Here is a 452993-nt window from a genome sequence, read left to right on the forward strand (position 1 = left end):
GAGATGCCGTGGATGGGGGCGCCGCTGTCGATGCGCACGGTGTGGCGCTGGATGCGGCGCAGGTCGGCCAGGGCGGTTTCTGGAGACAGTTCGCTGCTGGCGAGTTTGAGGCGCTGGCGCATGACGCGGTACAGGATCAGCGCGATGAAGCACAGGCTGGCGTGGGCCTTGATGCGCTCGGGCCGGCGGTGGAACACCGGGGCGATCTCGATCTCGGACTTGAGCACCTTGAAGCCACGCTCGATGTCGGCCAGCGACTTGTAGCGCCGCACCACCTCGGCCGGGCTCAGATCCTGGACATTGGTGACCAGCATCAGCTTGCCGTCCATGAGTTGCGCTCGCGCGAGTGCGGTTTCATCGATCGCATAGGTGAACAGATCGGACTGCAGGTCCACCTTGATGATGCGCGCCAGGCGGGCGTCGCTGACTTCGTGGAAGAAGCGGGCCTTGGCGCCGGAATCCGAGAGCTTGCGCCCGCGCTGGACTTTGCCTTCGTCCTGGGCGTCGAGCTTGCCGGCCAACTGATCGGCGCGTTGCTGCAAGGCATGGATGCGTGCAAGGCGCTCCTGGGTTTGCTCGGTCGCTCGCACGGGGCTGTGGACCACCACCAGGCGATGGCCTTGCCACTGCGCCTCTTCGACGATCTCCTGGTTGGCCTGGGCAGCACGCTCGCTCATGGGCTCGAGAAGATCGACAAACTCACCGTAGCGTCGCCCCGGCACCGCCAGGATGAACTCCAGCGGCCGATCTCCAGCCCCATGCAACTTGGACAACGCCTCGATGTTGTCAAGCGAAAGTAGCCCGCGGTCGGCCACCACCACCAGGCGCCTGATGTGCGGGTAGCGCGAGAGCACCTTCTTCAAGGTGGGCTCCAGGGTCGGCGCCTCGGCGGCGTTGCCGTCGAACACCTCGTGGAAGATCGGCATGCCGTCGGCTGTCTGCACCACGCCCAGCAGGAACTGCCGGGCGATCACGCCCTCCTTGGACAGGCCGAAGTGGCGTACATCACCGTCTTGCTGGCTGAGACCTTCGGCGCGGATGGTGGTCAGATCGTAAAAGACCACCGAGAGGTCTTCATCAATGAGCGGGCGCAGCAACTGGGCCACGCAGTCGTCGACGGCTTGCTGGTGGTCCATCAGGGCATCCATGCTGCGCAGCAAGTGCTGATGCGTCAGCTTGTCCACGTCGATGCCGGGCATGCTGACGGTCTGCAGCCAGCGCAGCACGCCCAGCTTGGAGTCTGGGTCGCACAGTCGGTTGAAGACCATCACACGGATCGCGTGCTCGACCGCAGTGGTGAACCGGGCGCGCCGGAAGATGGCGCCCAGGCCATGGAATCCGAGTTCGTGCCACAAGGCGTGCAGGGCCCAAACATCGCCCAACGTCAGCGCCGACTCGAAGCGCACCTGAGACGGATCACTGTCGCCCGAAGGCCGACCCTTGGCCCGCAGCAAGGCCCCCAGCAGGGCATCGAGCGGTCCGCCCTGTTCGTCCAGACGCCCGAGGGTTGCGATCGTGCGTTGCCGGGGTTGGCCATCCGCGTTGCGGAACGACTCCACCAGCCGAACGTAGCGGTGACCGCCCGAGGAGGAGATCTTGAGGAACATGCACCAAGTATAGCGCTGCGCACGCGCAGATGAACTACTTCACGGTAGTAAATTGGCACTACAAAGAAATCTGAAAACGCCCTTCTGAGCGCTTGCAAGTGATTGATTCATAGGACCCCGGCGATTGTTTGTGGCTGCGCAACGGCTTCGAACTGTCGAACTCAGGGGCGCCCCGGCACGGCCAGGATGAACTCCAACGGCTGGCCGTCGGGCAGGGTGATGCGGCGCAGCTCCTCGATGTTGTCCAGAGACAGCAGACCGCGGTCGAACCCTACGCCTTTCCGCGCGACGTCGGCTTCATGCTCAACGCCGCGCTCGGCCGCGGCGCGGAAGTCCACTGGCATCTGCGCGGGCTGCAGCAAATGGCGGTGCCGCTGCTGAAGTATTTTCACAACTCCCGTGCGCAGTCGCATGCCCGTGCGACCCTGGCCTACAGCCGGCTGATTGCCCACGCCACTGAGGAGCACGCGCCGCTGATCGAGGCTGCTGGCGCTGAGGATCTGGTTCGCCGCGACGGCTTCCGCTTCGTCTTCCGCTCGGCCCGGGCCTTCGACGACGCGCTAATCCGCGCCCGCGACCTGCAGGCCCGGTTCGGTGTGCGGCACGCACCCGAGGATGGCGCCGCGCTCGCCCGCGCCGAACCGGCGCTGCGCCTGCGGCTGGCCGGGGCCGTGCATTGGCTCGACCCCCGGGCGATCCGCGATCCGGGCGCACTGGTGCAGCGTTATGCGGCGCTGTTTGTCGCCCGTGGCGGCCGCATCCTGCTGGGCGATGCCGCGACGCTCCAGCCCGCCGGCGCCGGCTGGTCGGTTCTGTGCGAAGCCGGTCGCATTGATGCCGGACAAGCCGTGTTGGCGACTGGCCCATGGGCCGACGGCCTGATCCGCAAGCTCGGCTACCGCTACCCGCTATTCCTCAAGCGTGGCTATCACCAACACTATCCATCGGCGGCGGTGGACCTGCCACTGCTCGATGCCGAGCGCGGCTACGTTCTCGCGCCGATGCGGCGCGGCCTACGCCTCACGACGGGCGCCGAATTCGCCCCCATCGACGCGGCCCCCACGCCGATTCAGCTCGCGAAGGCCGAAGCCCTGGCGCGCGAGCTGGTCGATCTGGGCAGCGCGCTGCCAGAACCACCGTGGCACGGAGCCCGTCCCTGCACTGCCGACATGCTGCCGGTGACTGGCCCCGCGCCGCGGCATTCCGGGCTGTGGTTCAACTTCGGGCACGCCCACCAGGGATTCACCCTCGGCCCGGTGGCCGGCCGCCTGCTCGCCGAGATGGCGGCCGGCGAGCGTGGCTGGATCGATCCAACACCGTATCTGCCAACCCGCTGGCACTGAGGACTGCCTTCGCCACCCCCCGAAGGGTTCTGGCCCAGCTGGCAGGCGCCCAAGCCTCCATCATCCGGGCTCGCGCGGCCTGCAGTCGGCCGACATCGGTTCGGCAAAGGTCTTCATCACCGCATAGCCCCGCACCGGATCTGTTCGCAGGCTGCTGCCATATGCACAAAGTCATAAGAATTGCCCAACTCCAGAACTTGCAAGGCTTGGAGCGATTTTTGATCCACTTGGCGCTAGGTTGCTTTGGCCAACAGATCGCTAAACGTTTCCAATCTGCAAGACCACTAACGCAATGTCCACCGTTTGCTTTGATCTACCCCCGTTATCCTTATAACGATGAAGTTTGTGGAGTACATCGAATCACGCAACGGTTTTCTACCCGATCAAAAGGAAGAATGTCTGTATTAACGCTGCTTCTTGCCGTTGAAGGATGTTTCACACGCCGCGCCGCGCCGCGCTTGCATGGCCTTGCCAATCTCTTGGAGTTGTTCCTCGCCCAAGAGCCGTTTGGCCATGGGAAGTAGCTCGCTTTCTTCGCGCGCAATGTGGCGCGTATGGTGATCGACGAATTCATCCACCGCGGAAGAGTCAAGCGCGCCCGCTTCGCCGAGCGCCACGCGCTCCAGTTGCGGGCGCAACGCCTGCCAGACGGCAGCGAGTTCACGATGGTCGTGGGTCAGCGCCTGGGTGATATCGCGCAAGCAGACGGGGTCTGAACCTGCCATCGATTCCAGCAGCGCGGGAAACAGATCGAGCTCTTCATCGGCGTGATGATCACGCCCCGCGGTGTCGAAATAGCGCATCACGTTCGCGGCGGCTTGCCTGGCGTCCTGATCGACTCCGTGCTCGTCGAGATGCCGCACCAGGCGGCGCAGCGTCGCGCATTGTTTTTCGATGCGCGCGTGGCAGGCCGAAAGCATGTCCAGCGGCGCGTCGAATCCCGCGGCAGCGGACGTCGAGGAAAGAAGATTGATTTCCATATCGAATCTCGCAAAAAACTTGGTACGCACACGCAATACACGCAGCCCGCGGTCGCAAGCCCAAACACTGTAACCAGTCTATGGCTTGAAACAGGTAAACGCAATGCATGTTTAATCGACAGGGTTTTGCGAAATGGCCATGATGACAGCTTGTGCCACATACAGGAGTCTTTTCATGTCAACGTCCCCCGTCTATCCGCAGGCTGATCGTGAGTTGACGCAAATGCGTCAAAGCCATGCCCCGAGTCAGTTTGCTGCCTTTCAGCAATTCAGCCAGCAGGCCTTCGCCAAGGGCGCGCTGGACGTGCGGACCAAACAATTGATCGCGGTCGCCGTGGCGCATGTGACCCAGTGTCCCTATTGCATCCGAGGCCACACCAAGGCGGCTCTCAAGGCGGGCGCTAGGAGTGTGGGCGGCAGAAGGTTGTTGAGGTCGACGTAGGACGGTGGGCGTGCGTTAATACGGCATGCCCACTAGTTACCGCCCCTATGAGCCGGACCAGGTGATGCTGCTGCCGGCGGCGCCGCAGGACTGGCTGCCGCCGGGCCACCTGGCTTACTTCATCCACGACACGATTGACACGCTGGACCTGAGCGCGTTCTACGCGCGCTATGAGGGTGGCGGAGCGCGCAACCAGCCCTTCCATCCGGCGATGATGGTCAAGGTTCTGGTGTACGGCTACGCCACCGGGGTGTTCAGCTCGCGCAAGATCGAGCGCCGGCTGCACGAGGACCTGGCGTTCCGGATGCTGGCAGCAGGGAACTTCCCCAAGCACCGCACGATCCGGGATTTCCGTGCGCTGCACCTCCAGGAATTCTCGGACCTGTTCGTGCAGGTCGTGCGCCTGGCGCGCGAGATGGGTCTGGTCAAGCTGGGCACGGTGGCCATCGACGGCACCAAGGTCAAGGCCAACGCGAGCCGCCACAAGGCCATGAGCTATGCGCGCATGCAGCACACCGAGGTCGAACTGAAAAAGCAGATCGACGCGCTGCTGGCGCGCGCCAAGGCCACCGACGAGGCCGAGGCGCAGGAGCCCGAACTCGACATCCCGGCCGAGATCGAGCGGCGCGAGGCGCGACTCGATGCGATCCGGCAGGCGCGCCAGCGGCTGGAACAGCGTCAGCGTGAAGCCGACGCGCAGCGTGGTCGCAGTGACGATGATGATCGCCGTCCCCGGGGGCCGGATGGGAAGCCGCGGCGCGGTGCGCGGTTCAAGCGCGACTTCGGCGTGCCCGAAGACAAGGCGCAGGAGAACTTCACCGACCCGGACAGCCGCATCATGAAGCGCGCCGGCGGCGGCTTCGACCCCAGCTACAACGCGCAGACGGCGGTGGACGAGGCTGCGCACATCATCGTGGCTGCGGAACTGGACAACACGGCACCCGATGCCAACTGGCTGCTGCCGATGATCGATGCGATCCAGGAGAACCTGGGCGCGCTGCCCGCGCTGGGTCTGGCCGACGCGGGCTATCGCAGCGAGGACAACCTGCGCGATGCGCCGATCGATCTGGTTGTGGCCTTGGGGCGCGAAGGCAAGCAGCACGCGGCCATCGATGCCGCGCGGCTGCCGCACACCGCGGCCATGGCCGCGAAGATGCAGACCGCCGCGGGACGCGCCGCCTATCGCAAGCGCAAGTGGATCGCCGAGCCGCCCAACGGCTGGATCAAGAGCGTGCTGGGGTTCCGCCAGTTCAGCCTGCGCGGCCTTGAGCGTGTACGCGCCGAGTGGAAACTCGTCTGCGCAGCACTGAACCTCCGGCGGATGGCCTCGTTGGTTCCCGCCTGAACAGAAATGGGGGCACAGGCCGCCCCGCACAACACGCCCGCTGCTGCCCTCTCGGGGGCGTGAGACGACCGGCCATGCCGACCGTGCCCGAAAAACAGTCCGCTCGCCCAGCATCGGCGCTCCGGCACAGGTTCACGGAATTCTGCCGCCCAGACTCCTAGCCGTGAGCAAATCATGGAGGCCGTTTGGGTTGCCGCCGAAATGCGAGCGGGCGCCGCCTATGCGCATTCGCTTTTGGCGCTGGATACGATGCGCGAGGAGGATGCCAAAGCCGATTCCGCGTAGTCGCGTCAGCGTGCTGTATCGACCGGCGAAGCCGATCGCAGACGTCGGCGGCGCGCTGGCCGCCCGATGCCCAGATGCTGAATTTCCACTTTCTGCTCAGGCAGCTGGGTTGCGCTGACCAACGCATCTCACAGTCCGCAGCTACAGGAGAAACCTGAACATGGCCTCGAACCCGGCTGAGGATATCCCCGCGCAGCATGTGGCGATGCTGGCGACAGTGCAACGCATGCGCTTGGGCTTGCTCGTCGGCAACCTGATTGAGGCGCGCGCCGCACGCGATGTGCTGCAAGGCTTGCACGCAGCCCATATCGCGCTCGAAGAAACCGCGCTGATTCCGAAGCTGCCGGCCAGCGCACGCTGGTCGGCAAAGGTCTATCTGGCCGAGCATGCCAAGCTGAGCGCGATGCTCGGCGAATGGCACGATATTTTGGCACGACAACCTGACCGACTCGATCCGCCCGAACAACGTCTAATGCTGCTCGACGCCTCCGCGCCTTTGCAGCATCTGCTCGAACATCACTTCGAGCGTGAAGAAAAGGGCTTGTTGATCGAAACCCGGCGCTGAGCCGCGCTCAAGCCGTGGACAGTGGCACGGCGACGAACTTGCGCAGCGCAGGATTGAGGCAGTCTGCCAAGGTGGTTTCGTTGAGTGCGGCATAGAACGCGCGGCGGGCGCGTTCGAGTTTGGGCCGCAAAGCGCAAAAGCCGGTGAGCAGGCACTGGCCGCCATCGTCGCGGAAACACTCGGTCAGCGGGGCGTCGTCTTCCAGCCATTGCAACACCTCGCCGATGCGAATGGCTGTGGCGCGCCTGGCGAGCCTCACGCCACCGCCAGCGCCGCGCGTGGTCTGCACATAGCCCCCGGCGGCAAGGCGTTGCAGCACCTTGATGAGGTGATCACGCGAAATATCGAGCTTGGTCGCAAGCTCGACGCTCGACCAGGTCTCGCGCTCGCTGCCGGCCAGCACGAGCAGGGCGCGCAGGCCAAAATCGGAAAAAGAGGTCAGCCGCATGGTGGAATCCTTCAGAAGAGGTATTGCAAATACCACTCAAGAATTTTATAGTGGGGTTCATTCTACCTTTTTACAGCTCCACATCATTGATTGCACAGGACCTTCTGCCATGCACACCCAAGACCTCCCAGCAAGCTCCTCCTCACCGTTCGCCGGCCTCCCCCTGGGCCAACTGGCGCGCGATCTGCCTGGTTCCACCGCCGTGTTCCGGCGCCACCGGTTGGACTTCTGCTGCGGTGGCGACATGACCCTGGAAGCGGCCGCGCAGGCGCGCCAGCTCGACCTGGCGACTATTGAGCGCGAACTCTCGGAGTTGAGCCCGCAGTCGCTGGATGACACGCCCACCGACACGCTGCACGACCCCGACGCCCTGATCGACCTCATCGTCAGCCGCTTCCACGACGTACACCGGCGGGAGCTGCCGGAATTGATCACCCTGGCTGCCAAGGTCGAGCGCGTGCACAAGGATCATGCCGAGGTGCCGGCCGGTCTGGCGGCCCTGCTCCAGGAGATGCTCGACGAACTGCAGGAACATATGCAAAAGGAAGAACAGATCCTGTTCCCGATGATGCGCCGCAATCCCGGTGCGGTTCTCACCCCGCCGATCTCACGCATGCGCGCCGAGCATGATGACCACGGCCGGATGCTGCAACGCGTGCAGGATCTCACCCGCGATCTGAGGCTGCCCGCCGAGGCGTGCAACACCTGGCGCGCGCTGTATGCAGGTCTGGACAAGTTCACCGCCGATTTCATGCAGCACGTCCACACCGAAAACAACATCCTGTTCCCGCAGTTCGAAGAACAGGCGTGAAGCCTGCTGCGCTGCCCTCCTCTTTCAACCCCGACTCACTTCAACCCAAGGAACCCGCCATGGAACCCCTCACCGTCGTCAACCAACCCCACTCCCACCGCCGCGCCGACCGCGTCTATCCCTTCGACGCCAGCGGCATCGCCAAGCGCTTTCGCCATGCCGCCATCTTCGGCGCGCTGAATGCGCTGGAGCCGGGAGAGACCATGGCGTTTTTCAACGACCATGATCCCCTGCCGCTGCTGGCACAGATCGCGCAGCATTTCGGTGACAAGGTACGCATCGAATACGTCAGCCGCTCGCCCGAAGGGGTGCAAATCGACTTTCACGTGCAGGACGTGCAAGCCGGCGCCTGAGGCGCAGGTTCGAGCCGACGGCGGCTGAGCGGCGAAGCTGAGCGGCCCCGCCTGGCCACGCCGGATCACTCACTCACCACAGCCCCGCCTGCAGCCGGGCCGCCTCGGACATGCGCTCCAGGCTCCACGGCGGGTCCCAGACGAGTTCCACGTTCACTCGCGCGATTCCTGGAATGCGACGCACCTTGTCCTCGACCTCAGCGGTGAGGATGTTTCCCATGCCGCAGCCGGGTGCGGTCAGTGTCATGTCGATGTCCACCGCCCAAGCGGCGCCGCTGGCGTCGGTCGGTTGCACGTCCAGGCGATAGATTAGACCTAGCTCCACGATATTGACCGGAATTTCCGGGTCGTAGCAGGTGGCGAGTTGTTCCAGCACGGCATTTTCGGCTTCCTCGCGCGTCGTTGGCGCGGGAATATCTTGCCGCTGCCCGTCATTCAGCCCAAGCGCATCGGCATAGCGGCCGTCGATGCGGTACATGCGGCCCTCGGACACCACGGTGACGTGGCTGCCCAGCCGTTGGGTGATGCGCACCTCGGTGCCCTGCAGCAAGGTTCCGGCAGTGCCCAGCGGCACCAGGGTCGCGGGGACGTCGCGCTGCAGGATGATGGGGCCAGAGTCGATGGGGTCGTCCATGGTCAACCCTCCGGCGTGGACAAATCTTCGGTGCGCGCCACCTGGGCGGTTTGGGTGAGCGCGTTGCGCAGGGTATGCCAGGCGAGCATGGCGCACTTCACCCGCGCGGGAAACTGCCTCACGCCTGCGAGCACGGCGAGTTTGCCCAGACCAGCCTCGGCGCCGGTGTCGCCATCGACCAGGATGCCGTGCATCTGCGCGAACAAGGCCAGCGCCTCGTCCACACGCTTGCCCTTGACCGCTTCGGTCAGCAGCGAGGCCGACGCGGTGGAAATCGCGCACCCCTCGCCGGTGAAGGCCACGTCCTGGATGCAACCCGCGCCGTCCACAAACAATTCGAGTTCAAGGCGGTCGCCGCACAGCGGGTTGTCACCCTGCGCGCAGCGGTTGGGCTGCGGCAAATGGCCGAAGTGCCGGGGCCTGCGGTAGTGGTCGAAGATCACCTCCTGGTAGAGGTCGCGCAGGTCGGGAAGGGCGTCGTCGGATGGGCTGTCAGGCATGGGTCGTGGACTCCGTGTTTAAGCGGCAAACATCACCTGCGCCTTGCGCACCGCGCGCACCAGTGCGTCGATGTCGTCTTCTTTGTTGTACACGCCGAGCGAGGACCGCGCCATGGCCGCGACGCCGTAGCGTTTCATCAGCGGCATCGCGCAGTGGTGGCCGGCGCGGATGGCGACTCCCTCGGCATCGGCGATGGTGCCGAGGTCGTGGGCGTGAAGACCGTCGATGTTGAAGGAGATGACGCCGATCTTGTCCGGAACCGTGCCGTAGATGCGAAGCCCGGGGATGCGGGAAAGCGTGCTTTGCGCCCGCTCCAACAGCGTGCGCTCGTGCTGCGCGATGGCGTCCCAGCCAAGGCCTTGCACGAAGTCGATCGCAGCGGCCAGGCCCACCGCGCCAGTGATGTGCGGAGTGCCGGCCTCGAAACGGGTTGGCGGATCGGCGTAGGTGGTGCGTTCGAAGCTGACGCTGCGGATCATGTCGCCGCCGCCCTGATACGGCGGCATCGCGGCCAGCATCTCGGCGCGGCCCCAGAGCACACCGATGCCGGTGGGGCCGTAGAGCTTGTGACCGGAGAAAACATAGAAGTCGCAACCCAGCGCCTGCACGTCCACCGGCAGATGCGCCACGGCTTGCGCGCCATCGACCAGCACCGGCACGCCGCGTGCATGGGCAAGCTGCGCCACGCTCGCCACATCGTTGACGGTGCCCAGTACGTTCGAGACATGGGTGACGGCCAGCATGCGCGTGCGCGGCCCGAGCAGCTCCGGCAAGGCCTGCAGGTCGAGCGCGCCGTCGTCGCGGATCGGCGCCACGCGCAATTTGGCACCGGTGGCATCGCACACCATCTGCCAGGGCACGATGTCGGCATGGTGCTCCATCGCCGTCACCAGCACCTCGTCGCCGGGCTGCAGGCGCGGCCGTGTGTAGCTTTGTGCGACCAGATTGATCGCTTCGGTGGCGCCACGCACGAACACGATCTCGTCGGCGCTGCGGGCGTGGACAAAGGCCGCAACCTTCTCCCGCGCGGCCTCGAAGGCGTCGGTGGCGCGCTGCGACAGCGCATGGACGCCGCGGTGGATGTTGGCGTAATCGCGCAGTTCGAAGGCGCGCATGGCGTCGAGCACGGCCAGCGGTTTTTGCGTCGTCGCCGCATTGTCCAGATACACCAGCGGCTTGCCGTGCACCGTCTGGGCGAGGATGGGGAAATGATCGCGGATCGCCGAAAGTTGCGGCGCGGGACGCGATGGCGATTCAAACGCATTCATGCCGAAACCTCTGAGGCTTCGATTGCCAGACCGCGCCGTGCGGCAAGCCGTGTGCGCACCTGTGCGCGCAAGGGCTCCCAGCCGATGTCGGGCAGGGCTTGCGCCACGAAGGCCTGCACCAGCAGGGCGCGAGCGAGCGGCGCAGCGATGCCGCGCGACTGCAGATAAAACAGCGCCTCGGCGTCGAGCTGACCGACTGTGGCGCCGTGGCTGCAAAGCACGTCGTCCGCATCGATCTGCAGTTGCGGACGAGTATCGGCCTCGGCGCGCGGCGACAGCAGCAGGTTGCGGTTGATCATGCCCGCGTCGGTCTTCTGCGCGCCCGGATGCACGTTCACACGGCCAGTGAACACGCCGTGCGAGGCGTCGTCGAACACGCCGCGCACATCGGTGCGGCTGGTGCTGCGCGGGTGGCGGTGCTCGATGCACATGTGCACGTCGCCATGCTGCTCGCCTGCGAGCACGCTGGCCCCGCGCAGATCGGTATGGCAGCCCGGCGCCTCGTGCGCGATGTGAAATTCCTGGCGCGACAATCTTGCCCCCACGACCAGTAAACGAGCGTCGAGACGGCTGTCCCTGCCTTGCGCCACATGCAGTTGCGAAACATGCACCGCGGCGCCCGACTCGTCCTGCAAGCGCACGTGTGCGAGAGTCGCCCCGCGCGCCAGCTCCGCGCGGGTCACGCTGGTCGAAAGATAAGGCACCATCTGCGCAAGGCCGATGTGCTGCTCGATCACGCGTGCCCAAGAGCCCTGCCCCAGACGCAGGACGTGGCGCAGGTGGCTGGCGCCCGCGCGCGTTTGCAGCGCGATGACGACGACGGGGGCGGCGAGGCAGACCCCATCGGCCAGTTCCAGCGCCATGCCATCGCGCGCAAACAGGCGGTTGATCGCCTCGAAGGCGCCGCCGCGCGCGGCCGCATCCAGCACCGCCCCCGACGCTGTGGCGTTGTGCGACAGGCCTGCGCCCCAGGGCGCGAGGCTCACCCCCGGCGGCAGGTCACTCAAATGGGAAAGTTCCGCGTCAAAGGCGCCATCGACAAACACCAGACGCGGGCCGTCGCCCACGAGCAAGGCGCCCGCATCGCGCAGCGCCTCCCCGTCCAAAAGTGCAGTGGGCGCAGTGGTGGCGAGATCAATCGCGTCCAGCGCGCGCAGGCTGGTGTATTTCCAGTCTTCGGTGTGGCGCGTGGGCAAGCCGCTGCGCAGCAAGTCTTCCCGCGCCTGATGGCGCGCCTGGGCGCACCATGCCGGTTCGGCCGCAGCGTAGGCGCCGCTGGAGTCGAAAGCCCGGACGAAAGCTTCGAGCGCGCCCATGGTCAGGATTCCGACGAAGGAGATGGTGGAGACTGGGTCTGACCATCTTGCAGCCAGGCGTAGCCCTCGCGCTCGATTCGCCGCGCCAGTTCCGGCCCGCCAGAGGCGACGAAGCGCCCTTGCCACAGCACATGCACGCGATCGGGAACGATGTGTTCCAGCAGACGTTCGTAGTGGGTGATCAGCACGAAAGCGCGCTCGGGCGAGCGCATTGCGTTGACTGCCTGTGCCACGGCCTTGAGCGCGTCCACGTCCAGCCCGGAGTCGGTTTCGTCGAGAATGGCCAGGCGCGGCTGCAGCAGGGCCATTTGCAGCATGTCGTTGCGCTTTTTCTCGCCGCCGGAAAAACCTTCGTTGACCCCGCGCTGCAGGAACTTCTCGTCCATGCCGAGTTCGCGCATCAGCGCTTTGACCCGTTGCAGGAATTCCATCGCATCCAGCTCGGGCAGACCGCGGTGTTTGCGCTGCGCGTTGAGCGCGGCCTTGAGCAGGTAGACGTTGGACAGGCCGGGAATCTCCACCGGGTACTGAAACGCGAGGAACAGCCCGGCAAGCGCGCGCTCCTGCGGCGGCAGCGCCAGCAGATCCTGGCCGTCGAAGCGCACCGAGCCGCCGCTGACGCGGTAGAGGTCGCGCCCGGCGAGAACTTGCGCCAGCGTGCTCTTGCCCGAGCCGTTGGGGCCCATGATGGCGGCAACCTCGCCGGGGGCGACGTCCAGATCGATGCCATCCAGCACCCGCTTGCCGTCGATTTCCGCCTGCAGGCCGCGGATTTGCAACAGCGGCTGCGTCGCTTGCGGTTGAAGCCTGGCTGGCATTTGCATTTTCATTTCCTCTTTGGCGTTTCAGCCCACGCTGCCTTCGAGGCTCACGCCCAGCAGCTTCTGAGCCTCGACGGCGAATTCCATCGGCAGTTGTTTGACGACTTCACGGGCGAAGCCGCCGACGATCAGCGCCACCGCGTCCTCCGCGGAAATACCGCGCTGCATACAGTAAAAAAGCTGGTCTTCGCCGACGCGCGAGGTCGTCGCCTCGTGCTCGACCTGCGCGCTGGGGTTGCGCACTTCGATGTAGGGAAAGGTGTGCGCGCCGCAGCGGTCGCCGATCAACAGCGAGTCGCACTGCGTGTAGTTGCGCGCCCCTTCGGCCTTGGGCAGCACCTTGACCAGGCCGCGGTAGGTGTTGCTGCCGCGTCCTGCGGAAATGCCCTTGGAGACGATGGTGCTTCGGGTGTTGCGGCCGATGTGGATCATCTTGGTGCCGGTGTCGGCCTGCTGGAAATGGTTGGTCAGCGCCACCGAATAGAACTCGCCGACCGAATCGTCGCCGCGCAGCAGCACGCTCGGATACTTCCAGGTGATGGCCGAGCCGGTTTCCACCTGCGTCCAGGAAATGCGCGAGCGCGCGCCGCGGCATTCGCCGCGCTTGGTGACGAAGTTGTAGATGCCGCCCTTGCCGTCCTTGTCGCCGGGGTACCAGTTCTGCACCGTCGAGTACTTCACCCGTGCGTCGTCGAGGGCGATGATTTCCACCACCGCGGCGTGGAGCTGGTTTTCGTCGCGCCGCGGCGCGGTGCAGCCTTCCAGGTACGAGACCTGCGCGCCCTCGTCGGCGATGATCAGCGTGCGCTCGAACTGGCCGCTGTCCTTGGCGTTGATGCGGAAGTAGGTGGACAGCTCCATCGGGCAGCGCACGCCCTTGGGGATGTAGACGAAGCTGCCATCGGTGAACACCGCGGCGTTGAGCGCGGCGAAAAAATTGTCTCCCGGCGGCACCACCGTCCCGAGGTATTGCTGCACCAGTTCGGGGTGGTTTTGCACCGCATCGGAGAATGAACAAAAAATGATGCCGTGCTGCGCCAGCTTGTCTTTGAAAGTAGTGGCCACCGACACCGAATCGAACACCGCATCCACCGCCACCCCAGCCAGCGCGGCGCGTTCGTGCAGCGGGATGCCGAGTTTTTCATAGACGCGCAGCAACTCAGGGTCGACCTCGTCGAGGCTTTTTGGCGCCTTGTCGCGCTTGGGGGCGGCGTAATAATGAATCGCCTGGTAGTCGATGGGCGGATGGTGGATCTTGGCCCAAGTCGGCTCGGCCAGGGTCAGCCAGTGACGATACGCCTTCAGCCGCCATTGCAGCAGGAACTCCGGCTCATTTTTTTTCGCGGAAATGAGCCGGATGATGTCTTCGCCCAGCCCTTTGGGCGCGAGGTCGGAATCAATCGGCGAGATGAAGCCAGCGGCGTAATCGCGTTCGAGAAATTCGACCAGTGAGGGATTGCTCTGGCTCATGCGGTCTCTCCTTGGCAGGGCTTGGGGCTGTCCTCAGGCGGTTTGGATAGCTTGGGCGGCTTTGATGCCTGATGCCACCGTTTGGGCGATTGCCGTGTGCCTCGCACCCGAAGCCAAAACCATCTGGCACACATGTTCCAGCCGCTCCACATGCTCGAAGGCATCAAAAGGCGAGTGACCAATGGCAACGCAGCCATGACGATCCAGACCGACGATATGCGGCATGTCGCTCTGCGGCGGAGCGAAGGACGCGGCGCAAGCCCGCGCGAGTTCCTCGCTGGTAGCCGCCAGCGGCGGCACATTGCGCCCGACCCGGGTATAGCGGGTCACCTCCGGGAATTGCTCGGACAGCTCACGCAAATCCCAGTTGGCGAACATCGCCGCCACGATATGAGTCGGATGCAGATGCAACACAGTGTTGAAACCCGCTGGCAGCAGCGCCTGCAGCAGTTGATGCAACGCGAATTCTCCGGAAGCTCCAGCGGGTGCAGTAATGGCGCGACCAGGCACTAGCCGGTCCGCGGGGACGTGAAGCATCTGCGCGACATTCAGCTGTGCCTTGATCACGCCGCTTTGTGAAATCCAGAATCCATCGCCCGCAGCATCGCTCACCGAGATATTGCCATCACGGTGGGTGATCCAGCCTTTGGCGTACGCCGCATGCAGGGCGCTGCAAGCCTGCGCGATTGGTGTGGAGGATTCAGGAGCGAGTGTCGGTGGGGTGTTCATGAGGGGGATGATTTCATTTATGAGGTGGTGCGGTATTGCTCGGGTGTGTGGCCCAGCTATAAGTCGAAAAGCTGACGCACAGATCACGCCATGGAATGCCTTGAATAGGTAATGTTTTTACCACTTAAAGGGTGCGGGTGAACTCCTCAGCACAATACCCCCTCTCAGTAAGGGGAGGTTAGCGAAGTAATCGGCAGAGGCTGCAAATCGCCCGAGGGCACTCTGAATGCCCTGTGGAAAATCAACGACTCAAAGGAGTGACTTGAGCGAGTCAGAGCTACGGCGTGCGGCAAGAAATCATGTGATCAACGTCGCGCCTTGCTTTACTTTGCCTTTTTTGCTTCTTTTGCGTCAAGACCGAAGTCCATCCAGTCCTCACCTAGTAATTCAACGGGGTGCTGTGTGCGCTCGGAGCCGTTTCCGCAGCGCATGGAGTCGGCCGGGCAGTACCGGCTACATCCCCAGCAAATGCGTTCAGGGTGTGCTGGATGATTGGGGAATTTTTTCTGCTCGAAAGTCATAGCAATCGGTTTGCCTTCCGTTTTCGCTTTACGAGAACATGCCAAACCGCCCAAAATTGCCTCATCCCCTCTGGGAGTCTGAGGCGAACGAAGCACGTCTGAGGACGTTTTCATGGGACACCGGAAACTGTGCTGCGTTCCTGATACACGTCAAACCGTTGCCAAATCGACAGGATCGCGCCCTGCGGGGACAATCTGCGCTCGAACCGCACGCCATGCCGTCATGAAACGCAACTGGACACTCACCGCCAAAATCGCCTTATTCTCAGGGACGTTCCTGCTGTTGTCGTTGATGTCCGTTGGAGCGACCTTATGGATTTCCTGGAATCTCGAGGGCGGCGCGGCGGCGGTTAACGTCGCCGGGCAATTGCGCATGCTCAGCTACAAAGTGGCGCTGTCCGCGACGGACCTCGACGACACCCAACTTTCCTCCGATCTGCAGCTTATCCAGGACAATCTTGTGTTGCTGCACGCGGGCAGCCCGTCACGACCTCTTTATGTTCCTTGGGATGGCATCATTCGCCGGCGCTACGACGCCGTGCGTGCGCACTGGCAGAGTTTGCAACCACGCTGGGAAAGCGCATCACAAGCCCACCCCGTGCCGCGAGAGGAAGTTAACCAGTTCGTCACACAAATCGATGCTTTCGTCAGATCCATAGAGCATCGCCTGGATTTCTGGACGACTGTGCTCCACGCGTTTCAGATGGGTCTGGCCGTTCTGGTAGTGATCGGAGCGCTGTTGATGTTCTACGCAGCTTACCTATTTGTGCTCGATCCGGTAGGGCGCCTCAGTCGCGGCGTGCAAGCGCTTGAGCAGGGCGATTACTCGGCACGGGTCGACATCAATACCACCGACGAGCTCGGCGATCTCGCCATCGGGTTCAACCGCATGGCCGGACAACTACAGGCTGTCTATGACGAGTTGGAGGAGCGGGTGCGGCAAAAGACGGCCGCCCTGCGCACCGAGCAGCAGCGTCTTGCGGCGCTGTATGAGGTGAGTGCGCTGGTGTCGAAGGCACAAAGCCTGGACGAGTTGTCGCAGTCGTTCGTCCAGGTCGTGCGGCGCATCGCCGGGGCGGATGCTGCTGCCTTGCGCTGGACCGATGAATCAGCGCGCCGTTACCTGCTGCTGGCCTCCGATGGCTTGCCCGCGGTGCTGGCCGAAGAAGAGCAGTGTCTGATGTCGGACACCTGCTTTTGCGGGCAGGCGCAGCATCACGGCGGCCCGCAGATCGTGCAGTTTCACCGGCTCCAGCCCGAAGGGCGAGCGCTGCCTGGGCGCGTGGCGTGTGAACGTCTGGGCTATGCCACGCTGCTGAGCATCCCCGTGCGGGCGCAGCAGCGTCTGCTCGGCGAGATCGATCTGTTCTTCCACGCCGAGCAATCCGCCGATGAAGCGCAGCATGCCCTGCTCGACACCCTCGCGGGCCACCTGGCTGCAGCCATGGAAAGCCTACGCAGCGCCGCGCTGGAACGCGAGGCCGCGGTGTCGCAGGAGCGGGCTTTCCTCGCACGCGAGCTGCACGATTCCATCGCGCAATCGTTGGCGTTCATGAAAATTCAGCTTCAATTGCTGCGCACGGCCCTGCAGGCGGGCAAGGTGGGGAAGATCGAACAGGTGGTGAGCGAGCTCGATGTGGGCGTGAAGGAAAGTCTGGCCGATGTGCGCGAGCTGCTGCTGCACTTTCGCACCCGCACCCAAGAGCAGGACATCGAGCCGGCGCTGCGCAGCACGGTGCAGAAGTTCGAGCTGCAAAGCGGTCTATCCGTCGACCTGGTGTTTCACGGGCATGGCCAGCCGCTCGATCCGGACGTGCAGATTCAGGTGCTGCACATCGTGCAGGAAGCGCTGTCCAACATCCGCAAACATGCCAAGGCCACGCAGGCCCGGCTGGTGGTGGACAGCCTGCCGCGCTGGCGCTTTGTCGTTTCAGATGATGGCCGTGGCTATGATCCGGAGGTCATCGCCCAGGATGGACAGGCCCATGTGGGCCAGCAGATCATGCGAGAGCGCGCTGCCGCCATCGGCGGGCATTTGAGCATCGAAGCCCAGCCCAAAGGCGGTGTGCGCGTCACCTTGGAACTGCCGGAATTCCCGGCCGCCGCGTCTGCACGCGCAACACGAAACACCGAGATTTCTCCCTATGCCACCTGACATCCGCATTCTGCTGGTCGACGACCATGCGCTGTTTCGTCGCGGCCTGGTGGCCTTGCTCGGTGAAGCGCCTGCCATGCAGGTGGTCGGCCAGGCCGGCGATGCGGGCGAGGCGCTACGGCTGGCCACGCAGTTGCAGCCCGACATCATTCTGCTCGACAACCATCTGCCGGGCGTTCGAGGCATCGACGCCGTAGAGAGTCTGCGGCAGGCCGCCCCGGCCAGCCGCGTGTTGATGCTCACCGTCAGCGAAGAGGCGGCCGATCTCGGCGCGGCGCTGCGCGCCGGAGCGAGCGGCTATCTGCTCAAGACCTGCGAGACCGACGAGCTGATCGGCGGCATTCAGCGTGCGCTGCGCGGAGAAGTCGTCATCGGCGCCGACATGACCGCAAAACTTGCACAAGCCTTCATCGCTCCAGAAACGACGGACTCCGCGAAGGAAGCCCTCCCGGCGAACGCGCAGAGCGAGAAAACGCCGCTCAGCCCCCGCGAGCGCCAGATCGCCGCCGCCATCGCTCGCGGCGCAAGCAATAAGGTCATCGCGCGCGAACTCGACATCGCTGAAACCACAGTGAAGGTGCATGTGCAGAGTATCTTGCGCAAGCTCGACCTCAGTTCACGGGTGCAGATCGCCGTGTATGCCAGCGAACATGGCCTGTCGGTTTGATCTCTATCTCTTCGGGACTACACCATGCAAATCGCCGATTTCTCCGATCTCCTGCGCGCCGCAAAACAACAGGAGCTGCCGCAACGGCTGTACTTTGTTTTTGCTGCCATCGAACTGCCGGAAGATGCCAGTCCGGCGCAGCGCGCCCGTCATGCGGCGGGCGGTGGCGGCGCGCTCGTGCCCGTCATGGCGGTGGACAAATCACCAGACGATCTGTCGGATTTCGAAACGCTGGTTGAAGAGTCTCGGCACACTGGCACACCCTGGGACATGGTGTTCGTCACCACGCAGGCCCTTCCAGACCAGCCGATTCCCGACTCCGCAGAGGTGGAGCAGACCCTCACCGAGCTGATCGAGAACATTCACATGGGCCAGATCGACCATTTTCTGACTTTCGATCACTCCGGCCGTCTGGTGCAACTGCGCTGAATCTGCTCCTGAACGGGATTTCCCTCCTTCTTTCGGAGTAGTTCGGCAGAGCAGGGCGCCCAGCGCCTTTCTCCGCCTTCAGGTCGATACCGCAAAAGACCAGCGGTTTCTAGAGTCTCCTTATCGACAAGGAGATTCATCATGGTCGCGAATGTGCAGCAACACAACCGGCAAGCCTGGTCGGTGCTGATCGTCAGCACCTGGGCTTTCATGGTGTGTTTCATGGTGTGGATGATGTTTGCCGTCATCGGCATCCCCATCAAGAAAACCCTCGGGCTCAACGCCACCGAATTCGGTCTGCTGACCGCCATGCCGGTGCTCAGCGGCTCGCTGATCCGCGTGCCGCTGGGCATCTGGACGGATCGCTACGGCGGACGCATCGTGTTTGCCGCCATCATGGCGGTTACCGTCATCCCCATTTGGATGCTGTCTTATGCCACACAGTACTGGCAATACCTGACCATCGGTCTGTTCATCGGTCTGGCCGGAGGTTCATTCTCGGTGGGTACGCCTTATGTGGCGCGCTGGTTTCCGAAGGAGCGCCAGGGGTTGGCGATGGGCATTTTCGGCGCGGGTAATGCCGGCGCGGCAGTGAACAAATTTCTCGCTCCGGCTTTGGTTGTGACCTTCGGCTGGACCATGGTGCCGCATGTGTATGCCGCCGTCATGCTCGGCACGGTCATTCTGTTCTGGGTGTTCAGCCACCACGACAAAAGCCATGTGGTGCAGGGACAGACTCGTTTCATGGATCAGTTGAAGGCCCTGCGCGATCCCGGCGTGCTCAAGTACAGCCAGTACTACAGCATCGTGTTCGGCGGCTATGTGGCGCTGGCGCTGTGGATGGTGCAGTACTACGTCGGCGAATACAAACTCAGCCTGCCTGTGGCCGCACTACTGGCCGCGGCCTTCTCGTTGCCTGGCGGCGTGTTGCGCGCGGTGGGCGGCTGGCTGTCCGACAAATTCGGCGCGCACAGCGTGACCTGGTGGGTGTTGTGGGTGAGCTGGGTGGCGCTGTTTCTGCTGTCTTACCCGCAAACCCAGCTCACGGTGCAGACCACCGGCGGGCCGACGACCTTCCACATCGGCCCGAATGTCTACGCCTTCACCGCGTTGATGTTCATCCTCGGCATCGCCTTCGCTTTCGGCAAAGCCAGCGTGTTCAAGTACATCGCCGACGACTATCCGGCCAATATCGGAACGGTCTCGGGCATCGTCGGGTTGGCAGGCGGCATGGGCGGCTTTCTGCTTCCCATCCTGTTCGGCGTGCTGCTCGACCTCACCGGCATTCGCTCTTCGGCCTTCATGCTGATGTATGGCGTGGTCTCGGTTTCGCTGGTGTGGATGTTCTTCACCGAGGTCCGCCGCACCGATGTGTTCAAGCCGGCTTCCGTAACGCGCGGCCAGCCTGCCGCTATCCAGCCCCATTGAGCATCAGGAGAAAACATGTCCAGTCATGTCATCAAACATTGGAACCCGGAAGACCCCGCGTTCTGGAAAAGCGAAGGGCAGATCGTCGCCCAGCGCAATCTGTGGATTTCCATTCCGGCACTGACCCTCGCCTTCGCGGTGTGGATGGTGTGGTCTGTGGTGGTGGTCAAGCTGCCGCAGGTGGGGTTCAAGTTCTCCACCAATCAGTTGTTCTGGCTGGCCGCGTTGCCCGGCCTGTTCGGCGCCACGCTGCGCATTTTTTATTCCTTCATGGTGCCGATTTTTGGCGGGCGGCGCTGGACGGCGATTTCCACCGCCTCGTTGCTGTTGCCCGCGCTGGGCATCTATTACGCTGTGCAGAGCCCTTCGACCCCATATGAGATCTTTGTCATTCTGGCCCTGCTCAGCGGCTTCGGCGGCGGGAACTTCGCCTCGTCGATGGCCAATATCAACTTTTTCTTCCCCAAGGCGCAAAAAGGCCTGGCGCTGGGGCTGAACGCCGGGCTGGGCAATCTGGGCGTGTCCATCGTGCAGTTCATCGTGCCGCTGGTCATCACCGCAGCGGTCTATGGCGTGCTCAGCGGCGATCCGCAGACCGCCGTGACGGGGGGAAAGAGTGCACCGATCTGGCTGCAGAACGCCGGGCTTGTCTGGGTGCCCTTCATCATCGCCTCCACGCTGGCGGCCTGGTTCGGCATGAATGATCTGGCCGATGCCAAAGCATCCTTCGCCGATCAGGCGGTGATTTTCAGGCGCTCGCATACCTGGCTGATGAGCCTGCTCTACACCGGCACCTTCGGTTCGTTCATCGGCTACTCGGCAGGATTTCCGCTGTTGATCAAGTCGCAGTTTCCCGGCATCGTCGCGCTGGACTATGCCTGGCTCGGGCCGTTCGTCGGCGCCCTCATTCGTCCGGTCGGCGGTTGGTTGGCCGACAGGCTCGGTGGCGCGCGCGTGACCTTCTGGAACTTCATTCTCATGGCGCTGGGCGTCGTCGCCGTGCTGTATTTCCTGCCGCAAGGCGGGGTAGGCGGCAACTTCACCGGTTTTCTCGCCGCGTTCATGCTGCTGTTCGCCACCACGGGTATTGGCAATGGCTCGACCTTCCGCATGATTCCGGTCATCTTCCTCACCGATCGCACGCGCGCCGCTGCCGGACAAGGCCCTGCTGCGCAGGAGCAGGCGGTGAAAGACGCCAACAAGGAAGCGGCTGCAGTGATTGGTTTTTCCTCGGCCATCGCGGCTTACGGCGCGTTCTTCATTCCCAAGAGCTACGGCAGTTCCATCGCCATGACCGGCGGCCCGCAGGCTGCGCTGTACGGCTTCATCGCCTTTTACGTGCTGTGCGTGCTTGTGACTTGGTGGAACTACAGCCGCAAGAACGCCCCGATGCCCTGCTAATACCCTGAACCCACGGAGACCATCATGAGTCATTTTCTCGACCGCCTGACCCACTTCACCAAATCCCGGCCCAAGTTTGCCTATGGCCACGGCGAGGTCACCACCGAAGACCGCACCTGGGAAGACGCCTACCGCGGCCGCTGGCAACACGACAAGATCGTGCGCTCCACTCACGGCGTGAACTGCACCGGCTCGTGCTCGTGGAAAATTTATGTCAAGGGTGGCATCGTCACCTGGGAAACGCAGCAGACCGACTACCCGCGCACCCATCCCGACATGCCCAACCACGAGCCGCGGGGTTGTCAGCGCGGCGCCTCAGCGAGCTGGTATCAATATTCCGCCAACCGGGTGAAGTACCCGATGGTGCGCGGCCGCCTGATGAAAATGTGGCGCGAGGCGCGCAAGACCCTGGGCCCGGTCGACGCCTGGGCCAGCATCGTGCAGGACAAGGCCAAGCGCAGCGAGTACCAGAAGCTGCGCGGCATGGGCGGCTTTGTGCGTGCGGATTGGAACGATGTCAACGAACTCATCGCTGCCGCCAACACCTACACCATCAAGACCTACGGGCCCGATCGCATTTTCGGGTTCTCGCCGATTCCGGCCATGTCAATGGTGTCGTTCGCCTCGGGCGCGCGTTACATCAGCCTGCTTGGCGGTGTGATGGGAAGTTTTTACGACTGGTATTGCGACCTGCCGCCCGCTTCGCCGCAGACCTGGGGGGAACAAACCGACGTCCCCGAGTCGGCCGAGTGGTTCAACGCCAACTACATCATGGCCTGGGGCTCGAACGTGCCGCAGACCCGCACGCCCGACGCGCATTTCTACACCGAGGCGCGCTACCGCGGGGCCAAGACCGTGGCGGTTTCGCCCGATTACTCCGAGGTCGCCAAGCTCAGCGACGAGTGGCTGCATCCCAAACAGGGCACCGACGCGGCGATGGCCATGGCGTTAGGCCATGTGATCCTGCGCGAATTCCACTTCGGCGAAAAGCCTTCGGCCTATTTTCTCGACTATTGCCGTCGCCTCACCGACATGCCCTTGCTGGTGCGCCTGGAAGAACGCACCTTGCCCGACGGGCGCAAGGTGCTCACAGCAGGCCGCACGCTGCGCGCCAGCGATTTTGCCGACAAGCTTGGGCAGGGTGACAACCCCGAGTGGAAAACCGTGGCCTTCGGCAGTGAAGGCGAGGTGGTGCTGCCGCATGGCTCGATCGGTTTTCGCTGGCAAGCGCAGGGCGAGGCCAGGAGCCAATGGAATCTGCAGCCGCGCGACGCGCGCAGCGACAAGGAATGTGAATTGGCCCTCACCCTGATCGAGCGCATGGACGGCGCAGCCGAGGTCGGTTTTCCGTACTTTGGCGGAGTGCACGCCGAACACCATCCGGGCAATGTTCAGGACGACGTCCTGATCCGCAAGGTTCCCTACCGCACACTGAGTCTGGTGGACGACCGGGGGGAGCAAACCGCCGCAAGGGTCGCCACCGTGTATGACCTTCTTGCCGCGCACTACGGGATCGACCGTGGTCTCGGCGAAGAACCCCATCCTTGCGCCAAAAGCTACGCGGACAATGTTCCCTACACCCCTGCCTGGCAGGAAAAAATCACCGGCGTTCCCGCTGACGTTGTCGAACGCATCGCCCGGGAATTTGCCAGCAACGCGGACAAGACGCATGGGACCTCAATGGTGATCCTCGGCGCCGGGATCAACCACTGGTACCACGCCGACATGAATTACCGGGCCATCATCAACATGCTGATGATGAGCGGCTGTATCGGCGTGCCCGGCGGCGGCTGGGCGCATTACGTCGGGCAGGAGGCGCTTCGCCCGCAATCGGGCTGGTCGGTGCTGACGTTTGCACTGGATTGGGTCAAACCGCCTCGCCAGATGAATGCCACCAGTTTTTTCTACGCGCACACCGATCAGTGGCGCTACGAAAAACTGGGGGTCGATGAAATCCTCTCGCCCCTGGCCGATCCCAAGGCATTCGGCGGCAGCATGATCGACTACAACGTGCGCGCCGAGCGCATGGGCTGGCTGCCCTCTGCGCCGCAGCTCCAAGCCAATTCCCTGCACCTGGCGCGCGACGCCGCAGCAGCCGGGCTTTCCGCCAAAGACCATGTGGTCAACGGCCTCAAGAGTGGATCCCTGCACATGAGCTGCGAAGACCCGGACAACCCGGTGAACTGGCCGCGCAATATGTTCGTCTGGCGCTCCAACCTGCTGGGCGCCTCGGGCAAGGGTTCGGAGTACTTCCTCAAACATTTGCTCGGAGCGAACAACGGTGTGCTCGGTAGCGAACTCGGCCCCGATGATCCACGCCCGCACGAAGTGCAGTGGCGCGACGATGCCCCCGAAGGCAAGCTCGACCTGCTGGTCACACTGGACTTTCGCATGAGCAGCACCGGTTTGTTCTCCGACGTGTTGCTGCCTGCGGCGACTTGGTACGAGAAAAATGACCTCAACACCACCGACATGCACACCTTCATCCATCCGCTGTCGGCGGCCGTCGATCCCTCCTGGGAGGCACGTTCGGATTGGGAGATATTCAAAGGGATCGCGAGCAAGTTTTCCGAGGTCTGTGTTGGGCACCTCGGCGTCGAGCGCGATGTGGTGCTCACCCCGTTGATGCATGACAGCGCAGCGGAACTCGGTCAGGGACTGGAGGTACGCGACTGGAAACGCGGGGAAGTGGAACTCATTCCCGGCAAGACCGCTCCGAACATCACCGAGGTGCAGCGTGACTATCCCCATGTGAGCCAGTGTTTCACATCGCTTGGGCCGCTGATGGACAAACCAGACGGCGGTCACGGTCATGGCATTTCGTGGGATGCGAGCGAGGAGGTCCAAGCTCTGGGCGCACTCAACGGCCGGGTCAGTGAATCCGGCCCGGCTGAAGGCAGGCCGCGGATTTTGAGCGACATCGACGCCACCGAGATGGTGATGATGCTTTCGCCTGAAACCAATGGAAACGTCTCTGCCAAGGCCTGGGCTGCCTTGTCGAAAAAAACCGGATTGAATCTCAGCCACATGCCTGCGGGGCGAGAAGACGAGAAGATTCGTTTCCGGGACATCGTGGCGCAGCCCAGGCGGGTGATCAACTCGCCGACCTGGTCGGGCATCATCGATGAAAAGATTTGCTACAACGCCAGCTACTCCAATGTCCATGAAAACATTCCTTGGCGCACGCTGAGCGGGCGGCAGCATTTCTACCAGGACCACGCCTGGATGCGGGCCTTCGGCGAAGGTTTTGCCTTGTATCGCCCCCCGGTCAACCTCAAGGCCGTGCAGCCTGTGCTTGGCAAGTTCGCCGGGAACAAGGAAATCGTGCTGAACTGGATCACGCCGCACCAAAAGTGGGGCATCCATAGCACCTATGCCGATGGCCTGATCATGCTCACGCTCAGCCGTGGCGGACCCTGCGTGTGGATTTCCGAGGACGATGCCAAAGAGGCAGGGATCGTCGACAACGACTGGATCGAGGTGTTCAACGCCAATGGCGCGCTCGTCGCCCGCGCCGTGGTCAGCCAGCGCGTCAAACCAGGTATGGCCATGATGTACCACGCCCAGGAGCGCACGATCAATACCCCGGCGTCGCAGATCACCCAGGCCCGGGGCGGTGTGCACAACGCGGTCACCCGCGTGGTGCTCAAACCAACGCACATGATCGGCGGCTATGCGCAGCTCTCCTTTGGCCTGAATTACTACGGCACGATCGGCTCCAATCGCGATGCCTTTTGCATCGTGCGCAAGATGGACAAGGTGGACTGGATGGACGAGCCTGCGGGCCCGGCCTACAGCCACGAGCGTCCGTACCACATCGAACCGCAAGCCTGACCCCACGCCAACAGGAGAAACACAATGAAAGTTCGCGCCCAGATCGGCATGGTGCTCAACCTCGACAAATGCATCGGCTGCCACACCTGCTCCGTGACCTGCAAACAGGTCTGGACCACACGACCCGGGATGGAATACGCCTGGTTCAACAACGTCGAAACGAAACCCGGCATCGGCTACCCCAAGGAATGGGAAAACCAGAACAAATGGAAGGGCGGCTGGACTCGCACGGCAGGCGGCAAGCTGCAGCCCCGGCAGGGCTCGCGCCTGTCCATCCTGATGAAGATTTTCGCCAACCCCAACTTGCCGGAAATCGACGCCTATTACGAGCCCTTCACCTTCGACTACGAGCACCTGCACAAGGCGCCCGAACTCAAGGCCGCGCCTACCGCACGTCCGCGCAGTCTGATCAGCGGGCAGCGAATGGAAAAGATCGAGTGGGGCCCGAACTGGGAGGAGATTCTCGGCGGCGAGTTCGCCAAACGCAGCCGCGACGCCAACTTCGAGGCGATGCAGAAGGACATCTACGGCGAGTTTGAAAAGACCTTCATGATGTACCTGCCGCGGCTGTGCGAGCACTGCCTGAACCCGGCCTGCGTCGCGTCGTGTCCTTCGGGGGCGATCTACAAGCGCGAAGAAGACGGCATCGTGCTGATCGATCAGGACAAGTGCCGCGGCTGGCGCATGTGCATCTCGGCCTGCCCCTACAAAAAGATTTACTACAACTGGGAAAGCGGCAAGTCCGAGAAGTGCATCTTCTGCTACCCGCGCATCGAGGCCGGGCAACCCACGGTGTGTTCGGAAACCTGCGTGGGCCGCATCCGCTATCTGGGCGTGCTGCTGTACGACGCCGACCGCATCGAAGAAGCCGCCAGCGTGGCCAACGAGAAGGATCTATACGAGGCGCAGCTCGGCATCTTCCTCGATCCGCATGACCCGCAAGTCATCGATCAGGCCCGGCGCGACGGCGTGCCCGATGCCTGGCTTGAGGCCGCCAAGCGTTCGCCGGTTTACAAGATGGCGATGGAGTGGAAGATCGCCCTGCCGCTACACCCGGAGTACCGCACCCTACCGATGGTCTGGTATGTGCCGCCGCTCTCGCCCATCCAGACCGCGGTGCAAAGCGGCATGGTGAGCGACAACGGCGCGTTGCCCGATGTGTCGCAACTGCGCATTCCGCTGCAATACCTCGCCAACCTGCTGACCGCAGGCGACATCGCCCCAGTCAAGCGGGCGCTCGAACGCATGCTGGCGATGCGCGCCTATATGCGGGGCAAGCATGTCGATGGCGCGGCCGACGTGGCGGCCATCGAGCAGGTGGGCATGCCTGCGGCCATGGTGGAAGACATGTACCGCATCCTGGCGATTGCTAATTACGAAGACCGTTTCGTCATTCCGACCGCCCACCGCGAATATGCCGAAAACGCCTTCGACCTGAAGGGCTCATGCGGCTTCACCTTCGGCAACGGCTGCTCGGACGGAGAGTCCGCGCCCTCGCTCTTCAGCGGTAAGAAGCGCCGCACCTTTGCCATCAAAGCGGAGATGTAATCATGCACGATCTATCCCGACAATTACGCGCCCTGGCGCTGCTGCTCGACTATCCGAGCGAGGCGATGCAGACGCATCTCGCCGATCTCGCCTCGGTGCTGGGCGCACTTGAGCCCGACCAGCCTGCCCCGCGTGAATCGCTGCGTGGCCTGATCGACCATATGACCGCCGCCGATCTGATGGACTTGCAAGCCGAGTTCGTTGACACCTTCGACCGCGGTCGCAGCACCTCGCTCAATCTGTTCGAGCAGGTCCATGGCGACTCGCGTGATCGCGGCCAGGCCATGGTCGACCTGCTGGCGCAATACCAGGAAGTCGGCCTCGACCTGCAGGCCAAAGAGCTGCCGGATTACCTGCCGGTCTATCTCGAATATTGCTCGGTTCTCGACCCGAGCGCGGCGCGTGAAGCGCTGGAAGAGGTCGCGCTCCTGGTGGCGCATCTCACCGTCGCGCTCGACCGTCGGGAATCCCCCTGGGTGGCCGTGACGGCCGCTGTTTGCCGCCTCTGCGGTGTGAACGACTGGCGCGCCTTGGTGGAACAACAGACGGGACAAGAGACACGGCCGCCTACCCCCGGCCCGCGCGACATCCAGAAAGAAGGCCTGCCCGCCGACTGGACTCCCGCCGGACTCGATGCGGTGTGGGCCGAGGAGCCGGTGGACTTTCTTGGCGCCTGTAACCCGCAGCAGGCAAAGCCTTCCGTGCAGACCGTGCAGTTCATGCCGCGCGCTGCGCAACCTCACTCTGCAGGAGTTTGACATCATGAACTGGAACGACTTTTTCTTCGGCGTCTACCCCTACATCGCCGGCACCATCTTTCTGGGCGTCAGCCTGGTGCGTTTCGACCGCGAGCAGTATCTGTGGCGCAGCGAATCGAGCCAGATGCTGCGCACCGGCACGCTGCGCTGGGGCTCCAATCTGTTTCACATCGGCATCATCGGCCTGTTCTTCGGCCACCTTTTCGGCCTGCTCACACCGCTCGCCTTTTTTGAGGCGCTCGGGCTGGAACCGCATACCAAGCAGATCATCGCCATGGTCACCGGCGGCGCACTGGGCGTGTTGATTTTCATCGGTCTGGTGTTGCTGATTTGGCGCCGCATCAGCGATCCGCGCATCGCCGCCAACACCAAACCGATGGACTGGGTGACGCTGCTGTGGCTGCTGGCGACCTTGCTGCTGGGTCTGTCCACCATCATCGAGTCGGCGCAGCACACCGACGGCGTGGAAATGCTCGCGCTCATGTCCTGGGCCAAGCACATCGTCACCTTCCAGGGCATTGCCGCAGCCGCCTACATGGAACATGCATCCTTGATTTTCAAGGTGCACATTTTCTTCGGCCTGACCCTGTTTCTGATCTTCCCCTTCACCCGCCTGGTACATATCTGGAGCGGCTTCGCTTCCGTGGGCTATCTGCTGCGCCCCTGGCAACTGGTTCGCAGCAAGCGCTAAGACCTGAGGAGACTCAAATGGACACCCCAATTTCCGCACCCGACATGCAAACCGAAGTCGTGCTGGATCGTCTGCGCCAGCGCGCCGCCGAACTCGGCATTCAAGCCGGTGACGATGAAACCTTGCTTGAAGCGGTGCTGCAGCACGATGTGCATACGCCGGAGCCGGGCGTGGCTGAATGCGAACGCTATTACGCGCAGCACGCTGACGCCCTGCGCCAGGGCGATATGGTTGAGGCCGACCACATTCTGTTTGCCGTCACACCCTCCACCCCCATCGACGCCCTGCGCCACAAGGCCGAAGATACCCTCTACGCCCTGATGGCCGACAGCAGCGGCTTTGCCGAGATGGCGCGCGGCTTGTCCAACTGTCCGTCGGCCCAGATCGGCGGCAACCTGGGCCAACTCACCGCCGACCAATGCGTGCCCGAGTTCTGGCAAGCCTTTATGGAACATGCTGAGCCGGGTGTGCTGCCGCGACTGGTGCGCACTCGGTTTGGCCTGCATATTGTGCGTATTGCCCGCATCGCTCGGGGACAGTTGCCTCCGTTCGAGGCGGTGCAGGCGCAGATCGCACAGACCCTCAGACAACAATCACTGGTAAGGGCGCTGCAACTCTATGCTGAAGATTTGGAGCGGCATGCCACCCCGTCAGAGGGCTCTACGTCGGACGTTGCCTGTCCCAGCCCGCAAAACTGAAGGCCTCCAGACCGGCCGGAGTCACACCATGTCTGCCCTCTCGATACTCGACACGCCCGTACCGGGCACCGTGGGGCGCACCGCCTATGCCGACCTCACGGCAACGCTGATTCAAACCCGGCAGCAGCTCGCCCCCAAGCGCCTGTTCGCGCCAGGGCCGGATGCGCGGCAGATTCACGCCTATTTTCAAGCCGCAGCGGCGGCGCCGGATCATGGGCAGATTCTTCCCTGGCGCTTCGTTGTGGTGCCCGCAGCAAGCCGTGCTGCACTTGGCGAGGTTTTCGCTCAGGCCCTGCGGGAGCGCGACGCCAGCGCCAGTGACAAGGAACTGGCAGAGGCCCGCGACAAGGCGCACCGCGGGCCATTCGTCGCCCTGGCCATCGTGCGTGACGCCACAGACGATCACCCCGAAATTCCTTTGCAGGAACGGTTGATCTCTCTGGGCTGTGCGATTCAAAACCTGCTGCTCAGCGCTCATGCCGATGGATTTGGCTCTGGCCTGGTCAGCGGTCAGGCCATGCAGACCGCCCGCTTGCGCCGTTTATTTGCCATGGCGCACAACGAGCAGGCCGTGTGCTTCGTTGCCATCGGTACTGCAGACCGGCGCAAGCCCATCCGCCCGCGGCCTGACCCGGCCCTGTTCGTATCCGAATTGAACTGCGAGGCCGATCATGTCTGACGAGCAACTCGCGCGTCGTGCCACATCTGCTCACGGGCGCGGGGCCGGAGGCGCGCTGTATGGAGAAGCCCCGACCGAAGCCCGCAATCTAAATCCTGGCGGGGGTTGGGGAAAGAGACCATCCTGCCCGCCGCCGACCCTGAGCCCGAAGTACCGCGCCGCACAGAGCAGCGAGCGGTCGTTTTGCAACTCGAACGCTTGATGGACTACCCCATGGTGCGTCGGCGCGTCGAGCAACACAACCTCAGTCTGCCCAGTCTGCACGGTTGGCACTATGTGATCGAAGAGGGTCAGGTGCATGTGTTCGATGTGCGCGGTGGGCGCTTCATTCCGTCCTCCGAATCGGCCCATAGCGGCACGGCCCCCTATGCCGACGCTCCCGCCGATGACGGCCAGCCGACAGCTCTGCCCCGCGCCCTATGAATATCGCAGATCTAGGAGTCTGGGCGGCAGAATTCCGTGAACCTGTGCCGGAGCGCCGATGCTGGGCGAGCGGACTGTTTTTCGGGCACGGTCGGCATGGCCGGTCGTCTCACGCCCCCGAGAGGGCAGCAGCGGGCGTGTTGTGCGGGGCGGCCTGTGCCCCCATTTCTGTTCAGGCGGGAACCAACGAGGCCATCCGCCGGAGGTTCAGTGCTGCGCAGACGAGTTTCCACTCGGCGCGTACACGCTCAAGGCCGCGCAGGCTGAACTGGCGGAACCCCAGCACGCTCTTGATCCAGCCGTTGGGCGGCTCGGCGATCCACTTGCGCTTGCGATAGGCGGCGCGTCCCGCGGCGGTCTGCATCTTCGCGGCCATGGCCGCGGTGTGCGGCAGCCGCGCGGCATCGATGGCCGCGTGCTGCTTGCCTTCGCGCCCCAAGGCCACAACCAGATCGATCGGCGCATCGCGCAGGTTGTCCTCGCTGCGATAGCCCGCGTCGGCCAGACCCAGCGCGGGCAGCGCGCCCAGGTTCTCCTGGATCGCATCGATCATCGGCAGCAGCCAGTTGGCATCGGGTGCCGTGTTGTCCAGTTCCGCAGCCACGATGATGTGCGCAGCCTCGTCCACCGCCGTCTGCGCGTTGTAGCTGGGGTCGAAGCCGCCGCCGGCGCGCTTCATGATGCGGCTGTCCGGGTCGGTGAAGTTCTCCTGCGCCTTGTCTTCGGGCACGCCGAAGTCGCGCTTGAACCGCGCACCGCGCCGCGGCTTCCCATCCGGCCCCCGGGGACGGCGATCATCATCGTCACTGCGACCACGCTGCGCGTCGGCTTCACGCTGACGCTGTTCCAGCCGCTGGCGCGCCTGCCGGATCGCATCGAGTCGCGCCTCGCGCCGCTCGATCTCGGCCGGGATGTCGAGTTCGGGCTCCTGCGCCTCGGCCTCGTCGGTGGCCTTGGCGCGCGCCAGCAGCGCGTCGATCTGCTTTTTCAGTTCGACCTCGGTGTGCTGCATGCGCGCATAGCTCATGGCCTTGTGGCGGCTCGCGTTGGCCTTGACCTTGGTGCCGTCGATGGCCACCGTGCCCAGCTTGACCAGACCCATCTCGCGCGCCAGGCGCACGACCTGCACGAACAGGTCCGAGAATTCCTGGAGGTGCAGCGCACGGAAATCCCGGATCGTGCGGTGCTTGGGGAAGTTCCCTGCTGCCAGCATCCGGAACGCCAGGTCCTCGTGCAGCCGGCGCTCGATCTTGCGCGAGCTGAACACCCCGGTGGCGTAGCCGTACACCAGAACCTTGACCATCATCGCCGGATGGAAGGGCTGGTTGCGCGCTCCGCCACCCTCATAGCGCGCGTAGAACGCGCTCAGGTCCAGCGTGTCAATCGTGTCGTGGATGAAGTAAGCCAGGTGGCCCGGCGGCAGCCAGTCCTGCGGCGCCGCCGGCAGCAGCATCACCTGGTCCGGCTCATAGGGGCGGTAACTAGTGGGCATGCCGTATTAACGCACGCCCACCGTCCTACGTCGACCTCAACAACCTTCTGCCGCCCACACTCCTAGGCGACGCGGTGCGCCAGTCCATTTCGGCGCAGTTCGACATCCTGCCCCCAATTGCAGAGGTCAGTTCGCTGCTGTTCAACTTCGAATCGGACTATGCAAAGACCTTGTGCTGCATGCCCATGCTCGTGCGCTACAGACTTGATGAGTGCCGGATCAAACTCTCGCTGCAAGACTGGCAAACCCTCGATCTGGCAACGCGCAAAAGACTCATCACCGAGGACCTCGATCCACTTGGAGGGAAGAGACGCTATCGGCACCTGCTCGTGCAGGCCATCGTCCATCAGGCCAAGACCCGGGTGGTCAGAATGCCTGCAAGCCAGGAGGAATTGGAATGGAACTGCTTGTATCTGCCGGATCGCGTGCGGCAAGCCGCAGTGGATAAGGCCCTGCGACTTGATGGCCCGCGTGCCTGGTCAGAACTCAACGCCCTGCAACGCTTCACCCTGTTCAAACTGACCCGGCCGGGTCACAGGAATCGCAACTTCCCTCTTGCCCTGCGGGAGTTCGGCTTGTGCTCTCAGTCTGCGCCCAAAGAGAGGGGCGGCTCGACCACGGCCGATGCGCTGTTGGCACCGATGCCTGAACGCCCATGCAACAAGCCAACCCGAACCTGATTGCAACAGTGTGGCAGATTTGATGCCTGACGGGTCGCCTTGGTTGGCCCCGATCGCGTGATTCGCCCATGCCAGTGGCGTCACGCCACCGATACGTTGCCACCGAGTCGATACCCCATCGCCTTGTACCCACGCTGGCGTTTGTCCCACATCCGCAGCAGCGCCGGGTGACCGGTGTCCACAAAGTCGATGATCCGCACGTCAGTCTTGCTGGCGTGGTCACGGTGCAGGCGCCCGGCATACTGCTGCAGCGTCCCCTTCCAAGACACCGGCGTCGCAAGGTAAGCGTTTGCCGAACCCATCTTTTCAATGAGTCTGAGCTGAGCGAAGCTTGGGTTTTTTCGGGGGCTCCATGCGATCAGACAAACTCAGTGAAGAGCGGATTGATGAGATTCTGGCGATTCTTGATGAACTCAAAGCCAGCGGGATGAAGGCCGAAGCGTTTGCGCAAAGCAAGGGGCTGGGCTACGGGCAACTGCGCGGCTGGCTGTCGAGCGCGCCGCGCTGGCGCGCCCAACGCGCGGGTCTGGCCCTGCCGCCTCGGCGCAGCGCCTTCGTGCGCGCCCACTGCAACCCGTCCCCCGCTGCGGCTGCGGAGGGAAGCCCCCATCCCGGACACGCCCGCATCACCTGCGAGGGGGCCCAGCGCCGCGCCCAGATTGACTGGCCCGTGGCCCACGCAGCCGAGTGCGCGCAGTGGCTGCAGGCCTGGCTGGGATAAGCCATGCTGCGCATGGAGGCCATCTGGCTGGCCGTGGGCGCCAGCGATCTGCGCGGCGGCATGGACAGCCTGCTGGGGCAGGTTGTGGCCCGGTTTGGCTCAGCACAACGCCACCATGCCTACGTGTTTGCCAACCGCCGCGCCACCCGGCTGAAGGTGCTCGTCTTTGATGGCTCGGGGATCTGGCTGTGCACGCGCCGACTGCAAGAAGGCCGGTTTGCCTGGCCGCAGGACGATCATGAGGCGCTGCACCTGAGTGCCGAGCAATGGCGCTGGCTGGCCGCCGGCCTGCCGTGGCAGCGCATGACCGCGCACGCCAGCGCCATTGCCGTGGTGTAGTCCCCCCGGGCGTTTGTCGATCGGGGCAACTCCCGATTCTCGCGCGCGCGTGCGCGCGAGAGAATTCGGCATGGTCAGCGCCATCGACGACGACAAACTCCAGTCCCTGGGCGACGATCCGGCGGCGCAGTACGCGCGCACGGTCATTGCGCAGTTCGGTGCACAGATCGCGCACCAGCGTGCCGAGCTCAAATTTCAATCGACCAAGATTGCGGCCCTGAGCTTCGAGCTGGCGCGCCTCAAGCAATGGCGCTTCGGCCAGTCCAGCGAGAGCCTGGACACGCAAGGCCAGCTCTTCGACGCCAAGACGCAGGCGCTGCTGCAAGCCGAGGAACAGGCCGAGGACCGCGCCGCCGATGAGGAGCGCACCGCCCCAGGCAAACGTCTCCCCAAACGCCAGCCCCTGCCCAGCCAGTTGCCGCGCATCGAACACCGCTACGAGATCGACTCCGGCCTGTGCCCGCAGGGCCACGCCCTGCGCCGTATCGGGCAGGAGATCAGCGAGCAGCTCGACTGCGAGCCCACACGCTTCTTCGTGCACCGGCACGTCCGCGGCAAGTACGCCTGTGCGTGCTGCCAGACGGTGTTGGCTGCACCCCTGCCAGCGCAACTCATTGACAAAGGCATTCCCGCCCCCGGCCTGCTGGCGCAGGTGGTGCTGGCCAAGCACGACGATCACCTGCCGTTGTACCGCCAGGAGGAGATTTACCGCCGCAGCGGCGTGCACCTCCCGCGCTCGAGCATGGCGCAGTGGGTGGGCCTGTGCGGCGTGCGCCTGGAACCGCTGGCCCAGGCCCTCAAAGACCATCTGCTGGAGCAACCCGTGCTGCATGCCGATGAGACCCCGGTAGCCGAGCTCGCTCCGGGCACGGGCAAGACCCACCGCGCCTATGTCTGGGTGTACCGCAGCGCGGCTACGCCGGCCGTGGTGTTTGACTATTGCGCCAGTCGTGCCGGTGCGCATGCGCGCGACTTTCTGCAGGACTGGTCAGGCACCTTGCTCACCGATGACTTCAGCGGTTATAAGGCGCTGTATGCCCAAGGGAGCGTTGTGGAGGCGGGTTGCTGGGCGCATGTACGCAGAAAGTTCTTCGAGGCGCACAAGCTGGCGGGCAGCGCGATTGCGCAGGAGGCGCTTAAGCGCATCAAAGCCTTGTATGCCATTGAGCAGACCCTTCAGGAGCATCCGCCCGATGGGCGCACCGCGCTGCGCCAGCGCCAAAGCCAACCCCTGCTCGATGCCTTGCACGCCTGGCTGATCGGGCAGCGCTCGCTCTTGGCCAAGGCCGACGCCACGGCGCGGGCCATCGACTATGCGCTGGGCCGGTGGCGGGCGTTGTGTGTGTTTGCCACCGATGGGCGCGTGCCGATCGATAACAACGCGGTGGAAAACGCGATTCGGCCTCTCGCCCTGGGCCGTAAGAATTGGCTCTTCGTGGGCTCGCCCCAGGCCGGCCGCCGAGCCGCCGTGCTCATGACGCTGATCGAATCGGCCAAGCTGTGCGAGGTCGACCCCTGGGCCTATCTCAAGGATGTGCTGACGAAGCTGCCCACCTGGCCCAACAGCCGTCTGGGCGAATTGCTGCCGCACAACTGGGCGAATACCAATCCCCCTGCACTCAGCACCTGACCTTCACTTCGGGTGTCAAGAGGGGTTGGCGGGACGCTTACGTCGCAAGGACCAGGGTGTCGAGCGGCGGGTGATCGAATCCCTCGCCAACCAGCTTGCCGGTGGACAGGAGGACGCGCGGCGCATCGGGCGCAAGTGCATCCAGATCAGCCACCAGCGCCGCTCGCTGCTTCCTGGACATTCGGCCGTGCAAAACGAAGGGCGCCGGCTCCAACCCATCGAGCGCCGCCTTGATCGCATCGAGGTGTTCAGTGCGTTCGGTCAGAACCAGCACCTTGCGTCGCTGCGCGACGGCTTCACGCACCTCGGAAGCGATGGCTTCTGTTCTGGCCTGGTCATTGGCGAGATGCCGAAACACGTCCTGAATGCCTGCATCGGTTGGCAGATCCATCCGTGTGAAGCGTGAACGCGGCAGCACCTCGAGATCGTGCGGTGCACTGGCTGGCGTCGCCGCCGTGTATCGGATCGGACCGCACTGCATGAAGATGATGGGCTGGTGACCATCACGGCGGATCGGCGTCGCTGTCAGGCCCAGCACATATTTCGCTTTCGCCCGTTTCAGGATGGCGTCGAAAGACGCCGCGCCGACGTGATGACACTCGTCGACGATCACCTGCCCATAGTCCTCGACCAGTGGGTTCACCTCGCCCTGGCGGGACAGGGACTGCATCACGGCGATATCGATCTTGCCCGTCGGTTTGGCCTTGCCGCCGCCAAAGGCGCCGACCACGCCCTTGGCGACGCCCAGAAAGGCTTGCAGGCGCTGCTGCCACTGCTTGAGCAGTTCCGTGCGATGCACCAGCACCAGGGTGTTGACGCCCCGCCGGGCAATCATCGCGGCGGCTGTGACCGTCTTGCCGAAGGCGGTTGGCGCGCACAGCACCCCGGCATCGTGGGGGAGCAGTCCGGCAACTGCGCCTCCTGATCGAGGCGCAGGCTGCCGACGAACGACACGTCCAGCGGCTGGCCGCCGAAGCGTTCGTCTCGCAGGTCACAGGCAATGCCGTTCTCTCGCAGCAAGGACAGCGCGGCATCCAAGCACCCCCGCGGCGGGGCGATGTGCTGGGGATAGCGCTCGGCGCAGCCAATGACGCGCGGCTTGTCCCACACCGACATCCGCATCGCCTGGGCCTTGTAGAACTCAGGGTTCTGGAAAGCCGCCAGCCGGATCAGCCGGTTGGCCAGAGCCTGCGGCAACTCGGCCTTCTCGAAATAGATCAAATTGGCCAGCGTGACGGTCAGTGCCTTCGGCATCAGCCCGGCCAGCTTCTTGGTCGATATGTTCTCGCGCCTCCAAGGGGTGGCTAGGTCCTCGTCATCGATGAAGTTGACATCCAGCGGATGGACGCCACCCGTGGCCCGCAGGATGGTCGGCTCGATGTCGTGCGCGTCCATCGACTGGATCGACGCGAGAAACGCCCATTGATCGGGGTACGGTCGAAGACCCGCATCGACGAAGACGCTGAAACCCTGCTCCCTCGGACCCCTCTGCAGCGGCAAGGCGATCAGGTTGCCGAACCCGCCCTTGGGCATGGTGTCCTGGTTCGGAAACAGCCGGTCATAGGATTCCAACTTCAATTGCCGGGTACGCGAACAAGTGTGGCTGATGATGGCAGTGCCAAGGCGTCGGGCGTCAAGTGCAGAAACGCGGCGGGCGAAAAACACCCACGCATGCGCGCCATTCCAGAGCGAGAGATTTCCAGCGCAGCCGGAACCCCCAGTTCGTGGCAGGATTGCATGAAGGCTCGAGCATCATCACGCCAGTCTGCCTCGTCAAAATCGACTGCAAGAAAGTGGCAGGTGTCATCCTCCAGCAGAGGATAGACGCCGATCGTGTGCTTGCCAGCCAGATGGTCGTAGATCACCGCATCGGACAGCGGGATCAGCAGACGGTTGCCGCAGTCACCGCACTTGATACGCGGCTTCTCACAAACACTGGCACGCCACTCGTTGACGCAGGCTGGGGCATAGCCCGATTTGCCAGAGGTCTTGCCCTCCCAGCGGATCGGGTACACATCTGTTCGCCCGCGAAATAGACGGCGGAACAGTGCCACCTTCTCAGCAGTGGACAACCGGGATGTCTCGGGCTCCTGTTCGACAACTACTGGCTGTGGCAGCGCCCGCCATTCGATCCCATGAGATTCGAGCAGTGAGATCAGGCGGGCGTTTTCGGCTTGGAGGACTTCCAGTTCCAAGGCCAGATCGACCTCCGAGCCGTTCATCCGGCGCGAACCGCGGTGAAAGCCGAGTCGTCGCCCAGATAAATGAAAATGCGCCTCTGCGCCTGATCGCCTGTCACCTCCAGCCAGCCGCGCCCGCTCATCGGGTCGTTTTCATCAGCGCCCGACCAGGAGAATTCAACACGCACCACGCCGCCAACCCCGCCGACACGAGCATCGATGTCGCCCTGCACCAAGCCGAATTGGAACGCGCCCGTCAAATCGTCACGGAGCGTGATATGCGCCGGAACTTCGCTATCAAAGTAATCAGCGTCCCAGACTTCCATGCCGGTAATGCGACAGGCGCCCAGCACAGCCTTCTCGGATTTGTTCATTCGTCCCCCTCCAATCCAGCCTCCGACCAGATGTGATCAAAGTCATCACCCACGCCCCAGCCGACGTCCTGGCCGAGTTGGCGCACTCGGTCGAGCCGGGCGAGGAATGCTTTCTGCTGCGCCTTGGGCAAGGCCAGCACGTATTTGAGCGCCTGCTCGAACATCCGCACCAGCGCGTCATAAAAGCCATCGTGGTCCATGCCGCATCCGGCCAGAAAATCGAACACGTCCTCGCAGTAAAACACCGTGAGTTCGGCCAAGCCCTCGGGCTGACCAACCGCCTTTTTGTAATCGCTGGTGGCCTTTTTGGCCTTGGCTACAGAGATCGGGTTGCGAAAGTGCTGCGGGTGCCAGGCCAAAGCGGCTTGTCAAGTCAGGCCGCCCAACTTCACCCATGTAGTACAGACGAAAGTCGATATACGCCAAGCGCTCGCGTTGGGCTTGGCTCAAACTTTCGACACGCTGAGAGTGCATGGTCAGAGACTCCTGATCCATGCATCACGACCGAAAGACCGCGAGATTTGGATTCACCACTCATCATGGCACCTTGCATGTCATCATTTTGATTACATGACGCGCCATCACCTGTATCTGAGAAAAGAGGGTTAGGTGCCGCTGTTCGCCCAGTCGCAGGCTCCGAGGTGCGTGGGCAGGCCAGCAAAGAAGCCAAGCTCGGCATTTGCTGCCCGCTGGATCAAGGCTTGACGGAGTTCAAGCGCAGCATCAGCGTCATCGGATGCTGCAGCGACTCCTGGAAGCCGTAGTGCTCGTAGAACTGCTTGGCGCGGTCGTGCAGGGCGTGGACGAGCAGCGCCCGCACGCCAGCGTTCTGCGAAACGCTCACGGCGCGACCGACTGCGTCCTGCAGCAAAGACGCTCCGAGCTTGACGCCCTGCGCTCGATGGTCGACAGCCAGTCGGGCCAGAACCATCACTGGAACAGGATCGGGCATGTTGCGTCGCACGCTGCTGGTTGCCGCCTGATGTGAAACCGCACCTGCGGCCATCGCGTAATAGCCGAAGACTCGCGCTTCCTGGTCCGTGACCACGAAGGTGCGGCTGGCGCCGCTCAATTGGTTGGTTAGTGCCCGGCGCTTGAGCCATTCATCGAGACTGGCTTCACCGCAAGCGAAATCGTCCAGGATGTGGGTGGCGACGAGCGGATTCGGTGCGCTTAAGTGCAAGCTCATGCCGTATCGGTGCTCCAGGGCGCCTTGACGGACATGAGACGTTCAAGCCCGGGGTTGGGGCCGATAGGTGCGTCGAGCATCGCGGTGAACTGCTTGAACTTTTCAGTGTCCAGACTGAAAAAGACCTGATCGAGCACCACTGACTGGGCGCGGTCGCAGGCTGCTTCAAGCATGAAGTCTGATCGATTCTTTCCGAGCAGGCTGGCGGCGTGATCGATCAGGTCGCGCTGCTCAGGCAGGGCCCGCAGATTGATGGCGGCGTCACGCATTGGTTTTCTCCTATTTGTGCATACACAAAAGATATACAAATTGTGACACAGCGTGTAGCCGTTGTCAATACGCTAGCCCGCCCATCAAGCGCCACACGAAAGCCACACGAGAGTTCGACACTATGCTGACTCGTTAGACCCGGCATGGACCGAATACTTCCAGCTTCGAGGCGACCACCCGGTGCTGCGCGTTGCGCCGCCATGCATCCTCAAGCATGGGTCACACCAAGGACGCGGGAACGTTGTTGCGACGCCCTCGTATGCTGCCAAGCTGTTGTCCTTAGCCGCGCCTGCGTCGATCCTTGCTGCCATTGCGCGACAACCAGAAAACTAAGCCCGTCAATGCGCCTACACCGATCACGGCGACGGCGCACATCACATAAATCCCTGTGACTATTGTCATGGAAGTTCCAAGCTCAAATTTAACCCGAAGGTTGTCGTTCTAGGCGACGACGCAGAATGCCTGGCCCGTCGGTCAACGCTCCGCAGGCGATGAACTCATGATAGAAGTTGCCGAGCGCATCAAAGGCGCTCATGGAGGGGTCGGTGACGACTTTCTGCACGCTCGCCTGGAGGATGCTGGCAAACCCTTTGAGGGGCGCCATCCTGAGTTCGGGGTGAACCCGGTTCAGTGCGGGCGATTTTTCGATGAAGGCAAACTGGCCGAGCAGCGTGCCGACTTTTTGCTGCGGCCCAAATCCCTTCTGGATCATGTATTCGTTGGCGGCACGGTAAATTTTCTCGTCGTCTGAGTCGCACGGCATGGTTTCGCTGCCGTCGGTCAGCCGCTTTGAGACTTTCAACCGGCGCGGTCTTTGCGCAGAAACTGCGTGATGCCGTAGATCGCGCCGCCAGCCAGGCCCAGTTTCAGGAGGCGTCCGAGCAGCAAGCGCGAAAGACGCCTGCGCAGCAGCATCGAGACGACGGAGCCCATGATGGAGCCAACGTAGGGGTGGCTGCGGGTAAAGCGAAAAAGACCCAGCACCGAACTGGCCGGGTTGAGCGCACCAAGCACCGAGCCGGAGAGAGCGGCCTTGATCAACCGACCTGGCTGCGCCCGCTCGCGAAACTGCTCCGCCGCCTGCACGAACTCGACGCGCTCGACGGCGATGCGCGCCACTAAAAGCTGCTTGCGTACGGAGGTCGGCAACTGCTTGGTGAAGTCGGCTGAAGGCTGAGTCATGGCCATGGTGCGACAGTACAGGGAGCTCGGGTCAGGCTCGGGAGCGCCACACTGCGGCGTCTTTGGCCAGTTCGGCGCGGGTCGCGGCGAACGGCGCGGGGGCGTGCCGGATGGCGGCGCGGATGCGGTAGACACCATACGCGGCCACGGCGATGTAGAGCAGGCAGAGCAAAGCCAGCACCAGCCAATGGCTGCGATCCCAGAACAGAATGACGAGCAGCGCGGTGAGGCTGCCCACGGCGAGCAGACCGAACAGCATGACCACCGCGCCGAGCACGATCAGCGCTACCAGGCGCTGACGCTCTTCGGCCAGCTCGATGCTGGCGAGCTCGATGCGGCTTTGCAATAGCGCAGCCGCGCTGCTGAGCAAACGCTGACCGGCCGCGCCCAGGCCTTCTGAGTGTCCGGGTTGCGCGTCTTTGGCCATGAGCTGACGAAATCAGCGGCTGCGATTGATCAGCAGGCCCACGGCCAGGCCCAGGGCTGCGGCCATGCCGATGGCCTTCCAGGGGTGGTCGTGCACATAGTCGTCGGTGGCCTGAGCGGCGGCCTTGCTGCGCTCGACCACGGCGTCCTGCAGGTCTTGCGCTTTCTCGGCGGCTTGGCGCAGCAGTTTCATGCCGCGTCGCTGCAGTTCAGCGGCTTGCTCGCCACTGCTGGCTGCAGCCTGTTTGAGCAGATCTTCTGCGTGGTCGATCACGAGCGCGACATCGGATTTGATCTCTTGGACTGACTTGGTCATGGTGGACTCCTGAATGGAAAAAATGTGAAACGCTGCGAAACATGTTAGCCCGCAATGCAGCGCCGCAGTTGACGCGCTGCAAACACATCGCTCAAGGGCGCAAGGCGGCGATCAGGCGCTGGGGCTGCAAAAACAAGTCGAGGGCGGCGTGAATGTCGGGAGCGACGAGTTGCGCGGCCGCCAGCGTGAGCGCATGGGTGCATTCCGGCCCGAGCACGGCGATGCCCAGAGTGGCGGCTCGCAGCATGTCCACATCGTTGCGTCCGTTTCCCAGGGCGGCCACGCCGCCGCCTTCGGCCAGCAGGGTGCGCACGCGAGCGGTTTTGTCTGCACCGGTAAGCACGACGGCGTGACGTACCGGCAGGCCCGCAAGCGTCTGCGCGACCGTGCCGTAGGTGTCTCCGGTCAGCACCTCGATCTCCAGGATCTGGCTCAGCGCGCTCAGGCGCTCGGCCACACCGTCGATCAGCGCGCCGTTGCAGGCGAGGGTGCCGTTGAAGTCGATCAGCAGGTGGCGCAGAGCCAGCCTGTCAGCGCCGGGAATGGCAACGGCCAGCCCGGGCAAAGCGGCGCGGACAAGCGTCATGACAACTCCCGGATACGCTGCACCAGCGCGGTGGTCGAACGTCCCTCGACGAAGGGAATGGCCACCGAGCGGCCGCCCCAGGTCTGCACCAGGGCGGTCTCTGCCAGCGTGGCCATTTCGTAATCGCCCCCTTTGACATACACATCAGGGCGCACGCGCTCGATCAGGTTCAAGGGCATGCGCTCTTCGAACAGCGTGACGAGGCTGACGCTTTCCAGCGCGGCGAGCACGGCGGCGCGGTCGTCCTGCGCGTTGAGCGGGCGCTCCGGCCCTTTGCCCAGCAGGCGCACCGAAGCGTCGGAGTTCAGCCCCAGCACCAGGCTACCCCCAAGCGCGCGGGCGGCGGCCAGGTACACCACATGACCCCGGTGCAGGATGTCGAACACGCCATTGGTGAACACCAGCGGCCGAGGCAAGGCGGCCAGCCGCGCTTCAAGGTGCTCTGAAGCCACGATTTTTTCAAGAAAATGCATGGGCCAAAGCTTAGCGGCTGTGGGTGACGCTAGATTCTGCAGGCGCGTTCACTTTTGTTCACGCCTGCGCCAAACGGAAGTCGATATGATTTTGATCAATCTATTTCCATCCATTCATCGATTGACCTGCATGTCGGGCGCTTCGAGAAAGTGAGTCTGTTGCCGTGACCTCCGCATTGTTCGGCCGACTGCGCCTGTTTTGGCGGAACATCGATCCGATGGTGCCCATGACGCTGGTCGGCGCTGCGGTGGGTTTCATCGCTGCGATCGCGGTAGAGGGATTCCGCCAGGCCATGTACGCGGTCATGCGCCTTTACACGGAACAAGAACATCTCGTGGCCGCCGCCGCGGGGCTGCCGCTCTGGGCGCGGGTGGTCATCCCCACAGTAGGCGCCACGCTAGGGGGCTTGATCATGTGGGCCGGGCACCGCTGGATCAAGCGTCCGCGCGGGCCGGAATACATGGAGGCGGTGCTGGTGGGCGATGGTCGGTTGCCGCTAGGCCCCAACCTCACGCGCACGCTGTCGTCTCTGGTCGGGGTGAGCAGCGGCATCACCATCGGCCGCGAGGGCACCATGATCCAGTTCGCGGCGCTGGTGTCGTCTTTGTTGGGCCGCATCGGCAAGACGGATGCAGCGCATCGTCGGCTCATCGTGGCGTGTGGGGCGGCCGCTGGTTTCGCCGGGGCGTATCACGCGCCGATTGCGGGCACGCTGTTCGTTGCCGAAATCATTCTGGGCGGTCTGGCGCTGCGTGAAATCGCGGCCGTGCTGGTCGCCGCGGTGATGGGCGAACTCACCACGCAAGCGCTGTTCGCCACCGGGCCGCTTTACCTGTCTCACACCATCCCGGTGGTGGGGTTTTCTGACCTGGTCGATGCCGTGTTCATCGGCGTGATCGCCGGGCTGCTCGGGCCCGCCTTCCTCTGGCTGCTCGACACGGCACGCAAGCGCTATCAGCCGCTGATCGATTTCCTACCGCTGCGCATGGGGCTTGCTGGCCTGCTCATCGGCCTGCTGTCGATGATCCGCCCGGAGGTCTGGGGCAATGGCTACAGCGTGGTGCAATCCATGTTGGTCGATCACTGGGCGCTGTCCACCCTGGTACTGGTGTTCGTGCTGCGCATCATCGCGGTGACAGCAGCGAGCGCGGCGGGCATTCCGGGCGGCGTGCTCACGCCCACGCTGATGCTCGGCGGCGCCATCGGCCTGATGGTGCAGCACACCCTGCTGCTGGGTGACGCCACGCACGCGCAGGCCTTGTGGGTGCTGGTGGGCATGGGCAGTCTGCTGGCGGCCACCACCCATGCGCCGGCGATGTCGGCCATCATGGTGTTCGAGATCACGCGCAATTACAACGTGGTGCTGGCCGCCATGCCGGCCTGCGTGGTGGCCTCGGTGATCGGCAGCCTGCTGCGCGAGCGCTCGGTGTATGCCGAAGCCCTGGGACTGAAGGAGGGCGCCAGCGGCCGTACCTCGCTGTTCGACGCCATCACCGGGCGCCAGCACGCCGTCTCCAATGCGTCGGTTGGCGACAGCGAAGCACCGCCGCCGCTCAATCCGCGCAACGTCGATCAGTCGCGCGATTAGGGTTTGGATCAGAAACCGCTCACGCGATGCCGTTCGCGCCAGTCGTGAACGCTATGCGCCAAGTCCGTTAAAGCTGCGGTCACCCGCACGCCCTCGGGCAGACGCTTGCGCAGCGCCGGATTGGAGCCGCCCGCCCACAGCTCGACGGCACGCGGCAGACGGTCGCGCAATTCGGCCAGGGCGTCGAACACCTGCGCGGCCTGCAGCAGGGACGAGAAACTCAGCACCAGCACATCGGCCGCGTGCGCCTGAGCGGCCATGAGCATATTGCCCAGCGGCAGTTGCGCGCCGAGCTGAACGCAGCGGCAACCCTCCAGCGCCAGCATGGCTTCGGCCATGAGCAGACCCAGCACATGCGGCTCCTGCGGCACGGTGGTCATCAACACTTTGGGACGCGACTGCGCCGCTTCACCCAGAGGAATGGCGTCGATGGCAGTGCGCAGCGCGCGCTGTATGACCTCGGAATACAGGTGCTCTTCAAACACCTCCAGTTCGCCTCGCATCCACGCCTGCCCCACGCCGTAATTGAGCGGAGCGACCACTTCAGTGACAAAGCGGCTGATGCCCATGCGCATCGCGTCTTGCAGCAGCGCGCGCCGCAACAGTTCGGCATCGTGCCGTTTAAGCAGCGCGAGGTAGGCGTGCACTTCGGCGCTTTCCGCCGGCATTTGCTCGCGTCCCGACGCAACGGCGGCATCGGGCGAAGTCTCGACCGAGCTGCGGCCGCGCGCCAAGGCATCGAGTTCGTCGATCGGCAGTGCCACAACCTGCGCGGGACGGTGCCCGCCGTCGAGCAAACGCTTGATGACCCGCAAGCGCTCGACCTGATCGAGCGGATAGAGCCGGTCGCCAGACGCATCTCGGTGGGGCTGAGGAAAGCCGTAGCGCCGTTCCCAGACCCGCAGCGTGTCCTTGCCGATGCCGGTGTCGCGCTCGACGGCGGCAATGCTGAGTTGCAAGGCGGTATTCACGGTGCGGTCATTCATCGGAAAGATCGTCGTCTTGGACAAAGCATTTCGGTTTGCATTTCTTTGCTTGTCCAGCAGTGGGTAGAGAAGTTGGATCCAAGGTTGAATCCATTAGCGCTTTCTCAGCGTAACAGTATGGTAAGCCGTCTGACCCCAGACTGATAACCCTACTTATGTCTAGGACAAATTTGAAAATACTTGGTACTGAAGTTGAACTCAAGCATCATTGTCCTAGACAAACACCCACCCGTCTACAGGAGTTGTCCATGCACCGCACTACGCTTAACCCGATCTCTCGCTTCGCGGCAGCCGCGCTGCTCGCGCTCGGCGCCCAGCTATTCAGCCCGTCCGCCTCCGCAGCTCAGTCGGCGCCCGCAGCGTCGGCCACCTGCCCTGCTCTGCTCAACCAGACTTTCCCCCGCCTGCAGGACGACAAGCCCGAAAGCCTTTGCCAATACGCGGGCAAAGTCATCCTCGTGGTCAACACCGCCAGCTATTGCGGCTTCACCCCGCAATACAAGGGGCTGGAGGCGCTGTACCGCGAGTACGGCAAGCAGGGCCTGGTGGTGCTGGGCTTTCCGTCCAACGATTTCCATCAGGAAATGGACAACAACGCCAAGATCGCCGCGTTCTGCAAGGACACCTACAACGTGCAATTCCCGATGTTCGCGCCCTCGCACGTCACTGAGCCCAAGCCGAACGCGCTGTTCGAACAGCTCATCCTCGCCACCGGCGATCAGCCCAAGTGGAACTTTTACAAATACCTGATCGGCCGCGACGGCAAGGTCGTGGGCGTCTATCCCAGCCTGGTCTCGCCAGACAACAAAGACTTTGTTGCCAAGATCAAGACTCTGCTCGCGCAGAAACCCTGAGACATTTCTCCTCCCCCGCCACCGCCACAGAAAGGCCCGCCATGAACGCCCCGGAAAAACTGTTTGCCCAGGCTGCCGCAGCCACCCTGCCCGATGTGCAGGCCACGCCTGACCGCCGCAATATCGCCATTCAGCAAGTGGGTGTGCGCAGTGTGCGCTATCCCGTACAGATTCGCTCAGCGCAGGGCGTGCAGCCCAGCGTGGGCACCTTCGAGATGACGGTGGCGCTGCCGCCCGAAGTGAAGGGCACGCATATGTCGCGCTTCATCGAAATGCTCGAAGCGCACCGCGAGCCGCTGGACGCCCAGCAACTCGGCGTGTTGCTGCAGCACATGCTGACTCGCCTACAGGCCAGCGAAGGCGCCATCACCGCGCAGTTCACCTACTTTGCCCGCAAGACCGCGCCGGTGTCGGGCGTGGAGAGCCTGATGGATTACGAAGTCACCTTGCACGCGGCGCAGAAGGCGGGCGCGCTGACGCTCACGCAGAAGGTGCAGGTGCCGGTCACCAGCCTGTGCCCCTGCTCCAAGGAAATCTCCAATTACGGCGCGCACAACCAGCGCTCGCATGTCACCATCGGCGCCACGCTGCGCGGTGAAATGGGGCTGGACGAGCAGATTCGCATCGCCGAGACGGCGGCCTCGTGCGAACTCTGGGGCCTGCTCAAGCGGCCCGACGAAAAGTACGTCACCGAGCGCGCCTACGACCATCCCAAATTCGTCGAAGACCTGGTGCGCGATGTCGCCGTGGCGCTGGAGCGCGATGAGCGCGTGGCCGCCTACACCGTGGAATCGGAGAATTTTGAATCCATCCACAACCATTCGGCGTATGCCTTGGTAGAAGGCCGCAAAACCTAACGCGGCCAGGGAGCCAAAACCATGCGCATAGCCATCATTGGAACGGGAATCTCAGGCCTCGGGGCGGCGTGGGCCTTGCGCCATCGGGCGCAGATCACGCTGTTCGAGGCCGGTTCGCACTTTGGCGGCCACACCCACACGGTGGATGTCGATCTGCCCGGCGAAGTGCCTTTCGCCGTGGACACGGGTTTTCTGGTGCTCAACGAGCGCACCTATCCCAAGCTGCAGGCGCTGTTCGCCGAGCTGGACGTGCCGCTGGCGACCTCCGACATGTCGTTCTCGGTTCAGACCCCGCTGTCCGACGGCAACACGCTGGAATGGAGCGGCTCCAACCTGAACACGGTTTTCGCCCAGCGCCGCAACCTGACCCGACCGTCCTTCTGGCGGATGCTGCGCGACATCCTGCGTTTCAACCGCGAAGCCACGGCGCTGGCGCGCAAACCCGACGCCGAACTCGACCTCAACCAGACCGTGGGCGACTACCTGCGTCGCGAAGGCTATAGCGATTCGTTTCTGCACTGGTATCTGCTGCCGATGACCGCCTGCATCTGGTCGTGCCCACCGGGGCAGATGCTCGACTTTCCGCTGGCCACGCTGGTGCGCTTCTGCGACAACCACGGCCTGCTGCAGGTCAACAACCGGCCGCAATGGTTCACCGTGCGCGGCGGCGCGCGGCAGTATGTGCAGAAAATGCTCGCCCAACTGCCCGACGCGCGTCTGCGCACTCCCGTGCAGCGGGTGGTGCGGCATGACAACGGGGTTGAACTGCATACGGCGGGCGGCGCCATCTGGTTCGACGAAGTGATCTTCGCCTGCCACAGCGATCAGGCTCTCGCCCTGATCGACTCCCCCAGCCCGGCCGAGCGCGAAGTGCTCGGGGCCATCCGCTACCAACCCAACCGCGCGCTGCTGCACACCGACACCCGCTTGTTGCCACAGGCGCGCCAAGCCTGGGCCGCGTGGAATTACGAAAGCACGGTGAACGCGCACGGCGAGCAGCCAACCGTCTGCCTGCACTACCTGCTCAACAAGCTGCAGCCCCTGCCCACGCAACGCCCCATCGTGGTGTCGCTCAACCCGCTGCGCGAGCCCGCCGAGCACACCGTGCTGCGCGAGATCAGCTACGCCCATCCGATCTTCGACCAAGCGGCGATCGATGCCCAACGGCGCGTGCCCGAACTGCAAGGCCAGCGGCATAGCTACTTCTGCGGGGCCTGGTGCGGCTATGGCTTTCATGAAGATGGCCTGAAGTCGGGCTACGCCGCGGCGCAAGCCCTGCTGACCCATGTGGACGCGCAACCCGCCGACCGCGCCATGGCCGCATGAAAGCCAGCGCTATGTCCACCGCTGCATCGCCCCACCCGCACCAGCCGCTCATTGGCAGTGGCCCAGTACGGCACCGCCGCCTGCGCCCGGCGGTGCATGCTTTCAGCTACCGCGCGATGTTTTTGCTGCTGCCCATGCGCAGCCTGGCGCGCGACCCGGCACTGCTGCCCATCGCCCGCAACCGCTTTGGCGCGATGAGCTTTTTCGATGCCGACCACGGCGACGGCGGCAGCGACAGCCTGGCCTGGCTGCAAGACCTGCTCGCGGCGCAAGGCATTCTCGACGCCGATGGCGAAATCTGGCTGCAGACCTTTCCGCGCATCTGGGGTTATGTGTTCAAGCCGGTGAGCCTGTGGCTGTGCGAGCGCGCCGACGGCAGCCTGCGCTGCGCCGTGGCCGAGGTGAACAACACCTTCGGCGAACGGCACTGCTACATCCTCACCCCACCGGCGGGCGAGCGCAGCCTGCAATGGGGCGCCGAATATCGCGCCAGCAAGGTGTTCCACGTCTCGCCGTTCTGCACGGTGGAGGGCGGCTACCGCTTCCGATTCATGCGCAGCACGGGCGCGGGCACAGACCGCATGCTTCTGCGCATCGACCATGACGACGCCCAAGGCCCGCTGATCGAAACCAGCATCAGCGGCGTCCTGCAGCCGCTCACCGCCGCCCGCGCCCGCATGGCCCTGCTGCGTCACCCCATGCACAGCTTCGGCGTCATTGCGCGCATCCACTGGCAAGCCTTCAAGCTCTGGCGCAAGCGCGTGCCCTTCCACTCCAAGCCCCTTCCTCCTGACCATTTCGCGAGCCGATCATGAACGCCAGCGACCGCAGCCTGTCACCGCTCTCTCTCGACCCGACCCTCGCCGCAGGCCAAACCCGCAAGCCGCGCAAACCCCCGCTGGCCGCGCGCGGCGTGCTGCGCCTGCTGGAACGCCTGCAGATCGGCCGCCTCGATTTTCACGGCCCGGATGGCGTCTGGCGGCACTTCGGCCAAGACGACAACGGCCCGCATGCCGAAGTCGCGCTGCACGACTGGGCGGTCATGGGCGAAGTACTCAAGCGCGGCGACATCGCCTTTGCCGAAGCCTGGATGCGCCGCGCCTGGGACACGCCCGATCTGCCCGCGCTGCTCAAGCTGCTGGTGGCCAACCGCGAGATCATCGCCCGCGCGCTGCATGGCAGCCTGTTGGGCCGGCTGCCCGACCGCATCCGCCATCTTCTGCGCCGCAACAGCCGCGCTGGAAGCCGCGACAACATCCACGCGCATTACGACATCGGCAACGCCTTCTATCAGCTCTGGCTCGACCCGAGCATGACTTACTCCAGCGCCCTGTTCAACGGCAACCCCGCGCTGACGCTGGAACAGGCGCAGGCCGCTAAATACGCCCGCGTGCTCGACCAACTGCAACTCCAGCCGGGCGCGCGGGTGCTGGAAATCGGCTGCGGCTGGGGCGGCTTGGCCGAAGTCGGCGCGCAGCGCAGGCTGCGCCTCGACGGCATCACCCTGTCCGCCGAGCAGCTGGCCTACGCCCGCGCCCGGCTCGCCCAGGCCGCGCCGCAGCCCCGGCTCGAACTGTGCGACTACCGCGACCTCGACCGCATCGCCCCGCCAGACGGCTACGACGGCATCGCCTCCATCGAAATGTTCGAGGCCGTGGGCGAGGCTTACTGGCCCGGCTTTTTCCGCACCGTGGCACGTCAACTCAAACCCGGCGCGCGCGCCTGCATCCAGACCATCACCATCGCCGACGATCTGTTCGACGACTACCGGCGCGGCACCGACTTCATCCAGCGCTACATCTTCCCTGGCGGCATGCTGCCTTCGCGCCGCGCTTTCATCGCGCAAGCCAAGGCCGCAGGGCTGGAGGTCGTCGAAGAACTGGCCTTCGGCGCCGACTACGCCCACACCCTGGCGCTATGGCGCGAGCGCTTCACCGCCCAGCTCGAAGCGGTGAAGGCCCAGGGTTTCGACGACCGCTTCCTACGGCTGTGGACCTTCTATCTCGCCTACTGCGAGGCGGGTTTCAGCCAGGGCTCAACCGATGTGTGGCAGTTCACCCTGCGCCATGCCCGCGCGCACTGAAACCAACTTGCACGGGCTGTCACGCCGTGCGGTGTTGCTGGCCGTAGCCGCCTCGGCGCTGCCCCGGCGCGCGTGGGCGCAAGCTGCTGCAGGCGTTCCAAGTGAAGTCAGCGCCGCGATTTCGCAGGCCCGGCGCGCTGGCAGCGGCGACTTTCGTTACTTCGGTTTTCTGGTTTATCACGCCACGCTCTGGGTCGGCCCGCAAGGTTTGGGCGCACAACTGGGCGAGACGCCCTTCGCCCTGCAATTGCGCTACGCCCGCAGCCTCAAGGGCGCCGACATCGCCGCGCGCTCCGAGGAGGAGATGCGCAAACTCGGTGAAGGCACGCCGCAGCAACGCGCCGCTTGGCTGCAAGCCATGCAGCGGCTTTTTCCCGATGTGGCCGACGGCGACACCCTCACCGGCGTGTTCACCCCCGCGGGCGCCCTGCCTGCGCAGACCCGCTTTTATTTCAACGGCGCGCGGCGCGGCGCTGAAAACGGCGTGTCCTTCGCCCGCGCGTTTTTCTCGATCTGGCTATCGCCGCAAACGCCCGCCCCCGGGCTGCGCCGCGATCTGTTGGCCAATCTGGGCGAGCAGTCCACTCAGCCATGAACGCGCCGCCCGCCGTCTTGCCCGCCGCAGCGGCTGCGCTCACACCCTCAGCCGCGCCGCTGCACGCCCTGGCGTTGTTGCGCTATGGCGCGCCCAGTCTGGCGTTCGCCTTCGTCGCGCTGCCGCTTTACGTCTATCTGCCGGAGCATTACGCCACGCGTTATGCGGTGCCGCTGGGCTATCTCGGCGCCGTACTGCTTCTCACCCGTTTTGCCGACGCGCTGTTCGATCCCTGGCTGGGGCGGCTGGCCGATCATCTGCTGCGGCGCGGCTGGGCCAAACCTGCGCTGCTCGCGGCCTGCGCGCTGATGTTCGCGGGGTTTGCCGCATTGTTCGCGCTGCCCGCGCTGCTTCCCTTTGCTGCGGGCGAATGGCGCTTCACCCTGCTGTTCATCGCGGCGCTGCTGCTCACCTATCTGGGGTTCAGCGCCGCGTCCATCGTGCATCAGGCCTGGGGCGCCACCCTGGGCACCGACGAGACGCAGCTCGCCCGCACCGTGGCCTGGCGTGAGGGGCTCGGGCTGGCCGGGGTGCTGCTCGCCGCCTTGACGCCCCAGCTGGGCGGCGCCAGCGCGCTGGTGGGAGTGTTCGCCTTCGCGCTGATCGTCGGCCTGGTCTTGGTGTGGCGCGCGCCCGATCCGGCGCCGCACCGGGCCGCAGCCACGACCTCTCTGCATTGGCGCACCCTGCTGGAGCCGCTGCACAATCAGCGCTTCGTGGCCCTGCTCGCAGTGTTCGTCACCAGCGGCATCGCCGCAGCCATTCCGGCCACGCTGGTGCTGTTTTTCATCCGCGACCGGCTCGATGCGGCGGCGCTGTCGGGCGCGTATCTGTTCGCCTATTTCGCCGCGGCCGGGCTGCTGGTGCCGATCTGGCTGCGCGCGGTGCGGCGCTGGGGCGCGGCGCGCTGCTGGCTGCTGGGCATGGGGCTGGCGGTAGCGGCTTTCGTCTGGGCGGCGTTGCTGCAGCCGGGCGATCGCTGGGGCTATGCGCTGGTGGTGGTGCTGTCGGGCGCAGCGCTCGGACCCGATCTGGTGATGCCGCCCGCGCTGCTCGCCGGGGTGATCCGCGCGGGCGGGCACGGCAACCGGCTCGAAGGGAGTTACTTCGGCGTGTGGAACTTTGCGACCAAGCTGAACCTCGCACTGGCTGCCGGGCTGGCTTTGCCGCTGCTGGCGCTGTTCGGCTACCGACCGGGCACGCTGGAAACCGGTGTGCTGCCCCCGCTGGTGGTGGCGTACTGCCTGTTGCCGTCTTTGCTCAAGCTCGTGTCTGCCGGGCTGCTATGGCAATTTTTCGTTCGCGGTCGGTCAGGCCCGGCCGCGTTTGCTTCCTGAATGGAGAGTCTTCCCATGTCGTTCAAATCTGCTTTGCACTCCTGGATGTCGTTTCGTCGCGGCTGGCTGCTGGCCGCGGTGCTGGGCATCAGTCTGCTGTCGGGCTGCGCCAGCGTCACGCCGCTGGCTTATCGGGGTCAGACGCCCACGTTCGATCTCAAGCAGTATTTCAACGGACGGCTCACCGCGGTGGGCATTGTGTTCGACCGCTCGGGCAAGATGACGCGGCGTTTTCATGTGACCATCGACGCCTCCTGGAAGGGCGACGTGGGTACGCTGGACGAACACTTTATCTACAACGATGGCGCCAAGCAGGAGCGCATCTGGACCATCCGCGAGTTGCCCGAAAAAGATGGCGAGAAGCGCTATATCGGCACCGCGGGCGATGTGATCGGCGAGGCCATCGGCCGCGCGGCGGGCAATGCGCTGAACTGGCACTACACCCTGGCGCTGCCGGTGGATGGCACGGTCTACAACGTGCAGTTCGACGACTGGATGTATTTGATGGACGATCATGTGCTGCTCAACCATTCGGTCATCACCAAGTTCGGCTTCAAGGTGGGCAGCGTGTTCCTGTCGTTCAACAAGCCCTGATGACCATGCCGCTCAACCCGCGCATCACTGGCTGGAAGGAACGGCGTGTCTGGGTGATCGGCGCGTCCACCGGCATCGGCCGCGCCACCGCCGTCGCGCTGCTGCAGCGCGGTGCGCGGGTGGCGGTGTCGGCGCGCAATGCGCAGGCGCTGCAGCAGATCGACGGCGCCCTACCCCTGCCGCTCGACGTGACCGATGCGCGGGCCCTGCGCGCCGCGATGCAAAGTCTGCAGCGCGACTGGGGCGGCCTCGATCTGCTGCTCTATTGCGCCGGCACCTACCGCCCCATGCGTGCCACCGAATTCGATCTGGCCAGTGCCTTGCAGCATGACGATGTGAACTACCGCGGTGCGCTGCACGCCCTCGATGCCGCGCTGCCGCTGTTCAACGCCCAACGCGCGGGGCATATCGCCCTGGTCAGCAGCGTGGCCGGCTTTGGCGGGCTGCCGCAGGCGCTGGCCTACGGGCCGACCAAGGCCGCGCTGATCAATCTCGCCGAAACGCTTTACCTCGACCTGCGCCCGCTGGGCATCGGCGTGCATGTCATCAACCCCGGTTTCGTGGAAACACCGCTCACCGCGCAGAACACTTTCGCCATGCCCGCGCTCATCACCCCGGAGCAGGCGGCCGCCGCCATCCTCGCCGGACTGGAAGCGGGCCGCTTCGACATCCACTTTCCGCGCCGCTTCACCCTGTGGCTCAAGCTGCTGCAGCTGCTGCCGCGCGGGCTGTATTTCCGCATTGTCAGCCGCTTCACCGGGCTCTGAACGCAGCGGCGGGCGCGACCCGCCGCCATGCCCCCGCCTGTATGAAAACACGCATGACCTCAGGGTGAGGACACGTTAGATTCGTGTCTAAAAGCAACGGCCACGCCCCCCATCGCGCGATGGCCCAACCCGAGGAGAACTTGATGGATCGCACCTTGCATCGTCGCGAGTGGCTGACGCTGGCCGCCGCGAGCACCGCGGCACTGATTGCGCGCCCGGCCTGGGCCGTGGTCGCAGCACAGGCCGAAACCCCGCTGCAAAGCTTCACCGGACCTGGCGCCAATCCGTTCTGGAACAGCGTGGGGCCGTATGTGACCTACCCGCAGAAGTCGCCGCTGCTGCGCCTGACCGACCGCCCGATTCAGCTCGAAACCCCGCGCGCCTATTTCCGCAGCGCCATCACGCCCAACGAGGCGTTCTATGTGCGCTATCACTTGCCCGATATTCCCAACGCGATCGACCTCAAGACCTGGCGTCTGGAGCTCACCGGCAACTTCAAGCGCCCGCTGCAGTTGAGCTTCGATCAGCTCTTGCGCGAGTTCCGCAGCGTGGACATTGCTGCGGTGAACCAATGCTCGGGCAATTCTCGTAGCTACTTTCAGCCGCGCGTGCCCGGAGGTCAGTGGGGCAACGGCGCGATGGGCAATGCCATGTGGACGGGCGTGCGCCTGCGCGACGTGCTGGCCCGCGCCGGTATTGAAAAGGGCACGGTGCAGATACAGTTCGAAGGTCTCGACCACGGGCCAGGCCCCGAGGGCAAAGGATCGCACCGCTTCATCAAGTCGTGGGACATCCACGAGCCCATTCTTGACGAGGCCATCATCGCCTATGCCATGAACGGCGAGCCGCTGCCCATGCTCAACGGCTTTCCGGTGCGGCTAGTCATGCCGGGCAAGTTCGCCACGTACTGGACCAAACACCTCACCCACATCCGCGCGCTCACCACGCCGGACACCAACTTCTGGATGTACCCGGCCTATCAAATTCCGGACACCCCCAACGGCAGCACCACGCCGGAAGAACTCAAAGCGGGTAAGGTCAAACTGGTGCCCATCGGTCATGTGAACATGCCGGTGCGCTCCTTCATCATCGACCCGGACGACAGCGCCCCCGTGGTACAAGGCCTGCCCACGGTGATCCGCGGCATCGCCTTCAGCGGCATGGGCGGTATCCGCAAGGTCGAGGTTTCGACCGACGGCGGCCAGACCTGGAAGGCAGCCAAGCTCGGGCGCGATCTCGGCCGCTATTCCTTCCGCGAGTTCGAACTGGCGTGGAAGCCCGAGCTAACCGGCTTGCAGACGCTGGCGGTGCGCGCCACCGACACCGGCGGACATGTGCAGCCCGATAGCGGGGTGTGGAACCCCGGCGGCTATCTGTGGAACAAGATCGAGCGCCAGCAGGTGCTGGTGCTCGGCGCCTGAACGGGAGAGAAGATCATGCAAAAAACCCTCAACCTGCTCACCCTCGCTGCCGCCGCTGGGCTGGCGCTGTTGACGCTGTCCCTGCCCGCGGCACTGGCCGAAACCCCACGCCCCGGGTTGTTGAGTGCCGGCGACTATGCCGCAGGCCCGCTGGGCTCGGAACTGCAGCCCGCGCGCGTGCAGCCGGGCAACGGTGCGGTGTATCGGGTGGGCAAGTGGCCCACTTACACCGCCGAGCTGGCCGCAGGTCCCGGGCGAGATGCCACGCTGGGCAACTGCAGCATGTGCCACAGCGTGACCTACATCACCCAGCAGCCCCCGCTGCCCGCGGCGACGTGGGAAGCCGAGGTGCACAAGATGATCAAGGCTTTTGGCGCCCCCATCCAGGAAGCGACGGCCAAGGAAATCATCACCTACCTGCAGACGCACTACACGCCTGAGACCCGCAAGGACTGAAAGTGCAGTTGGACTGCGCGTTACCGCGCGTCGTCAACCGTTCTTGATGCGGCTGACGATGGCGTCGGTAAAGCGCTGGGTATTGGCCCGCCCGCCCAGATCGCCGGTGCGGATGTGGTCCACATTCAGCGTGTCGGAAATCGCCTGGCGCAGGCGGTTGGCTTTGTCGTGCAGATCGACATGGTCGAGCATGAGGGCAGCGGCCAGCATCAACGCGATGGGGTTGGCGATGCCCTTGCCCGCGATGTCAGGCGCCGAGCCATGCACCGCCTCGAAAATGGCTGCATCTTCCCCGATGTTGGCGCCGGGCGCCATGCCCAGTCCACCCACCAGCCCTGCGGCCAGATCCGACAAAATGTCGCCGAACAGATTGGTGGTCACCAGGGTGTCGAACTGCCACGGGTTGATCACCAGCTTCATGCAGCAGGCATCGACGATCACGTCGTCGAGCGCGATCTGGTCGGCGTACTTCTCCTTGTGCAGCATATAGGCCGTTTCTAGAAAGATGCCGGTGAGCGCCTTCATGATGTTGGCCTTGTGCACCACGGTCACCTTTTTGCGCCCCAGCGCGATGGCGGTGCGGAAGGTGTAGTCGAGGATGTTGCGCGCGCCCTGCCGCGTGTTCACCCCGGTGGCAATAGCCACGGCGTGCGGGTCGCCGTCGATCGGGATGTAGTGCTCGTAGCCCATATACAGGCCTTCGACGTTCTCACGAAACACCAGCAGATCGATGTTGTCATAGCGCCCTCCGGGAATCAGCGTCTTGGTCGGGCGCATATTGGCGTAGAGCTTGAAGGCCTCGCGCAGGCGAACATTGCTGGAGCGATAGCCGCCGCCCGAGGGCGTTTCCAGCGGCCCTTTGAGCGCCAGCCGCGTGGTGCGGATGCTGGCCAGTGTGGCCGCGGGCAGCGGGTCGCCCGCGGTCTTCACCCCGCCCAGGCCCGCCACCTGCGCGTCCCAGTCGAAGGGATCGCCCAGCGCGTCGAGCGCGGCCAGGGTGGCCTCCATGATTTCGGGGCCGATGCCGTCTCCGGCGATCAGGGTGGCGGGAATGCTGGGGGTCATCGAAGTCTCCGTTGATGGGGCGCTGATTCAGCAAGCAAGGTGCGTGCCGCAACGCATGATTGCTAGGGCGGGTGTAGACCCTAAACTGTAGCGAACGCATTCGACAACAAGGGAGCGAACATGAATTTGCGCAGCGGCCTGGTCATCCTGGTGATTGTGCTCATCGCCATCTTTTCCGCACTGAACTGGAGCGTGCTGATGGCGCCCACCGAACTATCGCTGGGCTTCACCACGGCGAAGGCGCCGCTGGGGCTGATCATGCTCGGGCTCATCGTGGCGCTAGCGGCGGTGTTCCTGATCTACATCGTGGTGCTACAGGCCGGGATGATGAGCGAATCGCGCCGCGTCGCCAAGGAGCTCAAGGCCCAGCGCGAACTGGCCGACAAGGCCGAAGCCTCGCGCTTCGACGAGTTGCGCCAGTTGCACAGCACCGACATGGACAAGCTGATCGCGCGCATCGACCAACTCGACCGCGAATTGCGCAGCGCCATTGAGGCCAATGCCAACGGCCTGAGCGCCGCTCTGGGCGAAATCGACGACCGCCTGCAACGCACGGGCACGCCGCGGCTGATGGGGTGACCACTCCCCCTCCCAACCTCCCCCATTGCGTGGAGGAGGAGTAAAAAAAGGCGCGCTACTCCCTCCCCATTTGTGGGGAGGGCTGGGGTGGGGAGGATGTCGGCGCGGTGATTGGCATCACGCTAGGCGCCAGACAGGTTGTGGCGTTACAGGCTTGCACCCGCAGCGCCAGCGCGGCGCGCTGAGCGGGCGTCAGGGCGGGTAGATCCAGCGTCACCCGCCCTTCCCACACAGCAATACCCTGAGGGGCGAAAGCCGGACGAAACAGCAGCGGCGGCGGATAGCGCACCCCCGGCAGCGGCTGGCCGCCGACCAGCAGGGTGGTAGCGATCAAATTCGGCTCGGTAGCCGGGTTCGCGTTGATGTGAAAGCTCGGTGCGATGTGCAATTGCAGCCGGTCGCTCGCCAACCATTTCACCTGTACCCGGTCTGAGGAACATGCGCCTTGCGGCAGACCCGAGCAGTCTGCAGGCCGGATGCGAGCTATCTGCTGCGGCGACGCAAACACCGCTCGCCCCGCAGCACTACCCAGCGTCTGCAGCAGATCGGGCCAATCGAGCGGGCGCGCCTGCACTTGCAGCGCCAGGGGCCGCAGCGCGCGGCGCGCCGCATCAGCCCAATGCGCCTGCCCGGTGCGCTGCGCCAATTCAAGCAGCACGGCAATGGCCGCGCTCTGCCCCGAAGGCCGATGCACATCGCCCTGCAAGGGCGTGGGGAAGGGCAAGGCATCGGATGTGGGCGCCGAACGCAGGCTGCCATCTGGCGCGGCAAACCGCTGCAGCATGGCCGCGACCAGATCGCTGGCGCGCTGGCTCCAGCGCGCATCGTGCTGCACGCTGGCGAGGGTGAGATAGGCGCGGGCAAGCTCGGCGTAATCGTCGAGAAAACCGGGATTGCCGACGTGCCCGCCCGCCCATTGATGCACCAGCAGACGCTGACGCGGGTTCCAGGCGTGCTGCCACTCCCAGTCGGCCGCGCGCACGGCGGCCTCAGTCAGCGTGCGGTCGTCCAGCACCATGCCCGCCTGAGCCAGCGCGCGGATGGCCATCGCGTTGTCGGCGGTGACGATCTTGTCATCGCGCCGCGGCTGCGGGCGATGGTTGCGCGCGGCCAGCAGGGCGCGGCGCTGCGGCGCGAGTTGTTCCAGCCGCGCGACCCACTGCCCCTGCCGCAGCAGGTGCTCGGCCACGTCGCGCCGCTGGCGCAGCACGCCGGATTCGCTTCCCGGGTGCACGGTCGTGAGCGCATAGAGCGCAAACCACGCCTGCGCCTGCTGCGGGCCGAGCACGCCGTCGATCTGGGCGGTCGTCCACAGATCGGTGGCGCCTTCCACCCCGCCGGTCTCGGCGGCGATGGCCGTGGCGAACACGCCTTGTGGCAGGCGCAGATCGCGCAGCAAAAAGCGCGCGGTGCGCTGCGCCGTCCAGCGCAGGTCGGGCAGCCGGGTCTGCGCGTAGGCCCGCGCATAGACCGAGAGCAGTTGGGCGTTGTCCGACAGCATCATCTCGAAATGCGGCACCGACCAGCCGGGATCGACGGCGTAGCGGCGAAAACCGCCGCCGAGTTGATCCATCAGCCCGCCCTGCGCCATAGCCTGCAGCGTGAACACCGCGGCATACGTCGCTTTCGGCTCGCCCGCGCCGCCACGCGCCAACATCCAGGCCAGCAGCGGCGGCTGCGGAAAACGCGCGGCAGAAGTGGCTGAGGCGAAACCGCCGTCGAGGGCGTCGAAGCGGTGAAGCGCCTCGGTCTGCGCGGTCTGCGTCCAGGCCGCAGGGTCGATCGGCGCCGAGGCATCGCCCGAAATGGCCGCAGCTTGCATGGCCTGCGCGATCTGCGCGGCGATGCGCTTGACCTCGGCCGGATGCTGCGTCCAGTTCTTGTGCAAGGTCGCAAGCAGGGTGGGAAAGCCCTCCTGCTGCGCCGTGGCCTTGGGCGGGAAGTAGCTGCCGATGTAGAACGGCTGCAGATCGGGGGTGAGGAAGACATTGTTCGGCCAGCCGCTGTCGCGCGTCATGATTTGCCGCGCCAGCATGTAGATGTGGTCGATGTCGGGCCGCTGTTCGCGGTCGACCAGCACGTTGACGAACCAGCGGTTCATCAACGCGGCGATCTGCGGGTTGCGGTAAAGCTCGCGCTGCGCCACATGGCACCAGTAACAGGCCGAGTAGCCGATGGAGAGATAGATGGGCTTGTTCTCGCGCCGCGCCTCGTCCAGCGCCTGCGCCCCCCAGGGGTACCAGTCCACTGGGTCATGGGCGTGTTCCTGCAGGTAAGGATCGTGCGAATCCGAGAGATGATTGGTGCGCGGCGTCGCCGCCTGCGCGGCCACGCCCCCGGCGAAAAGGAAGCAAAGCGCCGCACCGCGCAACCACGCGATCCAGCCCGAGCGGCCCGATGGGAAATGCTGCGACACCATGGCGTTCAGCCTGCCATGATGGGGGGCAGTTGCAGCGCCACAGCCTGCTCGCGCGCAGCTTGCACCGCCTGCGCAATTGCCGTGGCCTTGCCGCCCGATTGCGTCACTTGCTGAGCGATCGCCCCCGCGTCCACGCCCTGCGCCGCATCCAGTGCGGCCAGCAAGCGCGCGCGTTGCGGATACGGTTGCTGCGGAAAATCGCCGCCGCGACCGCGATGATCGGCTTCGCAGGCCAGCAGCGCCTGCGCGAATCGCTCCGGTCGGCGCAAGGCGTCGCAGCGCTGCAGTAGACGCAGTGTGGCCTCGGCGCCCAAGCCCAGACAGCGGTGAATATTGCCGTGCTCGGCAGCCACCACGGCGGCCAGCTCGGCGCAGTCGGTCGGCACGCGCAGTCTCCGCGCCACTTCGGCCGCCAGCGCCACGCTGCGCTGCTCGTGTCCGATATGGCGCGGCAGCACGTCCTTCGGGGTCGTACCCTTGCCAAGATCGTGCATCAGACAAGCCCAGCGCACTGCAAGCGGAGCGTCGAGTGCGACCGCCGCCTGCAGCACCAGCATGACGTGCACCCCGGTGTCGATCTCGGGGTGATAGTCGGCCCGCTGCGGCACGCCCCACAGACGGTCCACCTCCGGCAGCAACCGCGCGAGCGCGCCGCAATCGCGCAGCACCGCGAACAGGCGCTGCGGCTGCGGCTCCATCAGGCCGCGCGCCAGTTCCTGCCACACCCGCTCGGGCACCAGCGCGTCCACCTCGCCCGCATGCACCATGTGGCGCATCAAGTCCATGGTTTCGGGGGCGACGGAAAAATCGCCGAAGCGCGCCGCGAACCGCGCCAGCCGCAGAATGCGCACCGGGTCTTCCGCAAACGCCGCCGACACATGCCGCAACACCCGCGCCTGCAGATCGCGTTGGCCGCCGTAGGGATCGATAAGCGTGCCATCCGCCGCGCGCGCCATGGCGTTGATGGTGAGGTCGCGGCGCAACAAATCTTCCTCCAGCGTGACCTCGGGCGCCGCCTGCACGACAAATCCCCGATAGCCCGGCGCCGTCTTGCGCTCGGTGCGCGCCAGCGCGTATTCCTCGTGGGTTTGCGGATGCAGAAACACCGGAAAGTCGCGCCCCACCGGCAGGAACCCGGCATCGATCATCTGCTGCGGCGTCGCCCCCACCGCCACCCAGTCGCGGTCGCCATGCGGACGCCCGAGCAAGGCATCACGCACCGCTCCGCCGACGACATAGGAGCGACCGGGAGGATGAACGACAGAAGAAGTCATGCCGGTCAGTGTAAAAGCCCGCGGCCAAATGGAAACAGGCCGCCCGAGGCGGCCTGTTTCCATTCAAGTCACTTTATGCTCACGGCAACGAGGCTAGCCACGGCCCTTTGTCCGTATTGCCGCTGTTCTGCCATGTGCCATTTGCTGACTTGTTGGTCGCATCGAACTGACCGATATACGTGGCACCTGTGCTCGTGTTGCCCATAAACTGCCCTTGATCATTCAAGGCTCCGGTCAAGGTGAAAGACCCGTACAAGTTGGAAGTGCAGTTGTTCACATTTTGGGTTGCGTCGATCACTCCTGATTGATTGACGACTACCGTGCAACTACCAGAATCACCGCCGGACGGCAACGAAGATGAGTAGCTTGCCGTCCAAGTACCAGCAAAGGCTGCTAACGAGGACGTCGTACCAGGATTGAGATTCACCCCCGTGCTGGGCTGATCGGGATTCCAACTATTCACAACAGTGTCGCTGCCGATTGGCGCCGTAATGACTACGGCATTGTTTCCACAAGCCGTGGTCGACAACACATAACTGCCATCACTGGTCGTTTTGTTGGGAGAAGTGGAACAAACCTGTCCAGTTGCTGGGTTGGTCGCCGTGACGTAGACATCGGAGACGCCACCTCCAGAACTGTTTGTCACCTTGCCTGAAACACAATCCGCCGTGCAGGTCGCAGGTGCTGTTCCTCCACCCCCACCCCCACCACACCCCGCCAGAAGCGCCACCAAGCCCAACACGGCTACATGCCGGTAGTTCCACATCACGTTTTTCATACCCCCTCCGATTATGTTTTTCAATGAACTGAATCGCCCAACCCTCCTGCTTGGCGGCGATGTGGATGAAATTGTCCAACTTTCGAACAGCCAATTTTTCCGGCGTTTCAAAAATTGACACATTTCGCCAAATCCTCCGCAGCTTACCCCTGCTACGCTGCTTCGCTTAGACTTTACAAAGTCGCAAACAACGACAAACAGCGATATGAGCCCGGTCATCGAAATTCGTATTGAATAGTGACCGTTCCTCTTCATTTTTCTGCAGGAACATCCCGGCATATGGGGCAAGAAACACAAGCGCGAGTTGCCGACTCCTGGTGCGAGGACATTGCACAGTGGGCGGAGCATTTGCCGCTGATGGCCGCTTGTTTCGATGCGCACAGCCACTTGTTGTATTGCAATACGGCGTATGCGAACTGGCTGGGCAAGACCCCGGCGGAACTGCTGGGCAAGTCGCTGGATGCCTTGGTTCCGCATGAAACGCTGGTCACCATCACGCAACCCATTGTCGCCGTGCTGCGCGGCGAGATCGCGCAATACGAACGCCAGGGGCATCACGCAGGACGCCAGGCGAAAAGATGGCTGCGGGTGCGGCTGGTGCCTTTTCCGCCCGATGAACAAGGCGCGGTACTCGGCTATTTCTGCTTCATGCAGGACACCACCCGACTGCATGCCAGCGACACCTCGCTCGACCTGCTGCGCACCAGTCCGGGACTGACGGTCTGGGAACTCGATCTGCAGACCGGGCAATTGCACGCCGAGCAGAACTGGCTCGACGAGGCGCACCGGCATGAGCCCAAGACCTTCACCATTCCGGAATGGATGGGCCATGTGGCGCCAGCCGATCTGCCCGCGCTGGAACAGGCGATTGCGCGCATCAGTGCCCCCGATGGTTTTGTGCAGACGGTCGAGACCCGCTTCATCCGCGTGGACGGCAGCACAGTGACCACCATGAACCACGGCATGGTGCGCGAGCGCGGGCCCGATGGCGTCGCCACGCGCATCTTCGGCCTGACCTGGGATATCACCGAGTTGCGGCAAACGCAGACCCGGCTGCAGCGCAGCGAGAGCCGCTTTCGCATGCTGGCGGAGTTGTCGAGCGAGTGGTTCTGGGAGTCCGACCCCAACGATGTCCTGACCTACATCACCCGCAGCTCGCGCCGCGCTAGCGAGTCTCCTCTGGCAACGCTCAATCTGGTGGGGCACAACCTCAATTCGCTCTATCCGGGGCAGGAGTTTTCACCGGAGTGGGCGCAACTGCGCTTTCTCATGGAAGAACATGAAGAGGTGCGCGATCTCATCGTGCCATTCCGCCTCGGGCCGGATCAGGCCTTGCTGTGGTGGCGGATCGACGCCTCGCCGATGATCGACCATCTCGGTCTGTTTCAGGGTTACCGCGGCGTGGTGCGCGACGTCACCAAGGCGCACCAAGCCGAAGAAAAACTCGAACTTGCCGCCTATCGCGATACGCTCACCGGCCTGGCCAACCGCACCCTGTTCGAAAAGCATGTGGAAGACGCAATTGCCGTCACCCCGCCGGGACAGAGCTTCGCGGTGCTCTTCATCGACCTCGACCGTTTCAAGCTGATCAACGACGCGCTGGGCCACGCCGTCGGCGACAAGGTCCTGGTGGAAACCGCGCAGCGCCTGGTGCAGCTCGCCCGGCCCAACAACACCGCCGCGCGCTTTGGCGGCGACGAATTCCTCATCCTGGCCCGCGACGCGCATGACGCCGCGCAGGCCCTGCGCATGGCCATGCTGGTGCAGCAGTCGCTCGGCGAGCCCATGCACCATGCCGAGCGCACCCTGCAGACCACCGCGAGCATCGGGGTAGCGGTGTTCCCGCAGCACGGCCGCACCACGGCCGAACTGCTGGGGCGCGCGGATGCGGCGATGCATGAGTCCAAGATGCTGGGGCGCAATCGCGTGGAGTCGTTCTCGGTGGCGTTGCAGTCGCGCATCGAACGCCGCTCGCAACTGGAAGAAGAGCTGCGCGCGGCCATTGCCAACCGGCGCTTCGAGGTGCATTTCCAGCCCATTTGGTCACGCAAGCAAAACGTGCTGCTGCACGACGACTCCGCCACGCTGGAGATCCTGCGCAGCGCCTACGAGATCGCTGGGGTCGAGGCTCTGGCGCGTTGGACGCGCGGCAACGGCGAGCGCGTGCAGCCCGACGAGTTCATCACCATCCTGGCCGACTGCGGCCTGCTCGACAGCTTCGGCCCGGTGATGATGTCCGTCGCCCTGGAGGGCTTCGCGCGCCTGCGCAAGGAACAAGGCTTCACAGGCACCATGGCCTACAACGTGTCGCCGCGACAACTGCATGTGAACGCCTGCGTGTCCTGCATCTTCGACATGGCGGCCAGTTTCGACGTGCCACGCGACAAGCTGGTACTCGAACTCACCGAAAACGTGGAAATCGAGCACAACCCCGACCTGCTCGCGGTGTTCGAGCAATTCCGCCAGATGGGCGTGCAGCTCTCGCTCGACGACTTCGGCGTGGGCTATTCCAACCTCGGCTATCTCACCCGCCTGCCGGTGTCGCAGATCAAGATCGACCGCGCCATTGCCTCGGGCGTGAGCACCGACCGCTTCAAAGCCGCCATCGCCCGCGCCACCCTCACCATGGCCAAGACCCTCAACCTGGAAGTGGTGGCCGAGGGTGTGGAAACCGTCGCCGACCTGCTGTGGATGGAGCGCGCGGGCTGCCCGATGATTCAGGGCTGGGTATTCTCCCGCGCCCTCAATCTGCAGCAGACCCTGAACCTGCTGCGCGACCTGCGCACCCAGCAAACCCACTGACGCCCGCCACACCCAGGACAGGAACACGCCGCCGCCGCAGGGCCGCCCCAAGGCGACGGCAGCCCCCTCGGGGGGCAGCGCAGGCGAAGCCGGAGTGTGGGGGCTCCTACTCCGGACGCAGCTCCCGCCGCAGAATCTTGCCGACCGGCGTCTTGGGCAGTTCGCCGCGGAACTCAATGAACTTGGGCCGCTTGTAGCCGGTGAGTTGCTCGTGCAGGAAATCGCGCAGTTGCGCTTCAGTCAGCGCCGGATCTTTTTTCACCACGAACAGCTTGACCGCCTCGCCGGAATTCGCGTCAGGCACGCCCACCGCGGCGGCTTCGAGCACGCCGGGATGCATCACCGCCACGCCCTCGATCTCGTTGGGATAGACGTTGAAGCCCGACACCAGAATCATGTCTTTCTTGCGGTCGATGATTTTCACGAAGCCCCGCGCATCGATCTCGCCGATATCGCCGGTGCGTAAAAAGCCGTCGGCGGTAAAGGTGCTGGCGGATTCTTCCGGGCGGTTCCAGTAGCCGCGCATCACCTGCGGCCCGCGCAAGGCAATTTCTCCGGGCAGACCGGGCGCCACTTCGCGGCCGTTGTCGTCCACCAGTTGCAACTCAGTGGACGGAATCGGCATACCGATGGTGCCGCTGTAGCGGTCGGTATCGGTGGGGTTGCAGATGGCCGAGGGCGAGGTTTCAGACAGGCCGTAGCCTTCACAAATGGGGCAGCCGGTGCGCTCCAGCCAGCGCTTGGCCACGGCCTCCTGCACGGCCATGCCGCCGCCCAGGCACATTTTCAACGCCTTCCAGTTCACCGTGTCGAAGTCCGGGTGGTTGAGCAGGCCGTTGAACAGCGTGTTCACCGCCGGGAAGGAGTGCACCTCGTACTTCGCCAGTTCCTTCAGCGTGGCCGGTAAGTCGCGCGGGTTGGGGATGAGAATCATCATGCCGCCCTCGTGGGCGCTGAGCATCATGATCACGGTGAAAGCGAAGATGTGATAGAGCGGCAGCGCGCAGATGGTGTTGAGTTGCTTTCCAGCAGGCAGCTTGCCCAGCGCCGGGGCATACCAGGCGGCGGACTGCACGATATTGGCGACGATATTGCGGTGAGTGAGCGTGGCGCCCTTGGCCACGCCGGTGGTGCCGCCGGTGTATTGCAGCAGGGCCACGTCTTCCGCCCCCACCTGCGGCGGACTGAAGGACAAGCCAGACCCTTGACCGAGCGCCGCCTTCCAGGCCACATGGCCCGGCAGCGACCAGCGCGGCACCAGCCGCTTTTTGTGTCGCACCACATAGTTGACGATGGCGCCCAGCGGAAAACCCAGGGTTTCGCCCATATTCGCCACGATCACGTGACGCACTGCGGTGCGGTCGATGACCTGCTGCAGGGTATGGGCGAAGTTTTCGAGGATGACGATGGCCACCGCCCCGCTGTCCTTGAGCTGGTGTTCGAGTTCACGCGGGGTGTAGAGCGGGTTGACGTTGACCACCACCAGCCCGGCGCGCAGCGCGGCGGCGACCGCCACCGGATATTGCGGCACATTGGGCATCATGATCGCCACGCGGTCGCCCTTGTTCAGCCCCAGCGATTGCAGATAAGCCGCCAACGCGGTGCTTTGCGCCTCCCACTGCGCGTAAGTCGTCTTGTGCCCCATGAAGGCGTAGGCGGGACGCTCGGCGTAGGCCTTGAAGCTGCGCTCCAGCAGCGCTCCAACATTGGAAAAAATGTCCGGGTCGATGTCCGCAGGCACGCCTGCGGGATAGTTCGCCAGCCAGATCCGCTCCATGAACTGTCTCCTGCTTTGTTTTGAATGCAGCGCAACGGAAAAAAGCACGCCCGTTCGATTTCCAGAACATAGCCGATTCGGGGCGATTCGGCTAGGGGCTGCGCCCTGATCAAGTCTTCGCTTCAGCCTCAGCAGCGGCAGCGCTTTCCTCGGCCGCCGCCGCACCCAGTCGGCTGCGCAGGGCGGCGATGCGCGCCATTGCGGCGTCCTTGTTGCTGGTCTTGGGCTGCCCAGTCTGCATTTCACCGATGAAGCGGCTGGGGCTGCGCCCCGCCGCGCCGCGCCCCTGCTTGCGCTTCTGGCACCAGCTCAGCACCAGGGTCTGGCGCGCGCGGGTCACGCCCACATACATCAGGCGGCGTTCTTCTTCCAGCGTGGTGTCGGTCAGCGGCCGGTCGTCGGTGAAAAACGGCAGCAGACCTTCCTCGCAGCCGGCCAGCACCACATGCGGCCACTCCAGTCCTTTGGCGGCGTGCAGGGTGCACAGGGTCACGGCGTCGCGCTGCTCGCCGCGCTCCTGTAACTGGGTGATGAGCGAAATGGTCTGGGCGATCTGGGTGAGGCCAACCTTGTCTTCTTCGGCCTTGCGCTCGATCCAGCCGCAAAAGTCGTCCACGTTCTTCCAGCGCTGCTCGGCCTCGCGCGGGTTGTCGCTGTGCTCTTCCAGCCAGGCGCGAAAGCCGATGGTTTCGAGCATCTCGCGCAGCAACTCACCCGCCGGCGCGGTGCGGGCGCGCCATTCGATGTCGTGCAGCAGACGGCCAAACTCGCGCAGATGATCGGCAGGGCGCGCGCCCACCGCGGCAGGCATGGAATCTCGGAACAGCGCCTCGAACATCGACACTTTCCATTGCCCGGCGAAGGTGCTCAGCGCCGCCAGGGTTTGCGGCCCGATGCCCCGGCGCGGCGTGGTAACGGCGCGCAGAAAGGCGGGATCGTCGTCGGGATTGGCCAGCAGCCGCAGATAGGCGCAGACGTCCTTGATCTCGGCCCGGTCGAAAAAGCTCTGCCCGCCGCTGACCACATAGGGGATGTTGGCGCGGCGCAGCGCCTGCTCCAGCGGACGCGACTGGTGATTGGCGCGGTAGAGCACGGCGATGTGCGCCAGTTCGGCATTACGCCCGCTGCGCAGCGCCTGGATGCGCGCGGCCACCATCTGCGCCTCTTCGTCTTCATTCTGCGCGGCGCGCACCTCCACCGCCTCGCCCTCGCCATGCTCGCTCCACAGACTCTTGGGGTAGAGCTTGGGGTTGCTGTGGATAATGGCGTTGGCCGCCCGCAGAATGGCGTTGGTCGAGCGGTAGTTTTGCTCCAGCTTGATGACTTCGAGCGTGGGCCAGTCGGTCTGCAGGCGGCGCAGATTGTCCAGCGTGGCGCCGCGCCAGCCGTAGATGCTCTGGTCGTCGTCGCCCACTGCGGTAAATCGCCCTTTGTCGCCCACCAGCAGACGCAGCAAGTCGTACTGCGCGGCGTTGGTGTCCTGGTATTCATCCACCAGCAGATAGCGCAGCTTGTTCTGCCAGTGCTCGCGCACGTCGGCGTGCTGCTGCAACAGGGTGACGGGCAGCCAGATCAGGTCGTCGAAATCGACCGCCTGATAGGCCTGCAGCATGTCGGCATAACGCGCGTACACCTTGGCAGCCACGCGCTCGTCGTCGTTCTCGGCCACGCGCGCCGCCGCTTCGGGCGTGAGCATGGCGTTTTTCCACAGGCTGATGGTCCACTGCCAGCGCCGCGCCTGGGCGTTATCGGTGGTGGCGCCGGCATCGCGCAGCAGGCCGGTGACGTCGTCGGCCGCGAGGATGGAGAACTTGGGCTTCAACCCCAGCGCCTGCCCGCTTTCGCGCAACATGCGCACGCCTAAAGCGTGGAAGGTGGAGATCGCGAGCTTGCTGGCCACGCCGCGCTTGTCCACCAGTTGCGCCGCACGCTCGCGCATTTCGGCTGCCGCCTTGTTGGTGAAGGTGATGGCCGCGATCTGATCGGGCTCAAGCCCAGCGCGCAGCAGCCGCCCGATCTTGTGCGTAATGACCCGCGTCTTACCGCTGCCCGCCCCGGCGATGACGAGGCAAGGCCCGGACAGATGGGCGACGGCACGTTCCTGGGCAGCGTTGAGCATGAGGCAGTTGAAGACGCAAAGCGGTGCAGTGTAAGACCCGCACCGCAGCGCGAATCAAACCACGGCCCGGTCAACCTTCACCTTGGCGTAGGAACGCTCAACTCGGGCGACGCGGACTGCATAGTCGACATACCACTTGGCCTTGCCCAGGTCTTGCGCGCCAAGGTGTTCGACCTGTTGTTTCCAGCGGGCCACCGCATCTAGGGACGACCAATAAGACACGGTGATGCCAAAGCCGTCTGCGCGCCGGACGCTCTCGATCCCAAGGTAGCCCGCTTGTTGGGGCGCCAATTCGGCCATGCGCCGTGACATGGCCTCATAGCCAGCGTCGTCCGCGGACCGTAGGGATGAAAAAATCACAGCGAAATACGGAACCTGCGCATCAAAGCAGGCTATGGGAGAAGCCGCATGACTCTCACTGGCCAGTGCCCCTTGCGCCCGGTAAGTCTCATCCGCGGGCAAGAAAACCCCCTCGGCCCTGGCTTGCGTCATCCACTTGGCCACCGCCGGAAGGGCGGCAACGGTTTGCACATAACGCCAGGCCCAGTCCGGCAGCGTGGGGCGGTAGGTGACAAAACGCATGCAGACCGGGGCGTAGAACGCATCGACCAGGCCGAATGCGCCGAAGAGGAAGGGGCCGCCGCTGGTCTGCAGCGCGCCTTGCCACATGCGCAGGATCTGGTCGATGTCGCGCTGCACGGCCGGGTTCCAGCCCCGCCCCGGCAGATCGGCCTCGATGTTCATCACCATGTGCTCGCGCAAGGCGCCAAAGCCGCTGTGCATGCTGGCGCACAGGCAGCGAGCCAGCGCCCGCTCGGCCACGTCGCGCGGCCAGAGTGCGAGCTCCGGAAAACGCTCGGCCAGGTATTCGCCGATGGCCAGCGAGTCCCAGATGCGCAGATCGCCGTCTTCGAGCACCGGCACCTTCGCCACGGGCGAGAGGGGCGACAACTGCGCGGCAAACTCGGGCGTGTCGAGCCAGTGCGGGCGTTCTTCGAAGGGAATGCCAAACGCGGTCATCGCCACCCAGGGGCGCATGGACCAGGAGGAATAATTTTTGTTGCCGATGTGCAGGATGAACATGACGGTCCTTCGCGCGGGAGATAAAGGCCGCCATTGTCCCGCCCGACCCCGCGCTTTCCAAACCGTTTTTTCGCATGGCCGCCATGCGGGCGGCGCATGGTGGATGCCCTTGGAAAATCAGCGCCCCGCAGTCGCCCGCATCGGCCCGTATTCCGACTCCTGATACTTGGGGTCGAGGTAGGTGGGGGCGATGGCCTCCAAAGACTCGGGGTGCGGCACGCCGAGCTCCGGCGCGAAGCCGGGCATGGCCCCGCTGCACACGCTGTCGACCTTCATCGAGTCGAGGTTGTCACGGCTCATCACCGGCTCGCCTGGGGCCAGTTCCATCATCAGCGCCTGCAGCCGTCCCAGCGCGTCGGGCAGGGGGATGATGCTGCGCCCTCTGCCGCCGCCCACCCGCGCCCACTGGCCGGAAAGCCGCACCAGTTCGGCCAAGGTGTAGGTGCCCGGGCCACAAAGTTCGTAAGTCTGGCCGAGGGTTTCACGCGCCTGCGGGCCCACGAGGCTGCTGGCAAACGCCGTGACCACGTCGCCGACGTACACCGGGGCAAAACGGGTTTTCGCCCCGGCCAGCGGCACGACCGGAAACACCCGCTGCAGCTTGGCGAAGGTATTGAGAAAGTTGTCTTCGGGGCCGAACACCACCGAGGGCCGAAAAATAGTGAGGTCGATCCCGGCCTGCGCCTTGAGCGCCGCCTCGCCGTCGCCCTTGGAACGCAGATACATCGACGGCCCTTTGGAATCGGCCCCGAGCGCGCTCATGTGTACCACGCGGCGCACGCCCTGCTGCGCGCAGGCGGCGGCGATGCGGCGCGGCAAATCGACATGCGCGCGGGCGAAGTCGGCGCCGTAGGGCTGGCCGCGCCTGCCTTGCAGAATGCCCACGAGGTTGACCACGGCGTCGCGCCCGGCCACCAGTTTGGCCAGCTTGGCGTCATCATGCACATCGATCTCGACCACATCGACCAGCGGCAGTTGCACCAGATGACGGGCGCGCTGACGGCGGCGGGTGGGCACGGTGACGAAATGATTGGCCAGCGACAGGGCGTTGACCAGGCGGCTGCCAATGAAACCGCTGCCGCCGATGACGAGAATGTTCTGCTGCTGCATGAGAGTTCCTGAAAGATCGCGACAGGGCAAAGTGTGCCAGAACCCCGCCGGAAGGGGAATGCGCCGCATCAAGCCCCGGCACCCCGTGTTGCCGCGCAAGGAAACGTGGGGGCGCTCAGTGCGGACTGCTCAGTGCGGATTACTCAGGGCCGATTGCCTTGATTGCTCGCCAGCATGGCGTCGGGCGAGCCCACATCGCCCAGTCTGGCCTTGAGCGACTGCGGCTTGCCGCTGAGGATGGCGGCGTACACCGTGGCGTTGGCCAGCACGCGCTTGACGTAATCGCGGGTTTCGGGAATGGGAATGTTTTCGGCGAAGATGGCGCCGGGCAGCAGCGGCTGATCGGGCAGGCCCATATTGCGCCAGCGCAGCGGCCGCCCCGGCCCGGCGTTGTAGCCCGCGGCGGCCAGCGCCTCGGAGCCATCGAACTGCTGCAGCAGCCCGCCGAGGTAGGCGCTGCCGAGTTGCACATTCACCCCCACGTCGGCGATCTGGTCGTGGCTGTAATCGGTCAGGCCGATCTTGCGCGCCACCAGTTTGGCGGTGGCCGGCATGAGTTGCATCAGCCCCGAAGCGCCCACCCACGACTTGATATTGGCGATAAAGCGCGACTCCTGCCGGATCAGGCCGTAGAGAAAAGCCTCGTTCACGTCTTCGGCCGCAGAGGCCTTGCCGATGGCTTCACGGTAAGGCATGGCGTAGCGCTGGGCGATGTCCACCCCGCCCGTCACCCGTTCGCTGGTGTTGATGCAGCGATCCCAGAGCTGTTGCTGGCAGGCCAGTTCGGCTGCGCCCTGCATTTGCTGGTTGTCGAGCCCGCGCAGCGAAAAATTCCATTCGCGCACCGCCTCGTTGCGCAGGTCGATGCTGAACAAGGCCAGAGAGCGCTGCAGCCCCGGCCGCGCCGCTTGCTGCGCAACGACCGACAAAGGCGCCGGGGGCAGGGAAGCCGGCAGGCTGACCTTCATGCCCAGCGCGTCGGTAGCGAGCTGGCCGTAAAAATCCCAGGGATTCGCCACCTCGGCCAGCAGCGCGCGGCCCTCGATCGGGTGGCCGAGTTTTTCGAGCGCGCGGGCGTGCCAGTAGCGCCAAGACAGATCTTTGTCGCCCTGATCGATCAGCGTGCGCGTGGCGCTGCGCACCAGCGGCCAGTCTTGCGCGCGCAGCGCGGCGCGCACCTGCCATTCGAGCACCGTGGTCGAAGGCACAAAGGCCGGATCGGCCTGGCCCATGCGGGCATACCAGCGGGCGGCTTCGGGCTGCAGACCCAGCGCGGCCGACAGACCGATGCGTCCCCAGATCTGGGCCCGGTCTCGCGAGGGTAGCGCGGAGAAATTCTCTTGCAGCAGGCGTGCGGCCTGCCCTGGATCTTGCCGCGCCATGCTCAGCAGCGCCAGCACCAGATATTGCCGCTGATCGGCGTTGGCGATCGCCGCAGACGGCCCCCGCCGCACCACATCGAGCAGGTAGCGCACTGCGTCGGAGTCGGTCTGCGCCAGAATGCGCCAGCTTCCGGTCGGCAGAAAAGGCGCGAGCAGATCGCGCGCCTGCTTGGCGCGGCCGTCTTCGTAAAACCGGCGCATACGCTGCCACAGCATCTCGCGCGGCATGGCGCCGTCTTGCAGCAGCGCGCTGGCCGCACTGTTGCAGCCCACGCCGCCATAGCGCTGATCCATCCACAGCTTGAACACCTGCGCCGTCACGTCGGCATGCTGGGTGACGAACTGGCTCTGCAGGTCATAGCACTGCACCTGCGGGTCGTCGCGCATGATGAAGTGCGGATAGACGCGGTTGAAATCGGTCCAGTCTTCGCGCTTGCCCAGCTCTAACAGCCAGTCGTTGCGCAGACGGTCGAGCACATAAGTGTGCGGATAGGCGCGGGCGAAGGCGTCGAAATCGGCTTGCGTGGCTTCGGAGAGCGTGGGCTTGATCGCCCAGTAAGCCACCCAGGGTTCGAGCAGCGTGCCCTTGAGTTGCCGCAGGGCATCGAGCGCGGGCTGCGGGTCGCCGCGCTGCGTGGCCTTTTGCGCGGCCAGCAGCAACTGCGCCTGATCGAGCGGAATGACGGGCATGGCCGGCATGACCACCGGCGCCGCGCTCACGCTGGCCTGCGCAGCGGGCGCCGCCGCACGGGCGGCGATGGGCGCAGACTGCGCCATCGCCAGCGGTGTGAGCACACTCAAACCCAGCCCGCCGAAACAACGCGCGAAGCGGCGCAAAATAAGCGGCAACAACCGATTCATTCTCATAGGACGTCAGCTTACCGTGAACCCGCCCCTATACGACCCATTGTCCCCAGAGACCGATCAGCAATTGCGCCCCAATCTGCGGCGCGAGTTGATCGCCAAACGTCAGGCGCTGCCCGACCTGGAACGCCGCGATGCCGAGCTGACCGAGCGCCTGCTGCAGGTGCTCGACGCCCTGGAGCCCGAAACCCTCGGCGCCTACTGCGCCACCCGCGGCGAGTTCGACCCCATGCCTGCCGTCACCCAATGGCTGGCGGCGCACCCCGAATGCACCCTCGCCCTGCCCCGCGTCAAAGAAGCCACCAAGGAAATGACCTTCTTCGCTTGGGCGCCGGGCGAGCCGCTGCGTCCTGGCCCTTACGGCATCGCCGAACCCACGGGCGAGGCCGTGCTCAACCCCACCACCCTGCTCGTCCCTTGCGTGGGCTTTGCCGACGTCGGGCTGCGCCTGGGCTATGGCGGCGGCTATTACGACCGCTACCTAGCCGGGCGCGAAGAGGTTTACACCGTGGGCCTGAGCTATGCCTGCTGCGAGCTGCACCAACTCGACATGCAGCCGCACGACCAGCTCATGGACCTGGTGCTGACCGAAGACGGCCTGTACGGCCTGGACGCGCTCTCGCTCACCCTGGTCGATTGAAGCCCAAGGTCGATCCGCTGCTGGAATACGCCGAAGTCGCCCCCGACGCCAGTGGCCAGGCGTCCAGCCCGCGCTACGGCGACATCTACGCCAGCCGCGCCGGCGTGCTGGGGCAGGCGCGCGGCGTTTACCTGCAGGGCTGCGGCCTGCTCGACACCCCGCCGCGCTGGGCGGGCCGCGAGCAGTTCACCATGCTGGAAACCGGCTTCGGTCTCGGGGTGAATTTTCTCGCTACCTGGGCGGCGTGGCGCGCCGACCCGCAGCGCTGCGTCCGGCTCGACTACGTCAGCCTGGAACTGCACCCGGTGCGCGCCGCCGATCTGCTGCGCCATGCCCCGCCTGAATTGCAAGCGCTCGCCGTGGAACTGGCCGCGCAATGGCCCGCTCCGGTACGCGGTCTGCACCGCATCCTTCTTGATGCGAACAGGCTGGACGCCCCCCACGCTCCGGCTGCGCTGCCCGCCGGGGAACCCATCCCCACCCCAACCCTCCCCACAAGTGGAGAGGGAGTAACCACGCCTCCCCCACCTCGTGAGGGAGCTTGTGAGGGGGAGATCCGCGCCTTGGAGCAGTCCGGCGGCGGGGTGCATCTGCTGCTGGCCTTTGGCGATGCCGCCGAACTCGCGCCCAAACTCAAGCTGGCCGCCGACGCGCTCTACCTCGACGGCTTCGCGCCCGCGCGCAACCCCGCCATGTGGACGCCCGAGCTCTTCCGCGCCCTCGCCCGCCTGGTCAAGCCCGGCGCCCGCGCGGCCAGCTACACCGTGGCGCATGCCGTGCAAAAAGGACTGGAGCAGGCCGGTTTCACCATCGAACTGCAACCCGGCTGGGGCGGCAAGCGGCAGCGCCTGCAAGCCACCTTCAACCCCCTCTGGAAGCGCACCCGCCACACCCTGCCCGCACCCTGGCCCGCAGCGCTGCCGCGGCATGCCGTAGTCATCGGCGCCGGTCTCAGCGGCGCCGCCTGCGCCCATGCCTTGGCGCAGCGCGGCTGGACGGTCGAAGTCCTCGAATCCGGCCCGCACCCCGCGGGCGGCGGCTCGGCCATGCCCGCAGGTCTGGCGCATCTTCAGCCCTCGGCAGACGACAACCTGCTCTCGCGCCTCACCCGCGCCGGCATGGCCGCATTGCGCCGCGCGCTGCCACCCGAACCAGCGCCCCCAGGGCCGGGCTGCGCCCAGCCCGCCCCCCGAGGGGGGCAAGAAAACTTGGGACGGTCCGGCGTTTTCTTGAGACACGACCTCGCGCAATTCGGTCCGGCCACCCTCACCCCCGCCGACGCCGCCGACGAAACGCGCATGCAAGACTGGCGCTCGAGCGTGCACCTGCCCGCGGAAATGGCGCAATGGACCGAAGTCGGCTGGCAAGTGGACAGCGCCGTGCTCGCCAATCAGGCCCTGTGCGCGGCTTGGCTCGACTCCCCGCGCATCACCCTGCGCTGCAACACCCAGGCGGCCCGGCTCCAACGCGACGGCAGCACCTGGCGCGTGCTCGACGCCGCCGGGCAAGCGCTGGCCCACGCCCCGCAAATCGTGCTCGCGGCTGCCATGCAAACCCCGGCGCTGCTGTCCGCCAGCGGGCTGATCCCCAGCCCCGACTGGCTGCCCCTGCACCCCTTGCGCGGCCAGGCGCAGGCGCTGCCCGCCCGCCTCTGGCCCGCGCTGCAAGGGCTTGCGCAGCCGTGGATGGGCAGCGGTTATGTGCTGCGCCTGCCACGCGCGGCGGCGCACCTGCTGCAAGAGTCTGGCGAGGAAGACTGGCTGCTGATCGGCGCCACCTTCGAAACCGAAGACCAGCCCCTCACCCCCGAACAAGCCTGGGCGCTCAACCGCGCGGGCCTGAGCGCGCTCACCGCCTCGCCGCCCCTGCCCGAACACACTGCCGCGCTGCGCCACTTTGTCGGCACGCGCGCAGCCAGCACTGACCGTCTGCCCTACTGCGGCCCCGTCGCCGATCTCGCGCCGCTGCTGGCCAACCCCCAGCGCGCCGCCGGCAAACAATTGCACGAACTCCCCCGCCTGCCGGGCTTGGCCGTGTGCGCGGGCATGGGCTCGCGCGGCCTCACCCTCGCCCCGCTGCTGGCCGAAACCCTGCTGGCCCAGATCGAAGGCACGCCGCTGCCCCTCGAAACCGACCTGGCCGACAGCATCGACCCCGCCCGCACGGCCTTGCGGCGCCTGCGCCACGCACAAACGTAGCCGCCTGATTGAGCCAGAGCCCCCTCGTGGCGCCCCGGATGGACAACGCCCCGGTGCGTTTGTAAAGTGCGACAAAACACTTTCTCCACTCCCGGGAGGCTTTCATGCTGGGTGAATTCGTCAGTGCCGAGCAGTACGCCCGCCTGCTGCAACGCGGGCAACAAGACAGCGAAGGCTGGCTGCAGTTCGACCCGGCGCAAATGCAAAACCACTACAACCGCCACCCTTTTCTGCTGCAGCATCGGCTGAACCAGCACCCGATGTTCGACATCGAACCTTTGTTCGAGCTGGCCCGCCGCCATCCGGCCAACAAGGTGTTGTTCCGCCGCGGCGACATTGCGCCCGATGCCGACTTCGATGCCTCTTTTGTCCGCACGGATACGGAGCTGACGCTCGACCATTTGCTGACGCACTTCGAGCCCTTGCACGGCTATATCTGCATCAACAACCCTGAGCAGGATGCGATTTACCGGCCGCAGATCGAGAGCTTGCTGGCGGAGATCACCGCGCACACGCACCCGCTCGACCCGCACATCACCTGGTACTCGACCTATGTGTTCATCTCGGCGCAAGGCGCTGTCACGCCATATCACATGGATCGGGAGATGAATTTTCTGCTGCAGATTCGCGGCGAAAAAACCGCCGATCTATGGAGCCAGACCGACCCGCTCATCATGAGCCCGGCGCAGAAAGACCGGCTGCTGGCCTACGAGGGCACGCGGCCGCCCTACAAACCGGAGTTCGAGCAGCGCGCCCTGCACTTCTCGCTGCGACCCGGCCTGGGTTTGCATCACCCTTTCATCGCGCCGCATCGGGTGTGGACGCATTCCAACCTGTCCGTCTCGCTGGCCTTCACCTTCCGCACCCGGCAGTCCGACCGACACACCGCCGCGCATCAACTCAACGCCCGCCTGCGCCGCATCGGCCTGCAAAACCCCAAACCCGTAGGTGAAAGCGCCTGGGTGGACGGCGCCAAGGCCGCTTCCTTGCACGCCCTGCAGCGCCTGCGCCACCCGCTGCAGCACGCCGAACATTGACGCACGACTGCGCCCGGCATGTCCTCTCAGTCACCGATCTCGATGGCCTGCCACGCCGTGAACTGCTGCTGCAGCCACTGCAGCATGGCCGCCACTTCGGGGCGCTGCTGCGCGCCGGAACGCACCGCCAGGTAGTAGCCATAACCGGCATCGACCCGCCGGCCCACCGGGGCGATCAGCGTGCCAGCGGCCAGCAGGTCGCGGATGAGGCCGATCTGCCCCATCGCCACGCCCTGCCCGGCCACCGCGGCCTGAATGACCTGATAGGTGTAGTTGAACCGCAGCCAGCGCTGCGGCTCGGGTTGCGGCAAGCCCAGCCCCGCATACCAGCCGCCCCACGACAGCGCCTGCATGTTGGCGCGGGCGATGGGCGGCGCGCTGTGGATGCGCACATCGTCGATCCACACGCAGCGGGGCAGATCGTCCAGAGCGCCGGGCGCGCGCCCGGTCTGCGCCAGCGCGGGGCTGCACACCGGAGTGATTTCTTCGCCGAACAGAAACGTGGTGTGCGGCGCGCGTGCCAAGGGGTTGTCGTCGCGCAGGCGGCGAATGGCGATGTCCAGCCCGCCAGTTTCCAGGTCGCTGAGGTTGTCGAAGGTTTCGACGGCGATGTCGATGTCGGGATGGGCGCTCTGAAATTCTCCCAGCCGGGGAATCAGCCACTGACTGGCGAGCGAGGCAAAGGTGGTGATCTGCACCCGCGGCCGCCCCTGGCTGGCGCGCAGCCCCTCCACCGCGGCGTCGAGTTGCTGCAGCGCCTGCCGAACCACCACCGCGAACTGCTCGCCAGCGGGTGACAGGCGCACGCGCGGCCCCTCCCGCACGAACAGCGGCACGCCGACGCTGGCTTCCAGGGTCTGGATCTGGCGGCTGAGCGCGGACTGCGTCAGCGCCAGGGCATCGGCCGCGGCGGTGAAGCTGCCCAGCCGTGCCGCCGCCTCGAAGCCGCGCAGATTGCCCGCATCGACCTGACGACTGCGCGGCGCAAGCACGGCCGAAGCGGCCGCTTGGCGCTGCGCGCCATCATCCATTTTTCGCATGATGAACCTTCCGTATTTGCGCCTTTTACAACCCGATCGGCCGCCTAGACTTCAATCAACCTGAGGACCGAGAGCGAACCGAGAACTCTTTGGCGCTCTTCACCTTCATGCTTTTTTGACATACTAACGGGAGGCCATCATGCCGCAGACCGAAGTGTCCATCCAGCGCGACTGGATCCTGTTGCAGCTCGGCGATTCGCTGACGCTGCGAAACGCCGCAGGGCAAAGCGTGCGGCTGGAGTCGGCGCAGACGCTGGCGTCACAGCCCGGCCCGGTGCGCGTCTGGCTCACCGAAGAAGGCCAGCCGGACGACGTGTTTCTGCACCCTGGAGACGGCTACACGGCACGCGGCTCAGGCCGGGTGGTGCTCACCGTGTGGTGCGGCACGGCGCGGCTGCGCTTGGGCGCCTGCGACCGAGTCGCCTCGTCGCCTCACACCGCCATGCCGAGTTCGCGCTCCATCCAGTCAGCCAGCGCGTGGGCCACGGCGTGCGGCGCTTCGGCCATGAGGTTGTGACCGCAATCGAGCATCACCGTGCGCTGGCGCGGCAACGCCGCGCGCAGGTCTTCGGCCTGCGCGGGCGGCGTCATGCGGTCGTGCTCGCCGAGCAAAAACAATGTCGGCCCGCCCCATGAGCGCGCCGCCGCCTCGCCCGCCGAATAGCGGTCGCAGGCGGCGAGGTCGGAGGCCAGCAGACCGCCCTCGGCCCAATGGGCCTGTTGCCGCAGCAACAGCTCGCGGTAGGCCTGCGGCGACTGAAAACCCGGCGCGGGGGTGAGCGGCTCAGCCTGGGCGTAAGACCACTTCACCACGTTGTCGATGGCCTCTTGCGGCGCCTCCTGGGCCTGCGCCAGCAACTTGCGCGATACCCGCATGGGCCAGGAAATGCCCAGCAGAGCCAGCCCTCTGAGCTGACCGGGGCGCTGGCCTGCGGCATGCAGCGCCACCAGCGAACCCATGCTGTGACCGGCCAGCACCACCGGGCCGATCTGACGAGCGTCGAGCTGCGACCAGACCCAGTCGGCCATGCTCTCGATGCGGGCCAGCGGCGGCGCGGGCGTGGCGCCGTGCGCGGGAAACTCCAGCGCCAGGCAATGCCAGCCGCGCGCCGTCAACCAGTCGGTCTGCGCCGTCCACACGCTGGCGTCGCCGCCCGCGCCGTGCAGCAATACGAGGGGAATGGAGGAGGGATGATGGGCGGACATGGCGTTTGGTTCAAAAATGGGCTGTCAAGGAAATGCCGGGCCGCCCCAAGTTTCCTTGACCCCCATGGGGGGCGGGTCGGCGAGCCGACCCAGGGGGCGCCCAGCAAGCGCAAGACCTGCGGGAATGACCTCTGGTCTGTACGCAATGGACTGACTATATTTCACTTACTGAAAAAAACAGAGGAGAACGCCATGAAAGTCAGCGACATTCTGCGGGTGAAAGGGCATGTGCTGTTTACCGTGCCGCCCGAAGCCCGCCTGCTGCAGGCGGTGCAGACCATGGCCCAGCATGACATCGGCTCGCTGGTGGTCATGGCGCACGGCAAGCTCGTCGGACTGCTCACTTTTTCGGAAGTGATGGCCGCGGTCGCCGAGGGCGAAGGCGTGCTGGGCGATCACATCGTGGCCGAACGCATGGACACGCATTACGAAGTCTGCGGCCCCGAAACCACCCTCGACACCCTGCGCCGCACCATGCTGGAGGCCGGCGTGCGCTACATCCCGGTGATGCAGGACGATGCGCTGCTGGGCGTGATTTCCTTTCACGACGTAGCCCAGGCCGTGGTGCGCGAGCAAGATTTCGAGAACCAGATGCTCAAGGCCTACATCCGCGACTGGCCGGAAGACGAAGGCCAGCCCGAAACGGCCGGGGCGCCCATGCCGGCCTCGACTCCGGCGCGAAGCTGAACCCCGGTCTATGGGCGGGTAGCATTCAGGGGCGGCGCCCGCTCGCGCCGCGCTGAATACGCCTCCATGCCCACCCTGCTCTATCTCCACGGCTTTCGTTCGTCGCCGCAATCCGCCAAGGCGCGCGCTACAGCGCAGCGCGTCGAGCAAATCAATCAGCAGCGTCTCGGCCAAGGTCTGCCGCCGCTGAGCTGGCTTTGCCCGCAACTGCCGCCCTCGCCGCGCGCGGCGATGACGCTGTGCCACGACTTGCTGGGCAAGGTGCGCGGCGACGATCTCTGCCTCATCGGCAGTTCGCTCGGCGGGTTTTACGCCACGTACCTGGCGCACAGCCTGCAGGCCCGCGCGGCGCTGCTCAACCCCGCGGTCGATCCGGCGCGAGATCTGCGCGGGCAGATCGGCCACCTCACCACCTGGCACGACCCGGCGCTGCAATTCAACTTCACCGCGCAGCATGTGGATGAGCTCCACGCGCTGGAAGTGGGCGATCTGCGCGCCCCCGTCCCCGATCCGCAACGTTACCTGGTCATCATTGCACAGGGCGACGAGGTGCTGGACTGGCGCGAAATGGCCGCACGCTATCGCGGCGCGAAGTGCAGCGTGCTGCCCGGCGGCGATCATGCGCTGTCGGATTACGCGCAGCAGCATCTCGACCCGGTTCTGCGGTGGTGCCTCAACCCCGCTTCAAACGACTTTTAAAGGACTCTCCTCATGCGACTTCAAGACCATATCGCCCTCATCACCGGCGCGGCGCAAGGCATCGGCCTGGCCACGGCGCGCAAATTCGCCGCCGAAGGCGCGCACCTGGTGCTATGCGACCGCAACCCGGCCACCCTCGACCCCGTTGCAGACGAGTTGCGCCGCGGCGGTGCGCAAGTGCTGGCGCAGGCGCTCGACGTGTCCGACCGCGCCGCGTTTACCACGCTGGTCGATGCCGCCATCGCCCAGTTCGGGAAAATCGACACCCTGGTGAACAACGCGGGCATCACCCGCGATGCGCGGCTGGTGAAAATGACCGACGAGCAGTTCGACGCCGTGATCGACGTGAACCTGCGCGCGGTGTTCCGCTGCACCCAGATCGTCGCGCCGCACATGATCGAGCGCGGCCGCGGCGCCATTCTCAGCGCGTCCAGCGTGGTCGGGCTGTACGGCAACTTCGGCCAGACCAATTACGCCGCGACCAAGGCCGGCATCATCGCCATGACCAAGACCTGGGCGCGCGAACTCGGCCCCAAGGGCGTGCGGGTGAATGCGGTGGCGCCCGGCTTCATCCAGACGCCCATGCTCGCCACCATTCCCGACAAGGTGATGGAGCAAATGGCCGAGCGCGTGCCGCTACGCCGTCTGGGGAAGGCGGAAGAAATCGCCAGCGTCTATGCCTTTCTCGCCAGTAGCGAAGCCTCCTACATCAGCGGCGCGGTCATCGAGGTTGACGGCGGTATGACCCTATGAGAGGTGAGTCCCCACTCTCACTGCGTTCGCTGCCCCCCGAGGGGGCGGCGCAGCCCTTCGGGCGGCCGGGCGGGCTGCGCGCTTTAGTTCGTTTGACGGAGACTCCGATTGAGTAATGTGCTGTTCGAAGATGGTGGCAAGTTCCACGCCGGTCGCATCATGAGCGAGGCCGAGGCCAGTCTGCAGGTCGAGCTCGATTCGGGCAAGCGGCAGAAAATCAAGGCGGCGCAGGCGCTGGTGCGCTTCGACAAACCGGCGCCTGCCGAGCTCATGGACTGGGCGCAGGCGCAGCAGGAAGGCATCGACCTCGATCTGCTGTGGGAATTCGCCCCGGAGGACGAATTCCATTTCGATCAGGTCGCGGCCGACTACTACGGCGGCACGCCGGGCGCCGGGCAGCGCGCGGCCATATTGCTGCGGCTGTTCGGTGCGCCGCATTACTTCCAGCGGCGCGGGCGCGGCGGCCAGTTCCGCAAGGCGCCCACGCAGCAGGTGCAGGCCGCGCTCGCGGCCATCGCACGCAAGGAGGAGCAGCTGCGCCAGATCGACGCCTTCGCCGCCGAACTGGCCGCGGGCCGCTGCCCGCAGCCCATCGCGGAAAAGCTCTATCAAATCCTGTTCAAGCCCGACAAAAACAGCCCGGAGTTCAAGGCCGTGGCGCTGGCGGTCAAGCAGACCGGGCATGGCGCGCTCACGCTATTGCGCGACGCCGGGGCCATCGCCTCGCCGTGGGCGTTTCACATGCAGCGCTTTTTGCTGGAACGCTTTCCCAAGGGCACGGCCTTCCCGGCGCTGCCGATGCCGTCGTTCAACGACGCGCTGCCGCTGGCCGCCGCTGCGGCGTTCAGCATCGACGACTCGGCCACCACCGAGATCGACGATGCGTTTTCGCTGCAATGGCTGGACGATGGCCGGGTGCGGCTGGGCATTCATATCGCCGCCCCGGCGCTGGCGCTGACGCGCGATTCCGACTGGGAGCAGTTCGCGCGCAACCGCCTGTCCACCGTGTATATGCCGGGCGACAAGATCACCATGCTGCCCGACGCCCTGGTGCAGACCTTCACCCTGCAAGCCGGCTGCGATTGCCCCGCGCTGTCGCTGTACTGCACCGTCGGCAACGACCTCCAGGCTTCCGAATTCGAAACCCGCGTGGAGCAGGTGCGCATGGCCAGCAATCTGCGCCACGATCAGCTCGACGCCCTGGTCACCGAGGAAGCCCTGACGGCCGACCCGGCCACGCAAAGCTACCCCCACGCCAAAGAGCTGGCGTGGCTGTGGACATTCGCGCAGCAACTCAAGCGCGGGCGCGAACAGGTGCGCGGCAAACCCGAGCGCGCAGGAGGAGTGGACTACACCTTCCGCATCGACGGCCTGGAGCGCGGCGCCGAAGCCGCCACGGTTCGCATCGAGCCGCGCCGACGCGGCGCGCCGCTGGACACCATCGTTTCTGAGCTGATGATTCTGGCCAACGCCACCTGGGGCGGCTGGCTCGCCGAGCTGGGCATGCCCGGCATCTACCGCAGCCAGAGCGGTTTCGGCGCCAATCTGCGCACCCGCATGGGCCTCAAACCCGCGCCGCACCAGGGCCTGGGCGTGGCGCAATATGCGTGGTGCACCTCGCCGCTGCGGCGCTATGTCGATCTGCTCAACCAGGGCCAGCTCATCGCTTGCGCCCGCTTCGGCAAGACCGCGCTGCTGCAGGCGCCGTTCAAGCCGCGCGACCCGCTGCTGTACGCCATCGTCGAATCGTTCGAAGACACCTACAAGGCCTACGCCACCCACCAGTCGGCGCTGGAACGCTACTGGACGCTGCGCTATCTGGCGCAGCAAGGGCTCGACACGTTTGAGGCTAGCGTGCTGCGCGAAGGCGCGGTGCGCGTGGACGGCCTGCCGCTGGTGTTCACCGCCGTGGGCGCGCAAGACCTGCCGCGCAACACGCGGGTGCAGGTGCAGATCACCGGCACCGACCTCATCACCCTGGAGGTCTTTGGCCGCGTGCTCAGCCAGCTCGACGCCCCGCAGCAAGCCGCGGCCACTGACACCGAAGCCAGCGCTGAAGTCAGCGAGGAGGACGACGAAGAGGGCGACGAAGCCGTCGCCCTGGCCGCGCCCATCAGCGTGGCGGTCGATACCGATGAGCCCGACGCCGAATCGGCCGCCCCCGCCGCGCAGCAGGCTTCGTAAAATCGCCGCTGCCCGATCCGCCGCTGCCCGATCTGCCCTGCCCCTCCGTGCCCCCCCTCCGCCTGCGCTCCCTCACCCCGTTGCACTGGGCCCTGATCGCCTCGGTCGGGGTGCATCTCGCGCTGCTGAGTCTGCGCTTTGCGGCGCCCGAGACCTTCAACCGCATGTTCGACAACGCGCCGCTCGACGTGGTGCTGGTGAACCAGCGCACCGACGACGCCCCGGCCAAACCGCAAGCCATCGCCCAGGCCAACCTCGACGGCGGCGGCGACGCCAACAAGGGCCTGGCCACCACGCCGCTGCCGTTCACCGCCGATGTCTCGCACGGCGACGCGGCGGTCAACCAGCAGCGCAGCCTCTCGGCGCTGGAGCAAAAGCAGCAACAGTTGCTCACCCAGGTGCGGCAGCAGATCGTGCAACTGGCGCAGACCGTGCGGCAGGAAAACGATTCGGCGAAACAACAGGCGCTGGAGCAAAAACGGCGGCAGTTGCTCGATATGCTGGGCGCCATCGAGCGGCAGATTCAGCAGCAGAACGCCAAGCCGCGCCGCCGCTTCATCGGCCCGTCCACCCGTGAAGCCGCCTACGCGCTGTATTACGACAAGCTGCGCACCAAGATCGAAACCCTGGGCACGCGCGAGTTTCCGCAAAGCGGGGGCAACAAGCTGTATGGCAGCCTCATCATGTCCATCACCATCGACGCCAGTGGCCGGGTGGTTTCCACCGAAATCGTCCAAAGCTCGGGCAACCCCACGCTCGACCGACAGGCGCGCGCCATAGTCGAGGCCGCGCAGCCCTATGGCCGGTTCACCGAGGGCATGCTCAGGCAGGCCGATCAAATCGTGGTGATTTCGCGTTTCCGCTTCACCCGCACGCAGGGCCTGGAAACCGCGGTGCAGGCCCCGCAAAACCCGGCGCAAGCCACACCCTGACGGCAGACGCTTCCATGACTTCGCCCCCGCCCCCGCTCTACGCCGTGTTCGGCAATCCCATCGCGCACAGCCGCTCGCCGCGCATTCACGCCTTGTTCGCCGAGCAAACCGGCGTGGCGCTGAGCTATGAGGCGCGGCTCGCCCCGGTGGATGGCTTCGAAGCCGCGCTCGACGCCTTCTATGCCGAAGGCGGCAGGGGCGCCAACATCACGGTGCCGTTCAAATTCGACGCTTGGCGTCTGTGCGTCCGCCGCAGCCCGGCGGCGCAACTGGCGCAGGCGGTCAACACCCTCGGCTGGGACGAAGGCGGTCTGTGGGGCGACAACACCGATGGCATCGGCCTGGTGCGCGATCTGGCCCGCGTGTTGGCCGCCGATACCCACCGCCCGCTGCAGGGGCAGCGCGTGCTGCTGCTCGGCGCCGGTGGTGCGGCCAGCGGCGTACTCGGGCCGCTGATCGCTGCAGGCGCGCGCGCCATCGCCCTGTGGAACCGCAGTGCCGACAAGGCCCAAGCCCTGGCCGCGCGCCACAGCGCCCTGGCCGCGCAGCACGGCGCCGATCTGCAAGTGGTGCTCGAGCCGCCGACGCACTGGGCCGATGGCGTCATCAACGCCACTGCCGCCAGTCTCGACGGCCGCGCGCTCGATCTGCCGGACGGCGTGCTGCGCCCCGCGCAGTGGGCCTACGACATGATGTACGGCGCGCACGACACCCCCTTTGTCGCGCAGGCCCACGCCGCGGGCGCCAGCGCCTGGGACGGGCTGGGCATGCTGGTGGAACAAGCCGCGCAGAGCTACACCCTGTGGCACGGCGAAGCGCCGGCCACCGCCCCGGTGCTGGCCACGCTGCGCGCCGAACTCGCCGCCGCCCGCCAACACGCAGCATGAAACGAGACAGACCCGCGCCGCTGTGGCGCCGCTTGCTGTGGCTGTTCGTGCTTTCCGGCCTGGTGCTGCAAGGCTATTTCGCCCTGCGCATCGCGCTGTGGACAGTCATTCCGCCGTCCAGCACCACCTTCATGCGCGCGGCCGAACTGCGCATCCTCAAAAGCGGCGACACCGTGCCCTGGAAGCACGACTGGGCGCCTTACGACGCCGTCAGCCCTTACCTCAAACGCGCCGTGGTCGCCTCGGAAGATGCAACCTTTCTCACCAACGACGGCGTGGACTGGGACGCCATTCGAAACGCCTGGGATCGCAACCACAGTCGCCGCTTCGAGCGCAGCGGAAGAGTCATCGGCGGCTCCACCATCACCCAGCAGCTCGCCAAAAACCTGTTTCTCTCGCCCGAGCGCGACTATCTGCGCAAAGGCCAGGAGCTGATCATCACCTTCATGCTCGAAGGCATTCTGGGCAAGCGCCGCATTCTGGAGATTTACCTCAACAGCGTGGAATGGGGCAACGGCATCTACGGCGCCGAAGCCGCCGCGCAAACCTACTTTCACACCAGCGCCGCCCGCCTCAGCCCGGCGCAGGCCGCAAGGCTGGCCGTCATGCTGCCCGCCCCGCGCATTTATCAAAAGCGCCTGTACTCGCCTTACATGAACGGCCGCACCGCAGTAATCGCCGCGCGGTTGTGGGATGTTCAAGTGCCGCGCTAAGCGCCAATCAACCCTTGCTCATGTCCGCAAACGCACCGTCGGCCACCTGCAGCGTGGCCTCGATCACCGCATCGTCGTGCGCCGCGGAGACGAAACCCGCTTCGTACATGCTCGGCGCCAGGTACACGCCGCGGTCGAGCATGGCGTGGAAAAAGCGCTTGAAAATCTCAACATCGGCTGTGGCCATATCGGGATAGTTGCGCGGCAGCTCGGCGGCGAAATAAAAACCGAACATGCCGCCTTCGCTGTCGGTGCGGAAAGTCACACCGTGCCGTGCGGCGGCGGCGTCCAGGCCGCGCATGAGTTTTTGGGTCGCCGCGCTCAGGCGCTCGTAAAACCCCGGCTGCTGGATCAGGCGCAGTTGTGCCATGCCGGCAGCCACCGCCACCGGATTGCCCGACAGCGTGCCCGCCTGGTACACCGCGCCCAGCGGCGAGAGCTTGTGCATCACGTCGGCGCGGCCGCCGAAGGCCGCCAGCGGCATGCCGCCGCCAATCACCTTGCCCATCACCACCAGATCGGGGCGAATGCCGTACACCTGTTGTGCGCCGCCCAGCGCCACGCGAAAACCGGTCATCACCTCGTCCCACACCAGCAACGCGCCGTGCTCGGTGCAGAGCTCGCGCAGGCGCTGATGCCAGGCCGAAGTTCCCCGGATGAAATTCATATTGCCCGCGATGGGTTCCACCATCACGCAGGCGATTTCGTGTCCCTGCCGGGCAAACAATTCCTCGATCTGGGCGATGTTGTTGAACTCCAGCACCAGCGTGTGCTTGGCCAGGTCGGCAGGCACCCCGGCGGAGCTGGGATTGCCGAAGGTCAGCAAGCCCGAACCGGCCTTGACTAGCAGACTGTCGGCATGGCCGTGGTAGCAGCCTTCGAACTTGACAATGGCATCGCGTCCGGTGAAGCCGCGCGCCAGGCGAATGGCGCTCATGCCGGCTTCGGTGCCGCTGGACACCAGGCGCACCATTTCGACCGCAGGCATGAGCTTGCAAATGGCTTCAGCCATGTCGATTTCGTCGGCCGTGGGCGCGCCGAAACTCAGCGAGCGGGTGGCTGCCCGATGCACCGCCTCGACGACCTCCGGATGAGCGTGCCCGGCGATCATCGGTCCCCAGGAACCGATGTAGTCGATATAGCGCGTGCCTTCGGCGTCGATCATGTAGGGGCCTTCGGCGCGGTCGATAAAGCGCGGCACGCCGCCGACCTGGCGAAATGCGCGCACCGGCGAGTTGACCCCGCCGGGAATGGTGAGCTGGGCGCGATCGAACAGTTGCTGATTCGTGATGGACATGAGGCTCTTTCTTGAACGGACATCGCCCCGACTAGCAGGGCGATGAGAAAAAAACGGGATAGGGGTTGTTTGACTGGCGCCCGGGCCGCGGAATGCCAAACGTGCCCGAGGCCCCCGAGGTCACTGCAAGGTCGGCGTGCCCGGCTCGCTCGGCGTATCGTCTTCCTCCTCGGTGGGCTGTGCCCAGAAGAAGCGGTCGGGCACCACCTGACCCATGCCGGGGCGGTAGCCGAAATCGAGGCAATGATCGAGGTATTCGATGGCCTCATGCACCGCCTGATCGAGCTTGGCGCCATTGGCGAGTATCGCGGTGAGCACCGCCGACAAGGTATCGCCCGCGCCGGTGAACCCGGCCTCGAACAGCTCGAAACTCTCGCGCAGCAACACCCGCCGCGGGCTCATCAGCACGTTCTCCACCCTGCCCTCGCTGGCCACGATACCGGTCACCAGCAGATATTGCACGCCGAGTTGCTGCGACTTTTGCATCAGCGCATCGAGCGTGGGCGGCGCTTCGCCGTCCCACTCCGGCAGCAACAACTGGGTGAGCGCGCTCTGGTTGCCGGTGAGCACGCGGGTCTGCGGCAGGATGAGATCCTGCATCGCCTTGATGTAATCGTCGGTCTGCGACTCGTCGAGCACGTGGAAATTGCTGGCATAGGTGACCAGCGGCACCTGACTGTAGTCAGCCAGCAGTTCGGCCACGGCATTGACCACGTCGACGCTACCGAGAAAGCCGACCTTCCAGGCCGAGATCTCGACGTCTTCGAGCACGGCCCGCGCCTGTTCCACCACGGCGTCGGCCTCGATCTCGATGGTGTCGAAAATCTCTGCGGTATCGCGTACCCAGAGCGCGGTCGTGACCGGCAGGGGATGGCAGCCCACGGCCGAGCACGACGCCAGATCGGCCGCGAGCCCCGCGCTGCCGCTGGGGTCAGCCGCGTTGAAGAACATCACGGCGGGGGGGGATTCTGTGGATTCGGTCATCATGCTGGCATGGTAGTGCGACTGCAGGTCGGCGCAAGCCTGGGCCCGCACCGATCTTGCCATGATCTTGACCAAGCGCTTCTTGATCCTCCGCAGCGGTGCCTGCCCTGTAGGTCAAAATGCAACAGCGCGCCATAGAATCGTTGAATCTTCTCCTCTACCCCGATACGCTGTGGACAAACAAGAACTTTGCAGTTGGATGTGCCTGATCTGTGGCTTCATTTACTCAGAAGCCGAGGGCCATCCAGAGAGCGGCATTGCACCGGGTACGCGTTGGGCCGATGTGCCGATGAACTGGACCTGCCCCGAGTGCGGTGCGCGCAAAGAAGATTTCGAAATGGTGCCGGTCTAGACGGCGCCATTTTTTGAGAAGGTGCCGGTTTAATCGGGAACGGCAAGTCACCGCAGCTGTTTACAGCGTTTTTCCTTTTCCCCTTTTGCAAAGGATGTGCATGGTTGCGCCTACCAGCCCATTCAAAGTGTTGGTCATCGATGACAGCAACACCATCCGCCGCAGCGCCGAGATTTTTCTCAAGCAGGCCGGCTATGAGGTGCTGCTCGCCGAAGACGGCTTTGACGCCTTGTCCAAGGTCAACGACCACGAGCCCGACCTGATTTTCTGCGACATTCTGATGCCCCGGCTCGACGGCTATCAGACCGTGGCCGTCATCCGCCGCAGCGGCAAGTTTTCCCATATCCCCATGGTCATGCTCTCCAGCAAGGACGGCGTGTTCGACAAGGCGCGCGGCCGCATGGTCGGCGCGCAAGACTATCTGACCAAGCCCTTCACCAAAGATCAACTGCTCGACGCAGTCAAGCGGCACCTGAACGCCAACCAGCCTGCTGCTGCGACCGGCTCCTGATCGCGCTTCTCGCGCTTCTCGCTCTTCTTTTCATCCGCCATGCCCGTACACAATATTCTCATCGTTGACGATTCCAAGACCGAGCTGTATTTCCTCTCCGACCTGCTCACCAAGCACGGCTTTGCGGTGAACACGGCGGAAAACGGCGAGCAGGCGCTGGCCATGCTCGCGGCCGTGAAGCCCGATCTGATTCTGATGGATGTGGTGATGCCCGGCCAGAACGGCTTTCAGCTCACGCGACAGATCACGCGCGACCCGGCTTACTCCGGCATACCCGTCATCATGTGCACCAGCAAGAAGCTTGAAACCGACAAGGTCTGGGCCATGCGTCAAGGCGCGTCCGACTATGTCATTAAGCCGGTGAACGCCACCGAGTTGCTCGACAAGATCCGCGCCATCGCCTGAAGCTCACGCTCGTCCGCACCGCTTCGTCTTCCACCCAACGTCTCCGCCTATGTCCAGAGCCTCGCTGCGCGAATTTCAGACCCATCTCGCACAACGCCTGACGGCCGCGCAAAGCGGGCAAGCCCCTTCACGCTGGCTGGCCGTGCTGGCGGGGCAGTGGCGCTTTTTGCTGCCCCTGGAGTTCTCGGGCGAGATTTCGCCCATGCAGCACTGCGCCCCGCTGCCGCACGCCCTGCCCTGGTTCCTGGGCCTGGTCAGTCTGCGGGGCCAGGTCTGCGGCGTGGTGCATCTGGGCCGGTTCATGGGCGAAGACGCCGCTGCCCTGACGCCGCAGGCCCGACTCATCCAGTTCGCCCCGGCGCTCGACATCAACACCGCCCTGCTGGTCGATCAACTGGTCGGGCTGCGCAACCCCGATCAACTCCAGAAAGTTCTCCGCGTTCAAGAGGATGGGCTTGGTGAAGGGGTGCACCCTTGGCTGGGAAGCACATATCGCGATGCCGAGCAGAACCTCTGGCATGAAGTCGACCTGCTGGCTCTGGCCGAAAACGAACAATTCCTGAGCGTCACCTGAAATTTCGATCGACGCGCGATTTTGCTGAATTTGCTGAATTTGCTGAATTTGCTGAATTTGCTTTCACTGCGCTGTACCTGTTTTTAGTCAACCGTCATCTGCCGGTTTGCATCCTCAACTTCATCACGTTTTACGGAGCGGTCATGTCCTTACTCTCGTCCCTTTTCGGAACGAAAAACAACGAATCGTCAAGCGACACCGAAATCGCGCCGACGGCGCTCGGCCGGGGTGGACAGGAAACCCTGCAGATCGATTCCAGCATCGGAGATCCGACCAGCGCCCTGCATCAAGCCCAGGGCAACCGCCCGCTGATTCTGCGGCTGCCGATGATCAGCCGCATGATGCTGGCCCAGCAACAGCGCTTTTTCGGCGTGCTGCTCATCATCTCGCTGGTACTGCTCGGCCTGACCCTGATTGTGGTGCTGCGTGGAACGTCCGACTCGGCCCGGCAGCTCGAAGCCTCCGGCGCGGCGCTGACCCAGTCTCAGCGTCTGGCGCGTTCGATGAACGCGGCGCTATTGGGCAATAAAGACGCTTTCGCCACCGTGCGTTCCAGCGCCGAGGCCCTGAAATCGGAAGTCGCCGTCCTGCAGCAAACCAGCGTGCCCGCTGGCGGCCAGGCGCTACTCGACAAGATCGGCCCGGAAACCGAGACCAGCGTGAAAAACGCCGACTTGCTCGCCAAGCAGGAAGGTGTGCTGACGACGACTGCCCAGCAGCTCACCGACATCAACCGCCAGACCGATGCCCTGCTCGACAGCGCCCAGACGTTGACTTCGCTGCTGCTGCAGCAAAAAGCGTCGGCGAGCAATATCAACGCCGCCAGCCAGCTCACCATGCTGACCCAGCGCATCGACAAATCAGCCAACGCTTTTCTGTCGTTTCAAGGCGTGCGGCCCGAGGCTGTGTTCACCCTCGGCAAGGATCTGACCACCTTCAACACGCTGAGCAAGGGACTGCTGGACGGCAATGCCGACCTGCAACTCACCGCCCTAGCCGATCCGCAATCGCGCCAACAGTTGCAAAGCCTGATCCAGACCTACGCCAAGACCGAAGCCTCTGCCCGCACCCTGCTGGCCAACCTGCCCAGCCTGGCCTCGGCGCGTGAGGCGCAAAACGCGGTGCTCGCCTCATCCGGCCAGCTCTACGACAACCTCAATCAGCTGCAAAGCCTGTATTCCTCGCGCACCGGCGTGAGCTGGCCGGCGATTTTGTTCCTCGCCCTGCTGGGCCTGCTGGCCATCATCGCCGCCACCGACCTGATCTACATCATGCTCAACGAGGCGCGCCAACGTGCCACGCTGGTGGAACTGCAGCGTCGGCAAACCGAGCGTCAAGAGCTTGAAGCCCGGCGCACCAACGAGTCGAATCAGGCCGCCATTTTGCGGTTGATGAACGAACTGCAAACCGTGGCCGAGGGCGACCTCACCCAGCAGGCCACCGTGACCGAAGACATTACCGGCGCCATCGCCGACTCGGTGAACTACACCGTGGAAGAGCTGCGCACCCTGGTGGGACAGGTTCAGCAGACGGCCGACCAGGTGGGCGAAGGCGCCTCTCAGGCGCAAACCACTTCCGACCGCCTGATGCGCAGCGCCGACGAGCAGCTCAACAAAATTCGTGAAACCGGTCAGTCGGTTCTCGACATGGCGCAGCGCATCAACCAGGTGTCGGTTCAGGCGCAGCAATCGGCCGAGGTGGCGAACCAGTCGCTGCAGGCCGCCGAGCAGGGGCAGCGCGCCGTGCGCAACTCCATCGACGGCATGAACAGCATTCGCGACCAGATTCAAGATACCTCCAAGCGCATCAAGCGGCTGGGTGAATCGTCGCAGGAGATCGGCGAAATCACCGAGCTGATTTCCGACATTACCGAACAGACCAACGTGCTGGCCTTGAACGCTGCCATTCAGGCCGCGTCAGCGGGTGAAGCGGGTCGCGGCTTCTCGGTGGTGGCCGAGGAAGTGCAGCGCCTGGCCGAGCGTTCGGCCGAGTCGGCCAAGCAGATTGCCGCGCTGGTGCGCACCATTCAGACCGACACCCAAGACGCCGTGGCCGCCATGGAAAAGAGCACCCAGGGCGTGGTCGAAGGGGCCAAGCTGGCCGATAACGCCGGCGCCGCGCTGGCCCAGATCGACGCGGTGTCGCGCCAGCTTGCCGAGCTGATTACGCAGATTTCGCAACAGACCCAGATCGAAGCCAGTTCCGCCAACAAGGTGGCCGACAACATCCAGACCATTTTCACCGTGACCGAGCAGACCTCCGAAGGCACGCGCTCCACCGCCTCGCTGGTGCGCGACCTCGCGCGTGTCGCCGACGATCTGCGCCAGTCCGTCTCGCGGTTCAAGATCAACTGACCCGCCTTCCTCGCATGCATTCCAACGTCCGTCCCTCGCGTTTTCCGGCATGAACACAGTCTCCGCTTCGAATCCCGCCGTGGCACCCGCCCCTGAGACGGACATGGGGCCTTTGGCCTGGCTGCTCGATCAGATCAGCGACAACCTCCAGTCCGCCCGCACCGCGCTCAAGCGCGCCGCCCAGCAGCAGGACGACGGCGTGCTCGGTTCGGTCCAGGCCGAAAAAACGGGTCTGCGCACCGCTCGCACCCAGGTGCACCAGGCCGCAGGCGCCATCGAACTGCTGGGCTTTTTTGGCGCGGCGCGCCTGATGCAAGCCGCCGAGAACGCGCTCGATCAACTCATCGACCATCCGGAAAAACTCGACAACAACGCACTGCAGCGTTTCGAGGCCGGCTTCAACGCCCTGGTCGATTTTCTCGAATCCCAGCGGGCGGGCAAAAATGAACCGGCGCTCAAGCTCTATCCGCAGTACCGCGACCTGATGGAACTGGCGCAGGCCGAGCGCATCCACCCGGCCGACCTGTGGGACTACGACTGGACCTGGCCGGACGCCCCGCCCGTTACCGACGCCGCAGGCGCCCCTGCCCCCACGCTGACGCAGGATGATCGCGCCCAGTTCGAAATGGGCTTGCTGCATGTGCTGCGCGGTCAGCAGACCGCCTCCGCCATGCAGACGCTCGACGCCGTCGCGCGTCGGGCGCAGGCCAGCAGCGCGGGGCCGACGGCCAGCCTGTGGTGGCTCGCGCGCGGCTTGTTCGAAGCCATCGGCAGCGGCCTGCTCACACCCGATCTCGACATCAAACGGCTGCTCAACCGCCTCAACCTGCAATTGCGCAGCCAGTTGCAAGGGCAAAGCCCCGCCCCCCAAAGGCTGGGTCACGACCTCACCTTCTTTTGCGCCCAGTCGCTGCACGGCAATGGCGACGTCACCGCGCAGTCCCTTCCGGTGCTGCGGGCCATTGACAACCGGCTGCACCTAGCCGCCGCGCCGTTTGCCGATTACCACCAAAGCCATTTCGGTCTGATCGACCCCGCCCTGGTGCAGCAAGTCCGCAAGCGCGTGCAAACCCTGCGCGACGCCTGGAGCGCACTGGCTGGTCACGCGCAGACGCACCTCGATCCCGCTCGCATGGCCCGCCTGGTCGATCTCACCCAGGCGCTAGAACAACCTCTGCACGCACTCACGCCGGGCAGCGAAGCGCTGCCGCAATCGCTCGCGGGCCTGTTCAAGAAAATCAGCGCGCGCAGCGACTTTCTCACCCCCGAGCGCGCGCTCGATGTCGCCACCGCCATTCTGTTTCTCGAAATCACCTTTGCCCACTTCCGTCCCGAAGAGCAGCGATTTCTGGAGCGCTCACAAATCCTCGCGCGGCGCCTCGACCAGAGCGCCAACGGCCAAACGCCAGACCCGCTGGCCGGCTGGATGGAAGACCTGTTCCGCCAGGCCTCCGAGTCACAGACCATGGGCAGCGTGGTGCAAGAACTGCGCGCCGATATGAGCACCGTCGAGAAACTGCTCGACGCCTATTTCCGCGACCCGTCGCACAAGCCCGATCTGGCGCAAGTGCCTCATCTGCTGTCGCAGATGCGCGGCGTGTTCTCGGTGCTCGGCGTCGATGTCGCCAGCCAGGCGCTGAGCTACCTGCGCACCGAAATCGACAGCCTCGTGGCCGACGATGTGCCGACCGACAGCCAGCGCTTCGACGCCCTGGCCAGCAATATCGGCGTGCTCGGTTTTTTGGTCGACATGCTGTCCTACCAACCCGAGCTGGCCAAAACCCTGTTCGTGTTCGACAACGGCAAAAAAGAGCTGCGCGCCGTCGTTCCCTCCACCCAGCGCACCGCTCCGCCCACCCTGCAGCAAGACGTCGAGCACGCGGCGCAGCAACTCAAGGACGACATCGCCCAGGGCCTGCCGCCCGAGCAGGCGCAGCAACGCCTGGCGCAGTTGCGCGCCGAGGCCGCCCTGGCCGGCGTACCCGATCTTCCGGCGCAGATGCTGAGCGTGCCCAGCGAAGGTGTGAGCGAACTGCCGAGTGAACCTCACACGCCCCAGGAGACAGACGCCGCCCCCGCTCAAGAGGCGTCCGCAACCCCGGCCGAGCCGACTGTCACGCCTGAATCCGCCCCTGAACCCGCTCAGGAGGCGACCCCGCCCGCCGAGCCCGAAGACGACGCCGAAGACGAACTGAACGACATCTTCCTGGAGGAAGCCCGGGAGGTCATCGCAAGCGGCCACGAACAACTGCAGCAACTGCACGCCAACCTCGACGACGAAGGCGCGCTCACCAGCCTGCGCCGCGCTTTTCACACCCTCAAAGGCAGCTCGCGCATGGTCGGCCTGCGCGACTATGGCGAAGCCGCCTGGGCGCTCGAACAAGTGTTCAACCGCCAAATCGCCGATCAGCACCGGGCCTCTCCGCCCTTGCTCAACCTGGCCGCGCACGCGCTCACCGAGCTTGGCGAATGGACCGCAGCGATCCAGCAAGGCCAGGCCGAGGCGTTCAGCAGCGAGCCCCTGCGCCGTGCCGCCGAGGCCTATGCAGCAGGCGAATCCGCCGAGCCCGCGTTGCCCACCCTGCACGACGCACCTAACGAACCCTCAATGGCCGCCGAACCCGCCGCCGTTGAAGCGGCGGAATCGCCCGGCGAACCAGCAGCACCCGAACCGGAGGCCCTGCACGAACCCACCGACTTCAATGCGCTGTTCGAAGGCATCGACCTCGAACTTCCCCATCACACCCTGGCGCCCGAGCCGATGCCTTCGGCCGAGATGTCCCCGGTCGAGATTGCTCAGGCCGATGTACCCGCTGTCGATCTGCCCGCTGTCGATCTGCCCCAGGTCGAAGAAGCCGACATGGCTGAATTCGAGGCGGCCGTCTCCGCGCAGCAAGCTCCCCCGGCCGACACCGCCGCCGACACCGACATCGCACCAGTGCCGCCCGAAAATAGCGACGAAGGCGAACCCGGCTACCGCCAGATCGGCGAGTTGCGCATTCCCACCCCGCTCTACAACATTTACCTGGCCGAAGCCGACGAACTCTCGCGCCATCTGTACAGCGACATTCACGACTGGCTGACCGATCCCGCCCAGGCGCTCGGCGATGCGGCCGTCATTTCGGCGCACAAGCTCGCGGGCAGTTCGGCCACCGTCGGCCTGCGCAGTGTGGCCGATCTCGCCAGCCAGACCGAGCATGCGCTCGACGCCCTGCGCGACCTGCCCGCGCACGCCGCGCGACCTGCCGATCTCGACGCCTTGGCACAGGCGGCCAGCGACATCAAACAACTGCTGCACCAGTTTGCCGCGGGCTTCCTCAAGCCCGTGCAAGCCGAGCTGCTCACCCGGCTCGAAGCCCTGCAGGAAGCTGCGCTGGCCCAGAATGCCCAGCCGAGCGCCGAGTCGGTAACCGAGTTGACCCACACGGCCGAACCGGCTGTCCAGCCTGAACAAATCGCCGCTCCAGAGCTTGCGCCCGCAACGCTCGAGCCCGCCTCGGCCGAAACTCCGCAGCCGCAGGTCAGCGCAACCCAATCTGCCGCGTCTGCCGACCAGTTGGTCGACACCATCGATCCCGACCTGTTCCCAATTTTCGAGGAAGAGGCCAACGAACTGCTGCCCGCCCTGGCCGCCAGCCTGCGCCAGTGGGAACAGCATCCGCAAGACACCGCGCCAGCCGCTCAAGCCATGCGGGCGCTGCACACGCTCAAAGGCAGTGCGCGCATGGCTGGCGCCATGCAACTCGGCGACCTGGCGCACAGCCTCGAATCCGACATCGACACCCTGACGGCCAATACGCCGGTCAGCGAGGCCGATCTGGCCGAGCTGCTGGGCCGTTTCGACCATCTCAACACCCGCTTCGACCGCCTGTGCAGCGCGGCGCAGCGCGGCGAAAGCCAGCTGGCCGACCTGCCGGTGGCCACCGTTTCCGAGGTGTTCACCCCAAGCGCCGAGCCCGACAGCGCTGCGTCGGCCCAGCCGCTGCCTGCGGTGGCCGTCAACACAGCTGCCACGCCTGCTGCGGCCGAGCCGGTCAACCGCGTCCTCGCGCCGCGTATCGCCGCACAGGCTGTGCGCGTGCGCGCCGGGCTGCTCGACCGTCTGGTCAATCAGGCGGGCGAAATCACCATTTCGCGCGCCCGGCTGGAAAACGAGTTCGGCGCCATCCGCGCTTCGGTGGGCGATCTGAGCGACAACCTCGACCGTCTGCGCCAGCAGGTGCGCGAAATCGAAATTCAGGCCGAGGCGCAGATGAGCGCGCAGGTGCAGGCCGCGCGCGACGAAAACCGCGATTTCGACCCGCTCGAATTCGACCGCTTCACCCGCGCGCAGGAACTCACCCGCATGATGGCCGAGTCGGTCAACGACATCGCCATGGTGCAGGGCACGCTCAGCCGCCTGCTGCGCGAAGTCGACGACGACATGACCCGCCAGGCGCGCCAGACCCGCGAGCTGCAGCGCGACCTGCTGCGCACCCGCATGGTCGAGTTCGACAGCCTGTCCGAGCGGCTTTACCGCACCGTGCGTCAGGCCGCCAAAGACCTCGGCAAAGCGGTGCGCCTGGAAATCATCGGCGGCGCCATTGAACTCGACCGCGGCGTGCTCGAGCGCGTTTCCAGCAGCTTCGACCACTTGCTGCGCAACGCCGTGGCGCACGGCATCGAGACTGCGGAAGAACGCAAGGCGGCGGGCAAGCCCGAAGTCGGCACCCTCACCCTGAGCCTGCGGCAAGACGGCAACGAAGTCGTCATCACCCTGGCCGACGACGGACGCGGTCTCAACTATGCCGCCATCCGCGCCAAGGCCGAACGCCTCGGCCTGCTCGCCCCAGGGCAGAACGTCTCCGAGGCAGAACTGACGCAACTGGTCTTCCGCCCGAACTTCAGCAGCGCCGAGAGCACCACCGCAGTGGCTGGCCGCGGCGTGGGGCTCGACGTGGTGCGCACCGAAGTCAACGCCCTGGGCGGTCGCGTGCTGCTCGACAACCAGCCGGGCTCCGGCGCTCGCTTCACCCTGCTGCTGCCACTGACCACCGCCATCACCCATGTGGTCTTGCTGCGCACCGGCGCTGCCGTGTATGCCGTGCCCGCCAATCTGGTGGACATCGTGCTGCGCTTCAAGCCCGAGCAGATCTCCAACGCCGCGCGCACCCTGAGCATCGAGTATGCCAACAATACCCTGCCCTTCTACTGGCTGGGCGCCCTGCTTGGGCAATCGGGCGGCAGCAGTGAGCCGTTCGGCAAAAGCGTGCCCGTGGTCGTGATTCGAAGCGCCACGCAGCGTGTGGCCATTCAGGTCGATGAAGTCGTGGGCAACCGCGAAGTGGTGGTGAAAAATCTGGGGCCGCAGCTCTCGCGCGTGCCGGGTCTGGCCGGCATTTCCGTGCTGCCCAACGGAGACGCCGCGCTGATCTACAACCCGGTGGCGCTCGCCGCGGTTTATGGCGCTGATGCCGCGGCCCGCATGCAGGCTGTGCCGCTGACGCCCGTGGCCCCGAGTGCAGACGCTGTTCCCGCCGCTGTCTCCACCTCGGTTTCGACCTCCGAGCCCAGCGAGACGCCGATCGATGCGTCCGGGCTCACTCCCGGCCTGCCCCCCACGGGCGACGCGGCGCAGGCCGCGAAGAGCGGCAATCCGCTCATCATGGTGGTGGACGACTCCATTACCGTGCGCCGCGTCACGCAGCGCTTCCTGCAGCGCAACGGTTATCTGGTGCAACTCGCCAAAGACGGCCTCGACGCCCTGGAGCAACTGCAGCAGACCAGCACCCTGCCCAATGTGATTCTGCTCGACATCGAAATGCCGCGCATGGACGGCTTCGACCTCACCCGCAACATCCGCGCCGACTCACGGCTGCAGAAGCTGCCCATCATCATGATCACCTCGCGCATTGCCGACAAGCATCGCAACTACGCCGCGCAGCTTGGGGTGAATCACTATCTCGGCAAGCCCTATTCCGAGACCGGGCTGCTCGAACTGATTCGCACCTTTACCCAGTCGGCAGTGAATCACTGAGCCTTCACCACCGCGTAGCGCTCCAGCGTTTCGGCCCGCGCCAGATCGTGTCGCACGATCGGCACGGGGTAAGTGCTGCCCAACCGCACCCCGGCCGCCTGCAGCAGCGCTGCGGGCGCCTTCCACGGCGCGTGAATGTCCTTGGACGCAAACTGCGCCAGCTCGGGCACATAGCGGCGGATGAAATCGCCGCCCGCATCGAATTTCTCGCTTTGCGCCACCGGGTTGAAAATGCGGAAGTACGGCTGCGCATCGCAGCCGCTGCTCGCCGCCCACTGCCAGCCGCCGTTGTTGGCCGCCAGATCGAAATCGTTGAGATGATCGGCAAAGTAGCGCTCGCCCCAGCGCCAGTCGATGCCCAGGTCTTTGGTCAAAAAACTCGCAACCACCATGCGCAGGCGGTTGTGCATATAGCCGGTCTGGTTGATCTGGCGCATGGCCGCGTCCACCAGCGGATAGCCGGTGCGGCCCTCGCACCAGGCGGCGAACTGCGCCGGGTCGTTGCGCCACTGAATGCGGTCGTAAACCGGCTTGAAAGCCGCATTCACCACATGCGGATGGTGGAACAGAATCTGAAAATAAAAGTCGCGCCACACCAGCTCGGACAGCCAGACCCGGGCCCCCTCGCTGCCCGCCTGCTGCCGCGCCCAGGCCATCGCAACCAGCTCGCGCACCGAGACCGTGCCGAAGCGCAGGTGCACCGAGAGATAGCTCGGCCCCTTGCGCGCCGGGTAGTCGCGCGCCTGGTCGTAGTCATCGATGCGACGGCTGAAGTCGTCCACCAGCGCCGCCGCGCCAGACGCGCCCAGCGGCAGTTTCAGCGCGTGCAAATTCGACGGCGCAAAACCCAGCTCGGACAAGGTGGGCAACGGTTGCCGCAACGCCGCTGGCAGCGCGGCCAGCCGGGCGGAGGTCACCGCGCTATCGACGGGCTGCTGCGGCTGTGCGGCGTACCGCGCCAGCCAGGCGGTGCGGTAGGGCGTAAAGACCGAGTACGGTTTGCCCTGGGCCGTCAACACCTCGTCGCGCTCGAAAATCATGTGCTCTTTGACGGTGCGCAGCGCCCGCCCGTCTTGCCGCAAGGCGCGCTCGACGGCCGCATCGCGCGCGAGGGCTTCGGGCTCATCGTCGCGTCCGCAGAACACCGTCTGCGCGCCCAACTCGGCAGCCAGCGCGGGGATCGCCTCGCGCGCGCTGGCGTGGCGCACGATCAGCGCGGCGCCGTGTTCGCGCAAAGCGGCGTCGATCTCCGCCACCGCCGCCAGGATGAACTCCACCCGCCGATCCGCCTGCAGCCCGCGCTGCAGCAGCGGATCGAGAATGTCTCGGTCGAACACAAACGCCAGCGCCACCTTGTCGCAGGCGCGCAGGGCGGCGTGCAGCGCCGCGTTGTCGTGCAGGCGCAAATCGCGCCGCAGCCAGACCAGACCGAGCGGCAGTTTTTCCACGGCAGAGCTGGCGGAACGGTCGGCAATGGAAGTCGGCATGTGCAGAGGGTTCGGGAAAAAATGGAGATTAACCATAACCCAGCAGCGCAAAATCTGCGGCCCGGCGCGATAAACTCCACCTCATGAACCCTCGCCCCGACGCCTCCAATCTGAGCAACCAGTTTTTGATCGCCATGCCGGGCATGGCCGACGAGAACTTTGCCGGCACCGTGGTGTACGTCTGCGAGCACTCGGCGCGCGGCGCGCTCGGCTTGATCATCAACCGCCCGTCGGACATTACCGTCAAGGAATTGTTCGAACGCGTTGGCCTCGACCACGCGGGACTGTACGCCTCGCAGCCTGTGCTGCAGGGCGGCCCGGTGCAGACCGAGCGCGGCTTCGTACTGCACGAAACCACCGATACGGCCTATGCCTCCAGCCTCGACATTCCCGGTGGCCTGCAAATGACCACCTCCAAGGACGTGCTCGAACACATGGCCGCGGGCGACGGGCCGACGCGCAGCCTCATCACCCTGGGCTACTCTGGCTGGAGCGCCGGGCAGCTCGAAGAAGAACTCGGCCAGAACGGCTGGCTCACCGTCGAGGCCGACCCCATCGTGTTGTTCGACACCCCGGTGGAGGCCCGCTTCAACGCGGCCATGGCGCTGCTGGGCTTCAACCCGGCCATGTTGTCGCAAACCGCAGGACATGCCTGAGGCCATGCAGCCCGTCGCGGGCCGTGAGATCACGGTTCTGGGTTTCGACTGGGGCGCCAAGCGCATCGGCACGGCGGTAGGCAACAGCCTCACCCGCAGCGCCACGGCGCTGCGCACCCTGCGCGCCGATCGCAACGACCTCAAGTTCGACGCCATCGCCGCGCTCATTCGTGAGTGGCAGCCGCAGCAGCTCGTGGTCGGTCTGCCCTTGCACCCCGACGGCGCCGCGCACGACAATACCGCCCACGCCCAGCGCTTCGCCCGCCAGCTTGAAGGCCGCTTCAGGCTGCCGGTGGCGCTGGTCGATGAACGCTACACCTCGGTCGCCGCCGAAGACGACGGCGCCAAAGATGTGGACAGCGCCGCCGCCCAGCTCATCGTCGAACAATACCTGCAGCAACGCTGACCATGCCTTCCTCTCCTGCTTCCCCAATCGCCGCCCCTCCAGACGCCGAGGCGCTCTACGCCCAATTGCTCGCGCAAGTTCGCAGCACTGTCGCGGCGCAGGCCGAGCCGCCCTTGCTCATCGGCATCTATTCCGGCGGCGCCTGGCTGGCGCAGCGGCTGCACGCCGACCTGCAACTGGCGCAGCCCTACGGCGTGGTGTCTTCGACCTTTCACCGCGACGACTTCGCCACCCGCGGTCTGCACCCCAGCGCCAATCGCACCGCGCTGCCCGTGCCCATCGCCGATCAGGCCGTGCTGCTCATCGACGACGTGCTGCACACCGGTCGCACCATCCGCGCAGCGATGAACGAGCTGTTCGACTTCGGCCGTCCGGCGCGCATCGATCTGGCGGTGCTGGTCGATCGCGGCGGCCGCGAGCTGCCCATCTGCCCGCAAATCACTGCCAGCACCCTCCTCGATCTGCCCGACGAGGTCTCGCTGGCGCTGCTGCGCGATGAAGACGTGTCGGAGGGCATCCGCTTTCGTTTCGATCTGGTGAGCAAATAAACCGAGTTGGTGAACATGACCCGCGCCCACAACCCCCAACTCAACAAAAACGGCGAGCTGCGCCACCTGCTCACCCCCGAAGGCCTGCCGCGCGACGTGCTCACGCACATCCTCGACACCGCGCAGGGCTTTGTCAGCTTCGGCAGCCGCGAAGTGAAAAAAGTGCCGCTGCTACGCGGCAAGAGCGTGTTCAACCTGTTTTTCGAGAACAGCACCCGCACCCGCACCACCTTCGAGATCGCGGCGCAACGCCTGTCGGCCGACGTGTTCAATCTCGACATCCAGCGCTCCAGCACGAGCAAGGGCGAGAGCCTGCTCGACACCATCGCCAACCTCGAAGCGATGGATGCCGATGTATTTGTCGTGCGCCACTCCGACAGCGGCGCGCCCTTTCTCATCGCCCAGCACACGCCCCCGCATGTGCACATCGTCAACGCCGGCGATGGCCGCCATGCCCACCCCACCCAGGGTCTGCTGGACATGTACACCATCCGTCATTTCAAGGGCGACTTCAGCAACCTCACCGTGGCCATCGTCGGCGACATCGTGCATTCGCGCGTGGCACGCTCGGCCATTCACGCGCTCACCACGCTGGGCGCTGCCGAGGTGCGCGCCGTCGGCCCCAAGACCCTGGCGCCCGACAATCTGCGCGACATGGGCGTGCGCGTCTGCCACGACATGGCCGAGGGTATTCGCAGCGCCGACGTCATCATGATGCTGCGACTGCAAAACGAGCGCATGTCGGGTGCGCTGCTGCCGTCCGCGCATGAATTCAACATGACCTACGGCCTCACGCCCGGGCGCCTGGCACTGGCCAAGCCCGATGTCATCGTGATGCATCCCGGCCCCATCAATCGCGGCGTCGAGATCGACAGCAGCGTGGCTGATGGGCCGCGCAGCGTCATCCTCGACCAAGTGCGCTTCGGCATCGCCGTGCGCATGGCCGTGCTGTCCATCGTCGCCTCCACCGAAAGCCCCGCATGAGCACCACGCAACTTCTGATCCGCGGCGGCCGCCTCATCGACCCGCTGCGCGGGCTCGATACCGAGGGCGATATCGCCATCTCCGGCGAGCGCATCGTCGCCGTGGGCAAAGCGCCCGAAGGCTTCACCCCCGACCAGACGCTCGACGCGCGCGGCCTGCTCGTCCTGCCCGGTCTCATCGACCTGTGCGCCCGCCTGGGCGAGCCCGGCTATGAGCACGAGGGCATGCTGGAAACCGAACTGCGCGCGGCGCTAGCCGGCGGCGTCACCCGCGTGGTGTGCTCGCCCGACACCGACCCCGTGCTCGACGAACCCAGCCTGGTGGAAATGCTGCGCTGGCGCGCCCGGCGCATCAAAAGCGCCCGCGTCTATCCGCTGGGCGCGCTCACCAAAGGCCTCAAAGGCGAGAGCTTGAGCGAAATGGCCGAGCTCACCCGGGCGAGCTGCATCGGCTTCTCCCAAGCCGACACGCCGATGACCGACACCAAGGTGCTCTACAGCGCCATGCAATACGCCAGCACCTTCGGCTACAAGGTCTGGCTGCGTGCGCAAGACGCCTCGCTCAGCCGAGGCGGCATCGCCGCCAGCGGCGCCTATGCGCAGCGCCTGGGCCTGAGCGGCGTGCCCGCCATGGCCGAAACCGTGGCGCTTTACACCTTGTTCGAGCTGATGCGCGCCACCGGCTGCGCGGTGCATGTGAGCAAGCTCTCCAGCGCCGCAGGCGTTGCGCTGGTCCGCCAGGCCAAGGCCGAAGGGCTGCCGCTGACCTGCGACGTGTCGATCAACAATCTCATGCTCACCGACTTGGACATCGGCTACTTCGACGCCCGCGCCCGGCTCGACCCGCCGCTGCGCCAGAGCCGTGACCGCGACGCCCTGCGCGCCGCCTTGGCCGATGGCACCATCGACGCGCTGTGCTCCGACCACACCCCCATCAGCGCCGACGACAAGACCCAGACCTTCGCCGACGCCGCGCCCGGCGCCACCGGGCTGGAGCTGCTGCTGTCCACCGCGCTGCAATTCGCCGCCGACAGCGGCCTGCCGCTGGTGCAGGCGCTGGGCTGTGTGGGCCACCGCGCCGCGCAGGCCGCCGGTCTGCCCCCAGCCACGCTGGAAGCCGGCGCTGCGGCCGAGCTCATCCTCGTCGATCCGCAGGCCCGCTGGCGCGCCCTACCTGACGCCCTGCAAAGCCAGAGCCGCCACACCCCTCTGGCCGAGCAGGAACTGCCTGGCCGCACCCGGCACGCCGTGATCGACGGCCGCGTGGTGTGGAGCGCGCAGCCCGTCGCCACTCCTGCATGAACCCGGCGCCGCAGCCCGCCGAAAACCCCCCGGCGCTGCTCTGCGAGCCGCCCGCCCAAACCCCCGCGCCGGTGCTGCGCCGCGTCGGCGCGCCGGTGCGTTTCGCCACCCGGCTGACCCGGCTCAGCGCCCACGCCCTGCGCGGCCAGCGCATCGTGCGTCAACTGTTTCCCCAGCTCGACGCGGCTGGAAAACAGCAACAGATCCGCGACTGGTCGGCCGAGCTGCTGCGGCTTAGCGGCATTGCGCTACAGGTCAACGGCGCGCCGCAGCAAACCCCGTCTTTAGTTGCCGCCAACCATGTGTCGTGGATCGACATCTTCGCCATCAACGCCGTGCAGCCCGTGCGCTTCGTCTCCAAATCCGAGACGGCGCAATGGCCTCTCATCGGCCCCTTGGTGCGCGGCGTGGGCTCGCTGTTCATCGAGCGCGAGCGCGCGCAAGACGTGGTGCGCGTTATCCACCAAATGGCGCAATGCCTGCAAGATGGTGACCATGTCGGCGTGTTCCCCGAAGGCACCACCAGCTACGGCCACGATCTGCTGCCGTTTCATGCCAATCTGTTCCAGGCCGCCTGCTCATCAGACTGCGCCGCCGCGGTGCAGCCCGTGCTGCTGTTCTACGCCGACCAGCGCAGCGGCCGCTTCAGCCGCGCCGCCTCGTATGTGGGCGATGAAACCATGGTCGGCAGCCTGTGGCGCATGAGCGCCGCCGCCCCCCTGCGCGTGGAAGTCAACTACCTGCCCCCGCTGCGCGCGCCCACCCGCCGCGCCCTGGCCCAGCAGACCCGCGAGGCCATCGCCGAACACCTCCACCAGCGCTTGCGCGACAGCCGCTGAACCCTGCGCGCCTACAATTCGGGCGCACACCTCGCCGTAGTTCAATGGATAGAACAGCTGCCTCCTAAGCGGCAAATACAGGTTCGATTCCTGTCGGCGGGACCAATTTGGCTGCCCATAAAAAGAAGAACCAATGCATACCCCGCTCGACGACGACGTGTATCGTCTATGGGACGACTTGGCCGACCACGGCACGCAGGATATGCAGGCAGCGTTGGCACTCTGTCTGAGAGCCCTGTGCGATTGGACTGTCTCACAAAACGGGTACTGGATGGGCCTTGTGCGCCTTCCCCACAAGGCCCAGCGCCCTGATTTGCTCAAGGGGTGGCGAATTGGCGCATCTGTGGAAATGCTGCGCACCGAATTCACAACCCCAGAGCGTATCCAGCACGGCACGCCGATCATGCAGACGCCAACTGCCGACGCAGCCGCGCAAATGATTGTCGCCACCTCTGGAACGTTTCGCAGCTTCAGCATGTGCACCGGGATGTTCGACCCGACGGCGCATGAGCAGACCCAGCACTACTCCCTTTTCGATCACCAGCCCAACATTTCCACCCGGACGTGGATCGTCTCGCCAGTCAATGCCCACGCTGAGTCGGCATTCATGTTCGACACCTGTATCAACGGAAAAATTTTTGACGCAGCCCTCATGCAGCAGGCAGTAGAGGCGCTGCGCGGCATCAAGTGGTTCCATCGGCAGTTGCTCTGCGGGCATGGTCTGGGCTTGTGCGCCGAACCCCTTTCTCCTGCCGAACAGCGGCTGGTTCCGGAGTTGCTCAATGGCGACCGAGAGAAGGTCATCGCCAACCACCTTGGCCTGACCGAAGCGACACTGCACCAATATGCGACGAGCATCTATCGCAAGTTCGGCGTGCATGGACGTACCGAATTCATGTCACTCTGGCTACGAGGAGCCGCTTTGACCCCGCATTCGCGGCGGATCACTACTGATCAGTAGGTGTTTTTATACGCGCACGCGGCCTAAGGTGAAAACCAATGGAACAGCAATTGGCTGTTCCAGAGGGTCCCAGAAATCTAATCACCTAAGGAGAACGTCATGTCCAGACTACTTTTGTTCGCCGCTATTTTTGCCGTGCCACTTTTGCTCAGCGCATGCGGCACGCCACTACTCATGTGATGCCAGCTCACGCACCTGGGAGTCCATTGATCAAGTGGTCATCCCAGGGCGAGCAAAGCCGGGATCAGATCAGCAGCTTGGTCATCTTCAGGTGCCCGCAATAGGCGGCACGTCGAATTGCACGTCGCCGCATTGCGCGCGGTGGCGCAGGGCGTGGTCGATGAGGATGATGGCCACCAGCGCTTCGGCGATGGGCGCGGCGCGGATGCCCACGCAGGGATCGTGCCGTCCATGCGTTTCCACCGTGGTGGGCGCGTTGTGCAGGTCCACGGACTGCCGCGGCAGGCGGATGCTCGATGTGGGTTTGATGGCGATGGAGGCCACCACGTCCTGCCCGGTGCTGATGCCGCCGAGCACGCCGCCGGCGTTGTTCGAGGTGAAGCCCTGCGGGGTGAGTTCGTCGCCATGCTGCGTGCCTTTTTGCGCCACGCTGGCAAAGCCTGCGCCGATCTCCACACCTTTCACCGCGTTCAGGCCCATGAGCGCGTGGGCGATGTCGGCGTCGAGCTTGTCGTAGAGCGGCTCGCCCCAGCCTGCGGGCACGCCGCTGGCGGCAACCATGATGCGCGCGCCGACCGAGTCGCCCGATTTGCGCAGCGCGTCCATATACGCCTCCAGCTCGGGCACGATGTCGGCGTTGGGCGCGAAAAACGGGTTCTGATGCACCGCGTCCCAGGTCTGGAAGGGGATGGGCACTTCGCCGAGCTGGGTCATGCAGGCGCGAACCGTCACGCCGTACTGCGCGGCGAGCCACTTCTTGGCCACCGCACCGGCGGCGACGATGGGCGCGGTCAGCCGGGCCGACGAGCGACCGCCGCCGCGCGGATCGCGCAGGCCGTATTTGCGCCAGTAGGTGTAGTCGGCATGGCCGGGGCGGAAGGTGTTCAGGATGTTGCCGTAGTCCTTGCTGCGCTGGTCGGTGTTGCGGATGAGCAGGGCGATGGGCGTGCCGGTGGTCTTGCCCTCGAACACGCCGGAGAGGATTTCCACCTGATCGGCTTCCTGCCGCTGCGTCACATGGCGACTGGTGCCGGGGCGGCGGCGGTCGAGATCGGGCTGGATGTCGGCCTCGCTCAACGCCATGCCCGGCGGACAGCCGTCGATCACGCAACCGATGGCCGGGCCATGGGATTCGCCGAAGGTGGTGACTGCAAACAGCAGGCCGAGGGTGTTGCCGGACATGGGTGGACTTTCAGGGTTGAGGGGGAAGGTCGCGCGCTTGCAAGGCTTGGAGCAGCTTGTCGTGCACCCCGCCAAAGCCGCCGTTGCTCATCACCAGCACGCGGTCGCCGGGGCGGGCGACAGCGGCCACCGCGGCCACCAGCGCGCCGAGATCGTCGAACGCCTGCGCCTTGTCGCCCAGCGGCTGCAGCGCTTTGGCGAGATTCCAGCCCAAGCCACCGGCGTAGCCAAAGCTCAGGTCGGCGCCCGACAGGGCGCCAGGCAGCAGCGCCTTCATCGCGCCGAGTTTCATGGTGTTGGAACGCGGCTCGAACACCGCCAGAATGCGGCCTAAAGCGGCATGGGAATCGGCCAGCATTTGATGCCGCAGCCCGGCGATCGTGGTGGCGATGGCCGTGGGGTGGTGAGCGAAGTCGTCGATGACCTGCACGCCGCCCGCGGTGCCGCGCAGTTCCATCCGGCGCTTCACGCCCTGAAAGCTGCACAGCGCGGCGCAGGCTTCGTCGGCAAACACCCCGGCGTGCTGGGCCGCGGCAATGGCGGCCAGGGCGTTGCTGCGGTTGTGCGCGCCGGTTTGGCTCCAGCGCACTTCGCCCACGCGTTTGCCGCGCAGCCGCACCTCGAACTGCTGCTCGCCGCCTTGCGCGCTCCAGCCGTTCTCATCGTCGTCGAAGCGCACCACTTCGCTCCAGCAGCCGCGCGCGAGCACGCGCTGCAAGGCGTCCGAGCGGACGTTGACCACGAGCTGCCCGCTGCGCGGCACGGTGCGCACCAGATAGTGGAACTGGGTTTCGATGGCGGCGAGATCGGGGAAGATGTCGGCGTGGTCGAACTCCAGGTTGTTGAGCACGGCGGTACGCGGGCGGTAATGCACGAACTTGGAGCGTTTGTCGAAAAAGGCGGTGTCGTATTCGTCGGCTTCGATGACAAAAAAGCCTCCCCCTCCCAGCCTCCCCCACGCTGTGGAGGAGGGGCTTTCCCCCTCCCCGCGCGCGGAAGAAGCGAGATCGCTGCCTCCCTGCTCGCGGGGAGGGTTGGGGTGGGGAGTCTTGTCGCCCCCCAAACGCGCCGAGGCCCCAAAGTCCAGCGGCACGCCGCCGATGAGAAAACCGGGATTCAGCCCAGCAACGTCGAGAATGTGCGCCAGCATCGAGGTGGTGGTGGTCTTGCCGTGCGTGCCCGCGACCGCCAGTGTCCAGCGGCCCTGCAGCACATGCTCGGCCAGCCACTGCGGCCCGCTGATGTAAGGCTGCCCGGCATCGAGGATCGCCTCCATCAAGGCATTGCCGCGCGACACCACATTGCCGATGACCCACAGATCGGGCCTGAGCGCAAGTTGGTCGGCGCCGTAGCCCTCGACCAGTTCGATGCCCAACTGCTGCAACTGCCTGCTCATGGGCGGATAGACCTGCGCGTCGCAGCCGGTCACGCGGTGCCCGGACTCCTTCGCCAGCGCCGCCAGGCCGCCCATGAAGGTACCGCAAATTCCAAGAATATGAATATGCATGGCGGCAGATTCTAGGAGCCGCCGTCCGCACCGCCGCAAACCCGCATAAACCGGTTTTCACAGGCGTTTACACGGACAATAAGCGCTCCGTCGTTTTCCGCTCCCCGCATGCAGCCCAACCCGAACCGCACGTCTGCCATCACCGTCTATCTGGCCTCCGCCAGCCCGCGGCGACAGGAGTTGCTGCGGCAGATCGGCGTGCCCTTCGCGCTGCTGGCGCCGCTGCCCGACGAAAACAGCGAAGCGCTGGAAGCCGCGCTGCCCGGCGAGCCCCCGGCCGACTATGTGCAGCGCGTCACCCGTCTCAAGCTGGAGGCGGCGCGCGAGCGTCTGGCCCGTTGCCGCCCCGAGGTCTCGCCCGAGGCCGCCGTGCTGCTGTGCGCCGACACCACCGTGGCGCTGGACGGCGTGATTTACGGCAAGCCGGAAAGCACTGACGACGCGGCGCGCATTCTTCGCACCCTCTCCGGCAAAACGCACCAGGTGCTCACCGCGGTCTGCGTGCAGCGCGGCGCGGCGCGGCATGCGGCACTGCAAACCTCGCAGGTGCGCTTCGCCGCCTTGAGCGAGCAGGACATCGCCGACTACATCGTCAGCGGCGAGCCTTTTGGCAAGGCCGGCGCCTATGCCCTGCAGGGGCGCGGCGCGGCCTTCGTCGAGCACCTCAGCGGCAGCGCCAGTGGCATCATCGGCCTGCCGCTGTTTGAAACGCTGCAGCTGCTGCGCGCAGCCGGTTGGTCTGCCCACCCGCACAGCCCCACACAACAAGAGACAACGCGCCCATGAATCCGACGCCCGAAGACATTCTCATCAACATCACCCCGCAGGAAACCCGGGTCGCCTTGGTGGCCCACGCCGCGGTGCAGGAACTGCACATCGAACGCAGCCTGGAACGCGGGCTGGTGGGCAATATCTATCTGGGCAAAGTGGCGCGGGTGCTGCCCGGCATGCAGTCCGCCTTCATCGATATCGGCCTGGAGCGCACGGCCTTTTTGCATGTGGCCGACCTATGGCAGCGCCAGGCCATTCCCGTGCCCACCGAGGCCGCCAGCGAAGCGGCGACAGCACCGCCCCTTCAGCCCATCGAAAAGCTGATCTACGAAGGCCAGACGCTGATGGTGCAGGTGCTCAAAGACCCGATCAACACCAAGGGCGCGCGCCTGACCACGCAGATCAGCCTGGCCGGACGCATGCTGGTGCATCTGCCGCAAGACAACCACATCGGCATTTCGCAAAAAATCGACGGCGCAGAGCTGCGCACCGCGTTGCGCGAACGCATGACCGCCCTGCTGGCGACGGATGCCGGCGATGCGCAAGGCTTCATCGTGCGCACCAATGCCGAAGACGCCAGCGACGCGGAGCTGGCCGAAGACATCGCCTACCTGCGCAAGACCTGGGCCGCCATTCAGCAGCGCGCCCACGTCACCAGCCCCAGCGCCCTGATCTACCAGGAACTCAGCCTGGCGCAGCGGGTGCTACGCGATCTGGTGAGCGACGCCACCCGCAGCGTGCAGATCGACTCGCGCGAAAACTTCGAGCTGCTTCAGAGCTTCGCCGCCGAATACATGCCCCGGGTCAGCGGCCGCCTGCAGCTCTACCGCGGCGAGCGCCCGCTGTTCGAGACGGCGAACGTGGACGAGGAAATCGAGCGCGCGCTGGGGCGGCGAGTCGACCTCAAATCCGGCGGCTACCTCATCATCGACCAGACCGAGGCGATGACCACCATCGACGTCAACACCGGCGGTTTCGTCGGCGCGCGCAACTTCGACGACACCATCTACCGCACCAATCTGGAGGCCACGCAAGCCATCGCCCGCCAACTGCGGCTGCGCAATCTGGGCGGCATCATCATCATCGACTTCATCGACATGCACAACGCCCAGCACCGCGCCGCCGTGCTCGACGAACTGCGTAAATCGCTGGCGCGCGACAAGGTGAAGGTCACCGTCAGCGGCTTCTCGCAACTCGGCCTGGTGGAACTCACCCGCAAACGCACCCGCGACTCGCTGGCGCACATGCTGCTGGAGCCCTGCCCCACCTGCGGCGGGCTGGGTCAAGTGAAAACCGCGCGCACCGTGTGCTATGAAATCCTGCGGGAAATTCTGCGCGAGGCCAAACAATTCAACCCGCGCGAGTTCCGCATCGTCGGCGCCGCCGACGTCATCGACCTGTTCCTCGAAGAAGAAAGCCAGCATCTGGCCTCGCTCTCCGACTTCATCGGCAAGCCCGTGTCGCTACAGGTCGAGCCCGCGTTTTCGCAGCAACAGTACGACATCGTGCTGACCTGACAGCCCCCGCCTGTTTCCCGCCAGTCCTCCCGAGTTCGACACCAACTGTCGTAAGTGCTTGATCTGTCTATGGCAGGTTGTTGAAATTGCCACTACAGCAGGGGCAGTTGGGTGTCTTGGGTGGGTTTTTTGATGTTGAGTGCGGCCAGGACATCGGCCTGGCGAGGTTGGATGGTGGAGATGCCGTGGATGGGGGCGCCGCTGTCGATGCGCACGGTGTGGCGCTGGATGCGGCGCAGGTCGGCCAGGGCGGTTTCTGGAGACAGTTCGCTGCTGGCGAGTTTGAGGCGCTGGCGCATGACGCGGTACAGGATCAGCGCGATGAAGCACAGGCTGGCGTGGGCCTTGATGCGCTCGGGCCGGCGGTGGAACACCGGGGCGATCTCGATCTCGGACTTGAGCACCTTGAAGCCACGCTCGATGTCGGCCAGCGACTTGTAGCGCCGCACCACCTCGGCCGGGCTCAGATCCTGGACATTGGTGACCAGCATCAGCTTGCCGTCCATGAGTTGCGCTCGCGCGAGTGCGGTTTCATCGATCGCATAGGTGAACAGATCGGACTGCAGGTCCACCTTGATGATGCGCGCCAGGCGGGCGTCGCTGACTTCGTGGAAGAAGCGGGCCTTGGCGCCGGAATCCGAGAGCTTGCGCCCGCGCTGGACTTTGCCTTCGTCCTGGGCGTCGAGCTTGCCGGCCAACTGATCGGCGCGTTGCTGCAAGGCATGGATGCGTGCAAGGCGCTCCTGGGTTTGCTCGGTCGCTCGCACGGGGCTGTGGACCACCACCAGGCGATGGCCTTGCCACTGCGCCTCTTCGACGATCTCCTGGTTGGCCTGGGCAGCACGCTCGCTCATGGGCTCGAGAAGATCGACAAACTCACCGTAGCGTCGCCCCGGCACCGCCAGGATGAACTCCAGCGGCCGATCTCCAGCCCCATGCAACTTGGACAACGCCTCGATGTTGTCAAGCGAAAGTAGCCCGCGGTCGGCCACCACCACCAGGCGCCTGATGTGCGGGTAGCGCGAGAGCACCTTCTTCAAGGTGGGCTCCAGGGTCGGCGCCTCGGCGGCGTTGCCGTCGAACACCTCGTGGAAGATCGGCATGCCGTCGGCTGTCTGCACCACGCCCAGCAGGAACTGCCGGGCGATCACGCCCTCCTTGGACAGGCCGAAGTGGCGTACATCACCGTCTTGCTGGCTGAGACCTTCGGCGCGGATGGTGGTCAGATCGTAAAAGACCACCGAGAGGTCTTCATCAATGAGCGGGCGCAGCAACTGGGCCACGCAGTCGTCGACGGCTTGCTGGTGGTCCATCAGGGCATCCATGCTGCGCAGCAAGTGCTGATGCGTCAGCTTGTCCACGTCGATGCCGGGCATGCTGACGGTCTGCAGCCAGCGCAGCACGCCCAGCTTGGAGTCTGGGTCGCACAGTCGGTTGAAGACCATCACACGGATCGCGTGCTCGACCGCAGTGGTGAACCGGGCGCGCCGGAAGATGGCGCCCAGGCCATGGAATCCGAGTTCGTGCCACAAGGCGTGCAGGGCCCAAACATCGCCCAACGTCAGCGCCGACTCGAAGCGCACCTGAGACGGATCACTGTCGCCCGAAGGCCGACCCTTGGCCCGCAGCAAGGCCCCCAGCAGGGCATCGAGCGGTCCGCCCTGTTCGTCCAGACGCCCGAGGGTTGCGATCGTGCGTTGCCGGGGTTGGCCATCCGCGTTGCGGAACGACTCCACCAGCCGAACGTAGCGGTGACCGCCCGAGGAGGAGATCTTGAGGAACATGCACCAAGTATAGCGCTGCGCACGCGCAGATGAACTACTTCACGGTAGTAAATTGGCACTACAAAGAAATCTGAAAACGCCCTTCTGAGCGCTTGCAAGTGATTGATTCATAGGACCCCGGCGATTGTTTGTGGCTGCGCAACGGCTTCGAACTGTCGAACTCAGGAGTCCTGAGCTGGTCGATACGGTTTGTCCAGCGCAATCAGCTTGACAGCACGACGGCAAAGCCAAGGACGCGCCAGGCCACTTGCAACAAATCCGTCTTACTGTAACAGCGGAGACTTCGCCGTCCTGCTGCGATTGGGCTGATCACGCCGTGTCAATTGGCTGCATTGCATGAATATTCTTTGCGAATTTTCTTGTAGGAATGCCGAGGAATCGTGCAACCCATTGAAATTCTTAAAATATAAGAAAATATTTATTATATTTTTTCACCATATATTTATTTTCTTATATTTAATGCCCCGAATTTGATACAAATTTAGTTCATATAAGTAACAAGAAAAATCCATTTGTTGAGAGTTGCAATCTCTATTTGAATCCGCCTTGCTGAAGTCCTTCAGTCCAGAGCCGAGCAGCACGCTATCGGGTTCAAAAATAGATCAAGGAGGAGATTGCATGAAAAGAAGCATCATGGCAGCTGTAGTCATAGGGGCATGCTGTCAAATGGCCCACGCTAAGGGGGGTGCCCAGCTCTACGGCGTCATCGACATGGGCATTGAAAGGCTGACCTATGACAACACCAGCCTGAACCGGCTCGGTTCCGGCGTGCAATCCACAGACCGGATCGGGATACGAGGACAGGAAAATTTAGGAGGGGGTTTGCAAACATTTTTTGATGTCGAAACCGGATTTTGTGGAAACGGCACCAATTCGTTTCCAGGTAGCCTCGTATACAAAGGGGATAACAGTGCCGTGGGATCGAGTGTTTGCTCGGGTGGGGGGTTCATGGGTCGCCTCAGCGTGCTGGGCTTAAAAAGCCGCTATGGCGTTTTTAAGGCCGGTCGCTTTTACAGTCTGAATTATGACAATCTCGTCAAGATCGATCCATTCATGACAGGGATGACTGGGGCTGTGAAAAACATCGACCCGGCAGGCTATAACTACGTTCGATTTTCGCAGGCTGTTGGATACCGGACTCCCGATTTTGGCGGGCTAACGGCCGCCATGCTCTACGCATTTGGTGGACAGCCCGGAAGCTTCTCAAAGGGACAGTCTTATGAACTGAACGTGGATTATGAATCCAAAAATTTTACTGCTGGAATTGATTACCTAAAAAATAACCATCCGTACAGCGCAGACAGCAAATTTAATCCTTATGTTGCACTGGCCTGGGAATTCGGTCCAGCTGCAACGCTCACCCAACAGGGCTCGTTCAATAATGAAGTCGTCCAGCTCTATGGTGGATATGATTTTTCCGTCGCCAAACTGACTGCACTTTACTCTGACGAAAAATACGGCGATGGTCTGCCCTATGCGGCAGGACATTTCGTACCGGATTTGAAAATATGGATGCTTGGCGCAACTATTCCCCTGCCGCGAGGGAAATTTCTGGCTTCAATTTCCAGGCGCAGTGACATGAACAAATCTGACACCACCGCAACGCAAGTGGCCATTGGTTATCTTTATCCGCTCTCCAAGAGGACGAACATCTATACATCGTATTCACGCATCCGCAACGATTCGGCAACAGATTTATATGTTGGCGATAACGGTTTCACCGCACAGGGAACCGTTGGCGGCGCGAGTGCCAGTGGTCTAACCATCGGCCTGCGTCATTTCTTCTGATGGCTCCAGCGCCATTACCCACTTTGTCCAAGGAAACATCATGAACATGTTCATCCGACGTGCGCTTGTTGGCGCAACGCTCACTACATTTGCATTCTTGCCCGGTCTGGCACACGCCGAGGATACGGTTCCGGCAATCGCCACGCAGTCGCACTACGGTGCGATCTTCCAGATCGACTCCGGTAGTCCAGGCGCTATCAAAAAGACCATCAACAATATAGAAAACCTGCTCCATGACCCCAGGCTCAAAGGCAAGGTCCAGGTCGAGTTGATCGCCAACGCCCAGGGATTCGCCGCCTACGTCAAGAACAATGGTTTTGAGAAAAAATTGCAAGTTCTGCAACAGCAGGGCGTGCTGTTAGCGCAATGTGCCAATACCTTGCGCGAGTTGCATGTGGATCGCAAGGATCTATATCCATTCATCACTGTGGTGCCGTCCGGTATGGGAGAAATCACCATTCGGGAAGCGCAAGGGTGGGCGTATATCCACCCCTCAGCACCGAAGCCTGGTCTATGATCGAGGCACATCAAAAAGATAGGGATGCACTGCGTCCCTGTCTTTTTGATTTCAGGCGCGTGAAACGCACCTCTTGCTTATTTCGGGCAAGTGGCCGTGCTGCCCGGCACTTTGCCGACCAGCAGCAGGAAAGAGGAGAACGGGTCCATGGCGCGCATCGCCACCATCTTCGGCCCCTGGAATTCGAGGCGGCCGAACATCATGGCTTTCATCGGGCCGTATTCGCCCTTGCCCATTTCTTCCCACTGCTTGGTGTTGGCGTGCATGAGAAAGTCGACGTCGAAGTTGGGCTTGAGGGTAGGCGCGCCGCCGGAGACGCACATGGCCTTGTCGTTTTGCAGTTGCAACTTGAGCTCAACCGCGGTGTCCTTGCCGCAATCGGTGCGGTACATCTCCACCAGCTTGTAGCCGCGGCCTTTGTCGTCGTGCATGAACTCGCCCTTGAGTCCGTTGGTCAGCTCGGGGGTGTTGTTCCAGGCGGTGCAGGCTTCGCTGGCCCATTGGGGCGACATCAGCACCGGGGTGTCGGCCCAGGCTGTGGCCGACACGCAGGACAGGGCCAGACCGGCGGCCAGACCGAAGGCTTGCAGCGAACGGCGGGGGTTGAACAGTGTTTTCATGGGGGGTTGTCTCCAAGAGGGTTTGAAACACTCGCGCAGGGGATGGTGATGGAGCCCTGCCGTGGCGCGACGACACGGCGACAGGCTGGATTTCAAGCGGGTGGGTCAGTCAGGCAACAGCTCCTGCGCGCGCTGAGCGAAGGCTTGTGCTTGTTTCTCATCGATGAACAAGCGGATGAATTTGACGCAGGCTTGCACGGCGGCAGCGCGGCCTTCCGGGGTGTCGGGATGTTGCTCGATTTTCTGCACCAGCCGCGAGGCCTGGGCGCCGAACTGTTCTTCGACGAGGGCGATGAGCAGGCCGTGGGGGGTCTGCTGCGGCGCGTCGGCGGCAAACAAGGAGACGGGCGCAACTGAGGGAAACGCGGCGGCGTTGCGCACCAGATAGCCCTCAACGAGCAAGCCGCGCAGCGCTAGAAGGCAGCGCTCGGGGTCGGCACCCGCTTTGAGCAACTCAGCCACCGGCCGATGGCCATCGGCCATGATGAGCAGATTGCGCTGCCCAGGCAGGAGATGGTGGGCACGGGTGACGAGTTCTTCACGACCCTTGGGCGTTTTTTCCAGTATCCAGTCGAGCGGCAATTCAGCAGACATCTCCTTCGGGCGCGGCTTGGGCGCCGCACCGGTCTCCTTGGTTTTGATCGCGCAACACGCTGCGCCACAGTCCAGGGAGTATGCCGATTTGGCGCCCGATTGACACCGGGATGAACCCGCAGAAAAAGGCCCGCACGCGGCGGGCCTAGATGAAACGTCTGCGGGATGCTCAGACTTTGGTGGTCTGCGGTAAGCCGGTGATGTAGCCCACGGCAGCGCCATAGCCGTTTTCGTAGTTCTTGTCGATCAGCGGCTCCAGAGTCTGGTACACCTTGGCGTGCAGGCCGGTGGTATTGGTCACGCCGTTGGCGGTGACGGTCTTGATCTCCCAGTCGCCGGGGTGCTGGAAGTTGCTCATCACATACATCCAGCCGTTCACGTTATCGACGCCCTGCAAGCCAGTGCTCTCGGCACCCGCCGGGGTGGAGAGGATGCGGCTGAGTTGCTTGGTATCGACGTTGTACGCCCAGAGAAAGTTGTTGACATGCATGCCGCTGTCTTCGCCGATGAACAGGGTGCGCAGCTTTTCCGAGAACTTGATGTTGTCGGGGTTGGCGATCTTGTTCGGATTGGCGAGATTGCCCAAGGCATCGGGCGTGGCCAGGTCTTCGCCCACCAGCGCGGCAGGCGCAGCCATGTCCACCGGCACCCACTCGCTGTTCATCGCGGCGCCGCTGGTGTCCACTTGCCCGGCCTTGAGGTTGAGGGCGTACACCGCACCGGCCTTCGGCCCGGCGACTTTGAAGCCGGGGATCGAGCCATCGACCATCGACGACTGGATATAGGACATGGCGGAGTAGGCGATCTTGTCTTTGGCGTTGACGGTCGTGCCTTCCATTTTGGTGAAGGCCATGGTGCCGCCCATGAGCCCGGCGTAGCGGTGGGTTTCGAGGAAGGCTGCCGCCTTTTCCTGCCCCGGAACGAGCTTGATCCAGTTTTTCTTGCCGCCCAGCCAGACCTGGGTGTAGGTGGGATCGACCGGGTCGGTGGTTTTGACGTCCATGATGCTGGGCGTGCCGCCGTTTTGCGCCGCGGCCTGCGCCAGCGCCAGCACTTCCGCGCTGGTGGCATGGCCGAGGTTCACCCATTTCAGCGTGAAGGTGCCGGTGCCCACACCCGGAGCGCTGGTCTGCGTTGCTTGAGCAACGTATAGCGTGCCAGCCGACAGGTCGGCGGCTTTATCGGCGATGAACAGGAACAGGCCGCCGTTGGTGGCGTCGTCGCCCATCAGCGCGGTGCGCTGGTCGGGCATGACCTGGATGAGTTCATGCGAAATGCGGCCCATGCAGTAATGTTTTTTCACCGTGCCGGTGCCGTCGGCGTTGACGGTAACTTCGGGCAGATGGCCGTAAAGATAAGGATTGGCCTTGACCGGATCGCTCACCGCGGCGGCGTCGCCGTACAGATTGGTGATGAAGGCCTGGAACTGGGTGTTCTTGGCGATGGAGGCGGCGTCGGGCTCGTATTCTTCGCTGGACAGATGGGTGCCCCAGGGCGACAAGCTGGCGCCGCAGGTGATCCACAGGCCATTGGCCGGTGCGGTGGGCACGTTGTAATACTTCACCAGACTGAGCTTGCCGGTGGCCGGATCTTGGTCGAGGGTGAGCACGGCGATGGGCGAAGGCAGTTTGCCGTAGGCCGAGACACCCGCCTGATCCAGGCTGGTGTATTCGAACTGCACCACGGCGAACACGGTATTGCCCTTCACACCGGCAACCTTGGCGCCCGGCACGCTGAGCAGCGTAGTGCCGTCGGGGGCGTCAGAGAAGAACTGGCGTGCCGACGCCGGCACGGAGTTATCCATGATGGGCTTGCCGTTGATGTCGAAGTAGCTACCGGCGATCAGTGTGCCGCCGTTGCCGTTGGGCACTTGCTGGCCAGTGATGAAAAACGGTTGATAACCAAGTTGGTAAGTCTGGCTGCTGCCGTCGCTGTAGGCCACTTTGAGCGCTGAAGCGACGTTGGTGGTCGCCATGCTCGCCGGGTCGGCGATGCCGGGCGCGGCCATCGCGGTGAAGGCTGCGGCCGTGGGGGTGGCGGTGGCCGCAGTGGCCGCCGTCGAGCCGCCACCGCAGGCGGCGAGCAGGGCGGAACCGCCCAGGCCGACGCCCAGCGGCAGCAAAGGCGCGCCACCGAACAGCTTCAGGGCCTGGCGTCGTGAAGGATTGGCTGGGGATTGGGACATCTTGAACTCCATCAGGGAAGAGCCGACAACAATAGCGTTACGGCTGAAAACGAAAAGTTACAGTCCAAATGTGACAAGATGTTGAATCGTCTGCCGCGCCCTGCGCGTTTGCGTCCGGCGCAAAGCTCCATCGTGCGAACATGTCGGCATTGCTCTGCTCGCTGCCCGCTGCGATGTTCAAACTCCCGCAAGTCCCCTTCCCTCCCGGCAATATGGGCCGCCGCCGTTGCCTGCACGCCGGTGCCGGACTGGCTTTGGGCGCGCTGCTGCCCCCTGCCGCCCTGGCTCAAAGCGCTGGTGCGTCCGCGCCGCTTCCCGGCGCGAGCAGCGTGGCTCCAGCCGCAGCGCTGTCTTCGGCCCAACTGGGCGACTGGAATGTCGGCGCCGCACAGGCCTTGATTGCGCGCATTGTGGAGCGCAACAAGCTGCCCGAAGCCCTGGTGGCGCGGCTGATCGGCCGGGCGCAATACAGCGCCACGGTGGCCCGACTCATTCTGCCGGGGCCGCCGGGCAAGAAAAACTGGCGGGTGTACCGCAGCCGGTTTCTCGACAGTCTGCGCATCGGCTCGGGCAGTGACTTCATGCAGGAATTCGGCGTGTGGTTCCAGCGAGCGCAGGAGCGCTACGGCGTGCCGCCGCACATCGTCGCGGGCATCCTCGGGGTGGAGACGATCTACGGCCGCAATATGGGCAACTTCCGCGTGGTCGATGCGCTCTCCACCCTGGCGCTGCGCTACCCCACGCAAGCGCCACGCGACCGCAGCGCTTACTTCGGCGTGCAGCTCGGCGATTTTTTCCAGTGGTGCGCACAAGATGCACGCAACCCGCTGCAGGTGCGCGGCTCGTATGCGGGAGCCATCGGCATGCCGCAGTTCATGCCCGAGAGCATCTTGAAATATGCGGTGGACTTCGACCACGGCGGCGGCATCGATCTGATCTCCGACCCGGCAGACGCCATAGGCTCGGTGGCCAGCTACCTGGCCGCCAAGCGCTGGGTGCGCGGCCAGCCAGCGCACTTCCCCCTGCAACTGCCGCCCGATCTGCCGCAAGCCAGTCTCGACACCTTGCTCGGGCCCGACATTACGCCAACCTTCACCGCCGACCAGCTCGTGGCAATGGGCCTGCCGCTGCTGCCGCAGGCCCGCGCCTATGCGGGCAAGCTGGCCGTGGTGCAACTGCCCAATGCCGACGCCGCGCCCGACTATGTGCTGGGCACGGACAATTTTTACGCCATCACCCGCTACAACCAGTCGGCGTTCTACGCGTTGGCGGTCATCGAGCTGGGCGAGGTAGTGGCTGCTGCTGCGGCGGCAGCTCAATCCTGAGGCGTGGCGCTGAGCTGGCGGATGCCCGCAAGCACGATGGCGCTGAGCTCGGCCACATCCTGCCCGTAGCGGCGGGCGGCGTTCAGCTCGCCCAGATCGAGCGCGGCCTTGGCCTGGCGCGCGAGTTCATGGATTTCGGCATGCTGCTCCAGCAGCAGCGCGTAGCGCGGGTCGCGGCCGTAATACAGCCGCCCTTGACCGTTGAGCCACAGGCCGAGGTGGCACTGGTTTTCCGCCGCCACGTCGAGCACATGGTCGGGAAACGGCACCTCGCCGCGCACCGCCTGCTGCAGCCGTTCCACCCGGCGTAGCTGAGCCACCTCGACTTCGTGCGGAAACTCGGCGGCGCGCAGATTGGCCGTGGGCCGCACCCAGGTCTGCACCCAGGTGGCCACGGCGTCGGCGGGCAGCGGGCGGGCAATGGCGTAGCCCTGCGCCAGGGTGCAGTTCATCGCCGCCAGCACCGAGAGATGCTCCAGCGTTTCGGCGCCTTCGCCAATGACTTCCAGCCCGAGCAGATTGGCCGCGGTGACCACGGCGGAGACGATGGCGAAGTCTTTCGGGTCGTTGACCATGTCGCGCACGAAGGACTGATCGATCTTGATCGATTGCGCCGGAAGCTGCTGCAAGTAAGTGAGCGAGGCCGCGCCGGTGCCGAAGTCGTCGAGCGCGACGCTCAGGCCAAGATCCTGGCAGCTTTGCAAAATCTGCCGCGCCTGCTCCAGGTTGCGCAGCGGCGCCGACTCGGTGACCTCGAGCATCAGCCCGCTCGCGGGAAAACCGGGATGGTTGTGCAGCGCCTGATGCAGATCGTCCAGAAACTCGGGCGCCAGAAGATGCTCGGCGCTGATATTGACGGCGATATGCAGCTCCAAGCCCTCGGCGCGCCACTGCACGCCCTGGGTCAGCGCCTGGTCGAGCACGAAGCGGCCGATGGCGCGCGCCAGCCGTCCGTGGTCGAGCACGCTGGCAAAGTCGGCCGCCACCATTTGCCCGCCCTGCTCGGTCTGCAGACGCAGCAAGGCTTCGACGCCCACCACCGCGGGCCGCGCCGGGTCTCCCCCGATGGCCACGATGGGCTGGTAATTGAGCGACAGCCGCCCTTGCTGCAAAGCGGCCTCCACGCTTTCGAGCAAATTTTTCTGGCGCTGAGCCTCGCGCTCGAAATCGGGCTTGAAACGCAGGTAGCGGTCTCGCCCCGCAGCCTTGGCGGCATAGAGCGCCAGATCGGCGCGGCGCAGCAAGGTCTCGGCATCGCCGCCGTCCTGCGGATAAAGTGCGCAGCCCAAACTCACCGAAATCGACGCCTGCCGACCCACGCCCAGATCGAAGGGCTGGCGCAGCGCCGAGAGGATGCGCTGCGCCGCCGCTTCGGCCGCGATTTCGCCGCTGCCCAGCCCTTCCGTCAGCAGCACGGCGAATTCGTCCCCGCCCATGCGGGCCATGACTTCACCTTCGCGCAGGATGGCCTGCAGACGCTGCGCGGTTTCGCGCAACAACGCATCGCCGGCCGAGTGCCCATAGGCGTCGTTGACTTGTTTGAAGCCATCGAGATCGAGCAGGAGCAGGCCGAATTCGCCCTGACGTCTCCAGGCGGTTTCAAGCGCCACCTGGAGCCGCTCGCGCAATAGCGTCCGGTTGCCGACCGCCGTGAGCGGATCGGTGATGGCCAGGGTACGCAGCCGCTGCTGCTGAACCTGCGCCAGCGCCTGTTCGCGGCCGATCTGGCCCGTGGCGTAGCGATACAGCACGGTGAGCAACAGCAGCAACAGCAGCAGCCCGACCATCGGCGGCCAGATGGTGTGCAGGTATTGCGTCCACAGCAGACTGCCTGGCACCGAAACCGCCACCGCCAAGTCGGGATAGCCCGGCAGCCGCTGCCAACTGCCGATACGCATCGAACCGTCCGCCGCGACCCAGCCGTTGTAATGCGCACTGGGGGTCGCCGGCTGATCGGTCAAAGACTGGGCGAATACCCCGGTCTGCGGCTTGGAGAAGAACGACGCTTTTTTGGGTGCTGGCCAGCGGGCGAGCACATAGCCATCGTTGCGCGCCAGCACAGCGGCAATTCCGCTGTAAGGCAGCGCCGTGTTCGCCAGGGTTTGTTGCAGAAAAGCCTGGGTACTGACCGCGGCAATGACGTAGAACGCCGGATGCGTCTGCCCTGCGGGAATCTCGCGCACCAGCGGGATCACCCATTTACCCAACAGCGGCCCGATCAGGGGGCGACCGATGATGAGCTTGTTTTTTTGCGGCTGGGCGCGCAGGCGCGCCAGCGCATGCAACAGATCGGGATAGTGCTGCAGATCGGGGAGTTTGTCCGAGCGCAGCGAGCTGCCCAGAAAACGCCCATCGGCCGATACGATGTTGATCGACAGCGAACCCGGCAGCAGCGCCTGCCTGCGTTCGAGCAGAATCTGCAGCACTTCGGGATGTTGCAGCAAATCGGCCTTGTCCTGAAGGTCGGAGCCGGTGGCTTCGAGCACCGACGAGAAACCCTGGAAGTAAGACTGCGTGGCGCTCACCAGAAAACTGGAACTGGTGTCGAGCGAGCCGTAGAGAATCTCCCGTTGCCCCCGCCAGGAGGTCACGGCGTAGACCAGCGCGAGCACGACGAAGGTGATGAACAGCGTCCAGTAAGTGCGGCGAATCCAGCGCTGCACGATAGGCGTCGGCGCCAGTTGCGGCGCCTGACCAGAGGCCGACAAGGGCAGCTCGGACTGCTGCTCCATCCCGAAAGTCAGGGTATCGGGTGAGGCGCCGTTGACGTTCGGCTCGGAAGTCATTCAATCGGGGCAGTGGACATCATCGGGATGGATTTCAAGCTTGCTGCACTTTACCCTGCGCTGGCAAACCACCACAACGCCCCATTCCCGGACTTCGGTGAAGAGCCGCGGATTGTGTGAAAGACTTCACAATTCCTGCTCCAGCGGCACCGGCTGCTGGCGCGCGTTGAGGGCGACGTGAATCCCGGCGAAGATCAACAAAGCCGCCCACAGGTGATACCAGTGGATGGTTTCGCCCAGAAACAACCAGCTCAGCAGCGCGGCGAACAAGGGCGCCAGATTGCCGAAGTAAGACGGAATCTGCGCCCCGACCTTGCCCACCGCGCTGCCCCAGCACCAGTAGGCCAGCAGCGACGGCAACACCGCCACATAGGCCAGCGCCAGCCAGACCGGGCCGCCCCAATGAGTCGTCTGACCTCCGATCCAGCGTTCGGCCAGCATGAAAGGCAGGATGGACAGCACACCCCAGATCATCTGCGCGGCCAGCGAAGTCATCGGCGCCAGGCCCAGGGGCCGCTGCCGCAGCTCCCAGGTGTAGATCGCCCACAGAAACACGGCCACGAGCATGATGAGATCGCCCGGCGCGTAGTGCAGCGCCGTCAGATGCGCCAGATCGCCCTTGGCCACGACCAGCGCCACCCCGGCGATCGACAGCATGGCGCCGATCCATTGCGCCCGTCCCACAGTCTGCTTGTAAAACGCCCCGCCGATTAGCAGGATGAACACCGGCGCGCTGGAAGTGATGAGCGAGACGTTGAGCGGCGTGGTGGTCTCCAGCGCCACGTATTGCAGCGAGTTGTAGCTGCCCACCCCCAGAATGCCCATGACGGCAAGCGACTTCCACTTGCTGCGCAACACCGCCCGGTTGCGCCACAGATCGGGGCCGACGATGAGCAGCGCCAGCAGCAGCGCGAACAACCAGCGGTAAAAGCTCAGCGCCATGGGGGGAATCTGCCCCACCATCAGCCGCCCCACGACGGCATTGCCGGCCCAGAACAGAGGCGGCAGGGTCAGCAGAAGAACGGTGCTTGGGTCAAGAAAGGAGTGGCTTTTGGAAGGCATGGGCGCATTATTTCAGTGCACCCGTCAATCTGCTCAACAAAGCGCACGCCGCAAGGGGCCCGAGAGGCCGTCAGTCAGCCCTCAGTCGTACACCTCGGCCTGCGCCAGCCGGGGCGCCGCCGCATCCTTCGCCGCCAGACTCGGCTGGCCGCCCGGCAGGTGCAAACCTTTCAGCGGCCAGGCGATGGCCAGTTCCGGATCGTTCCAGGCGAGATTGCGGTCGTGTTCCGGGTACCAGTAGTCGGTGGTCTTGTAGAGGAAGTCGGCGGTTTCGCTCAGCACCACGAAGCCGTGACCGAAGCCCGGCGGCACCCACAGCAGGCGCTGGTTCTGCGCGCTCAGTTCCACGCCCACCCACTGCTTGAACCGCGGCGAGCTGCGGCGCAGATCCACCGCCACATCCCAGACCGTGCCGGTGACCGCGCGCACCAGCTTGCCCTGCGGCTTGACGAGCTGGTAGTGCAGACCGCGCAGCACGCCCTGGGCGGATTTGGAATGGTTGTCCTGCACGAACTCCACATCCAGCCCGGTGTCCAACGCGAAGGTCTTGCGGTTGTAGCTCTCGAAGAAAAAGCCGCGGTCGTCCCCAAAGACTTTGGGCTCCAGAATGAGCACTTCGGGTAGGGCGGTGGGAATGACCTTCATACCTTCTCCTCGGCCAGCAGGCGAAGCAGATACTGGCCGTAGCCGTTCTTTTTCATCGGGGCGGCGAGTTGTTCGAGCTGGGAGGCAGTAATCCAGCGTTGGCGGAAGGCGATTTCCTCCGGGCAAGCGACCTTCAGGCCCTGGCGCTTTTCAATCGTGGCGATGAACTGCCCGGCTTCGAGCAGGCTGTCGTGGGTGCCGGTGTCCAGCCAGGCGTAGCCGCGGCCGAGGGTCTGCACTTGCAACTGGCCCTGCTGCAGATAGACGCGGTTGACGTCGGTGATCTCCAGCTCGCCGCGCGGCGAGGGCTTGAGGTGGGCGGCGATGTCGCACACCTGCGGGTCGTAGAAGTACAGGCCGGTGACGGCGTAGCTGCTCTTCGGTTGGGCAGGCTTTTCTTCGATGCTGATGGCGCGGCCGGTGGCGTCGAACTCGACCACGCCGTAGCGTTCGGGGTCGTGCACGTGATAGGCGTAGACCGTCGCGCCTTGGGTCTGGGCGTGAGCCTCTTTGAGCGAGGCTTGCAGATCGTGGCCCCAGAACAGGTTGTCGCCGAGTACCAGCGCGCTTGGGGCATGGCCGATGAAGTCGCGGCCGATGATAAAAGCCTGCGCCAGGCCGTCGGGGCTGGGCTGCACCGCGTACCGCAAGCTCAAGCCCCACTGGCTGCCGTCGCCGAGCAACTGGGCAAAACGCGGGGTGTCTTGCGGGGTGGAGATGATGAGCACCTCGCGGATGCCTGCGAGCATGAGCGCGGACAGCGGGTAGTAGATCATCGGCTTGTCGTACACCGGCAGCAGTTGCTTGCTCACCGCCTGGGTGACGGGGTAGAGCCGGGTGCCGGAGCCGCCGGCGAGGATGAGGCCTTTGCGGGCTTGGGTCATAGCGGAAGTCACAGCGGAAGTTCGTCGATCAGGCGTTGCACCTGAGTCTGCCAGGGCGGCAGAAACAGGTCGAAGGTGGTTTGGAGTTTGCTGCAGTCCAGCCGGGAGTTGGCCGGGCGCGGGGCGGGCAGCGGGTAATCCGCCGTGGTGATGGCCTGCACTTGTTCGGGCGCGCAGCGCAGCGGCAGGCCGCGGGCGGCAGCGCGGGCGATGACGAATTGCGCGTAGCCGTGCCAACTGGTGCTGCCCTGCGCGGTGAGGTGGTAGAGGCCGCTGGCCTGCTGTGCCAGAGCGGAGTCGGTGCGCAGGCGGTGCAACATCAGCGCGGTGACGTCGGCCAGGAGCTCGGCGCTGGTGGGGGCGCCGAACTGGTCGGCGATCACCCGCAGGCTGTCGCGCTCCGTGGCGAGTTTGAGCATGGTCTTGGCGAAGTTGCCCCCGCGCGCGGCGTACACCCAGGAAGTGCGCAGAATGAGATGGCGGCAACCGCTGGCGGTGATGGCCTGTTCGCCCGCGAGCTTGCTGCGGCCGTAGGCGCTTTGCGGGTTGGGGGTGTCGGCCTCGGTGTAGCTGCCGGGCGCAGGTTTGGCGCCGTCGAACACGTAGTCGGTGGAGTAGTGAACCAGCATGGCGTGGTGTTCCGCGGCCCAGGCGGCGAGCACGCCAGGCGCTGCGGCGTTGATGCGCTGGGCCAGTTCAGGGTCGGTCTCGGCTTTGTCGACGGCGGTGTAGGCGGCGGCGTTGACGATAAGCTCAGGCTGCTCGCGTTGCAGCACGGTGCGTAGGGCATCGAGGTCGCCAAGGTCGGCTTGGGTGCGATTCAGCGGCCGCACGTCGCCCAGCGGCAGCAAGGCGCGGCGCAGCTCCCAGCCGACCTGGCCGTCGGCGCCCAGCAGCAGGATGCGCGGCGGGTTCAAGCGGCGGCTCCGTACTGTTTGCCGACCCACTGGCGGTAGGCGCCGCTGGTGACGTGTTCCACCCAATCCGGGTTGTCGAGATACCACTGCACGGTTTTGCGCAGGCCGGTGGCGAAGGTCTCCTGCGGAGTCCAGCCCAGTTCGCGCTCGATCTTGCGGGCGTCGATGGCGTAGCGCCGATCATGGCCGGGACGGTCGGCCACAAAAGTGATCTGCGCCCGGTAGCTGCTGCCATCCATCTTGGGGCGGAGTTGATCGAGCAGGTCGCACAGGGTGTGCACCACATCGAGATTCTTCACCTCGTTGCAGCCGCCGACGTTGTAGGTCTCACCTAGGCGACCGGCTTCGAGCACGCGGGCGATGGCGCGGCAGTGGTCTTGCACATACAGCCAGTCGCGCACGTTCTGGCCGTCGCCATACACCGGCAGGGGTTTGCCGGCCAGGGCGTTGTGGATCATGAGGGGAATGAGCTTTTCCGGAAATTGATACGGGCCGTAGTTGTTGGAGCAGTTGGTGGTGAGTACCGGCAGGCCGTAGGTGTGATGCCAGGCACGCACCAGATGATCGCTTGCTGCCTTGCTCGCGCTGTAGGGGCTGTTGGGCGCGTAGGGGGTGGTCTCGGTGAAGGCGGGATCGGTGGGCGAGAGGCTGCCGTACACCTCATCGGTGGAGACGTGCAGGAAGCGGAAGGCGGCTTTCTCCGGCGCGGGCAACCCGGCCCAGTAGGCGCGGATGGCTTCGAGCAGCTCGAAGGTGCCTTGCACATTGGTGCGGATGAAGTCGCCGGGGCCGTGGATGGAGCGGTCGACATGGCTCTCGGCGGCGAAGTGCAGGAGGGCGCGGGGGCGGTGCGTGGTCAGCAGCGCGGTCACCGCCGGGCGGTCGCAAATATCGAGCTGCGCGAAGTGGTAGCGCGGGTCGGAGGCCACTGGGGCCAGGCTCTCCAGGTTGCCCGCATAAGTGAGCGCGTCGAGCACCAGCACGGGCTCGTCTTTCTGGCCCAGCCAGTGGTGCACAAAATTGGCGCCGATGAAACCGGCGGCTCCGGTGAGGAAGATCATGAGGAAACGTCCGATGCAGGTCAGCAAAATTCTCAAAGCATAACCAAGGCGGCCGTTGCCGACGGCTGCCTGCAGCCGCGCACGCGGCAGCCGCGCTCAACATTCGACGATATTCACCGCCAGACCGCCGCGGGCGGTTTCTTTGTATTTGGTCTGCATGTCGGCACCGGTGTCGCGCATGGTCTTGATGACCTGATCGAGCGAAACGATGTGGCGGCCGTCGCCGTGCAGGGCCATACGCGCAGCATTGAGCGCCTGCACCGAAGCGATGGCGTTGCGCTCGATGCAGGGCACTTGCACCAGCCCGCCAACGGGGTCGCAAGTCAGGCCGAGATGGTGTTCCATGCCGATTTCCGCGGCATTTTCCACCTGTTCGGGCGTGCCGCCGATGACAGCGCAGAGCGCACCGGCGGCCATGGAGCAGGCCACGCCCACCTCACCCTGGCAGCCGACCTCGGCGCCGCTGATCGAGGCGTTTTCTTTGTAGAGCAGGCCGATGGCGCCCGCGGTGAGCAGGAAGTCGGCCACGCCCGCCTCGCTCGCGTCCGGGACGAAGCGGGTGTAGTAGTGCAGCATGGCGGGGATGATGCCCGCAGCGCCGTTGGTCGGCGCGGTAACCACGCGACCGCCTGCGGCGTTCTCTTCATTGACGGCCAGGGCGAAGAGGTTGACCCAGTCGATGACTTGCAGCGGATCGCTCAGCGGCGTTGGCGGCATCGGCAGAGCCGAGGCATCAGTCAGCGCAACTCCGTGCGCGCCGCTCAGGGTGCGATAGAGCTTGGGCGCACGGCGCTGCACATGCAGCCAGCCGGGCAACTCGCCTTCGGTGGCGCAGCCATGCGCGACGCAGGCTTGCATGACCTGCCAGATGTGCTGCAGGCCGCGGTTGATTTCGGCATCGCTGCGCCAATGCTGCTCGTTGCTGCGCATGACGCCCGCGATGCTGAGTTGGTGCGCACGAGTGAGTTCCAGCAGCTCTGCGCCGCTGTGAAACGGCAGGGGCAACACGGTGGTGTCGGGCGCGATGCGTTTTTGCTTTTCGCCATCGGCCGCGACGTCTTCGCTCACCACGAAGCCGCCGCCCACGGAGTAGTAAACGCGCTGTTCAATCAGCGCTCCAGCAGCGTCATGGGCAGAAAACCGCAGGCCGTTGGCATGCAGCGGCAACTGCTTGAGCGCGAAAAACACAATGTCGCGCGCAGGGTCGAAGTCCAGCGTTTGTGTGCCGAGCAGATCGAGCCGGTGCGTGGTCTGCAGCGCCGCGATGCGCGCGGCAATGGTGTCCACATCCACGGTATCGGGCTGCTCGCCCATCAGACCGAGGATGACCGCCTTGTCGCTGCCATGCCCCTTGCCCGTGGCGCCCAGCGAGCCATACAGCGCGCATTCCAATCGGGCGACGCGGGACAGGAGTTGGCTGCTTTGCAGATGCAGGGCGAACAGTCGCGCAGCCCGCATCGGCCCCACGGTGTGCGAGCTGCTGGGGCCGATGCCCACCTTGAACAGATCGAACACGGAGACGGCCACGGCGCCTCCTTCAGATCAAGCCTGCGCCGTGCAGGCCGCGGTGAGATCGGCGGCAAAAGCATCGACCGATTCCGGCGTGGTGTCCCAGGCGCACATCAGGCGGCAGCCGCCGTCGGCGATGAATTCATAGAAGCGCCAGCCCTGGCCGTGCAGGATATCGATGACGGCCCGCGGCAGATGGGCGAACACCGCGTTGGCCTCGGGCGGATGCATCACCCGTACGCCGGGCACCTCATGGATGGCTGCGTACAGGCGTTGCGCCATGGCGTTGGCATGGCGGGCGTGACGCAGCCAGTTGTCGTTTTCCAGCATGCCCAGCCAGGGCGCGGAAATGAAGCGCATCTTCGAGGCGAGCTGCCCGGCTTGCTTCACGCGCCAGGCGAAATCGGCAGACAGCTCGCGGTCGAAGAACACCACCGCTTCGCCCACGGGCAGACCGTTCTTGGTGCCGCCGAAGCACAGCACGTCCACCCCGGCGCGCCAGGTGATGTCGCTCGGATGACAGCCCAGCGTGGCCACGGCGTTGGCGAACCGGGCCCCGTCCATGTGCAGCTTGAGATGGTGGCGCTTGGCCATGGCGGCAATGGCGCACACCTCTTCGACGCTATACACCGTGCCCAACTCGGTGGCCTGGGTAATGGAGACGACCTTGGGCTTGGGCGAATGAATGTCGCTGCGCTTGGTGGCCAGGAAGTCGATGGCCTCGGGCGTGAGCTTGCCGCGCCGCGCCTGCGCGCTTTCAGCCTCGGTGATCAGCAGCTTGGAGCCGCCGGAGAAAAACTCCGGGCAGCCGCACTCATCGGTTTCGATATGCGCCACCGGGGTGCAGATCACTGCGTGATAGCTCTGGCACATGGCGGCCAGCGCCAGCGAGTTGGCCGCGGTGCCGTTGAACACGAAGTACACGTCGCAATCGGTCTGGAACAGATCGCGCAGCCGGTCGGAGACGCGGTGCGTCCAGCCATCGTCGCCATACGCCGGCTGATGGCCCGAGGCATTGGCCTGCAGCAGCCAGTGCAGGGCTTCGGGACAGATGCCGGCGTAATTGTCGCTGGCGAAATGCTGGCGGAGTTCAGGGGGGTGCATGGTGCGTCTTTTTAGGTGTAGTCGCTGATGGGCAGGCAGGCGCACTGCAGGTTGCGGTCGCCCCAAGCGTTGTCCACCCGGCCCACCGGCGGCCAGTATTTGTTGGCCCTCAAGGCGGGAATCGGAAAGGCGGCCTCCTCGCGGCTGTGGGCATGCGGCCAATCCGCGCCGAGCACGCTTGCTGCGGTGTGCGGGGCGGCCTTCAGAGGATTGTCCTCAGGAGGCCATTCCCCTTTTTCCACCCGGGCAATCTCGGCGCGGATGGCGATCATGGCGTCGATGAAGCGGTCGAGCTCGGCCAGCGACTCGCTTTCGGTCGGCTCGATCATCAGCGTGCCCGGCACCGGGAAGCTCATGGTCGGTGCGTGAAAACCGTGGTCCATCAGGCGCTTGGCGACATCTTCGTTGCTGATGCCCGTGGCATCCTTCAGCGGACGCAGGTCGAGAATGCATTCGTGCGCCACGCGGCCGTTGTCGCCGGTGTAGAGCACCGGATAGTGGTCCTTGAGCTTTTCGGCGATGTAGTTGGCCGACAGAATGGCCACGCGGCTGGCCTGCGTCAGGCCGTCCGCGCCCATCATGCGCATATACATCCACGAAATCGGCAGCACGCTGGCATTGCCCAGGGGGGCGGCGCTGACCGCACCGACCGCGCCTTCACGCTCCAGACCGGTGGAACGATGCACTGGCAGGAACGGGGCGAGGTGGGCGCGCACGCCGATCGGCCCCACGCCGGGGCCGCCGCCGCCGTGCGGAATGCAGAAAGTCTTATGCAGATTCAGGTGCGACACATCCGCACCGAACTCGGGCGGACTGGCCAGGCCGACCAGCGCGTTCATATTGGCGCCGTCCACATACACCTGCCCGCCATACTGGTGGATGATGTCGCAAATGGCGCGCACTTCGGTCTCGAACACGCCGTGCGTACTCGGGTAGGTGATCATGCACGCGGCGAGCTGGTCGGCATGCTGCTCGGCCTTGGCGCGCAGATCGGCCAGGTCGACGTTGCCCTGCGCGTCGCAGGCGGTGACGACCACCCGCATGCCCGCCATCTGCGCAGACGCCGGGTTGGTGCCGTGGGCCGAAGAGGGAATCAGGCAGACATCGCGATGCCCTTCACCCCGGCTGGCGTGATAGGCGCGAATGACCAGCAGCCCTGAGTACTCGCCCTGCGACCCGGCGTTGGGCTGCAGGCACATGGCGTCGTAGCCCGTGGCCGCACAAAGCCATTGTTCGAGCTGCTGCGCCAGTTGGGTGTAGCCGCGGGTTTGGTCTGCGGGCGCAAAGGGGTGAATGGCGGCGAACTCAGGCCAGGTGATAGGCGTCATCTCGCTGGTGGCGTTGAGCTTCATGGTGCACGAGCCCAGCGGAATCATGGCGCGGTCGAGCGCGATGTCCTTGTCGGCCAGACGGCGCAGGTAGCGCAGCATTTCAGTCTCGCTGCGATAGCGATGGAACACCGGATGGGTGAGGAATGCGCTGACTCGGGCCAGTTGCTGCGGCCAGCGCGGCGCCACACCCTTTTCGGCGGCGGCAAACAGCGCCTCATTCTGCGTCACGCCGAAGCAGGCCAGGATGTCGGCCAGATCGCCGCGGGTCACGGTTTCGTCCAGCGACACCGCGACATGCTGCGCGCCGATGCGGCGGAAGTTGATGCCCCGCTTCAGCGCAGCAGCATGCACCTCTTCAGTGCGCGTGCCGGTGTGCACCGTCAGGGTGTCGAAGAACTGGGCGTTGAGCACCGGCAGGCCGACCTGCTCCAGCCCCTGCGCCAGCAATACGGTGTAGGCATGCACCCGCTGGGCGATGCGCTTGAGGCCCTCGGGGCCGTGATACACCGCGTACATGCTGGCCAGCACGGCGGGCAGCACCTGCGCGGTGCAGATATTGCTCGTGGCTTTTTCGCGGCGGATGTGCTGCTCCCGGGTTTGCAGCGCCAGGCGATAAGCCGGTTGTCCGTGCGCGTCCTGGCTCACGCCGACGAGGCGGCCGGGCATCGAGCGCTTGAGCGCGTCGCGCACCGCCAGATAACCGGCATGCGGGCCGCCCAGCCCCAGCGGCAGACCGAAACGCTGGGTGGTGCCGCAGGCGATGTCGGCCCCGAGTTCGCCCGGCGACATCAGCAGGGTGAGCGCCAGGAGATCGGCCGCCACCACGACCAGCACGCCTTTGGCCTTGAGCGCGGCGATGCGTTCGCGGTCGTCGCGCACGGTGCCGTCCACGCCCGGGTATTGCAGCAGCACGCCGAAATACTCACCTTCCAGCGCCTCGTCCACCGCGCCGGTAACGACCTCGATGTCCAGCGGCGCGGCGCGGGTGTGCAGCACTTCGAGGGTTTGCGGCAGCACATCGTCAGCGACGAAAAAGCGCTGCGATTTGGAGGGCGACTTGCTCGAACGCAGCGCCAGGGTCATGGCCTCGGCGGCGGCGGTGGCCTCGTCGAGCATGGAGGCGTTGGAAACATCCATGCCGGTGAGATCGGCCACCAGGGTCTGGAAGTTGAGCAGCGCCTCCAGCCGCCCCTGGCTGATCTCCGGCTGATACGGCGTGTACGCGGTGTACCAGGCCGGGTTCTCCAGCACATTGCGCTGAATGACGCCGGGCATCAGGGCGTTGTAGTAGCCCTGGCCGATATAGCTGCGCATCACCCGGTTGCCGCTGGCGATGCCCCGCAACTCGCTCAGCGCCTGAGCCTCGTCGATGGCCGCCGGCAAATCGAACGCCTGCTTGCGACGGATGGCTGCAGGGATCACCACGCTCATCAAACCCGACAGATCTTCAGCGCCCAGCGCCGACAGCATGTGCTGCTGCTCTGCCGCATCGGGGCCGATGTGACGGCGCTGGAAGGCCTGCGCATCTTCAAGATCGCGCAGCGCGGGTTGGGTGGACATCAACATGCGTATCTCCGAAAAGGCAGGTGTGTTCAGGCGTTCTTGAGCAGTTCAGCGTAGGCGGCTTCGTCCATGAGGCCGTCGAGTTGGCTCGGATCAGACAGCTTGATGCGGAAAAACCAGCCGCTGTCTTGCGGGTCGGAGTTGGCGAGCGACGGATCGGCGCGCAGCGTTTCGTTGACCTCGGTCACTTCGCCCGAAACCGGGCTGAACACATCGGCCGCCGCCTTCACCGACTCGACCACGCCCACGGTGTCGTGCGCGGCGTAGGTCTTGCCCACTTCGGGCAGATCGACGAACACCACGTCGCCCAGCGCATCTTGCGCATGCGGGGTGATGCCCACGGTGGCGACGCCATTGGCATCGACGCGAATCCATTCATGGTCGGGGGTGAATTTCAGGCTCATGGAAAACTCCGGATATCAAAAAGGGAATCAAATTAGACGCGGCAAGGCATCAAGGCTGCAATCGCGCCATCAACCACGCCAATAGCGGTGCGGCACAAACGGCATGGGTTGCAACTGCATGGGCACGGCACGGCCGCGCACCTGGGCGTACAGCGTGCCCGCAGGAACGGCAAACTCGGCGGCGACATAGGCCATCGCCACGGGGCCGCCCGCGCTCGGCGCAAAGCTGCCGCTGCTCACCCGGCCCGCCAAGCGGCCATCGGCGGCCAGCAGCTCCGTGCCCTCTCGCACCGGGGTGCGATCCAGACCGATAAGGCCGATGCGGCGCCGGGGCGCGAGATTCGGCTGATCGATTTGGGCCAGGATGACTTCGGCGCCCGGAAATCCTCCGGCGCGCGCGCCACCGTGGCGCCGCACCTTCTGAATCGCCCAGGTCAGCCCCGCCTCGACCGGCGTGGTCGAGGTGTCGATATCGTGGCCGTAAAGACAGAGCCCGGCTTCGAGCCGCAAGGTGTCGCGTGCCCCCAAACCGATGGGCTCAACCTCGGGCAGAGAGAGCAGCAAACGCGCAAGCCGCTGCGCATCGGCAGCGGACACCGAGATTTCCAGCCCGTCTTCTCCGGTGTAGCCACTGCGTGTGGCGAAAATGCGAATCGCCCCGCCCTCGACCGGCACATCCATCCAGCGACCTGTCATGAACACCAGGTCGGCCGCCTCGGGCACCAGACGGGCGAAGGTCTGCACGGCTTGCGGCCCCTGCAGCGCCAGCAAGGCCTGCTCGGGCATGGGCACAACCTCGCAGCGATCAGAAAGCGTCTGCAGCAAGGCCACATCCTGCACCTTGCAGGCGGCGTTGACGATGAGGAATAGCTCCTGCCCGGCTCCATCGGCACGCTGACGCGGAATCACCATCAGGTCGTCGAGCACGCCGCCCTGCTCATTGGTGAACAAGGCGTAGCGCTGCTTGCCCTCGGGCAGCCCCTGGATGTCCATAGGCACCAAGGTTTCGAGCGCCGCAGCGGCGTCATCGCCGCGCAGCGCCACTTGCCCCATATGCGAAATATCGAACAGCCCCGCGCTTTGCCGGGTATGCAGGTGCTCGGCCAGAATGCCCTTCGGATATTGCACCGGCATGGCATAACCGGCAAATGGCACCATGCGCGCACCGAGTTCAAGGTGCAGGGCGTGCAGGGGAGTCAAAATCAGTTCGGAATCTGCGGAGTGGGACACGTCGGTTCTCGCGGGGGGTGAGACGCCTGAAGGCGCCAATGCCGCCGCATCTCTTGCCATCGCGGCGCAAGACACAGCACTCAACCCCTCGCTGTCCTGGGTACCTGAGAGATTGATCCGGCGAACCCGAGTTGCCAGACTTGCCCCTTCGGTGAGCGCTCAATTTCAGCGCCACTCTCCAGTGAGGAACACCTTGCGGTGTGGTCAGTCCTTTTGCCTGAGCGGTACACCCGGTAAGGGCTTACGCCTTCGGCGGCCGCATGACACCTCAGCGCTCTCCTGACTAGAGCCAGTGTATCGCAGCCCGACAAAGGCTTGCGCGGATTATTTTTTTCGGCGCTCTCCACCGCCCAGCCCCAGGCTTTCACGATACTTTTGCCGTCTTGCCTGCTGCCGATCGGCCATGTCGCCCATGGCCCGCTTTTTCGAGATGCCGAACATGGGGTCGATGATCTCCCACCAGATGAACGCCAGAGCCAAGGGCAGGAGCACCCACCACCAAGACCAGGACGCCACGGGCCCGATGCTCAGGAGTTTGAGGACGATAAAGATCAGACCCAGAATGACAAACGCCATGACAGTGCACCCATGAGAGGAAATAGCGACAAGATACAAAAGAAAACACCGATTTGCACTGCGCGTGTTGCGTGAAATCAATCTGAAATGACACCTGAGCAATTCTCGCTGACTTCTTGTGCTGCGCGTCAACCGAATTGATTAAGATGCGTTACTTGGCTGTACCTGTTTTGTTTAACCCTACTGGAGGACTGGAATGAAAAAAGCTGTTTTCGCTGCTGCCCTGGCCGCTGCCGCCACCATGACCATGTCATCGGCTTTCGCCGCTGAAGACATGCTGGCTCTGGCCAAATCGAAGAACTGCCTGGCTTGCCACGCAGTGGACAAAAAACTGGTTGGCCCGTCCTACCAGGAAGTCGCCGCCAAGTACGCTGGCAAACCGGGTGCGGTTGACACCCTGAGCAAGGCCATCCTGCACGGCGTGTCTGGCGTGTGGGGCCCGGTGCCCATGCCCGCCAACCCGCAAGTCACCCCCGCCCAAGCCAAGCAACTGGCCGAGTGGGTGCTGTCGCTGAAGAAGTAATTCATACGCATTCATAGGCGACACCCGCAATATCTAGTGTTGCCTTGAAGGACGTAGATCGATAGGTCTGCGACGCTGAAAAGCCGAGATGCCGCGAGGTCTCTCGGCTTTTTTATGCGCGCCGCTCCCACAGACTGAATCGGCGCCCATAAAAAAGCGCCCCGAAGGGCGCTTGGTTTTGATGGACCGCTGCCGCAACAGACGGTCTAATCGCACCGGGTTTACTGCACGGCTACCACACTCTTCTTGCCGTCCTTGTCGAACGTCGAGATGGTGATGGTGGCGTCCACCAACTCACCAGTCTTGGTGAAGTGAATATCTTTCTTGGTCACGCCGTTGTAGTCGATGTTCTGGATGAAGGGCAGGTACTTCTTCGGATCGACTGACTTGGCTTTCATCATCGCATGCGCCAGCACCATGGTGCCGTCATACGAGTAAGGCGAATAAAGCTGGAACGCGCTGGCGCCGAACTCGGCGTCATAGCGCCTTTTCCAGGCTTCGCCGCCCGGCATCTGGCTCAGCGGGGAGCCGCCTTCGGCGCAGGTGACGCCAGCAACGGCTTCACCCGCGAGCTTGCCCAGTTCCGGTGCGCAGATGCCATCGCCGCCCATCAGCGTGGCCTTGATGCCCAGTTGGCGCATCTGGCGAACCAGCGGGCCGGCCTGGGGATACATGCCGCCGTAGAAAATGATGTCCGGCTGCGAAGCCTTGATCTTGGTCAGAATGGCGGAGAAGTCGGTGGCTTTGTCGTTGGTGTACTCGCGATCCACCAGTTTCATGCCGTCTTTCTGGGCCGTCTTGGCGAACACGTCGGCCACGCCCTGACCGTAGGCGGTACGATCATCGATCACGGCGACGGTCTTGGCTTTCAGCGTGTTCTTGGCATAGTTGGCCAGACCTGCGCCCAGCGCGCTGTCGTTGGCGATGATGCGGAAGAAGGTCTTGAAACCTTGTTGCGAAATCTTGGGATCGGTGGAAGAAGGAGTGATGTTGGGGATGCCGGCGTTGTTGTAAATGCGCGAAGCGGGGAAGGTGCAGCCGGAGTTCAGGTGGCCGACGACGCCATTGACCTTTTCATCAACGAATTTTTGCGCCACGGTGGTGGCTTGTTTCGGGTCGGCTTGGTCGTCCTGGGCATCGACCTTCCACTCGACCTTTTTGCCGCCGATGACGATGTTCTGCGCGTTCAGATCTTTGATGGCCATTTTCACGCCGTTGGCGTTGTCCTGGCCGAAGCTGGCTTGCGGGCCAGACAGGGGAGATGCGCTACCGATGGTGACGGTGATGGTGTCCGCAGCGTAGGCGGTGCCAATGGCCATGGACAGGGCCAGCAGCGGAGCGACGTGTTTCAGTTTCATGAATGAGCCTCCAATAGGAAAGACGTGTGTTGTGTTGTGAAGTCAGCTTGAATCTGACAGGGCGATACATTAACCGAGTTACAGAATTTTGAACAGATCGCCTTTACCAACACTAGCAAGCAATGTGCCTGCTGGCTTTTGGGTTGACTGCCTGGCAAAACTATTTCAGTTCAAGCGGTTTCAAGCTTGCTGCAACGCCTCGGCGAGCGAGGCGCGCAGGGTTGGCTTGAGGGTGTCGAACAGTCTGGCGGCCAGTTGGGGGGCCAGCGCATCCAGCTCGGCGTAAACCAGCTCCAGCAACTGCTGCTGAAGCCCGGGTGCGATGCGCAGCCAGAGTTCGTCGAGGTCGATGGCGGGCACCTCCAGCAACGGAACGTCTGCAGACTGTGCAAGCTCGGGGCCGCGATAGACCGCCTGCGCATAGGCCGAGGGCTGGACTGCAAACGGGGGTTCGACGATGTCTTCCTCGATCACGGCATCCTCAGGCTCCAATCGCTCGGTGAGCACGGGCAAGACGACAGGGTTGGGCGGTAAAGATTTCATGATCGGGACGGGATGATGGTGGGATCGAACCCGGCGGCCCGATAAGCGCGCAGGCGTTCGCGGGCGGCGGGCTTGTCGGGCCCGTTTTCACTGACGAGTTCGATCACTCGCTCCAGAGATTCCCAGCCGGTCACCAGATCGGGGCCGAGATTCACCAGGGCAGTCACCCGCCCGGCCCGGGGCAGATCGGGCTGAGGAGCCAGGATGACCGGCGTTTTGTCAGCGAGCGGGTCGTCCTGCCAGACATGCGGCACAAAACTGCCGGGCTGAAAAGTCCACAACAACGGATCGAGTTCCGTGAGCAAGGGCTCGGGCGCGGCTACCAGCACGCGAGCGCCGCGCTGTGTCGCCGTGCGCAGCAGCCCACAGGCGTAACGCAGCGGGTCAGGCAGGTTCACACGAAACTCGACTGAGCAGGGCATGATGGCGCGCAACGGCGGGTTGCCGGACAACGCTTACTGCGCCTGCGACAGCAGGTAGCTGACCAGCAGCGGCACCGGGCGGCCGGTGGCCCCCTTGTTGGCGCCGCTGTTCCAGGCCGTGCCCGCGATGTCGAGGTGCGCCCAGCGGTAGTCTTTGGCGAAACGCCACAGGAAGCAGGCTGCGGTGATGGCGCCAGCAGGGCGCCCGCCGATATTGGCCACATCGGCGAAATTGCTCTTGAGCGCATCGGCGTAGTCGGTCTCAAGCGGCATGCGCCAGCAGGGATCGAGCGTGGCGCGACCGGCTTCGAGCAGCGCGTCGGCCAGAGCGTCGTCTGCGGTGAACAGGCCGCTGTTGACCTTGCCCAGCGCAATCACGCAGGCCCCGGTGAGCGTGGCGATGTCCACCACCGACTGCGGTTTGTAGCGTGCCGCGTAGGTCAGCGCGTCGCAGAGGATGAGGCGGCCTTCGGCGTCGGTGTTGAGAATTTCGATGGTCTGACCCGACATGCTGGTCACCACATCACCGGGTTTGATGGCACCGCCGTCGGGCATGTTCTCGGTGGCCGCGATCAGGCCGACCACGTTGATCTTGGGTTTGATGCGGGCAATGGCCTCGAACGCGCCCAGCACCGACGCGGCTCCGGACATGTCGAACTTCATTTCGTCCATCTCGGCGCCGGGCTTGAGCGAAATGCCGCCGGTATCGAAGGTCACGCCTTTACCGACGAGCACATGCGGCGCGTCTTTCTTGCCCGCGCCGCGATATTCCAGCACGATGAACTTGGGCGGCTGCACCGAGCCCTGCGCCACGGCCAGAAACGAACCCATGCCGAGCTTTTCCATTTCCGGACGCCCGAGCACCTTGCAATCCAGTCCGTGGAATTTGGCCATCTTTTTCGCCATTTCAGCGAGATAGGTGGGCGTGCAGTAATTAGCCGGCAGATTGGCGAGTTCGCGCGTGAGGCGCACGCCGATGGCGACCGACTCGGCCTGCTGCAGGGCGGCTTTCGCCGAAGTCGGCACGGCATCGCCCCCCACGGCGCAGAGCTGAACGGCTTCGAGCGCAGGGGTATCGGCGTCTTCGACGTTACACGTCGTATCGAAGCGGTAGAACACCTCGGAGAACACCGTGGGCGTGAGTTCAGCCAGGGTATCCAGGCCATTGACCGACAGCAGATGCGCCTGCTTGACCGGCAAGGTCTTGAGCATCTGGGCGGCGGCCTGCAGCGCCTTTTTCCAGTCGCGCAATTCCGGCTTGGCCGCCAGCCCCACGAGCAGCAGACGCCGCGCCGCGACCGCGGTGGGCCGGTGCAGTGATAGAACGGTGCCTGGCTTGGCCTTGAAATCGCCATCCACGGCCAGTTGGGCGATCAGGTTGTCGAGTGCGTCCGCATCGTTCAGACCGCTGGCGCCGCGCCCCTCGGGCACAAAGACCACCAGGGCATCGGTTTTGGTCTGAAGCGGCTTTTTGACGGCGGATATACTGAATTTCATGTTCAGGGTTCCTGAGTGAGTGTGGCTGCATTATTCCATCGCGCTTCGCTTTACGCCCCCCTCATCGTCCCTGCCGCCAGTTTTCCTCATGCTCCTCGATTTGACCCTGCGCCGTGAAATGAGCCGCAATTTCGGCGGCGCATTCACCGTGCTGTTCACCGTGGTCATCACCCTGATGCTCATTCGCATTCTGGGTCAGGCGTCCGATGGTCAGGCCAGCCCGCAGGATGTGTTTTTGCTCATCGGCCTGACCGCGCTGAGCTATTTGCAGATCGTCATCACCCTGTCGCTGTTTCTGGCGGTGCTGCTCACCTTCACCCGCATGTGGCTCGATTCCGAGATGACCATCTGGCGCACCACCGGGGTGGGGCGGCTGCGGTTGATGATCAGCGTGCTGCGCTTTTCGTGGCCCATTCTGCTGTTGATCGCCGCGCTCACCCTGTTTGCCTGGCCCTGGGCCAACCAGCAGTCCACGGCGTTGCGCATTCGCTTCGAGCAACGCTCCGACATTTCGCGCGTGGCGCCGGGGCAGTTCCGCGAATCGGCCTCGGGCAAGCGGGTGTTTTTCATCGACAAGGGCGCGCAGGCCGGGGGGGTGGCGCACGACATCTTCATCCGCGATGACACCTCGGGCCAGACGGTGCTGATCACGGCGCGCTCGGCGCAGGTGCAGCGCATCGATGGTCAGCCCTTTCTGGTGCTGAGCAACGGCAACCGCTACGCGCATACGCCGGGTCAGGCCAACTACACCATCACTTCCTTCGATTCGCTGGACATGCGGCTCGATGCAACCATCGGTTTGAGCAATGTGGCGGATAACAAAACCGGGCCGGTCAACTGGCTCACGCAGCCCAACCGCAACGTACCCACCGAGTATCTGTTCAACCCGGCCATTCCCAACTGGCTGGGCGAACTGTCGTGGCGGCTGGGTGTGCCGTTGTCTGCGGCCTTGCTGGCCTTGATGGCGCTGCCGCTGGCCTCGGGCTCGGTGCGAACCGGCCGCGCGGGCAGCCTGATCAGCGCCATTCTGGTCTACCTGATTTATTTCAACCTGCTCAATGTGCTGCAAGGCTGGATCAGCGAAGGCCGGGTGGGATTTACCAGCGGCTTCCTGCTGGTGCATGGCGGCGCGGTATTGTTGCTGTTGCTGCTGCTGATGCGGGGCAACGGCTGGCTGCACCGTCTGTGGCCAGTCCGCGCACGATCCGGAGCACACGCCTGATGCGCACGGTACGCCGCTTTCTGCTGCTGCATGTGCTCAGCGCCGTGGGTCTGGTGACCCTGGCTTTTCTTGCGCTGCTGTTTTTCATCGACATGCTCAACGACCTGAGCAATTTGGGCAAACCGGGTTTCAGCCTGAGCGGCACCCTGCTGCATGTCGCGCTGAGCATGCCCAGCCGCGCCTATGAAGTCTTGCCCATCGCCACGCTGGTGGGTGGCGTGTTCGCGCTGGCCTCTTTGGCTGCGAGCAGCGAGTTCACCATTCTGCGAATTTCGGGACTGAGCCCGCGCGCGGCGCTGGGTTTGCTGCTGCAACTGGCCGCCGCGCTGGTGGTCACCTTGTTCTTGCTCGGTGAGTGGCTTGCCCCGGCAGCCGGGCAACTGTCGGCGCGGTTGCAGGCCGGGGGAGGGTCAGGCATCGGCACCCAATTGGCTTCGGGCGTTTGGCTGCGCAACGATTCAGACCGAAGCGGCAATCAGACCGTCAACATCAAAGCCATCAACACCCGAGGCGATCTCACTGACATCCACATCTATGTGCTCAATGCCCAGGCGCAGATTGCTGCCGAACTGCATGCGCCCAGTGGCCAGTACGAAGGCGGTGGCACCTGGATGCTGCACAACGTCACCCGCACCGAACTCCCGCAACAGACCGGCGCCGCCTTGAAAGTGACCCAGTTGCCGAGCTATCGCTGGCGGACCTCGCTCTCGCCTAGCGTGCTCGGAGTGCTGTTGCTGTCGCCCGACAAGATGTCGGCCATCGACCTGTGGCGCTATATCCAGCATTTGCGCGCCAATCATCAGGCGGCCGAGCGCTATGAAATCCAACTTTGGAAAAAGCTGTTCTACCCCTTCAGCGCCGTGGTGATGTTGCTGCTCGCCCTGCCCTTCGCCTACCTGCACACGCGCTCGAAAGGCGTCAGCGGCAAAGTGCTCGCGGGCATCGTGCTGGGAATCGCGTTCATCTTGCTCAACACCTTGTTTTCCAGTCTGGGCATTTTGGGAACGTGGCCACCGGCCATCACAGCAGCCATGCCCATGCTGCTTTTTGGCGGACTGGGGCTGATCGTGTTTGCCTGGCAGGTTCGGTTCCGCTAAAACCGGCCGGACAAGGATAGCGATGAACTTGCACCAATTCCGTTTTCTGCAAGAGGCCGTGCGCCGCAAGCTCAACCTCACCGAGGCGGCGCGGGCGCTGCATACCTCGCAGCCCGGCGTGTCCAAGGCCATCATCGAGTTGGAGAGCGAGCTGGGGGTGGAAATTTTCAGCCGCCACGGCAAGCGCATCCGCAAACTCACCGAGCCGGGCGTCGAGGTGCTGCGCAGTGTGGACATCATTCTGCGCGAGGTCGCCAACCTCAAGCGCATCGGGCAAGACTACGCCGCGCGCGACGCGGGCCAGCTCACGGTGGCCGCCACTCACACCCAGGCCCGCTACAAACTGCCCTGGGTGATTGCCGAGTTCCGCCGACGCATGCCCGCCGTGCAGGTGCAACTGTTGCAGGGCACACCCGACCAAGTGGCGCAGGCTGTGCGCGAAGAACGCGCCGATCTGGGCCTGGCCAGTGAGTCGCTGCAAGATTCGCCCGACCTGCTCACCCTGCCCTGCTACAGCTGGCAGCATCTGGCTGTCGTGCCGCACGGGCACGCCTTGTGTGATCGCACCGAGCTCACCCTGGCCGAACTGGCCACCTTTCCGCTGGTGACGTACGAGCCCACCTTTGCCGGACGCCGTCAGATCGATGCCGCCTTCGCCCATGCCAACCTGCAACCGCAGATCGTGCTCGAAGCGCTCGATTCCGACGTGCTCAAAACCTATGTCGAACTGGGGCTGGGTGTGGGGCTGATCGCCGAAATGGCCATCTCGGCTGAACGTGACACCGCACTGCGCGCACTTCCCGCCGGGCATCTGTTCGGTCAGCAGCTCACGCGCGTGGCGTTCAAGCGCGGCGTGCTGCAACGCAGTTTCGTGCCCCTGTTCACCGAGCTGATCTCGCCCCGCCTGCCGCGCAAACTGGTGGAACAAACCCTGCGTGGTGAGCTGGACGGACAAGACGTGTTTTCCATCTGATCGCCGCCGTCCCCCATGTCGCTCCAAACTCACCAAACGCCCCACATTGCCTCGCGTCTGCCGCAAGTTGGCACCACCATCTTCACCGTCATGTCGGCACTGGCGCAGGAGCATGGCGCCATCAACCTCGGCCAGGGATTTCCGGATTTTTCCTGTGACCCGCGCCTCATCGACGCGGTGGATCAGGCCATGCGCCGCGGCGCCAACCAATATCCGCCCATGACCGGCGTTCCCGCCTTGCGGCAAGCGGTGGCCGACAAGATCGCCGCGCTGCACGGTATGCGCTATGACGCCGACGCCGAAATCACCATCACCGCCGGGGCGACTCAGGCCATTTTCACGGCCCTGCTCGCCGTGGTGCATCCGGGCGATGAAGTCATTGTGCTCACGCCCAGCTACGACAGCTACCTGCCCAACATCGCCCTGTGCGGCGGCGTGGCCCGCACCGTGCCCTTGCAAGCCGACTTCCGCCCGGATTTCACCGCCATTGCCGCGGCCATCACCCCACGCACCCGTGCCTTGCTCATCAACAGTCCGCACAATCCCAGCGGCACGGTCTGGAGCGAGGCCGATATGCGCCAGCTCGAAGCGCTGCTCGCGCCCACCGACATCGTGCTGATTGCCGATGAGGTGTACGAGCACATGGTGTTCGACGGCGCACAGCATCAGAGCGCCGCGCGGTTTCCCGGCCTGGCCGCGCGTACCTTCGTGGTGTCGAGTTTCGGCAAAACCTTTCACGTCACGGGTTGGAAGGTCGGCAGCGTCGCCGCCCCGGCCGCGCTCACCGCCGAGTTCCGCAAGGTGCATCAGTTCAACGTATTCACCGTCAACACGCCCATGCAGCATGGCTTGGCCCACTATCTGGCCGACCCGGCGCCTTACCGCGATCTGCCCGGCTTCTATCAGGCCAAGCGCGACCGCTTCCGCGCCGGGCTCGCGGGCAGCCGGTTTGAACTGCTGCCCTGCAGCGGCAGCTACTTTCAGTGCGTGCGCTACGACGCCATCAGCGACCTGCCGGACGACGCCTTCTGCCGCTGGCTCACCGCCGAGATCGGCGTGGCCGCTATTCCGCTATCGGCCTTCGAGCCCGACGGACGGCAGCGCGGCGTGGTTCGTTTCTGTTTCGCCAAACAAGACGCCACACTGGACGCCGCGCTCAAACGGCTTGCTGCGCTGTAGGCTATTTGTCGCGCCACGCCTGCACCGCCTGCGCCAGCAGTTCGGGCAGGGTGTTGGAACGAACGTCCAGCCCCAGTACACCGAGCGCCTGCTGCACGCTCTGCGCCCCGCCCACGAAGGCTGCCGCGCCCTGGTGCTTGGAGAGTTTTTCTCCCTGCGCATCTCGCACCAGCGGGGTGTGCAGATAGCGCGGCGTCGGCAGACCGAGCAGACGCTGCAGGGCGATCTGCCGTGCGGTTGACGCGGCCAGATCTTCCCCGCGCACCACATCGGTCACGCCTTGCGTCGCATCGTCCACCACCACGGCGAGTTGATAGGCCCAGGCGCCGTCGGCGCGTTTGAGCACAAAGTCGCCCACCTCCTGGCTGAGCACCTGAGACTGCGCGCCCAAGCGGCGGTCGCTCCAGCGCAGGGGCTGCGCGGCATCGTCAGGCAGACGCACGCGCCACGATCGCGGACTACGGCCGTGCAGCCCTGTGCGGCAAGTTCCGGGATACACCGCCTCATGCCCGCGCGCCAGCAGGCGGCCCTGCGCGCCAAGTAGCGCCAGAATGTCTGAGCGGGAACAGCCACAGGGGTAAGCCCGACCGGAGGTGACGAGTTGGTCGAGCGCCTGCTGATAGAGCGCCTCGCGCTGCGATTGCCAAACGGGCGGCTGATCGGGCTGCAGACCGCAGTCCGCAAGTTGCTGCAGGATGCACTGAGCGGCGCCGGGCTGGTTGCGGGTGAAGTCCACATCTTCCACGCGCACCAGCCAGAGCCCGCCATGCGCGCGCGCGTCCAGCCAAGAGGCCAGCGCAGCGACCAGAGAGCCTGCATGCAGCGGCCCGGTGGGTGACGGCGCAAACCGGCCGATGTAAGTCTGTATCTGTAGGGATGTCGTCATGCCAGCGGACACTGGCGACCCGGGCTCAATGCCCCTCGCTCAATGCCCTTCAATCAGGGCGTTGATGTCCTGTGCCAGATCTTTGGCCGAGACGCCCTCGCGCTCGAACAGCCGGATCTTGCCCTTGGGATCGAACACATAAAACCCGGCGGTGTGATCCATGGTGTAGCTGCCCGGCGTCTTGCCCGGTACTTTTTTGTAATAGACCTTGAAGTCTTTCGCCGTCAGAGCGATCTGCGCGGGCGTGCCGGTAAGCGCCAGGAAAGTCGGGTTGAAATGAGTGACGTAGGCCTTGAGGATTTCCGGCGTGTCACGCTCGGGGTCGACGGTAACGAACAGAAACTGCACATCGCGGGCTTTCTCGCCCAGATCGTCCATGGCCTGCGCCACTACCTGCATCGATGCCGGGCAGATGTCGGGGCATTGGGTATAGCCGAAGTACATCACCACCACCTTGCCGGCAAAGTCAGCCAGGGTTCGCGTCTTGCCATTGAAATCGGTCAGCGAAAAGCCGTCGGCATAAGGCACCCCGGTGATGTCCACGCCGTGAAACACATAGGGCTTGCTGCAGGCCGTCAGCACCAAAGAGGCAAGGGGCGCAAAAGCGGCAGACAGAACCAGCGAGCGACGTGCGGCAGAAAAGCGGGCGGGCATCAGACGAGCGTTCAGACGAAGTGGAAGTGCAGGTAATGGTCCACCAGCAGGGCGGCGAAGAGCAGCGAAAGGTACAGGATGGAATAGCGGAAAGTCTTGCGCGAGAGCAAATCGCTGTACTCGCGTTTGAGCGCCCAGGCGTAGGCGATAAAAATGCCGTCGAGCACCACCGCGCTGGCCAAATAGATCAGGCCGCTCATGCCCAGCACATAGGGCAGCAGCGTCACCGCGCTGAGCAGCAGGGTGTAGAGCAGAATCTGTGTGCGGGTGAACTCGGAACCATGCGTGACCGGCAGCATGGGCAGTCCGGACTTTTTGTAATCTTCCACCCGGTAAAGCGCCAGCGCCCAGAAATGCGGCGGCGTCCACAGAAAGATGATGAGAAACAGCAGCATGGCGTCGACCGAGACGTTGCCGCTCACTGCCGCCCAGCCCAGTACCGGCGGCATGGCGCCCGAGGCGCCGCCAATGACGATGTTCTGCGGCGTGGCCGGTTTGAGAAAGATGGTGTAAACCACGGCATAGCCGACGAAGGTGCCGAAGGTCAGCCACATGGTCAGCGGGTTGACCTGGGTGTAGAGCAGCCACATGCCGGCGGCGCACAGCACCCCAGAAAACGTGATGATGACCGGCGCGCTCAGTTCACCATTGGCCGAGGGCCGCCAGGCGGTGCGGCGCATCACCGCATCGATCTTCTGCTCAACCAGACAGTTGAACGCAGCTGCAGCGCTGGCCACCAGCCAGATGCCCAGCGTACCGAACAACACCGGCTGCCAAGCCGGCAGGGTGGGCTCGGCGAGAAACATGCCGATGACCGCGCAGAACACGATCAGCTGCACCACGCGCGGCTTGGTCAGCGCGTAAAGCTGCGACGCAACTCGCAGGGGGCTGGGGGTGTTGTTGAGAACTTGATGATTCATGAGAGTCTCCTGAAGCAGGCCTCAATGCTTCGGCAAGGGATGGGGCGGCGTCACTTTGACGAAGGCCGAGCCGAGCGATTCCGAAGGCGCTTGTTGACGCGCGGTGGCGCTGACGCGGTAAATCCCCATGACGAGCAGCAGCATCAGAACGGCTGAGCCGCCGTTATGCGCCACAGCAACGATCAGGGGATGCCCCTCGGTGACCAGCACGATGCCGAAAACGACTTGCAGCACCACGGCAATTGCAATCCACATCGCCAGACGGCGCAATGCTGTAAAACGCCAGAGCGCCGCCACGGCCGCAAACACCGCCGCGGTGGCGACGATGGCGAACAGGCGGTGCCCCCATTGAATGGCCACCAGCGCGGCCTCGGTGATCGGCTGGCCATCACCGGTCAGACCTAGGTGGCGCCAAAGCGTGAAGCCCTGCGCCCAGTTGGCATTGGGGTCGAAACTTCCATTGCAGGTAGGAAAGCCGCTGCAGGCCAGAGCGGCGTAGTTGGTACTCGTCCAGCCGCCGAGGAAAATCTGAATGCCGACCGCGATCATCGCGATCCACAGCAAAGCGCGCGTGAGCGCGCCGGCGTTCACGCTCACCAAATCTGCCCGGTTTCGCATCCAGAACCAGGCCAGTAGCGCCAGCAGGATGACGCCCCCCATGAGATGCAGGGTGACGATCAGGGGAATCAACTGCATGGTCACCGTCCATTTACCGAACAGGCCTTGCAGGACCACCCAGAAAAAGAGCACGATCGGCAAGCCGAGCTTGATGTCTTCTCCATGTTTTTTCGCCCAGATCGCCCGGGCCAGCAGCACCATGATCAGCGTGCCGATAATGCTGCCGGCGTAGCGATGGATCATTTCCACCCAGGCTTTGAAGGGGCTCACATAGCCCTGGGTGCCGCCTTGCTCTTCTACCGCCTGCGCGATCTGCTCATGCGCCTGCAGCGGCGTGAACTTGGCATAACAGCCGGGCCAGTCGGGGCAGCCCAGGCCGGAGTCGGTCAGGCGCACATACGAGCCGAACATCACCAGATCGAGGGTGAGGAACACCAGTACCGCGGTGAGCTTGGACCAGCGCATTTTCAGTCCCATCCAAAACACCCCGGCCAGCACCAGCACCCACACCAGCGCCTGCACCCAGTGCAGAGAAAACTGCCAAATGGCATTGCTTGCGACACTCATTGGACGGGCTCCACATGCTTGAACTTGATACCGGCGTTGTTGTAGAGCAGCTTGGCGAGCACACGCCGCATCCGGGTGGGATCGGGGTTGGCCGGAAACTGCATCATCAGGTGGCCGAACGGATCGACTAGCCACGTCGGCCCCTGCAAGCTGCCGTCTTTGTGAGGCAGCCAACTGGCCAGTTGTTGCGGGTTGCCGCGCAAGATCAACGTTCCTTCGGCCGGCTCCAACACGCCTGGGTTGATCGGCGCATCGTCCGTCACCAGCCAGACGCGCACGACCTGGTCGCGGTTATCGCCCTGGGCGATGCGGATCTGCCGCATGTAAAACAAGGATTGTTGGCACTCTTTGTCGCAGGCGCCCGGCGCTGCCATCACCATCAGCCAGTAGCCCTCGAGCCGTTTCAGGCTGTAGGGTTGACCGTCCAGCGTTTTAAGGCCGAGATTCAAGGGAATCGGGCGCTGCGGCTCGACCAGACTGCCGTAAGGCGGCTTGCCCGCAGGATGGACGACGTAAAACAGAAAAAACGCGGCCACGATGGGCGCTGCCGCCATGGCGAACAACAGCCACAGCGTCAACATCGACCGCGGTTTGCGCACAGGCGGCTGGGCGGAGGGGGGCAGGCTGGAGGTCAAGGGAGAGCTCACGGTCGGGGCATCAAGTCAAAGGCGTCGAAACAATCAATCGGTCAATTAAGGGCTGAACGTGCGGTCACAGCACATGCGGTGCAGTCGGGCCTTCGGCGCCACGCTTTGACTTGGTCTTGCGCAAACGCTGAAAGACAAAATACAGCAGTAACACCACACCCGTGGCACTCATGCCAAACCACTGCGCGGCATAGCCATAGTTGGTGCCGACTCCGGTTTTCGCTGCGGGCCACTGCCTGCCAAGTCCATCGTGCAGGTCGCCTGACTGTCTCAACACGAAGGGCAGAAGCTTGATGTGATGAAAGTCCGCGTACTTCTGCAGATTGACGTTCTGGCGTATGACCTGGCCCGGCGGCTCGGCAAAAAACGAAAACCATTCTGATGGCGGCGGGGCAATAAGTCCATCGATCACTGTCAATCCTTGAGGCGTTTTATAGGGCTTGATCAAGTCCATCGCCTGAAAATTTCGCGGCACCCAACCGCGCAGCACCATCAAATAAGTATCGCTGCCTGCTAGCTTCAAGGGCGTCAGCACCCAGAAGCCCACCTGCTCGTTCTGCTGTCGGTTCTGCAGGTAGATCGTCCACTGCTCGGCAAACACACCACGCGCTTCAGCGCGCCGCCAGACATCCCGACTGAGCCGAACTTCGGCCTGACCGATCTGCAGCGGATGCGCCTTTTCGCGCTGATCCATCTGCAAATTGAGCGCCTCTTTTTCGTGCGCGCGGCCCAGTTGCCAAAATCCGAGCGACGTCGTCACTCCGATCACCAACAGCCCCAAAATGATGATCAGCAACTCTTTGGGGCCAAAGGCCTTCTCAGACATCAGCATCCCGAAATCTGAGGTAATCTGTTTAGACATCTGCACAAGCCCGCACCATGAAAATCCTGATCCCCATCGCCTTCCTGCTCATCATCGGCAGCCTGTTTTCCGGCCTATTCTTTGTGATGAAGGATAAGGGCAAAAGCAATCGCGCTGTGTACGCACTGACTTTCCGGGTGGGATTCTCGGTCTTGCTTTTTTTGATTCTGATCATCAGCTACAAGATGGGGTGGATACACCCACATGATGTCGGGCAATAACCCGAACAAAAATGCGCCGCAACATGCGGCGCATTTTTTTGCTGAGTGGAGCTTAGAGCCAGTAAACCAAGACGTACAGCAGCAACCAGACCACGTCGACGAAGTGCCAATACCAGGCGGCGCCTTCGAAGGCGAAGTGATGATCTGCAGTGAAATTACCCCTGATCAAGCGAACCAGCACTACGGACAACATGGTCGCACCGAGAAACACGTGGAAACCGTGAAACCCGGTCAGCATGAAAAAGGTCGAACCGTAAATACCTGAGGTCAGTTTCACACCCTCAACGGTGTAAGCGTGGTGATACTCATAGCCCTGCATGAAAAGGAACAACACACCAAGCGCAATCGTCAGTGACAGCCAGAAAATAGCCTTACCGCGATGCGATGCCCGCAGCGCATGGTGAGAAATGGTGAGCGTGACGCCAGAACTCAGCAGCAGTGCGGTGTTGATGGTCGGAATAGGCCAAGGGCCTAGCGCCTCATGCAAGGACGGAATCAAGCCGCCCGGACCGGTGGACGGCCAGGTTCCCGTGAAATTCGGCCACAGAATCTTGCTGTGCAGGGCCGAGAGATCCGGCAGAGAAAATTCGCGTGAGTAATACAGCGCGCCAAAGAACGAGGCGAAGAACATCACCTCGGAGAAGATGAACCAGGCCATGCTCCAGCGAAAGGAGGTATCGACGCGCTGGCTATGTTTGCCGCCCTCGCTCTCACCGATCGCCTGACCGAACCAGTGGTAAACGACATACACCAACCAGAGGAAACCGGCCAGCAGCAGCCACTCCATGTGCTGTACGCCATTGAACCAGAGCCCTGCGCCAAACGCCATCGCCAGCAAACCCGCCGCCGTCAGCAGGGGATATGCGGAAGGCCCAGGCAGAAAATAGCCATGGGGCTGGGTTGTAGATGCCATATTGCCTCCTGTTATGTGCGCGCCGCGCTTGAAATCACTAAATTAACTATCAATATCAGTCCGACCACAAAGACCAAAGCAGCCAACAGTCCTGCCGCAATGATGTGCTCGGGTTTTGCATTCTGAAAATCTTTACTTCGCTCACTCGATTTGCGTATTCCGGCAAAAGACCAGAGTACGGCAACCAATGCGCGCAGGAAAGAAGGCTGAGAAGGTGAGCTCAAGGCATATTTCCTTGATGAAGAGAGAGCGACAGCACCCGTACTGATGGCCTGTCGCTCTCGTTCGTCAAAAACCGAGAACCTGTGCCTTGATCAGATAACCGAAGTAAATCGCCAAGGCAATACTGACCATAATCATCGCCGTTTTGAAATTCTGGCGGCGTTTTTCCGGGGGAAGTTGGCGATTACTCATATCTGATCTCAGTTATAACCCAGCACACGGGTGGCATCGGCATTCAGCTTGGGCGGTGTTTCATAAGTGTGGAACGGCGCCGGGGAGGGAACTTCCCATTCCAGACCTTCCGCACCTTCCCAGGGACGTTGAGGGGCTTTCTCGCCCTTGCCGCGCAACACTGGAATCACCACTGCGAACAGGAAGTAAGCCTGTGACAGACCGAACAGCCAGGCGCCGATGGTGGAGATCTGGTTGAAGTCGGTGAACTGCACCGGGTAGGCCACATAGCGACGCGGCATGCCAGCCAGACCCAGGAAGTGTTGCGGGAAGAAGGCGATGTTGAACGAGATCATCGAGGTCCAGAAATGGATCTTGCCTGCGGTTTCGTTGTACATCACACCCGACCACTTGGGCGACCAGTAATAGAAGCCCATGAAGATACCGAACAGCGAACCTGCGACCAGCACGTAATGGAAGTGCGCAATCACGAAGTAGGTGTTGTGCACCTGCGTGTCGATGGGCACCATGGCCAGCATCAAGCCAGTGAAACCGCCCAGGGTGAACACGAAAATGAAGCCCACGGCGAACAGCATGGGAGTTTCAAACGTCATGGAACCGCGCCACATGGTGGCCACCCAGTTGAACACCTTCACGCCCGTGGGAACGGCGATCAACATGGTGGCGTACATGAAGAACAGCTGTCCGGTCGTGGGCATGCCCGCGGTGAACATGTGGTGCGCCCAGACCAGGAAGGACAGGATGGCGATGGAGGCCGAGGCATACACCATCGAGCTGTAGCCGAACAGACGCTTGCGGGCGAAGGCCGGGATGACGGAGCTGACAATACCGAAGACCGGCAGAATCATCACGTACACCTCGGGGTGGCCGAAGAACCAGAACAGATGCTGATAGAGCACCGGGTCACCGCCGCCGGTGGCACTGAAGAAACTGGTGCCGAAGTGGCGGTCAGTCAGGGTCATGGTGACGGCGCCAGCCAGCACCGGCATGATGGCCAGCAGCAGGTAGGCGGTGATCAACCAGGTCCAGACGAACAACGGCATTTTCATCAGCGTCATGCCAGGGGCGCGCAGATTGAGAATGGTCACGATGATGTTGATCGAACCCATGATCGACGAAGCGCCCATGAGGTGGATGGCGAAAATCACCAGATCCATGCCCATACCTTGCTGCAGGGTGAGCGGGGCATACAGCGTCCAGCCCACACCCGGGGCGCCGCCTGGCACGAAGAACGAGGCCGTCAGCAGAATGCCTGCGGGAATCAGCAGCCAGAAGCTGAGGTTGTTCAGCCGCGGGAAGGCCATGTCGGGGGCACCGATCTGCAGCGGAATCATCCAGTTGGCAAAACCCACCAGCGCGGGCATGACCGAACCGAAGATCATCATGATGCCGTGCATGGTGCCGAAGGCGTTGAACAACTCAGGGTTCAGCAGCCAGACATACGGCTTCCACAGCTCGGTGCGAATCGCCAGGGCCAGAATGCCTCCCTCGAACAGCATCCACAAGGCAAACAGCAGATACATCGTGCCGATGTCTTTGTGGTTGGTGGACATCAGCCAACGGCGCCAGCCGTGCGGATGTTCGTGGGCATGATCACCGGCGTGAGCCGATGGCGGTGCGTGATCGATGACTGCGCTCATAGTGCTTTCCTTTCCTGCCATTCCAGAAAATGTTGATACTTCGTTCTAAACTCGGCCGCTTTTAGGGTTTGTCTCTCACCACACCGGCTCAGGTCTTGCTGGGCGCCGCGCCGTCGGCTGGCGGGGTGCTGTCGGGATGCGCCTTTTTCCACTGCGCGACCCATTGCTCGTATTCGGGCAGGGTCACGACCTTGATCACGATGGGCATGAAGGCGTGGTATTTGCCGCAAATCTGGGCACACTGCCCGTAGTAGGTGCCGGTCTTTTCGGCGGTGAACCAGGTCGAGCGGACGAAGCCGGGAATCGCATCCATCTGCACACCCAGCGAGTTGACATAGAAACCGTGCAGCACGTCATCCGAGGTGGTGACAATCTTGATCTTTTTGTCCACCGGCACGACCAGTTCGTGATCGACGGCCAGCACGAAGTTGCTGGGCAGATCCTTGCCTTCGTAGATTTCCGAATAAGGCGTGGTCAGCGTGGACCAGAAAGAAATGCCCTTGCCCGGACCGGCCATGTAGTCGTAGCCCCACTTCCACTGCGCGCCCGTCGCCTTGACGGTCATGAAGGAATCGCTGTGGTTTTCCTGCGCGATCACGGTACGGGTCGCCGGAATCAGGATGGCAATCACGATCAGAATGGGAATGATCGTCCAGGCAATCTCGACCTTGGTGCTTTCATGGAAGTGGGCCGCTACGGCGCCCTTGGATTTGCGGTGCTTGTATACCGAATAGAACATCGCCCCGAACACCACGATACCGATCCCCAGGCAGACCCAGAGCATCATGTCCATCAGGAATTTTTCCTGCTTGGCGATGGGCGAAACCGGGTTCTGGAAATACAGCCCCAGCACCTGCGGCCCACCCGGCAGACTTTCCACTGCGGCATGGGCCGCGCCCATGACGCCCAGCAGCGATGCTGCGGTGGCCAGACGGATTTGATGTATTGCTTTCATGTCGCCCCACTCTAAGAATTGGTCTCGTCCCTAAAACACTTCAAAGGGCCCGCAACGCGGCCCTCAAATCTTTTGCCAGCACGGCACGCCGCTCGGGGCGCGAATACCGGCCGATGTAAACCGTGCGACCAGCCGAAGACACTTCAACCAGCCCGCTTTCTGGCAGCGACACCCGCACCCAATGCGGATTGAAGCTGACCGACTGCACCACACCCGCGTTTTCCCACTCGACCTGCAACTGCTGCGTCGACAGACGCACTCGTTCGCGGTCCGTGGCATGACGCCCATACACCACCAGCGCCAGCGCCACCGACCCCAGCTCAACGCCGGTGAACGGCAACACCAGCGACCCGCCCACGTCCCACGCGATAGACGCCACGATCAGCGACACCACGCACAGCGAGGCGTAAAACACAATCAGCTGTCGCGGCGACATAGAGCAGTTACGGCGGAACACCCAGTCGCGCATCCAGCCCTCGCCTGCCTCCCGATCAGGCGCTTGGCCAGACGACTGCTCAAGCGCCACCTCAGCCTCGGCTGCAGGGACATCCTGCGGCGGGAGGTTGGATGCGCTTTGCGGAAGATCAGCGTGGTGCATTTGCGTCAATCGGGGTCACAACCCGGCATCTGAGCCAAGCCATGACGGGTCTATATGAGTGAACGATTATAGGTGCGACAGAATGACGCATCAAAAATCACGGCATCAGTTGATCTGATTTTGCGTGAGATCAAGATGGGCGCGTTACATTTCGATCCATCTATGTGATCGCCATCCATCGCGACGATTTGCCGCAGTTTTAGCCCCGATGGGTACGGGTCGGCAATCCGGGTTGACGCGCAGTGTTGCGCAATTGCTCGACTCCGAAAGTGGCCTCTCCAGCCCGTGCCCGCTCGGTGCGCGGGCGAAAAGCGTGCCCATAGACCAGCTCGAAGGTCAGGGTGACGCGGCCATCCGCCTGCTCTGTGGCATTCAAGGCATCGACCAACGCCTGCCAGGCCCGCGGCGTTCGCAGGCCCCGCGACTGCGCGGCGTGAGGCACGGCGCCGAGGGCACGCAGCTCGGTCAGCGCCGCCTGCGCCGACGGCCAGGTCATGCGCACCATCTCCATATCCATCACCGGGTCGGCAAAACCGGCCTGCACCAGTTCGTCGCCCAAGTCGTGCATGTCGGTGAACGCCATGGGCTGCGAGGAATGGCCGAGGGTACGGCATACCTCGCCAAGCTCCTTGAGCGTGTCGGGCCCGAAGGTGGTGAAAAACAGCGCCCCTTCGGGCTGAAGCTGCCGCCGCCAGGCTTCGAGCACCCGCATGCGGTCATGGTGCCAATCGAGATAGAGGTTGGACCACAGCACGTCGGCCTGCGCGGGATATTCGGGGTCTGCCGCATCCACCGCCTGCACCTGCACCCTGCTCGGTCGCCCGAACCAACGCGCCAGCCCCGCACGAGCAAACCGCTTCGAGGCCAGTTGCGCCAGCAGGGGCGAGGGCTCGTAACCCAGAATCTGCGCGTCGGGATACTGCTTTTGCAGCAAGTCGAGCCCATCGCCCCAGGCACAGCCCGCGTCGAGCACGCGCTGCGCCTGCGCCCGCAGCAAAGGCAGACGTTCGGCCATGCGGCGCGCGGCTTCCTGCCAGATGTAGGGCGCGGGCCAGCGCGCCAGGCGATCACGCGCGCAGGCCGCAGCCGCCAGCCAGCGGGCCTGTTGTTGTGCGGCAAAGAATTGATCGGGGCGATCCATCAGCTTTATTCAAGGGACTGCGACGAAGGCGGCGACACCGCAGGCGCGGGCGATATAGTGCGGCGATGTCCGCACTTGAGCGTCCTATTTTGCCTGCCTCGCGCTGGTCTGCGCTCTGGCCCGGTCGCTGCGCCCATTGCGACGCGCGCAGCAGTCAGCCGCTGTGCGACGATTGCCTGCATGAAGACCTGCCCCTGCGTCCACGCTGCCCGCGCTGCGCGGTGGCGGTGGCGCATGAGGGGCAGGTCTGCGGCCAGTGTCTGCTGCATCCCCCGCGGTGGGCGGGCGCCCTGGCGCTGGGCTACTATCGATTTCCCAACGATCAGTTCATTCTGCGCATGAAGTTCGGCGCAGAACCCGCGCTGGGCCGCTGGTTTGGCGACCTGATCGGTGCGCGCTGGGCGCAAGGCGACATGCCGCTGCCCGACCATATTTTGCCCATACCGCTTTCGCGCGAGCGCTTGCTGGAGCGCGGCTTCAACCCCGCGTGGGAAATGGCGCGGCGCATCGCTGCCACGCTGAACCGCCCTGGCGATGCCTACACGCTGCAGCGGCTGCGGCACAGCGCCGCGCAAAGCAGCCTGCCGCTGGACGCGCGCAGCCGCAACATCCGCGGCGCCTACGCCTGCGATACCCGCTGGGATGGCCAGACCCTGCTGCTGGTGGACGATGTGATGACCTCCGGCGCCACGCTGCATGAAGCCACCCGGGTGCTGCTGCGCCAGGGCGCCGCTGCGGTCTGGGTCGCCATCGCCTTGCGCACTCCTCGCGATTCCGCTCTCTGATCTTCCGCTGATCTTCCGCATTGCGACCCATGTTCCACATCGTTCTTGTCGAGCCCGAAATTCCGCCCAACACTGGCAACGTCATCCGCCTGTGCGCCAATACCGGCTGCACCCTGCACCTGGTTGAACCGCTGGGTTTTTCGCTGGATGACAAACAGCTCCGCCGCGCCGGGCTCGACTATCACGAATACGCCACGCTGCAAACGCACAGCAGTTGGGACGCGTTGATGCAAACGCTGCAGCCGCGCCCCGAGCGCCTGTTCGCTTTCACTACGCGCGGCAGTCGGTTGATCGGCTCCGTGCGCTTCGAGCCGGGCGATTGTTTTGTCTTCGGCGCCGAAACCCGCGGCCTGTCCGATGCGGTGCGCGAGCAATTCGCCCCGACGCAACGGCTGCGACTGCCCATGCGCGAAGGCCAGCGCAGTCTCAATCTGTCGAACTCGGTCGCTGTCGCCGTGTTCGAAGCCTGGCGACAGAACGGCTACGCCGGTGGAATTTAAACTCAGGTGATGGACGAGAAGTCGGGCTTGCGCTTTTGCAAAAACGCCATCATCGCCTCACGCGCGGCCGGTGCGCCGAGTAGCGCCTGAAACACCGCCTCCTCCGAGCGCATACGCGCCAGCACGGCCTGCGGCCCCTGATCGCCCAGGCCTTTGAGCAGGCGCTTGGTCGCCCGCACCGAGGGCGCAGGCAGACGAGAGAATTTTTCGGCCTGCGCCACGGCAAATTCACGCAGATTTTCGATAGGCAGCACGCGGTTGACCAGGCCCATGCTCAAGGCCTCGGCAGCATCGAACGGTTCGCCCAGCAAGAGCTTTTCCGCCGCGCGCTGGTAACCGGCGATCTGCGGCAGCAGCAGGCTGGACGCCGCCTCGGGGCACAGACCCAAATGCACGAAGGGCAGCACGAACTGCGCGTCATCGGCGGCATAGACCAGATCGCAATGCATCAGCAGCGTCGTGCCCACGCCGACGGCAAAGCCTTGGGCGGCTACGACCAGCGGTTTGTCCAACCCGGCGAGATGGCGCAAAAACTGCAGCACCGGCGCCTCCTCACCCTGCGGCGGTGCGGAGAGAAAGTCCTGCAGATCGTTGCCCGCGGTGAAGCTGCCACCTTCGCCTGCGATCAGCACCGCCTTGACATCCGCGTCGGTCGCGGCGCGTTCGAAGGCCTCGTTGGCCGCCTCGTACATCGCCAGGGTCAGCGCATTCTTTTTTTCGGGGCGATTGAACACGATGTGCAGCACCCCGCTGCGCAATTCCACCAGCACCTGACTCATGATGTTTTCTCCCAATTAAAAACCCGGGCGCGTCAGCCCGGGCCTTGGCCGAAGGGCTGAAAACGGCTGCAATCAGACGTTTTCGAAAATGCCCGCAGCGCCCTGCCCCGTGCCGATGCACATGGTCACCATACTGTATTTGGCCTTACGGCGACGCATGCCGTAGATCGCCGTGGCCGCGCGAACCGCGCCGGTGGCGCCCAGCGGGTGGCCCCAGGCGATGGCACCGCCCAGCGGGTTGAGCACTTCGGGGTTGATGCCCAGATCTTTCACCACGGCGAGCGACTGCGCGGCGAAGGCTTCGTTGAGTTCGATCCAGCCGATGTCGTCGAGCTTGAGCCCGGCTTTTTCCAGCGCCGCAGGAATGGCGAATTTCGGGCCGATACCCATGATCTCGGGCGGCACGCCGCGCACGGCGAAACTCACAAAGCGCGCCAGCGGCACGAGGTTGAACTGTTTGAGTATCTTCTCGCTCACCAGAATGAGCGCGCCCGCGCCGTCCGAGGTCTGCGAGCTGTTGCCCGCGGTCACGCTGCCCTTGGCCGCGAACACCGGCTTGAGCCGGGCCAGCGCTTCCAGCGTGGTGTCGGCACGAGGGCCTTCGTCCACGGTCATCTTGCGGGTCTTGATGTCCACCTCGGCGGTGCCCAGACGGGGAAACTTCTCGACGATGTCCAGCGGGGTGATTTCTTCGTTGAACTCGCCTGCGGCAATGCCCGCCAGCGCCTTCTGATGCGAGGCCAGCGCGAAGGCATCCTGCTCCTCGCGGCTCACCTTCCACTGCTGCGCCACCTTCTCGGCCGTCATGCCCATGCCATAGGCGATGCCCACATGCTCGTTGTTGGCAAAGATGGCCGGATTGAAGCTGGGATGAAAACCGCCCATGGGCACACGGCTCATGCTCTCGGTGCCCCCGGCGATCATCACATCGGCCTCGCCCACGCGGATGCGGTCGGCAGCCATCTGAATGGCCGTGATGCCCGACGCGCAGAAGCGGTTGACGGTCACGCCGCCCACCGTATCGGGCAGGCCGGACAGCAGCGCGCCGATGCGCGCCACATTCATGCCCTGGTCGCCCTCCGGCATGGCGCAGCCGATGATGGCGTCTTCGATCAGCTTGGGATCGAGATTGGGAACCTGCGCCAATGCCGCACGCATGACGTGCACCAGCAGGTCGTCGGAACGATAGTTTTTCAGCAGCCCGCGAGGGGCCTTGCCCACCGGGGTGCGGGTGGCGGCAACGATGTAGGCGTCTTGAACTTGTTTGCTCATGTTGTTCTCCTGGTGGCGGATCAGTTACGCACCGGCTTGCCGGTCTGCAACATGCCCATGATGCGTTCCTGGGTCTTGCCCTGGCCGAGCAGTTCGCAAAAGTGCTTGCGTTCCAGCGCCATCAGCGTGGCCTCGTCGGCCGGAGCGCCCTCTTCCACATCGCCGCCGCACAGCACGGTGGCGATGCGGGTGGCGATTTCGTCGTCGTAGGCGGAGATGAAGCCACCGTCGCGCAGGTTGACCAGTTGCGCGCGGATGGTGGCGATGCCGTTGCGTCCGAGCACCGGGAAAGTCTGGCCCGGCATCGGCGGACGATAGCCCGCGTCGAACATCGCCCGCGCCTGGCCCACGGCCACATGCAGCAGTTCATGGGCATGCATGACGATGGCGTCGCTGGGCAGCAGATAGCCCAGATTGCGGCTTTCCAGCGCCGACTTGCCTACCGTGGCCATGGCCGCAGCCTGGAAGCCCGTCTTGAGGAAATGCAGAATGTCACCGCCCTGCGCCTGCTCTGCAGCACGTCGCGCCAGATAGGTAAGGCCGCCGCCGCCCGGAATCAGGCCCACGCCCATTTCCACCAGGCCCATATAGCTCTCGAAATGCACCACGCGTTTGGCGCAGTACACGCTCAGCTCGGTGCCTCCGCCCAGGGCGATGCCGCTGACTGCGGCCACCACGGGCACCTGGGCGTAGCGCAGGGTGAGCATCAGATCCTGTAACTTTTTTTCTTCCGGCTCTATGGCCTTGGGGCCACCGGCCATGAAGGCGGGCATCATCGACTGCAGATCGGCCCCGGCACTGAACGGCCCGCCCGACAATGAGGTCGGCTGCCAGACCACTACGCCCTTGTAGCGGCCTTCGGCCAGTTCCACCGCCTTGTGCAGCCCGGAGATGACCCCGGGCCCGATGGTGTTCATCTTGGTCTTGAAGCTGGCGACCAGCACATCGTCGGCGCCGGGCGCCGTCCACAGGCGGATCGACTCATCCTCGAACACGGTGTTGCCCGCAGTGCGCGGGTCGGGCGCGTTCTCGCCCAGCACGGCCTGCTTGAACGGCTGGCGGGCATAGACCGGCAGCTTAGAGCGGCCGATGTAGGCGTTCTTTGCCGCCGAGTAGGAGCCCTCGGGTTTGTGCACGCCGTCCACCTGGCTCACCCAGGCGGGCAGCGGTGCGCTGCACAGCGTCTTGCCTGCGGCGATGTCTTCGCTGATCCAGTCGGCGATCTGCTTCCAGCCTGCGGCCTGCCAGCTTTCGAACGGGCCTTCGTTCCAGCCGAAGCCCCAGCGGATGGCGAAGTCGAGATCGCGGGCGTTGTCGGCAATGTCGGCCAGATGCAGGGCCACGTAATGCCACACGTCGCGGAAAATGCTCCACAGGAACTGCGCCTGCGGATTGCTCGATTCGCGCAGCAGCTTGAAACGCTCGGCCGCGGGTTTTTTCAGCATGCGCACCACGATCTCGTCGGCCTTGCCGCCGCCCGGCACATAGTCGCCCTTGGCGGGGTCGAACTTCAGAATGTCGCGCCCGACTTTTTTGTAGAAACCGGCGCCACTCTTCTGCCCCAACGCGCCGTTGGCGACCAGCGTAGCCAGCACGGGCGGGGTGGCATAGAGCGCGGCGAAGGGGTCTTTATCCGCGGGCAGGGTGTCCTGCATGGTCTTGATGACGTGGGCCATGGTGTCCAGGCCGACCACGTCGGAGGTGCGGAAGGTCGCGCTCTTGGCACGGCCGAGTTTGCTGCCGGTGAGATCGTCGATGACGTCAAAGCCGAGCCCGAATTTCTCACCCTCCTTGATCACCGCCAGAATGGAGAACACGCCCACGCGGTTGGCGACAAAGTTCGGTGTGTCCTTGGCGCGCACCACGCCCTTGCCCAGCGTGGTGGTGAGGAAGGTTTCGAGCCGGTCGAGAATGGCGCCGTCGGTGTCTGCGGTGGGAATGAGTTCCACCAGATGCATATAGCGCGGCGGGTTGAAGAAATGCACACCGCAGAAGCGGCGGCGCAATTCGGCGTCGAACCCTGCCGACAAAGCGGTGATCGACAGGCCCGAGGTGTTGGAGGCGAAGATGGTGTTCGCACCCAGATGCGGCGTGACCTTTTTGTATAGATCGTGCTTCCAGTCCATGCGCTCGGCAATGGCCTCGATCACCAGATCGCAGCCCTGCAGCAGTTCGAGGTCGGTCTCGTAGTTGGCTTCGGTGATCAGGCCGGCCTCGGCCGCGTCGCCCAGCGGCGCCGGGCTGAGTTTCTTGAGGTTGGCCACGGCCTTGGTCACGATACCGTTCTTGCTGCCTTCTTTGGCAGGCAGGTCGAACAGCACCACCGGCACCCGGGCGTTGATGCAATGGGCGGCGATCTGCGCGCCCATCACACCAGCGCCGAGAACGGCGACTTTGCGGATGTGTATCGTCTGTGTCATGTCAGCTCCTTCGGGGGATTCAGGCGAACACCGCCTCGGTGTCCATCAAGTTCTTTGCGCCACTGCGTGCCATGCGGATCGCGGCGGCGGATTCGGGATATAGGCGCCCGAAGTAAAAGCGCGCCGTCTGCAGCTTGGCTTGGTAGAAGGGCGAGTCGTCGCCTTCAGCAATCTTGCGCTGCGCCACCTGCGCCATGCGGGCGAAGGCGTAGGCAAACACCACATGACCGGCCACGCGCAAATACGGCACGGCGGCCGCGCCGACTTCGTCCTTGTCGGCCATGGCCTTCATGCCGAGCTCCATGGTGAGCTTCTGCACCTTGTCGGCCAGATCGGCCAGCGGGTTGACGAACTCTTGCATGGCCTCGTTGACGCCCTCTTCTTCGATGAAATCGGTCAGGATCTTGCCGAACTTGCGCAGCCGCGCCCCGCCGTCCATCAACACTTTGCGGCCCAGCAGGTCGAGCGACTGAATGGTGTTGGTGCCCTCATAGATCAGGTTGATGCGGGCGTCGCGCACGAATTGCTCCATGCCCCATTCGCGGATGTAGCCGTGCCCGCCGAACACCTGCAGGCATTCGTTGGTGGCCTGCAGACCGTTGTCGGTGATGAAGGCCTTGACGATGGGGGTGAGCAGCGAGACCAGGTCGTCGGCGTCCTTGCGTACCTCGGCGTCCGGGTGGTGCAGCGACTGGTCGAGCAGCAGCGAAATCCAGTACGCCAGAAAACGCCCGCCTTCGGCCCAGGCGCGCGCGGTGAGCAACATGCGGCGCACGTCGGGGTGCACCAAAATGGGATCGGCCGGTTTGTCGGGCGCCTTCGGCCCGGTGAGCGCACGCATCTGCAGCCGGTCGCGAGCGTAGGCCAGCGCGTTCTGATAGGCCACCTCAGTCAGCCCGAGCGACTGCATGCCGACGCCAAGGCGCGCGCCGTTCATCATCACGAACATGGCCGCCAGACCCTTGTTGGGCTCGCCCACCATCCAGCCGGTGGCGTCTTCGAGGGTCATCTGGCAGGTGGAGTTGGCGTGAATGCCCATCTTGTGCTCGATGCCGGAGCAGAAAATGCCGTTGCGCTCGCCCACGCCCGCATCGGCGGTAGGCACGAACTTGGGCACGATGAACAGCGAAATCCCCTTGCTGCCCTCGGGCGCGTCCGGCAGCTTGGCCAGCACCATGTGAATGATGTTGTCCGCCAGGTCGTGTTCGCCACTGGAGATGAAAATTTTCTGTCCGGTGAGCTTGTAGCTGCCGTCGGCCTGCGGCACGGCCTTGGTGCGAATCAGGCCGAGGTCGGTGCCGCAATGCGGCTCGGTCAGGCACATGGTGCCGGTCCATTCGCCCGCAACCAGCTTGGGCATGTAGAGCGCCTTCTGCTCGGCGCTGCCATGCGCGTTCAGCAATTCGGTCACGCCCTGCGTCAGGCCGGGGTACATGGTCCAGGCTTGATTGGCGGCGTTCTGCATCTCGTGCACCGCGCTGCCCACCAGGTGCGGCAGGCCCTGGCCACCGAATTCGGCGTCCGCCGTCAGCGAAGTCCAACCGGCCTGCACGAACTGATCCCACGCCGCCTTGAAACCCTTGGGCGTGGTCACGGTGCGCGTGGCGGCGTCGTAATGGCAGCCCTCGGCATCACCGCTGGCGTTGAGCGGCTGCAGCACTTCGCTGCAAAACTTGCCCGCCTCTTCGCACACTTGGTTGATCAGGTCGGCATCGACCTCGGCATACGGCGGCAGCTCTTTGAGCAGGGTGGTGGCGTCGAGGACTTCGTGCATGACGAACTGCATATCGCGCAACGGCGGGGTGTATTGGGGCATAACTGTCTCCTGAAAATCGTGAATCGAAAAACGGGCTGAAAATGGGCTGAAAATGGACTGGAAACGCGCTCAATGGGGGGCGGAGTCGCTTGCGGGGTGCTCCTTGGCCAGACAAGGCAAAAGCAGGGGCAAGCCTTCGGGCGTGGCGTGGTCGCGCAGCAGCGCGTCAAGACTGCGGCAGGCCAGTTCCAGGCTATTGGGCAACCTGAGCAGCCGGGCATCGTGATGCAGCGCCAGGATGTAGCCGTGAATCTGGAACATGAGCTGTTGCGGATCGGTGTCGGGCTTGAGATGTCCCATTTCGATCGCCTGAACGATGGCGCGGCGCACCGCGTCGTGCCAGGTCTGGATCATGGCGACCAGCGCATCGCGCACCGTGCCCGGGCGGTCGTCGAATTCGACCGCGCTGGAGATGTAGATGCAGCCGGTCTCCATTTCCACGCTCACCCGCTGCAGCCAGCGCTGCACCATGGCCGCCAGACGCGGCATGCCGCGCGGCTGCTCGATGGCGCGGTAAAACACCTCTTGCTCGAACTGGTCGTGATAGTGGCGGATAACCGCGATCTGCAACTCTTCGCGCGAACCGAAATGCGCGAATACCCCTGATTTGCTCATTTCCATGCGGTCGGCAAGCACCCCGATGGACAAACCCTCCAGGCCGATGCGCCCGGCCATCTGCAGCGCGCAGTCGATGATGGCCTGCCGCGTCTGCCGCCCCTTGGCCGAACCGCTGCTGCCCGGCTCAACTGGCAGACTGGCGCTCACGCTGCGTTTTGCCGCCGCTTTTGCCGCCGTTTCGGAGCCCGCCGTGCGGTGCAGCGCTCGGCGCGGAGAGATCGGGGAGTGGCTGGCGGTCATTTTTGTCGTGTGCGGGAGGGATTGATAAAAAACGAACGGTCGTACTATTTCCGATTCTCGCCACTTTGTCAACCGCAAACTGCGATCAGGGGATTTGCCGCCTAAACTCGCGGACTGACTCCCTGACTTCAAAAACCGTCGCCATGCCCGACTCTTCCAACGCAGTCTCCGCCCAAGACACCCTCGTGCGCGCCGCCTGCCCGCACGACTGCCCCGACACCTGCGCCCTGCTCGTCACCGTGCGAGATGGCGTGGCCATCAGCGTGCGCGGCGACCCCGACCATCCCACCACGCACGGCGCGCTGTGCGCCAAGGTCTCGCGCTATACCGAGCGCACCTATCACCCAGACCGCTTGCTGCAGCCGATGAAGCGAGTCGGCCCCAAAGGCAGCGGCCAGTTCGCCCCGGTGAGCTGGAACGAAGCGCTGGACGACATCGCCGAGCGGCTCAAGGAGATTGCCGCCCGTGACCCGCAGGCCATCCTGCCCTATTCCTACGGCGGCACGCTGGGTTTCGTACAGAGCGAAAGCATGGCGGCGCGCTTTTTTCACAAGCTCGGCGCCAGCCTGCTCGACCGCACCATTTGCTCCACCGCGGGCGAGGCCGGACTCAAGGCGGTCATCGGCGGCAAGATGGGGCTGGACGTCGAGCAGTTCGAACACAGCAAGCTCATCCTCATCTGGGGCAGCAACAGCATCACCAGCAATCTGCATTTCTGGACTTACGCGCAGCGCGCCAAGCGCAATGGCGCCAAGCTGGTGTGCATCGACCCCTGGCGCAACGACACCGCCGAGAAGTGCCACGACCATGTGCAACTGCGTCCCGGCACCGACGCCGCGCTGGCCTATGCCCTGATGCACGAACTCATCGCGCACGACTGGCTCGATCACGACTACATCTCGCAGCACACCGTAGGCTTTGCCGCACTGCGTGAACGCGCGCTGGAGTGGCCGCCCGAGCGTGCGGCCGAGGTCTGCGGCGTTCCCGCCGAGCAAATCCGCCAACTGGCGCGCGATTACGGCACGCTCACCCCGGCAGCCATCCGTATGAACTACGGCTTGCAGCGCGTGCGCGGCGGCGCCAATGCGGTGCGCACCATCGCCTGCCTGCCGGCGCTCGTGGGCGCCTGGCGGCACGATGCCGGCGGCCTGCTGATGTCGAGCTCCAATCATTTCGCCGCCAACGGCGCCGCGCTGGAACGTCCCGATCTGCTGGCCGGACGCGCCCCGCGCACCCTCAATATGGTGACCATCGGCGACGATCTGCTGCGGCCGGGCTCAGCCGAATTCGGCCCGAAAGTCGAAGCCGTGATCGTCTACAACAGCAATCCGCTAGCGGTTGCGCCCGAGGGCAACAAGGTGCGCGCCGGGTTCGCCCGCGACGATCTGTTCACCGTGGTGCTGGAGCACTTCCAGACCGATACCGCCGACTACGCCGACTACCTGCTGCCCGCCACCACCCAGCTCGAACATCTCGACGTGCACAAGGCCTACGGCCATCGCTACTGGATGGCGAACAACCCGGCCATTGCGCCACTGGGGCAAGCCAAGCCGAATACCGAAATCTTCCGGTTACTGGCCGCGCGCATGGGCTACACCGAACCGTGCTTTGCCGAAAGCGATGAGCAGATCGCAGCGCAAGCCATCGCCCCCGATCCGCGCAACGGTGGCATCACCTGGGAGCAATTGCGGGCCAGCGGCTGGGCCAAGCTGCCGGGCGCCGCCGCCCCGTTTGCACACGGCGGCTTTCCCACGCCTTCGGGCAAGTGCGAATTCTGGTCACAACGCGAAGCGGATGCCGGGCGCGACCCCTTGCCCGAGGTGCTGCTGCCCTACGAGTCTGTCGCCTCTGCACCGGAGCTCGCCACGCGCTACCCGCTGGCGATGATCTCGCCCCCGGCGCGCAACTTCCTCAACTCCAGCTTTGTCAACGTCGACAGCCTGCGCAATCTCGAAGGCGAACCGCTGCTGCTGCTCCACCCGGATGATGCTGTAGCGCGCGGCATTGCCGACGGCCAGATGGTGCGCACCTTCAACGACCGCGGCGCCACCCTCACCCGCGCCCGCCTGAGCTCGCGCACCCGCCCTGGCCAGATCGTCGCTTTAGGCATCTGGTGGCGCAAGCTCTCTGCCGATGGCAACAACGTCAATGCCCTCACCCACCAGCGCCTGACCGATTTGGGCAATGGGCCGTGCTTCTACGACTGCCTGGTGGAGGTAGCCGCAGCGTGAGCGAGTCAGCGCCGCTGCGCTTTGACGCCGAAAACACCTTCGCGGCATTCGAAGGTCTTTGGTGCTCGGGCCAGCTCAGCGTCGCCGACATTGCCCGCCTGCCTGCTCTGGGCGTGGCCACGGTCATCAACCTCGCGCTGCCGACGTCTTCCAAGGCCTTGTCCGGCGAAGCCGAGCAGGTGACGTCCTTGGGAATGAACTATGTGCACATCCCGGTGCTGTGGGACGCGCCGAAACCTGTGCAGTTTGAGCAGTTCGCCGGGGTGATGGCTGCGCTCGGGCAACAACCTGTCTGGCTGCATTGCGCAAAAAATATGCGGGCCTCGGCCTTCGTCTATCTTTACCGCCTGCTCATTCGTGGCGAAACCGAAGAACAAGCGTCGTGGCCGATGTTGCAAATCTGGACACCGAACCCGGTCTGGCAGCAGTGGATCAGCGCAGTGCGCGCGTCACACCGCCACAGCTACGGCCGCGGCGCAGCGCACTGAATCTCTGCCAAGCGTCGAAACAACGCGCTCAAACCCCCGCGCGCTGCATCGATGCCAGGAAGGTCTTGGCATCCTCGAAGCCCACCACGCGGCCCACTTCCTTGCCGCTCTTGAAAAAGATGATGCCCGGCGGGCCGAACAGTTGGAAACGCTTGAGCAACGCCTTGTCGTCGGCCGTGTTGTTCGTCACGTCGGCCTGAATCAGCGTAAAGCCCGCCAACTGTTGCGCCACTGCAGGATCGGTGAAGGTGAAGTGCTCCATTTCCTTGCACGACACGCACCAGTCGGCGTAGAAGTCGAGCATCACGGGCTTGCTGCTGCTGGCGACCACACGGTCGAGATCGGCCACCGTGTGAATGCGCTGAAACTGCACCGCAGGCGCGGCGCTCACAGCGCCCGCTGCGCCGCCGCCCAGCCCGGCTAGCGGCTGCAGCAGATTACGGTTGCCCGCCGCCAGACCGACGATCAGCGCCGCGCCCGCCACGGCCAACGCCACACCGAAGCCCTTGAACAGCCGCTTCCAGCCCGAAACCTCGTCGGGAAGCCGGTCAAACACTCGCAGGAAGCTGGCGCTGATGAGCAAAAGCAGCGCCCACAGCACCATCAGCAGCCAGGTCGGCAGAACCGGGGCGATCATGTACAGCGCGGTGGCGATGAGCAGCACACCGAAGAAGGCCTTGACGCCATCCATCCATCCGCCCGCCTTGGGCAGCAAAGTGCCCGCGCCCAGCCCGACCAGCAGCAAAGGCACGCTCATGCCCGCCGCCAGCGAGAACAGCGCCACCCCACCGATGAGCGCGTTGCCGGTCTGGCTGATGTAGAGCAGGGCACCAGCCAGCGGCGCGGCCACGCAGGGCCCGACGATGAGCGCCGAAATGCCGCCCATGATGAAAACCCCGGCGAAGTGTCCGCCCTGCATCTTGTCGGAGGTGGACGACAACTTGCTCTGCAGACTGCTGGGCACTTGCAGTTCGTAGAAACCGAACATCGACAGCGACAGCACCACGAGCAACAAGGCGAAGACCGACAGCACCCAGGGGTTCTGCAACGAGGCCGCCAGCCCTTGGCCCAGCAGACCGGCCGCCACGCCGAAGGCCGTGTACACAATGGCCATACCCAGCGAATAAGCCACGGCCAGGGCGAAGCCGCGCCCCCGGGACACTTTGTCACCCTGCCCCACGATGATGCTCGACAGAATGGGAATCATCGGCAGCACGCAAGGCGTGAAGGCCAGCAGCAGACCGAACACCAGGAACATGGGAATGATGCTGAGCAGGCTGCCCGACGCCAGCGCCTGACCAATGCGCGACGAATCGCCACCCTGGGCGACAGCGGCCGCAGCAGCCGGGGCGGCGACGGCCGATGCCGTCGCAGCCGGAGCTGGCGCGGTCGTGGCAGAGGCCGAGGCCGCCGCCGGTTGTGCTGCGCTGGCGCCAGCCATCAAGCCCTGTACCAAGCCGCTGGCTCCGCTGCCGCTTGTCGCGGGTGCGCTACCGCTTTCGTCATCGGGTTCGGAAATGCTCACCGTTCCGTTGCCGCCAAACCCGCCAAGACTGACGGTGGCGAGCTTTTCGATTGGCGGATAGCAAAGCCCCGCGTCGGCGCAGCCCTGATACGTCACCAACATCTTGAAGGTGGCCGGTGCCTTGAGCACGGGTAGGGGAATCGGCACTAGTCCGCGGTAGTGAAACACCTCGTGGCCGAGGTTCTTATCGAAAATTTTGTGTGCCGGGGGAAATTCTGGCTTGCCGAGTTCCACGCCCGGTGTCTGCGACTCGAAATGAAACCGCTCCTGGTACAGGTAATACCCGTCGTGCGCCTTGAACTGCAGCAGCACCGTCTTGGCATCCTGCACTTTGGCGGTGAACTGGAAGGCTTCGTCCGGCGGCAGGAAATCCGCCTGCTGAGCGTGCGCCATGGGCTGCAAAACGCCGGCCCAGAGCAGGAAAAAACCCAGCAGAGCCCGACTGAGCCCGGCCCAGAAACGCGGTGCTCGCGAAGTGGATGGAATGCTGTGGCGCATGAACGGTCTCCCTTGTCTTATCGTTTGGTCGCGTGCCGCGTGAAATCCTGACAGCCCGTCAGGCGTCGCGCAGCGTGTGGAAGTTGAAATATAAGTCCAGTGGCATATTTGAATGCCTTAGGGCTTGCCCTGCTGCACTCGCTGAATTACCCGGCATCGGAGCTGGGGCGCCCTCAGGCCCGAAAGCGTCTCTGCGTCAGCGTGCGCGCCACCCACCAAGCCAGCAGCAAATCAAACACCAGCACGGCCAGATGCAGCCCCCCCTGCGGGTCGAATTGTCCGAAAAACAGCGGGCGCACCAGTTCGACTGCGGCGTTCAGGGGCAGCACCTGCGCCAGCCACTGCAGCGGCTGCGGCAGCGCGGTCAGCGGAAAATAAACGCCGGACAGAAACGTCATCGGCGTGAGCACCAGGGTGAAGTAGTAGGTGAAAAAATCATAGCCGCGCGCCTTGGCGTTGACGATGAGACCGATGGCGGAAAACACCAGCCCGGTGAGCAGCAGCAAGGGCAGCGCGATGAGCAGCGTCCACTGCCGGCTGATGCCCAGAACCACGATGACCGCAAGAATGGCCACGCCGCTGAACACGGACTTGGTCGCCGCCCAGGTGAGTTCGCCCAGCAGCACGTCGTCGAGAGAGGTGGGGGTGACGCGGATGGCGTCCCAGGTTTTTTGCACATGCATGCGTGAAAACGCGGAATACAGCGCCTCGAAACTCGCGGCCATCATCACGCTCATGCAGATCGCGCCGGAAGCGAGAAACTGGATGTAGGGCACGCCATGAACCGTGCCGACCAGGGCGCCCACGCCAAACCCAAAGGCCAAAAGGGTGATCAGAGGCTCCGCGATATTGCCGATCAGACTGGGAATGGCGAGCTTCTTCCACACCAGAAAGTTGCGCTGCCAAATGGGGAAGAAGCGCCACCTGTGGCGCTCAAGCAGAGTGAGATCAGACATGGTGCATCGGCAGATCGGGCGCGCGCGTCGTCAATCGCGCAGTTGCCGCCCGGTAAGTTTGAGGAAAACGTCTTCGAGATTGGCGCGGCGGTGCAAAACCCTCAGGCCGGGCAGCGCCTCCAGCGCACGCAAGGCCTCGGCGCCATGCGTCATGTAGGCGAACAAACCATCTCCGCTGCGCTCCATGCGTTGCACATGCGGGCGCAGCAATTGCTCCGCGGCGTCGAGGCCCTCGCCGTCCATCTCGATGACTTCGGCTTCGACCTGGGCGGCGATCAGACCGCGGGGCGTGTCTTCCGCAATGCGGCGGCCGTGGTCGAGCACCAGAATGCGATGACACAGGCGTTCGGCCTCGTCCATGAAATGCGTCGTGAGCAGCAGCGATTTGCCCTGCGCGGTCAGCACTTTGAGACGCTCCCAGATCAGGTGGCGGGCCTGCGGATCGAGGCCGGTGGTCGGCTCGTCCAGAAAGATCAGGTCCGGATCATTGACCAGCGCCCGCGCCAGACTCAGCCGCCGCCGCATGCCCCCGGACAACTCGCTGATACGCGCCCGCGCTTTTGTTTCGAGCGCGGCGAACGCCAGCAACTGCGGCAGCCGCGGACGCAACTCGGCGTCGCGCAAGCCGAAGTAACGACCAAAGACCAACAGGTTCTCTTCCACCGTGAAGTCGGGATCGAGGCTGTCGAACTGCGTCACCACCCCCACACGCAGGCGGGCCTGCCGGGCCGCCTGCGGCACGGGCTGCCCCATCAGCCAAATCTGCCCGCGATCAGGCCGCGCCAGGCCGAGGCAAAGTTGAATGGTGGTGGTTTTTCCGGCGCCGTTAGGGCCGATGATGCCGTAACACTCGCCGCGCGACAGCCGCAGACTCAGGCCATCGACTACCTGCAGCTGCCCATAGCTTTTATAGACCTGATCGAGTTCAAGCAGCACGGAGGGCGCGGGTGTATCGGGCAGGCGGGCAGTGCTTTCTGGCATGGGGGACATGCTACGGGCTCGCTGTGAAAACTGCTTCGGCCATGAAAAACGCCAGCAACTGCTGGCGCTTTTCAGGATGACGGCGAGAGGGCTCGCCGATACTTTTAGGTTCCGCCTGACTTATTCCGACTTGTCTTCGGCCGGCGCGGCGTCCACGTCGGGCCGGTCAACGAGTTCGATCAGAGCCATCGGCGCGTTGTCACCCACGCGGAAGCCGAACTTCAGGGTGCGCGTGTAACCGCCCGGACGAGTCTGATAACGGGGACCGAGCACGTTGAACAGCTTGGCCACAGAGTCCCGGTTGCGCAAGCGGTCAAACGCCAGACGGCGATTGGCCAGCGAGGGCTTTTTACCCAGGGTGATCAGGGGCTCGACCACGGCGCGCAATTCCTTGGCCTTGGGCAGCGTGGTTTTGATGGCCTCGTGCTCGATCAGCGAATTGGCCATGTTGCGAAACATGGCCTTGCGATGGCTGGAGGTGCGATTGAGTTTGCGAAGTCCGTTTCCGTGACGCATGGTGCTTTCCTTTCCTTATGAATCAGGCCAGCCGGATCAGGTACTGGCCCTGCACTGCCGGGTGCTCCACCCGGCGAAACTTGTCATCAAAAAGCTTGTAATCAACGAGGTTCGCTCAGCGCTTGTCCAAGCCGCTGGGCGGCCAGTTGTCGAGCTTCATGCCCAGCGTCAGCCCGCGCGCGGCGAGCACTTCCTTGATTTCGTTGAGCGACTTGCGGCCCAGGTTGGGGGTCTTGAGCAGTTCGGTTTCGCTACGCTGAATCAGGTCGCCGATGTAATAAATGTTCTCGGCCTTGAGGCAATTGGCCGAGCGCACCGTCAGTTCGAGCTCATCAACCGGGCGCAGCAGAATCGGATCGTAGGTCTGTCCACCCGCAGCCGCCTCGGCGGCCTCGGTCGTCTCGGCACCTTCCAGGCTGGCGAACACCGACAACTGCTCAACCAGAATGCGCGCAGACGAACGAATGGCTTCTTCCGCGCTGATGACGCCGTTGGTCTCGATTTCCATGACCAGCTTGTCCAGATCGGTACGCTGCTCCACGCGGGCGCTTTCCACGGCATAGCTGACGCGGCGCACCGGCGAGAACGAAGCGTCGAGCACGATATGACCAATGCTCTTGCCGCCTTCTTCGCCGAAATTACGCAGGGTGCCGGGGACGTAGCCACGACCCTTTTCGACCTTGATCTGCATGTCGAGCTTGCCGCCTTGCGACAGATGCGCGATCACGTGATCCGGATTGATGATCTCGACGTCGTGAGGCGTCTGAATGTCGGCAGCAGTCACCACGCCTTCGCCTTCCTTGCGCAGCGACAGGGTGACTTCGTCACGGTTGTGCAGCTTGAGCACCACGCCCTTGAGGTTGAGCAGCACGCCGATCACATCTTCCTGCAGGCCGTCGACCACAGAGTATTCGTGGAGCACGCCGTTGATGCTGACCTCGGTCGGCGCGTAACCCACCAGCGACGACAGCATGACGCGACGAAGGGCGTTGCCAAGGGTGTGTCCGTAGCCGCGCTCGAAAGGTTCGAGCACCACTTTGGAACGATTGTGACCGAGAGATTCGACCTGAATCGACTTGGGGCGAAGAAGTGCAGTTTGCATAAGGCTTCCTGTTCAATACCCTCCGCACGTTACGCGGATAAGGCTGAGGTGAGCGGCCGCTGCCAGCGTTGGCAAGGCGCGAACACACCCCGTGAGTCCGGGGCGTGGATAAAAATTAACGTGAGTACAACTCGATGATCAGCGACTCGTTGATGTCGTTGCCAAATTCATCGCGGTCCGGGGCCTTCTTGAAGACGCCTTCCATCTTGGCGCCATCCACCTGCACCCAGGCAGGGAAACCATTCGACTCAGCCAGTTTCACAGATTCCTGGATGCGGGCCTGATTGCGCGACTTTTCACGCACCGCGACCACATCGCCCGTCTTCACCAGCGCCGAGGGGATGTTCAACACCTTGCCGTTGACAGTGATCGAGCGATGGCTGACCAACTGGCGCGCTTCAGCGCGGGTCGAGCCGTAACCCATGCGATACACCACATTGTCCAGGCGCGATTCCAGCAGCATCAGCAGATTGGTGCCGGTATTGCCAGAGCGGCGTTGCGCTTCTTCGTAATAGCGGCGGAATTGGCGCTCAAGCACGCCATACATCCGCTTGACCTTCTGCTTTTCACGCAGTTGCTTGCCGTAGTCGGACGTGCGGGCACCAGAAGTGCGGCCGTGCTGACCGGGTTTGGTCTCGAGCTTGACCTTGGAGTCGATACCGCGGCGTGCGCTCTTGAGAAAGAGGTCTGCGCCTTCGCGGCGGGTGAGTTTGCCTTTGGCGCCAATAAAACGAGCCACTTGGAATTCCTTTCAATACTGCCATGCCGTGAATTGCATGGGAGCCCGAACAATCGGGCAGTGGGCTTGAAAACGCGCCCAGGGCCGTCTAGACGACCAAAGGGCGCGGGGATAGTTCTACAAATCAGTGCAACAAAAATTCAACAAAACCTACCGACAAAACCTACCGACAAAACCTATCAACAAAATCAGACGCGGCGACGCTTCGGCGGACGGCAGCCGTTGTGCGGGATCGGCGTCACATCTTCGATCAACGTGACCTTGATGCCGAGGTTATTCAGTGCGCGCACCGACGACTCACGCCCTGGGCCCGGGCCTTTGATGAAGACTTCCAGGTTCTTGATGCCGTATTCCAGCGCCACGCGTCCCGCCTGTTCGGCAGCAACCTGCGCCGCAAACGGGGTGGATTTGCGCGAACCCTTAAAGCCTTGCGCACCCGAAGACGATGCCGACAGCGCGTTGCCCTGACGGTCGGTGATGGTGATGATGGTGTTGTTGAACGACGCGTGAACGTGCGCAATGCCGTCAGAGACGTTCTTGCGAACCTTCTTGCGTGCGCGCTGGGCTGCGGAGTTTTGGGAAGACGGTTTAGCCATTTGCGATGTTCCTTACTTATTTCTTCAGCGTGATGCTGCCCTTGCGCGGTCCCTTGCGGGTGCGGGCATTGGTGCGGGTGCGCTGACCACGCACGGGCAGGCCGCGACGATGGCGGAAGCCACGATAGCAACCCAGATCCATCAGGCGCTTGATGTTGACGGAGATCTCGCGACGCAGGTCACCCTCGATGGTGAGCTTGCCAATGGCTTCGCGCACCTTCTCCAAGTCAGCGTCGGACAGATCCTTGATCCGCTTGTTGTAGGGAACGCCCGAAGCATCACAAATGGCGCGCGCGGTGGTGCGACCAATGCCGTAAATCGCCGTGAGGCCGATTTCGGAGTGTTGATGTGGCGGAATGTTAATACCAGCAATACGTGCCATTGAATACCTCGAACTTCAAAAAATGATTTGGGCTCAACCCTGGCGCTGCTTGTGACGCGGGTCGGTGCAAATCACACGCACAACACCTTTGCGACGAATAATCTTGCAATTACGGCACATTTTTTTAACCGATGCGCTCACTCTCATGATGATCCTCTCTTGCTATTACTTGGCACGGAACACAATCCGCGCACGTGACAAATCGTAGGGCGTCAGCTCAACCGTGACCTTGTCTCCCGGAAGAATGCGGATGTAATGCATACGCATTTTTCCGGAAATATGCCCCAAAACCGTGTGGCCGTTTTCCAGCTTGACGCGGAAGGTTGCGTTCGGGAGATTTTCGAGAATCTCCCCCTGCATCTGAATGACATCGTCCTTGGCCATAAAACTCCGTTAACGCACCCCGCCAAGACCCGATTTGAAATTGGCTTTTTTCAGCAGGGCATCGTACTGATGCGACATGGCATAAGCTTGCACTTGCGCCATGAAATCCATGGTGACCACCACAATGATCAGCAGCGAAGTTCCACCAAAGCTGAACGGCACATTGTATTTCAATACAAGAAACTCCGGCAGCAGGCAAACCAAAGTGATGTAAATCGCGCCCACCAACGTCAGGCGCATCAGCACCTTGTCGATGAATTTGGCGGTCTGCTCTCCTGGCCGAATGCCAGGAATGAACGCGCCACCTTTTTTGAGCTGGTCGGCAGTTTCACGGCTATTGAAAACCAAGGCCGTGTAGAAAAAAGCAAAGAAAATGATCGCAGTGGCGTACAACAGAATGTAGAGCGGCTGCCCTGGCGAAAGCGCACCGGCAATATCCTTCAACCAGCCCATCCCTTTGGCAGCGCCAAACCAGCTCACTGCCGTTGCCGGAAGCAAAATAATGGACGATGCAAAAATCGGTGGAATCACGCCTGCCATATTCAACTTCAGGGGCAGATGCGAGCTTTGTCCACCATACACCTTATTGCCTACCTGCCGCCGCGCGTAGTTCACCAGAATCTTGCGCTGACCCCGCTCGACAAATACCACGAAATAGGTCACCAGCACCACGATGGCTAACACGAACAGTGCCACCAATACACTCATCGCGCCTGTACTGACCAACTCCATCAGCCCGGCGATCGCGGAAGGCAAGCCAGCCACAATACCCGAGAAAATAATGATGGAAATACCATTACCCAGACCACGCTCGGTAATTTGCTCACCCAGCCACATCAGAAACATGGTGCCAGAGGTCAGGGTCAGCACGGCAGATAGCTGAAAACCGATGCCAGGACTGATGACCAGGCCAGTGGAAGCCTGCAGCGCCACTGCAATACCGAAGGACTGAAAAAGCGCCAGCACCAAAGTGAAATAGCGCGTGTATTGTGTTGTCTTGCGCCGCCCTGCCTCACCTTCCTTTTTGAGGGCTTCGAGCGAGGGCACCACATAAGTGAGCAATTGCATGATGATCGACGCCGAAATATAAGGCATGATCCCCAGCGCAAATACCGTGAAGCGTGCCAGCGCTCCACCTGAGAACATATTGAACAGGCCCAAAATGCCGCTCGAATTGTTCTGGAAAAGTTGTTGCAGATGCGTCGGATCGATTCCGGGCACAGGGATGTGTGCACCAATGCGGTACACCACCAGTGCGCCGAGCAGGAACAACAGACGACGACCGAGGTCGCCGTACTTGCCCTGCTGAGTCACGCCTGTGCTGGCCATGTCGAGACGTCCGTTCAGGCTGCTGCGACTTCGGCGATGCTTCCGCCGGCCGCTTCGATGGCGCTGCGGGCGCCCTTGGTTGCCAGAATGCCCTGTAGTTTGACAGCGCGAGCGATCTGACCCGAAGCGATAACCTTGACGGTGCGCGACAGATCAGGCACCAGTCCGTGAGCCTTGAGCGTGAGCATGTCGATTTCGTCTTCCTGCATGCGGTTCAGATCAGCCAGCGTGACCTGCGCGCTGTAGCGCGCAATCGGCGACTTGAAACCGCGCTTGGGCAGACGGCGCTGCAAGGGCATTTGACCGCCTTCGAAGCCCACCTTGTGGAAACCGCCGGAACGCGATTTTTGGCCCTTGTGACCGCGGCCCGCGGTCTTACCGAGACCCGATCCAATTCCGCGGCCAACGCGGCGCTTGGCGTGCTTGGCGCCAGCGGCGGGTTTGATGGTGTTGAGTTGCATATTGAATCTCACTAATCGCGAATTTCACAAATTCTGCTGTTGCGCACAAAACCAAAGCTAGATCAGCCGCTGGTTTGCGCCCGATCTGAATCGGCTTTATTCGCAGATTTCAACCAGATAACTGACCTTGCGGACCATGCCACGCACGGCAGCCGTGTCTTCCAGCTCACACACGCTGCCCAGCTTGCGCAGACCGAGGCCACGCACCGTCGCACGATGCGAATCGCGCGTGCCGATCACGCTGCGAACCAGCTTGACCTTGATGGTTTTCTTGTCACTCATGATGTTCAACCCAGAATTTCTTCAACGGTCTTGCCACGCTTCATGGCGATCTCCTGAGCGGAGTTCATATTGGTCAAGGCATCGAGCGTTGCGCGGACCATGTTGTAGGGGTTGGACGAACCGTGACTCTTGGCCACAATGTCGGTCACTCCCAGCACTTCGAACATGGCGCGCATGGGACCACCCGCGATGATGCCCGTACCCTGCACAGCAGGCAGCATCATGACATTCGAAGCACCATGCTGGCCCATCACCTTGTGGTGCAGCGTGCCGCCCTTCAGGGGCACTTTCACCATATTGCGACGCGCTTGCTCCATGGCCTTTTGAACGGCCACAGGCACTTCACGCGCCTTGCCTTTACCCATGCCGATGCGGCCATCGCCGTCGCCCACCACGGTCAAGGCGGCGAAACCGAGAATACGACCGCCCTTGACGACTTTGGTGACGCGGTTGACCGCAATCATCTTCTCGCGCAGACCGTCGTCGCGCGCTTCGTTGGCAAACTTGTTTTGAACTTTAGCCATGATGTGCTCGTTCTCAGAACTTCAGGCCGGCTTCACGCGCAGCCTCAGCGAGCGCCTTGACGCGCCCATGAAAGCGAAAACCCGAACGGTCGAAAGCGACGGTGTCGATGCCGGCCGCCTTGGCCTTCTCGGCAATACGTGTGCCCACGGCAACCGCGGCTGCCAGGTTGCCGCCATGCCCGCCCAGTTGTCCGCGAACTTCCGCTTCCACGGTTGATGCAGAGGCGAGCACGCGGTCGCCCTCGGCGGAAATGATGTTGGCGTAAATATGCTGATTGGTGCGATGCACCGACAGACGAACCACACGCAGACGCGCGATACGGCGGCGAGTTGCCTGAGCACGGCGCAGGCGGGAAATGTTTTTGCTGATCATGATCCTGGCCTTTACTTCTTCTTGGTTTCCTTGATCACCACCACTTCGTCGGCATAACGCACACCCTTGCCCTTGTAGGGCTCAGGCGGACGATAGGCACGAACTTCGGCAGCGATCTGGCCAACGAGTTGCTTATCCACACCCTTGATGACGATCTCGGTGGGAGTCGGCGTTTCGACCTTGATGCCCTCAGGCATGTCCTTGACGATGGGATGGGAAAAACCCAGCGAGAGATTCAGCTTGGCGCCTTGAGCCTGAGCCTTGAAGCCCACACCAACCAGGGTAAGCTTGCGCTCAAAACCCTTGGACACGCCGTACACCATGCCCGCAACCAGGGCACGCATGGTTCCCGACATGGCATGCGACTCACGAGACTCGTCGGCCGGGGCGAAAGTCAGTTCCCCATTCTCTTGGGCGATCCGCACGCCGGCGTATTGGGCACGCTCCAGCTTGCCGAGCCCGCCCTTGATGGCGATAGTCTCGGCACTGAGATTGACCTCAACACCCGCCGGCACTGCAACCGGATATTTGGCAATACGTGACATGTCCGTTCTCTCCTTAAGCGACGTAGCAGAGAACTTCGCCACCCACGCCGACTTGACGCGCCTTGCGGTCGGTCATCAGCCCACGGGGAGTCGAAACGATGGCAACGCCCAGGCCATTCATCACCTGGGGAATGGCTTCTTTGCCGCGATAGACACGCAGGCCCGGGCGACTGACACGCTCAAGACGCTCGATCACCGGTTTGCCCGCGTAGTACTTCAACGAAATCTCAAGATTCGCCTTGGCATCACTCTCACGACGGATATTGAAGCCGTCGATATAGCCCTCTTCGTGCAGGACCTGAGCGATTGCAGCTTTGATCTTGGAAGCTGGCATCGTTACCTTCGCCTTCTCGACCATCTGCGCGTTACGAATACGCGTCAGCATGTCGGCGATGGGATCACTCATGCTCATCAATACTCTCCTAAAAACTTTTGGCGTCTAGTCGGCAAGCAACGCAACAATCGATACGTGACAACCGAACTCAACTTGTCTGTGTGACCGATTACCAGCTGGATTTGGTCACGCCGGGGATTTCCCCGCGGAACGCCAGCTCGCGAATCTTGCTGCGCGACAACCCGAACTGGCGGAACGTACCGCGCGGGCGACCGGTGATGGCGCAGCGATTGCGCAGCCGGGTTGGACTGGAATTGCGCGGCATCTGCTGAATCTTCAAGCGCGCCTCGTAGCGCTCTTCAAAAGACTTGGAGGCATCATCAACGATGGCCTGCAGTTCAGCGCGCTTCGATGCAAATTTTGCAACCAAGTCTTCGCGCTTCTTTTCGCGGTTGATCAGGGACAGTTTCGCCATGATGATTCTTCAGTTCTTGAAAGGGAAGCGGAACGCGGCGAGCAAGGCCTTACACTCCTCGTCGGTTTTCGCCGTCGTGGTCACGCTGATATTCAGACCACGCAGCGCATCGATCTTGTCGTACTCGATTTCCGGGAAGATGATCTGCTCTTTGACCCCGATGTTGTAGTTGCCACGACCGTCGAAAGCACGCGCAGAGATGCCGCGGAAATCACGCACACGCGGCAGGGCGATGGTAACAAAACGATCGAGGAAGTCGTACATACGACCACCACGCAAGGTCACCATGCAACCGATGGGCAGGTCTTCGCGGATTTTGAATCCGGCAATCGCCTTGCGCGACCTGGTGACAACCGGTTTTTGGCCCGCGATCTTGGTGAGATCACCCACCGCGTGCTCCATCACTTTTTTATCAGCCACCGCCTCGGACACACCCATATTGAGTGTCACCTTGGTCAGGCGGGGCACCTCCATGACCGACTTGTAGCCAAACTTGGCCATCAATTCGGGCACGACTTTGTCTTTATAAATCGTCTGCAGGCGCGACATAAATCCTCCGGTCAGCCCTTGATCTGCTCGCCACTGGATTTGAAGACGCGCACTTTGGCGCCATCACCCAGAGTCTTGAAGCCGACGCGATCCGCCTTGCCGGTCGCGGGGTTGTAAATAGCCACATTACTTTGATGAATCGCCAGGTCGCGGGACACCACACCACCCGCCTCGCCCTTCATCGGATTGGGGCGCACATTCTTCTTGACCGTATGCACACCCTCGACCACGATATGGTTGGCATCCACACGAGCCGCCACTTTGCCGCGGCGACCCTTGTCGCTGCCAGCAATGACAATCACTTCGTCATCTTTGCGAATCTTGTTCATCACAAATCCTTTTTCGACAGCTCAGAGCAGGGCTCAAAGAACCTCAGGCGCCAGAGACACGATCTTCATGAAGCGCTCAGTGCGCAGTTCACGCGTCACCGGGCCGAAAATGCGCGTACCAATGGGCTCGAGTTTGGCATTAAGCAGCACGGCCGCATTGCCATCGAACTTGATCAAGGAGCCGTCCGCACGACGGACACCCTTGGCGGTACGCACCACGACGGCACTGTAAACCTCACCCTTTTTCACGCGACCGCGCGGGGCAGCTTCTTTGATGCTGACCTTGATGATGTCGCCCACGCCGGCGTAGCGGCGCTTGGAGCCGCCCAGCACCTTGATGCACATGACGGATTTGGCGCCCGTATTGTCGGCGACATCCAGTCTGGATTGCGTCTGAATCATGTAATTTCCTTCACCCAACTTAGTCGCAAAAAAATGCGCCAGTCTTGGCTCCCTGGTGCGGGAATTGATCTGTGTTGCTCAGTTTTTGTTCAGCAGCCACCGTGCGCCAACTTGCAGCATCACTAACATCGGCTAGCTTCGCGCTTTTGCACCCTTTTGCACCCCCCTTTAAAGAGCTGCAAAACGGCGAAGCATTGAATTGTGCAAGGGCGCAAAGCCGTTGTCAACTCCTTTTTCGCGACCTTTCGACTTTGATGCTCAAGAGCGTTTGGTGACGCGGCCACCCCGGCAAGCGACAGCACTGATGAGAGAGGCCGCCAGCAGTACGGCAGCGTAATCCCAGATCGATCCTTCTCGAAGCAATCCGCCCCCCACAAGTACGAGATGCAACAGTAGCGCACCGATCGCCGCCCAACTCGCTCGACGTCCCCAACTGGCGGCGCAGCCACCTCCCCAGGCCAGGTGCGCCAATCCCCCGGTCAAGACGCCCAAAAACAAGGGCATGAGGCTTGTCTGGATCAGCCACGATAAAAAGAGGGGGAGCATGAAAATTCTCGAAGAAATCGTGCGGGAAGAACGTCAACAATGCGCGAAACCTGCTGTTTGCACCGATGCACCAGGTCGTTTAATGGTGGACAATGTCATCTTTGAAGGCCTCAAGCGCATTCTTGGTTTGATCAAGATCAGTCGCTCAAAGTCGCGACAGTTCTTAAAATCACGATCTGATTATGTTGCTCGCTGCCATCGGACTCAACCACCAAACCGCACCCGTCGGGGTACGTGAGCGGCTGGCGTTTTCTGCCGATACCTTGGTAGACGCGCTTCAACGGCTGAAGGTGAACATGCTGAACGGGCGCCGAAATGGCCCCATCGAAGCGGCCATTCTATCGACCTGCAACCGCACTGAAATCTATTGCGCGGCCGAAAGCGACCCGCGTGATGCCCTATTGCACTGGCTGTCCACCGAGCGCCAGGTACAGTTCGATGACCTGGCCGACCATAGTTATCGCCTGGTACAAGACGGTACCGTTCGACACGCCTTCCGTGTGGCCAGCGGCTTGGACTCCATGGTGCTCGGCGAGCCGCAGATTCTGGGGCAGATGAAGGAAGCGGTGCGGGTCGCCTCGGATTCAGGCGCTCTGGGCAGCACGCTGAACCAGATGTTTCAGCGAACTTTTTCTGTGGCCAAAGAGGTACGCACCAATACGGAAATCGGCGCTCATTCGGTCAGCATGGCAGCAGCCAGTGTGCACCTGGCGCAGACCGTGTTCGAGAGCCTTCAGGAGTGTCGCGTGTTGTTCATCGGCGCGGGCGACATGATCGAACTTGTGGCCACGCATTTTTCCGCGCACCATCCCAAGAGCATGGTGATTGCCAATCGCACCGTGGAGCGCGGCGCCCATCTGGCACAGCGGTTCGGGGCGGAAGCCATTCGGCTGACCGACGTACCGCAGCGGCTGGGCGAATTTGATGTGGTCGTGACCAGCACCGCCAGCAGCCTGCCGATCATCGGTCTGGGCGCGGTTGAACGCAGCATCAAACAGCGGCGGCACAAACCCATGGTGATGGTCGATCTGGCCGTACCGCGCGACATTGAGCCCGAGGTCGCGCAACTGCGCGATGTCTATCTGTATTCGGTCGACGATCTGTCTGCTTTGGTGCGCAGCAATACGGAGAAGCGCCAGGCCGCGATCGAACAGGCCGAGGCCATTATCGAAAACCGGGTGCATGGTTTTCTCGAATGGCTTGATCTGCGCTCGCAGGTGCCCCTCATTCAACGACTGCAGTCGCAAAGCGAACAGTGGCAGACGCACGAGGTCGAACGCGCCCGACGTCTGCTGGCTCGGGGCGAGTCGCCCGAGGCCGTGCTGGACGCACTTGCGCGGGGCCTGTCGCACAAATTCCTGCACGGCGCCTTCACCGCGCTGCACCAGGGCGATCCGTCTCATCGCCAAGTCGTGGCGCAGGCGGTCGAGCGGGTGTTTCTGTGCCCGCACCGACGCGATTCCGATTCCCCCTCTGACTCGCAGGTCTAGCGCGTCCTCCGCGCCCTCCAAATCCGGCGCTTCTTTTTTTTATAGCGCCTTCGGTTTACCGCCCGCGCACTCAGGCGCGGCTGTTCCACATCCCCCATGAAACCTTCCCTGCTGGACAAACTGGAGCAGATGCAACGACGGGCCGACGAGCTTGACGCCTTGCTTGCCGCACCCGATTGCACCGCGGATCTGCAGCGCTTTCGCAACATGACGCGGGAACTGGCCGAGCTGCAAGCCGTGGTCGGGCTGTATGTGCAATACAAGACAAAAACAGAAGACCTGTCGCAGGCGGAATCGTTGCTGAGCGACCCCGACATGAAGGAGCTGGCGCAGCAGGAAATTCAGGATGCACGCGCTGCCCTCGACGCGCTTGAAGCCCGGCTTCAGGTCGCCTTGTTGCCGCGCGACCCGGACGATAGCCGCAACGTGTTCGTGGAAATCCGGGCCGGAACGGGGGGGGAAGAGTCCGCGCTTTTCGCCGCCGACTTGCTGCGCATGTATGCGCGCTATGCCGAGCGCAAGCGCTGGACGACCGAAGTGATCAGCGAGAGCCCGAGCGATCTCGGCGGATACAAGGAAGTGATTCTGCGCGTCGCGGGTGAAGGCGCCTACGGTCTGCTGAAATACGAATCGGGCGGCCACCGCGTGCAGCGGGTGCCCAAGACCGAGACACAGGGACGCATTCATACCAGTGCGGCCACCGTGGCCGTGATGCCCGAGGTGGATGAGGCTCAGGCGATCCAGATCAACCCTTCCGACTTGCGCATCGACACCTTTCGCGCCTCGGGTGCGGGCGGGCAGCACATCAACAAGACCGACTCGGCCATACGCATCACCCACCTGCCCACCGGGCTGGTCGTGGAGTGTCAGGACGAACGCTCGCAGCACCGCAACAAGGCGCGCGCACTGTCGGTACTGGCCGCGCGTCTGGCCGAGCGAGAACGACAGGCCCGGCAGGCGGAGGAAGCGGCCACGCGCAAAAGCCTGGTGGGCAGTGGCGACCGCTCCGACCGCATCCGCACCTACAACTTTCCGCAGGGCCGGGTCAGCGAGCACCGCATCAACCTCACCCTCTACAAAATCGACGCCATCCTGGACGGCGACCTCGACGAACTGCTCACCGCCCTGCGCACCGAAGATCAGGCCGCGCAACTGGCGGCCCTGGGAGCATGAGATGACAGCGCCGCGCGATCTGGCCGCTTGGACGCGAACCTGCGGCCTGCCCCGGCTGGACGCACAGGCCCTCATCGAGGCCGTACTCGGCTGGAGCCGCGCCCAGCAAGCCGCCCATCCCGAACGCCTGCTTGACTCGGCCGAACTGACCCGGCTGCAGGCGCTGGCGACGCGTCTGCTAGGCGGCGAACCGCTGGCCTATGTGCTGGGAGAGCGCGAGTTTTTCGGCCTGAGTTTCGAAGTGACCCCCGATGTGCTCATTCCCCGCCCGGATACCGAATTGTTGGTGGAACTCTCCCTGCGCCATCTCGACGCCCTGCCCGCCACCCACGCGCCCACGGCGCTCGACATGGGCACCGGCAGCGGAGCGATTGCCATCGCCATCGCCCATGCCCGCCCGCATGTGCGGGTCTGGGCCTTGGACGCCAGCGCTGCCGCGCTCGCCGTGGCGCAAGGCAATGCGCGGCGGCTGCTCGATGCCCGGCGCGCAGGCGGCGAGGTGCACTTTCTCCAGTCCAACTGGTGGGATGCCTTGCAACCCCCGGCGACGACAGCGCGCTTCGACTGCATTGTTTCCAACCCGCCTTACATCGCTGCGCACGACCCGCATCTGCCCGCCTTGCGCCATGAACCCGCCCTCGCGCTGACCGGCCAGCATCTCAACCCGGACGGGCTGGGCGATCTGCGCCAGATCATTGCGCAGGCCGATCGGTTTCTGCGGGACGACGGCTGTCTGCTCCTGGAGCATGGCTACGATCAGGCGGCCGCCGTGCGCGATTTGCTGGAGGCTCACGGGTATCGCGAGGTGTTCAGCGCACGCGATCTGGCCGGTATCGAACGGGTGAGCGGCGGGATAGTCGCGGCTGGTTGCGGCGATTCTCGAAATAGGCCCCCGTTCGCAACAAAACCGGCCGCCCTCTAAAATTGTTTGATCGACATCAACTAGGAAATGCCGCCATGTCCAGTGTGCAAGAGCAAATTGATCAAATCGTCAAGAACAACGACGTAGTGCTGTTCATGAAAGGCTCGCCGCAATTCCCCATGTGCGGTTTTTCGGGGCGCGCGGTGCAGTTGCTCAAGTCGTGCGGCGTCAGCCAGATCAAGGCTGTGGACGTGCTGCAGGACGAAGGCATTCGCCAGGGCATCAAGGAATACGCCAACTGGCCCACCATCCCTCAGCTTTACGTCAAGGGCGAATTCGTCGGCGGCTCGGACATCATGGCCGAGATGGCGCAAAGCGGCGAGCTGCAAGCTCTACTGGGCAGCCTGAAATAAGCGCGCATTCGTTTGACTGACATTCGCTTGACGCCCCCCTTCAGCCCGCCGCTCCCATGACTCGGCCAAGACTCATCGTGGCGCTGACCGGGGCGACGGGCATCGTCTATGGCGTGCGATTGCTGCAACATCTGCAGCGGATCGGCGGCGTTGAGACGCATCTGCTGATTTCCGCCGCCGGCGTGCTCAACCTCAAGGTGGAAATGGACCTCGACCGCAAGGCAGTCGAGGCGCTGGCGGAAGTGGTGCATCCCGTCGGCGACATCGGCGCGGCCATTGCCAGCGGCTCGTTTTCCTCCTTGGGCATGGTGGTGGCGCCCTGCTCCATGCGCTCTCTGGCGGCCATTGCCCACGGCTTTTGCGACAATCTCATCACTCGCGCGGCAGACGTGTGCCTGAAAGAGCGCCGCAAACTGGTGCTGCTGCCGCGCGAGGCGCCGCTCAACCTCGCCCATCTGCGCAATATGACCGCCGTCACGGAAATGGGCGGCGTCATTTTCCCGCCCCTGCCCGCGTTCTATCTGCGGCCCGCCAGCATCGAAGCCATGGTCGACGCCAGCCTGGCGCGCGTGCTCGACCAGTTCGCCATCGCCCACGATCTCGGCCAGGAGTGGTCGGGGGTCAGGTCAAGCTGAACACAGCGCTCAAGGAAACGCAGGGCCGCACCAAGTTTCCTTGACCCCCACGGGGGGCGGGCTGGGCGCAGCCCGGCCCTGGGGGCGCTTATAAGCGCTGCCGTTTGTCCAATGTCATTGTGGGCGGCCGTACCCAGGGTCTATAAAGGCAGTATCTACTTGGAGATGCCATGAATTCACCCACCGCCCCACGTAAAACAACAGCACGGCCTGCGCGCAAGCGGGTCAGCCCGGCAAAGTCGGCACAGCGGCGCCAGGCAGCGCACAACGCCGCCCACAACAAGGTTGCACAAGGCGACATTCCGCCGCATCTCACGCCTGCTGGCGTGCGCAAGTTCGTGATCGATCAGTCGCAAGAGGCGGCGCAGCAGGCTGAACTGGCGGCGCTCGACACCATCCTCAAAGGCCCGCCGCCTGCAGACCTCCACAACGAAGGCGTGCAAGCCATTCTGGAGGGTGACGCCCCCGACGATGCAGCGGCCATGCGGGCGGCGCTGGGCATGCCGGCGGGCGAGCCCGCCCCGCAACACACCAGTGATGAGCTGGCCGAAGACTGGCGCAAGGGCGGTTATCCCTACAAATTCAAGATGCTGCGGCGAGATTACGAGCGACAGAAATTCGTGTTGCAAACCGAGCTGCTCAAGCTGCAGGCCTGGGTGAAGGAAAGCCGACAGCGTGTGATCATTCTGTTCGAGGGGCGCGACGCAGCGGGCAAGGGCGGCACCATCAAACGGGTGATGGAGCACCTCAACCCCCGTGGCGCGCGCGTCGTGGCGCTCGAAAAACCTAGCGAGGTCGAACGCGGCCAGTGGTATTTCCAGCGCTATGTGCAGCATCTGCCCACGGCCGGCGAGATCGTGCTGTTTGACCGCTCTTGGTACAACCGGGCTGGGGTCGAGCGCGTGATGGGGTTTTGCACCGACGCCGAGTACCACGAATTTCTGCGCCAAGCGCCGGAGTTCGAGCGCAATCTGGTGCGCAGCGGCATTCATCTCATCAAGTTCTGGTTCTCAGTCAGCCAGGACGAGCAGCGCCGCCGCTTCAAGGAGCGGCAGGTGCACCCGCTCAAGCAGTGGAAGCTGTCGCCCATCGACATGGCCTCGCTCGACAAGTGGGACGACTACACCCGCGCCAAGGAGGCCATGTTCTTCCACACCGACACGGCCGATTCCCCCTGGACGGTGGTGAAGTCGAACGACAAGAAGCGCGCGCGGCTCAACGCCATGCGCTACGTGCTGCATTCGCTGCCCTACACCGGCAAGGATGTGACGCGCATCGGCGAGGTGGACAACCTCATCGTCGGCCGCGCCAACTTCATTCACGAGCGCGGTGAGCACGATCTGAGCAAGGGCGAGTACGTCTGATCACCCTGATCTGATTTTTCGACTTATGGCCCGCCGAAACGCTGTGCGAACGCGCGCTGCAAAACCGCATCCACCTCCGGCAGGCGCGCACTGAGGCTGACCAGCATGGCCTCATTGGCCGGGCGCTGCGCGGCAGACCAGGCGGATTGCGGCCAGTAAGCGTCCCAGCGCCAGCGCGCGATGACATGCCAGTGCAGATGCGGCACCACATTGCCCAGGCTGGCGAGGTTGATTTTGTCGGGCGCCAGCGTTTCGCGCAGCAACTGCTCGGCCAGCGCCACCGCGTCCAGGCAGGTCAGGCGTTGCAGCGCGGTCAAGTCGCTGAACTCGGCCACATGCGCGTTCCACACCACCCGGTAAAACGCCGGAAGCAGGGCGTCGTCTGCCCAGATCAGGCGGAATTCCGCACCGCGCCAGATCAGCCGCCCGCCGTCGGTCTTACAGAGTGCGCAGTCCGTCTCGCTCGACATCGCTCACGCGCGCTGCGCCGCGCCCACCATGATCACCGGCCCGGTCGGCAGGCCTGTGGGAGAACCACCGGGCGGCTCCACGCTGACGGCAAACGCCTTGGCCTGCGACAGATGCGACTGCGCCGACTCGGGAATGGGGTAGCGGCTCTGCCCCGCCGCCACGACGCCCAGGGAAATGGGGGCGCCCTGTGTGGGCAGCAGCCAGAGCTGGTAGCTCTTGCCGCTGGGTGGCGTCATGGCGCCAACGGCCGTCAGAGTCAGCTTGCCGTTCTGCACCGTCACAACGGCGGCCTGCCCGCCCGCGCCGTGCATCAATGCCGCCATCTGTACAGGCGCGGCCGTACCACGGCCGACCTCCGGGTTTTGCACCAGCACCACGACTGAAAAGGCCACCGCAGCCACGGCCACGCCGCCGAGCCACAGAGACAAGCGCCGCCAGGCTTCAACGCCCCAAGACGTCGACTTGCCAGCCCCCGCAGGCTGAGTCGCGCGCGGGGTATCGAGGCGCGCGGTGATGCCCTGCCAGACCGAGTCGGACGGCTGACCGATTTGCGCTGCCGACAGCAAGCTGGCATCGAGCCGCGTGCGCCAGCCTTGCACCGCATGGGCAAACTCAGGGCTCTGCTCCAGCAAACGCTGGGCGCGACGCTGCGCAGCCGGGCTGAGCCCGCCTGTGAGCCAGTCGGCCGCCAGCCGGTCGAGCAGATCGCTGTTGCGGTAGCGTGCGGGCAGCGTCACCTTGCGCCCTCCCCGAGACAGTCGCGCAAAAACAGCACCGCGCGCCGGATCAGCGTTTTCACCGTGCCCAGCGGCAGAGCACGCTCGCGAGCGACTTCGGCGTGCGACTGCCCCAAGACATACGCCGCCGCGAGCAGATCACGCTGGCGGGGTTGCAACTGTCCCAAACAATCCTCCATCGGTTGGCCCTGCAAGCGGGCTTCGAGCAGCGCTTCAGGCGTGCGGTAATCCGCGATTTCGGGCGGATCATCCGCCTCATCGCCCTGCAGTGAAACGACATACTGCGCCTCGCGCTTGTTGGCGCGCAGGCGATCGAGACAGGTGTTGCGCACCAGCGCGGAAATCCAGGCCTCCGGGCTGCCCAAAGCAGGCCGGTAGCTTGCGGCCTGATGCCAGACCTTCACATACGCATCCTGCATGGCCTCTTCGGCAAACGACCGGTCGCGCAGCAGCCGCAGGCAGATCGCCCAGGCCCGGTTTTGCGTGGCCGCGTACAACTGGCCGAACGCGTCGCGGTCGGCCAGGGCGGTGTAGGCAAGCAGGGATTGCAGGTCGGGCATGAGCGCAGCGTGAGGGGCAGCCCGGCGTTCGCGGCGCCGCCCGATGAAGGCGTGCCGCAAAGCAGGCGGGTTTGCGGCGAATGTTACCGACATCGCGCCGCACCCGCTGTTCGGGATGCCCCCGGCGATCAGGCGATGAACGCCGCAGGCACCGGGTCTTTACCCAAGGCGTTGAGCAGAATGGCCCAGTGCATGGTCTCGTCGCCCATGATGCTGGCCGCGGCCTTGGCGAGATCTTTGTTGTGGAATTGTGGCACTGCGCCCAGATAGGCACTGGCCGCGCCCTTTTCCAGCCCGGCGGCGAATTCCAGCACGTCGGCCTGCGATTTGAGCGAGGCCGTGGGGAAGCCGTACTCATCGGGCTTCTTGGCCATGACCGGCGTGCCGCCCAGCTTGCCGATGGTGGACGACAGCACCTCGGCATGCGCTTTGTGCTGTCCCTGGAATTTCACGGCCACGGCGAGCACCGGTTTTTCCAGCAAACCCGATTCAGCGCCGACCTGATAGGCAGCGATGGCCTGATATTCCAACCCGAGTGCGACGTTGAGAATGGCGATGTCGTCCGTGGTCGACTGGGACATCGTCCCGGCCCAGCTCGTCACCGGCGCCAGCGCGCTGGAAGCGGCCAGCCCCGCGGCGAACAGGCCGCCGACGCGGAAGAACTGACGGCGGCTGGCGCTCTGCCCGCTGGAATCCTCGGGGGTAGCGGAAGGGGAAAGGGCGGTGTGGGCTGCGGCTTGCGTGCGTTGCATGGTGATACCTCCTGAAAGGGAAAAAACGAGAACAGCGCGGTCTGTGCGGCTGTTGCTCGAATTACGCGCCAGCGGGCAAAACGGATTCAAACCGCGCGATTCATTTATCCCAGATCAAAAGATTGCAATTCCGGCATATCGGGCTGGGAAGTTTTTGCGTCTTGTCACTTTTGCAACTGTATGTATCTGCAACCATGCGCTCCTGATCGATCCGTTTCGCACACCGACTGGAGTGTTCGTCATGCCGTTTACCCACCGCTTCGCGCCTGCCGCCCGCTTCGGCTTCTGGCTTCGTCTGGCCGCTGTCTGCGCGGTTGCGACCAGCGCCCCGCCAGCCCTGGCCAACCCTGCTGCGTCAATCCCTCCGTCGGCGCCGCAGTCGGCAATAGCCGAGGTCGACATCCACTCGCCTTACCGCGTGGTGCCCAAAATGCCTACAGGCGCAAAAACCACGGCGGATCACAGCAAGTTCAAGGAATTGCAGGGTCCGTTCAAAAGCGGCTCCGAGGTCACCGCCGCCTGCCTGAGTTGCCACACCGAGGCGGCCAAGCAGATCAAGGGCACCATCCACTGGAAGTGGGAGGAGGTGGAGCAGGACTCCAAGCGCATCGTCGGCAAGAACAAGGTGATGAACAACTTCTGCGTGTCCACGCCGAGCAACCAGCAGTTCTGCACCGGCTGTCATGTCGGCTACGGCGATGCGAAAAGCGGCGAGTTCGTCGCCTTCAGCAAACGCCCCGATACCGATGTGGACTGCCTGGTCTGCCACGACCAGACCGGCAAATACGTCAAAGCGCCGTATCAGTCGGGCAACCCGCCCACGACCCGTATCGAAATGCCGCCTGGCTCGGGCACGTTCATCGAACCGATCGATCTGGCCCTGATCGCGCAGCATGTGGGCGCGCCCTCGCGCGCCAACTGCGGTACCTGCCACTTCAACGGCGGCGGAGGAGACGGCGTGAAGCATGGCGACTTGGACAGCTCGCTGATTAATCCGCCCAAATCACTCGACGTGCACATGACCAAGGACGGGCTGAACTTCCAGTGCCAGACCTGCCACGCCACCGGCGGACACGAGGTCAGCGGCAGCCACTACAAGCTCGACGCCAAGCACGAGGGCGGACAGTATGTGCGCGGCAGCCAACACAATATGGGCAGCGCGGCAAGCTGCCAGTCCTGCCACGGCGACACCCCGCACAAGGGCAATCTGGCGCAGGACCTGAACATGCACACCCGCAATATCGCCTGCCAGACCTGCCACATCCCCGAGTTCGCCCGCGGCGGCGTGCCCACCAAAATGGAATGGGACTATTCCAAGGCCGGCCAGCGCGGCCCGGACGGCAAGCCCCTGGTCATCAAGGACGAGCACGGCCACCCCACTTACCTCGGCATCAAAGGCCAGTTCAAACTGGGTGAAAACGTCGTGCCCGACTACACCTGGTTCAACGGCGCGGTGAAGTGGATGAACATCGGCGAGAAGGTGACGCCCAACAAAGACGGCGTCGTCGCCGTCAACCAGTACGGCGGCAGCGCTACCGATGGCAAATCACGCATCTGGCCGGTGAAGACCATGAAGGGCACCCAGCCCTACGACCCGGAGATGCACCGCCTGCTCGCCATCCACAACGCAGGCTTCGACGATGCGGCCTACTGGCACACCATGGACTGGCAAAAATCCATCGCCGCCGGCATGAAGGAGGCGGGGCTGGAGTGGTCGGGCAAGTACGAATTCGTCAAGACCACCACGACCTGGCCGATCACGCATATGGTCGCGCCCAAGGACAAGGCGCTGAGCTGCGCGCAATGCCACAGCAACAACGGTCGGCTGGAAAAGATCGACGGCATCTACATCCCGGGTCGCGACAAAGACCATCAGAGCTGGATCGAAACCATCGGCCTGGGCGTTGCCGGGCTGAGTCTGGCCGGGGTGATGGTGCATGGCGGCATCCGCAGTTTTCTGTGGCTGCGCCGCCGCAACAAGCCCGGCAGCAAGAGCCACTGACCCGCGGCCCGCAGTGCAACCTCACACAGACACTTCGAGGAATTCGTCATGTCACACAAAAAACACGTCATCCTGTTCAAGCGGTTCGAGCGCTTCTGGCACTGGAGCCAGGCCGGGCTGATCATCCTGCTGATGTTGACCGGCTTTCGCATCCACGGCCTGTATGACCTCGGCGTGGAGTTCCTTACCGCGCTGCGCATTCACACCTTTGCGGCTTGGGCGCTGGTGACCCTGTGGGTGTTCGCCATCTTCTGGCACTTCACTACCGGGGAATGGAAGCAATACATCCCCACTTTCGACAAGATTTTTCTGGTCGCGCGGCATTACGCCTATGGCATGTTCCGCGGCGAGGAACATCCCTATCACCAGACCGTCGCGCGCAAGCACAACCCGCTGCAGCGTCTGGCCTATCTATGGGTGAAGCTGATGATCAATCCCATCATCTGGATCAGCGGCATCTGGCTGCTGTTCTTCGCCGACTGGGGCGCTTGGCCCATCTGGAAGCAATGGGGCATCAGCCTGCAAACTGTAGCCTGGGCGCACACCATCGGCGCTTACATGATGCTGATTTTTTTCATCATCCACGTCTATCTCACCACCACGGGCCACACGCCGCTGGCGCACATCATGGCCATGATCCGCGGCTATGAAGACGAGCCGGTGCACCACCATCCGCGGGCCAAGGCTGCTCCAACAGCCGCTCCCACAGCCACGCTCACACCGGGCGAAAACGTCTAGGGCCTGTTAACGCTATTGATGCCCCCGCGCCGGGGTCTGGGCGGAGGCAATGCGAGGCGCAGGCCGCGCCGTGGTGTATTGCACCACAAGCGGACTGCAACGTGGCAGTGCGCCGCCCAGACCCCCGGCCCGAAGGGTTGCCCCCAGACGGGGCGTCTGCGGCGTTGTCGGTGCGAGGCAAGGCGACCAGCCTTGCCTCGCACCTCCGCCTTGCATCCCTCCCCGTCTGGGGGCAACGCGGGGGCATCAATAGCGTTAACAGGCCCTAATCAGAACGCGGTGGACATTGCGCGCCGCACCCCGGCGGCGCGCATCTGCGCCCAGGCCTGATCCAGCGAGCCGTTGAGATCGATGGCGCGGCAGGCGTCTTCCACCACGGTCACCTCAAAACCTGCAGCTCGGGCGTCCAAGGCGCTCCAGGCTACGCAGAAATCCGTGGCCAATCCGCACAACACCAGTTCGCGCACGTCCAGTTCGCGCAGATAGCCCGTCAAGCCGGTGGGCGTGCTGCGGTCGGCTTCCATGAAGACCGAGTAACTGTCGATGCCCGCCCGCCAGCCTTTGCGAATGACTGCCTGAGCGTGCGCAATGTGCAGATCGGGGTGAAGGGCCGCGTCGCGTGTACCCTGAATGCAATGGTCCGGCCACAGCACCTGCGGGCCGTAGGGCAAAGTGATGGTCTCGAAAGGCTGCCGCCCCGGATGCGCGCTAGCGAAGGACGCATGGCCCGGCGGGTGCCAGTCCTGCGTCAACACCACCTGCGAAAACTTGGCCGCCAGCCGGTTGATCACCGGCACCACGGCTTCGCCATCCGGCACCGGCAGGCCGCCTCCGGTGCAAAAACCGTTCTGCACGTCGATCACCAGCAGCACGGGAGCAGACTTCATGCTCACACCAGCACGCGCTCGATGCCGCCGTTGTTCGCAGCCTTGACGTAGTCGGCCATCCAGTCTTCGCCGATGAGGTGACGCGCCATTTCGATCACGATGTAGTCGGCTTCGAGCAAGCCATGCTGCAGATCGTTGCCATACCGCGTGAGCCCCTGCAGGCAGGACGGACAAGAAGTCAGAATCTTGATGTCCCCGGCAAAACCATCGGCGCGCAGCGACAGCTCGTTCTTGCGCAGCTCTTCTTCCTTGCGAAAACGCACCTGGGTGGCGATGTCGGGCCGTGAGATGCCAAACGTGCCGCTCTCGCCGCAGCAGCGCTCGCTCTTGAGCACGCCGTCGCCCAGCAGCGCCTTGACCGTTTTCATCGGCTCCTGCGTTTTCATCGGGCTGTGGCAGGGGTCGTGATAGAGGTACTTGACCTCGCCCGCCGCGCCGCCGGGGCTGAGGCTATAGCCCTTCTCCAGCAGGAATTCGTGGATGTCGATGATGCGACAACCCGGAAAAATCTTCTCGAATTCATAGCCCTGCAACTGGTCGTAGCAGGTGCCGCAGCTCACCACCACGGTCTTGATGTCGAGATAGTTGAGAGTATTGGCCACGCGGTGGAACAGCACCCGGTTGTCGGTGATGATCTTCTCCGCCTTGTCGAACTGGCCCGAGCCGCGCTGCGGATAACCGCAGCACAGATAGCCCGGCGGCAGCACGGTCTGCACCCCCGCATGCCACAGCATGGCCTGCGTCGCCAGCCCGACCTGGCTGAACAAGCGTTCTGAGCCGCAGCCCGGAAAATAGAACACCGCCTCGCTGTCCACCGAGGTGCCACGCGGGTTGCGGATGATGGGCACGAAATCCTTGTCTTCGATGTCGAGCAGCGCGCGCGCGGTTTTTTTCGGCAGGCCGCCCGGCATGGGCTTGTTGACGAAGTGAATCACCTGCTCGCGGATCGGCGGCTTGCCCACCGTGAGCTTAGGCGCCGCAGTCTGCGCCCGGGCGACGGGTTTGAGCAGGCGCGTGGCCAGGCGCTGCGCCTTGAAACCCACGTCCACCATGGCGCTGCGCACCAGCTTGATGGTTTGCGGATTGGTTGCATTGAGGAAGAACATCGCCGCCGCGTTGCCCGGCTTGAAGCTCTTCTTGCCCATTTTGCGCAGCAGGTTGCGCATATTCATGGTGACATCACCGAAGTCGATGTCCACCGGGCAGGGCGTCACGCACTTGTGGCAAACCGTGCAGTGGTCGGCCACGTCTTCAAACTCTTCCCAATGCCGGATGCTCACCCCGCGCCGAGTCTGCTCTTCGTACAGGAAGGCCTCGATCAGCAGCGAGGTGGCGAGAATCTTGTCGCGCGGCGAATACAGCAGGTTGGCGCGCGGCACATGCGTGGCGCACACGCTCTTGCACTTGCCGCAGCGCAGGCAGTCCTTCACCGAGGCGCTGATGGCGCCGATGTCGCTTTGCTGCATGATGAGCGACTCGTGCCCCATCAGGTTGAAGCTGGGCGTGTAGGCGTTGCGCAGATCAGCGGGATACGCCGGATCGTCGAGCAGCTTGCCCTTGTTGAAACGCCCTTCGGGATCGACTTCGCGCTTGTAGGCGCGGAAAGCGCCGATCTCGGCCTCAGTGAGAAACTCCAGCTTGGTGATGCCGATGCCGTGCTCGCCCGAGATCACCCCGCCCAGGCTGCGCGCCAGCGCCATGATGCGGGCCACCGCGTCGTGCGCCTGCTGCAGCATCGAATAGTCGTCGGAGTTGACCGGGATATTGGTATGCACATTGCCGTCGCCCGCGTGCATGTGCAGCGCCACCCAGGCGCGGCTCTTGAGCACGCGCTGATGAATGGCATCGATCTCGCGGCGCAGCGGCTCGAACAAGCCGCCGGAGAACACCGCCGCCAAAGGCTTGCGCAACTCGGCCTTCCAAGAGGCGCGCAGGGAATGATCCTGCAGCAGGTGGAACAGCGTGCGGTCTTCGGCACTTGCACCCGCAGGCAGCGCCAGCAATGCAGGTGATGCAGACAACAGCGCGCGCTGTGCATCGGGCAGTTCCGCCAAAGGCCTGTCGAGCTGGTCGAGATAGAACGACCACCGCGCATGCACTGCCGCCAGCAGTTCCAGCGCCTGGGCGCGCTTGGCCTCCAGGTCTTCCTTGGACAGCGCAGGCTCGCCATCGGCCAGCTCTTCGTTGCGCGCCAGCGGCAGCGTGCCGCGCAGCGTCCGGTCGATCTCGGCCACCAGCGCCAGCTTGTTTTTCAGCGACAGCTCGACGTTGATGTGTTCGATGCCATCGACATATTCGCCCATGCGCGGCAGTGGAATCACCACGTCTTCATTGATCTTGAAGGCGTTGGTGTGGCGGGCGATGGCTGCGGTGCGCTTGCGGTCGAGCCAGAACTTCTTGCGCGCTTCGGCACTCACCGCGATGAAGCCTTCGCCCACCCGCGCATTGGCCATGCGCACCACTTCAGAGGCGGCGCGGGCCACGGCGGCTTCATCTTCGCCGACGATGTCGCCGAACAGCACCATCTTGGGCAGGGTGCCGCGCGCGCTCTTGGTGGCGTAGCCCACGGCCTTCAGGTACCGGTCGTCCAGATGCTCCAGGCCCGCCAGAATGGCGCCGCCCGGCCGCGCGTCGAGAAAGGTCTTGATCTCGACAATGCTGGGAATGGCCTCGCGCGCCTGGCCGAAAAATTCCAGGCAGACGGTGCGCACATGCGGCGGCATTTTGTGCAGCACCCAGCGGGCGCTGGTGATGATGCCATCGCAACCTTCCTTTTGCACGCCCGGCAGGCCGGCGAGGAATTTGTCGGTCACGTCCTTGCCCAGACCCTCTTTGCGGAAGCGCGCGCCGGGAATTTCCAGCAGCCGCTGCTCCAGCAAGGTCACGCCGTCGGCCGCTAAGGTGCGCACCTCGAAGCGCGCCACATCCACATCGTGAATCTTGCCCAGGTTGTGGTCGAGCCGCTGCACCTCCACCCAGCGGCCCTGCGGATCGACCATGCGCCAGGACGCGAGGTTGTCGATGGCCGTACCCCAAAGCACGGCTTTTTTGCCGCCCGCATTCATCGCCACATTGCCGCCCACGCAGGAGGCGTCGGCCGAGGTGGGATCGACGGCGAACACCAGTCCAGCGGCGTCGGCCGCGTCGGAAACGCGCTGCGTCACCACCCCGGCCGGGGTCTGGATGGTGGGCACGGGATGGGCCACGCCGGGCAGTTCGAGGTATTCGACCGCGCCGATGCGGTCGAGCTTTTCGGTATTGATCACCGCGCTCTTCCACACCAGCGGAATCGCGCCGCCGGTGTAGCCGGTGCCGCCTCCGCGCGGGATGATGGTCAGCCCGAGCTCGATGCAGCCTTGCACCAAGCCGGCAATCTCGTCCTCGCTGTCGGGACAGAGCACGACGAAGGGATATTCCACCCGCCAGTCGGTGGCGTCGGTCACGTGCGACACCCGCGCCATGCCGTCGAAGCGAATCGCGCCTTGCGCGCTGTGCCGCCCCAGCACCTTGCGGGCGCGCTGGCGCAGCGCCGCGGCCTCGTCGAACCAGGCGGCGAAGGCGGCCACGGCCCCACGGGCGCGGTCGAGCAACTGACGCACCAAGGCGTCGCGCTGCGCGTCCGAGTTGCCACTGTGCGCGCTGTCGTCGCGGCGGCGGTCGATTTCGCGCAGGCGGTGTTCGAGCGCACCGATCAGCGCGGCACGCCGTTTGCGGCTCTGCAACAAATCGTCCTGCAAAAACGGGTTGCGCTGCACCACCCAGATGTCGCCCAGCACTTCGTACAACATGCGCGCTGAACGCCCGGTGCGACGTTCCTGCCGCAACTGGTTGAGCCAGTCCCAGGCTTCTCTGCCCAGCAGGCGCATGACCACCTCGCGGTCGGAGAAGGAGGTGTAGTTGTACGGAATTTCGCGCAGGCGGGGGGCGGCATCGGCCGCGTCTGCGCCCAAGGCGGGCATCAATTCAGGAGCGTGTGAAGCGGGGGCGTTCATCGCAGCGGCGTCCGGCAGGCGGAGCGGGGGAGATAAACCGTCATTGTAGGGAGGCTGTTATTTCCATATGAGAACAACGCTCAGGGCATTTTCGTGACAAATTTCACGCAAGCGCCGATCAGATGGTGCAACACAACAAACTCGGGAAATCCCTGGCTTCTATGCTGCCCGCATGGAAAATCTCAAACTCGCCGAACTGATGAGCGCCCTCAGTCACGCGCTCGACATGACCGAGGGCCAGCCCGAAGGCCACTGCGTGCGCTGCGCCTGGATCGGCATGTCGGTCGGTCGAGAAATCGGCCTGCCCGCTCCGCAGCAATGGGAGCTGTACTACACCCTGCTGCTCAAAGACCTGGGCTGCAGCAGCAATGCCGCGCGCATCTGCGAGCTCTACCTCGCCGACGATCTGCAATTCAAGCGCGACTTCAAGCTGCTCGACGGCAGCCTGCCGCATGTGCTGCGCTTCGTGCTCGATCACACGGGTCTGCGCAGCGGCCTGGCCGAGCGCTTTCGCGCCACGCTCAACATCTTTCGCAATGGCAGTGACATCGCGCAGGAACTCATTCAGACCCGCTGCCAGCGCGGCGCCGACATTGCGCGGCAACTGCGCTTTCCCGAAAACGTCGCCCAAGGCATCCACGGACTGGATGAACATTGGGATGGCAGCGGCAAACCCGAAGGTCTGACGGGCGAGCACATTCCGCTCTACGCCCGGCTGGCCTTGCTGTCGCAGGTGGTCGATGTGTTTTTCACCGCCAGCGGCCCGGCCGAGGCGCGCGAGGAAATCCGCCGTCGGCGAGGCGGCTGGTTCGACCCTGAACTGGTCGATGCCTTTCTCGCCCTCTCGGAGCGCGAAGGCTTCTGGCAGACGCTGCGCGCCCCCGATCTCGACCACCAGGTTCTCGCGCTGGAGCCCGCGCAATGCTGCGTGCCGCTGGACGAAGACTATCTCGACGAAATCGCCGCCGCCTTCGGTCAGATTGTCGATGCCAAAAGCCCCTACACCGCCGGACACAGCGCCCGCGTGGCGCTCTACGCTGACCACATCGCCACCCAGCTTGATTTCGCGCCCGAGCGACGCCGCTGGCTGTACCGCGGCGCGCTGCTGCACGACGTGGGCAAGCTCGGCGTGAGCAATGCGATACTCGACAAGGCCGGAAAACTCGACGCGGCCGAATGGCAGGCCGTGCAGATGCATGCCACCTACACCGAGCGCATTCTGGGACGGATCAGCGCCTTCTCCGAGCTGGCCCGCGTCAGCGCCGCGCATCACGAGCGGCTCGACGGCACCGGCTACCCGCGCCGCCTTACCGCGGAACACATTGCTCTGGAAACCCGCATCATCACCACCGCCGACATCTTCGACGCCATTTCCGCCGACCGGCCCTACCGCGGCGCCGTGCCCATCCCGGAAACCCTGCAGATCATGTCCAAGACCGTGGGCACCGCGCTCGACCCCCAGTGTTTCGACGCGTTGTGCAAAACCGTGGAACTGCTGGAGCGCCCGATACCGGAACCCATGGCCCTCGCCGCCTGAAGTGCAGCGCTGCTAGGGGAGCACCACACAGTGAGGCACCGTCTCAGCGCTGGGCTGGCATGGCCACATAAATTTCCACACGCCGGTTGGCGGCGCGGCCCTGTGCCGTGGCGTTGCTCGCCACCGGGTTTTGCGGGCCCAGTCCCTGGGTGGTGACGCGCTGCGGCGCCACGCCGCGCGACACCAGGAAATTCTTTACTGTCAGCGCGCGGTTTTCAGAAAGCGGGTAGTTGATCGCGTCGGTTCCCGTGTTGTCGGTGAAACCGAACACCTGCACGGTTTCAGAAGGGTTCTGATTCAGGCCGGTGGCCAAGCTTTCCAGAATGGGATACATGCGCGGGTTGAGCTGCGCGCTGCCCGTGGCAAAGCCTGCATCGGCCGGCACGTTCATCTTGAGACGATTGTCCTGCGTCTGCGTGACCTGCACGCCCGTCCCCGAGGCCTGCGCCTGAGCCTGCAAATCCTGCTTCTGCTTCTCCAGATGCTGGTTCCACAAATAGCCGCCCAAGGCGCCCACTGCCGCACCCGCTACCGCGCCAGTTGCGGCGCTCTTGCCGGTGTTGCCACCCGCCGTCAACGCGCCGATCACAGCCCCGGCAGCGGCGCCGATGCCCGCACCGGAGGCGGTGGTTTTCTGCGACTCATTCATGTTCGCGCAGCCGCCCAGCGACAGCGCGACGAGGCTGGCGGAGAGAACGACTGCCAGGGTTTTTTGGGACTTCATGAAGGGCTCCTTGTGCCAATGTGAAGAGGTCATGCCTTGTGACAAGTTTAGACGGGTTGGGAGGCGGATGAGGAACTGTGATGTCGAATTTTCAGTCTATGCTTGAAGCAGGACAGGGTAGAAAGTCATCTTATGAACCGCGCCACTCCAACATCCCCATCCCCCGGCCGAAGCGCGTCAGACCATCAACCGCACTGGACGCTGGACTGGATCGATTACCCGCGTATCCGCACCGAGTCGGTTCACGACAACGTCGAACTGTTCTATCTGCTGGCCAGCGCTTCTTTTGTCGAGTCGGGCTCGGAAACCTACACCCGTAATCTGGTCGAACATTTCGACGCCTATCCCGCTATTTCCGACTGGCTGCAGCATCAGTGGGAACCGGAAGAACTGCAGCACGGCCGCGCGCTCAAGACCTATGTGCAGACCGTCTGGCCCGAGTTCGACTGGGAGGCAGCCTACGCTTCTTTTTTCAGCGAATACTCGCGCCTGTGCACCGTCGAAGAACTTGAAGACGACCGCGCACTGGAGCTCGTGGCCCGTTGTGTGGTGGAAACCGGCACGGCCACTTACTACCAGACCCTGCGCGACTTCACTTGCGAGCCGGTTCTCAACGAACTGGCTGAGCACATTCGTGTCGACGAGGTGCAGCACTACAAGCACTTTTACCGCTACTTCAAAGAGATCAACGCCGAGCGCAATCTGTCGCGCGCACGCATTCTCGGCGCGCTCAAGCGTCGGCTGGCTGAACTGCGCACCAGCGACTCCGACATCGCGCTGCGTCACGTCTGGCTGTTCCAGCCCCACTTCGATGCAGTCGGCGATGTACCCTTCGAGCATATCTGCCAACGCCTGTACCACCATGTGGGCGCGCGGCTTCCGATGGAGCAGGCGGTGAAGATGCTGCTCAAGCCGCTGGCGCTGCCGCACCGTATGGAGCATTTGATCGAGCGGCCTTTGACCCATCTGGCGCGGCGGGTGATGGCCGCGTGAATTCGGGCGCAAAAGCCCGCCGCGAGCTTCGCGGTTTCTCCCGTTGCACAGCAGGTGGATAACGCTCCGGCACATACCCGAGTGCCCTAGTCGGGCAAAGCATTTCGCCCGCTTTCACCCATCAAAACCACGGCCTATATTGCGTTGGTCAAAGCCGCATCAGGCCCGTTCGCCGCAAGTACCGGGCGTGCAGCGCGGTCAAGTGGCTCAGATGTCCATAACAATCGAGGAGATGCAAGATGCAAAAGTCCCTGCATATCGACCCTGACAAGTGCACGGGTTGCCTGCAATGCGAGATGGCCTGCTCGTATGAAAACTACGGAATTTTCAACACCTCAAAAAGCCGCATCAAGGTGTTCGACTTCCATGAGACTGGCCGCAAGGTGCCCTACACCGGCACCACGAACATGTTTCATTAAACACCGCTTAACCCCATAAAGCCCCGTAATTCAATGAGTTGCGTGGCTTTTTTCTTGCCGAAAATCGGCATCAAGCGCCACCGTTTGTCGCCGTTTCCCATACCATTTGCACCAAATTTGCACCAGGTGCTGCACCAAGCGGAAGGGGAACGGGAATGGGAACGGTCGTCAAACGCGGCAAGACTTTTCGGGCGCAAGTCAGGCGCAATGGCGCGAGCCGGTCGGCAACCTTCGATACGAAGGCTGCGGCTTATGTATGGGTCGAACAAGTTGAGCGGGAAATCGGCGCTGGTGTTACCGGTGGCTCAGCCGCCCCCGCTGGGGCGACGTTTGCCAAACTGCTCGAACGCTATCGAGATGATGTCAGCGAATACAAGCGCGGCAAGCGCTGGGAGGTCACGCGCATCAATCTGACATTGCGAGATGCGATTGCCGAGGTTCCGCTGGTGCGCCTGGCGCAACCGGCTGTCGCCGCATGGAGAGACCGGCGATTGAAGCAAGTCAGCCCAGCATCGGTGCAGCGCGAGTGGAACCTGCTGTCGCACGCCTGCAGTCTGGCCGTCAAGGAGTGGCATTGGCTGGCCGAAAACCCGTTTACTGGGGTGCGGCGCCCTCCCCCAACCCCGCCAAGAGATCGCTTGGCAACCGAGGCGGAACTGGATCGCATCCTCTTTGCGCTCAGCTATCAGCCCGGACAGCGCCCATCCACGATTTCGGAGCGCATTGGAGCCGCTGCGGTGTTCGCTGTCGAGACGGGCATGCGTGTCGGCGAAATTGCCAAGTTGACCTGGGCCGACGTCGCTCCGACCGTCGTGACGGTCCGTTCAGGCAAGACTGCCGCAGCAACACGCCGTGTTCCGCTCTCACCCGTAGCGCAAACCGTGTTGTCTGGGCTCAAACCGGATCCGGTCGACCTCACGGCCAGAGTTTTTGATCTGAATACATCGCAGATTGATTCGCTGTGGCGCAAAGCGAAGAAGCTCGCCATGATCGAGGATCTGCATTTCCACGATCTGCGGCATACCGCTGTCACCCGGCTAGCCAAGAAACTCCCCATTCTCGATCTGGCGAGGATGATCGGGCACAAGGATCTTCGCATGCTGCAAATCTATTACAACGAAAGCGCCGAGACGATGGCGGATCGGCTCAAGGCGGACTGAAAGTGCCTGCGCCGACGAGCCAGCCCGTCATCGCGGGCATGCTCCTATTTTTCGTCGAACGATTGCATTCGACGAATAAACGGAACATACTCCAGCCATGCTCCCCGACACACACACTCAGCGCGTCCTCGTTCTGGCCAGCCAGAAGGGGATGCTGCGCGCCAGCGATCTGGACGCCATCGATGCGCCCCGGGTCGTCCTGACGCGCCTGACCGCCGCTGGCCTGCTGGAAAAGATTGGGCGTGGCCTGTACCGTCTGACGGACTCCAACGGGTCGGAATTTGAGAGTCTCGTGACCGTCGCCACCAAGGTGCCGCAAGCCGTGTTCTGCCTGCTCACCGCGCTGCAGTTCCACGAACTGACCACCCAACTGCCGCGCCAGGTCTGGATCGCCATGCCGCGCGGCAGCCATGCCCCACGGTTCGACCATCCGCCGATCAAGATGGTGCAGTTCACGGGCGACGCTTACACGGCAGGCGTCGAGGAAATTGAACGCGATGGCGTCAAGCTCCGGGTGTACGGTATTGCAAAGACCGTGGCGGACTGCTTCAAGCACCGCAACAAGATCGGCCTGGATGTGGCGCTGGAGGCCCTGAAGGACGCGCGGGCCCGCAACAAGGCATCGGTCGATGACATCTGGCGCTATGCCAAGATCTGCCGCGTAGCCAACGTGATGCGGCCCTATCTGGAGAGCGTCGCATGAGCCCGGCGCGTCCAACGAATCAGGCGAGTGTCGCCGCGTCCGTCCGTGCGCGCCTGCTCAACGTCGCCAAAGCGCAGGGCGTCGATTTCAATCAGGTGCTGGTGCGCTTCGCGCTGGAACGCATCCTCTACCGCCTGACTCAATCGCGGCACGCCGATCGCTTTCTGCTCAAAGGCGCGCTGCTCTTCACACTCTGGTACGACATGCCGCACCGGGCCACGCGCGACGCCGATCTGCTTGGTTTCGGCGCGAGCGATCTGGCTTCGGTCGCTGAGACTTTCCGCGACATCGCCGCCGTGGCTGCTGACGACGGCATCGTATTTGACCCAACCTCGGTCACGGTCGAGGAAATCCGTAAGGAGGCAGGCTACGGCGGCGTCCGGGTGATCATCGCTGGCGAGCTGGCCAAGGCGCGCTGCAAGACGCAGATCGATGTCGGCTTCGGCGATGTCGTCACGCCCGCTCCGGTGGATTCGGTCTATCCAGTGCTGTTGGACGATCTGCCCGCTCCCCGGCTGCGGGCCTACCCGACGTACACGGTCATTGCAGAAAAACTCCACGCTATCGCCCTGTTGGGCATGACCAACAGCCGCCTGAAGGACTACTTCGATCTGTCGGTTCTGCTGGAACGAGAAACCCTGGACATCGATTTGCTGGCCAAAGCGATCAAGGCCACCTTTGATCGGCGCGGCATGGCTGTGCCCGATGCGCTGCCGATTGGGCTGTCGGAGGAATTCGCACTCGATTCCTCGCGGGCGTCGCTGTGGCTGGCGTTCTTCAAGAAGAACGCGCTTACCCCCGAGCCCCTGCCTGTCATCGTGGATCGGTTGCGATCCGCCCTGGCACCTGCGTTGAACCGAGCCGCTCTTTGAACCCCGACTCGTAGAGCAGCAGCTTCGCGTCCATCGCTACGGTCGAATATATAGCCTACGCGCTGAGCCCAGCCCGGGCAGATCCCGAGCCTTCCGCGGATGGCCAGCCGCATGGGCCTGCCCAGGTCGCCGACGCATCGGCTGACGACGTTTCCCGTCCACGCGCCGGCTTGCGTCGACTTGCATCGGCGCCGTCCTGTGATGAGATGGTTGGCATCCTCATCCCGGAGCGCCCACGATGCCCATCCAACCCGCAGCGCAACCCGCATCCTCGTCACCCCCATCGCGGCTGTGCCGCCGCCTGACCGCCCTGCGCGACATCCTGCTCGTGCTGTGCTGGACCGACTCCCCGGCTGGTCATCGCGTCCGCCTGGAGCTGCAACGCCGCTTTGCACGCCGTGGCCAATCTCCCAGGGGGGCCCGTCGCATGGCCGGCCTGCGTCTTGCCGCCGCCCTGGGCGTCACCACCTTGTTCGCCCCCTGGCTGATCCTGGCTGCGGCCCTGGGCAGTGCGACCCTGCTCTCCCATGCACCCGGGATGAGCCGGGCATTCCTGCTGCTGGCGTTCGCCCTGGTCGGGCTGTATGGCCGCGGCATCCTGCACCTCGGCCGAGGCGATGCCTGGCGCAAGTCGGTGTTCCGTGCCAGCGGCCATGATCTGCAGGCCCTGCCCCTGGCCTCCACCCTGAAGCGACTGCGGCCCGAAGCCCTGGGAGGCGAGGTCCTGCGGCACTGGCGGTGCGCCCGGCGCTGGGCCTGGACGACGGTGGCGCTGCTGGCGGGTCTGGCCTGGGGACTGGCTCGGGGCGTGGGCTGGGTCCTGGCCCACCAGCCTGCGCACGGCTGTCGCGCCCTGCCCTGGCTGCTGGGCACGGCGCTGGGGCTGGCGATGTGGCTGCCCACCCGCTACGACCACCATGTGGGCCTGGCCTTGGGCCTGAGCCTGGATGCGACCGAAACAGCCGAAGCCGAAGCCGCCGCGGCCGTTCAAGCGCCCCCGGACGCCGCGCGCTGACTCGAGGCGCTCATCCATCACATCCATCCCCCTCCAATGCCACGCTGAACCATGCCACGCCATCAACGCCTGCTCGACGCCCTGAACGACACCCCCACGCGCTCGCCTGTGCCCGAGCCGCCAGTCCCCCTGGTGCGCCTGTGGCTGCTGCGCATCCTGCTGCCGCTGGGAGGGCTGCGCCAGCTCCTGCATGACGGCCAGGGCGTGTCCGGTCTGCTTGCCACGCTGGGCGTGCCCCACGCTCTGCGGGAGGGCGGCACGGACGCCGCCGGCCTGGTCGCGATCCGCCGCGTGCTCGAATCCGACTGGCAGGCGCTGGAGGCACAGGCCGACGCGTTCGCGCTGCCGGTCGCGCTGGAGGAGAACCTGGCACGCCTGGCGGCCCTGGTGCAGCTCTCGGCCGTGGACTGCCGGCTGCTGGGCTGTGCCTGTCTGTTGCAGGCGCTGCGGCTGTTCGAGGACGCCGCCGACACCCTGGGACCGTTGACCCCGGCGAAGGCCATCGGGGTGCTGGCGACGTTGCTGGACCTGCCCGAAGTCGCGGTGAAGCGGGCGCTGGCGCCGGCGGGGGTGCTGGCCCACAGTGGACTGCTGAGTCTGAGGCGGGCGGGCCAGGGCACGTTGTCCACCCGGCTGGAACTGTTCTCGGCGTCCTTTGCCGAGGCCATGCTGGCGCCGGACACCGAGCCGCTGGCGCTGCTGCGTGGGGCAGTCGCCTCCAGTGCTCCGGCGCGCCTCACCCTGGACGATTACCCGCATCTGGGGCTGAGCCGGACGCTGCTGCGCACCTATCTGGCGTCGGCCCTGGGTCACCACTCGGCGGGAGGCAGCAAGCGTGGCACCAATGTCCTGCTCTACGGCCCGCCGGGCACGGGCAAGACCGAACTATGCCGCACGCTGGCCGCGGTCCTGGATTGTGAGTTGCTGGAGGTGAGCGCGGCGGACGAGGACGGCGATCCGATCGGCGGGGAGCAGCGGCTGCGGGCCTGGCGGGCGGCGCAGCGCTTCCTGGCGCGGCGTCGGGCGCTGATCCTGTTCGACGAGATCGAGGATGTGTTCACCAGCCAGACCGAGGGCGACGTCACGGGCCTGTTCGCCCTGCACAGTCCCAACCCGGGCAAGCACCGCAAGGGCTGGCTGCACCGGGCGCTGGAGACCAACCCGGTGCCCACCTTCTGGGTGACGAACGCCGTGGGGGAGATGGACGCCGCGCTGATCCGGCGGTTTGATCTGGTGCTGGAGCTTCCGGTGCCGCCACGACAGGTGCGCGACTCCATCGCCCGGGCCACTGTGGGGGCGCTGGTGGGGGCCGAGACCCTGGCGGCCCTGGCGGCCAGCGCGGTGCTGGCGCCAGCCGTGCTGACCCGGGCGGCGGATGTGGTGCGGCAGGTCGGCGCAGGGCTGGATCCCGCGCAACGCGATGCGGCTTTGCTCGCCCTGGTCAATCACACCCTGCGGGCCCAGGGCCACACTGCCGTCATGGCCTGCGATCCCCAGCGTTTGCCTTGCACCTACGATCCGCGGCTGGTCCATGCCGACGTGGATTTACAGGCCATTGCCCAGGGCATCGCCCACGCCTCCCACACCGGCGGCGTCAGGCTGTGCCTCTACGGCCTGCCCGGCACGGGCAAGTCAGCGTACGCGCGCTGGCTGGCGGAGCAACTGGGGCGACCGCTGCAGCTCTGGCGGGCGTCGGACCTGCTCGCCAAGTGGCTGGGGGCGAGTGAACGGCTGGTGGCGCGGGCCTTCCATGACGCGCAGGAGGACGGGGCGGTGCTGCTGATCGATGAGATCGATGGACTGCTGCAGGATCGGCGCGGCGCGGCGCAGGCCTGGGAGGTGACGCTGGTGAACGAGTTGTTGACGCAGATGGAGAGCTTCCCCGGCGTGTTCATCGCCACGACCAATCGCCTGGAGGGGCTGGACCCGGCGGCGCTGCGGCGCTTTGATCTGAAGCTGCAGTTCCGGGCCTTGCGGCCGGAGCAGGCCTGGGCTTTGCTGGGCAGTCATTGCGCGGCCCTGGGACTTGGCGTGCCGGAAGAAGGGCTGCGGCAAGGCTTGCGGTCGCTGGCGTCGCTGACGCCGGGGGACTTCGCCACGGTGGCGCGGCGGCATCGATTGCAGCCCCTGCGTAGCGCGCAGGACTTCGTCATCGCGCTGCGAACGGAATGCGGCTTCAAGCCGGGTGGGGTGGGAGCTGGAACCATGGGGTTTGTGTGAGGGCGGGGACAGGGTATGCCCTCGACTTGCGCACACCGCAAACGCCGGTACGATTCAAGCCTCTTCCCGTCCATCTTCACGTTTTAAAGGCCCTTCTCACCCGCGCAGATCCTGAATCGACCGCTCCCTGCGGTCCCGAGCTTGGAGCCACGCACACCCTTCGTGCGTCCGCAATGTCCAACGCCTTCAGGAGATTCCCATGCGCGAAGAACGCCTCTACCCCCTGCTCGTCCAACTCGTCGCCCAGGGCGCGACGCTCGAAGAGTCCCACCACGCCGGCCGCCGCTACACCTTGATCGCCGAGCACCAGCGTCTGCCCATCAGTGCGGCACTCGGCGTCAAGCTCGAACGCGAGGGGCGCATCCGCGCTCTATGCCGCCTCAGCGGCAAGACGCTCTGGGTGGCAAGCGTCTGAAGTCTGTCGGCTATCGAGTAGTGGGCATGCCCGTCTTGCCGACTTGCGAAACCACGTTCGTGCGGGATGATGGTTCTGGAGATGTCCCGGTGGGCATCCGAGGAGAAAGCAATGGAGATTTTGGTGGCAAATGGCAGGTGGCAGATGGCAGATGGCAGGAGCCGCGGACGACGACAACGACCGCATGAACGCATCCCAGCCCTGCAGCACCAGAGCATCCAACTTGCCGTTCGAACCTGAAGGAGAAGGATGATGTCGTTCATGACGGGGGTGTATGTCACTGCCGCGGTGGCCATACTCTGCACCTTGGGGAGCGTGCTGTTCGTGCTGCGCCTGGCGGAGCAGGCGCAGCAGGAGAACCAGCGCCGCAACCAGCACCGCGGGATTGGGATTCCGCCGGAGATCCTCAAGGCTCTCGGGGTCGAAGCCGGGGATACCTTGGCCTGGGAGGTCGGCAAGGACGGGACGGTGCGCGTGCGCCGGGCTGAACGCGCGGTGAAGCCGGTGGAGTGTCCGTGATGCGCCAGCAGGTGGATGTGCTGGAGGTGAAGACGCTGGACGTGAAGGCGCCGATCCTCGCGCGAACCCTCGGATCCAAGCCCCAGGTTGTTCAACGCGACGGTGGAGATGGCCGACAAGCGTGGGCTGTTGTCGGGCGAGCACTTCAGCGTGCCCATCGCTCCCATGCGCGTTGCTCGCCGATTGCGCTCACGATCTCGTCGATAAACACACACACCCCTTGTTCGAGAGGTGGCGGCGGCTGAGGTACACAGCGAATAAATTGAGTTCGAGGGTTTGGTAGTCCATCAGAACGGGCACAAGCGTCCCTTGCGCGAGTTCGGAGGCGACGATGAACGTTGGTTGCATGATGACGCCTGCGCCATCGACTGCAAGTTCGCGCAGCAGCTCGCCATTGGTGGCATGCACGCTGGGACTGACCTTGATCCGGGCGACCTTGCCCTGCACGTCGATGAAAGGCCATTCATCACCCGCCCATAAATAGCTGAAGCTCAGGGTTGCATGGTCGGCAAGATCGGCGGGGACAGATGGCGTGCCTTGGCGCTTCAGGTAGGCTGGCGACGCACAGCTTGCCGTCGATGGCTTGGCGGTTGCGCGCTTCGAGCGAGTCGAGGATGACCACCCAGGCGGTGATGCCGACGTTCTCCAGGTGAGCGTAGACGCTCTTCCAGTAGATGCCGGTGCTCTCCATGACGATGAGCTCAACCTGCAGCTCGGCCATCTGTTCGTGCTGCGCCACTTGAGCGACAGCATCGACGCGCTGCAGCGCCAACTGGCCGACATCGACGCCTACCTGATGCGCGCCATGCAGCCCTACGCCTGGGCTCACAGCCTGCTGCAGACCATCCCCGGCATTGACGAGACCGCCGCCGCGCTGATCCTCATCGAGATCGACGACGACATGGCCCGCTTCGGCGCGCCTGAGCGCCTGGCCTGCTGGGCCGCGCTGAGCCCCGGCAACCACGAGAGCGCAGGCAAGCGCAAGTCCGGCCGCACCCGGCACGGCAACAACGCCATTCGCTACATCCTGTGCGAGTGCGCCAACGCTGCGCGCATGACCAAGAGCACCCTGCCCTGGCGGTGCCCGGTGCTATTCCAGTGCTACCGGCCATCATCGTGACGCAAACGATGGTCGAGCTATTGACCCGGCATTGAAGCATTGAACTCAAGCCGCATACCGAACCGGAGCATGCTGGAAGTAGCTCTTGATCCGCTCGGGCTGCCGCTGGACGCTGCTGAGGTGTCTGGCAGTGGCCTTGACGAGTTGCAGCTTGGTCGTAAGCGTTTGCCGAACCCATCTTTTCAATGAGTCTGAGCTGAGCGAAGCTTGGGTTTTTTCGGGGGCTCCATGCGATCAGACAAACTCAGTGAAGAGCGGATTGATGAGATTCTGGCGATCCTCGATGAACTCAAAGCCAGCGGGATGAAGGCCGAAGCGTTTGCGCAAAGCAAGGGGCTGGGCTACGGGCAACTGCGCGGCTGGCTGTCGAGCGCGCCGCGCTGGCGCGCCCAACGCGCGGGTCTGGCCCTGCCGCCTCGGCGCAGCGCCTTCGTGCGCGCCCACTGCAACCCGTCCCCCGCTGCGGCTGCGGAGGGAAGCCCCCATCCCGGACACGCCCGCATCACCTGCGAGGGGGCCCAGCGCCGCGCCCAGATTGACTGGCCCGTGGCCCACGCAGCCGAGTGCGCGCAGTGGCTGCAGGCCTGGCTGGGATAAGCCATGCTGCGCATTGAGGCCATCTGGCTGGCCGTGGGCGCCAGCGATCTGCGCGGCGGCATGGATAGCCTGCTGGGCCAGGTTGTGGCCCGGTTTGGCTCGGCCCAGCGCCACCATGCCTACGTGTTTGCCAACCGCCGCGCCACCCGGCTGAAGGTGCTCGTCTTTGATGGCTCGGGGATCTGGCTGTGCACGCGCCGACTGCAAGAAGGCCGGTTTGCCTGGCCGCAGGAGGACCGTGAGGCGCTGCACCTGAGTGCCGAGCAATGGAGTTGGCTGGCCGCCGGGCTGCCGTGGCAGCGCATGACCGCGCACGCCACCGCCAGCGCCATTGCCGTGGTGTAGTCCCCCGGACGTTTGTCGATCGGGGCAACTCCCGATTCTCGCGCGCGCGTGCGCGCGAGAGAATTCGGCATGGTCAGCGCCATCGACGACGACAAACTCCAGTCCCTGGGCGACGATCCGGCGGCGCAGTACGCGCGCACGGTCATTGCGCAGTTCGGTGCACAGATCGCGCACCAGCGTGCCGAGCTCAAATTTCAATCGACCAAGATTGCGGCCCTGAGCTTCGAGCTGGCGCGCCTCAAGCAATGGCGCTTCGGCCAGTCCAGCGAGAGCCTGGACACGCAAGGCCAGCTCTTCGACGCCAAGACGCAGGCGCTGCTGCAAGCCGAGGAACAGGCCGAGGACCGCGCCGCCGATGCGGAGCGCACCGCCCCAGGCAAACGTCGCCCCAAACGCCAGCCCCTGCCCAGCCAGTTGCCGCGCATCGAGCATCGCTACGAGATCGACTCCGGCCTGTGCCCGCAGGGCCACACCCTGCGCCGTATCGGGGAGGAGATCAGCGAGCAACTCGACTGCGAGCCCACGCGTTTCTTCGTGCACCGGCACATCCGCGGCAAGTATGCCTGCGCCTGCTGCCAGACGGTGTTGGCTGCACCCCTGCCAGCGCAACTCATTGACAAAGGCATTCCCGCCCCCGGCCTGCTGGCGCAGGTGGTGCTGGCCAAGCACGACGATCACCTGCCGCTGTACCGCCAGGAGGAGATTTACCGCCGCAGCGGCGTGCACCTCCCGCGCTCGAGCCTGGCGCAGTGGGTGGGCCTGTGCGGGGTGCGCCTGGAACCGCTGGCCCAGGCCCTCAAAGACCATCTGCTGGAGCAACCCGTGCTGCATGCCGATGAGACCCCGGTAGCCGAGCTGGCGCCGGGCACGGGCAAGACACACCGCGCTTATGTCTGGGTCTACCGCAGCGCGGCTACGCCGGCGGTGGTGTTTGACTATTGCGCCAGTCGTGCCGGTGCGCATGCGCGCGACTTCCTGCAGGATTGGTCAGGCACCTTGCTCACCGATGACTTCAGCGGCTACAAGGCGCTGTATGCCCAGGGGAGCATTGTGGAGGCGGGGTGCTGGGCGCATGTACGCAGAAAGTTCTTCGAGGCGCACAAGCTGGCGGGCAGCGCCATCGCGCAGGAGGCGCTTGAGCGCATCAAAGCCTTGTATGCCATTGAGCAGACCCTTCGGGAGCATCCGCCCGATGCGCGCACCGCGCTGCGCCAGCGCCAAAGCCAACCCCTGCTCGAGGCCTTGCACGCCTGGCTGATCGAGCAACGCCCGCTTCTGGCCAAGGCCGACGCCACGGCGCGGGCCATCGACTATGCGCTGGGCCGCTGGCGGGCGTTGTGTGTGTTTGCCACCGATGGGCGCGTGCCGATCGATAACAACGCGGTGGAAAACGCCATTCGGCCTCTCGCACTCGGGCGCCGAAACTGGCTCTTCGTGGGCTCGCCCCAGGCCGGCCGCCGAGCCGCCGTGCTCATGACGCTGATCGAATCGGCCAAGCTCTGCGAGGTCGACCCCTGGGCCTATCTCAAGGACGTGCTGACGAAGCTGCCCACCTGGCCCAACAGCCGTCTGGGCGAATTGCTGCCCCACAACTGGGCGAAAACCAATCCCCCTGCACTCAGCACCTGACCTTCACTTCGGGTGTCAAGAGGGGTTCCCTGCACGCTTACGCTTGGTCCGCGCCGGAGCCAGTTTCGTGACCGCCTGCTTGAGGTCGGCGTTGGCCATCTCGTTGGGGTTGAGCTCGGGGCTGTAACTGGGCAGGTAGAAGACCTCGATCTGGTGCTTGTGCTCGACCAGCCAGTCCTTCACGGGCTTGCTGTGATGCACTCGCAGGTTGTCCAGGATCAGGTAGATCTTGCGGCCCGCGTCCTTGACGAGCCGGCGCAGGAAGTCGATCAGAATGTCCGAGTTCAGAGCCCCGTCGAAGGCCTTCCACCGCATCTGGCCCTTGTTGGTGACGGTGGAGATGACCGACAGGCCGTGGCGCTTGTTGTTCACCCGGATCACCGGCGTCTGGCCTTGGGGTGCGTAGCTGCGGCCGCGCACGTCGTCGCTGCGCAGGCCGGTCTCGTCGCCCCAGTGGATCTCGGCGCCCTCGACCTTGGCGCACGCGGCGATGACCGGGTATTCCTCGTCGAGCCACTTCTTGACCGCCGCCGGCGACTGCTCGTAGGCCTTCTTCATGGGCTTCTGCGGCGTGAAGCCCCAGCGCTCGAGATACAGACCCATCGTGCGCACGGCCAGCTTGATGCCGTAGCGGTCCCGGATGAGCTCGGCGACGGCCTGGCGCGTCCACAGCGCGTAGACCATCTTCAACTGGTCGGGCGTGCGGTCGCGGATCAGTCGCTGCACCTCGCCCTCCTGCTCGGCGTTGAGCGTGCGGCCGCTGCCCACCGGTCTGCCGCCGCGGTCGACGTCAACCACCTTCCAACCGCCGGCCTCAAAGGCCTTCACCGCCGCGATCACCGTCGTGCGCGACATCTCGCATTGCGCCGCCGTGTCCTTCAGACTCGCGCCGTCCAGCCGCATCTTCACCGCACGTCGGCGGCGCTCGTTGAGCGCATCCACCGGCAGCGTTCGGGAGTCGATCTTTTCCATGCTCGATCTGACTCTACGACCTGCAATAAGTTCAAATGTTTAGTGCCGGATCAATAATTGGAGAACTGGTCTACATGCGCTTGATACCAAAGTTTGGTAAGGCCCCATCTACTTGCAGTTAGAGCATGGATAAATCAACCCGACACAGGGTGCAGCCGACTTTTGATATTTCGTGCAGTCGTCTTCTAAAAACGACAATGCTGGGTCCAGGCAGGCCTGTGGTGATGTCGCCATTTACGGAAAGCTCAATAGCTAACTCGATGCTCGAGGTCGACGCCATGCGCGAGGTGCTCAAAGGAAAGTAGTGGCCGTGGCGGTGCGTCGCGAGGTCGTGCGGCAGTTGCAGGAACGGGGCTTGCGCCCGATGCAACCCAATGAGGTGTGGAGCATGGACTTCGTGTTTGACGAACTGACCAACGGCTGACGGGTCAACACGCTGACGGTCGTGGACGACTGCAGCAAGGAGGCGGTGTAGATCGCCGTAGACACGTCGATCCCGGTGCTGTACGTCACGCGGGTGCTCGAGCAGGTCAAGGTCGAGCGCGGACTGCCCAAGGTGATCCGCACCGACAACGGCCCGGAGTTCGCAGGAAGAACCCTGCAGACCAGGGCCGCCAAGAACGGGGTCGAGCTACGGTGTTGGCGCCGACCGAAAACTGAGCCACTTATGAGGGTAGTGCCGACCCAAAACTGAGCCAGGTGAACGACCTACTCTGCTGCTTTTTTGAGCAGCAGAGGACCAGGAGTGATCACCATGGACATGATTGGCAGGATCCGGCATTTGCATGCCCGGAAGAACAAATCGGAGCGCGAGATTGCGCGCATGACAGGGCTCTCGCGCAACACGGTTGCGAAGTGGTTGCACGGCGAGGTGGACGGCCCACCGAAGTACCGGCGCGGAGAGCAGCCCAACAAGCTCACGGCGTTCCACGACGCGCTCAGGCAAGCGTTGAAGGCCGACGCGCGGCGGCCCAAACACGAGCGGCGCACGGCCAAAGCGCTGTACGCCGAGATCAGGCGCGCGGGCTATGAGGGTGGCTACACGCGGGTGACCGACTTCATCCGGGCGTGGCGCCAGGGCGAAGGCCAGGGGTCTGCGGTCAACGCTTTTGTGCCGCTGGCCTTCGAGCTGGGCGAAGCCTTCCAGTTCGACTGGAGCGAGGAAGGCATGGTGATTGGCGGCATCTACTACCGGGTGCAGGTCTCCCACATGAAGCTGTGCGCCAGTCGGGCCTTCTGGCTGGTGGCCTACCCCAGCCAGGGCCACGAGATGCTGTTCGATGCCCACACCCGGTCGTTCGCGGCGCTCGGCGGCGTGGCGCGCCGGGGCATCTATGACAACATGAAGACGGCCGTTGACAAGGTCAAGAAAGGCAAGGGACGCATCGTCAACGAGCGCTTTGCCACCATGTGCGCGCACTACCTGTACGACCCGGACTTCTGCAACGTGGCCAGTGGCTGGGAGAAAGGGGTGGTGGAGAAGAACGTGCAGGACAGCCGTCGGCGCATCTGGATCGACGCGGCCAAGATCAAGTTCGGCAGCTTCAGCGAACTCAACGCCTGGCTGGGCCAGCGCTGCCGCGCGTTGTGGGACGAGGTGCGCCACCCCGAGCACACCCAGTTCAGCGTGGCCGAGATGCTCGAACACGAGCGCGCGCGCCTCATGCCCATGCCGGTGCCGTTCGATGGCTACGTCGAGAAACCCGCGCGGGTCTCCAGCACCTGTCTGGTGTCGGTGGCGCGCAACCGCTATTCGGTGCCGTGCGAACGGGTGGGGCAGATAGTCAGCACACGGCTGTACCCGGGCAGCGTCGCCATCGTGGTCGACGACACCATCGTGGCCCGCCACGACCGGCTCAGCAACGCGGGGGAGACCCGGTACGACTGGCAGCACTACATCCCGCTGCTGCAGAGGAAGCCTGGCGCGCTGAGGAACGGCGCGCCTTTTGCCGACATGCCCGAGCCGCTGCAGCGACTGCGCCGTGGGCTGCTGCGCAACCCAGGCGGCGACCGGGTCATGGCGCAGGTGCTGGCGATCGTGCTCAGCGCCGGTCTGGATGCGGTGCTGGTGGCCATCGAACTGGCGCTGGAGAGCGGTCCACCGGGCAAGGTCAGTGTGGAGCATGTGGTCAATGTGCTGAGCCGACTCAACGCGCAGCCGGTGCCGCCCACGGCGGCTACGCTGCTGAGAGTGAACACGCCGCCGCTGGTGAACACGGCGCGCTACGACAGCCTGCGCTCGGACGCCGCGGGCGCCATCACCGAGGGAGCCGGCCATGAAGACTGATGTACTGCTCGAACTCAAGGCTCTGCGTCTGCACGGCATGGCCAGCGCGTGGGCCGATCTGGTCGAGCAAGGCGGCGGCGAGGCAGGCGGTGTGGGCATCGAGTCCTCACGCTGGCTGATCGAGCATCTGCTGCAGGCCGAGGGCACAGACCGTGCGATGCGCTCGGTCAGTCACCAGATGCACGCGGCGAAGTTCCCGGTGCACCGCGACATGGCGGGCTTTGACTTCGAGGTCTCGCCGGTGGACCGCAAGCTAGTGGAGACTCTGGCCACCACGGCCTTCACTGAGGAGGCGCACAACGTGGTGCTGGTGGGCGGGCCTGGCACTGGAAAGACCCATCTGGCCACGGCCATGGGCGTCTCGGGCATCACCCGGCACGGCAAGCGGGTGCGGTTCTACTCCACGGTCGATCTGGTCAACGCACTGGAGCAGGAGAAGGCCCAAGGCAGGGCCGGGCGCATCGCCACCAGCCTGCTGCGCATGGACCTGATCATTCTGGACGAGCTGGGCTATCTGCCGTTCAGCCAGGCCGGTGGGGCGTTGCTGTTCCACCTGCTCAGCAAGCTGTACGAGCACACCAGCGTGATGCTCACGACCAACCTGGACTTCGCCGAATGGTCCAGCGTGTTCGGCGACGCGAAGATGACCACCGCACTGCTGGACCGGCTCACGCACCACTGCCACATCGTGGAAACAGGCAACGAGTCGATCCGGTTTAGCCGCAGCACGGCTGCAGCCAAGAAGCGAATCAAGGCCCGCGAGCAGGCGCGCAAGGACGTCTCGGCGCAGGCAGAACCCGCCCCATTCTGAGCACGCTCCGCGATGGGCAAGCCGCTACGGGCTACGCCCTGCGCGGCTTGCCCATCGGCTTCAACACAACAACAAGGAGGTCCCCGAACCAGCACAGCCCCTACACTTATCCACAGCCGACCCTCTCAAAATCGGCTTCCACCCCTGGCTCAATATTCAGTCGGCACGGTGGCTCAAATTTGAATCGGCGCCGACACGCAACACATCATCGCGGGTTGCGTACGCCGCCAATGCCTTGCCGGAGAGCACGAACACCAGGCGGTGGTCAGGCGACACCACCGCCACGCGCCCACCCGGGATGCTCTTGAACTGCCCGACCGGTTTGTCTGTACGAAGGTCGATCACATCGGTGGTCCCGGCAAGACTCGGGATGAAGACTTGGTGGTCCTGCGCATTCACACCGACAAAAAAGCTATTCCCCTTGGGTGTTCCAGCCTGGCCAAAATTCAGCACATGCGCAGCATTGCCGGGCCAGCGCACCACCGCCATTTTGCCCGGGCCTCCCCCCATGGGTGGGGCCTGGAAGGCTCCGACCAAGAACGCGGATGCGCCCGCCGGGGAGGCATATGCAGGAGCGGCTGGTGCCGCCACAGCCATCAGCGCGAGCAGGGCAAGGCTGGACAGACGCAAGCGGGGTTTCATCGGGCAAAGTTCCTTGGGGTTGGGAGGACGGGGGGAACGACGGCTGCATGGACTCAAGTTACCTCGAGCAAGCGCAAATCAATCGACGCGGGGGAATATCGGTGGCATCCTCCCCAGTGGATGGGTTGGAACAGGCTAAAGTTCCTGACACCGCGATAGGCATGAAAAAGGGCGGTTTCAATAGTGAAGTGCAACACCCGTTGGTTATTGAATTGAGGAGGGAGCTTCGTGGGTATTGGCCAGCATTTGCGCGAAGACCTCCAACGGGGAATGGAATGCATGGGTGGCCCTTGGTCTGCCGTTGAGGCTGTCGGCAATGGCGTCCAGGTCAGCCTGGGAGTACACCGACAGGTCGGTGCCCTTGGGCAGATACTGGCGCAGCAATCCGTTGGTGTTCTCGCAGGTGCCGCGCTGCCAGGGGCTGTGGGGGTCACAGAAGTACACGCGCACGCCGGTGTTGGCGGTGAGCTCGGCATGGCGGGTCATCTCTCGACCCTGGTCGTACGTCATGCTCTGGCGCAGTGGCGCAGCAATCGACCGCAGCTTGGCCGTAAAGCCAGCCAGGGCCGAGGCGGCCGTGGCATCGGGCATCTGGACGAGCAACAGCAGACGGCTGGAACGCTCGACCAGCACGCCCACGGCGGATTTGTTGCCAGCCCCCTTGATGAGGTCGCCCTCCCAGTGTCCCGGCATCAAGCGGTCTTCAATCTCGGGCGGGCGCACATGGATGCTGACCATCTCGGGAATCTGGCCGCGGCGGTCGGTGCCACGCGAACGCGGCACACGCTTGCTGTGGCCCTGGCGCAGGCAGGCCATCAACTGCCGTCGCAACTCCCCGCGGGCATGGGCATAGATGGCGGTGTAGATGGTCTCATGCGAGACCTGCAGCTCGGGGCGCTCGGGATACACCCGCAGCAGTGTGCCAGCAATCTGCTGGGGCGAATACTTCCAGTCCAGCAAGGCAGTGACCACGCCCCAGAGGATGCCGTCCCGGTGCAGCTTGGGAGACGGGCGTGCGGCATCCCGGCGCGTCGCACAGCGCTGCTGCGCCGTTGCGGCCGCATAGGGCCTCGTGTCCTCGCCATTGCGGCCAAGCTCCCGACTGATGGTCGAGGGCGCACGCCCCAGTGTTCGGGCCATGGCCCGAACACTGCACCCCTGCTGCATCAAACTGGCCATCGTCATGCGCTCTTCCGGTTGAAGCTGTCGGTACGTCGTCGTCCTTTGCATCGCAACACCTTACAGGCTTGGGGTGTTGATCGCGGTAGAGATGCCCGTTACCGGCCACCCCCCGCACAGATCCGTACGGGCCCGATTCGGGCATACGGCTCCTACCTCGGGTGCTTGACGGCAAAGCGCTGTTGAGGCCATGGATGAAGGATTCTTGGGATTGGGAGCCAGTCTTCTGCGATTCGCGTCATGCGCTCCCACGTCAAGTTTTGCCTTTGACTGCGGCGCCGCAGCGTTCGCAGCCAGAGATTCAAGACGTGGTGTCGAAACGCCCCGAGTGCCCGGAAATTCGTGGGCACTGCGTGGTAGGCGAAATAGCCGTTGAGCACCGACGCGAGCCACCGCCCCTGGGAAGGGATCGGTGCATGCATGCGCTCACGCAACGTCGCCTTGATCTCCCTGAGCCTCGCTCGCATCCGATCGCCCCGGGTCTTTCGGTGGAGCAAGAATGCGCCACGTCGGGACCGACCGCAGATGAAGACGAAACCCAGGAACATGAACGTCTCAGGTTTGCCCAGACCGCGCCGCGAGCGGCGCTCAGCCGCGTAGCGGCCAAACTCCAGCAGGCGCGTCTTCTCCCCGTGCGGTTCGAGCCCAAACTGCTCGAACCGCGTTCGCATCGCGTCCCAGAAGCGCCGTGCATCGGCTTCGTGCTGAAAGCCGACAACGATGTCGTCGGCATAGCGCACGACAATCATGTTGCCCGTTGCCTCCCGCCCTCGCCACTGCTTGGCCCACAGGTCGAAGACATCGTGCAGGTACACGTTCGCAAGCAGCGGTGAGATCACGGCCCCCTGCGGCGTGCCTTCGGCACTGACGCTCCACTCCCCGTCGTCCAGGACGCCCGCCTTGAGCCACTTGCGCACAAGGCGGATGACGCGCTCGTCGCCGATCCGGTGGCCGAGGAAACGGAGCAGCCATTCCTGGCTGACCGAATCGAAGAAGCTCCGAATATCCGCGTCGAGAATCCAGTTCACCGGGGTGCCGCTGATCGCCACCGACAGTGCATCAAGCGCATCGTGCTGACCCCGCCCAGGCCGAAACCCGTACGAGAACCCAAGGAAGTCTTCCTCGTAGATGGCATTGAGCACCGCAACGAGCGCACGCTGGACGATCTTGTCTTCCAGCGCGGCGATACCCAGCGGTCGCTGCTTGTCGGTGCCAGACTTGGGTATGAACCGTCGCCTGACGGGCAGCGCCCGATACCCTCCGCTATGAACCCGTGCATGCAGGTCGAGGAGGTTGACCTCCAGACCCGCCTCGTAGTCCTGCCATGTCAGACCATCAACCCCGGGAGCGGCACGGCGCTTGAGCGCCAGGAACGATTCCCTCAGCAGGTCAACACTGACGTGGTGCAGCAGCGCGGTGAACTTCTCCTTCTTCCGCTGCCTTGCAGCTTTCCGTACACAGTCCAGCTCCTGTGACACGCTATCGCGGCTCTGTGTCCGTCGCGTGTGCGGCTGTTCCGTGTTCCCCTTGGTCCCGGTCCTTCGCTCCACCCACTCCGCAACCGGCGGACCGGCCTTGTTCGCGGGCTTCACAGCTACTACGACCGAGTCTGACTTCTCGGGTCCGTTCATCATTGGCTTCGGCTCCTCGCCTTCCCAATGCGGGCCAGCCCGTACAGCGGCTGGTCAGACCCGAGATCTCCCGGTTCCCGTGCCAGGAGCGTGCGTACATGCCAGGTTCTACGACCACGCCGGGTCCAGCGGGCGCTTGCGTTGACGCACCCGTCGATGTTGCCTTCCACAGAAGTGACGGTGTCGGCACCCGGAATAGAAATCCTATCGCGGCTCAATGGCTGGCCTGTACGTCCCCCTGCCGACGCTTCGCCGACATCCTCACGGATGCCTGCGCACGGCTCGGGGTCGATGCGGTTCGCTATTCCTTCATCGCAGTGGACTTGCACCACCTACTCCTTGCCGGTCTCCCGGCGCACCACTTCAGATTTGAGGCCGCCATGTATCCGCGTGCTACCGCCGCTTGGGGTGATGGCGCCGTGATCACGTCACCCCGCGCAACACGACAGTTGCGTCACATCCTTGGTAAAGGTCTGGGCGGCCAGCTTCAGCCCCTCCACCATGGTCAGGTAGGGAAACAGCTGATCGGCCAGTTCCTGCACCGTCATGCGGTTGCGGATCGCCAGTGCCGCCGTCTGGATGAGTTCGCCGGCCTCGGCGGCCACCGCCTGCACGCCGAGCAGTCGTCCGGAGCCGGCTTCGGCGACCAGCTTGACGAAGCCGCGCGTGTCGAAGTTGGCCAGGGCTCTGGGCACGTTCTCCAGGCTCAGCGTGCGGCTGTCGGTCTCGATGTTTTGGCGCTGCGCCTCGGCCTCGGTCAGGCCCACCGTGGCCACCTGCGGGTCGGTGAACACCACGGCCGGCATGGCCGAGAGGTCGAGTGTCGCATCGCCTCCGGTCATGTTGATGGCCGCACGCGTGCCCCCGGCTGCGGCCACATAGACGAACTGCGGTTGATCGGTACAGTCCCCGGCGGCGTAGATGTGCGGCACGCTGGTACGCAGATGGTCATCCACCACAATCGCGCCGCGCGTATCAAGCTTGACGCCGGCGGCTGGCAGATTCAGCTCCGCCGTGTTGGGTGCGCGGCCCGTCGCCACCAGCAGGCGCTCGGCCCGAATCTCGCCATGGTTCGTGGTCAGCGCGAAGCTGCCGCCGGCATGAGCCACCGCGCTGGCCTGGGTGTGGGTCAGGACGGTGATGCCCTCCTCGCGGAACGCGGCGGCAACGGCTTCGCCGATGGCCGGATCTTCCTGCGAGAACAGCGTGTGGCGCGCCAGGACGGTGACCTGGCTGCCCAGGCGGGCGAAGGCCTGGGCCAGTTCCAGCGCCACGACAGAAGAACCGATGACCGCCAGGCGCGGCGGAATCGTGTCGCTTTCCAGCGCCTCGGTCGAAGTCCAGTATGGCGTGTCCCTCAAGCCCGCAATGGGTGGGATGGACGGGCTGGCGCCGGTGGCGATCAGGCAGCGGTCGAATCCGAGCCTGCGCTCGCTGCCGTCGTGCAGCGTCACGACCAGCGTCCGGGCGTCTTTGAAGCTGGCCTTGCCGCGCAGGGTGGTGATGGCCGGCTGGCCTTCGAGAATGCTTTCATACTTGGCGTGGCGCAGCTCGTCCACACGCGCTTGCTGCTGCACGAGCAGTTTGTCGCGCAGGATGGTGGGCGTACAAGGCTGGATGCCGGCGTCGAACGGGCTGCGGCGGCGCAGATGGGCGATGTGCGCAGCGCGGATCATGATCTTGGACGGCACGCAGCCGACGTTGACGCAGGTGCCGCCGATGACGCCACGCTCGATCAGCGTGACCTGCGCGCCGCTGCCGGCCGCCTTGATGGCCGCCGCCATGGCCGCCCCGCCGCTGCCGATGACGGCGATGCGCAGGTCGCTGCCATCGCCGCGCCGTGCAGGGCCGGTGGTGTCGCCGGGCTGGCCGTTCGGCACCTCGGGCGACTGGGTCGCTTGTTTCGCCGAGTAACCGGCCTTGGACACGGCCGCCGCCATGACATCCAACGACACCCCAGCATCGGCAACAACCTGGGCTGAGCCGTGCGGGTACGAGACCTGCGCGGATCTCACCCCGGGCAATTGTTCCAAGACGTCCTTGACATGCATGGCACAGGTGTCGCAGGTCATGCCGCTGATGCTCAGGGTTTGCATGGGTTTGTCCTTGGGGTGAATGGTTTCGGTTCGGGGAAGATCAACGTCCGGCTTGGTCCGCCAAGGCGCCGCCATCAGCGCTGCAGCGGCGGTGGGCGGGCGAGACGAGATCCCAGATCGCCACGGCCAGCATGACCGCCAGCCCCAGATACACGATGCCTCGGATGAGGCTGTAGCGTCCAATCAGCACCAGCACCGGGCCGATCATGCCGAGGGCCGTGCGATGCCATTGGCGGTGCGCGAACCAACCCAGGCCGTTGGCCAGGATGACGAGCACGGCGGACAGCGGCAACACGACGTGGAACAGAACACCTTCCCACTGGCTGAGAAAGCCCAGGCCAATGGCCGCGCCGAGACTGGCGATGGCTGGATAGCACACGGCGCAACCCATGGCCGAAGCCACCGCGCCGAGGGAGCCGGCTTTGTCGCCGAGACGTGTCAGAAAACTCAAGGGGTTGGCCATGACGGCATCTCCAATGCACAACGTTGTTTCGAGGGGGTGAAGGACGGTACGTGCCGCCTCGGCGGCATGGCCGGAGCGACAGTCAAACTGTCGCGTCATCGACTTACTGGGAGACCACCGAGGGGTAGCCGGCGTCGGTGGTGGCCTTGATCAGGGCTTTGACGTTGGTCTTGGCATCGTCGAAGGTGACTTGGGCTATTTTTTTCCCAAAATTGATGTCCACCTTTTCGACGCCAGGTACGGTGTGCAAAGCGTTGTTGACGGTGATCGGACACACCGGGCAGGTCATGCCGGGCACGGCGAGGGTGACGGTCTGCACACCAGCCCAGGCAGGGGCAGTGCAAGCGGAAATGAGTGCGATGGCAGTCAGGAGCTTGTTCATGAGGGTTCCTTTCAATAGAACAGGGGAGCGACGAGGGGGAAAGCCAGGGCGACGACGACGAGCGCCGCCACGACCCAGAACAGCAACTTGTAGGTGGCGTTGACCTGGGGAATGGCGCAGACCTCGCCGGGCTTGCATGCCGCAGGCGCCCGGAACAGGCGGCGGTAGGCGAAGAACAAGGCGACCAGAGCGGCGCCGATGAAGATCGGCCTGTAGGGCTCGAGCAGGGTCAGATTGCTGATCCACGCGCCGCTGATGCCCAGCGACAGAAGAATCAGAGGCCCCAGGCAACAGGTCGAGGCCAGGATGGCCGCGAGCCCGCTGGCGAACAGGGCGCCACGCCCATGGGGTCGGGTCGGTTGAGGCATGCACGAACTCCGTTCGGTTGACGATGGTGGCACTGTAGGGCCGTACCAAAGTCCGGAGTCAAGCGGCGCTGCGCCATGGTTGACAAGGTCTTGTGGCCTTGCCCCGCCCCGACGCATCAAGGACGCGTGAGATCGCCGTGCTCAAGTGTCGCGAACACGGGCATGCAGTGCTTCGATCAAGGGGCAAGACGTGGATCCGAGGCTGGAGCCGCAGTCGCGCACCATCCTGGCCAGAGCCGCTTCGATGCGGTGCAGACCGGCTATCTTGACGCGAACATCCATGAGCTTGCGTTCGCCCAGTTCGCGCGCTTGGTCGCAGTGCATGCCGTCGTCGAGTTGCAGCAAGCCGGCGATCTCGTCGAGGCTGAAGCCCAGGCGCTGGGCGGATTTGATGAATTGCAGGCGGGCGACGTCATCGGGTCCGTAGCGGCGGAAGCTGCCCTGCGGTCGCTCGGGCTCGCACAGCAAGCCCTTGCGCTGGTAGAACCGGATGGTTTCGACATTGACCCCTGCCGCCCGGGCGACGGTGCCGATGGTGAAGTCATCCGAATCATGGTCCATGGTTTATCCCTCAAGGCGCAGTGCGCAAGTTTGACGCAAACTGCGATCTGGTGTCGCGAAACCGCAGTCATGCGGAACGAGCGCAGTGACCGTTTCGGGTCGGGACGCTGCCCGTTGGATGATCGGATCTCGGTGGTCGCTGAGCACCCATCGGCCGACACAAGCTTGCCGCGAATGCATACCTGCCGTTGTACCGCATCGTTGCTTTCAGATGGCCAAAGCCGGCATCCAGGCGTAGTAACCGTTGAGCAGATAGACCCCGAACAGAATCAGCGTGATGCCGCCAGCAGCCTCAAACAGGCGTCGGTAGGCATCCAAGCGCCGGAGGTTCTGGAGCCATCCCAACGACCACGCACCCACGGCCACGGGAATCGCCCGGCCGAAGGCGAAGGCCAGCAGCAGACCCACCCCCAGCCATGGTGATCCCGATGCGGCAGCGACGCCGATCAGCACAGCCAGCGCAGGGGTACAAAAGGGACACACCGCAACCGAGAATGGGATGCCCAGGGCAAACGCGCCCCATAGCCCCTTGGGGCGGCGCGCACGCAAGGCCAAGGCCGGCAGGGGCAGGCGGATCCAGCCCGGCCATAGCAGGCCCATCAGAATCAGCAGCGGCCCGAGGAACAATCCCCATTGGCGCCCCAGCAGATGCTCGACCCAGGCGCCGCCCAAGCCGGCGATCAAACCCAAGAGCCCGTGGGTGAGCAGCATGCCCAGGATGAACATGGCGCCGAAGGACCAAGCCTGGCGGGCCTGCCTGGCCTTGGTGACATAGGCCATCGAGACAGGAATGGCGGCCAGCGCCACGGGATTGATGCTGAAGGCCAGCCCGGCCACGAAGCTGACGCCCAGAGCAGCCGGGCCAGCATGTTCCAGGGTGGTGCGAAACAGGGATGGGTCCATCGGTCAGCGCTCGTCCCGCGCAAGCGGTTCCAGGGCCGCACAGAGCTGCTGCGGCGTCGGCAGTTTGGGGAAGAGCAAATCCCCGTTGACGGCCAGCGCCGGCAAGCTCAGGACGCCGAGTTCCACGGCACGGTCGAGTGCATCCAGCACATTGCATTCGCGCCACTGAACTTGCGGGAAGCGCTGCAGGGCGGCCGCCTTGAGTTGGGTGCGGGCTCCATCACACTGGGTGCAGCCGGGGGAGTAGAACAGTTCGACGTGCATCAAAGTGAGCCCCTGGACGCAGTCAGTTCAGCGCCTTCGAGCGCGGCCAGAATCGGGCAGGCATCCAAGGGATAGCGTTCCTGGTTGCAATCGGCAATCAGGCGGTCCAGGGCATCGGACATGGCCTTGAGAGCCTTGATGCGGCTTTCGAGCTGCAGCTTTTTCTCGATGGCCCGCTTGCGCATATCGCCGCAACAGGCGGCATCCGTGGCACGCAGCTCGAGTAACGCGTGGATCTCCGCCAGCGTAAAGCCGCAATGCTGGGCCTGCTTGATGAACCGGATGCGACGTGCAGCGTCGGTGTCGTACAGTCTGTAGCCCCCTTCGGACTTGGAGGTGGGGGCGATCAGGCCCTCGCGCTCGTAGAAGCGCAGGGCATCGGGCGTGGTTTGCGCCAGTTCCGCGAGTTTGCCGATGGTCAGCATGGGTTGTCTCTGCAGTTCAGGATGGAGGCATGCCCGACCCCAGCATCATCGCGGGGCCAGGCGATGCAAAACCCTAGCGCGCCTGACCGAGACCCGCCACGCGCAACACGGCTTCGTCGACACCGCGCCCGGCGCAGCAGCCGGCGAGCTGGCCGTCGATGGCGACCGCGGGAACCGAACGCACGCCCAGCGTCTTGGCACGCGCCGCAGCCTTGATGTCGTGCATGTCATGCACGACGATGTCGCAAGACGTGCAGGCAACGCGCTTGACCAAAGCCACCACATCTTCGCACACGGCGCAACCGGCGCTGAAGACCTCCACCTGACGTTGTGTTGCCATGTCAGAACTCCTTCGTTTGAAACACACCCATCTGTCTTGGCATGATCCCCGGGTGAACAAAGACCTGCCGTATCGCGATGGATGCACTCTAGACCTTGGAGTGAGGTCCAGTGTCAAGGAATTTTTTGGCATGCTGTTCATCTTCGGGATGACTGCCTTCATTTTCATCACCGATGTGACGGAAACTTTTCGGCCGACGTCATCCCATTGCGGCAATTTGGTCAAGGCATGCCACCCTAAAGAGTTTTCACAGAAATTCATCCCTGAATCAAATAGGATCGGTATGCGCTATGGTGCGTCGCACGCATGGTCGCGGCCGCCTGTGGGACGAGGGCAGCACCGTAGTAGCAGTATGCACACTGAGAACCAATTTTTTCTGGAACTTCGGCAGGTGTGCAGGACCCTATAGCGATTTGCATGATGACGCTCGCTTATATCCGCTTGCTTTTCTCAATAGCCTGATTGCATGAACGCCTTGCGTGTCGTCCTGCTCACCGTCCTGCTGGCTTTGCTGCCGCTGCAAGGCTGGGCCGCTATGGGCGATGCCACGACGTTCACGACCATGCTGGGTCACTGCCCAGACGAGCAAGGCCAAGCATTGATGACGGCGTCGCGCACTGGCATGTCGGCCGCAGACCTGCAACAAGCAAAGCCGCAGCATTACCTCGACGCCTTAGAACGCAGTTGGTCGATGACGCCGGATGTCCGCCTGAGTCACCCAGTAGCTGGGCATGCCCTTTGCCCTGTCCCCTGCGGTATCGCGTTGGCGATGGCCTCCACGTCACTCGCTTGGCACATTGTGCAGAGTTCAGCCCCCATGCCGGAATTTCATACACGCCTCGTCGCCAGTGCGGCGCCGGACGCCCCTTATCACCCGCCCAGGGTCTGATCACCCCTCAAAGCCGGTATTCGCCCGGCGCTGCAATAGCAGGTCAATCTGCGAGGTCGCTTTCTGTCCCCGGCTCATCCCAACGACCAGCCTCCGGACCCGGTCCGAGAGCATCGTTCCGCGATGAAACTGGGCGAACCGATCGCCACAGTCTTCTTGAAAACATCGATCGAGGTGAAATCATGCGTGTGCGTTTCACAATTGCCGCCATCGTGGCGTTCGTCATGGCCGTCATGGCCTATTTTGTCCTGGCCAGGAAGTCGACTGTCCCGCAGGCGACGTTTGTGCTGCTGTCTGGAAGAACGCTTTCAACCTCTTCCCTGCGAGGCCAGGTCTATCTGGTGAATTTCTGGGCCACGAGCTGCGCCACCTGCATCAAGGAAATGCCCCAAATGGTCAAGACGTACGAGCGATTCAAGGGAAGGAATTTCGAGTTCATCGCGGTGGATATGAGCTATGACCCGCTGCCCTATGTCACCGATTACACCTTGACCCGGCATTTGCCGTTCGAGGTTGCAAAAGACGTGGACGGCCGTCTGGCTCGCGAGTTTTACGACGTGCGCCTGACTCCGACCACGTTTCTGGTCGATAAGCAAGGGAACATCGTCAAGCGGATTCTCGGCGAACCCGACTTTCCCGAGCTTGATCGACTGATCCAGCATGAACTGGCTAAAAACGCTTGAAAGGACCAAGCCCCATGGACATCTCGCTCATCCTCGAAGTCCTCCTCGCGCTCGGCGCGGGCGTGTTGCTCAACCTGACGCCATGCGTGCTGCCCATCATTCCAATCAAGGTTCGAGTCATCCTGCGAGCTGCCGGCGAAAAACCAGCGGCCCGTGCTTTGTCCGCTGGCCTTTTCGCTGCAGGGTCCCTGTTATTTTTCGCACCACTGGGGCTGGCGACAGCTCTCTTGCATCTTCAGTGGGGCGTGCTGTTCCAGTCGCAGACCGTGCTGACTGGCTTGGTCATCATCCTGCTGGTGCTGGCCGTGATGAATTTCACGGGACGCGGATTGCCGATTCCGAGCGCCATCGCAAAAATGGGCGGCGGGCGTTTTGCCGAGCCGCTGATCTCCGGCTTGGTCAGTGCCCTTTTGTCGACGCCCTGCACCGGCCCCTTGCTGGGTGGGATTCTTGTGTTTGCCCTCACCCGGCCAACCGTCGACATCGTGATGATATTCATCGCGATTGGTCTTGGCATGGCTCTGCCCTACGCCATTCTGCTTCTGAAGCCCGGACGTCTCGATCGGCTGCCACGTGGAGGGGCTTGGACTGATGTCGTGCGTCAAAGCTTCGGTTGGCTGCTTGCCGGCGCCGCGATCTTTTTCGCGCAAAGCCTGTTTCCCGCCAGCGTCGACAAGACACTATGGTTCGCATTTCTTGCCGGGGTCATGCTGTGGGTCCTCGCAACGAGCCTTCGCGCCGCAGATCACGCCTCACGCTGGGCCGCGCCACTTTCGAGCTTGCCCGCACTGGCTTTGGTTTATCTGAGTGCAGGACTCTGGCCGACATCCGCGCAAGGCATCCCCTGGCAGCCGCTTGAGGCAACACAGATCGCCGAGATTGCCAATCTGCATCGCCCTGCGCTGGTCGAGTTCACCGCGCAGTGGTGCCTGAACTGCAGGTTTCTGGAGCAAACCGTCTATGGCGACGCGCGCGTTGTGCAAGCCCTGCGCACCCGCGGTGTCGTTCCCTTGCAGGTCGACCTGACCCGCCCGAACCCAGAACTGCAAAGTCTCCTTGCCGCCTACGGCGGGGCTGGCCTGCCGTTCGTGGCGATCTTGAATCCACATGGGCGAGAGATCGGCCATCTTTCCGGACTGTTCTCGGCCGACGCGCTCGTCCGAGGTTTGAATGCCATCCACCCATAAAGGAATTTCGATGAAGCCAAAACTCCGGCGCATGGCCGTCGTCTCGCTCATTGCCCTGACCGTCTTGATCGGCGCTGCATTGCTGTTCCATGCCGCGCATCCCGACCCTGGCTTGACCCCGGCTGCCGCCGGCGATCTGGTCGATTCCTCCGCCAAGGTTCGTGCCAGTGCCGCGATCAATGGCCACAATGCGGTGGTGACGCTGCACATCGACCGAGGCTGGCATGTCTACGCCAATCCGCCGTCGGCGCCCTACTTGATTCCTGTCACGGTGGTCGCGCAACGCAGTGGCCGTACGTTAGCGATCCAACCTCTCTATCCACCCGGTCAAGACATCGGCCTACATATCAACGGCAAGACCATACGGGTCTACGAGAACGGTACACGCATCGCTCTGCCAGGTCTGTCAAGGCTGCGCGATGTCCGCCTACAGGTGCAAATCCAGGCTTGCGCCGACAAAGGGCTATGCCTTCCACCGGCGACGATCGTTGCGACGACCCAATGATCTCATCGCTTCAGCGCTTTTCCGCCCGTAGAACGGGCCCCGTTGCGCGTTTTTCTCACGGAGTTGAACGATGGATGGTCGTGTTTTTCCCTTGCTCGTCGCACTCGCCTGTGCCGGTCTTTCGTCAGGCGTCCGGGCCGCGAATGCCACCCCGGCAGCGGCGGCAAGTGCGGCGCAACCGTCGTGGACGAACGCCAGGCACGCCTTCACCCTGCAGTTGATGCAGCTCGGCCCCGACAATGTGCGCGCCTTCTACGAGAACATGGGCTATCCGCCCAAGGCGATCGCCTCCATCGCCCAGGTGTGCGTGTTCGGAACCTCGATCCGGAACAACGCCAAGGCACCCATCACGTATGACGTGGCGGACTGGATCGCCGTGACCCCGGATGGCCGGCGGCACCCGCTGATCACCAAGACCCAGTGGCTGCGCCGCTGGCAGCCCTGGGGCGTGAGTTCGGACTGGTCGATCCTGCCGGCGCGGCAAACCCTGCAGCCCGGGGATTGGGCCCAGGGGTTCACCACCGTCGACTTGCCGCGCGGCACGCGGTTCAAACTGGTTTATTTCTGGAGAGAGCATGGAACGCAACGCCAAGCCACATTGGCCGGACCGCAATGCGCAGCAGAAGCCCGACATGACCAACACTGAACGTCGCCGGATGCTGTCCTGGCTCGGCGGCGCCGGGCTGCTGGCCATCGGCAGCGCCGCGCGCGCCGCCGACCCGGTGCAGGACCATGCGCTCGCGGTGCAATGTGTTCGCGTATATGGCGCAGCTCAACCCCTCGCCCACCTTCCCGGTGTTGCTGGACCAGCATAGCCAGGTGGCGCATGCGTTCGGCGTGATGGACATTCCGACGACCTATCTGATCGACAAGCAGGGCCTGATCGTCCGGCAGGCCGTCGGCGGCCGGGATTACGACAGCCCCGCGATTCGGCAAACCATCGAGGCCCTGATGCGCTGAACGCGCGTCGGATCCGGGGCGCTCAGGCCACGGTGAACTGGCCCATCATGCCGCTCGCGATGATCGAGCCCATCATGCCTTGCAGGCTGATGTGCCGGACGGAGGCATCCGGCCGCAGCGTCGGGATGGAGGCGATTTTCGCGGGCAATCGGCTCCGCTTTGCGGCGGGGGTCACGGCACGGTGCGGTAGAGGTCGACACTTGAGCAAGATTTTTGAGAACGCCAAGCCGCTGTTGCAGAGTGCTACCCCTGCCACTTCGTGTGGAACGCTTACTCCACCAGAATCTTGCCTACCATGCCAGCTTCCATATGCCCGGGCATCGTGCAGGCGAAGTCGACGGTCCCGGGCTTGCCGAAGCGCCAGATCAACTCACCCTTGCCTCCAGGCGGTACGGCGACCATATTGGGCTCGGCTCCATCGGGCATATCAGGCATGGCCGCCATCATCTTTTCGTGCTCCTTGAGCTCGGCCATACTCCCGATCGTCATCTCGTGCTTGATCTGACCACGGTTGATCAAAACAAACCGAATCGTTTGTCCTGGCTGCACATGGATAACGTCCGGCGTAAAACGCATCGAGTCGTCCATCGTGATTTCCACGTTTTGGGTGGCGACCGTTGCTTTACCAGGATTGCCGGTGGAAGATGCGTCGGCGTCCGCGTCGGCATGAACCGATGCGTGGGGGGCAGAGGCCGCATTTGTGGCAACCACTGACATGTCCATGCCTTGCATGTTCATACCTTGCATATTCATGCCCTTCATGGCACCAGGCATTGCGGCAGCCTCGGAGGACACGCTTGCGCCACTCTTCGGCATGGCCTCGTCTGACCGATTCTCGACTCCAGACGCGTTCGTGGCGGCAAGTGCAATTACAGGCCATGCGCCAAGCAGAAGCATGGACAGCCGGATTTTCTTCATCTTCATATGGATCCTTTCATCAGCCTTAAAAGTACAGCAGCGAATCCGTTGAAAACCAACGGGTCAGAACCAGAACCGCAAACCAGCGACGATGGCCGTCTGGCGTGTCCTTTCGCCGGCGATGCGAGCGAAGTCCGCGCTGCGGCCAAATTTCCCGCTCCATTCCACGCCGACATAGGGCGCAAACTGGCGCGTGAATTCGTAGCGAAGACGCAATCCGGCGGTTGCGTCCGAGACCCCACTTCCGATTTGGCGTGCGGGGTCATCCTTGCCGTACAGGTTGGCTTCGATGCGCGGTTGCAGCACGACGCGCTGTGTGATCAACAAGTCGTAACTCGTCGCCAGACGCAGCGCGCTACGTCCCTCGTTGCCCAAATAGCCTGTGGCCTCGACATCGAACCAATAGGGCGCCAGGCCCTGCACCCCGAACGCCAGCCAGTTGCGGTCGGGCCCGGAGCCGTTGTCGTGACGCACGCCGACCTGCGTGTCCCAGAACGCGGCAACCGCGTGATCCCAGAGAAGCTCGGTTCGGGCGTCCTGCAGGCGTCCTTGTGAGACGTCGCCCTCGGCCTTGATCATCAGGCGGTTGAAATCACGGCCGAACCAGGCCTGCACGTCATAGGCTGTCCAGTTGCCGTCGCGCGTATAGGCGCGCTCTAGGCGATCGACCAGCACCGAGCCGAAATTCTCCTGGTCCGCAAGGCGCGGCGGCTTGACTCCAGGCGGGATAAAAGGCCCGGTCGTCAGCGTGTAGCCACCGGAGTACGCATCGGCGCTGCGCGGTTGGTTGGGAGCCGCCCCTTTCATGTTCCCGTCAGCCGTCGCCTGCGTGGCCGCGCCCGTCCCTTGCATCTGCATCCCCGGCATGTCCATGCCTTTCATGTCATTCGGCGCTGCGGCGGGCTTTGAAGAGGGCGTGGGAGTTGCCTTTGACGAAGACGGGGTGGTTGCATCCATTCCCTGCATGTTCATGCCGCCCATGTCGCCAGACATTGGAGGTTCCTTCGTCGGCGAAGTGGGACGATCGGCCGGGGTGGAAGCCGAAGCAGCAGGAGCTCCCATCCCTGGCATGCTCATCCCTGGCATGTCCATGCTTTGCGCCCAGACCGGCGCGATCGCCAGTCCGGCGATCGCCAATGCCAGAGCTTTGTTGACGTGTTGCAGTCTCATTGATTTCATCTCCTATTGCCGCGGTGGTCACGACACCAGAATCTCGCGGAACATCCCCGCATCCATGTGCATCATCAGATGGCAGTGCCAGGCCCAACGCCCCAGCGCGTCGGCGCTGACGCGATAGCTGACCTGCTGCGCCGGCTGGACCGGGATGGTGTGGCGGCGCACCTGGAATTGGCCATCCGGACTCTCCAGTTCGCTCCACATGCCGTGCATGTGCATCGGGTGGGTCATCATCGTGTCGTTCACCAACACCATGCGCAGGCGCTCGCCATAGCGGAAATGCACCGGTGTCGACTCCCCGAACGGCACGCCGTCGAACGACCAGGTGTAGCGCTCCATGTTGCCCGTCAGATGCATCTCGATCGTGCGACCTGGCGCACGCGGATCGATCGGGCCGCCGATCGTGTGCAGATCAGCAAGAGTCAGCACGCGTCTGCCGTTGTTGCGCAGGCCCACACCGGGATCGTCCAGATTGGTCCGTGGGTGATCGACGCGGGCGTCGACGCCGGGACCGTACTCGGTCTGTGCGTGTCGCACGGCGGGGCCCGTGTCCATGCTCATCCCCCCCATGTCCATTCCTGGCATCGAGCTCATGTCGTTGCCCATCATGTCGGCCATGGTCAGTTGCTGGCGGGGGTCCAGCGGCGGAACGGGCGCGGCGAGACCCGGGCGTGCAGCCAGCGTGCCGCGCGCATAACCAGTGCGGTCCATCGATTGTGCGAAGATGATGTAGGCCGAGTTTTGCGGGCGCACCAGCACGTCGTAGGTTTCCCCGGGACCGAAGCGGAACTCGTCCACGCTGACCGGTTCCACATCCTGCCCATCGGCCGCCACCACGGTGAGCTTCAGGCCAGGGACGCGCACGTCGTAAAACGTGTTGCCCGCGCCGTTGATGAAGCGCAGCCTGGCGGGCTTGCCCGGCACGATGGGCGCCGACCAGTTGCCCGCCGGGGTGACGCCGTTCATCAGGTAGGTGAGCGTCGCGCCCGAAAGATCCGAGAGGTCGTTCGGACTCATGCGCATCTGCTCCCACATCGCGCGCTTGTCGAGTGCCGCACGCAGTCCCTCGCGGGAGACATCGCGAAAGAAGTCCACCGCCGTCGGCTCATGGTAGTTGTCAAAACCGCTGTCGTCCTTGAGCTTGGCCAGGACGCGCATCGGGTCTTCGTCCATCCAGTCGGACAACAGCACCACATGATCGGTCTCGGCGTGTATGGTCTTGCCATGCGCGGGCTCGATGATGATGGCGCCGTACATGCCGGTTTGCTCCTGCATGCCCGAGTGCGAGTGGTACCAGTAGGTGCCGGCCTGCTGAACCTTGAAGTGATAAACGAAGGTCTCGCCGGGCGCGATGCCCTTGAAGCTCATTCCAGGCACGCCATCCATCTGAAAGGGCACGAGCATGCCGTGCCAGTGGATCGACGTCGAGCGGCTCATACGGTTGGTCACACGAATCGTCACCGTGTCGCCTTCCTTCCAACGCAGCGTCGGCCCTGGAATCGATCCGTTGATCGTCGTCGCGACCCGAGGTTTTCCGGTGAAATTGACCGGTGTCTCGGCCACCACCAGATCGAATTCGCGACCCCGCAGATCTGGGGCCGTCCCGGTTGCGGTGGGCGCCGTTTGCGCGCGCGCCGCCCACGGGGCCAGCCCCAGCATGACGCCGCCAGCAGCGAACCCTTGCACGAAGCGCCGCCGTTGAACATGGACACCTTCTGGTCGGATGAGGAGGTTGCGTTGCATGGTTTCGGCTGCTCCTGTTCAATGGAAAAATTTGAATGTGAAGTGTAGACAGGGTGTGCTTTCACGCAGATGACCACGGCATTACATTGATGTCATCGTCCTGTCATGGTCGCGGCAGATTCGGCGGACTACATTGAGAGCATGCCTCGGTCTTGGGGCGCCGGCGAGGTAACGCAGATGAAACTTCTGATCGTCGAAGACGAAGTCAAAACCGGGGAATATCTACAGCAGGGTCTCAGAGAATCGGGGTTCGTCGTGGATTGGGCGCGCAACGGCCTCGATGGCCATCATCACGCGATGATCGCGCCGTATGACCTGATCGTGCTCGATGTCATGCTTCCCGACATCGACGGATGGCGCATCCTCCGATCCCTTCGCGAGTCGGGCAACAATACGCCGGTGCTGTTCCTCACCGCGCGTGACGCGGTGGAGGATCGCGTCAAGGGCCTTGAACTCGGGGCCGATGACTATCTGGTCAAACCATTTGTCTTCACCGAGTTGCTTGCACGGGTACGCACCCTGTTGCGACGCGGGCGCGCCCCAACGCAAATCGATCAACTTGAGGTCGCCGATCTGGTGCTCGATTTACCGCGGCGCCGCGCTACGCGGGCCGGCACCCGAATCAACCTCAGCAGCAAGGAGTTCGCCTTGCTTGAATTGCTGATCCGTCGTCAGGGCGAAGTGCTGCCTCGGTCCCTGATCGCATCCCAGGTTTGGGACATGAACTTCGACAGTGACACGAATGTGATTGATGTTGCCATTCGTCGGCTGCGAGCGAAGGTCGACGATGGTTTCGAGCCCAAGTTGATCCAGACCGTGCGCGGTATGGGTTATACCCTGGACGTCCCCGATGGGCGTTGAGAAGCGAACACGCCGCCCCATGTCGCTGGCGGTTCGCGTCACAAGTCTGGTCGGCTTGGTGACAACGGCGATATTCGTACTCTCTGCATGGGGCATCGAATATTCGATCGAGCGGCATTTTTCCCGGATGGATCTGGCCGAACTGCAATCAGCTTGGGCATCGGTGGATGCAGCGCTTCGTCGAGATGGGGCTTCTTCGTCTGGGGCAGCACAGTCCCACGAGCTCGCCGACGCGATCGCGGGAGGCCACGATGTGTACTTTGTCGTCCGTGATGCTGATGGCCGGCGGCTGTACGGAACGACTGCACCAGATCTCGATGCCTTGGGCGAAAAGGTGCCAGCCACCACGCATTTGGCTTTAGATACGCTCCATATCTGGCGAACCGATCACCACGTCTACCGAGGAGCGGTCTTGCGCAGTGGCGACAAAACGGTCGTCGTCGCCACTGCGATCGACTTCCACCTCCAGTATTTGCGGGAATTGCAGAATGCTCTTTGGGCGGGGACGTTGATGGCAAGCCTCATCAGCGTTCTTGTTGCAGCCTTAGCCGTACGCCAAGGGCACGCGCCGCTGCGCCGCATCAGCGCGCGCATGCGAGAAATGACAACTGAGCGCTTGCACACACGCCTCGATCCAAAGCACGTTCCAGTCGAACTCGTGGATCTGGCGGCCGCCTTCAACGCCATGTTGACCAGGATCGAGCAAGGCTTCGCGCGTTTGCGTAACGTCTCGGCCGACATCGCTCACGAGCTGCGCACCCCTGTGACCAATCTCACGACGCAGACCCAGGTCGCGCTGTCAAAGGCCCGGGACGTGGATGCCTACCGGGAAATCCTGTATTCGAACCTTGAAGAATTCGAGCGTATGGGCGCGATGATCAGCGACATGCTGTTCCTGGCGCAAGCCGAGCAGGGGCCGATGCGACGCGACGCCGGGGGAATTGACCTGCATGCGGAAATACGCAGCCTGTTCGACTACTTCGAAGCCTGGGCGGAGGACCGTGGGGTCTCGCTCGAACTGAACGGGCAAGTCGGTCGAGTCGAGGGTGATCGAGAGATGTTGCGCCGCGCACTCAGCAACCTGATCGCCAATGCCGTCCGCTACACGCAACGCGACCAATCCGTCGACGTACGCCTGTCGCGGAATCAGCGATGGGTCACGATCGAGGTCTGTAATCCCGGGATTGGCATTCCATCAGAACATTTGCCGCATCTGTTCGATCGCTTTTACCGCGTGGATCCCTCGCGCCAGCGACGCGGCGAGGGTGCAGGCCTCGGACTTGCCATCGTCAAGTCGATCATCGAGGCCCACGCTGGGAAAGTCTCGGTCACCTCTACATCCGGAATGACGTGTTTCAGCGTCGACCTGCCGGCCGGGCACATTCTGTGAAACCCGTCAGCTCCGAAAGTATCCAGGTCGCGGTCAGTGCGTCGCGGCTTTCAGTCTACGGCGCAGTGCCAGAGGCCGTTGTCGATGGGGGTTTCGAAGGATACGCGAGAACCGTCTGAATCTGTTGCTCTGCCTGCAGGCGGATCTGAACAAGCTGGCGTAACGTATCCGCGACGCTTGTCGCTGCCTGAGATTGAGCCTTCGGGTCGGGCTTGGCTGCTGAATTCAAGGCCAGCAAATTTGCTCTTGCGGCGTAGAGCTGCGCCTGCAACGCACCTTCCTGACGCAGAGCGCTTGCCTGGATCTGTCCAATGCGGACCTGCTGCGCAAGCGTCAGATTTGCCTGCCAGGCCCGTCCAGCCCATGGTGCAGCTCCATCCATCATGCCGTACCCGCCATACGGTCTGTCGCGAGGGGCTGGACGCTCCCAATACCGGAGGGCACCACCCATCATGCCCATGCCGTAGGGCCAAGGCCCATTTTCATGCCACGGCGCCTGTGCGACGCCGACTTCCCATCGCTGCCCCCAGAAGGGAAACGGACCGAATTCTGGAACCAGCGCCAAGTAGTAGGCGAACAGCACGATGCCAAGCGCGAGCACCCACTTTGAAATCTTGCTCATGATGCACCTCAACTTTCCAGCTCGCGCCGCATCCGCTCATAGGTTTCGCGGTCAATATCCCCGCGGGCATAACGTTCCTTGAGGATGTCCATGTGCTTTTTGTCTACCGGGCGTGACTCTGAACTGTTTGCGTGGCCCGTAAACAGCCATCGGATCAAGCCCACCACGAGCGCGAGGATCACGACCCACCACAGCACCATGAACACCCACCCCAGGCCGAATCCACCCCAACCACCCATCATTCCATAGCCATATCCCACGATGACGCTCCTTCAATCCGAATGCGAGAGCCCCCACAACGAGCCAAAAACTTGGCGGCGCTGTACTTACGACTGCAGGGACTGGGCGACACGCAGCAGTTTGGTGCGCACTTCCCCTCCGAGCCGGTCGATTTCAGACTGCCCGACCATGCCGAGCACGGCGGCCGGATCCATGAATACCACGCTGACCTTTCCGTCTGGTTCCTCTCGCACGACGACATTGCACGGCAGTAGCGCGCCAATGTCGGGCTCCACTTTCAATGCCTGGTGGGCATAGTGGGGATTGCAGGCGCCCAGGATGCGATAGGGGCGCTCATCGATCCCAAGCTTGGCCTTGAGCGTCGCCGCCACATCGATTGTGGTCAGCACACCGAAGCCCTCCTCTTTCAATGCATCGGTCGCGGCCTGCACCGTGGTCTCGAAGTCTTTGTTGCTCGTGACGGTAAACACATAAGAACTCATGACGATTCTCCAATGAACGATGAAAGAGAGGCCTGTCTGGCCTGGGCCCAGTTTTTCAAATGCGCGCGCGCCTCAGGCGCAGGGCGTTTGCCACGACCGAAACCGAGCTGAACGACATCGCCGCCGCCGCGATCACCGGTGACAACAGAATGCCAAAAAACGGGTACAGAATGCCCGCAGCGACGGGCACGCCCAGGCTGTTGTAGACGAAGGCGAAAAACAGGTTCTGCCGGATGTTGCGCAGGGTGGCACGGCTCAGGCGCCGGGCGCGCACGATGCCGCGCAGGTCGCCCTTGACCAGGGTGACGCCGGCGCTCTCCATCGCCACGTCGGTGCCGGTGCCCATGGCGATGCCCACCTGCGCCTGCGCCAGCGCCGGGGCGTCGTTGATGCCGTCGCCGGCCATGGCGACGAAGCGGCCCTCGGCCTGCAGGCGCTTGACCGTCTGCGCCTTCTGGTCCGGGAGCACCCCGGCGATGACCTCGTCGATGTCGAGGTCGCGTGCCACGGCCTTGGCCGTGGTTTCGCTGTCGCCGGTGAGCATGACGATGCGCAGGCCCTCGGCGTGCAGTTGCCGGATCGCCTCGGGCGTGGTCGCCTTGACCGGATCGGCCACCGCCACCAGCCCGGCGGCCTGGCCGTCCACCGCCAGGAACATCGCGGTGCGCCCCTGCGCGCGCTGCGCCTCGGCCGGCGCGGCCAGCGCTGCGGTGCCCACGCCGTTGGCCGACAGCAGCGCCGCGTTGCCCAGCAGCACATGCGCGCCCGCGATCGTCCCGGTCACGCCCTTGCCGGGCGCGGCCTGGAAGTCCGTGGCCGGCTCCAGGGCGAGTCCCTTGTTCTGCGCACCCTGCACGATGGCCGCCGCCAGCGGGTGCTCGCTGCCGCGCTCCAGGCTGGCCGCGAGGCGCAGCACCTCGTCGGCCGCGAAGCCTTGCGTCGGCATCACCTCCTGCAGCCGCGGCCGGCCCTCGGTGAGCGTGCCGGTCTTGTCGACCACCAGGGTGTCGACGCGGCGCAAGGTTTCGATCGCCTCGGCGTTCTTGAACAGCACCCCGGCGGCGGCTCCCTTGCCGGTGGCCACCATGATCGACATCGGCGTGGCCAGGCCGAGCGCGCAGGGACAGGCGATGATCAGCACCGCCACCGCATTGATCACGGCGTACCCCATGGCCGGCGCCGGCCCGAACACCGCCCAGACGGCGAACGTGAGCGCGGCGGTCACGACCACGGCGGGGACGAAGTACGCCGAGGCCAGGTCGGCCAGCTTCTGGATCGGGGCGCGGCTGCGCGAGGCCTCCGAGACCATGTGCACGATCTGCGCCAGCAGGGTGTCGGCGCCCACGCGCTGCGCCTGGATGACCAGCGCGCCACTGCTGTTGACGGTGGCCCCGACCACCTTGTCGCCCGCACCTTTTTCCACCGGCATGGGCTCGCCGGTGATCATCGACTCGTCCACCGAGGACGCGCCTTCGAGGACGACGCCGTCGACCGGAACCTTCTCGCCCGGGCGCACGCGCAGCCGGTCGCCCACCTGCACCTGCTCCAGCGGCACGTCGGCCTCGGTCCCGTCGGGCGCGATGCGTCGCGCCAGTTTGGGCGCCATGCCCAGCAGCGCGCGGATGGCCGCGTTGGTGCTGCTGCGCGCGCGCAACTCGAGCACCTGCCCGAGTAGCACCAGGGTGACGATCACCGAGGCCGCCTCGAAGTACACGTCCACGTGGCCGCTGGCGGGGTCGCGGAAGGCCGGCGGAAAGATCTGCGGGACGACCTGGGCAATGACGCTGTAGGCGTAGGCCACGCCCACGCCCAGCCCGATCAGGGTGAACATGTTGAGGTTCCACGTCGCCACCGAACGCCAGCCCTTGACGAAGAACGGCCAGCCGCCCCACAGCACCACGGGCGAGGCGAGAGCGAACTCGATCCAGGGATAGGCCGCGGCGCCGGGCAGCGCGGCGGCGTGGATCCCCGGCAGGTAGTCGATCATCGCCAGCGCCAGCACCGGCAGGGTGAGCGCCAGGCCGACCCAGAAGCGCCGGGTCATCGATGCCAGCTCGGGGTTGTCCTCGTCCTGCGCCTGCACCGTGAGCGGCTCGAGCGTCATGCCGCAGATCGGGCACGAACCCGGCGCGTCGCACACGATCTGCGGGTGCATCGGGCAGGTGTAGCGCGTGCCGCCGGACGCCGGGCGAGCGCTCAACGCGGGTCCGGGGTGTGCCTCGTGCGGGTGCAGATGGGTCGTATCGTTCATGGTGTTCGCTCTCCATCGGGCGGAGCCCGCGCGTCTCCGACGGCGGCCCAGCAAGACCAGTCTAGGCGGTCGGCGCTTTCAGGCAGATGACCGGATCATGACGTCGATGTCATGTTCGCCGCCGGCCGACGGTCGGCCTTCGCGCCGGCGGGCAGGCGAAGCGTCCTATCGCGTGCGCCCGGCGGCGGCGATCTGCTTCCAGCTCCGTCCTCCGTCGAGGGAGAGATAGACGTCGCGCCGGAAGGTGGCGATCGCCAACTCGCCGCGGCGCGCCGGGTTCTGCGCGACGTACGCGACCGCGTCCTCCCGCAGCGGCGGCAGCGCGACGGCCTGCGGCGCGCTGGACCCGCCGGCGAAGGCGATGCGCGTCAGGTGCGGCTGGCCGTCGTAGCTGCCGTACCAGAGATGCTTGCCGTCGAGGTCGAACGCCACCGACAGGAACTGGGCGTTGCCGGCGACGGCGCGGAAATGCGCGCCCGCGTCGGTGGACAGGTACAGCCCGCTCTTGGTCGCCGCGGCGACGATGCGCGGATCGGTGGGATGCACGGCCAGCGCGAACACCTCGCCCTCGAGGCCGTCAGCGGCCGCATGCTTCCAGACGAAGCCGTCGTCGACCGTGCCATACAGCCCCGGCTCGGGCATGCGGCTGTTGCGCTCCATGGCCATCGCGTAGACCGCGTTGGAGGCGTATCCGGCCGCCATGACGTGGAAGTCCGACTCGCCGCGCAGGCCGAGGGTGTGCCAGGTCCGGCCGCCGTCGGTGCTCTTGACCAGGCCGATGGGATTGACCGCGTTCGTCCCCGGCGCCGGGTGGCCGCTGCTGTAGAACGCCGTGCGCGTGGCGGTAAAGCCCATGTAGTCGTTGGACGCGCTCGGCAGCGTGGACCAGCGTCCCGCCGAGTACACCGCCACGCCGTGGTGGTCGGGGATGTAGAGCCTGGTGCCGTCGGGGCCGAAGGCCAGGCCGTGCACGTGCATCAGCTCGACCGGCGCGCCCGCGGCGGCGATGCCCGCCATGGCCGGCATCGCCGGGCCGGCAGCCCAGGCCGGAAGCATCGTCGCGGCTGCGGCCAGCAAGGCGGCTGCGAGCCGCCGGGTGGGGAAATGTCTCATTGCAACTCCTTTTCGGTTGGGATCAAGAGAAAGCTGAAAAAAGTGGATCGCCTCACCGCACCGCGGCGCTCAGGGTCGTCGGCGGTAGGCAAAGGTCCTTGTCCTCGCAGGCTTGCCAGGCCGGGCAGGCCGATGCGCGCGTCGTTCTCGTAGACGAGGATGTCGCGGCCGTCGATGCGCAAGCCGATGGTCGTGCCGGGCGGATAGCTCGGCCGCCCGTCGAGCGCGCGCCCGTCGCTCAGCACGCGCACCGACACGGGGATCAGGTAGGGCGCCGAGGGCGGATTGGCGTAGACGTGCCAGCCGCGGGCGATGTGCAGGATCACCGTCGCGCCGCCGGCTGCCGCAGTGACGCTCGCGCTCACCTCCGACGCGGAGTCGACCGGCGCGGCCATGCCGGCCGTCGAAACAGGTTGCAGGGTGGAAAGCCGCTCGATCAGCGTGCCGGCGGTGAACAGCCCGGACAGATGCCCCACCTCGCGTCCGTTGCGATCGAGGATCGCCAGGAACGGCATGCCGGCACCGCCGTACTTCGCCAGCAGCCGCTGCAGGACGGGGTCGGGGCGGGTGAGGTCGGCCTGCAGCGGCACGGCGCCGGCCGCGCGCACGGCGCGCGCCACCGCCGGGTCGCGGTACACGGTCTTCTCCAGGATGCGGCAGTTCAGGCACCACTGCGCGGTGAACTCGACCAGCGCCGGCCGATGCAGCGCGCCGATGGCGCCGGCGTCGCCAGCGCGCAGCGGCTGCCAGGGGATGCCCTGTCCGGCAGCGGGCCAGAACCCGGCGCCCAGGTAGGCGATGGCCGGCGCCGCGGCCCACCGGGTGCGCCGGTCAGTGGCGCGCAGCGCGGTGACAGCGGCCCACGGCACCAGCGCGGCGAGAAACGCAATCCACGCTGCATCAGCGACCCATGCCGGCAGCAGGCTCTGCGCGAAGAAGACCGCGCCGCCCAGCAGCAGCCAGCCGAAGCTCTTGCGCACCACCTCGGCCCAGGCCCCGCCTCGCGGCAGCCGGGCGAGTAGGGCAGGCCGCAGCAGCAGCACGACGTAGGGCAGCGCCATCCCCGAACCGATGGCCACGAACAGCGTCACAATGTCCGCCGGCGGTCGGGTCAGGGCGAAGACCAGCACGCCGCCGAGCAGGGGGCCCGTGCACGGCGTGGACAGCACGCCGCCGACCAGACCCGACACCAGCGGCTCGAGATGGCGACCACCGCGCAGGCGCGCGACCGCTGCCGGCACCGGCAGGCTGCGCGCGGAAAAGCTCGCCGCCGCCAGCACCAGCATCACCACGACCAGCCCGACCAGCACCGCGCGCGACTGGAACAACACCCCCCACTGCAAGTGCAGCAGCGCGGTGGCCAGTCCCAGCGCCGCGAAGAACGACACCGAGCCGAGAGCGAACAGGGCGGCGGACACGGCCCGCGCTCCGATTCCCTCGCCGGCCTCGCGCAGGATGGTTCGGACCTTGATCGGGATGACCGGTAGCACGCACGGGGTCAGGTTCAGCAGCAGGCCCGCGGCGAGGGCCAGGGCGATTTCGAAGAAAAGGGACATGTCGGTCGCACCTATCACGAAGCGGCCAGCTCGCGGCGGATGAGGCGGTGGAGTTCCGGGAAGTCCGGTTCACCGAGGATGCGCTTGAGGATGCGCCCGCGCTTGTCGACCAGGAAGGTGGTGGGCGTCATCCGCACCCCGAAGAACGCGCGGGCCGCGCTGCCGTCGGCGTCGCGGGCGACGTCGAAGGGCAGGCGGCGCGTGCGGGCGTACTGCTCGACGAAGTCCGGCGGGTCGTAGCTCATCGCTACCGCGACGAAGGCGAAATCCCGCCCCTTGAAGCGCTGGTCGGTCTGGATCATCTGTGGCATTTCCTTGATGCAGGTGGCGCAACTGGTCGCCCAGAAGTTCACCAGGTAGACCTTGCCGCGCAACTGCGTGGTGGTCAGCTTCCGGCCAGACAGCAGGACGAAGGTCGCGTCCGGCGCCGGCGGGTGGTCGGTGAGCGCGACATAGGCCACGGCGACCAATGCGGCGGCCACGCCGGCCGCAACGACGGATCGCAGACGAATGCGCATGGGAAAACCTCGATCGATCGTTCACGGGGACGGCCGCGGCGGATGCCGGCGTCCCCCGGAAGGGACGGCCACATGGCCGCCCCGCAGTGAGGCGTCGGGAGATTCAGGCCCGGGGCGGCCGGTAGGATGCGTCGGGCGGCGCGCTGGGGAGGCGCTGGTCGTCGGGTTGCGGCACAGCCGCTGCGGCAGGCGGCAGGAAGGACACGGCCGGCGCCGAAACCGTCGCCAGCGTCAGTCCGCAGACGACATGGCAGGTCGACTGGCCGCCGGCAGGACAGCCTGCGCCGTGACGCACGAACGGACGCGGCGGTGCGGCGAGGCTCGTGGCGCGCGCGGCCGACCCGTGTCCGAACGTTGGAGCCGCATGGCCGCATGCAGTCCCAGCCATCGCCGTGGCGGCCGCGGGCATTACGGCGTACGCCCAGCCGTGCAGTGGCAAGACTGCCAGCACAAAGGCGATGAAAGCGATGCGCAAGGCGCTCATGCGTTCGGGGAAGTGGGAATGGCCGGACCGTTGCACCGAAAATCATAGGCTCTTCGAATCCCCCGACGCGGCCGGGGCTTTCTCGCACAGGCGGGGGCGGGAAGCGGCGAGGTCGCGCCGGAGATTCCGTACCTCCTCGCGCAGCAACCGCAACTCGTCCTGGATGTCGCACTGCGCCTTCTTCTCGCTCTCGCCCACGAAGAACGCGGCGACGCCCGCAGTGACGAGCGAAAACACCGCGTAGCCGCCGGTCACCACCAGCACGGCCAGCGCCCGCGAGGCCGCGGTGGTCGGGACGAAGTCGCCGTATCCCACGGTGGCTGCGGTGGTGAACGCCAGCCACACGCCCTGGCCGTAGGTGCGGATGGTCGGCTCGATCCGGTAGAAGCCCACTCCCGCCAGCAGCACCGCTCCGGCCCCCAGCAGCACAGCGTAGGGAATCACGCTGTCGGAGAACACACGGCGGACATGGCCCAGCAGCCAGGCGAACACAGGGCGATGTAGAGCAGGTGGAGCAGGTGGACGATCGGCATCCAGCCCCGGTTGGCGCCGAGCAGCGCCAGCCCCGAAACCAGGACGATGAAGACCTTGAGCCAGTTGGCCGCGAGGTAGCGCCAGCGCCTGCGGCACAGCGTCGCCGTCAGCGCGGTCTCGGCGGCGAAGGCGGCGAAGATGAGCGCGTCGATGCGCAGCCCCCAGCCTGCGTACAGGGCATTGCCTTGCAGGTCCTCGAGGTAGAACGAGGGCATCGCCAGCAGGGCGATGCCGATCATCCACGGCGCAGCGAACCTGCCGAGCGCGCGGGCCGCGCGTCTCTCCCCCGCGGGAACGCCGTTGAAGCCGATCCAGGACGTGCGCGTCTTCATACCGTGCCGACCGCGGTCAGCGCCGCGGCCGACGCTGCTTCACCGACCATGGGACGCGCCTTTGCGTGTCGCGGGTTTGGCGGCAGCGGCAGGCTGCCCGGCGCCGTACAGCAGGGCGAACATCCGCTCGTCCTGGCCATCGCGCCATTCGCGCCATGCACCGATCGCCGCGCCCGTCCGGCGCACGGCGTCGCTCTCGCTGGCCATCAGCGGGTGCTCGGGCGGCAAGGGTTTGCGCCGCTGCCCGACCTGCCGGGCGAGTTCGCGCACCGCGCCCATCCACGGGTTGAACTCCCCGGACAGCAGCATGCGGCTGGTGCGCATGGGGTGCAGTCTCTCCAGGACCGCGGCGCTCCATGGGTTGGCCAGAGCGCGCACCAACGGGCCGGCCCAGTCGCGGTAGAGACGCTCGTTGGCCTCGGAAACCTGCCGCACGCGCTCGAACGCCTCGGGCGTCGCGGGGAACTTCAGGTCCTCCACCTCGCGCGGTTCGAAGCGCACGGCGTAGGCCGGTTTGCGCGAGTCGGGATCGCCCGAGGGATTGTCGATGCGCATCTCGTACAGGCCGGGCTCGAGCGATTCGATCTCGGCGAGGCTTTCGAGGATCGCGCGGTGCTCCAGCCGCGCCACCTTGGCCGAGACGAAGATGCCCAGGTGGCCGACGTGCGGGTCGATCAGGTAGACGATACGCTGGCCGGCGGCCTTCAGGTCGGCGGTGTCCTCGTAAACCGCCGGGATCCAGCCCAGCGCCTGGTGCGGCGGGGTGATGTTGTCGCCGTGCGAGGCGAAGATCACCAGCGGATTGCGGATGCGCCGCAGGTCGGCGAAGCAGCCGTCGCAGATTCGCACCCCGCCTTCCTCGAGCCGGTTGCCGATGAACAGGTTCTCGACGATGGAGAGGATCTCCTCGCGGCCGAGGAAGTAGAAGCTGCCCCACCAGCGCTCGAACTCCAGGAAGCGGTCGCGCTCGGTGTCGACCGCGACGAACAGGCAGGCGTATTTTTCCCACACCGCTTCCGGCTTTAGGGTCTCGAAGTTCTGCACCAGCCAGGCGCCGTCGAAGCGGCTGTCGCCGAGGTCGGCGAGCAAGTGGGTCATCCAGGCGCCGCCGACGAAGCCGCCGGCGATGCGCATGGGGTTGACCCCGGGCTCGCCCGCCCAGTACGACAGCGGCGAGCCATTGAGCACCGCCGGCCCGGCCAGCCCCTGGCAGTCCGCCGACAGCAGGGCAATGGCCCAGCCCGCCTGGCAATTGCCGTAGAGGACGGGTCGCGTTCCGGGGTGGCGCTCGGCCACGACCTCGACGAAGCGCCGCAGCGCATGCAGCACGTCGGCCAGCGTCTGGTCCGGGCAGGGCTCGGGGAAGAACACGACGAAGTACACCGGATGGCCCTCGCGCATCGCCATGCCGACCTCGGAGTCGCGCTTGAACCCGCCGATCCCCGGGCCGTGGCCGGCGCGCGGGTCGACGATCATCACCGGGGGCTTGGACGCGTCGGTGCAGCACTCCTCGCAGCGGTCCTCGCCAATGCGGGTGATGCGCAGCAGTGCGTAGTTGGCCGGGCGCTCGAAGCGGCGCGCGTCGAGCAGCGTCTCGTAGTCGAAGTCCAGCAGCGGCGGCTTGCCGGCGCGCTCGTGGGCGATCAGGTCGTCGGCGCGCTGGCGCAGCGTGTCCCAGAACAGGATCGAACGCTCGACGACGTCGCGCGCATAGTCCAGCGGGAGGAAGCCGGCCGCTGCCGGCGGTGCCGGGTTCGGCTCCGGCGCCGCCGGCGTTGCGGCGACGGCAGGCGCGGGAACCGGCGCGGGCGCAGCGGCGACTTGCGTCGGGGTAGCGGACCGACGGGGAGACTTGCGTGGGATCGCGTGCATGGGAAGCTCTTCCGGGCGCAGCCTCATTCGGTCAGCCGGGCAGCGAAGAAGTTGAACAGCGGGCCGAAGATCAGCGCCACGTACCAGCCGTAGCCGAAGCTCTCGCCCAGGCCGAGCAGGAAGCTCGGCCAGCTCAGCCAGGTGAATCCGGGCAGCAGCTTCAGCCAGCTCTGGTACATGGCCTGCCCGGGAACGAGCAGATCGAAGCCGACGCAGGCGGCGAAGGTGATGGCCAGGAAGATCCCCAGGCTCATGCCAAGGGCGACCACCGGCAGGCGCGGGCGATTGGCGGGACGCCAGGTTTCAGTGGGCATGGGAGTGCTCCTTCTCTTGGTCCGCCATGGCGTAGCGCTCGGGCGCAGCCTCGAACTGGTCGCGGTGCTCTGCGGAGCAGAACCAGTACGGCCGGCCGCGGTAGACGGCCGACCTGGCGGTGGCGGTGTCCACGCTCATGCCGCAGACCGGGTCGACCGCCTTGTCCGGCGCCGGGCCGCCGGAGGCGCCGCCAGCCCCTCCACCAGCGCGGTCGTGGCCCTCGTGTCCGCCGTGGCCCATGACGTGCGCCCCGCAACCGAAGCGCATCATCACGAAAAACACGCCGGCGATCAGCAGTAAGTACAGCAGTGTGCCCATGAGCCTGCCCTCCTCAGCTTGCACCGCGCATCGCAGACCCGGCCCATCCGCAGTCAGTGCGCGATTTCCGATTGCTCGATCCGAGTATAGGCATCCGTCGCTGTCCCGCGCATGACCATCCCATGACATCTGCGTCATGAATTTGCAAGGCGAAGCCGGACCCGATGCGGGGCTACCGGACCAGCACTTTGCCCAGCATCCCGGCCCGCATGTGGCCGGGCATGGTGCAGGCGAAATCCACCGCCCCGGCCTGGCCGAAGTGCCAGACCAGTTCGCCCTTTCCTCCCGGCGGCACGGCGACCATGTTGGGTTCGACGCCGTTGGCCATGTCGGGCATCGCCGCCATCATCTTCTCGTGCTCCTGGAGTTCGGCCATGGTCCCGATGGTCATCTCGTGCCGCATCTTCCCCTGGTTGACGAGGATGAAGCGGACGGTCTGCCCCCGCTGCACCTACATCGCGTCCGGTGTGAAGCGCATCGAATCGTCCACGGCGATCTCGATCGTCCGCGTCGCGTCGGCCACGACGCCCGGAACGCCGACGGCGGATAGCCGGCGAAAGGCCGCAAAAGAAGCGTGACGTTGCACAACTGAGCTATGCGGCTTTGAGCTGCCGCCGCAGCAGTCCCGACTTGGGTTCTTCTGACGCTGTACACAAAGGGCAAGGCGCGCAAGCCCTACGAGTTCGGGGTCAAGACGAGCATTGCGGGCGCCCATCAGAGCGGGCTGATGGTGGGCGCCCGGACCTTCCCGGGCAACCCCTACGATGGCCACGTGTTGAACCCGCAACTGGAACAGACGGGCATTTTGCTGGAGGGGACGGGCAAAGTGCCCAAGCAGGTGGTGGTCGACTTGGGCTATCGGGGCGTGGACAAGGACAACCCTGGCGTGGAGATCATCCACCGGGGCAAGTACAAGCCGCTGACGCTGCAACAGCGCCGATGGCTGAAACGCCGGCAGGCGGTGGAGCCGGCCATCGGGCATCTGAAATCGGATAACCGGATGGATCGCTGCTGGTTGCAAGGGGCCACCGGCGATGCGTTGCATGCGGTGCTCTGCGCGGCGGGCTACAACCTGCGCTGGTTGCTGCGGGCGATGGTGCGTCTGGGGCTGAAGGTCCTTTTATTGCGCCCTGAATTCGTGGCCGGGTTGGCCCACTTCCTGGGCTCCCCTGCGTCCGGTAATGTCAACGCGCTTAGATATGCGTTCGCTCATGCCAATCTCGGTGGCATCAGATGAATTTTGCAGGGCCGACTACTTCGCGTCAATAACGTGCCACTACAAACAGTTTCGGAAAAACACCCCACGGTGACATTCAACCCATTGATTCAACACATCTATCAACCGCCGACCATCGCTGAAATCTGCTCAGAACGTCGAACTTGGGTTGCCCAGGCCGTCGGGACGTTTCTTGATCAGGCTGCGCTTGGTGGCCACATGCCAGTTCACGTTCGGTGCGATCCGGCCGTCTTGCTGCGCGGCCGTGACCTCGTCGCGCTTGTCCACGCCGGTGTAACCCGCATCGGCAAAGACGTCCGCTTCCTCGCCATGCAGCAGTTCAGTCACATGCGACACATCGGCTGCGTGGGCAGCGGTGGTCACCCCCGTATGCGCCAGCCCCGACTCGGCATCGACGCCGATGTGCAGCTTCAAGCCGAAGTGCCAGTTGTTGCCCTTCTTGGTCGAGCGCATCTCGGGGTCGCGCGTGCCCTGCGCGTTCTTGGTGGAACTGGGCGCCGCGATGATGGTAGCGTCGATCAGCGTGCCACGCTTGAGCAGCAGTCTGCGCTCTTGCATGCCGGCGTTCACCCCGTCGAGCAGTGCGCGCGTGAGGTCGTGGGTTTCCAGCAGGCGGCGAAACTTCAGCAAGGTCGTCGAGTCAGGGGCGCGCTCGGTGCGCAGATCGATGCCGACGAAGCGCCGGAATGCCGCACTGTCGTACAGGGCGTCTTCCACGCCCTCGTCGCTCAAGCCAAACCACAGTTGGATGCAATACAGCCTCAGCATGCGTTCGGCGCCAATGGGCGGGCGACCGCGACGACCGCTCTTGGGGTACACCGTCTCGATGGCCTGCACCAGCTTGTCGCTGGCGTCGATCTCGCTGTTGGACTTGGCTGCCAGCGCCTTGAGCCTGGCATGCTGCGCCGGTCAAGATCGGCAGAGTCTTCAGCGTGTGGCTCACGGTTTTGCGCTTCATCGTGTTGCCTTTCGGTGCGGTCGGCGCGACGTGCCGAGATGGTGCGGATGATCTCAATGGGGTGGCCGTTCTCATCGGCCTTGCGCACGGTGTGCGTCACGCTATATCGTCATGTTGTCACTTTCGAGCACTCAAGCCGGGGACTGGCGGCGTGCGTGGGTGACGGCGAGCATGTCGATGCTGGTGGCCGTCACGCGGTAGAACACGATGTAGGTCGGGTGGACGACCATCTCCCGCGGCTGTGCAAACCAGTCGATGATCTTGTACAGGGGGATGCTCGGGTAGCGCCTCGGTGAGCTGGGTGATGCGCTCCAGCGGCCTTCCGGCAACAATCAGGGCGCACTCGCCGATGTCATCGATGACCTGGTGCAAGTTACAACGCCTCTTGCTCGGTAGAGTCGAACTCGGACACGGACACGATGATCAGACCAACCTACGCCATCGCAGAGACTGAAGGCTCAGCCCCTGGCCCCGGCTTCCAGTCCATGTCGCGCGCGTTGATCGGCTCGGCGCACTGATCACACACCAAAACCGGCTGTGACACCTTGCCGCAGGGCCTGTGCATCAACACCAACGGCGGCCCCTTGTCCTCGTCCAGCCAGCGGTCACCCCAGCGCATGAGCAGCACGATAGCTGGGTACAAGTCGACCCCCTTTTCCGTCAGCCCGTATTCGAAGCGCGGAGGACGCTCCAGATATTGATGCCTCTGTAGCAGGCCGTTGGCGACCAGCTTTTTGAGACGGTCGGTCAGGATGTTGGGCGCGGCCGCCAGGGTGGTCTGGAATTGATCGAAGCGGCGCACGCCAAAAAACGCTTCCCGCAGGATCAGGAAGGTCCAGGCGTCGCCAACCTGCGACAGCACGCGCTCGATCGAATCCACCCGCGGGCGTCGCTGCGCGACCGGGACCTCGGGGCGTGATCCGGTTGATTTCTTTTTATTAACTTGCATTTTGATAGCGTCTGTGTAACTATTCATTCGATTGTGACTGGTTGTGCGCCCAGGTGCAAGCCCGTCGCTGCAACACATCCCGAACTCAAGGAGCAAGCGGATGAGCAACGATCTGATCATTGAACAAAGCGGTGACGCCATGCTGCTGACGCTGAACCGTCCGCAGCGGCGCAATGCGCTGTCCATGTCCTTGTCCGCCGAACTGGTCGGCGCCTTCGAAAAGGCGCGCGACGCCACCGACATCAACTATCTGATCATCAAAGGCGCGGGGGAGCACTTCTGCGCCGGCGACGACATCACCGAAATGCCCAAGTGGGGCAATGCCAACGACGTCATGCGCCGCGTGCGCTACTACCAGCACATGGCGAATACGCTGGAGGAGTTGGACAAGATCACCATCGCAGCGGTCGACGGCATGGCCGTCGGCGGCGGCTTGGAGATCACCATGGCCTGCGATTTCGTCATTGCCACTGAGCGGGCTCTCTGGGGCATGCCGGAAGTGGATGTGGGCATTACCCCGGGCTGGGGCGGCACCACGCGCATGGCGCGCCTGATCGGTCGGCGCATGACCAAGGAGATCAACCTGATCGGCGCCTTGCACGGTGCGCGCCGCGCCGTGGACCTCACCCTGTGGAACCGGGTCGTGCCGATCGGTGCACTCGATGCGGAAGTGAACCATTTGTTGGAGGTATTCCGGGTGAAGAATCACCAGGCCGTGAGACAACTGAAATTCATCATCAATCGGGGAGTGGAGTGCGATTTGTACACCGCGCAGGGCTTCGAGGCGTTGTCGGGCGCGCTCTCCGGCGCGGTCAACGGCGCCTGGCAGGTGCCGGATGCGGATCAGGGCAGCGGCGTCGTCGATTTCGCCAGCAAGAAGGGCAAGTGGGATCAACGGCGGCCGCTGGCGCGCAATTTCTGGGTCGACTGCCCATCAATGCAAACACACCCACGGGAATAACAATGAGCCATTGGACAACGGCCGACATGCCGGATCTGAAGAACAAGCTGGCGGTCGTCACCGGCGCCAACAGCGGCTTGGGGTTTCACACGGCGCTCGAACTGGCGCGCAACGGGGCGCAGGTGGTGCTGGCTTGCCGGGGACGCGAGAAAGCCGAGTCTGCAATGAACGCGATCAAGGTTGCAGTGCCCGGTGCGCAGCTCGAGTTCATGGCGCTCGACCTCGCCGATCTCGATTCCATCGCTGCATTTGCGAAGGCTTTCAAAGCCAGGCATCAGAAGCTGGATATCCTGCACAACAATGCCGGCGTGATGGCGCTGCCGCTGGTGCGGACCAAGCAAGGCTTCGAGATGCAGATCGGCACCAATCATCTTGGCCATTTCGCTCTTGCCGGCCTGCTGCTGGATGTATTGCTGGTGGCATCCGCCGCCCGCGTGGTCAGCACAGCGAGCCTTGCGCACAACTGGACGCGCAGCATGGACTTCGGTGACCTGAACTGGGAGCGCAAGCGCTACAAGAAGTGGGACGCCTATGGCAAGAGCAAGCTGGCGAACCTGCTGTTCACCTACGAGCTGCAGCGGCGCCTGAGCAAGGCGGGAGCCCGGGCGATCAGCGTTGCCGCGCATCCGGGTTACGCCGCCACCAATCTGCAAACCGCCGGGCCCACGATGGAGAAGTCCGCCTTGGGTCGGATGTTCATGCGGATGGGCAACGCGCTGCTGGCGCAATCCGCCGAAATGGGTGCGTTGCCCCAGCTCTACGCAGCCAGCATGCCGGATGTGCGCGGCGGCGATTACTACGGTCCGGACCGCATGGGCGGGAATCGGGGCTACCCCAAGAAGGTGGGCTCCAACCAAGCCTCGCGCGATGAAGACTCCGCGCGCCGCCTATGGGAGCTGTCCGAAAAGCTGACCGGCGTGCGCTATCTGAGCGAGTGATCCTTCAACTTGGGAACTGGTGTCGTCGCCTGCGGTAGATTGGATTGGTCTGCCCCGAGCGGGCAGTCGTCAGCGAGCGGTCGGGGGCGTGTGTCGCTCGGTCCGCATTGGCGCCAGTGAACCGCCTCGGGTTTCCGGAGGCGTTTTTGCTTGAGTCAAGCTGCAACAGCTTGCTCAGCAAGTTGACGATCGTAGTTGTCGGCGATGTCTCATCTGAGTTGTTCGCGCCGACGTCAGGTTGACCAAGGGGCCGAAATTGCGGTGACCAGGGAAGAATTGCGGGTGTTTCCTGTCGAGTGAGGACATGTACCCAAGGCGCATGGATCAACGATGCGTCGGCACACTGGTCAAATCCGAACGGTATACACATCCGCTTCAGTTCCGGGGAAACCACGACTCGCTCGATAAGCAGCTACTACCAGCTCAGGCGTGTACAGCGAACAATGGTGGAACCACATGCTCCAATGGAGACAATCACGATGAGCAAGATCCTGATGCTGTGCGGCGACTTCGGCGAAGACTACGAGGTGATGGTTCCTTTCCAGGCTCTGCAGGCTGTAGGCCACACCGTTCACGCCATCGCGCCCGACAAGAAAAGCGGCGATCACGTGATGACGGCGATCCACGACTTCGAGGGCCAGCAGACCTACAGCGAGAAGCCTGGCCACCGCTTCACCCTCAACGCCAGCTTTGGGGACATCGACCCCACCAAGTACGACGCACTGGTGGTGCTCGGCGGTCGTGCGCCCGAGTACCTGCGCATGAACACGCGCGTGGTCGAGATCGCGCGGCACTTTCTGACCAACAACAAGCCCGTCGCCTCCATCTGCCATGGCGCCCAACTGCTGGCCGCCACCGGCTTGATCAAGGGCCGCAAGCTCAGCGCCTACCCCGCCTGCCAGATCGAGGTCGAGTTGGCCGGTGCGGAGTACGTGGGCATCGCCATCGACGCGGCCGTGACGGACGGCAACCTGGTCATGGCGCCTGCCTGGCCAGCGCACCCGGCGTGGATCGGCCAGTTCCTGGCCGTGCTCGGCACGCGCATCAGCCTGTAGCATTCCAACCCACGGCCTCCTGGAGCCCAGCCATGTGCAAGATCTTCATCAGTGCCGACCCCACCAGCTATGAAAGCCGTACGCGATCCGTGCGCTTGCATGGGGTGGTCACCAGCATCAGGCTAGGTCGTGTCGTCACGAGATGCGCAGCCAGAGGACGATGCATCGAATTTGCACGGCGGCAACGAATGAGGCGACGTTTTTCGCGTAGCGCGTGGCGATGCCCCTCCATCGCTTGAGATGTAGGAAGGCGTTCTCGACCAGATGGCGCAGTTTGTAGAGCGCCTTGTCATAGGCCCTGGGTTGCTTGCGGTTCTTGCGCGACGGAATGACGGCTTGCGCACCTTGCTCTTGGGCTTTCGCCACGATGGCATCGCTGTCGTAGCCTTTATCGGCAAGTAGACACTGCATCCTGAATCCATCCATCAACCGCTCAGCCTCTGCGCAATCCGCTCGGGCACCTTCTGTAATAACCGCTCTGAGCGGCAGACCATGCGCATCCACGGCCAGATGTATCTTGGTGTTGAGCCCCCTTTTGTACGGCTCATGGCCTGATTGCCACCCCGCGCTCCTGCGGCGTGTGGATGGACTTTGCAATGGCTGGCATCCATCATGAGCCATTCGAAATCAGGCTCCACAATGAACTGCTCGAGCAGCGACTCCCAAATGCCCTGGTCACGCCAGCGGCAAAAACGCCGATGGGTGTTTTTCCATCCACCATACGAGGCCGGCAGGTCTCGCCACGGCGCGCCGGTGCGAAGAATCCAGAACACGGCATTGATGAATTGGCGGTTGTCCTGCGCAACCCCACCCCAAACCCCCGCTCGCCCCGGCAGATGGGGCTCGAGCAATTCCCAGTGCCTGTCTGATAGGTCGTGTCGATGAAGAGTCTCTGGCATCTCAATAGCGCAGTCGTTGCGAACAACGCCATCATGCCATATCTCGTGACGACACTATCTAGGGTTCCGCATGGCATTCGCAGGGCTCGCCAGCCGCAGCGTGCTGCAGGTTCTGCATGATGCCGCATGCGCCCGCGGTTCGATTGGCCTGGCAGGTTTCGCGCAGCGCGTGCAACTGCTGCTCCAGCAGGCGCAGCGATTCGACTTGATGGTGGATACGCGCGATCTGCCGGTCGATCAACTGGTTGATGGCGCCGCACGCCGATTCAGGATGCTCCTGAAAGCTGCGCAACACGCGCGCGTCCGGCAATCCCATGCCCAGCGAGCGGCAGTGACGAATGAAGTTGAGCTGCACCAGGTGGTCATTGGTGTAGTTGCGATAGCCGTTGCCCTCGCGGGCGGGCGCGTCCAGCAAGCCCTCGCGCTCGTAAAAACGCACCGTCTCCACGTCGCAGTGGCCGCGCCGCGCCAATTCCCCGATTCGCATGATGTATTCCCCTGCCGTGCAAAGGCACTTGACCCTGTAGCTGCTACAGGCTGTTCAATGATCGCACTGTTCACCGAGATCCGCCATCATGAGCCAGCACGACCCCACCAGCACAGCGTTACGCCTGCCTGTCCAGGCGCAAGACCATGAGCCCGCATGTGACCACGATCATGCGCACGATCATGGTCACGACCACGGCCCTGATGCGCATACCCATGCCCACGCGGCGGCCGATGCCTGCTGCGCCCCAACGACACAGACCGACTGCCTCACGGGGGTGTGCAACACCAATCCGGCACCCGAAGGGACCAGCCGGGTGCGCTACCGCATCGACAAGATGGACTGCCCGACCGAGGAGCGCCTGATCCGCAACAAGCTGGAGGCCATGCCCGGGGTTGTGCAGCTCGACTTCAACCTCGTGAATCGGGAGCTCACGGTGTATCACCGCTTGGATCAGCCCCAGGAGATTGCCGTGGCGCTGGACAAGCTGGGCATGGCACCCAATTTGCTGGAAGCCAATGCGCCGGTGTCCGTGCTTCCCCCCGCCCTGAGCCGAAGGCAAAAAGGTCTGCTCGCCGTGGCTGGCGCCGCCGCCGTCGCGGCCGAGGTCATCGCCTGGTCGAGCGGGCAAGAAGCCTCGTGGATGGTGATGGCGCTTGCCGCCGTGTCCATCCTCAGCGCCGGTCTGCCCACCCTCAAGAAGGGCTGGATCGCGCTCAGAAACCTGACCCTCAATATCAACTTCCTGATGTCCATCGCCGTGGCCGGGGCCGTGGCGCTCGGCAAGTGGCCGGAAGCGGCGATGGTGGTGTTCCTGTTTGCCGTGGCCGAGGCGATCGAGGCGCTGTCGCTGGAGCGTGCCAGGAACGCGATCAAGGCGCTCACGGCCATCGCGCCGGAAACTGCCGAGGTCAAGGCTGGCGAGGCCTGGGAGTCCAAGCCGGTGGCCGGGGTGGCGGTCGGCAGCCGCATCCGGGTGCGCACCGGCGCGCGGGTGCCGCTGGACGCACGCGTCGACTCCGGCCGCGCGGCGCTGAACCAGGCGCCGATCACCGGGGAAAGCCTGCCCGTGGACAAGCAAGCGGGTGACCTGCTGTATGCCGGCAGCATCGTGGCCGATGGCGTGGTGGAAGCCACCGTCACGGCCTCGGCTGGTGACAGCACCTTGGCCCGCATCGCCCTGGCCATCCAGAGCGCGCAGTCACAGCGCGCGCCGACCCAGCGTTTCGTCGATCAATTCGCGCGCTACTACACCCCCGCGGTGGTGGTCTTCGCCATCGCCGTGGCCATCCTCGGCCCGCTGCTGAGCGGCGGCGGCTGGAGTTCCTGGCTGTACGAGGCCCTGGTCATGCTGGTCATCGCCTGCCCCTGCGCCTTGGTGGTGTCGACCCCGGTCACGGTGGTCAGCGGCCTCGCGGCGGCGGCCCGGAGGGGCATCCTCATCAAGGGCGGGGTGCATCTCGAAGGCGGCCGGCTGCTCAAAGCCGTGGCGCTCGACAAGACCGGCACGCTGACCCTCGGCAAGCCCGCGCTGACCGATGCGATCCCGCTTGGCGATATGCCGATCGCGCAAGCCCTGCGGATCGCCGCCAGCCTCGATGACCACAGCACCCATCCGGTCGCCCAGGCGCTGGTCGCCGGTTGGCGCGCGCAGCAGCCGGGCGCCGCAGTCATGCCTGTCGATGATTTCGGCGTGCTGCAAGGGCGCGGCGTCAAAGGCAGCATGGACGGGCAGGTCTGGCATCTGGGCAATCACCGCCTGGCTGAAGACATTGGGGTCTGTTCGGCCGCGCTGGAGGCGCAGCTTGCCGTGCTGGAGCGTGCCGGCAAGACCGCCATCGTTTTGTGCGACGCGGTCGGCCCGGTGGCCGTGTTTGGCGTCGCCGACACCCTCAGGCCGGAGAGCGCGCAGGCCGTTGCGGCCCTCAAGTCGCTGCATGTCGAACCCGTCATGTTGACCGGCGACAACCCGGCCACGGCACGGGCCATTGCCGTCCAGCTCGGCATCAAGGATGCGCGCGGCAATCTGCTGCCGCAGGACAAGCAGGCCGCCGTTGCCGAACTGCATGCGCGCTACGGCTCGGTCGGCATGGTCGGCGACGGCGTGAACGATGCGCCGGCGCTGGCACGCGCCAACATCGGCTTCGCCATGGGAGCGGCCGGCACCGCCACCGCGCTGGAAACCGCCGATGTGGCCATCATGGACGACGACCCGCGCAAGATCGCCGACTTCATCCGCTTGAGCCGGCACACCGCCATGATTCTCAAGCAGAACATCGCCCTGGCGCTCGGCATCAAGGCCGTGTTCTTCGTGCTGGCCCTGAGCGGCGTGGCGACCCTGTGGATGGCGGTGTTCGCCGACATGGGGGCCAGCCTGCTGGTGGTGTTCAACGGCATGCGGCTGCTGCGCCGGCGGAACGTGCAGCGGTTTGATTTGCTTGGTTCATGGTTTCACAACAAGGAGATGCCATCATGAAATGCCCCGTCTGCAAGGAAAGTACCCTGGTGATGACCGAACGCCAAGGCATTGAAATTGACTACTGCCCGCAATGTCGCGGCGTTTGGCTCGATCGCGGCGAGCTCGACAAGATCATCGAGCGCAGCCAGCAACAGGAGGCGGCCAGCGCACCACAGCAAGTGGGCCGCCCATCACCACAGCCTGAAAGTTATGGCCAAAACGACGGCCACCACGGCGGTGGGAAACATCAGGGGCGCTATGGCCCGATGCAGGGCCGAAAATCGTTCTGGAAAGAAATTTTCGACTGAGCGTGCAAAGCTCTCTTGACCGCCCAAGGGTGCTGGTGAGGAGGGCATGCGCAATTTCCAACAAAATGCTCGGTCCCGGCGACCATTTTTTGCTGCGCTTGCGACGGAACTCTTGCTCGAAGTGATGCGCCGGGCGTTGCCGCTCCTCACGATGGCCGGATTTTCCCTTGGTGTGGCGGTCATGCCGGGGCTGAAAATGCTGACGGAAACGCCAGCGCAAAAAGCCTGGAGCAGGCGCCGGCATTTTTCCTTGGCTTTCTCGTCCCGCTCGTGATCGAGGTGCTCGTCCGGCGTTGGTACATTCAGCCGCCTTGCATCCGGGGCTGCAGGCCACGCCGGGTTCGGAGGCGGCGAGCCAAGCGTTCGACTCACCGCCCCGGTGTGCGCAATAGGACTGTGCTGGACTTGCCGTCGACATGACTCTTGCGCTTGGTAACGGATCGAACTGCGGCGTGAGCCGAGCGCCAAGGCGCTCAGCCGCCCGTTGATCTCAGAGTCTGTGAACATTTGATTTTGATGGCACGAATGCTGCGTGTCTTTGGGCATGAGCAATATCACGAACGAAGCGGGAACGAACGGGCACACAGGTGCCCTGTTTGAGGGCTTGGCGGTCCCTGCGGACAGTGCGGCTGCTCTGAAGCGCAGTAAGCCCCAAGGGACGCCGCGGGAGCAAAGCGCGATGCGCAACCAAGTCGAATGGCGGGCCTGCGATCTTGACTCGACGCTGCCGGCCGATCATCAGGCCCGTGCCGTCTGGGCCTTTGTGCAGTCGCTCGATCTTCAAGCCCTGCACGGACAGATCCGCGCCGTTGAGGGCAGCGTCGGACGCGCGCCCATTGATCCGGCCATTTTGATGAGCCTGTGGCTGTACGCGACGCTCGACGGTGTGGGCTCGGCGCGCGAACTGGGTCGGCTGTGCGACAGCGACGACGCCTACCGCTGGCTGTGCGGCGGGGTGGGCGTGAACCACCACACGCTGGGCGACTTCCGGGTCGAGCTGAACCGGGTGGCCCACGACGGCATGCGCGTGCGTGCCCAGGCGGGTGCGGCCAGCTTTCGGCGTCGCGAGACCTTGGAGCAACTCATGCAAGACGCGCAGGCCCAGGTGCAAGCACTCAAGCAGGAGGTGGGCGACGATCCCGGGGCCGGCACCCGCCGCGTGCGTGCGGCGCGTCAACGTGCGGTCGTTGAACGCGAACAACGCATTGCGCGCGCCATCGAGGCGATGGCCGAGATCGACAAGAGCCTCTCGGCCAAGGGCAAGAAGGCCCGAGCCAACAGCACGCAGGCCGACAGGGCACAAGACGAGCCGGCGCAACCCCAGGCGGCCCCGACCACGCAACCCGTGGGCGAGCAATCCGCCGAGGAACAACCCAACGAGGCCAGGCGCACCAAGAAACCCAAGGAACCGCGCGTGAGCACCACCGACCACGAGGCGCGTGTGATGAAGATGGCCGATGGGGGCTTTCGCCCGGCGTTCAATGCGCAACTCGCGGTGGACACCGCCACCCTGATCATCACCGGCGTGGACCTCATCAACTCGGGCAGCGACATGAACCAGATGCTGCCCATGCACGCGCAGCACCAGGACCGCTATGGTCAAGTGCCCGCGCAGTGGTTGACCGATGGGGGCTTTGCCCAGCACGCGCACATCGAGGAACTCGATGCGCGCGCCACCCAAGCGTTCGCGCCTGTGGTGGCGCCCAAGGCCCCGCAACGTGATCGCTATGCTGCGCTGCCCGGCGACAGCCAGGCGCTGGGCCAGTGGCGCCAGCGCATGGGCACCGAGGCGGCCAAGCGAATCTACAAGGAACGTGCTGCCAGCATCGAGTGCGCCAACGCCCGTTTGCGCAACCGCGGCTTGCAGCGCTTGAACGTGCGCGGAATGATCAAGGCGCGCGCCGTGTTGCTGTGGCATGCGCTGGCCCACAATTTGAAGCGGATGATGGCGCTGAACTTCGCGTTCGCGCCCTGAGAGGCCGGCAAGGGTCGGCGCGGGCTGCGTTTGCGCTCCACCAGGCCCTGCATCAACGCCAAGCTCGTCCCAACAAACAAACGGCGGCTCGAATCGACTCGTCGCGCCCGTCCGCAGCGCATGGGCGTCTCGATGCGTTGAGATCATCGCGGAAGTTGAAACGTTCACAGGCACTCACTCGGCATGGCCGGCAAATCCCATCTGCTGTCCGCCCATCATGCCCAGGCGCTGGTTGGCGATGCTCCTTTGCTCGGGACTCAGCACGGCGTAGAGATGCTTCAAGGCCTTGGTCATGGCCTCCATGCCGGTCAGGCGTTGCTGCAACAACTGCGTGCGCGCCTGCATGCGATCGGGGGCGGTTGCGTTCGCCTCCCGCAGCTTGCCGCGCATGGTTTGCATGGCCTCGGCTTGCTGCTTGGCCTGGGTGGCGAAGGCTTGCCAGGCGGGTTCCTGCGCGGCGGTGATGTTCAGCGCGGCCTTGGTGTCGGCCAGATGGCTGTCCACCATCGCCGCGGTATCACCCCAATGCATCATGCCTTCGGCCATGCCGCGCTGACCCATGATGCCCTCGCTCATCATGCCCCCGCCCATCATGCCTCCACCCATCATGGACCCCGGCTCCATGCCGGCGGCGACGCCCGACATGCGATATGCGCCCATGCCGCCGGATTGCGCAAAGGCCGTACCGATGGCGGCGGCGGACAAGACGGCGGTGATGCCGACAATGACTTTCTGACTGCGTTTCATGGTGCTGCTCCTGTCTGAATTGAGCGAATGGTCCGTGGGACGATCCCGCCGGGCCAGATGGAAGGAAGTCCTTCGCAACGGTTCCCATTTCAGCCTCGGCATGTAAGCGCGCCATGTCAACAAAACACTTTTTTGTATCGCACTGCCCGCAATCCTGGCGTTGACATGCTGCGTTACATTGTTTTTTCCTGGGCACCCGGCCAGCCGGCCAAAATCGGCACATGGAAACCTCCGACCACATCCTGATCGTCGACGACGACGCCGAGATTCGCCGCCTGCTGAGCGCTTATCTGCAGAAGAACGGCTTGCGCGTGACGGCTGTTGGCGATGGGAAGGCCATGGAGCGCGCGCTGCTGGCCTCCGGCGTCGACCTGATCGTGCTCGACCTGATGCTGCCAGGCGACGACGGCCTGACCCTGTGCCGAAACTTGCGCGCCAAGTCCGACATTCCCATCCTGATGCTGACGGCGCGCGGCGAGGAAACCGATCGCATCGTCGGTCTGGAAATGGGTGCCGACGACTATCTGCCCAAGCCCTTCAGCGCGCGCGAGTTGCTGGCGCGCATCAAGGTCATCCTGCGTCGTGCCCGCAGCCTGCCGCGCAATCTTCAGCCGGAAGAGGCGCGCCAGGTGCGCTTCGCCGGCTGGACCCTCGACACCGCGCATCGCCACCTGGTTTCGCCCGCCGGCGTGGTGGTCGCGCTGAGCGGCGCCGAGTACCGGCTGCTGCGGGTTTTTCTGAGTCACCCGAACCGGGTGCTCAACCGCGACCAGTTGGTCGATCTGACGCAGGGCCGTGAGGCCGATCCGCTCGATCGCAGCATCGACGTGCAGGTCAGCCGCTTGCGCCAGCGCCTGGGCGACGACCCGCGCGACCCCGCCCTGATCAAGACCGTGCGCGGCGCCGGCTATGTCTTGTCGGCCCCGGTCGAGGGAACGGCTTGATGCGCCTGCTGCCGGCGTCGCTGTTCGGGCGGATGATGCTGATCCTGTTCAGCGGCCTGGTGCTCGCCCAGATCCTGAGCGCCTCGATCAATTTCGCCGAGCGCGATCGCCTGCTGTTGCGCAGCAGCGGCATGCAGTCGGCGCAGCGCATCGCCGACATCGTCAAGCTGCTCGATTCCCTCGGCCCTGCCGAGCAGCAGCGCATCGTCACCATCCTCAGCGTGCCGCCGCAGGTGGTAAGACTGGAGGCAGCGCCGCAGGCGCCGAGTGCCGCGGCGCTGGACAACCCGCATGCCGCCATGTTCTCGGCTGCGCTGCATGTCGCGTTAGGCGATGCGCGGCCGCTGCGGGTTTCCGTCCGGCAGGCCGCGCCGGGCGCCAGGCCATCCGGGCTCGAGTCCGGCCGCCAGGGCATGATGGGCGAACATGCGGGCATGGCAGCGGCGATGTCGGCAGCCATGCCGGGCATGCCGGGCATGCCGGATATGCAGGCCATGAGGCCCTTCATGGCATCGGGCTTGATGTTCCTGACCCAGGTGCAACTGCGCGACGGCAGTTGGGTCGCTTTCGACACCCAGTTGCCACAAGGCCCGGCCAGCACGCCGTGGCGACTGCTGCTGACCCTGTTGGTGCTGCTGCTGACGGTGCTCGTCCTGTCGTACGCGGCGGTGCGCTGGATGACCCGGCCGCTGGCGGTCCTGGCCTCCGCCGCCGATGCCCTGGGCAAGGACATCAACCGCCCGCCGCTGCCCGAGACCGGGCCGACCGAGGTGAGGCGTGCCGCGCATGCGTTCAACATCATGCAGTCCAGCCTGGTGCGTTTCATTCAGGACCGCACCCGCATTTTCGCCGCCATGTCGCACGATCTGAAAACGCCCATCACCCGCATGCGCCTGCGCACCGAACTGCTGGAAGACGCCGACTTGCGCCAGCGCTTCGACAAGGATTTGCGCGAGATGGAGCTGATGGTGACGCACACGCTGGATTTCATGCGCGGGCTTGAGCCACCCCAAGTGGCGCGGCCGATCGACATCACGGCGCTGCTCGAAAGCCTGCAGGCGGACAACCAGGACATGCACCGCGAGGTTCTCATCGAAGGTCGCGCACGGGCCCCCTATGTCGGCGACCCGGAGCGGCTCAAACGCTGCATCTCCAACCTGATCGACAACGCCATCCTCTACGGCAGGCAGGCGCGCATCATCGTCGAAGACGGCCCCGCGGCCCTCACCCTTCGCATCCGGGACCAGGGCCCTGGCATCGCGCCAGACGAACTCGGCAAGGTGTTCGAGCCGTTCTACCGGCTCGAAGCATCGCGCAGCCGCGAGACCGGCGGCACCGGCCTGGGGCTCGGCATCGCCCGCAACATCGCGCGCGCGGCCGGTGGCGATGTGACCTTGCGCAACCACCCGGATGGCGGCCTGGAGGCCACGTTGCACCTGCCGCGCAAACCCGGCTATCTGAATGCTTATTGATTCGGTCCTATGAAGATTGAACTGTCAGCCATTCGGCCGTCCCCGCTGGGACGTGAGCCGGGTGCCGGGCGTGTACTGAAGCCCGAGCAAGAAGAGCAGACACGTCGCACCATGATCGACAAGCGCCCCGAGCAGTTGAGGATGGATTTCTGCCCAGGGAGCCGTGCTGCCGTGGACCTGCTCATCGAGCGGCAGCATGGCATCAAGCGCCCGTGCGCACGGTGGGCAAGTACTTGGCACGGTGGGGATTTACCCCCCCAGAAGCCCATCAAGAAAGCCTACGAGCAACCCACGGATACGAGCTTGATTCATCGCCGCGCCTTGCCACGCCGCATCACCCGGCCGATCTGAATTCATCCGCAGCACATGACATTGGCGACCACACGAACGGCCGGCCGCAAATCCCAAGCCGATCGCCTATCCTGCACGGCCCTTCAGGGATATTTCGCCATGCCATCCCGACGCATCCCGGTGCTCATCGTCTTCGCCGCGGTCCCTCTTGGCCTGCTGGTCGCCGTCACCCTCGACTGGCTCGAAGAACGCGAGCTGCGACGCGAAGAACGCCGCGCACGCCTGTCCCGTGCGCAGAACCGCCCAGGGCCTGCGTGGCCGCCGCAGACCTGAACCGGCCCCCTGAGCGCGACTTGCATCGCGCAGATCGCATGCTGTGATGGTGATCACCAACCTTTTCTGGAGATCACCATGCAAACCGATTTCGATTTCGATTCCGACTCTGCTTCCCTCCCGCATGCAGGCCTCGCTGCTCGGCTGCGCGACCTGACCCTGGCCCTGTTCTGGAGCGACGCCGCAGCCGGCGTGCGCGGGTGCCGGCGCCTGGCACAGCGCGCGGCCCGCGCCGGCATGCCGCTGCAGCAGGCCCGGCTCCGCGCCACACACCGCCTGCTGGCTGGCATGGTCGTCGTGACGCTGTGCACGCCGCCTCTGGTCATCGCCCTGGCCGTGGCCGGTCATGTCTTGGTGGGCAGCTCGGCGGAAGGACGCCACCTGCTGCTGGCCCTGAGCCTGGCCATCGGCCTGCTGTACGGCCATGGGGTGCTGCAACTCGGGCGGGCCGATGCCTGGTGGCGGGCGCTGTATCGCAACGCGGGGATTGCTGTCCAGGCCCTGCCCTTGCGCAGCGTGCTGGCGCCGTGGCGGCCCGAGGTGCTGGACGCCTCGATCCGGCATCCCTGGACGCAGGCACGCCGCTGGGCCTGGGCTGCGGGGGTCAATTTGCTGACCTGGGTCGGCATCCTGGCCTGGCTGCCGGCCGACAGCCCCCGACTGGTCAGCTTCTGGCTGGCTGGCCTGGGGGTTCTGAGCATGACCTGGCTGCTCGAGCACCATCACCGCTGGATGCTCCGGGCAATCGAGGCCTTCATCGCCGCCGACGATGCTGTGTGGCGCTGAACCCGTTGATTTTCGTCGCGCGGCGTCTGCCATGCATCTTCCGAAACGACCTCTCCATGAGGACGATGACCTGGCTCCGGACGCGCTCGCGGTGCGTCCGCAAGGTTGCCCACGTCATCCGGAGATTCGCATGTGTGAAGACCGTCCCTCCGCTCTGTTGATCCCGCTCGTTGCCGCAGGCGCCCGCAGCGCAGCGTCCACCCGCAGCGGCAGACGCTTCGTGCTCGTCGTCGGGCACGAGCGTCAACCGATCAGCCAGCGCTGGCGCGCAAACTCGAATGCGAGGGCTATATCCGGCCCCTGTGCCGATGGAGCGGCAAGACCCTTGGTTGTCCAGCACCTGAGGCGCCGTGCGGGCGAGGTGATCGCCCGAAGGCCGATCCACGCGCGCGCCCCTGACCAGGGTACGAATGCGAAAAAACACGTCGACGATCTCACTGTTGCATCCGATTGCATCTTTGGCTCTTGCCTTCATGGGCCTGACACGCGCGATACCTAGCGTACGAGTTCCCAGTTGTGCCACTCATCGGAGGAATCCATGAATCTCAAGTTTGGAAAGACTTTGCTCGCCGCTGCAATGCTGTCCCTTGCCGTTTCTGCCAGCGCTGATGCAATGCATGGCCGTGACCACGAGCGCGAAATTCCGCGGTTCGACCACGTCTTCATCATCATGATGGAAAACACCGGTGCCCAGAACGTGGTTGGCAATCCCCAGATGCCAATGATCAACCGCCTGATCAACACCTTCGGCTACGCCGACAACTACTACGGTGTCACCCACCCGAGTTTGCCCAACTACGTGGCCGCGATTTCGGGCTCGAACTGGTGGAGCCAGAGCGACGATCCGACACAGCAGTTCAATCACAGCAACATCGTCGATTCCCTGAATGCGCGCCACATCTCTTGGGCGGCGTACATGCAATCGATCCCCTATGCGGGATTCACGGGGCAGTTTTCTGCTGGGGGTGCAAGCTCTGCTTTGTACGTCCTCAAGCATGATCCATTCATGCTGTTCAAGAACGTCTACGCCAACCCGCAGGAAGCATCGCATGTTCAGCCGCTTCGAAATCTGACCCAAGCCCTTCGTATCAGTGATGTTGCCAAGTATGTTTGGATCACCCCTGACGTTTGTCATGACATGCACGGCATGTCAGGTTCAGCGTGCCCCTACAGCAACACCCAACTGCTCTACAGCCAGGGCGACGCATTCGTTGGTCAGATGGTCAAGGCGATCATGCAGTCGCCGATCTGGAACAACGGCAACAACGTCATCTTCATCACCTGGGACGAGGGCGACTACGACGGAAACACGGCTAACGGAGGCTGGGCCAATACTCAGGGCGCTCCGGACAGCCCTATTTTGCAACCGGGTGCGCAGGTCTTCCCACAAGGTGGCGTCTACGGGGGAGCCAATGTGCCGCTGATCGCGATTTCCAGCATGCATCCATATCACATGGTGGATCATCAGGCGACGAATCACTATTCGATGCTCAAGACGATCGAGGAGTCGTGGGACCTTCCCTTGCTCGCCTTCACCAGCGACGACCAGGTGAGTGACTTAGCCTCATTCTTTGCAAACTGATACGCCGATCTATCCGCCCTTGAACAGGGAGCTTCTTGCTTTCCATTCGGGGCGAATCGGCAATGTCGGCATGGAGTGTCTATCCAGCCAACTTCCTTATGCTCACTCCAACGCTCGCGGCGTCCAGCTTGGTGGTAACGCGCGACACCATGTGCATGATGCAAAGCTGCACCAGGAACTCGGGGAACAGCCGGAGACACCGTCCACCAAGTTGACTGGCCCAAACTTCGGGCCATCCCAAGTGATTTTGGGCGTCATGCATGCCTTCAGTTCATCTGGCACATCGACCTCCTCGCCGAGCTTCGATGCGACGTAGCAGCGCATCGCGGCGATGTTGTTGACAGCTTGCTGGATCAAAATCTTACAGTCCAACAGGCGACCCTTGATCACGTCATCGACGTAGATCAGCTTGTCGTTGGCGCTGATGCCGCCAACGAACAGATCGTTGACCCGATGGTGGTGCCCAACGATTTCCGCGCAGAACCCCGTGTCCAGGGATAAAGGCCGCTCACAACTTGGATACATGGCCGCAGTCCATCTTGAGGTTTTATTTCCTTGCTTATATCGCTTGGCATCTATCGGTATGAGAAGACTGTCGTTTGCTTTGGTGCGGCCCGTCCCTAGGATTCGACCGTCATCATCAACCCCAGAAAAGCTCCACTGATGCATGCCCAAGCCACTCTTTTCGGCCTCGCCGCGGGCGCCCTGATCGGCGCCACGGGGGTTGGCGCGGGCTCGTTGGTGACGCCATTGCTGCTCGGCGTGTTCCGGCTCGACCTGCCCGTGGCGATCGGCACCGATCTGTGGTTCGCCGCGCTGACCAAGCTATCCGGGGCCGTGGCGCACCACCGCCATGGGCATGTGGATCGCCGCATTGCCGGGCTGATGCTCGCCGGCAGCCTGCCCGCGGCGCTCGCCACCCTCGTGGCGATGCATGCCTCGGGTGCGGACAAGGCCTGGTTCGGCGTGCTCAGCCTGGCCCTCGGCGCCGCCTTGCTGCTGACCGCCGCCGCGGTGATGTCACGCGGGTTCTGGCAGCGGCTGGCGCTGCGGCTCGAAGCGCGCTTGCCGCCGTCGCGCAAGCCGGGCTTGACCATCGCCCTCGGTGCGGTGCTGGGGGTGCTGGTCACGCTGAGTTCGGTCGGTGCCGGTGCCATCGGCTCGCTCTGCATCCTCCTGCTTTATCCGCGTTTGACGGCGCGGCAACTGGTCGGCACCGACATCGCCCATGCCGTGCCGCTGACCCTGGTGGCGGGCATCGGCCATGCGGCGCTGGGCCATGTCGATTGGCCGCTGGTGCTGGCGCTGCTGGTCGGCTCGGTTCCAGGCATCTGGCTCGGCGCCCAACTCACCCGTTTTCTTCCCGAGCGCATGACCCGCGTGCTGCTCTCGGCCACGCTGGCGTTCGCCGGCTTCAAGATCATTGCCTGAGCGCCATGTACCAGTACACCGATTTCGACCGCCGCTTCATTCGCGCCCGTGCCGCCCAATACCGCGACCAGCTCGAGCGCCATCTGGCCGGCAGCCTGAGCGACGAGGAGTTCAAGCCGCTGCGCCTGCAAAACGGCTGGTACATCCAGCGCCATGCGCCCATGCTGCGCGTGGCCATTCCCTACGGCGCGCTGGCGAGCCAGCAATTGCGCGCCCTGGCCGACATCGCCGAGGAATACGACCGTGGCTACGGCCACTTCACCACGCGCCAGAACCTGCAGTACAACTGGATCGCCCTGGCCGACAGCGCCGACGTCATGGACCGCCTCGCCGCGGTGGACATGCATGGCATCCAGACCAGCGGCAACTGCGTGCGCAACATCAGCAGCGATGTGTTCGCCGGCATCGCGCCGGACGAAATCGTCGATCCGCGGCCGTTCTGCGAGATCCTGCGCCAGTGGAGCACCCTGCACCCCGAGTTCGCCTACCTGCCGCGCAAGTTCAAGATCGCCGTGAGCGGCGCGCGCGAAGACCGCGTCGCCGCCGGCTGGTACGACATCGGCCTGCAGGCACTGAGCGACGAGCACGGCCAGATCGGCTTTCGCGTGCAGGTGGGCGGCGGCATGGGGCGCACGCCGATGATCGGCGACGTCATTCGCGATTTTCTGCCCTGGCAGCAGTTGCTGGTGTACGTCGAGGCCATCCTGCGCGTCTACAACAGCTATGGGCGGCGCGACAACATCTGGAAGGCACGCATCAAGATGCTGGTGAAGGCCGAAGGCGCGCGCTTCACCGCGGCGGTCGAGCGCGAGTTCGCCGACATCCTGCAGCGCGATCCGGGCGGAGACGCACACCTCATCCCCCTGCACGAACTCAACCGCGTGGCTACGCAGTTTGCGCCGCCGCACGGTGTGCGGCCGGATGCGCCGGATGCGACCGCTGCCCTTGCCACAGCGCCCGCGCACGAGCCGGCATACCTGCGTTGGCTGCAGCGCAACGTGCACACCCACCGCGTCCCCGGCCTGCGCGCCGCGACCCTGTCGCTCAAGCGCGCGGGCCAGGCGCCGGGCGACGTCACGGCGCAGCAGATGCGCGCCGCCGCCGACCTCGCCGAGCGCTACAGCCTCGGCGAACTGCGCGTGAGCCACGAGCAGAACCTGGTGCTGCCCTGGGTGAGCGCCGCCGCCCTGCATGCGCTGTGGCGGGATGCGCGGAAGGCCGGCTTCGCCACGCCCAACATCGGCCTGCTGACCGACATGATCGCCTGCCCCGGCGGCGATTTCTGCTCCCTGGCGAATGCCCGCTCCATTCCCATCGCGGCCGCCATCATCGAGCGTTACACCGATCTCGACGAACTGTTCGACATCGGCGACATCGACCTCAACATCAGCGGCTGCATCAATTCCTGCGGCCATCACCACAGCGGCCACATCGGCATCCTCGGTGTCGACAAGGACGGTGCCGAGTGGTACCAGATCACCGTTGGCGGCGGCGATGGATCGGAGCTTGGCGGTGCGGCCTTGCCCGGCAAGATCATCGGCCCCTCGTTCGCGGCCGAGGAAGTGCCGGATGTGGTCGAGGCGCTGATCGCCCTGTATCTGCGGCAGCGTCAGCCCGGCGAGCTGTTCGTGGCCTTCGCCCGCCGCGTCGGTGCGCAGCCGTTCAAGGCTGCGGCCGATGCCGTGCGCCGCGCGACCGCGACACCGGAACACCCCCAGGCCGCTGCCCCGCAGCAGTCCGCACCCGAAGGAGATGCGAAAACTCCGGGCGGCCGACCGGCTTCGCATGAGCGTCCCCAAGGTCAGCTAGCCGACCCGCCATCCATGGGGGTCAAGAAAACTTGGGGCGGCCCTGCGTTTTCTTGAGGATCTCCGCGCATGAAATTCATCACTTCCGCAGACGGCGCCCGTGGCGCCACGGACTTGGCGCCGGGCGCAGGCGGGCTTCTCCTGTTCACGCCCGAGCAGTGGCAGACGGCCAGCGCGACCTGGCCGACGCATGAGTCCGCCGGACTGGTGCTTCCCAACGACCTCGACGTGCGCACACTCGCCATCGATCTGTCGCGCTTCGCCAGCGTCGAGCTGCGGTTCCCGAAATGGACCGATGGCCGCGCCTATACCCAGGCCCGGCTGCTGCGGGTGCGCCTGGGCTACCGCGGCGAGCTGCGCGCCACCGGCGATGTGCTGGTGGACATGGCGCTGCCGCTGGCGCGCACCGGGTTCGACACCGCGGTGCTGCGCCCCGGCCAGAGCCTGCAGGCGGCGCGGCGGGCGCTGCGGTTTTTCGAGGGGCTGTGGCCGGAGTTCGACGGCGCTCATGAGGAAACGCAGGGCAGCCCCAAGTTTTCTCATCCCCCTCGGGGGGCAGCCGCTGCAAAGCAGCGGCCTGGGGGCGCTCTCAAGGAAGCGCAGGGCCGCCCCCCAGTTTCCTTGACCCCATCGGAGGGAGTCCGCTTGCGGACTGATGGGGGCGCTCCGACGCAGCCGAGCCCGCATCCGCAGCCCGCCTACTACCAGGGCGACGTGCTCGATCCGCGTCCGCTGTTTCTGAAACGGCCTCCGGGGCCGGCCAGCCGGCCCGCCCCCCGCAAGGGTGAAGCAAGCCCGGGGTGGCCTGGCCCTGCCCTGGAGGCCGCCGCATGAACCACCGCGCCATCCCCATCGCTGCGCCGCCCGGCTCGGCGCCTGCCCTGTACGCCAAGCCCAGTGCGGACTTCGACCAGCGCGTGCAGGACGCGCTCGCCACGCTGCGCACGGCGGCACGGGAATTCGCCGGCCGCATCGTGCAGGCCACCAGCCTGGGCGCGGAGGACATGGTCCTGACCGACCTGATCGCGCGGCATGCGCTGCCCATCGCCATCGCCACGCTGGACACCGGCATGCTGCACGGCGAGACGCTGGAACTGCTCGGCCGTGCGCAGCGGCACTACGGCCTGGAGATCGAAGCCTGGCGTCCCGACGCGGTTGCGGCGCGCGACTTCGTCGCCCGCCATGGCCCGCAGGCCATGGTCGCCAGCGTCGATTTGCGCCATGCCTGCTGCGCCTTGCGCAAGCTCGAACCCCTGTCCCGCATGCTGCAAGGCCGCGCGGCCTGGGTGACGGGGCTGCGCCACGAACAGTCTCCCGCGCGCGGCCGGGCCGCACGGCGCGAGAGTGACGCGCAAGGCCGCGCCAAGCTCAGCCCGCTGCTCGACTGGACGCAGGGCGACGTGTGGCACTACATCGCGCTGCACGCCGTTCCCTACAACCCGCTGCACGACCAATTCTTTCCCAGCATCGGCTGCGCCCCATGCACCCGCGCCGTCGCGCTGGGCGAGGACATCCGCGCCGGGCGCTGGTGGTGGGAGCGGGAGGGGGCGAAGGAATGCGGCTTGCATGTCGAGCAGCGCCCCCTTCCGCATGGAGCCGCCGCAGACGCCGTCGCGACGGAACCGATCGCCAAACCAACCATCGCCACGGAACCGACAGGAGCCCACGCATGAACGCCCCTTTGGATCTCGAACGCCTGTTGCCGCAGATCGACCACCGTCATCTCGATGCCCTCGAAGAGGAGGCCATCTACATCCTGCGCGAAGTGGCCGGGGGCTTCGAGCGCCCGGCCCTGCTGTTCTCGGGCGGCAAGGACTCCTGCGTCGTGCTGCGCCTGGCCGAGAAGGCGTTCAAGCGGCGCCAGGCCAACGGGGCTTACGCCGGCCGGCTGCCGTTTGCCTTGCTGCATGTCGATACCGGGCATAACTTCCCCGAAGTCATCGACTTCCGCGACGCCCTCGTCAAAGCCTCGGGCGACGCGCTGATCGTCGCACACTTGGACGAATCCATCCGCCGTGGCACGGTGCGCCTGGGCCATGCGCTGGAATCGCGCAACCCGCACCAGAGCGTGGCCCTGCTCGAAGCCATCGAGCAGCACCGCTTCGACTGCCTCATCGGCGGCGCCCGGCGCGACGAAGAGAAAGCGCGTGCCAAGGAACGCATCTTCAGCCACCGTGACCACTTCGGCCAGTGGCAACCCAAGGAGCAGCGCCCCGAGTTGTGGTCGCTGTTCAACACGCGTTTGCGTCCGGGCGAGCATTTCCGTGCCTTCCCCATCAGCAACTGGACCGAACTGGACGTGTGGCTGTACATCGCCCGCGAGAGCATCGCCCTGCCCAAGCTGTACTACAGCCATCCGCGCCAGGTGCTGCGCCGCAAGGGTCTGCTGGTGCCGCTGACCGCCGTGACGCCGCCGCGGCCCGGCGAGGCGGTGGAGACGGCCCGGGTGCGGTTTCGTACCGTGGGCGACATGACCTGCACCTGCCCGGTGGAAAGCGCGGCGGCCAGCGCGGCGGAAGTCGTCGCCGAGACCCTGACCGCGACCCTGAGCGAGCGCGGCGCCACCCGCATGGACGATCGCACCTCCGACGCTTCAATGGAGCGGCGCAAGAAGGAAGGCTATTTCTGATGAACACGCACAACGATGCCAACGGCGAACACCGCCACAAGGCGCTGCGCTTTCTCACCGCCGGCAGCGTGGACGATGGCAAGAGCACGCTGATCGGCCGCCTGCTGCTCGACAGCCGCGCCATCCTGGCCGACCAGCTCGATGCCCTGCAACGCCGGGCCGCGGGCGGCAGCATCGACCTGTCCCAACTCACCGACGGGCTGGAGGCCGAACGCGAGCAGGGCATCACCATCGACGTGGCCTACCGCTACTTCACCACGCCGCGGCGCAAGTTCATCATCGCCGACGCCCCGGGGCACGAGCAGTACACGCGCAATATGGTGACGGCCGCCGCCGGCAGCGATGCCGCGGTGGTGCTGATCGACATCACCAAGCTCGACTGGCGCGCCGCGCCCCTGCGCCTGCTGCCGCAAACCCGGCGCCACACCTTGCTGGCGCGCCTGCTGCGCCTGCCGTCCATCGTGTTCGCCGTGAACAAGCTCGACGCCGTGGACGATGCCGAGGCCGCGTTCGCGGCGGTGCGCGATGCGCTGCTGGACTTCGCCGCCGAGGCCGGCATCGCGCCCGCCGGCATCGTGCCGGTGTCGGCGCTGCGTGGCGACAACATCGCCATCGCCTCGACGTCCTGGCCTTGGTATGCCGGGCCGACCCTGTTGCAATGGCTCGAAGCCCTGCCCGCCGCCGAGGAGCCGCAGACCGGCGCCCTGTTGCTGCCGGTGCAATACGTGGCGCGCGAGGGCGACGGCCTGGGCCACCAGCCGCGCACGGTCTGGGGCCGCATCGCCAGGGGCCGGGTCCAGTCCGGCGACAAGATCCGCATCCACCCCAGCGGCGAGAGCGCCGAGGTCGTCGCGGTGCGGCGTGCGGGAGTCGCCGTCGATGGCTGCGCCGCGGGCCAGTCGGCCGGACTGGTGCTCGACCGCCAGGTGGACATCTCACGGGGTGACTGGATCGAAAGTGTCGGGCTGTTCTCAGCTCCCAAGCCCGATGCGATCCAGAGATTCGAAGCGACCCTGGCCTGGCTGGATACGGAGCCAGCGGTCATCGGCCGCAAATACTGGCTGCGCCACGGGCACCGCTGGGTGGCAGGACACATCACGGCCATCTGCAGTCGGCTGGACATTCACACCCTGACGGACGTCGATGCGCAGACGCTCGCGGTCAACGATATCGGCCGCGTGCGCCTGCAGGCGCAGTCAGCACTGCCACTGACGACTTTTGTCGACAATCGCGTGGCGGGAGCGATGATCGTCGTTGATCCCGCCAGTCATCGCACCAGCGGCGCGCTGCTGGTTGAAGCGGTTCAGTAATGGGCCGCATCGTCTTCATCGGCGCCGGCCCTGGCGCTGCCGACTTGATCACCCTGCGTGGCGCTCGCCTGCTCGCGCAGGCCGACGTCGTACTGTGCGACGCGTTGGTCGATCCTGCGCTGCGCGAACTGGCGCCGCAAGCCCGGTGGATCGATGTCGGCAAACGCGGCTTCAGCCACGCCACGGCGCAGGAGCGCATCGACGCCCTGCTGGTGCGCTGCGCGTCGCGCCATCGTCTGGTTGTCAGGCTCAAGGGCGGCGACCCCAGCGTGTTCGGTCGGCTCGAGGAGGAACTGCTTGCATTGCACGGCTCCGGCGCGGTCATCGAAATCGTGCCCGGCGTCACCGCGGCGCTGGCCGCAGCAGCCGATGCCGGCCGGCCGCTGACACGGCGCGGACGCGGGCGCAGCGTGGCGCTGAGTACGGCCATGACCCACGATGGACAGTTGCGCGCCAGCCGCTGTGCCGACACCGAAGTGTTCTACATGGCCGGTCGGCAGCTCGGCGCGCTGGCACGCCGACTGATGGCAACGGGCTGGGCACCGCAGACCGAAGTCTCCGTGGTCTCCCGTACCGGCTTTCCGGACCGGCTGTGCAGCAGCCACGCCCTGACCAATCTGGCGCAGGCCTGTCTGCTGCACAGTGGTCGCCCGACGGTGGTGATTGTCGGCGCCGGAGCGCACCCGGTTTCGCCATACGCCATGGCCGTTTCGCGTGCATCCCATGCTGCGCTGCCGCTTGCAGCACACAGTATCGCCAGACCGCGTTTGCAGCCCGCAGACATCGTTTCGCATCGCGGAGAACCCCGATGACCTTTGTCGTGACCGAAAATTGCATCAAGTGCAAGTTCACCGATTGTGTGGACGTCTGCCCGGTGGACTGCTTCCGCGAAGGCCCCAACTTCCTGGCGATCGATCCGGACGAATGCATCGACTGCGCCGTATGCGTGCCCGAGTGTCCGGCCAACGCCATCTTCGCCGAGGAAGACGTCCCTGGCGACCAACAAGCATTCATTGCCCTCAACGCCGAACTGTCGCGCCGCTGGCCCAGCATCACCAAGCGCAAGCCCGCCCCGCCGGACGGCGAAGAATGGAATGGCAAACCCGGCAAGCTGCAGTTTCTCGAGCGCTGAACATCCGGATTCCGACCGCCCCCTCATCCCTCATGGAAATGCACATCAATCCGGCCATCGCCGACGCGGCCCTGGCCAGCGCCCCGCCGATCGAGACCGATGCCGTCATTATTGGCGCCGGTCCCGTGGGTTTGTTTCAGGTTTTCGAACTCGGCCTGCTCGACATCAAGGCCCACGTCATCGACAGCCTGTCGCACCTGGGCGGCCAGTGCGTGGAGCTCTATCCGGACAAGCCCATCTACGACATTCCGGCCGTGCCCATGTGCACCGGCCAGGAACTCACCGACAACCTGCTCAAGCAGATCGAGCCGTTCAAGCCCACCTTCCATCTGGGACAGGACGTGACGGAGCTGCAGCGCCAGGACGACGGGCGCTTCGTCGTGCGCACCTCCAAGGACACCACCTTGCTCACCAAGACGGTGTTCATCGCCGCCGGCGTGGGCTCGTTCCAGCCGCGCACCCTCAAAGTGGAGGGGCTGGACGCCTTCGAGGGCACGCAGTTGTTCTACCGCGTGAAGAACCCCGCGGTCTTCGCCGGCAAAAATCTCGTGGTGGTCGGCGGCGGCGACTCGGCGCTGGATTGGGCGCTGCACTTCGCCCAGGATGACGCGCACCGCGCCGAAAGCGTCATCCTCGTGCACCGGCGCGACGGCTTTCGCGCCGCGCCGGCCTCGGTGGCCAAGATGCACGCCCTGTGCGAGCAGCACGCGATGCAGTTCGTCGTCGGTCAGATCACGGGGTTCGAGGCCGACGGCGATGGCCGCCTGTCACAGGTCAAGCTCACCGGCAACGACGGCATCACCCGGCGCCTGCCGCTGGACATGCTGCTGGTGTTCTTCGGCCTGTCACCCAAGCTCGGCCCCATCGCCCACTGGGGCCTGGACCTGGAGCGCAAGCAGATCCTGGTCGACACGGAGAAGTTCCAAACCAACATCCCGGGCATTTTCGCCGTGGGCGACATCAACACCTACCCGGGCAAGAAAAAACTCATCCTCTCGGGCTTCCACGAAGCCGCGCTGGCAGCCTTCGGCGCCGCCCACACCATCTTCCCGGACAAGAAAATCCACCTCCAGTACACCACCACCAGCCCCAAACTGCATAAGGTGCTTGGCGTCGAAACTCCCGTCTTCGATTGATTGAAACCCCCAAGGTTCCTTGACCCTTACGAGGGGCTGGGCGGCACGCCGCTCCTGGGACGCTCACCAGCAAAAGTATCTGCCAAATGTATGCGCCTGGGGCGACCCGAGATTGGCAGCGTGCAAGGCATCCAATCACTGGACAACGCTGCAATACACATTGTATAGTTGCACCATGGAAAAATCTGTTGCCATTCGAATTTTCGAGTCCCTGTCCTCAGGCATCCGGCTCGACATTTACCGCCTGCTGGTCAAGCGAGGCTTGGAAGGCATGGTTTCAGGGCAGATTGCCTCGGCACTCGACCTGCCGCCGAACAACACCTCGTTCCACCTCAAAGCAATGACGCAGACCGGCCTGCTTTCGGTCGAGCAGGAAGGTCGCTTCCAACGCTATCGGGCCAACATTCCGTTGATGCTGGATCTGATCGGCTATCTCACCGAGGAATGCTGCGCCGGTCATCCCGAACACTGTGTGGACCTTCGTGCCGCATCGCCATGCGCAGAGAGCGTGCTTCCTCCCCTTTCTTCAACGCCACAAGAGAGCTGACAACGTGAACATCCTGTTTTTGTGCACTGGTAACTCCTGCCGCTCCGTGCTGGCCGAAGCCACCTTCAACCACTTGGCCCCCGAGGGCTGGCACGCCATGAGCGCGGGCAGCCATCCAACCGGCCAGGTGCATCCACGCTCGCTGGCTTTGCTGGAACGTGAAGGCATTCCAACGGAAGGGCTCTTCAGCAAGTCGTGGGACAGCTTGCCTGTCACCCCCGACATCGTGATCACGGTGTGCGCCAGCGCCGCAGGCGAGACCTGCCCGGCCTATCTTGGCCCGGTTCTGCGCGCACATTGGGGTGTCGACGACCCGGCCAAGGCGACCGGATCCGAAGAACAAATCAATGCCGCATTTGCACACGCCTACCGCATCTTGCGTGCGCGCATCGAAGCCCTGCTGGCATCACCCATGGACAGTCTGCGCAAAGACCCCGCCGCGCTCAGGACGGAACTCGAACACATCGGCTTGCTGGCGCCTTGAAGCTGACGAGGCGATAACTCGGTCGCGAGGTATCGCCTTTTTCATGAGCAACATTGCAACTTGAGCAGGAGTATTGAAATGAAAAAGATTCAAGTCTATGAGCCGGCCCTGTGCTGCAGCACCGGCGTGTGCGGTGTGGATGTCGATCAAAATCTGGTCAGCTTTTCGGCCGACGCCGATTGGGCCAAACAGAACGGTGCACGGATCGAGCGTTTCAATCTGGCCCGACAACCGCTGGCGTTCGCCGAAAACCCGACGGTCAAAGCGTTCCTGGAACGCTCCGGCCAGGAGGCCCTGCCCCTGGTTCTGGTGAACGGTGCAGTGGCATTGGCGGGCCGCTACCCCAACCGTATGGAGCTGGCTCGCTGGGCAGGCATTTCACAACCGGCAGCAGAGTCGAAAGCCGCGCAGGGCTGCTGCGCCGGCAGCCACTGCCGCTGAACGCGGGGAATACCGTCATGAAATTTCTCGAACTGCCGCCGCGCTTTTTCTTTTTCACCGGCAAAGGTGGCGTGGGCAAGACATCGCTGTCCTGCGCCACCGCCATGCACCTTGCCGGGCAAGGCAAACAGGTGCTGCTGGTCAGTACCGATCCGGCGTCCAACGTTGGCCAGGTGTTCGGCCAGGCCATCGGCAACACGATCACTCGCATCCATGGCGTGCCCGGCCTGTCGGCTCTCGAAATCGACCCGCAGCAAGCGGCACAGCAGTACCGGGAGCGCATCGTCGGCCCGGTGCGCGGGACGCTGCCGGACGACATCGTCAACGGCATCGAGGAACAACTCTCTGGCGCCTGCACTACCGAAATCGCCGCCTTTGATGAATTCACCGCGTTGCTCACCGACTCGGTCCTGACCGCTGACTACGACCACATCATTTTCGATACGGCCCCGACCGGCCATACCATCCGGCTGTTGCAATTGCCCGGCGCGTGGAGCGATTTCCTTGAAGCGGGCAAGGGCGATATTTCCTGCCTCGGCCCATTGGCCGGGCTGGACAAGCAGCGCGCCCAATACAAGGCGGCAGTGCAGGCTTTGGCCGATGCCCGGCGCACCCGCCTGGTTCTGGTGGCCCGCGCCCAGCAAGCCACCTTGCGAGAGGTTGCACGCACCCATGCGGAACTCGCCGGCGTGGGCCTGTCGCAGCAGTATCTGGTGATCAACGGCGTCCTGCCGCCGGAAGAAGCGGCGCACGACCCTCTGGCCGCAGCCATCTGCGCGCACGAGCGGGCCGCACTGGACGCAATCCCCGAGGTGCTCAAGGCCCTGCCCCGCGATCGGGTCGCGCTCAAGCCCTTCAACCTGGTCGGTCTGGATGCCTTGCGCCAGCTACTGGTCACGACGGCCTCGCAAGCGCCCAGCACCCATGCGGTTCCGGTCGCACTTGATGCGCCCAGTCTGTCCGAGCTGGTTGACGACATCGCCGAAGACGGCCGCGGCCTGGTGATGCTGATGGGCAAGGGCGGCGTGGGCAAGACCACCCTGGCCGCCGCCATCGCGGTAGAACTGGCCCATCGCGGCCTGCCGGTCCACCTCACCACGTCCGACCCGGCCGCGCATCTGACTGAAACGCTGAGCGGCGCGCTGGACAATCTCACGGTCAGCCGGATCGACCCGCACATCGAAACCGAGCGCTACCGGCAGCACGTATTGGCCACCAAGGGTGCACAGCTCGACGCGCAAGGCCGGGCGCTGCTGGACGAGGACCTGCGCTCGCCCTGCACCGAGGAAATCGCGGTGTTCCAGGCCTTCTCGCACATCATCCGCGAGGCAGGCAAGAAGTTCGTGGTGATGGACACGGCACCGACCGGCCACACCTTGCTGCTGCTTGACGCGACAGGCGCCTATCACCGCGAAATCGCCCGCCAGATGGCCGGCACCGGGCTGCACTACATCACCCCGATGATGCAGTTGCAGGACCCCAGGCAGACCAAGGTGCTGATCGTGACATTGGCCGAAACCACCCCGGTGCTGGAGGCGGCCAACCTGCAGGCCGACCTGCGCCGCGCCGGGATCGAGCCCTGGGCCTGGATCATCAACAACAGCATCGCGGCTGCCACGCCGAACTCGCCCTTGCTGCGTCAGCGTGCCTGCCACGAACTGCGGGAAATCGACGCCGTCGCGACCCGCCATGCCCGGCGCTACGCGGTCGTGCCGCTGCTGAAAGAAGAGCCCGTCGGCGTCGATCGCCTGCTGGAACTGACTGCCCGCCCCAGCCTCATCACCGAAAGAGCTTGACATGGCCGCAAAAATCTACAACGCGCTGTTCATCTGCACCGGCAATTCCGCGCGCAGCATCATGGCGGAAGTCATCTTGAACCATCTCGGTCGAGATCGGTTCAAGGCGTACAGCGCGGGTAGTCATCCTCGCGGCGAAGTGCATCCGCTCACGCTCGAAGTGCTCGCCGGTCAGCACTATGACCTTCACGGCTTGCGCAGCAAGAGCTGGACGGAGTTTGCGGCGCCGGATGCGCCGTCGATGGATTTCATTTTCACAGTCTGCGATCAGGCGGCTGGCGAGGCCTGTCCCGCATGGCCAGGTCAACCCATCACCGCCCACTGGGGTTTCGCTGATCCAGCCGCGGTCGGCGGGGATCGTGAGCGTCAACTCAAGGCCTTCGCCAACGTGCACTTCCAAATCGCCTCTCGCATCCGTCCGCTCCTCGCCCTGCCTATCGACAAGATCGACCGCATGTCGCTGCAAACCCAGTTGCGTGATCTGGGCCAACAACGTACAGAAAACAGGGCGTGACCCCTCATCGCGTATGCATCGCTCCGGATCGCCAGCGGCGGAGCACGAGGCGATTCTCTCCGGCGCCAAACCTGGAAAAGGAACAAGTATGACGCGCCTGCTCATCATCGGCGGCAGCGACGCGGGCATCAGCGCGGCGCTGCGGGCTCACGAGATCGATCCCCGAGCCGAGGTATCCGTCCTGTTGGCCGACGAGTACCCGAACTACAGCATCTGCGGCCTGCCCTTCTACCTCAGCGGCGAGACGCCGGATCACCGGCAGCTCGCCCATCGCACCGCGTTCGACGGCATCGACATCCTGACGAACCGTCGGGTCGTGTCGATTCATCCCGCGGGAAAGAGGGTCGATGTCGTGCGCGGGGCGAACGGCCGTGCGGAGACGATGCGCTATGACCACCTGATCATCGCCACCGGTGCCGTCCCAGTCCGTCCCCAAGGGTTACCCGGCCTCGATCTCCCCGGCGTTTATGGCCTGCACACCATGGCGGACAGCTTCGCGGTCCATCACCATCTCACGACGGGCGAAGCGCGTTCGGCCCTCATCGTCGGCGCGGGCTATATCGGCGTGGAGATGGCCGACGCGCTGCGGCATCGGGGGATCGATGTCACACTCGTGAGCCATACCGATCCCGTGTTCCCAAGCGTCGATCCGTCGTTCGGCAGACTGATCGGGGAGGAGTTGTCACGCCATGGCGTGCGGGTCGTAGCCGGTTGCACCGTCGAGCGCATCGAAGCCGCCGGCAACCGGCGCGGTCTTACGGTGTCGGGTTCGGGCGGGTTTGCCGCCACTGCCGATCTGGTGCTGGTCGCCACCGGCGTGCGCCCTGACACCACCCTTGCCGCCACGGCTGGGATTGCACTGGGGCCCTCGGGCGCCATCCGCGTCACGCAGCGCATGGAAACCACGATCCCCGGCATCGGGGCCGCCGGCGACTGCGTCGAGACCTGGCATCGGATCCTCCAGCGACCGGTGTACCTGCCGCTCGGGACGACCGCGCACAAGCAGGGCCGTGTGGCCGGCGAGAACGCTGTAGGCGGGGAGCGTCTGTTCGCGGGCTCGGTCGGCAGCCAGACCGTGAAGGTGTTCGAGTTGGCGATCGCACGGACGGGCTTGCGCGAAGCCGAGGCGCGCACGGCCGACTTTGATCCCGTCACCCTCGAGATCGAAACCTGGGATCACAAGGCCTACTACCCTGGAGCGCAGAAGCTCCGCATCCGGGTGACCGGCGATCGCCGCACTGGTCGTCTCCTCGGCGCGCAGATCCTCGGCCACTGGCGTTCGGAGGTGTCGAAACGCATCGACGTGTTCGCAGCAGCCCTGTTCCACGGCATGGGCGTCGAAGACTTGAACGATCTCGATCTCAGCTACACACCTCCGTTCAGCAGCCCCTGGGACCCGGTGCAGATGGGAGCGCAGGCCTGGATGAGCGCGGTGAAAACCGGCGCTGACAAGTCGTTCACCGCCGATCGACCCACAAATCTTGAGAAAGGAACACAGCATGAAAGTCCGTGACCTGATGACCCCGAACCCGATCCGGATCGCACCGGAGACGCCTGTGGCGGAGATCGCCCGCATCTTGATTGAACACCGCATCAACGGCGTTCCGGTGACCGATGCCGGGGGACACCTGCTCGGCATCGTGACCGAGGGTGACTTGGTGCATCGCGCGGCCGACGAACGGTTGGAGCCGCGCGAATCGCTATGGAAAGAGAACTTTTACCGCTCGGTATTTCGTCGGCACACGCCGGAGCCGGACAAGGCCGAGGGCCGCACGGCTGAGCAGGTCATGACGCGTGAGGTTCTGACGGTGGCGCCCGACAGCAATGTCACGGTGGCCGCCCGTCTGCTGGCGGATCACAACATCAAGTCTCTGCCGGTGATCGAGCACGAACGGCTGGTCGGCATGATCTCGCGCTTCGATCTGGTCAAACGCTTGGCCAGCGACCCGGAAATCTTCAACCCCATGGCCAAGGACTGAACCGATGCCGACCGCGCTGCTGATTTTCATTGCCACCCTGGTACTGGTCATCTGGCAGCCGAAAGGTTTGGGCATCGGCTGGAGCGCGACTTTCGGTGCCATTGCCGCCCTTCTGTCCGGCGTGATTCATCTCGCCGATATTCCGGCGGTTTGGCACATCGTTTGGAACGCCACCATTACTTTCGTTGCCACCATCATCATCAGCCTGTTGCTCGATGAAGCCGGTTTTTTCGAGTGGGCGGCGCTACGCGTGGCACGTTGGGGTCGCGGCAACGGACGCGGACTCTTCGCCTTCCTGGTCCTGCTGGGCGCAACCGTGGCGGCCTTGTTCGCCAATGACGGCGCAGCGCTGATTTTGACGCCGATCGTGATGGCGATGCTGCTGGCGCTCGGGTTCAGTCCGGCGGCGACACTGGCTTTCGTCATGGCCGCCGGCTTCATCGCCGATACGTCGAGCCTGCCATTGATGGTGTCCAATCTGGTCAATATCGTCTCGGCCAATTTCTTCAACATCGGCTTCAACGCATACGCCGCGATCATGGTCCCGGTGGATATCGCCGCGATCGCCGCCAGCTTGGCAGCGCTCTTGCTCTATTTTCGCCCCAGTATCCCGATACGCTACGACATGGCTTTGCTCAAACATCCCAACGCAGCAATCCTCGACCCTGCCACGTTCCGCATCGGGTGGGTGGTGCTGGCGCTCCTGCTGCTCGGGTACTTTGGTCTTGAACCGCTGGGTGTGCCGGTCAGCGCCGTCGCGGTCTTCGGTGCGCTGCTGCTCCTCGGCGTGGCTGCGCGCGGCCATGTCATCAGCACCCGGAAGGTGTTGCGCGAAGCACCCTGGCAGATCGTCATTTTCTCGCTGGGGATGTATCTGGTGGTGTATGGCCTGCGCAACGCCGGAATCACTGGGTATCTGGCGGACCTGCTGAATGTTTTCGCCAACTATGGTGTCTGGGGCGCGGCGTTTGGCACGGGCGTGCTGACGGCATTCCTCTCCTCGGTGATGAACAACATGCCAACGGTCCTTGTGGGTGCGCTCTCCGTTGCTGCGACGAACGCCACCGGCCCGGTGCGCGAGGCCATGATCTATGCCAATGTCATCGGCTGTGATCTCGGCCCCAAGTTCACACCCATCGGCAGTCTGGCCACCTTGCTCTGGCTGCACGTGCTCGCGCGCAAGGGCATGACCATCGGTTGGGGGTATTACTTCAAGGTGGGTGTCCTGCTGACCGTGCCCGTCCTACTGATCACGCTGACCGCGCTCGCACTGCGTCTGAGTCTGGCTTGAAGCGTCCATCGCACGTGCCAGGATACGAAGCGGGTCCATGGCAACATGCGTTACACAGCCAGACCCGTTCTCATCATCGATCGGCGATGCCGAGAACAGTGGCATTGCCACGCGCGAAGCCTATTCCACGAAAGCCCGAAAATCGGGCAGCTCGAGTTGCGTTTGTGCCAGCTTGGCCGCCACTGCCGCTGCCTCATCCGCGGATAAACAGGCCACGATCAAGGATCCAGGGATCGACTCACGGTCTGCGACGGATGTCGCCTGCGCGTTCATGGCTGCATGACACCCCAGCAGGCCGTTGAAGAACTGGCGCGCCGCGCCTGGTTCGACGAGGATGGCTGGCAGCAGCGACCAGCGGGGAGAGGAAGAGAATGCGAGGAGCCGACGCGTACAACGAGGCGCTGTTCAGCACGTTGAAGCTGGAGGAGTTCGTGCCTCAGGCGCATCCGCTGCGCACGATCCGCCAGTGGAAGAACGAGACGCTGGCGAAGATAGACGCGAAGTTCTCGGTAATGTACGAGGCCGATGCGAAGGGCGGGCGCCCGAGCATCGCGCCGGAGAAGCTCATGCGTGCGATGCTGCTGCAGGTGTTGTACAGGAGCGCCAGCTCGCCGAGCAGATCTCCCACAACTTGCTGTTTCGCTGGTTTGTCGGGCTGTTGATCGAGGACACGGTGCGGAGCCACTCGGTGTTCAGCAAGAACTGCGATCGCCTGATCGAATTCGACGCTGTCACGGATCTATTCAACGCAACGGTGGAGATGGCCCAGGGGCCCGGGCTGCTGTCGGGCGAGCACTTCGGCGTGGACGACACGCTGATCCACGCGTGGGCCAGCCACAAGAGCGTGCGGCGCAAGGATGGCAGCGATGACGACAGGCCGCCCGAGGACTGGCACGGCGAGTCGCGCAGCCACGCCACGCATGCCTCGACGAGCGACCCTGAGAGCAGGCTGTATCGCAAGAGCAGCGCCTGCGCTGCCGAGCTATCTGGGAAAAGGAAATCAAGGCAGATGCCGGTTCTGCACGGGTGCATGATCCATGCCGACAAATTGACCGCCGGACCGGCGGTGACGGACGGTGGATGGGGATGACGCCTGCGTGACCGTGGCAGCGCCACTTTCATGCTGCAGCCTCTTGGCGTCAGGCGCAACACCCGCGCCACGCTCCCGGGCCGAAAGCGGCTTTCGGACCTGCACATAGGCATCCAGCGCATCGCGTTCGATGGCGTAGCGGCCGAGCCCCAGTCGTACAAGCCAACCGCGCTGCCTGAGCCGAGACAACGCTCTGCTGGCCGACTCCATCGCCACGCCGAGCAGGGCAGCCAGATCGTCCAGCTTGGGCAGCAACAGCGTCTCGCTCCACGGCGGATCCGTCAGCGCCAAGATCAATTGCGCCATCCGGGGTGTCACGGGGCGCTGCCCCCCGTAGAGGCAGGACCAGTCGTCCGCCTGCTGCAGGGCGCGATGCCAACGCTTCATCATGTCCAGATCCCCATCGCACCACCCTGCGTCCTCGTCCTGGAACAATGTGATGGGTATGCGGCAGACCCGCACGGTTTTGACGGACGAAGCCCGATGCAGAAAGGGCTGGGTGACCAGACTCTCCAGTCCGATCACGTCCCCGCGTTTGGCGACCCGGGAGATCCGGCGCTGGCCGTCGGGTTCGATGCAAGCCAGCGTGACGAGATCGGTGCGGATCACGTAAACATGGTCGCCGCGCTTCCCAGGCTCGTAGAGCACTTGCCGTGGGCCGTATTGCACGTCGTCAATATTCTCGGCAACAGCGTTCAGCTCCTCCAGGGGCCAATGCTTGAAGACGCACTGTGCGCGTATCGCGCATTGGTGGCATTGGGCGCAACCCTTGCGTACGCCCTCACTCTCGTGCTGTCGGCTCATCACGTTCGCGCTCCGGGTTGGCTTGCGACAAAGCGGCGATGCCTTGGCACATCCTGCAGCGCATGGGAACGCGTCTTCCCGCAACATGGCGCACCCCGAGCAAGATCCTGCAGCGTGATCGCTTGTAAAAACTCCAGGCTGCAGCGATTCAAGGCCGTCTCGAGTGCCCGCAAGGCGGTGGCCTCCAGGCTGGCCCGGTTCCGCGCTCCGATCAGCCGGCCATGGGCGGCCCCACCAGGCCCTTGTTGGCTCGCCAGGACGATATCCGCCGCGGTGATCCAACGTGGCGCGCGTGCCAGCCCATAACAATCATCAGGGGCGGACTTGCAGCGCAGCAGTCCTGCGTCCATCAAGCGCTCGAACAAGGTTTTCAGGGTGGACGGGGCCATCTGCAGCGCCGCTCCGAGATCCCGCACGCTGGCGGACCCACTGCGCGCCCTGGCCAGAGCCAACATCACCTCGAGTGCAAGCTGTTCCTGGTGGGTCGGTTTCATCCGTCGCCTCCGCATGTTTGCCCCAGGACACGCTCGACGCGCGATCTTGTCCGCGGGAAACCCTCTTGTCTCGCCCACAGCCAAACGGACACCGATTCCACGAGACGCTGGCCGCGACGCGTTTGCAAGATTCGCATCACACCAGCCCCTCGAACGGCAAAAAATTCACCATCTCACCCGCCTGCACGCTGCCTTGTTCGTGGTGCAGGACGATGAAGCCGTCGGCCTCGCTCATGGAGCGCAGGATGCCCGAGCCCTGATCGCCGGTGGTGCGTGCTCCCCAGCCGCCGTCCGCTTGGGCCTCGAGCACGGCGCGTTGGTATTCGGTGCGGCCCGGGCGCTTGCGGATCGCGTGCAGTGCGCGCACCGGCAGCAGTGGCTGCGGCTTGGGGCTAGCGTTCATCATGCGCAGCAGCGCCTCGCGCACGAAGGCGTAAAAGGTCACCATGACCGCCACCGGGTTGCCCGGCAGGCCGAACAGCACCGCTGTGTGCACCCCGCTGGCGATGCGGCCGAAAGCCATGGGGCGGCCGGGGCGCATCGCGATGCGCCAGAAGGCTACGTCGCCGAGTTTGGCCATGACGGCGCGCAAATGGTCGGCTTCGCCCACCGACACGCCGCCGGAGGTGATGACGGCGTCGGCGTTTTCGCAAACCTGGCGCAGCGCGGCTTCGAGCAGCGCGGGATCGTCGCGCACCACGCCGAGGTCGAGCACGTCGCAGCCCAGGCGCGTGAGCATGGCCCAGAGGGTGTAGCGATTGCTGTCGTACACGCTGCCTTGCGCGGGTGGCTCGCCCAGGCTGCGCAGTTCGTCCCCAGTGGACATGAAGGCCACGCGCAGCTTGCGCCACACCATCACTTCAGGTAAGCCGAGCGATGCAACCAACCCGATATCGGCCGGGCGCAGCAGCTTGCCCACAGCCAGTGCGGGTTGACCGGCGCGCAGGTCTTCACCACGCCGGCGGGCGTTGTCGCCTGGCTTGAGCACGCCTGCAGGGATGCGCACGACGTCGCCTTCCAAGCGCACGAATTCCTGCGGCACGACGGTGTCGCAGCCTTCGGGCATGACGGCGCCGGTCATGATGCGCACGCAGGCGCCGCTCGGCACGGCGCCGGTGTAGGCATGGCCGGCCAAACCTTTGCCGACGACTGTGGGCGCCGCCGCGCCGCCGGCCGCCAGATCGGCGCCGCGCAGCGCGTAGCCGTCCATGCCGGCGTTGTCGTGCGAGGGCACGTCGAACGGAGCGATGACGTCTGCGGCGAGCACGCGCCCGAGCGCGGCGCGAATATCGACGCGCTCGGCGGTGCGCACGGAGCGTACGAAACAGGCGATGATGTCCTGCACCTGATCGACGCGCAGGGCGTCGGGGTCGTAGCTGCCGACGCAACAGACGACGGCGGCGAGATCAGGAAACGTCAGGCTTGCGGACATGCGCTCACCCTCCGATGGCAAACATCTCGGGCTTGCGCACGGCCTGCAGCAAGCCTGCGCCATCAAACCCGCGCAACTCGGAATAGCGGTCGTCACGCCGGCTCCACACCTGGGCGATGGCGGCCTGCAAGTCGGCGTCGCTCGCCTGTTGTATGCCTTGTTGCGCGTCGCCGCGCAGCAGGGCGCGCAGGTCGTGGCCGTGGCTGGCGAAGAGGCAAAGGTAGAGCTTGCCTTCCATCGACAAGCGGGCGCGGTTGCAGTCGTGGCAAAAGGCCTGGGTGACGCTGGAGATGGCGCCAATTTCAAGGCTGCCGTCGTCCAGCAGCCAGCGCTCGGCGGTTTCGCCCAGCACGGTGGGGTCGAGCGCGTGCAGCGGGTGGCGCTGGGCAATGCGCGCCAGCAACTCGGCCGAGGGCAGGACCTGATCCATGCGCCAGCCGTTGGTGTTGCCCACGTCCATGAATTCGATGAAGCGCAGCACCACGCCGCTGCCGCGGAAATGCTCGATCATGGGCAGAATCTGGTCGTCGTTCACACCGCGCTGCACCACCATGTTCACCTTCACCGGACGCAGTCCGGCGGCCTGCGCCGCGGCGATGCCTTCCAGCACGGTTTGCACCGGAAAGTCCATATCGTTCATGCGGCGGAAGACGGCGTCGTCAATGGCGTCCAGGCTCACGGTCACGCGGTGCAAACCGGCCCGCGCCAGTGCTTCGGCCTTGCGCGCGAGGATGGAGGCGTTGGTGGTCATGGTCAGTTCCACCGGCTCGCCGTCCGGCGTGCGGATGGCGGCGAGCATGGCCACCAGGTCCTCCACGCCCTTGCGCAGCAGCGGCTCACCGCCGGTGATGCGCAGTTTGCGCACGCCCAAGCTGACGAACACGCGCGCCAGGCGCTCGATTTCCTCGAAGCGCAGCAGATCGGCGTGGCGCAGGAATTCGTAATGCGCGTCGAACACCTCTTTGGGCATGCAATAGGTGCAGCGGAAATTGCAGCGATCGGTGATGGAGATGCGCAGATCGTGCAGCGGCCGGCCCAGCTTGTCGGCCAGCAGGGCACCGGGCGCGAGGGAGTGCGCGGGAACGGTCGGCACGCTGGAGGCGTAGCGGTGATCGACGATGGGAATGGTTCGCTCGGACATACAGGGGCTGAGGGCGGGATGGATGCAGCGCGTGCGGCATCTCAGTTGACGATGCAGACTGCTGCGCACAAGGCGTCGGCCAGTGTGCTGCTCAGGCGGTACGTGACCTGTCGCCCGCTACGCTCGCGGCGCACGATGCCGGCCTGTCTGAGCAGGCGCAGATGGCCCGAGATATTGGGTTGGGAACTGTCAATGCAGTCAACCAGTCCATGCACGGTCTGGTCGCCGTGGCGCAACTGGCAGACGATCTGCAACCGCGTCGGGCAAGCGAGGGCTGCGAAGAGTTCGGCGGCCTCCTGGAACACCGCCTCCAGTGCGTCACCTTCTTGGGCCTGGTCGGTCGTCGCGAGGGTGTTGGCAAAAATCTGCGGGGCGGGCGTCATTCGAGCAATCCATGCTGGTAGTGCGGGGCGAAACCCTCATGCCAGGCTTCGCCGAGCTCGGAACTGAAGTAGTCCACAAGGCGATAGCTCATCGGTGTGGGCTCGTCCATGAGTGCCCGATAGACGGCAACGCCGTCCTCGGGATGCAAATCACGGTGCGCGCGCGCTGCCGCTTCGACATAGCCTTGGGAGCCGATGGCCAGCATCATGCTGCGCTGCTCCGGCTCGCCGCGGTGAAAGCTCTGGGCGAAATACACGACTTGGTGGGTGGTTTTTCGGGGTGATGTCTGCATCGAAATCTCCGTGCGTCGACTGAAAGTTTCACAACGTCTCGACGAAATCGACAGGCGACGGGCGCACCCGGCTGGTCTTGGCTTTGGCCACCGTGCCGACAGCGATGAAGCAAACCGCTTGTTCGTTGTCGGCAAGCCTGAACAAGTCGCGCAAGGCTCTCGACTCCATCGCCTGCCCGCTGACCAGCCCGGCGCCGAAGCCCTGGGCGTGCGCCAGCAGCAGCATGTTTTGCAGTGCACAGCCGAGCGAGACCAGGCGCTCGCGCGGCGGGATCTCGGGGCTGGCATCGTCGTGCGGGCGGGCGATGGCCAGCGCCAGGAAGGGCGCGCGCGCAGCCTTGGCCCGTGCCTCGGAGCGTTGCTGCGCGGTGGCGTCGGGGTCGCGTTCGAGCAGGGCTTGCACGAACGCCTCGCCGAGCCGCTGGCGCCCGGCGTCCGAGACATGCACGAAGCGCCAGGGCAGGATCAAACCGTGGTCGGGCGCCTGTGCAGCGGCGGTGAAGAGTTCGCGAACCTGCCCGGCATCTGGGCCGGGTTCGCCCAGCCGCTTGGGTGAGGTCTGCTGGCGTTTGCGCACGAGCTCGCAATGAGTTCGGCGTAGTCGATCGGTTCCGCGAGAGTCATGGCGTTGGACATAGGAAAGTCAAAATATGCCGAGGGCAGCTCGATCGAGTTGGTACCCGGTTCGGCCGGCGTCGGCACCTGGCCCCAGGTGCCGACGTGGCCGTGCAGCACCGCATTGACCAGCATCTGCTCGGCACCGGGTTTGCCCGCGTATTTCTCGGCCACGGCCTCGTACGCGGGGCCGACGACCTTGTGATCGGCGGTATGGCAGGTCAGGCAGTTCTTCCGCCGGGCCAGGGTCAGCATGGCCGAAGCGCTGGTGCCGCCCACAGGTGCGTGGGCGGTGGCCGGTGTCTTGGCCTGGGCGTTCGGTGTCGGCGCTGCCGCGGAGAGCGAGGCGGCGTTCCACTTTTCGGCCATTCGAGGGCCGGATGCGACCACGAGTTGTGCCACTGGTGCAATGCGCCGAGCGATGGCGCGGGTGGACATCGGCGACGAATCCGGGTTTGGTCCCACTGTGTTGGACAGGTAGGAAGCGATCAGAAGCAGGACGATCACGGGCAGCGCGAAGCTCGCCGGGATGATCAGGAGCAGCTTGCGCAGGGTCGCCCCGAACGGCAGTTCGTGCGTGGGTGTGGGTTTGGAGCGCGAGGCTGGTGGGGTATGCATGGCGGTGAGGTCTGATCAAGTGCTGTTGCACGCGCCCTCAATGGCCTGGGCAAACGATCTTGCACAGATCGGCCACGAAGGTGTTGCGGATGCGGTACGTCACCGACTGACCGCTCCTCGACCGATCCACAATGCCGATCTGGTGCAGTTGGCGCAAATGCAGGGACGTGTTGGGCTGGCTGCTGCCGATCCGGTTGGCAATCTGCTGCACGTTCATGTCCTGCTCGCGCAGGTGGCAGACGATGCTCAATCGCATCGGGGATGACAGCGCGGCGAACAGTTCGGCGGCCGCCTCGAAGACGGCGGCGACGTCGTCCTCGTCCGTGCTACGGAGCTTGCCGGTGGCTCGTGCGCGACGGTCAGCGCCACTGGAAAAAGGAAGTTCGTGGTGCATGGTTTCCGGGGGTGGAATGAAGGGAACTCCCTGCGAGGTTGCGGGCTTGGATCATGCCAGCCGGAGGCGCCATGGGGTGACGCCACCGGCCGTTCCGTTTTCTGTCCTGCTGCTTTATTTCAGGCTCAGGATCCATGCCACCAATTGCTTGGCCTGCGCCGGGGTGACATCGGTGTTGGCCGGCATCGGCACCTGACCCCAGGTGCCGACATGGCCGTGCAGCACGGCGTTGACCAGCATCTGTTCGGCACCGGGCTTGCCCGCGTATTTTTCGGCCACGGCCTTGTAGGCGGGGCCGACGATCTTGGCGTCCACTGCATGGCAGGCCAGGCAGTTCTTCTGCTTGGCCAGAGCCAGCATGTCAGGGGCGGCCCAGGCCTGGGCTGCGAACAGGGCCAGAGATGTGCACAAAAAGAACTTTTTCATCGTGATTCTCGGTTGATGGGTTGACATGGAATGCACCTCCTCCCGCATTCAAAAAAAGGGCCCCAGCGTAGGAGCCCAAGGAACTGCCGCCCGAGGAGGACAGCGGTTCTCCCGAGGCCGCCGTGGCCTGGGAGAATTGGAACGATTCAAACCCCGTACATGCGGCTCTTGGTCGAGACGGTGCGTTTCCAGTCCGGCATCGAGCCGACCCGGCGAATGTCGGCCCAGGTTCCCTTGTGATATTCGAGGAAATGCACATCTGTGGCGGTGGTCACCACGGAACCCACGACACCTTTGGGAGCGCCGAAGACGACGAAGGACTGGTTGGGCTTGATGGTCGGCTCCGGGTAGGCCATGGCCATCGTGGTGCCGTAGTCGTTGTAGATTTCGACCACATCGGTCGGCTTGACGCCGAGGGTCGCCATATCCGCAGGATTCATCTGGATCACCGCCATCGGGTAACGGTCCATGATGAAGGGGTCGTATTGGTTGTTGTACCAAGACTGCCAGACTTCGTTGAACCGGCCGTTGTTGATCCAGAATTTGTACTTGGCCTTGACCTCGGCTGCCTGTTTGAGCCAACCATCCCACTTCGCTGGAAAGACCTGGATCTTGCCATTGGGCGTGTCGAACTTGTCGTCGGGATAAAGCGTCGGCGAACCCAGCAGCTTGTCTCCATCAACCTGCTTGATCGGCATCTGCACGCCGTTGTTGCCAGCTTTGCGCAGCAGTGCATACGTGGCCATGTAGCCCGTGGCGTAACCCTCGCTGTCGATTTTGGGCGCGCCCGGTCGACCGACCTGGCGGAATCCATCATTGAAGGCATCTTCTGGGGTTGTCCACTCGAAACCTTCGAAGCGCTTGGCCATCTTGGCATTGCCTTCGGCCTCGTACATCACGCGAATGGTGTTGGCGATACGCGCGGCGGTCAGACAGTCGGGCAAGGCTTCGCCTGGGGGATCGATGAACTTCTCGGACATGCGCAGGCGGCGCTCACCGTTCATCGAGGTGTGGTTCATTTCTCCCGGCAGAGCACCCGGAAACATCACATGGGCCGCCTCGGCAATCATCGTGGGGTAGATATCCATCATCCCGACAAACAACCCGCCCTTTTGCGTTGCCTTGTAGATGACGTCCACCATCTCCTTGGGCGTGGCGCCACGGGCCTGGCCCATGGCCTGTTTGACGATCTGACTGCGGCGAATGACGGCTTCGCGCAGAGCCTGGGCATTGTTGGTGGTCTGGAATGTGTTGCACGCCCAGAACGTCATCATCTTGCCCTTGCCATTGATGAGGTAGGTATCAACCTCGATCAACTTGTCATGGCGCGGAATGGGAAAGTCGGCGGCCGGATAGCGGGACTTGGGTTCCGGATATGGGGGCCGTGTGTAACCTTCCTGGTGACCGCCCATGCGCACCCAGCCTGTCCCACGTCGGCTGCCCACATTGTGCGTGGCCACGACAACGGCACCGATGGCTTGTTCAGTGACGTAGTTGTTGTTGCCGCAGATGATGCCTTTCTCGAAGGCATGCATGGTGCGTGGCTGCTTACCCGGAGCCTTGGGTTTGTAGCTCCACTCCGCAGCCTGCTTGATCTGCGCCACCGGAACGCCGGTGATGCGACTGCACTCGTCCAACGACATGGCGTTGGCCTTGACGGCGGCCTCGAAACCTTCCGTATGCTTGGCGATGAAGTCCTTGTTGATCCAGCCTTGATCGACGATGTAGGTCAACAAGCCATTGAACAGGGCGCCATCGCTGCCAGGATTGATCGCCAAGTGCAGAACCTGATCCTTGGCCAGATCCTCACAAATCGAAATCGACGGATTGCGACGCGGATCGACGAAAATGAATTTGCCAGGACCGACCGGTTCACCAGGGAACATTTTCTTCTTCTTGTCCACCGTGCCGCCCTGCAGATTGGGCAGCCAGTGCACGAGGAAGTAGTTGGTCTGGTTCTCGTAGGGGTTGTTGCCGATGGACCAGATGACGTCGGCGAGTTCGGCGTCTTCGTAGCTGTTGTTGAGCTCGAAAATGCCCATGTCACGGTTGCCGAAGCATTCGGAGTTGTACGCCGGACGGTTATGGATGCGTACCGTCGGGGTCTGGATACCGGTGAAGATCAGCTTGCCGGTGCCCCAGGTGTTCTCGAAACCTCCACCGGCGCCCCCGTGATCAAACATGGCCACAGCGATCTCGTCTGGACCATCTTCGTCCAGAATTTTTTTGACCACGCCACTATAAACTTGGAGGGCGTAGTCCCAGGAGGTGTCCATCCATTGGTCACCATAGTAGACACGGGGGTGAAGCAGACGCTCTTTGGTGAGGCCATCGGCGTTGTAGAAGTAGGACGCCATTTTGCCCCCGCGGGTTGAGCTCAGCCCCTGGTTGACGACGCAGGCCTTGTCAGGCACGATCATGACGGCTTTACGCTTGCCGTTCTTGTCGGTCAGGACATTGGTCATCGCCGGGGTCATGATGGTGGCGAAGGGCGGAAGCTGCTTGCGAAAATCAAGCCCCAGCGCGTTCTGGTGGGGCGCGCGCCCGCCCTCGCGGTCGGCATCCCAGGTGTAGGCGTGGTAGCCACAGCCCACGATGCAGAAATGGCAGGTCAAATTGGTTTTTTGCGCATCTGCCGGCGGCAGCGCGACACGATCCTTGAATTGCGACATGGTGTTCGTCTCCTGACGGTGATGGGCTTACAGCACGTTGGCCTGGCGGCCGTAGATCAGGCCGGTGACGGCCACGGCGCGAACACTGTCGGAGGCCGGGTCGTACTCGAGTTGGATTTGCGGCAGATCTTCGGTCGCCTGGCCGCAGATCATCTGACCCGACTTCTCGGGATCGAACATGCTGTAGTGACAGGGGCACTTGAAACGCTGCGTGGCCGGGTCGTACATCAAGGGGCAGCCCATGTGGGTGCAAAGATTGCTGTAAGCGACGATGTCGCCGTCCGGGCCAACACCGCCGGCCACGCGCTGGCCCATCTTGATCGCCACACAGGGCGAATCGGCGTCCGGGTAGCTGAACGACACCGGGGTGTTGGCCTGCATCGCCTTGGCCTTGCCCACCGCGGTTTTCGGGTAGGGCAGCACAGCCATGCCGGCTGCCGCCTGAATCGCAGCTTGGTCACCGCCTGCGGCCATTGCGGAGCCGACCGGGCTGACGGCAGCGCCCACGCCTGCTACGCTGGTTCCGGCGACTTTGAGAAAAATGCGACGCGATACTTTTTCGGTCATGATGCCTCCTCGGGGTTGTTGTGAAACGCTCAATCGCGCTTCATGCTTTTGCAATGGACGTGCCAGCTTCGACCCGAGCGCCGTGATCGTGCCGAATCAAGCACTTGCGTCTCACGGCGACGGCGCGCACCGCCAATGGCGTTACCGCCGGGTAACGCGCCAGTTCGTGAGCGTTTCGTTTTCGTAACGCAGAGGACGCCACCATGCACCGCCGAACCCTTCTCGCCGCCGCGACCTGCAGCGCCGTATCCAGCGCTTTCGGGCAAAGTCCTGCGCGTAGCGGCAAGCCGCCGTTCCGCTTCGGCGTGACCGACGTGTTCCTGCACGACGGCGCGATCCACCTCTGGCAGCAGTTCCTGCAGGTGCAGCTCGGCGGGCCGGTGCAGATCATCCAGAAGTCGAGCTACCAGGAAGCCCTGGAAGCGCTGCGCTCGGACGAAATGGAGGCGGCATGGATTTGCGGATTTCCCTATGTCGTGGCCAAGGGTTTCGTGCGGCTGTGCGCACAGCCCGGCTGGCACGGGCAGCCTTGGTACCAGAGCTACCTCATCGCTGCGGCGCGGCGCACCCAGGCGCACTCGATCCGCGACCTGCGCGGCGACGTGTTTGCGTTCGACGATCCGCTGTCCAACTCGGGTTATCTGGTGCCGGTGGTGGCGCTGCGCGCGCTCGGCCAGACGCCGCAAAGCTTTTTCCGCGGCACCTTCTACACCTACTCGCTGCACAAGGTGGTGGAGGCGGTGGGAAGCGGCCTGGCCGATTCGGGCACGGTCGACGGCTACATCTGGGAGGTGCTCAACCGGCGCCAATCGCAGGCGGCGTTGAAAACGCGCATCGTCGCCAAATCGCAGCGCTACGGCTTTCCGCCCATCGTCACGCGCAAGAACCTCGTTCCCATGCTACACATGCGCCTGCAGCATGCCTTGCTCTCGGCCAAGGACGACGCGCAAGGCCGGGCCTTGCTGCGCAGTCTGGATCTGGAAGACTTCCTCGCGCCGCAGGAAAGCTGGTTCGGCGGCATCGCCGAGCTCGCGGCGATTCTCGACGGCACGCATCCGCCGATTCCCCTTTCCGCCATTTACGAAACCGCATGAACGCGGCATCACACGACCTCGCGATCGCACTCGACACGGCGCAGCGCCCGGACGCGGTGCCTCGGCAGGAGCGCGCCACCTGGAAAGGCGCCCTGCTACTGCGCCTGCCCTTGATCGCGGCAACCCTGGTCGCCCTCACCGCGCTGCTGATGGCCGCGGGGCTGGGTCTGCTGACGCGGCAGTATCTAATCGAGGACGTCGACGCCGGCGCGTTCCAGGCCATGGCAGCGTGGAACAAGAGTCTGCCAACCTTGATTCAACAAGACAACGTCTGGGCCGCCTACGAGGCGCTGACCTCCGTCGCCGGCGACCAGGTCGATTCGCCGCCGCACAGCGCCTCGATAGCGGTGCTCATCGGCCCTGGCGGGCGGGTGTTCGCCAGCTCCGACCCCACGCTGTTCCCCACGGCCAGGCCGCCGGTGTGGACACCCCTGTGGGCACCGGGTTCGCTGCAGGTCAGTTCGCCCTTGAGCGTGGCAAGCACCCATCCGGGGCTGTCGCCCCCGATCCAAAGCGGCAACTGGCGCATTTACGTCAGTGCCCTGCGCGCCGATTCGGACGCGGGGGTCGGCACCCTGGTCTATGCGGTGAGCGACGCCCTGTACCGCCAGCGCCTGCGCTCGATGACCCGCTGGATCACCGCGATCACCCTCTTGGCCGTGGCCGTGTTCGTGCCCATCGTGTGGATGCTCACCCGTCGCATGCTCGCCCCGCTGGTGCGCCTGCAGGAATCGATGCGCCGCAACGGCGACGACACCCGCCGCATCAGCGCCGAACTCGCGGCCCGGCGCGACGAAGTGGGCGCGCTCGCCGCAGCCTTCGCACGGCTGCTGGAGCAAGCAGAACGCGCCCAGCGCGCGGAAAAACTCGCCGCCGTGGGGGCGCTGGCCGCTGCGACCGCGCACGAGATCAACAACCCGCTCGGCGGCATGCTCAATGCCCTGCACACGGCGCAACGCTTCGGCCAGTACGACGACACGACGCGCCAGACACTCGACCTGCTCGACCGCGGGTTGGAGCAATTGCGCAACACCGCCCAGGCGCTGCTGGCGCAGACCCGGCCGGCCGAGCGCGATCTGGCCCGGCAGGACTTTCATGATCTGGTCGAACTGATCGGCCCTTGCCAGCATGAGCGCGGGATCGAACTGCAGACCCGGTTCGACATTCCCGTGCGCATCCCCGTGGCCGCCGGCCCGGTGCGCCAGGCCACGCTCAACATCCTGCTCAACGCCTGCCACGCCGCCGAGCCCGGCTCGACCCTCGAACTCGAGGTCGACATGCTGGGCGATGCCCTGCGCGTGCAGGTGCGCAACCGCGGCACCGCGCCGTCCGCCGCCTTGCTCTCGGACATTGCGCCGACGAGCTTCCCGGAAGGATCGGGTTTCGGCCTGTGGGAAAGCCGCCGCCTGCTGAGCGACGTCGGCGGCACGCTCAAGCTTGCCCACACCGGCGGCGTCACCACCGCGACCATCGACATCCCCCTGCGGCGATGATTACGAACATCCGGATATACGATAGTCGCATAGCGCCCGGCCATGAACTAGGGCCACCCGAGGAGATTGCCGTGACCGATCCCGCCGTCCTGGTCGTCGAGGACGACCCCATCATGGGCGAATCGCTGCAGCAGCGCCTGCGTCTGGAGTATTACACCGTCGAATGGGTGCGCGACCTCGCCGAGGCGTGCGCCGCGTTGCAGACCCGCCTGTATCCTCTGGTGCTGAGTGACATTCGCCTGCCCGACGGCGATGGCGGCAGCATGCTCGCCACCATGATGCAGCGCTATGGCGGCTGCTGTCCGCCGCTGGTATTCATGACGGGTTACGGCTCGGTCGAGCAGGCCGTGCGCTTGGTACGCGAAGGCGCGTGGGACTACATCCAGAAGCCCTTCGACGTCGACGCGCTGATGCAGCGCATCCGCGAATGGATGCTCCCCGGCGTGCAGACGAGCGATGTCTGGTTCGGCATCTCGCCTGCGGCGCAGGCGCTGGAGCGGCTGATCGACCGCATCGCCGCGCTCGACCTACCCGTATTGATCCAGGGAGAATCCGGCACCGGCAAGGAAGTGGTGGCGCAGCACATCCACGCCCGCATGGCAGCCAACCATGCGGGCAAGCGCGCGTTGCCGATGGTGGCCGTCAACTGCGCGGCGATTCACGGCGGGCTGCTCGAATCCGAGCTGTTCGGTCACGAGAGCGGCGCATTCACCGGCGCGCACAAGCGCCACATCGGCGTGTTCGAACAGGCCGACGGCGGGGTGCTGTTCCTCGACGAAATCGGCGACATGCCGCTTGCCGTACAGGCCAAGCTGCTGCGCGTGCTGCAGGACGGGCAGGTGCGCCGCATCGGCAGCGAAAAAAACGTGCACGTCTCGGTGCGCCTGGTGTGTGCCACGCACAAGCCGCTGGACAAGATGGTCGACGCCGGAACCTTCCGCCAGGACCTGCTGTTTCGCATCAGCGGCGTGCCCATCCACCTCACGCCCCTGCGCGAGCGAGCCGACGACATCGCCTGGCTGGCGCATCGCCATGTCGAGGCGCTCAACGCCAAGACCGGCCAATCCAAACGCCTCGACCCGCGCTTCGTCGCCTGGGCCAAGGTGCAGCCCTGGGAAGGCAATGTGCGCGAACTCTTCGCCGTGCTCGATCGCGCCTACCACTTCGCCACCGATTGCTGGGTGCGCTGGGAACAATCGGGCCTGCCCTGCTCGGGCAACACGCCGAGCCACGCCCCGCATGCACACAAAGCGCCGGTACCGCTCGGCGACTATCTGGCACAGGCCGAGCGCGACTACCTCGCGCAGGCCGTGAGCGAGCGCGGCGGCAAGATGGCCGAGACCGCCGAACTGCTCGGCATCAGCCGCAAGACCTTATGGGAAAAGCTCAAGCGCTACAAAATCGCCACTTGACCCCCATGCCCACCGCCGCGCCTGAGTCCTGTCCCCGCCTGCTGGCCGACATCGGCGGCACCAATGCCCGATCGCCCTGCAAACGCCAGACAGACGGCCTTGAGGTCAAACCAGGGCCGGCCGTTGCGAACCATCACCACGAGCGGCTGGCCTCGATAGTCGCGCCGGACAACAATCATCTTCGTTACGTGCATCATGGCTTCTTATCTCGTCGAGCGCCTCAAACGATCCGCGCCATGGCAAACCGCGCCATGGCCTTGAGTTGATCCTGGTTCATGACGCTGAGCAGCTTGTCGATCCATTCGCTACCGCTCGCCTGGATGATCATTTCGTTTTTCTCGAGCGGACGGATCACCGGATGCTCGAGGTCGTCTAGCGTCAGCAGGAAGCGCTTGTTTTTCAGGACCAGCCCGGCCAGGCCGAGGGCGACCTCCGGGTGGCTGAGATTGGGGATTTGCGCCTTGAGTCCTTCTCGTCCGAGTGTCGCTTCGCCGATGCCGATCAATGCCCGGGCGACGTCCATCGCGCCTTGCAGCTTTTCTTGCGTGCCGGGGGCCTGGATCGGGCCAAGGGCTGGGGGTGCTTCCTTTTCCGCGCTGTAGCGACCTGTCTTGCGGATCGTCGGCAGGATTTCCTCGAACACAAGCCGCTCAAAGGCTTCGGCGGCTGGCAACTTGCTGCTGACGATCAGGCGCATCACATCGGGCTCGGACAAGACGCGCACTTCCTGGGTGCGTCCCAGGCTGTCGATGATGGGGTGGCGTTTCACCACCCCACGGGAATGCTGCTTTATGGCATTGATGTGGTCTGCATAACCCAGCGCGTCGCAGACGTCTTTGCCGACAAAGCACGGCTCCCCAGATTCGTCGTGGACGGCTCGTACGGTCTTACCGCCGAATGCGAAATGGATGATCTGACCGCTCGTTGAATCGTGTGTGCTCATGGCCGGTTCCTGCTGATCTGCCGCTGGCTGAATTTGTGCTCCCTGCCCGTGCGGCGCTTGACATGACGCTTGTCGCCCTGTATCAACCGGCCTGCATTCTTTGGCTGCAATAGTCTTCGCAATCGGCTTGAATTCCGTCATTCCATCGAGCCTGTCTCCAAGCACCTCGCCGTCTTGAGCTTCCATAGCGCGCACAGCGGCGTGAATCACGCCAGCAGCGATCCACTTCTTGAAGCGTCTCGTGGCAACCCGATGGCTAGCTGCTACCAGTGCCTGCATCCCGGCTTCGTTGACGTGCATCATCTGCTGCACGCCGCCTCCCGTCGGCACGCCTCGAGACTGCTGATCGCCTAGCTTGACGTGCCGCTCAATGGCTTCCGCCATCTTCTTAAAACCAAGCGCCGTGCATAAGGGCTTGGCGGTGTACCAGACACTTCCATCCTCCCCCATCTGCACCAGAATGGGGTTGCCTTCGAAGTCGAGGCGGATGATCGGCTTGGTTTCTGCGGCTGTCGCCATGGCTGCTCCTTCCTGAAACCGTCAAGGTAGAGGTAGCCGCGGCGCACGCTGACGCAAAAACCAGCCCATCACGGAGAGCTTTCGTTGCTCCCGCCGCGGCGCAAGCCGCCAGTTCTCCTGGGAGGGCCGCGGCGCATATCGCCAATCATCCCGGCGCGTGCAATCAGGGTAAAGAGCCTGCCCGCACGGCATCAGACGGGCGGTGGTGTGAGCACGTCAGACGGTGCTCTTCGTCGCCACGGATAAGGCCCCGGGTCCTGCCTTGCACTCGTATACGAGGGGCGATTTACCTTCAGGAGTCCCGAATTCTCACGCAACCGTCGCCACGGCTTTTGTGAGTCACGCCCTTGCGGTACGTGATCTCCCTCCGCAAAGAGGGAACCGGCCCGCTGACGGGGGCCATGCGGATGCTGCCGGAGCGACCCGGCGCGCGGCATCAACGCTTGAATGTTCCGAGACCCGACCTTGGTCGGGCGGCCATGCTCCCTCGGGATACATGGCGGCAACCGCGCTCGCTACACCCGCAAGGGTGAGTGCGAAACGCCGGTGCGGGCTGCCTGGCCCAGCTTCTCAAGCGACTACTTATCTGCCCTACTGGAATGTGTAGGGTGTCTTTTATGCCCGCTAAGGCGCGTGTGGACTCGGTTCGTGCCTCACTCAGGGTTCTGCTGTTTTTTTTGCTGAGGGGCGTCAAAAAAACCGCCTGGCGGCGGCATGGTGCGATGGTCTCTTACGAGACCCTGTCTTGGCGCCTCGGGAGCGGCGCAAGAAACCGGGCATGCCGGTCGAAGACTCATTCCGCTGATGCGGGGTTGCGAAAAGGTGCCCGATGATGGGCTGGTTGCAGCCTAAACCGAATCGATGGTTTGTGCACGTGGAATCGTCGGTCGAATCGATCGGTTTTCAAGTCGGGCGGCATCGACTTGCGCAGGCACGATGTCGGTGTAGAACAACTGCATGGCTTTGACGTGGTTGGGCTTGTTTTTTTCGACGCAACCTCGGTCCGCGTCACGTAGCCAAGTTGCTCCACGTTGGATGAATGCGCTGCCGTGGCGTCATTCGAACCAATCACCAAATCGTGAAGGAAAACCATGCGTTTCAATCTCACCATCGATCCGGAAGACCCAGCCTTGAAGCCATTGTATGAGCACCTGATCCGTCTCCCGCATGGCCCCGGGAAGCAGCATCGCGCCCGAGCGATTCAGCAAGTCATCTACACCGGCACGGCCATGCTCTATGGGCAAGGCGCCGCGCAACAACCCATGCCTGCCTCATTGGCCGCCCATCAGGCGGCCGCACCATCGGTTTCAGATCCCGGGCATGTGAACACGTTCATCGACGACCTCGATTTCAGCAACCTCAGCTAATCGCGCCTGCTGGCGCACAACCTTTCAACCTGGAGTTTCAATATGGCAGTCATTCGTTTCAATCTCGGCCTGGACGTGGGCTATGGCAACACCAAGGGCGTCTGGTCCACCGACGCAGGTCCTGAGCACAACGTCATCATCCCATCGGTTGCGCACGAGATCCGAGATCCGAAGGATTACCACGCCCTGGCGTCGGCGGGGCAGACCGACGAGGTGCTGGTGCGGGTCGACGGTCGCCACGATGTGGTCGGCCCGTCCACCGCGGTGTATGGCCGCACGCTGCACGACGACTACATCCATACCCCCGCAGTATCGCGCCCTGGTCGCGGGAGCCTTGTACATGGCGTTCAAGGACCTCGGTGAGGTGGTCGAGTGGGTCGACGCGCTCGTCGTTGGCCTGCCTGTCTACAGCTTCGGCAAGTTCCGGGAGGGTCTGACGGCCGAAATGGGCAAGAGGTTTGAGGTTTCGGTCCCGGCAAAGCTTCGTGCCGCCTATGGGAAGGACACGATATTCGTGCGGGCGAAGGCGATCAAGGTCATGCCACAGCCGGTCGCCGCGATGACGGATTGGCGCGGACGCCTGACCGTGCCGCCTCCGGAAGGCGATACGGTCATTGTGGCCGATCCTGGCTACAAGACGTTCGATTGGTTCGCCATGCGCGGCCACGTGATCATCCCGGATCTGTCCGGGGCGTTCGACGGCGGGGTGCCGGAGCTGCTCAAGGGCGTGTCGGTTGCGATCACCCGCAAGCACCCCAATGCGCGTGTCGACATCCAGACGATCGAGGACGGGCTGGAGCGCGGCAGGATTTCCCTGGTCGGCGTCGGCAGCATCGATTTCTCGGAGTATCGCCAGACGGTGCGCAAGGGCGCCATGATCATCGCGCAGCGTATAGCCGAGATGCTCCAGCGCAGTCAGCAATCGAACAAGGTGCGAGTTGACCACCTGATCCTGGCTGGCGGCGGCGCGCAGTATTTCGAGGATGCCATGCGCGATGTCTTCGCCGGGGTGGATTTCAGCGTGCTGCCCAGGCCCGTGCTGGCGAATGCGCGCGGGTTCTGGAAGGTGGCGACGCGCATGGCGTGAGGCGTTCATGCGCATTCGAACAGTCTGTGTTGCCGGCCCGACCGCACGCCCTGATGTTCTCGAGCCAGGCGTGCGCGATCTGGTCTTATCCCTGCACGGCCGCTTTGGCATTCATCGCGCCCGATGCACCCCAGAAATTGGGCGCCGCAACAGGTCATCCACTTGCAAGTCCTTGATCCGATTCAAAACACTCCAGCGAACGGTCCGGGTTTTCCGCCAAGGTCCACTTTGTTTGCTGACACCTCTAAAGATCGTATCGGGCGCGTCCATATCAAAGTACAACAGGGCCGTCTTGCCGTGAGCGCTTGCGCAAGCGTTCATGGCCGTCATCCTTGGCGTGTGCCTTGGGCTGTCGTTCGGCCACGGCGACCAGGGTTACACGGCATGCCTCACGGTCGGCGGATTTTTCGTATAGCTTGTCATGGCTCCCGGGCGCGAAGGCCGGGCATTCCGATCAGCCTTCGCGGCCTGGATCGGTCTGTGCTTCGGGCTCGACGAGTTTTTCGCAGGAATATCCTGGTTTCCATCGAGCACCGCGCGGGAGTGAGCGCAATTGTCCGTGGCGCCCGATTATCTGCTGTTGGCCTAAATGGGGAGCTACCACGCGCTCACCCAACGACAAGCGCGAAGTCGTGCCCACGCTGGAGCAGATCGTGGCGTTGCCTGCGGTGCTGGGCGAGGTGCAGTCACTGATCACGGACAACGGCTTCTTCAGCCAGGCCAACGTGATCGCCTGCGGCGATGCCGGGGTCGAGCCGCTGCTGGCGCTCAAGAGGCAGTCGCATCACACGCCCGTGATGGAGCGCTTCGCATCCGATGCGCCCGAACCCCAGACGACGGACCCGGTGGTGCAGATGGCGCACCGGCTGAGCACACAGGCCGGGCGAGCCCTCTACAGCTTGCGCAAGCAGACGGTGGAGCCGGTGTTCGGCATCATCAAGCGGGTGATGGGCTGGCGCCAGATGAGCATGCGCGGGCTGGCCAAGGCACAAGGCGAATGGAGCTTGGTGACCATGGCCTGGAACATCAAGCGCATGCACGTGCTGCGCGCGGCGTGAGGGCAAAATGCGCCCCGATCACGCCCAAACCGAGTCCTCAGGCGGCCCCATGCGCCCTCACAGTGTCTCGTCAATCATCGAGAGCGCTCGATCAGCGCGCCGCCGTCCAAAAAAACGCGTCGCACCAATCATTCGGCTTCGCTCGGACTCAAGTCCGACGGCCTCCTAGCTTGACCAAGAAGCCACCAGTCACCTTTATACGCCTCCAAATGATGGGGTGATTTTCATGTTTTTCGAGGTTGCAACTCAGGATGCGTGACGTGAAATGGACGCAAGGAGATGCCCCATGCTTACAGCAACCAAATTGCCAGCCCTGAATGCCGAGCTTGACGCGCTTGCAACCGTGATTGCACAGCGCATTGCACGCCCCGTCCCCATTGACGTTGAACTCTGGAGCGCCAAGGAAATCGCTGCCTACCTCAAGGTTGGCTCCCGCCAAGTGTCCGAGCGCTACGCGTTGATGCCAGGATTTCCCAAAGCGATCCGTTTGCCGACGGTAGCCGGAGTGCGTGGCACGCCGCGCTGGAGCGCCGCGGAAGTGATCGAATGGGCGACCAGCCATCGCGAGGGCGCGCCAACGTCCAAGGGTGGCCGCCCAAGGACCGCGCGCTGATGCCGCTTTGGTTCCAGCGATAGACTTAAGCCCTTGTCGAATTGTTTACAGTTGAGTTCGCGTTCCTACCCTTGAAAACTTGCACCAGAATTTGCACCAAACCGCCTGGAAGCAGCATAAATACTAGCTCTTCGATTCCTTTCACCTGCACCCAGTGCGACGAAGCCTGGTGTCTGCACGCCTGCCCGGTAGAGGCCATCAAGCTCGACGCCGCCACGGGCGCCAAGGTCGTGCTTGAAGATGTTTGCGTGGGCTGCAAGGTCTGCACCATCGCCTGCCCGTTCGGCACGGTGAACTATGTGGCCGATACCGGCAAGGTGCAGAAATGCGACTTGTGCGGCGGCGAACCGGCCTGCGCCGAAGCCTGCCCCACTGGCGCTATCACCTATATCGATGCCAGCTGGACCGGCTTGTCGCGCATGCAGCAATGGGCCGACAAGCTGGGCAACCAGAACGCCGCGGCCTGACCGCAACCACATTGAGGAGACGACCATGACCTGGGCCGGAAAAATTCTGCGCGTGAACCTCACGCAAGGCACCATCAAGAGCGAGCCGCTGAATAGGCAGTGGGCGCGCGAGTACATCGGCCAGCGCGGGCTGGCGACCAAGTATTTCGTCGAGGAGGTCGACGCCAAGGTCGATCCGCTCTCGCCCGACAACAAGCTGATTTACGCCACCGGGCCGCTCACCGGCACCATGGCGTCCACCGGCGGGCGCTATTCGGTCATCACCAAAGGCGCGCTGACCGGCGCAATCGCCTGCTCCAATTCGGGCGGCTACTTCGGCGCCGAGCTGAAGATGGCGGGCTGGGACATGATCATCGTCGAAGGCAAATCGCCCAAGCCGGTGTATCTCTCCATCGAAAATGACAAGGCCGAACTGCTCGACGCCTCGCCGATCTGGGGCAAGACCGTGTGGGAAACCGAGCCCTGGATCAAGAACCATCACCAAGACCCGCTGATCCGCGTCAGCTCCATCGGCCGTGCGGGTGAAAACGGGGTGATGTATGCGGCCATCGTCAACGATCTGCACCGCGCCGCCGGTCGCTCGGGCGTGGGCACGGTGATGGGTAGCAAGAACCTCAAGGCCATCGCGGTGCGTGGCACCCTGGGCGTGGGCAATGTGCGCGACCCCAAGGCGTTCATGGCTGCGGTCAACGCAGGCAAAAAAGTGCTGCACGACAACGCCGTCACCGGCCAGGGTCTGCCGAAATACGGCACCCAGGTGTTGATGAACGTGATCAACGAAATCGGCGCCCTGCCCACGCGCAACCACCGCGACGTGCAATTCGAAGGCGCGAAAGACATCTCCGGCGAGGCCATGCACGAGCCGCGCAAAACCGATGGCAAGCCCAATCTGGTCACCAACCAGGCGTGCTTTGGCTGCACCATCGCTTGCGGCCGCATCAGCAAGATCGACGAACACCATTTCAGCGTCGAGAACAAGCCGCAGTACTGGGGCGCATCGGGCGGTCTGGAATATGAAGCCGCCTGGGCGCTGGGCTCGGCCAACGGCGTCAACGATCTGGAGGCGTTGACCTACGCCAACTTCCTCTGCAATGAAGACGGCATGGACCCCATCACTTTCGGCGCCACCGTGGGCGCGGTGATGGAGCTGTACGACATGGGCCTGCTGACCAAGGAACAACTCGGTGTGGAAGCGCCATTCGGCTCGGCCAAGGCGCTGACCTACTTCGCCGAAATCACCGCCCGCGGCGAGGGCTTCGGCAAGGAACTGGCGCTGGGCAGCAAACGCCTGACGGCCAAGTACGGCCACCCGGAACTGAGCATGAGCGTCAAGGGCCAAGAGTTCCCGGCCTACGACTCTCGCGGCATTCAAGGCATGGGCCTGGCCTATGCGACCAGCAACCGCGGCGCCTGCCATCTGCGCGGTTACACGGTGGCTTCGGAAGTGCTGGGCATTCCGGTCAAGACCGATCCGCTGGTGGCCGACGGCAAGCCCGAACTGGTCAAGGCGTTTCAGGACGCCACCGCCGTGTTCGACTCTGCCGGTATCTGCCTGTTCACCAGTTTCGCCTGGACGCTGGCCGACGTGCAGCCGCAGCTTGCCGCCGCCTGCCTGGAAGAGTTCACCATGGACGAGTTGAACACCATAGGCGAGCGTATCTGGAACATGGAGCGCGACTACAACAACCGCGCGGGCTTCACCGCCAAGGACGACACCTTGCCGCCGCGTCTGCTCAAAGAGCCCGCCAAGACCGGCCCGGCCAAGGGGCTGACCAACAAGCTGCCCGAAATGCTGCCTCGCTATTACGAACTGCGCGGCTGGACTCCGGAAGGCACGCTCAAGCCCGAAACCCGCACGCGGCTCGGGCTTTGACTGGAGCCCTCTCCCCACGCGTGGGGAGGGTTGTGCACCCACCACCTCCCCTACGGTTTGGGGGAGGTGGTGGGCAGCGTGAGATCGGCTCGGAATCGAGGCAGACAACATGAAACACCACGTCATCATCGGTAACGGCCCTGCGGGCGTCGTTGCTGCAGAAACCCTGCGCAAGCACAGCGCCACCGAAGACACCATCACCCTGATCGGCGACGAAGAAGGGCCGCCGTATTCGCGCATGGCGATTCCCTACCTGCTGCACGGCGACATCACCGAGCGCGGCACATGGCTGCGCAAAGACCCGCAGCACTTCAGGCAGATCGGCGTCAGCCAGCGCCATGCGCGGGTGAAGTCGCTCGACGCGGCGCGCAAAACCCTCACCCTCGAATCCGGTGAAACGCTGTCCTTCGACACCCTGCTGATCGCCACCGGGTCCACGCCGACGCTGCCGCGTATTCCCGGCATTCACGCGCAACGGGTGCATACCTGCTGGACACTGGAAGATGCCCGCGCCATCACCCAGTTCGCCGTGCCCGGCGCGCGGGTCATCCAGCTTGGTGCGGGCTTCATCGGCTGCATCATCATGGAAAGTCTGGTGCGCCGCCGGGTGCAGCTTACCGTGGTGGAAATGGGCGACCGCATGGTGCCGCGCATGATGGGCGAAACCGCGGGCGGCATGATCCGCGACTGGGTGCAAGACAAGGGCGTGACGGTGCACACCGGCGCGCGCATCGAGTCCATCGAATCCAACCCCAGCGATATGGCCGCCCCGCTGGCCGTGCGCCTGTCCACCGGCGAACGTCTGCCCGCCGATCTGGTGATTTCGGCGGCCGGCGTCAAGCCCAATATCGGTTTTCTCGAAGGCTCTGGCGTGCATTGCCTGCAAGGCGTGCTCACCGATGAACACCTGCAGACCAATGTTCCCGGCATCTTTGCCGCCGGAGATTGCGCCGAGGCGTTCGACATGCTTTACGGCAAGCCGATGGTCAGCGCCATCCAGCCCAACGCGGTCGATCAGGCTTATGTCGCAGCGATGAATATGGCCGGTCGGCGCACCCAGCTGCGCGGAGTGACCCAGATCAACGTGCTCGACACCCTGGGACTGATCTCCAGCAGCTTCGGCCAGTGGCAGGGCGTGAAGGGAGGGCAAGGCGTGGAGCTGACCGATCGGGCAGGATACAAACACCTCAGCCTGCAATTCGAGGGCGATGTGATGGTGGGCAGCAACAGCATCGGCACGACGCAGCACATCGGCATATTGCGCGGCCTGGTCGAAGGCCGGGTCAAGCTCGCGGCCTGGAAAGACCGCCTGCTGGCCGACCCCACCCGCCTGATGGAAGCCTACCTCGCCAGCGCGCAGGCGCAAGACCGTCGCGGCGATACGGTACATCATTGAAGGCGAGTCACTCCCTCATGGATGCGCCCACCTCATCCCCTCTTGCCCAGGCTCAGCCTCAGACTGGCGTGCAAATCACGCTCAAGCTGATGGCCACCCTGACGGACTATCTGCCGCAGCCGCGGCAGGGCCATCAGATCACACTCAACATCGCGCCGGGCACCACCATTCAAGACGTGGTGGAGCGCTTTCGCCTGCCCTGGAAGCTGGTGCATCTGGTTCTGGTGAATGGTGTTTATATCGCGCCCGACCAGCGCGACACCCGCGTGCTGCAGGAAGGTGAAACCCTGGCGATCTGGCCGCCCGTCGCTGGAGGCTGAGCACACTTCATGTACGGCCTAGGCGCCCCTGCTCATTGCGAACTCGATATGGCCATCACCCGCAGCGCATTTGCGCGGCAGCTGACGATGGCGTTCCCCACTCTGCGCGCCGACGGCCCGCAGGCTTACTCAGGGCATGACGCAGGTTGCGATTGGCACATCCGCCTGCATCCTGCCGAGCCCACCCGGCTGGGGCTGATCGTGCTCGAACGCTGGCTGGCCGAGGTGTCGCTCACTGCCGCAGACCCCGCCAAGCGCAGGGCGTGGTGGCAGCAGTTCACCGCCCATTTTCAAAAAGGCGGGGGGTAGAAGCGCCCATCAAGCTCTGCGCGTCAAGCTGCACCTGCTCGGCGCTGCGCAGAATGTCTTGAAGAATCTGCGGCACCTCGAAAACCGCCCGGTTGCGATACGCCGCCACGCGCGCGCGGCTCGCGGCAAGATCGTCGAGAAACGTGGGCAGCGCCGCCTCGATGCCGCGAAAGCTTGGCAGCACCAGGCCGAAGCCATTTTCACGCACCCAATCGGTGTTGTAGCGCTCCTGCGGCATAGTCCAGGCGTTGCGCGTGACGATCACCGGCAGGCCCAGATGCAGCGCCTCGCTCAAGGAACCGGGGCCCGGCTTGCCGATGAAAAAATCGCCCAGCCGCATCACCTCGGCCACGGCGCTGGTAAAGCCCATCACATGGCGCGGCGCGGTGGTCGGCAAGGCGCGCAATTTGGTCGCCAGCTTGGCGTTGTGACCGCATATGAAAATGAGTTGAACATCGGGCAGGCGCTCGGCGATGGCCAGCATGCTGCGCGAGCCGTGCCCCCCGAACATCACCACCCCCACCGGATGCTGCGGATCAAAACCCAAGGCCTGCAGGCTGGCCGTTCGGTCGAAACCCACGGGCTCGGTGTAGAAATCGGGGCGAATGATCATGCCCGAGGTCGCATGCACTTTCTCGGCATCGAACCCGGCCTGCAAAGCCTGCTGCACGGCATGCGCCGAGCCGCAGATGAGGTGTTGGTCTTGCCCCTGTTCCATCCAGAAATGAGGCGGGAAATCGGCCAGATCGGTCAACAGGGTCACATAGGGCACGCCGGGCAAAGTGGCCGTCAGGCTCTCGAACAGCGAACGGTTGAAATTGGGAATCAGCGACACCACCAGATCGGGCTCGGTGCGCAGCCAGTGCAGCTTGAGAATTTTGAGCAGGGTGGGGTGCAGCAGCCGCAACGCCCCTTGCAGCAGTTTGAGTTCGTGCCGAAGGCCGATGGTGAGGCCGCGCGCCAAACGGGCGTTGTAATAGTCTTCCGGAGAGAAGGTGTATTTGCGTAGCGTGCCCTGCGGGTCGAGCACGTCGGTGAGGTTGACCAGCCGAACCTGCCAAGGCAAACCCGACTGCGCAATGCTTTTTTCCAGGGCCAAGGCCGAGGCGCGGTGGCCGCCTCCGGCGTTGAAATAAATCAGATCGATGTTTTTTGTGGGCATGATGTTTTGCAGCGAACCCGAAGATATCTAGTTCATGTGACGAAATTACCACGTCATGGTTTCACGGTGCAGCGGTAATTTTGTAAATTTCGCGCAGTCCGGATTGAGAAAATGCGCAAAATCAGGTTCCATATTGTGTGATGACGGAAATAAATCCGCTCTTCAGCCCCTTAGGAATATTGTGCAGAACGCTTTGCCGGTTTTACTCGCGACCGAGCAGACCCGCTTGGATGCGCCGGGCTGCTGAAGCCTGAAACGGCTTTAGGTTCCGTTTCAGCCCTTGAGGTTTTCCCACTGCAACACGGCTCCCGCCGGGGTGTCGGCAAGCAGGCGCTGGCCGATGACGACATCCAGCTCGGCGGCGGGAATGCCGCTGGCGGGGCGGCGCAGTTGCAGGTGTTCGCGCTGCAGCACGGCGCCAGCGGGCAGGGCCGTGGACAGCACCACGCTGCGGCGGGCCACGGCGCGCACGTCGATCTCGTCGGGCCGCGGGGCCTTGATGCCGTCGCCCAGCATGGCCTCGATGCGGCGGATGTCGCGCGCCAGCGCCGCGAACTCGGCGGGTTCGCTAGAGGCGCGATGGTCGGGGCCGGGTAGATTGCGATCCAGGGTGATGTGCTTTTCGATCACGCAGGCGCCCAGCGCCACGGCGGCGAGCGCGGCGGCATTGCCCAGGCTGTGGTCGGAATAGCCGGTGGGCAGGCCGGTCTCAGTGCGCAGGGTGGCGATGACGCGCAGATTGAGCGCGTCATCCGGCGCGGGGTAGGCGGAGGTGCATTGCAGCAGGGTGAGCGCAGAGGCCCCCACGCTCGTGCTTTGCCCTCGCTGCCCCCCGAGGGGCCTGACCCCGCCTTGGGGCGGCCCGGCGGCGGGGTCAGGCGTGTCTTCGCAGAGGGGTGAACCATATAGCGCCCACGCCGCCCGTACCCAGCCGACGGCCTGCTTGACTTCTTCCAGCGTGGCCATGCCGGTGGAGAGAATGAGCGGCAAGCCGGTGGCGGCAGCCTTGGCGAGCAGCGGGCGATTGACGATTTCGCCGGACGAAATTTTCAGCCGCCGCACGCCGAGGCTGACCAGCAGATCGACCGCGTCTTCCGAGAACGGGGTGGACATGAACTCGATGCCCACGCGCGCGCAATGCGTGGCGATGATCTGGTGCTGCTCGGCGCTGAGTTCGAGCTTGCGCAGCATGGCGAATTGGTCGGTCTCGCCGGTGGCACCTTGCTGGTAGGCGGCGGTGGCGGTGCCGGGCAGCGCGAGGTCTTCGGCGCGGAAGGTCTGGAACTTGACCGCGTCGGCCCCGGCGGCGCGGGCGGCTTCGACCAGTTGCAGCGCGAGGTCGAGTTGGCCGTTGTGGTTGACGCCGGCTTCGGCAATGAGAAAGACGCGGTTGTTGGGCATGTCAGTTCCGCACGGCCGCTCCGAAGGAACTGACACCCCCTCGGGGAGAGGCGAGCGTAGCGAGTCAGGGGGTTGTTTCATTCTAGGTTCCGGATGGCTGCCGGGCATAGTGCCACTCGGCCAGTGCGAAGTCGTCGGCGGTGTCGATATCCACCGAGCGTTGCGGCGGCATGGCGTAAGCCGCTACGGGCACGCTCCACAGGCCGTGCTGCGCGGCGTGAGCCAGGGCTTCGCGCCGCCAGACGTAGATCGAACCATTGAGCGCCCAGACTTTGGGCGCGCACTGGCGGGCGGTGAGGCCGCCGCCCTTGCTGATGCTGACGCTGCCGTCGGGCTGCTCTTCGACGAGGTTGAAATAGGGGTTGGAGCCGCTGTCGAACACGCTGAGCACCAGCCCCGGCGCGTCCGGGGCGTCGGCGCGGGCGAGGCAGCCGTCAAGGTCTTCTGGGGTACGCAGCGGCGAAGTGGGTTGCAGATCGACGATGCGGGTGATGGTCTGACCCTGCGCTTCGAGATAGGCCACGAGGTGTTCGATGACCGGAAGCTTGGGGGTGTCGTCGCGCGCCAGTTCCGCCGGGCGCAGATAAGGCATCACGGCGCCTGCCTCGCGGGCGATGTGCGCGATCTCTGGGTCGTCGGTGGACACATACACGGCGCTGATGGCGGGGTGCCGCAGCGCAAAGCGGATGCTGTGCGCGATGAGCGGCAGGCCCGCGAAGGGCAGGATGTTCTTGCCCGGCAGCCCTTTGCTGCCGCCGCGGGCGCAGATCGTGGCGATGGTGGTCATGGGTTCAGGCCGGGGCAGGTGGGGTGAGGTGTGGATGGGCTGCGAGCAGGGCCAGGGCCTGCTCGCTCACTTGGTCGGCGGCGGTGTTGGGCGCCCCCACGCTCGGGTTTTGCCCTCGCTGCCCCCCGAGGGGGTCATCCCCACCCCGGCCCTCCCCACAAGTGGAGAGGGAGCGGCCACTCCTCCCCCACGGCGTGGGGGAGGTTGGGAGGGGGAGACGCCCGCCTTGGGGCGGCCCGACGGCAGGGCCGTCGCGGACGGCTGCGTGCTCCATGCTGGGCTGCGCGAGCAGGGGGGACAGCGTCTGCGGCAGATCGGTCAGGTGACAAGCGGCATCGGCCACGCCCAGCGCGAGATAGGGCATGGCGGGCGCGGCGATGGAATCGAGCAATTGCAGCACGCGCCTGCCCGCCAGATGGGCTTCGAGGGCGACGGTGGAGGTGCCGGTGATGACAGCGTCCACCGCGTGCAGCAGCGGGTGCAGCGGTTCGGACGGTAGGGACAGGCGGAGTTGCGGGTTGTCGTGCCGAGCAGGCAGGGTTTGCGAAGGGTGCGGCCGCACGATGAGGGTCCAGTCGGGATGCGCGCGCACGCTGTCGAGGCAAGCCTGCAGCACGCGTTCGGGCAGGCGCGGGTCGCCGCGGCGACCGGGAGAGGCCGGATGCGTGGCGGGCTCGGGCTGGAGCGCGAGCAGGATGAGGCGTTGCGGTGGGGCGCCCAGCTCGGCGCGCAGCGCGATTCCTGCCGCGCGGGTTTGCGGGGCATTGAGGGCGTCGAAGGCCGGGTTGCCGGTGACGGCGATGCGTTCGGGCGGCCATCCGGCCCGGATGAGGTTGTCGCGCACGGCCTCGGACAACACGCAGACCCGGCTGGGATAGCGCTTGCGCGCGGCGAAAGCATCGCCCGGCAAGGCGAATAGGTCGAGCATGACCAGGCTGGGAATACCGGCCTCAGTGGCGGCAACGACCGCGGCAGATTCGCTGCGCGGTGAATTGGTCGCCAGTACCAGATCGGGCTGCAGATGGGCAACGATGCGGCGAAAAAAGTGCAGCGGGTGGAAGCCTTGCCGACCTTTCGCCGCGAGCAGCGCATCGGCTGCGGCAACGCCGAGTTGCTGCCGCAGATCCCAGGCGTTGATGCCCAGATACGCCACGGTTTCGGCTTCAAGAATGTCGGGATGGGCGTTGCCCGGCTTCAGCGCGCGGCCCAATGCCAGGGCCTGAGCTTGTTCTTCGGGCGATAGCAAGTGCAGCAGATCGGCGTACCCCAGCGGAGCCTCGCCGGCGTCGTGTGCCACGCGGGCCGCGGTGGTCAGGGCCAGCAGGGTGATGTCGAGATCGGGCCGCCGTGAGCGCAGGGCGCGCAGCACTGGCAGCATCATGGCGATGTGACCGCCGCCGTAGGCCACGGCGAGGATGCGCTGCGCCCGGCTCATGCGGAAATCTCGGGCTCGAATTGCTGCGCCCAGAGCTCCAGCGCCGCCAGGGCGCGCAGTTCGCGGGTGTGGTTCGCCGCGCCCGAGACATGGTCGTCGAACAGCTTGCGTACCGCGTCGGCCTCGAACAGCTGGGCGCCGAGCGCGTTCGGTGCGAACAGCAATTCGGCCAGCCAGGCCTTGCGCGGCCCGCGAAACCACTCGCCGATGGGAACGGTGAACATCTGCTTTTTGCGGTGCGCGAGGTCGGCGCCGATGAGGGGCTCGACCGCGCGCTTGAACCAGTGCTTTTTGTCGCCGTCCTTCAGCTTGGTGTCGCCGGGCGCGCGGAAGGCGAACTCCATCAGGCGCCAATCGAGCAAGGGCGTGCGCGCCTCCAGCGACACCGACATACCCATGCGGTCGGGCTTCACCAGGTTGTTGCCGGGCAGCAGCAACATCATGTCCAGAAACAGCATCTGGTTGACGCGGTCGAAGTGCGCGGCCTGCTCGAACCAGGGCGCGGCCACGTCGCGCACGCTGTCCACATCGGCCAGCTTGGTGCGCAGCCAGGGCTGGAACAGCGCGGCGCGGGCCTGCGCGCCGAACAGGCCGGTGTGCTCCACATAGTGCTGGGCGAAGTCGGTCGCGGGCAGGTCGCGCAGCGCGGGGGCGGCCATGAAGCTGGCGTATTTGTCGTAGCCGGCGAACAGCTCGTCGCCGCCGTCGCCGGTGAGCACGACTTTCACATCCTGAACGGCGAGTTGGCTGACGCTGCGCGTGGGCATGAACGAGGCGTCGCCGTGCGGCTGGTCGCAGTGCCACAGCACGCGGGCCCAGTCGTCGAGCATGTCGGGCTGCACGATGCGCTCGCGGTGCGTGGCGCCGAAGCGCTGCGCAGCCTCGCGGGCGTAGGGCGATTCGTCGAAGCGCGGATCGGGAAAGCCGATGCAAAAAGTGCGCGCAGGTTCGCGCACATGCCGCGCCATGAGCGCCACGACGGTGCTGGAATCGACCCCGCCCGAGAGAAAGGCGCCGAAGGACACGTCGGCGCGCAGTCGCAGGCGCACCGCGTCGTCGAGCAGGTCGAGAAACTCTTCCTGCCAGGTGGTGAAGGTCTGAGCGATCGGCGTCTGCTCCGCCAGGCTCCACCAGCGGCAGGCGTGGCTGCCGGCGCCATCGACAGTGAGCACCGTGCCGGGCAGGACGTGGCGCACGCCCGCGAACAGGGTGAAGGGCGGCGGAACGTAGTTGTAGGCAAGGTAGTGCTGCAGCGCGGGCAGATCGAGCGCGGGACGGCCTGGCAGCGCGGCGAGCACGGCCTTGATCTCGGAGCCGAACAGTACCTGCCTGCCGTCGTCGTGCATGAACAGCGGCTTGACGCCGATGCGGTCGCGCACCAGATGCAGCCGGGGATTTTCTGGATCGCGCCCATCCCAGATAGCGATGGCGAACATGCCGTTGAGCCGCGGCAGGAAGCCCAGCCCTTCGCGTTCATACAACCGCAGCAGCACTTCGGTATCGCTGTGATCGGAGTGGAAGCGCACGCCCCGGCGCTGCGCCTCAGCGCGCAGTTCCACATGGTTGAAAATCTCGCCGTTTTGCACCAGGGCGATTCGCCCGTCGTCGCTGACGAAGGGCTGGTGACCACCGGCGAGGTCGATGATGGAGAGCCTTCGGTTGCCAATCGTCACGCCCGCAGCGCTAAATGCGCCGCTGTCATCCGGGCCGCGATGGACGAGGCTGGCGTCCATCGCGGCGAGGGTTTGCTCGCTCAGCTCGCCGCCGGTACGGTCGAAAAATCCATAAATTCCACACATGGCGGGATTGTCGCGCTTTGACGGCGCGGGTCAGTTTCACGGGTCAGTTGGCGTTGCGCCGGAACAGTTGCACCACGGTGAGGCCGATGATGCGTAGATCGACCAGCAGGCCGTGGTTTCGTGCGTAGTCGAGATCGGCCTGCAGCCGCTGTCGCGGCGTGGCGCTGGAGCGGTACAGCGCCTGCGCCAGCCCGGTGATGCCGGGGCGCACGCGGTGGCGCAGCGCCCATTGTTCTGCGGTGTAGTTGGCGCGCTGCGCCGGCACGTCGGGCCGTGGGCCCACCAGGCTCATGTCGCCGCGCAGCACGTTGAGCAGTTGCGGCAGTTCGTCGATGCTCGTGCGCCGCAGGAAGCGGCCGACGCGGGTGATGCGGGGATCATTCTGGCTCGTGTTGTAGGGGCCGCGTTGCGACGCGTCCACCACCATGCTGCGGAATTTGTAGAGCCGAAAGGGCTGCGTCGCCCGTCCCACGCGGGTTTGGGCGAACAGCACCGGGCGGCCGGAGTCCAGCCACACGGCCAGCGCCGCCGCGATCATCAGCGGCGAGAGTAGCAACAGCGCCAGCAGCGCCAGCACGATGTCGAACAGACGTTTGGCCACGGAGGTTCAGCGCGGCGTCGACATGGGTCCCAGACTCTGGGCGACGCGGGTGATGAGGTCGATGGCCAGCAGCCGATCGTTCTCGATCTCGGCAGGCTCGCGCTGCGCCAGCACCTGAACGGCATGATGCAGACGATGGATTTCAGCGGCATAGATGGCCTTCCAGTCGGAATCGGGGGCTTCGATGCGCTCGCGGTTGAAGGTGCGCGACAGAATCACGCTGCGCGAGCCCAGCCTTAAGTGCTCGCCCAGCACCACACGCCCGGGCAGCAAGCCTTCGTCCAGCCGGGCGATGCCGCCGAAGCCGAAGCGTTTGCCCTGCTGCTGCGCCACGGCCGCGACGCGATCGACCACGCCGTCGGCCAGCGGCTGAAACATGAAGCGCAGGCCCAGTTCGCGGTGCAGATCGTTGAGGCCGACATAGATTTCGTCCAGCCCGTCCAGACCCGCCCACTGCGGCAGGCTTTGCAGCGCATCGCGGGTTTCGAGCAGGGCGATGGTCTGGGCACGACCGGCCACCAGGGCGACGAACTGAGCCACGGCGTCGGCACTGCGGAACATCGGCAGCATGAGGTGGCTGGCGCCGCTGGCGATGGCCTGGTCGATCTCGTTGGCGCTGGCCTCATGCAGGGGATTGATGCGCACGATCAGCGCCGCTTTCGGCACGGCCTGACGCACGCGGGCCACGTCCTGCGGAACATGGTCGGAAATGAAGGTGCCCAAGCCGCCCTGGCGCTGCTGCTTGCCGTGCTGCTCCAGATCGACCATGATCCGCGTCACGCCGCAGCCCACGGCGAAAGCGGCAAAGTCGGGATCGTTGGTGATTTGGATAAAGTCCATCTTGAGCAAGGTTCAGGCAGCGCGGCGCAGCCGACGGGAAGTGTAGCGATCGCGCACCAGCCGTCCCAGCGGATCGAAGCGCAGCAAGGCCCACACGCCGGCGGCGAGCAGCACCGCGGCCAAGGCCAGATCCAGCGCCCAGGGCAGCGGCATCAATCGCAGCGCAGCGCCTGCCGCTGCCAGCACCAGCAGCGCCGCCAGCAGCACGGCCGCGTTGCGCCACTGCGCATCGGCCTGATGCCGCGCCAGCCGCCACCACAGCACCGCGGTGGCCGCCCCCCAGGCCGCACCGTACGCCGCCAAGCCGCGCCAAGACGTGACCGGCAGCAGGGCGCCGACGAGGGCGAGCGCGGCGAGCCCCGCGCCGTAACCCAGCACCTGATCGGCGATACGGCGGTGGCTGTTGAGCCGCGTGGCCAGTACCAGTTGCGCGGCCTGCAGCGGCAACAACAGCAAGATCCAGCGCATGGCTTCGGTGACCTGCTGCTGGGCCTCGGCGGTCATGCGCCCCCAGCCGAACAGCAGGCGAATGACGCCCGGCGCCGCCACCATACCCGCCAGTGCGATGAGGGCGGAAAGCCACAGCATCGCCCGCAGCCATTGGCGCGTCTCCAACTGCGCGCGGGCGGAATCGCCCTGGCTCTCCGCCGCACTCAGGCGCGCCAGCGCCAGCGCCGAAGCAACGGCGAAAACGGTATGCAGCGGCAACTCGCCCACCCGCTGCGCATACTGAAACACCCCGAGTTGCCCCGGCCCCGCATCCGACATCAGGGCGCGCGCCGCCAGGGTGTAGAGCACCGTCAGCCCGGAGGCCGCGAGCGCCAGCCCGAGCGAGTGCAGGCTGGCGGCGTCCGGCCAGGTGCGGCCCGGAGCGGCAGCAGGCAGCGCAGCGCGACTGGCCCTGCGCATCAGCAGCAGTCGCGCCAGCGCCGCGATCACCACCCCGCCGGCCACCCAGGCGAACTGGCCGGTTTGCGCCGCAACGATCAGTCCGCCGATCAGTCCGAGGTTGAACACCACCTGCCCCGTGTACTGCCACTGCAAGCGCCCCTGGGCCTGCAGCATGGCGTTGCCCACCATCGCCACCGCCCCGGCAGGCAGGGCGACCAGGGCCGACCACCCCAGCGTCTGCGCCGCCAGCGCCGCCTCCGGTGCATTCAGCCCGGGGGCGAGCAGATGCACGATCGCAAGCCGCCCCCACCACACGATCATGCCCGCCAGGATGAACAGCAGGGCGGCCAGCCGCGACCAGCGCGCGCCCTCGGCCGCGATATGCGCCGTATCGCGCCCGGCCATGCGCGGCACCATCACCGCCGGAATGGCCGCCCCCCACAACAGACTCACCGCGAGATCGGGAAAGGACAGCACCACCAGCGCGGCGTCGGCGTGGCCGCTCAGGCCGAATTGCGTGGCCACCACCACGTCACGCACCAGCCCCAGCAGGCGGCTGGCCGCCAGAAGCAGCAGGCTGAGCGAGAAAATGCGCAACATCGACATGGACGGGCATTGTGCCTGCGACAGCCTCCTAGGAGTGTGGGCGGCAGAAGGTTGTTGAGGTCGACGTAGGACGGTGGGCGTGCGTTAATACGGCATGCCCACTAGTTACCGCCCCTATGAGCCGGACCAGGTGATGCTGCTGCCGGCGGCGCCGCAGGACTGGCTGCCGCCGGGCCACCTGGCTTACTTCATCCACGACACGATTGACACGCTGGACCTGAGCGCGTTCTACGCGCGCTATGAGGGTGGCGGAGCGCGCAACCAGCCCTTCCATCCGGCGATGATGGTCAAGGTTCTGGTGTACGGCTACGCCACCGGGGTGTTCAGCTCGCGCAAGATCGAGCGCCGGCTGCACGAGGACCTGGCGTTCCGGATGCTGGCAGCAGGGAACTTCCCCAAGCACCGCACGATCCGGGATTTCCGTGCGCTGCACCTCCAGGAATTCTCGGACCTGTTCGTGCAGGTCGTGCGCCTGGCGCGCGAGATGGGTCTGGTCAAGCTGGGCACGGTGGCCATCGACGGCACCAAGGTCAAGGCCAACGCGAGCCGCCACAAGGCCATGAGCTATGCGCGCATGCAGCACACCGAGGTCGAACTGAAAAAGCAGATCGACGCGCTGCTGGCGCGCGCCAAGGCCACCGACGAGGCCGAGGCGCAGGAGCCCGAACTCGACATCCCGGCCGAGATCGAGCGGCGCGAGGCGCGACTCGATGCGATCCGGCAGGCGCGCCAGCGGCTGGAACAGCGTCAGCGTGAAGCCGACGCGCAGCGTGGTCGCAGTGACGATGATGATCGCCGTCCCCGGGGGCCGGATGGGAAGCCGCGGCGCGGTGCGCGGTTCAAGCGCGACTTCGGCGTGCCCGAAGACAAGGCGCAGGAGAACTTCACCGACCCGGACAGCCGCATCATGAAGCGCGCCGGCGGCGGCTTCGACCCCAGCTACAACGCGCAGACGGCGGTGGACGAGGCTGCGCACATCATCGTGGCTGCGGAACTGGACAACACGGCACCCGATGCCAACTGGCTGCTGCCGATGATCGATGCGATCCAGGAGAACCTGGGCGCGCTGCCCGCGCTGGGTCTGGCCGACGCGGGCTATCGCAGCGAGGACAACCTGCGCGATGCGCCGATCGATCTGGTTGTGGCCTTGGGGCGCGAAGGCAAGCAGCACGCGGCCATCGATGCCGCGCGGCTGCCGCACACCGCGGCCATGGCCGCGAAGATGCAGACCGCCGCGGGACGCGCCGCCTATCGCAAGCGCAAGTGGATCGCCGAGCCGCCCAACGGCTGGATCAAGAGCGTGCTGGGGTTCCGCCAGTTCAGCCTGCGCGGCCTTGAGCGTGTACGCGCCGAGTGGAAACTCGTCTGCGCAGCACTGAACCTCCGGCGGATGGCCTCGTTGGTTCCCGCCTGAACAGAAATGGGGGCACAGGCCGCCCCGCACAACACGCCCGCTGCTGCCCTCTCGGGGGCGTGAGACGACCGGCCATGCCGACCGTGCCCGAAAAACAGTCCGCTCGCCCAGCATCGGCGCTCCGGCACAGGTTCACGGAATTCTGCCGCCCAGACTCCTAGGCCGATGGGAAACACAAGGGGGCTTTACGCGCTCATCGAAGTATGTCTATAATTCTTGATCTTTAGCGCCCGTAGCTCAGCTGGATTAGAGTACTTGGCTACGAACCAAGGGGTCGTGGGTTCGAATCCTGCCGGGCGCACCAGTTAAAAGCCGAACGCCTGAACCAGTCTTGGTTCAGGCGTTTTGTTTTTTGCGTCGCTCAGTCAGCGAAGGAGATGCGGCATGGCGACTGAGCATCACTGGTAAAAAGTGAGCAGGGTGAAGAGTCCACAATAACGGCCGTATGACCTGCTCCTGTTCTCTCTGCCCATGACCGACGATATCCGCCCCGGCTTGTTCATTCTGCAGGGCAATCGCCTGGAATTGCTGCGCGATGCCCTGCTGGAATGGCTGGCGCAGCAGCCGCTGGCGCCGCTGGAGGAAGAGGTCATTCTGGTGCAGAGCAATGGCGCTGCGGAGTGGCTGAAAATGGCGCTGGCCGCGCAGGGCGGCATTTGCGCCGCTACGCGGGTGGAGCTGCCCGGAAGGTTTCTGTGGCGCACCTATCGGCAGGTGCTCGGGCGTGCGGCCACGCCGTCGCAATCGCCGCTGGACAAGCCGCTGCTGACCTGGCGCCTGATGCGACTTCTGGGTGCCCCCAGGGCCGAGCTAAGCCCGGCCCGCCCCCCGTGGGAGTCAAGGAAACTTGGGGCGGCCCAGCGTTTCCTTGAGGGCGGCACGCTCGATGCGGACGTTTGCGCGCCGCTGTTGCAATATCTGCAGGGTCAAGACCTGCTGCGCCGCCTGCAACTGGCGCAGCGTCTGGCCGACCTCTACGACCAGTATCAGATCTACCGCGACGACTGGCTCGACGCCTGGGCACAGGGCCGCGATGTGCTCATCGACGCGCTCGGGCGCGCGACGCCCTTGCCCGAAGATCAACGCTGGCAGGCCTGGCTGTGGCGCCGGGTTCTGGCCGAGCTGAGCGAAACGGAGCGTCAATCCACCCGTGCGCAGGTGCAGCGCGCCATGCTGCAGGCGCTGCATACCGCCGAAAGCGCAGCCGACCCGACCCGACCCGCGCTGCCGCGCCGGGTGGTGCTGTTTGGCGCTTCGCATCTGCCGGCCGTGGTGCTCGATGCGCTGGTGGCGCTGTCGCGGTATGTGCAGGTGCTGATCGCGCTGCCCAATCCCTGCCGTTATCACTGGGCCGACATCATCGAGGGCCGCGAGCTGCTGCGCGCAGCACCGGCTCGCAGGCCGCTGCGGGCGGGCGACCTGGCGCAGGTCAGTCTTGAGGCCATGCACGCCCACGCTCACCCGCTGCTGGCGGCCTGGGGGCGGCAGGGACGCGATTTCATGCGCCAGCTCGACGCCTTCGACGAGCAGGCGAACGCGGCAGACAGGCCCGGCCTGCCGCGGCACGACCTGTTCGACGACGCGCCCGGCGACACGCTGCTCGAACAGGTGCAGGCCGCCATCCGCGATCTGCTGCCCTTGCCCGAACATCCGCGCAAGCCCATTTCCGCAGCGGATCGTTCGGTGGTGTTTCACATCGGCCACAGCGCGCAGCGCGAAGTCGAAATCCTCCACGACCAGTTGCTGCACCTGTTGGCGCAGCCCAGCGGCGAGCGACCGCTGCGGCCGCGCGACATCGTGGTGATGACGCCCGATATCGCCCCGTTCGCCCCGGCCATCCGGGCGGTGTTCGGCCAGTATCCGCCGGGGGATGCGCGCTTCATTCCCTTCGACATCGCCGACCTGTCGGCGCGGGCGACCGAACCGCTGCTGCTCGCGCTGGATTGGCTGCTGCGCCTGCCGCAAGAGCGCATTCTGGCCTCCGACATCAGCGCCTTGCTCGATGTACCGGCCATTGCCCGGCGCTTCGGCCTGAGGCCCGAAGACCGGCCAAGGCTGACGCAATGGATCGCCGGCGCGGGCGTGCGCTGGGGGCTGGACGTCGACCATCGCGCCCATCTCGGCCTGGGCGCCTGCGGCGAGCAGAACAGCTGGCGCTTCGGCCTGCGCCGCATGCTGCTGGGCTATGCCGGGGCGGGCGAAGACGGCTTTGAGAACATCGTGCCCTTTGACGAAATCGGCGGGCTGGATGCCGCCCTCGTCGGCCCGCTGGCCGATCTGCTCGACGTGCTGCAAGCCTGGTGGCGCACGGCCTTGCAAAACGCCACGCCGGGCCAGTGGGCGCAGCACGCGCGCGATCTGCTCGACGCCATCAGCCTGCCGCAAGACCTGCGCGAGCGCGAAACCCGCGCCCGCCTCGACGATGCGCTCTCCACCTGGCTCGACCATTGCGCCGCCGCGCGGTTCGACGAAGCCGTGCCGCTGCAGGTGCTGCGCGAGAGCTGGCTGAGCGGGCTGGACGAGGCCGCGGGCGGCGGGCGCTTTCTCGCCGGTGGGGTGACCTTCTGCACCCTGATGCCGCTGCGCGCCATTCCCTTCGAAGTCGTCTGCCTGCTGGGCATGAACGAGGGCGACTACCCGCGCCGCAGCCCGCGCAGCGACTTCGATCTGCTGCATCAGCCCGGGCAATACCGGCCCGGAGATCGCGCCCGGCGCGAAGACGATCGCTACCTCATGCTCGAAGCGCTGCTGTCGGCGCGCCGCATGCTCTATGTGAGCTGGGCTGGCCGCAGCCCGCGCGACAACACCGAGCAGCCGCCGTCGGTGCTGGTGGCGCAGTTGCGCGACTATCTCGCCGCGGGTTGGCAAGGCGAAGGACAGCGCGATCTGCTCGCGCAGCGCACCACCGTTCATCCCCTGCAACCCTTCAGCCGCCGCTACTTCGAGGGCGACGCCGCGCTGTTCACCTATGCCCGCGAGTGGCGGCAGGCGCATGGCGGCGTGGCCGAGAACGGGACCGGGAACGGAAATGGGCCGATGCCGTTCGAGCCGCTCACCGAACCGCTGAGTCTGCAGCAACTGGCCCGCTTCCTGAAAAATCCGGTCAAGGCGTTTTTCCGCACCCGGCTCGACGTGGTGTTCGACGAACTGCAGACGCAGGACGACGACGAAGTCTTCGCGCTCGACGGGCTCGACCGCCACAGCCTGCTCAGCCACTTGATCGACGATCCGCAGGCCGCCGTGGATGAGGGCATCGAGGCCGCCGTCGCGCGCCGGGTGCGCCAGTTGCAGGGCAGCGGGGCGCTGCCCCTGCGCGCGCTGGGCAGCAGAGTGGCGCAAGGTCTGGAGCAAGAGGCGTTGCCGCTGCTGCGCAGTTGGTCCGAGCTGGCGCAGGCCTATCCGCAGGCGGTGGACAAGCGGGCGTTGATCGTCGAGTACCAAGACCTGCGGCTGGACGACTGGCTCGACGGCTTGCGCACAGGAGGCCAAAGCCCGATCTGGATGCAGCTCAGCGCTTCGAGACTGAGCGATGGCAAAGCGCAGGCGCGCGCTGAAAAGCTGATCGACGCCTGGGTGCGGCAGTTGGCGGCCAGCGCCTGCGGTCATGCGGTGCAGGGCGTGCTCATTGGCGCCGATGCGCGGGTGGATCTGCCGCCGCTGCCCGCGGCTGAGGCCAGAGATCGCCTTCACACCCTGCTGGCCGCCTGGCAAGAGGGCATGCGCCGCCCGCTGCCGTTCACCGCCCGCACCGCCTTGGCCGAGCTGAAAAATGGCAAGGGGCAAGAGGCCTATGAGGGCGGCTATTGCACTTCGGGTGAAGTCGAGGAGCCCTGCCTCGCCCGCACCTTCCCCGACTTTGCCAGCCTGAGCGCCGATGGGCGCTTCGAGACTTACCTAGCCGAGCTGTTCCGGCCCTTGGCAGACTGGGCGGCGCAGGCCGTTGTCATCCGCCACGGCCAGACGCCCGCTGCGGGCACGAAAGAAGCCGCATGACCGCCATCCCGGATCCCCTCGATGCCCTGACCTTGCCCCTGCAGGGCAGCCGCCTGATCGAAGCCAGCGCGGGCACCGGCAAGACCTGGACCATCGCCGCGCTCTACCTGCGCCTGGTGCTGGGCCATGGCACCGAAGCCACCGCGTTTGCCCGCCCGCTGAGCCCTGAGCAGATTCTGGTGATGACCTTCACCCGCGCCGCCACGCGCGAACTGGCCGAGCGCATTCGGGCGCGTCTGGTGGAGGCGGCGCAGTGCTTTCAGGGCGCCCTCGCACCCAAGGTGGACGATGAATTTCTGCTGCGCCTGCTGGACAGCTACCCGCCGGGAAGTGCGCGGCAGACCGCCGCCTGGCGCCTGGCGATGGCGGCGCAGGAGATGGATGACGCGGCCGTGTTCACCATCGACGCCTGGTGCCAGCGCATGCTGCGCGAACACGCCTTCGACAGCGGTCATTCCTTCGACGAAGACCTGCTGGCCGACGAAGGCGAACTCACCACGCAGGCGGTGCACGACTTCTGGCGGCAGCAGGTCTATCCGCTTTCTGGCGCAGCGCTGGACGGTGTGCTCCAGGTGTGGCCGGACGTCGGCGCGCTGGAGAGTGAAGTGAAATCGCGGCTACGCGCAGCCCAGGCCGGGGCGCCGCCGGTCGCTGACAAGGACGACTCGCTGCTCGACCTCTGGCAGCGGCTGGGCGAGCCGCAGCAGGCGCAGGTGCGCACGCTCAAGGCGCAATGGGCCGAGCGTATCGCGAGCATGCGGCAATGGCTGTGTGCGCTGGTGCAGTCCGAGACCAACCCGCTGAGCAAGAACAAATATGGCTTGAAAAGCGTTTGCGGCTGGTTTGACGCGCTGCAAGCCTGGCTGGATGACCCCGCGCAGCAGCAGCCCGATCTCGACGATAAAACTTGGGCCAAGCTCACGCCCGACGGCTTGCGTGCTGGCTGCAACCAGGGCAAGCAGGTGGAGCCGCCAGCGGTGTTCAACCAGGTCGAGACGCTGCGCGCGGCGCTGGCCGATCTGGCGGACCTCGTTCCCGAGCTGCAGACCTATGCGGCCGCGCAGGTCGATGCGCGTCTGCGGGCGCTCAAGGCGGCCAGCGGCCAATTCAGTTTTCACGACCAGCTCGAACGTCTCGATGCGGCGCTGGCTGGGCCGCAGGGCGAGCGGCTGCGCTCGCGCATTCTGGAGCAATATCCCGTCGCGCTGATCGACGAATTTCAGGACACCTCGGCGCTGCAGTTCAGCGTGTTCAATCGCCTCTACGGCATCACCACGGCGCAGACCACGCACAGCGCCGTGCTGCTCATCGGCGACCCCAAGCAGTCGATCTACGCTTTTCGCGGCGCGGATATCGCCAGCTATCTGCGCGCGCGGCAGGCCACGCAGGGGCGGCACTCGGCGCTACAGACCAACTACCGCTCGACCGCGGAGGTGGTGCACAGCGTCAACCAACTGTTCGAGCGGCGCGAACAGTCCGCGGGCGCGGGCGCTTTTCTGTACCGGGACGATGAGGCGCCTGACGCGGACAACCCCGTGCCCTTCATCGCGGTCGGTGCGCGCGGGCGGGCCGAGCAACTCGTCTGTTCCGAAGGACCGGTGCCCGCGCTGACCTGCAGCGTGCACCAGGAGCTGGAATCCAAACGCGATGCACGCGAGCGGTTTGCCGCGCATGCGGCTGCGCGCATCGTCAGTCTGCTCAACGATACGCAGGCCGGCTTCCGTCAGGCCGACGGGGGCTTTGCGCGTCTGCGCCAGTCTGACATCGCCGTGCTGGTGCGCGATGGCGACGAGGCTCGCGCCGTGCGCCGCGCGCTTCAGCGCCGGGGCGTGGCTTCGGTTTATCTGTCGGATCGCGATTCGGTGTTTGCCTCACCGGAAGCCGCCGATCTGCTGCGCTGGCTGCGTGCCGTGGCTGAGCCGCGCGACGGACGTCTGGCCCGCGCCGCATTCGCCGCCCCAACGCTGGGGGCAACAATCGACGAACTGGCCGCGCTGGCCACCGATGACGACGTGTTCGAAAACCGGCTGGCTTTGCTGGCCGAACTGCAGACCATCTGGCTGCGTCAAGGGGTGTTGCCCATGCTGCGCCAGACGCTGCACCGGCTCGATCTGCCCGCCCGCTGGTTGAGCGAGGAAGACGGCGAGCGCCGCCTGACCAATGTGCTGCATCTGGCCGAACTGCTGCAGACTGCCAGCGGCACACTCGACGGCGAGCAGGCGCTGATTCGCTGGTTGCAGGAGCAGATGGCGGGCCAGTCCACCGAAGAACAGGTAGTGCGGCTGGAAAGCGAGGCTGATCTGGTGCGCGTGGTCACCATCCACAAGTCCAAGGGGCTGGAATATCCGCTGGTGTTTTTGCCGTTTGCCACCGCGTTCAAAGAGGCGAAGGACGGCGCCGACGACCGCGAGCGCCTGCGCGAAGACCTGCGGCTGCTCTATGTGGCGCTGACCCGCGCGCGGCATGCGCTGTGGGTCGGCATCGCCGCGCTGAAAGTCGGCAAAGGGTCGGTCTGCATGCTGCATCGCAGCGCCATCGGCTATCTGCTGGGAGGCGATACGCCGTGCGAGGGCGCCGCCATTCCCGGCCTGCTGCGCGAGACTTTTGGCGACAGCCCGGCGGTGCAGATCGTCGATGCGGCGCAGGAGGCCGAGCTTCAGCGCTTGCAGGCTGCCCACCCCGCCCCGGCCTTGATCGAGCCGCCCAATTATCACGCCCAGTTCGAGCGTAACTGGAGCATCGGCAGCTTCTCCGCGCTGGTGCGCGATCTCACCCCACGCTCGACTCAGCAACCCGCTTTGCAAGCGGCCCTGCAAGACGAACTGTGGGCGACCGAACCGAGCATGGAACAGCCCTCACCTGCAACTCTCCAGCCGTCTGCCGCGCGCCATCGCTTTCCACGCGGCGCGCTGGTGGGCAAGTTCGTGCATGAACAACTGGCCTGGCTGGGCGAGAACGGTTTCGCCCTGTCAGCCCAACAAACGCAGGACAGCCTGTTGCAACGCTGCGCCCGGCAGGGTTGGGATGCGCCGCGTTCGGCCGATTTGCTGGAGTGGTTGAGCGAAGTGCTGGTCACGCCCTTGCCGCCGCTGGGGGTTGCGCTGCCCGAGATCGACACGCTGCTGGCGGAGATGGAATTCTGGCTGCCGGTCGAGCGTGCCTGCGCGGCCGAGATCGACGCCTTGTGCCAGCGGCACATCCTGCCGGGCCGCGCCCGCCCTGAGCTGACCGAACGCACCCTGCACGGCATGGTGATGGGATTCGCCGATCTGGTGTTCCACCACGCGGGCCGCTACTGGGTGCTCGACTACAAGAGCAATGTTCTCGGCACGGACGACGCCGACTATACGCAGCAGGCGCTGGAGGCCGCCGTGCTCGAACACCGCTATGACGTGCAATGCGCGCTCTACATGCTGGCCTTGCATCGCCTGTTGCAGGCCCGGCTGCGCACGGCCTACGACCCGCAGACGCAGCTTGGCGGCGCGATTGATCTGTTCCTGCGCGGGGTTCGCGGGCCGCAGTCGGGCTGCGTGCACATTCCGCCCGACGGGGTCTTGCTCGACGCGCTCGACGCCCTTTTTGCGCAGCGCGAGGAGGCCGCATGAGGCCCGCCCCGACCAACGCGCCGAATGCGCCGACCCAGCGCGTTCTCGACGTGCTGCACGACTGGGCAGAGCAAGGCGTGCTGCGGCGGCTGGACGCTGCGCTGGCCCGCTTCCTGGCTGAACTCTGCCCGCAAATGCCGCCAGAACTGGCGGTAGCCGTGGCGCTGCTCGCCGATCTGGAGGGGCGCGGTCATACCTGCGTGCTGCTGGGCGAATTGCCGCAACACTTCATCGCCTTGAAAGAGCGCGCCGCCACGGCGGGCGCGCCTGCCCTGTCGCCCGATGTGCACTGGCCCAACGACGGCGAGCGCCTGCTGCGCGAGTGCCCGGCCGTTTACTGCGAGGGCGAGCCGGACCACGGCGCGCCGCTGATATTCTCAAGGGAACGCAGGGCCGCCCCAAGTTCCCTTGACCCCCTCGGGGGGCGGGGCGGGCGTAGCACGACCCTGGGGGCGATGGAGGCAGAGCGGCTGTATCTGCGCCGCTACTGGCGAGATGAGAACACCGTGGCCGCACGGATTCACCAGCGCCTGCAGCCTGAAGCCACGGTCGATGCACCCGCTGCTGCAGCGCTGCTGGCACGGCTTTTCCCGCCTGCCGACGATACGGAAGTGGACTGGCAGAAACTGGCGTGCGCGCTGGCGCTACGCGGACGTTTCACCCTGCTCACCGGCGGTCCCGGTACCGGCAAAACACATACTGCGGCGCGGCTGCTGGCTTTGCTGTGGGCTTTGAGATCCCAACCCGGCGCGCTGCGCGTGGCGCTGGCGGCCCCCACGGGCAAGGCCGCAGCCCGGCTCAAGCAGTCCATCGACCGCGAGCTCGTCAAGCTCGCCGCCCTCCCCGGCGTGGCCGAACTGTCGCAGCGCCTCGGCCCTGCACGCACCCTGCACAGCCTGCTCGGCGCGCGGCCCGATACCCGCCGCTTCGCCCGCAACGCCGCGCAGCCCTTGGAGGTGGATGTGCTGCTGGTCGATGAGGCGTCCATGATTCATCTGGAAATGATGGCCGCGCTGCTCGACGCCTTGCCGCCCACGGCACGGCTCATTTTGCTGGGCGACAAGGATCAGCTCGCTTCGGTGGAAGCCGGTGCGGTGCTCGGCGAGCTGTGCACCGGGGCGCAGCAGGGCCGCTACACGCCGCAAACGGCGCAGGCGCTGCAGGCTCTGTGCGGCGACCGTATTCCTCAGCCCTTCATCGACCCCACCGGCCCCGCGCTGTTGCAGCGGGTGGTGATGTTGCGCAAAAGTCATCGCTTCGGCGGCGCCATCGGGCAACTGGCCCAGGCGGTGAACGCGGGCGACGCCGAGCGGGCGCAGGCGCTGCTGCAGCAGACCGACGGTGCGGCGGTGCGGCTGTTGCCCGTACCCCAGTTGCTGGCGCCCGTTTTCTCCCCGGTTTCAGCCCCTGTTGCAGCCCCGGCGCTGGTCGATCTTGCGGTGCAGGGTCGTGATGGCGCCAAGGGCTATGCCCACTACGCCGATTTGCTGCGGCAGGGGCCGACGGCTGAGGCAGATTGGGACGCCTGGGCGCAGCGCGTGCTGCAAGCTTTCGATCAGTGCCGCGTGCTGTGCGCGGTGCGCGAAGGGCCTTGGGGCGTGCAGGCGCTGAACGAGGCCATCGCCGCGCGGCTGGACGCGCTCGGCCTGCTGCACGGTCGCGGCGCGTGGTACGCGGGTCGCCCGGTGATGGTCACGCGCAACGATCACGATCTGGGCGTGCTCAACGGCGATGTCGGCATCGCCTTGCCGACCGGCACGCAGGGCTTGCGGGGGGTGTTTCTGCAGGGGCAGAGCCTGCGCTCGGTCAGCATCAGCCGTCTGGCCGATGTGCAGACGGCGTTCGCCATGACGGTGCACCAGTCGCAGGGGTCGGAGTTCGATCACACCGTGCTGGTGCTGCCCGAGCGCCACGCCGGGCTCAGCCGCGAGCTGATCTACACCGGCATCACGCGCGCGCGCCGCTTTTTCACCCTGGCCTGCGCAGACATGCAGACGCTGCATGAGGGCATCCAGCGCGTCACGCAACGGGCCAGCGGATTGCTCTCGCGCATCGATAAACTGCCTGCATGAACAAAGCCTTTGTCCGCGAACAAACCTCAGACGCCGACGACGACGAGGACGGCGGCGCCCAACTCCCGCCGCTGCCGCCGGGCGGCAAGAATTACCTCACGCCGCAGGGCTATGCCCGGCTGCGCGCCGAACTCAAGACGTTGGTCGAGGATGAGCGCCCGAAGGTCGTCGAGACCGTGTCGTGGGCGGCGAAGAACGGCGATCGCTCGGAAAACGGCGATTACATCTACGGTAAAAAGCGTCTGCGCGAAATCGACCGGCGCATCCGCTTTCTCACCAAGCGGCTGGACATCGCCGAAGTGGTCGATGCCAGTCTGCAGCACGGCAACGATCAGGTGTTTTTCGGCGCCACCGTGCGCTACGCCGACGACAAGGGGGCGGAGCACACCATCACCATCGTCGGCATCGACGAGACCGAGCCGCTGCAGGGCAAGATCAGCTGGATTTCGCCGGTAGCGCGCGCGCTGCTCAAGGCCCGCGAAGGCGACAGCGTGAGCCTGCCGACACCGGGCGGCATCGCGACGCTGGAAATTCTCGAAGTGACCTACCCGCCTCGCGGCTGAGGTCTGCGCCCAGCCTTGGATGCGCTCAGGAGTTGCCTGAGCCCAAACCCGCGGTGCGGTTTTTCGCCCGGCTGGCGCGCACCACGAATTGCAGGCGACGCAGGGCGCGCAGCACGTCGGCCAGATGCTTGCGGTCGCGCACCTGCACGACGAAGCGCAGCTCGGTGGTGGCCTGCTGCGTGTCTTCGTCCATGGTGACGTGGGCGATGTCGCTGTCGTGCTCGCTGATGGCGGCCGCCACGCGGGCGAGCACGCCTTTGGTGTTTTGCACGATCACGCTCAGGCCGGTTTCGAAAGGCCGGGTGCATTCTTCCGCCCAGCTCAGATCGATCCAGCGGTCCGGGTCTTTTTGGAACAGGCGCCGTGCGATGTCGCAGTCTTGCTGATGCACGATCAGGCCTTCGCCCTTGCCCAGATAGCCGATGATGGCGTCGCCCGGAATGGGACGGCAGCAGGTGGCGTAGCGCACCGAGATGCCTTCGCTGCCGTCAAGCTGCAACGAGGTCTGGGCGTCGTGAGTGGCACGGCTTTCCAGACGCTCGATGGTGTCGAGCAAGGGCGCGGACAGCGCGTCCTGCGGGGAGACGAGCGCCACCACGCGCTTGGCCAGAATGTCGGCCACGCGCTTGCCCAGGCCGATGTCGGCGTACAGATCGTCGCGCGACTTGAAGCCCGTCCAGCGCAGCAGTTTGTCCCACACGGCGTCGTCGAGCGTGAGCAGATCGAGATGCTCGTGCCGCAGCGCGCTTTGCAACAGACGACGGCCCAATTCGACCGACTCGGCCTGCTGCGTGGTGCGCAGCGCGTGCCGAATCTTGGAACGCGCCCGCCCGGTGCGCACAAAGCTCAGCCAGCTCGGATTGGGGCGCGAGGCCGGCGCGGTGATGATTTCCACCACATCGCCGCTGCGCAGCTCGGTGCGCAAGGGCACGAGCGCGTTGTTCACCTTGGCCGCCACCGTCTGGTCGCCCAGATTGGTGTGAATGGCATAGGCAAAATCGACCGGCGTGGCGCCGCGCGGCAGCGCCAGAATGCGCGACTTGGGCGTGAACACATAGACCGCGTCGGGCGCCAGATCGACCTTGACGGTTTCGAGAAAATCGGCCCAGTCGCGGTTCTCGGTCTGGATGTCCAGTAGCGATTGCAGCCAGGCATTGGTTTGCGCCTGCTGCGGGGTCGGCTTGTCTTCCGGTGTTTTGTAGAGCCAATGGGCCGCCACCCCGCTCTCGGCAATGCGGTGCATCGCCTCGGTACGGATCTGAAATTCGACGGGATTGCCGTTCGGCCCGATCAGCGTGGTGTGCAGCGACTGGTAACCATTGGCCTTGGGGATGGCGATGTAGTCCTCGAACTTGCCCGGCATGGGCTTGTACAGACTGTGAAGCACGCCCAGCGCCCGGTAGCAGTCGAGCACATCGGGCACCAGCACGCGAAAGCCGAAAATGTCTTGAATATGCGCAAAGCTCAGGTGCTTGCTGCGCATCTTGCGGTAGATGGAATACAGCGTTTTTTCGCGGCCGAACAACTGCGAGGGCACTTGCGCCTCGTTCAGTGCCGCCTGCGCAGCCGCCAGAATCTTTTCCACCAAACCGTGCCGGTTGCCACGCGCAGCCAGCACGGCGCGCGACAGCACGGCGTAGCGGTTGGGGTGGCTGTTGGCAAAGCCCAGGTCCTGAAGTTCGCGGTAAACGAGATTGAGCCCGAGACGGTGCGCGATGGGCGCGTAAATGTCCATCGTCTCGCGCGAAATGCGCACGCGCTTGCTCGCGGCCATCGCCCCCAGAGTGCGCATATTGTGGAGACGATCGGCGAGCTTGACGAGGATGACGCGAATATCGCGCGCCATCGCCAGCAGCATTTTGCGAAAGCTCTCCGACTGGTTTTCCTCGCGGTTGGAGAACTGCAGTTTGTCGAGCTTGGTCAGCCCATCCACCAGATCGGCCACGGTGCTGCCGAAATGCTCGATGAGTTCGGCCTGGGTGATGCCCTTGTCTTCTGCGGTGTCGTGAAGCAGCGCGGCCATGATGGCCTGGGTGTCGAGCTTCCAGTCGGCGCAGAGCTCGGCAACCGCCACGGGATGAGAAATGTAGGGCTCGCCGCTGGCGCGGTACTGCCCGAGATGCGCCGCATCGGCGAAGCGGTAAGCCTCGCGGATTCTTTGCAGATCGGCTTCGGGGAGGTAGGCCTGAAGTTTGTCGAGCAGACTGGCCAGACTCACGCAGACGTGCCGGGTTGCAGCCGACTCATCGCCAGTCGCGATCGCCGCAGGCTCGGGCTCGGCCGTGGCATTTTTAGACCGCGCGCGCGGTCGCTTAATTGTGGCAACCTGATCCGCAGCAGGCACAGCCAGATCCGTGACCGAGGCTTTCGGATCGGGCGTGGCGGTGTGGCTGCTGGGCATGTTGAAATCAGGTGGGTACTTTTTTGAGCATCTCAATACCGGTCAGGCCCGCGGCGATTTCGCGCAGGGCGGTGACGGCGGGTTTGTCTTTCGATTCCAGCTTGGGCGAATGACCTTGCTCCAGCATGCGGGCGCGGTAAGTGGCGGCCAACACGAGCTGGAAGCGGTTGGGGATTTTTTCCAGGCAGTCTTCAACAGTAATGCGAGCCATGATGTCAGAGTTCCAGTTCAAAGGATGCCGAGGGCGCGAAAAACCTCGGGATGGGAAAGGCGTTGCGCGGCATAGCGTAGCCGCTGCGCGGCGACGACTTGCTTGAGATCGCGCAAGGCGTGCGTAAAGTCTTGATTAACAATTATAAAGTCGAAGTTCTTCGCCTGCGCCAACTCGATGCGGGCTTCACGCAGACGCTGCTCGATGACCTCGGGCGCGTCTTCCGCGCGGCGGGTGAGCCGTTGCCGCAGTTCCTCGAACGAGGGCGGCAGGATGAAGATGCTCACCGCATTGTCGAATTGCTTGCGCACCTGCGCCGCGCCCTGCCAGTCGATTTCGAGCAGCACGTCCATGCCGTCGGCCATGCGGCTTTCCAGCCAGCGCTTGGAGGTGCCGTAGCGGTTGCCGTGCACCTCGGCCCATTCTAGAAATTCGCCTGCGTCGATGCGGCGCTGAAATTCGGGGTTGTCGATGAAGACGTAATGCACGCCATCGACCTCGGCGCCTCGCGGCGCGCGCGTGGTGCAAGACACCGAGAGCTGAATGCCCGAGTCCTCGGCGAGCAAGGCGTTGACGAGACTGGACTTGCCCGCCCCACTGGGGGCGGCGACGACAAACAGGTTTCCGGGAAACTGGGAGGACACGTGGCAGCCTGATTTATTCGATGTTCTGCACCTGCTCGCGCATCTGCTCGATCAGGACCTTGAGTTCGAGCGCAATTTCGCTGAGTTCGAGCGCGGCGGATTTGGAGCCCAGCGTGTTGGCTTCCCGGTGCAGCTCTTGGATGAGAAAGTCCAGCCGCTTGCCCAACTCGCCGCCCTGGGCGAGCAGATCGCGCAGGGTTTGCAGGTGGGCCTGAAGGCGGTCGAGCTCTTCGGCCACGTCGATGCGAATGGCAAAACTGGCGGCTTCCTGCAGGCGACGGTCGTTGAGCGTTTCGACGCTGGTCTCGGCGCCCGTCAAAGCCGCCAGCGCTTCTTCCCAGCGGGCGGTGAACCGCGCTTGCTGGCGCTCCACGGCGAGGGGCACGATTTCGCGCGCCCGGGCAGCATGTCGACCGATCTGTTCGATGCGATCGAGCAACAGGGTGCGCAGACGGTCGCCTTCGAGCGCGCGCGCCGCGACCAGCGCGGTCAGGGCCTGCTGGATGGCCAGGCTGGCGACCTGCGCGATTTCGGCAGCGTCGGCATGATCTTCCTGCGCGCTGCCGATGAAGCGCAGCACTTCACCGACCGAGAGCGGGGCGAGGTGCGGCGCCAGGGCGCGCAAGGCGGCATCGAAGGCCAGCAGCGGCGCGGCGGCGCTGGCGTCGGGCATGGCGGGCGCGCTTTGCGGCGCTTCGAAAACCGCGCGGCAGTCGATCTTGCCGCGGCGCAGCGTCTGGGTGATGGATTGCCGCATGGCGGCTTCCGCACCCCGCAGTTCTTCGGGCAGCCGGAAGGCGATGTCGAGAAAGCGGCTGTTGACCGAGCGCAACTCGATATGGATCTTGGCTCCGCTCGAGAGTTGTGCACTATTTTGGCCGTAGCCGGTCATGCTATAAATTGACTTCAATCGCATCCCCTTTACGCGTATTTTTCCACACTCCTTTCGCCGGTAGGCTGCTAGCCTTCGTTTTCATGGCCACCTCGTCCAAATCCAAACCCGCCCCACTCGCTCCTGAATCGCAAGTGGGCGGCTACCGCATTGTGCGCAAGGTCGCCAGCGGCGGTTTCGGCGTGGTGTATCTGGCACTGAGCTCCGATGGGCAGAAAGTGGCCATCAAGGAGTACCTGCCGGCCTCGCTGGTGGAGCGGGGGCCGGGCGAGTCGAGCCCGGTGGTGCCACCCGACAAACTCGCGCTCTACCGTCTGGGCCTGAAGAGTTTTTTTGAGGAAGGCCGCTCGCTGGCGCAGATCTCGCATCCCAGCGTGGTCAGCGTGCTCAACTTTTTTCGAGAAAACGACACGGTGTATATGGTGATGAATTATCTGGAGGGCGCCTCGCTCCAGGAGTTCGTCATCACCGCAAGAGAACTCAAGCGCAAGAAGATTTTTCGCGAGTCGACCATCCGCTCGCTGTTCGATGACATCCTGCAGGGCTTGCGCGTGGTGCATCAGCACAAGATGCTGCACCTCGACATCAAGCCGGCGAACGTGTTCATCACCGATGACAACAAACCCATCCTGATCGATTTCGGCGCGGCGCGCGAAGTGCTCAACCAGCAGGACAAGCGCTTTCGCCCGATGTATACGCCGGGTTTCGCGGCCCCCGAGATGTACAAGCGCGAGGGGGCGTTCGGCCCGTGGACCGATATTTATGCCGTCGGCGCCTGCATCTACGCCTGCATGACGGGCTACCCGCCTTACGAAGCACCGCAGCGGCTGGAGAAAGACCGGCTGCAGGCCCAGCTCTCCAAGCTGCGGGGCGTGTATTCAGACAATCTGATTGAGATCGTGGAGTGGTGCATGGCGCTGGACGCCATGGCGCGTCCGCAAAGCGTGTTCAATCTGCAGCGTGAGCTGGGTGCGGAAAACGCGCGGCGCTACACCAATCTGACCATGGGCGAGAAGCTCCGGCTGCACATCGACGAATTGGTCAACGACACCAAGTCGCAAGTGCAAAAAGTGCGGGATGTCACCCGGTTTGGCGCGCCCGTCCAGGCGGTGCAAACTCCGGGGCCTGAGCAGGGCAAAGCAGCCGCGAGGGAGAAGAATTGAAGTTTTCGGTGTACCAGGTGAGCCGCCGCGGCGGTCGTGCGACCAACCAGGATCGCATGGGCTATTGCTACACGCGCGAAAGCGCCTTGTTCGCTCTGGCCGATGGTTTGGGGGGGCACCCGCGTGGCGATGTGGCGGCGCAACTGGCGCTGCAGACCATTGCCAATCTGTTCCAGCAAGAAGCGCGGCCGCGTCTGCGCGATCCGCAGGAATTTCTGCGACGCTCGATTTTTCGGGCGCATGAGCAAGTCCAGCGTTATGCGCAAGAAAACGGGTTGACCGATTCGCCGCGCACGACGGTGGTGGTCTGCGTGCTGCAAAACGGCGCTGCGCACTGGGCGCATGTGGGCGATTCGCGGCTTTATTTCATGCGTAACGGCGCCATGCTCACACGCACCCGTGATCACTCGCATGTGGAGCAGAAGCACAAAAAAGATCAGCCTAGCGGCCTCTCTTTGCTGCAACCAGACGGCCCGACGCGAAACATGCTGTTTACCTGCCTGGGATCGGGGCAGCTGCCCATGATCGAGGTGGGTTTGCCGCAAGCGATGCGGCGGGGCGACATCGTGCTGCTGTGTTCCGACGGGCTTTGGGGACAGATCCCCGAATCGGTTCTGGTGCGGCAGTTCGGCCAGCAGGTGCTCTCCGATGCGGTGCCCGAGGTGGTGGAAATGGCGCTGCGGCAAGGCGGCGCCGACTCAGACAACGTCACCGCCCTGGGCGTCGAATGGGAGGCCGATCCCGAAGAGCTGGAAACCTCTCTGCGCATTGAAACCGAGAGCATGCAAAGAGGTGGGTTCAAGTCCACCATCCAGAGCGAGCTGGCTGATCTGCAGGTCGAAGAAATGAACGACGCCGATATCGAACGGTCGATCGCTGAAATCAACGCCGCCATCCGCCAGGGTGCGGCGCGTAAATAACGTTTCCCCTACCGATTACTTCCATGCAAAACACCCCTCCTGCGAGAGAAGGTCGCGGGCTTTCGGCGCTGCGCGCGATTGCCATCGAACGTCATTTCACCCGTCATGCCGAAGGTTCCGTGCTGGTGGCTTTCGGGCATACCCGTGTGCTGTGCACCGCCTCGGTTGAAGAGCGCGTGCCGCCGCACAAGCGGGGCAGCGGGCAGGGCTGGGTCACGGCGGAATATGGCATGCTGCCCCGGGCGACGCACACGCGCGGTGAGCGCGAAGCCAAGCGCGGCAAGCAACAGGGTCGTACCGAGGAGATCCAGCGCCTCATCGGCCGATCGCTGCGCGCCGTGTTCGATTTTTCAGCCCTGGGTGAGCGGCAGATCACGCTCGACTGTGATGTGTTGCAGGCCGACGGCGGCACGCGCACCGCAGCCATCACGGGCGCCGCCGTGGCCGCGTGGGATGCCTGTCAGTGGCTCATGGCGCAGGGCCGCATCCCGCAGAACCCAATGCGTCAGTTGGTTGCCGCCGTCTCGGTTGGCCTGCTGGGCGACGATTACCGCCTCGATCTCGACTACGCCGAAGACAGCCAGTGCGATACCGATATGAACGTGGTGGGCACGGCCGACGGGGCGCTGATCGAGGTGCAGGGCACGGCCGAGGGCGCGCCGTTTTCGCGGCAGCAGCTCGACGGCATGATCGACCTGGCGCAACGCGGCATCGCCGAACTCGTCGCGCTGCAAAGACAGGCGCTGGAGATCTGACGGTGGCGGCGCCGACTTCCGCAACTTGGCGGATCGTGCTTGCGTCTGGCAATCCGGGCAAGCTCGCCGAGCTCTCGGCCTTGCTGGCGCCGCTGGGGTGCCAGGTGCAGGCCCAAGGCGAATTTCATCTGGCCGAGGCCGAAGAGCCGCATCCCACCTTTATCGAAAATGCGCTGGCCAAGGCGCGTCACGCCAGCTTTCACACCGGCCTTCCCGCACTGGCCGACGATTCGGGTCTTTGTGTGGAAGCGCTCGGTGGACTGCCGGGCGTGCGCTCGGCCCGCTTCGCGCCGCAGGTCGAGGGGCCCCGTGCCGAACAGGACGCCGCCAACAACCGTTTGCTGTTGCAGCAGATGGAGGGCCAGACCCTGCGCCTGGCGCGCTTTGTCAGCATCATGGTGGCGTTGCGCCATGCGGCCGATCCCGAGCCGCTCATCGTTCGCGGCGAACTGATCGGGCAGATCGGGCACGCGGCGCAAGGGCAAGGCGGTTTCGGCTACGACCCCTTGTTCGTGCTCGCGGATGGCCGCACCCTGGCGCAATGTGACGCGCAGGAGAAAAATCGCATCAGTCACCGCGGTCAAGCTCTGCAAACCCTGCTGCCTCTGCTGCGCACGCATTGGGGCTGGATGGCGGCGTCGTCAGAGCGCCCTCAGGGCTGGGCAATCCCCACCCCAACCCTCCCCACAAGTGGGGAGGGAGTGATCTCACCTCCCCCACGTCGTGGGGGAGGTCGGGATGGGGACGGCCCTGCGTTTCCTTGAGCATGACGTCTGGGTTTGCGTGAATCAAAAGCACATTCCAATCGTTGACCGCAGCGCCGCATCCGGCCCGGCCATCGATGCGGCGCCGCAGCGTGCAGCGCAATCGCTGCCGCACTACATGCGGCCCGGCACCTTGCAATTCAGCGCGCTGCCGCCCCTCAGTCTTTATGTGCATCTGCCGTGGTGTCTCAAACAGTGCCCCTATTGCGATTTCAATTCGCATGAGTGGCGCGCCGGTGGGTCGATTCCCGAGCAGGCCTACCTGGCTGCGCTTCGCGCCGATCTTGATGCGGCGCTGCCCCTGGTGTGGGGGCGGCGCGTCATCTCCGTCTTCATCGGAGGCGGCACGCCCAGTCTGTTCTCGCCCGAGGCTATCGACCAGTTGATCACCGACGTGCGCGCCCGGTTGCCCCTCGTCGCCGATGCCGAAATCACGCTGGAGGCCAACCCGGGCACCTTCGAACGAGATCGGTTTGCGGCGTTCGCACAGGCGGGCGTCAACCGCCTGTCCATCGGCGTGCAGAGTTTCGACGATGACCGCCTGCGCGCGCTGGGTCGCGTGCATGATGCACGCCAGGCGCACGACGCGGTGGCCGAGGCCGCGCGCCACTTCGCCAGCTTCAATCTCGATCTGATGTTCGCCCTGCCTCAGCAGGATATGGCGGGCTGCAAGGCCGACGTCCACGAGGCGCTGGCGCACCAGCCGCCGCATCTCTCGCTCTATCAGCTCACGCTCGAACCCAACACCCTGTTCGCCCGCCAGCCCCCCAAACTGCCAGACGACGACCTGGCCGCCGACATGCAGCACGCCGTGGCCGATCTGGCGGAGGCCGCCGGGCTGCAGCGCTACGAAGTGTCCGCTTACGCCGCGCCTGGGCACCGCTGTCGCCACAACCTCAATTACTGGCAATTCGGCGATTACATCGGCATCGGCGCTGGCGCCCATTCCAAGCTCACTTTTGCGCATCGCGTCGTGCGTCAGACCCGCTGGCGCCATCCCCAGCGCTACATGGAGCAGGCCGCGCAAGGCCTTGCCGTCGAAACCGAGGTCGAGGTATCGCGCAGCGACTTGCCGTTTGAATTCATGCTCAACGCCCTGCGTCTGCGCGAAGGCGTGCGCGTCGAACTTTTTGCCCAGCGCACCGGCCTGCCACCCTCTGCCATCGAAAAGCCCCTGCAAACCGCGCAAAGCAAGGCTTTGCTGGTCGATGATGCCGATGTTCTGCGCACGACCCCGCTCGGATTCGACATGCTCAACAACGCACTCGAACTGTTTCTGCCCCGATCAAGTCGCGTCGCGCCCAGATAGAATACGCGGCTTGGCCCAGCGGTAGGGCTGATCAACAGGAAGCGTGGCAGAGTGGTCGATTGCACCGGTCTTGAAAACCGGCAACGGGCAACCGTTCGTGAGTTCGAATCTCACCGCTTCCGCCAGGACATAAGCCTAAGTGATTGATTCACTTAGGATGTTTTCTTTTCTGCGTTCTCCTGTCATCAAAACCGTCATCAAAGTCGGTGTGATCCAAACGCATCAGCACGCCGCGTGCAGGCCCGATGCGCGCAGACCGGGCAGCCCACGCGCCTGCACGCCACCGCAGTCCCCCTCCTGATCTGCCCCGCATGGTTCCTGGGGGCTGGGCCGCGATCTTCCCTGTGGAGTGATTGAGCGAGTGGATGCAGATGATGAATTCAATAGAAAAGAATCATGGTCGCATGCACGACGCGATTGAGTCGGCTTACGCCGGATTTGCCTTGACTCCGAGATAAAAACTACCTCGATCAATTAAAACTGTCAACAAAACAGGCGTTTGCATGTAAACGCGAGTCATTGGACATTTCCTCGGCACAGAGGAACCCACCATGACCCAAACGCCCACGCAAACCCCGCCCGCGCAGACCCTTCTGACCGTCAAGACCGTCCAACAGTGGACCCAACTGTCGCGGACGACCATTTACCGCCTCACCGTCAGCGGCCACCTCCATCCGGTGCGAATCGGACGCGCCCTGCGATTTCGCCGAGACGAAATTGCTGCGCTGATGCAAAACGGCGTGACCACCATCGCCGACAACCTGGCGCCCTGAGCCATGTCGCGCCACCAACACCCACATGGCGCCAGCAGGGCAGGCATGGAACGCCCGGCAGCGAGTCCACCCAAGGCAGGCCAACCCCGACCCGCTTGGCCTGCCGGTGCGATCAGACCCAGAACCCGCACCGCAGCCCAGACCCCCCGGCACGCTGAGCGTGCCGACCCCTGCGGGGTCAAGTCCGCCAGCGGGGGACACTCCTCTTCGGGCTATCCCCCTCCCCCCTTCCCCGCCTGCCGATGTCCACCACGCCCGCAGGGCGTGGTCAGGCGGCGAGCGAAGCGAACGCCGGGGTCTTTGTCGGGCTGCGCAGACGATCGCAGCAGTCGGCCGATCGGCGATCCAGTCCGGCCATCGTCTCTCGTTGGCGTGCTCATCGGACGGCATGCAGTCTGTCCGCGCTTTCCGTGGCACTCCACATTCCGAAAACCGGTGTAGCAAGGGCTAACCCGCGCTTCGCTTGGGTTGCCCTTGAAGCACATGTTTCGCTGCGCTGCACATGCCCATGACCCCACCCTCCCTGGTCGCGCGGGCCGCCGCCACGGCCCGCGCGCCTCCCACCTAGCGAGCTCCGCACGCACACCATCAGCGTGCCTCTCAATCCTTCGGAACTTGCCCTGCTGGACTGTTGGCGCCGGTGCTGATTTGAGCCACGTGCCAATCAGCGACTGCGCCATGGCAAACGCGCTGCGTGGCGTCAGGCATGAACGTCTACGCGTCCCAACCGACTTACGGCAAACCCGGTGCACGGCGCAATTCGGCATCGGCATCAGCAGCCTTGAACGCTAAACAACCCGCAATAGGCGGGCGAGAAGTGGCTCCGTCTATCTGAACAGCGTGATGAGTGCAAACTCCGGACATGAAGATGGGCTGAGAGCGGTCTGGCGAAAAGGAGTTTGGGGAGTAGAAGAAATCTGTGCAGCAGACCCGCCGTACCCGTACGTCGACGTTCAAGGCCCAAGTAGGCGTAGCGGCCTTTTGAAGACAATTCCACGTCTGCAGTTGGCACAGCATTGACAGCAGACTGCGTTCACAAGGTACGCGCAATTTGCGTGCCGACGTTCGTCATTCAGTGGTTCTCAACGAAAGATGGCTCGGTGATTTACCCAGCGGCCCACCCCAATGCCATCAACCACAGACCGACACCGGCTACGGCACTGAGCAGGGCGACGCCGAACAACCATTTGCGTCCGGTCAGGGCGGTGATTGATGCCAGCGAAATCGCAATCTGCAGGAAGATCAAGCTGCGCGCCATGCCCGTGTGAGGACGGTTGAGTCGATCCGAAGTCTCATTGGCTTGTTTCGATGCCGCATCCAGCGCGTTGGCGCGTGCTTTGATCTGGGTCTTTTGCCCCTCGTATTTGGTGATCTTTGCCGCAATCCCCGTCTGTTTGTCAGCGGGCGCCAAGCTCTGCGCGAGCTCCATCAGGTGCTGTTTTGTGCTCACCGCTTGGTAGTAATTCCATTCATCAGTGGCATGCGCCTTTTTGAGCACCGCCTCGTTTTTATAGAGCAGCACTTCGTTCATCAGATGGCTGCCCTGGTAGCTGACGACGGCACCGAGCGCAGCCATCAACGCCGTAAAGATGGCGACCCATTGATTCAGCGTGTGATTCTTACTTTCAGTGAGTTGTTCAAGCGCTTCCTCGTGCGGGGCGTGGGCGTGAATACCGGATTCGCTCATCGTGACTTCCTGTAAAAAGTACAAGGATACTTTAACGCCTCCGATGTGAAGAGCCTGGATGGGGAAGGTGCGGCGTCGCCGTGTGATGGAAATGATTTATTGGCTTATTTGGGGATGCCAGTCGTTACACTTATTGCTATATGTGTTCGGCCTTGCCTCCTCGGTGCCGAGATCCCATCCGACAAACACTGAAGCAGTGCAGCAGCATGATTCCCCATTTGCGAGAAGTCGAATACCCAGAGCGGGATGCAGGTCATCCTGTAGCACAGTGGTGGAGTCGGATGCGTGGCTTGCTCGATTTGGCACACCACATCCATCGCGGTCCTCGCGTATCCATGCAGCTACGCCGTACAAAGTGGCGCGTGCGTGCCCTGCTATACGGCAGAGATTTGGCTGAAGTGCATAGGTTCATGCAGTCGACGGGTGTGCTGCGCGACATCGTGCAGGCATATCCTCGCCTTTACGAGAAGGTTTATCGGCCCTATCTGGTGTGCGGGCTGAGCCCTCGGCAACGCGCCCGTTTGATTTGCGGCCACTATCAACTGGCATGTGACTATTTGAGCGACGCGCAATTGCGCGCCATCCATCAGCATCAGGGACTGAATCTCTGCACGGTGGCGGCAGGAGCGCAGCCCTACACCACCCGGCTTCGCTATGTCGATCAATTCGAGAAAGAAGGCGAGTGGACACTGGAGTTGCTGTGCCCCCTGGGCAAACGGGTGTACTGTGCCAGCTTCAGCTTAATCGGCCAGAACTCCCATGATCTGGGTGTCGTGATCGGATGCCTACAAGGACCTAGCCTGCAGACCGAAGAGGGACGCGAACAGATCAAGCATCTGACTAAGACCTTGCACGGACTGCGTCCCAAAGCACTGATGATCATTCTCGTGCAACTGCTCGGGAGCAAGCTGGGTGTCAAGCGTCTATATGGCGTGCGCAATGCAGGGCACGCCTACCACTGCATTCTGAACAAGCGCGCGCGGGTGCAGATGGATTATGACGCGTTCTGGACGGAACTCGGCGGCGACCTTGTGCAAGGCCGCTTGGCCGAACTCCCTCTGCATCCCCACCGCCGTGCGCCCGACGAAATCAAGTCACACAAACGTAGTCAATATGCACGGCGCTATGCACTCATTGATGATCTGCAAGTACAGATTCGAGAGCAGATGGGGGCGTTGTCAAACAGCGTCGACTATCGGTGACGCGCGCATCGCCGGAATTTTAGGAGCCCGTCGACACTTGATTCTTCCGATTGGCACCTCGGACGGGCTGGTTTCCCTGGACATGCCCACAGCATTGAAACACTTTGCAAGACCTGTGGATTTGACCTGTGTTTCTGTTATTTTCAACAATTCGACGGTTCTCTTGTCGATCTACCCTTCCTATCCACCGTCCTCATTCGCCGTTGCCATGAACCACAAAACCAGCACCCTCTGCGGCCTGGCCTTGATCGCCTTGTTGGGCGGTTGTGCCAGCAAACCTCCTCTGGCACCTGTTGCAGCCGTGACCCCTGCACCGACCGCAGCTCCCGCCCAGAGCTCCAGCGCGCAAAGCGCCGTGGCCGCCGTGCAAGCTCCCGTCGTCAACACCACCGCCCCTGGCCCCGACGTGCCCAAGCAGGTGTACTTCGCTTTCAACAGCGCCGCACTCAAAGCGCAATACAAACCCGTGGTCGAGGTCAATGCCCAGTTTCTGCAAAGCCATCCGGCAGCACACCTGCAACTGCAAGGCAATTGCGATCCCCGCGGCAGCCAGGAATACAACCTCGCCCTGGGTCAATCGCGCGCCAATGCCGTGATGAAGGCCATGACCCTCCTGGGGGCCAGTCCCAACCAGATGGAAGCCATCAGTTATGGTTCCGAAAAAGCCAGTCCGGCACGCGCCGACTACGCCCATGACCGGCGCGTCGATCTCGCTTATCAGCAATAAGCCAACGCGTTTTGCAGGGTTGCCTGCCTATTTTCTGTTCACTTGGTGCTCTTGCTCCCACTTCTGAGCGACAGGTATCTTTTCCCGGGCGAGTTTGTCGATTCCGGCCAAATCTTTCCCGCGTTGTGGGCTGCCCTCAGGGGCAGTCTCATAGTCAGCAATCAGTTTGTTCGCCTCGGTCTCGCGTTTTTTCTTCACGGCCAATTCATGGCCAACGAAGCAACCACCGAGGGCGCCTAGCACTGCATGCCCCCCTGCGACGTGCCCGGCAACCGCGCCCCCTGCGGCGCCAGACAAGCAACCCACGGCATGCGCAGGTGAGGCCGAAAGGCCCAATACAGCAAGACTGCCTGCAACAAGAACTGCAGAAAGAATCCGTTTTGTCATCAATCGCCCCTGAAAATAGGTTGAAATGTGGGTAAGTCAAGCATTGCCCTGGATCGATGCGCATCTTGCCTGAGCCGTCTGCCGCACCAGGGCGAAAGTTTAATCACGCCCTGGGGCGGCACGCCGCGGCTAACAACGATGCCTTGAATGGCCGCCACAAAGCTCGCCAGAACTCTCCGCCGCCGCGCTCCTAATTTTGCTTAACCCTTTTGTCTGAACGCTGTTCCCACTCGTACCAGACAGTCCGTGTCAACCAAATCACTCCGTCCAGGGTTATCCCTCATAAGAGCACTGTCGCTCTATCACTTGGGGATCTCCTTCATGAACACTTCTCTGAACAAACTGGCCTCGATTCTTGCCCTGACCCTGGGCGTTGCGCTTGCGCAGTCCTCAGCTTTTGCTGCGGAATCCGCCGCTCCCGCAGCGGCAACTGCCCCCGCAGCAGCAGCCGTGGATCAGGCTGCAAAACCCGCCGTGAAAAAGCACGCCAAGCACACCAAGCACTACAAGCACCACGCCAAGAAGGCCGCAGCCAAAAAAGCGGCTCCGGCTGGTGAGGCTCCTGCCGCCCAGTAAACCAAACGCTGGATGGCTTGGTTCCAGGACGAATCCCGCCACAATCGGGATTCGTCCTTGTTTGATCGGGAAGATCGATGCACAAATCCGCTAAACAACACAAGATCTACCGGAACCCCAGAGGGTTTGAAATCGTTGAAATCCTCCATGTCGATGCTTCTGGACACCAGATTCCGGAGGAAAAGGCCGCAGAGAGGTTCATTGTTTACGCACCCGGCGGGAGAAAAATTGGACAATTTGCCAATTTGTCACGCGCGAGAAGCATCGCCAACACTGCGGAGAAAGCGGATTGAACAGGACACAACGATGCACCTTATGGCCACCCAAACGGCTCCACGCTGGCCGCGGTGATCTGACACATTGAGCAAGGTGCGTCGGGCGCTGTGAGGCCCGACAGGCTGGACGTTACTTTCTGCTCCCTGATCCCGCAGGAGCCCGAGATTGAACGTCTTGAAGCCACATCTGCAAACCGCCTTCTGGACGCTGCTCAAAGGCCGCGCACGCAACGCGAGATGGCGTATTTCAACCCATCGCGGACGGCATTTCAGGTGGATCGTGGACTGGACAGTGTCTGCCCCGCCTGCTCAGGGACGAGCGCGCCGGTCTCACCCGCTTGCCCGGCCCCATCCAAATAATCCCCCCACGCCTGCATCAACTCCCGACGCTTCTCGATCAAATCCCCGCGCCGGTACGCCGCCTCGACCGCATTGGTGATCGTGTGCGCCAACGCCATTTCGACGGTTTGGGACGGAAAGTGCGTGCTCTCCGCTGCCCAGTCACTGAAGCTCGACCGGAACCCATGCACCGTCAGGCCAGGGCGCATGCCGCGCAAGAGTTCCAGCATCGCCATATTGCTGATCGTGGGCTTGCGAGCCCCCCAGAACACCCAGTCCGACCCCTCCAAGCAGGGCAGGGCCTGCAGCAGTTCCACCGCCTGCCGTGACAGCGGCACACGGTGTTCCACCTGTGCCTTCATGCGCTCTGCCGGAATGACCCACAACCGGCGCTCCAGATCGATCTCCGACCACGGCGTGCCGATGACCGTGCCCGTTCTCAACGCGGTGAGGATGGTGAACTGCAGCGCCCAGGAACTCATGTTGGCGCGTTGGCGCAACTGCGCCATGAAGGCAGGCACCTCCCGCCAGTCCATCGCCTCGAAGTGCTTCACCCGGCGCTTCTTGCTGATCGTGGGCAGCAGCGCGTTCAGGTGGCCGCGCCAGGCGGCGGGGTTTTCTCCTGCACGCAAGCCCCGCGCCTTCGCTGCCGACAACACCGCCTCGATGCGTTGCCGCAGTCGCGTCGCGGTTTCATGCTTGATCTGCCAGATCGGCGTGAGCGCTGTTAGCACCTCATCCGTCCCGATCTCCGACACCGCTTTCCGGCCGAAGCGGGGAAACGCATACATGCGCAGGGTGTTGATCCACTGATCGGCGTGCTTGGGATTCTTCCAGCCCGGCTTCATGGACTCCCAGAGTTGGAGCGCCACCTCCTCGAAGGTGTCCGACGGTGTGGGGACAACCGTGGCGCTCGGTCGGAGTGCAAAGTCTTCTCCGCGCCGAATCTTGGCGCGCACCTCAGCCGCCTTGGCGAGCGCATCGGCCAGCGTCAACGCACTGACAGGCCCCAGGCTTTGCTCACTGGCCTTGCCCGCGACCATATAGCGGAACGTCCACAGCGCCGATCCCCCGCGCACCCGGAGATACAACCCCGTGGCGACCCGGTGCAGGCCGTCCACCTTCGACCACTTGCGCACCTCTTGCGCGGTAAGCTGCCCCTTGGCCATGCCTGTCTCCGCCGAGTTCGACTGTCCACAAAATTATCATCAAAATCGACAGAACTGTCATCCACTTTCAGAAACGGCGCGAAACAATGAAAGGCTGTAAAGCGTTGAAAATAAATAGAAAAAATAACTTTAAGGAACGATAAGAAACGGAGTCTATACAGACACCGCTTCCGCCAGCTCATAGAACTAATCCCCTATTTCAAAGGCGGACAGAAGGCGCCACTGCTTGCGCGATTGAAGAAAAGCTGTCGGTGCGGCATGGCATCCGGCGTGTCAGGACAGACCCGGAAAATTTCCGGGTCTAGTAGCCGGAGATTCCAGCGACCTTGCCGCCGAGAAGTACGGCTTTGGTTCGGGCAAAACCTACGAAGCAGCCAAGCGCGCCGTTGACCTCCAGGATGAACGCGTCGTCTTCCTCGCCGGGTGACTTGCCGCTGACCACAATCGGGTCGATGAGGTCGCGGTAGTCGTCGGGTTTAATGCGCGCCTCCAGCCGGCAGTTTGATGCCCGCGAATCAGGATTTGAAGCAAGGATGCTGAAAAATTCAAATTTGGAGGGAACCGATGCGAGTGTGCGTAGAGTATTTCAGCAGCCTATTGAGCAAACAGACTGGACTGGGAGTCTCTATGAAATTCAAACTTGCCCTGATCGCCGCAGCCAGCGCCGCCGGTGGCATGGTCAATCACGCGGCCAGCGCCGCGCAAGGCGCCGCTGCGGTGTCGGGCGCTATGTCTGATGCTGCCGACAAGGCCAAGGACGCTGTCAGCAAACCCTGATTATTGCCGCACGCCGTCGCGGCTTACGCAGCGGCGTATCGGCATTTCCGTCTCAGACGGCGAACTTCGGTTCGCCGTTTTTTTCGCCTCGCCTCATTCCAGATCGGCCTCGGGGTTGTCGAGGCTGAAGACTTCGGCGTTGTCGTCGTAGGCGTAAATCTCGGCGTAGCGGCCCCAGTCGATGGCGGTGTCGAGCACGCGGCGGGCTTCGTCTTCGCTGAGGTGATCTTCCAGTTCGGTGAGAAAGCGCGAGTCGGGCGCGCGGTGGTTGAAACGCTCGTCGAGCACCGTGCGGATGCGCGCCACCAGCGGCACCCGCTCGATCAGGTGGCGGGCGAAAACCTGCTTGCGCTCCTGCAAACTGCCATCGACAAAGGTGCGTCCGGCGGGCAGCAGCATGATGTCGCCATCTTCCACCTGGGCGAAGCCGAGCAATTCCACGCCTTCGATCAGCGGAAACAGGTCATCCACCGAAAAGTGCATGTCCTCGGCCAGCTCGGGCAGGCTGATGCGGGTGTTGGCATTACTCTTTTCCAGCGCGTCGAGTTCTTCGAGCAGGCCGGCAAGGGCATTGACCGAGAGCGATGGCAGCCGCAGGCCGATGCCCGGCGCCTGTTTGCGCACCGCGTCACGCCCGGTCGGGCGGGCGGTCATGGCGCCGTAAATGCCCTCGACCAGATCGCGGAACTGCTGCGATTCGCGCTCGCGCGGGTGCGGCAGGTCGATGTGCATTTCGCTGATCACCCGCCCGGGATTCGATCCGAGGATGACGATGCGGTCGGCCATGAGCACGGCTTCTTCGATGTTGTGCGACACCAGCAGAATGCCGCGGGTGGGAATCTTGCGCTCCGCCCACAGATCGAGCAGGTCGGTGCGCAGGGTCTCGGCGGTGAGCACGTCGAGCGCGGAGAACGGCTCGTCCATCAGCAGCACGTCGGGGTTGATGACCAGCGCGCGGGCGAAGCCCACGCGCTGGCGCATGCCGCCCGAAAGCTCGCGCGGATAGGCGGACTCAAACCCGTCCAGACCGATGAGGTCGATGGCGGCCAGCGCGCGGGCGCGACGTTCTGCCGGCGGCACCTTGAGCGCCTCCAGCCCCAGTTCCACGTTCTGCAGCACCGTCAGCCAGGGAAACAGCGCAAAGCTCTGAAACACCATCGCCAGCCCCGGCACCGGGCCGTCGATCGGCTTGCCGCGATGCAGCGCCGTGCCGCCTGTAGCGGAAACCAGCCCGGCCAGGGTGCGCAGCAAGGTGGACTTGCCCGAACCGGAGCGCCCCAGCAACACCAGAATTTCGCCGTCGCGCAAATCGAGATCGACGCCGTCGAGAATGACGAGTTCGCTGCCCTCGGGGGTGCGATACGACTTGCGCACATTCGCCAGATGGAAAATGGGTGTGGAAGACGCGGCGTCAGGTGCGCTGGGCAGTTCGGTGGCGTTCATGGCATTCATGCTGGGTCCTTCAGTTGCGCACGGCCGTTCCAAAGGAACCGAGGCCCCCTCGGGGGAAACGCGCGCAGCAAGTCAGGGGGGATTTCATATCAGGCGGCAATCAATCGAGCCGCACCCGCGTGGCGGCAATTTTGTAGAGGCGGTGCCAGACCAGACGATTGATGGCGATGACGTACAGCGCCATCACGCCCACGCCAAGACCCACCTTCAGCGTCTGCCCCTGCTGGGTGGCTTCGGTGATGTAGGCGCCCAGCCCGGTGGCGACCAGGGTGTGACTGCCCCAGCTCACCACTTCGGCCACGATGCTGGCGTTCCACGCGCCGCCCGAGGCGGTGAGCGCCCCGGTCACGAATCCCGGAAACACGGCAGGCAGATAGAGCTTGCGCCACAACAGCCAGCCGCGCAAACCCAGATTACGGCCGGCCTCGCGCAAGTCGCTGGGCAGGGCAGAGGCCGCGCCGATGACCGAAAACAGGACGTACCACTGGCTGCCCAGAATCATCAGCGGCGCGGTGAACACGTTGACATTGAGATGCCAGTGCACGATGGCCACCACCACCAGCGGGAACAGCAGATTGGCGGGGAAGGCGGCGAGAAATTGCGCCACCGGCTGCGCCACGGCCGCCCAGCGCGGACGCAGACCGACCCAGATGCCCACCGGCACCCAGATCAGCGCCGAAATCGCCACCAGCACGAACACCTTGAGCGCGGTGAACGCGCCCAGCAACATCACATGACCGACCTGCAGCCAGCCGAAATCTCGCGGCAGCACCAGAAACAACGCCACGATCAGGCCGAGAGTGAACAGCACCATGCTGACGACAAACACCCGGTCGCCCCACACGGAAGGCGCGCGTTGCGGCGATTTGTGCAGCGGCACCGCGGGCAACAGGCGCACGCTCATCTCCCACAGCACGGCGGGCAGCCGGGCCAGGCGCTGGGTGAGGCGGGTGCGGCGCAGAAAGTCGAGCACCACCGAGCGCGGCGCGTCCACGCTGACGGTGTTGTCCAGACGGAACTTGTCGGCCCAGGCGACGATGGGGCGAAACAGCAGAAAGTCGTAAGACAGAATCACCAAGGCCATCGCCAGAATCGCCCAACCGATGGCGCCCAGATTCTTGGCCGCGATTGCCGCGGCGATATAGGAGCCGATACCCGGCACCGACACCTGCTGCCCCGCCACGGTGAGCGCCTCGGCAGCGACGACGAAGAACCAGCCGCCAGACATGGACATCATCGCGTTCCACAGCAGGCCAGGGGCGGCGTAGGGGAGCTCAAGCTTCCAGAAGCGCTGCCAGGCGTTGAGGCGGTAAAGCGTGGCGGCCTCGGTGAGGTCGCGCGGCACGGTCTTGAGCGACTGGTACAGGCTGAAAGTCATGTTCCACGCCTGCGACGTGAACACCGCAAAAATCACCGCGAATTGCAGCCCCAGCATGCTGCCCGGAAACAGGGCGATGAAGCCGGTCACGGTGATCGACAGATAGCCCAGAATAGGCACCGACTGCAGCACGTCGAGCAGCGGCACCATGATTTTTTCGGCGTAGCGATTGTTGGCCGCGATCCAGGCGTAGATCAGGGTGAACACGGTACTGGCGGCCAGCGCGGCCAACATGCGCAGCACGGTGTAGAGCGCGTACTCGGGCAGATCCGCGGGTTTGAGCGACAACGCCACGGTCTCGCCCAGATGGAATGGCACCGCCATCTGCCGACTGGCGTGGCCGATGATGAGCAGCATGCCGATGACCAGCGGCAGCGCGATCAGATCGCGGCGGTTGGGCAGCGGCAGCGCCAGTGGACGGAAATTGAAGGCCATGGATCAGGCAGGACGATTGAGGCGGCTTGAGTCGGAGGGTGACGCGCTGTGAAATTGGCAGCAAAAACAGCCGACTAGTCTAACGAGAGACGCGTGAAATTTCGATCACGCGAGCGTCATCGACTTTACACAGAAGTATCCAGGCATTTCAGCCGCCGGTTGATCGCTCTGCGATTCCGCCCGGATCAGCCTCATTCACGCAAGCCATGCACAATAACGGCATGCAAGCCAGAACCTATCTCCGCGCCTCGCTGCTCGCCGCCATCATCGTCATCAGCCTCAAGCTGCTGGCCTGGAAGGTCACGGGCTCGGTAGGCTTTTTGTCGGACGCGATGGAGTCCATCGTCAACGTCGCCGCCGCCGCATTCGCCTTGTTCATTGTGCGCATCGCCGAGGCGCCGCCCGACGCAGACCATCCTTACGGTCATACCAAGGCGGAGTATTTCTCCAGCGGCGTCGAGGGCCTGCTCATCGGCGTGGCCGCAGCGCTCATTCTGATCGAGGCCGCCAAGCGCCTCACCCATCCGCAGCCCATCAGCGACGTGCCGCTGGGCGCGGCGATCTCGGCCGCGGCCACGGTGATCAACCTCGGTGTCGCGCTGTGGATGCTGCGCGGCGCGCGGCGCCTGCGTTCCATCGTCATCGAAGCCGACGCCCGGCACCTGCTCACCGATGTCTGGACTTCCGTGGGCGTGATCGTTGCCGTGATGCTGGTGCCGCTCACTGGCTGGCTATGGCTCGACCCGGTGATCGGCATCGTGGTGGCGCTGCACATTTTGCGCGAAGCGTTTTCGCTGGTGAAGCGCTCGGTCGATGGGCTGATGGACAAATCGATGGACGACGCCGACCTCGCGGGTTTGCAGGCCGTGCTCGACCGCTTTCGCTCCAACGACCTGCGCTTCGACCATGTGCGCACCCGCGTGGCCGGCACCCGGCGCTTCGCCTCCATGCACCTGCACATGCCGGGCGGGTGGTCGCTTCAGCGCGCGGCAGACTGCCGTTACGCCGTGGAAAAAGCGCTGATCGAGGCTTATCCTGGCATGACCGTAACCATTGAAATGCTGACCTCCGCACAGGAAAGCCTGCAGGAGGAAAATGCGCAGATGCAGGCTACGGGAACCATCAGCTATCAGGTCTGCACGCCTGGCGCCCCGCCGCAGCAGCACTGAAACCCGACCGCCCTCGTCACCACGCACCGCCCCGGAGACACTCATGCAACTCACCAGCCCCGCCTTTGCCGATGGTCAGCCGATTCCGCCGCAATATGCGTTTTGCAAACCGTCGGCGGTCGGCCATGTGGCGCTGTCGCAGAACTTCAACCCCCCGCTGGCCTGGTCGGACGTACCGCAGGGCGCGCAAAGTCTGGTGCTGGTCTGCCACGACCCCGACGTACCCAGCCGTGCCGACGACGTCAACCTCGATGGCCACACCGTACCCGCCGACCTGCCCCGGGTGGACTTCTATCACTGGCTGCTGGTGGACATTCCGATCTCGCGCAGCCACATCGCTGAAAAAGAATTCAGCCATGAAGTCACCCCGCGCGGCAAACCAGGCCCCGAGTGCTCGGGCGGCATGCGTCAGGGCGTGAACGACTACACCGCCTGGTTCGCCGGAGATCAGGACATGGCCGGTCAGTATTTCGGTTACGACGGCCCCTGCCCGCCCTGGAACGACAGCCTGCTGCACCACTACATCTTCACGCTGTACGCGCTAGATGTGGCGCGCTGCCCGGTGGACGGTGCGTTCAACGGCGCGCAACTTCGTGCGGCCCTCGCCGGGCATGTGCTGGCCCAGGCCAGCCTTACCGGCACCTACACCCTCAACCCCGCCCTGCGCTGATCCATGTCCGATACCCCAGACGCTCCGCCCCCTGCGCCCCCGCAGAAAAAAAAGGGCATGAATGTGCAGCTCAGCGGGCTGCTGGGCATCCTGCTGGGCATCGTGGTGCTGGTGGGCATTTTCAGCCTGCTGCGTGACCGCCTGGTGAACGAGCCGGTGGATGCGCCCCAGCTTCAAATGGCCAATGACAGCCCATGCATGGCCGATGGCCTCAAGGCGCTGGCCGCCAGCGGCAAACCCATCACCTACGGCCAGTTGGGCGATCTGAAAAAACAGTGCGGCGAAGATGGCGAATGATCAGTTCGGGTGCAGCGGGCGTGGAACACCGCCTTACTTCACCCGCCCGAACTGCACCTGCACCCTCAAGCCCTGAGCGGACGCGCCCCGCGGCAAATCGCTCAGCGTGATCTCGGCATCATGCTGGCGGGCGATTTCGCGCACGATGGCCAGCCCCAGCCCGCTGCCCTCGCTACCGTTGTCCAGAATGCGATAGAACGGCTCGAACACCAGCGCACGTTCCGCTTCGGGAATGCCGGGCCCGCTGTCATCCACCTGAAGCTGCACCACGGGCGAGCTGCGCGCCTCATCAGCCGTCGCGCTGCGCAGCCTCAGGGTCACGCTGCCTCCCGGCGGGGTGTAAGTGATGGCGTTGTGCAGCAGATTCTTGATGAGTTCCTGCAACAACAAGGCGTTGCCGCGCACCGGTAGCGGCAGCGGGGGGCTGTCGAACTCCAGTTCCAGTTGCTTGTCGAGCGCCAGCATGGCCAGTTCCTGCATGGCTTCTGCGGCGGGCTGGCGCAGGTCGATGGTCTCGAACACGGCACGTGCCGCACCGCCCTGATTTTCCGCGCGGGTGAGCGCCAGCAACTGGTTGACCAGCCGGGTGGTGCGCTCCACGCTGCGGCCGATCTGCCGCAGACTGGCGCGCAGATCGGCCGGGTCGGTTTCGCGCTGCGCCAGCTCGGCCTGCATGCGCAGACCGGCCAGCGGGGTCTTGATCTGATGCGCGGCATCGGCGATAAAACGCTTTTGCGTCTGCAGCGACTGTTGCAAGCGGGCGAACAGACTGTTGATCGAATCGACCAGCGGCGCGATTTCTTCCGGCGCCTCCTGTTCGTCGATCGGGCTGATGTCGTCGGCACGGCGGCGGCGGATGCGCGCCTGCAATTCGTTGAGCGGCGCGATGCCCTGCCCCAACCCGAACCACACCAGCAAAATGAAAATCGGCACCACGACGAATTGCGGTAGGATGACGCCCTGCACGATGTCGCGCGCCAGCCGGGTGCGCGCCTCCGTGCTCTGCGCCACCTGCACCAGCACGGGACCGGTCGCGCTGGCCCCGTGCTGCACTCGCGGCCAGACCCAGACCCCGGCCAATCGTGCGCTGTGCGCGCCGATCTCACTGTCACGCCAGATCACCGTCAGCGGAGCACCCGCCTGCGTGGGCGGCAAGCTCGCCGGGGCGGGCAGGCCCGCCTCGCCCGCCAGCAGCGCACCGGCCTTGCTACGCACCTGGTAGCCGAGAATGCCGCCCACTGGCGGCTGTCGCAGCGTCTGCTGCCACAGGGCCGACTGCGCCGCGCCCTGCGCGCCTTCGGTCTGCACCTGCGCGGCAAGTTGCAGCAGGGTGTGCTCCAGTGCCGCGTCGTAAGGTTTGGCGGAAATGGCCTGCGCCACCAGATAAGTGATACCGATGGACAGCGGCCACAGCAACAGCATGGGCGCGAGCATCCAGTCGAGAATTTCGCCAAACAGCGAGCGTGGATGATGCCGACGTTTGCGCCCCGCCGCCCCTTCGGTCGGCTCGCCGGAGGGCGAGATTTCAGGCATCGGCACGAGGAGGCGCGGCCGACTCGGCCGAAGTCGCGGCAACCGGGACGATTTTCTCCAGACAGTAGCCCAGACCGCGCACCGTGGCGATGCGCACCGGGCCGACTTCGATCTTTTTCCGCAGCCGGTGCACATACACCTCGATGGCGTTGGTGCTCACCTCCTCACCCCAAACGCACAGATGCTCGACGAGCTGGTCCTTGCTCACCAGCCGCCCGGCGCGCTGCAGCAGCACTTCGAGCAGGGTGAGTTCGCGCGCCGAGAGTTCCACCACATGACCGTCGAGCGTGACCACGCGGCCAGTGATGTCGTAGTGCAGCGGGCCGTGCTGGATGACGGCGCTGGCGCCGCCCATGCCCCGGCGCGACAGGGCTCGCACCCGGGCTTCGAGCTCCTGCAGCGCGAAGGGCTTGGCCATGTAGTCGTCGGCGCCGAGGTCGAGGCCGCGCACCTTGTCTTCCACACTGTCGGCCGCGGTGAGAATGAGCACCGGCACGGTGGCGCCGCGTGCGCGCAGCTTGCGCAACACCTCGAAGCCCGACAGCCGCGGCAGCCCCAGGTCGAGAATCAGCAGATCGAATTCGCTGGACTGCAGCGCGGCGTCGGCGCTGTTGCCGTCGGCCACCTGATCGACCGCATAACCCAGAGCGCGCAGAGAGCGCAACAGGCCGTCGGCCAAGACCCGGTCATCTTCGGCAATCAGAATGCGCATGCTTGTCTCCACGATGTGCCCAATGCGCTGCCGTTGCGCCCGGACGTTTCGGGAGGATTTTAGGGCGCGGCGGCGACCCGTTCCTGCAATGCGACAGGCAATGCCCCGCTCCATTGCAACTGCACCGTGCGCGTGGGAAAGGCAAACTCCGCGCCGATGCGCTCGCATTCACGCACCAGACCGAGGTTGATCGCCTGCTGGGTATCCATATAGGCGGTGTAGTCGGAGGTTTTCATCCAGTACACGACTTCAAAGTTCAGTCTGGAATCGCCGAAATCCTTGAAATGCGCGCGGTCGAAGCGGGCGTTGGGCTGCTGATCGACGATGGTTTTAACCACTGCTGGAATCTGCTCCAGGGTTTCTGCCGATGTGTCGTAGGTCACGCCGAAGGCGAAGACGATGCGCCGCTCCTGCATGAACTTGTAGTTGCGCAGCCGGGCCTTGGTGAGATCGGTGTTGGAGAACACCACGATCTCGCCGCTGATGGAACGGATGCGGGTAGTTTTCAGGCCGATGTTCTCGACCGTGCCGGAGAAGTTGTCCACGACGACGAAGTGCCCGATCTGGAAGGGCTTGTCGAGCACGATGGACAGACTGGAGAACAGGTCGCCCAGAATGTTCTGCAAGGCCAGGCCCACCGCAATGCCGCCCACGCCCAGACCGGCCAGCAGGGTGGTGACGTTAAATCCGAGGTTGTTGAGCAGTAGCAAAAAGACCAGCGACCACAGCAGCAGCCGGGCGATGAAACTCATCGCAGCCAGGCCGGTGGCGGTTTCGGGGTCGTGAGAAATGGCGCGCTCGCGCGAGACGCGAATCCAGAAATCGAGAAAGCGCGACACCCACAGCCCGGTCTGCAGAAACAGCGCCACGGCCGCCAGCCCCAACGCCCATTTGCTCACCGCCTCGGGCAGGCTGAGGCTTTGCACCGCCGGGTAAAGGCCGATGAGCGCGGCCAGCGGCAGGCGCGTGCCCTGCACCGCGTTGACCAGCGCGTCGTTCCAATGATTGCGGGTGTGCGAGGCCAGGGCGCTGATCCACGACACCAGAATCGGCTTGACCACGGAGACCAGCACCACGGCCAACAGCAGCCAGCCCAGCGCCAGCAGCCAGCTCTGCAAAGGGTTATTCAAAAAAGGAAGGGATAGCCATGCGCTCATCTCGTAGCCTTTCTCGGGAAAAAAATCAGAATGGGGGCGGTGACGAACCGGTTTGAGCAAGCTCATGCCACTGCACGCGTCGACGCGGCAAATGCCCGGGCTGGACGCGCTGCATATAGGCGATCATGCCTTCGCGAATACGGCAGCGCAGTTCCCAGGCGCGCGCCGAATTGGCCGCACTCACCAAAAAGCGCACCTGCACCGCGGTCTCGGTGGCGTCGGTCACATGCACCAGGGCCAGGCGGCCGTCCCAGTCGGGGTCGGCCGCGCATAGACGCTTGAGCTCGTCGCGCAGTTGTTCGATCGGCGTGGCGTAGTCCACCCACAGAAACACCGTGCCTAGCAGGCTGGCGCTGGAGCGCGTCCAGTTCTGGAACGGGTGTTCGATGAACCACTGCAGCGGCAGGATCAGCCGCCGTTCGTCCCAGACGCGAAACACCACATAGGTACCGGTGATCTCCTCCACCCGTCCCCATTCGCCCTCGACGATGAGCACGTCGTTGATGCGAATCGGTTCGGTCATCGCAATCTGCAGACCTGCCAGCAGATTGCTGAGCACCGGCCGCGCGGCAAAACCCACCACCAGACCGGCAATGCCCGCCGACGCCAGCAGGCTGGCGCCGATCTGCCGCACATCGGGAATGCTCATCAGCGCCACGGCCAGGCCGACGAGCAGAATAAGGAAGCTCAGCACCCGGGTGAGCACCCGGGCCCGGGTGAGCAGACCGCGCACCTCCAGATTGGAGTCGAGCAGATTGGGATCGTCGGGCAGTTGCAGGCCGCCGCGCCGCAGCACCACCAACTCGCCGCCCGACCGCACCAGGCGCATGGCCAGCCAGGTCAACGCAGCGATCAGGCTCAGGTGCAACGGCGCAATTACCCACGACCAGTTCTCCAGCCGCTGCTGCAAAAATCCCGCATCGAGACGCAATATCAGCAACAGCCAGGCCAGCCGCAGCGGATTGCGCAGGCGCAGATACAAAAACTGCCCGTTGCCTTCCGGCCCGCTGGCTTTGCGCAGCAGTCTCGCCCCCAGCATGAACACTGGCGCCGCCAGCAGGGTGAGGGCGATGGCCAGCGCGTCAGGCGGGTGGGACGATGCCCACGCCCACAGCATCGTCCAGGTCGCATTCAGGTTGTTGTGCATCGCTGGATTGCTCGGCTTACCGCGACCGCAACTGCGCGAACAGTTCGAGCACGTGGTGCGTCCAGTGGGTGATGTCGTAACGTTGGATGAGTGCATCCATGCGCTGCATGCGCTCGCGCTGTTCGTCGCGCGGCATGTCCAGCGCCCGGTCGATGGCGTCGTCCATCTGGCTGATGCTGTAGGGATTGACCAGCACGGCGTCCTGCAACTCCACCGCTGCCCCGGCGAACTCCGACAGCACCAGCACGCCGCTCTCGTTCACATGCGCGGCGATGAACTCCTTGGCCACGAGGTTCAGACCGTCGCGCAGCGGCGTGATCCAGCAGATGTCGGCGGCGCGGTAGTAGCTCAGCGTCTCCTCGAAAGGCATGGGCGTGGTGGACAGCAGGATGGGTGTCCAGGTGAGCGAGCCATGATGGCCGTTGATGCGCCCGACGAGTTGTTCGATGTTCTGCTGCGCCCGCTTGTAGACCCGCATGCCGTCGGCCGCGGCCACAGCCGTGACCAGCAGCCTGATTCTGCCGTGCAGCTCGGGGCGGCGCGCCAGCAGGCGCTCGAAGGCCAGCAGCATTTCGCGCGTGCCCTTGGCATAGTCCACCCGACCGATCGACACGATGGTGGTCTGCCCGGACATTTCGCGGCGGATGTGCGCCACCCGCGCCAGGTTGTCGGGCTTCTGCACCGTGCTGCGGATGAGGTCGGCATGGGTGCCGATGGGAAAGGCATCGATGCGGATCGTGCGCCCGCCCACTGCGATGGAGACTGGCGTGACCGGCTCGGACAGCGCGGTGCCCGTGGCCTGCAGTTCCGGCTCCACCGCGCGCTCGATCAGGCCCTCGATTCTGCGCAGAGACTGTACCAGCGCGGCGAAGTTGCGGGCGTAGCGCGGCACGTGAAAGCCCACCAGATCGCAATCGAGCAGCGAGGCCAGAATCTCATCGCGCCAGGGCAGGATGTTGAACACATCGGGCGCAGGAAACGGCGTGTGGTGGAAAAAGGCGATCTTCACATCCGGGCGCATCTGCCGCACGAAGCCCGGCACCAGCCACAGGTTGTAGTCGTGCACCCAGATCACCGCCCCCGGCGCGGCCTCGGCGCAGGCGGCTTGCGCAAACAGGCGGTTGACCTCGCGGAACACACTCCACTGGCAGTTCTCGGTGGAGTAGAGCGAGGGAAAGCTGTTGAGAATGGGCCACAGCGCCTCTTTCGAGACGACGTGATAGAACTGGCTGATCTGCTCGGCGGTCAGCGGCAGCCGCACGACTTCATAGCTGCCATAGCTGTCGTTCACCGTGATGCGGCGCTCGAACTTCGCAGCTTTTCCCGTCGGCGCCTTTTTCCACGCCACCCAGCTGGCGCGGTCGACCTGACCGATGAAACCCTTGAGGGCCGGCACGATGCCGTTGGGGCTTTTGTTTTCTTTGAGGACGATCTGACCGTTCTCGACGAACTCCTCATACGGTTGTCTGTGATAGACGATGACCAGAGATGAAGCCATTGAAGTCTCCCTGTTGATGAAATCGCTGCAGGGCGTCGAGCACCCCGGCTGCGCCCGGCTGGGCGCTGCGGTACACATTGGTATGCGGCGTGATGGCATGATCGAGCGCGGCCTCGCGGTTGCTCACGGCCACGCCGGTCAGACCGGTCTGGAACATCGACAGATCGTTGAGCGTGTCGCCAGCCACCAGGGTGCGGTGTTCAGGCAGGCCGAGCGCGGCCAGGGTGCGCAACAGGGTCGAGCCTTTCTGCACCCCGCGCGGCAGCACGTCGAAATACTGGTTGTCCGACATCAGGGTGTCGAAGCCCAGTCGCCGCAATTCAGTCGCAGCCACCTGCACCGGCTCCGGACGACGGTAAAAATACGATCGTCTGCGACCGCCGTGCGGCGGTTGGGGCTGCAGCTCTGGATGCCGGCGTACGATGTCGTCGATCTGCTGCACGCGATCGGCAGGCCAGCTCGCGTCGAGCCAATGATCGATCGCCGGAATTGGCGCGAAGTCGGCGCCGGTCGCCACGCTAGTGCCCACGTCGCCAATCACATGATCGGGTTGCACCGGCAGATCTCGCGCGAGTTGGCGCATGAAGTCGAACCCGCGACCGCTGACAAAAATCAGCACGATCTCGCTGCGGCGCTGCGCGATCCATTCATATAGCGCCGTGCGCTGCGCCTCGTTGCCGCCCAGAAAAGTGCCGTCCAGATCGGTGGCCAGAATGGTTTGTGGCATCGACGCCTCCTTCATTGCGACTGCCGCGACTGCGCGCGTGACAGGGTGGGCCGCAAGCCCTGCGCGTCGCGCAGCAGCCGGTGCGCATGCGCGCCCGAAGCGACGGGTAAGCCGAGCGCGTCGTCCTGCTGCACCGGCTGAGTCAACAGGCGCCGCAAGGCCTCCTCTGCCGTTTGACGGCGCCCCAGCACATCGCGCACCACAGCCGCCACCTGCAAATGCAGGCCGAGCCGCCGCTCCAGAATTTGCACCGACTGGCTACTGATCGCGCCTTCGGCCAACTCGCCCTCGCCGCCGGGGAATTCGCCGCGCCCCAGCTGCATGCCCAGCCGGGTGTTGCGCGATTGGGTCGACGACGCGGTGAGAAACAGATCGCCCGCACCCGCGCTCGACAACAGGGTTTCAGGGCGGCCGCCCAGCGCCAGGGTGAGACGCCTCATGTCCTGCAGGCCGCGCGTCAGAATGGCCGCGCGCGCGTTCTCGCCCTGCTCGCAGCTCATGGCCATGCCGCAGGCGATGGCGATCATGTTTTTGAGCGCGCCGCCGACCTGCACGCCGATGGCATCGTCCGTCACGTCGAGCTGCACCTGACCTGCGGCGAACGCCGTGCGCAAGCCCCCCATCAGCCGCTGCGCGTGGCTTTGCACATCGACCGCACCGCGCTGACGCAGCGCAGGCAGACCGACCGTGAGCGCTGCAGGCTGCCCGCGCACCACCTCATGCGCAAAGCTCGGCCCGCCGATCGCACCGATGAGCGCGCCCGGCCGCAACTCCTGCTGTAACACCTGAGTCATCAGCGCGCCGCTGTCGCGCTCGATCCCTTTGCAGGCGGCCAACACCACCGCGCGCCGTTGCAGCCAGGGCGCGGCAGCGCGCGCCACCTCGCGCAACGCAGCCGACGGCACGACCATGAACACCGCGTTGGCGCCGTCAAGCACCTCGGCCATCTGGCTGCTCGCCTTCAGGCCCGCAGGCAATTCCAGATCCGGCAAATGGCGCGGATTGCGCGCCTGGGTGGCGATGGCGTGGGTGAGATCGGGGCGGCGCGCCCACAGGCGCACCTCCAGCCCGCCGCGCCGCAAGGCGCATGCCAGTGCCGTGCCCCACGCACCAGCGCCGATCACGGCAACAACGGGGGCAAGGGTCGGATTGCCGACGATGAATGATGAAGCAGAGTTCTGCATGGACTCTCCCAAGGTCGTGGACAACCCTGTAGGTTGTCCGATGGCAGAACGCCCAGCAAAGCGGGGCGTGGCGACTGGGCGGCCGCGCGTGCAGACGCGGCCGGGGGGCATTCAGAGCGAATGCCATGAAGCGCGGGGTTGGCTTGAACCCCTTATGCCGTCCAGGGGACGAACGAGAAATTTCTGGCCCGCGCAGGCCAGGAGGCACACCAGAAGACACAAGTAGAAGTCGCTACTTGCGGTGATATTTCTGGAGACTCATTGAATCAAAATATCAATGGGTAGATTGTAAAGCAATTTGGAAGGAATTAAAATTTCAAAATCACCAAATTACTTACAAGTTTTTGGACGATCCAAGGAACATCGAAGTGACGCCCGATGATCTGTCTAAACCAGGTTCCAAACTCGCTGCGGCGCAGCATAACGACGCCAAGCGCGGGCCGGACTCACCCCGTCTGTCGCGCGCCGTAGCGCAAGCGCATGATCAGCACGGCCAGCGCCAGCAGGAAAGTCACCGCGTTGGCGCCAACCAGGGGCCAGCTCTGCTGGATAACGCCATAGGCCAGCCAGAGCGCCACGCCCGTGGTGAACAGTGTGTACATGCCGAGCGAAATCCCCGAAACATCGCGCGTGCGAACCGTCAGCCAGGCCTGTGGCACGAAAGACACGGTGGTGAGAAACGCCGCGCCGTAGCCGATGAGATCGGTGAGGTGAAAGGCCATGAGGGACTCTCGAAAAATGGGGGGAGGTCGGCGAAGTGCGCGCTCAAGCCGTCTGCATGAAGCCGTTGACGAAGGCTTCCAGCGCAGGCCAGGCGCCGCCGGCGCGTGGGTCGTTGACCAGCGCGGCGAAGGTGTAGCGCTGCCCGGCGCGGGTCTGCGCATACCCTGCGAGCGACAGCACGCCGTCGAGGCTGCCGGTTTTGGCGTGAATGCGGCCCGCGGTATCGGGGTCGCGGAAATGGCGGCGCAGCGTGCCGTCTTCTCCGGCCAAGGGCAGCGACGAGATGAATTCGGGCATCACCGGGCTGTTCCACGCCGAGCGCAGCAGCGCGTTGAGATCGGCCGCCGAAATGCGCGCGATGCGCGACAGGCCGCAGCCGTTGTCCAGCACCAGGCCGGGCATGGACAAATTATGGGTGGACAACCATTGCTCCACCGCCTGCTGCGCCAAGCCCCAAGTGGCCCGTTGCGCACCCGCCTGTAGCGCCAGGGTCAGAAACACCTGCTGCGCCATGACGTTGTTGCTGTATTTGTTGATGTCGCGCACCAGCACGGCGAGCGCGGGCGAGTCCCACACGGTCAGTTCGGTGGCGCCCGCAGGCAGGTTGGCGGTGCGAACCCGCCCTTTCCAATCGATGCCGACCTGCGCAAACAGCGCGGCGAGCAAACGCTGAACATAGGCGTTGTCGCTCACCTCGGGGGCGATGTTCCAGGTCTGCGGCCCGCAGGCGGCCGCAAAACCCCCGGCGAAGCGCGGCGCGAAGGGCTGTTTCCAGTCGGCGCGCAGCTTGTCCTTCCAGTTGCCGCAGGCGCTGGCGGTGAGTTTGGGCGCTTCGCGCAGATCGAAGCCCGCCACTGGCGGCTCCACTGTGACACGCACCTGCTGTGCCTGAGCGTCGGGCACGAAGCCCAGGCGCAGCACGCCGAAGTTCACCAGAAAGGGGTCGGGGCCGACGTTGTAGGGGGCGGTGGCGTCGCCGTCGAAGGCGCCGGGGTTGTGCGGCGGAAGATCGAAAGCCTGACGGTCGATGAGCACGTCGCCGCGAATACGGCGGATGCCCAGATCGCGCAGCCGTACCGCGATGCTCCACAGGTTGTCGGCCATCAGATGTGGGTCGCCGCTGCCGACGAAGGCCAGATCGCCCTGCAGCACCCCGGCGCGGATCGGCCCCGTGGCGTACACCGGCGTCTTCCACACATAGGCCGGGCCGAGAATGCGCAGGGCCGCGTAGGTGGTGACGAGCTTGAGCACGGAGGCCGGATTCATCAACGCGGCGCCGTTGAACGCGATCTGGGGCGACGGGCTATCGAGCGGCTGCAGCACGAAGGCGCAAGACTGCTGCGGAATACGCGCCGTCTCCAGCGCCTGCGCCACACTGGTCGGCAGCGCCCCCGTTGCGCCCAGCCCGACCTGCTGCGCCCGGGCCAGAAGCGGCATGCCGGTCACGGCCAGTGAGGAGATCAGAAAACGGCGGCGGCTGGGTAGCATGGCATGGGCGGCGAAGAAGATCAATGGAATGGTAGAGGCTTGCGGAAAGGCTAGGTTCAAAACCCCTGCCTACAATGCGCCGCATCATGACGACCCGCCCCCCCTTCATCCACCAGTGGCAAGAGGCCGCCGAGCGCAACAATTCGGCGCTGTGCGTCGGTCTCGACCCGGAGCCCTCGCGCTTTCCGGCGCCGTGGACCAACGACCCGCTGCGGCTGTTCGACTTCTGCGCCGCCATCGTCGATGCCACGGCCGATCTGGTCTGCGCCTACAAGCCGCAGATCGCCTACTTTGCGGCGCTGGGCGCGGAGGGCCAGCTCGAACAGCTCATCGCCCACATCCGCAAGGTCGCGCCGGGCGTGCCCGTCATCCTCGATGCCAAACGCGGCGACATCGGCGCCACCGCGGAGCAATATGCCCGCGAGGCCTTCGTGCGCTTCAACGCCGACGCCCTGACGCTGTCGCCCTACATGGGCTTCGATTCGGTCGAGCCCTATCTGCGTTTCCCCGAGCGCGGGCTGTTCGTGCTGTGCCGCACCTCCAACCCCGGCGGCGCCGATCTGCAGACCCTGCCGCTTGTCGCATCGAACGCCAGCTCGGCCACAGGCGCCTCGGCCCATCTCGGCGATGAGCTGCTGTTCGAGCGCGTGGCGCGGCTGGCTGCGCTGGACTGGAACCGCCACGGCCAGAACGGCCTGGTGGCTGGCGCCACCAACCCGGCCGACATCGAACGCATCCGCGCGGTCGCCCCCGAAGCACCGCTGCTCATCCCCGGCATCGGCGCGCAGGGCGGCGATCTCGCAGCCACCGTGCGCGCGGCGCGCGGCAACTTTCTCATCAACGCCTCGCGTAGCGTGCTTTACGCCAGCAACGGGCGCGATTTTGTCGATGCCGCTAGACGCGAAGCCCGCCGCCTGCGCGACGCTATCAACCAGGAGGTGCACGCCGCCTCCACCGCCCCGAACGCCCCATGAGCAACAGCAGCGCATCCACCACCGGCCTCACCCACTTCGACGCCGCCGGTCAGGCGCATATGGTCGATGTCGGCGCCAAGGATGAAACGCATCGCGTGGCCGTGGCCACCGGCTGCATCCGCATGCAGCCCGCCACCTTCGCCCTGGTGCAAAGCGGCAGCGCCAAAAAGGGCGACGTCATCGGCATCGCCCGCACCGCCGCCATCATGGCGAGCAAGCGCACCGCCGACCTCATTCCCCTGTGCCACCCCATCGCCCTCAACCGTGTGGCGGTGGACTTCGATTTGCAGCCGCAGGACAGCAGCATCCACTGCACCGTCACCGCCGAAACCCGCGGCCGCACCGGCGTTGAAATGGAAGCGCTCACCGCGGTGCAGATCGGCCTGCTCACCATCTACGACATGTGCAAGGCGGTGGACCGCGGCATGATCATCGACGGCGTGCGCCTGCTCGAAAAGCACGGCGGCAAGTCGGGCGACTGGGTCGCCTCGGTCTGAGCGCCCAGCCAAAGCCGAGACGCGCCTGAACCGCCCTGCGCGCAGGGACATGCCGCTGTTCCTACAATCGGGCGCATGAACATGATGACCGAACCCGCGCTGTTGCGCCTCGACGAGGCGCGCCGCGTCTTGCTCGACCCCTATCAGATCGACGAAATCGCCTTGCAGCGTGCGCTGGGCAAGGTGTTCGAGCACAAGCTCGACTACGCCGACGTCTATCTGCAATACACCCGCTCCGAGGGCTGGAGCCTGGAAGAAGGCCTGGTGAAGTCGGGCAGCTTCGACATCGAACAGGGCTTTGGCATTCGCGCGGTACAGGGCGAGAAGACCGCCTTCGCCTATTCCGACGACATTTCCGAGCTGGCCTTGCTCGAAGCCGCCGACACGGTGCGCAGCATTGCCCGCGCGGGCAAGGGCAGCGCCAAAGTGCCCAGCGACACCCGCCGCAGCGCGGCGCGCGTGCTCTACGGCGCGACCGACCCGCTGGGCGCGCTCGACTCCAACGCCAAGGTGGCGCTGCTGCAAAAGGTGGACCGGCTGGCGCGCGCCAAAGACCCGCGCGTGGTGCAGGTCATGGCCAGCCTGGGCGGCGAACACGACGTGATGCTGGTGCTGCGCTCCGACGGTCTGCTGGCCGCCGACGTGCGCCCGCTGGTGCGCCTGAGCGTGAACGTGATCGTCGAGCAAAACGGACGGCGCGAATCCGGCTCGTCGGGCGGCGGCGGGCGCTATAGCCTGGGCTACTTCGACGACGCCCTCATCACGAAATATGTCGATGAGGCGGTGAACACCGCGCTGGTCAACCTCGAATCGCGCCCCGCGCCTGCGGGCGAGATGAGCGTGGTGCTCGGCCCCGGCTGGCCCGGCGTACTGCTGCACGAGGCGGTGGGCCACGGCCTGGAAGGCGACTTCAACCGCAAGGGATCGAGCGCGTTCGCGGGCCGCATGGGCCAGCGCGTCGCCGCCAAGGGCGTGACCGTGCTCGACGACGGCACCCTGCCCGACCGGCGCGGTTCGCTCAACGTGGACGACGAGGGCAACCCGACACAGCGCAATGTACTGATCGAAGACGGCATTCTGGTTGGTTATATGCAGGACATGCTCAACGCCCGGCTGATGGGCCGCGCGCCCACGGGCAATGGCCGCCGCGAGAGCTACGCGCATGTGCCCATGCCGCGCATGACCAACACCTACATGCTGGCGGGAGACCGCGATCCGGCGGAAATCCTCGCCAGCATCGACCGCGGCCTGTACGCGGTGAACTTCGGCGGCGGGCAGGTGGACATCACCAGCGGCAAGTTCGTGTTCTCCGCCAGCGAAGCCTGGTGGGTGGAGAAGGGCAAGCCGCTCTACCCGGTGAAAGGCGCCACACTGATTGGCAACGGCCCCGACGCGCTCACCCGCGTGAGCATGATCGGCAACGATCTGCGGCTGGACAGCGGCGTGGGTACCTGCGGCAAGGAAGGCCAGAGCGTGCCCGTCGGCGTGGGTCAGCCGACCCTGCGCATCGACGGCGTGACTGTGGGCGGCACGGGCTGAGCTCAACCCGACCTTCATCCAGGCCCAACAGCCGGACCGCAGCGATGCGTTCCGGCTGTTTCATTTTTTACTTGCGGTGACATCGGTGAAACCTGCTTTACGGTGCATGATGAACGGCCGAACACTGGCTACAGTGCATCCAAGCCGGACGCTGATCCGGCCTTCCCTCCCACACTGCTGAAGAAAGGTTTGCTCGATGAAACACACCACCCTGCTCGCCGTCGCGCTGACCAGCGCTGCCCTGGCCTTCCCCACGATCGCCTCGGCCGGTTTGCTGAAAAAACACGAACAAAAAGTGCAGTGCGAAAAACAGGCCAAGGAGCAAAGCCTCAAAGGCAAGGATCGCACCGAGTTCATCAAATCCTGCGTGAGCAAGGCGCAGGAATCCGCCGCACCCGCAACGGAGCAAGCCCACCAAGAAACCAAGAAGGAAGAAGAGCATCACTCCATGCAAACCTCGGGCGCAGGCATGGCAGCGGCGGCGGGCGGCGGCGCGGGCAAGGTGTGGGTGAATGCCTCGACCAAGGTTTATCACTGCCCGGGCGACAAGTACTACGGCAAGACCAAGCACGGCGAATACATGAGCGAATCGGCTGCCAAAGCGGCGGGCGATCATCCGGCGCATGGCAAGACTTGCAACTAAGCGGGTGTGAACGGACTCAGCCCGCGCTAAGTGAGGCGGGTTATGTTGTGGGCATTCTGATTTTCAGCCGCTGCCCCGTGCGGCCTTGCTCACTATGTCCACAATCGCCCTGCCCGAAGCGCGCTATCACCCCGTCTCCCGCCTGCTGCATTGGGCCATCGTGGCGCTGATCCTGCTGGAGTATCCCCTGGCCTGGCTGATGACCGATCACCGCGGCGCGCCTGAAGATGCGCTGGCGACCTGGCATATCGGCGTGGGCACGACCATCCTCACCCTTTTCGTGCTGCGCCTGCTGTGGCGGCTGATCAAGACACCGCCGCCGCACCCGCCGATGCCCGCCTGGCAGGCGCTTGCGGCCCAGGCCACGCATGCGCTGCTCTATGCCGGATTCGTCTTGCTGCCGCTGCTGGGATGGCTGGCCGCGTCGGCCCGCGAGTGGCCGGTGCATTGGCTGGGACTATGGCCGCTGCCCGCGCTGTTTCCGGCCAACGCCACATGGGCTGAGCTGCTGGGCGACGCGCATCAAGTGGTCGCTCTGGGGCTGCTCGGCTTGATCGGTCTGCACGTTGCTGCAGCGCTGTACCACGCCTTTATCCTGCGCGACGGCAGCCTGCGCCGCATGTTGTAAAAAACTCAGACCTCAAACCACCTTCAGCCCGGCCAGCTCGGGCTTGGGGTCGGGCGGCGGGGTTTTGAGCGCCTCGAGCGCCTGCACCACCAGACGCGCCACAATCAGATTGCGCACCGGCTTGCGGTCGGCCGGCACCACATACCAGGGCGCCTGCGCAGTAGAAGTCGCCGCCAGCGCCTGGCTGTAGGCGGCCTGATACGACTTCCAAAACTGCCGCTCTTGCAGATCGGACGGGTCGAACTTCCAGTGTTTGAGCGGGTTGTCGATGCGCTCCTGCAAGCGCTCGCGCTGCTCGTCAAAGCTCAGGTGCAGAAAACACTTGACGATGGCCGTACCCGATTCCGCCAGCATCTGCTCGAAATCGGCGATCTGCCGCAAATAGCGCTTCATCTCACCGTTCTTCAACTCACCGTGCACCCGGCGGATGACCGGTTCCTCGTAATGACTGCGGTTGAACACGCCGATGCAGCCCAGCGGCGGCACCTGCGCATGCACCCGCCAGAGAAAGTCGTGCCGCCGTTCCTGCACGCTGGGTACGCTGAACGACGCCGCGTGGATGCCCAGCGGATTCACCCCGGTGAACACCGCCTTGGTCGTGCTGTCCTTGCCCGCCGAATCCATGCCCTGCAGCACCACCAACAGGGCTTGCTCGCGACGGGTGAACATCGCGTCCTGCAGCTCGCCGATCTGGCCGCGCAGGCGGTCGAGCTCGGCCTCGATCTCGTCTTTGGAAGGGTCGCCCGGCAGGTCGATCTGCGTGGCGCGGTCCGAGAGGTCGAGGTTGTCTTCGGGGTCTACCCGCAGACGGCGCAAATCGGTCAGTAGAGGCATGTCAGAGGGCATGTCCGCTTCAGCGCCTCACACCCTTGGCCAGCAGCGCCAGATTTTTGCGGGCGCGTTCTTCACCTTGCGCGGCGGCCAGCGTCCACCAATGCCGCGCTTTCTCGACGTCAGGCAGCTTGCCCAGCCCGCGGTAGTACAGCACGCCAAGACCGAACTGCGCCTGCGCATCGCCCAGCTCCGCCGCCCGCTGGTACCAGCCGGCCGCCTGGGTGTAGTCGAGACTGCCGCCCCGACCCATCGCCAGCAGCGCGGCGAGCTCGCGCTGCGCCTCGGGCATATCCATCTCGGCGGCCTTGCGCAGCCAGGCCACGGCCTGCGCATCGTCCTGCTCGACGCCCTGGCCGGTGACGAACAGATGTCCGTAGCGGTAGCAGGCTTCACGATGGCCCTGATGCGCAGCGAGAGAGAACATCGCCGCAGCGCCCGAAGGATCGGCCGGGCCGCAACGTCCGTTGAGCAGAAAAATGCCCAGATTGCACTGGCCCGCCGCGTCGCCCGCCTCTGCGGCACGCTGATACCAGACCTGGGCCTGCGCGTCGCTGCGGGGCACCCCGCGCCCATGCTCGTACAAAAAACCCAGACCATTCATCGCCCGGGCCAAACCCGCTTCGCAGGCTTGGCGCCACAGATCCAGCGCCTGCGCATCGCTTTGTTCCACGCCGCGCCCGTGTATGTAGAGCCAGCCCAGGTTGTACCTGGCCCCGGCAGAACCCTGTTCGGCCGCCTTGCGATACCAGTGCGCCGCATGAACAAAGTCCTTGCGGTCGTGATAGTGCGCACCCAGCCACTCTTGCGCGGCCGCATCTCCCTCATGCGCCAGGACTTCGAGCGGATGCTGCGTCTCGCTGAAGTCGAGATGCTGGGGCGGTTGGGTGTGAATGCCGAGATCGAGCTCGGCGGACCGTGGGGTACTCATGGGCGCGGCGATTTTTTGCAGGCATGCAGCATACCCCCGACTCGCCCCGGAACGGAACATTGCGGCGATATGCTTCGTACTCTTGTTTCAACCCAGAATTTCCATTAGGCGGGGCTACGCCCCTACATGGGCGCTGGCGGGCGGTTTGGGGCGTCTTCGCCCCCGCGCTTCGCGCCCATAGCTCGGGCTATGGGCTTGTCGCGCAGGGCCGAATCCATCCCCAACCCGCCGCACCATCATCCCATGTCCTAATGGAAAATCTGGGTTCAACGTGTTTCTTCCCGTGTTTGTTCCTTTTTTCCGGAGACTCTTTCATGCGCCGCTGGATATCCCTTCTCTTGCTTTCCGCCGCCCTGCTGAGCCTGAGCGGCTGCGGCTACAACGCCTTGCAGTCGTCCGACGAGCAGATCAAAGCGAGTTGGGCCGAGGTGCTCAACCAGTATCAGCGCCGGGCCGATCTGGTGCCCAATCTGGTGAACGTGGTCAAGGGTTACGCCGCGCATGAAAAAGACGTGTTCGTCCAAGTGACGCAGGCGCGCGCCAAGGTCGGCCAGATCCAGGCCACGCCCGAACCCATCAACGATCCGGCCGCCTTTGCCAAGTTCCAGGAGGCGCAGGCGCAGATGACCAGCGCGCTGTCGCGCCTGATCGCGGTGTCCGAAAACTATCCGCAGCTCAAGGCCGATGGCGTGTTCCGCGATCTGCAGGCCCAGCTCGAAGGCACGGAGAACCGCATCGCCGTGGCCCGCATGCGCTACATCGAAGCCGTGCAGAACTACAACAACCTGGTGCGCCAGTTCCCCAGCAACCTCACCGCCATGGTGGTGGGCATGAAGGTCAAGCCCAGCTTCACCGTGGAGAACGAGAAAGCCATCTCGGTGGCGCCCAAGGTGGACTTCGGCGGCGCCCCCGCGCCTGCCGCATCGAAGTAAGGCCGCATGACGCTGTTGCGCGGACTCTGGAAGCGCTGGCTGGCCGCGCTGCTGCTGTGCGGACTTGGCACGCTGGTCTGGGCCGCGCTGGCGCCGGTGCCCGCGCTCACCGCGCCGGTCACCGACCTCACCGGCACCCTCACCGCGGAGCAAACCGCCACGCTCGATCAGGAACTGCGAGCCTTCGCCACGCGCAAAGGCAGCCAGATCGCCATCCTCATGGTGCCCAGCACCGCGCCGGAAGCCATCGAGCAATACAGCATTCGCGTGGCCGAGGCGTGGAAGCTGGGCCGTAAGGCGCAAGACGACGGCGTGCTGCTGCTCGTCGCCAAAGACGACCGCGCCATGCGCATCGAAGTCGGCTACGGGCTGGAAGGCGCCATTCCCGACGCCATCGCCAAGCGCATCATCGCCGAGGTCATCACCCCGCAGTTCAAGCAGGGCGACTATTTCGGCGGACTGCAGGCCGGCGTGCAACAACTGATGAAGCTGATCGACGGCGAGCAACTGCCGCCGCCGCAGGCCACCTCGCCGGGCGCAAACCGATCCAGCGCGCAGGAAATCGGCTTCATGGTGTTGATCGGCGCGGTCGTGCTGGGCTCGGTGCTGCGCAGCGTGCTCGGCCGCACCGTCGGCGCCGGGCTGAGCGGACTGATCGCAGGCGGCGTGGGGTGGTGGCTCGTCGGCTCCGTGCTGTTGGGGCTGACCTTCGGCGCGCTCGCCTTCCTCGCCGTGTTCAGCGGCATACGCATGGGTGGTGGTAGCTTCGGCGGCGGCGGATTCGGCGGCGGCAATGACCGCGGCTCGGGAGGATTCAGCGGCGGCGGTGGCGGTTTTGGCGGAGGCGGCGCTTCGGGCCGGTGGTGAGATGCGTTGGTCCAGTCTGCTGCGACACCTGCGCTTTGCGCCCTGGCAAACCCGCCGGGCGTTTCCGCAAGCCACGCTGGCCGCCATTGCCAGGGCCATTCACGCCGCTGAGCAGGCGCACGGCGGCGAAATCCGCTTTGCGGTTGAAGGCGCGCTCGATCTGCCCGAACTCTGGCGCGGCCTGAGCGCCCGCGAGCGCGCTATCGAGGTGTTCTCGCACCTGCACGTCTGGGATACGGAGCACAAGGACGGAGTGCTGATCTACCTGCTGCTGGCCGAGCGGGACGTGGAAATCGTGGCCGACCGCGGCATCCACCAACGGGTGCCGAGCGACGCTTGGGAGCAGGTGTGCCGCAGCATGGAAGCGCTGCTACGCCAAGGCCGCTTCGAGGCCGCCGCGCTGCAGGGCGTGGCCGAAGTCAGCGGCCTGCTCGCCCTGCATGCGCCGCCGCGCAGCAGCGAAAAACGCAACGAGTTGCCCGACTGGCCAGTGGTGCTGCGGCTTTAGGGCCTGCTGGCCCTACTTCAACCCAGATTTTCCATTGGGACATGGGATGATGGCGCGGCGGATTGGGGATGGATTTGGCCTTGCGCGACAAGCCCATAGCCCGAGCTATGGGCGCGAAGCGCGGGGGCGAAGACGCCCCAAACCGCCCGCCAGCGCCCATGTAGGGGCGTAGCCCCGCCTAATGGAAATTCTGGGTTCAAGGAAACAAACCCTTGAACAGGCCAGGAACCGCCTTCTGCAGCGGCTGGGCCTGGGCGGGTGCGAGCTGTTTCTGCAGTTCGTTCTGCAAGGTATTTTTCAAGGTCTGCTTCAACAGATTCCCGCCCGCCTGCGACCACAACACGGTGTAGCTCGGCTGGGCAAAACTGCCCGCGATACGCACCGGCACGGTGACGCCGCGCAAGACCGCGAGATCGGCCCCGCCCTGCCCGCGCGGCGAACCGACGACGGCGGGCAGCAGCAGATAGTCCAGACGCTGCCGGGGCAGATCGAACCAGCCCTCGCCGCCCACGCGCAGCAGCGGGCTCTGCACCATTAGGTCGCTGTTGTTCGCCACCCCGTTCTGCAGCACAAAGGTGGCGCCGAGCGCGGTGAAATCAGTCTGCTCACCCGCGGTGGCGGCGAACTGCCCATCCTTGCGTGCCGCCAGCAGGGCGCGGGCGTTACGCAGCATCTGTGCCAGATTGAAGCCCTTCACAGCGCCGTTGCGCACATCGAGCCGCGCCTTGCCCGAAAGGCTGGCGATGAGCGCGGGCAGCGTCTGGCCCTGTGCCGACAGGTTCATCGTCCAGTTGGCCTTGCCGAGCAAAAAATCTTTGCCGACCAAGGCCTGCAATACCGGCTGCACGCTGACATCGCGCCCGCTTTGCTGCAGGGTGTATTGCTGCTGCGCCAGATTCACCCGCAGATTCGCGTCCACACTGCCGCCAAAGCCCTGCGCACTGAAAGGCTGCAAGGCCAGCGTCTTGCGGTCGCTGGTCAACTGGCCCTGCACCGCGCTCCATTGCATGCCCTTGAACAACAGGCTGCCAATCTTGAATTGCGCGCCCAGCCCGAGTTTTTGAAAGGCTGCCAGGTCGATGGGGGCAGGCGCGGGCGCGGCGGCTTTTGGTTGGGCGGCGGGCGGCGGCAGCCAATCGTCGAGGTTGAGGCGGTCGGCATTCACGTCGAGGCGCAGGGTGTCGGGCTGCGCCCAGCCGCCCGACAGCTTCATCCCGCTGCCGGCCAGCAGGCCTTGGAGCTGAAACTGCGCGGTAGGTCCGCTCATGGGGCCGTTCGCGCCGCCGTCGTATTGCGCATTGCCCTGCAGCGCCAGGGTCTGCGGTTTGGCGCTAGGGGTGAGCTGGCCCGAGAGCTTGATCGCGGGCAGAACATAGTGCGCATGAGTGAGGTCGAGCTGCAGCGGCGAGGCCAGGGTCAGGCGCATCGCCCCCGGCTTTCCGGCGGCGCCGCGCTGCACATCGCACTGCGCCACGGGAACGCGCAGCGCGCTCCAGGCGCCCGCGGCCTGCTGGGCCTTGCACTGCAGCTGCAGCGCCTGCGCCGCGCCGATCTCGGCGCTGGCATCAAGCGGCCCGATCTGCACGGTGTCGCCCTTGGCTTCGAGCGTTGGCAGGCTGATCTGCGCACTCAAGTTTTCCCCGCTCTCTGTGCGGCCGGTGGTCTTGATGCGCCATTGCCGCGCCGTCAGCGCCCACAATGAACCAGTGCGCAGCCCGAGTTGGTCGGCGCTGAGCTGAGCCTGCATCGCCTTCAGTCCCGGCACATCGCCCTGCGCCGACAGCGCCAGATCGGTCAGCGCCACGCTGTGCTGCGCCGGGTCGGCCAGCAACTTGCCGCGCAGGGCGATGCGGGTTGCCAGCGCGGGTTGGACGAAGCGCGCCGTGGTCTCCAGGTGGAAGGCCCCGGCGTTGCCGCCGTCCAGACCGGAAAGGCCGACGTCCAGGCCGTCGAGCTGGCCGTGGAGCTTGGCCTTGTCGTCGTCGTAAAAGAGCACGCCCTGCTCCACCTGCAGACGGTGCACCGACAGGCCCAGCGGGCTGCGCGGGGGCGCGGATTCGGGCTTGCTGTCGGGCAGCAGGTCGGCGAAATTCAAACGCCCCTGCGCGTCGCGGGCCACATGAATCTGCGGCTTGATCATCACCACCCGATCGACCACCAGCTTGCGCCGCAGCAGCGCGAACAGATCGAGGTGCAGTCGCAGATCGTCAGCCCGCGCGAAAACGGCGGGAGAGTCGCGCTCGCTCAAGGAAAACGGCCCGGTGCGCAGCGTCAGTGGCGGAAACAGCGTGATCTCGATCGTGCCGGGCAACGTCAACGTGCGGTGCTCGCGCTCCTGCACCACCTGGATCAGCGTAGCCTTGTATTGGTTCGGATCGAAGGTAAGCAGCAGAATGCTCATGCCGCCCACCACCAGAATGACCGCAGCCAGCAGCGCCGCCAGCAGCCCCTTGAACAGCCGCATCGGCCAGCGCCTGCGCGGCGCGGGCGCTTCGGGCTGCGGCGCAGTGACCTCAGTCATGGGCGGGAATTACGCCCAGGCGCTGATGCGCCGGGGGCACAATGCGGGTTTTGTCGGTCAACATGGCGGCCGATTTTAGGCAGCTTGTCTGACAGCCCGAAGTTCCCAGAAACACAGCGCTTCAAGCGCAGCCATTCCATCATGTCCTCCCCTTCTTCCGACCTTCTGATCTGCGGCGGCGGCATTGCAGGCAAGGCCTGCGCGCTGGCGCTGGCGCAGATCGGGCTGCAGGTCACCCTGCTGGGCGCGCGCCCGGCCGCCGCCCTGCCGACCCAGGGCTATGCCCAGCGCCTTTACGCGCTCAACGCCGCCTCAAGGCAATTGCTCGAAGAGCTGCGGGTCTGGCCGCAGATGCCGCCTGAGCGCATTCAGCCCATACAGGCCATGCACATCCGCGCCGATGGCGCCCAGCTCGCCTTCGATGCCCGCGACGCCCGCAGCGAGGCGCTGGCCTGGATCGTCGAGTCCGATGCGATCGAAACCGCGTTCGATCTGGCGCTGCGCTTCGAGCGTCGGGTTGTGATCGACCCGGCCCAGGCCGCGCGGCTGCAACGCCAGCCCGCGGCGGCAGGCTGGCAGGTGCAGACCGATGACGGCCGCGCCCTGCAGGCCGCGCTGCTCATCGGCGCCGACGGCGAGGACAGTCTGGTGCGCAAGGTCTCGGGCATCGCGATGGATACGCACGACTACCAGCAGCGCGGCGTGGTGGCCAATTTCCTCTGCGCCGCATCGCACGAGGGCGTCGCCTTCCAGACCTTCGCCGACGGCGGGGTGATCGCCCTGCTGCCGCTGGCGCCGATGCAGGGTCGGCCAATGGTGTCGCTGGTCTGGTCGGCCCCCGAGGCGCTGGCGCAAGAGTTGCTCGCCCTGCCGCCGCAGGCTCTGGCGCAGCGCGTCGAAGCGCACCTGCCCGCCTTGCGCGCGCAACACCTCGGGCCGCTGCAGGCCACCGGCCCCGCGGCAGCCTGGCGTCTGCAGCGCCAACTGGCCCGCCGCACCGTGGCCGACGGTCTGGTGCTGATTGGCGACGCCGCGCATCGCGTGCATCCGCTGGCCGGTCAGGGCCTCAACCTGGGTCTGCAAGACGTGCAGGTGCTGGCCCGCACCCTGCAACAGCGCAGCGCCGGCCAGGCCGTGCACGACCCGCGGCTGCTGCGACGTTATTCCCGCGCGCGGGCCGAACAGGTGCTGGCGCTCGCCACCACCACCGACACCCTCGCCCGGCTGTACGGCGCGGGCAGCCGGGTGCCCGGGCCGCTGCGCGCGCTGGGCCTGCAGACCGCCAATGCCCTGCCGCCCGTCCGGCAGTTGCTCACCCGCTATGCTTCGGGTCTTCCCTATCTTGCCTGACGCGCGTTTGTGCGCATTCCCGCCTAAATGAACTCTTTGCTCTCCCGCTCCGTCGCGCGCGTTCTGCGCGGGGTCGCGTTGTCCGCGGCCTTCCTGTCTCTGCCGGTCATGGCGCAAACCCTGGCCGAAACCCGCGCCGCACTCGAAAAGGCCATGCCGGGTCTGCCTGCCAGCGCCAAGATCATCAAAACCCCCTATGCCGGGCTGTATGAAGTGGACGTGGGCAGCAAGATTTTTTACACCGACGCCAAGGCCACCTTTTTGTTCGCTGGCGAGATTTTCGACACCAAGACCCAGACCAACGTCACCAAGGCCCGGATCGACGATCTGCGCCGGGTGAACTGGAAGGATCTGCCGTTCAAAGACTCGTTCAAGCTGGTGTTCGGTAACGGCAAGCGCCAGATCGCGATTTTTGAAGACCCGTATTGCCCGTACTGCCACAAGATGGAAGCCACGCTGGAAAAGATGAGCAACGTCACGCTGCATGTGTTCGTCGTGCCCATCATCCGCCGCGAATCGATGCAACAGGCGCGCGACATCTGGTGCGCCCCCAACCGCAGCAAGGCCTGGCTGGACTGGATGAACAAGCAAGTGCAGCCGCCCGCGGCCGCGGCGACTTGCGTCGATCCGCTCAAGGCCAATGTGGAACTCGCGGAGAAGCTGGGCATTTCGTCCACCCCCACGCTGATCTTCACCGACGGCGACCGCATGGAAGGCGCCCTGCCGCAAGAGGAAGTCGAAAAGAAGCTGGCCGCAGTCAAGTAAATCAAGCCAAGCCGAAGCGCCACAGCAGATACACCGCCATGCCGCCCGCGATGGCGGCCAGTAGTTTGCGCGTACCCAGTGCCAGCGCGGCACTGGTCAGCGCACCGGCCAGCCAGGGGTTGCGCCAACTCAAATCCCAGTGCTGGCCGTCGGGCAGCAACACCATGGGCACGACGATGGCGGTGAGCACCGCCACCGGCACATGGCGCAGCGCCTGCTGCACTCGCGGCGAAAACCTCAGCCGCCCGCCCAAGCCGAACAGGGTGTAGCGGATGGCGAAGGTCACCGCCGCCATGCCGACGATCACCGCCCACAGGCTCCAGTTCATCGCGGGTCTCCTGCGGCTTGCAGACGGCGGCGACCATCCATCCACACCCCGACCGCCACCCCGGCGAAGGCGGCGAGCATCAGGCCGAGCTTGTACGGCAGGTCGCGCGCCGCCAGCGCCACCACCGCCGCAGTGAGGGCCACGGCGATGCTGGGACGTTCGCGCAGCAGCGGCGCGACGATGCCCACGAAGGTGGCCACGAGCGCGAATTCGAGGCCGAGATGCGTCAAGGCCGGGCTGGCCTGCCCCAGAAACGCGCCGACCGCCGTCCAGCCCAGCCAGTTGGCGTACATCGCCGCGCCCGACCCCGCCGTGTACCAGTGTTTGAACGGCGCGCCGTCGTCGTGCGCGTAGCGGTGATGCACCGCGGCGTAGGTCTCATCGGTCAGCCAGAACGCTAGCAGCACCCGCCAGCGCTGCGGCAGCCGCGCCATCTGCGGCTGCAGGCTGGCGGCGTATAGCAAGTGGCGCAGGTTGACGACCAGAGTGGTGAACACCACGACCAGCGCGCTGGCGCCGGTACCCAGCAGACTCAGCGCGATGAACTGCGCCGATCCGGCGAACACCAGCGCCGACATGCCCAGCGCCCCGACGATGCCCAGCGGACTGGCCGATGCCAGCGCACCGAAAATCAGCCCGAAGGGCGCAGCGCCCAGGAGCAGCGGCAGGGTATCGCGCGCGCCGAGGAGAAATTCGGTGGAACGTCCCGCCGGGTGAGGCGAGGCAGAAGAAATCGAAGTCATGCCCACAGACTAGCGGAACGGCTCGATGCGGTCTTGAACGTTCTTGCTCTGGATATAACCGCCAGGCGTGACACCGAAGGCGCGCTTGAACAGCCGGTGCAGATGCGACTGGTCGGCAAAGCCCAGACTCGCCGCCACCTCCGCCGGACTCAGCCCGCCGCGCAGCAGGCGCTTGGCCTGCGCCAGCCGCCACTGGTTGCGCAAGGCATGCGGCGGCAGTCCGACGCTGCGCGAGAACACACGGTTGAGGTGCCAGGGGCTCAGGCCCACCGCGCGCGCCAGATCGTCGAGAGTCAACGCTCCGTTGGGGTCGGCCCGCAACAGCTCCTGCGCTCGGCGCACGGCGACATCCTCGCGTCCCGTGGCGGGCTCGACCACCCCGGCGTGGCGCAACAGCGGCGTCATGGCCTCGCGCCAAGCGCAGCTGCGAAGCAAGGGATCGCGGCAGGCGATCAGCACGGCGTGCAAGCCCTGCAAAGCACGGAACAACGCCGGGTCGTCGAACACCACCCGATCGAACACCGGCAGCCGCGCATCGCCGTCGCGCAGCTCGGCCATGAGTTCGCCTAATTTCTGGGGCGCTGGGTAAAGTGCGCGGTAAGACCAGCCGGACTCGCCGCCACTCTGGCCTGTGTGCACCTCTGCCGGCGGGATCACGATGATGCTTCCCGCGTTCGCCACGCCTTCCGCCCGTCTGCAACGAAAGCGCTCGCTGCCTTGTTCGATCAAGGCCACGACAAAGGTGTCGTGCACATGCGGTGCAAACCGGTGATGCACATAACGCGCCGTCAGCAGTTCCATGCCCGCGAAATCCGGGGCGATATGCATGCGGGCCGATTCGGTCTGCGGGGCGATGGCGGGTGAGGACATGCGCAGATTGTCCTGCAGACGCCGAGCGCTTCGACACAAAGTTGCGCCGCACAAAAACCCTGCCCCACACTCGGAAGCACATGATTTGTCACCGCATTGGGCGTACAAGCTGTGGCACCCCCGAATCGACTTGACAGGAGACCGTGATGCGTCTGTTCCATCTTGAACCGTCCGATACCCAACAGCTCGCGCAATGGTTGCAGCAAGCCGACGCGCTGGTGCTCGCCCAGGGCGGCGGCGATGTGCTCAGCGGCACTTTGCAGGATCTGCCCATTCTCCAGAACCTCATTGCGCAGCACCCGGCCGCGCCCACACCCGAGCAGCTGCACGCCGTTTCGGCCGCGCTCGGCCGTGTCTTGCTGCATGAGCAAGCGGGCAGCGAATGGGCCATCGTGCAAGGCGTGCATCAGCGCGGCTACGCCATCCGCCGCATGGGCACCCTGCACTGGGTGTCGCCCGAGGGCGCCCTGCGCTCGCATCTGCACGGCGGCGCCCGGCTCGACCTGCGGCAGCTGTTCGCCAGCTTGTGCGAGCGGCTGAACCCCCCGGCCATGGCCGCTTGAAGCGGCGCATCCTGCGGTGATGAAGCCGCGCTTGATGCAACCGGCTTATGAAGTCGGCTTGAGCGGCGTGTAGCCGTCGTTCAGGGTGTGCAGGAAAGCGATGATGTCGCGCATGTCCTGCGCGGTCATCGCGGGCTGTTCGCCCAGTTTGCGGTTGAGCGGCGGATCGGTCACGTCCACATTGGCGCGGTACTGCGGCAGCAGGTCGTCGTACTTGCGCACCTGGCCGTCCACGGTGGGGTAGATTCTGCCCGGCTGCACGTCGCGGAAGTTGTAGAAATCGAGCACCTGCTTGAGCGAGTGATAGACCCCGTTATGGAAATACACCGGCCGCTGCGCCACATTGCGCAGCGTGGGAGTGAGGAACATGCCGCAGTAGGCAGTCTGGTTTTTCAGGTCGGTCCGGAAGGGGCCGCACAGCCCGATATCGAAGTAGTGCGGGTTCTGGTTCGCCGGAATCTGTGGATTACGCGGCACGCCCAGCGCCTCGTACTGCGTGTCGGTGAACAGCGGCGGCAGATGATCCTTGGTCGGCTGATCCAAATGGCAGGCAGCGCAATCGCCCTTGTTCACATCGTTGAACGCCAGATAGCCGCGCATTTCCTGCGACGTCAGAGTCGCCCTGCCCTGCAGCCAGGCGTCGTACTTGCTGTTGAAGGCGTGGAACTGCGGGTCTTCGATCTGGTAACGGGCGATCGCAAACAACGCCTCGGAAACCGTCTGCTTCGGGTCTGCAAACACATTGGGGCCGAAGAGTTGCAAAAACATCTTGGCATACGGCTGGCGCTCGATGATGGCGGCCACGCGCTGCGGCGTGCCCGCGTCCATTTCCACCGGGTTGAACAGCGGGCCACCCGCCTGCTGCTGCAGGGTATTGACCCGCCCGTCCCAGAACAGCCCGCCGGTGGGCACCAGATTTTGTACCGACTGCGCCGTGCTCTGCGCGGTCTTCTGCGCCCGCTGGCTGGTCTGCCCCAGCGCCGCGAGTTGCTGCAGGGTGATGGTTTCGTTCTCCTCGTTGTCCGGGCCGATGGAGAACGGCTGCTGCCGGTAGAGGTAGGCCAGCGACGGCGGCGGGCGAAAGCCGGGTGTAGTCATATTCGGCCCGCCCAGCATCACCGGCCCACTGCCCGGCGGCGGGTTGTAGCCATAGGCCGGATCATGACAAGACGCGCAAGACTGCTTGCCCGAGGCTGAAAGCGCCGTATCAAAAAACAACTGACGCCCCAGTTGCGCCACGGCCGAGAGGGGTTGCAGGGGCGGCAGCGCGAGCTGCACCGGATGCGGATTGCCGCCTAGCGCGAAAGTGAAGCTCTGCACCGGATGCTGCAGCCAAACGACGGGGGGAATGCTCGGCTGCTCGTGCATGCCCCAGGCCAGCGCGCCGCCGCCCCCCGCAAGGGCAACGACCAGCGCAATGGCCAGGCGGCGTGTCCAGTGCGAGCGGCGCGGCTTGCTCGCAGGCGCCTGCACAGCAGCCGAAGAAGCGACGGCAGGGGTGGATGAGGTGACGGACATGGTGCGGCTTCTCGGCGAATTTCAGTCTTTTCCGCGAGTCTCGTGGCGGACGAAACCCGCGGAAAAGACCGCCCCCAGCGGGGCGGTCTGCGGGGTACCAGCGGGACTTGGCCGATCAGCTTTGCTTGGTGAACAGCGAGACGTTGAACTGCGGCGTCAAGCTGCCCGCAGGCGGGGCGCTCAGCACCGTGCCCTGCGCCGGATCGATGAACACCTTGGGCGCGCTGCCCACCGACTTGGTGAAGTCGAACAGGTTGTTGATCGAGCCCGCCGTGGCGTCGAACGACCCGCCGCCCAGACGCTGGCCGCCGAGCCAGTTGTCCTCGATGAACCGCACGATGGACGCCTGGCTGATGGGCGTGTTGCTCACATAGTTGGTCTTGGCCCAGGGCGAGATCACCAGGAAAGGAATGCGCGTGCCCGGACCGCAGCGGCCATTGACCGGCTTGCCGTTCACGCCACTGAGCGGCGTGCCCTTGCCGCACACGCCCGCCCCATTGAGCTGGTCAGCCTGGCTGTCGAACGAGGGATTGGTGGTGTTGGCAAACGCATGGTCATACCACCCATCGGAATCGTCCCAGGTGACGATCACTGCGGTGCTGCTCCACTGCGGCTGCTGCTCCAGGAAGTTGACGACTTGCGACACGAAGGCCTGTTCGTCCAGCGGGTCGGAATAGCCGGCATGACCATCTTCGAAGGCCGGGGCCTTGAGATAGGCCACAGCGGGCATATTGCCGGCCTTCACTGCGGCAAAGAAGTCCTGCAAGCCGTATTCGTGGTTGGCCGGATCGGCAGTCTTGTTGTCGGTCTCCAGGGTGTGACCGATGGCCAGGGTCGAGCTTGGGCGGGCGTGCGTGGGGTTGGCCGTGCTCTTGTAGTACTGGAACCAGTTGTGGTGCTGGATGTAGTCGCCCACGGTGGAGTTGACGACTGGTGAGAAGGTGCTGCGCTTGCAGCCCGTCGTGCCGTTGGGGTTGGTCGCGCCAAGGTTGAACCCGCCCATGAAACCGCCCCAGGAAATGTTCTTACCGTTGAGCAGATCGCCGATGTTCTTGCCCGACATCGAGACTTGATTCGTTGGGCTGGAACAGATGTCATAGGCCGGATCGACATCGTTGATCAAGCCGTAGCCGCCCTGCCCGTCACTGATGTAGTAAGAATACTTGCTCAGGGTGAAAGGTTGGTCCGTGGTCGCCACCAGCTGCACGCCATTGGTCTGGCCGCTCACCGCTTCGAGCGCGCCCGGGGTGGACGGGCCGTAGGTGTCGGTATAAGCGTCATCGCTCAGGGCGAAGTTCTGCGCGTAGTTCCACAGCGCGGTGACGGTGTTGCCGTCGTAGTAGCCCATGACTTGGCCCTTGGTACCGAAGGCGCCCACGCCGCCCGTCGTCGCCGCGCCGGTGTATTTCGGGAACAGGTCAGCCTTGCCGCCGTCATAAGCCTGTTGCTCGGCGGTGTAGGCGTGGTTCTGGTCGGCGGTGGCGGCCTGGGTGCGGTCGAGACGGTAGGGCTCGGCGGCATCGGCGCCGTTGGCGGTGTTGGTGAAGTTGGGGTTGTTGCTCAGCAGATTGGCGCTGACCAGATTGTTGACCGCAGGCGTGCCCGCCTTGGCGGTGAACGCCGGTTCGCCCGCCGGGTTGGTGGCCGTGGGATAGGTGGCGTAGTAGTGGTCGAACGACACGTTTTCTTGATACAGCACGACCACATGCTTGATCGGCGTGGCCGTAGCGAGCGCGCGGGCCGCGGTGTAGCTGGTGCCGGGCACGGTGGGCGAGGCCGCGACAGAATTGGAACCGCCGCCGCAGGCGGCCAGCGTGACGACAGCCACGGCAACCGCCGAGGCCAAGAGGGTTTTGCGCAACATGTTGAACTCCCTGAAGAATGTGAACGATGGATCGCGTGGGGGCTGATCGCAGCCCGCGCTTCACGCAACGAACGTGATTCTTGAGAGCGCAAATGTCGGCTCCGTGACCAAGTTCCTCAGGGCAACATCTGGTTTCAATCCATACGGATGGATAACGGTTTGTCGCAATCGGACAAACTGCAGGCGTTCGGTTTCCGCCTTAGCCGCGCGCCCAATCTGGGCGTGAGGTAAGTTCAGCGCGCGAGGCTTTTCAGCGCCTGGCGGATGCCGTCATCCACACTGCAGCCTTCCGGCAGCGCTTTGGCGGCGGCCGCTGCCTCGCGCTCGGAATAGCCCAGCGCGATGAGGGCCTGCAGCACATCGGAGGCGCTGCCCGCGGCGGCCGTTGCGGCGCTGCCCAGATCGGCGCCGAGCTTGCCCTTGAGTTCGAGCAGCAGGCGTTCGGCGGTCTTTTTGCCGATGCCCGGCACGCGGGTAAAGCGAACGGCGTCCTGCTGCGTGACGGCTTGAGCGATCTCGCTCACGCTCAGCCCGGAGAGCACGGCCAGCGCAATGCGCGGGCCGATGCCGCTGATTTTGAGCAGCTCACGAAACGTGCTGCGCTCGGCCGCTGTGGCAAAGCCGTAGAGCAGATGCGCGTCTTCGCGGATAACGGTGTGAATGAGCAGGGTGACGGCGTGCCCCGCCGCGGGAAGGTCGTATAGCGTGCTCATCGGCACGTCCACCTCATAGCCCACGCCGCCCACGTCGAGCAGAATCTGCGGGGGGGATTTGTCGAGCAGGGTGCCGTGCAGTCGTCCGATCATGGGCGAAACTGTAGCAGCCGCAACCGCTAACATTCGCGGATTGTTCTGCGACGACACTCCATGACCCGACCTTCCTCCTACAGCAAAGAAGACCTCATCACCTGCGGCGAGGGCCGCCTGTTCGGCCCCGGCAATGCGCAGCTCCCTTTGCGCGAAATGCTGATGATGGACCGCATCACCCGCATCGCCAGCGAAGGCGGCACCTACGGCAAGGGCGTGATCGAGGCCGAACTCGACATTCATCCCGACCTGTGGTTTTTCGGCGTGCACTTTCAGGGCGATCCGGTGATGCCCGGCTGTCTGGGGCTGGACGCGATGTGGCAGCTCGTCGGTTTTTACCTCGGCTGGATGGGCGGGCTGGGCCGAGGTCGCGCGCTCGGTGTTGGCGAAGTGAAGTTCACCGGTCAGGTGCTGCCCACCGCGAAACTGGTGCAGTACCGCATCGACCTCAAGCGGGTGATTAACAGCCGCCTGGTCATGGGCATCGGCGACGGCGCCATGCTGGTCGATGGTCGCGAAATCTATACCGCCAAGGACCTGCGCGTCGGGCTGTTCACCTCCACCGAAGGGTTCTGAGCCGAACGGCCGGTTCCGTTTCGCAAGCAGCCCGATATTGCTGACTTGATACCGGAACGAAACCATGCAGGCACACGCCCCCGAGACGAGCGCCGAGCGCGATACTGAGCCGGCCGATTTCATCGGCAGTCTGCGGGACGTGGTGTTCCGCACCCGTGGCAAGACCTTCTGGTCCTACCTGAGCCCGGCCTGGACCACACTGACGGGCTTTACTGTCGAGGAATCGCTGGGCCGCAACATCCTCGACTTCGTCTACCCCGACGACCGCCCTGCCAACAGCCTGCGCAAGCAGCAGCTCGAATCCGGCGAAATATCCGCGTCGCGTCACACCAAACGGCTGCTGCGCCGCGACGGATCATTCGTCTGGATCGAGGTCGATCTGCGCGTGCTGTACGACGGCGACGGCGCCTTTCTGGGCAGCGTGGGCACGATCCGCAACATCTCGGACCGCATTGCACTGGAAAACGCCATTCGGCATGAGCGCGAGCGGGCCGCGGTCACCCTGATGGCTTTGTCGGACGGCGTGCTGACGCTGGACCCGCAGCGCCGTATCGAATTTCTGAATCACGCAGCAGCCGATCTGCTGGGCTTGAAGCTGATCGACTACGCACTCCATCGGCCGATTGAAACCGTCCTCGCTCTGGAATCAGGCGACATCCGCTCCGTGGTCGACGAAGCCCGCGCCCAGCAGCAAATGCACACCCTGGACGGACGGTGTCGGCTGCATGCCACCGAGGCCGACTGGTCAGATGTCGATCTCACGGTGATTCCACTCAGTGAGGCAGATGAGGGCTGCATCATCGTGCTACGCGACGTGCGCGAGCAGCGCGCCTTGCAGGCCAGGCTCCACCACCAGGCTCGGCACGACGCCCTCACCCAGGCTCTCAACCGCGTCGGCATGCTCGACGAATTGGGCCGCACCCACGCCGGCTTTCTGCGTACTGGGGCAACGTTCAGCAACATTCTGCTCGATCTCGACCACTTCAAGCGGGTCAACGATCAACACGGCCATGCTGCAGGTGACGAAGCACTGCGGCTAGTCGCACGCGCCATTCAGGGCGCACTCAGGGCAGACGATCATCTCGCCCGCTGGGGCGGCGAGGAGTTCCTGTGTCTGCTACCGCACACCTCGCTCGAACAGGCCATCGCGATAGCCGAGCGCATTCGCGCCGAGGTGCAGGCGCTCGAACTGAAGCAAGGACGTCAGCCCATTCCGCTGACGATTAGCGCGGGGGTGAGCGCTGCATCGCCCGACCGTGGCGACACGCTCGAACAGATGTTGCAGCGAGCCGATTTTTCGCTCTACGAGGCCAAGCAGGCCGGGCGCAACTGCGTGTGGCATGAGCGCATGACAGGGGAAGGCGTACTCGATTTGGCGAGCCAGGCGCAGGAGGCGCTGCGTGCTGGTCGACTCGATCTGATGTACCAGCCCATCATCTCGCTGACAACGGGCGCGCAGGTTGGTCAGGAGGGATTTGCGCGCATGCGCCTGCCCGACGGAACCCCACTGAAAGCCGCCCGCTTCATGCCCGCGTTGCAGCAGATGCACCGAGCTCACTGGGTGGACGAAAAGGTGATTCCGCTCGTATTGGAAGACTGTCTGCAAGGGCGATTGCAGGGCGACTGCTTCATCAATCTCTCGGCCGACCTGTTGCGCCGACCGACCCTGATGCATGCCCTGCTCGACGACTTTCTTCAGCGCACCGCACACAGCCGACAAGACCAGCTGCTGGGCCGTATCGTGCTCGAACTCGACTTTCGTGCGCAGCAACTCGACCTCGGCGCGGCATGCACCGCGCTGCAGCCCTGGATGGCCGCCGGAGCGCGGCTCGCACTCAAACAATCGGGCCCTGACCTGCCCACCCTGGCGCACTGGACCGAGCTACCCATACGCTTCCTCAAAATCCACGCGGCGCACCTGAAGCGCGCGGCCACCGCGCCCAAGGCGCATCTCATTCTGTCGTCCATCGTGCGACTGGCCAAACAGCTCGGCTGCCTCACTGTGGCCGACCAGGTCGATCAGATCGATCAGCCGGACTTGCTCGATGTCGCCCGAGAGCTGGGCCTCGATTGGCTGCAGGGCGATCACGCCGATCAACCCCCACCCTGAGCCCTCGCGGTGTGGGCGTCGCACGACTCCTGAAATAGTCCGCTTTCCTGCAGGAATCCGGGAATTCCCCGGCATTGCGCCAATGCGGTTCAGGAGGACAATAGGGACTTGTATCCAAATGTATAGGTCCGCCATGACTTTCTTCCGCCCGCATTCCCCCGCCTTCAGCGCCCAGCGCCGCCGCCTGATGGGCTGGGGCTTCCGCGCGGCCGGGCTGGCCGCCGCTGGCGCTGCCGCGCCGCACCTTGCCGCCTTCGCCGCCGACGCGGTGGACTTCATTCGCGGCCCCAAGGTGCCCGATGTGCCGTTCACCCAAATTTCCGACCATGTCTATGTGATCTACGCCGCCGATGGCTTTCCCACCGAGAGCAATCAGGGCATGATGAGCAATATCACCGCGGTCAAGACGGCCAAGGGCGTGGTCATCCTCGACTCTGGCGCCTCGGTGCAGATCGGCGAGATGGTCATCCGGCAGTTGCCCAAGGTGAGCGACAAGCCGGTGGTCGCGGTGTTCAATTCGCACTATCACGGCGATCACTGGCTGGGCAACGATGCTTTTGTGAGTGCTTACGGGCAAGACCTGCCGATCTACGCCATGCCGCAGACCCGCGAGCAGATTCTGGGCGTAACCGGCACCGAGTGGCAGCAGGCCATGCTCAAGTGGACCAACCAGTCCAGCGCAGGCACCCGCATCGTCGCCCCCAACCGCGACGTGAAGCACGGCGACGTGTTCGACTTCGGCGACGTCACCCTGCGCGCGCACCATTACGGCACAGCGCACACGCCGTCGGACGTCTGCCTCGAAGTGGTACAGGACAAGCTCACCTACGTGGGCGACGTGATGATGAACCGGCGCATCGCCAATATGGACGACGGCTCCTACCCCGGCTCGCTCAACTACATGGACAAGCTGGCGCAGAACATCCCCGGCAGCAACTGGCTGCCCGGTCACGGCCATGCGGGAGAGGCCGTGATGGTCTGGCAGCGCGAGCTGTTCGCCGCCATCTGGGAACACGCGCAGAAAGCGGCGCACGACTTGGCTGGCCCCGAAGCCGCCATCGCCGCGGCCAAGGCCGATCCACGCGTGGCGTCCAAGGCCAAAGACACGGCCGGTTGGGACAACAACATCGGCAAGTACATCAGCCTCGCCTATCTGGAGGCTGAGCAGAAAGCCTGAGGCAACACCGCAGACCCTCTTGTAGAGCGGGTTGCGCAACGCGCGAAGGACAGGTTCAGCGTCGCCCCAAACCTGAAAAACTGGTTACCCCATTTCCGCACCGCGTGGTGCCGCGGGCAGGGTATCGATCAACACAGTACGCGGCGTGTTGACCAGCAGGATCTCGATGCCGGCGACTTCTTCTGCGCCGATCTGCAATTGGGCTGAAATGGCGGCAGCCGTGGCCGACATCTGCCTGGACCGCACCTCGATCCGTACCCATTCATCGCATTGAACCGGGCGCTTGAAACTGCATTTGCGCACGCCTGCCAGCACGCCCACGTGGCTGCCGCGCATGCTGCGCGCAAGCACGTCGCCGACAAGCATCCCGGCTCCAGCCACCTGGGCCACCGCCTCGATCAGCAGGGCGCCGGGCACCATGGGCATGCCGGGGAAGTGCCCTTGCAGAATAGGCAGGTCGCGCGCCCAGATGACATGGCCGACGTAATGGTTGAAATCCAGCACGGTGATCCGCCGGACGCATAGGATTTCGCCACGATGCGGCAGCACCTCTTCGATGGCTTGCGCGTCGAGCTCGATGGGATAGGACAAGAGAGAGGCCATCAAGTCGGCTCCGTTCTAGAAGGCCGCATTCTGCTCCAGGGACGCGGCCGTGTCGCCCAGGCTACCGCTCCGCCCAATGCCGCGCCGCAGATCACATCGACGAGCACATGCTGCTTGGTCGCCAGGGTGGAGAAAACAATCAGCGCGCACCACAGCAGGCTGAGTGCGCGCAGGCGTTTGCCAAAGCCCAGACCGGGCGCCATCCAGTCCAGCCACATCGCGGTAAAAACCGCTGTGGCCACGTGCAGGGAGGGACAGGCATTACCCGCCGCGTCCTTGCCGCGCAAGATGTCGAAACTCGGATAGTGGGCCCAATCCACAGGATAGGTCGGCACTTCCGTGGGCCAGAAATAGAAAATCGCCAGCCCGATAAGACACAGCGTGCCGATTCGCAATCCATAGGCCACAACCTCCCGCCGCGACGCCATCAGCGAAGCCGGCAGAGAAACATAGACCCAGAGAGACAGATAGAACGGCAGCGTCCAGGGCTGTAAACCGATCCAGAGATCGACCGCCGTCATCGGCATGACGGTTGGCGGGATGCGAGGATGCTGCAGCAGATAGAAGTAGGCGACGAAAAACAGCCAGGTGAACGCCGTCGTGCCGATGGCCTTGAACCAGCCATGGCGAAAGAACAGGCGCACAGTCCGCAGGGTCAGGTCGCGTGCGCCGATCTGGGTCGCGCCAGCTTGCAAGAGGGCCATGGCAAAGGTTCGGTCAGTGGCGCACGCGCCGAGCGATCAAGCTAGCGTTACTGCCGCCGAAGGCAAACGAGTTCGACATCACCGCGTCGATCGGCCCGATTTCTCGCGCATTCAAGGGCAGGTAATCGAGTGGACAGCGCGGATCGAGATCCTCAAGATGCGCCGTCGGCGGCGCCCAGCCCTTGTGCATCGCCAGAATGGACAGGGCCAGCTCGACCGCGCCACCGGCCCCGATGAGGTGCCCGTGCACCGCTTTGGTCGAACTGATCGGCAGAGCAGCGGCAGCGGCTCCGAACACATCGAGGATCGCTTGCGACTCCACCACGTCACCGGCCTCGGTGGCGGTGCCGTGCGCATTGAGATAACCGATCTGACCGGGCTCCAGACCGGCTTCTGCAAGCGCCTGGCGCATGGCCGCAGCCTGTCCCTGAGCCGAAGGAGCGGTGAGATGATGCGCATCACTGCTTGCGCCGTAACCGACGAGTTCAGCATGAGGCCGCCCTCCGCGGCTGCGTGCCCTCGCATCGCTCTCCAGCACCAGCGCTGCGGCGCCTTCCCCGAGCACGAAGCCGCTGCGCTCACGGTCAAATGGGCGACAGCTCGCCGCGGGATCATCGCCGTACACCCGCGCCATCACCCGCAAGGCGTTCCAGGCCACGAAAGAGCCGGGCGTCAGCATGGACTCAGCTCCGACGACCAGGGCCGCGTCCAGATACCCATGCCGGATTGCCCGCATGGCCTCTCCGGCCGCCACCGCAGAAGAGGCGCAGGCCACGGCATAGGTGTTACCCATGCCACGCAGACCGTAGCGGAGCGACACAGCGGCATGCACCGCATTGGCCATCATGCGTGGCACTGAAAGTGGATGAACCACCGTGGCACGCTTGCGCAACTGTTCGCTGCCGTAGAGCGCGGTGTAGTAGCGGGCGAACATCGCGTCGAGGGTATGCGCCCCTGCAAAACCGATACCGACAAACACGCCAAACCGATCAGCGTCGGGCGGATGCAAATCGATGCCAGCATCGGCCATGGCTTGCTGTGCCGCCACCATGCCCAACTGCGCCGCGCGATCCAGACCCGCCTCCTGGCTACCGAGCAAAGTCGTCGGCTCGACAGCCGCAGGGGCCATCAACAAGTTGGGTAGACCCGCACTCAGTGCCTCGGGCACGCGGCAGATGGCGCTGCGTGCCGCAAGCGTAGCCTCAAAACTCGACTGGCAATCGCCCCCCAGCGGAGAGATCATGCCCAGGCCGGTGATGACCACCGGTCTCATGGCGCCTGTGTGGGCGAGCCCAGCGCGTCGATCTGCGGCAATTTCCCCTCATTGTTCGCCCGCACTTCCGACTCGATCGAGGCCACCATCTCGGTGAACCGCATGTTCTGAAACTTCATCGGGTCGGCAATCTGAAATCCGAATCGATCCTCGATCTCGAACAACATCTCGACCAAGGTCAACGAGTCAAGCCCGAGATCAGCCACCTTCAGATCCGCCTGGTCAAATTTGGCCGGGTCGATTTTTGCCTGGGTGACCAGGTAGTCTTTAATGAGTTGTTCAAGCATCCCTCGATACCTTATTCAGTTGCCTCCGCGTATAGCAAAAGATACTAACAGTGCCTCCTCATGCCTCCGCCATTCTCTGCGGGGGCTTGGCACACCTTCTTGGCTACCGCACCTGCTCCACTGCCAGCGGCACTTTCACACCGTGCTCAAACTCCGACAGGGTGATGCTGGGATCGGCGAGTTCGCCCGTGGCGGTGAAGTGAATGTCGCTGTCGGTCACGCCGTCGTAGTCGATGTGGCGGATGTAGGGCAGATAGACCTTCGGGTCGCTCGACCTAGCTTTCATCATCGCATGGGCCAACACCATGGCTGCATCAAAGGCGTTGGGTGAATAGAGCTGGAAGGCGGCCGCGCCGAACTCGGTGTCGTAACGCGCCTTCCAGGCCTGGCCCTTGGGCAGCTCAGAGAGCGGCGCGCCGCCCTGGGCGCAGATCGTGCCGTTGACCGCATCGCCCGCGACCTTGGCCATGATGGGCGCGCAGATGCCGTCGCCCCCCAGCAGGCGTGCCGTCATGCCGATCTGGCGCATCTGCCGCACCAGCGGTCCGGCCTGGCTGTACATGCCGCCGTAGAAGATCACCTGCGGATGGTCGGCTTTGATGCGGGTGAGGATGGCGGAAAAATCGGTGGCTTTGTCATCGGTGTATTCGCGGTCCACCACGTCCATGCCGAGCTTCTTCGCCTTGGCCGAGAACACATCGGCCAGTCCTTGGCCGTAGGCGGTACGGTCGTCCACCACCGCCACGCGCTGCACGTGAAGGGCGTCGTGGGCATACTCGGCCAGCCCGGCGCCCAGGGCGTTGTCGTTAGCGATCAGGCGAAAGAAGGTCTTGTAGCCCTGCTCGGCGATCTTCGGCGAGGTGGAAGATGGCGTGATCTGCGGAATCCCCGCCCGGGCGTAGATGCGCGCGGCCGGATAGGTGCAGCCCGAGGTCTGATGGCCGATGACGCCGCTCACGCCCTCATCCACCAGCTTCTGCGCCACCAGTGTGGCTTGAGTGGGCAGGCCCTGGTCATCTTCCGCATCCATCGCCCAGCGCACCGTCTTGCCGCCAATCCGGGCATGCTCGGCATTGAGCTGGTTCAGCGCCATTTGCACTCCGTTGACTGCATCCTGCCCACTGGCGGCCAAGGGGCCAGACAGCGGCACGGCAACGCCAAGCACCACGCGCGGCTCGGCCGCATGGGCCGACAGCCCCAGACCGGCAAACAGCGCCAAAGACATTCCAGTCAATCGCAACGATGAAGTCATGAGGTTCTCCTTGAAAGATCCGGCTTGAAAACAAACCCGGATCATCAAGCAAGAAGCGCGCGCGGCCTGTAAGCAGATGCATCTACATCTGCACCAGCAGTCGGCCGTCACCCGATCAGCCGCCCCCCGCGCACCCGCATGCCCCGCAGTTGCGCCGCGCTGAGCTTGCCACTGGCTACGTCCGCCGTGCTCAAACCTGCGGTTGGCGATGCCCGATGCAGCGCCGCCAGACCGCGCTGCGCATGCGCGTGGCAGATCGCCAGCCCGAGCGCGTCGGCGGCGTCCGGGCCGGGCTGGCCGGGCAAGGCCAGCAGCCGCATCACCATTTCCTGAATCTGCGACTTGCTGGCGCGACCGTAGCCGACGATGGATTTTTTCAGCTGCAGCGCGGTGTACTCGACCACCGGCAGCCCTTGCGCCACCAGCGCGGCTATGGCCGCGCCGCGCGCCTGCCCCAGCAGCAGGGTGGACTGCGGGTTGACGTTGACGAACACGATCTCCACCACCGCGACCTCGGCGCCAGCCTGCCGCGCCACCTCGCTCACGCCGTCGAACAGCGTCTTCAGACGCTCGGGCAGCGTGCCCTTCGGGATACGGATGGCGCCGCTGGCCTGATAGCCCAGACGTTGGCCTTGGGCATCGATCACGCCGTAGCCCGTGGTGTTGAGTCCGGGGTCGATACCGAGGATGCGCATGCGCCGCGGTTCAGAGGGTGTGAATGAATCCGGCGTGGCCGAGCAGCGTGCCCAAACGCTTCCGATCAAGGCGCAAAGCACAGCCGTGCCCATCGGCACGGCGAGCATTTGCAACGCCGAGCGGGGGTGTTTGGGCGCGAGGAGCGGGCATGGCGGATTTGTTCACACCCTCTCAGTGCCGGAAATGCCGCATGCCGGTGAGCACCATGGCCATGCCGTGTTCGTCGGCCGCTTGGATGACTTCGGCGTCGCGCATCGAGCCACCGGGCTGGATGACGGCTTTGATGCCGGCCTGCGCCGCGTTGTCGATGCCGTCGCGGAAGGGGAAAAAGGCGTCTGAGGCCATGACCGAGCCGGGAACCGGCAGACCCGCGTGCTCGGCCTTGATGGCGGCGATGCGTGCGGAGTTGACCCGGCTCATCTGTCCCGCACCGACGCCGATGGTGGCGTTGTCCTTGGCATAGACGATGGCGTTGGACTTGACGAACTTGGCCACGCGCCAGGCGAACAGCAGGTCGCGCATTTCGTCGGCCGAAGGCTGGCGCTGGCTCACCACCTGGATGTCACCCGAGAGCAGCAGGTCGGCATCCTGCACCAGCAGCCCGCCGTTGACGCGCTTGTAGTCCAGCCGCGCACCGGGCTGTGCAGGCCACTGGCCGCATTCAAGCAGGCGGACGTTCTTCTTCGCCGCGCAGATGTCGATGGCGGCCTGCGTCACCTTCGGGGCGATGATGACCTCGACGAACTGCCGCTCGACGATCGCCTGCGCGGTGGCGCCGTCGAGCTCGCCGTTAAAAGCGATGATGCCGCCGAAGGAGGATTCGGGGTCGGTTTTGTAGGCACGCTCATAGGCGTCCAGCAGGGACGTGCCGTAGGCCACGCCGCAAGGGTTGGCGTGCTTGACGATGACGCAGGCGGGCGCGGTGTCGAACTGCTTCACGCATTCCAGCGCGGCGTCGGCGTCGCCGATGTTGTTGTAAGAGAGCTCCTTGCCCTGCAGCTGGCGGGCGGTGGCGATGCTGGCCTCGCGCGCGCCCGGCTCGACGTAAAACGCCGCGCTCTGGTGCGGGTTTTCGCCGTAGCGCAGGTCTTGCTGCTTGACGAAAGACAGGTTGAACTGACCGGGGAAGGAAGCACGCGTGCCGTCGTCCTTCAGCGCCGACAGGTAGTTGGAGATGGCCGCGTCGTATTGCGCAATGCGGTTGAACGCCGCCACCGAGAGGCGAAAGCGCGTGGCGTCGCTCACCCGGCCCGCCGCGCGCAGCTCAGCCACCACCACGGCGTAGTCGGCCGGGTCGGTGAGCACGGCAACATGGTGATAGTTCTTGGCGCCCGAGCGCACCATGGCCGGGCCGCCGATGTCGATGTTTTCAATGGCTTCATCGAGCGTGTGCGGCTTGGCCACGGTGGCCTCGAAGGGATAGAGATTGACGCAGAGGATGTCGATCGCCGGCAGGTCGTGCGCATCGGTCTGCGCCACGTGCTCGGGCAAGTCGCGTCGCGCCAGCAGGCCGGCATGCACCTTGGGATGCAGGGTCTTCACCCGGCCGTCGAGCATTTCCGGAAAGCCGGTGTAATCGGCCACCTCGGTCACGGGCAGACCGGCGCCCTGCAGCATCTTGGCGGTGCCGCCGGTGGACAGCAGGCGCACGCCCAGGGCGTGCAGATCGCGGGCGAGGTCGAGCACGCCGGTTTTGTCGGAAACGGAAATCAGGGCTTGCATGGAAGTCTCGGTGAATGGAAATGAGCGGGGGCGGGTGCGGCGGGATGGGTCAGAGCAGCTTGTGTTCGGCAAGCTTCTTACGCAGGGTGTTGCGGTTGATGTCGAGCCAGCGCGCCGCGAGCGACTGATTGCCCTCGGCATGCTTCATCACCGTGGCCAGCAGCGGTTTTTCCACCGCGGCCAGCACCATGGCATGAATGCCGTGCGGCTCGGAACCGCCGAGGTCGTTGAAATAGGCCTCGAGGCTATCGACGACACATTGTTCGAGCGTGGTTTTGCGGGGAACGGCGGGCATGGCGGGATGCGAGTGAACGGGACGGTTTCAGGCAGCCAGCGGCGCGGCCCTGGAACCCGAATCGAGGAAGCCGCGCAGCGCCGCGAGTTGCTCGGCCGCGCTGCCCAGCGTGTTGAATTGACGGCGGAAGGTCTCGCCTTCGGGTAGGGCCGCAACGTACCAGCCCACATGCTTGCGCGCGGTGCGCACGCCGATGGCTTCGCCATACAGCGCATAGTGGTCGTCGAGGTGGGCGAACAGCCAGTCGCGCCATTGCACGGGCGCGGGGCCGGGCAGCAGGACGCCGCGCTCCAGATAGGCCGCGACCTGGCCGAACAGCCAGGGCCGACCCATGGCGGCACGGCCGATCATCACCGCGTCGGCGCCGCTTTGCCGCAGCACGGCGGCGGCTTTTTGCGGTGAGTCGATGTCGCCATTGGCCACCACCGGAATGCCCACGCTGCGCTTCACTTCGGCGAGCGTGGCGTATTCGGCTTCGCCGCCATAACCTTGCTCGCGGGTGCGGCCGTGCACCACCAGCATGGCGGCGCCTGCGGCTTCGGCCCTGCGGGCGATGCGCGGCGCGTTGCGGGCGGCTTCGCACCAGCCGGCGCGCATTTTGAGCGTGACCGGGGCGCCGAACGGGCGGGCGGCCGCCACCGCCGCCTCCACCAACCGCGCGGCGAGGTCTTCGTCCTGCATCAGGGCAGAGCCAGCCCAGCGGTTGCACACCTTCTTCGCCGGGCAGCCCATATTGATATCGATGATGTCGGCGCCGCGCTCCAGGTTGTAGCGAGTGGCCTCGGCGATTTGCTCGGGGTCGGTGCCGACGATCTGCACCGCGATGGGCGCGGCTTCGCCGTCGTGATTGGCGCGGCGTGAGGTCTTGAGGGTGTCGCGCAGATCGGCGCGCGAGGTCACCATTTCACTCACACAGTAGCCCGCGCCGAGTTGCCGCGCCAGACGGCGGTAGGGCCGGTCGGTCACCCCGGCCATGGGGGCGGCGAACACCCGGTTGGGCAGCAGGTGCCGCCCCAGACGCAGGCCGCCCGCGAGCCCGGTCAAGGGTGCGGAGAGGGTGAGATCGGCGGGGTTGGACATGGGCGCGGCGGGCAGTGTGCGAGCAGAAGGCGGGCAACGTCTGCGCTGCCGTTTTTTTGAGCAGATGATTTTAGGCGATCCGGCTGGCCGCCAGCCCGGAACCGGCTCATGAGAAAACGTAGGGCCGCCCCAAGTTTCCTTGACACCCCACGGGGGCGGGCTGGGCAACCCCCTCCCGGCCTCCCCCACTGCGTGGAGGAGGTGAGAACAGCGCTGTGCGGCGCTTCGAATGCCCTTCCCGACCTCCCCCACGACATGGGGGAGGTGAGATCACTCCCTCCCCACTTGTGGGGAGGGTTGGGGTGGGGATTGCCCGGCCCTGGGGGCTCTCAACGTGCGCTGACAGGCCTGGGCTTGAGCGCGATGGGCTGCTCGGGGACTAGCCCCTGCGCGCGCCGTTCGGCGATGCGCGCCCAGACGGCGCGCTTGCCTGCGTCATCCAGATTGGACCAGTCGCTGATTTCCTGCAGGGTGCGGGCGCAGCCCAGGCAAAGCCCGCTAGCGCCGTCCAGCGTGCAGATGTTGATGCAAGGAGAGGGTACCGTCATTGCGGCGCCCGCGTGACAGCGCTCGGCGCAACGCCCAGCCAACGCGGCAGGTCATCGGGCCGCAGAGGAAAGACCGCATGCGGATGGCCCGCCGCCGCCCAGACGCGGTCGAAGCGCCAGAGGCTGGCGTCCACCAAGGCGATGGGCGGCTGGGTGTGGCCCACCGGGCTGACCCCGCCGATGGCGAAGCCGGTAGCGGCGCGCACGAAATCGGCATCGGCCCGAGCCAGCTTGCCCGCCTGCGCGGCCACAGCCTTTTCGTCCACCCGGCGATCACCGGCGCAGACCACTAGCACCGCACGGCCGCTGTCGATATGGCGGAACACGATGGACTTGGCAATCTGCCCCAGCGCTACACCGAGAGCCTCGGCCGCCTGCTGCGCGGTGCGGGCGGCGGCGTCGAGCATCACCGGCGGTTCGGCATGCCCCAGGGCGGCGAGCGCGTCGATCACGCGCTGCACGGAGTCGGAAGGGGAAGGGATGGCCGTTGTTTGCATGATGAACCCAGATTTTCCATCTGGCGGGGCTTTGCTCATATGCGGGTGCTGGCGAACGATTTGGGGTAAATCCATCCCCACCCAACCCTCCCCACGTGTGGGGAGGGAGTGATCTCACCTCCCCCACGGCGTGGGGGAGGTCGGGAAGGGCATTCGAAGCGCCGCACAGCGCTGTTCTCACCTCCTCCACGCAGTGGGGGAGGCCGGGAGGGGGTTGCCCAACCCGCCACGCCATCATCCCTTGTCCTCATGGAAAATCTGGGTTGAAGCGGCTCAGGCGGCGCAGGCGGGTTCGCCTTGCTCGGCGGCCCATTTGGCGAGCAGCGCCTTGCCCGCGCGGCTGTTGTTCGGGCGGTTGATGGCGCGGGTGATGAAGTCACCGGCCTCGACCACCGCGCGCAGGTTCACCCCGGTATCGATGCCCAGGCCGTGCAGCAGGTAGAGCACATCTTCGGTGGCGACATTGCCGGTGGCGCCCTTGGCGTAGGGGCAGCCGCCCAGACCCGCAACGGAGGAATGAAAGCTGGCGACGCCCATCTGCAGCGCCGCAAGAATGTTCGCCAGCGCCTGACCATAGGTGTCGTGGAAATGGCCAGCCAACTTATCCATGGGGAAGGCCGCCGCGCTGGCCTCGAACACGGCCTGCACCGCGCCGGGCGTGCCCACGCCGATGGTGTCGGCAATGTCGATGCAGTCGCAGCCGAGATCGGCCATGCGGCGCACGACTTCGGCCACGGCTGACGGCTCGACCGCGCCCTGGTAGGGGCAGCCCAACGCCACCGAGATGCTGCCGCGCAGCTTCACTCCCGCGCTCTTGGCGGCCTCGGCTACCGGACGGAAGCGCTCGATCGATTCAGCGATGGAACAGTTGATGTTCTTCTGCGCGAACGCCTCGCTCGCGGCGCTGAACACCACCACCTCGCCGACCCCCGCGGCCAACGCGGCCTCCATGCCCTTCATGTTCGGCACCAGCGCGGAATACACGGTGCCGGGACGACGGCGGATGCCCGCCATCACCTCGCTGCTGCCCGCCATCTGCGGCACCCACTTGGGCGAGACGAAGGCGGCGGCCTCGACATTGGGCAACCCGGCTGCGGACAGGCGGTCGATGAGATCGACCTTCACCGCAACGGGAACGGGGTTGGCTTCGTTTTGCAAGCCGTCGCGCGGGCCGACTTCGACGACTTCGACGAATTTGGGCAAATGGTTCAAAGTGGACATGGCAATCTCCCGTTCAATAACCCAGCCGCATATCCACCACGCCGCCCGGTTTTTCGCCGCGTTCGATGGCGGCAATCTTGCGCATCACCTGCGCGGCGGACGGCCCGACCAGGGTCTGCGCGGCCACATGCGGAGTGATGCGCACCCGCGGATGGCTCCACAGCGCATCGGCCGCGGGCAAGGGCTCGGTGGCGAACACATCGAGCAGGGCGCTGGCCAGATGCCCACCGTGCAGCAGATCAAGCAGATCGGCCTGATCAATCACCGCGCCCCGGCTGGCGTTGATGAGATGCGCACCCTGCGGCAAGCGGCTGAGAACAGCGTAATCGAGCAGGCCGCGGGTGTCTGCGGTCAGCGGCAACAACACCACCAGCACCCGGGTCTGCGCCAGAAATTCATCGAGGCGGTCCAGTGCGTAGATCGCGCAGCCCAGCTCGGCTGCGAAGCGCGACTGCCCGCTGCGGCTGCAAGCCAGAATGGGAAAGTCCATCGCCGCCACGCGCCGGGCGGCCGCCGCGCCCATCTGCCCCAGACCGAGAAAACCCACGGTGAAACTGGCGCGCGGCGGCAAGGGCAGCGGCTCCCAGCGGGCCTTGGCCTGCTGCGCCGCGTAATCGGTCATGCGGCGGTAGGCATGCAATACGCCTTCGGCCACGTAGTCGGCCATTTGGCGTCCCATGCCCGCATCTTCCAGGCGGATGAGCGGCACGCCGGGATGCAGGCGGTGCAGCACCGGGGCGATGGCATCCACGCCCGCGCCCAGATTGAACACGGCGCGCAGCCCCATCTGCCCGGCGAGCCAATCGGCATCAGGCCGCCAGACCAGGGCGAACTCGGCCTGCGCGTCGGGGTCGCTCGGTGCGTCGATCACGTCGATGGCCAGGCCGATTTCCTTGGCGTGCTGCATCAGCGCGTCGCGCCAGCGGCGAAACGGCTCGTCCGGGTCCCAGACCGCCAGCCTCATGCCTGCAAGTCCTCGGTTTTCAAAGCCTCGATGCGCAGCAGTTCCACGCCTTCGCTGACCTGATCGCCCACCGCGTAAAGCACCTCGCTCACCTGCCCGGCCGACGGGGCGCTGAGCGTGTGCTCCATTTTCATCGCTTCGAGCACCAGCAGCGGGGCGCCGGTCTGCACCGTGTCGCCCGCTTGCACATGCAGGGCGATGATTCTGCCGGGCATGGGCGCGGTCAGCCGGCCGCCGGCCGAGCCCCCGTCGGAGCTGCCCAGATCGGCGCCCAGCGCTTGCAGCGTAACCTGCTCGCCGCCTGAAAACACCTGAAAAGACGTCTCGCCCAGCCGAACCACGCTCATCTGCGCACGCTCATCACCCAGCGTGAGAACCAAGGCGAATTCCGTCGTGACATCGTTCACCCGCGTGCTTTGCGCGGAGCAGGCGAAGGGCTGCGGCTGAGGCGAACCCGGCGTATGGATGCGCAAAGGCTGGCCTGTCGCCGTAAGCAGTGTGCACGCCAAAACACCCCACGGGCTGTCGAAGCGAAACACGCGCGGCGGCAGCACGCCGTTGGTAAACCCGTCGCAAATTGACCATGGCGACCAGGCCGACCACGGATCGGCGCTCTGTTGCGCGCGCTCGTCTTCGAGCATGGCGCCGATCGCAGCGGCACAGGCCAAAGGCTGCGGAATGGACGGCGGCGCGAGCAGCGCCTCTTGCTCGCGGGCGATCAGTCCGGTATCGAGTACGCCCCCGGCAAACGCCGCAACACCCAGCAGTCGGTGGAGAAACTGCGCATTGGTCTGCAAACCCGCGATGCGGGTCGCGGCCAGCGCTTGGCGCAGCCGTCTGCGCGCCTGCTCGCGGGTCTCGCCCCAGGCGATCAGCTTGGCGATCATGGGGTCGTAGAACGGGGTGATGGTGTCGCCCTCGAACACCCCGCTATCGACCCGAATGCCCTCTGCCCCCACCGCACCGAAAGCGACATGCGGCGGCAACGCCAGCCGCCGCAACTGGCCGGTGGAAGGCAGAAAACCCGCCTCGGGATGTTCCGCGCAAAGCCGCGCCTCGATGGCATGCCCGGAGCAGCGCACCTCGGCCTGCGTGATGGGCAGCGGTTCGCCTGCGGCCACACGCAATTGCCACTCGACCAGATCGAGGCCGGTGATCAACTCGGTGACGGGATGCTCGACCTGCAGCCGCGTGTTCATCTCCATGAAGTAGAAGCGCTGCGGCGCCCCGGCCTCGCTGCATTCGACGATGAACTCCACCGTGCCCGCGCCCACATAACCCACGGCTCGGGCGGCGGCCACGGCGGCCTCGCCCATCTCGCGCCGCAGGGCATCAGGCAGGCCGGGGGCCGGGGCTTCTTCGATGACTTTCTGATGACGGCGCTGCATCGAGCAGTCGCGCTCGAACAGCCACAACACATGGTCGTGCTGGTCCGCGAAGATCTGGATTTCGATGTGGCGCGGGTTGCGCACCAATCGCTCGATGAGCACCGCGTCGTTGCCGAAACTGCTCTGCGCTTCACGGCGGCACGAGGCCAGCGCGGCGTCGAAGTCTTCGACGCGCTGCACCTCGCGCATGCCCTTGCCGCCACCGCCCGCACTCGCCTTGATCAACACCGGAAAACCGATGCGCACGGCTTCGGCCTTGAGCAGCGCCGCGTCCTGCTCCGCACCGTGATAACCGGGCACCAGCGGCACGGACGCCGTTTGCATCAGCCGTTTGGACTCAGCCTTGAGCCCCATCGCCTGCATGGCCTCGGGCGGCGGGCCGATGAACACCACCCCGGCCTCGGCGCACTGCCGCGCGAAGCCTGCGTTCTCGCTGAGAAAACCATAGCCGGGATGGATAGCTTGCGCGCCGGTGTCGCGCGCCGCCTGCAGGATGCGCTCACCCCGCAGATAGCTCTGCGCCGCCTCGGCCGGGCCGATGCACACCGCCTCGTCGCACGCCGCCACATGCGCCGCCTGCGCATCGGCGTCGGAATACACCGCCACGGTACGGATGCCCAGCCGACGGCAGGTAGCGGCCACCCGGCAGGCGATCTCGCCGCGATTGGCGATCAGGATTTTCGAGAACATTTCAGCACTCCGGTTCGTAGCTTGCATCAATCTGGTTTGTCTCGATACGACACGTCGGTCGCGCCGCGCGGGGGCTGCGTTGCGACAGGTTCGGGTCGGCCGCTGAACATACGCACCATGCGCCCTATCAGCCCGCGCACGAAATGAAAGCTCTTGCGCGCCAGCCAGACCATGACGATCAGCACCAGCACCAGGGCGATGAAAAACAGCACCGGGTGCAGCCAGGCCAGCCACAGCCCGCCCAGCACCAGCGCGTCTTCGCCCAGCGAGGCGCCCACATTGGAAAACGGCTCTGGCGAAGTGTTGATGGCCGCGCGGGTGGAGAGCTTGGTGCCGTGACTCACCGCGGCCAGACTGCCGCCCGCTGCCGCAGCGAGCGCCGCGACAAAGGTGTGATCAAGCCCGAACACGCTGGCGGCCAGCACCGCCCCTGCCGGAATGCGCAGCAGAGTAGAGATGAAGTCGAGCAGGCTGTCCACGCCGGGAATCTTGTCGCCGACGAATTCGAGAAAGGCCAGAAAGCCGGTGATGCCCACCGCCACCGGGCTGGCCAGGCCCTGCAGGCCCGCAGGCAGTTGTACCCATCCGGCCAGGCCCGCGGCGCCGACGGCGAACATGACCAGAAAGGCCCGCAGGCCGCTGGCCCAGCCCAGCGCGGCGGCCAGCGCCAGGAGTTGCAGGGTGTCGAGCGCTGGCGGGGTCATGGCTGGGATACGGGTGACTCGGTTTGCAAGGCGATCACTTTTTGCTTGGGCGTGGCCGATGGCATGGGCGAAGCTTGCGCACCGGCATGCAGGCCGAGGCGGGCGAACAAGGCGCGGTCGGCATCGACCTCCGAGTTGCCCGTGACCAGCAGGGTATCGCCGTAAAAAATGGAATTGGCGCCGGCCAAAAAGCACAGCGCCTGGATGCCATCGCCCAGTTCGCGCCGCCCGGCGGACAGCCGCACCCGCGCCGTGGGCATGGTGATGCGGGCCGCAGCCACGGTGCGCACGAACTCGAAGGGATCGAGATCTGGTGCGTGTTCGAGCGGCGTTCCGGCCACCCGCACCAAGGCGTTGATGGGCACCGATTCGGGGTGGGGATCGAGCCCGGCCAGCTCCGCCAGCAGGCCCGCGCGGTCGCGCCGGATCTCGCCCATGCCGACGATGCCGCCGCAGCACACCGCCATGCCGGCTTCGCGCACGGCCTGCAGCGTGTCCAGGCGTTCCTGATAGGTGCGGGTGGTGATGATCTGGCCGTAGAACTCGGGCGAGGTGTCGAGGTTGTGGTTGTAGTAATCGAGCCCGGCATCGGCCAGGCGCTGCGCCTGCGCGGGCCGCAACATACCCAAAGTCATGCAGGTTTCCAGCCCGAGGGCCTTGACGCCCTCGACCATCTCAGCCACGGCGTCGAGGTCGCGATCTTTCGGCTCGCGCCAGGCCGCGCCCATGCAAAAGCGTGCCGCGCCCGCCTCTTTGGCCGCGCGGGCGTTGGCCAGCACGAGGTCAAGGTCCATCAGCTTGCCCGCCTTCAGCCCGACATCATGATGCGCCGATTGCGGGCAGTAGCCGCAGTCTTCGGCACAGCCGCCGGTCTTGATCGACAGCAGCGACGAGAGCTGAATGTCGGTGGGGTCGAAGTGCGCACGGTGGATCTGCTGGGCTTGCCAAAGCAGTTCGGGCAAGGGCAGATCGAGCAGGGCTTCGATGCGCTCTGGCGTCCAGACGTTGGAAGGTTTCGGGGTCATGGCATAAGGGGAGATGGAGAGGGGAGATGGAGGACGCAGTCAACGCGCCTCGGGGTCGATCCAGTTCGGCTTGCGCTTGGCGAGAAAGGCGGCGATGCCCTCGCGTCCGTCGGTGCTGGCCCGGGCCACGGCGATGCGCTCGGCGGTGTCGGCCAGCAAGGCATCGCCCAGCGGGCGATGCGCCACTTCGGCCAGCAGCCGCTTGGCCGCAGCCAGCGCTTGCGGTGACGCATTTTGCAACTCGGCGCACCAGCGCTGCACCCGTGCGTCGAGCGCGGCAGCGTCTTCGGCCACTTCATGCACCAGACCGATGGCCTGCGCGGTGGCTGCGTCGAGCACTTCGGCGGTCAAGGTGTATCGCTGCGCCGCGCGCGCTCCGATGGCGCGCAGCACATGCGGCATGATGGTGGCCGGCACCAGACCGAGCTTGACCTCGCTCAGACAGAAGCGCGCGGTCTGCACCGCCACGGCCAGATCGCAGGCGGCCACCAGACCGAAGCCACCGGCGAACGCGTCGCCCTGCACCCGCGCGATCACGGGCTTGGGACATTCGGCCACGGCGCGCAGCATGCGTGCGAGCTGCAGGGCATCGTCACGATTCTGCGCATCGGTGTAAGTCGCCAACTGCTGCATATAGCGCAGATCGGCTCCGGCGCAGAACGCAGGGCCTTGCGCCGCAAGCACCACACAACGCACTTCGGCCTCCTGGCCGAGTTCGACGAAGGCGGTGTGCAGCGCGGCGATGGTCGCGGCGTCGAAGGCGTTGCGCACTTCGGGGCGATGAAGGGTGACCGTCGCGACGGCCCCTTCGCGGTCGATGATGACGGGGGATTCGCTCATGGCTTGGATGAGGCTGTCGCTTCGTCACGCAGCATGTAGATCAGATCGAGCACGGGCGAGGCATGCCCCATGGCAGTGAGCGCTGCGGTGATCTGCCCGCGGTGATGCGTGGCGTGGTTGAACACATGCGCCAGCGTGGCCGCGAACGGTGCGCTCATCGGCTCGCCCTTGCTGGTGGCGTAGCGGAAGGGCCGATCGAAATCGGCCTCGCTCAAGCGCTCGACATAAGGCTGCCAGGCCCGCGCGCTCTGCTTCAGCCGTTGCGCCAGTCTGGCGCGGTCGGGCTCGGCCTCGTCGTCGAGCTCCAGGCCCGCGGGCGACACGCCCTCAAGGAAGCGTCGCTGCCACAGCAAGCCTTCGCCCACCAGCAGATGATTGAGGGTGCCGTGAACGCTGTTGAAAAACAGCCCGCAATCGCGGCGGTAATCGGCTTCGGGGAGCAGCGCGACGTGCTCGTCGAGCAAGCGATGCGTGGCCCAGACGTGATAGCGCGCCAGGGTGCGGAAATGGTCTTGGAGTGTCATCGGGAAATTCGCCGGGAAGAGCTTGCAGTCAATGCCGCCAGACCTTCAGGCCGCGCAGATCTTCCATGACGTCGAAGTCAGCATCGTTGTGCAGCAGGGCGTAGTCGTGTTCGATGCAGTAAGCGGCCTGGAGCACGTCCACCGCGCTGCGGATGGTGTAGCCCATGGCCCGCAGCAGACGGTCGTGTTGCGCGGCCTGCAGGGCGTTGTCTTCTCCGCCGATTTCAACCACGGTGAGCGCAGTCAGGGTCTTGCGCGCGGCCAGATAGTCGCGTTCATGGCGGAAACCACGCAACACCTCGAACAGCACCAGATCGGCCACCGCCACCGGCGCCATATCGTCAAGCAGGAGCGCCAGATTCGCAACACGCGAGGTGGCACGGCCATTGAAAAAATCGATCCACACCGAGCTGTCGACCAGGATCATGCGACTACCCCTTATTGGCGGGCGCTTTGGGAACGGGCGCTTTGCGGGCGGCTGCCTTGCGCCCAGCCGCCTTGGCAGGGGAGTTAGCCGCACCGTAAGGCGCGCGTCGCTCCTGCACCATGGGCGGCGCGGCGCCCTCGGCCAAGGGGTCTTCCCAATGCAGCTTGCCGCGCAGGGCGAGCAAATCGCGGTAGGCGGCGCGGCGGCGCAAGAGCTTGAGCCCCTCCTCGACCGCCTCCTTTTTGGTCTTGAACGGGCCGGCGCGCATGGCTGCGTCCATGAGCTCGTCGTCGATCTCGATGTTTGTGCGCATGATGTGTACCAAGTCAATGAATGATGCACATTGTAGGGGACGACAATCACATGCGGAACACGCCGAAGCGGGCGTCTGGAATTGGGGCGTTGAGCGCGGCACTCAAGCCCAGCGCCAGCACGCGACGAGTATCTGCCGGGTCGATGACGCCGTCGTCCCACAGTCGCGCGGTGGCGTAATACGGGTGGCCCTGCGCTTCATATTGAGTGCGGACGGGCGCCTTGAAGGCTTCCTCTTCCTCCGCGCTCCAGCTGCCGCCCTTGGCCTCGATGCCGTCGCGCCGCACGGTGGCGAGCACGCTGGCCGCCTGTTCACCGCCCATCACGCTGATGCGGGCGTTGGGCCACATCCACAGCTGACGCGGGCCATAGGCGCGGCCGCACATGCCGTAGTTGCCCGCGCCGAAGGAGCCTCCGACGATGACGGTGAACTTGGGCACCTGAGCGCAAGCCACCGCCGTGACCAGCTTGGCGCCATGACGGGCGATGCCTTCGTTCTCGGCCTTGCGGCCGACCATGAAGCCGGTGATGTTCTGCAGGAACAGCAGCGGAATGCGGCGCTGGCAGCACAGCTCGATGAAGTGCGCGCCCTTGACCGCACTGTCCGAAAACAGGATGCCGTTGTTCGCAAGAATGCCTACCGGCATGCCGTGCAGATGCGCAAAGCCGCACACCAGCGTGGCGCCGAAGCGGGCCTTGAACTCGTCGAGCTCGGAACCATCCACGATGCGGGCGATGATCTCGCGGATGTCGAAGGGCTTGCGCGCATCGGTGGGAATGCAGCCGTACAGCTCGCTGGCCGCATACAGCGGCTCGCGCGGCGGACGCAAATCCACCGCCGCGCGCTCGGCCGGGCGCAGGCGCGAGACGATGCGGCGAGCGATGTCGAGCGCATGCGCATCGTTGCGCGCCAGATGGTCGGCCACGCCCGACAGCCGGGTGTGAACGTCGCCGCCGCCCAGATCTTCGGCGCTCACCTCCTCGCCAGTGGCGGCCTTCACCAGCGGCGGGCCGCCGAGGAAGATGGTGCCTTGATTGGCGACGATGACCGACTCGTCGCTCATGGCCGGCACGTAGGCGCCGCCCGCGGTGCACGAGCCCATGACCACCGCGATCTGCGCAATGCCCTCGGCGCTCAGCGTCGCCTGGTTGTAGAAAATGCGACCGAAGTGGTCGCGGTCGGGAAACACCTCGTCCTGGTTGGGTAGATTGGCGCCGCCCGAATCGACGAGGTAGATGCAGGGCAAGCGGTTCTCGCGCGCAATCTCCTGCGCCCGAAGGTGCTTCTTGACGGTCATCGGGTAATAGGTGCCGCCCTTCACTGTGGCGTCGTTGCAGACGATCACGCACTCGCGTCCGCTGACGCGCCCGATGCCGGTGATGATCCCGGCGCCGGGCGCCGCGTTGTCGTACAGACCGTGCGCAGCCAGTGGAGAAAACTCCAGGAAGGGTGAGCCGGGGTCGAGCAGCGCCGCCACGCGTTCACGCGGCAGCAGCTTGCCGCGGGCGACGTGTTTGGCGCGAGCAGCCTCGCCGCCGCCCTCGGCCACGCGGGCCTGGCGCGCGCGCAGGTCGTCCACCAGGGCCCGCAGGGCGGCGGCGTTGGCGGTGAACTCGGCGCTGCGCGGGTTGAGTCGGGTATCAAGAATGGGCATGGGGGTCTTCAGGCGGTGCGATCGGGGTGGAGTCCGAGTTCTTGCTGCATGGTTTCGCGGATTTTGAACTTCTGCACCTTGCCGGTAATGGTCATGGGAAACGCGGACACGAAGCGCAGGTAGCGCGGAATTTTGTAGTGCGCGATGTTCCCTCTGCAAAACGCGCGAATGTCCTCGTCCGTTGGAGACATGCCGGCCTTGGGGATGATCCAGGCGCACAGTTCTTCGCCGTACTTCGGGTCGGGCACGCCGACCACCTGCACGTCCTGCACCTGCGGATGGCGGTAGAGAAATTCCTCGACCTCGCGCGGGTAGATGTTCTCGCCGCCGCGAATCACCATGTCTTTGATGCGGCCGACGATGTTCACATAACCTTCCGCATCCATCACCGCCAGGTCGCCGGTATGCATCCAACCTTCGGCGTCGATGGCCTCATGCGTCTTCTCGGCGTCGCCCCAGTAGCCGTGCATCACCGAATAGCCCTTGGTGCAAAGCTCGCCGGTTTCGCCGGGCGCGACAGTTTCGCCGCTTTGCGGATCGACGATCTTCACCTGCAAATGCGGCTGCACCTGCCCCACCGTACTCACCCGCTTGTCCAGCGGCGTGTCGGTGGAGCTTTGGCAGCTCACCGGCGCGGTCTCGGTCATGCCGTAGGCGATGGTGATCTCAGACAGATGCATGTCGCGCACCACTCGCTTCATCACCTCGATGGGGCAAGGGCTGCCGGCCATGATGCCGGTACGCAAGGTGCTCAGATCGAACTCGGCAAAGCGCGGATGATCGAGCATGGCGATGAACATGGTCGGCACACCGTGCAGCCCGGTGCAGGCTTCGTCCTGCACGCACTCCAAAGTCAGCAATGGGTCGAAGCCGTCGTTGGGATAGACGATGGTGGCGCCGTGCGTCAGACACGCCAGGTTGCCCAGCACCATGCCGAAGCAGTGGTACAGCGGCACCGGAATGCACAGCCGGTCTTCGGCGGTGAGCTTCATCGCCTCACCAATAAAGAAACCGTTGTTCAGGATGTTGCTGTGCGTGAGCGTGGCGCCCTTGGGAAAACCGGTGGTGCCGCTGGTGAACTGGATGTTGATGGGTTCGTGCGCGTGCAGCGTTGCCGCGGCCTCGGCGACCGCCGGGTCGTCGGCGCTGCCGCGGGCGATCCAGTCGGAAAAGCGCAGCATGCCGGGTTCATCGGCCTCGCCCAGATGCACCACCAGTTTGAGATCGGGCAGACGCGCGGCGCGCAGTTCGCCCGGCGCGCAGGTATTCAGCTCCGGCGCGAGTTCACGCAGCATGGCGAGGTAGTCGCTGGTCTTGAACGAGGTCATGGTGACCAGCGCCTTGCACGCCACCTTGTTGAGCGCGTACTCCACCTCGGAGGTGCGATAGGCCGGGTTGATGTTCACCAGAATCAGGCCGACCTTGGCCGTCGCCAGTTGCATCAGCACCCATTCCACGCTGTTGTGCGCCCAGATGCCCACGCGGTCGCCCTTGCGCAAACCGCTGCGCAACAAGGCGCTGCCCAGACGATCCACCTCGCGCTTGAGCTCGGCATAGCTCAGGCGAATGTTCTGGTGGCGCGAAACCAGCGCCTCTTGCAGGCCTTGGCGCTCGGCCATGGCGTCGAAAAAATCGCCTATGGTCTGCGTCAGCAGCGGCTGGTCGGTGGCGCCGCAGGCATAAGCCTGGACCAGCGGGGTTGGTTCGGTCATGATGATTCTCCGGTGTTCATTTTTGGCGACTTCAAAACCCGCCGGTCTGCAGCCAATGCTCGAGCTGCGGCAGCCGGTCTGCGCCCCAGAAGGGTTGATCGTCCACCACCATAAAGGGCGCGCCGCACATGCCTTGCTGCAGCGCGCGGTCGCAGTTGGCCTTGAGCTGGGCCTTGATGGCGGGATCGGCGGTATAGCGCGCCACCGTATCGCTCGCCAGCCCCTGCTCGGCGGCAAGGGCTTCAAGTACGGGCAATTCGGCGATGTTGCGGTTCTGCGCGAAATAGGCCGAAAAACAGCGATGCAGCCACGGTGCAGCCTGCGTGGGCAAGTCGCGTTGCAGGCCGATGAGCACCCGCGCGGCCTGATAAGTGGCAATGGGAAACGGCTCCGGCTGCACAAAAGGCACGCCCAGAAAGCGCGCCGAGCGCGGAATGTCGATGCGGGCATAGTCGCCTTTGAGCGGCTGATCGATCAGCGGTTTCGATCCTGTCGTCTGGAACACCGGCCCGAGCAGCATCGGCACCCACTCGATGTCGCGCAGGTGGCGCGCGGCAATGGCCTCGATCTGCGTGCTCGCCAGGTAGGCATAGGGCGACGAAAAATCGAAGAAAAAAGTAATCGGGCTGACGGGCATGGGAGTCTCCAGTGAATCTGGTTTTACAGCGCACGGGCAATGAGCATTTTCTGCACATCGCTGGTGCCTTCGTAAATCTGGCAAACCCGCACATCGCGCCAGATGCGCTCGACGGGAAAGTCGGCCACATAACCGTAACCGCCGTGGATCTGCAGCGCCGCGCTGCACACCCGCTCGGCCATTTCGCTGGCCATCAGTTTGGCCATCGCCGCCTCCTTCAGACAAGGCAGGCCCGCATCCTTCAGGCTGGCGGCGTGCCACAGCAACTGCCGCGCCGCTTCGATCTGCATCGCCATCTCGGCCAAGCGGAATTGCACTGCCTGATGCTCGGCAATCGGCTTGCCAAAGGCAGTGCGCTCGCGCGCATAACGCAGCGCCGCTTCGAACGCCGCGCGCGCCATGCCGACCGACTGCGCCGCAATGCCGATGCGCCCACCTTCCAGGCCGGACAGCGCAATCTTGTAGCCCTCGCCTTCGGCACCGAGGCGGTTGGCGGCGGGTACGCGGCAGCCCTCGAAGCGGATCTGCGCGGTGTCGCTGGCCGACTGCCCGGCCTTGTCTTCGAGCCGTTCGACGATGTAGCCCGGCGTGCCGGTGGGCACGAGGAAGGCGCTGATGCCTTTCTTGCCCGCGGCCCGGTTGGTTGCGGCCATCACGATGGCGACCTGTCCGTTCTTGCCGCTGGTGATGAACTGCTTGACGCCGTCGAGGACGTAGTGGTCACCCTCCAACCTTGCCGTGGTGCGCAGGTTGGAGGCGTCCGATCCGGCCTGCGGTTCGGTCAGCGCGAACGCGCCGATCCACTCGCCGCGCGCCACCGGGCGCAGCCACTGGTCTTTTTGCGCATCGCTACCCCAGGCCATCAGAATGGAGCACACCGGGCAGTTGTTCACGCTCACGATGGTGCTGGTGGCGCCGTCGGCCGCGGCGATCTCCTCAATGGCCAGCGCGAGAGACAGGTAGTCGAGCCCGGCGCCGTCCCATTCGGCGGGCACGGCGATGCCCAGGCAACCCAGCGCCGCCAAGCCCTGCAACGCCTCGCGCGGAAAGCGGCTTTCGCGCGCCCAGTCGGCCGCATGCGGGGCGATTTCGGCCTGAGCAAAATCGCGCACCGCGTCGCGGATCATGCGGTGATCGTCAGAAAGCAGCATGACGATTCAGAGCAGTTCAACCGCCATTGCCGTGGCCTCGCCGCCGCCGATGCACAGCGCGGCGACGCCCTTCTTGAGCCCGCGCTGCCGCAGCGCGCCCAGCAGGGTCACGACGATGCGCGCGCCCGACGCGCCGATGGGGTGGCCCAGCGCCACCGCGCCGCCGTGCACGTTCACGATCTCATGCGGCAGCTTGTATTCCCGCATCGCCGCCATGGTGACGGCGGCGAAGGCTTCGTTGACTTCCCATAGGTCCACATCGGTCGCCTTCCAGCCGGTCTTGTCGAGCACCTTCTGAATGGCCCCCACGGGCGCCGTGGTGAACCACTCGGGCGCCTGCGCATGCACCGCATGGGCGCGAATACGAGCGATCGGCGCACAGCCCAGCTTGTCAGCGGTGGACTGGCGCATCAGCACCAGCGCGGCAGCGCCGTCGGAAATGCTCGACGAGGTGGCGGCGGTGATGGCCCCGTCTTTCTTGAACGCGGGCTTGAGCGTAGGAATCTTGTCGAGCTTGGCCTTGAACGGCTGCTCGTCGCGGGCGATTTTCACCTCGCCGCCCCGACCCGCCACCGTGACGGGCGCCATCTCCCACTCGAAGCTGCCGTCTTCGTTGGCTTTTTTGCTGCGCTCAGTCGAGGCAATGGCAAAGGCGTCCATCTCCTCGCGGCTGAAGGCGTATTTGCTCACGCAGCTTTCAGCGAACACGCCCATGGCCTTGCCGCGGTCGTAGGCGTCTTCCAGACCGTCAAGCGCCATGTGATCGTAAAACTGGGTGAGGCCGTATTTCACGCCCTTGCGCACGAAGGCCAGATGCGGCGCGTTGGTCATGCTCTCCATGCCGCCGGCCACCATCACATCGGCGGAGCCCACAGCGAGCATGTCGTGGGCGAACATCATCGCCCGCATGCCCGAGCCGCACATTTTGGACAGCGTGACCGCGCCCGCCGATTGCGGCAGCCCGGCCTTGAGTGCGGCCTGGCGCGCGGGAGCCTGGCCCTGCCCGGCCATCAGGCAGTTGCCCATGAGCACTTCATTCACGGCGTCGCCCGCGATGCCCGCGCGTTGCACGGCAGCGGCGATGGCGGTAGCGCCGAGCTCCCAGGCGGGTACGGCAGCAAAGTCGCCGAGCAGGCCGCCGATGGGCGTGCGCGCGGCAGAAACCATCACGATGGGATCAGTCATGTCGAAGTCTCCTGAACAGGTTGAACGGGTGGGTTGGATGCCGCAAGAGCGCCCTCGCGGGGGAAGCGGCGGGTGGCGTCATAAGTGAACACGTCGTACAGATGGCCCTCGCGGATGCGGCTCTGATGCTCCTGCCAGAAGGCGGCGTCGAGCAGGTCGGCGTGGTGTTTCATGAACACGGCGCGCACCTTGGGGTTGCCGAGCAGAAACTGGCCGAAGGTCTCGGGAAACACGTCGTGCGGACCCACGGCGTACCAGGGCTCGGCGGCCATTTCGTCTTCTTCGTTGCGCGGCGCGGGCACGCGGCGGAAGTTGCAGTCGGTGATGTACTCGATCTCGTCGTAGTCGTAGAACACCACCTTGCCGTGGCGGGTGATGCCGAAGTTCTTCCACAGCATGTCGCCGGGAAAGATATTGGCCGCCACCATGTCCTTGATGGCGTTGCCGTATTCGATGACGGCGGCTTCGAGCTGGGCGTCGTCAGCCTCTTGCAGATAGATGTTCAGCGGAATCATGCGCCGCTCGATGTAGCAGTGCCGGATGATGATGGTGTCGCCGTCGTATTCGAGTTGCGAGGGGCAGAAGGTTTCGATCTCCTGAATCAGCTCGGGCGAGAAGCGCGCGCGCTCGAAGGCCACGTTCGAATATTCCAGCGTCTCGGCCATGCGGCCCACGCGGTCGTGCTGTTTCACCAGCAGGTACTTGCCCTTGATCTTGTCGCGAGTAGTGTCTTTCTGCGGCGGATAGAAGTCTTTGATGACTTTGAACACAAAGGGAAAGGACGGTAGGGTGAACACCACCATCACCATGCCCTTGATGCCCGGCGCCACGATGAACTGATCGCTTGAATGCCGCAGGTGATAGAGAAAGTCGCGGTAGAACAGGGTCTTGCCCTGCTTGGCCAGACCCAGCGCGTTATACAGCTCGGCACGCGGCTTGCGCGCCATGAGGCTGCGCAAAAACTGCACATAGGCCGACGGGATTTCCATATCGACCATGAAATAGGCGCGGGCGAAGGAGAACAGCAGCAGCAGATCGTCTTCGGTGAGCAGCACCGTGTCGATAAAGAGCTGGCCGCGCTCGTTGTGCAGGATGGGCAGCGCCAGCGGAAATTCGGTGAAGCCGTTGATCACCTTGCCGACCGCATACGCGCCCTTGTTGCGGTAGAACAGCGAGTCGAGCATCTGAATCTGGAAGTTGGCGCGCAGGCGCACATCGTTGCCGAAGCGCTGGCGCACAGCGGCCAGCACCTGGCCCACGTCGCGGTCCAGATCTTCGAACGGCAGCGCAAGCTGAAAGTTCTCAATGGCGCGGCGCAGACAGGCGTGCAGCGCCTCGTGGGTGTGCGGGTAATACACACGGAAGGTCGGCTTGGCCGCAGGCTCTTCGTTTTCGATGTACTCGGTGGACAGCGCCGGGCGCACGAACAGAAACTCGTTGTTGAAATGCTCGCGCCGCAGAATCTTGGTCGTCACCGAGTTGAAAAACGTCTCGGCCAGTTCGGGCTGGTGGTGATTGGTCAGCAGGCCGATGTAGTGCAGCTTGGCCTGCTGCCAGATTTCCATGGGCTGGTTGCCGGCATCGAGTTCGTTCTGCAGCCGTTCGGTGGCTTCGTCCACCCGCTGGTCGTAGAAGGCGATGCGCTCGCGCTGCGCTGCCTGCTGCCCGGCCCAGTCGGCCCGCTCGAACCGCTGCTTGGCCGCAGCGCTCACTTGGCGGAACAGGCGGTAATGGCGATTGAAGCCGTCGAGCATGGTACGGGCCATGGCAAAAGCCACGGGGGAATCAAGGCGAGGCGGGAATTGGTTCATCGGGCATTGGCAATACGAAAACACCCTGCCCACTGTAAGCCCGCGCCGCTGGCAAGGCAAAGCGCCCAGCGCTTGACGCCGCTGCGTGCTAGGCTTTTCAGGCGGTCGGCATAGACACCGCGCCGACTTTTTCGAACCATAAGACCAGGAGATTTCTGATGCCCGCCTTGCTGCCCAATGTCGATCCCGATGGACTGCTGGAGTATTCGGTGGTTTACACCGACCGCTCGCTCAACCACATGTCGGCCAAGTTTCAGCAGGTTATGCGCAATCTGTCGTCCATGCTCAAACAGGCCTACAACGCGCAGGCGGCGGTCATCGTGCCGGGTAGCGGCACGTTTGCCATGGAGGCCGTGGCGCGGCAATTCGTGCAGGGCGCGCAGGTGCTCATCGTGCGCAACGGCTGGTTCAGCTATCGCTGGAGCCAGATCATCGAGACCGGGCATTTGTCGGACAAGGTCACGGTACTCAAGGCGCGCCGCGTGGCCGATGCGTCCGAGTCGCCCTTCATGCCCGCGCCCATAGCCGAGGTGGTCGCCACCATCGCCCGCGAAAAGCCCGCCGTGGTGTTCGCCCCGCATGTGGAAACCTCCGCCGGCATGATGCTGCCCGACGACTATCTGCGCGCCGTGGCCGACGCGGTGCATGCGGTGGGCGGCCTGTTCGTGCTCGACTGCATCGCCTCCGGTGCGATGTGGGTGGACATGCAGGCCACCGGCGTGGACGTGCTGGTCAGCGCACCGCAAAAAGGCTGGAGCGGCCAGCCCTGCTGCGGCTTTGCCATGCTGTCTGAGCGGGCTTTGCAACGGCTGGAGACGACCACGAGCGACAGCTTTTCCTGCGACCTGAAAAAGTGGCATCAGATCATGCAGGCCTACGAAAAAGGCACGCATGCCTATCACGCCACCATGCCCACCGACACCCTGGCCGAAGTACGCGACCAGATGCGCGAGGCGTTCAGCTACGGCCTGCCCGCGCTCAAGGCCGCGCAGATGGAACTGGGTCGCGCAGCGCGCGCTTCGTTGGAGCAACGCGGCGTCAAGAGCGTGGCGGCGCCCGGCTTTCAGGCGCCGGGCGTGGTGGTGAGCTACACCCGCGATCCCGACATTCAGAACGGCAAGAAGTTTGTGGCACAAGGCATGCAGATTGCCGCCGGTGTGCCGCTGGCCTGCGACGAACCGGCCGACTACATGAGCTTTCGCCTCGGCCTGTTCGGGCTGGACAAATGGAAGGACGTGCCCGCAGCCGTGCAGCGGCTGGACGCGGCGCTCGACGCCGTGGGTTTGCACCTGCCGGAAAAAGCGCATCGCTAGCCGCCTCGGTAAGCGCCTCGGTAACTGAATCACCCGCCGCATCAGTCGCTCAGCCCTGTTCGCTACCCAGCTTCACGGCTTCACGCCGTTTGCGCGAACAGTTCCCGCCCGATCAGCATGCGGCGGATTTCGGATGTGCCCGCGCCAATCTCGTACAGCTTGGCGTCGCGCCACAGTCGGCCCAGCGGATAGTCGTTGATATAGCCGTTGCCGCCAAAAATCTGGATGCCCTCGCCCGCCATCCAGGTGGCCTTTTCGGCGCACCACAGAATCACGGCCGCGCAGTCTTTTCGCACCGAGCGGGCATGGCCGTCGCCCAGTGCGTCGAGGTTTTTGCCCACGGTGTAGAGCAGGCTGCGCGCGGCCTGCAGCACGGTGTACATATCGGCCAGCTTGCCCTGGATGAGCTGGAACTCGCCGATGCTCTGGCCGAACTGCTTGCGTTCGTGCACATAAGGCACCACGCTGTCCATCACCGCCTGCATGATGCCCACCGGCCCGGCGGCCAGCACCGCGCGCTCGTAATCCAGGCCGCTCATCAGCACCTTGACGCCGCCGTTCAATTCGCCCAGCACGTTATCTGCGGGCACCTCGCAATCCTGGAACACCAGCTCGCCGGTATGGCTGCCGCGCATGCCCAGCTTGTCGAGCTTCTGCGCCACCGAAAAACCCTTGAAATCCTTCTCCACCAGGAAGGCGGTGATGCCCTTGGAACTTGCGGCCGGATCGGTCTTGGCGTAGACCACCAGCACGTCGGCGTCCGGCCCGTTGGTAATCCACATCTTGCTGCCGTTGAGCACGAACCCATCACCTCGCCGGTCAGCACGCAGCTTCATGCTCACCACATCGCTGCCCGCGCCCGGCTCGCTCATCGCCAGCGCGCCCACATGCTCGCCGCTGATCAGTTTGGGCAGGTACTTCGCCTTCTGCGCGGCGCTGCCGTTGCGGCGGATCTGGTTGACGCAGAGGTTGGAATGCGCGCCGTAGCTCAAGCCCACCGAGGCGCTGGCGCGGGAGATTTCTTCCAACGCCACCATATGCGCCAGGTAGCCCATGCCCGTGCCGCCATCGGCCTCGGGCACGGTGACGCCCAGCAGGCCCAGGTCGCCGAACTTGCGCCACAGATCCATCGGAAACTGATCGGTGCGGTCGATTTCGGCGGCGCGCGGGGCAATTTCTTGCTCGGCAAAGTCGCGCACGGCCTCGCGCAGAGCGGCGATGTCTTCGCCGAGTTGGAAGTCCAGTCCGGGTAGTTGCATGAGGTCTCCTCGCTTGTTTGTTTCGATGCGTTGTTTCGACGTAATTTCAATACCGCTTTGGCACTGGCGCGATGGTCTGCTGCATCACCGCGCAAACTGTCTCAGCGCCGTCCTCATCGCGGTGCATCACTTCGGCGGTGGTGATGATCAGCCGCTTGCCAGCCCGGATTACCCGCCCGTAGGCGCGCAGCTCACCGCCCGCAAAGGCCGCGAGAAAGTTGATTTTGTACTCCACCGTGGTGACTTCGTCGCCTTCGGGCGCCAGAGTCATCGCCGCATAGCCACCGGCCACGTCGGCCAGCGCGCCAATGGCCCCACCGTGGAAGCCGCCCTGCTGCTGGCTGATCCGTTCTGAATGCGGCAGCCGTAGTTCCGCCCGCCCCGGCTCCAACCGCACCATCTCCACGCCCAACGCGGCCATCAAGCCTTGGCGGGCAAAACTCTGGCGAATAGCCGCCTCCTGCGCAGGCGATAGAACGGCGGGGGCGGTGGTCATGGTGGCAAGTCTCCGTGGGGCTGCTCTGCTGGCAGATTTCCGGTGATCTTACCTTCCGTTTACGTCAACGTGAATAGCCACTCCTCCAGCACCCATCCAGAACCAGCGCTCCCCTCACCCGCCCTGCTTCTTCAGCAGCCCCCGCGCCTCGGTCTCGTAGGCGCGAATCTCCTCCAACGTCGCCTTGAGATCGGCCATGCGGCCTTCGATGTCGGCGCGGTGCTCGGCCAGCACTTCCAGGTAGCGGCGCAGTTGCGGTGCGGTGTCGCGCGGCGACTCGTACATCATCACCAGTTCCTTGATCTCGGCCAGGCTGAGGCCCAGCCGTTTGCCCCGCTGAGTGAGTTTGAGCCGCGTGCGGTCGCCTTGGGTATAGACGCGCAGCCGACCCTGGCGCTGCGGGCAGAGCAAGCCGGCTTCTTCGTAAAAGCGGATGGCGCGGGTGGTGAGGTCGAACTCGCGGGCGAGCTCGCCAATGGTGAAAGTGGGGGCGGCAGGTGCAGCAGCGGCTTTTTTCATGCGTGCCTATACTCGGCTCCAGTTGACGTTAACGTCAAGTGTAGTTTGCGCCATCACGCTCCCAACCTTTTGAATCCGCCCGCCATGTCCGCCCAGCCCGCCTTTGATGCCATCCGCTACCCCTTTGGAGAAACGACGCCCGCACTGGGAGAAAGCATCGAGCTGGCGCCGGGGCTGCGCTGGCTGCGCATGGGGCTGCCTTTCGCGCTGAACCACATCAACCTCTGGCTGCTGGAAGACACCCTCGACGGCGTGCGCGGCTGGACGATTGTGGATTGCGGCATCGACTCCCCGCCCACCCGCGCGGCATGGGAGCAGGTGTTCGCCACGCAACTGGGCGGCCTGCCGGTGCTGCGCGTGGTGGTCACGCACATGCACCCAGACCACGTCGGGCTGGCGCACTGGCTCACCGCGCGCTGGAATTGCCTGCTGTGGATGAGCGCCACCGACTATGCCGTCTCGTGCATGGCCGCGCGCGGCTGCATGACCATTGGCGGCGAGCCGATGGCGGCGCACTACGCCGCGCATGGCCTCGCCGACCCGCAGACTCTGGCCGCCATCCGCAAGCGCACCGATTACTACACCGGGCTGGTGCCCGCCATGCCCACGCGCTTCGTGCGCCTGCAGGACGGCGACGTACTGCGCATCGGAGAGCGCGACTGGCGCTGCGTTGCGGGCTACGGCCATGCGCCGGAACACATCAGCCTATACAGCGAGGCCGACGCGCTGTTCATCGCGGGTGACATGCTGCTGCCTCGCATCTCCACCAACATCAGCGTGAACGACAACGAACCGCTGTCCAACCCTCTGCAACAGTTTCTCGACAGTCTGGCGCGCTTTAGCACCTTGCTGTCGGACGACACGCTGATCTTCCCCTCGCACGGCCTACCCTTCCGCGGCGCCCTGGCCCGCATCGGGCAGTTGCAGCAGCATCACCACGAGCGTCTGGCCGAGGTGATACAGGCCTGCGCCACGCCGCAAACCGCGGCCGACCTGCTGCCCGTGCTGTTCAAACGCCCGCTGGACGTGCACCAGATCACCTTCGCCATGGGCGAGTCCATCGCCCATCTGCACAAGCTGTGGTTCGATGGGCAGTTGCGCCGCCTGGAAGACGGCGGGGTCTATCGTTTCGTGCGCTAACCCGCATTTCTACTGCCGCGGCGCAGTGATATTTTCAACGCCGCCATGCCCGACAACACGACTGCCGCCGACAACCCACCGCCGCAAAACGCGGCGCTGGTGCTGCTGGGCGGCGGGGCGCGCACGGCCTATCAGGCCGGAGTGCTCGGCGGTGTGGGCGAGATTCTGCAGGCGCAGGGCTGGCCCACGCAGCGCAACCCGTTTCCCGTGGTTTGCGGCACCTCGGCGGGGGCGATCAATGCGGCGTATTTCGCCAGCCGCTGCGCCGAATGGCCAGCCGCCCTGCATGAACTGCAAACGCTTTGGAGCACCCTGCAGGCGCACGAGGTCTTCGAGGTCGGCACAGGGCAACTGCTGCGCGGCGGCGCGCGATGGCTCGGACTGATGGCATTCGGCTGGCTGTGGAAGCAGAACCCGCGCGCCCTGCTCGACAACACCCCGCTGGCCGACACCCTGGGTCGGCGGGTGCACTTCGATGCGGTGGACGCCGCGATTCAGAGCGGCGCCTTGCGCGCGCTATCTGTGGCCACCTCCAGCTATACCAGCGGGCGGCACATCACCTTCTTTCAGGCCCACCCCGAAGTGCAGCCCTGGCGGCGGCCTGGGCTGTGGGGCATTGCGCAGCCCATCGGCGTGGAGCACTTGCTGGCGTCGAGCGCCCTGCCCTTCGTGTTTCCGGCCATGCCGCTGTATGGCGAAGTCGGGCCGGAATACTTTGGCGACGGCGCCATGCGCCAGCTCGCCCCGCTGGCGCCCGCCATTCATCTGGGTGCAGAACGCGCACTGGCCATCGGCGTGGCCGAGCCGCATCCCGAGGCGGGGCAAATGCGCCGGCATCTGCCGCCCTACCCCAGCGTGGCGGAGATTGCGGCGCACGCCATGTCCAGCGTGTTTCTCGACACCCTGCGCGCCGATGCGCAGCAGGCCGGGCGCATCAACCGCATGTTGGCGGATCTGCCGCCCGAGGTGCGCGCCGATCTGCCCTACCGCCCCCTGCCCACGCTGACCCTGCTGCCCTCCACCTCGATCGACGCCATTGCCGCGCGGCACTGGCACAGCATGCCCCGTGGCGCGCGGCTGCTGCTGCAATCGGTGGGCATGGGTACCGGCCGAGGATCGGCGCTGGCCAGTTATCTGCTGTTCACGCCGGACTACCTCTCCGCCTTGGTCGAACTCGGTCGGGCCGATGCGCTGGCGCAGCGCGATGCGATTACGGCGTTTTTCAACCTCACCGCGCCCGACCCGCATTGCGCATAATGCAGCCCTATGCTCAATGTGTTCACCCTCAAGAATGGTCGCCTGGTGCAGCAGGAGGTCGGCGACCCGCAAACCCTCGCGGGGCTGCAGCCCGTCTGGGTCGATCTCGAATCGGCCGATCCACGCGAGCTCGGCTGGGTCGAGGCCCGCTTCGGCCTGACCATCCCCGCCGACGTCCTCGATCAGGATCTGGAGGAATCCGCGCGGTTTTACGAGGAGGAAGAAGACGGGCAGTTGCATCTGCGCACCGACTTTCTCATCAGTGACGAAGAGCGTCCGCGCAACGAGCGCGTGGCCTTCATCGTTCACGGCAACGTGCTGTTCTCCATCCACACGCACGACCTCATCGTCTTTCGCCTGCTGCGGCTGCGAGCGCGTCGCATGCCCGGGTTGATTGAAAACGCTACCGACGTACTGCTCGCGCTCTACCTCACCGACGCCGAGTATTCGGCCGATACCCTCGAAGGCATTTACGACGATCTGGAGGCCATCGGCGCGCACATCCTCAAGCCGCGCCCCAGCGATCAGGACGCCTCGGAGGCACTCACCGGCATTGCGCAGCAGGAAGACCTGAACGGACGCATCCGCCGCAATGTGATGGACACCCGCCGCGCGCTGAGCTTTCTGTTGCGCAGCCGCCATCTCAGCGCCGATCAGTCGCAAGAGGCGCGGCAGATCCTGCGCGACCTCGACTCGCTCGACGGCCACACCGCTTTTCTGTTCGACAAGATCAACTTCCTGATGGACGTCACCGTCGGCTTCATCAACATCAACCAGAACAAGGTCATCAAGATTTTTTCCGTCGCTGCCGTCGCCATGCTGCCGCCCACGCTGATCGCCAGCATTTACGGCATGAACTTCAAACACATGCCCGAGCTCGACTGGCCCCTCGGCTACCCCTTCGCCCTGGGGCTGATGGTGCTCACCGTCATCGCGCCGTTCTGGTTTTTCCGCAAAAAGGGCTGGCTCGATTAGAGCCTGTTCAGCCGGCCGCGGCAGCGCGTTTCAGTCGCCGTACCACGGCGCCGAGCACCGGCACCGTGGCGTAGAAATCGCAGGCGTCCCAATAGTCGCGGTGATCCATCACCAGCCCCTGCGCATCGAGCACGAAGCGCGTCGCGCCGGCCACGACTTGCGCAGACGCGCCCTTGCGCAGAGCAAAGTGGAAATCCCAGGTCATCCACCCCACATTGCCCTGCCCGGTGACCTCGGTCACCACAAAACGCGGCGCATGCAGTTTGGCGTACATATGCGCAAACTGCGCCGTGATGGCGGGCAAGCCCTGCACGCGGTTGAACGGGTCTTGAAACGTGGCCTGCGGGGCGTAAACCTGCGTCAGCACGTCGAGCTGGTCGGCGCGCAGTTGTTCAAACACGCGGGCGATGCGGTGCAAAGCAGAGGAGGCAGCGTCGATTTCCATGATGCGCATCTTATGCAGCAGCGCGACGCCGCGCTGGACTCAGATGCGCGGCAGCAGCACAGCCGCCCAGATCAGCACGCACAGCAGCAGGGTGAGCAGCACGGCGGCACTGCCCAGGTCTTTGGCGGTCTTGCTCAGGTCGTGCCGCTCCAGCGAAACGCGATCGACGGTGTACTCGATGGCGGTGTTGAGCAGCTCGACAATGAGCACCAGCAGCACACTGCCTGCGAGTACAGCCCGCTCGGTCCAGGTGCGACCGAGCCACAGCGCCAGCGGCAGCAGGATGAGGGCCAGCGTGAGCTCCTGGCGGAACGCCGACTCGGTCTGCCACGCAGCGCGCAAACCGCTCATGGAGTTGATGCCCGCGTGATACACGCGCGATAGCCCGGTGCGGGTTTTGTAGGGATTGGGCGCCGCGTCCGGCTTGGGCAGGGGCGCGCGTTCGCGCTGCTGGGCCATAAGTTCAGTGCGTCGTTTGCGTCGCACTATTTGCCGCACTACTTTCGCGCACGGCCTTGCGCAAATGATCGAGAAACTGCCGCGAGGCCGCTTCCCAGGTGAATTTGCGGGCATGCGCCAGCGCCACGCTGCGCGGAATCTGCAGGGCGCGCAGGCAGGCGGCCTTGAGGTCGTTGTCGAGCGCGCCGGCCGGGCTTTCGCCGATCACATCGAGTGGGCCGGTCACGGGATAAGCCGCCACCGGGCAGCCGCAGGCCATCGCCTCGATCAGCACCAGCCCGAAGGTGTCGGTCTTGCTCGGAAACACGAACACATCGGCGCCGGAATAAACCTTGGCGAGCTCGTCCTGCGTGAGCACGCCGAGAAAGCGCACGCCGGGATACTGCTTGCGGATGCGCTCCAGCTCCGGCCCTTCGCCCACCACCCACTTGGTGCCCGGCAGGTCGAGCTGCAGGAAGGCGTCGATGTTCTTTTCCACCGCCACCCGGCCGACGTACAGAAAGATGGGCGGCTTGCCGTCGAGCCGTTCACCTTCGCGCGGGTAGAACATGCGATGATCCACCCCGCGCGACCACAGCCGCACATTGCGAAAACCATGCTCCTGCAAATCGCGCTGCACCACTTGCGTGGGCACCAGCACCGCGCGGCCGGCGTTGTGAAAGCGCCGCAGATAGGCATAAGTCCACCCCAGCGGCACACGAAAGCGCGCCTGGACGTATTCGGGAAAGCGGGTGTGATACGCCGTGGTCAGCGGAATGTCCAGACGCTGCGCGATGCGCCGCGCCGCCTGGCCCAGCGGCCCTTCGGTGGCCACATGCACCACGTCGGGCATGAACTCGGTCACCCGCTGCATGATGCGCGAACGCGGCCGCAGGCTGAGGCGGATTTCGGGATAGGTCGGGCAGGGAATGGTGCGAAAACTGCCCGGCTCCACCACCTCGACCACTTGCCCCATGTCGCGCAGCTGCCCGATGGTGGTCTTGAGGGTACGCACCACGCCGTTGACCTGCGGCTCCCAGGCGTCGGTGACGATGAGAATGCGCAGCGGCGGCGTGCCGGCGGCGGGGGGCCAGGGCTTTTCGGCCGCGGCGGCCACTTGGGGAGCGACTGCGGAGGCGATCATGCGTGGACGGGTTGTGTGGGTGCGGGATGTAAAGGGGCGGGATGCGTTGCAGTCTGCGGCGCCAGCTCCGCCAGCACCTGCAGCCCGGCGTTCCAGTGCAGCAGCTTGAGGCGGCCGTCGAAGTCTTCAGCCAGCGCGGTCAGGCTCTCCACCCAGTCGCCGCAGTTGGCGTAGATCTGCCGGTCTTCGCTGCGCAGCTCGGCGCGGTGAATATGACCGCAGACCACGCCGTCGCACTGCTGGCGTCGCGCTTCATCGCTGAGCAGCGTTTCGAAACTGGAGATGGTGTTCACCGCCGCCTTGACCTTGTGTTTGAGGTATTGCGACAGCGACCAGTACGGCAGACCGAGCTTGAGCCGCGCATGGTTGAGCAAGCGATTGAGCTTGAGGGTGAACATGTAGGCGGCGTCGCCCAGATGCGCCAGCCACTTGGCATAGAGCACCACGCTGTCGAACAGATCGCCGTGCACGATAAGCAGGGTGCGGCCATCGGCGGTGACATGCCGCACCTGATTGATGACCTCGATGCCGCCGAAATGCAGCCCGTCGTAGGGCCGCGCGAACTCGTCATGGTTGCCCGGCACGAACACCACCCGCGTGCCCTTGCGCGCCTTGCGCAATAGCTTTTGCACCACGTCGTTGTGCGACTGCGGCCAGTAGATGCCCTTTTTCTTGAGCTGCCAGCCGTCGATGATGTCGCCCACCAGATAAATGGTGTCGGCGCTGCAATGCCGCAGAAATTCGAGCAGCTGCGGCGCCTTGCAGTCGCGCGTGCCGAGATGAATGTCGGACAGCCACAGGGTGCGCCATTTCAACTCCGGCTCGCCTTCACCGCCGGCTTGCGGGGCGTCGATGTGAGCTGCCGCGCGCAGGGTTTCCGCCGTGGCGCCGTCTTGCGGAATCACGGCACTGCTGCGCATCATTCGGGACAGGGTTTGGATCACCATGTCGCGCATTGCATAGCTTCAATGTGTCAATCTGGTGAACGTCACGGAAAAATATCGCTACCCAATTGACGCTGCGACTTGTTTCACATCTAGCGAGCGGGTCAAATGACAGCTTCATTCCCTCGAACCCCCCTCGCCATGAGCCAGGAACGCGAACTCAAATTCCGACTCGATCCCGCCCTGCATGACGCCGTGCGCCGCCATCCGGTCTTGCAATCGATGGCGCAGCCGCCCCGGGTTCAGGCGCTGCAAACCTGGTACTTCGATACCCCAGCGCATGCCCTGCGCGAGGCGGGCCTGGCCTTGCGGGTACGGCACCCGGGGGACGGACGGCGCATTCTCACCCTCAAGAGCAGCCCGGCGCAGGGCCTGCAACTCGCGCGCGGCGAATGGGAGTTCGACATCGACGCCGACACGCCCGACGCCGCCTCGCTGCAACGCCTGAGCGAGACGCCGCTGGCCCGCCTGGGCGACCTTGATGCGCTCGCCAGCCAGTTGCAGGCGGTGCTCGGCACCCGGGTGCAGCGCACCCTATGGTTGGTCGATTGGGAAGGCTCGCAACTCGAGGTCTGCCTCGATCACGGCCAGGCGCTGGGCGGCGTCACCCCACTCGCGCCCAGCCTCTTGATCAGCGAACTGGAGATCGAGTTCATCAGCGGCCATTGGCTCCACGCTTTCGACCTTGCGTGGACGCTGGCGCAAGACCTGCCGCTGCTGATCTCGCCCATCAGCAAGGTTCAGCTCGCAGCGATTGCCGCAGGCGCCGCCACGCTGCAACTGCCCGCGCTCGCTCGCGAACTGCCTCCGCATGAACAGGGCGGGCAGGCCGTGGCCGACGTGCTGCAGCAGGCAACGGCCGTCATTGCCGTCGGCGCCGATCTGTTGCACGACAAAGCCCTGCCCGAAACCGTGCACCAGATGCGGCTGCAGTTGCGCCGACTGCGGGTGCTGCTGCGGCTGCTTCAGACCACGGGACCGAAGTCGCAACGCGCGGCCTGCCGCTGGCTGCGCGACGAATGGCGCTGGGCCGGACAACTGCTAGGCGCGGTGCGCGATGTCGACGTCTGCCTTGAACAGGCCAGCGCGCCCGGCAGCACACACGCCACCCTACGCGACGGTCTCGCCCAACGCCGCGAGGCGCGTCTTCAAGCCCTGCTGACCTATCTGCGCAGCGCCCGCTTCGGCCGCGTGCTGCTGGCGCAGACGCGCTGGGCCGAGTGCTGGAGCGGCAGCCAGATCATTGCCGCCGAGATGTCCACCGAACAACTGGCCCGCAGGCTGCTGCGCTTGCACCGCGACGACCTGCATTTGCACCCGCAGCGCTGGGCCGAACTGCTGGCGATCTGGGACGGCCTCGCCGCGACACCGATCGACGCCCCCTGGAGCGCGCTGCACGCCCTGCGCCTGCGCGCCAAGCAGTTGCGTTATGCGCTGGAATGGCTGGCCCCTTGGATCGGCCAGTCGCTGGGCGACGAAGGCAAGGCCTGGCTCAAACTCACCAGCGCCCTGCAAACCGACCTGGGCAAAGCGCTCGACACCCACCGGCTGGCGCGTTGGATGAGCAGCGACCCAAGCACTCCGCCGTCACAGCCCAACGCGTTCAGCGAACAGGCCATGCGCGATGCCTTCAAGCAGGCCCGCACCGGCTTGCAGCGCGCGCTCCAAGCCGCCCGCGGCAAGTCAGGAGAGCGTTGAACTTGCGGTTGAACCTAGGCTTGAACTTATCTGCAACTGGTCCCGCCGTGTCGCAGTGAGGTAAATCACCAGGGCCAGAATCGTGACCAGGAACAGGGCACTGGTGCCCATGGTTCCCAGACCGAGCCCTCCTTCGGCACCGGGTTTGGACAACCAGTCACCCAAGGTCGCGCCCAGCGGGCGGGTGAGGATGTAAGCGACCCAGAACGTGGTCACGGCACTGGCCCTGAAGAGGTAGTAGGCCGCTGCCGTCAGCGCAATGGCGCCGCCAAACAGCAAGGCCGACAAGGCATAGCCGAGTTGCAGCCGCTCGGCGGCCAGATCGCCTCCGGCAGTACCCAGCGCAAAGGTGAACAGAATCGTCGCCCAGTAAAACCCTTCTCGCTTTGGCGTGGCAATGCTGTGGATGGACAGGTCACGCTCGCTGCCCCACCAGATCGCAAACGTCGCCAGCAAGGCCACCGCAAACAGGGCGGTGCTCACCGGCAGCGGCACGCCCAACTGATCGGTCAGATTGTCGGTCAGCAAGGTGCCCACGACGCTGATGAGAGTCACCGTCAACCAATAAAGCCAGGGAACGTAACGGCTGGCGCGCATCTGCGCCGTCAGCACACCGATGAACAAAAGGGTCATCACCGCGCTGGTGGCGACCAGGCCCAGATGCAGATCCACCGCCAGATAGTCTGCGGCGGTTTCGCCCACCGTGGTGGCCATGATTTTGATCAGCCAGAAGTAAAGCGTGATGACGACCGGAACCTTGACCGCCAGCGCCCAACTGGGCTGCGCGGCTTTTACTGCGTTTTGCATGATGAACTCCCTGAATACCGTTTGCGTTGTTGTGGCGTCGCGTGCGGCGCGACCCCGGCATTCTGGAGAGGACGACTTAGCGCAAGGTGAGCGACTGGCTCCGCTTGCGGCTGCGGGCCCTCAACTGCTCTTGCGCAGATTCGCCGGGGCGATGCGCAGCGCTTCGCGGTATTTGGCCACGGTGCGCCGCGCCACCTGCACGCCTTGCTGCGTGAGGCGTTCGGCGAGTTCGCTGTCCGACAGGGGTTTGGCGCTGTCTTCTTCAGCCACCAGGCGGCGGATGAGTTCGCGTACCGCGGTGGATGAGGTGTTGCCCCCGGCCTCGGTGCTCAGGCCAGAGCCGAAAAAATACTTCAGCTCGACAGTGCCGAAGGGCGTGAGCATGAACTTCTGCGTGGTCACTCGCGAGATGGTCGATTCGTGCAGCCCGAGCTCGTCGGCAATTTCGCGCAGCACCATGGGCCGCATGGCCACGGGGCCGAAGTCGAAAAACCGTTGCTGGCGCTCGACGATGGTCTGCGACACGCGCTGAATGGTCTCGAAACGCTGCTGCACGTTTTTCACGAACCAGCGCGCCTCCTGAAGCTGTCCCTGCATGGCGCCGCCGCTGTCGCGGGCGCGGCGCATGGCGTCGGCATAGATCTGGTTCACGCGCAGCCGGGGCATGACCTCGGGGTTGAGCTGCGCCACCCAGCCTTGCGGGGTCTTGCGGGCGATGACATCGGGGGTCACGGCCTGCGCGGCATCGCGGCGGAAGGCGCTGCCCGGATGGGGGTCGAGTTGGGCGATGCGTTGCTGCGCCAGGCGCAGCGCGGCTTCATCGGCTTCGAGCTGGCGTTCGAGCTTGCGCCAGTCGCGCTTGGCCAGCAGATCGAGATGACCGCCGCGGCAAATCTGCAGGGCAAGTTCGCGCACGGGACAAGACGCTTGGCGCTGAAGCTGCAGGCAGAGACAGTCGGGCAAATCGTGGGCGGCGACACCGGCCGGGTCGAAGCTCTGAATCAGGCGCATGGCCGTGGTCAGCGCATCGGCCAGGTCTTCGAGCTGCTCGGCGTCTGCCGCGGGGGCGAGGGCCTGCGCCAGTTCCAGCGGGGTGTCGGGCAGGTAGCCGTCGTCGTCGAGCGAGTCGATGATGGCCTCGGCGGCCGCGCGGTCGGTGGCGCTCAGCGCAAGCCCGGCCAACTGACCGCGCAGGTGGTCGCGCAGATCGAGGTGTTCGGAGGCAATGTCGAGCGCGCTGAATTCGTCGTCGTCACCCCCGCCCCCGCTGACGGACTGGCCTGAGCTGACCCAGGAGTCGGCGTCGGCATCGGTATCCGCACCGTGATCGGTTTCGCCGCTGCTGGCCGTCCAGTCCTGCGTGTCGAGTTGCAACTCAGCGGCGGGCTCGGCGGCTGCGTCATGCCCTTCGACCGATGCCTGAGACGGGTCGGGCGCCAAAGGCGGTGGCGACTCGGATGTCGGCGCGGCAGCGGGCGCCTCTTGCTCTTCTTCAGGTTCGAGGAAGGGATTGGATTCGAGCAGGCCTTCGATTTCCTGCGTGAGTTCGAGGGTGGAGAGTTGCAGCAGCCGGATGGACTGCTGCAACTGCGGCGTGAGTGCGAGATGCTGGGACAGGCGCAGGTTCAGCGACGGCTTCATCGCGGCTTACATGCGGAAGTTTTCGCCGAGGTACACCTTGCGTACCGCGGGGTTGTCGATGATGGATTGCGGATCGCCCTGCGCCAGCACCTGCCCTTCGCTGATGATGCAGGCCCGGTCGCAGATGCCTAGCGTTTCACGCACATTGTGGTCGGTGATCAGCACGCCGATGCCCTGCTCTTTCAGGAACTGCACGATGCGCTGAATCTCGATGACCGCAATCGGATCGATGCCGGCAAACGGCTCGTCGAGCAGGATGAATCGCGGTTGCGTGGCCAGCGCGCGGGCGATTTCCACCCGCCGCCGCTCGCCGCCTGATAGCGCGGGGGCGGGGCTGTCGCGCAGATGTTCGACGTGCAGTTCGCGCAGCAGATGATCTTCGCGTTCGCGGATTTCGGCCCTGCCCAGGCGGCGCCCTTGCGCGTCGCGCTGCAACTCCAGCACCGCCCTCACGTTCTCGGCCACCGTCATGCGGCGGAAGATCGACGCCTCCTGCGGCAGATACGACAGCCCCATGCGCGCACGGCGATGCATCGGAGAATCGCTCACGTCCTGGCCGTCGATGTGGATGCGCCCCGCGTCGGGCCGCACCAGGCCGACGATCATGTAGAACGACGTGGTCTTGCCCGCGCCGTTCGGCCCCAGCAGGCCGACCACCTCGCCGCAGCGCACGCTAAAGCTGACGTCGCGCACCACCTGCCGACCGGCATAGCGTTTCTGCAAATGTTGAACGTCGAGCTCCGGGCCGGTGGCCGCGCGGGACGACGGAGTGGAAGGCACGCGCGCGGCTTCCGCCGGGGCGACGGGCTCCAGGCCGCCCCGCACCACGGTCTGTCCAGCGGAATGCGGCTGGACGCTCAAGGCTGTGTCCCCAGCTTCGGGGCGACTTTGAGCGCGGGAGGCGATTTGGGCGCCGTCGGCGCGGACGGGGCGGCGGGCTGCGGCGTCAACATCACCCGCACCCGCCCTCCAGGGTTGGTGGCCGTGGCGCCCTGCGCACCGCCTTCGACGGTGAACACATCGGTGATCTGGTTGTAGGCAATCACATTGCCCTGGCTGCGGTCGGCCAGCTTGCCGTCGATCAGTCGGCTGAGCATGGCCTGGCCACGCAGCGTCACTACATCGGTCTTGCCGTCGTATTCGATGCGCTGCGCGGCGCCGTCCATGGTTTGCGTGGGCTGGCCGGGCGCGGTATCGAGTTGTTGCTGGAAGGTAGCCAACTGGCCCGGCGCGGCGATCGCCGTCGCGTACTGATAGCCGTCCGGCGCCTGGCGCACATCGACCGTGGCGGCGCGCAGCACCAGAGAACCCTTGGTGACAACCACGTTGCCGGTGAACACACTGGTCTGGTGCACGTCGTCGTAGCGCATGGCGTCGGCCTCGATGTGAATCGGCTGGTTCCGGTCGGTCTGCGCCGCAAGCACGGGCAGCGCCAGGCTCGGCGCACACAGCAGGGTCAACAACAGGATTCGGGCCACTCGTTTCATCGGCATGGGTTTTGCTTTAGTCGGGCCATTCTAGGGCCAGTTCAGGCGATTTCGCAGCAATTTTGCGGGGCTCAAAAAACACTGCCCGCTGTATGCGGGCAGTGTTGAGATGTGGCAGGGCGACGCGCTTACTTCTTCTCCGCCTGCACCTTCTTGATCAGGTAGTCCACGACCTCGAGCACCTTCTTGTTGTTATTGGCTTCAGGCAGCGCCGCAGAAGTGGTGTAGGTGCCCTGAACCGCCATGGTCGGCACCCCGCTGATCTGATAGTCCGTCACCATTTGCGTGGCCTGCCGGACTTGCGCATTCACGCCGAACGAGTTGTAGGCATCCAGGAACGCTTTTTTGGAAATGCCCTGCTGTGCCAGCCAGTTGGCCATCTGATCGGCCGTGCCCAGAGGAATGTGCTGTTTGTGGATGGCATTGAAAATCTTGGCCTGCATCGCATCGTCGAGCTTGCCCAGCGCCTTCAGTGCGTAGTAGAGGTGCTGTTGCGGCACGAACTGGGGAGAAAAAGCGACGGGCACGCGCTCGAGCACCACTCCGGCGGGCAGTTTTTTCTGCCAGGCTTCGAGCAGGGGATCGAAGTCGGCGCAGTGCGGGCAGTCGTACCAGAAAAACTCGTACACCACGATTTTGTCCGACGGGCTCACCGGCTGCGGCACAGCCAGACGGTTGTAGGCAAAACCCTCGTTGAAGGGGCTGCTCTTGGCGGGCGTCTGCGCCTGCGCGCCCGCAGCAAGAAAGCCCATTGAAAACACCATGAACACCACGGTAAGCCAGCGTTGAAACATGAGTCGTCCTTTGGTTTGAAGATCTGAATAGGGTTTTATGAACCGGTGCGCATCAGGGCGGTTTGAACCCCGTTATCGCCCAGAAGTTTCTGCGTCTGCTCGGCCTGCTGCGCCGAGGTGAATGGCCCCACTCGAACGCGATAGAGGGTGCGCCCGTTGACAACGCGCTCGTCCACATGCGCCTCCTGACCGATCAGAGCCACCTTGGCGCGCTGACGCTCGGCGTCTTCGCGCGTGCTGTACGCCCCGACCTGCAGCACATACTGCACGGGGCTTTGGGCGGCCGGTTTGGTTGGGGCGGCCGGGGTTGTCGCGCCTTCCGTCGTCGGCGCGAGTGCCGCCTGTGAGGCCCCCGCAGCGGGCTGCCCCAGTTTGGCCAGCGCCTGAGGAGACAGCGGCTTGCTCGCCACCGTCACGGGCATGGAACCGCTGCCCGCAGGCGGCGCTGCGGTTGCGCCACTCAAGCCCTGATTGGGATTCCAGTTGCTGGCCCCGGAAGCCGCACTGGCGGGGCGCTCCTGGAATCGATTCATGAAGGGCAGCGGCGCCTTGGTGATGTAGAGGGCAACGCCGAGTGCGATACCCAGGCCGATGACCAGGCCGGCGATCAGGCCGATCACGGTGCCGCCGAACTGGCCGCGAAGTGTGGTGCGTTTAGACATGGAAGACAGGAGTGTGCGTTGTCGATGGAGCCCTGCGGACGCGCCGTGACGCTTACATGCGCTGCGGCGCGCTCACGCCGAGCACGGCCAGTGCATTGTGCATCACCTGACGTACGGCGCGCAGCAGCCGCAGGCGCGCATGCCGCAGGGGAAGTTCGTCGACCAGCACGCGTTCGGCGTTGTAGAAAGCGTGGAAATCGGCAGCCAGATCGCGCAGATAGAAGGCCACCTGATGCGGCGCCAGTTCCTGTGCCGCTGCGGCCAGGACTTGCGGATAGCGCGCAAGCGTGAGTTGCAGCGCTCGTTCGCGCGGGGCGATCAGCAGCGACAAGTCGGCTTGCTCGATGAGCGCGGGCTGCGCGGCCTCTTGCGGGGCTCGGGCGGCCCATTGCTCGAACACCGAGTTCACCCGGGCGTGGGCATATTGCACGTAGTAAACCGGGTTTTCGTCGCTTTGCGCCAGGGCCAGATCGACGTCGAACACGAATTCGGTATCGGCTTTGCGCGAGACCAGAAAAAAGCGCACGGCGTCTCGCCCTCGCTGCAAAGCCGCCTGACGCTGCTCGTCGCTCATGTCGTCGCGCACGCCGCCCGACCATTCAATCAGGTCGCGCACGGTCACATAGCTGCCCGCGCGCTTGGAGATTTTCACCTCCTGCCCGCCCCGCATCACCGTGACCATTTTGTGCAGCACATAGTCGGGATAGCCGGTGGGTATGCCGAGGTCGAGCGCCTGCAGCCCGGCGCGCACCCGCGCGATGGTGCCGTGATGATCCGAGCCCTGAATGTTCACCGCGCGATGAAACCCGCGCTGCCATTTGGCCAGGTGGTAGGCCACATCGGGAACGAAATAGGTGTAGGTGCCGTCGGACTTGCGCATCACGCGGTCCTTGTCGTCACCGTATTGCGTCGTGCGCAACCACAGCGCGCCGTCCTGCTCGTAGGTGTGGCCCGAGGCCTGCAAGCGCTGCACCGCGTCTTCCACCCGGCCATCGGTGTAGAGGCTGGATTCGAGGTAATAGTTGTCGAACCGAATGCCGAAAGTCTTGAGATCGAGATCCTGCTCGCGGCGCAGGTAGGCCACGGCAAAACGGCGGATATTGTCCAGATCGTCGGCTTGACCATTGGCCACGATGGGCTGACCCTGGTCGTCTGGTACCGATTCACACGCCAGAAAGTCCCGCGCAATGTCGGCGATGTAGTCGCCGTTGTAGGCCGACTCGGGCCATTGCGCATCACCTGGCTTGTACCCACGCGCCCTGGCCTGAACCGACAGCGCAAGCGTCTGGATCTGCACCCCGGCGTCGTTGTAATAAAACTCGCGCTGCACCGCCCACCCTTGAGTGGTCAAGACAGCGGCAATGGCATCGCCCAACGCCCCCTGGCGACCATGTCCCACATGCAACGGCCCGGTCGGATTGGCCGAAACAAACTCCACCAGCATGGGCTGCTCGCGCCCCGCACGGGAATGCCCGAACTTCGCCGCACCCTGCTCGACTTCCACAATCACCTGCTGCAGCACCGCAGGATGGAGGTGAAAGTTGATGAATCCGGGTCCGGCGATTTCAGTGCGGGCGATGCCCTCGGCCAAGTCAGCATTTGTGCGCAACGCATCGATGATTTGCTGAGCGACATCGCGCGGGTTGCGTTTGAGCGGTTTGGCCAGTTGCATCGCCAGATTGCTGGCCAATTCGCCATGATCGTCGCTGCGCGGACGGCTGAGTTCGATAGAGTCTGAAAACTCGGGCTGCAAGGCCGTTGCCGCTTGTTGCAGCGCCGTGGTCAACCGCGCGGTGAATTCGATCATTATGGGAATGTTGTGAAGACGCAAAGTCGGCATTTTATGGGTCTGTTGCCGTTCTTCGCGCCCGCCCAACCGTATGGTGTAATGAATTGCCGGTTTGCAACCTTTCGTTGCACGGCTTGATCGCACAACCGCCTACTGCGGTCCGGTCACAACACAACTTGGAGGAATGATGAAAAAACTGATCGCCACCCTCGGTCTCGCCCTGGGCCTGATGGCCCTGCCCGCGCTCTCTCAAGCGCAAGGCACACCGCAGCAAAGCCGCATGGCCCAATGCAACAAGGAAGCCACCGGCAAGACCGGCGAGGCCCGCAAGACCTTCATGAAAGAGTGCCTGGCCAGCAAGCCCGCCGCAGCTACCGAAACTGCCAAGCCTGCCAGCAAAGAAGCCGCCAAGCCCGAACGCAAGACAGAACAAAAAGCCGCTGCCGGCGAAAAGAAGCTGACCCCGCAGCAAGAGAAGATGTCGTTCTGCAGCAAAGATGCCAAGGCCAAAGGCATGAAAGGCGAAGAGCGTAAAAAATTCATGAGCGAATGCCTGCGCAAGAAGTAATTCAAACGCTTGCACGCGGTTTGCACGCACCTTCGGGTGCGTTTTTCATTTGTGGTCTTGGAGGCAGGAAGTGTGTCGCTACTGCTGCACCACGGAGTAGCCGCTCAATCCCAGTCCCTGTAATTTCTGCACTAGCGTGGCATCCGGTGTGGCGCCTGTGATCGGTCCGATCTGCACACGGTAGAACGTCTGACCCCGGATATAGCCGGGCACCACCAATACGTCGTCGATGCCTGCGGCCTGCAGACGCGCTTTTTCCGCCTCGGCATTGGCTTGCAGCGTGAATGCGCCAGTCTGCACATAGTTTTGCGGTGAAGCGGAGTTTGCGGGCAGGTTCAACGCAGGCTGCGGCATTGGCGGCTGAGCGCTGGCGGCAGCGGCAGGCAACGCAGCCTGTGGGTCAGAGACGGCCGGCACAGAGGTTGACAATGAGGCGGGCGTAAGCGGCGGCAGCGTCTGCACTTCGATGGGCGCAGGCTCTGGCGCCTGCTGGGGCAAGCTCGCCCCGGGCGTTGGCATCGACGGCGCCTGCGTGGCGGGCGCCGCAGCGAACTGCTGCGGCGCAAACGCGGGCTGATCCGACAAGGAAGTAGATGGCTGGCTCACGACAGGCGCCGACCCAGTTTGCGACGACGGCTGCGGCGTGGCCGCCTGCGCGATTTGCAAGGGGGCGTTGGCCCCCTCGGGCAGGGCCACGATGCGCACCCGCGCCGTGCCCGTTCGGGTCACGCCCAGAGCCTGCGCTGCGCCCATCGACAAATCGAGCAAACGTCCGCTGACAAACGGACCCCGATCATTGACCAGCACCAGGGCGCTCAGACCGTTGTCGAGATTGGTTACCTGAACGCAGGTTGGCAGCGGCAAGACGCGGCTGGCGGCCGAAAAGTCTCGCGGGTTGAAACGCGTGCCCATCGACGTGGTGGTGCCCGACTCCCAGCCGTACCAGGAGGCGATGCCTACTTCGTCGTAACCGTCAGCGTTGCGCAAGGGGCTGTAGCTGCGGCCCCGCACGGTATAAGTGCGGTTGTAGGCCGCCCGCAGATTGGGCGGTGGAGCGTGGCACCCCTCCTGCGCATTGATTGGCGCCCCGCTCGAGGCGCTGCGCTGCGGCGCACTGGCGCAGCCCGCTAAGGCCAATCCCAGCAGCAGTGCAACGGCGAGCGCAGAGCCAGGCAGGCGCTGCCTGCTGTCCCGACCTCCTTGGGCTGTCGTCCATACGCCCCCACCTGCGCTCATTCACCGACTCCACATTGCTCGCATCCAGTTCATCGTAACGGCGGCGAAGCGCAAAACAAAACAGCCCGCATGAGCGGGCTGTTCTTTTGCAACGGTTGACACAATCAAACTCAAGGAAACGTAGGGCCGTCCCAAGTTTGCTTGCCCCCCACGGTGGCGGGCTGGGCGCAGCCCGGCCCTGGGGGCTCTCAGTGCGCTCGGCCGCGAAGCCTGCGGATCGCCGCGAGCTGGGCGGCCAGCATGGCGAGTTCGCCTTCCACCACAGCGACGTCTTGCACTTCTTTGGCATGCGCGCGCGCGTCTTGCGCGGCCTTGAGCGCCTCGTTGGCCTTGGCCTCGTCGAGATCTTTTCCCCGAATGGCGGTGTCCGCGAGCACGGTCACCCTCTTGGGCTGCACTTCAAGAATGCCGCCTGCGACAAAGATGAACTCTTCCTTGCCGCCTGTGGCGTTGGCTTCGGCCAACTCGATTCGCACCGAGCCCGGCTTGATACGGGTGATCAACGGGGTGTGGCCGGGCAGAATGCCCAGTTCACCTGACTCGCCCGGAAGGGCGACGAAACGGGCTTCGCCGGAGAAGATGGATTCTTCGGCGCTGACGACGTCGACATGGATGGTGTTCATGGCTTCAATCCGGAACGTGATGCGGTTTCAGGCTCCGGCCGACGGTCTTTTGCGTCGTCGGCCGAATTGGATCGCTTCAAGCTCGCTGGCTTAGTTGAGTTTCTTGGCCTTCTCGAAGACTTCGTCGATAGTGCCGACCATGTAGAACGCCTGCTCGGGCAGGGCGTCGCATTCGCCGTTGACGATCATCTTGAAGCCGCGGATGGTTTCCTTCAGCGGCACATACTTGCCGGGCGAGCCGGTGAACACTTCGGCCACGTGGAAGGGCTGCGACAGGAAACGCTGGATTTTGCGGGCGCGGGCCACAGCCTGCTTGTCTTCCGGCGAGAGTTCGTCCATGCCCAGAATGGCGATGATGTCGCGCAGTTCCTTGTAGCGTTGCAGAATGCCCTGCACCGCGCGGGTGGTGGAGTAGTGCTCTTCGCCGATGACGTTGGGGTCGATCTGACGGCTGGTGGAATCCAGCGGATCGACCGCCGGGTAGATGCCCAGCGAGGCGATGTCGCGGCTCAGCACCACGGTGGCGTCGAGGTGGTTGAAGGTGGTTGCGGGCGACGGGTCGGTCAAATCGTCCGCCGGCACGTACACGGCCTGAATGGAGGTGATCGAGCCGGTCTTGGTGGAGGTGATGCGCTCCTGCAGCTTGCCCATTTCGTCGGCCAGCGTCGGCTGATAGCCCACGGCGGACGGCATGCGGCCCAGCAGAGCCGACACCTCGGTGCCGGCCAGGGTGTAGCGGTAGATGTTGTCGACGAAGAACAGGATGTCGCGGCCCTCATCGCGGAAACGCTCGGCCATGGTCAGGCCGGTGAGCGCGACGCGCAGGCGGTTGCCCGGGGGCTCGTTCATCTGACCGAACACCATGCCGACCTTGTCGAGCACGTTCGAGTCCTTCATTTCGTGATAGAAGTCGTTGCCTTCGCGGGTGCGTTCCCCCACGCCGGCAAACACCGACAGACCGCTGTGCTGCTTGGCGATGTTGTTGATGAGTTCCATCATGTTCACGGTCTTGCCCACGCCGGCACCGCCGAACAGGCCGACCTTGCCGCCCTTGGCGAAGGGGCAGACCAGGTCGATCACCTTGATGCCGGTTTCGAGCAGGTCGACCGAAGGGGACAGGTCATCGAACTTCGGCGCCGACTGGTGAATCGAGCGGCGCTCTTCGGTGGCGATGGGACCGGCTTCGTCGATGGGGCGGCCCAGCACGTCCATGATGCGACCCAGCACCGCCGGCCCCACCGGGACCTGAATGGAATGGCCGGTGTTGTTGACCAGCATGCCCCGACGCAGGCCATCGCTGGAGCCCATGGCAATGGTGCGCACCACGCCGTCACCGATCTGCTGCTGCACCTCGAAAGTGAGGCCGCTTTCTGCCAGACTGCTGGCGTTGTTGTCCGCCAACACCAAGGCGTCGTACACCTTGGGAATGGCATTGCGGGGAAATTCGATATCGATCACAGCGCCGATGCACTGAACGATTTTGCCTTGCGCTTGAGCCGTCGTCATATTGCTCTCCAATGGTTTCAATTCGGTTAGCCGGGGTTCACACCGCGGCGGCTCCGCTCACGATTTCCGAAAGTTCTTTGGTAATGGCTGCCTGTCGGCTCTTGTTGTAGACGAGCTGCAACTCACCGATCACGCTCTTGGCGTTGTCCGAGGCGGACTTCATCGCCACCATGCGGGCGGACTGCTCGCACGCCATGTTCTCTGCCACCGCCTGATAAATCAGTGCCTCGATATAGCGCACCAACAGCGCATCGATCACCGGCTTGGCGTCGGGCTCGTAGATGTAATCCCAGCTATGGGACTTTTCATCTCCAGCCTTGGCCGTCAGCGCGTGCGCGGGGAGCGGTACGAGCGGCTCGATTTCCGGCGCCTGCTTCATGGTGTTGACGAAGCGGCTGAAGCCCAGATACACCGCGTCGAGTTTGCCGTCTTGGTAGGCGTCGAGCATGATTTTTACGGGGCCGATCAACTTTTCAAGATGCGGCTTGTCGCCAAGCTGTACCGCGTGCGACGTGAGATTCATGCCTAAACGCTGCAGGAATTGCAGGCCCTTGTTGCCAATGGCGCAGCACTCGATCTGCACGCCATCGGCCTGCCATTCCTTGATTTTGCCCAGAGCCATGCGGGTGATATTGGTGTTCAGCCCTCCGCACAGCCCCTTGTCAGTGGTCACCAAAATCAAACCGACGCGCTTGATCGGCTCACGTTTGATCAGGAAAGGATGGGTGTATTCCGGATTCGCCTGGCGCAGGTGACCCGCGATGACACGCACCGTGTCGCCATACGGGCGGGCTGCGCGCATGCGCTCCTGCGCCTTGCGCATCTTGGAGGCCGCCACCATTTCCATCGCCTTGGTGATCTTGCGCGTGTTTTGCACGCTCTTGATCTTGACGCGTACTTCTTTCATTCCAGCCATTGAATTACTCCTGGGTCAGTCTGGGCGAAAACATCCTTGCCCAGCTCCGTCCGTTTTCGTGGAATGAATTAGTACGCACCGTTTTTCTTGAATTCGGCGATCGCTTCCTTGAGCTTGGCTTCATCATCCTTGGACAGATCCTTGGAAGATTCGATGCTTTGCACCAAGGCGGCGTGCTTGGTCTGCAGATGATCGTGCAGGCCCTTTTCAAACGGCAGAACCTGCTTGACTTCGATGTCGTCAAGATAGCCGTTGTTCACCGCGTAGAGCGATGCCGCCATCTGCCAGACCTGCGCCGGCTGATACTGAGGCTGCTTCAGCAATTCGACCACTCGGCGGCCGCGCTCGAGCTGCTTGCGGGTCGCTTCGTCCAGGTCGGAAGCAAACTGCGCGAACGCAGCCAGTTCGCGATACTGGGCCAAGTCGGTACGAATACCGCCCGAGAGCTTCTTGATGATCTTGGTCTGCGCCGCACCACCCACCCGCGACACCGAAACACCCGCGTTGATGGCGGGACGCACACCGGCGTTGAACAGATCGGTTTCGAGGAAGATCTGGCCGTCGGTAATCGAAATCACATTGGTCGGCACGAAGGCGGACACGTCGCCAGCCTGGGTTTCGATGATGGGCAAGGCGGTGAGCGAACCCGTCTTGCCCTTGACCGCGCCGTTGGTGAACTTCTCGACATACGCCTCGCTGACGCGGGCGGCGCGTTCCAGCAGGCGGCTGTGCAGGTAGAACACGTCGCCAGGGTAGGCTTCACGGCCCGGCGGACGGCGCAGCAGCAGCGAGATCTGGCGATAGGCCCAGGCCTGCTTGGTCAGATCGTCATAGATCACCAGTGCGTCCTGACCGCGGTCGCGGAAGTATTCGCCCATGGTGCAGCCGGCGTAAGGCGCCAGGTACTGCATGGCGGCCGAGTCCGAGGCGGAGGCCGCGACGACGATGGTGTATTCCATCGCGCCGAACTCCTGCAACTTGCGCACCACGTTGGCGATGGTCGAGGCCTTCTGGCCGATCGCCACATAGATACAGATCAGGTCTTTGCCCTTCTGGCTGATGATCGAGTCGACGGCCACCGCGGTCTTGCCGGTCTGGCGGTCGCCGATGATCAGCTCGCGCTGGCCGCGACCGACGGGCACCATGGCGTCGATCGCCTTGATACCCGTCTGCACCGGCTGCGACACGGATTGCCGCCAGATCACGCCAGGGGCGATCTTTTCGATCGGATCGAGTTGCTTGGTTTCCACCGGTCCCTTGCCGTCGATGGGCACACCCAGGGTGTTGACCACGCGGCCGATGAGCTCGGGGCCGACCGGCACGGAAAGAATCTCGCCGGTGCACTTGACCGTGTCACCTTCTGAGATTTGCTCGTAAGGGCCCAGAATCACCACCCCGACCGAATCACGCTCGAGGTTGAGCGCCAGGCCAAAGGTGTTGTTCGGGAATTCGAGCATTTCGCCCTGCATCACGTCGGACAGCCCGTGCACCCGCGCAATACCGTCGGTGAGGGACACGACCGTGCCCTCGTTGCGGATATTGGCGCTGGCGCCCAGACCTTCGATGCGGCTCTTGATGAGTTCGGAAATTTCTGCGGGATTGAGTTGCATGGGAGCCTCTAAGACTTTAAGCGGTGAGAGCGACTTTCATCTGCTCCAGCCGGGCGCGAACCGAGGTGTCGAGCACTTCGTCGCCTACAGCGACACGCACCCCCCCGATGAGCGACGGATCGATTTCCACAGTGGCGTGCAGCTTGCGGCCGTATTTGCGTTCGAGCGCCTGCAGCAAGCTGTCGAGCGCCTCGCCTTCCAGCGGGAACGCACTGGACACCACGGCCTCGACCTTGCCTTCGGCCTCGTCCTTGAGCACACGGAACTGCTCGGCGATCTGCCCGACTGCGGCGAAACGCCGGTTTTCGGCGAGCATCTCGACCAGATTTTTCAGCACAGGAGCAACGGTTCCCGGCAGAGCACCCAGAACCAGATCGGCGAGTTGCCGCGCGGAAACCTTCGGGCTGCCCATCACCTCGCGCAAAGCGGGATCGGCAGCAATCTGGGCGATCTGGTCCAAGGCGTCTGCCGCTTGCGCGGACGGAATACCGGATTCGCGCACAGCGGCAAAAGCGGCTTCGGCGTAAGGACGGGCAATAGTGGCGAGTTCAGCCATGGCGCACTCCGATTACAGCTCGGCCTTGAGCCGGTTCAGCAGATCGGCATGCACCTGCGGATTGATCTCGCGATGCAGAATGGCCTCGGCACCCTTGACTGCCAGCGCTGCCACCTGGTCACGCAATTGCTCGCGCGCCTTGACCGCCTGCTGATCAGCCTCTGACTTGGCCTGCGCCACGATGTTGGCTGCGACCTCCTCGGCCTTCTTGCGCGCCTCTTCGATCACGGCCTGCGCACGACGCTCGGCGTCAGCCAGGCGTCCCGCGCTCTCTTGATGCGAGCGGGCAAGTTCTTCCTCGACCTTGCGATTGGCCGAGGCGAGTTCAGACTTGGCGCGATCGGCGGCAGCCAGACCGTCGGCGATTTTTGTTGCGCGTTCATCGAGGGCCTTGGTGATGGGGGGCCACACGAATTTCTTCGTGAACCACGCCAGCAGCAAGAAAACGATGATCTGCGCAATGAGTGTTGCGTCCAGATGCATGGCGCTAACCTTTGCTTCAGATGGGTGAACAGATCGTTGCTGGAGTCAAGCGTGGCTTACTTCAGAACGAACGGGTTGGCGAAGGTGAACATCATGGCCAGACCGACACCGATCAGGAAGGCCGCGTCGATCAGACCGGCCAGCAGGAACATCTTGGTTTGCAGTTCGTTCATCAGCTCGGGCTGACGTGCGGCGGATTCGAGATATTTGCTGCCCATGATGCCGATGCCGATACAAGCGCCGTTGGCGCCCAGACCAATGATCAGACCTGCGGCCAGTGCGACATATCCGAGAACGTGTTCCATGCTTGCTCCTAGTGAGTTGAAGTGGTGAAGAAAAAAGAAATCAGAAAAAAAGGAAACTAATCAAAACCGATCAATGGTGATCATGCGCCTGACCGATGTAAACCAGAGTCAGCATCATGAAAATGAAACCCTGCAGCACGATGACCAGCAGACTGAAGATCGACCAGGCCAGACCGGCTGCAATGTTGCCGAAGAACAGTGCCCAGCCTGTCAAGCTGCTCAGGCCGGCAGCCCCCATGAGCGCGATGATCATGAACAGAATTTCTTCGGCGTAAAGGTTGCCGAACAACCGCATGCCATGCGAGAGGGTTTTTGCCAAATATTCGAGCAACTGCATGGCGAAGTTCAGCGGCCAGAGCAGGAAATGGTTGCCAAACGGAGCGGTGAACAATTCATGCACCCAACCGCCAATGCCCTTGATCTTGATGCCGTAGTACAGGCTCAGCAACAAAATGGTGATCGACATGCCCAGGGCGATCGACAGGTCGGCCGTAGGCACCACACGCAAATACATATGCTCCGGGTCGTGGCCGGTCGCGGCGCCCGCGGTTTGCCAGAGGCGGGGTAACAGATCGACGGGCAGCAGATCCATGAGGTTCATCATCACGATCCAGACGAACGAGATGAACGCCAGCGGAGCCACGAATTCGCGCGACTTGGCATTGCGCACAATGCCGCGCGCCTGCTCGTCCACGAACTCAACCAGAAACTCGACCGCAGCCTGAAGCCTGCCCGGTTTGCCGCTGGTCATGTTTTTTGCGACGCGCCACAGCACGTAGCACGCAATCACGCCCAGCAGCACGGAGAAGAAAAGGGAATCGATGTCGACGATGCCAAAGTCAACCACCCCGGTACGCGGACCACTGGTCCATTGCGTCAGGTGGTGAACGATGTACTCGCCTGCGGTGATGGTGTGTTGTTCTGCGGACATGGTCGACTATTTTGAGGAGGGCCGCCTGCGCGGCACGACTGGAATGGATCAGGCTGCGCAACTCGATTTCTTGCCGCGCAGAATCAGGGCGACCCAGTACACCTGCAAGGTCACGACGACGGCGATCAGCATCGCGGCCCAACTGAGGGGCTGCACGATGCGCGGCGCAAAAAACAGAAGCACGATGGTCAAACCGATTTTCAACAACTCACCCAGCGCAAAACCGTAAACCGCCACGCCGGGCTTCAATTTGGACAGCCAGAGCTGAATGGATAGGGCAAACAGCGCAGAGGGCACGGCGATGATGGCCGCGCCATACAGGGCAGACCACACGACCGAGAGCTTGCCCGCCGCAAAAAACCCGCTCACCAAGGCCACGGCCAGGCCGACCACGGCCTGCAGCGCCACCACGCGCCAAACGGACACCTGCGGCTTGCGCAGAAGCAAGCTCTGCACTTCGGCGCGCGTCATGGGCGCAGCCGACGGCACGTCTTGCTCGTCTTTCCAGGGGTCGATGGATGGCACAGTTGGGTTCAAGGCAAAAACACTCTGGTCAGCTTTGTGGACGGCCGTATCGGCAGTCCACGAGTTGAACTTGGGTTAAAACGCTTCCACCAATCTGCGCAGCCCGCTGCGGATTGCAGCGGCGGTTGTTGCGACGGGTAACAATTGGCGTGAAGGTCAAACGGCGAGAGTATAGGGGAAAGTCGATACAGCACCAGCTTTTTTCGTGCGGCTGCATCTAACATTGTGTCGAGTCAACGTTCTGTCATTTCGCTTGACAGCCGCGTCGCCACTGACCTCAATTTGTGCAAGCGCGCATTTCATCCAATTTCGGGAACTTTCATGACGGCTCTGCTGGTCTTTTTACATCTTGTCGCCGCGGTCATCTGGATGGGTGGTATGGCGTTCATTCTGTTTGCCATGCGGCCCGCCGCTTTCGCCCTGCTTCAACCGCCTGTGCGCCCGCAGTTCATGCTGGCGACACTGCAGCGCTTCTTCCCTCTCGTCTGGCTCAGCATCGCGGTGATTTTGATTTCGGGATTGATCATCATGCTGCAGGTCGGTTTCGCCCAGGCCCCCGTGGGCTGGCATGCGATGCTGGGCATCGGCCTGGTGATGATGGCGGTCTTTGCACACATTTACTATGCACCGTTCCGCCGCGCGGGCCAGGCCGCTTCCAGGCAGGATTGGCCCGCGCTGGGCCGCGCGCTGGAGCAGATTCACCCCTTGGTGGTGCTCAACTTTACGCTGGGCTGGATTGCGATTGCGGTTGTGCTGCTCTGGCATTGAGCGCCTGAGCACTCAATGGGGTGCGGCAGCAGACATCAGTCGCGCCAGCTCACACCAGACCGCATCGGGCGAGATGTGTTTGAGGCAGTCCAGATGCCCAAGCGGGCAGGTGCGTTGAAAACACGGACTGCAATCGAGGTGCAGCCAGAGCGTTGCACTGTGATGTGCCGCAGGAGGCGTGTGGCGCGGATCGGTCGAGCCGTACACCCCCACGGTCGGGCGCTGCAGTGCGGCGGCCACATGCATCAAACCGGAATCGTTACTCACCGCACCGCTGCAACTGGCGAGCAAGGCAATGGCGTCTGCCAACCGCGTGGCGCCGCAAAGATTCACGCTGCCCGGCGCCTGCGTGGCAATCTCGGCTCCGGCCGCAGCATCCCGCGGGGCGCCGAGCACGGCAACGGCATAACCGGCTTGTCGCGCCTGGATGGCTAAGGCGGCATAGTGCGCGACCGGCCATTGCTTGGCCGGGCCGTATTCCGCGCCGGGGCAGAGGGCAATCCAGCGCGGCGGCAGACCGAACCGGCGGCGCACCGCCTCGGCCTCGTCTGGAGAAATGTGCAGGGTCGGCTCCGGAATCGAAACCGGGCTGGACGCGCCGTCAACCTGCGCCAGCGCGGCGTAATGTTCGCGCATGTCCGGTCGGCCCTGACTCTGCGGCCGGGGAACGCGGCAGGACACGGGCGACAGCGCCATCGGCTCGGAGGCTGCTCTCACCCGAGCGGGCTCGTCCGCCTCAAACCGATCGGTCAGTAGCAGTCCGCGTGCTTCGCCGGTATAGCCAATGCGCTGCGGTATGCGTGCCAGCCACGGCACCAGGCGCGACTTGAGGTTGTTGCCGAGGATGTAGGCCCGCTGGAAACCCGCACCACGCAATGGCTTTGCGATGCGCCTGCGTAGCGCGAAATCGAGCTGACCATGCGCGAACGGCGCCTCGATGACCTCGCTCACCCCCGGCATGGCCCGCAATACCGGAGCCACGCCGGGCAGCCCTATCGCGCTGATCTGCTCGCCTCGGGCAGCCAGCAAAGCCACCAAGGGCTGGGCCATCACCGCGTCGCCGATCCACTGCGGGGCGATCAGCAGAACACGGGTCATGCCGGACGTGCACTCAATGGCCGTGCACCACTTCGCCTTCGGCCAGACGGTAGCGGGTGCCGCAGTAAGGGCAGGCCGCTTCGCCGTGCGTCACGTCGATGAATACGCGCGGATGGCTGCTCCAGATCGGCATACTAGGATTGGGACAGTAGGCCGGCAGATCCTTGGCTTTGAGTTCGACCACGGGCATGTCGGGCTTGGGAATGGCGCTCATAGGCGGGTCTCGATCAGTGAGGGATTCGTCGTCAAACCGCAGACAGCCAGCCTGCGTACTTGGGATTGCGGCCGCCGACGATGTCGAAAAAAGCATTCTGGATGCGCTCGGTGATCGGGCCGCGATACCCAGGGCCGAGGGTGACGCCGTCGAGCTCGCGGATGGGGGTGACTTCGGCCGCCGTGCCGGTAAAGAAGGCTTCGTCAGCGATGTAAACCTCGTCGCGGGTGATGCGCTTTTCCTTGATGGTCAGGCCTAGGTCTTCGCAGATGGCGAACACGGTTTTGCGCGTGATGCCGTTGAGCGCGCCCGAAGAAAGATCGGGGGTGTAGAGCACGCCTTCGCGCACGACGAAAATATTCTCGCCCGCGCCCTCGCTCACAAAGCCCTGCGGGTCGAGCAGCAGCGCTTCGTCGTAGCCGTCGCCCGTGACCTCCAGATTCGCCAGAATGGAGTTGGTGTAATTGCTCACCGCCTTGGCGTTGCACATGGTGATGTTCACATGGTGGCGGGTGTAACTACTGGTCTTGACGCGAATGCCGCGCGTGAGCCCCTCTTCGCCGAGATAGGCGCCCCACGGCCACGCTGCGATCATCAGATGAATGGTGTTGCCGCGCGGCGAAACGCCCAGCTTCTTGTCGCCGATCCAGGTCAGCGGACGGATGTAGCAGGAGTCGAAACCGTTGGCCTTGACCACGTCGATCTGGGCTTGCATAGCCTGCTCGATGGTGAAAGGAATCTCCATGCGCAGAATCTTGGCGCTGTTGAACAGGCGCTCGGTGTGATCGCGCAGGCGGAAGATGGCCGTGCCCTGGTCGGTCTTGTAAGCCCGCACGCCCTCGAAGGCGCCGCAGCCGTAGTGCAGGGTGTGGGTCAGAACGTGGACTTTGGCATCACGCCACTCCACCAACTGGCCGTCCATCCAGATTTTTCCGTCGCGATCCGACATGGATGTGGGCATGACCATGATGTGTTGTCTCCGCAGAATAAAAGAACCATTCTAGAAACTCCGCGCGGCAAACACACGCCACGCGGAGTCGGCTGCCTTACAGCGCCGCCAACGCCGCGTCGTAGTTGGGCTCGTGAGCGATTTCGTTCACCAGCTCGGTGTGCAGTACGGTGTTGTCCTTGTCGAGCACGACCACGGCGCGGGCGCACAGCCCGGCAAGCGGGCCGCCAGCGATGCCCACGCCGTAGGCCTGGGCGAAACTGCGGTCACGCATTTCCGAGAGGTTGACCACCTTGTCCAGCCCTTCGGCGCCGCAGAAGCGGGCCTGGGCAAACGGCAGATCGGCCGAGATACACAGCACCACGGTGTCGGGCTTGTCGCTGGCGCGAGCGTTGAAGGTGCGCACAGATTGCGCGCAGGTCGGGGTGTCGATGGACGGGAAGATGTTGAGCACCTTGCGCTTGCCCGCGAAGTCGGCCAGGGTGCGGTCGGCCAGGTCTTTGTCGGTCAGGCGGAAGTCGGGGGCTTTGCTGCCTTTGGCGGGCAATTCACCGCTGGTGGGAACGGGGTTGCCATGCAGATGGGTGGTGGCCATGCGAGTCTCCTTCGGGGTGTCGTCAGCGAGTGACAGAGCTTTGCATGGTAGAGGCCCAGCGACTTTTTTTCAGGCGGCGGCTGCACGGGCCGAGCGGTCTTCAGGACTTGCGCGTGACTGCGGCGTGTACCTGCCCCGAGGGCACATGACGCGCGGCGGATTGCACATGTCCCGCTTGGTCGTCGAAGAAAAAATCGGGCTGAAATTCGCGCAGGAACGGCCCCTTATCCAGCCCGCCAAGAAACATGGCTTCATCAATGGTGATGTTCCAGTGCATCAGGGTGCGGACGGCGCGCTCGTGCGCCGGAGCGCTGCGCGCGGTGACCAGCGCGGTGCGCAGACGCATGGGGGTGGAGCCATCGGCGCTCGCCTTTTGCAGGCGGTGCAGGGCTTCGAGCAGGGGCTTGAATGGGCCCGGCGGCAGCGGCAGCGCGGCCTTGCGGGCTTCGTGCTGCTGGAAAGCGGGCAGACCTTCGGTCTGGAAAACGCGCTCAGCTTCGTCGGAGAACAGCACCGCGTCACCGTCGAAGGCGATGCGCACTTCATCGGGATGCGCCTCGGACGCACGCGCCGACTCGGGGTAAACCTGCGCCGCCGGATAGCCGGCGTGCAGCGCAGCGCGAACATCGTCTGGCTCGGCCGACAGAAACAGATGGGCCTGCAAAGCGTGTAGATATTGATAGGGCGCGCGGCCCCGCGTGAATACGCCGCGCTCGATGGGCGTGCCGTGGTGTTTGGCGGAATTGAACACCCGCAACCCGGACACCGGGTCGTTACGCGACAGCAGCACCACTTCCACCCGGTCGCGCTGGGCGTCGCTGGTGTTGAAGGCCAGCAGCTTGCGTACCAGTTGGAACGCCACGCCGGGCTGCGCCGGGCGCTCCAGCCGGTCGAGCTGCAGCCGCATGTAGGCAGCGTCGTCGGCCTGCTCGAACACGCGGTTCTCCTCCTCGAAATCGAACAGGGCGCGGGAGGAAATCGCCACGACCAGGCGGTCGTTCAAATCGGCAGGCATGACTTATTTCACCAGGTTGTTCATCTGGATGATGGGCATCATCACGGCCAGCACGATGAGCAGCACCATGCCGCCCATGACCAGAATGAGCAGCGGCTCCAGAATCGTGGTCAGGGTCATGGCGCGGCGCTGCACTTCCTGCGCATGCTGCACCGCGGCGCGGTCGAGCATCTGCGGCAGCGTGCCGGTTTGCTCGCCCAATCGGATGAAGGTGATGAGCACGGGCGGAAAGCGCTTGTGCAGCGCCAGCGACTGCGCCAGCGTTGCGCCCTCGCGCACCAGGGCGATGGCCTCTTCCGCGTCGGCCTTGAGCAGGCTGTTGCTCAGCGTGTCTGCAGCGGCCTGCAGCGCGCGCAGGATGGGCACGCCCGCCGCACCCAGAATGCCCAAGGTGCTGGCGAAACGCGCGGTGTTGATGCCGCGGATCAGCCGTCCGAACAGCGGGCTGCGCAGCATCATGGCGTCGAACGCCAGACGCGGCCCCGGCAGCTTCATGGCCTGCGCGAACACGACGGCGCCAACCGCGAGCACGATCAAAATCAGCCAGCCCCAGGCCCGCATGAAATCGGACACGGCGATGAGGCCGAGGGTGAGCAGCGGCAACTTCTGGTGCGCGCCCTGAAACACGCCGACCACCTGTGGCACGACGTAGGTGAGCAGCAGCACCACCACGGTGACGGCCACCAGCACCACGATGGCCGGATAGGCGAAGGCCTGCACCAGCTTGCCGCGCAGCGCCTGCTGGTCTTCGAGGTAGTCGGACAGCCGCTCCATCACCAGACCCAGGTCGCCGCTATCTTCGCCCGCGCTCACCAGCGCGCGGTAGATGGGCTTGAATTCGCGCGGATACTGAGCCAGCGCGTCGCCCAGGCTGTGACCAGCTGAGACTTCGCTTTTGAGGTTGGAAAGCAGATTGCCGATTTCGGCGCGGTCAGCATCTTCGGCCAGGGCGGCAAGGGCTTTCTCCACCGGCAGGCCAGACACCAACAGGCCCGCGAGCTGGCGGGTGAACAGGGTGCGTTCCTGGTTGTTGAACACCCGGCGCGCAAACCGGCGGCCGCTGGCCTGCGCCGCTTCTTCGTGAATGCCTTCGACCTGCAACGGAATGAGCCCGCGGCTGCGCAACAGGGTACGGGCGCCGCGGGCGCTGTCGGATTCGAGCACGCCGGACTGTTCGGCGCCTGCGGTGTCAAGGGCGGTGAAACGGTAGGCGGGCATGGTGGAGCAGAAATTCAATCACGCGTCACGCGCAGCAACTCGGCCAGACTGGTGATGCTGGTGTCGATATAGCGTTGCCCATCCTGGCGCATATTGCGCATCCCCGTGGCCTGGGCCAGGCGGCGCAACTCGGCCTCGGAGGCACGGGCGTGAATGGCGGCGCGCAGACCGTCGTCCACTTCGAACAGCTCGAACACGCCGGTGCGTCCGGTGTAGCCGGTGTGATTGCACGCGGGGCAACCCACAGGCACGAAACCCTGGCCGTCGGGCGACGGCACTTTGCAGGCCGGGCAGAGCTGGCGCACCAGCCGCTGCGCCAACACGCCCAGCAGCGAAGAGGCAAGCAGAAAGGGCTCGACGCCCATATCGGTCAGGCGGGTAACGGCCGAGACGGAGTCGTTGGTATGGAGTGTGGCGAGCACGAGGTGACCGGTGAGCGAGGCCTGAATGGCGATCTGCGCGGTTTCGAAATCGCGGATTTCGCCGATCATCACCACGTCGGGGTCTTGCCGCAGGATGGCGCGCAGAGCTCGGGCAAAGGTGAGGTCGATGCGGGCGTTGACCTGCGTCTGGCCGATGCCGGGCAGGTCGTACTCGATCGGGTCTTCCACCGTCATGATGCTGGTGGTGCTGGCATCGAGTCGGCTCAGCGCCGAGTACAGCGTGGTGGTCTTGCCGCTGCCGGTCGGGCCGGTGACCAGCAAAATGCCGTGCGGCGCGCGAATGAGGGCATCGAAGTGGTCGAGCATGTCGGGCGCCATGCCCACGGCGCGCAGATTCAGCCGCGCCGCCGATTTGTCGAGCAAGCGCAGCACGGCGCGTTCGCCATGCGCGCAAGGCAGGGTGGACACGCGCACATCGAGAGTGCGGCCGCCGATGCGCAGGGCGATGCGGCCGTCCTGAGGCAGACGCTTTTCGGCGATATCGAGCTGCGAAAGAATCTTGATGCGCGAAATCAGCGCGCCATGCAGCGCCTTGTTGGGCCGCACCACTTCGCGCAGCGTGCCGTCCACGCGAAAGCGCACCACCGAAGCGGTTTCATAGGGCTCGATGTGAATGTCCGAAGCCCCTTCGCGCGCGGCCTGGGTGAACAAGACGTTGAGCATGCGGATGATGGGCGCGTCGTCGGCGGCTTCGAGCAGGTCTTCCACCGCGGGGATGTCCTGCATCAGCCGGCCCAGATCGACGTCGCCCTCCACTTCGCTGATGACCGACGCGGCGCTGCCATCGCGGGCAGCGTAGGCCGCGCCGATGCGCGCCTGCAGGTCTTCAGCGGTGGTGCGGTGCACCGCGCACAGCACATGCTGGCGCTGCACCTCGGCCAGCGCCGCGGGCCGCGTGGCCTCGCACATCCAGAGTTCGACGCCCTGGCCGTCGTCTTCGGCCAGCACCGCCTGGTCGCGGCAGAAGGTATAGGGCAAGGGATGACGCACGGACATGGCGAGCGGTCGTTCAGTGCTGCGGCGTGAGGATGACGCGCAGTTGCTTGCCCTGCACCTCGGTGACGTAGCGCGTGGTCTGAGTCAGGTTGAAAATCACCCGGGTCTTGCCCTGGTCATCAACCACGCTGGCAGACTGCAGCGGCCCCAGATCAAAGCTCTGGGTCTTGCTGCTGAGCTGCGAATGGGCGCCCTGAAAATCGAGCACCAGCCGAATCGGATCGCTCAAGGTGAATGCGGTGGGCGGGGCGGCCAGGGGCTGAGAAAAGCCGAGTTCCACCACGGTCGCGTCAGCCTTGCTCTTCGCCTGAAGGCTCTGCAGGGCATTGGCTGCACCGGGCGCAGCGGGTGGCATGGCGAGGGACGTGGGCGAGGGCGCCGCGGCAGCGCTGCTGGCTGCGCCCAGCGACATGGGGGGCGTGGGCGCTGCCCCCGTATCGCCTTGAAGGGACGGCAGCACCGGCCCCGGCATCTCGGGCATGCCGAACTGCGCGGGCAGTTGCGCCCTGTCCTGCATGCCGCGCATGGTGTCGTAGCGTTGCTGGCTCAGCGCGTTGCCCTGATCTTCGGTGCGCACCACGATAGGCCGCAGGAACACCATCAGATCGGTCTTCTGCGCCGTGCGCGAATTGGAGCGGAACAGCGCGCCCAGCCCGGGAATGTCGCCCAGGCCCGGAATCTTGCTGTTGTTCTGGCTCACGTTGTCCTGCATCAGCCCCCCGAGCACGATGGTCTGGCCGTCGTTGACCAGCACGGCGGTCTGGATGGAGCGTTTGTTGGTGATGATGCCCGCCGCGTTGGTGGTGCTGGAAATGCTCGACACCTCCTGATAGACATCCATCTTGATCGCGCCGCCCGCGGTAATCTGCGGCCGCACTTTCAAGGTCAGGCCGACGTCCTTGCGCTCGATGGTCTGGAACGGCGTGACGGTGGCGCTCGATCCGGTTTGCGCATACTGGCCGGTGACGAAGGGCACGTTCTGGCCGACAACGATCTTGGCCTCTTCGTTGTCGAGGGTCATCAGGTTGGGCGCGGAAAGAATATTGGCGCCGTCCTGCGTCTGCAGAAAGTTCGCCAGCAGACCCAACGTGGCCATGCCCGCCACGTTGTGCAGAATGCCGATGTTCAAGCCATTGGGGATGGCCAGCGAACCGCTGGCGAGCGCCGTTGCCGCCGAACTGCCGCCGCCGGAAATGGCCGCCTGCAGATTGATGATGTTCGAGCCGCCGGTGCCGTAATTGCTGCCGCCGATGATGGCATTCTGATTGCCCGCGCTGCCGGCGATGGCCTGCCACTGAATACCGAGTTGCGCCGCCTTGTTGGCGTCGACCTCGGCGATCAGCGCCTCGACATAAACCTGCGCCCGGCGCACGTCGAGCCGCTCGATCACCCGGCGCAGTTGCATGTAAACCGGCTGCGGCGCGTTGATGATGAGGGCATTGAGCGAGTTGTCGGCATAAACCGTGCCGCCCTGCGGCAAGGTTACCGTCGAGTCGCTGCTGGTGGCGGCGAATTCCGGCGCCTGGCCCAGCCCCGGGCTGGTGGCGCCGGACGACCCATAAGAAGATGAGTTGCTGTTGTTGCTGCCGCCACTCATCGACTGCGATCCCCCCTGCGGTTTGACCTGCGACTGCCCGCCCGCAGCGCTGCCCGTGCCTTGCGCTGCCAGCACCCCGCGCAGGGTGCGCGCCAGATCGGCCGCATTGGCATTGCGCAGATAGACCACATGGATGTTGTCCTGATCATTTTGCGGCCGGTCGAGGCGGCGGATCATCTGCTCGATCTCGGCGAGTTGTGCGCCATTGGTGGCCCGCACGATGAGCGAGTTGCTGGCCGTCTCCGGCAGGATGACCGCACGCATGGCCCCGCTGCCAGCGACGGCTGCCTGCACACCGGGGGTGCCCGGGCCGCTCGAGGTGACCGTCTGCATGTCGATGAGCTTTTGCAACGTGGGCGCCAGATCGCTGGCCACCGCGTAGGTCAGCGGTACGACGGTGACTTCGGTGCCGGTGGGCACGTCGAGCGCGGCGATGATGCGCGCGATGCGCTTGAGGTTGTCGGCATAGTCGGTGACGACCAGCGCATTGCCGGAGGGGCTGACGTTGATGGTGTTGTTGGGCGAGATCAGGGGCCGCAACACGGGCAGCAGGCTGCTGGCCGAGGCATTGCGCAACTGGAAGATCTGCGTGACCACCTGATCGCCACGACCGGGAATGCGAGAAGGCGCCAGCCCGACGCCCACCGGCCCGCTCTGCAGCTTGGCGTCGGCCTCGGGCACGACCTGAAACACGCCGTCATGCTCCACCACGGCAAAGCCGGCCAGGCGCAACTGCGTGAGCAGCGCCTGGAAGACTTTCTGCGGCGGCACCGGTTTTTCGAATTGAATAGTGACCTGGCCCTTCACCCGCGGATCGACGATGAAGTTGCGCCCAGTTGCCGCGGCCACCGCCTGCACCGCGCTGGCGATGTCGGCGTTGACCAGGTTGATGGTGAGATCCCCATTGGCGCTACGTTTGGCTTGATCGGTCTTGCCCGCCATGCCTGAGGGCGCCTGCGCCATCACCGGTTGCAGCATGAGCAAAGGAACGAGCAGCAAGGCCACCACGCGGCCGATCCTGCGGCTGATCCCGCTGCGGGCATGAGAATTGGGGTTCAAGTCGGGATGCATCACGGCGTTCCTTGATTCTTGTCGTGTTCTGTGGCGGTCGGAGTGTCGTCGAATTCAGTCGAATTCAAATGGCGATTCGCACATGGTCACCCTCGCGACGTCCGAGGAGCGACAGCAGATTCGCCATCGCCGCTTCGTTGCCAGGCGCCGCCCGGCCGGTGCCGAGAAACTGCAGGGCCTGACCGTTCCAGACCCCTTTGCCCTGCAACAACAGGGGCCCTTTGCTGCTTTGCAGATCGACTTGCGCATCGGCGCCCTGCCCGGTGATGCTCAGGGTATAGCTGCCGATGGGCGCCACCACACTCAGGCGGGATGCCACATCCGGCAGATCGATCTGCACCTGCCCCCCGATCCGCATCCGCCCCGCGACCGATTCTAGGAGCAGGCCACGCAAGGTGAATTGCGCCTGTCCCCGTAGCGCAACGGTATTCCAGGGAGTGCCCAGCCCGTCGAGCACCGATAGCGGCAGCATGCCCTGCCAGGGGGCATCTGGCGCGCCCCCCGCCGGGCGCAGCGCCACGGTGGTCTGCGACCAGCCGAGCTGGGTGCTGATCTGCAGCGGCTGCGGCGAGACCTTGGGCCAGTCGATCTGCGCCAGCAGTCGGCCGCGCCAGAGATTGCCCAGACCGATAGTCCAGTGCAAGGTGCCGGGCAGCACGGTGGCGCCGCGGCTGCCCGCCCCGCCTTCGAGCACCAGCAGCGCCGAGCCGTCGCGCCAGGTGCCTTGCGCCTGAGCGAGCAAGACGTGCTGACCGCTGGCCTTCCACACCGCCGCGCTCAGCCAGCTGGCCGGGGCCTGCCACAGCAGCGCCCACAGCACGCCCAGCAAAGCCGCCAGCCACAACCAGCGGCGGCTGAAGGCGCGTTGGCGTTTGACCGGTTTGCGGGATGATGAACGCCCGCGTGACGAAGACTTGGACGAGCGTTTGCCGGAAGACGCCGCAGCGCGCGCCGGGTCGGGAGATTTGGGTGCGCTGGCCATTCATCCGCCACCCGATCCTTGCCGCGACAGGTGCACCGTGCCGCTGAGCGCTCCGTCCGGGCCGAGCTTGAGATCGGCGCCGTCCACCTGCGCCGACCAGTCGCGTCGCGCCGTTTGCGCCAGCGCCGCCAGGGTGGCCGGTCGCAGCGCAGAGAGATCCAGCGTCACCTCGCCCGGCAGCACCTGCGCCTGAACCTTGGCGCCCGGATCGACACGCTTGAACCAGGCCACGATGGCCGCCTGCAGATCGCCGCTGAATACCGGGGCAGAAGGCGCATTGCGCAGAGCGGCGATCTGCTGACCGTCCTGCTGCAGGGTTTGCAACTGCTGCTGCAGGCTGACGATGCGCTGCGGCGCGGTTTGCAGGGTATGCCAAGCGGGTTTGATCGCCAGCAGCCACAGCAGCGCAACCAGCACCAGCACCGCGGCAGAGCCGATCAGCACGCGCTCGCGCGGCGACATGGCGGCCCAGCGCTGACGCCCGAGCGCCACCGTCTGCGGCAGGCCCCGGTACCAGAGCCCCGACAACGTCGCCATGCGGCCGCCTTGCGTCGCGCTCATTGCGCCGCTCCCGTCACACTCAGCACATCGCCCTGCGCCACACAGGACAGGCCGGCCGGAGTGCACCTTGCTGCCGCCTGCGCGGCCGCGTCACCCGGCAGACTGAGCTGCAACTGGCCCGGGCTGAATTTCAGCACCGTGGGCACGATGCCCGGCGGCACCACCACGCTGGCGCGCCCCATGAGCACGTCGAGATCGCCATCTCCGGGACGGCCGGTGCGCAGGCGCGCGTCGTTGAGCGCGCGCTGCACCTGCAGGCGCGCATCGAGTATGGCGGGCACACCGGGCAGCGCCTCGGCGGCCGTGGTGTCGAGCTTTTGTCGCAACTGACTTTCCTGCCGTGAAAGTTTGAAAGCGGCGGCATTCATGCCCACCAACTGCACTACCGCCAGCAGCCCCAGCAGGGCACCGACACGTCGCCAGGCGGGTGTGGTGAGTTGCTCCATCACCCCGGCCCAACCTCGCGACAGCGCGTGTTTGGGCGCCAGGTCGAACTGCCGCAGATTCCACGGCGACTGCGCCGCCCGCGCCATCCAGCCGGCGTCGCTGAGCGTGGCCGGTGTGAGTTCAGGCGGCAGATCGAGCCAGCTGAGTTGGGGCTGCGCCTGATCTTGCACCCAGAGATGTTCGGGCGTGACGGGCAGTGGCAGCGCCTGCGGCGCGGCGGCGTCAGCCGCGAGAATGAGCGGCAACCAGGCCGCCTCGCCCTGCAGGTCGCGCCACAGCAGACGCGGGCCTTGCCCGGAAGTTTGCAGCAGCGCGTCGCCCGGTGCCAGCAAGGCGGCTTCGGGAACGATTTTCTCCGGCTCCTGCCCGGCCTGAGCGAGATCGGCAATCGCCTGCTGCAGCGCGGCCTTTTGCACCGCACAGGCCAGCGTGACGATACCGTCTTCGGCGAGCGGCCCGACACTCAAATGCAGTTGCCCCGCGTCCTGCAGCAGACGGTCTTCGAGCGCCCCGTTGAGTGCGGCCTGCAGCCGGGAAGGCGCCATGGCGGGCAGCGTCGCCGCCATGACCGAGGCGTCGAGCGCATCGACCACGGCTACCACCCGGGCGCCACGCGGAAGCAGCGCAACCTGCTCCCGACCGGCCGATTGCAGTTTGCCGTTGGCGCTCAGCAGCACGTACTCCAGCTCCGGCAACGGGTGCGCGGTAGCCAGGGGCGGCAGGCGGAGAACCAGGGTTTGCATGATGGCGGCGATTGTAGAGAGGCTTTGTTGCAGTAAAGGTACAGGAAATACGCGATGTTGCAATGCATTCTTCAATCGCGTTTTGCGAAAGAAATCAGTTTGCGCCTTGATCAGCCTCAGACGCAGCCGCCAACCAGGGGGGCACGCGCTGGATGCGCACCACTTGCGAAAACACCCCGGCCCGCTGAATCAGCGCGCGTTCGGCGTATTCCAGCTTGTCGATGCGCACACGGGCAATGGCGTCGAAGTAGCCGGTGGCCACGCTCACCAGTTGCGGATTGATCGTTGCGCCTTGCGGCAGCAGGGTTGAAATATCGCCCAGGTTGCGAAAATACGCGCGTTTGCGCGCCTCGACCAAGGCCTGCGCCGTATCGGCACTCACCCCGAGCACGGCAGCGAGCACCTCCGGGCTGGCGGTGTTGGCGTTGACCGGCGTAGCCTGCGGCAGCAGGGTGACGGCGGAGGCGAGCTTGGGCAGGGCCTGCGCCACGGTGGGGCCCAGCCGCGCCAAATCCTGCAATTGCTGCAACGGGAGTGGCGAATTTGCAACATTTGTCTGCGCCGCAGCGCCGATGGGGTTGCTCGCCGCCACGCCATTGGCGATGGTGGCCGCCACATTGGACGGCAGTTGCAACGCGGCGCACAGGCGCTGGAAGGCCAGTAGCGCCTGCGGATCGATCGTCCCGGCCGGGGCCAGATCGCGCAGATTGAAACGGCTTTGCGCATCGACGATGCGCCCTTCGAGCCAGGCGTCGGGCAGACCCGCGCTGTCTTGCCCGCGCGCGGCGAGAAAGGTCGACAGCCGCGCCTCGGCCAGCGGCACCGACCAGGGCTCGCCGAGGTAATCGGCCGTCGAGGTCATGGCGTCTTCGCGCAGAATCAGCCGCGCCCAGTCGATCGTGCCGCGCAAAATCCAGCGCGCCTGCGTCTGTTCGCGCGCGGTCTGCTCGCGGGCGATGGCGCTCCACTGACTCCAGAACATGCCCGAGACCATCACCGCGGCCAGCGCGGCGATCAGCATGGCGGTGATCAGCGCCGCGCCGCTTTGATGCTTGGTCGCGCGTCTCAGTGGACTACCCTCCTCACTAGGCTCGACTCCCCAAGTGAGTTGAGCGCTCCTTCGGAGCGGCCGTGCGGAGCGCTCATTCGCGGTCATCCAGCAAAAAGTCGCGCTGCAAATCGCCCGTCAGCAGCTTGTCGGCGAACTGCAGTTGCAGGCGCACGGCCGCCGGGGTCGTCGCGCTGGCGGCCAGCGTGTTGGCGGCGGCCGCCGCGGCGCTGGCCGATGCGGCCGGCGTGTTGCTGCTGGCGTTAGCCACATTGGCCGCCGTACCGGCATTGACCCAGGCGCCCGATTGCTGCAGCAGCCCGATACCGGCGTAGCGATAGAACTGAATCTGCATGCTCACCACGCCGGGCAGAATGGTCAGCAAAGGCGCGGTGGAGTTTTGCAAGGCCGCCTGCAAGACGGCGCGGCTATCGGTGGGCGCGCTGGCACTGCGCTTGAGCGCGCCGTCCTGCACCGTCCAGCGCACCACCTGCAGCTCGCCCGCATTCGGCGGCAGGCCGACGCCCGCACCGACATCGGCGCGCACATCGCCGCCCAGCGGTTGCGCGGGACGGCGCACGATGAACAGCCCGCCGCCGAGCACGCTCACCGCAGGCAGTCCGGGCCCCTGCGACACCGCATGGCGCAGATCGTCGCCCAGCTGCTGCATGCCGTCGGCCAGACGCGAACTGGTGGTGAACGCGCGGTTGGCGTCGTCGCGGCTGCGCGCCACCGCGTCCAGCCCGCGCCAGCCCAGCACCGCCACCACCGCGAGAATGGTGACCGCGACCAGCAGCTCGATCAGGGTGAAACCCCGCTGTGCCGAAACAGGCGCCCGGTTCACTTACAGATTCCCGATGATGGTGACCACCTGCCACGCGCTCCAGCCGCTGGCATCGAGCACGTTGACCTGCACGCGACGGAAGTTGGGGTTGGGCGTGGGCATCACGTCCACCGCCACGGTGAACGGCACATTCGCCTGCGTGCAGGCGCTGGTGCTCTGTCCCACCGCCAGAAATGTCTTGCTCAGGCGTTGATCGACCAGAAAATTCTGCGCGCACTGCTCGGCCAGAACGGTCATGCGATAGCGCTGCGCGTTGTCGGCCACGCCGCCTGCGGCGCGCATGGCCGCCAGCAGCGCAATGGCCACCACCGCCAAAGCCACCAACACTTCGAGCAGGGTGAATCCGCGGGAGCTTGCCCCCAAGCTTGCCGCTGACGCGGCGGCGCTGCCCCCCGAGGGGGCTGGCCCAGCCTTGGGGCGGCCCGGCGGCTGGGCCGACCTATTCAATGGGGGCGCTGGAACGCGAAGGGGTCCGCACATCATGATCGGCTTCGACTTACGACAAAAGGCGCGAAGCCGTCGGTTTCGATGCTGTCGCGCTCTCCGCCGTCAGACAGCACCAGGCGGACCGGGCCGCCCACCGGCTCGGAGCCGAACAGCAACCAGCTCGGCGGCGTGCCCAGACTGCGCACCCCACCCTCGCTCAGACTCACCGACACCGTACCTGCCGAGTAGGCTGCCTCGCGCGGCTCGCCGCCTAGCGCGGCGCGCCAATCCTGCGGGGGAATTTCGCGGCCGCCGTCCACCCAGGGCCAGAGCCGCGGACGCAGCAGATCGGAGTCCACCGGCTCCCAACCCTGCGGCCCGATCTGCACAAAGGCATAGCCCCTCGGCCCGCTGGCCCAGGCCAGAGGCACGCCGGTTTCGGCGGCGTGTTGACGCGCGGCGTCGAACAGTGCCGACAGCCGCTGCGCTTCACGCTGCATCTGCGCATTTTCGGAGGGCGGCAAGGCAAAAGCCGCCATCGCCGTGACCATGCCCACGATGATCAGCGCCACCAGCATTTCGAGTAGGGTGAATCCCCACGCTTGCCGCTGGCGCGGCGGCCTTGCCCTCAGGATGCAGCCGGGCTTATTGCCAGCTGCCAATGTCGGCATTTGCCCCTTCTCCGCCGGGTTTGCCGTCTGCGCCATAGCTGAACACATCCACCGGACCTTTCACGCCCGGGTTGAGATATTGATAGGGATTGCCCCACGGATCGGTCGGCAGCTTTTCGAGATAGGGCTTCCAGTTGTTGGGAATCGGCGGCGTGGTGGGCTTGACCACCAACGCCTGCAAGCCCTGCTGCTGGGTGGGGTAAATGCCGTTATCCAGTTTGTACAACTTGAGCGCCTGCATGATGGTGGCGATATCCGTCTTGGCGGCCGTTTGCCGCGCCTCGTCGGTGCGGCCCATGATGTTGGGCACGATGAGCGCCGCCAGCACGCCCATGATGACCAGCACCACCATGAGCTCGATCAGCGTGAAACCGCGCGCTTTGCGACGGGCCGCGGGCGCGCGCAGCACCTCGGATGAAACCTCCTTCAAACCATCATTCATCGACTTCCACCTTTTGAAAAGCGCCGGGCGCGCCCTCGGTTTTTCCGCCTTGCTGATGACTCGTTGCAACAAGACGGCGCGAAGACACGTTCTGCGCGGATAATAAGTGTCTCATGTTGCGCACCTCACCCTCATTCCCTGCGCCCAGTGGCGTTTCTACCCGCGGCAGCCGCCGGGCCGCGGCGCTGCTGAGCGTCGTTCTAGCCTTCGCCTGCGCAGCGCTGGCAGTGACCTGGGTGCTGCGACTGGTCGCCTCGCCGCAAACGGTTCCCGCTGATGCCCAACTCATTGGCGCGCTGTCGCCCGAGCAGGCCGCGCAGCAAGCCGCGCGCCTGTTTGGCGCCACACCGGTGGGCGCGGCCAGCGCACCCGCCGCGCCCAGCCGATTCCGGCTGTACGGGGTGATTGCCGGGGGCGATACCGGCTCGGCGCTGATTGGCATCGACGGCCAACCGCCCCGCGCCGTCGGCGTAGGAGACGCCATCGCACCGGGCGTGATTTTGCGCGCCACCGGCTACAAAATGGTCTGGCTGGAACGTGACGGCGTGCGTCAGGAGCTCAAAATGGATCCGCAGGGCGCTCAGGTCGGAGCCATCGGCTTCCCCAGCGTCGCACCCCGTCTGCCGCAATTCACCCCGCCCGCGCTGGCGCCGCCCGGCATTGCACCGGCCAGCATCGCGCCGCCTACGGGGGATAACGAGAGATAAGGCCGAGGCTGCGTGGCCGCTGCCGCCCCGACAGGCGGGGCGTTTTTATAATGCCGCCATTGTTCTGCGCCTGTTTGCCCCCATTTAAGTTGGGAATTCTGGACTTGAAACGCCGATTTTCCTGGCGCCCCTATTTTGACGAGGTTTCCACCATGCCGATCTACGCTTACAAATGTGATGCCTGCGGCCACACCCTGGACGCGCTGCAAAAAATGTCCGATGCCCCGCTGACCGTCTGTCCGCATTGCGGCAAGCCTGCGCTGCACAAACAGGTCACCGCGGCGGGTTTCCAGCTCAAGGGCTCGGGCTGGTATGCCACAGACTTCAAGGGCGGCGGCGCGGCGGCAACATCGACAGCGGCTGCAGCGTCTTCCTCCGACAGTGCCGCGCCCCCGGCCTGCGGCGCCTCGTGTGCCTGCCATTAAATTCATTCTCTCCAGGGCTCTGATCACTCGCCCTGCCCCTTTCCTCAACCCCAAGCCTTCCGCGCCCCGGAAGGCTGTTTCATTCCATGAGCCTGAAAAGTATTTTCATCGCCGGCATGCTGGTCTGGCTGCCGCTGACCATCACCATCTGGGTGCTGTGGCAGTTGCTGGCCGTGTTCGACGGCATCTTCCGGGCCATGGTCAGCGCGCTGAGCACGGTGGCGCCCGGCCTGGCCCCGGCGCTGGACAAACTGGTGAACATTCCCGGCGTGGGCGTGGTCTTGGTGCTGGCGGCCATTTTTCTCACCGGTCTGGCCGTGGCCAATATGGTGGGGCAGTGGTGGCTGGCCCGCTGGGACGGGCTGATGGCGCGCATTCCGCTGGTCAAGACCATTTACAGCAGCGTCAAACAGGTGTCGGACACGCTGTTTTCCAGCAGCGGCAACGCCTTCCGCAAGGCACTGCTGGTGCAATATCCGCATCAGGGCTCGTGGACCATCGCCTTCATGACCGGTACGCCGGGCGGCGAGGTTGCGGGGCATCTGCAAGGCGATCATGTCAGTGTGTACGTTCCCACCACACCCAATCCGACCTCCGGCTTTTTTCTGATGTTTCCGCGCAGCGAGGTGATCGAGCTGCAGATGAGTGTGGACACTGCGCTCAAATACATCATTTCCATGGGTGTGGTCGTGCCGGGCGGGCCGAACAATCCGCAAGTGCATTGAGCGCCCGAGCTCCCATCCTTTCCCTTCCTGCCCCCTGCGCGCCGAAGCCGCGGGACCGTTTTCCGAAAGTACCTCTCCAACATGAGTCTGCGTAGCCAATATTGCGGTCAGGTGACCGAAGCCCAAATGGGACAAACTGTTTCACTGTGCGGCTGGGTGCATCGCCGTCGCGACCACGGCGGGGTGATTTTCATCGACCTGCGCGACCGCGAGGGCCTGGTGCAGGTGGTGTGCGACCCCGACCGCGCTGCCATGTTCGCCACTGCCGAAGGCCTGCGCAACGAGTTCTGCGTGCAGGTGCAGGGCCTGGTGCGGCCGCGACCTGCTGGCACCGAGAACGAGGGCATGACCTCGGGCAAGATCGAGGTACTGTGCCACGACATCACCGTGCTCAACGCCTCGGTCACCCCGCCGTTCCAGCTCGACGACGACAACCTGTCGGAGACCACGCGGCTGACCCATCGCGTGCTCGACCTGCGCCGTCCGCAGATGCAGCACAACCTCAAGCTGCGCTATCGCGTTGCAATGGCGGTGCGCCGCTTCCTCGACGGCCAGGGCTTCATCGACATCGAAACCCCCATGCTCACCAAGAGCACGCCCGAAGGCGCGCGTGACTATCTGGTGCCCAGCCGCGTGCACGACGGCGAGTTCTTCGCCCTGCCGCAGTCGCCGCAGCTGTTCAAGCAGATGCTCATGGTCGCGGGCTTCGACCGCTATTACCAGATCACCAAGTGCTTCCGCGACGAAGACCTGCGCGCCGACCGTCAGCCCGAATTCACCCAGATCGACTGCGAGACTTCCTTCCTGAACGAGCAGGAAATCCGCGATCTGTTCGAGACCATGATCCGCGGCGTGTTCAAAGATGTGCTCGACATCGAGCTCGCCACCCCCTACCCGGTCATGACTTATGCGGAGGCCATGGCCCGCTTCGGCTCCGACAAGCCCGATCTGCGCGTCAAGATGGAGTTCACCGAACTCACCGATGTGATGGCCGACGTGGACTTCAAGGTGTTCTCCGGCCCGGCCACCACCCCCGGCGGCCGCGTGGTCGCGCTGCGCGTGCCCGGTGGCGGGGAGATGAGCCGCAGCGAGATCGACGCCTACACCGAGTTCGTCAAGATCTACGGCGCCAAAGGCCTGGCCTGGATCAAGGTCAACGATGTTAGCAAGGGCCGCGATGGTCTGCAGTCGCCCATCGTCAAGAACCTGCACGACGCCGCGATTACCGCCGTCCTGCAGCGCAGCGGCGCGCAAAACGGCGACCTGCTGTTCTTCGGCGCCGACAAGTCCAAGGTCGTGGCCGACGCCATCGGCGCCCTGCGGGTCAAGATCGGCCACAGCGAATTCGGCAAGAGCCACGGCCTGTTCGAGAACGTCTGGAAGCCGCTCTGGGTGGTCGATTTCCCCATGTTCGAGTTCGACGAGGACAACCAGCGCTGGGCCGCCGTGCATCACCCCTTCACCGCG

At 64.6% G+C, this 452993-nt stretch carries 450 protein-coding genes, 3 tRNA genes, 12 pseudogenes and 2 riboswitches (2 of these 467 only partly in view); of the genes and pseudogenes, 203 read left to right on the forward strand and 262 right to left on the reverse strand.

From position 1 onward, the window contains the following. Positions 1 to 1607 carry the 5' portion of an IS1634-like element ISThsp7 family transposase gene (locus tag THI_RS13110; RefSeq protein ID WP_013104896.1) on the reverse strand. The gene continues 85 nt to the left of window position 1, outside the view, so the window shows 1607 of its 1692 coding nt (coding positions 1–1607); its start codon is at positions 1605 to 1607; its stop codon lies beyond the left edge, outside the window. 299 nt (positions 1608 to 1906) lie between these two features. Between THI_RS13110 and THI_RS13115 the strand changes: the two genes are divergently transcribed. Further along, on the forward strand, positions 1907 to 2950 hold the full coding sequence (locus THI_RS13115; RefSeq protein ID WP_064135073.1) for an NAD(P)/FAD-dependent oxidoreductase: 1044 nt from the start codon (positions 1907 to 1909) through the stop codon (positions 2948 to 2950). A 404-nt stretch (positions 2951 to 3354) separates the two neighbouring features. On the opposite strand, the gene THI_RS13120 is transcribed toward THI_RS13115, so the two are convergent. Beyond that, on the reverse strand, positions 3355 to 3930 hold the full coding sequence (locus tag THI_RS13120) for a hemerythrin domain-containing protein (protein WP_013106742.1): 576 nt from the start codon (positions 3928 to 3930) through the stop codon (positions 3355 to 3357). Positions 3931 to 4105: 175 nt separating this feature from the next. Between THI_RS13120 and THI_RS13125 the strand changes: the two genes are divergently transcribed. The 3 genes from THI_RS13125 to THI_RS13140 all read left to right on the forward strand — a co-directional run bounded on the left by THI_RS13125 (position 4106) and on the right by THI_RS13140 (position 6567). Then, the gene (locus THI_RS13125; RefSeq protein ID WP_407830055.1) at positions 4106 to 4372 is read left to right on the forward strand and encodes a carboxymuconolactone decarboxylase family protein; all 267 of its coding nucleotides are present in this window, start codon (positions 4106 to 4108) and stop codon (positions 4370 to 4372) included. Positions 4373 to 4397: 25 nt separating this feature from the next. Beyond that, positions 4398 to 5717 carry an IS1182-like element ISThsp1 family transposase gene (locus THI_RS13130; RefSeq protein ID WP_013104216.1) on the forward strand — a complete coding sequence of 440 codons (1320 nt, stop codon included), beginning with the start codon at positions 4398 to 4400 and terminating at the stop codon, positions 5715 to 5717. 445 nt (positions 5718 to 6162) lie between these two features. Next, complete coding sequence (locus tag THI_RS13140) at positions 6163 to 6567, forward strand: hemerythrin domain-containing protein (RefSeq protein ID WP_013106744.1); 405 nt, start codon at positions 6163 to 6165, stop codon at positions 6565 to 6567. 7 nt (positions 6568 to 6574) lie between these two features. Here the strand turns inward: THI_RS13140 and THI_RS13145 are convergent, their stop codons facing one another. Next, the gene (locus THI_RS13145; RefSeq protein WP_013106745.1) at positions 6575 to 7015 is read right to left on the reverse strand and encodes an RrF2 family transcriptional regulator; all 441 of its coding nucleotides are present in this window, start codon (positions 7013 to 7015) and stop codon (positions 6575 to 6577) included. Between the two features lie 109 nt (positions 7016 to 7124). Between THI_RS13145 and ytfE the strand changes: the two genes are divergently transcribed. After that, positions 7125 to 7826, forward strand: a complete 702-nt coding sequence (gene ytfE, locus THI_RS13150) for an iron-sulfur cluster repair protein YtfE (protein WP_013106746.1) — start codon at positions 7125 to 7127, stop codon at positions 7824 to 7826. Positions 7827 to 7885: 59 nt separating this feature from the next. Next, positions 7886 to 8179: a DUF2249 domain-containing protein gene (locus tag THI_RS13155; protein WP_013106747.1), complete on the forward strand. Its 294-nt coding sequence runs from the start codon at positions 7886 to 7888 to the stop codon at positions 8177 to 8179. A 73-nt stretch (positions 8180 to 8252) separates the two neighbouring features. On the opposite strand, the gene sufT is transcribed toward THI_RS13155, so the two are convergent. The 8 genes from sufT to THI_RS18535 form a co-directional block, all read right to left on the reverse strand. Then, positions 8253 to 8813 (reverse strand): putative Fe-S cluster assembly protein SufT, encoded by a 561-nt coding sequence (sufT, locus tag THI_RS13160; protein WP_013106748.1) that lies wholly within the window; start codon positions 8811 to 8813, stop codon positions 8253 to 8255. A gap of 2 nt (positions 8814 to 8815) precedes the next feature. Beyond that, positions 8816 to 9313, reverse strand: a complete 498-nt coding sequence (gene sufU, locus THI_RS13165; RefSeq protein ID WP_013106749.1) for a Fe-S cluster assembly sulfur transfer protein SufU — start codon at positions 9311 to 9313, stop codon at positions 8816 to 8818. Between the two features lie 18 nt (positions 9314 to 9331). Then, positions 9332 to 10582 (reverse strand): aminotransferase class V-fold PLP-dependent enzyme, encoded by a 1251-nt coding sequence (locus tag THI_RS13170; protein ID WP_013106750.1) that lies wholly within the window; start codon positions 10580 to 10582, stop codon positions 9332 to 9334. Continuing rightward, on the reverse strand, positions 10579 to 11898 hold the full coding sequence (sufD, locus tag THI_RS13175; RefSeq protein WP_013106751.1) for a Fe-S cluster assembly protein SufD: 1320 nt from the start codon (positions 11896 to 11898) through the stop codon (positions 10579 to 10581). Before sufD ends, THI_RS13170 begins: the two co-directional genes overlap by 4 nt. Before the next feature lie 2 nt (positions 11899 to 11900). Then, complete coding sequence (gene sufC / locus THI_RS13180) at positions 11901 to 12680, reverse strand: Fe-S cluster assembly ATPase SufC (protein WP_013106752.1); 780 nt, start codon at positions 12678 to 12680, stop codon at positions 11901 to 11903. Between the two features lie 63 nt (positions 12681 to 12743). Then, positions 12744 to 14189, reverse strand: coding sequence for a Fe-S cluster assembly protein SufB (gene sufB / locus THI_RS13185; protein ID WP_013106753.1), 1446 nt, complete (start codon positions 14187 to 14189; stop codon positions 12744 to 12746). 33 nt (positions 14190 to 14222) lie between these two features. Continuing rightward, positions 14223 to 14918 (reverse strand): class II aldolase/adducin family protein, encoded by a 696-nt coding sequence (locus THI_RS13190; RefSeq protein WP_013106754.1) that lies wholly within the window; start codon positions 14916 to 14918, stop codon positions 14223 to 14225. A 323-nt stretch (positions 14919 to 15241) separates the two neighbouring features. Then, positions 15242 to 15439, reverse strand: coding sequence for a DUF3079 domain-containing protein (locus THI_RS18535; protein ID WP_079668507.1), 198 nt, complete (start codon positions 15437 to 15439; stop codon positions 15242 to 15244). Positions 15440 to 15662: 223 nt separating this feature from the next. Here THI_RS18535 and THI_RS13195 point away from each other — a divergent pair, with 223 nt between their 5' ends. The 12 genes and pseudogenes from THI_RS13195 to THI_RS13250 form a co-directional block, all read left to right on the forward strand. Continuing rightward, positions 15663 to 17594: a type IV pili methyl-accepting chemotaxis transducer N-terminal domain-containing protein gene (locus THI_RS13195; protein ID WP_013106756.1), complete on the forward strand. Its 1932-nt coding sequence runs from the start codon at positions 15663 to 15665 to the stop codon at positions 17592 to 17594. Continuing rightward, the gene (locus THI_RS13200; RefSeq protein ID WP_013106757.1) at positions 17584 to 18261 is read left to right on the forward strand and encodes a response regulator; all 678 of its coding nucleotides are present in this window, start codon (positions 17584 to 17586) and stop codon (positions 18259 to 18261) included. The genes THI_RS13195 and THI_RS13200 overlap by 11 nt, the downstream gene beginning before the upstream one ends. 24 nt (positions 18262 to 18285) lie before the next feature. Beyond that, positions 18286 to 18690 carry a hypothetical protein gene (locus THI_RS13205; RefSeq protein WP_013106758.1) on the forward strand — a complete coding sequence of 135 codons (405 nt, stop codon included), beginning with the start codon at positions 18286 to 18288 and terminating at the stop codon, positions 18688 to 18690. A 141-nt stretch (positions 18691 to 18831) separates the two neighbouring features. Further along, complete coding sequence (locus THI_RS13210; protein ID WP_013106759.1) at positions 18832 to 20118, forward strand: MFS transporter; 1287 nt, start codon at positions 18832 to 18834, stop codon at positions 20116 to 20118. Between the two features lie 15 nt (positions 20119 to 20133). Then, on the forward strand, positions 20134 to 21519 hold the full coding sequence (locus tag THI_RS13215; protein ID WP_013106760.1) for a NarK family nitrate/nitrite MFS transporter: 1386 nt from the start codon (positions 20134 to 20136) through the stop codon (positions 21517 to 21519). Positions 21520 to 21543: 24 nt separating this feature from the next. Then, positions 21544 to 25353 carry a nitrate reductase subunit alpha gene (locus THI_RS13220; RefSeq protein ID WP_013106761.1) on the forward strand — a complete coding sequence of 1270 codons (3810 nt, stop codon included), beginning with the start codon at positions 21544 to 21546 and terminating at the stop codon, positions 25351 to 25353. 24 nt (positions 25354 to 25377) lie between these two features. Then, positions 25378 to 26901 (forward strand): nitrate reductase subunit beta, encoded by a 1524-nt coding sequence (narH, locus tag THI_RS13225; RefSeq protein WP_013106762.1) that lies wholly within the window; start codon positions 25378 to 25380, stop codon positions 26899 to 26901. A 2-nt stretch (positions 26902 to 26903) separates the two neighbouring features. Beyond that, complete coding sequence (narJ, locus tag THI_RS13230; RefSeq protein WP_013106763.1) at positions 26904 to 27659, forward strand: nitrate reductase molybdenum cofactor assembly chaperone; 756 nt, start codon at positions 26904 to 26906, stop codon at positions 27657 to 27659. 4 nt (positions 27660 to 27663) lie between these two features. Continuing rightward, positions 27664 to 28350 (forward strand): respiratory nitrate reductase subunit gamma, encoded by a 687-nt coding sequence (gene narI / locus THI_RS13235; protein WP_013106764.1) that lies wholly within the window; start codon positions 27664 to 27666, stop codon positions 28348 to 28350. A gap of 17 nt (positions 28351 to 28367) precedes the next feature. Then, on the forward strand, positions 28368 to 29048 hold the full coding sequence (locus THI_RS13240) for a peptidylprolyl isomerase (RefSeq protein WP_013106765.1): 681 nt from the start codon (positions 28368 to 28370) through the stop codon (positions 29046 to 29048). A gap of 28 nt (positions 29049 to 29076) precedes the next feature. Then, positions 29077 to 29727: a nitroreductase family protein gene (locus tag THI_RS13245; RefSeq protein WP_013106766.1), complete on the forward strand. Its 651-nt coding sequence runs from the start codon at positions 29077 to 29079 to the stop codon at positions 29725 to 29727. A gap of 40 nt (positions 29728 to 29767) precedes the next feature. After that, positions 29768 to 30150 (forward strand): annotated as a pseudogene (locus tag THI_RS13250) (carbonic anhydrase); the annotation flags it as partial. Between the two features lie 172 nt (positions 30151 to 30322). Here THI_RS13250 and THI_RS13255 read toward each other — a convergent pair. After that, a complete protein-coding gene (locus tag THI_RS13255) occupies positions 30323 to 31642 on the reverse strand; it encodes an IS1182-like element ISThsp1 family transposase (protein ID WP_013104216.1) in 1320 nt (439 codons plus the stop codon). Positions 31643 to 31716: 74 nt separating this feature from the next. Here THI_RS13255 and THI_RS13260 point away from each other — a divergent pair, with 74 nt between their 5' ends. Next, a complete protein-coding gene (locus THI_RS13260) occupies positions 31717 to 32322 on the forward strand; it encodes a nitrate reductase associated protein (RefSeq protein WP_013106767.1) in 606 nt (201 codons plus the stop codon). A gap of 80 nt (positions 32323 to 32402) precedes the next feature. On the opposite strand, the gene THI_RS13265 is transcribed toward THI_RS13260, so the two are convergent. Then, positions 32403 to 32591 carry a helicase gene (locus THI_RS13265; protein WP_157096566.1) on the reverse strand — a complete coding sequence of 63 codons (189 nt, stop codon included), beginning with the start codon at positions 32589 to 32591 and terminating at the stop codon, positions 32403 to 32405. A gap of 83 nt (positions 32592 to 32674) precedes the next feature. Between THI_RS13265 and THI_RS13270 the strand changes: the two genes are divergently transcribed. From THI_RS13270 to tnpC, 3 genes are all read left to right on the forward strand, one after another. Then, positions 32675 to 33043, forward strand: coding sequence for a hypothetical protein (locus tag THI_RS13270; protein WP_013104728.1), 369 nt, complete (start codon positions 32675 to 32677; stop codon positions 33041 to 33043). A gap of 3 nt (positions 33044 to 33046) precedes the next feature. Further along, positions 33047 to 33382: an IS66 family insertion sequence element accessory protein TnpB gene (gene tnpB, locus THI_RS13275; RefSeq protein ID WP_013105345.1), complete on the forward strand. Its 336-nt coding sequence runs from the start codon at positions 33047 to 33049 to the stop codon at positions 33380 to 33382. 70 nt (positions 33383 to 33452) lie between these two features. Beyond that, positions 33453 to 35012, forward strand: a complete 1560-nt coding sequence (gene tnpC, locus THI_RS13280) for an IS66 family transposase (protein ID WP_013106769.1) — start codon at positions 33453 to 33455, stop codon at positions 35010 to 35012. Between the two features lie 37 nt (positions 35013 to 35049). On the opposite strand, the gene THI_RS19550 is transcribed toward tnpC, so the two are convergent. From THI_RS19550 to rfaE2, 12 genes and pseudogenes are all read right to left on the reverse strand, one after another. Continuing rightward, positions 35050 to 35895, reverse strand: coding sequence for a DEAD/DEAH box helicase (locus THI_RS19550; RefSeq protein ID WP_321164553.1), 846 nt, complete (start codon positions 35893 to 35895; stop codon positions 35050 to 35052). After that, positions 35844 to 37234: pseudogene (locus THI_RS19635) on the reverse strand (TOTE conflict system archaeo-eukaryotic primase domain-containing protein). Before THI_RS19635 ends, THI_RS19550 begins: the two are co-directional and overlap by 52 nt. Continuing rightward, positions 37231 to 37566: a hypothetical protein gene (locus THI_RS13290; RefSeq protein WP_013106770.1), complete on the reverse strand. Its 336-nt coding sequence runs from the start codon at positions 37564 to 37566 to the stop codon at positions 37231 to 37233. Before THI_RS13290 ends, THI_RS19635 begins: the two are co-directional and overlap by 4 nt. Then, the gene (locus tag THI_RS13295; protein ID WP_013106771.1) at positions 37563 to 37925 is read right to left on the reverse strand and encodes a hypothetical protein; all 363 of its coding nucleotides are present in this window, start codon (positions 37923 to 37925) and stop codon (positions 37563 to 37565) included. Before THI_RS13295 ends, THI_RS13290 begins: the two co-directional genes overlap by 4 nt. Before the next feature lie 335 nt (positions 37926 to 38260). Further along, complete coding sequence (locus THI_RS13300; protein WP_013106772.1) at positions 38261 to 38755, reverse strand: GNAT family N-acetyltransferase; 495 nt, start codon at positions 38753 to 38755, stop codon at positions 38261 to 38263. After that, positions 38752 to 39024 carry a type II toxin-antitoxin system TacA family antitoxin gene (locus tag THI_RS13305; RefSeq protein ID WP_013106773.1) on the reverse strand — a complete coding sequence of 91 codons (273 nt, stop codon included), beginning with the start codon at positions 39022 to 39024 and terminating at the stop codon, positions 38752 to 38754. Before THI_RS13305 ends, THI_RS13300 begins: the two co-directional genes overlap by 4 nt. Positions 39025 to 39446: 422 nt before the next feature. Next, the gene (locus tag THI_RS13310; RefSeq protein ID WP_013106774.1) at positions 39447 to 39827 is read right to left on the reverse strand and encodes a hypothetical protein; all 381 of its coding nucleotides are present in this window, start codon (positions 39825 to 39827) and stop codon (positions 39447 to 39449) included. After that, positions 39824 to 40213: a hypothetical protein gene (locus THI_RS13315; protein WP_013106775.1), complete on the reverse strand. Its 390-nt coding sequence runs from the start codon at positions 40211 to 40213 to the stop codon at positions 39824 to 39826. Before THI_RS13315 ends, THI_RS13310 begins: the two co-directional genes overlap by 4 nt. A gap of 25 nt (positions 40214 to 40238) precedes the next feature. Further along, a complete protein-coding gene (locus tag THI_RS13320) occupies positions 40239 to 40634 on the reverse strand; it encodes a phage holin family protein (RefSeq protein WP_013106776.1) in 396 nt (131 codons plus the stop codon). 12 nt (positions 40635 to 40646) lie between these two features. Continuing rightward, positions 40647 to 40949 carry an ElaB/YgaM/YqjD family protein gene (locus THI_RS13325; protein ID WP_013106777.1) on the reverse strand — a complete coding sequence of 101 codons (303 nt, stop codon included), beginning with the start codon at positions 40947 to 40949 and terminating at the stop codon, positions 40647 to 40649. 91 nt (positions 40950 to 41040) lie between these two features. Further along, positions 41041 to 41535, reverse strand: a complete 495-nt coding sequence (locus THI_RS13330; RefSeq protein WP_013106778.1) for an HAD family hydrolase — start codon at positions 41533 to 41535, stop codon at positions 41041 to 41043. After that, complete coding sequence (rfaE2, locus tag THI_RS13335; protein ID WP_013106779.1) at positions 41532 to 42008, reverse strand: D-glycero-beta-D-manno-heptose 1-phosphate adenylyltransferase; 477 nt, start codon at positions 42006 to 42008, stop codon at positions 41532 to 41534. The genes THI_RS13330 and rfaE2 overlap by 4 nt, the downstream gene beginning before the upstream one ends. Before the next feature lie 164 nt (positions 42009 to 42172). On the opposite strand from rfaE2, the gene THI_RS13340 reads away from it, so the two are divergent. Then, on the forward strand, positions 42173 to 43597 hold the full coding sequence (locus THI_RS13340; protein ID WP_013106780.1) for a chloride channel protein: 1425 nt from the start codon (positions 42173 to 42175) through the stop codon (positions 43595 to 43597). 8 nt (positions 43598 to 43605) lie between these two features. On the opposite strand, the gene THI_RS13345 is transcribed toward THI_RS13340, so the two are convergent. After that, entirely contained in the window at positions 43606 to 44583 is a 978-nt protein-coding gene (locus THI_RS13345; protein ID WP_013106781.1) for a MerR family transcriptional regulator, read from the reverse strand. Between the two features lie 248 nt (positions 44584 to 44831). Between THI_RS13345 and THI_RS13350 the strand changes: the two genes are divergently transcribed. The 11 genes from THI_RS13350 to THI_RS13400 all read left to right on the forward strand — a co-directional run bounded on the left by THI_RS13350 (position 44832) and on the right by THI_RS13400 (position 54873). Continuing rightward, positions 44832 to 45437 carry a glutathione peroxidase gene (locus THI_RS13350; protein WP_013106782.1) on the forward strand — a complete coding sequence of 202 codons (606 nt, stop codon included), beginning with the start codon at positions 44832 to 44834 and terminating at the stop codon, positions 45435 to 45437. A 41-nt stretch (positions 45438 to 45478) separates the two neighbouring features. Next, positions 45479 to 46294: a GTP cyclohydrolase FolE2 gene (folE2, locus tag THI_RS13355; protein WP_013106783.1), complete on the forward strand. Its 816-nt coding sequence runs from the start codon at positions 45479 to 45481 to the stop codon at positions 46292 to 46294. Between the two features lie 21 nt (positions 46295 to 46315). Continuing rightward, positions 46316 to 47620, forward strand: a complete 1305-nt coding sequence (locus THI_RS13360; protein WP_013106784.1) for an NAD(P)/FAD-dependent oxidoreductase — start codon at positions 46316 to 46318, stop codon at positions 47618 to 47620. After that, complete coding sequence (locus THI_RS13365) at positions 47617 to 48435, forward strand: DUF1365 domain-containing protein (protein ID WP_013106785.1); 819 nt, start codon at positions 47617 to 47619, stop codon at positions 48433 to 48435. Before THI_RS13360 ends, THI_RS13365 begins: the two co-directional genes overlap by 4 nt. Continuing rightward, a complete protein-coding gene (locus THI_RS13370; RefSeq protein ID WP_013106786.1) occupies positions 48432 to 49703 on the forward strand; it encodes an SAM-dependent methyltransferase in 1272 nt (423 codons plus the stop codon). Before THI_RS13365 ends, THI_RS13370 begins: the two co-directional genes overlap by 4 nt. Continuing rightward, entirely contained in the window at positions 49687 to 50298 is a 612-nt protein-coding gene (locus THI_RS13375; RefSeq protein ID WP_041609018.1) for a chalcone isomerase family protein, read from the forward strand. The genes THI_RS13370 and THI_RS13375 overlap by 17 nt, the downstream gene beginning before the upstream one ends. After that, a complete protein-coding gene (locus tag THI_RS13380; RefSeq protein ID WP_013106788.1) occupies positions 50295 to 51635 on the forward strand; it encodes an MFS transporter in 1341 nt (446 codons plus the stop codon). Before THI_RS13375 ends, THI_RS13380 begins: the two co-directional genes overlap by 4 nt. A gap of 15 nt (positions 51636 to 51650) precedes the next feature. After that, on the forward strand, positions 51651 to 52229 hold the full coding sequence (locus THI_RS13385) for a DUF3833 domain-containing protein (protein WP_197535427.1): 579 nt from the start codon (positions 51651 to 51653) through the stop codon (positions 52227 to 52229). Next, complete coding sequence (locus THI_RS13390) at positions 52229 to 52996, forward strand: SDR family NAD(P)-dependent oxidoreductase (RefSeq protein ID WP_013106790.1); 768 nt, start codon at positions 52229 to 52231, stop codon at positions 52994 to 52996. Before THI_RS13385 ends, THI_RS13390 begins: the two co-directional genes overlap by 1 nt. Before the next feature lie 143 nt (positions 52997 to 53139). Beyond that, positions 53140 to 54417, forward strand: a complete 1278-nt coding sequence (locus THI_RS13395) for a molybdopterin-dependent oxidoreductase (protein ID WP_013106791.1) — start codon at positions 53140 to 53142, stop codon at positions 54415 to 54417. A 15-nt stretch (positions 54418 to 54432) separates the two neighbouring features. Then, positions 54433 to 54873 (forward strand): hypothetical protein, encoded by a 441-nt coding sequence (locus THI_RS13400; protein ID WP_013106792.1) that lies wholly within the window; start codon positions 54433 to 54435, stop codon positions 54871 to 54873. A 33-nt stretch (positions 54874 to 54906) separates the two neighbouring features. Here the strand turns inward: THI_RS13400 and THI_RS13405 are convergent, their stop codons facing one another. Further along, positions 54907 to 55938, reverse strand: coding sequence for an isocitrate/isopropylmalate dehydrogenase family protein (locus THI_RS13405; RefSeq protein ID WP_013106793.1), 1032 nt, complete (start codon positions 55936 to 55938; stop codon positions 54907 to 54909). Between the two features lie 120 nt (positions 55939 to 56058). Here THI_RS13405 and THI_RS13410 point away from each other — a divergent pair, with 120 nt between their 5' ends. Continuing rightward, positions 56059 to 56517 carry a signal transduction histidine kinase gene (locus tag THI_RS13410; RefSeq protein WP_013106794.1) on the forward strand — a complete coding sequence of 153 codons (459 nt, stop codon included), beginning with the start codon at positions 56059 to 56061 and terminating at the stop codon, positions 56515 to 56517. 55 nt (positions 56518 to 56572) lie between these two features. Here THI_RS13410 and THI_RS13415 read toward each other — a convergent pair whose 3' ends face one another. From THI_RS13415 to THI_RS18925, 3 genes are all read right to left on the reverse strand, one after another. Further along, the gene (locus THI_RS13415) at positions 56573 to 58936 is read right to left on the reverse strand and encodes a thioredoxin domain-containing protein (protein WP_013106795.1); all 2364 of its coding nucleotides are present in this window, start codon (positions 58934 to 58936) and stop codon (positions 56573 to 56575) included. Between the two features lie 5 nt (positions 58937 to 58941). Further along, positions 58942 to 60210 carry a multifunctional CCA addition/repair protein gene (locus tag THI_RS13420; RefSeq protein WP_041609019.1) on the reverse strand — a complete coding sequence of 423 codons (1269 nt, stop codon included), beginning with the start codon at positions 60208 to 60210 and terminating at the stop codon, positions 58942 to 58944. A gap of 79 nt (positions 60211 to 60289) precedes the next feature. Continuing rightward, on the reverse strand, positions 60290 to 60988 hold the full coding sequence (locus tag THI_RS18925; RefSeq protein ID WP_141130601.1) for a carboxypeptidase-like regulatory domain-containing protein: 699 nt from the start codon (positions 60986 to 60988) through the stop codon (positions 60290 to 60292). Positions 60989 to 61267: 279 nt separating this feature from the next. Here THI_RS18925 and THI_RS13430 point away from each other — a divergent pair, with 279 nt between their 5' ends. Continuing rightward, positions 61268 to 63790 (forward strand): sensor domain-containing protein, encoded by a 2523-nt coding sequence (locus tag THI_RS13430; protein ID WP_013106797.1) that lies wholly within the window; start codon positions 61268 to 61270, stop codon positions 63788 to 63790. A 106-nt stretch (positions 63791 to 63896) separates the two neighbouring features. Here THI_RS13430 and THI_RS13435 read toward each other — a convergent pair whose 3' ends face one another. From THI_RS13435 to THI_RS13455, 5 genes and pseudogenes are all read right to left on the reverse strand, one after another. Continuing rightward, positions 63897 to 65567, reverse strand: a complete 1671-nt coding sequence (locus THI_RS13435) for a long-chain-fatty-acid--CoA ligase (RefSeq protein WP_013106798.1) — start codon at positions 65565 to 65567, stop codon at positions 63897 to 63899. 109 nt (positions 65568 to 65676) lie between these two features. Beyond that, positions 65677 to 67686 carry an ATP-dependent helicase gene (locus tag THI_RS13440; protein ID WP_013106799.1) on the reverse strand — a complete coding sequence of 670 codons (2010 nt, stop codon included), beginning with the start codon at positions 67684 to 67686 and terminating at the stop codon, positions 65677 to 65679. Positions 67687 to 68118: 432 nt separating this feature from the next. Then, a pseudogene (locus THI_RS13445) lies at positions 68119 to 68769 on the reverse strand (glutathione S-transferase family protein); the annotation flags it as partial. 117 nt (positions 68770 to 68886) lie between these two features. Further along, entirely contained in the window at positions 68887 to 69879 is a 993-nt protein-coding gene (locus tag THI_RS13450; RefSeq protein ID WP_013106801.1) for a complex I NDUFA9 subunit family protein, read from the reverse strand. Between the two features lie 143 nt (positions 69880 to 70022). Continuing rightward, positions 70023 to 72122, reverse strand: coding sequence for a lytic transglycosylase domain-containing protein (locus tag THI_RS13455; protein ID WP_050985954.1), 2100 nt, complete (start codon positions 72120 to 72122; stop codon positions 70023 to 70025). 22 nt (positions 72123 to 72144) lie between these two features. Between THI_RS13455 and THI_RS13460 the strand changes: the two genes are divergently transcribed. From THI_RS13460 to THI_RS13470, 3 genes are all read left to right on the forward strand, one after another. Next, a complete protein-coding gene (locus THI_RS13460) occupies positions 72145 to 72765 on the forward strand; it encodes a 5-formyltetrahydrofolate cyclo-ligase (RefSeq protein ID WP_013106803.1) in 621 nt (206 codons plus the stop codon). Further along, positions 72762 to 74963, forward strand: coding sequence for an FAD-dependent 5-carboxymethylaminomethyl-2-thiouridine(34) oxidoreductase MnmC1 (gene mnmC / locus THI_RS13465; RefSeq protein ID WP_013106804.1), 2202 nt, complete (start codon positions 72762 to 72764; stop codon positions 74961 to 74963). Before THI_RS13460 ends, mnmC begins: the two co-directional genes overlap by 4 nt. A 104-nt stretch (positions 74964 to 75067) precedes the next feature. Further along, the gene (locus tag THI_RS13470) at positions 75068 to 76000 is read left to right on the forward strand and encodes an ATP-grasp domain-containing protein (RefSeq protein ID WP_013106805.1); all 933 of its coding nucleotides are present in this window, start codon (positions 75068 to 75070) and stop codon (positions 75998 to 76000) included. A gap of 26 nt (positions 76001 to 76026) precedes the next feature. On the opposite strand, the gene THI_RS13475 is transcribed toward THI_RS13470, so the two are convergent. Further along, a complete protein-coding gene (locus THI_RS13475) occupies positions 76027 to 77040 on the reverse strand; it encodes a LysR substrate-binding domain-containing protein (RefSeq protein ID WP_013106806.1) in 1014 nt (337 codons plus the stop codon). 139 nt (positions 77041 to 77179) lie between these two features. Here THI_RS13475 and THI_RS13480 point away from each other — a divergent pair, with 139 nt between their 5' ends. After that, positions 77180 to 77557, forward strand: coding sequence for a DUF2917 domain-containing protein (locus THI_RS13480; RefSeq protein WP_013106807.1), 378 nt, complete (start codon positions 77180 to 77182; stop codon positions 77555 to 77557). Here THI_RS13480 and THI_RS13485 read toward each other — a convergent pair. Further along, complete coding sequence (locus THI_RS13485; protein WP_013106808.1) at positions 77473 to 78246, reverse strand: alpha/beta fold hydrolase; 774 nt, start codon at positions 78244 to 78246, stop codon at positions 77473 to 77475. The two genes, THI_RS13480 and THI_RS13485, sit on opposite strands and share 85 nt — an antisense overlap. Before the next feature lie 192 nt (positions 78247 to 78438). On the opposite strand from THI_RS13485, the gene THI_RS13490 reads away from it, so the two are divergent. The 7 genes from THI_RS13490 to mtgA all read left to right on the forward strand — a co-directional run bounded on the left by THI_RS13490 (position 78439) and on the right by mtgA (position 85101). Next, the gene (locus THI_RS13490) at positions 78439 to 78933 is read left to right on the forward strand and encodes a CBS domain-containing protein (protein WP_013106809.1); all 495 of its coding nucleotides are present in this window, start codon (positions 78439 to 78441) and stop codon (positions 78931 to 78933) included. Positions 78934 to 78999: 66 nt separating this feature from the next. Continuing rightward, complete coding sequence (locus THI_RS13495) at positions 79000 to 79632, forward strand: YqiA/YcfP family alpha/beta fold hydrolase (protein ID WP_013106810.1); 633 nt, start codon at positions 79000 to 79002, stop codon at positions 79630 to 79632. A gap of 12 nt (positions 79633 to 79644) precedes the next feature. Next, positions 79645 to 80385 carry a 3-oxoacyl-ACP reductase FabG gene (gene fabG / locus THI_RS13500; protein WP_013106811.1) on the forward strand — a complete coding sequence of 247 codons (741 nt, stop codon included), beginning with the start codon at positions 79645 to 79647 and terminating at the stop codon, positions 80383 to 80385. A 108-nt stretch (positions 80386 to 80493) separates the two neighbouring features. Continuing rightward, positions 80494 to 82569 (forward strand): ribonuclease catalytic domain-containing protein, encoded by a 2076-nt coding sequence (locus THI_RS13505; RefSeq protein ID WP_013106812.1) that lies wholly within the window; start codon positions 80494 to 80496, stop codon positions 82567 to 82569. 47 nt (positions 82570 to 82616) lie between these two features. Then, positions 82617 to 83501, forward strand: coding sequence for a TonB family protein (locus tag THI_RS13510; RefSeq protein ID WP_013106813.1), 885 nt, complete (start codon positions 82617 to 82619; stop codon positions 83499 to 83501). A gap of 14 nt (positions 83502 to 83515) precedes the next feature. Next, positions 83516 to 84388, forward strand: coding sequence for a shikimate dehydrogenase (gene aroE / locus THI_RS13515; protein ID WP_013106814.1), 873 nt, complete (start codon positions 83516 to 83518; stop codon positions 84386 to 84388). After that, a complete protein-coding gene (gene mtgA / locus THI_RS13520) occupies positions 84385 to 85101 on the forward strand; it encodes a monofunctional biosynthetic peptidoglycan transglycosylase (protein ID WP_013106815.1) in 717 nt (238 codons plus the stop codon). Before aroE ends, mtgA begins: the two co-directional genes overlap by 4 nt. A 7-nt stretch (positions 85102 to 85108) precedes the next feature. Here mtgA and hemL read toward each other — a convergent pair whose 3' ends face one another. Together hemL and thiD are read right to left on the reverse strand one after the other, a co-directional pair. Continuing rightward, on the reverse strand, positions 85109 to 86398 hold the full coding sequence (hemL, locus tag THI_RS13525; RefSeq protein ID WP_013106816.1) for a glutamate-1-semialdehyde 2,1-aminomutase: 1290 nt from the start codon (positions 86396 to 86398) through the stop codon (positions 85109 to 85111). Positions 86399 to 86518: 120 nt separating this feature from the next. After that, the gene (gene thiD, locus THI_RS13530) at positions 86519 to 87382 is read right to left on the reverse strand and encodes a bifunctional hydroxymethylpyrimidine kinase/phosphomethylpyrimidine kinase (protein ID WP_231836205.1); all 864 of its coding nucleotides are present in this window, start codon (positions 87380 to 87382) and stop codon (positions 86519 to 86521) included. Between the two features lie 199 nt (positions 87383 to 87581). Between thiD and THI_RS13535 the strand changes: the two genes are divergently transcribed. The 6 genes from THI_RS13535 (at position 87582) to THI_RS13560 (ending at position 97594) form a co-directional block, all read left to right on the forward strand. After that, entirely contained in the window at positions 87582 to 87734 is a 153-nt protein-coding gene (locus THI_RS13535; protein WP_013106818.1) for a rubredoxin, read from the forward strand. A 100-nt stretch (positions 87735 to 87834) separates the two neighbouring features. After that, positions 87835 to 88245 carry a response regulator gene (locus tag THI_RS13540; RefSeq protein WP_013106819.1) on the forward strand — a complete coding sequence of 137 codons (411 nt, stop codon included), beginning with the start codon at positions 87835 to 87837 and terminating at the stop codon, positions 88243 to 88245. 39 nt (positions 88246 to 88284) lie between these two features. Then, positions 88285 to 88650: a response regulator transcription factor gene (locus THI_RS13545; protein WP_013106820.1), complete on the forward strand. Its 366-nt coding sequence runs from the start codon at positions 88285 to 88287 to the stop codon at positions 88648 to 88650. Positions 88651 to 88699: 49 nt separating this feature from the next. After that, the gene (locus THI_RS13550; RefSeq protein WP_013106821.1) at positions 88700 to 89224 is read left to right on the forward strand and encodes a chemotaxis protein CheW; all 525 of its coding nucleotides are present in this window, start codon (positions 88700 to 88702) and stop codon (positions 89222 to 89224) included. Between the two features lie 143 nt (positions 89225 to 89367). Next, the gene (locus tag THI_RS13555; protein WP_013106822.1) at positions 89368 to 91578 is read left to right on the forward strand and encodes a methyl-accepting chemotaxis protein; all 2211 of its coding nucleotides are present in this window, start codon (positions 89368 to 89370) and stop codon (positions 91576 to 91578) included. Positions 91579 to 91657: 79 nt separating this feature from the next. After that, on the forward strand, positions 91658 to 97594 hold the full coding sequence (locus THI_RS13560) for an Hpt domain-containing protein (RefSeq protein WP_231836207.1): 5937 nt from the start codon (positions 91658 to 91660) through the stop codon (positions 97592 to 97594). Here the strand turns inward: THI_RS13560 and THI_RS13565 are convergent. Further along, the gene (locus THI_RS13565) at positions 97588 to 99081 is read right to left on the reverse strand and encodes a cryptochrome/photolyase family protein (protein ID WP_013106824.1); all 1494 of its coding nucleotides are present in this window, start codon (positions 99079 to 99081) and stop codon (positions 97588 to 97590) included. The two genes, THI_RS13560 and THI_RS13565, sit on opposite strands and share 7 nt — an antisense overlap. Before the next feature lie 83 nt (positions 99082 to 99164). Between THI_RS13565 and THI_RS13570 the strand changes: the two genes are divergently transcribed. The 8 genes from THI_RS13570 to THI_RS18155 all read left to right on the forward strand — a co-directional run bounded on the left by THI_RS13570 (position 99165) and on the right by THI_RS18155 (position 104776). Further along, a complete protein-coding gene (locus THI_RS13570; RefSeq protein WP_013106825.1) occupies positions 99165 to 99737 on the forward strand; it encodes a YqgE/AlgH family protein in 573 nt (190 codons plus the stop codon). Beyond that, complete coding sequence (gene ruvX, locus THI_RS13575; protein WP_013106826.1) at positions 99730 to 100143, forward strand: Holliday junction resolvase RuvX; 414 nt, start codon at positions 99730 to 99732, stop codon at positions 100141 to 100143. The genes THI_RS13570 and ruvX overlap by 8 nt, the downstream gene beginning before the upstream one ends. A gap of 2 nt (positions 100144 to 100145) precedes the next feature. After that, the gene (gene pyrR / locus THI_RS13580; protein ID WP_013106827.1) at positions 100146 to 100691 is read left to right on the forward strand and encodes a bifunctional pyr operon transcriptional regulator/uracil phosphoribosyltransferase PyrR; all 546 of its coding nucleotides are present in this window, start codon (positions 100146 to 100148) and stop codon (positions 100689 to 100691) included. Between the two features lie 15 nt (positions 100692 to 100706). Then, positions 100707 to 101675, forward strand: coding sequence for an aspartate carbamoyltransferase catalytic subunit (locus THI_RS13585; RefSeq protein WP_013106828.1), 969 nt, complete (start codon positions 100707 to 100709; stop codon positions 101673 to 101675). After that, entirely contained in the window at positions 101672 to 102976 is a 1305-nt protein-coding gene (locus THI_RS13590) for a dihydroorotase (RefSeq protein WP_013106829.1), read from the forward strand. Before THI_RS13585 ends, THI_RS13590 begins: the two co-directional genes overlap by 4 nt. Further along, on the forward strand, positions 102973 to 103815 hold the full coding sequence (locus THI_RS13595; RefSeq protein WP_013106830.1) for a lysophospholipid acyltransferase family protein: 843 nt from the start codon (positions 102973 to 102975) through the stop codon (positions 103813 to 103815). Before THI_RS13590 ends, THI_RS13595 begins: the two co-directional genes overlap by 4 nt. A gap of 30 nt (positions 103816 to 103845) precedes the next feature. Then, positions 103846 to 103920 (forward strand) — tRNA-Arg (locus THI_RS13600). A 28-nt stretch (positions 103921 to 103948) separates the two neighbouring features. After that, positions 103949 to 104776, forward strand: a complete 828-nt coding sequence (locus THI_RS18155) for a helix-turn-helix transcriptional regulator (protein ID WP_013106831.1) — start codon at positions 103949 to 103951, stop codon at positions 104774 to 104776. 267 nt (positions 104777 to 105043) lie between these two features. On the opposite strand, the gene aroC is transcribed toward THI_RS18155, so the two are convergent. Both aroC and mpl read right to left on the reverse strand, forming a co-directional pair. Then, a complete protein-coding gene (gene aroC, locus THI_RS13610) occupies positions 105044 to 106138 on the reverse strand; it encodes a chorismate synthase (protein WP_013106832.1) in 1095 nt (364 codons plus the stop codon). A 10-nt stretch (positions 106139 to 106148) separates the two neighbouring features. Then, the gene (mpl, locus tag THI_RS13615; RefSeq protein WP_013106833.1) at positions 106149 to 107645 is read right to left on the reverse strand and encodes a UDP-N-acetylmuramate:L-alanyl-gamma-D-glutamyl-meso-diaminopimelate ligase; all 1497 of its coding nucleotides are present in this window, start codon (positions 107643 to 107645) and stop codon (positions 106149 to 106151) included. 108 nt (positions 107646 to 107753) lie between these two features. Between mpl and THI_RS13620 the strand changes: the two genes are divergently transcribed. After that, positions 107754 to 108431: a Maf family protein gene (locus tag THI_RS13620; RefSeq protein WP_013106834.1), complete on the forward strand. Its 678-nt coding sequence runs from the start codon at positions 107754 to 107756 to the stop codon at positions 108429 to 108431. Beyond that, positions 108428 to 109933 (forward strand): ribonuclease G, encoded by a 1506-nt coding sequence (gene rng / locus THI_RS13625; RefSeq protein ID WP_013106835.1) that lies wholly within the window; start codon positions 108428 to 108430, stop codon positions 109931 to 109933. The genes THI_RS13620 and rng overlap by 4 nt, the downstream gene beginning before the upstream one ends. A 92-nt stretch (positions 109934 to 110025) precedes the next feature. Here the strand turns inward: rng and THI_RS13630 are convergent, their stop codons facing one another. Then, on the reverse strand, positions 110026 to 111717 hold the full coding sequence (locus THI_RS13630) for an IS1634-like element ISThsp7 family transposase (protein WP_013104896.1): 1692 nt from the start codon (positions 111715 to 111717) through the stop codon (positions 110026 to 110028). 618 nt (positions 111718 to 112335) lie between these two features. Between THI_RS13630 and THI_RS18540 the strand changes: the two genes are divergently transcribed. After that, the gene (locus THI_RS18540) at positions 112336 to 113505 is read left to right on the forward strand and encodes a porin (RefSeq protein WP_013106836.1); all 1170 of its coding nucleotides are present in this window, start codon (positions 112336 to 112338) and stop codon (positions 113503 to 113505) included. A 40-nt stretch (positions 113506 to 113545) separates the two neighbouring features. Further along, a complete protein-coding gene (locus THI_RS13640) occupies positions 113546 to 114022 on the forward strand; it encodes a DsrE family protein (protein WP_013106837.1) in 477 nt (158 codons plus the stop codon). 77 nt (positions 114023 to 114099) lie between these two features. Here THI_RS13640 and THI_RS13645 read toward each other — a convergent pair whose 3' ends face one another. From THI_RS13645 to THI_RS13655, 3 genes are all read right to left on the reverse strand, one after another. Further along, on the reverse strand, positions 114100 to 114642 hold the full coding sequence (locus THI_RS13645) for an SCP2 sterol-binding domain-containing protein (RefSeq protein WP_013106838.1): 543 nt from the start codon (positions 114640 to 114642) through the stop codon (positions 114100 to 114102). Positions 114643 to 114747: 105 nt separating this feature from the next. After that, on the reverse strand, positions 114748 to 115236 hold the full coding sequence (locus THI_RS13650) for a hypothetical protein (protein WP_013106839.1): 489 nt from the start codon (positions 115234 to 115236) through the stop codon (positions 114748 to 114750). A gap of 169 nt (positions 115237 to 115405) precedes the next feature. After that, complete coding sequence (locus THI_RS13655) at positions 115406 to 117421, reverse strand: PhoX family protein (RefSeq protein WP_013106840.1); 2016 nt, start codon at positions 117419 to 117421, stop codon at positions 115406 to 115408. A 140-nt stretch (positions 117422 to 117561) separates the two neighbouring features. Between THI_RS13655 and mltB the strand changes: the two genes are divergently transcribed. After that, positions 117562 to 118746: a lytic murein transglycosylase B gene (gene mltB / locus THI_RS13660; RefSeq protein ID WP_013106841.1), complete on the forward strand. Its 1185-nt coding sequence runs from the start codon at positions 117562 to 117564 to the stop codon at positions 118744 to 118746. On the opposite strand, the gene THI_RS13665 is transcribed toward mltB, so the two are convergent. From THI_RS13665 to THI_RS13720, 12 genes are all read right to left on the reverse strand, one after another. Next, a complete protein-coding gene (locus tag THI_RS13665; protein ID WP_013106842.1) occupies positions 118737 to 121532 on the reverse strand; it encodes an EAL domain-containing protein in 2796 nt (931 codons plus the stop codon). The genes mltB and THI_RS13665 overlap by 10 nt on opposite strands. A 126-nt stretch (positions 121533 to 121658) precedes the next feature. Further along, a complete protein-coding gene (locus tag THI_RS13670) occupies positions 121659 to 122594 on the reverse strand; it encodes a DMT family transporter (RefSeq protein ID WP_013106843.1) in 936 nt (311 codons plus the stop codon). Between the two features lie 81 nt (positions 122595 to 122675). Further along, positions 122676 to 123239, reverse strand: a complete 564-nt coding sequence (gene rfbC, locus THI_RS13675; protein WP_013106844.1) for a dTDP-4-dehydrorhamnose 3,5-epimerase — start codon at positions 123237 to 123239, stop codon at positions 122676 to 122678. Next, a complete protein-coding gene (rfbA, locus tag THI_RS13680) occupies positions 123236 to 124123 on the reverse strand; it encodes a glucose-1-phosphate thymidylyltransferase RfbA (protein WP_013106845.1) in 888 nt (295 codons plus the stop codon). The genes rfbC and rfbA overlap by 4 nt, the downstream gene beginning before the upstream one ends. An 8-nt stretch (positions 124124 to 124131) precedes the next feature. After that, positions 124132 to 125040, reverse strand: coding sequence for a dTDP-4-dehydrorhamnose reductase (gene rfbD, locus THI_RS13685; protein ID WP_013106846.1), 909 nt, complete (start codon positions 125038 to 125040; stop codon positions 124132 to 124134). Next, positions 125037 to 126101, reverse strand: coding sequence for a dTDP-glucose 4,6-dehydratase (gene rfbB / locus THI_RS13690; RefSeq protein ID WP_013106847.1), 1065 nt, complete (start codon positions 126099 to 126101; stop codon positions 125037 to 125039). The genes rfbD and rfbB overlap by 4 nt, the downstream gene beginning before the upstream one ends. Before the next feature lie 96 nt (positions 126102 to 126197). Next, positions 126198 to 127628 (reverse strand): L-serine ammonia-lyase, encoded by a 1431-nt coding sequence (locus THI_RS13695; RefSeq protein WP_013106848.1) that lies wholly within the window; start codon positions 127626 to 127628, stop codon positions 126198 to 126200. A 15-nt stretch (positions 127629 to 127643) separates the two neighbouring features. Continuing rightward, positions 127644 to 128714, reverse strand: coding sequence for a threonine aldolase family protein (locus THI_RS13700; RefSeq protein ID WP_013106849.1), 1071 nt, complete (start codon positions 128712 to 128714; stop codon positions 127644 to 127646). Between the two features lie 11 nt (positions 128715 to 128725). Beyond that, positions 128726 to 131611, reverse strand: a complete 2886-nt coding sequence (gene gcvP / locus THI_RS13705) for an aminomethyl-transferring glycine dehydrogenase (RefSeq protein WP_013106850.1) — start codon at positions 131609 to 131611, stop codon at positions 128726 to 128728. 26 nt (positions 131612 to 131637) lie between these two features. Further along, positions 131638 to 132012 (reverse strand): glycine cleavage system protein GcvH, encoded by a 375-nt coding sequence (gene gcvH, locus THI_RS13710; RefSeq protein WP_013106851.1) that lies wholly within the window; start codon positions 132010 to 132012, stop codon positions 131638 to 131640. 69 nt (positions 132013 to 132081) lie between these two features. After that, positions 132082 to 133242, reverse strand: coding sequence for a glycine cleavage system aminomethyltransferase GcvT (gcvT, locus tag THI_RS13715; protein ID WP_013106852.1), 1161 nt, complete (start codon positions 133240 to 133242; stop codon positions 132082 to 132084). An 81-nt stretch (positions 133243 to 133323) separates the two neighbouring features. Then, positions 133324 to 133434: riboswitch (glycine riboswitch) on the reverse strand. A 3-nt stretch (positions 133435 to 133437) separates the two neighbouring features. Continuing rightward, a riboswitch (glycine riboswitch) is annotated at positions 133438 to 133534 on the reverse strand. Positions 133535 to 133566: 32 nt separating this feature from the next. After that, positions 133567 to 133818, reverse strand: coding sequence for a TIGR04438 family Trp-rich protein (locus tag THI_RS13720; RefSeq protein ID WP_013106854.1), 252 nt, complete (start codon positions 133816 to 133818; stop codon positions 133567 to 133569). Between the two features lie 196 nt (positions 133819 to 134014). On the opposite strand from THI_RS13720, the gene THI_RS13725 reads away from it, so the two are divergent. Then, the gene (locus THI_RS13725) at positions 134015 to 134341 is read left to right on the forward strand and encodes a c-type cytochrome (RefSeq protein ID WP_013106855.1); all 327 of its coding nucleotides are present in this window, start codon (positions 134015 to 134017) and stop codon (positions 134339 to 134341) included. A gap of 221 nt (positions 134342 to 134562) precedes the next feature. On the opposite strand, the gene THI_RS13730 is transcribed toward THI_RS13725, so the two are convergent. From THI_RS13730 to THI_RS13745, 4 genes are all read right to left on the reverse strand, one after another. Then, on the reverse strand, positions 134563 to 135699 hold the full coding sequence (locus THI_RS13730) for a branched-chain amino acid ABC transporter substrate-binding protein (RefSeq protein WP_013106856.1): 1137 nt from the start codon (positions 135697 to 135699) through the stop codon (positions 134563 to 134565). A 180-nt stretch (positions 135700 to 135879) separates the two neighbouring features. Then, a complete protein-coding gene (locus tag THI_RS13735; protein WP_013106857.1) occupies positions 135880 to 136242 on the reverse strand; it encodes a hypothetical protein in 363 nt (120 codons plus the stop codon). After that, on the reverse strand, positions 136239 to 136664 hold the full coding sequence (locus THI_RS13740; protein ID WP_041609302.1) for a DNA polymerase III subunit chi: 426 nt from the start codon (positions 136662 to 136664) through the stop codon (positions 136239 to 136241). Before THI_RS13740 ends, THI_RS13735 begins: the two co-directional genes overlap by 4 nt. Positions 136665 to 136697: 33 nt before the next feature. Next, positions 136698 to 138161 carry a leucyl aminopeptidase gene (locus tag THI_RS13745; RefSeq protein WP_013106859.1) on the reverse strand — a complete coding sequence of 488 codons (1464 nt, stop codon included), beginning with the start codon at positions 138159 to 138161 and terminating at the stop codon, positions 136698 to 136700. Between the two features lie 88 nt (positions 138162 to 138249). Here THI_RS13745 and lptF point away from each other — a divergent pair, with 88 nt between their 5' ends. Genes lptF through THI_RS13765 form a run of 4 tightly spaced genes read left to right on the forward strand, consistent with a single transcriptional unit; the run spans position 138250 to position 142632 of the window. Continuing rightward, positions 138250 to 139383: an LPS export ABC transporter permease LptF gene (gene lptF, locus THI_RS13750; RefSeq protein ID WP_013106860.1), complete on the forward strand. Its 1134-nt coding sequence runs from the start codon at positions 138250 to 138252 to the stop codon at positions 139381 to 139383. Beyond that, a complete protein-coding gene (gene lptG / locus THI_RS13755) occupies positions 139383 to 140480 on the forward strand; it encodes an LPS export ABC transporter permease LptG (RefSeq protein WP_013106861.1) in 1098 nt (365 codons plus the stop codon). Before lptF ends, lptG begins: the two co-directional genes overlap by 1 nt. Positions 140481 to 140502: 22 nt before the next feature. Next, positions 140503 to 141453, forward strand: a complete 951-nt coding sequence (locus tag THI_RS13760; RefSeq protein WP_013106862.1) for a CysB family HTH-type transcriptional regulator — start codon at positions 140503 to 140505, stop codon at positions 141451 to 141453. 15 nt (positions 141454 to 141468) lie between these two features. Continuing rightward, the gene (locus tag THI_RS13765) at positions 141469 to 142632 is read left to right on the forward strand and encodes a pyridoxal phosphate-dependent aminotransferase (protein ID WP_013106863.1); all 1164 of its coding nucleotides are present in this window, start codon (positions 141469 to 141471) and stop codon (positions 142630 to 142632) included. A 1-nt stretch (position 142633) separates the two neighbouring features. On the opposite strand, the gene gluQRS is transcribed toward THI_RS13765, so the two are convergent. From gluQRS to THI_RS13795, 6 genes are all read right to left on the reverse strand, one after another. Continuing rightward, the gene (gluQRS, locus tag THI_RS13770) at positions 142634 to 143518 is read right to left on the reverse strand and encodes a tRNA glutamyl-Q(34) synthetase GluQRS (protein WP_013106864.1); all 885 of its coding nucleotides are present in this window, start codon (positions 143516 to 143518) and stop codon (positions 142634 to 142636) included. 39 nt (positions 143519 to 143557) lie between these two features. Beyond that, positions 143558 to 144172, reverse strand: a complete 615-nt coding sequence (locus tag THI_RS13775; RefSeq protein ID WP_013106865.1) for an SCO family protein — start codon at positions 144170 to 144172, stop codon at positions 143558 to 143560. 11 nt (positions 144173 to 144183) lie between these two features. Further along, entirely contained in the window at positions 144184 to 145092 is a 909-nt protein-coding gene (gene cyoE, locus THI_RS13780) for a heme o synthase (protein ID WP_013106866.1), read from the reverse strand. 21 nt (positions 145093 to 145113) lie between these two features. Beyond that, a complete protein-coding gene (locus THI_RS13785) occupies positions 145114 to 146277 on the reverse strand; it encodes a COX15/CtaA family protein (protein WP_013106867.1) in 1164 nt (387 codons plus the stop codon). After that, positions 146274 to 146924 (reverse strand): SCO family protein, encoded by a 651-nt coding sequence (locus THI_RS13790; RefSeq protein WP_231836210.1) that lies wholly within the window; start codon positions 146922 to 146924, stop codon positions 146274 to 146276. Before THI_RS13790 ends, THI_RS13785 begins: the two co-directional genes overlap by 4 nt. Before the next feature lie 64 nt (positions 146925 to 146988). Further along, positions 146989 to 147786, reverse strand: coding sequence for an SURF1 family protein (locus THI_RS13795; protein ID WP_141130603.1), 798 nt, complete (start codon positions 147784 to 147786; stop codon positions 146989 to 146991). Positions 147787 to 147803: 17 nt separating this feature from the next. Here THI_RS13795 and THI_RS13800 point away from each other — a divergent pair, with 17 nt between their 5' ends. Further along, the gene (locus THI_RS13800; protein ID WP_013106870.1) at positions 147804 to 148007 is read left to right on the forward strand and encodes a twin transmembrane helix small protein; all 204 of its coding nucleotides are present in this window, start codon (positions 147804 to 147806) and stop codon (positions 148005 to 148007) included. A 52-nt stretch (positions 148008 to 148059) separates the two neighbouring features. On the opposite strand, the gene THI_RS13805 is transcribed toward THI_RS13800, so the two are convergent. The 7 genes from THI_RS13805 to THI_RS13825 all read right to left on the reverse strand — a co-directional run bounded on the left by THI_RS13805 (position 148060) and on the right by THI_RS13825 (position 153668). Next, positions 148060 to 148920 (reverse strand): cytochrome c oxidase subunit 3, encoded by an 861-nt coding sequence (locus tag THI_RS13805; protein WP_013106871.1) that lies wholly within the window; start codon positions 148918 to 148920, stop codon positions 148060 to 148062. Between the two features lie 11 nt (positions 148921 to 148931). After that, positions 148932 to 149144 (reverse strand): DUF2970 domain-containing protein, encoded by a 213-nt coding sequence (locus THI_RS18545; RefSeq protein WP_013106872.1) that lies wholly within the window; start codon positions 149142 to 149144, stop codon positions 148932 to 148934. A gap of 64 nt (positions 149145 to 149208) precedes the next feature. Continuing rightward, positions 149209 to 149334, reverse strand: a complete 126-nt coding sequence (locus THI_RS19515; protein ID WP_013124088.1) for a hypothetical protein — start codon at positions 149332 to 149334, stop codon at positions 149209 to 149211. An 8-nt stretch (positions 149335 to 149342) separates the two neighbouring features. Beyond that, a complete protein-coding gene (ctaD, locus tag THI_RS13810; RefSeq protein WP_013106873.1) occupies positions 149343 to 150974 on the reverse strand; it encodes a cytochrome c oxidase subunit I in 1632 nt (543 codons plus the stop codon). A gap of 88 nt (positions 150975 to 151062) precedes the next feature. Then, a complete protein-coding gene (coxB, locus tag THI_RS13815) occupies positions 151063 to 151929 on the reverse strand; it encodes a cytochrome c oxidase subunit II (RefSeq protein WP_013106874.1) in 867 nt (288 codons plus the stop codon). 40 nt (positions 151930 to 151969) lie between these two features. Beyond that, positions 151970 to 152527, reverse strand: a complete 558-nt coding sequence (locus THI_RS13820) for a DUF2244 domain-containing protein (RefSeq protein ID WP_013106875.1) — start codon at positions 152525 to 152527, stop codon at positions 151970 to 151972. Between the two features lie 199 nt (positions 152528 to 152726). Next, on the reverse strand, positions 152727 to 153668 hold the full coding sequence (locus THI_RS13825) for a methyltransferase domain-containing protein (protein ID WP_013106876.1): 942 nt from the start codon (positions 153666 to 153668) through the stop codon (positions 152727 to 152729). Positions 153669 to 153733: 65 nt separating this feature from the next. On the opposite strand from THI_RS13825, the gene THI_RS13830 reads away from it, so the two are divergent. Then, positions 153734 to 154453: a ComF family protein gene (locus tag THI_RS13830; protein WP_013106877.1), complete on the forward strand. Its 720-nt coding sequence runs from the start codon at positions 153734 to 153736 to the stop codon at positions 154451 to 154453. 29 nt (positions 154454 to 154482) lie between these two features. Further along, a complete protein-coding gene (gene trmL / locus THI_RS13835) occupies positions 154483 to 154953 on the forward strand; it encodes a tRNA (uridine(34)/cytosine(34)/5-carboxymethylaminomethyluridine(34)-2'-O)-methyltransferase TrmL (RefSeq protein ID WP_013106878.1) in 471 nt (156 codons plus the stop codon). 2 nt (positions 154954 to 154955) lie between these two features. Here trmL and THI_RS13840 read toward each other — a convergent pair whose 3' ends face one another. The 5 genes from THI_RS13840 to THI_RS13860 form a co-directional block, all read right to left on the reverse strand. Next, complete coding sequence (locus THI_RS13840) at positions 154956 to 155732, reverse strand: enoyl-CoA hydratase (RefSeq protein ID WP_013106879.1); 777 nt, start codon at positions 155730 to 155732, stop codon at positions 154956 to 154958. Between the two features lie 72 nt (positions 155733 to 155804). After that, positions 155805 to 157004 (reverse strand): acetyl-CoA C-acyltransferase, encoded by a 1200-nt coding sequence (locus THI_RS13845; protein WP_013106880.1) that lies wholly within the window; start codon positions 157002 to 157004, stop codon positions 155805 to 155807. A 20-nt stretch (positions 157005 to 157024) separates the two neighbouring features. Further along, positions 157025 to 159424 (reverse strand): 3-hydroxyacyl-CoA dehydrogenase/enoyl-CoA hydratase family protein, encoded by a 2400-nt coding sequence (locus tag THI_RS13850; protein WP_013106881.1) that lies wholly within the window; start codon positions 159422 to 159424, stop codon positions 157025 to 157027. A 19-nt stretch (positions 159425 to 159443) separates the two neighbouring features. Then, complete coding sequence (locus THI_RS13855) at positions 159444 to 161240, reverse strand: acyl-CoA dehydrogenase C-terminal domain-containing protein (RefSeq protein ID WP_013106882.1); 1797 nt, start codon at positions 161238 to 161240, stop codon at positions 159444 to 159446. A 69-nt stretch (positions 161241 to 161309) separates the two neighbouring features. Then, the gene (locus THI_RS13860; RefSeq protein WP_141130604.1) at positions 161310 to 162098 is read right to left on the reverse strand and encodes a TetR/AcrR family transcriptional regulator; all 789 of its coding nucleotides are present in this window, start codon (positions 162096 to 162098) and stop codon (positions 161310 to 161312) included. A gap of 143 nt (positions 162099 to 162241) precedes the next feature. Here THI_RS13860 and THI_RS13865 point away from each other — a divergent pair, with 143 nt between their 5' ends. Further along, positions 162242 to 164329 (forward strand): molybdopterin-containing oxidoreductase family protein, encoded by a 2088-nt coding sequence (locus THI_RS13865; protein WP_013106884.1) that lies wholly within the window; start codon positions 162242 to 162244, stop codon positions 164327 to 164329. Continuing rightward, a complete protein-coding gene (locus THI_RS13870; RefSeq protein WP_013106885.1) occupies positions 164326 to 164817 on the forward strand; it encodes a protein tyrosine phosphatase family protein in 492 nt (163 codons plus the stop codon). The genes THI_RS13865 and THI_RS13870 overlap by 4 nt, the downstream gene beginning before the upstream one ends. A gap of 28 nt (positions 164818 to 164845) precedes the next feature. Here the strand turns inward: THI_RS13870 and dsbD are convergent, their stop codons facing one another. The 21 genes from dsbD to rplN form a co-directional block, all read right to left on the reverse strand. Next, complete coding sequence (gene dsbD / locus THI_RS13875; RefSeq protein ID WP_013106886.1) at positions 164846 to 166840, reverse strand: protein-disulfide reductase DsbD; 1995 nt, start codon at positions 166838 to 166840, stop codon at positions 164846 to 164848. Positions 166841 to 167013: 173 nt separating this feature from the next. Next, on the reverse strand, positions 167014 to 167796 hold the full coding sequence (locus THI_RS13880; protein WP_013106887.1) for an ABC transporter permease: 783 nt from the start codon (positions 167794 to 167796) through the stop codon (positions 167014 to 167016). A gap of 30 nt (positions 167797 to 167826) precedes the next feature. After that, positions 167827 to 168777 (reverse strand): ATP-binding cassette domain-containing protein, encoded by a 951-nt coding sequence (locus THI_RS13885; RefSeq protein WP_013106888.1) that lies wholly within the window; start codon positions 168775 to 168777, stop codon positions 167827 to 167829. A gap of 120 nt (positions 168778 to 168897) precedes the next feature. Then, positions 168898 to 169293 carry a 50S ribosomal protein L17 gene (gene rplQ, locus THI_RS13890; protein WP_013106889.1) on the reverse strand — a complete coding sequence of 132 codons (396 nt, stop codon included), beginning with the start codon at positions 169291 to 169293 and terminating at the stop codon, positions 168898 to 168900. A 115-nt stretch (positions 169294 to 169408) separates the two neighbouring features. Beyond that, on the reverse strand, positions 169409 to 170395 hold the full coding sequence (locus THI_RS13895; protein ID WP_013106890.1) for a DNA-directed RNA polymerase subunit alpha: 987 nt from the start codon (positions 170393 to 170395) through the stop codon (positions 169409 to 169411). A gap of 115 nt (positions 170396 to 170510) precedes the next feature. After that, the gene (gene rpsD / locus THI_RS13900; RefSeq protein ID WP_013106891.1) at positions 170511 to 171134 is read right to left on the reverse strand and encodes a 30S ribosomal protein S4; all 624 of its coding nucleotides are present in this window, start codon (positions 171132 to 171134) and stop codon (positions 170511 to 170513) included. A 188-nt stretch (positions 171135 to 171322) separates the two neighbouring features. Further along, on the reverse strand, positions 171323 to 171730 hold the full coding sequence (rpsK, locus tag THI_RS13905; protein ID WP_013106892.1) for a 30S ribosomal protein S11: 408 nt from the start codon (positions 171728 to 171730) through the stop codon (positions 171323 to 171325). 16 nt (positions 171731 to 171746) lie between these two features. Further along, entirely contained in the window at positions 171747 to 172112 is a 366-nt protein-coding gene (gene rpsM, locus THI_RS13910; RefSeq protein WP_013106893.1) for a 30S ribosomal protein S13, read from the reverse strand. A gap of 33 nt (positions 172113 to 172145) precedes the next feature. After that, positions 172146 to 172259, reverse strand: coding sequence for a 50S ribosomal protein L36 (rpmJ, locus tag THI_RS18550; protein WP_013106894.1), 114 nt, complete (start codon positions 172257 to 172259; stop codon positions 172146 to 172148). An 18-nt stretch (positions 172260 to 172277) separates the two neighbouring features. After that, positions 172278 to 172496, reverse strand: a complete 219-nt coding sequence (gene infA / locus THI_RS13915) for a translation initiation factor IF-1 (RefSeq protein ID WP_013106895.1) — start codon at positions 172494 to 172496, stop codon at positions 172278 to 172280. Between the two features lie 9 nt (positions 172497 to 172505). Further along, the gene (gene secY / locus THI_RS13920) at positions 172506 to 173825 is read right to left on the reverse strand and encodes a preprotein translocase subunit SecY (protein ID WP_013106896.1); all 1320 of its coding nucleotides are present in this window, start codon (positions 173823 to 173825) and stop codon (positions 172506 to 172508) included. Between the two features lie 14 nt (positions 173826 to 173839). Then, a complete protein-coding gene (gene rplO / locus THI_RS13925; RefSeq protein WP_013106897.1) occupies positions 173840 to 174286 on the reverse strand; it encodes a 50S ribosomal protein L15 in 447 nt (148 codons plus the stop codon). A gap of 96 nt (positions 174287 to 174382) precedes the next feature. After that, positions 174383 to 174568 carry a 50S ribosomal protein L30 gene (gene rpmD / locus THI_RS13930; protein WP_013106898.1) on the reverse strand — a complete coding sequence of 62 codons (186 nt, stop codon included), beginning with the start codon at positions 174566 to 174568 and terminating at the stop codon, positions 174383 to 174385. A 5-nt stretch (positions 174569 to 174573) separates the two neighbouring features. After that, the gene (gene rpsE, locus THI_RS13935; RefSeq protein WP_013106899.1) at positions 174574 to 175092 is read right to left on the reverse strand and encodes a 30S ribosomal protein S5; all 519 of its coding nucleotides are present in this window, start codon (positions 175090 to 175092) and stop codon (positions 174574 to 174576) included. Positions 175093 to 175105: 13 nt separating this feature from the next. After that, on the reverse strand, positions 175106 to 175462 hold the full coding sequence (gene rplR, locus THI_RS13940; RefSeq protein ID WP_041608734.1) for a 50S ribosomal protein L18: 357 nt from the start codon (positions 175460 to 175462) through the stop codon (positions 175106 to 175108). A gap of 14 nt (positions 175463 to 175476) precedes the next feature. Next, entirely contained in the window at positions 175477 to 176010 is a 534-nt protein-coding gene (rplF, locus tag THI_RS13945; protein ID WP_013106901.1) for a 50S ribosomal protein L6, read from the reverse strand. A gap of 13 nt (positions 176011 to 176023) precedes the next feature. After that, the gene (rpsH, locus tag THI_RS13950) at positions 176024 to 176422 is read right to left on the reverse strand and encodes a 30S ribosomal protein S8 (RefSeq protein ID WP_013106902.1); all 399 of its coding nucleotides are present in this window, start codon (positions 176420 to 176422) and stop codon (positions 176024 to 176026) included. A gap of 91 nt (positions 176423 to 176513) precedes the next feature. Beyond that, the gene (gene rpsN / locus THI_RS13955; RefSeq protein WP_013106903.1) at positions 176514 to 176819 is read right to left on the reverse strand and encodes a 30S ribosomal protein S14; all 306 of its coding nucleotides are present in this window, start codon (positions 176817 to 176819) and stop codon (positions 176514 to 176516) included. A gap of 9 nt (positions 176820 to 176828) precedes the next feature. Beyond that, positions 176829 to 177368, reverse strand: coding sequence for a 50S ribosomal protein L5 (rplE, locus tag THI_RS13960; protein ID WP_013106904.1), 540 nt, complete (start codon positions 177366 to 177368; stop codon positions 176829 to 176831). A gap of 11 nt (positions 177369 to 177379) precedes the next feature. Beyond that, positions 177380 to 177697 (reverse strand): 50S ribosomal protein L24, encoded by a 318-nt coding sequence (gene rplX, locus THI_RS13965; protein WP_013106905.1) that lies wholly within the window; start codon positions 177695 to 177697, stop codon positions 177380 to 177382. Between the two features lie 33 nt (positions 177698 to 177730). Beyond that, positions 177731 to 178099, reverse strand: coding sequence for a 50S ribosomal protein L14 (gene rplN, locus THI_RS13970; RefSeq protein WP_013106906.1), 369 nt, complete (start codon positions 178097 to 178099; stop codon positions 177731 to 177733). A gap of 544 nt (positions 178100 to 178643) precedes the next feature. Here rplN and THI_RS18930 point away from each other — a divergent pair. The 7 genes from THI_RS18930 to ppk2 all read left to right on the forward strand — a co-directional run bounded on the left by THI_RS18930 (position 178644) and on the right by ppk2 (position 184582). Then, positions 178644 to 178883 (forward strand): hypothetical protein, encoded by a 240-nt coding sequence (locus tag THI_RS18930; RefSeq protein ID WP_141130606.1) that lies wholly within the window; start codon positions 178644 to 178646, stop codon positions 178881 to 178883. Further along, the gene (hemA, locus tag THI_RS13975) at positions 178828 to 180135 is read left to right on the forward strand and encodes a glutamyl-tRNA reductase (RefSeq protein WP_013106908.1); all 1308 of its coding nucleotides are present in this window, start codon (positions 178828 to 178830) and stop codon (positions 180133 to 180135) included. Before THI_RS18930 ends, hemA begins: the two co-directional genes overlap by 56 nt. A gap of 96 nt (positions 180136 to 180231) precedes the next feature. Beyond that, on the forward strand, positions 180232 to 181308 hold the full coding sequence (gene prfA, locus THI_RS13980) for a peptide chain release factor 1 (RefSeq protein WP_013106909.1): 1077 nt from the start codon (positions 180232 to 180234) through the stop codon (positions 181306 to 181308). 1 nt (position 181309) lies between these two features. Further along, positions 181310 to 182230, forward strand: a complete 921-nt coding sequence (gene prmC, locus THI_RS13985) for a peptide chain release factor N(5)-glutamine methyltransferase (protein ID WP_013106910.1) — start codon at positions 181310 to 181312, stop codon at positions 182228 to 182230. A gap of 35 nt (positions 182231 to 182265) precedes the next feature. Continuing rightward, positions 182266 to 182583 (forward strand): Grx4 family monothiol glutaredoxin, encoded by a 318-nt coding sequence (grxD, locus tag THI_RS13990; RefSeq protein WP_013106911.1) that lies wholly within the window; start codon positions 182266 to 182268, stop codon positions 182581 to 182583. Between the two features lie 56 nt (positions 182584 to 182639). Next, positions 182640 to 183218, forward strand: a complete 579-nt coding sequence (locus tag THI_RS13995) for a UbiX family flavin prenyltransferase (protein ID WP_013106912.1) — start codon at positions 182640 to 182642, stop codon at positions 183216 to 183218. 170 nt (positions 183219 to 183388) lie between these two features. Continuing rightward, positions 183389 to 184582: a polyphosphate kinase 2 gene (ppk2, locus tag THI_RS14000; protein ID WP_013106913.1), complete on the forward strand. Its 1194-nt coding sequence runs from the start codon at positions 183389 to 183391 to the stop codon at positions 184580 to 184582. 23 nt (positions 184583 to 184605) lie between these two features. Here the strand turns inward: ppk2 and THI_RS14005 are convergent, their stop codons facing one another. From THI_RS14005 to THI_RS14020, 4 genes are all read right to left on the reverse strand, one after another. Beyond that, positions 184606 to 185052, reverse strand: coding sequence for an HIT family protein (locus tag THI_RS14005; protein WP_013106914.1), 447 nt, complete (start codon positions 185050 to 185052; stop codon positions 184606 to 184608). Between the two features lie 3 nt (positions 185053 to 185055). Next, the gene (locus THI_RS14010) at positions 185056 to 185790 is read right to left on the reverse strand and encodes an anti-sigma factor (RefSeq protein WP_013106915.1); all 735 of its coding nucleotides are present in this window, start codon (positions 185788 to 185790) and stop codon (positions 185056 to 185058) included. Beyond that, the gene (locus THI_RS14015) at positions 185787 to 186350 is read right to left on the reverse strand and encodes a sigma-70 family RNA polymerase sigma factor (RefSeq protein ID WP_013106916.1); all 564 of its coding nucleotides are present in this window, start codon (positions 186348 to 186350) and stop codon (positions 185787 to 185789) included. Before THI_RS14015 ends, THI_RS14010 begins: the two co-directional genes overlap by 4 nt. A 128-nt stretch (positions 186351 to 186478) precedes the next feature. Then, positions 186479 to 187102 (reverse strand): ferritin-like domain-containing protein, encoded by a 624-nt coding sequence (locus tag THI_RS14020; protein WP_013106917.1) that lies wholly within the window; start codon positions 187100 to 187102, stop codon positions 186479 to 186481. A 241-nt stretch (positions 187103 to 187343) separates the two neighbouring features. On the opposite strand from THI_RS14020, the gene THI_RS14025 reads away from it, so the two are divergent. Together THI_RS14025 and THI_RS14030 are read left to right on the forward strand one after the other, a co-directional pair. Beyond that, positions 187344 to 189104, forward strand: a complete 1761-nt coding sequence (locus THI_RS14025) for a tetrathionate reductase family octaheme c-type cytochrome (protein WP_013106918.1) — start codon at positions 187344 to 187346, stop codon at positions 189102 to 189104. 48 nt (positions 189105 to 189152) lie between these two features. Further along, positions 189153 to 189842, forward strand: coding sequence for a cytochrome b/b6 domain-containing protein (locus THI_RS14030; protein WP_013106919.1), 690 nt, complete (start codon positions 189153 to 189155; stop codon positions 189840 to 189842). A gap of 269 nt (positions 189843 to 190111) precedes the next feature. On the opposite strand, the gene pncA is transcribed toward THI_RS14030, so the two are convergent. Further along, a complete protein-coding gene (gene pncA / locus THI_RS14035) occupies positions 190112 to 190729 on the reverse strand; it encodes a bifunctional nicotinamidase/pyrazinamidase (protein WP_013106920.1) in 618 nt (205 codons plus the stop codon). A gap of 2 nt (positions 190730 to 190731) precedes the next feature. Beyond that, entirely contained in the window at positions 190732 to 194721 is a 3990-nt protein-coding gene (locus THI_RS14040) for a DUF3683 domain-containing protein (protein ID WP_041609022.1), read from the reverse strand. A 172-nt stretch (positions 194722 to 194893) separates the two neighbouring features. On the opposite strand from THI_RS14040, the gene THI_RS14045 reads away from it, so the two are divergent. Then, a complete protein-coding gene (locus THI_RS14045; protein WP_013106922.1) occupies positions 194894 to 196258 on the forward strand; it encodes an HD-GYP domain-containing protein in 1365 nt (454 codons plus the stop codon). A gap of 43 nt (positions 196259 to 196301) precedes the next feature. Here THI_RS14045 and THI_RS14050 read toward each other — a convergent pair whose 3' ends face one another. After that, positions 196302 to 196982 carry a YiaD family glycine zipper/OmpA-like lipoprotein gene (locus THI_RS14050; RefSeq protein WP_013106923.1) on the reverse strand — a complete coding sequence of 227 codons (681 nt, stop codon included), beginning with the start codon at positions 196980 to 196982 and terminating at the stop codon, positions 196302 to 196304. 132 nt (positions 196983 to 197114) lie between these two features. Between THI_RS14050 and THI_RS14055 the strand changes: the two genes are divergently transcribed. The 9 genes and pseudogenes from THI_RS14055 to THI_RS14095 all read left to right on the forward strand — a co-directional run bounded on the left by THI_RS14055 (position 197115) and on the right by THI_RS14095 (position 205298). After that, the gene (locus tag THI_RS14055; RefSeq protein ID WP_013106924.1) at positions 197115 to 197975 is read left to right on the forward strand and encodes a ferritin-like domain-containing protein; all 861 of its coding nucleotides are present in this window, start codon (positions 197115 to 197117) and stop codon (positions 197973 to 197975) included. Positions 197976 to 198214: 239 nt separating this feature from the next. Further along, positions 198215 to 198376, forward strand: a pseudogene (locus tag THI_RS14060) (4Fe-4S binding protein); the annotation flags it as partial. Positions 198377 to 198549: 173 nt separating this feature from the next. Continuing rightward, on the forward strand, positions 198550 to 199554 hold the full coding sequence (locus tag THI_RS14065; RefSeq protein WP_013106925.1) for a tyrosine-type recombinase/integrase: 1005 nt from the start codon (positions 198550 to 198552) through the stop codon (positions 199552 to 199554). A 97-nt stretch (positions 199555 to 199651) separates the two neighbouring features. After that, positions 199652 to 200257, forward strand: coding sequence for a type IV toxin-antitoxin system AbiEi family antitoxin domain-containing protein (locus tag THI_RS14070; protein WP_013106926.1), 606 nt, complete (start codon positions 199652 to 199654; stop codon positions 200255 to 200257). After that, the gene (locus tag THI_RS14075; protein WP_013106927.1) at positions 200254 to 201129 is read left to right on the forward strand and encodes a nucleotidyl transferase AbiEii/AbiGii toxin family protein; all 876 of its coding nucleotides are present in this window, start codon (positions 200254 to 200256) and stop codon (positions 201127 to 201129) included. Before THI_RS14070 ends, THI_RS14075 begins: the two co-directional genes overlap by 4 nt. A 238-nt stretch (positions 201130 to 201367) precedes the next feature. Continuing rightward, positions 201368 to 202144: a hypothetical protein gene (locus THI_RS14080; RefSeq protein WP_013106928.1), complete on the forward strand. Its 777-nt coding sequence runs from the start codon at positions 201368 to 201370 to the stop codon at positions 202142 to 202144. A 51-nt stretch (positions 202145 to 202195) separates the two neighbouring features. Beyond that, positions 202196 to 204364, forward strand: a complete 2169-nt coding sequence (locus THI_RS14085; protein WP_013106929.1) for an AAA family ATPase — start codon at positions 202196 to 202198, stop codon at positions 204362 to 204364. Between the two features lie 199 nt (positions 204365 to 204563). After that, a complete protein-coding gene (locus THI_RS14090) occupies positions 204564 to 204779 on the forward strand; it encodes a hypothetical protein (protein ID WP_013106930.1) in 216 nt (71 codons plus the stop codon). Positions 204780 to 205031: 252 nt separating this feature from the next. Beyond that, positions 205032 to 205298, forward strand: a complete 267-nt coding sequence (locus THI_RS14095) for an AbrB/MazE/SpoVT family DNA-binding domain-containing protein (RefSeq protein WP_013106931.1) — start codon at positions 205032 to 205034, stop codon at positions 205296 to 205298. A gap of 189 nt (positions 205299 to 205487) precedes the next feature. On the opposite strand, the gene THI_RS19405 is transcribed toward THI_RS14095, so the two are convergent. Together THI_RS19405 and THI_RS19410 are read right to left on the reverse strand one after the other, a co-directional pair. Next, positions 205488 to 205847 carry a LysR substrate-binding domain-containing protein gene (locus THI_RS19405; protein ID WP_231836537.1) on the reverse strand — a complete coding sequence of 120 codons (360 nt, stop codon included), beginning with the start codon at positions 205845 to 205847 and terminating at the stop codon, positions 205488 to 205490. Continuing rightward, complete coding sequence (locus THI_RS19410) at positions 205765 to 206019, reverse strand: hypothetical protein (protein ID WP_231836566.1); 255 nt, start codon at positions 206017 to 206019, stop codon at positions 205765 to 205767. The genes THI_RS19405 and THI_RS19410 overlap by 83 nt, the downstream gene beginning before the upstream one ends. 6 nt (positions 206020 to 206025) lie before the next feature. Between THI_RS19410 and THI_RS14105 the strand changes: the two genes are divergently transcribed. Further along, the gene (locus THI_RS14105) at positions 206026 to 206418 is read left to right on the forward strand and encodes an IS110 family transposase (protein ID WP_050985958.1); all 393 of its coding nucleotides are present in this window, start codon (positions 206026 to 206028) and stop codon (positions 206416 to 206418) included. 45 nt (positions 206419 to 206463) lie between these two features. Here THI_RS14105 and THI_RS19640 read toward each other — a convergent pair. Then, positions 206464 to 206577: pseudogene (locus tag THI_RS19640) on the reverse strand (IS630 family transposase); the annotation flags it as partial. Between the two features lie 69 nt (positions 206578 to 206646). On the opposite strand from THI_RS19640, the gene THI_RS14110 reads away from it, so the two are divergent. The 3 genes from THI_RS14110 to THI_RS14120 all read left to right on the forward strand — a co-directional run bounded on the left by THI_RS14110 (position 206647) and on the right by THI_RS14120 (position 208989). Continuing rightward, positions 206647 to 207015, forward strand: coding sequence for a hypothetical protein (locus THI_RS14110; protein ID WP_013104728.1), 369 nt, complete (start codon positions 206647 to 206649; stop codon positions 207013 to 207015). Between the two features lie 3 nt (positions 207016 to 207018). Next, positions 207019 to 207360 carry an IS66 family insertion sequence element accessory protein TnpB gene (gene tnpB / locus THI_RS14115; RefSeq protein WP_013104727.1) on the forward strand — a complete coding sequence of 114 codons (342 nt, stop codon included), beginning with the start codon at positions 207019 to 207021 and terminating at the stop codon, positions 207358 to 207360. Between the two features lie 69 nt (positions 207361 to 207429). Beyond that, positions 207430 to 208989: an IS66-like element ISThsp3 family transposase gene (locus THI_RS14120; RefSeq protein ID WP_013104726.1), complete on the forward strand. Its 1560-nt coding sequence runs from the start codon at positions 207430 to 207432 to the stop codon at positions 208987 to 208989. 42 nt (positions 208990 to 209031) lie between these two features. Here the strand turns inward: THI_RS14120 and THI_RS14125 are convergent. After that, positions 209032 to 209961, reverse strand: a pseudogene (locus THI_RS14125) (IS630 family transposase); the annotation flags it as partial. A 754-nt stretch (positions 209962 to 210715) separates the two neighbouring features. Here THI_RS14125 and istA point away from each other — a divergent pair. Together istA and istB are read left to right on the forward strand one after the other, a co-directional pair. After that, positions 210716 to 212248, forward strand: a complete 1533-nt coding sequence (istA, locus tag THI_RS14130) for an IS21-like element ISThsp19 family transposase (protein ID WP_013106932.1) — start codon at positions 210716 to 210718, stop codon at positions 212246 to 212248. Beyond that, a complete protein-coding gene (istB, locus tag THI_RS14135) occupies positions 212238 to 213059 on the forward strand; it encodes an IS21-like element ISThsp19 family helper ATPase IstB (RefSeq protein WP_013106933.1) in 822 nt (273 codons plus the stop codon). The genes istA and istB overlap by 11 nt, the downstream gene beginning before the upstream one ends. A gap of 156 nt (positions 213060 to 213215) precedes the next feature. Here the strand turns inward: istB and THI_RS14140 are convergent, their stop codons facing one another. The 12 genes from THI_RS14140 to THI_RS14195 all read right to left on the reverse strand — a co-directional run bounded on the left by THI_RS14140 (position 213216) and on the right by THI_RS14195 (position 222313). Then, complete coding sequence (locus THI_RS14140) at positions 213216 to 213701, reverse strand: hypothetical protein (protein ID WP_013106934.1); 486 nt, start codon at positions 213699 to 213701, stop codon at positions 213216 to 213218. 204 nt (positions 213702 to 213905) lie between these two features. Beyond that, positions 213906 to 214931: an IS30 family transposase gene (locus THI_RS14145; protein WP_013106935.1), complete on the reverse strand. Its 1026-nt coding sequence runs from the start codon at positions 214929 to 214931 to the stop codon at positions 213906 to 213908. A 101-nt stretch (positions 214932 to 215032) separates the two neighbouring features. Then, positions 215033 to 216514 (reverse strand): group II intron reverse transcriptase/maturase, encoded by a 1482-nt coding sequence (ltrA, locus tag THI_RS14150; RefSeq protein ID WP_013106936.1) that lies wholly within the window; start codon positions 216512 to 216514, stop codon positions 215033 to 215035. A gap of 425 nt (positions 216515 to 216939) precedes the next feature. After that, positions 216940 to 218607, reverse strand: coding sequence for a mercury(II) reductase (merA, locus tag THI_RS14155; RefSeq protein WP_013106937.1), 1668 nt, complete (start codon positions 218605 to 218607; stop codon positions 216940 to 216942). Between the two features lie 40 nt (positions 218608 to 218647). Next, positions 218648 to 219070 carry an organomercurial transporter MerC gene (merC, locus tag THI_RS14160; protein ID WP_013106938.1) on the reverse strand — a complete coding sequence of 141 codons (423 nt, stop codon included), beginning with the start codon at positions 219068 to 219070 and terminating at the stop codon, positions 218648 to 218650. Positions 219071 to 219173: 103 nt separating this feature from the next. Then, the gene (gene merP / locus THI_RS14165; RefSeq protein WP_013106939.1) at positions 219174 to 219452 is read right to left on the reverse strand and encodes a mercury resistance system periplasmic binding protein MerP; all 279 of its coding nucleotides are present in this window, start codon (positions 219450 to 219452) and stop codon (positions 219174 to 219176) included. Positions 219453 to 219463: 11 nt separating this feature from the next. After that, on the reverse strand, positions 219464 to 219820 hold the full coding sequence (gene merT, locus THI_RS14170) for a mercuric ion transporter MerT (protein WP_013106940.1): 357 nt from the start codon (positions 219818 to 219820) through the stop codon (positions 219464 to 219466). A gap of 141 nt (positions 219821 to 219961) precedes the next feature. After that, a complete protein-coding gene (gene merR, locus THI_RS14175) occupies positions 219962 to 220381 on the reverse strand; it encodes a mercury resistance transcriptional regulator MerR (RefSeq protein WP_013106941.1) in 420 nt (139 codons plus the stop codon). Between the two features lie 207 nt (positions 220382 to 220588). Then, positions 220589 to 221284 carry a cytochrome c biogenesis CcdA family protein gene (locus tag THI_RS14180; protein WP_013106942.1) on the reverse strand — a complete coding sequence of 232 codons (696 nt, stop codon included), beginning with the start codon at positions 221282 to 221284 and terminating at the stop codon, positions 220589 to 220591. A gap of 3 nt (positions 221285 to 221287) precedes the next feature. After that, positions 221288 to 221548, reverse strand: coding sequence for a thioredoxin family protein (locus tag THI_RS14185; protein ID WP_013106943.1), 261 nt, complete (start codon positions 221546 to 221548; stop codon positions 221288 to 221290). Then, entirely contained in the window at positions 221548 to 221973 is a 426-nt protein-coding gene (locus tag THI_RS14190; RefSeq protein WP_013106944.1) for a heavy metal-responsive transcriptional regulator, read from the reverse strand. The genes THI_RS14185 and THI_RS14190 overlap by 1 nt, the downstream gene beginning before the upstream one ends. Positions 221974 to 222046: 73 nt before the next feature. Beyond that, positions 222047 to 222313 (reverse strand): thioredoxin family protein, encoded by a 267-nt coding sequence (locus tag THI_RS14195; protein WP_013106945.1) that lies wholly within the window; start codon positions 222311 to 222313, stop codon positions 222047 to 222049. 466 nt (positions 222314 to 222779) lie between these two features. Between THI_RS14195 and THI_RS18170 the strand changes: the two genes are divergently transcribed. The 6 genes from THI_RS18170 to THI_RS14220 all read left to right on the forward strand — a co-directional run bounded on the left by THI_RS18170 (position 222780) and on the right by THI_RS14220 (position 226537). Further along, the gene (locus tag THI_RS18170; RefSeq protein WP_013106947.1) at positions 222780 to 223202 is read left to right on the forward strand and encodes a hypothetical protein; all 423 of its coding nucleotides are present in this window, start codon (positions 222780 to 222782) and stop codon (positions 223200 to 223202) included. Between the two features lie 182 nt (positions 223203 to 223384). Beyond that, on the forward strand, positions 223385 to 223885 hold the full coding sequence (locus THI_RS14200) for a TlpA family protein disulfide reductase (RefSeq protein ID WP_013106948.1): 501 nt from the start codon (positions 223385 to 223387) through the stop codon (positions 223883 to 223885). A 14-nt stretch (positions 223886 to 223899) separates the two neighbouring features. Continuing rightward, positions 223900 to 225072 carry a protein-disulfide reductase DsbD family protein gene (locus tag THI_RS14205; protein ID WP_013106949.1) on the forward strand — a complete coding sequence of 391 codons (1173 nt, stop codon included), beginning with the start codon at positions 223900 to 223902 and terminating at the stop codon, positions 225070 to 225072. 10 nt (positions 225073 to 225082) lie between these two features. Then, entirely contained in the window at positions 225083 to 225577 is a 495-nt protein-coding gene (locus THI_RS14210) for a protein-disulfide reductase DsbD N-terminal domain-containing protein (RefSeq protein ID WP_013106950.1), read from the forward strand. A gap of 70 nt (positions 225578 to 225647) precedes the next feature. Next, complete coding sequence (locus THI_RS14215; RefSeq protein ID WP_013106951.1) at positions 225648 to 226223, forward strand: hypothetical protein; 576 nt, start codon at positions 225648 to 225650, stop codon at positions 226221 to 226223. A gap of 86 nt (positions 226224 to 226309) precedes the next feature. Continuing rightward, positions 226310 to 226537: a peroxiredoxin family protein gene (locus THI_RS14220; protein WP_079668511.1), complete on the forward strand. Its 228-nt coding sequence runs from the start codon at positions 226310 to 226312 to the stop codon at positions 226535 to 226537. A 22-nt stretch (positions 226538 to 226559) separates the two neighbouring features. On the opposite strand, the gene THI_RS18935 is transcribed toward THI_RS14220, so the two are convergent. The 4 genes from THI_RS18935 to THI_RS14235 form a co-directional block, all read right to left on the reverse strand. After that, positions 226560 to 226712 (reverse strand): hypothetical protein, encoded by a 153-nt coding sequence (locus THI_RS18935; RefSeq protein WP_156054965.1) that lies wholly within the window; start codon positions 226710 to 226712, stop codon positions 226560 to 226562. A 95-nt stretch (positions 226713 to 226807) separates the two neighbouring features. Beyond that, positions 226808 to 227461, reverse strand: coding sequence for a cupredoxin domain-containing protein (locus THI_RS14225; protein WP_013106953.1), 654 nt, complete (start codon positions 227459 to 227461; stop codon positions 226808 to 226810). 57 nt (positions 227462 to 227518) lie between these two features. Next, a complete protein-coding gene (locus THI_RS14230; protein WP_013106954.1) occupies positions 227519 to 228625 on the reverse strand; it encodes a copper resistance protein B in 1107 nt (368 codons plus the stop codon). A gap of 27 nt (positions 228626 to 228652) precedes the next feature. Further along, positions 228653 to 230374 (reverse strand): copper resistance system multicopper oxidase, encoded by a 1722-nt coding sequence (locus THI_RS14235; protein WP_013106955.1) that lies wholly within the window; start codon positions 230372 to 230374, stop codon positions 228653 to 228655. 177 nt (positions 230375 to 230551) lie between these two features. Here THI_RS14235 and THI_RS14240 point away from each other — a divergent pair, with 177 nt between their 5' ends. Then, on the forward strand, positions 230552 to 231235 hold the full coding sequence (locus tag THI_RS14240; RefSeq protein ID WP_041609312.1) for a heavy metal response regulator transcription factor: 684 nt from the start codon (positions 230552 to 230554) through the stop codon (positions 231233 to 231235). Continuing rightward, entirely contained in the window at positions 231225 to 232625 is a 1401-nt protein-coding gene (locus THI_RS14245) for a heavy metal sensor histidine kinase (protein WP_013106957.1), read from the forward strand. The genes THI_RS14240 and THI_RS14245 overlap by 11 nt, the downstream gene beginning before the upstream one ends. A gap of 55 nt (positions 232626 to 232680) precedes the next feature. On the opposite strand, the gene THI_RS14250 is transcribed toward THI_RS14245, so the two are convergent. From THI_RS14250 to THI_RS18940, 14 genes are all read right to left on the reverse strand, one after another. Continuing rightward, entirely contained in the window at positions 232681 to 233247 is a 567-nt protein-coding gene (locus THI_RS14250; RefSeq protein WP_013106958.1) for a hypothetical protein, read from the reverse strand. 8 nt (positions 233248 to 233255) lie between these two features. After that, positions 233256 to 233507 (reverse strand): SHOCT domain-containing protein, encoded by a 252-nt coding sequence (locus THI_RS14255; protein WP_013106959.1) that lies wholly within the window; start codon positions 233505 to 233507, stop codon positions 233256 to 233258. Between the two features lie 66 nt (positions 233508 to 233573). After that, positions 233574 to 233969 carry a DUF302 domain-containing protein gene (locus THI_RS14260; RefSeq protein WP_013106960.1) on the reverse strand — a complete coding sequence of 132 codons (396 nt, stop codon included), beginning with the start codon at positions 233967 to 233969 and terminating at the stop codon, positions 233574 to 233576. 55 nt (positions 233970 to 234024) lie between these two features. Further along, the gene (locus THI_RS14265; protein ID WP_050985964.1) at positions 234025 to 236220 is read right to left on the reverse strand and encodes a copper-transporting P-type ATPase; all 2196 of its coding nucleotides are present in this window, start codon (positions 236218 to 236220) and stop codon (positions 234025 to 234027) included. Between the two features lie 165 nt (positions 236221 to 236385). Further along, a complete protein-coding gene (locus THI_RS14270) occupies positions 236386 to 237333 on the reverse strand; it encodes a F510_1955 family glycosylhydrolase (protein ID WP_013106962.1) in 948 nt (315 codons plus the stop codon). Beyond that, positions 237330 to 238889, reverse strand: a complete 1560-nt coding sequence (locus THI_RS14275) for a cytochrome c biogenesis protein CcdA (RefSeq protein WP_041609028.1) — start codon at positions 238887 to 238889, stop codon at positions 237330 to 237332. Before THI_RS14275 ends, THI_RS14270 begins: the two co-directional genes overlap by 4 nt. A 14-nt stretch (positions 238890 to 238903) precedes the next feature. Continuing rightward, positions 238904 to 239407 (reverse strand): TlpA disulfide reductase family protein, encoded by a 504-nt coding sequence (locus THI_RS14280; RefSeq protein ID WP_013106964.1) that lies wholly within the window; start codon positions 239405 to 239407, stop codon positions 238904 to 238906. A 103-nt stretch (positions 239408 to 239510) separates the two neighbouring features. Then, positions 239511 to 239891 carry a hypothetical protein gene (locus THI_RS14285; protein ID WP_013106965.1) on the reverse strand — a complete coding sequence of 127 codons (381 nt, stop codon included), beginning with the start codon at positions 239889 to 239891 and terminating at the stop codon, positions 239511 to 239513. Between the two features lie 42 nt (positions 239892 to 239933). Then, positions 239934 to 240383 (reverse strand): potassium channel family protein, encoded by a 450-nt coding sequence (locus tag THI_RS14290; protein ID WP_050985967.1) that lies wholly within the window; start codon positions 240381 to 240383, stop codon positions 239934 to 239936. Beyond that, positions 240332 to 240757, reverse strand: coding sequence for a hypothetical protein (locus THI_RS14295; protein ID WP_013106967.1), 426 nt, complete (start codon positions 240755 to 240757; stop codon positions 240332 to 240334). Before THI_RS14295 ends, THI_RS14290 begins: the two co-directional genes overlap by 52 nt. 39 nt (positions 240758 to 240796) lie before the next feature. Further along, positions 240797 to 242629, reverse strand: a complete 1833-nt coding sequence (locus THI_RS14300) for a DUF3141 domain-containing protein (RefSeq protein WP_172978989.1) — start codon at positions 242627 to 242629, stop codon at positions 240797 to 240799. Positions 242630 to 242652: 23 nt separating this feature from the next. Continuing rightward, positions 242653 to 242943 (reverse strand): DUF5676 family membrane protein, encoded by a 291-nt coding sequence (locus THI_RS14305; RefSeq protein WP_013106969.1) that lies wholly within the window; start codon positions 242941 to 242943, stop codon positions 242653 to 242655. Then, positions 242933 to 243262, reverse strand: coding sequence for a YHS domain-containing protein (locus THI_RS14310; RefSeq protein ID WP_050986058.1), 330 nt, complete (start codon positions 243260 to 243262; stop codon positions 242933 to 242935). The genes THI_RS14305 and THI_RS14310 overlap by 11 nt, the downstream gene beginning before the upstream one ends. Before the next feature lie 172 nt (positions 243263 to 243434). Continuing rightward, on the reverse strand, positions 243435 to 243665 hold the full coding sequence (locus THI_RS18940; protein WP_156054964.1) for a hypothetical protein: 231 nt from the start codon (positions 243663 to 243665) through the stop codon (positions 243435 to 243437). On the opposite strand from THI_RS18940, the gene THI_RS18945 reads away from it, so the two are divergent. Together THI_RS18945 and THI_RS14320 are read left to right on the forward strand one after the other, a co-directional pair. Beyond that, the gene (locus THI_RS18945; protein WP_157869590.1) at positions 243637 to 243840 is read left to right on the forward strand and encodes a hypothetical protein; all 204 of its coding nucleotides are present in this window, start codon (positions 243637 to 243639) and stop codon (positions 243838 to 243840) included. The two genes, THI_RS18940 and THI_RS18945, sit on opposite strands and share 29 nt — an antisense overlap. Before the next feature lie 77 nt (positions 243841 to 243917). Further along, positions 243918 to 244499 (forward strand): annotated as a pseudogene (locus THI_RS14320) (transposase); the annotation flags it as partial. Between the two features lie 156 nt (positions 244500 to 244655). Here the strand turns inward: THI_RS14320 and THI_RS14325 are convergent. Together THI_RS14325 and THI_RS14335 are read right to left on the reverse strand one after the other, a co-directional pair. After that, positions 244656 to 245342 (reverse strand): annotated as a pseudogene (locus THI_RS14325) (IS5 family transposase); the annotation flags it as partial. Positions 245343 to 245890: 548 nt separating this feature from the next. Then, entirely contained in the window at positions 245891 to 246337 is a 447-nt protein-coding gene (locus THI_RS14335; RefSeq protein WP_013106970.1) for a winged helix-turn-helix transcriptional regulator, read from the reverse strand. A gap of 208 nt (positions 246338 to 246545) precedes the next feature. Here THI_RS14335 and THI_RS14340 point away from each other — a divergent pair, with 208 nt between their 5' ends. The 4 genes and pseudogenes from THI_RS14340 to THI_RS19425 form a co-directional block, all read left to right on the forward strand. After that, the gene (locus tag THI_RS14340; RefSeq protein ID WP_157869591.1) at positions 246546 to 247367 is read left to right on the forward strand and encodes an enoyl-CoA hydratase/isomerase family protein; all 822 of its coding nucleotides are present in this window, start codon (positions 246546 to 246548) and stop codon (positions 247365 to 247367) included. A gap of 2 nt (positions 247368 to 247369) precedes the next feature. Further along, on the forward strand, positions 247370 to 248305 hold the full coding sequence (locus THI_RS14345; protein WP_013106972.1) for an oxidoreductase: 936 nt from the start codon (positions 247370 to 247372) through the stop codon (positions 248303 to 248305). A gap of 479 nt (positions 248306 to 248784) precedes the next feature. After that, a complete protein-coding gene (locus tag THI_RS14350; RefSeq protein WP_013106973.1) occupies positions 248785 to 249360 on the forward strand; it encodes a DJ-1/PfpI family protein in 576 nt (191 codons plus the stop codon). Positions 249361 to 249392: 32 nt separating this feature from the next. Next, positions 249393 to 249485: pseudogene (locus THI_RS19425) on the forward strand (ribbon-helix-helix domain-containing protein); the annotation flags it as partial. Positions 249486 to 249495: 10 nt separating this feature from the next. On the opposite strand, the gene THI_RS18570 reads toward THI_RS19425, so the two are convergent. Next, positions 249496 to 250259, reverse strand: a protein-coding gene (locus THI_RS18570; RefSeq protein WP_141130611.1) for an IS5-like element ISThsp20 family transposase whose coding sequence is annotated in 2 segments (ribosomal slippage) — positions 249496 to 249887 and positions 249887 to 250259 — 765 coding nt in all. Because the reading frame shifts where the segments join, the coding sequence is not laid out codon by codon here. Between the two features lie 58 nt (positions 250260 to 250317). Further along, entirely contained in the window at positions 250318 to 250746 is a 429-nt protein-coding gene (locus tag THI_RS14365; protein ID WP_013106976.1) for a Cd(II)/Pb(II)-responsive transcriptional regulator, read from the reverse strand. Between the two features lie 88 nt (positions 250747 to 250834). Here THI_RS14365 and THI_RS14370 point away from each other — a divergent pair, with 88 nt between their 5' ends. From THI_RS14370 to THI_RS14380, 4 genes are all read left to right on the forward strand, one after another. Then, positions 250835 to 253222 carry a heavy metal translocating P-type ATPase gene (locus THI_RS14370; protein WP_013106977.1) on the forward strand — a complete coding sequence of 796 codons (2388 nt, stop codon included), beginning with the start codon at positions 250835 to 250837 and terminating at the stop codon, positions 253220 to 253222. Next, on the forward strand, positions 253219 to 253512 hold the full coding sequence (locus THI_RS14375) for a TFIIB-type zinc ribbon-containing protein (protein WP_013106978.1): 294 nt from the start codon (positions 253219 to 253221) through the stop codon (positions 253510 to 253512). Before THI_RS14370 ends, THI_RS14375 begins: the two co-directional genes overlap by 4 nt. Before the next feature lie 46 nt (positions 253513 to 253558). Further along, positions 253559 to 253786 carry a hypothetical protein gene (locus THI_RS18950; protein ID WP_013106979.1) on the forward strand — a complete coding sequence of 76 codons (228 nt, stop codon included), beginning with the start codon at positions 253559 to 253561 and terminating at the stop codon, positions 253784 to 253786. A gap of 270 nt (positions 253787 to 254056) precedes the next feature. Then, complete coding sequence (locus THI_RS14380; RefSeq protein WP_079668517.1) at positions 254057 to 255487, forward strand: IS1182-like element ISTars1 family transposase; 1431 nt, start codon at positions 254057 to 254059, stop codon at positions 255485 to 255487. A 174-nt stretch (positions 255488 to 255661) separates the two neighbouring features. Here THI_RS14380 and THI_RS14385 read toward each other — a convergent pair whose 3' ends face one another. Further along, complete coding sequence (locus THI_RS14385; protein WP_013106981.1) at positions 255662 to 256234, reverse strand: Spy/CpxP family protein refolding chaperone; 573 nt, start codon at positions 256232 to 256234, stop codon at positions 255662 to 255664. A 221-nt stretch (positions 256235 to 256455) separates the two neighbouring features. On the opposite strand from THI_RS14385, the gene THI_RS14390 reads away from it, so the two are divergent. From THI_RS14390 to THI_RS14410, 6 genes and pseudogenes are all read left to right on the forward strand, one after another. Next, on the forward strand, positions 256456 to 257178 hold the full coding sequence (locus tag THI_RS14390; RefSeq protein WP_013106982.1) for a response regulator: 723 nt from the start codon (positions 256456 to 256458) through the stop codon (positions 257176 to 257178). Continuing rightward, entirely contained in the window at positions 257178 to 258650 is a 1473-nt protein-coding gene (locus tag THI_RS14395) for an ATP-binding protein (RefSeq protein ID WP_041609031.1), read from the forward strand. Before THI_RS14390 ends, THI_RS14395 begins: the two co-directional genes overlap by 1 nt. 48 nt (positions 258651 to 258698) lie before the next feature. Continuing rightward, a pseudogene (locus tag THI_RS14400) lies at positions 258699 to 258938 on the forward strand (winged helix-turn-helix domain-containing protein); the annotation flags it as partial. Positions 258939 to 259100: 162 nt separating this feature from the next. Next, a complete protein-coding gene (locus THI_RS19100) occupies positions 259101 to 259274 on the forward strand; it encodes a hypothetical protein (protein ID WP_013106984.1) in 174 nt (57 codons plus the stop codon). A gap of 78 nt (positions 259275 to 259352) precedes the next feature. Further along, entirely contained in the window at positions 259353 to 260060 is a 708-nt protein-coding gene (locus THI_RS14405; RefSeq protein ID WP_013106985.1) for a hypothetical protein, read from the forward strand. A 538-nt stretch (positions 260061 to 260598) separates the two neighbouring features. After that, complete coding sequence (locus tag THI_RS14410) at positions 260599 to 261642, forward strand: alkaline phosphatase family protein (RefSeq protein WP_013106987.1); 1044 nt, start codon at positions 260599 to 260601, stop codon at positions 261640 to 261642. Positions 261643 to 261744: 102 nt separating this feature from the next. On the opposite strand, the gene THI_RS14415 is transcribed toward THI_RS14410, so the two are convergent. Next, positions 261745 to 262311: a hypothetical protein gene (locus tag THI_RS14415; RefSeq protein ID WP_141130616.1), complete on the reverse strand. Its 567-nt coding sequence runs from the start codon at positions 262309 to 262311 to the stop codon at positions 261745 to 261747. Here THI_RS14415 and THI_RS14420 point away from each other — a divergent pair. The 18 genes and pseudogenes from THI_RS14420 to THI_RS14505 form a co-directional block, all read left to right on the forward strand. Beyond that, positions 262306 to 263073 carry a sulfite exporter TauE/SafE family protein gene (locus tag THI_RS14420; protein ID WP_013106989.1) on the forward strand — a complete coding sequence of 256 codons (768 nt, stop codon included), beginning with the start codon at positions 262306 to 262308 and terminating at the stop codon, positions 263071 to 263073. The genes THI_RS14415 and THI_RS14420 overlap by 6 nt on opposite strands. A gap of 5 nt (positions 263074 to 263078) precedes the next feature. Continuing rightward, positions 263079 to 264938, forward strand: coding sequence for a nitrite/sulfite reductase (locus THI_RS14425; protein WP_013106990.1), 1860 nt, complete (start codon positions 263079 to 263081; stop codon positions 264936 to 264938). A gap of 12 nt (positions 264939 to 264950) precedes the next feature. Then, the gene (locus THI_RS18575) at positions 264951 to 265715 is read left to right on the forward strand and encodes a DUF934 domain-containing protein (protein WP_013106991.1); all 765 of its coding nucleotides are present in this window, start codon (positions 264951 to 264953) and stop codon (positions 265713 to 265715) included. After that, entirely contained in the window at positions 265712 to 266554 is an 843-nt protein-coding gene (locus THI_RS14435; protein WP_013106992.1) for a phosphoadenylyl-sulfate reductase, read from the forward strand. The genes THI_RS18575 and THI_RS14435 overlap by 4 nt, the downstream gene beginning before the upstream one ends. Further along, positions 266551 to 267510, forward strand: a complete 960-nt coding sequence (gene cysD, locus THI_RS14440) for a sulfate adenylyltransferase subunit CysD (RefSeq protein ID WP_013106993.1) — start codon at positions 266551 to 266553, stop codon at positions 267508 to 267510. The genes THI_RS14435 and cysD overlap by 4 nt, the downstream gene beginning before the upstream one ends. After that, on the forward strand, positions 267510 to 268820 hold the full coding sequence (locus tag THI_RS14445) for a sulfate adenylyltransferase subunit 1 (RefSeq protein ID WP_013106994.1): 1311 nt from the start codon (positions 267510 to 267512) through the stop codon (positions 268818 to 268820). The genes cysD and THI_RS14445 overlap by 1 nt, the downstream gene beginning before the upstream one ends. Further along, positions 268820 to 269632: a uroporphyrinogen-III C-methyltransferase gene (gene cobA, locus THI_RS14450; protein WP_013106995.1), complete on the forward strand. Its 813-nt coding sequence runs from the start codon at positions 268820 to 268822 to the stop codon at positions 269630 to 269632. Before THI_RS14445 ends, cobA begins: the two co-directional genes overlap by 1 nt. Next, complete coding sequence (gene fdxA / locus THI_RS14455; protein ID WP_013106996.1) at positions 269629 to 269952, forward strand: ferredoxin FdxA; 324 nt, start codon at positions 269629 to 269631, stop codon at positions 269950 to 269952. The genes cobA and fdxA overlap by 4 nt, the downstream gene beginning before the upstream one ends. A 32-nt stretch (positions 269953 to 269984) precedes the next feature. Next, positions 269985 to 271088 (forward strand): NAD(P)/FAD-dependent oxidoreductase, encoded by a 1104-nt coding sequence (locus THI_RS14460; RefSeq protein ID WP_013106997.1) that lies wholly within the window; start codon positions 269985 to 269987, stop codon positions 271086 to 271088. 175 nt (positions 271089 to 271263) lie between these two features. Next, positions 271264 to 271635 carry an ArsR/SmtB family transcription factor gene (locus THI_RS14465; protein WP_013106998.1) on the forward strand — a complete coding sequence of 124 codons (372 nt, stop codon included), beginning with the start codon at positions 271264 to 271266 and terminating at the stop codon, positions 271633 to 271635. A gap of 4 nt (positions 271636 to 271639) precedes the next feature. Then, a complete protein-coding gene (locus THI_RS14470; RefSeq protein ID WP_013106999.1) occupies positions 271640 to 272119 on the forward strand; it encodes an arsenate reductase ArsC in 480 nt (159 codons plus the stop codon). Positions 272120 to 272197: 78 nt separating this feature from the next. Next, entirely contained in the window at positions 272198 to 272560 is a 363-nt protein-coding gene (gene arsD / locus THI_RS14475) for an arsenite efflux transporter metallochaperone ArsD (RefSeq protein ID WP_013107000.1), read from the forward strand. A 17-nt stretch (positions 272561 to 272577) separates the two neighbouring features. Then, positions 272578 to 274356 carry an arsenical pump-driving ATPase gene (gene arsA / locus THI_RS14480; RefSeq protein ID WP_013107001.1) on the forward strand — a complete coding sequence of 593 codons (1779 nt, stop codon included), beginning with the start codon at positions 272578 to 272580 and terminating at the stop codon, positions 274354 to 274356. A 1-nt stretch (position 274357) separates the two neighbouring features. Next, positions 274358 to 274870 (forward strand): arsenate reductase ArsC, encoded by a 513-nt coding sequence (locus THI_RS14485; protein WP_013107002.1) that lies wholly within the window; start codon positions 274358 to 274360, stop codon positions 274868 to 274870. Between the two features lie 88 nt (positions 274871 to 274958). Next, positions 274959 to 276383 (forward strand): FAD-dependent oxidoreductase, encoded by a 1425-nt coding sequence (locus tag THI_RS14490; RefSeq protein ID WP_013107003.1) that lies wholly within the window; start codon positions 274959 to 274961, stop codon positions 276381 to 276383. Further along, positions 276370 to 276849 (forward strand): CBS domain-containing protein, encoded by a 480-nt coding sequence (locus THI_RS14495; protein ID WP_013107004.1) that lies wholly within the window; start codon positions 276370 to 276372, stop codon positions 276847 to 276849. The genes THI_RS14490 and THI_RS14495 overlap by 14 nt, the downstream gene beginning before the upstream one ends. Positions 276850 to 276853: 4 nt before the next feature. Beyond that, positions 276854 to 278140 (forward strand): arsenic transporter, encoded by a 1287-nt coding sequence (locus tag THI_RS14500; protein WP_013107005.1) that lies wholly within the window; start codon positions 276854 to 276856, stop codon positions 278138 to 278140. Between the two features lie 371 nt (positions 278141 to 278511). Beyond that, positions 278512 to 279125 (forward strand): annotated as a pseudogene (locus THI_RS14505) (transposase); the annotation flags it as partial. Between the two features lie 15 nt (positions 279126 to 279140). On the opposite strand, the gene THI_RS14510 reads toward THI_RS14505, so the two are convergent. The 12 genes from THI_RS14510 to THI_RS14565 form a co-directional block, all read right to left on the reverse strand. Continuing rightward, entirely contained in the window at positions 279141 to 280034 is an 894-nt protein-coding gene (locus THI_RS14510) for a Crp/Fnr family transcriptional regulator (RefSeq protein WP_041609033.1), read from the reverse strand. Then, on the reverse strand, positions 280034 to 280528 hold the full coding sequence (locus THI_RS14515; RefSeq protein ID WP_013107007.1) for an Rrf2 family transcriptional regulator: 495 nt from the start codon (positions 280526 to 280528) through the stop codon (positions 280034 to 280036). Before THI_RS14515 ends, THI_RS14510 begins: the two co-directional genes overlap by 1 nt. 136 nt (positions 280529 to 280664) lie before the next feature. Next, complete coding sequence (moeA, locus tag THI_RS14520; protein WP_013107008.1) at positions 280665 to 281960, reverse strand: molybdopterin molybdotransferase MoeA; 1296 nt, start codon at positions 281958 to 281960, stop codon at positions 280665 to 280667. Between the two features lie 4 nt (positions 281961 to 281964). Next, a complete protein-coding gene (gene moaA / locus THI_RS14525) occupies positions 281965 to 283101 on the reverse strand; it encodes a GTP 3',8-cyclase MoaA (protein ID WP_013107009.1) in 1137 nt (378 codons plus the stop codon). 41 nt (positions 283102 to 283142) lie between these two features. Then, positions 283143 to 283484, reverse strand: a complete 342-nt coding sequence (locus THI_RS14530) for an ArsR/SmtB family transcription factor (RefSeq protein ID WP_013107010.1) — start codon at positions 283482 to 283484, stop codon at positions 283143 to 283145. Further along, positions 283481 to 283777 (reverse strand): hypothetical protein, encoded by a 297-nt coding sequence (locus THI_RS14535; RefSeq protein WP_013107011.1) that lies wholly within the window; start codon positions 283775 to 283777, stop codon positions 283481 to 283483. The genes THI_RS14530 and THI_RS14535 overlap by 4 nt, the downstream gene beginning before the upstream one ends. Before the next feature lie 28 nt (positions 283778 to 283805). After that, positions 283806 to 284354, reverse strand: coding sequence for a nitroreductase family protein (locus THI_RS14540; protein ID WP_041609034.1), 549 nt, complete (start codon positions 284352 to 284354; stop codon positions 283806 to 283808). After that, positions 284243 to 285010, reverse strand: a complete 768-nt coding sequence (locus tag THI_RS19430) for a c-type cytochrome (RefSeq protein WP_013107013.1) — start codon at positions 285008 to 285010, stop codon at positions 284243 to 284245. The genes THI_RS14540 and THI_RS19430 overlap by 112 nt, the downstream gene beginning before the upstream one ends. A 37-nt stretch (positions 285011 to 285047) precedes the next feature. Further along, positions 285048 to 285404, reverse strand: coding sequence for an ArsR/SmtB family transcription factor (locus tag THI_RS14550; protein WP_013107014.1), 357 nt, complete (start codon positions 285402 to 285404; stop codon positions 285048 to 285050). 114 nt (positions 285405 to 285518) lie between these two features. Further along, positions 285519 to 285830 (reverse strand): c-type cytochrome, encoded by a 312-nt coding sequence (locus tag THI_RS14555; RefSeq protein WP_013107015.1) that lies wholly within the window; start codon positions 285828 to 285830, stop codon positions 285519 to 285521. A gap of 146 nt (positions 285831 to 285976) precedes the next feature. After that, complete coding sequence (locus THI_RS14560) at positions 285977 to 288502, reverse strand: arsenate reductase (azurin) large subunit (RefSeq protein ID WP_013107016.1); 2526 nt, start codon at positions 288500 to 288502, stop codon at positions 285977 to 285979. A gap of 27 nt (positions 288503 to 288529) precedes the next feature. Continuing rightward, on the reverse strand, positions 288530 to 289069 hold the full coding sequence (locus THI_RS14565) for an arsenate reductase (azurin) small subunit (protein WP_013107017.1): 540 nt from the start codon (positions 289067 to 289069) through the stop codon (positions 288530 to 288532). A 203-nt stretch (positions 289070 to 289272) separates the two neighbouring features. Here THI_RS14565 and THI_RS14570 point away from each other — a divergent pair, with 203 nt between their 5' ends. The 4 genes from THI_RS14570 to THI_RS19105 all read left to right on the forward strand — a co-directional run bounded on the left by THI_RS14570 (position 289273) and on the right by THI_RS19105 (position 293334). Then, entirely contained in the window at positions 289273 to 290163 is an 891-nt protein-coding gene (locus THI_RS14570) for a substrate-binding domain-containing protein (protein ID WP_013107018.1), read from the forward strand. Further along, the gene (locus THI_RS14575; RefSeq protein ID WP_013107019.1) at positions 290160 to 291656 is read left to right on the forward strand and encodes a sensor histidine kinase; all 1497 of its coding nucleotides are present in this window, start codon (positions 290160 to 290162) and stop codon (positions 291654 to 291656) included. Before THI_RS14570 ends, THI_RS14575 begins: the two co-directional genes overlap by 4 nt. A gap of 71 nt (positions 291657 to 291727) precedes the next feature. Continuing rightward, positions 291728 to 293068 (forward strand): sigma-54-dependent transcriptional regulator, encoded by a 1341-nt coding sequence (locus tag THI_RS14580; RefSeq protein WP_013107020.1) that lies wholly within the window; start codon positions 291728 to 291730, stop codon positions 293066 to 293068. A gap of 5 nt (positions 293069 to 293073) precedes the next feature. Next, positions 293074 to 293334: a hypothetical protein gene (locus tag THI_RS19105; protein WP_141130618.1), complete on the forward strand. Its 261-nt coding sequence runs from the start codon at positions 293074 to 293076 to the stop codon at positions 293332 to 293334. Here the strand turns inward: THI_RS19105 and THI_RS18180 are convergent. After that, on the reverse strand, positions 293289 to 294530 hold the full coding sequence (locus tag THI_RS18180; protein WP_013107021.1) for a BRO-N domain-containing protein: 1242 nt from the start codon (positions 294528 to 294530) through the stop codon (positions 293289 to 293291). The two genes, THI_RS19105 and THI_RS18180, sit on opposite strands and share 46 nt — an antisense overlap. Before the next feature lie 1091 nt (positions 294531 to 295621). Here THI_RS18180 and THI_RS14595 point away from each other — a divergent pair. The 10 genes and pseudogenes from THI_RS14595 to THI_RS14640 all read left to right on the forward strand — a co-directional run bounded on the left by THI_RS14595 (position 295622) and on the right by THI_RS14640 (position 303020). Next, a complete protein-coding gene (locus tag THI_RS14595; RefSeq protein WP_013107023.1) occupies positions 295622 to 295897 on the forward strand; it encodes a hypothetical protein in 276 nt (91 codons plus the stop codon). A 42-nt stretch (positions 295898 to 295939) separates the two neighbouring features. Beyond that, positions 295940 to 296260 carry a ParM/StbA family protein gene (locus THI_RS14600; protein WP_013107024.1) on the forward strand — a complete coding sequence of 107 codons (321 nt, stop codon included), beginning with the start codon at positions 295940 to 295942 and terminating at the stop codon, positions 296258 to 296260. Beyond that, on the forward strand, positions 296238 to 296984 hold the full coding sequence (locus tag THI_RS14605; protein ID WP_013107025.1) for a ParM/StbA family protein: 747 nt from the start codon (positions 296238 to 296240) through the stop codon (positions 296982 to 296984). The genes THI_RS14600 and THI_RS14605 overlap by 23 nt, the downstream gene beginning before the upstream one ends. A gap of 602 nt (positions 296985 to 297586) precedes the next feature. Continuing rightward, positions 297587 to 298042, forward strand: a pseudogene (locus THI_RS18955) (transposase); the annotation flags it as partial. Between the two features lie 286 nt (positions 298043 to 298328). Next, positions 298329 to 298655 carry a hypothetical protein gene (locus THI_RS14615; protein WP_013107026.1) on the forward strand — a complete coding sequence of 109 codons (327 nt, stop codon included), beginning with the start codon at positions 298329 to 298331 and terminating at the stop codon, positions 298653 to 298655. Between the two features lie 89 nt (positions 298656 to 298744). Then, positions 298745 to 299122: a 4Fe-4S dicluster domain-containing protein gene (locus THI_RS14620; RefSeq protein WP_231836539.1), complete on the forward strand. Its 378-nt coding sequence runs from the start codon at positions 298745 to 298747 to the stop codon at positions 299120 to 299122. 25 nt (positions 299123 to 299147) lie between these two features. After that, positions 299148 to 300995 carry an aldehyde ferredoxin oxidoreductase family protein gene (locus THI_RS14625; protein WP_013107028.1) on the forward strand — a complete coding sequence of 616 codons (1848 nt, stop codon included), beginning with the start codon at positions 299148 to 299150 and terminating at the stop codon, positions 300993 to 300995. Positions 300996 to 301104: 109 nt separating this feature from the next. Then, positions 301105 to 302391, forward strand: a complete 1287-nt coding sequence (locus tag THI_RS14630; RefSeq protein WP_013107029.1) for an NAD(P)/FAD-dependent oxidoreductase — start codon at positions 301105 to 301107, stop codon at positions 302389 to 302391. 68 nt (positions 302392 to 302459) lie between these two features. Next, positions 302460 to 302711, forward strand: a complete 252-nt coding sequence (locus tag THI_RS14635) for a MoaD/ThiS family protein (RefSeq protein WP_013107030.1) — start codon at positions 302460 to 302462, stop codon at positions 302709 to 302711. Positions 302712 to 302720: 9 nt separating this feature from the next. Further along, on the forward strand, positions 302721 to 303020 hold the full coding sequence (locus THI_RS14640; RefSeq protein ID WP_013107031.1) for a hypothetical protein: 300 nt from the start codon (positions 302721 to 302723) through the stop codon (positions 303018 to 303020). On the opposite strand, the gene THI_RS14645 is transcribed toward THI_RS14640, so the two are convergent. The 8 genes from THI_RS14645 to THI_RS14680 form a co-directional block, all read right to left on the reverse strand. Then, complete coding sequence (locus THI_RS14645; RefSeq protein WP_013107032.1) at positions 302989 to 304182, reverse strand: glycosyltransferase; 1194 nt, start codon at positions 304180 to 304182, stop codon at positions 302989 to 302991. The genes THI_RS14640 and THI_RS14645 overlap by 32 nt on opposite strands. 273 nt (positions 304183 to 304455) lie before the next feature. Continuing rightward, positions 304456 to 305583, reverse strand: a complete 1128-nt coding sequence (locus tag THI_RS14650) for an N-acetylneuraminate synthase family protein (protein WP_013107033.1) — start codon at positions 305581 to 305583, stop codon at positions 304456 to 304458. Positions 305584 to 305665: 82 nt separating this feature from the next. Continuing rightward, positions 305666 to 306370 (reverse strand): acylneuraminate cytidylyltransferase family protein, encoded by a 705-nt coding sequence (locus THI_RS14655; RefSeq protein ID WP_013107034.1) that lies wholly within the window; start codon positions 306368 to 306370, stop codon positions 305666 to 305668. Positions 306371 to 306374: 4 nt separating this feature from the next. Further along, positions 306375 to 307805 carry a glycosyltransferase gene (locus THI_RS14660; protein ID WP_013107035.1) on the reverse strand — a complete coding sequence of 477 codons (1431 nt, stop codon included), beginning with the start codon at positions 307803 to 307805 and terminating at the stop codon, positions 306375 to 306377. Next, positions 307802 to 309604: an asparagine synthase (glutamine-hydrolyzing) gene (gene asnB / locus THI_RS14665; RefSeq protein ID WP_013107036.1), complete on the reverse strand. Its 1803-nt coding sequence runs from the start codon at positions 309602 to 309604 to the stop codon at positions 307802 to 307804. The genes THI_RS14660 and asnB overlap by 4 nt, the downstream gene beginning before the upstream one ends. Positions 309605 to 309647: 43 nt before the next feature. After that, on the reverse strand, positions 309648 to 310205 hold the full coding sequence (locus THI_RS14670) for a sugar transferase (RefSeq protein WP_013107037.1): 558 nt from the start codon (positions 310203 to 310205) through the stop codon (positions 309648 to 309650). A gap of 6 nt (positions 310206 to 310211) precedes the next feature. Continuing rightward, positions 310212 to 311045, reverse strand: a complete 834-nt coding sequence (locus THI_RS14675; protein ID WP_013107038.1) for an aldolase/citrate lyase family protein — start codon at positions 311043 to 311045, stop codon at positions 310212 to 310214. A 12-nt stretch (positions 311046 to 311057) separates the two neighbouring features. Further along, positions 311058 to 312542 (reverse strand): lipid II flippase MurJ, encoded by a 1485-nt coding sequence (locus THI_RS14680; RefSeq protein ID WP_013107039.1) that lies wholly within the window; start codon positions 312540 to 312542, stop codon positions 311058 to 311060. A gap of 94 nt (positions 312543 to 312636) precedes the next feature. On the opposite strand from THI_RS14680, the gene THI_RS14685 reads away from it, so the two are divergent. From THI_RS14685 to greB, 6 genes are all read left to right on the forward strand, one after another. After that, on the forward strand, positions 312637 to 313956 hold the full coding sequence (locus tag THI_RS14685) for an IS1182-like element ISThsp1 family transposase (RefSeq protein WP_013104216.1): 1320 nt from the start codon (positions 312637 to 312639) through the stop codon (positions 313954 to 313956). A 226-nt stretch (positions 313957 to 314182) separates the two neighbouring features. Further along, positions 314183 to 314260 (forward strand) — tRNA-Arg (locus tag THI_RS14690). 167 nt (positions 314261 to 314427) lie between these two features. Beyond that, on the forward strand, positions 314428 to 317949 hold the full coding sequence (gene recC, locus THI_RS14695; protein WP_013107040.1) for an exodeoxyribonuclease V subunit gamma: 3522 nt from the start codon (positions 314428 to 314430) through the stop codon (positions 317947 to 317949). Then, on the forward strand, positions 317946 to 321554 hold the full coding sequence (gene recB, locus THI_RS14700) for an exodeoxyribonuclease V subunit beta (protein ID WP_013107041.1): 3609 nt from the start codon (positions 317946 to 317948) through the stop codon (positions 321552 to 321554). The genes recC and recB overlap by 4 nt, the downstream gene beginning before the upstream one ends. Beyond that, entirely contained in the window at positions 321551 to 323626 is a 2076-nt protein-coding gene (gene recD / locus THI_RS14705; protein WP_013107042.1) for an exodeoxyribonuclease V subunit alpha, read from the forward strand. The genes recB and recD overlap by 4 nt, the downstream gene beginning before the upstream one ends. Beyond that, positions 323623 to 324189, forward strand: coding sequence for a transcription elongation factor GreB (gene greB, locus THI_RS14710; RefSeq protein ID WP_013107043.1), 567 nt, complete (start codon positions 323623 to 323625; stop codon positions 324187 to 324189). Before recD ends, greB begins: the two co-directional genes overlap by 4 nt. Positions 324190 to 324214: 25 nt before the next feature. Here greB and THI_RS14715 read toward each other — a convergent pair whose 3' ends face one another. From THI_RS14715 to THI_RS14730, 4 genes are read right to left on the reverse strand one after another with little or no spacing between them, the layout of a single operon-like run. Continuing rightward, positions 324215 to 326590: a RelA/SpoT family protein gene (locus tag THI_RS14715; protein ID WP_013107044.1), complete on the reverse strand. Its 2376-nt coding sequence runs from the start codon at positions 326588 to 326590 to the stop codon at positions 324215 to 324217. A gap of 7 nt (positions 326591 to 326597) precedes the next feature. After that, entirely contained in the window at positions 326598 to 326801 is a 204-nt protein-coding gene (gene rpoZ, locus THI_RS14720) for a DNA-directed RNA polymerase subunit omega (protein ID WP_013107045.1), read from the reverse strand. Positions 326802 to 326818: 17 nt separating this feature from the next. Further along, a complete protein-coding gene (gene gmk / locus THI_RS14725; protein ID WP_013107046.1) occupies positions 326819 to 327445 on the reverse strand; it encodes a guanylate kinase in 627 nt (208 codons plus the stop codon). A 13-nt stretch (positions 327446 to 327458) separates the two neighbouring features. Then, on the reverse strand, positions 327459 to 328361 hold the full coding sequence (locus THI_RS14730; RefSeq protein ID WP_013107047.1) for a YicC/YloC family endoribonuclease: 903 nt from the start codon (positions 328359 to 328361) through the stop codon (positions 327459 to 327461). A 59-nt stretch (positions 328362 to 328420) separates the two neighbouring features. Between THI_RS14730 and THI_RS14735 the strand changes: the two genes are divergently transcribed. The 7 genes from THI_RS14735 to THI_RS14765 all read left to right on the forward strand — a co-directional run bounded on the left by THI_RS14735 (position 328421) and on the right by THI_RS14765 (position 334021). After that, entirely contained in the window at positions 328421 to 329500 is a 1080-nt protein-coding gene (locus tag THI_RS14735; RefSeq protein WP_013107048.1) for a serine/threonine protein kinase, read from the forward strand. Further along, positions 329497 to 330420 carry a PP2C family protein-serine/threonine phosphatase gene (locus THI_RS14740; RefSeq protein WP_013107049.1) on the forward strand — a complete coding sequence of 308 codons (924 nt, stop codon included), beginning with the start codon at positions 329497 to 329499 and terminating at the stop codon, positions 330418 to 330420. Before THI_RS14735 ends, THI_RS14740 begins: the two co-directional genes overlap by 4 nt. Before the next feature lie 23 nt (positions 330421 to 330443). Next, complete coding sequence (rph, locus tag THI_RS14745) at positions 330444 to 331175, forward strand: ribonuclease PH (protein ID WP_013107050.1); 732 nt, start codon at positions 330444 to 330446, stop codon at positions 331173 to 331175. A gap of 2 nt (positions 331176 to 331177) precedes the next feature. Continuing rightward, positions 331178 to 331939 (forward strand): RdgB/HAM1 family non-canonical purine NTP pyrophosphatase, encoded by a 762-nt coding sequence (gene rdgB / locus THI_RS14750; RefSeq protein WP_050985977.1) that lies wholly within the window; start codon positions 331178 to 331180, stop codon positions 331937 to 331939. Beyond that, a complete protein-coding gene (gene hemW / locus THI_RS14755) occupies positions 331914 to 333248 on the forward strand; it encodes a radical SAM family heme chaperone HemW (RefSeq protein ID WP_079668521.1) in 1335 nt (444 codons plus the stop codon). Before rdgB ends, hemW begins: the two co-directional genes overlap by 26 nt. Positions 333249 to 333285: 37 nt before the next feature. After that, positions 333286 to 333373 (forward strand) — tRNA-Ser (locus THI_RS14760). A gap of 426 nt (positions 333374 to 333799) precedes the next feature. After that, positions 333800 to 334021 (forward strand): helix-turn-helix domain-containing protein, encoded by a 222-nt coding sequence (locus tag THI_RS14765; RefSeq protein ID WP_013107054.1) that lies wholly within the window; start codon positions 333800 to 333802, stop codon positions 334019 to 334021. Positions 334022 to 335126: 1105 nt separating this feature from the next. On the opposite strand, the gene THI_RS14770 is transcribed toward THI_RS14765, so the two are convergent. Further along, positions 335127 to 335708 (reverse strand): DUF4337 domain-containing protein, encoded by a 582-nt coding sequence (locus tag THI_RS14770; RefSeq protein WP_013107057.1) that lies wholly within the window; start codon positions 335706 to 335708, stop codon positions 335127 to 335129. 206 nt (positions 335709 to 335914) lie between these two features. Between THI_RS14770 and THI_RS14775 the strand changes: the two genes are divergently transcribed. Both THI_RS14775 and THI_RS14780 read left to right on the forward strand, forming a co-directional pair. Continuing rightward, positions 335915 to 336910 (forward strand): VirK/YbjX family protein, encoded by a 996-nt coding sequence (locus THI_RS14775; RefSeq protein ID WP_157869592.1) that lies wholly within the window; start codon positions 335915 to 335917, stop codon positions 336908 to 336910. A gap of 208 nt (positions 336911 to 337118) precedes the next feature. Next, positions 337119 to 337637, forward strand: a complete 519-nt coding sequence (locus tag THI_RS14780) for an OmpA family protein (protein ID WP_013107059.1) — start codon at positions 337119 to 337121, stop codon at positions 337635 to 337637. A gap of 27 nt (positions 337638 to 337664) precedes the next feature. Here the strand turns inward: THI_RS14780 and THI_RS19565 are convergent, their stop codons facing one another. Continuing rightward, a complete protein-coding gene (locus THI_RS19565; RefSeq protein WP_331437119.1) occupies positions 337665 to 338024 on the reverse strand; it encodes a hypothetical protein in 360 nt (119 codons plus the stop codon). A 321-nt stretch (positions 338025 to 338345) separates the two neighbouring features. Here THI_RS19565 and THI_RS14790 point away from each other — a divergent pair, with 321 nt between their 5' ends. Both THI_RS14790 and THI_RS18960 read left to right on the forward strand, forming a co-directional pair. Further along, entirely contained in the window at positions 338346 to 338600 is a 255-nt protein-coding gene (locus tag THI_RS14790; protein WP_013107061.1) for a hypothetical protein, read from the forward strand. A 77-nt stretch (positions 338601 to 338677) separates the two neighbouring features. Continuing rightward, positions 338678 to 338893 (forward strand): hypothetical protein, encoded by a 216-nt coding sequence (locus tag THI_RS18960; protein ID WP_013107062.1) that lies wholly within the window; start codon positions 338678 to 338680, stop codon positions 338891 to 338893. 251 nt (positions 338894 to 339144) lie between these two features. Here THI_RS18960 and THI_RS14795 read toward each other — a convergent pair whose 3' ends face one another. Continuing rightward, positions 339145 to 340383, reverse strand: a complete 1239-nt coding sequence (locus THI_RS14795) for a tyrosine-type recombinase/integrase (protein WP_013107063.1) — start codon at positions 340381 to 340383, stop codon at positions 339145 to 339147. Between the two features lie 627 nt (positions 340384 to 341010). Between THI_RS14795 and THI_RS18965 the strand changes: the two genes are divergently transcribed. Continuing rightward, positions 341011 to 341160 carry a hypothetical protein gene (locus THI_RS18965; protein ID WP_013107065.1) on the forward strand — a complete coding sequence of 50 codons (150 nt, stop codon included), beginning with the start codon at positions 341011 to 341013 and terminating at the stop codon, positions 341158 to 341160. A gap of 93 nt (positions 341161 to 341253) precedes the next feature. On the opposite strand, the gene THI_RS14800 is transcribed toward THI_RS18965, so the two are convergent. Continuing rightward, positions 341254 to 342612 (reverse strand): ABC transporter ATP-binding protein, encoded by a 1359-nt coding sequence (locus tag THI_RS14800; protein WP_013107066.1) that lies wholly within the window; start codon positions 342610 to 342612, stop codon positions 341254 to 341256. 100 nt (positions 342613 to 342712) lie between these two features. After that, positions 342713 to 344425 (reverse strand): ABC transporter permease, encoded by a 1713-nt coding sequence (locus THI_RS14805; RefSeq protein ID WP_013107067.1) that lies wholly within the window; start codon positions 344423 to 344425, stop codon positions 342713 to 342715. Positions 344426 to 344646: 221 nt separating this feature from the next. Between THI_RS14805 and THI_RS14810 the strand changes: the two genes are divergently transcribed. From THI_RS14810 to THI_RS14820, 3 genes are read left to right on the forward strand one after another with little or no spacing between them, the layout of a single operon-like run. Then, positions 344647 to 345594 carry a cation diffusion facilitator family transporter gene (locus THI_RS14810; RefSeq protein ID WP_013107068.1) on the forward strand — a complete coding sequence of 316 codons (948 nt, stop codon included), beginning with the start codon at positions 344647 to 344649 and terminating at the stop codon, positions 345592 to 345594. A gap of 43 nt (positions 345595 to 345637) precedes the next feature. Then, the gene (locus THI_RS14815; RefSeq protein ID WP_013107069.1) at positions 345638 to 346264 is read left to right on the forward strand and encodes a YbhB/YbcL family Raf kinase inhibitor-like protein; all 627 of its coding nucleotides are present in this window, start codon (positions 345638 to 345640) and stop codon (positions 346262 to 346264) included. Between the two features lie 3 nt (positions 346265 to 346267). Continuing rightward, positions 346268 to 346561: a hypothetical protein gene (locus tag THI_RS14820; RefSeq protein ID WP_013107070.1), complete on the forward strand. Its 294-nt coding sequence runs from the start codon at positions 346268 to 346270 to the stop codon at positions 346559 to 346561. A gap of 33 nt (positions 346562 to 346594) precedes the next feature. On the opposite strand, the gene THI_RS14825 is transcribed toward THI_RS14820, so the two are convergent. The 9 genes from THI_RS14825 to dacB form a co-directional block, all read right to left on the reverse strand. Further along, positions 346595 to 348094 (reverse strand): sensor histidine kinase, encoded by a 1500-nt coding sequence (locus THI_RS14825; RefSeq protein ID WP_013107071.1) that lies wholly within the window; start codon positions 348092 to 348094, stop codon positions 346595 to 346597. Next, positions 348087 to 348806, reverse strand: a complete 720-nt coding sequence (locus THI_RS14830) for a response regulator (protein WP_013107072.1) — start codon at positions 348804 to 348806, stop codon at positions 348087 to 348089. Before THI_RS14830 ends, THI_RS14825 begins: the two co-directional genes overlap by 8 nt. A 59-nt stretch (positions 348807 to 348865) precedes the next feature. Then, positions 348866 to 349936 carry a mechanosensitive ion channel family protein gene (locus THI_RS14835; protein ID WP_231836227.1) on the reverse strand — a complete coding sequence of 357 codons (1071 nt, stop codon included), beginning with the start codon at positions 349934 to 349936 and terminating at the stop codon, positions 348866 to 348868. Between the two features lie 52 nt (positions 349937 to 349988). Further along, positions 349989 to 351110: a mechanosensitive ion channel family protein gene (locus THI_RS14840; protein ID WP_013107074.1), complete on the reverse strand. Its 1122-nt coding sequence runs from the start codon at positions 351108 to 351110 to the stop codon at positions 349989 to 349991. A 16-nt stretch (positions 351111 to 351126) separates the two neighbouring features. After that, positions 351127 to 352608 (reverse strand): glucosylglycerol-phosphate synthase, encoded by a 1482-nt coding sequence (ggpS, locus tag THI_RS14845; RefSeq protein ID WP_013107075.1) that lies wholly within the window; start codon positions 352606 to 352608, stop codon positions 351127 to 351129. Further along, positions 352565 to 353335: an HAD family hydrolase gene (locus THI_RS14850; RefSeq protein WP_141130623.1), complete on the reverse strand. Its 771-nt coding sequence runs from the start codon at positions 353333 to 353335 to the stop codon at positions 352565 to 352567. Before THI_RS14850 ends, ggpS begins: the two co-directional genes overlap by 44 nt. An 11-nt stretch (positions 353336 to 353346) precedes the next feature. Next, positions 353347 to 354519, reverse strand: coding sequence for an NAD(P)H-dependent glycerol-3-phosphate dehydrogenase (locus THI_RS14855; protein WP_013107077.1), 1173 nt, complete (start codon positions 354517 to 354519; stop codon positions 353347 to 353349). A 446-nt stretch (positions 354520 to 354965) separates the two neighbouring features. Next, positions 354966 to 355241 (reverse strand): SemiSWEET transporter, encoded by a 276-nt coding sequence (locus THI_RS14860; protein WP_013107078.1) that lies wholly within the window; start codon positions 355239 to 355241, stop codon positions 354966 to 354968. Between the two features lie 43 nt (positions 355242 to 355284). Beyond that, positions 355285 to 356730, reverse strand: coding sequence for a D-alanyl-D-alanine carboxypeptidase/D-alanyl-D-alanine endopeptidase (gene dacB / locus THI_RS14865; protein WP_013107079.1), 1446 nt, complete (start codon positions 356728 to 356730; stop codon positions 355285 to 355287). An 86-nt stretch (positions 356731 to 356816) separates the two neighbouring features. On the opposite strand from dacB, the gene pyrF reads away from it, so the two are divergent. The 5 genes from pyrF to THI_RS14890 all read left to right on the forward strand — a co-directional run bounded on the left by pyrF (position 356817) and on the right by THI_RS14890 (position 361011). Further along, positions 356817 to 357704 carry an orotidine-5'-phosphate decarboxylase gene (gene pyrF, locus THI_RS14870; RefSeq protein WP_013107080.1) on the forward strand — a complete coding sequence of 296 codons (888 nt, stop codon included), beginning with the start codon at positions 356817 to 356819 and terminating at the stop codon, positions 357702 to 357704. Further along, positions 357701 to 358201, forward strand: coding sequence for a cyclic pyranopterin monophosphate synthase MoaC (gene moaC, locus THI_RS14875; protein WP_013107081.1), 501 nt, complete (start codon positions 357701 to 357703; stop codon positions 358199 to 358201). The genes pyrF and moaC overlap by 4 nt, the downstream gene beginning before the upstream one ends. A 75-nt stretch (positions 358202 to 358276) precedes the next feature. Beyond that, positions 358277 to 359740, forward strand: coding sequence for a metalloprotease TldD (tldD, locus tag THI_RS14880; RefSeq protein ID WP_013107082.1), 1464 nt, complete (start codon positions 358277 to 358279; stop codon positions 359738 to 359740). A gap of 196 nt (positions 359741 to 359936) precedes the next feature. Continuing rightward, entirely contained in the window at positions 359937 to 360383 is a 447-nt protein-coding gene (locus THI_RS14885; protein ID WP_013107083.1) for a PsiF family protein, read from the forward strand. Between the two features lie 94 nt (positions 360384 to 360477). Then, positions 360478 to 361011 (forward strand): cytochrome b, encoded by a 534-nt coding sequence (locus THI_RS14890; RefSeq protein WP_013107084.1) that lies wholly within the window; start codon positions 360478 to 360480, stop codon positions 361009 to 361011. Positions 361012 to 361023: 12 nt separating this feature from the next. Here THI_RS14890 and THI_RS14895 read toward each other — a convergent pair whose 3' ends face one another. Together THI_RS14895 and THI_RS14900 are read right to left on the reverse strand one after the other, a co-directional pair. Next, on the reverse strand, positions 361024 to 361857 hold the full coding sequence (locus THI_RS14895; protein ID WP_013107085.1) for a PPK2 family polyphosphate kinase: 834 nt from the start codon (positions 361855 to 361857) through the stop codon (positions 361024 to 361026). A gap of 7 nt (positions 361858 to 361864) precedes the next feature. Beyond that, positions 361865 to 362773, reverse strand: a complete 909-nt coding sequence (locus tag THI_RS14900) for a tetratricopeptide repeat protein (RefSeq protein WP_013107086.1) — start codon at positions 362771 to 362773, stop codon at positions 361865 to 361867. 314 nt (positions 362774 to 363087) lie between these two features. Here THI_RS14900 and THI_RS14905 point away from each other — a divergent pair, with 314 nt between their 5' ends. The 3 genes from THI_RS14905 to THI_RS14915 are packed head-to-tail and all read left to right on the forward strand — an operon-like array spanning position 363088 to position 365080. Then, complete coding sequence (locus THI_RS14905; protein WP_013107087.1) at positions 363088 to 363705, forward strand: LemA family protein; 618 nt, start codon at positions 363088 to 363090, stop codon at positions 363703 to 363705. A gap of 6 nt (positions 363706 to 363711) precedes the next feature. Further along, positions 363712 to 364572 (forward strand): TPM domain-containing protein, encoded by an 861-nt coding sequence (locus THI_RS14910; protein WP_013107088.1) that lies wholly within the window; start codon positions 363712 to 363714, stop codon positions 364570 to 364572. A 1-nt stretch (position 364573) separates the two neighbouring features. Beyond that, entirely contained in the window at positions 364574 to 365080 is a 507-nt protein-coding gene (locus tag THI_RS14915; protein ID WP_013107089.1) for a TPM domain-containing protein, read from the forward strand. Positions 365081 to 365276: 196 nt separating this feature from the next. Here the strand turns inward: THI_RS14915 and THI_RS14920 are convergent, their stop codons facing one another. Continuing rightward, complete coding sequence (locus tag THI_RS14920) at positions 365277 to 367601, reverse strand: AsmA family protein (protein ID WP_013107090.1); 2325 nt, start codon at positions 367599 to 367601, stop codon at positions 365277 to 365279. A gap of 141 nt (positions 367602 to 367742) precedes the next feature. Here THI_RS14920 and THI_RS14925 point away from each other — a divergent pair, with 141 nt between their 5' ends. Together THI_RS14925 and THI_RS14930 are read left to right on the forward strand one after the other, a co-directional pair. Continuing rightward, complete coding sequence (locus tag THI_RS14925; protein WP_013107091.1) at positions 367743 to 368951, forward strand: FAD-dependent monooxygenase; 1209 nt, start codon at positions 367743 to 367745, stop codon at positions 368949 to 368951. Between the two features lie 27 nt (positions 368952 to 368978). After that, positions 368979 to 369716 carry a DsbC family protein gene (locus THI_RS14930; RefSeq protein WP_013107092.1) on the forward strand — a complete coding sequence of 246 codons (738 nt, stop codon included), beginning with the start codon at positions 368979 to 368981 and terminating at the stop codon, positions 369714 to 369716. 1 nt (position 369717) lies between these two features. Here THI_RS14930 and THI_RS14935 read toward each other — a convergent pair whose 3' ends face one another. The 3 genes from THI_RS14935 to THI_RS14945 are packed head-to-tail and all read right to left on the reverse strand — an operon-like array spanning position 369718 to position 371657. Next, complete coding sequence (locus tag THI_RS14935) at positions 369718 to 370044, reverse strand: AzlD domain-containing protein (protein WP_013107093.1); 327 nt, start codon at positions 370042 to 370044, stop codon at positions 369718 to 369720. Then, positions 370041 to 370787 (reverse strand): AzlC family ABC transporter permease, encoded by a 747-nt coding sequence (locus THI_RS14940; protein WP_013107094.1) that lies wholly within the window; start codon positions 370785 to 370787, stop codon positions 370041 to 370043. Before THI_RS14940 ends, THI_RS14935 begins: the two co-directional genes overlap by 4 nt. A 9-nt stretch (positions 370788 to 370796) precedes the next feature. Continuing rightward, the gene (locus tag THI_RS14945; protein WP_013107095.1) at positions 370797 to 371657 is read right to left on the reverse strand and encodes a helix-turn-helix domain-containing protein; all 861 of its coding nucleotides are present in this window, start codon (positions 371655 to 371657) and stop codon (positions 370797 to 370799) included. A gap of 146 nt (positions 371658 to 371803) precedes the next feature. On the opposite strand from THI_RS14945, the gene THI_RS14950 reads away from it, so the two are divergent. Then, positions 371804 to 372220, forward strand: a complete 417-nt coding sequence (locus THI_RS14950; RefSeq protein ID WP_013107096.1) for a DUF3806 domain-containing protein — start codon at positions 371804 to 371806, stop codon at positions 372218 to 372220. A gap of 45 nt (positions 372221 to 372265) precedes the next feature. Here THI_RS14950 and THI_RS14955 read toward each other — a convergent pair whose 3' ends face one another. The 3 genes from THI_RS14955 to ruvA form a co-directional block, all read right to left on the reverse strand. Beyond that, entirely contained in the window at positions 372266 to 373738 is a 1473-nt protein-coding gene (locus THI_RS14955) for a cytochrome-c peroxidase (RefSeq protein ID WP_013107097.1), read from the reverse strand. 115 nt (positions 373739 to 373853) lie between these two features. Further along, complete coding sequence (locus tag THI_RS14960; protein ID WP_013107098.1) at positions 373854 to 375602, reverse strand: phospholipase C; 1749 nt, start codon at positions 375600 to 375602, stop codon at positions 373854 to 373856. Positions 375603 to 375835: 233 nt separating this feature from the next. Beyond that, positions 375836 to 376408 carry a Holliday junction branch migration protein RuvA gene (gene ruvA, locus THI_RS14965; protein WP_013107099.1) on the reverse strand — a complete coding sequence of 191 codons (573 nt, stop codon included), beginning with the start codon at positions 376406 to 376408 and terminating at the stop codon, positions 375836 to 375838. Positions 376409 to 376468: 60 nt separating this feature from the next. Here ruvA and fabA point away from each other — a divergent pair, with 60 nt between their 5' ends. From fabA to THI_RS14980, 3 genes are all read left to right on the forward strand, one after another. After that, entirely contained in the window at positions 376469 to 376984 is a 516-nt protein-coding gene (fabA, locus tag THI_RS14970) for a bifunctional 3-hydroxydecanoyl-ACP dehydratase/trans-2-decenoyl-ACP isomerase (protein ID WP_013107100.1), read from the forward strand. Between the two features lie 64 nt (positions 376985 to 377048). Then, on the forward strand, positions 377049 to 379094 hold the full coding sequence (locus THI_RS14975; protein WP_013107101.1) for a diguanylate cyclase domain-containing protein: 2046 nt from the start codon (positions 377049 to 377051) through the stop codon (positions 379092 to 379094). 133 nt (positions 379095 to 379227) lie between these two features. Then, complete coding sequence (locus tag THI_RS14980; RefSeq protein ID WP_013107102.1) at positions 379228 to 380271, forward strand: MBL fold metallo-hydrolase; 1044 nt, start codon at positions 379228 to 379230, stop codon at positions 380269 to 380271. Positions 380272 to 380355: 84 nt separating this feature from the next. On the opposite strand, the gene THI_RS14985 is transcribed toward THI_RS14980, so the two are convergent. From THI_RS14985 to aceK, 26 genes are all read right to left on the reverse strand, one after another. Continuing rightward, complete coding sequence (locus tag THI_RS14985) at positions 380356 to 380874, reverse strand: 3-hydroxyacyl-ACP dehydratase FabZ family protein (protein ID WP_013107103.1); 519 nt, start codon at positions 380872 to 380874, stop codon at positions 380356 to 380358. Beyond that, positions 380874 to 381578, reverse strand: a complete 705-nt coding sequence (locus tag THI_RS14990; RefSeq protein ID WP_013107104.1) for a phosphatase PAP2 family protein — start codon at positions 381576 to 381578, stop codon at positions 380874 to 380876. The genes THI_RS14985 and THI_RS14990 overlap by 1 nt, the downstream gene beginning before the upstream one ends. A gap of 13 nt (positions 381579 to 381591) precedes the next feature. Further along, positions 381592 to 382851 (reverse strand): beta-ketoacyl-[acyl-carrier-protein] synthase family protein, encoded by a 1260-nt coding sequence (locus THI_RS14995; protein WP_013107105.1) that lies wholly within the window; start codon positions 382849 to 382851, stop codon positions 381592 to 381594. Continuing rightward, positions 382848 to 383138, reverse strand: a complete 291-nt coding sequence (locus THI_RS15000; RefSeq protein WP_013107106.1) for an acyl carrier protein — start codon at positions 383136 to 383138, stop codon at positions 382848 to 382850. The genes THI_RS14995 and THI_RS15000 overlap by 4 nt, the downstream gene beginning before the upstream one ends. A 103-nt stretch (positions 383139 to 383241) precedes the next feature. Further along, positions 383242 to 384390, reverse strand: a complete 1149-nt coding sequence (locus tag THI_RS15005) for a branched-chain amino acid ABC transporter substrate-binding protein (RefSeq protein WP_013107107.1) — start codon at positions 384388 to 384390, stop codon at positions 383242 to 383244. A gap of 107 nt (positions 384391 to 384497) precedes the next feature. Further along, positions 384498 to 385085 (reverse strand): crossover junction endodeoxyribonuclease RuvC, encoded by a 588-nt coding sequence (ruvC, locus tag THI_RS15010; protein WP_013107108.1) that lies wholly within the window; start codon positions 385083 to 385085, stop codon positions 384498 to 384500. A gap of 172 nt (positions 385086 to 385257) precedes the next feature. Continuing rightward, positions 385258 to 386808 (reverse strand): bifunctional phosphoribosylaminoimidazolecarboxamide formyltransferase/IMP cyclohydrolase, encoded by a 1551-nt coding sequence (purH, locus tag THI_RS15015; RefSeq protein ID WP_013107109.1) that lies wholly within the window; start codon positions 386806 to 386808, stop codon positions 385258 to 385260. Positions 386809 to 386857: 49 nt separating this feature from the next. Then, positions 386858 to 387103 (reverse strand): helix-turn-helix domain-containing protein, encoded by a 246-nt coding sequence (locus THI_RS15020; RefSeq protein WP_013107110.1) that lies wholly within the window; start codon positions 387101 to 387103, stop codon positions 386858 to 386860. Positions 387104 to 387130: 27 nt separating this feature from the next. Beyond that, on the reverse strand, positions 387131 to 388183 hold the full coding sequence (dusB, locus tag THI_RS15025; protein WP_050985979.1) for a tRNA dihydrouridine synthase DusB: 1053 nt from the start codon (positions 388181 to 388183) through the stop codon (positions 387131 to 387133). A 329-nt stretch (positions 388184 to 388512) separates the two neighbouring features. After that, on the reverse strand, positions 388513 to 388731 hold the full coding sequence (locus tag THI_RS15030; protein ID WP_013107112.1) for a DUF1289 domain-containing protein: 219 nt from the start codon (positions 388729 to 388731) through the stop codon (positions 388513 to 388515). Continuing rightward, positions 388728 to 389228: a YbaK/EbsC family protein gene (locus THI_RS15035; RefSeq protein ID WP_013107113.1), complete on the reverse strand. Its 501-nt coding sequence runs from the start codon at positions 389226 to 389228 to the stop codon at positions 388728 to 388730. The genes THI_RS15030 and THI_RS15035 overlap by 4 nt, the downstream gene beginning before the upstream one ends. Before the next feature lie 273 nt (positions 389229 to 389501). Then, positions 389502 to 390449 (reverse strand): hydroxymethylglutaryl-CoA lyase, encoded by a 948-nt coding sequence (locus THI_RS15040; protein ID WP_013107114.1) that lies wholly within the window; start codon positions 390447 to 390449, stop codon positions 389502 to 389504. 13 nt (positions 390450 to 390462) lie between these two features. Beyond that, positions 390463 to 391413: a 2-hydroxyacid dehydrogenase gene (locus tag THI_RS15045; RefSeq protein WP_013107115.1), complete on the reverse strand. Its 951-nt coding sequence runs from the start codon at positions 391411 to 391413 to the stop codon at positions 390463 to 390465. Beyond that, positions 391410 to 393491 carry an acetyl/propionyl/methylcrotonyl-CoA carboxylase subunit alpha gene (locus tag THI_RS15050; RefSeq protein WP_013107116.1) on the reverse strand — a complete coding sequence of 694 codons (2082 nt, stop codon included), beginning with the start codon at positions 393489 to 393491 and terminating at the stop codon, positions 391410 to 391412. Before THI_RS15050 ends, THI_RS15045 begins: the two co-directional genes overlap by 4 nt. Positions 393492 to 393517: 26 nt before the next feature. Next, positions 393518 to 394195 carry a DUF4126 domain-containing protein gene (locus tag THI_RS15055; RefSeq protein ID WP_013107117.1) on the reverse strand — a complete coding sequence of 226 codons (678 nt, stop codon included), beginning with the start codon at positions 394193 to 394195 and terminating at the stop codon, positions 393518 to 393520. Further along, a complete protein-coding gene (gene bioB / locus THI_RS15060; protein WP_013107118.1) occupies positions 394192 to 395220 on the reverse strand; it encodes a biotin synthase BioB in 1029 nt (342 codons plus the stop codon). The genes THI_RS15055 and bioB overlap by 4 nt, the downstream gene beginning before the upstream one ends. A gap of 39 nt (positions 395221 to 395259) precedes the next feature. Further along, entirely contained in the window at positions 395260 to 396060 is an 801-nt protein-coding gene (locus tag THI_RS15065) for an enoyl-CoA hydratase/isomerase family protein (RefSeq protein WP_013107119.1), read from the reverse strand. Further along, a complete protein-coding gene (locus tag THI_RS15070; protein ID WP_013107120.1) occupies positions 396057 to 396584 on the reverse strand; it encodes a DinB family protein in 528 nt (175 codons plus the stop codon). The genes THI_RS15065 and THI_RS15070 overlap by 4 nt, the downstream gene beginning before the upstream one ends. Before the next feature lie 28 nt (positions 396585 to 396612). After that, complete coding sequence (gene vapC / locus THI_RS15075; RefSeq protein ID WP_013107121.1) at positions 396613 to 397011, reverse strand: type II toxin-antitoxin system VapC family toxin; 399 nt, start codon at positions 397009 to 397011, stop codon at positions 396613 to 396615. Between the two features lie 4 nt (positions 397012 to 397015). Beyond that, positions 397016 to 397324: a type II toxin-antitoxin system VapB family antitoxin gene (locus tag THI_RS15080; protein WP_013107122.1), complete on the reverse strand. Its 309-nt coding sequence runs from the start codon at positions 397322 to 397324 to the stop codon at positions 397016 to 397018. Between the two features lie 46 nt (positions 397325 to 397370). Beyond that, a complete protein-coding gene (locus THI_RS15085; RefSeq protein ID WP_013107123.1) occupies positions 397371 to 398978 on the reverse strand; it encodes a carboxyl transferase domain-containing protein in 1608 nt (535 codons plus the stop codon). Positions 398979 to 398986: 8 nt separating this feature from the next. Then, entirely contained in the window at positions 398987 to 400690 is a 1704-nt protein-coding gene (locus tag THI_RS15090) for an AMP-binding protein (RefSeq protein WP_013107124.1), read from the reverse strand. Positions 400691 to 400721: 31 nt separating this feature from the next. Beyond that, a complete protein-coding gene (locus THI_RS15095; RefSeq protein WP_013107125.1) occupies positions 400722 to 401327 on the reverse strand; it encodes a 2-hydroxychromene-2-carboxylate isomerase in 606 nt (201 codons plus the stop codon). Between the two features lie 23 nt (positions 401328 to 401350). Further along, on the reverse strand, positions 401351 to 402478 hold the full coding sequence (locus THI_RS15100; protein WP_013107126.1) for an acyl-CoA dehydrogenase family protein: 1128 nt from the start codon (positions 402476 to 402478) through the stop codon (positions 401351 to 401353). Between the two features lie 6 nt (positions 402479 to 402484). Beyond that, a complete protein-coding gene (locus tag THI_RS15105) occupies positions 402485 to 403663 on the reverse strand; it encodes an acetyl-CoA C-acyltransferase (protein ID WP_013107127.1) in 1179 nt (392 codons plus the stop codon). Further along, complete coding sequence (aceK, locus tag THI_RS15110) at positions 403660 to 405474, reverse strand: bifunctional isocitrate dehydrogenase kinase/phosphatase (protein ID WP_013107128.1); 1815 nt, start codon at positions 405472 to 405474, stop codon at positions 403660 to 403662. Before aceK ends, THI_RS15105 begins: the two co-directional genes overlap by 4 nt. A gap of 158 nt (positions 405475 to 405632) precedes the next feature. On the opposite strand from aceK, the gene THI_RS15115 reads away from it, so the two are divergent. Further along, positions 405633 to 406787: an aminotransferase class V-fold PLP-dependent enzyme gene (locus THI_RS15115; protein ID WP_013107129.1), complete on the forward strand. Its 1155-nt coding sequence runs from the start codon at positions 405633 to 405635 to the stop codon at positions 406785 to 406787. Positions 406788 to 406867: 80 nt separating this feature from the next. Here THI_RS15115 and THI_RS15120 read toward each other — a convergent pair whose 3' ends face one another. The 3 genes from THI_RS15120 to THI_RS15130 all read right to left on the reverse strand — a co-directional run bounded on the left by THI_RS15120 (position 406868) and on the right by THI_RS15130 (position 409061). Then, positions 406868 to 408046, reverse strand: a complete 1179-nt coding sequence (locus THI_RS15120; protein WP_013107130.1) for an isovaleryl-CoA dehydrogenase — start codon at positions 408044 to 408046, stop codon at positions 406868 to 406870. Between the two features lie 46 nt (positions 408047 to 408092). Beyond that, complete coding sequence (locus tag THI_RS15125) at positions 408093 to 408542, reverse strand: PaaI family thioesterase (RefSeq protein ID WP_013107131.1); 450 nt, start codon at positions 408540 to 408542, stop codon at positions 408093 to 408095. A gap of 114 nt (positions 408543 to 408656) precedes the next feature. Beyond that, entirely contained in the window at positions 408657 to 409061 is a 405-nt protein-coding gene (locus THI_RS15130) for a MerR family transcriptional regulator (protein WP_013107132.1), read from the reverse strand. Positions 409062 to 409145: 84 nt separating this feature from the next. On the opposite strand from THI_RS15130, the gene THI_RS15135 reads away from it, so the two are divergent. The 3 genes from THI_RS15135 to corA are packed head-to-tail and all read left to right on the forward strand — an operon-like array spanning position 409146 to position 412433. Next, positions 409146 to 410201: an MBL fold metallo-hydrolase gene (locus tag THI_RS15135; protein WP_013107133.1), complete on the forward strand. Its 1056-nt coding sequence runs from the start codon at positions 409146 to 409148 to the stop codon at positions 410199 to 410201. Positions 410202 to 410246: 45 nt separating this feature from the next. Then, on the forward strand, positions 410247 to 411458 hold the full coding sequence (locus THI_RS15140; protein ID WP_013107134.1) for a patatin-like phospholipase family protein: 1212 nt from the start codon (positions 410247 to 410249) through the stop codon (positions 411456 to 411458). Positions 411459 to 411467: 9 nt separating this feature from the next. Beyond that, positions 411468 to 412433, forward strand: a complete 966-nt coding sequence (corA, locus tag THI_RS15145) for a magnesium/cobalt transporter CorA (protein ID WP_013107135.1) — start codon at positions 411468 to 411470, stop codon at positions 412431 to 412433. 7 nt (positions 412434 to 412440) lie between these two features. On the opposite strand, the gene THI_RS15150 is transcribed toward corA, so the two are convergent. From THI_RS15150 to THI_RS15165, 4 genes are all read right to left on the reverse strand, one after another. Continuing rightward, on the reverse strand, positions 412441 to 412878 hold the full coding sequence (locus tag THI_RS15150) for a nuclear transport factor 2 family protein (RefSeq protein ID WP_231836229.1): 438 nt from the start codon (positions 412876 to 412878) through the stop codon (positions 412441 to 412443). 39 nt (positions 412879 to 412917) lie between these two features. After that, the gene (locus THI_RS15155) at positions 412918 to 413337 is read right to left on the reverse strand and encodes a diacylglycerol kinase (RefSeq protein ID WP_013107137.1); all 420 of its coding nucleotides are present in this window, start codon (positions 413335 to 413337) and stop codon (positions 412918 to 412920) included. Positions 413338 to 413341: 4 nt separating this feature from the next. Next, positions 413342 to 414382 (reverse strand): glycosyltransferase family 4 protein, encoded by a 1041-nt coding sequence (locus THI_RS15160; protein ID WP_191088471.1) that lies wholly within the window; start codon positions 414380 to 414382, stop codon positions 413342 to 413344. A 74-nt stretch (positions 414383 to 414456) separates the two neighbouring features. Next, the gene (locus THI_RS15165) at positions 414457 to 415416 is read right to left on the reverse strand and encodes a UDP-2,3-diacylglucosamine diphosphatase (protein WP_013107139.1); all 960 of its coding nucleotides are present in this window, start codon (positions 415414 to 415416) and stop codon (positions 414457 to 414459) included. A gap of 129 nt (positions 415417 to 415545) precedes the next feature. Between THI_RS15165 and THI_RS15170 the strand changes: the two genes are divergently transcribed. Further along, positions 415546 to 417102 (forward strand): CYTH and CHAD domain-containing protein, encoded by a 1557-nt coding sequence (locus tag THI_RS15170; protein WP_013107140.1) that lies wholly within the window; start codon positions 415546 to 415548, stop codon positions 417100 to 417102. Here the strand turns inward: THI_RS15170 and THI_RS15175 are convergent. From THI_RS15175 to argS, 7 genes are all read right to left on the reverse strand, one after another. After that, the gene (locus tag THI_RS15175) at positions 417088 to 417909 is read right to left on the reverse strand and encodes a COG4705 family protein (protein WP_013107141.1); all 822 of its coding nucleotides are present in this window, start codon (positions 417907 to 417909) and stop codon (positions 417088 to 417090) included. The two genes, THI_RS15170 and THI_RS15175, sit on opposite strands and share 15 nt — an antisense overlap. Positions 417910 to 418029: 120 nt before the next feature. Then, the gene (locus THI_RS15180; RefSeq protein ID WP_013107142.1) at positions 418030 to 419550 is read right to left on the reverse strand and encodes an RNA polymerase factor sigma-54; all 1521 of its coding nucleotides are present in this window, start codon (positions 419548 to 419550) and stop codon (positions 418030 to 418032) included. A gap of 6 nt (positions 419551 to 419556) precedes the next feature. Further along, positions 419557 to 420330: an LPS export ABC transporter ATP-binding protein gene (gene lptB / locus THI_RS15185; RefSeq protein WP_013107143.1), complete on the reverse strand. Its 774-nt coding sequence runs from the start codon at positions 420328 to 420330 to the stop codon at positions 419557 to 419559. A 77-nt stretch (positions 420331 to 420407) separates the two neighbouring features. Continuing rightward, positions 420408 to 421043: a lipopolysaccharide transport periplasmic protein LptA gene (gene lptA / locus THI_RS15190; RefSeq protein ID WP_013107144.1), complete on the reverse strand. Its 636-nt coding sequence runs from the start codon at positions 421041 to 421043 to the stop codon at positions 420408 to 420410. 122 nt (positions 421044 to 421165) lie between these two features. Continuing rightward, the gene (locus THI_RS15195; protein WP_013107145.1) at positions 421166 to 421831 is read right to left on the reverse strand and encodes a thiol:disulfide interchange protein DsbA/DsbL; all 666 of its coding nucleotides are present in this window, start codon (positions 421829 to 421831) and stop codon (positions 421166 to 421168) included. A 35-nt stretch (positions 421832 to 421866) separates the two neighbouring features. Beyond that, positions 421867 to 422493, reverse strand: coding sequence for a peptidoglycan-binding protein (locus tag THI_RS15200; RefSeq protein ID WP_013107146.1), 627 nt, complete (start codon positions 422491 to 422493; stop codon positions 421867 to 421869). Positions 422494 to 422545: 52 nt separating this feature from the next. Further along, positions 422546 to 424300, reverse strand: a complete 1755-nt coding sequence (gene argS / locus THI_RS15205) for an arginine--tRNA ligase (RefSeq protein ID WP_013107147.1) — start codon at positions 424298 to 424300, stop codon at positions 422546 to 422548. A gap of 211 nt (positions 424301 to 424511) precedes the next feature. On the opposite strand from argS, the gene THI_RS15210 reads away from it, so the two are divergent. Beyond that, the gene (locus tag THI_RS15210; protein WP_407830062.1) at positions 424512 to 424850 is read left to right on the forward strand and encodes a PsiF family protein; all 339 of its coding nucleotides are present in this window, start codon (positions 424512 to 424514) and stop codon (positions 424848 to 424850) included. 78 nt (positions 424851 to 424928) lie between these two features. Here THI_RS15210 and THI_RS15215 read toward each other — a convergent pair whose 3' ends face one another. The 10 genes from THI_RS15215 to THI_RS15260 all read right to left on the reverse strand — a co-directional run bounded on the left by THI_RS15215 (position 424929) and on the right by THI_RS15260 (position 433553). Further along, positions 424929 to 426086, reverse strand: coding sequence for a septal ring lytic transglycosylase RlpA family protein (locus THI_RS15215; protein WP_013107149.1), 1158 nt, complete (start codon positions 426084 to 426086; stop codon positions 424929 to 424931). Between the two features lie 188 nt (positions 426087 to 426274). After that, the gene (locus THI_RS15220) at positions 426275 to 426709 is read right to left on the reverse strand and encodes a F0F1 ATP synthase subunit epsilon (protein WP_013107150.1); all 435 of its coding nucleotides are present in this window, start codon (positions 426707 to 426709) and stop codon (positions 426275 to 426277) included. Between the two features lie 90 nt (positions 426710 to 426799). Next, a complete protein-coding gene (gene atpD, locus THI_RS15225) occupies positions 426800 to 428215 on the reverse strand; it encodes a F0F1 ATP synthase subunit beta (RefSeq protein ID WP_013107151.1) in 1416 nt (471 codons plus the stop codon). A gap of 37 nt (positions 428216 to 428252) precedes the next feature. Beyond that, positions 428253 to 429131 carry a F0F1 ATP synthase subunit gamma gene (gene atpG / locus THI_RS15230; RefSeq protein ID WP_013107152.1) on the reverse strand — a complete coding sequence of 293 codons (879 nt, stop codon included), beginning with the start codon at positions 429129 to 429131 and terminating at the stop codon, positions 428253 to 428255. Between the two features lie 68 nt (positions 429132 to 429199). Beyond that, the gene (gene atpA, locus THI_RS15235; RefSeq protein ID WP_013107153.1) at positions 429200 to 430741 is read right to left on the reverse strand and encodes a F0F1 ATP synthase subunit alpha; all 1542 of its coding nucleotides are present in this window, start codon (positions 430739 to 430741) and stop codon (positions 429200 to 429202) included. A gap of 16 nt (positions 430742 to 430757) precedes the next feature. Then, positions 430758 to 431297 (reverse strand): F0F1 ATP synthase subunit delta, encoded by a 540-nt coding sequence (locus tag THI_RS15240; protein ID WP_013107154.1) that lies wholly within the window; start codon positions 431295 to 431297, stop codon positions 430758 to 430760. Positions 431298 to 431309: 12 nt separating this feature from the next. Beyond that, a complete protein-coding gene (locus tag THI_RS15245) occupies positions 431310 to 431780 on the reverse strand; it encodes a F0F1 ATP synthase subunit B (RefSeq protein ID WP_013107155.1) in 471 nt (156 codons plus the stop codon). A 56-nt stretch (positions 431781 to 431836) separates the two neighbouring features. Beyond that, positions 431837 to 432085, reverse strand: a complete 249-nt coding sequence (gene atpE, locus THI_RS15250) for a F0F1 ATP synthase subunit C (protein ID WP_013107156.1) — start codon at positions 432083 to 432085, stop codon at positions 431837 to 431839. Between the two features lie 70 nt (positions 432086 to 432155). Then, a complete protein-coding gene (gene atpB / locus THI_RS15255) occupies positions 432156 to 433016 on the reverse strand; it encodes a F0F1 ATP synthase subunit A (protein WP_013107157.1) in 861 nt (286 codons plus the stop codon). Positions 433017 to 433064: 48 nt separating this feature from the next. Next, positions 433065 to 433553, reverse strand: a complete 489-nt coding sequence (locus THI_RS15260) for an ATP synthase subunit I (RefSeq protein WP_013107158.1) — start codon at positions 433551 to 433553, stop codon at positions 433065 to 433067. Between the two features lie 309 nt (positions 433554 to 433862). Here THI_RS15260 and THI_RS15265 point away from each other — a divergent pair, with 309 nt between their 5' ends. Next, positions 433863 to 434309 carry a CopD family protein gene (locus THI_RS15265; RefSeq protein WP_013107159.1) on the forward strand — a complete coding sequence of 149 codons (447 nt, stop codon included), beginning with the start codon at positions 433863 to 433865 and terminating at the stop codon, positions 434307 to 434309. Positions 434310 to 434321: 12 nt separating this feature from the next. On the opposite strand, the gene waaF is transcribed toward THI_RS15265, so the two are convergent. The 16 genes from waaF to gspG form a co-directional block, all read right to left on the reverse strand. After that, entirely contained in the window at positions 434322 to 435407 is a 1086-nt protein-coding gene (gene waaF / locus THI_RS15270) for a lipopolysaccharide heptosyltransferase II (RefSeq protein ID WP_013107160.1), read from the reverse strand. Between the two features lie 13 nt (positions 435408 to 435420). Continuing rightward, positions 435421 to 435621 carry a zinc-finger domain-containing protein gene (locus THI_RS15275; protein ID WP_013107161.1) on the reverse strand — a complete coding sequence of 67 codons (201 nt, stop codon included), beginning with the start codon at positions 435619 to 435621 and terminating at the stop codon, positions 435421 to 435423. A 31-nt stretch (positions 435622 to 435652) separates the two neighbouring features. After that, a complete protein-coding gene (locus tag THI_RS15280; protein WP_013107162.1) occupies positions 435653 to 436588 on the reverse strand; it encodes a branched-chain amino acid transaminase in 936 nt (311 codons plus the stop codon). Positions 436589 to 436667: 79 nt separating this feature from the next. Next, the gene (gene tpx, locus THI_RS15285; RefSeq protein ID WP_013107163.1) at positions 436668 to 437165 is read right to left on the reverse strand and encodes a thiol peroxidase; all 498 of its coding nucleotides are present in this window, start codon (positions 437163 to 437165) and stop codon (positions 436668 to 436670) included. Between the two features lie 100 nt (positions 437166 to 437265). Continuing rightward, positions 437266 to 438180 (reverse strand): 5'-nucleotidase, encoded by a 915-nt coding sequence (locus THI_RS15290; protein WP_013107164.1) that lies wholly within the window; start codon positions 438178 to 438180, stop codon positions 437266 to 437268. 3 nt (positions 438181 to 438183) lie between these two features. Continuing rightward, positions 438184 to 439398, reverse strand: a complete 1215-nt coding sequence (gene gspF / locus THI_RS15295) for a type II secretion system inner membrane protein GspF (RefSeq protein WP_013107165.1) — start codon at positions 439396 to 439398, stop codon at positions 438184 to 438186. A gap of 14 nt (positions 439399 to 439412) precedes the next feature. Next, positions 439413 to 440837, reverse strand: a complete 1425-nt coding sequence (gspE, locus tag THI_RS15300; RefSeq protein ID WP_013107166.1) for a type II secretion system ATPase GspE — start codon at positions 440835 to 440837, stop codon at positions 439413 to 439415. Positions 440838 to 440850: 13 nt separating this feature from the next. After that, positions 440851 to 443505 (reverse strand): type II secretion system secretin GspD, encoded by a 2655-nt coding sequence (gspD, locus tag THI_RS15305; RefSeq protein WP_013107167.1) that lies wholly within the window; start codon positions 443503 to 443505, stop codon positions 440851 to 440853. A gap of 64 nt (positions 443506 to 443569) precedes the next feature. After that, complete coding sequence (gene gspN / locus THI_RS15310; RefSeq protein WP_013107168.1) at positions 443570 to 444487, reverse strand: type II secretion system protein N; 918 nt, start codon at positions 444485 to 444487, stop codon at positions 443570 to 443572. Further along, positions 444488 to 445048: a type II secretion system protein M gene (gene gspM / locus THI_RS15315; protein WP_013124233.1), complete on the reverse strand. Its 561-nt coding sequence runs from the start codon at positions 445046 to 445048 to the stop codon at positions 444488 to 444490. Further along, complete coding sequence (gspL, locus tag THI_RS15320; RefSeq protein ID WP_013107170.1) at positions 445045 to 446238, reverse strand: type II secretion system protein GspL; 1194 nt, start codon at positions 446236 to 446238, stop codon at positions 445045 to 445047. The genes gspM and gspL overlap by 4 nt, the downstream gene beginning before the upstream one ends. Before the next feature lie 94 nt (positions 446239 to 446332). Then, positions 446333 to 447394 carry a type II secretion system minor pseudopilin GspK gene (gene gspK / locus THI_RS15325; RefSeq protein WP_013107171.1) on the reverse strand — a complete coding sequence of 354 codons (1062 nt, stop codon included), beginning with the start codon at positions 447392 to 447394 and terminating at the stop codon, positions 446333 to 446335. Continuing rightward, positions 447381 to 448130, reverse strand: coding sequence for a PulJ/GspJ family protein (locus THI_RS15330; protein WP_013107172.1), 750 nt, complete (start codon positions 448128 to 448130; stop codon positions 447381 to 447383). The genes gspK and THI_RS15330 overlap by 14 nt, the downstream gene beginning before the upstream one ends. Continuing rightward, complete coding sequence (gspI, locus tag THI_RS15335) at positions 448131 to 448493, reverse strand: type II secretion system minor pseudopilin GspI (RefSeq protein ID WP_321164557.1); 363 nt, start codon at positions 448491 to 448493, stop codon at positions 448131 to 448133. Positions 448494 to 448609: 116 nt separating this feature from the next. Next, entirely contained in the window at positions 448610 to 449227 is a 618-nt protein-coding gene (locus tag THI_RS15340; RefSeq protein ID WP_013107174.1) for a pilus assembly FimT family protein, read from the reverse strand. Further along, a complete protein-coding gene (gene gspG, locus THI_RS15345) occupies positions 449202 to 449669 on the reverse strand; it encodes a type II secretion system major pseudopilin GspG (RefSeq protein ID WP_013107175.1) in 468 nt (155 codons plus the stop codon). Before gspG ends, THI_RS15340 begins: the two co-directional genes overlap by 26 nt. Positions 449670 to 449782: 113 nt before the next feature. On the opposite strand from gspG, the gene THI_RS15350 reads away from it, so the two are divergent. From THI_RS15350 to aspS, 4 genes are all read left to right on the forward strand, one after another. Next, positions 449783 to 450376, forward strand: a complete 594-nt coding sequence (locus tag THI_RS15350) for a type II secretion system protein N (RefSeq protein ID WP_013107176.1) — start codon at positions 449783 to 449785, stop codon at positions 450374 to 450376. A gap of 152 nt (positions 450377 to 450528) precedes the next feature. Further along, the gene (locus THI_RS15355) at positions 450529 to 450801 is read left to right on the forward strand and encodes an FmdB family zinc ribbon protein (protein WP_013107177.1); all 273 of its coding nucleotides are present in this window, start codon (positions 450529 to 450531) and stop codon (positions 450799 to 450801) included. Positions 450802 to 450887: 86 nt separating this feature from the next. Continuing rightward, positions 450888 to 451526 carry a DUF502 domain-containing protein gene (locus tag THI_RS15360; RefSeq protein WP_013107178.1) on the forward strand — a complete coding sequence of 213 codons (639 nt, stop codon included), beginning with the start codon at positions 450888 to 450890 and terminating at the stop codon, positions 451524 to 451526. A gap of 81 nt (positions 451527 to 451607) precedes the next feature. After that, positions 451608 to 452993: the 5' portion of an aspartate--tRNA ligase gene (gene aspS / locus THI_RS15365; RefSeq protein ID WP_013107179.1), read on the forward strand. It continues 414 nt past the right edge of the window; the window shows 1386 of its 1800 coding nt (coding positions 1–1386); it begins with the start codon at positions 451608 to 451610; the stop codon falls past the right edge of the window.

Source organism: Thiomonas arsenitoxydans, assembly GCF_000253115.1.
GTDB lineage: Bacteria > Pseudomonadota > Gammaproteobacteria > Burkholderiales > Burkholderiaceae_C > Thiomonas > Thiomonas arsenitoxydans.

Coding starts and splice junctions, on each gene's coding strand:
- THI_RS13115 (WP_064135073.1), top strand. CDS start 1,907: ATGCTCAACGCCGCGCTCGGCCGCGGCGCGGAAGTCCACTGGCATCTG.
- THI_RS13120 (WP_013106742.1), bottom strand. CDS start 3,930: ATGGAAATCAATCTTCTTTCCTCGACGTCCGCTGCCGCGGGATTCGAC.
- THI_RS13125 (WP_407830055.1), top strand. CDS start 4,106: ATGTCAACGTCCCCCGTCTATCCGCAGGCTGATCGTGAGTTGACGCAA.
- THI_RS13130 (WP_013104216.1), top strand. CDS start 4,398: ATGCCCACTAGTTACCGCCCCTATGAGCCGGACCAGGTGATGCTGCTG.
- THI_RS13140 (WP_013106744.1), top strand. CDS start 6,163: ATGGCCTCGAACCCGGCTGAGGATATCCCCGCGCAGCATGTGGCGATG.
- THI_RS13145 (WP_013106745.1), bottom strand. CDS start 7,015: ATGCGGCTGACCTCTTTTTCCGATTTTGGCCTGCGCGCCCTGCTCGTG.
- ytfE (WP_013106746.1), top strand. CDS start 7,125: ATGCACACCCAAGACCTCCCAGCAAGCTCCTCCTCACCGTTCGCCGGC.
- THI_RS13155 (WP_013106747.1), top strand. CDS start 7,886: ATGGAACCCCTCACCGTCGTCAACCAACCCCACTCCCACCGCCGCGCC.
- sufT (WP_013106748.1), bottom strand. CDS start 8,813: ATGGACGACCCCATCGACTCTGGCCCCATCATCCTGCAGCGCGACGTC.
- sufU (WP_013106749.1), bottom strand. CDS start 9,313: ATGCCTGACAGCCCATCCGACGACGCCCTTCCCGACCTGCGCGACCTC.
- THI_RS13170 (WP_013106750.1), bottom strand. CDS start 10,582: ATGAATGCGTTTGAATCGCCATCGCGTCCCGCGCCGCAACTTTCGGCG.
- sufD (WP_013106751.1), bottom strand. CDS start 11,898: ATGGGCGCGCTCGAAGCTTTCGTCCGGGCTTTCGACTCCAGCGGCGCC.
- sufB (WP_013106753.1), bottom strand. CDS start 14,189: ATGAGCCAGAGCAATCCCTCACTGGTCGAATTTCTCGAACGCGATTAC.
- THI_RS13190 (WP_013106754.1), bottom strand. CDS start 14,918: ATGAACACCCCACCGACACTCGCTCCTGAATCCTCCACACCAATCGCG.
- THI_RS18535 (WP_079668507.1), bottom strand. CDS start 15,439: ATGACTTTCGAGCAGAAAAAATTCCCCAATCATCCAGCACACCCTGAA.
- THI_RS13195 (WP_013106756.1), top strand. CDS start 15,663: ATGAAACGCAACTGGACACTCACCGCCAAAATCGCCTTATTCTCAGGG.
- THI_RS13200 (WP_013106757.1), top strand. CDS start 17,584: ATGCCACCTGACATCCGCATTCTGCTGGTCGACGACCATGCGCTGTTT.
- THI_RS13205 (WP_013106758.1), top strand. CDS start 18,286: ATGCAAATCGCCGATTTCTCCGATCTCCTGCGCGCCGCAAAACAACAG.
- THI_RS13210 (WP_013106759.1), top strand. CDS start 18,832: ATGGTCGCGAATGTGCAGCAACACAACCGGCAAGCCTGGTCGGTGCTG.
- THI_RS13215 (WP_013106760.1), top strand. CDS start 20,134: ATGTCCAGTCATGTCATCAAACATTGGAACCCGGAAGACCCCGCGTTC.
- THI_RS13220 (WP_013106761.1), top strand. CDS start 21,544: ATGAGTCATTTTCTCGACCGCCTGACCCACTTCACCAAATCCCGGCCC.
- narH (WP_013106762.1), top strand. CDS start 25,378: ATGAAAGTTCGCGCCCAGATCGGCATGGTGCTCAACCTCGACAAATGC.
- narJ (WP_013106763.1), top strand. CDS start 26,904: ATGCACGATCTATCCCGACAATTACGCGCCCTGGCGCTGCTGCTCGAC.
- narI (WP_013106764.1), top strand. CDS start 27,664: ATGAACTGGAACGACTTTTTCTTCGGCGTCTACCCCTACATCGCCGGC.
- THI_RS13240 (WP_013106765.1), top strand. CDS start 28,368: ATGGACACCCCAATTTCCGCACCCGACATGCAAACCGAAGTCGTGCTG.
- THI_RS13245 (WP_013106766.1), top strand. CDS start 29,077: ATGTCTGCCCTCTCGATACTCGACACGCCCGTACCGGGCACCGTGGGG.
- THI_RS13255 (WP_013104216.1), bottom strand. CDS start 31,642: ATGCCCACTAGTTACCGCCCCTATGAGCCGGACCAGGTGATGCTGCTG.
- THI_RS13270 (WP_013104728.1), top strand. CDS start 32,675: ATGCGATCAGACAAACTCAGTGAAGAGCGGATTGATGAGATTCTGGCG.
- tnpB (WP_013105345.1), top strand. CDS start 33,047: ATGCTGCGCATGGAGGCCATCTGGCTGGCCGTGGGCGCCAGCGATCTG.
- tnpC (WP_013106769.1), top strand. CDS start 33,453: ATGGTCAGCGCCATCGACGACGACAAACTCCAGTCCCTGGGCGACGAT.
- THI_RS13290 (WP_013106770.1), bottom strand. CDS start 37,566: ATGAACAAATCCGAGAAGGCTGTGCTGGGCGCCTGTCGCATTACCGGC.
- THI_RS13300 (WP_013106772.1), bottom strand. CDS start 38,755: ATGAGCTTGCACTTAAGCGCACCGAATCCGCTCGTCGCCACCCACATC.
- THI_RS13305 (WP_013106773.1), bottom strand. CDS start 39,024: ATGCGTGACGCCGCCATCAATCTGCGGGCCCTGCCTGAGCAGCGCGAC.
- THI_RS13315 (WP_013106775.1), bottom strand. CDS start 40,213: ATGGCCATGACTCAGCCTTCAGCCGACTTCACCAAGCAGTTGCCGACC.
- THI_RS13320 (WP_013106776.1), bottom strand. CDS start 40,634: ATGGCCAAAGACGCGCAACCCGGACACTCAGAAGGCCTGGGCGCGGCC.
- THI_RS13325 (WP_013106777.1), bottom strand. CDS start 40,949: ATGACCAAGTCAGTCCAAGAGATCAAATCCGATGTCGCGCTCGTGATC.
- THI_RS13330 (WP_013106778.1), bottom strand. CDS start 41,535: ATGACGCTTGTCCGCGCCGCTTTGCCCGGGCTGGCCGTTGCCATTCCC.
- rfaE2 (WP_013106779.1), bottom strand. CDS start 42,008: ATGCATTTTCTTGAAAAAATCGTGGCTTCAGAGCACCTTGAAGCGCGG.
- THI_RS13345 (WP_013106781.1), bottom strand. CDS start 44,583: ATGAATGACCGCACCGTGAATACCGCCTTGCAACTCAGCATTGCCGCC.
- THI_RS13350 (WP_013106782.1), top strand. CDS start 44,832: ATGCACCGCACTACGCTTAACCCGATCTCTCGCTTCGCGGCAGCCGCG.
- folE2 (WP_013106783.1), top strand. CDS start 45,479: ATGAACGCCCCGGAAAAACTGTTTGCCCAGGCTGCCGCAGCCACCCTG.
- THI_RS13360 (WP_013106784.1), top strand. CDS start 46,316: ATGCGCATAGCCATCATTGGAACGGGAATCTCAGGCCTCGGGGCGGCG.
- THI_RS13365 (WP_013106785.1), top strand. CDS start 47,617: ATGAAAGCCAGCGCTATGTCCACCGCTGCATCGCCCCACCCGCACCAG.
- THI_RS13370 (WP_013106786.1), top strand. CDS start 48,432: ATGAACGCCAGCGACCGCAGCCTGTCACCGCTCTCTCTCGACCCGACC.
- THI_RS13375 (WP_041609018.1), top strand. CDS start 49,687: ATGCCCGCGCGCACTGAAACCAACTTGCACGGGCTGTCACGCCGTGCG.
- THI_RS13380 (WP_013106788.1), top strand. CDS start 50,295: ATGAACGCGCCGCCCGCCGTCTTGCCCGCCGCAGCGGCTGCGCTCACA.
- THI_RS13385 (WP_197535427.1), top strand. CDS start 51,651: ATGTCGTTCAAATCTGCTTTGCACTCCTGGATGTCGTTTCGTCGCGGC.
- THI_RS13390 (WP_013106790.1), top strand. CDS start 52,229: ATGACCATGCCGCTCAACCCGCGCATCACTGGCTGGAAGGAACGGCGT.
- THI_RS13395 (WP_013106791.1), top strand. CDS start 53,140: ATGGATCGCACCTTGCATCGTCGCGAGTGGCTGACGCTGGCCGCCGCG.
- THI_RS13400 (WP_013106792.1), top strand. CDS start 54,433: ATGCAAAAAACCCTCAACCTGCTCACCCTCGCTGCCGCCGCTGGGCTG.
- THI_RS13405 (WP_013106793.1), bottom strand. CDS start 55,938: ATGACCCCCAGCATTCCCGCCACCCTGATCGCCGGAGACGGCATCGGC.
- THI_RS13410 (WP_013106794.1), top strand. CDS start 56,059: ATGAATTTGCGCAGCGGCCTGGTCATCCTGGTGATTGTGCTCATCGCC.
- THI_RS13415 (WP_013106795.1), bottom strand. CDS start 58,936: ATGGTGTCGCAGCATTTCCCATCGGGCCGCTCGGGCTGGATCGCGTGG.
- THI_RS13420 (WP_041609019.1), bottom strand. CDS start 60,210: ATGACTTCTTCTGTCGTTCATCCTCCCGGTCGCTCCTATGTCGTCGGC.
- THI_RS18925 (WP_141130601.1), bottom strand. CDS start 60,988: ATGAAAAACGTGATGTGGAACTACCGGCATGTAGCCGTGTTGGGCTTG.
- THI_RS13430 (WP_013106797.1), top strand. CDS start 61,268: ATGGGGCAAGAAACACAAGCGCGAGTTGCCGACTCCTGGTGCGAGGAC.
- THI_RS13435 (WP_013106798.1), bottom strand. CDS start 65,567: ATGGAGCGGATCTGGCTGGCGAACTATCCCGCAGGCGTGCCTGCGGAC.
- THI_RS13440 (WP_013106799.1), bottom strand. CDS start 67,686: ATGCTCAACGCTGCCCAGGAACGTGCCGTCGCCCATCTGTCCGGGCCT.
- THI_RS13450 (WP_013106801.1), bottom strand. CDS start 69,879: ATGCAGCAGCAGAACATTCTCGTCATCGGCGGCAGCGGTTTCATTGGC.
- THI_RS13455 (WP_050985954.1), bottom strand. CDS start 72,122: ATGAATCGGTTGTTGCCGCTTATTTTGCGCCGCTTCGCGCGTTGTTTC.
- THI_RS13470 (WP_013106805.1), top strand. CDS start 75,068: ATGCTGGGTGAATTCGTCAGTGCCGAGCAGTACGCCCGCCTGCTGCAA.
- THI_RS13475 (WP_013106806.1), bottom strand. CDS start 77,040: ATGCGAAAAATGGATGATGGCGCGCAGCGCCAAGCGGCCGCTTCGGCC.
- THI_RS13480 (WP_013106807.1), top strand. CDS start 77,180: ATGCCGCAGACCGAAGTGTCCATCCAGCGCGACTGGATCCTGTTGCAG.
- THI_RS13485 (WP_013106808.1), bottom strand. CDS start 78,246: ATGTCCGCCCATCATCCCTCCTCCATTCCCCTCGTATTGCTGCACGGC.
- THI_RS13490 (WP_013106809.1), top strand. CDS start 78,439: ATGAAAGTCAGCGACATTCTGCGGGTGAAAGGGCATGTGCTGTTTACC.
- THI_RS13495 (WP_013106810.1), top strand. CDS start 79,000: ATGCCCACCCTGCTCTATCTCCACGGCTTTCGTTCGTCGCCGCAATCC.
- fabG (WP_013106811.1), top strand. CDS start 79,645: ATGCGACTTCAAGACCATATCGCCCTCATCACCGGCGCGGCGCAAGGC.
- aroE (WP_013106814.1), top strand. CDS start 83,516: ATGACTTCGCCCCCGCCCCCGCTCTACGCCGTGTTCGGCAATCCCATC.
- mtgA (WP_013106815.1), top strand. CDS start 84,385: ATGAAACGAGACAGACCCGCGCCGCTGTGGCGCCGCTTGCTGTGGCTG.
- hemL (WP_013106816.1), bottom strand. CDS start 86,398: ATGTCCATCACGAATCAGCAACTGTTCGATCGCGCCCAGCTCACCATT.
- thiD (WP_231836205.1), bottom strand. CDS start 87,382: ATGACCGAATCCACAGAATCCCCCCCCGCCGTGATGTTCTTCAACGCG.
- THI_RS13535 (WP_013106818.1), top strand. CDS start 87,582: ATGTGCCTGATCTGTGGCTTCATTTACTCAGAAGCCGAGGGCCATCCA.
- THI_RS13540 (WP_013106819.1), top strand. CDS start 87,835: ATGGTTGCGCCTACCAGCCCATTCAAAGTGTTGGTCATCGATGACAGC.
- THI_RS13545 (WP_013106820.1), top strand. CDS start 88,285: ATGCCCGTACACAATATTCTCATCGTTGACGATTCCAAGACCGAGCTG.
- THI_RS13550 (WP_013106821.1), top strand. CDS start 88,700: ATGTCCAGAGCCTCGCTGCGCGAATTTCAGACCCATCTCGCACAACGC.
- THI_RS13555 (WP_013106822.1), top strand. CDS start 89,368: ATGTCCTTACTCTCGTCCCTTTTCGGAACGAAAAACAACGAATCGTCA.
- THI_RS13565 (WP_013106824.1), bottom strand. CDS start 99,081: ATGCCGACTTCCATTGCCGACCGTTCCGCCAGCTCTGCCGTGGAAAAA.
- THI_RS13570 (WP_013106825.1), top strand. CDS start 99,165: ATGAACCCTCGCCCCGACGCCTCCAATCTGAGCAACCAGTTTTTGATC.
- ruvX (WP_013106826.1), top strand. CDS start 99,730: ATGCCTGAGGCCATGCAGCCCGTCGCGGGCCGTGAGATCACGGTTCTG.
- pyrR (WP_013106827.1), top strand. CDS start 100,146: ATGCCTTCCTCTCCTGCTTCCCCAATCGCCGCCCCTCCAGACGCCGAG.
- THI_RS13585 (WP_013106828.1), top strand. CDS start 100,707: ATGACCCGCGCCCACAACCCCCAACTCAACAAAAACGGCGAGCTGCGC.
- THI_RS13590 (WP_013106829.1), top strand. CDS start 101,672: ATGAGCACCACGCAACTTCTGATCCGCGGCGGCCGCCTCATCGACCCG.
- THI_RS13595 (WP_013106830.1), top strand. CDS start 102,973: ATGAACCCGGCGCCGCAGCCCGCCGAAAACCCCCCGGCGCTGCTCTGC.
- THI_RS18155 (WP_013106831.1), top strand. CDS start 103,949: ATGCATACCCCGCTCGACGACGACGTGTATCGTCTATGGGACGACTTG.
- aroC (WP_013106832.1), bottom strand. CDS start 106,138: ATGTCCGGCAACACCCTCGGCCTGCTGTTTGCAGTCACCACCTTCGGC.
- mpl (WP_013106833.1), bottom strand. CDS start 107,645: ATGCATATTCATATTCTTGGAATTTGCGGTACCTTCATGGGCGGCCTG.
- THI_RS13620 (WP_013106834.1), top strand. CDS start 107,754: ATGCAGCCCAACCCGAACCGCACGTCTGCCATCACCGTCTATCTGGCC.
- rng (WP_013106835.1), top strand. CDS start 108,428: ATGAATCCGACGCCCGAAGACATTCTCATCAACATCACCCCGCAGGAA.
- THI_RS13630 (WP_013104896.1), bottom strand. CDS start 111,717: ATGTTCCTCAAGATCTCCTCCTCGGGCGGTCACCGCTACGTTCGGCTG.
- THI_RS18540 (WP_013106836.1), top strand. CDS start 112,336: ATGAAAAGAAGCATCATGGCAGCTGTAGTCATAGGGGCATGCTGTCAA.
- THI_RS13640 (WP_013106837.1), top strand. CDS start 113,546: ATGAACATGTTCATCCGACGTGCGCTTGTTGGCGCAACGCTCACTACA.
- THI_RS13645 (WP_013106838.1), bottom strand. CDS start 114,642: ATGAAAACACTGTTCAACCCCCGCCGTTCGCTGCAAGCCTTCGGTCTG.
- THI_RS13650 (WP_013106839.1), bottom strand. CDS start 115,236: ATGTCTGCTGAATTGCCGCTCGACTGGATACTGGAAAAAACGCCCAAG.
- THI_RS13655 (WP_013106840.1), bottom strand. CDS start 117,421: ATGTCCCAATCCCCAGCCAATCCTTCACGACGCCAGGCCCTGAAGCTG.
- mltB (WP_013106841.1), top strand. CDS start 117,562: ATGTCGGCATTGCTCTGCTCGCTGCCCGCTGCGATGTTCAAACTCCCG.
- THI_RS13665 (WP_013106842.1), bottom strand. CDS start 121,532: ATGACTTCCGAGCCGAACGTCAACGGCGCCTCACCCGATACCCTGACT.
- THI_RS13670 (WP_013106843.1), bottom strand. CDS start 122,594: ATGCCTTCCAAAAGCCACTCCTTTCTTGACCCAAGCACCGTTCTTCTG.
- rfbC (WP_013106844.1), bottom strand. CDS start 123,239: ATGAAGGTCATTCCCACCGCCCTACCCGAAGTGCTCATTCTGGAGCCC.
- rfbA (WP_013106845.1), bottom strand. CDS start 124,123: ATGACCCAAGCCCGCAAAGGCCTCATCCTCGCCGGCGGCTCCGGCACC.
- rfbB (WP_013106847.1), bottom strand. CDS start 126,101: ATGATCTTCCTCACCGGAGCCGCCGGTTTCATCGGCGCCAATTTTGTG.
- THI_RS13700 (WP_013106849.1), bottom strand. CDS start 128,714: ATGCACCCCCCTGAACTCCGCCAGCATTTCGCCAGCGACAATTACGCC.
- gcvP (WP_013106850.1), bottom strand. CDS start 131,611: ATGTTGATGTCCACCCAACCCGCGCTGCGCGATCTTGAAGATGCGCAG.
- gcvH (WP_013106851.1), bottom strand. CDS start 132,012: ATGAGCCTGAAATTCACCCCCGACCATGAATGGATTCGCGTCGATGCC.
- THI_RS13720 (WP_013106854.1), bottom strand. CDS start 133,818: ATGGCGTTTGTCATTCTGGGTCTGATCTTTATCGTCCTCAAACTCCTG.
- THI_RS13725 (WP_013106855.1), top strand. CDS start 134,015: ATGAAAAAAGCTGTTTTCGCTGCTGCCCTGGCCGCTGCCGCCACCATG.
- THI_RS13730 (WP_013106856.1), bottom strand. CDS start 135,699: ATGAAACTGAAACACGTCGCTCCGCTGCTGGCCCTGTCCATGGCCATT.
- THI_RS13735 (WP_013106857.1), bottom strand. CDS start 136,242: ATGAAATCTTTACCGCCCAACCCTGTCGTCTTGCCCGTGCTCACCGAG.
- THI_RS13740 (WP_041609302.1), bottom strand. CDS start 136,664: ATGCCCTGCTCAGTCGAGTTTCGTGTGAACCTGCCTGACCCGCTGCGT.
- THI_RS13745 (WP_013106859.1), bottom strand. CDS start 138,161: ATGAAATTCAGTATATCCGCCGTCAAAAAGCCGCTTCAGACCAAAACC.
- lptF (WP_013106860.1), top strand. CDS start 138,250: ATGCTCCTCGATTTGACCCTGCGCCGTGAAATGAGCCGCAATTTCGGC.
- lptG (WP_013106861.1), top strand. CDS start 139,383: ATGCGCACGGTACGCCGCTTTCTGCTGCTGCATGTGCTCAGCGCCGTG.
- THI_RS13760 (WP_013106862.1), top strand. CDS start 140,503: ATGAACTTGCACCAATTCCGTTTTCTGCAAGAGGCCGTGCGCCGCAAG.
- THI_RS13765 (WP_013106863.1), top strand. CDS start 141,469: ATGTCGCTCCAAACTCACCAAACGCCCCACATTGCCTCGCGTCTGCCG.
- gluQRS (WP_013106864.1), bottom strand. CDS start 143,518: ATGACGACATCCCTACAGATACAGACTTACATCGGCCGGTTTGCGCCG.
- THI_RS13775 (WP_013106865.1), bottom strand. CDS start 144,172: ATGCCCGCCCGCTTTTCTGCCGCACGTCGCTCGCTGGTTCTGTCTGCC.
- cyoE (WP_013106866.1), bottom strand. CDS start 145,092: ATGAATCATCAAGTTCTCAACAACACCCCCAGCCCCCTGCGAGTTGCG.
- THI_RS13785 (WP_013106867.1), bottom strand. CDS start 146,277: ATGAGTGTCGCAAGCAATGCCATTTGGCAGTTTTCTCTGCACTGGGTG.
- THI_RS13795 (WP_141130603.1), bottom strand. CDS start 147,786: ATGTCTAAACAGATTACCTCAGATTTCGGGATGCTGATGTCTGAGAAG.
- THI_RS13800 (WP_013106870.1), top strand. CDS start 147,804: ATGAAAATCCTGATCCCCATCGCCTTCCTGCTCATCATCGGCAGCCTG.
- THI_RS13805 (WP_013106871.1), bottom strand. CDS start 148,920: ATGGCATCTACAACCCAGCCCCATGGCTATTTTCTGCCTGGGCCTTCC.
- THI_RS19515 (WP_013124088.1), bottom strand. CDS start 149,334: ATGAGTAATCGCCAACTTCCCCCGGAAAAACGCCGCCAGAATTTCAAA.
- ctaD (WP_013106873.1), bottom strand. CDS start 150,974: ATGAGCGCAGTCATCGATCACGCACCGCCATCGGCTCACGCCGGTGAT.
- coxB (WP_013106874.1), bottom strand. CDS start 151,929: ATGAAAGCAATACATCAAATCCGTCTGGCCACCGCAGCATCGCTGCTG.
- THI_RS13820 (WP_013106875.1), bottom strand. CDS start 152,527: ATGCACCACGCTGATCTTCCGCAAAGCGCATCCAACCTCCCGCCGCAG.
- THI_RS13825 (WP_013106876.1), bottom strand. CDS start 153,668: ATGGATCGCCCCGATCAATTCTTTGCCGCACAACAACAGGCCCGCTGG.
- THI_RS13830 (WP_013106877.1), top strand. CDS start 153,734: ATGTCCGCACTTGAGCGTCCTATTTTGCCTGCCTCGCGCTGGTCTGCG.
- trmL (WP_013106878.1), top strand. CDS start 154,483: ATGTTCCACATCGTTCTTGTCGAGCCCGAAATTCCGCCCAACACTGGC.
- THI_RS13840 (WP_013106879.1), bottom strand. CDS start 155,732: ATGAGTCAGGTGCTGGTGGAATTGCGCAGCGGGGTGCTGCACATCGTG.
- THI_RS13845 (WP_013106880.1), bottom strand. CDS start 157,004: ATGAGCAAACAAGTTCAAGACGCCTACATCGTTGCCGCCACCCGCACC.
- THI_RS13850 (WP_013106881.1), bottom strand. CDS start 159,424: ATGACACAGACGATACACATCCGCAAAGTCGCCGTTCTCGGCGCTGGT.
- THI_RS13855 (WP_013106882.1), bottom strand. CDS start 161,240: ATGCCCCAATACACCCCGCCGTTGCGCGATATGCAGTTCGTCATGCAC.
- THI_RS13860 (WP_141130604.1), bottom strand. CDS start 162,098: ATGACCGCCAGCCACTCCCCGATCTCTCCGCGCCGAGCGCTGCACCGC.
- THI_RS13865 (WP_013106884.1), top strand. CDS start 162,242: ATGCCCGACTCTTCCAACGCAGTCTCCGCCCAAGACACCCTCGTGCGC.
- dsbD (WP_013106886.1), bottom strand. CDS start 166,840: ATGCGCCACAGCATTCCATCCACTTCGCGAGCACCGCGTTTCTGGGCC.
- THI_RS13880 (WP_013106887.1), bottom strand. CDS start 167,796: ATGTCTGATCTCACTCTGCTTGAGCGCCACAGGTGGCGCTTCTTCCCC.
- THI_RS13885 (WP_013106888.1), bottom strand. CDS start 168,777: ATGCCAGAAAGCACTGCCCGCCTGCCCGATACACCCGCGCCCTCCGTG.
- rplQ (WP_013106889.1), bottom strand. CDS start 169,293: ATGCGTCACGGAAACGGACTTCGCAAACTCAATCGCACCTCCAGCCAT.
- THI_RS13895 (WP_013106890.1), bottom strand. CDS start 170,395: ATGCAAACTGCACTTCTTCGCCCCAAGTCGATTCAGGTCGAATCTCTC.
- rpsK (WP_013106892.1), bottom strand. CDS start 171,730: ATGGCTAAACCGTCTTCCCAAAACTCCGCAGCCCAGCGCGCACGCAAG.
- rpsM (WP_013106893.1), bottom strand. CDS start 172,112: ATGGCACGTATTGCTGGTATTAACATTCCGCCACATCAACACTCCGAA.
- rpmJ (WP_013106894.1), bottom strand. CDS start 172,259: ATGAGAGTGAGCGCATCGGTTAAAAAAATGTGCCGTAATTGCAAGATT.
- infA (WP_013106895.1), bottom strand. CDS start 172,496: ATGGCCAAGGACGATGTCATTCAGATGCAGGGGGAGATTCTCGAAAAT.
- secY (WP_013106896.1), bottom strand. CDS start 173,825: ATGGCCAGCACAGGCGTGACTCAGCAGGGCAAGTACGGCGACCTCGGT.
- rplO (WP_013106897.1), bottom strand. CDS start 174,286: ATGCAACTCAACACCATCAAACCCGCCGCTGGCGCCAAGCACGCCAAG.
- rpmD (WP_013106898.1), bottom strand. CDS start 174,568: ATGAGTGACAAGAAAACCATCAAGGTCAAGCTGGTTCGCAGCGTGATC.
- rpsE (WP_013106899.1), bottom strand. CDS start 175,092: ATGGCTAAAGTTCAAAACAAGTTTGCCAACGAAGCGCGCGACGACGGT.
- rplF (WP_013106901.1), bottom strand. CDS start 176,010: ATGTCACGTATTGCCAAATATCCGGTTGCAGTGCCGGCGGGTGTTGAG.
- rpsH (WP_013106902.1), bottom strand. CDS start 176,422: ATGAGCATGAGTGATCCCATCGCCGACATGCTGACGCGTATTCGTAAC.
- rpsN (WP_013106903.1), bottom strand. CDS start 176,819: ATGGCGAAACTGTCCCTGATCAACCGCGAAAAGAAGCGCGAAGACTTG.
- rplE (WP_013106904.1), bottom strand. CDS start 177,368: ATGTCGCGCCTGCAGACGATTTATAAAGACAAAGTCGTGCCCGAATTG.
- rplX (WP_013106905.1), bottom strand. CDS start 177,697: ATGAACAAGATTCGCAAAGATGACGAAGTGATTGTCATTGCTGGCAGC.
- rplN (WP_013106906.1), bottom strand. CDS start 178,099: ATGATTCAGACGCAATCCAGACTGGATGTCGCCGACAATACGGGCGCC.
- THI_RS18930 (WP_141130606.1), top strand. CDS start 178,644: ATGAAAATTCTCGAAGAAATCGTGCGGGAAGAACGTCAACAATGCGCG.
- hemA (WP_013106908.1), top strand. CDS start 178,828: ATGTTGCTCGCTGCCATCGGACTCAACCACCAAACCGCACCCGTCGGG.
- prfA (WP_013106909.1), top strand. CDS start 180,232: ATGAAACCTTCCCTGCTGGACAAACTGGAGCAGATGCAACGACGGGCC.
- prmC (WP_013106910.1), top strand. CDS start 181,310: ATGACAGCGCCGCGCGATCTGGCCGCTTGGACGCGAACCTGCGGCCTG.
- grxD (WP_013106911.1), top strand. CDS start 182,266: ATGTCCAGTGTGCAAGAGCAAATTGATCAAATCGTCAAGAACAACGAC.
- THI_RS13995 (WP_013106912.1), top strand. CDS start 182,640: ATGACTCGGCCAAGACTCATCGTGGCGCTGACCGGGGCGACGGGCATC.
- ppk2 (WP_013106913.1), top strand. CDS start 183,389: ATGAATTCACCCACCGCCCCACGTAAAACAACAGCACGGCCTGCGCGC.
- THI_RS14005 (WP_013106914.1), bottom strand. CDS start 185,052: ATGTCGAGCGAGACGGACTGCGCACTCTGTAAGACCGACGGCGGGCGG.
- THI_RS14015 (WP_013106916.1), bottom strand. CDS start 186,350: ATGCCCGACCTGCAATCCCTGCTTGCCTACACCGCCCTGGCCGACCGC.
- THI_RS14020 (WP_013106917.1), bottom strand. CDS start 187,102: ATGCAACGCACGCAAGCCGCAGCCCACACCGCCCTTTCCCCTTCCGCT.
- THI_RS14025 (WP_013106918.1), top strand. CDS start 187,344: ATGCCGTTTACCCACCGCTTCGCGCCTGCCGCCCGCTTCGGCTTCTGG.
- THI_RS14030 (WP_013106919.1), top strand. CDS start 189,153: ATGTCACACAAAAAACACGTCATCCTGTTCAAGCGGTTCGAGCGCTTC.
- pncA (WP_013106920.1), bottom strand. CDS start 190,729: ATGAAGTCTGCTCCCGTGCTGCTGGTGATCGACGTGCAGAACGGTTTT.
- THI_RS14040 (WP_041609022.1), bottom strand. CDS start 194,721: ATGAACGCCCCCGCTTCACACGCTCCTGAATTGATGCCCGCCTTGGGC.
- THI_RS14045 (WP_013106922.1), top strand. CDS start 194,894: ATGGAAAATCTCAAACTCGCCGAACTGATGAGCGCCCTCAGTCACGCG.
- THI_RS14050 (WP_013106923.1), bottom strand. CDS start 196,982: ATGAAGTCCCAAAAAACCCTGGCAGTCGTTCTCTCCGCCAGCCTCGTC.
- THI_RS14055 (WP_013106924.1), top strand. CDS start 197,115: ATGAACCGCGCCACTCCAACATCCCCATCCCCCGGCCGAAGCGCGTCA.
- THI_RS14065 (WP_013106925.1), top strand. CDS start 198,550: ATGGGAACGGTCGTCAAACGCGGCAAGACTTTTCGGGCGCAAGTCAGG.
- THI_RS14070 (WP_013106926.1), top strand. CDS start 199,652: ATGCTCCCCGACACACACACTCAGCGCGTCCTCGTTCTGGCCAGCCAG.
- THI_RS14075 (WP_013106927.1), top strand. CDS start 200,254: ATGAGCCCGGCGCGTCCAACGAATCAGGCGAGTGTCGCCGCGTCCGTC.
- THI_RS14080 (WP_013106928.1), top strand. CDS start 201,368: ATGCCCATCCAACCCGCAGCGCAACCCGCATCCTCGTCACCCCCATCG.
- THI_RS14085 (WP_013106929.1), top strand. CDS start 202,196: ATGCCACGCCATCAACGCCTGCTCGACGCCCTGAACGACACCCCCACG.
- THI_RS14090 (WP_013106930.1), top strand. CDS start 204,564: ATGCGCGAAGAACGCCTCTACCCCCTGCTCGTCCAACTCGTCGCCCAG.
- THI_RS14095 (WP_013106931.1), top strand. CDS start 205,032: ATGTCGTTCATGACGGGGGTGTATGTCACTGCCGCGGTGGCCATACTC.
- THI_RS19410 (WP_231836566.1), bottom strand. CDS start 206,019: ATGGCCGAGCTGCAGGTTGAGCTCATCGTCATGGAGAGCACCGGCATC.
- THI_RS14110 (WP_013104728.1), top strand. CDS start 206,647: ATGCGATCAGACAAACTCAGTGAAGAGCGGATTGATGAGATTCTGGCG.
- tnpB (WP_013104727.1), top strand. CDS start 207,019: ATGCTGCGCATTGAGGCCATCTGGCTGGCCGTGGGCGCCAGCGATCTG.
- THI_RS14120 (WP_013104726.1), top strand. CDS start 207,430: ATGGTCAGCGCCATCGACGACGACAAACTCCAGTCCCTGGGCGACGAT.
- istA (WP_013106932.1), top strand. CDS start 210,716: ATGGACATGATTGGCAGGATCCGGCATTTGCATGCCCGGAAGAACAAA.
- istB (WP_013106933.1), top strand. CDS start 212,238: ATGAAGACTGATGTACTGCTCGAACTCAAGGCTCTGCGTCTGCACGGC.
- THI_RS14140 (WP_013106934.1), bottom strand. CDS start 213,701: ATGAAACCCCGCTTGCGTCTGTCCAGCCTTGCCCTGCTCGCGCTGATG.
- THI_RS14145 (WP_013106935.1), bottom strand. CDS start 214,931: ATGCAAAGGACGACGACGTACCGACAGCTTCAACCGGAAGAGCGCATG.
- ltrA (WP_013106936.1), bottom strand. CDS start 216,514: ATGATGAACGGACCCGAGAAGTCAGACTCGGTCGTAGTAGCTGTGAAG.
- merA (WP_013106937.1), bottom strand. CDS start 218,607: ATGCAAACCCTGAGCATCAGCGGCATGACCTGCGACACCTGTGCCATG.
- merC (WP_013106938.1), bottom strand. CDS start 219,070: ATGGCCAACCCCTTGAGTTTTCTGACACGTCTCGGCGACAAAGCCGGC.
- merP (WP_013106939.1), bottom strand. CDS start 219,452: ATGAACAAGCTCCTGACTGCCATCGCACTCATTTCCGCTTGCACTGCC.
- merT (WP_013106940.1), bottom strand. CDS start 219,820: ATGCCTCAACCGACCCGACCCCATGGGCGTGGCGCCCTGTTCGCCAGC.
- merR (WP_013106941.1), bottom strand. CDS start 220,381: ATGGACCATGATTCGGATGACTTCACCATCGGCACCGTCGCCCGGGCG.
- THI_RS14180 (WP_013106942.1), bottom strand. CDS start 221,284: ATGGACCCATCCCTGTTTCGCACCACCCTGGAACATGCTGGCCCGGCT.
- THI_RS14185 (WP_013106943.1), bottom strand. CDS start 221,548: ATGCACGTCGAACTGTTCTACTCCCCCGGCTGCACCCAGTGTGATGGA.
- THI_RS14190 (WP_013106944.1), bottom strand. CDS start 221,973: ATGCTGACCATCGGCAAACTCGCGGAACTGGCGCAAACCACGCCCGAT.
- THI_RS14195 (WP_013106945.1), bottom strand. CDS start 222,313: ATGGCAACACAACGTCAGGTGGAGGTCTTCAGCGCCGGTTGCGCCGTG.
- THI_RS18170 (WP_013106947.1), top strand. CDS start 222,780: ATGAACGCCTTGCGTGTCGTCCTGCTCACCGTCCTGCTGGCTTTGCTG.
- THI_RS14200 (WP_013106948.1), top strand. CDS start 223,385: ATGCGTGTGCGTTTCACAATTGCCGCCATCGTGGCGTTCGTCATGGCC.
- THI_RS14205 (WP_013106949.1), top strand. CDS start 223,900: ATGGACATCTCGCTCATCCTCGAAGTCCTCCTCGCGCTCGGCGCGGGC.
- THI_RS14210 (WP_013106950.1), top strand. CDS start 225,083: ATGAAGCCAAAACTCCGGCGCATGGCCGTCGTCTCGCTCATTGCCCTG.
- THI_RS14215 (WP_013106951.1), top strand. CDS start 225,648: ATGGATGGTCGTGTTTTTCCCTTGCTCGTCGCACTCGCCTGTGCCGGT.
- THI_RS14220 (WP_079668511.1), top strand. CDS start 226,310: ATGCGCTCGCGGTGCAATGTGTTCGCGTATATGGCGCAGCTCAACCCC.
- THI_RS14225 (WP_013106953.1), bottom strand. CDS start 227,461: ATGAAGATGAAGAAAATCCGGCTGTCCATGCTTCTGCTTGGCGCATGG.
- THI_RS14230 (WP_013106954.1), bottom strand. CDS start 228,625: ATGAGACTGCAACACGTCAACAAAGCTCTGGCATTGGCGATCGCCGGA.
- THI_RS14235 (WP_013106955.1), bottom strand. CDS start 230,374: ATGCAACGCAACCTCCTCATCCGACCAGAAGGTGTCCATGTTCAACGG.
- THI_RS14240 (WP_041609312.1), top strand. CDS start 230,552: ATGAAACTTCTGATCGTCGAAGACGAAGTCAAAACCGGGGAATATCTA.
- THI_RS14245 (WP_013106957.1), top strand. CDS start 231,225: ATGGGCGTTGAGAAGCGAACACGCCGCCCCATGTCGCTGGCGGTTCGC.
- THI_RS14250 (WP_013106958.1), bottom strand. CDS start 233,247: ATGAGCAAGATTTCAAAGTGGGTGCTCGCGCTTGGCATCGTGCTGTTC.
- THI_RS14260 (WP_013106960.1), bottom strand. CDS start 233,969: ATGAGTTCTTATGTGTTTACCGTCACGAGCAACAAAGACTTCGAGACC.
- THI_RS14265 (WP_050985964.1), bottom strand. CDS start 236,220: ATGAACGATACGACCCATCTGCACCCGCACGAGGCACACCCCGGACCC.
- THI_RS14270 (WP_013106962.1), bottom strand. CDS start 237,333: ATGAGACATTTCCCCACCCGGCGGCTCGCAGCCGCCTTGCTGGCCGCA.
- THI_RS14275 (WP_041609028.1), bottom strand. CDS start 238,889: ATGTCCCTTTTCTTCGAAATCGCCCTGGCCCTCGCCGCGGGCCTGCTG.
- THI_RS14280 (WP_013106964.1), bottom strand. CDS start 239,407: ATGCGCATTCGTCTGCGATCCGTCGTTGCGGCCGGCGTGGCCGCCGCA.
- THI_RS14285 (WP_013106965.1), bottom strand. CDS start 239,891: ATGAGCGCCTTGCGCATCGCTTTCATCGCCTTTGTGCTGGCAGTCTTG.
- THI_RS14295 (WP_013106967.1), bottom strand. CDS start 240,757: ATGAAGACGCGCACGTCCTGGATCGGCTTCAACGGCGTTCCCGCGGGG.
- THI_RS14300 (WP_172978989.1), bottom strand. CDS start 242,629: ATGCACGCGATCCCACGCAAGTCTCCCCGTCGGTCCGCTACCCCGACG.
- THI_RS14305 (WP_013106969.1), bottom strand. CDS start 242,943: ATGCCCACTGAAACCTGGCGTCCCGCCAATCGCCCGCGCCTGCCGGTG.
- THI_RS14310 (WP_050986058.1), bottom strand. CDS start 243,262: ATGGGCACACTGCTGTACTTACTGCTGATCGCCGGCGTGTTTTTCGTG.
- THI_RS18945 (WP_157869590.1), top strand. CDS start 243,637: ATGGTCCCGATGGTCATCTCGTGCCGCATCTTCCCCTGGTTGACGAGG.
- THI_RS18940 (WP_156054964.1), bottom strand. CDS start 243,665: ATGCGGCACGAGATGACCATCGGGACCATGGCCGAACTCCAGGAGCAC.
- THI_RS14340 (WP_157869591.1), top strand. CDS start 246,546: ATGCTGCTGACGCTGAACCGTCCGCAGCGGCGCAATGCGCTGTCCATG.
- THI_RS14345 (WP_013106972.1), top strand. CDS start 247,370: ATGAGCCATTGGACAACGGCCGACATGCCGGATCTGAAGAACAAGCTG.
- THI_RS14350 (WP_013106973.1), top strand. CDS start 248,785: ATGAGCAAGATCCTGATGCTGTGCGGCGACTTCGGCGAAGACTACGAG.
- THI_RS14365 (WP_013106976.1), bottom strand. CDS start 250,746: ATGCGAATCGGGGAATTGGCGCGGCGCGGCCACTGCGACGTGGAGACG.
- THI_RS14370 (WP_013106977.1), top strand. CDS start 250,835: ATGAGCCAGCACGACCCCACCAGCACAGCGTTACGCCTGCCTGTCCAG.
- THI_RS14375 (WP_013106978.1), top strand. CDS start 253,219: ATGAAATGCCCCGTCTGCAAGGAAAGTACCCTGGTGATGACCGAACGC.
- THI_RS18950 (WP_013106979.1), top strand. CDS start 253,559: ATGCGCAATTTCCAACAAAATGCTCGGTCCCGGCGACCATTTTTTGCT.
- THI_RS14380 (WP_079668517.1), top strand. CDS start 254,057: ATGAGCAATATCACGAACGAAGCGGGAACGAACGGGCACACAGGTGCC.
- THI_RS14385 (WP_013106981.1), bottom strand. CDS start 256,234: ATGAAACGCAGTCAGAAAGTCATTGTCGGCATCACCGCCGTCTTGTCC.
- THI_RS14390 (WP_013106982.1), top strand. CDS start 256,456: ATGGAAACCTCCGACCACATCCTGATCGTCGACGACGACGCCGAGATT.
- THI_RS14395 (WP_041609031.1), top strand. CDS start 257,178: ATGCGCCTGCTGCCGGCGTCGCTGTTCGGGCGGATGATGCTGATCCTG.
- THI_RS19100 (WP_013106984.1), top strand. CDS start 259,101: ATGCCATCCCGACGCATCCCGGTGCTCATCGTCTTCGCCGCGGTCCCT.
- THI_RS14405 (WP_013106985.1), top strand. CDS start 259,353: ATGCAAACCGATTTCGATTTCGATTCCGACTCTGCTTCCCTCCCGCAT.
- THI_RS14410 (WP_013106987.1), top strand. CDS start 260,599: ATGAATCTCAAGTTTGGAAAGACTTTGCTCGCCGCTGCAATGCTGTCC.
- THI_RS14420 (WP_013106989.1), top strand. CDS start 262,306: ATGCATGCCCAAGCCACTCTTTTCGGCCTCGCCGCGGGCGCCCTGATC.
- THI_RS14415 (WP_141130616.1), bottom strand. CDS start 262,311: ATGCATCAGTGGAGCTTTTCTGGGGTTGATGATGACGGTCGAATCCTA.
- THI_RS14425 (WP_013106990.1), top strand. CDS start 263,079: ATGTACCAGTACACCGATTTCGACCGCCGCTTCATTCGCGCCCGTGCC.
- THI_RS18575 (WP_013106991.1), top strand. CDS start 264,951: ATGAAATTCATCACTTCCGCAGACGGCGCCCGTGGCGCCACGGACTTG.
- THI_RS14435 (WP_013106992.1), top strand. CDS start 265,712: ATGAACCACCGCGCCATCCCCATCGCTGCGCCGCCCGGCTCGGCGCCT.
- cysD (WP_013106993.1), top strand. CDS start 266,551: ATGAACGCCCCTTTGGATCTCGAACGCCTGTTGCCGCAGATCGACCAC.
- THI_RS14445 (WP_013106994.1), top strand. CDS start 267,510: ATGAACACGCACAACGATGCCAACGGCGAACACCGCCACAAGGCGCTG.
- cobA (WP_013106995.1), top strand. CDS start 268,820: ATGGGCCGCATCGTCTTCATCGGCGCCGGCCCTGGCGCTGCCGACTTG.
- fdxA (WP_013106996.1), top strand. CDS start 269,629: ATGACCTTTGTCGTGACCGAAAATTGCATCAAGTGCAAGTTCACCGAT.
- THI_RS14460 (WP_013106997.1), top strand. CDS start 269,985: ATGGAAATGCACATCAATCCGGCCATCGCCGACGCGGCCCTGGCCAGC.
- THI_RS14465 (WP_013106998.1), top strand. CDS start 271,264: ATGGAAAAATCTGTTGCCATTCGAATTTTCGAGTCCCTGTCCTCAGGC.
- arsD (WP_013107000.1), top strand. CDS start 272,198: ATGAAAAAGATTCAAGTCTATGAGCCGGCCCTGTGCTGCAGCACCGGC.
- arsA (WP_013107001.1), top strand. CDS start 272,578: ATGAAATTTCTCGAACTGCCGCCGCGCTTTTTCTTTTTCACCGGCAAA.
- THI_RS14485 (WP_013107002.1), top strand. CDS start 274,358: ATGGCCGCAAAAATCTACAACGCGCTGTTCATCTGCACCGGCAATTCC.
- THI_RS14490 (WP_013107003.1), top strand. CDS start 274,959: ATGACGCGCCTGCTCATCATCGGCGGCAGCGACGCGGGCATCAGCGCG.
- THI_RS14495 (WP_013107004.1), top strand. CDS start 276,370: ATGAAAGTCCGTGACCTGATGACCCCGAACCCGATCCGGATCGCACCG.
- THI_RS14500 (WP_013107005.1), top strand. CDS start 276,854: ATGCCGACCGCGCTGCTGATTTTCATTGCCACCCTGGTACTGGTCATC.
- THI_RS14510 (WP_041609033.1), bottom strand. CDS start 280,034: ATGAGCCGACAGCACGAGAGTGAGGGCGTACGCAAGGGTTGCGCCCAA.
- THI_RS14515 (WP_013107007.1), bottom strand. CDS start 280,528: ATGAAACCGACCCACCAGGAACAGCTTGCACTCGAGGTGATGTTGGCT.
- moeA (WP_013107008.1), bottom strand. CDS start 281,960: ATGTCCGCAAGCCTGACGTTTCCTGATCTCGCCGCCGTCGTCTGTTGC.
- moaA (WP_013107009.1), bottom strand. CDS start 283,101: ATGTCCGAGCGAACCATTCCCATCGTCGATCACCGCTACGCCTCCAGC.
- THI_RS14530 (WP_013107010.1), bottom strand. CDS start 283,484: ATGACGCCCGCCCCGCAGATTTTTGCCAACACCCTCGCGACGACCGAC.
- THI_RS14535 (WP_013107011.1), bottom strand. CDS start 283,777: ATGCAGACATCACCCCGAAAAACCACCCACCAAGTCGTGTATTTCGCC.
- THI_RS19430 (WP_013107013.1), bottom strand. CDS start 285,010: ATGCATACCCCACCAGCCTCGCGCTCCAAACCCACACCCACGCACGAA.
- THI_RS14550 (WP_013107014.1), bottom strand. CDS start 285,404: ATGCACCACGAACTTCCTTTTTCCAGTGGCGCTGACCGTCGCGCACGA.
- THI_RS14555 (WP_013107015.1), bottom strand. CDS start 285,830: ATGAAAAAGTTCTTTTTGTGCACATCTCTGGCCCTGTTCGCAGCCCAG.
- THI_RS14560 (WP_013107016.1), bottom strand. CDS start 288,502: ATGTCGCAATTCAAGGATCGTGTCGCGCTGCCGCCGGCAGATGCGCAA.
- THI_RS14565 (WP_013107017.1), bottom strand. CDS start 289,069: ATGACCGAAAAAGTATCGCGTCGCATTTTTCTCAAAGTCGCCGGAACC.
- THI_RS14570 (WP_013107018.1), top strand. CDS start 289,273: ATGCACCGCCGAACCCTTCTCGCCGCCGCGACCTGCAGCGCCGTATCC.
- THI_RS14575 (WP_013107019.1), top strand. CDS start 290,160: ATGAACGCGGCATCACACGACCTCGCGATCGCACTCGACACGGCGCAG.
- THI_RS19105 (WP_141130618.1), top strand. CDS start 293,074: ATGCCCACCGCCGCGCCTGAGTCCTGTCCCCGCCTGCTGGCCGACATC.
- THI_RS18180 (WP_013107021.1), bottom strand. CDS start 294,530: ATGGCGACAGCCGCAGAAACCAAGCCGATCATCCGCCTCGACTTCGAA.
- THI_RS14595 (WP_013107023.1), top strand. CDS start 295,622: ATGCGTTTCAATCTCACCATCGATCCGGAAGACCCAGCCTTGAAGCCA.
- THI_RS14600 (WP_013107024.1), top strand. CDS start 295,940: ATGGCAGTCATTCGTTTCAATCTCGGCCTGGACGTGGGCTATGGCAAC.
- THI_RS14605 (WP_013107025.1), top strand. CDS start 296,238: ATGGCGTTCAAGGACCTCGGTGAGGTGGTCGAGTGGGTCGACGCGCTC.
- THI_RS14615 (WP_013107026.1), top strand. CDS start 298,329: ATGCTTACAGCAACCAAATTGCCAGCCCTGAATGCCGAGCTTGACGCG.
- THI_RS14625 (WP_013107028.1), top strand. CDS start 299,148: ATGACCTGGGCCGGAAAAATTCTGCGCGTGAACCTCACGCAAGGCACC.
- THI_RS14630 (WP_013107029.1), top strand. CDS start 301,105: ATGAAACACCACGTCATCATCGGTAACGGCCCTGCGGGCGTCGTTGCT.
- THI_RS14640 (WP_013107031.1), top strand. CDS start 302,721: ATGTACGGCCTAGGCGCCCCTGCTCATTGCGAACTCGATATGGCCATC.
- THI_RS14645 (WP_013107032.1), bottom strand. CDS start 304,182: ATGCCCACAAAAAACATCGATCTGATTTATTTCAACGCCGGAGGCGGC.
- THI_RS14650 (WP_013107033.1), bottom strand. CDS start 305,583: ATGCCCAACAACCGCGTCTTTCTCATTGCCGAAGCCGGCGTCAACCAC.
- THI_RS14655 (WP_013107034.1), bottom strand. CDS start 306,370: ATGACCACCATCGCCACGATCTGCGCCCGCGGCGGCAGCAAAGGGCTG.
- THI_RS14660 (WP_013107035.1), bottom strand. CDS start 307,805: ATGAGCCGGGCGCAGCGCATCCTCGCCGTGGCCTACGGCGGCGGTCAC.
- asnB (WP_013107036.1), bottom strand. CDS start 309,604: ATGTGTGGAATTTATGGATTTTTCGACCGTACCGGCGGCGAGCTGAGC.
- THI_RS14675 (WP_013107038.1), bottom strand. CDS start 311,045: ATGGACTTTATCCAAATCACCAACGATCCCGACTTTGCCGCTTTCGCC.
- THI_RS14680 (WP_013107039.1), bottom strand. CDS start 312,542: ATGTCGATGTTGCGCATTTTCTCGCTCAGCCTGCTGCTTCTGGCGGCC.
- THI_RS14685 (WP_013104216.1), top strand. CDS start 312,637: ATGCCCACTAGTTACCGCCCCTATGAGCCGGACCAGGTGATGCTGCTG.
- recC (WP_013107040.1), top strand. CDS start 314,428: ATGACCGACGATATCCGCCCCGGCTTGTTCATTCTGCAGGGCAATCGC.
- recB (WP_013107041.1), top strand. CDS start 317,946: ATGACCGCCATCCCGGATCCCCTCGATGCCCTGACCTTGCCCCTGCAG.
- recD (WP_013107042.1), top strand. CDS start 321,551: ATGAGGCCCGCCCCGACCAACGCGCCGAATGCGCCGACCCAGCGCGTT.
- greB (WP_013107043.1), top strand. CDS start 323,623: ATGAACAAAGCCTTTGTCCGCGAACAAACCTCAGACGCCGACGACGAC.
- THI_RS14715 (WP_013107044.1), bottom strand. CDS start 326,590: ATGCCCAGCAGCCACACCGCCACGCCCGATCCGAAAGCCTCGGTCACG.
- rpoZ (WP_013107045.1), bottom strand. CDS start 326,801: ATGGCTCGCATTACTGTTGAAGACTGCCTGGAAAAAATCCCCAACCGC.
- THI_RS14730 (WP_013107047.1), bottom strand. CDS start 328,361: ATGCGATTGAAGTCAATTTATAGCATGACCGGCTACGGCCAAAATAGT.
- THI_RS14735 (WP_013107048.1), top strand. CDS start 328,421: ATGGCCACCTCGTCCAAATCCAAACCCGCCCCACTCGCTCCTGAATCG.
- rph (WP_013107050.1), top strand. CDS start 330,444: ATGCAAAACACCCCTCCTGCGAGAGAAGGTCGCGGGCTTTCGGCGCTG.
- hemW (WP_079668521.1), top strand. CDS start 331,914: ATGGGGACGGCCCTGCGTTTCCTTGAGCATGACGTCTGGGTTTGCGTG.
- THI_RS14765 (WP_013107054.1), top strand. CDS start 333,800: ATGACCCAAACGCCCACGCAAACCCCGCCCGCGCAGACCCTTCTGACC.
- THI_RS14770 (WP_013107057.1), bottom strand. CDS start 335,708: ATGAGCGAATCCGGTATTCACGCCCACGCCCCGCACGAGGAAGCGCTT.
- THI_RS14775 (WP_157869592.1), top strand. CDS start 335,915: ATGATTCCCCATTTGCGAGAAGTCGAATACCCAGAGCGGGATGCAGGT.
- THI_RS14780 (WP_013107059.1), top strand. CDS start 337,119: ATGAACCACAAAACCAGCACCCTCTGCGGCCTGGCCTTGATCGCCTTG.
- THI_RS19565 (WP_331437119.1), bottom strand. CDS start 338,024: ATGACAAAACGGATTCTTTCTGCAGTTCTTGTTGCAGGCAGTCTTGCT.
- THI_RS14790 (WP_013107061.1), top strand. CDS start 338,346: ATGAACACTTCTCTGAACAAACTGGCCTCGATTCTTGCCCTGACCCTG.
- THI_RS18960 (WP_013107062.1), top strand. CDS start 338,678: ATGCACAAATCCGCTAAACAACACAAGATCTACCGGAACCCCAGAGGG.
- THI_RS14795 (WP_013107063.1), bottom strand. CDS start 340,383: ATGGCCAAGGGGCAGCTTACCGCGCAAGAGGTGCGCAAGTGGTCGAAG.
- THI_RS18965 (WP_013107065.1), top strand. CDS start 341,011: ATGAAATTCAAACTTGCCCTGATCGCCGCAGCCAGCGCCGCCGGTGGC.
- THI_RS14800 (WP_013107066.1), bottom strand. CDS start 342,612: ATGAATGCCATGAACGCCACCGAACTGCCCAGCGCACCTGACGCCGCG.
- THI_RS14805 (WP_013107067.1), bottom strand. CDS start 344,425: ATGGCCTTCAATTTCCGTCCACTGGCGCTGCCGCTGCCCAACCGCCGC.
- THI_RS14810 (WP_013107068.1), top strand. CDS start 344,647: ATGCAAGCCAGAACCTATCTCCGCGCCTCGCTGCTCGCCGCCATCATC.
- THI_RS14815 (WP_013107069.1), top strand. CDS start 345,638: ATGCAACTCACCAGCCCCGCCTTTGCCGATGGTCAGCCGATTCCGCCG.
- THI_RS14820 (WP_013107070.1), top strand. CDS start 346,268: ATGTCCGATACCCCAGACGCTCCGCCCCCTGCGCCCCCGCAGAAAAAA.
- THI_RS14825 (WP_013107071.1), bottom strand. CDS start 348,094: ATGCCTGAAATCTCGCCCTCCGGCGAGCCGACCGAAGGGGCGGCGGGG.
- THI_RS14830 (WP_013107072.1), bottom strand. CDS start 348,806: ATGCGCATTCTGATTGCCGAAGATGACCGGGTCTTGGCCGACGGCCTG.
- THI_RS14840 (WP_013107074.1), bottom strand. CDS start 351,110: ATGCACAACAACCTGAATGCGACCTGGACGATGCTGTGGGCGTGGGCA.
- ggpS (WP_013107075.1), bottom strand. CDS start 352,608: ATGGCTTCATCTCTGGTCATCGTCTATCACAGACAACCGTATGAGGAG.
- THI_RS14850 (WP_141130623.1), bottom strand. CDS start 353,335: ATGCCACAAACCATTCTGGCCACCGATCTGGACGGCACTTTTCTGGGC.
- THI_RS14855 (WP_013107077.1), bottom strand. CDS start 354,519: ATGCAGAACTCTGCTTCATCATTCATCGTCGGCAATCCGACCCTTGCC.
- THI_RS14860 (WP_013107078.1), bottom strand. CDS start 355,241: ATGGCCTTTCACCTCACCGATCTCATCGGCTACGGCGCGGCGTTTCTC.
- dacB (WP_013107079.1), bottom strand. CDS start 356,730: ATGCTACCCAGCCGCCGCCGTTTTCTGATCTCCTCACTGGCCGTGACC.
- pyrF (WP_013107080.1), top strand. CDS start 356,817: ATGACGACCCGCCCCCCCTTCATCCACCAGTGGCAAGAGGCCGCCGAG.
- moaC (WP_013107081.1), top strand. CDS start 357,701: ATGAGCAACAGCAGCGCATCCACCACCGGCCTCACCCACTTCGACGCC.
- tldD (WP_013107082.1), top strand. CDS start 358,277: ATGAACATGATGACCGAACCCGCGCTGTTGCGCCTCGACGAGGCGCGC.
- THI_RS14885 (WP_013107083.1), top strand. CDS start 359,937: ATGAAACACACCACCCTGCTCGCCGTCGCGCTGACCAGCGCTGCCCTG.
- THI_RS14890 (WP_013107084.1), top strand. CDS start 360,478: ATGTCCACAATCGCCCTGCCCGAAGCGCGCTATCACCCCGTCTCCCGC.
- THI_RS14895 (WP_013107085.1), bottom strand. CDS start 361,857: ATGCCCTCTGACATGCCTCTACTGACCGATTTGCGCCGTCTGCGGGTA.
- THI_RS14900 (WP_013107086.1), bottom strand. CDS start 362,773: ATGAGTACCCCACGGTCCGCCGAGCTCGATCTCGGCATTCACACCCAA.
- THI_RS14905 (WP_013107087.1), top strand. CDS start 363,088: ATGCGCCGCTGGATATCCCTTCTCTTGCTTTCCGCCGCCCTGCTGAGC.
- THI_RS14910 (WP_013107088.1), top strand. CDS start 363,712: ATGACGCTGTTGCGCGGACTCTGGAAGCGCTGGCTGGCCGCGCTGCTG.
- THI_RS14915 (WP_013107089.1), top strand. CDS start 364,574: ATGCGTTGGTCCAGTCTGCTGCGACACCTGCGCTTTGCGCCCTGGCAA.
- THI_RS14920 (WP_013107090.1), bottom strand. CDS start 367,601: ATGACTGAGGTCACTGCGCCGCAGCCCGAAGCGCCCGCGCCGCGCAGG.
- THI_RS14925 (WP_013107091.1), top strand. CDS start 367,743: ATGTCCTCCCCTTCTTCCGACCTTCTGATCTGCGGCGGCGGCATTGCA.
- THI_RS14930 (WP_013107092.1), top strand. CDS start 368,979: ATGAACTCTTTGCTCTCCCGCTCCGTCGCGCGCGTTCTGCGCGGGGTC.
- THI_RS14935 (WP_013107093.1), bottom strand. CDS start 370,044: ATGAACTGGAGCCTGTGGGCGGTGATCGTCGGCATGGCGGCGGTGACC.
- THI_RS14940 (WP_013107094.1), bottom strand. CDS start 370,787: ATGACTTCGATTTCTTCTGCCTCGCCTCACCCGGCGGGACGTTCCACC.
- THI_RS14945 (WP_013107095.1), bottom strand. CDS start 371,657: ATGTCCTCACCCGCCATCGCCCCGCAGACCGAATCGGCCCGCATGCAT.
- THI_RS14950 (WP_013107096.1), top strand. CDS start 371,804: ATGCGTCTGTTCCATCTTGAACCGTCCGATACCCAACAGCTCGCGCAA.
- THI_RS14955 (WP_013107097.1), bottom strand. CDS start 373,738: ATGTCCGTCACCTCATCCACCCCTGCCGTCGCTTCTTCGGCTGCTGTG.
- THI_RS14960 (WP_013107098.1), bottom strand. CDS start 375,602: ATGTTGCGCAAAACCCTCTTGGCCTCGGCGGTTGCCGTGGCTGTCGTC.
- ruvA (WP_013107099.1), bottom strand. CDS start 376,408: ATGATCGGACGACTGCACGGCACCCTGCTCGACAAATCCCCCCCGCAG.
- fabA (WP_013107100.1), top strand. CDS start 376,469: ATGACCCGACCTTCCTCCTACAGCAAAGAAGACCTCATCACCTGCGGC.
- THI_RS14975 (WP_013107101.1), top strand. CDS start 377,049: ATGCAGGCACACGCCCCCGAGACGAGCGCCGAGCGCGATACTGAGCCG.
- THI_RS14980 (WP_013107102.1), top strand. CDS start 379,228: ATGACTTTCTTCCGCCCGCATTCCCCCGCCTTCAGCGCCCAGCGCCGC.
- THI_RS14985 (WP_013107103.1), bottom strand. CDS start 380,874: ATGGCCTCTCTCTTGTCCTATCCCATCGAGCTCGACGCGCAAGCCATC.
- THI_RS14990 (WP_013107104.1), bottom strand. CDS start 381,578: ATGGCCCTCTTGCAAGCTGGCGCGACCCAGATCGGCGCACGCGACCTG.
- THI_RS14995 (WP_013107105.1), bottom strand. CDS start 382,851: ATGAGACCGGTGGTCATCACCGGCCTGGGCATGATCTCTCCGCTGGGG.
- THI_RS15000 (WP_013107106.1), bottom strand. CDS start 383,138: ATGCTTGAACAACTCATTAAAGACTACCTGGTCACCCAGGCAAAAATC.
- THI_RS15005 (WP_013107107.1), bottom strand. CDS start 384,390: ATGACTTCATCGTTGCGATTGACTGGAATGTCTTTGGCGCTGTTTGCC.
- ruvC (WP_013107108.1), bottom strand. CDS start 385,085: ATGCGCATCCTCGGTATCGACCCCGGACTCAACACCACGGGCTACGGC.
- purH (WP_013107109.1), bottom strand. CDS start 386,808: ATGCAAGCCCTGATTTCCGTTTCCGACAAAACCGGCGTGCTCGACCTC.
- THI_RS15020 (WP_013107110.1), bottom strand. CDS start 387,103: ATGCCCGCCGTTCCCCGCAAAACCACGCTCGAACAATGTGTCGTCGAT.
- dusB (WP_050985979.1), bottom strand. CDS start 388,183: ATGTCCAACCCCGCCGATCTCACCCTCTCCGCACCCTTGACCGGGCTC.
- THI_RS15030 (WP_013107112.1), bottom strand. CDS start 388,731: ATGACGGTACCCTCTCCTTGCATCAACATCTGCACGCTGGACGGCGCT.
- THI_RS15035 (WP_013107113.1), bottom strand. CDS start 389,228: ATGCAAACAACGGCCATCCCTTCCCCTTCCGACTCCGTGCAGCGCGTG.
- THI_RS15040 (WP_013107114.1), bottom strand. CDS start 390,449: ATGTCCACTTTGAACCATTTGCCCAAATTCGTCGAAGTCGTCGAAGTC.
- THI_RS15045 (WP_013107115.1), bottom strand. CDS start 391,413: ATGAGGCTGGCGGTCTGGGACCCGGACGAGCCGTTTCGCCGCTGGCGC.
- THI_RS15050 (WP_013107116.1), bottom strand. CDS start 393,491: ATGTTCTCGAAAATCCTGATCGCCAATCGCGGCGAGATCGCCTGCCGG.
- THI_RS15055 (WP_013107117.1), bottom strand. CDS start 394,195: ATGACCCCGCCAGCGCTCGACACCCTGCAACTCCTGGCGCTGGCCGCC.
- bioB (WP_013107118.1), bottom strand. CDS start 395,220: ATGACCCCGAAACCTTCCAACGTCTGGACGCCAGAGCGCATCGAAGCC.
- THI_RS15065 (WP_013107119.1), bottom strand. CDS start 396,060: ATGAGCGAATCCCCCGTCATCATCGACCGCGAAGGGGCCGTCGCGACG.
- THI_RS15070 (WP_013107120.1), bottom strand. CDS start 396,584: ATGACACTCCAAGACCATTTCCGCACCCTGGCGCGCTATCACGTCTGG.
- vapC (WP_013107121.1), bottom strand. CDS start 397,011: ATGATCCTGGTCGACAGCTCGGTGTGGATCGATTTTTTCAATGGCCGT.
- THI_RS15080 (WP_013107122.1), bottom strand. CDS start 397,324: ATGCGCACAAACATCGAGATCGACGACGAGCTCATGGACGCAGCCATG.
- THI_RS15085 (WP_013107123.1), bottom strand. CDS start 398,978: ATGCCCATTCTTGATACCCGACTCAACCCGCGCAGCGCCGAGTTCACC.
- THI_RS15090 (WP_013107124.1), bottom strand. CDS start 400,690: ATGACCGAACCAACCCCGCTGGTCCAGGCTTATGCCTGCGGCGCCACC.
- THI_RS15095 (WP_013107125.1), bottom strand. CDS start 401,327: ATGCCCGTCAGCCCGATTACTTTTTTCTTCGATTTTTCGTCGCCCTAT.
- THI_RS15100 (WP_013107126.1), bottom strand. CDS start 402,478: ATGCTGCTTTCTGACGATCACCGCATGATCCGCGACGCGGTGCGCGAT.
- THI_RS15105 (WP_013107127.1), bottom strand. CDS start 403,663: ATGACTGATCCCATCGTGATGGTTTCTGCCGCGCGCACGCCCATCGGC.
- aceK (WP_013107128.1), bottom strand. CDS start 405,474: ATGAACCAATTCCCGCCTCGCCTTGATTCCCCCGTGGCTTTTGCCATG.
- THI_RS15115 (WP_013107129.1), top strand. CDS start 405,633: ATGCCCGCCTTGCTGCCCAATGTCGATCCCGATGGACTGCTGGAGTAT.
- THI_RS15120 (WP_013107130.1), bottom strand. CDS start 408,046: ATGCAACTACCCGGACTGGACTTCCAACTCGGCGAAGACATCGCCGCT.
- THI_RS15125 (WP_013107131.1), bottom strand. CDS start 408,542: ATGACCACCGCCCCCGCCGTTCTATCGCCTGCGCAGGAGGCGGCTATT.
- THI_RS15130 (WP_013107132.1), bottom strand. CDS start 409,061: ATGAAAAAAGCCGCTGCTGCACCTGCCGCCCCCACTTTCACCATTGGC.
- THI_RS15135 (WP_013107133.1), top strand. CDS start 409,146: ATGTCCGCCCAGCCCGCCTTTGATGCCATCCGCTACCCCTTTGGAGAA.
- THI_RS15140 (WP_013107134.1), top strand. CDS start 410,247: ATGCCCGACAACACGACTGCCGCCGACAACCCACCGCCGCAAAACGCG.
- corA (WP_013107135.1), top strand. CDS start 411,468: ATGCTCAATGTGTTCACCCTCAAGAATGGTCGCCTGGTGCAGCAGGAG.
- THI_RS15150 (WP_231836229.1), bottom strand. CDS start 412,878: ATGGAAATCGACGCTGCCTCCTCTGCTTTGCACCGCATCGCCCGCGTG.
- THI_RS15155 (WP_013107137.1), bottom strand. CDS start 413,337: ATGGCCCAGCAGCGCGAACGCGCGCCCCTGCCCAAGCCGGACGCGGCG.
- THI_RS15165 (WP_013107139.1), bottom strand. CDS start 415,416: ATGCGCGACATGGTGATCCAAACCCTGTCCCGAATGATGCGCAGCAGT.
- THI_RS15170 (WP_013107140.1), top strand. CDS start 415,546: ATGAGCCAGGAACGCGAACTCAAATTCCGACTCGATCCCGCCCTGCAT.
- THI_RS15175 (WP_013107141.1), bottom strand. CDS start 417,909: ATGCAAAACGCAGTAAAAGCCGCGCAGCCCAGTTGGGCGCTGGCGGTC.
- THI_RS15180 (WP_013107142.1), bottom strand. CDS start 419,550: ATGAAGCCGTCGCTGAACCTGCGCCTGTCCCAGCATCTCGCACTCACG.
- lptA (WP_013107144.1), bottom strand. CDS start 421,043: ATGCCGATGAAACGAGTGGCCCGAATCCTGTTGTTGACCCTGCTGTGT.
- THI_RS15195 (WP_013107145.1), bottom strand. CDS start 421,831: ATGTTTCAACGCTGGCTTACCGTGGTGTTCATGGTGTTTTCAATGGGC.
- THI_RS15200 (WP_013107146.1), bottom strand. CDS start 422,493: ATGTCTAAACGCACCACACTTCGCGGCCAGTTCGGCGGCACCGTGATC.
- argS (WP_013107147.1), bottom strand. CDS start 424,300: ATGATCGAATTCACCGCGCGGTTGACCACGGCGCTGCAACAAGCGGCA.
- THI_RS15210 (WP_407830062.1), top strand. CDS start 424,512: ATGGCCCTGCCCGCGCTCTCTCAAGCGCAAGGCACACCGCAGCAAAGC.
- THI_RS15215 (WP_013107149.1), bottom strand. CDS start 426,086: ATGAGCGCAGGTGGGGGCGTATGGACGACAGCCCAAGGAGGTCGGGAC.
- THI_RS15220 (WP_013107150.1), bottom strand. CDS start 426,709: ATGAACACCATCCATGTCGACGTCGTCAGCGCCGAAGAATCCATCTTC.
- atpD (WP_013107151.1), bottom strand. CDS start 428,215: ATGACGACGGCTCAAGCGCAAGGCAAAATCGTTCAGTGCATCGGCGCT.
- atpG (WP_013107152.1), bottom strand. CDS start 429,131: ATGGCTGGAATGAAAGAAGTACGCGTCAAGATCAAGAGCGTGCAAAAC.
- atpA (WP_013107153.1), bottom strand. CDS start 430,741: ATGCAACTCAATCCCGCAGAAATTTCCGAACTCATCAAGAGCCGCATC.
- THI_RS15240 (WP_013107154.1), bottom strand. CDS start 431,297: ATGGCTGAACTCGCCACTATTGCCCGTCCTTACGCCGAAGCCGCTTTT.
- THI_RS15245 (WP_013107155.1), bottom strand. CDS start 431,780: ATGCATCTGGACGCAACACTCATTGCGCAGATCATCGTTTTCTTGCTG.
- atpE (WP_013107156.1), bottom strand. CDS start 432,085: ATGGAACACGTTCTCGGATATGTCGCACTGGCCGCAGGTCTGATCATT.
- atpB (WP_013107157.1), bottom strand. CDS start 433,016: ATGTCCGCAGAACAACACACCATCACCGCAGGCGAGTACATCGTTCAC.
- THI_RS15265 (WP_013107159.1), top strand. CDS start 433,863: ATGACGGCTCTGCTGGTCTTTTTACATCTTGTCGCCGCGGTCATCTGG.
- waaF (WP_013107160.1), bottom strand. CDS start 435,407: ATGACCCGTGTTCTGCTGATCGCCCCGCAGTGGATCGGCGACGCGGTG.
- THI_RS15275 (WP_013107161.1), bottom strand. CDS start 435,621: ATGAGCGCCATTCCCAAGCCCGACATGCCCGTGGTCGAACTCAAAGCC.
- THI_RS15280 (WP_013107162.1), bottom strand. CDS start 436,588: ATGGTCATGCCCACATCCATGTCGGATCGCGACGGAAAAATCTGGATG.
- tpx (WP_013107163.1), bottom strand. CDS start 437,165: ATGGCCACCACCCATCTGCATGGCAACCCCGTTCCCACCAGCGGTGAA.
- THI_RS15290 (WP_013107164.1), bottom strand. CDS start 438,180: ATGCCTGCCGATTTGAACGACCGCCTGGTCGTGGCGATTTCCTCCCGC.
- gspF (WP_013107165.1), bottom strand. CDS start 439,398: ATGCCCGCCTACCGTTTCACCGCCCTTGACACCGCAGGCGCCGAACAG.
- gspE (WP_013107166.1), bottom strand. CDS start 440,837: ATGTCCGTGCGTCATCCCTTGCCCTATACCTTCTGCCGCGACCAGGCG.
- gspD (WP_013107167.1), bottom strand. CDS start 443,505: ATGCATCCCGACTTGAACCCCAATTCTCATGCCCGCAGCGGGATCAGC.
- gspN (WP_013107168.1), bottom strand. CDS start 444,487: ATGGCCAGCGCACCCAAATCTCCCGACCCGGCGCGCGCTGCGGCGTCT.
- gspM (WP_013124233.1), bottom strand. CDS start 445,048: ATGAGCGCGACGCAAGGCGGCCGCATGGCGACGTTGTCGGGGCTCTGG.
- gspL (WP_013107170.1), bottom strand. CDS start 446,238: ATGCAAACCCTGGTTCTCCGCCTGCCGCCCCTGGCTACCGCGCACCCG.
- gspK (WP_013107171.1), bottom strand. CDS start 447,394: ATGACCGCGAATGAGCGCTCCGCACGGCCGCTCCGAAGGAGCGCTCAA.
- THI_RS15340 (WP_013107174.1), bottom strand. CDS start 449,227: ATGCCGACATTGGCAGCTGGCAATAAGCCCGGCTGCATCCTGAGGGCA.
- gspG (WP_013107175.1), bottom strand. CDS start 449,669: ATGAATGATGGTTTGAAGGAGGTTTCATCCGAGGTGCTGCGCGCGCCC.
- THI_RS15350 (WP_013107176.1), top strand. CDS start 449,783: ATGTTGCGCACCTCACCCTCATTCCCTGCGCCCAGTGGCGTTTCTACC.
- THI_RS15355 (WP_013107177.1), top strand. CDS start 450,529: ATGCCGATCTACGCTTACAAATGTGATGCCTGCGGCCACACCCTGGAC.
- THI_RS15360 (WP_013107178.1), top strand. CDS start 450,888: ATGAGCCTGAAAAGTATTTTCATCGCCGGCATGCTGGTCTGGCTGCCG.